Annotated in this window: 354 protein-coding genes, 20 tRNA genes, 1 other RNA gene and 3 pseudogenes (1 of these 378 only partly in view); 69 read left to right on the top strand and 309 right to left on the bottom strand. The window is 25.3% G+C overall.

Features of this window, described 5'->3' with window-relative positions:
• From abc-f to MYPE_RS01795, 18 genes are all read right to left on the bottom strand, one after another.
• Positions 1 to 1,014: the 5' portion of a ribosomal protection-like ABC-F family protein gene (gene abc-f / locus MYPE_RS01880; RefSeq protein WP_011077184.1), read on the bottom strand. The gene continues 522 nt to the left of window position 1, outside the view; 1,014 of the gene's 1,536 nt are visible here — the first part of the coding sequence; it begins with the start codon at positions 1,012 to 1,014; its stop codon lies off the left edge, out of view.
• 346 nt (positions 1,015 to 1,360) lie between these two features.
• Positions 1,361 to 2,314, bottom strand: coding sequence for an ABC transporter ATP-binding protein (locus MYPE_RS01875; protein WP_011077183.1), 954 nt, complete (start codon positions 2,312 to 2,314; stop codon positions 1,361 to 1,363).
• Between the two features lie 11 nt (positions 2,315 to 2,325).
• A complete protein-coding gene (locus MYPE_RS01870) occupies positions 2,326 to 3,720 on the bottom strand; it encodes a hypothetical protein (protein WP_044891238.1) in 1,395 nt (464 codons plus the stop codon).
• Positions 3,721 to 3,747: 27 nt separating this feature from the next.
• Positions 3,748 to 4,923, bottom strand: coding sequence for a M20 metallopeptidase family protein (locus MYPE_RS01865; RefSeq protein WP_011077181.1), 1,176 nt, complete (start codon positions 4,921 to 4,923; stop codon positions 3,748 to 3,750).
• Positions 4,924 to 4,981: 58 nt separating this feature from the next.
• Positions 4,982 to 5,416: an SsrA-binding protein gene (gene smpB / locus MYPE_RS01860; RefSeq protein WP_205844639.1), complete on the bottom strand. Its 435-nt coding sequence runs from the start codon at positions 5,414 to 5,416 to the stop codon at positions 4,982 to 4,984.
• 409 nt (positions 5,417 to 5,825) lie between these two features.
• Complete coding sequence (locus tag MYPE_RS01855; RefSeq protein ID WP_011077179.1) at positions 5,826 to 6,131, bottom strand: hypothetical protein; 306 nt, start codon at positions 6,129 to 6,131, stop codon at positions 5,826 to 5,828.
• Between the two features lie 833 nt (positions 6,132 to 6,964).
• Entirely contained in the window at positions 6,965 to 7,174 is a 210-nt protein-coding gene (locus tag MYPE_RS01850) for a hypothetical protein (RefSeq protein WP_011077178.1), read from the bottom strand.
• An 85-nt stretch (positions 7,175 to 7,259) separates the two neighbouring features.
• Complete coding sequence (locus tag MYPE_RS01845; protein WP_011077177.1) at positions 7,260 to 7,697, bottom strand: HIT family protein; 438 nt, start codon at positions 7,695 to 7,697, stop codon at positions 7,260 to 7,262.
• Between the two features lie 11 nt (positions 7,698 to 7,708).
• Complete coding sequence (locus MYPE_RS05390) at positions 7,709 to 9,040, bottom strand: ABC transporter ATP-binding protein (protein ID WP_011077176.1); 1,332 nt, start codon at positions 9,038 to 9,040, stop codon at positions 7,709 to 7,711.
• A gap of 151 nt (positions 9,041 to 9,191) precedes the next feature.
• Positions 9,192 to 9,267: transfer RNA gene (locus MYPE_RS01835), tRNA-Phe, on the bottom strand.
• A gap of 4 nt (positions 9,268 to 9,271) precedes the next feature.
• Positions 9,272 to 9,347 (bottom strand) — tRNA-Asp (locus tag MYPE_RS01830).
• Position 9,348: 1 nt separating this feature from the next.
• Positions 9,349 to 9,424 (bottom strand) — tRNA-Met (locus MYPE_RS01825).
• 27 nt (positions 9,425 to 9,451) lie between these two features.
• Positions 9,452 to 9,544 (bottom strand) — tRNA-Ser (locus MYPE_RS01820).
• Between the two features lie 66 nt (positions 9,545 to 9,610).
• Positions 9,611 to 9,687: transfer RNA gene (locus tag MYPE_RS01815), tRNA-Ile, on the bottom strand.
• Between the two features lie 3 nt (positions 9,688 to 9,690).
• Positions 9,691 to 9,766 (bottom strand) — tRNA-Met (locus MYPE_RS01810).
• A 4-nt stretch (positions 9,767 to 9,770) separates the two neighbouring features.
• Positions 9,771 to 9,847, bottom strand: a tRNA-Pro gene (locus MYPE_RS01805).
• A gap of 32 nt (positions 9,848 to 9,879) precedes the next feature.
• A tRNA-Arg gene (locus tag MYPE_RS01800) sits at positions 9,880 to 9,956 on the bottom strand.
• Positions 9,957 to 9,961: 5 nt separating this feature from the next.
• Positions 9,962 to 10,036: transfer RNA gene (locus MYPE_RS01795), tRNA-Cys, on the bottom strand.
• A gap of 108 nt (positions 10,037 to 10,144) precedes the next feature.
• Between MYPE_RS01795 and MYPE_RS01790 the strand changes: the two genes are divergently transcribed.
• A complete protein-coding gene (locus MYPE_RS01790; protein WP_011077175.1) occupies positions 10,145 to 11,047 on the top strand; it encodes a WG repeat-containing protein in 903 nt (300 codons plus the stop codon).
• Between the two features lie 80 nt (positions 11,048 to 11,127).
• Here the strand turns inward: MYPE_RS01790 and MYPE_RS01785 are convergent, their stop codons facing one another.
• The gene (locus tag MYPE_RS01785; protein WP_011077174.1) at positions 11,128 to 12,525 is read right to left on the bottom strand and encodes an APC family permease; all 1,398 of its coding nucleotides are present in this window, start codon (positions 12,523 to 12,525) and stop codon (positions 11,128 to 11,130) included.
• Between the two features lie 395 nt (positions 12,526 to 12,920).
• Here MYPE_RS01785 and MYPE_RS01780 point away from each other — a divergent pair, with 395 nt between their 5' ends.
• Positions 12,921 to 14,585 carry an integral membrane protein gene (locus MYPE_RS01780; protein ID WP_011077173.1) on the top strand — a complete coding sequence of 555 codons (1,665 nt, stop codon included), beginning with the start codon at positions 12,921 to 12,923 and terminating at the stop codon, positions 14,583 to 14,585.
• A 386-nt stretch (positions 14,586 to 14,971) separates the two neighbouring features.
• Here the strand turns inward: MYPE_RS01780 and MYPE_RS01775 are convergent, their stop codons facing one another.
• The 16 genes from MYPE_RS01775 to MYPE_RS01700 all read right to left on the bottom strand — a co-directional run bounded on the left by MYPE_RS01775 (position 14,972) and on the right by MYPE_RS01700 (position 30,092).
• On the bottom strand, positions 14,972 to 15,244 hold the full coding sequence (locus tag MYPE_RS01775) for a hypothetical protein (protein WP_011077172.1): 273 nt from the start codon (positions 15,242 to 15,244) through the stop codon (positions 14,972 to 14,974).
• Positions 15,245 to 15,525: 281 nt separating this feature from the next.
• The gene (locus tag MYPE_RS01770; RefSeq protein ID WP_044891237.1) at positions 15,526 to 15,897 is read right to left on the bottom strand and encodes a hypothetical protein; all 372 of its coding nucleotides are present in this window, start codon (positions 15,895 to 15,897) and stop codon (positions 15,526 to 15,528) included.
• 154 nt (positions 15,898 to 16,051) lie between these two features.
• Positions 16,052 to 16,594: a hypothetical protein gene (locus MYPE_RS05385; RefSeq protein ID WP_011077170.1), complete on the bottom strand. Its 543-nt coding sequence runs from the start codon at positions 16,592 to 16,594 to the stop codon at positions 16,052 to 16,054.
• A gap of 1,089 nt (positions 16,595 to 17,683) precedes the next feature.
• Entirely contained in the window at positions 17,684 to 19,750 is a 2,067-nt protein-coding gene (dnaG, locus tag MYPE_RS05380) for a DNA primase (RefSeq protein ID WP_011077169.1), read from the bottom strand.
• A complete protein-coding gene (locus MYPE_RS01755) occupies positions 19,740 to 21,128 on the bottom strand; it encodes a glycine--tRNA ligase (protein WP_011077168.1) in 1,389 nt (462 codons plus the stop codon). Before MYPE_RS01755 ends, dnaG begins: the two co-directional genes overlap by 11 nt.
• A 25-nt stretch (positions 21,129 to 21,153) precedes the next feature.
• On the bottom strand, positions 21,154 to 21,858 hold the full coding sequence (gene recO / locus MYPE_RS01750; protein WP_011077167.1) for a DNA repair protein RecO: 705 nt from the start codon (positions 21,856 to 21,858) through the stop codon (positions 21,154 to 21,156).
• A complete protein-coding gene (gene era / locus MYPE_RS01745; protein WP_044891236.1) occupies positions 21,858 to 22,754 on the bottom strand; it encodes a GTPase Era in 897 nt (298 codons plus the stop codon). The genes recO and era overlap by 1 nt, the downstream gene beginning before the upstream one ends.
• Before the next feature lie 4 nt (positions 22,755 to 22,758).
• Positions 22,759 to 23,151 carry a diacylglycerol kinase gene (locus MYPE_RS01740; protein ID WP_011077165.1) on the bottom strand — a complete coding sequence of 131 codons (393 nt, stop codon included), beginning with the start codon at positions 23,149 to 23,151 and terminating at the stop codon, positions 22,759 to 22,761.
• On the bottom strand, positions 23,144 to 23,596 hold the full coding sequence (gene ybeY / locus MYPE_RS01735) for an rRNA maturation RNase YbeY (RefSeq protein WP_011077164.1): 453 nt from the start codon (positions 23,594 to 23,596) through the stop codon (positions 23,144 to 23,146). The genes MYPE_RS01740 and ybeY overlap by 8 nt, the downstream gene beginning before the upstream one ends.
• Positions 23,597 to 23,770: 174 nt before the next feature.
• Complete coding sequence (dhaM, locus tag MYPE_RS01730; protein WP_011077163.1) at positions 23,771 to 24,172, bottom strand: dihydroxyacetone kinase phosphoryl donor subunit DhaM; 402 nt, start codon at positions 24,170 to 24,172, stop codon at positions 23,771 to 23,773.
• A gap of 3 nt (positions 24,173 to 24,175) precedes the next feature.
• Positions 24,176 to 24,799 (bottom strand): dihydroxyacetone kinase subunit DhaL, encoded by a 624-nt coding sequence (gene dhaL / locus MYPE_RS01725; RefSeq protein WP_011077162.1) that lies wholly within the window; start codon positions 24,797 to 24,799, stop codon positions 24,176 to 24,178.
• Positions 24,800 to 24,807: 8 nt separating this feature from the next.
• Entirely contained in the window at positions 24,808 to 25,803 is a 996-nt protein-coding gene (gene dhaK, locus MYPE_RS01720; RefSeq protein ID WP_011077161.1) for a dihydroxyacetone kinase subunit DhaK, read from the bottom strand.
• Between the two features lie 224 nt (positions 25,804 to 26,027).
• Positions 26,028 to 28,211, bottom strand: coding sequence for a ribonuclease R (rnr, locus tag MYPE_RS01715; protein WP_011077160.1), 2,184 nt, complete (start codon positions 28,209 to 28,211; stop codon positions 26,028 to 26,030).
• 9 nt (positions 28,212 to 28,220) lie between these two features.
• Positions 28,221 to 28,451, bottom strand: a complete 231-nt coding sequence (gene secG / locus MYPE_RS01710) for a preprotein translocase subunit SecG (RefSeq protein ID WP_011077159.1) — start codon at positions 28,449 to 28,451, stop codon at positions 28,221 to 28,223.
• 127 nt (positions 28,452 to 28,578) lie between these two features.
• Positions 28,579 to 29,475, bottom strand: a complete 897-nt coding sequence (locus MYPE_RS01705; RefSeq protein ID WP_044891235.1) for a hypothetical protein — start codon at positions 29,473 to 29,475, stop codon at positions 28,579 to 28,581.
• A 44-nt stretch (positions 29,476 to 29,519) separates the two neighbouring features.
• Entirely contained in the window at positions 29,520 to 30,092 is a 573-nt protein-coding gene (locus MYPE_RS01700) for a hypothetical protein (protein WP_011077157.1), read from the bottom strand.
• Between the two features lie 131 nt (positions 30,093 to 30,223).
• Here MYPE_RS01700 and mscL point away from each other — a divergent pair, with 131 nt between their 5' ends.
• On the top strand, positions 30,224 to 30,871 hold the full coding sequence (mscL, locus tag MYPE_RS05375; protein WP_011077156.1) for a large conductance mechanosensitive channel protein MscL: 648 nt from the start codon (positions 30,224 to 30,226) through the stop codon (positions 30,869 to 30,871).
• 96 nt (positions 30,872 to 30,967) lie between these two features.
• Here mscL and MYPE_RS01690 read toward each other — a convergent pair whose 3' ends face one another.
• The 6 genes from MYPE_RS01690 to MYPE_RS05895 form a co-directional block, all read right to left on the bottom strand.
• Entirely contained in the window at positions 30,968 to 31,309 is a 342-nt protein-coding gene (locus MYPE_RS01690) for a thioredoxin family protein (RefSeq protein ID WP_011077155.1), read from the bottom strand.
• A gap of 23 nt (positions 31,310 to 31,332) precedes the next feature.
• On the bottom strand, positions 31,333 to 33,888 hold the full coding sequence (locus MYPE_RS01685) for a cation-translocating P-type ATPase (protein ID WP_052270422.1): 2,556 nt from the start codon (positions 33,886 to 33,888) through the stop codon (positions 31,333 to 31,335).
• The gene (locus MYPE_RS05560) at positions 33,843 to 34,367 is read right to left on the bottom strand and encodes a cation-transporting P-type ATPase (RefSeq protein WP_011077153.1); all 525 of its coding nucleotides are present in this window, start codon (positions 34,365 to 34,367) and stop codon (positions 33,843 to 33,845) included. Before MYPE_RS05560 ends, MYPE_RS01685 begins: the two co-directional genes overlap by 46 nt.
• A gap of 165 nt (positions 34,368 to 34,532) precedes the next feature.
• Positions 34,533 to 35,693, bottom strand: a complete 1,161-nt coding sequence (locus MYPE_RS01680; RefSeq protein WP_011077152.1) for a hypothetical protein — start codon at positions 35,691 to 35,693, stop codon at positions 34,533 to 34,535.
• The gene (gene rsmH, locus MYPE_RS01675; RefSeq protein ID WP_011077151.1) at positions 35,693 to 36,631 is read right to left on the bottom strand and encodes a 16S rRNA (cytosine(1402)-N(4))-methyltransferase RsmH; all 939 of its coding nucleotides are present in this window, start codon (positions 36,629 to 36,631) and stop codon (positions 35,693 to 35,695) included. Before rsmH ends, MYPE_RS01680 begins: the two co-directional genes overlap by 1 nt.
• A 227-nt stretch (positions 36,632 to 36,858) precedes the next feature.
• Complete coding sequence (locus tag MYPE_RS05895; RefSeq protein WP_044891234.1) at positions 36,859 to 39,795, bottom strand: hypothetical protein; 2,937 nt, start codon at positions 39,793 to 39,795, stop codon at positions 36,859 to 36,861.
• 247 nt (positions 39,796 to 40,042) lie between these two features.
• Between MYPE_RS05895 and MYPE_RS01665 the strand changes: the two genes are divergently transcribed.
• Complete coding sequence (locus tag MYPE_RS01665) at positions 40,043 to 40,597, top strand: DNA-3-methyladenine glycosylase I (protein WP_011077149.1); 555 nt, start codon at positions 40,043 to 40,045, stop codon at positions 40,595 to 40,597.
• 91 nt (positions 40,598 to 40,688) lie between these two features.
• On the opposite strand, the gene MYPE_RS01660 is transcribed toward MYPE_RS01665, so the two are convergent.
• The 4 genes from MYPE_RS01660 to MYPE_RS01645 all read right to left on the bottom strand — a co-directional run bounded on the left by MYPE_RS01660 (position 40,689) and on the right by MYPE_RS01645 (position 48,528).
• Positions 40,689 to 43,643: a M60 family metallopeptidase gene (locus MYPE_RS01660; RefSeq protein ID WP_011077148.1), complete on the bottom strand. Its 2,955-nt coding sequence runs from the start codon at positions 43,641 to 43,643 to the stop codon at positions 40,689 to 40,691.
• A 226-nt stretch (positions 43,644 to 43,869) separates the two neighbouring features.
• Complete coding sequence (locus MYPE_RS01655) at positions 43,870 to 45,117, bottom strand: glucosamine-6-phosphate isomerase (protein WP_011077147.1); 1,248 nt, start codon at positions 45,115 to 45,117, stop codon at positions 43,870 to 43,872.
• 206 nt (positions 45,118 to 45,323) lie between these two features.
• Entirely contained in the window at positions 45,324 to 47,660 is a 2,337-nt protein-coding gene (locus MYPE_RS01650) for a Cof-type HAD-IIB family hydrolase (RefSeq protein ID WP_011077146.1), read from the bottom strand.
• Between the two features lies 1 nt (position 47,661).
• Complete coding sequence (locus MYPE_RS01645) at positions 47,662 to 48,528, bottom strand: NAD(P)-dependent oxidoreductase (RefSeq protein WP_011077145.1); 867 nt, start codon at positions 48,526 to 48,528, stop codon at positions 47,662 to 47,664.
• A gap of 239 nt (positions 48,529 to 48,767) precedes the next feature.
• Here MYPE_RS01645 and MYPE_RS01640 point away from each other — a divergent pair, with 239 nt between their 5' ends.
• A complete protein-coding gene (locus tag MYPE_RS01640; RefSeq protein WP_044891233.1) occupies positions 48,768 to 48,989 on the top strand; it encodes a hypothetical protein in 222 nt (73 codons plus the stop codon).
• A gap of 539 nt (positions 48,990 to 49,528) precedes the next feature.
• On the opposite strand, the gene MYPE_RS01635 is transcribed toward MYPE_RS01640, so the two are convergent.
• The 4 genes from MYPE_RS01635 to MYPE_RS01620 form a co-directional block, all read right to left on the bottom strand.
• Positions 49,529 to 50,971, bottom strand: coding sequence for an IMP dehydrogenase (locus tag MYPE_RS01635; protein ID WP_052270421.1), 1,443 nt, complete (start codon positions 50,969 to 50,971; stop codon positions 49,529 to 49,531).
• A gap of 201 nt (positions 50,972 to 51,172) precedes the next feature.
• Positions 51,173 to 54,529, bottom strand: coding sequence for a lipoprotein 17-related variable surface protein (locus MYPE_RS01630; protein ID WP_129374651.1), 3,357 nt, complete (start codon positions 54,527 to 54,529; stop codon positions 51,173 to 51,175).
• A 1,220-nt stretch (positions 54,530 to 55,749) separates the two neighbouring features.
• The gene (locus MYPE_RS01625; protein ID WP_160162149.1) at positions 55,750 to 56,580 is read right to left on the bottom strand and encodes a choline/ethanolamine kinase family protein; all 831 of its coding nucleotides are present in this window, start codon (positions 56,578 to 56,580) and stop codon (positions 55,750 to 55,752) included.
• Between the two features lie 97 nt (positions 56,581 to 56,677).
• Positions 56,678 to 56,753, bottom strand: a tRNA-Arg gene (locus MYPE_RS01620).
• 330 nt (positions 56,754 to 57,083) lie between these two features.
• Here MYPE_RS01620 and MYPE_RS01615 point away from each other — a divergent pair.
• Positions 57,084 to 57,515: an Rrf2 family transcriptional regulator gene (locus MYPE_RS01615; protein WP_011077140.1), complete on the top strand. Its 432-nt coding sequence runs from the start codon at positions 57,084 to 57,086 to the stop codon at positions 57,513 to 57,515.
• 149 nt (positions 57,516 to 57,664) lie between these two features.
• Positions 57,665 to 58,294, top strand: a complete 630-nt coding sequence (locus MYPE_RS01610; protein WP_011077139.1) for an SDR family oxidoreductase — start codon at positions 57,665 to 57,667, stop codon at positions 58,292 to 58,294.
• A gap of 535 nt (positions 58,295 to 58,829) precedes the next feature.
• Here MYPE_RS01610 and MYPE_RS01605 read toward each other — a convergent pair.
• From MYPE_RS01605 to MYPE_RS01585, 5 genes are all read right to left on the bottom strand, one after another.
• The gene (locus MYPE_RS01605) at positions 58,830 to 59,966 is read right to left on the bottom strand and encodes a hypothetical protein (protein ID WP_011077138.1); all 1,137 of its coding nucleotides are present in this window, start codon (positions 59,964 to 59,966) and stop codon (positions 58,830 to 58,832) included.
• A gap of 156 nt (positions 59,967 to 60,122) precedes the next feature.
• Positions 60,123 to 61,796 carry an MIP family Ig-specific serine endopeptidase gene (locus tag MYPE_RS01600; protein WP_011077137.1) on the bottom strand — a complete coding sequence of 558 codons (1,674 nt, stop codon included), beginning with the start codon at positions 61,794 to 61,796 and terminating at the stop codon, positions 60,123 to 60,125.
• Positions 61,797 to 61,903: 107 nt separating this feature from the next.
• Complete coding sequence (locus MYPE_RS01595) at positions 61,904 to 62,752, bottom strand: ABC transporter ATP-binding protein (RefSeq protein ID WP_129374501.1); 849 nt, start codon at positions 62,750 to 62,752, stop codon at positions 61,904 to 61,906.
• Between the two features lie 16 nt (positions 62,753 to 62,768).
• A complete protein-coding gene (locus tag MYPE_RS01590; RefSeq protein WP_011077135.1) occupies positions 62,769 to 63,761 on the bottom strand; it encodes a hypothetical protein in 993 nt (330 codons plus the stop codon).
• A gap of 52 nt (positions 63,762 to 63,813) precedes the next feature.
• Positions 63,814 to 65,379 carry an amidohydrolase gene (locus MYPE_RS01585; RefSeq protein WP_011077134.1) on the bottom strand — a complete coding sequence of 522 codons (1,566 nt, stop codon included), beginning with the start codon at positions 65,377 to 65,379 and terminating at the stop codon, positions 63,814 to 63,816.
• 112 nt (positions 65,380 to 65,491) lie between these two features.
• On the opposite strand from MYPE_RS01585, the gene MYPE_RS01580 reads away from it, so the two are divergent.
• On the top strand, positions 65,492 to 66,142 hold the full coding sequence (locus MYPE_RS01580) for a ribulose-phosphate 3-epimerase (protein WP_011077133.1): 651 nt from the start codon (positions 65,492 to 65,494) through the stop codon (positions 66,140 to 66,142).
• Here the strand turns inward: MYPE_RS01580 and MYPE_RS01575 are convergent.
• From MYPE_RS01575 to MYPE_RS01565, 3 genes are all read right to left on the bottom strand, one after another.
• Positions 66,139 to 66,987: an MPN551 family DNA-binding protein gene (locus MYPE_RS01575; RefSeq protein ID WP_011077132.1), complete on the bottom strand. Its 849-nt coding sequence runs from the start codon at positions 66,985 to 66,987 to the stop codon at positions 66,139 to 66,141. The genes MYPE_RS01580 and MYPE_RS01575 overlap by 4 nt on opposite strands.
• A gap of 102 nt (positions 66,988 to 67,089) precedes the next feature.
• The gene (locus MYPE_RS05730) at positions 67,090 to 69,126 is read right to left on the bottom strand and encodes an ABC transporter ATP-binding protein (RefSeq protein ID WP_011077131.1); all 2,037 of its coding nucleotides are present in this window, start codon (positions 69,124 to 69,126) and stop codon (positions 67,090 to 67,092) included.
• 2 nt (positions 69,127 to 69,128) lie between these two features.
• Complete coding sequence (locus tag MYPE_RS01565; protein WP_011077130.1) at positions 69,129 to 71,009, bottom strand: ABC transporter permease; 1,881 nt, start codon at positions 71,007 to 71,009, stop codon at positions 69,129 to 69,131.
• Between the two features lie 204 nt (positions 71,010 to 71,213).
• Between MYPE_RS01565 and MYPE_RS01560 the strand changes: the two genes are divergently transcribed.
• Positions 71,214 to 71,918: a potassium channel family protein gene (locus tag MYPE_RS01560; RefSeq protein ID WP_011077129.1), complete on the top strand. Its 705-nt coding sequence runs from the start codon at positions 71,214 to 71,216 to the stop codon at positions 71,916 to 71,918.
• A gap of 56 nt (positions 71,919 to 71,974) precedes the next feature.
• On the opposite strand, the gene lgt is transcribed toward MYPE_RS01560, so the two are convergent.
• The 3 genes from lgt to MYPE_RS01545 are packed head-to-tail and all read right to left on the bottom strand — an operon-like array spanning position 71,975 to position 74,590.
• Positions 71,975 to 73,039 (bottom strand): prolipoprotein diacylglyceryl transferase, encoded by a 1,065-nt coding sequence (lgt, locus tag MYPE_RS01555; protein ID WP_229502225.1) that lies wholly within the window; start codon positions 73,037 to 73,039, stop codon positions 71,975 to 71,977.
• Positions 73,032 to 73,937: an HPr(Ser) kinase/phosphatase gene (gene hprK, locus MYPE_RS01550; protein WP_011077127.1), complete on the bottom strand. Its 906-nt coding sequence runs from the start codon at positions 73,935 to 73,937 to the stop codon at positions 73,032 to 73,034. Before hprK ends, lgt begins: the two co-directional genes overlap by 8 nt.
• Positions 73,938 to 73,957: 20 nt before the next feature.
• The gene (locus tag MYPE_RS01545; protein ID WP_011077126.1) at positions 73,958 to 74,590 is read right to left on the bottom strand and encodes a hypothetical protein; all 633 of its coding nucleotides are present in this window, start codon (positions 74,588 to 74,590) and stop codon (positions 73,958 to 73,960) included.
• Between the two features lie 222 nt (positions 74,591 to 74,812).
• Between MYPE_RS01545 and MYPE_RS01540 the strand changes: the two genes are divergently transcribed.
• On the top strand, positions 74,813 to 75,385 hold the full coding sequence (locus MYPE_RS01540; protein WP_011077125.1) for an NUDIX domain-containing protein: 573 nt from the start codon (positions 74,813 to 74,815) through the stop codon (positions 75,383 to 75,385).
• Between the two features lie 75 nt (positions 75,386 to 75,460).
• Here MYPE_RS01540 and MYPE_RS01535 read toward each other — a convergent pair whose 3' ends face one another.
• The 4 genes from MYPE_RS01535 to MYPE_RS01525 form a co-directional block, all read right to left on the bottom strand.
• Positions 75,461 to 75,907 (bottom strand): MarR family winged helix-turn-helix transcriptional regulator, encoded by a 447-nt coding sequence (locus MYPE_RS01535; protein ID WP_044891232.1) that lies wholly within the window; start codon positions 75,905 to 75,907, stop codon positions 75,461 to 75,463.
• A gap of 87 nt (positions 75,908 to 75,994) precedes the next feature.
• Positions 75,995 to 76,549 carry an NADPH-dependent FMN reductase gene (locus MYPE_RS01530; protein ID WP_011077123.1) on the bottom strand — a complete coding sequence of 185 codons (555 nt, stop codon included), beginning with the start codon at positions 76,547 to 76,549 and terminating at the stop codon, positions 75,995 to 75,997.
• A gap of 273 nt (positions 76,550 to 76,822) precedes the next feature.
• Positions 76,823 to 77,227, bottom strand: a transfer-messenger RNA (tmRNA) gene (gene ssrA / locus MYPE_RS05520).
• 133 nt (positions 77,228 to 77,360) lie between these two features.
• Positions 77,361 to 77,900, bottom strand: a complete 540-nt coding sequence (locus MYPE_RS01525) for a ferritin-like domain-containing protein (RefSeq protein WP_011077121.1) — start codon at positions 77,898 to 77,900, stop codon at positions 77,361 to 77,363.
• Positions 77,901 to 78,219: 319 nt separating this feature from the next.
• Between MYPE_RS01525 and MYPE_RS05365 the strand changes: the two genes are divergently transcribed.
• Positions 78,220 to 80,271 (top strand): DUF2779 domain-containing protein, encoded by a 2,052-nt coding sequence (locus MYPE_RS05365; protein WP_011077120.1) that lies wholly within the window; start codon positions 78,220 to 78,222, stop codon positions 80,269 to 80,271.
• 78 nt (positions 80,272 to 80,349) lie between these two features.
• On the opposite strand, the gene MYPE_RS01515 is transcribed toward MYPE_RS05365, so the two are convergent.
• From MYPE_RS01515 to hisS, 6 genes are all read right to left on the bottom strand, one after another.
• Positions 80,350 to 80,979: a hypothetical protein gene (locus MYPE_RS01515; RefSeq protein WP_011077119.1), complete on the bottom strand. Its 630-nt coding sequence runs from the start codon at positions 80,977 to 80,979 to the stop codon at positions 80,350 to 80,352.
• A gap of 64 nt (positions 80,980 to 81,043) precedes the next feature.
• Complete coding sequence (locus MYPE_RS01510; protein WP_011077118.1) at positions 81,044 to 81,805, bottom strand: P35 lipoprotein promoter DNA invertase; 762 nt, start codon at positions 81,803 to 81,805, stop codon at positions 81,044 to 81,046.
• Positions 81,806 to 81,972: 167 nt separating this feature from the next.
• Positions 81,973 to 83,517, bottom strand: a complete 1,545-nt coding sequence (locus MYPE_RS01505) for an MIP family Ig-specific serine endopeptidase (RefSeq protein ID WP_011077117.1) — start codon at positions 83,515 to 83,517, stop codon at positions 81,973 to 81,975.
• Positions 83,518 to 83,615: 98 nt separating this feature from the next.
• On the bottom strand, positions 83,616 to 84,278 hold the full coding sequence (gene trmB, locus MYPE_RS01500; RefSeq protein ID WP_011077116.1) for a tRNA (guanosine(46)-N7)-methyltransferase TrmB: 663 nt from the start codon (positions 84,276 to 84,278) through the stop codon (positions 83,616 to 83,618).
• A 5-nt stretch (positions 84,279 to 84,283) separates the two neighbouring features.
• Complete coding sequence (aspS, locus tag MYPE_RS01495; protein WP_011077115.1) at positions 84,284 to 86,026, bottom strand: aspartate--tRNA ligase; 1,743 nt, start codon at positions 86,024 to 86,026, stop codon at positions 84,284 to 84,286.
• 14 nt (positions 86,027 to 86,040) lie between these two features.
• Complete coding sequence (gene hisS, locus MYPE_RS01490; protein ID WP_011077114.1) at positions 86,041 to 87,321, bottom strand: histidine--tRNA ligase; 1,281 nt, start codon at positions 87,319 to 87,321, stop codon at positions 86,041 to 86,043.
• A gap of 260 nt (positions 87,322 to 87,581) precedes the next feature.
• Between hisS and MYPE_RS01480 the strand changes: the two genes are divergently transcribed.
• Entirely contained in the window at positions 87,582 to 89,570 is a 1,989-nt protein-coding gene (locus MYPE_RS01480; RefSeq protein ID WP_152023088.1) for a hypothetical protein, read from the top strand.
• Here the strand turns inward: MYPE_RS01480 and MYPE_RS01475 are convergent.
• Both MYPE_RS01475 and pepF read right to left on the bottom strand, forming a co-directional pair.
• On the bottom strand, positions 89,567 to 90,349 hold the full coding sequence (locus MYPE_RS01475) for a hypothetical protein (RefSeq protein ID WP_011077111.1): 783 nt from the start codon (positions 90,347 to 90,349) through the stop codon (positions 89,567 to 89,569). The two genes, MYPE_RS01480 and MYPE_RS01475, sit on opposite strands and share 4 nt — an antisense overlap.
• A 1-nt stretch (position 90,350) precedes the next feature.
• Positions 90,351 to 92,165, bottom strand: a complete 1,815-nt coding sequence (pepF, locus tag MYPE_RS01470) for an oligoendopeptidase F (protein ID WP_011077110.1) — start codon at positions 92,163 to 92,165, stop codon at positions 90,351 to 90,353.
• 334 nt (positions 92,166 to 92,499) lie between these two features.
• Between pepF and MYPE_RS01465 the strand changes: the two genes are divergently transcribed.
• The 4 genes from MYPE_RS01465 (at position 92,500) to ruvB (ending at position 95,962) form a co-directional block, all read left to right on the top strand.
• Complete coding sequence (locus MYPE_RS01465) at positions 92,500 to 93,837, top strand: phospholipase D-like domain-containing protein (RefSeq protein WP_160162148.1); 1,338 nt, start codon at positions 92,500 to 92,502, stop codon at positions 93,835 to 93,837.
• Between the two features lie 116 nt (positions 93,838 to 93,953).
• Positions 93,954 to 94,217 carry an HPr family phosphocarrier protein gene (locus MYPE_RS01460; protein WP_011077108.1) on the top strand — a complete coding sequence of 88 codons (264 nt, stop codon included), beginning with the start codon at positions 93,954 to 93,956 and terminating at the stop codon, positions 94,215 to 94,217.
• 151 nt (positions 94,218 to 94,368) lie between these two features.
• Complete coding sequence (gene ruvA / locus MYPE_RS01455; RefSeq protein ID WP_011077107.1) at positions 94,369 to 95,028, top strand: Holliday junction branch migration protein RuvA; 660 nt, start codon at positions 94,369 to 94,371, stop codon at positions 95,026 to 95,028.
• Entirely contained in the window at positions 94,994 to 95,962 is a 969-nt protein-coding gene (gene ruvB / locus MYPE_RS01450; protein WP_011077106.1) for a Holliday junction branch migration DNA helicase RuvB, read from the top strand. Before ruvA ends, ruvB begins: the two co-directional genes overlap by 35 nt.
• Positions 95,963 to 96,001: 39 nt before the next feature.
• Here ruvB and MYPE_RS01445 read toward each other — a convergent pair whose 3' ends face one another.
• The 3 genes from MYPE_RS01445 to MYPE_RS01435 are packed head-to-tail and all read right to left on the bottom strand — an operon-like array spanning position 96,002 to position 98,321.
• Positions 96,002 to 96,724, bottom strand: coding sequence for an IspD/TarI family cytidylyltransferase (locus MYPE_RS01445; protein ID WP_011077105.1), 723 nt, complete (start codon positions 96,722 to 96,724; stop codon positions 96,002 to 96,004).
• A 15-nt stretch (positions 96,725 to 96,739) separates the two neighbouring features.
• Complete coding sequence (locus MYPE_RS01440; protein WP_011077104.1) at positions 96,740 to 97,411, bottom strand: hypothetical protein; 672 nt, start codon at positions 97,409 to 97,411, stop codon at positions 96,740 to 96,742.
• Between the two features lie 19 nt (positions 97,412 to 97,430).
• Complete coding sequence (locus tag MYPE_RS01435; protein ID WP_011077103.1) at positions 97,431 to 98,321, bottom strand: DegV family protein; 891 nt, start codon at positions 98,319 to 98,321, stop codon at positions 97,431 to 97,433.
• Positions 98,322 to 98,438: 117 nt separating this feature from the next.
• Here MYPE_RS01435 and thrS point away from each other — a divergent pair, with 117 nt between their 5' ends.
• Positions 98,439 to 100,139, top strand: a complete 1,701-nt coding sequence (gene thrS / locus MYPE_RS01430) for a threonine--tRNA ligase (protein ID WP_011077102.1) — start codon at positions 98,439 to 98,441, stop codon at positions 100,137 to 100,139.
• Between the two features lie 125 nt (positions 100,140 to 100,264).
• A complete protein-coding gene (gene glyA / locus MYPE_RS01425; protein ID WP_044891230.1) occupies positions 100,265 to 101,503 on the top strand; it encodes a serine hydroxymethyltransferase in 1,239 nt (412 codons plus the stop codon).
• A gap of 60 nt (positions 101,504 to 101,563) precedes the next feature.
• Here glyA and MYPE_RS01420 read toward each other — a convergent pair whose 3' ends face one another.
• The 13 genes from MYPE_RS01420 to MYPE_RS01360 all read right to left on the bottom strand — a co-directional run bounded on the left by MYPE_RS01420 (position 101,564) and on the right by MYPE_RS01360 (position 129,300).
• Complete coding sequence (locus MYPE_RS01420; protein ID WP_011077100.1) at positions 101,564 to 102,022, bottom strand: hypothetical protein; 459 nt, start codon at positions 102,020 to 102,022, stop codon at positions 101,564 to 101,566.
• Positions 102,023 to 102,079: 57 nt separating this feature from the next.
• Entirely contained in the window at positions 102,080 to 102,259 is a 180-nt protein-coding gene (locus MYPE_RS01415; protein WP_011077099.1) for a hypothetical protein, read from the bottom strand.
• A gap of 240 nt (positions 102,260 to 102,499) precedes the next feature.
• Positions 102,500 to 105,871, bottom strand: a complete 3,372-nt coding sequence (locus tag MYPE_RS01410) for a lipoprotein 17-related variable surface protein (protein WP_011077098.1) — start codon at positions 105,869 to 105,871, stop codon at positions 102,500 to 102,502.
• A 223-nt stretch (positions 105,872 to 106,094) separates the two neighbouring features.
• Positions 106,095 to 107,246 (bottom strand): P35 family lipoprotein, encoded by a 1,152-nt coding sequence (locus MYPE_RS01405; protein ID WP_011077097.1) that lies wholly within the window; start codon positions 107,244 to 107,246, stop codon positions 106,095 to 106,097.
• Between the two features lie 302 nt (positions 107,247 to 107,548).
• A complete protein-coding gene (locus MYPE_RS01400) occupies positions 107,549 to 108,655 on the bottom strand; it encodes a P35 family lipoprotein (RefSeq protein ID WP_011077096.1) in 1,107 nt (368 codons plus the stop codon).
• Between the two features lie 341 nt (positions 108,656 to 108,996).
• Positions 108,997 to 112,368, bottom strand: a complete 3,372-nt coding sequence (locus MYPE_RS01395) for a lipoprotein 17-related variable surface protein (protein WP_044891229.1) — start codon at positions 112,366 to 112,368, stop codon at positions 108,997 to 108,999.
• 164 nt (positions 112,369 to 112,532) lie between these two features.
• On the bottom strand, positions 112,533 to 115,901 hold the full coding sequence (locus tag MYPE_RS01390) for a lipoprotein 17-related variable surface protein (protein WP_011077094.1): 3,369 nt from the start codon (positions 115,899 to 115,901) through the stop codon (positions 112,533 to 112,535).
• Positions 115,902 to 116,107: 206 nt separating this feature from the next.
• Positions 116,108 to 119,479: a lipoprotein 17-related variable surface protein gene (locus tag MYPE_RS01385; protein ID WP_044891228.1), complete on the bottom strand. Its 3,372-nt coding sequence runs from the start codon at positions 119,477 to 119,479 to the stop codon at positions 116,108 to 116,110.
• Between the two features lie 189 nt (positions 119,480 to 119,668).
• A complete protein-coding gene (locus MYPE_RS01380; protein ID WP_011077092.1) occupies positions 119,669 to 120,652 on the bottom strand; it encodes an NAD(P)-dependent oxidoreductase in 984 nt (327 codons plus the stop codon).
• Between the two features lie 22 nt (positions 120,653 to 120,674).
• Positions 120,675 to 121,853 (bottom strand): AEC family transporter, encoded by a 1,179-nt coding sequence (locus MYPE_RS01375; RefSeq protein ID WP_044891227.1) that lies wholly within the window; start codon positions 121,851 to 121,853, stop codon positions 120,675 to 120,677.
• A 214-nt stretch (positions 121,854 to 122,067) separates the two neighbouring features.
• Complete coding sequence (locus tag MYPE_RS01370; protein WP_011077090.1) at positions 122,068 to 123,624, bottom strand: P35 family lipoprotein; 1,557 nt, start codon at positions 123,622 to 123,624, stop codon at positions 122,068 to 122,070.
• A 276-nt stretch (positions 123,625 to 123,900) separates the two neighbouring features.
• Entirely contained in the window at positions 123,901 to 125,460 is a 1,560-nt protein-coding gene (locus tag MYPE_RS01365; RefSeq protein ID WP_011077089.1) for a P35 family lipoprotein, read from the bottom strand.
• Between the two features lie 453 nt (positions 125,461 to 125,913).
• Positions 125,914 to 129,300: a lipoprotein 17-related variable surface protein gene (locus MYPE_RS01360; protein ID WP_011077088.1), complete on the bottom strand. Its 3,387-nt coding sequence runs from the start codon at positions 129,298 to 129,300 to the stop codon at positions 125,914 to 125,916.
• Between the two features lie 248 nt (positions 129,301 to 129,548).
• Here MYPE_RS01360 and MYPE_RS01355 point away from each other — a divergent pair, with 248 nt between their 5' ends.
• Complete coding sequence (locus MYPE_RS01355) at positions 129,549 to 130,130, top strand: GNAT family N-acetyltransferase (protein WP_011077087.1); 582 nt, start codon at positions 129,549 to 129,551, stop codon at positions 130,128 to 130,130.
• A gap of 6 nt (positions 130,131 to 130,136) precedes the next feature.
• Entirely contained in the window at positions 130,137 to 130,709 is a 573-nt protein-coding gene (locus MYPE_RS01350) for a GNAT family N-acetyltransferase (RefSeq protein ID WP_011077086.1), read from the top strand.
• A gap of 54 nt (positions 130,710 to 130,763) precedes the next feature.
• Here MYPE_RS01350 and MYPE_RS01345 read toward each other — a convergent pair whose 3' ends face one another.
• Positions 130,764 to 134,132 carry a lipoprotein 17-related variable surface protein gene (locus MYPE_RS01345; protein ID WP_044891225.1) on the bottom strand — a complete coding sequence of 1,123 codons (3,369 nt, stop codon included), beginning with the start codon at positions 134,130 to 134,132 and terminating at the stop codon, positions 130,764 to 130,766.
• A 321-nt stretch (positions 134,133 to 134,453) separates the two neighbouring features.
• Between MYPE_RS01345 and MYPE_RS01340 the strand changes: the two genes are divergently transcribed.
• Complete coding sequence (locus MYPE_RS01340; protein ID WP_011077084.1) at positions 134,454 to 135,782, top strand: RNA-binding domain-containing protein; 1,329 nt, start codon at positions 134,454 to 134,456, stop codon at positions 135,780 to 135,782.
• A 90-nt stretch (positions 135,783 to 135,872) separates the two neighbouring features.
• Here the strand turns inward: MYPE_RS01340 and MYPE_RS01335 are convergent, their stop codons facing one another.
• From MYPE_RS01335 to MYPE_RS01300, 8 genes are all read right to left on the bottom strand, one after another.
• Positions 135,873 to 139,235 (bottom strand): lipoprotein 17-related variable surface protein, encoded by a 3,363-nt coding sequence (locus tag MYPE_RS01335; protein ID WP_044891224.1) that lies wholly within the window; start codon positions 139,233 to 139,235, stop codon positions 135,873 to 135,875.
• Positions 139,236 to 139,428: 193 nt separating this feature from the next.
• Entirely contained in the window at positions 139,429 to 142,791 is a 3,363-nt protein-coding gene (locus tag MYPE_RS01330) for a lipoprotein 17-related variable surface protein (RefSeq protein ID WP_044891223.1), read from the bottom strand.
• A 213-nt stretch (positions 142,792 to 143,004) separates the two neighbouring features.
• Entirely contained in the window at positions 143,005 to 143,190 is a 186-nt protein-coding gene (locus tag MYPE_RS01325) for a site-2 protease family protein (RefSeq protein ID WP_011077081.1), read from the bottom strand.
• 22 nt (positions 143,191 to 143,212) lie between these two features.
• Positions 143,213 to 143,950, bottom strand: a complete 738-nt coding sequence (locus MYPE_RS01320) for a site-2 protease family protein (protein ID WP_011077080.1) — start codon at positions 143,948 to 143,950, stop codon at positions 143,213 to 143,215.
• A 77-nt stretch (positions 143,951 to 144,027) separates the two neighbouring features.
• Positions 144,028 to 145,365: a signal recognition particle protein gene (ffh, locus tag MYPE_RS01315; protein ID WP_011077079.1), complete on the bottom strand. Its 1,338-nt coding sequence runs from the start codon at positions 145,363 to 145,365 to the stop codon at positions 144,028 to 144,030.
• A 60-nt stretch (positions 145,366 to 145,425) separates the two neighbouring features.
• On the bottom strand, positions 145,426 to 147,468 hold the full coding sequence (locus MYPE_RS01310; RefSeq protein WP_044891222.1) for an MPN338 family protein: 2,043 nt from the start codon (positions 147,466 to 147,468) through the stop codon (positions 145,426 to 145,428).
• An 11-nt stretch (positions 147,469 to 147,479) separates the two neighbouring features.
• Positions 147,480 to 149,498, bottom strand: a complete 2,019-nt coding sequence (locus MYPE_RS01305) for an MPN337 family protein (RefSeq protein ID WP_044891221.1) — start codon at positions 149,496 to 149,498, stop codon at positions 147,480 to 147,482.
• A 195-nt stretch (positions 149,499 to 149,693) separates the two neighbouring features.
• Positions 149,694 to 152,690, bottom strand: coding sequence for a DUF31 family putative serine protease (locus MYPE_RS01300; protein ID WP_044891220.1), 2,997 nt, complete (start codon positions 152,688 to 152,690; stop codon positions 149,694 to 149,696).
• A 310-nt stretch (positions 152,691 to 153,000) separates the two neighbouring features.
• On the opposite strand from MYPE_RS01300, the gene MYPE_RS01295 reads away from it, so the two are divergent.
• Entirely contained in the window at positions 153,001 to 153,360 is a 360-nt protein-coding gene (locus tag MYPE_RS01295; protein WP_044891219.1) for an HU family DNA-binding protein, read from the top strand.
• A gap of 134 nt (positions 153,361 to 153,494) precedes the next feature.
• On the opposite strand, the gene MYPE_RS01290 is transcribed toward MYPE_RS01295, so the two are convergent.
• The 15 genes from MYPE_RS01290 to MYPE_RS01220 all read right to left on the bottom strand — a co-directional run bounded on the left by MYPE_RS01290 (position 153,495) and on the right by MYPE_RS01220 (position 168,777).
• On the bottom strand, positions 153,495 to 155,432 hold the full coding sequence (locus MYPE_RS01290) for an ABC transporter ATP-binding protein (RefSeq protein WP_011077074.1): 1,938 nt from the start codon (positions 155,430 to 155,432) through the stop codon (positions 153,495 to 153,497).
• Complete coding sequence (locus MYPE_RS01285; RefSeq protein WP_044891218.1) at positions 155,413 to 157,200, bottom strand: ABC transporter ATP-binding protein; 1,788 nt, start codon at positions 157,198 to 157,200, stop codon at positions 155,413 to 155,415. The genes MYPE_RS01290 and MYPE_RS01285 overlap by 20 nt, the downstream gene beginning before the upstream one ends.
• Before the next feature lie 194 nt (positions 157,201 to 157,394).
• Entirely contained in the window at positions 157,395 to 157,910 is a 516-nt protein-coding gene (locus tag MYPE_RS01280) for a Holliday junction resolvase RecU (RefSeq protein ID WP_044891217.1), read from the bottom strand.
• Positions 157,911 to 158,053: 143 nt separating this feature from the next.
• On the bottom strand, positions 158,054 to 158,470 hold the full coding sequence (locus tag MYPE_RS01275) for a hypothetical protein (RefSeq protein WP_011077071.1): 417 nt from the start codon (positions 158,468 to 158,470) through the stop codon (positions 158,054 to 158,056).
• Positions 158,471 to 158,740: 270 nt separating this feature from the next.
• The gene (locus tag MYPE_RS01270; protein ID WP_044891216.1) at positions 158,741 to 159,763 is read right to left on the bottom strand and encodes a hypothetical protein; all 1,023 of its coding nucleotides are present in this window, start codon (positions 159,761 to 159,763) and stop codon (positions 158,741 to 158,743) included.
• Positions 159,764 to 160,318: 555 nt separating this feature from the next.
• The gene (locus MYPE_RS01265; protein WP_011077069.1) at positions 160,319 to 161,272 is read right to left on the bottom strand and encodes a hypothetical protein; all 954 of its coding nucleotides are present in this window, start codon (positions 161,270 to 161,272) and stop codon (positions 160,319 to 160,321) included.
• A gap of 6 nt (positions 161,273 to 161,278) precedes the next feature.
• On the bottom strand, positions 161,279 to 161,920 hold the full coding sequence (locus tag MYPE_RS01260) for a hypothetical protein (RefSeq protein ID WP_129374622.1): 642 nt from the start codon (positions 161,918 to 161,920) through the stop codon (positions 161,279 to 161,281).
• Between the two features lie 257 nt (positions 161,921 to 162,177).
• Positions 162,178 to 162,714 carry an MYPE2350 family membrane protein gene (locus tag MYPE_RS01255; protein WP_011077067.1) on the bottom strand — a complete coding sequence of 179 codons (537 nt, stop codon included), beginning with the start codon at positions 162,712 to 162,714 and terminating at the stop codon, positions 162,178 to 162,180.
• 144 nt (positions 162,715 to 162,858) lie between these two features.
• On the bottom strand, positions 162,859 to 163,320 hold the full coding sequence (locus tag MYPE_RS05555) for an MYPE2350 family membrane protein (protein WP_011077066.1): 462 nt from the start codon (positions 163,318 to 163,320) through the stop codon (positions 162,859 to 162,861).
• Positions 163,268 to 163,645: a hypothetical protein gene (locus tag MYPE_RS05735; protein WP_011077065.1), complete on the bottom strand. Its 378-nt coding sequence runs from the start codon at positions 163,643 to 163,645 to the stop codon at positions 163,268 to 163,270. The genes MYPE_RS05555 and MYPE_RS05735 overlap by 53 nt, the downstream gene beginning before the upstream one ends.
• Before the next feature lie 244 nt (positions 163,646 to 163,889).
• Entirely contained in the window at positions 163,890 to 164,465 is a 576-nt protein-coding gene (locus MYPE_RS01240; protein ID WP_044891213.1) for an MYPE2350 family membrane protein, read from the bottom strand.
• Between the two features lie 169 nt (positions 164,466 to 164,634).
• Positions 164,635 to 165,201 carry an MYPE2350 family membrane protein gene (locus MYPE_RS01235; protein WP_044891212.1) on the bottom strand — a complete coding sequence of 189 codons (567 nt, stop codon included), beginning with the start codon at positions 165,199 to 165,201 and terminating at the stop codon, positions 164,635 to 164,637.
• A gap of 147 nt (positions 165,202 to 165,348) precedes the next feature.
• A complete protein-coding gene (locus MYPE_RS01230) occupies positions 165,349 to 165,957 on the bottom strand; it encodes an MYPE2350 family membrane protein (RefSeq protein WP_011077062.1) in 609 nt (202 codons plus the stop codon).
• Positions 165,958 to 166,151: 194 nt separating this feature from the next.
• Positions 166,152 to 166,688, bottom strand: a complete 537-nt coding sequence (locus tag MYPE_RS01225; protein ID WP_011077061.1) for an MYPE2350 family membrane protein — start codon at positions 166,686 to 166,688, stop codon at positions 166,152 to 166,154.
• Positions 166,689 to 167,295: 607 nt separating this feature from the next.
• Positions 167,296 to 168,777, bottom strand: coding sequence for a transposase (locus tag MYPE_RS01220; protein WP_044891211.1), 1,482 nt, complete (start codon positions 168,775 to 168,777; stop codon positions 167,296 to 167,298).
• A 214-nt stretch (positions 168,778 to 168,991) separates the two neighbouring features.
• On the opposite strand from MYPE_RS01220, the gene MYPE_RS01215 reads away from it, so the two are divergent.
• A complete protein-coding gene (locus MYPE_RS01215; protein ID WP_011077059.1) occupies positions 168,992 to 169,840 on the top strand; it encodes a DegV family protein in 849 nt (282 codons plus the stop codon).
• Positions 169,841 to 169,950: 110 nt separating this feature from the next.
• Here MYPE_RS01215 and MYPE_RS01210 read toward each other — a convergent pair.
• A tRNA-Ala gene (locus tag MYPE_RS01210) sits at positions 169,951 to 170,026 on the bottom strand.
• 2 nt (positions 170,027 to 170,028) lie between these two features.
• Positions 170,029 to 170,105: transfer RNA gene (locus tag MYPE_RS01205), tRNA-Ile, on the bottom strand.
• 168 nt (positions 170,106 to 170,273) lie between these two features.
• On the opposite strand from MYPE_RS01205, the gene MYPE_RS01200 reads away from it, so the two are divergent.
• Positions 170,274 to 171,755 (top strand): hypothetical protein, encoded by a 1,482-nt coding sequence (locus MYPE_RS01200; protein WP_044891210.1) that lies wholly within the window; start codon positions 170,274 to 170,276, stop codon positions 171,753 to 171,755.
• 212 nt (positions 171,756 to 171,967) lie between these two features.
• On the opposite strand, the gene MYPE_RS01195 is transcribed toward MYPE_RS01200, so the two are convergent.
• The 5 genes from MYPE_RS01195 to MYPE_RS01175 all read right to left on the bottom strand — a co-directional run bounded on the left by MYPE_RS01195 (position 171,968) and on the right by MYPE_RS01175 (position 175,964).
• The gene (locus tag MYPE_RS01195) at positions 171,968 to 172,984 is read right to left on the bottom strand and encodes an NAD(P)H-dependent glycerol-3-phosphate dehydrogenase (RefSeq protein ID WP_011077057.1); all 1,017 of its coding nucleotides are present in this window, start codon (positions 172,982 to 172,984) and stop codon (positions 171,968 to 171,970) included.
• Positions 172,974 to 174,308 carry a ribosome biogenesis GTPase Der gene (der, locus tag MYPE_RS01190; RefSeq protein ID WP_011077056.1) on the bottom strand — a complete coding sequence of 445 codons (1,335 nt, stop codon included), beginning with the start codon at positions 174,306 to 174,308 and terminating at the stop codon, positions 172,974 to 172,976. Before der ends, MYPE_RS01195 begins: the two co-directional genes overlap by 11 nt.
• Before the next feature lie 2 nt (positions 174,309 to 174,310).
• Positions 174,311 to 174,961: a (d)CMP kinase gene (gene cmk, locus MYPE_RS01185; RefSeq protein WP_011077055.1), complete on the bottom strand. Its 651-nt coding sequence runs from the start codon at positions 174,959 to 174,961 to the stop codon at positions 174,311 to 174,313.
• Positions 174,962 to 175,005: 44 nt separating this feature from the next.
• Complete coding sequence (locus tag MYPE_RS01180) at positions 175,006 to 175,455, bottom strand: hypothetical protein (protein WP_011077054.1); 450 nt, start codon at positions 175,453 to 175,455, stop codon at positions 175,006 to 175,008.
• Between the two features lie 83 nt (positions 175,456 to 175,538).
• Complete coding sequence (locus MYPE_RS01175; RefSeq protein ID WP_011077053.1) at positions 175,539 to 175,964, bottom strand: hypothetical protein; 426 nt, start codon at positions 175,962 to 175,964, stop codon at positions 175,539 to 175,541.
• 387 nt (positions 175,965 to 176,351) lie between these two features.
• On the opposite strand from MYPE_RS01175, the gene MYPE_RS01170 reads away from it, so the two are divergent.
• Together MYPE_RS01170 and MYPE_RS01165 are read left to right on the top strand one after the other, a co-directional pair.
• On the top strand, positions 176,352 to 177,605 hold the full coding sequence (locus tag MYPE_RS01170) for an ATP-binding protein (protein ID WP_229502224.1): 1,254 nt from the start codon (positions 176,352 to 176,354) through the stop codon (positions 177,603 to 177,605).
• A 152-nt stretch (positions 177,606 to 177,757) separates the two neighbouring features.
• Positions 177,758 to 178,573 (top strand): hypothetical protein, encoded by an 816-nt coding sequence (locus MYPE_RS01165; RefSeq protein ID WP_044891209.1) that lies wholly within the window; start codon positions 177,758 to 177,760, stop codon positions 178,571 to 178,573.
• A 6-nt stretch (positions 178,574 to 178,579) separates the two neighbouring features.
• On the opposite strand, the gene MYPE_RS01160 is transcribed toward MYPE_RS01165, so the two are convergent.
• The 3 genes from MYPE_RS01160 to MYPE_RS05680 form a co-directional block, all read right to left on the bottom strand.
• Positions 178,580 to 178,975, bottom strand: coding sequence for a hypothetical protein (locus MYPE_RS01160; RefSeq protein ID WP_011077050.1), 396 nt, complete (start codon positions 178,973 to 178,975; stop codon positions 178,580 to 178,582).
• Positions 178,976 to 179,028: 53 nt separating this feature from the next.
• On the bottom strand, positions 179,029 to 181,248 hold the full coding sequence (locus MYPE_RS01155) for a hypothetical protein (protein ID WP_011077049.1): 2,220 nt from the start codon (positions 181,246 to 181,248) through the stop codon (positions 179,029 to 179,031).
• 61 nt (positions 181,249 to 181,309) lie between these two features.
• Positions 181,310 to 181,450: a hypothetical protein gene (locus tag MYPE_RS05680; protein WP_160162147.1), complete on the bottom strand. Its 141-nt coding sequence runs from the start codon at positions 181,448 to 181,450 to the stop codon at positions 181,310 to 181,312.
• A gap of 239 nt (positions 181,451 to 181,689) precedes the next feature.
• On the opposite strand from MYPE_RS05680, the gene MYPE_RS01150 reads away from it, so the two are divergent.
• Together MYPE_RS01150 and MYPE_RS01145 are read left to right on the top strand one after the other, a co-directional pair.
• Positions 181,690 to 183,297 carry an ATP-binding cassette domain-containing protein gene (locus MYPE_RS01150; protein WP_160162146.1) on the top strand — a complete coding sequence of 536 codons (1,608 nt, stop codon included), beginning with the start codon at positions 181,690 to 181,692 and terminating at the stop codon, positions 183,295 to 183,297.
• Positions 183,290 to 184,933 (top strand): ATP-binding cassette domain-containing protein, encoded by a 1,644-nt coding sequence (locus MYPE_RS01145; protein ID WP_011077047.1) that lies wholly within the window; start codon positions 183,290 to 183,292, stop codon positions 184,931 to 184,933. Before MYPE_RS01150 ends, MYPE_RS01145 begins: the two co-directional genes overlap by 8 nt.
• A gap of 86 nt (positions 184,934 to 185,019) precedes the next feature.
• Here MYPE_RS01145 and MYPE_RS01140 read toward each other — a convergent pair whose 3' ends face one another.
• Positions 185,020 to 186,147 carry a hypothetical protein gene (locus tag MYPE_RS01140; RefSeq protein ID WP_044891207.1) on the bottom strand — a complete coding sequence of 376 codons (1,128 nt, stop codon included), beginning with the start codon at positions 186,145 to 186,147 and terminating at the stop codon, positions 185,020 to 185,022.
• A 316-nt stretch (positions 186,148 to 186,463) separates the two neighbouring features.
• Between MYPE_RS01140 and MYPE_RS01135 the strand changes: the two genes are divergently transcribed.
• Positions 186,464 to 187,840, top strand: a complete 1,377-nt coding sequence (locus tag MYPE_RS01135; RefSeq protein ID WP_044891206.1) for a DDE-type integrase/transposase/recombinase — start codon at positions 186,464 to 186,466, stop codon at positions 187,838 to 187,840.
• A 1-nt stretch (position 187,841) separates the two neighbouring features.
• Positions 187,842 to 188,603, top strand: coding sequence for an IS21-like element helper ATPase IstB (gene istB, locus MYPE_RS01130; RefSeq protein WP_011077044.1), 762 nt, complete (start codon positions 187,842 to 187,844; stop codon positions 188,601 to 188,603).
• A 202-nt stretch (positions 188,604 to 188,805) separates the two neighbouring features.
• On the opposite strand, the gene MYPE_RS01125 is transcribed toward istB, so the two are convergent.
• The 4 genes from MYPE_RS01125 to MYPE_RS01110 all read right to left on the bottom strand — a co-directional run bounded on the left by MYPE_RS01125 (position 188,806) and on the right by MYPE_RS01110 (position 194,867).
• A complete protein-coding gene (locus MYPE_RS01125) occupies positions 188,806 to 189,660 on the bottom strand; it encodes a hypothetical protein (RefSeq protein WP_011077043.1) in 855 nt (284 codons plus the stop codon).
• A gap of 55 nt (positions 189,661 to 189,715) precedes the next feature.
• Positions 189,716 to 190,609, bottom strand: coding sequence for a hypothetical protein (locus MYPE_RS01120; protein ID WP_011077042.1), 894 nt, complete (start codon positions 190,607 to 190,609; stop codon positions 189,716 to 189,718).
• A gap of 461 nt (positions 190,610 to 191,070) precedes the next feature.
• The gene (locus MYPE_RS01115) at positions 191,071 to 191,937 is read right to left on the bottom strand and encodes a hypothetical protein (protein WP_011077041.1); all 867 of its coding nucleotides are present in this window, start codon (positions 191,935 to 191,937) and stop codon (positions 191,071 to 191,073) included.
• 98 nt (positions 191,938 to 192,035) lie between these two features.
• On the bottom strand, positions 192,036 to 194,867 hold the full coding sequence (locus tag MYPE_RS01110) for a cation-translocating P-type ATPase (RefSeq protein ID WP_011077040.1): 2,832 nt from the start codon (positions 194,865 to 194,867) through the stop codon (positions 192,036 to 192,038).
• Positions 194,868 to 195,003: 136 nt separating this feature from the next.
• On the opposite strand from MYPE_RS01110, the gene MYPE_RS01105 reads away from it, so the two are divergent.
• Entirely contained in the window at positions 195,004 to 195,597 is a 594-nt protein-coding gene (locus tag MYPE_RS01105) for a DNA integrity scanning protein DisA nucleotide-binding domain protein (protein WP_011077039.1), read from the top strand.
• Positions 195,598 to 195,637: 40 nt separating this feature from the next.
• Positions 195,638 to 195,726, top strand: a tRNA-Ser gene (locus MYPE_RS01100).
• Between the two features lie 47 nt (positions 195,727 to 195,773).
• Here the strand turns inward: MYPE_RS01100 and gatB are convergent.
• The 20 genes from gatB to MYPE_RS01000 all read right to left on the bottom strand — a co-directional run bounded on the left by gatB (position 195,774) and on the right by MYPE_RS01000 (position 221,820).
• Positions 195,774 to 197,219, bottom strand: a complete 1,446-nt coding sequence (gatB, locus tag MYPE_RS01095; RefSeq protein ID WP_011077038.1) for an Asp-tRNA(Asn)/Glu-tRNA(Gln) amidotransferase subunit GatB — start codon at positions 197,217 to 197,219, stop codon at positions 195,774 to 195,776.
• Positions 197,197 to 198,600: an amidase family protein gene (locus tag MYPE_RS01090; RefSeq protein ID WP_011077037.1), complete on the bottom strand. Its 1,404-nt coding sequence runs from the start codon at positions 198,598 to 198,600 to the stop codon at positions 197,197 to 197,199. The genes gatB and MYPE_RS01090 overlap by 23 nt, the downstream gene beginning before the upstream one ends.
• A gap of 2 nt (positions 198,601 to 198,602) precedes the next feature.
• The gene (gene gatC / locus MYPE_RS01085; protein ID WP_011077036.1) at positions 198,603 to 198,881 is read right to left on the bottom strand and encodes an Asp-tRNA(Asn)/Glu-tRNA(Gln) amidotransferase subunit GatC; all 279 of its coding nucleotides are present in this window, start codon (positions 198,879 to 198,881) and stop codon (positions 198,603 to 198,605) included.
• 21 nt (positions 198,882 to 198,902) lie between these two features.
• Positions 198,903 to 199,976: an ECF transporter S component gene (locus MYPE_RS01080; protein WP_011077035.1), complete on the bottom strand. Its 1,074-nt coding sequence runs from the start codon at positions 199,974 to 199,976 to the stop codon at positions 198,903 to 198,905.
• Positions 199,977 to 200,050: 74 nt separating this feature from the next.
• A complete protein-coding gene (locus tag MYPE_RS01075) occupies positions 200,051 to 200,719 on the bottom strand; it encodes a uracil-DNA glycosylase (RefSeq protein ID WP_044891204.1) in 669 nt (222 codons plus the stop codon).
• 109 nt (positions 200,720 to 200,828) lie between these two features.
• Positions 200,829 to 202,028 (bottom strand): hypothetical protein, encoded by a 1,200-nt coding sequence (locus tag MYPE_RS01070; protein ID WP_044891203.1) that lies wholly within the window; start codon positions 202,026 to 202,028, stop codon positions 200,829 to 200,831.
• Positions 202,029 to 202,113: 85 nt separating this feature from the next.
• Positions 202,114 to 203,547, bottom strand: coding sequence for a replicative DNA helicase (gene dnaB / locus MYPE_RS01065; RefSeq protein ID WP_011077032.1), 1,434 nt, complete (start codon positions 203,545 to 203,547; stop codon positions 202,114 to 202,116).
• 96 nt (positions 203,548 to 203,643) lie between these two features.
• On the bottom strand, positions 203,644 to 204,279 hold the full coding sequence (locus MYPE_RS01060; RefSeq protein ID WP_011077031.1) for an MPN555 family protein chaperone: 636 nt from the start codon (positions 204,277 to 204,279) through the stop codon (positions 203,644 to 203,646).
• Positions 204,280 to 204,463: 184 nt separating this feature from the next.
• Positions 204,464 to 205,447 (bottom strand): ATP-binding protein, encoded by a 984-nt coding sequence (locus tag MYPE_RS01055; RefSeq protein ID WP_044891202.1) that lies wholly within the window; start codon positions 205,445 to 205,447, stop codon positions 204,464 to 204,466.
• A gap of 4 nt (positions 205,448 to 205,451) precedes the next feature.
• On the bottom strand, positions 205,452 to 206,708 hold the full coding sequence (locus MYPE_RS01050) for a DnaD domain protein (RefSeq protein WP_011077029.1): 1,257 nt from the start codon (positions 206,706 to 206,708) through the stop codon (positions 205,452 to 205,454).
• Between the two features lie 151 nt (positions 206,709 to 206,859).
• The gene (gene coaE, locus MYPE_RS05360; RefSeq protein ID WP_011077028.1) at positions 206,860 to 207,480 is read right to left on the bottom strand and encodes a dephospho-CoA kinase; all 621 of its coding nucleotides are present in this window, start codon (positions 207,478 to 207,480) and stop codon (positions 206,860 to 206,862) included.
• Complete coding sequence (gene mutM, locus MYPE_RS01040) at positions 207,453 to 208,286, bottom strand: DNA-formamidopyrimidine glycosylase (protein ID WP_011077027.1); 834 nt, start codon at positions 208,284 to 208,286, stop codon at positions 207,453 to 207,455. The genes coaE and mutM overlap by 28 nt, the downstream gene beginning before the upstream one ends.
• Position 208,287: 1 nt before the next feature.
• Positions 208,288 to 209,166 carry a 5'-3' exonuclease gene (locus tag MYPE_RS01035; RefSeq protein WP_011077026.1) on the bottom strand — a complete coding sequence of 293 codons (879 nt, stop codon included), beginning with the start codon at positions 209,164 to 209,166 and terminating at the stop codon, positions 208,288 to 208,290.
• Between the two features lie 7 nt (positions 209,167 to 209,173).
• On the bottom strand, positions 209,174 to 212,146 hold the full coding sequence (locus tag MYPE_RS01030; RefSeq protein WP_011077025.1) for a DNA polymerase III subunit alpha: 2,973 nt from the start codon (positions 212,144 to 212,146) through the stop codon (positions 209,174 to 209,176).
• Complete coding sequence (locus MYPE_RS01025; protein WP_011077024.1) at positions 212,124 to 212,396, bottom strand: hypothetical protein; 273 nt, start codon at positions 212,394 to 212,396, stop codon at positions 212,124 to 212,126. Before MYPE_RS01025 ends, MYPE_RS01030 begins: the two co-directional genes overlap by 23 nt.
• A gap of 177 nt (positions 212,397 to 212,573) precedes the next feature.
• Positions 212,574 to 215,720, bottom strand: a complete 3,147-nt coding sequence (locus MYPE_RS01020) for a lipoprotein 17-related variable surface protein (RefSeq protein ID WP_011077023.1) — start codon at positions 215,718 to 215,720, stop codon at positions 212,574 to 212,576.
• 162 nt (positions 215,721 to 215,882) lie between these two features.
• Positions 215,883 to 219,020 carry a lipoprotein 17-related variable surface protein gene (locus MYPE_RS01015; RefSeq protein WP_011077022.1) on the bottom strand — a complete coding sequence of 1,046 codons (3,138 nt, stop codon included), beginning with the start codon at positions 219,018 to 219,020 and terminating at the stop codon, positions 215,883 to 215,885.
• A gap of 128 nt (positions 219,021 to 219,148) precedes the next feature.
• On the bottom strand, positions 219,149 to 219,880 hold the full coding sequence (nadE, locus tag MYPE_RS01010; RefSeq protein ID WP_011077021.1) for an NAD(+) synthase: 732 nt from the start codon (positions 219,878 to 219,880) through the stop codon (positions 219,149 to 219,151).
• A 12-nt stretch (positions 219,881 to 219,892) separates the two neighbouring features.
• Complete coding sequence (gene obgE, locus MYPE_RS01005) at positions 219,893 to 221,182, bottom strand: GTPase ObgE (RefSeq protein WP_011077020.1); 1,290 nt, start codon at positions 221,180 to 221,182, stop codon at positions 219,893 to 219,895.
• Positions 221,183 to 221,211: 29 nt separating this feature from the next.
• A complete protein-coding gene (locus MYPE_RS01000) occupies positions 221,212 to 221,820 on the bottom strand; it encodes a hypothetical protein (RefSeq protein WP_044891201.1) in 609 nt (202 codons plus the stop codon).
• A 90-nt stretch (positions 221,821 to 221,910) separates the two neighbouring features.
• Here MYPE_RS01000 and MYPE_RS05355 point away from each other — a divergent pair, with 90 nt between their 5' ends.
• Complete coding sequence (locus MYPE_RS05355) at positions 221,911 to 222,378, top strand: hypothetical protein (protein WP_052270420.1); 468 nt, start codon at positions 221,911 to 221,913, stop codon at positions 222,376 to 222,378.
• Between the two features lie 43 nt (positions 222,379 to 222,421).
• Here the strand turns inward: MYPE_RS05355 and MYPE_RS00990 are convergent, their stop codons facing one another.
• From MYPE_RS00990 to MYPE_RS00950, 9 genes are all read right to left on the bottom strand, one after another.
• Complete coding sequence (locus MYPE_RS00990) at positions 222,422 to 223,192, bottom strand: hypothetical protein (RefSeq protein ID WP_011077017.1); 771 nt, start codon at positions 223,190 to 223,192, stop codon at positions 222,422 to 222,424.
• A gap of 90 nt (positions 223,193 to 223,282) precedes the next feature.
• Positions 223,283 to 223,921 carry an FMN-dependent NADH-azoreductase gene (locus MYPE_RS00985; protein WP_011077016.1) on the bottom strand — a complete coding sequence of 213 codons (639 nt, stop codon included), beginning with the start codon at positions 223,919 to 223,921 and terminating at the stop codon, positions 223,283 to 223,285.
• A 189-nt stretch (positions 223,922 to 224,110) separates the two neighbouring features.
• Positions 224,111 to 224,815, bottom strand: coding sequence for an ATP-binding cassette domain-containing protein (locus MYPE_RS00980; RefSeq protein ID WP_011077015.1), 705 nt, complete (start codon positions 224,813 to 224,815; stop codon positions 224,111 to 224,113).
• Between the two features lie 9 nt (positions 224,816 to 224,824).
• The gene (locus tag MYPE_RS05640; protein WP_129374593.1) at positions 224,825 to 225,298 is read right to left on the bottom strand and encodes a hypothetical protein; all 474 of its coding nucleotides are present in this window, start codon (positions 225,296 to 225,298) and stop codon (positions 224,825 to 224,827) included.
• Between the two features lie 1,107 nt (positions 225,299 to 226,405).
• Positions 226,406 to 227,143, bottom strand: a complete 738-nt coding sequence (locus tag MYPE_RS05765; protein ID WP_044891200.1) for a carboxymuconolactone decarboxylase family protein — start codon at positions 227,141 to 227,143, stop codon at positions 226,406 to 226,408.
• A gap of 98 nt (positions 227,144 to 227,241) precedes the next feature.
• Complete coding sequence (locus MYPE_RS00965; protein ID WP_011077012.1) at positions 227,242 to 227,772, bottom strand: methylated-DNA--[protein]-cysteine S-methyltransferase; 531 nt, start codon at positions 227,770 to 227,772, stop codon at positions 227,242 to 227,244.
• A gap of 33 nt (positions 227,773 to 227,805) precedes the next feature.
• A complete protein-coding gene (gene ligA, locus MYPE_RS00960) occupies positions 227,806 to 229,866 on the bottom strand; it encodes an NAD-dependent DNA ligase LigA (RefSeq protein WP_044891199.1) in 2,061 nt (686 codons plus the stop codon).
• A gap of 22 nt (positions 229,867 to 229,888) precedes the next feature.
• Positions 229,889 to 231,682, bottom strand: a complete 1,794-nt coding sequence (locus tag MYPE_RS00955; protein ID WP_011077010.1) for a hypothetical protein — start codon at positions 231,680 to 231,682, stop codon at positions 229,889 to 229,891.
• A 107-nt stretch (positions 231,683 to 231,789) separates the two neighbouring features.
• Positions 231,790 to 232,632: a hypothetical protein gene (locus tag MYPE_RS00950; protein ID WP_044891198.1), complete on the bottom strand. Its 843-nt coding sequence runs from the start codon at positions 232,630 to 232,632 to the stop codon at positions 231,790 to 231,792.
• A 299-nt stretch (positions 232,633 to 232,931) separates the two neighbouring features.
• Between MYPE_RS00950 and whiA the strand changes: the two genes are divergently transcribed.
• A complete protein-coding gene (gene whiA / locus MYPE_RS00945; RefSeq protein WP_011077008.1) occupies positions 232,932 to 233,834 on the top strand; it encodes a DNA-binding protein WhiA in 903 nt (300 codons plus the stop codon).
• Positions 233,835 to 234,058: 224 nt separating this feature from the next.
• Here the strand turns inward: whiA and MYPE_RS00940 are convergent, their stop codons facing one another.
• Genes MYPE_RS00940 through MYPE_RS00930 form a run of 3 tightly spaced genes read right to left on the bottom strand, consistent with a single transcriptional unit; the run spans position 234,059 to position 237,526 of the window.
• Positions 234,059 to 235,597, bottom strand: coding sequence for an AlwI family type II restriction endonuclease (locus MYPE_RS00940; protein ID WP_011077007.1), 1,539 nt, complete (start codon positions 235,595 to 235,597; stop codon positions 234,059 to 234,061).
• Between the two features lie 11 nt (positions 235,598 to 235,608).
• Positions 235,609 to 236,505 (bottom strand): DNA adenine methylase, encoded by an 897-nt coding sequence (locus MYPE_RS00935; RefSeq protein WP_044891197.1) that lies wholly within the window; start codon positions 236,503 to 236,505, stop codon positions 235,609 to 235,611.
• Positions 236,498 to 237,526 carry a DNA adenine methylase gene (locus MYPE_RS00930; RefSeq protein ID WP_044891196.1) on the bottom strand — a complete coding sequence of 343 codons (1,029 nt, stop codon included), beginning with the start codon at positions 237,524 to 237,526 and terminating at the stop codon, positions 236,498 to 236,500. The genes MYPE_RS00935 and MYPE_RS00930 overlap by 8 nt, the downstream gene beginning before the upstream one ends.
• A gap of 507 nt (positions 237,527 to 238,033) precedes the next feature.
• Between MYPE_RS00930 and MYPE_RS00925 the strand changes: the two genes are divergently transcribed.
• Positions 238,034 to 239,095: a hypothetical protein gene (locus MYPE_RS00925; protein WP_011077004.1), complete on the top strand. Its 1,062-nt coding sequence runs from the start codon at positions 238,034 to 238,036 to the stop codon at positions 239,093 to 239,095.
• Positions 239,096 to 239,158: 63 nt separating this feature from the next.
• Here MYPE_RS00925 and nagB read toward each other — a convergent pair whose 3' ends face one another.
• The 11 genes from nagB to MYPE_RS00870 form a co-directional block, all read right to left on the bottom strand.
• Positions 239,159 to 239,887, bottom strand: a complete 729-nt coding sequence (gene nagB, locus MYPE_RS00920; protein WP_011077003.1) for a glucosamine-6-phosphate deaminase — start codon at positions 239,885 to 239,887, stop codon at positions 239,159 to 239,161.
• Positions 239,888 to 239,894: 7 nt separating this feature from the next.
• A complete protein-coding gene (gene nagA, locus MYPE_RS00915) occupies positions 239,895 to 241,079 on the bottom strand; it encodes an N-acetylglucosamine-6-phosphate deacetylase (RefSeq protein ID WP_011077002.1) in 1,185 nt (394 codons plus the stop codon).
• 199 nt (positions 241,080 to 241,278) lie between these two features.
• Positions 241,279 to 241,971 (bottom strand): N-acetylmannosamine-6-phosphate 2-epimerase, encoded by a 693-nt coding sequence (locus MYPE_RS00910; protein ID WP_011077001.1) that lies wholly within the window; start codon positions 241,969 to 241,971, stop codon positions 241,279 to 241,281.
• A 92-nt stretch (positions 241,972 to 242,063) separates the two neighbouring features.
• Positions 242,064 to 244,409 carry a PTS transporter subunit IIABC gene (locus tag MYPE_RS00905; protein WP_011077000.1) on the bottom strand — a complete coding sequence of 782 codons (2,346 nt, stop codon included), beginning with the start codon at positions 244,407 to 244,409 and terminating at the stop codon, positions 242,064 to 242,066.
• Positions 244,410 to 244,632: 223 nt separating this feature from the next.
• On the bottom strand, positions 244,633 to 245,478 hold the full coding sequence (locus tag MYPE_RS00900) for a MurR/RpiR family transcriptional regulator (protein ID WP_011076999.1): 846 nt from the start codon (positions 245,476 to 245,478) through the stop codon (positions 244,633 to 244,635).
• A 204-nt stretch (positions 245,479 to 245,682) separates the two neighbouring features.
• Entirely contained in the window at positions 245,683 to 246,003 is a 321-nt protein-coding gene (locus MYPE_RS00895; RefSeq protein ID WP_011076998.1) for a thioredoxin family protein, read from the bottom strand.
• 155 nt (positions 246,004 to 246,158) lie between these two features.
• Positions 246,159 to 246,746: a DapH/DapD/GlmU-related protein gene (locus MYPE_RS05760; protein WP_011076997.1), complete on the bottom strand. Its 588-nt coding sequence runs from the start codon at positions 246,744 to 246,746 to the stop codon at positions 246,159 to 246,161.
• A gap of 162 nt (positions 246,747 to 246,908) precedes the next feature.
• A complete protein-coding gene (locus tag MYPE_RS00885) occupies positions 246,909 to 248,273 on the bottom strand; it encodes an FAD-dependent oxidoreductase (RefSeq protein ID WP_011076996.1) in 1,365 nt (454 codons plus the stop codon).
• A 266-nt stretch (positions 248,274 to 248,539) separates the two neighbouring features.
• On the bottom strand, positions 248,540 to 249,040 hold the full coding sequence (locus MYPE_RS00880) for a cyclophilin-like fold protein (protein ID WP_011076995.1): 501 nt from the start codon (positions 249,038 to 249,040) through the stop codon (positions 248,540 to 248,542).
• A 171-nt stretch (positions 249,041 to 249,211) separates the two neighbouring features.
• Positions 249,212 to 251,062 (bottom strand): tRNA uridine-5-carboxymethylaminomethyl(34) synthesis enzyme MnmG, encoded by a 1,851-nt coding sequence (mnmG, locus tag MYPE_RS00875; RefSeq protein WP_011076994.1) that lies wholly within the window; start codon positions 251,060 to 251,062, stop codon positions 249,212 to 249,214.
• A gap of 102 nt (positions 251,063 to 251,164) precedes the next feature.
• Complete coding sequence (locus MYPE_RS00870; RefSeq protein WP_011076993.1) at positions 251,165 to 252,538, bottom strand: DUF31 family protein; 1,374 nt, start codon at positions 252,536 to 252,538, stop codon at positions 251,165 to 251,167.
• Positions 252,539 to 252,586: 48 nt separating this feature from the next.
• Between MYPE_RS00870 and MYPE_RS00865 the strand changes: the two genes are divergently transcribed.
• Complete coding sequence (locus MYPE_RS00865) at positions 252,587 to 253,105, top strand: hypothetical protein (protein ID WP_011076992.1); 519 nt, start codon at positions 252,587 to 252,589, stop codon at positions 253,103 to 253,105.
• A gap of 167 nt (positions 253,106 to 253,272) precedes the next feature.
• Here MYPE_RS00865 and MYPE_RS00860 read toward each other — a convergent pair whose 3' ends face one another.
• From MYPE_RS00860 to MYPE_RS00800, 13 genes are all read right to left on the bottom strand, one after another.
• Entirely contained in the window at positions 253,273 to 253,641 is a 369-nt protein-coding gene (locus MYPE_RS00860; protein ID WP_011076991.1) for a PQ-loop domain-containing transporter, read from the bottom strand.
• A gap of 165 nt (positions 253,642 to 253,806) precedes the next feature.
• Positions 253,807 to 255,135, bottom strand: coding sequence for a tRNA (N(6)-L-threonylcarbamoyladenosine(37)-C(2))-methylthiotransferase MtaB (gene mtaB / locus MYPE_RS00855; protein WP_011076990.1), 1,329 nt, complete (start codon positions 255,133 to 255,135; stop codon positions 253,807 to 253,809).
• On the bottom strand, positions 255,098 to 255,649 hold the full coding sequence (locus tag MYPE_RS00850; RefSeq protein ID WP_011076989.1) for a hypothetical protein: 552 nt from the start codon (positions 255,647 to 255,649) through the stop codon (positions 255,098 to 255,100). The genes mtaB and MYPE_RS00850 overlap by 38 nt, the downstream gene beginning before the upstream one ends.
• Positions 255,639 to 256,343 carry a 16S rRNA (uracil(1498)-N(3))-methyltransferase gene (locus MYPE_RS00845; RefSeq protein WP_011076988.1) on the bottom strand — a complete coding sequence of 235 codons (705 nt, stop codon included), beginning with the start codon at positions 256,341 to 256,343 and terminating at the stop codon, positions 255,639 to 255,641. Before MYPE_RS00845 ends, MYPE_RS00850 begins: the two co-directional genes overlap by 11 nt.
• Positions 256,344 to 256,349: 6 nt before the next feature.
• Positions 256,350 to 256,682: a transcription antitermination factor NusB gene (locus MYPE_RS00840; protein WP_044891342.1), complete on the bottom strand. Its 333-nt coding sequence runs from the start codon at positions 256,680 to 256,682 to the stop codon at positions 256,350 to 256,352.
• 106 nt (positions 256,683 to 256,788) lie between these two features.
• Positions 256,789 to 257,073 (bottom strand): hypothetical protein, encoded by a 285-nt coding sequence (locus tag MYPE_RS00835; protein WP_011076986.1) that lies wholly within the window; start codon positions 257,071 to 257,073, stop codon positions 256,789 to 256,791.
• Positions 257,073 to 257,639: an elongation factor P gene (gene efp, locus MYPE_RS00830; RefSeq protein WP_011076985.1), complete on the bottom strand. Its 567-nt coding sequence runs from the start codon at positions 257,637 to 257,639 to the stop codon at positions 257,073 to 257,075. The genes MYPE_RS00835 and efp overlap by 1 nt, the downstream gene beginning before the upstream one ends.
• A gap of 181 nt (positions 257,640 to 257,820) precedes the next feature.
• Positions 257,821 to 260,205 (bottom strand): hypothetical protein, encoded by a 2,385-nt coding sequence (locus MYPE_RS00825; RefSeq protein WP_152023086.1) that lies wholly within the window; start codon positions 260,203 to 260,205, stop codon positions 257,821 to 257,823.
• Between the two features lie 50 nt (positions 260,206 to 260,255).
• Complete coding sequence (locus MYPE_RS00820; protein ID WP_011076983.1) at positions 260,256 to 262,820, bottom strand: hypothetical protein; 2,565 nt, start codon at positions 262,818 to 262,820, stop codon at positions 260,256 to 260,258.
• A 24-nt stretch (positions 262,821 to 262,844) separates the two neighbouring features.
• Positions 262,845 to 272,798 carry a hypothetical protein gene (locus tag MYPE_RS00815; protein WP_011076982.1) on the bottom strand — a complete coding sequence of 3,318 codons (9,954 nt, stop codon included), beginning with the start codon at positions 272,796 to 272,798 and terminating at the stop codon, positions 262,845 to 262,847.
• Between the two features lie 11 nt (positions 272,799 to 272,809).
• Entirely contained in the window at positions 272,810 to 275,296 is a 2,487-nt protein-coding gene (locus MYPE_RS00810) for a coiled-coil structure containing protein (protein ID WP_011076981.1), read from the bottom strand.
• A gap of 1 nt (position 275,297) precedes the next feature.
• A complete protein-coding gene (locus MYPE_RS00805; protein ID WP_011076980.1) occupies positions 275,298 to 278,453 on the bottom strand; it encodes a cytoskeletal protein in 3,156 nt (1,051 codons plus the stop codon).
• Between the two features lie 13 nt (positions 278,454 to 278,466).
• Positions 278,467 to 281,805 carry a hypothetical protein gene (locus tag MYPE_RS00800; protein ID WP_011076979.1) on the bottom strand — a complete coding sequence of 1,113 codons (3,339 nt, stop codon included), beginning with the start codon at positions 281,803 to 281,805 and terminating at the stop codon, positions 278,467 to 278,469.
• A gap of 178 nt (positions 281,806 to 281,983) precedes the next feature.
• On the opposite strand from MYPE_RS00800, the gene MYPE_RS00795 reads away from it, so the two are divergent.
• The 3 genes from MYPE_RS00795 (at position 281,984) to MYPE_RS00785 (ending at position 284,734) form a co-directional block, all read left to right on the top strand.
• A complete protein-coding gene (locus MYPE_RS00795; RefSeq protein WP_011076978.1) occupies positions 281,984 to 282,748 on the top strand; it encodes a hypothetical protein in 765 nt (254 codons plus the stop codon).
• Positions 282,749 to 282,843: 95 nt separating this feature from the next.
• On the top strand, positions 282,844 to 283,584 hold the full coding sequence (locus MYPE_RS00790; RefSeq protein ID WP_011076977.1) for a TlyA family RNA methyltransferase: 741 nt from the start codon (positions 282,844 to 282,846) through the stop codon (positions 283,582 to 283,584).
• On the top strand, positions 283,574 to 284,734 hold the full coding sequence (locus tag MYPE_RS00785) for a Y-family DNA polymerase (RefSeq protein WP_011076976.1): 1,161 nt from the start codon (positions 283,574 to 283,576) through the stop codon (positions 284,732 to 284,734). The genes MYPE_RS00790 and MYPE_RS00785 overlap by 11 nt, the downstream gene beginning before the upstream one ends.
• A 19-nt stretch (positions 284,735 to 284,753) precedes the next feature.
• Here MYPE_RS00785 and asnA read toward each other — a convergent pair whose 3' ends face one another.
• From asnA to MYPE_RS00760, 5 genes are all read right to left on the bottom strand, one after another.
• Entirely contained in the window at positions 284,754 to 285,734 is a 981-nt protein-coding gene (gene asnA / locus MYPE_RS00780) for an aspartate--ammonia ligase (protein ID WP_011076975.1), read from the bottom strand.
• A 112-nt stretch (positions 285,735 to 285,846) separates the two neighbouring features.
• Positions 285,847 to 286,962, bottom strand: a complete 1,116-nt coding sequence (gene dxr / locus MYPE_RS00775) for a 1-deoxy-D-xylulose-5-phosphate reductoisomerase (protein ID WP_044891195.1) — start codon at positions 286,960 to 286,962, stop codon at positions 285,847 to 285,849.
• Between the two features lie 11 nt (positions 286,963 to 286,973).
• Positions 286,974 to 287,861 carry a tRNA lysidine(34) synthetase TilS gene (gene tilS / locus MYPE_RS00770; RefSeq protein ID WP_011076973.1) on the bottom strand — a complete coding sequence of 296 codons (888 nt, stop codon included), beginning with the start codon at positions 287,859 to 287,861 and terminating at the stop codon, positions 286,974 to 286,976.
• A gap of 2 nt (positions 287,862 to 287,863) precedes the next feature.
• Entirely contained in the window at positions 287,864 to 288,427 is a 564-nt protein-coding gene (gene pth / locus MYPE_RS00765; RefSeq protein WP_011076972.1) for an aminoacyl-tRNA hydrolase, read from the bottom strand.
• Complete coding sequence (locus MYPE_RS00760) at positions 288,420 to 288,899, bottom strand: hypothetical protein (RefSeq protein ID WP_011076971.1); 480 nt, start codon at positions 288,897 to 288,899, stop codon at positions 288,420 to 288,422. The genes pth and MYPE_RS00760 overlap by 8 nt, the downstream gene beginning before the upstream one ends.
• Before the next feature lie 139 nt (positions 288,900 to 289,038).
• Between MYPE_RS00760 and MYPE_RS00755 the strand changes: the two genes are divergently transcribed.
• On the top strand, positions 289,039 to 290,190 hold the full coding sequence (locus MYPE_RS00755; RefSeq protein ID WP_011076970.1) for an AAA family ATPase: 1,152 nt from the start codon (positions 289,039 to 289,041) through the stop codon (positions 290,188 to 290,190).
• A 47-nt stretch (positions 290,191 to 290,237) separates the two neighbouring features.
• Here MYPE_RS00755 and MYPE_RS00750 read toward each other — a convergent pair whose 3' ends face one another.
• Genes MYPE_RS00750 through rsmI form a run of 3 tightly spaced genes read right to left on the bottom strand, consistent with a single transcriptional unit; the run spans position 290,238 to position 293,057 of the window.
• Positions 290,238 to 291,467, bottom strand: a complete 1,230-nt coding sequence (locus tag MYPE_RS00750) for a replication-associated recombination protein A (RefSeq protein ID WP_011076969.1) — start codon at positions 291,465 to 291,467, stop codon at positions 290,238 to 290,240.
• Between the two features lie 2 nt (positions 291,468 to 291,469).
• A complete protein-coding gene (locus MYPE_RS00745) occupies positions 291,470 to 292,186 on the bottom strand; it encodes a hypothetical protein (RefSeq protein WP_011076968.1) in 717 nt (238 codons plus the stop codon).
• Positions 292,187 to 292,208: 22 nt separating this feature from the next.
• A complete protein-coding gene (gene rsmI / locus MYPE_RS00740; protein WP_011076967.1) occupies positions 292,209 to 293,057 on the bottom strand; it encodes a 16S rRNA (cytidine(1402)-2'-O)-methyltransferase in 849 nt (282 codons plus the stop codon).
• 58 nt (positions 293,058 to 293,115) lie between these two features.
• Here rsmI and MYPE_RS00735 point away from each other — a divergent pair, with 58 nt between their 5' ends.
• Positions 293,116 to 294,084 carry an NAD(P)/FAD-dependent oxidoreductase gene (locus tag MYPE_RS00735; RefSeq protein WP_011076966.1) on the top strand — a complete coding sequence of 323 codons (969 nt, stop codon included), beginning with the start codon at positions 293,116 to 293,118 and terminating at the stop codon, positions 294,082 to 294,084.
• 72 nt (positions 294,085 to 294,156) lie between these two features.
• Here MYPE_RS00735 and MYPE_RS00730 read toward each other — a convergent pair whose 3' ends face one another.
• The 8 genes from MYPE_RS00730 to MYPE_RS00695 form a co-directional block, all read right to left on the bottom strand.
• Entirely contained in the window at positions 294,157 to 295,668 is a 1,512-nt protein-coding gene (locus tag MYPE_RS00730) for an IgG-blocking protein M (RefSeq protein ID WP_011076965.1), read from the bottom strand.
• A 246-nt stretch (positions 295,669 to 295,914) separates the two neighbouring features.
• Entirely contained in the window at positions 295,915 to 296,958 is a 1,044-nt protein-coding gene (locus tag MYPE_RS00725) for a hypothetical protein (RefSeq protein WP_044891194.1), read from the bottom strand.
• A gap of 158 nt (positions 296,959 to 297,116) precedes the next feature.
• Positions 297,117 to 297,198 (bottom strand) — tRNA-Leu (locus tag MYPE_RS00720).
• A gap of 1 nt (position 297,199) precedes the next feature.
• Positions 297,200 to 297,275: transfer RNA gene (locus tag MYPE_RS00715), tRNA-Lys, on the bottom strand.
• Between the two features lie 31 nt (positions 297,276 to 297,306).
• Positions 297,307 to 297,382, bottom strand: a tRNA-Thr gene (locus MYPE_RS00710).
• Position 297,383: 1 nt separating this feature from the next.
• Positions 297,384 to 297,459, bottom strand: a tRNA-Val gene (locus tag MYPE_RS00705).
• Between the two features lie 34 nt (positions 297,460 to 297,493).
• Positions 297,494 to 297,570: transfer RNA gene (locus tag MYPE_RS00700), tRNA-Glu, on the bottom strand.
• 1 nt (position 297,571) lies between these two features.
• A tRNA-Asn gene (locus MYPE_RS00695) sits at positions 297,572 to 297,646 on the bottom strand.
• Between the two features lie 283 nt (positions 297,647 to 297,929).
• Here MYPE_RS00695 and MYPE_RS00690 point away from each other — a divergent pair.
• Positions 297,930 to 298,985 carry a hypothetical protein gene (locus MYPE_RS00690; protein WP_011076963.1) on the top strand — a complete coding sequence of 352 codons (1,056 nt, stop codon included), beginning with the start codon at positions 297,930 to 297,932 and terminating at the stop codon, positions 298,983 to 298,985.
• A 68-nt stretch (positions 298,986 to 299,053) separates the two neighbouring features.
• Here MYPE_RS00690 and MYPE_RS00685 read toward each other — a convergent pair whose 3' ends face one another.
• Positions 299,054 to 301,714 carry a PTS transporter subunit IIABC gene (locus MYPE_RS00685; protein WP_152023099.1) on the bottom strand — a complete coding sequence of 887 codons (2,661 nt, stop codon included), beginning with the start codon at positions 301,712 to 301,714 and terminating at the stop codon, positions 299,054 to 299,056.
• Between the two features lie 316 nt (positions 301,715 to 302,030).
• Between MYPE_RS00685 and ispH the strand changes: the two genes are divergently transcribed.
• From ispH to MYPE_RS05350, 5 genes are read left to right on the top strand one after another with little or no spacing between them, the layout of a single operon-like run.
• Positions 302,031 to 302,930 (top strand): 4-hydroxy-3-methylbut-2-enyl diphosphate reductase, encoded by a 900-nt coding sequence (ispH, locus tag MYPE_RS00680; protein WP_011076961.1) that lies wholly within the window; start codon positions 302,031 to 302,033, stop codon positions 302,928 to 302,930.
• Positions 302,923 to 303,645 carry a lipoprotein signal peptidase gene (locus tag MYPE_RS00675; protein WP_011076960.1) on the top strand — a complete coding sequence of 241 codons (723 nt, stop codon included), beginning with the start codon at positions 302,923 to 302,925 and terminating at the stop codon, positions 303,643 to 303,645. The genes ispH and MYPE_RS00675 overlap by 8 nt, the downstream gene beginning before the upstream one ends.
• A gap of 9 nt (positions 303,646 to 303,654) precedes the next feature.
• Complete coding sequence (locus tag MYPE_RS00670) at positions 303,655 to 304,551, top strand: RluA family pseudouridine synthase (protein WP_011076959.1); 897 nt, start codon at positions 303,655 to 303,657, stop codon at positions 304,549 to 304,551.
• Complete coding sequence (locus MYPE_RS00665; protein ID WP_011076958.1) at positions 304,541 to 305,122, top strand: tRNA threonylcarbamoyladenosine biosynthesis protein TsaB; 582 nt, start codon at positions 304,541 to 304,543, stop codon at positions 305,120 to 305,122. The genes MYPE_RS00670 and MYPE_RS00665 overlap by 11 nt, the downstream gene beginning before the upstream one ends.
• On the top strand, positions 305,097 to 305,534 hold the full coding sequence (locus MYPE_RS05350) for a GNAT family N-acetyltransferase (protein ID WP_011076957.1): 438 nt from the start codon (positions 305,097 to 305,099) through the stop codon (positions 305,532 to 305,534). The genes MYPE_RS00665 and MYPE_RS05350 overlap by 26 nt, the downstream gene beginning before the upstream one ends.
• On the opposite strand, the gene MYPE_RS00655 is transcribed toward MYPE_RS05350, so the two are convergent.
• Positions 305,518 to 306,012, bottom strand: coding sequence for a metallophosphoesterase family protein (locus MYPE_RS00655; RefSeq protein ID WP_160162145.1), 495 nt, complete (start codon positions 306,010 to 306,012; stop codon positions 305,518 to 305,520). The genes MYPE_RS05350 and MYPE_RS00655 overlap by 17 nt on opposite strands.
• Positions 306,013 to 306,209: 197 nt before the next feature.
• Here MYPE_RS00655 and MYPE_RS00650 point away from each other — a divergent pair, with 197 nt between their 5' ends.
• Positions 306,210 to 306,746, top strand: coding sequence for a ribonuclease H-like domain-containing protein (locus tag MYPE_RS00650; protein WP_011076955.1), 537 nt, complete (start codon positions 306,210 to 306,212; stop codon positions 306,744 to 306,746).
• 60 nt (positions 306,747 to 306,806) lie between these two features.
• Here the strand turns inward: MYPE_RS00650 and uvrC are convergent, their stop codons facing one another.
• Positions 306,807 to 308,576 (bottom strand): excinuclease ABC subunit UvrC, encoded by a 1,770-nt coding sequence (gene uvrC, locus MYPE_RS00645; protein ID WP_011076954.1) that lies wholly within the window; start codon positions 308,574 to 308,576, stop codon positions 306,807 to 306,809.
• A 185-nt stretch (positions 308,577 to 308,761) separates the two neighbouring features.
• On the opposite strand from uvrC, the gene MYPE_RS05635 reads away from it, so the two are divergent.
• Positions 308,762 to 309,037 carry a hypothetical protein gene (locus MYPE_RS05635; RefSeq protein WP_129374448.1) on the top strand — a complete coding sequence of 92 codons (276 nt, stop codon included), beginning with the start codon at positions 308,762 to 308,764 and terminating at the stop codon, positions 309,035 to 309,037.
• A 134-nt stretch (positions 309,038 to 309,171) separates the two neighbouring features.
• Positions 309,172 to 310,188 (top strand): IS30 family transposase, encoded by a 1,017-nt coding sequence (locus MYPE_RS00635; RefSeq protein ID WP_011076952.1) that lies wholly within the window; start codon positions 309,172 to 309,174, stop codon positions 310,186 to 310,188.
• A gap of 137 nt (positions 310,189 to 310,325) precedes the next feature.
• Here the strand turns inward: MYPE_RS00635 and MYPE_RS00630 are convergent, their stop codons facing one another.
• The 25 genes and pseudogenes from MYPE_RS00630 to rpsP form a co-directional block, all read right to left on the bottom strand.
• Positions 310,326 to 311,387, bottom strand: coding sequence for a DNA adenine methylase (locus tag MYPE_RS00630; protein WP_011076951.1), 1,062 nt, complete (start codon positions 311,385 to 311,387; stop codon positions 310,326 to 310,328).
• Between the two features lie 270 nt (positions 311,388 to 311,657).
• On the bottom strand, positions 311,658 to 313,193 hold the full coding sequence (gene guaA / locus MYPE_RS00625) for a glutamine-hydrolyzing GMP synthase (RefSeq protein WP_011076950.1): 1,536 nt from the start codon (positions 313,191 to 313,193) through the stop codon (positions 311,658 to 311,660).
• A gap of 86 nt (positions 313,194 to 313,279) precedes the next feature.
• Positions 313,280 to 314,671, bottom strand: a complete 1,392-nt coding sequence (locus tag MYPE_RS00620) for a transporter (RefSeq protein WP_011076949.1) — start codon at positions 314,669 to 314,671, stop codon at positions 313,280 to 313,282.
• A 118-nt stretch (positions 314,672 to 314,789) separates the two neighbouring features.
• A tRNA-Arg gene (locus MYPE_RS00615) sits at positions 314,790 to 314,864 on the bottom strand.
• Positions 314,865 to 314,876: 12 nt separating this feature from the next.
• Positions 314,877 to 315,299, bottom strand: coding sequence for a Fur family transcriptional regulator (locus tag MYPE_RS00610; RefSeq protein WP_044891193.1), 423 nt, complete (start codon positions 315,297 to 315,299; stop codon positions 314,877 to 314,879).
• Positions 315,299 to 316,168, bottom strand: a complete 870-nt coding sequence (locus MYPE_RS00605; RefSeq protein WP_044891192.1) for a deoxyribonuclease IV — start codon at positions 316,166 to 316,168, stop codon at positions 315,299 to 315,301. Before MYPE_RS00605 ends, MYPE_RS00610 begins: the two co-directional genes overlap by 1 nt.
• A gap of 10 nt (positions 316,169 to 316,178) precedes the next feature.
• A complete protein-coding gene (locus MYPE_RS00600) occupies positions 316,179 to 316,493 on the bottom strand; it encodes a hypothetical protein (protein ID WP_044891191.1) in 315 nt (104 codons plus the stop codon).
• A gap of 144 nt (positions 316,494 to 316,637) precedes the next feature.
• A complete protein-coding gene (locus MYPE_RS00595) occupies positions 316,638 to 317,189 on the bottom strand; it encodes a DJ-1/PfpI family protein (RefSeq protein ID WP_011076946.1) in 552 nt (183 codons plus the stop codon).
• Positions 317,190 to 317,197: 8 nt separating this feature from the next.
• Positions 317,198 to 317,866 carry a deoxyribose-phosphate aldolase gene (deoC, locus tag MYPE_RS00590; RefSeq protein ID WP_011076945.1) on the bottom strand — a complete coding sequence of 223 codons (669 nt, stop codon included), beginning with the start codon at positions 317,864 to 317,866 and terminating at the stop codon, positions 317,198 to 317,200.
• 99 nt (positions 317,867 to 317,965) lie between these two features.
• Positions 317,966 to 318,169: pseudogene (rpsR, locus tag MYPE_RS05925) on the bottom strand (30S ribosomal protein S18); the annotation flags it as partial.
• 287 nt (positions 318,170 to 318,456) lie between these two features.
• Complete coding sequence (locus MYPE_RS00580) at positions 318,457 to 319,026, bottom strand: single-stranded DNA-binding protein (protein WP_011076943.1); 570 nt, start codon at positions 319,024 to 319,026, stop codon at positions 318,457 to 318,459.
• Positions 319,027 to 319,058: 32 nt separating this feature from the next.
• The gene (gene rpsF, locus MYPE_RS00575) at positions 319,059 to 319,496 is read right to left on the bottom strand and encodes a 30S ribosomal protein S6 (protein ID WP_011076942.1); all 438 of its coding nucleotides are present in this window, start codon (positions 319,494 to 319,496) and stop codon (positions 319,059 to 319,061) included.
• Between the two features lie 258 nt (positions 319,497 to 319,754).
• Positions 319,755 to 320,444 carry a hypothetical protein gene (locus tag MYPE_RS00570; RefSeq protein ID WP_011076941.1) on the bottom strand — a complete coding sequence of 230 codons (690 nt, stop codon included), beginning with the start codon at positions 320,442 to 320,444 and terminating at the stop codon, positions 319,755 to 319,757.
• A gap of 5 nt (positions 320,445 to 320,449) precedes the next feature.
• Positions 320,450 to 320,791: a 30S ribosome-binding factor RbfA gene (rbfA, locus tag MYPE_RS00565; protein WP_044891190.1), complete on the bottom strand. Its 342-nt coding sequence runs from the start codon at positions 320,789 to 320,791 to the stop codon at positions 320,450 to 320,452.
• Positions 320,784 to 322,634 carry a translation initiation factor IF-2 gene (gene infB / locus MYPE_RS00560; RefSeq protein WP_044891189.1) on the bottom strand — a complete coding sequence of 617 codons (1,851 nt, stop codon included), beginning with the start codon at positions 322,632 to 322,634 and terminating at the stop codon, positions 320,784 to 320,786. The genes rbfA and infB overlap by 8 nt, the downstream gene beginning before the upstream one ends.
• A 34-nt stretch (positions 322,635 to 322,668) precedes the next feature.
• Positions 322,669 to 322,941 (bottom strand): hypothetical protein, encoded by a 273-nt coding sequence (locus tag MYPE_RS00555; protein ID WP_011076938.1) that lies wholly within the window; start codon positions 322,939 to 322,941, stop codon positions 322,669 to 322,671.
• Positions 322,934 to 324,727 (bottom strand): transcription termination factor NusA, encoded by a 1,794-nt coding sequence (nusA, locus tag MYPE_RS00550; protein WP_011076937.1) that lies wholly within the window; start codon positions 324,725 to 324,727, stop codon positions 322,934 to 322,936. The genes MYPE_RS00555 and nusA overlap by 8 nt, the downstream gene beginning before the upstream one ends.
• 111 nt (positions 324,728 to 324,838) lie before the next feature.
• Positions 324,839 to 327,712, bottom strand: a complete 2,874-nt coding sequence (locus MYPE_RS00545; RefSeq protein ID WP_011076936.1) for a P116 family lipid acquisition surface protein — start codon at positions 327,710 to 327,712, stop codon at positions 324,839 to 324,841.
• A 226-nt stretch (positions 327,713 to 327,938) separates the two neighbouring features.
• Positions 327,939 to 329,606 (bottom strand): phospho-sugar mutase, encoded by a 1,668-nt coding sequence (locus tag MYPE_RS00540; protein WP_011076935.1) that lies wholly within the window; start codon positions 329,604 to 329,606, stop codon positions 327,939 to 327,941.
• A 3-nt stretch (positions 329,607 to 329,609) separates the two neighbouring features.
• On the bottom strand, positions 329,610 to 330,032 hold the full coding sequence (gene cdd / locus MYPE_RS00535) for a cytidine deaminase (RefSeq protein WP_011076934.1): 423 nt from the start codon (positions 330,030 to 330,032) through the stop codon (positions 329,610 to 329,612).
• An 8-nt stretch (positions 330,033 to 330,040) separates the two neighbouring features.
• A complete protein-coding gene (locus MYPE_RS00530; RefSeq protein ID WP_011076933.1) occupies positions 330,041 to 331,342 on the bottom strand; it encodes a thymidine phosphorylase in 1,302 nt (433 codons plus the stop codon).
• 1 nt (position 331,343) lies between these two features.
• Positions 331,344 to 332,057 carry a purine-nucleoside phosphorylase gene (deoD, locus tag MYPE_RS00525; RefSeq protein ID WP_044891188.1) on the bottom strand — a complete coding sequence of 238 codons (714 nt, stop codon included), beginning with the start codon at positions 332,055 to 332,057 and terminating at the stop codon, positions 331,344 to 331,346.
• A gap of 578 nt (positions 332,058 to 332,635) precedes the next feature.
• Positions 332,636 to 333,073 (bottom strand): 50S ribosomal protein L19, encoded by a 438-nt coding sequence (rplS, locus tag MYPE_RS00520; protein ID WP_011076930.1) that lies wholly within the window; start codon positions 333,071 to 333,073, stop codon positions 332,636 to 332,638.
• A gap of 12 nt (positions 333,074 to 333,085) precedes the next feature.
• Entirely contained in the window at positions 333,086 to 333,766 is a 681-nt protein-coding gene (trmD, locus tag MYPE_RS00515; RefSeq protein WP_011076929.1) for a tRNA (guanosine(37)-N1)-methyltransferase TrmD, read from the bottom strand.
• A gap of 155 nt (positions 333,767 to 333,921) precedes the next feature.
• Positions 333,922 to 334,173 (bottom strand): annotated as a pseudogene (rpsP, locus tag MYPE_RS05950) (30S ribosomal protein S16); the annotation flags it as partial.
• 176 nt (positions 334,174 to 334,349) lie between these two features.
• Between rpsP and MYPE_RS00505 the strand changes: the two are divergent.
• Complete coding sequence (locus MYPE_RS00505; RefSeq protein WP_011076927.1) at positions 334,350 to 334,841, top strand: deoxyuridine 5'-triphosphate nucleotidohydrolase; 492 nt, start codon at positions 334,350 to 334,352, stop codon at positions 334,839 to 334,841.
• A 59-nt stretch (positions 334,842 to 334,900) separates the two neighbouring features.
• On the opposite strand, the gene groL is transcribed toward MYPE_RS00505, so the two are convergent.
• The gene (gene groL, locus MYPE_RS00500) at positions 334,901 to 336,538 is read right to left on the bottom strand and encodes a chaperonin GroEL (RefSeq protein ID WP_011076926.1); all 1,638 of its coding nucleotides are present in this window, start codon (positions 336,536 to 336,538) and stop codon (positions 334,901 to 334,903) included.
• A gap of 29 nt (positions 336,539 to 336,567) precedes the next feature.
• Entirely contained in the window at positions 336,568 to 336,840 is a 273-nt protein-coding gene (locus tag MYPE_RS00495) for a GroES family chaperonin (RefSeq protein WP_011076925.1), read from the bottom strand.
• 220 nt (positions 336,841 to 337,060) lie between these two features.
• Here MYPE_RS00495 and MYPE_RS00490 point away from each other — a divergent pair, with 220 nt between their 5' ends.
• The 3 genes and pseudogenes from MYPE_RS00490 to MYPE_RS00480 all read left to right on the top strand — a co-directional run bounded on the left by MYPE_RS00490 (position 337,061) and on the right by MYPE_RS00480 (position 341,088).
• On the top strand, positions 337,061 to 339,100 hold the full coding sequence (locus MYPE_RS00490; RefSeq protein ID WP_011076924.1) for an ABC transporter permease: 2,040 nt from the start codon (positions 337,061 to 337,063) through the stop codon (positions 339,098 to 339,100).
• Between the two features lie 154 nt (positions 339,101 to 339,254).
• Positions 339,255 to 339,914 (top strand): annotated as a pseudogene (locus tag MYPE_RS05945) (ABC transporter ATP-binding protein); the annotation flags it as partial.
• Between the two features lie 574 nt (positions 339,915 to 340,488).
• Positions 340,489 to 341,088 carry a hypothetical protein gene (locus MYPE_RS00480; RefSeq protein WP_011076922.1) on the top strand — a complete coding sequence of 200 codons (600 nt, stop codon included), beginning with the start codon at positions 340,489 to 340,491 and terminating at the stop codon, positions 341,086 to 341,088.
• Positions 341,089 to 341,171: 83 nt separating this feature from the next.
• On the opposite strand, the gene metK is transcribed toward MYPE_RS00480, so the two are convergent.
• Positions 341,172 to 342,308 (bottom strand): methionine adenosyltransferase, encoded by a 1,137-nt coding sequence (metK, locus tag MYPE_RS00475; RefSeq protein ID WP_011076921.1) that lies wholly within the window; start codon positions 342,306 to 342,308, stop codon positions 341,172 to 341,174.
• 190 nt (positions 342,309 to 342,498) lie between these two features.
• Here metK and MYPE_RS00470 point away from each other — a divergent pair, with 190 nt between their 5' ends.
• From MYPE_RS00470 to MYPE_RS00455, 4 genes are all read left to right on the top strand, one after another.
• Positions 342,499 to 342,915 (top strand): hypothetical protein, encoded by a 417-nt coding sequence (locus MYPE_RS00470; protein WP_011076920.1) that lies wholly within the window; start codon positions 342,499 to 342,501, stop codon positions 342,913 to 342,915.
• Between the two features lie 36 nt (positions 342,916 to 342,951).
• Positions 342,952 to 343,650 carry a hypothetical protein gene (locus MYPE_RS00465; RefSeq protein WP_044891187.1) on the top strand — a complete coding sequence of 233 codons (699 nt, stop codon included), beginning with the start codon at positions 342,952 to 342,954 and terminating at the stop codon, positions 343,648 to 343,650.
• Position 343,651: 1 nt separating this feature from the next.
• On the top strand, positions 343,652 to 344,509 hold the full coding sequence (locus MYPE_RS00460; RefSeq protein WP_011076918.1) for an MPN527 family putative ECF transporter permease subunit: 858 nt from the start codon (positions 343,652 to 343,654) through the stop codon (positions 344,507 to 344,509).
• A gap of 107 nt (positions 344,510 to 344,616) precedes the next feature.
• Positions 344,617 to 346,341, top strand: a complete 1,725-nt coding sequence (locus MYPE_RS00455) for an MATE family efflux transporter (RefSeq protein ID WP_011076917.1) — start codon at positions 344,617 to 344,619, stop codon at positions 346,339 to 346,341.
• Positions 346,342 to 346,417: 76 nt separating this feature from the next.
• On the opposite strand, the gene MYPE_RS00450 is transcribed toward MYPE_RS00455, so the two are convergent.
• Together MYPE_RS00450 and MYPE_RS00445 are read right to left on the bottom strand one after the other, a co-directional pair.
• The gene (locus MYPE_RS00450) at positions 346,418 to 351,712 is read right to left on the bottom strand and encodes an ABC transporter permease (RefSeq protein WP_044891185.1); all 5,295 of its coding nucleotides are present in this window, start codon (positions 351,710 to 351,712) and stop codon (positions 346,418 to 346,420) included.
• 274 nt (positions 351,713 to 351,986) lie between these two features.
• The gene (locus MYPE_RS00445) at positions 351,987 to 357,362 is read right to left on the bottom strand and encodes an ABC transporter permease (RefSeq protein ID WP_044891184.1); all 5,376 of its coding nucleotides are present in this window, start codon (positions 357,360 to 357,362) and stop codon (positions 351,987 to 351,989) included.
• Between the two features lie 279 nt (positions 357,363 to 357,641).
• Here MYPE_RS00445 and nrdF point away from each other — a divergent pair, with 279 nt between their 5' ends.
• Genes nrdF through nrdE form a run of 3 tightly spaced genes read left to right on the top strand, consistent with a single transcriptional unit; the run spans position 357,642 to position 361,323 of the window.
• Positions 357,642 to 358,661, top strand: coding sequence for a class 1b ribonucleoside-diphosphate reductase subunit beta (gene nrdF, locus MYPE_RS00440; RefSeq protein WP_011076914.1), 1,020 nt, complete (start codon positions 357,642 to 357,644; stop codon positions 358,659 to 358,661).
• Positions 358,662 to 358,663: 2 nt separating this feature from the next.
• Positions 358,664 to 359,113 (top strand): class Ib ribonucleoside-diphosphate reductase assembly flavoprotein NrdI, encoded by a 450-nt coding sequence (gene nrdI, locus MYPE_RS00435; protein ID WP_011076913.1) that lies wholly within the window; start codon positions 358,664 to 358,666, stop codon positions 359,111 to 359,113.
• Between the two features lie 32 nt (positions 359,114 to 359,145).
• Entirely contained in the window at positions 359,146 to 361,323 is a 2,178-nt protein-coding gene (gene nrdE / locus MYPE_RS00430) for a class 1b ribonucleoside-diphosphate reductase subunit alpha (RefSeq protein WP_011076912.1), read from the top strand.
• A 376-nt stretch (positions 361,324 to 361,699) separates the two neighbouring features.
• Here nrdE and MYPE_RS00425 read toward each other — a convergent pair whose 3' ends face one another.
• From MYPE_RS00425 to MYPE_RS00380, 10 genes are all read right to left on the bottom strand, one after another.
• Positions 361,700 to 362,521: a Cof-type HAD-IIB family hydrolase gene (locus MYPE_RS00425; protein WP_011076911.1), complete on the bottom strand. Its 822-nt coding sequence runs from the start codon at positions 362,519 to 362,521 to the stop codon at positions 361,700 to 361,702.
• Positions 362,522 to 363,095: 574 nt separating this feature from the next.
• Positions 363,096 to 363,218 carry a hypothetical protein gene (locus MYPE_RS05890; RefSeq protein ID WP_267871834.1) on the bottom strand — a complete coding sequence of 41 codons (123 nt, stop codon included), beginning with the start codon at positions 363,216 to 363,218 and terminating at the stop codon, positions 363,096 to 363,098.
• 18 nt (positions 363,219 to 363,236) lie between these two features.
• Positions 363,237 to 363,455 carry a hypothetical protein gene (locus tag MYPE_RS00415; RefSeq protein ID WP_011076909.1) on the bottom strand — a complete coding sequence of 73 codons (219 nt, stop codon included), beginning with the start codon at positions 363,453 to 363,455 and terminating at the stop codon, positions 363,237 to 363,239.
• A gap of 737 nt (positions 363,456 to 364,192) precedes the next feature.
• Positions 364,193 to 364,585 carry a 30S ribosomal protein S9 gene (rpsI, locus tag MYPE_RS00410; RefSeq protein WP_011076908.1) on the bottom strand — a complete coding sequence of 131 codons (393 nt, stop codon included), beginning with the start codon at positions 364,583 to 364,585 and terminating at the stop codon, positions 364,193 to 364,195.
• Positions 364,586 to 364,602: 17 nt separating this feature from the next.
• Positions 364,603 to 365,043, bottom strand: coding sequence for a 50S ribosomal protein L13 (gene rplM, locus MYPE_RS00405; RefSeq protein ID WP_011076907.1), 441 nt, complete (start codon positions 365,041 to 365,043; stop codon positions 364,603 to 364,605).
• A gap of 99 nt (positions 365,044 to 365,142) precedes the next feature.
• Positions 365,143 to 369,009 carry a DNA-directed RNA polymerase subunit beta' gene (gene rpoC, locus MYPE_RS00400; protein WP_011076906.1) on the bottom strand — a complete coding sequence of 1,289 codons (3,867 nt, stop codon included), beginning with the start codon at positions 369,007 to 369,009 and terminating at the stop codon, positions 365,143 to 365,145.
• Between the two features lie 20 nt (positions 369,010 to 369,029).
• Entirely contained in the window at positions 369,030 to 373,157 is a 4,128-nt protein-coding gene (locus tag MYPE_RS00395) for a DNA-directed RNA polymerase subunit beta (protein ID WP_011076905.1), read from the bottom strand.
• Positions 373,158 to 373,375: 218 nt separating this feature from the next.
• Complete coding sequence (pyk, locus tag MYPE_RS00390) at positions 373,376 to 374,872, bottom strand: pyruvate kinase (RefSeq protein ID WP_011076904.1); 1,497 nt, start codon at positions 374,870 to 374,872, stop codon at positions 373,376 to 373,378.
• A 157-nt stretch (positions 374,873 to 375,029) separates the two neighbouring features.
• Positions 375,030 to 377,054 carry a transketolase family protein gene (locus MYPE_RS00385; RefSeq protein ID WP_011076903.1) on the bottom strand — a complete coding sequence of 675 codons (2,025 nt, stop codon included), beginning with the start codon at positions 377,052 to 377,054 and terminating at the stop codon, positions 375,030 to 375,032.
• A 9-nt stretch (positions 377,055 to 377,063) separates the two neighbouring features.
• Entirely contained in the window at positions 377,064 to 377,315 is a 252-nt protein-coding gene (locus MYPE_RS00380; protein WP_011076902.1) for a NifU family protein, read from the bottom strand.
• Positions 377,316 to 377,342: 27 nt separating this feature from the next.
• On the opposite strand from MYPE_RS00380, the gene MYPE_RS00375 reads away from it, so the two are divergent.
• On the top strand, positions 377,343 to 377,672 hold the full coding sequence (locus MYPE_RS00375; protein WP_011076901.1) for a hypothetical protein: 330 nt from the start codon (positions 377,343 to 377,345) through the stop codon (positions 377,670 to 377,672).
• 14 nt (positions 377,673 to 377,686) lie between these two features.
• Here MYPE_RS00375 and MYPE_RS00370 read toward each other — a convergent pair whose 3' ends face one another.
• The 25 genes from MYPE_RS00370 to MYPE_RS00245 all read right to left on the bottom strand — a co-directional run bounded on the left by MYPE_RS00370 (position 377,687) and on the right by MYPE_RS00245 (position 402,162).
• A complete protein-coding gene (locus tag MYPE_RS00370) occupies positions 377,687 to 378,577 on the bottom strand; it encodes an Abi family protein (protein WP_011076900.1) in 891 nt (296 codons plus the stop codon).
• Positions 378,578 to 378,755: 178 nt separating this feature from the next.
• On the bottom strand, positions 378,756 to 380,594 hold the full coding sequence (locus MYPE_RS00365; protein ID WP_011076899.1) for a 1-deoxy-D-xylulose-5-phosphate synthase: 1,839 nt from the start codon (positions 380,592 to 380,594) through the stop codon (positions 378,756 to 378,758).
• A 5-nt stretch (positions 380,595 to 380,599) separates the two neighbouring features.
• A complete protein-coding gene (locus tag MYPE_RS00360; RefSeq protein ID WP_011076898.1) occupies positions 380,600 to 381,145 on the bottom strand; it encodes a hypothetical protein in 546 nt (181 codons plus the stop codon).
• A complete protein-coding gene (gene hrcA / locus MYPE_RS00355; RefSeq protein WP_011076897.1) occupies positions 381,120 to 382,136 on the bottom strand; it encodes a heat-inducible transcriptional repressor HrcA in 1,017 nt (338 codons plus the stop codon). The genes MYPE_RS00360 and hrcA overlap by 26 nt, the downstream gene beginning before the upstream one ends.
• Positions 382,137 to 382,271: 135 nt before the next feature.
• Positions 382,272 to 382,853, bottom strand: a complete 582-nt coding sequence (locus tag MYPE_RS00350) for a DJ-1/PfpI family protein (protein WP_011076896.1) — start codon at positions 382,851 to 382,853, stop codon at positions 382,272 to 382,274.
• Between the two features lie 262 nt (positions 382,854 to 383,115).
• Positions 383,116 to 383,838: a winged helix-turn-helix domain-containing protein gene (locus MYPE_RS05345; protein ID WP_011076895.1), complete on the bottom strand. Its 723-nt coding sequence runs from the start codon at positions 383,836 to 383,838 to the stop codon at positions 383,116 to 383,118.
• A 1-nt stretch (position 383,839) separates the two neighbouring features.
• Positions 383,840 to 384,316 carry an RpiB/LacA/LacB family sugar-phosphate isomerase gene (locus MYPE_RS00340; protein ID WP_011076894.1) on the bottom strand — a complete coding sequence of 159 codons (477 nt, stop codon included), beginning with the start codon at positions 384,314 to 384,316 and terminating at the stop codon, positions 383,840 to 383,842.
• Positions 384,282 to 384,923 carry an L-threonylcarbamoyladenylate synthase gene (locus MYPE_RS00335; protein WP_011076893.1) on the bottom strand — a complete coding sequence of 214 codons (642 nt, stop codon included), beginning with the start codon at positions 384,921 to 384,923 and terminating at the stop codon, positions 384,282 to 384,284. Before MYPE_RS00335 ends, MYPE_RS00340 begins: the two co-directional genes overlap by 35 nt.
• A gap of 2 nt (positions 384,924 to 384,925) precedes the next feature.
• On the bottom strand, positions 384,926 to 385,762 hold the full coding sequence (gene prmC, locus MYPE_RS00330) for a peptide chain release factor N(5)-glutamine methyltransferase (protein ID WP_044891182.1): 837 nt from the start codon (positions 385,760 to 385,762) through the stop codon (positions 384,926 to 384,928).
• Between the two features lies 1 nt (position 385,763).
• Positions 385,764 to 386,843 (bottom strand): peptide chain release factor 1, encoded by a 1,080-nt coding sequence (prfA, locus tag MYPE_RS00325; protein ID WP_011076891.1) that lies wholly within the window; start codon positions 386,841 to 386,843, stop codon positions 385,764 to 385,766.
• Between the two features lie 87 nt (positions 386,844 to 386,930).
• Positions 386,931 to 387,218 carry a 50S ribosomal protein L31 gene (gene rpmE, locus MYPE_RS00320; RefSeq protein ID WP_011076890.1) on the bottom strand — a complete coding sequence of 96 codons (288 nt, stop codon included), beginning with the start codon at positions 387,216 to 387,218 and terminating at the stop codon, positions 386,931 to 386,933.
• A 99-nt stretch (positions 387,219 to 387,317) separates the two neighbouring features.
• Positions 387,318 to 387,725, bottom strand: coding sequence for an ATP synthase subunit epsilon (locus tag MYPE_RS00315; protein WP_011076889.1), 408 nt, complete (start codon positions 387,723 to 387,725; stop codon positions 387,318 to 387,320).
• Between the two features lie 11 nt (positions 387,726 to 387,736).
• Positions 387,737 to 389,206 (bottom strand): F0F1 ATP synthase subunit beta, encoded by a 1,470-nt coding sequence (gene atpD / locus MYPE_RS00310; RefSeq protein ID WP_011076888.1) that lies wholly within the window; start codon positions 389,204 to 389,206, stop codon positions 387,737 to 387,739.
• A gap of 868 nt (positions 389,207 to 390,074) precedes the next feature.
• Positions 390,075 to 390,935, bottom strand: a complete 861-nt coding sequence (gene atpG, locus MYPE_RS00305) for an ATP synthase F1 subunit gamma (protein WP_011076887.1) — start codon at positions 390,933 to 390,935, stop codon at positions 390,075 to 390,077.
• A 10-nt stretch (positions 390,936 to 390,945) separates the two neighbouring features.
• Entirely contained in the window at positions 390,946 to 392,487 is a 1,542-nt protein-coding gene (atpA, locus tag MYPE_RS00300; RefSeq protein WP_011076886.1) for a F0F1 ATP synthase subunit alpha, read from the bottom strand.
• 2 nt (positions 392,488 to 392,489) lie between these two features.
• Complete coding sequence (atpH, locus tag MYPE_RS00295; protein ID WP_011076885.1) at positions 392,490 to 393,056, bottom strand: ATP synthase F1 subunit delta; 567 nt, start codon at positions 393,054 to 393,056, stop codon at positions 392,490 to 392,492.
• A gap of 16 nt (positions 393,057 to 393,072) precedes the next feature.
• Positions 393,073 to 393,660: an ATP synthase subunit B gene (locus MYPE_RS00290; protein WP_011076884.1), complete on the bottom strand. Its 588-nt coding sequence runs from the start codon at positions 393,658 to 393,660 to the stop codon at positions 393,073 to 393,075.
• Between the two features lie 21 nt (positions 393,661 to 393,681).
• Complete coding sequence (gene atpE, locus MYPE_RS00285; protein WP_011076883.1) at positions 393,682 to 393,918, bottom strand: ATP synthase F0 subunit C; 237 nt, start codon at positions 393,916 to 393,918, stop codon at positions 393,682 to 393,684.
• A 78-nt stretch (positions 393,919 to 393,996) separates the two neighbouring features.
• Positions 393,997 to 394,905: a F0F1 ATP synthase subunit A gene (locus tag MYPE_RS00280; protein ID WP_011076882.1), complete on the bottom strand. Its 909-nt coding sequence runs from the start codon at positions 394,903 to 394,905 to the stop codon at positions 393,997 to 393,999.
• A gap of 552 nt (positions 394,906 to 395,457) precedes the next feature.
• A complete protein-coding gene (locus MYPE_RS00270) occupies positions 395,458 to 395,991 on the bottom strand; it encodes a hypothetical protein (RefSeq protein WP_011076880.1) in 534 nt (177 codons plus the stop codon).
• Positions 395,992 to 396,074: 83 nt separating this feature from the next.
• The gene (gene ylqF, locus MYPE_RS00265) at positions 396,075 to 396,899 is read right to left on the bottom strand and encodes a ribosome biogenesis GTPase YlqF (RefSeq protein WP_011076879.1); all 825 of its coding nucleotides are present in this window, start codon (positions 396,897 to 396,899) and stop codon (positions 396,075 to 396,077) included.
• Between the two features lie 10 nt (positions 396,900 to 396,909).
• Positions 396,910 to 398,529 carry a CTP synthase gene (locus MYPE_RS00260; RefSeq protein WP_044891181.1) on the bottom strand — a complete coding sequence of 540 codons (1,620 nt, stop codon included), beginning with the start codon at positions 398,527 to 398,529 and terminating at the stop codon, positions 396,910 to 396,912.
• Between the two features lie 109 nt (positions 398,530 to 398,638).
• Complete coding sequence (gene lepA, locus MYPE_RS00255) at positions 398,639 to 400,441, bottom strand: translation elongation factor 4 (RefSeq protein ID WP_011076877.1); 1,803 nt, start codon at positions 400,439 to 400,441, stop codon at positions 398,639 to 398,641.
• A gap of 9 nt (positions 400,442 to 400,450) precedes the next feature.
• The gene (gene fmt, locus MYPE_RS00250; protein ID WP_011076876.1) at positions 400,451 to 401,407 is read right to left on the bottom strand and encodes a methionyl-tRNA formyltransferase; all 957 of its coding nucleotides are present in this window, start codon (positions 401,405 to 401,407) and stop codon (positions 400,451 to 400,453) included.
• Positions 401,368 to 402,162 (bottom strand): DUF5385 domain-containing protein, encoded by a 795-nt coding sequence (locus tag MYPE_RS00245; RefSeq protein WP_011076875.1) that lies wholly within the window; start codon positions 402,160 to 402,162, stop codon positions 401,368 to 401,370. The genes fmt and MYPE_RS00245 overlap by 40 nt, the downstream gene beginning before the upstream one ends.
• A gap of 74 nt (positions 402,163 to 402,236) precedes the next feature.
• On the opposite strand from MYPE_RS00245, the gene rpsT reads away from it, so the two are divergent.
• Positions 402,237 to 402,473, top strand: coding sequence for a 30S ribosomal protein S20 (rpsT, locus tag MYPE_RS00240; protein WP_011076874.1), 237 nt, complete (start codon positions 402,237 to 402,239; stop codon positions 402,471 to 402,473).
• Between the two features lie 54 nt (positions 402,474 to 402,527).
• On the opposite strand, the gene MYPE_RS00235 is transcribed toward rpsT, so the two are convergent.
• The 20 genes from MYPE_RS00235 to MYPE_RS05885 form a co-directional block, all read right to left on the bottom strand.
• Positions 402,528 to 403,439, bottom strand: coding sequence for an ECF transporter S component (locus tag MYPE_RS00235; protein WP_011076873.1), 912 nt, complete (start codon positions 403,437 to 403,439; stop codon positions 402,528 to 402,530).
• Positions 403,440 to 403,531: 92 nt separating this feature from the next.
• A complete protein-coding gene (locus MYPE_RS00230) occupies positions 403,532 to 404,863 on the bottom strand; it encodes a hypothetical protein (RefSeq protein WP_044891180.1) in 1,332 nt (443 codons plus the stop codon).
• Positions 404,853 to 405,791, bottom strand: a complete 939-nt coding sequence (gene holA, locus MYPE_RS00225; protein WP_011076871.1) for a DNA polymerase III subunit delta — start codon at positions 405,789 to 405,791, stop codon at positions 404,853 to 404,855. The genes MYPE_RS00230 and holA overlap by 11 nt, the downstream gene beginning before the upstream one ends.
• Positions 405,792 to 405,803: 12 nt before the next feature.
• Positions 405,804 to 407,729, bottom strand: coding sequence for a hypothetical protein (locus MYPE_RS00220; protein ID WP_044891179.1), 1,926 nt, complete (start codon positions 407,727 to 407,729; stop codon positions 405,804 to 405,806).
• Positions 407,696 to 408,790 carry a ComEC/Rec2 family competence protein gene (locus MYPE_RS00215; protein WP_011076869.1) on the bottom strand — a complete coding sequence of 365 codons (1,095 nt, stop codon included), beginning with the start codon at positions 408,788 to 408,790 and terminating at the stop codon, positions 407,696 to 407,698. Before MYPE_RS00215 ends, MYPE_RS00220 begins: the two co-directional genes overlap by 34 nt.
• Before the next feature lie 780 nt (positions 408,791 to 409,570).
• Positions 409,571 to 412,180 (bottom strand): valine--tRNA ligase, encoded by a 2,610-nt coding sequence (locus MYPE_RS00210; RefSeq protein WP_044891178.1) that lies wholly within the window; start codon positions 412,178 to 412,180, stop codon positions 409,571 to 409,573.
• Between the two features lie 18 nt (positions 412,181 to 412,198).
• Positions 412,199 to 412,759, bottom strand: a complete 561-nt coding sequence (gene yihA / locus MYPE_RS00205; RefSeq protein WP_011076867.1) for a ribosome biogenesis GTP-binding protein YihA/YsxC — start codon at positions 412,757 to 412,759, stop codon at positions 412,199 to 412,201.
• Positions 412,759 to 412,986, bottom strand: coding sequence for a YneF family protein (locus tag MYPE_RS00200; protein ID WP_011076866.1), 228 nt, complete (start codon positions 412,984 to 412,986; stop codon positions 412,759 to 412,761). Before MYPE_RS00200 ends, yihA begins: the two co-directional genes overlap by 1 nt.
• A gap of 9 nt (positions 412,987 to 412,995) precedes the next feature.
• Positions 412,996 to 413,589, bottom strand: a complete 594-nt coding sequence (scpB, locus tag MYPE_RS00195) for an SMC-Scp complex subunit ScpB (protein ID WP_011076865.1) — start codon at positions 413,587 to 413,589, stop codon at positions 412,996 to 412,998.
• Complete coding sequence (locus tag MYPE_RS05340) at positions 413,579 to 414,454, bottom strand: segregation and condensation protein A (RefSeq protein WP_011076864.1); 876 nt, start codon at positions 414,452 to 414,454, stop codon at positions 413,579 to 413,581. The genes scpB and MYPE_RS05340 overlap by 11 nt, the downstream gene beginning before the upstream one ends.
• Before the next feature lie 16 nt (positions 414,455 to 414,470).
• A complete protein-coding gene (locus tag MYPE_RS05335; RefSeq protein ID WP_011076863.1) occupies positions 414,471 to 415,283 on the bottom strand; it encodes a lysophospholipid acyltransferase family protein in 813 nt (270 codons plus the stop codon).
• Positions 415,284 to 415,422: 139 nt separating this feature from the next.
• The gene (locus MYPE_RS00180; protein WP_011076862.1) at positions 415,423 to 415,689 is read right to left on the bottom strand and encodes a hypothetical protein; all 267 of its coding nucleotides are present in this window, start codon (positions 415,687 to 415,689) and stop codon (positions 415,423 to 415,425) included.
• 140 nt (positions 415,690 to 415,829) lie between these two features.
• On the bottom strand, positions 415,830 to 416,180 hold the full coding sequence (locus MYPE_RS00175; RefSeq protein WP_044891177.1) for a 4'-phosphopantetheinyl transferase superfamily protein: 351 nt from the start codon (positions 416,178 to 416,180) through the stop codon (positions 415,830 to 415,832).
• On the bottom strand, positions 416,161 to 416,514 hold the full coding sequence (locus MYPE_RS00170) for a DivIVA domain-containing protein (RefSeq protein ID WP_011076860.1): 354 nt from the start codon (positions 416,512 to 416,514) through the stop codon (positions 416,161 to 416,163). Before MYPE_RS00170 ends, MYPE_RS00175 begins: the two co-directional genes overlap by 20 nt.
• Positions 416,515 to 416,616: 102 nt before the next feature.
• On the bottom strand, positions 416,617 to 417,633 hold the full coding sequence (locus MYPE_RS00165) for a hypothetical protein (RefSeq protein WP_011076859.1): 1,017 nt from the start codon (positions 417,631 to 417,633) through the stop codon (positions 416,617 to 416,619).
• Between the two features lie 263 nt (positions 417,634 to 417,896).
• On the bottom strand, positions 417,897 to 419,081 hold the full coding sequence (gene tuf, locus MYPE_RS00160; RefSeq protein WP_011076858.1) for an elongation factor Tu: 1,185 nt from the start codon (positions 419,079 to 419,081) through the stop codon (positions 417,897 to 417,899).
• A 159-nt stretch (positions 419,082 to 419,240) separates the two neighbouring features.
• A complete protein-coding gene (gene fusA, locus MYPE_RS00155) occupies positions 419,241 to 421,289 on the bottom strand; it encodes an elongation factor G (protein WP_011076857.1) in 2,049 nt (682 codons plus the stop codon).
• A gap of 18 nt (positions 421,290 to 421,307) precedes the next feature.
• A complete protein-coding gene (gene rpsG, locus MYPE_RS00150; RefSeq protein WP_011076856.1) occupies positions 421,308 to 421,775 on the bottom strand; it encodes a 30S ribosomal protein S7 in 468 nt (155 codons plus the stop codon).
• Positions 421,776 to 421,789: 14 nt separating this feature from the next.
• Positions 421,790 to 422,212, bottom strand: coding sequence for a 30S ribosomal protein S12 (gene rpsL, locus MYPE_RS00145; protein ID WP_011076855.1), 423 nt, complete (start codon positions 422,210 to 422,212; stop codon positions 421,790 to 421,792).
• 303 nt (positions 422,213 to 422,515) lie between these two features.
• Complete coding sequence (locus MYPE_RS05885) at positions 422,516 to 422,644, bottom strand: hypothetical protein (protein ID WP_267871833.1); 129 nt, start codon at positions 422,642 to 422,644, stop codon at positions 422,516 to 422,518.
• Positions 422,645 to 422,814: 170 nt separating this feature from the next.
• On the opposite strand from MYPE_RS05885, the gene MYPE_RS00140 reads away from it, so the two are divergent.
• Together MYPE_RS00140 and MYPE_RS00135 are read left to right on the top strand one after the other, a co-directional pair.
• Positions 422,815 to 423,270 (top strand): leucine-rich repeat protein, encoded by a 456-nt coding sequence (locus MYPE_RS00140; RefSeq protein WP_011076854.1) that lies wholly within the window; start codon positions 422,815 to 422,817, stop codon positions 423,268 to 423,270.
• An 11-nt stretch (positions 423,271 to 423,281) separates the two neighbouring features.
• The gene (locus MYPE_RS00135) at positions 423,282 to 424,217 is read left to right on the top strand and encodes a glycosyltransferase family A protein (protein WP_011076853.1); all 936 of its coding nucleotides are present in this window, start codon (positions 423,282 to 423,284) and stop codon (positions 424,215 to 424,217) included.
• A 40-nt stretch (positions 424,218 to 424,257) separates the two neighbouring features.
• Here the strand turns inward: MYPE_RS00135 and rplA are convergent, their stop codons facing one another.
• The 9 genes from rplA to MYPE_RS00090 all read right to left on the bottom strand — a co-directional run bounded on the left by rplA (position 424,258) and on the right by MYPE_RS00090 (position 439,740).
• The gene (gene rplA, locus MYPE_RS00130) at positions 424,258 to 425,268 is read right to left on the bottom strand and encodes a 50S ribosomal protein L1 (protein WP_011076852.1); all 1,011 of its coding nucleotides are present in this window, start codon (positions 425,266 to 425,268) and stop codon (positions 424,258 to 424,260) included.
• A gap of 10 nt (positions 425,269 to 425,278) precedes the next feature.
• A complete protein-coding gene (gene rplK, locus MYPE_RS00125; protein ID WP_011076851.1) occupies positions 425,279 to 425,746 on the bottom strand; it encodes a 50S ribosomal protein L11 in 468 nt (155 codons plus the stop codon).
• A 220-nt stretch (positions 425,747 to 425,966) separates the two neighbouring features.
• The gene (locus MYPE_RS00120; protein ID WP_044891175.1) at positions 425,967 to 426,572 is read right to left on the bottom strand and encodes a hypothetical protein; all 606 of its coding nucleotides are present in this window, start codon (positions 426,570 to 426,572) and stop codon (positions 425,967 to 425,969) included.
• Positions 426,572 to 427,288 (bottom strand): 23S rRNA (guanosine(2251)-2'-O)-methyltransferase RlmB, encoded by a 717-nt coding sequence (gene rlmB, locus MYPE_RS00115; RefSeq protein WP_011076849.1) that lies wholly within the window; start codon positions 427,286 to 427,288, stop codon positions 426,572 to 426,574. Before rlmB ends, MYPE_RS00120 begins: the two co-directional genes overlap by 1 nt.
• Positions 427,289 to 427,295: 7 nt before the next feature.
• A complete protein-coding gene (cysS, locus tag MYPE_RS00110) occupies positions 427,296 to 428,615 on the bottom strand; it encodes a cysteine--tRNA ligase (RefSeq protein WP_011076848.1) in 1,320 nt (439 codons plus the stop codon).
• A gap of 320 nt (positions 428,616 to 428,935) precedes the next feature.
• Positions 428,936 to 429,853 carry a triose-phosphate isomerase gene (locus tag MYPE_RS00105; RefSeq protein WP_011076847.1) on the bottom strand — a complete coding sequence of 306 codons (918 nt, stop codon included), beginning with the start codon at positions 429,851 to 429,853 and terminating at the stop codon, positions 428,936 to 428,938.
• 8 nt (positions 429,854 to 429,861) lie between these two features.
• Entirely contained in the window at positions 429,862 to 432,897 is a 3,036-nt protein-coding gene (locus tag MYPE_RS00100; protein WP_011076846.1) for a phosphoglycerate mutase, read from the bottom strand.
• Between the two features lie 43 nt (positions 432,898 to 432,940).
• Positions 432,941 to 436,969, bottom strand: coding sequence for a lipoprotein 17-related variable surface protein (locus MYPE_RS00095; protein ID WP_044891174.1), 4,029 nt, complete (start codon positions 436,967 to 436,969; stop codon positions 432,941 to 432,943).
• Positions 436,970 to 436,995: 26 nt separating this feature from the next.
• Entirely contained in the window at positions 436,996 to 439,740 is a 2,745-nt protein-coding gene (locus MYPE_RS00090; protein WP_011076844.1) for a hypothetical protein, read from the bottom strand.
• A gap of 257 nt (positions 439,741 to 439,997) precedes the next feature.
• On the opposite strand from MYPE_RS00090, the gene MYPE_RS00085 reads away from it, so the two are divergent.
• Complete coding sequence (locus MYPE_RS00085) at positions 439,998 to 441,479, top strand: DDE-type integrase/transposase/recombinase (RefSeq protein WP_044891173.1); 1,482 nt, start codon at positions 439,998 to 440,000, stop codon at positions 441,477 to 441,479.
• 190 nt (positions 441,480 to 441,669) lie between these two features.
• Here MYPE_RS00085 and galU read toward each other — a convergent pair whose 3' ends face one another.
• From galU to MYPE_RS00070, 3 genes are all read right to left on the bottom strand, one after another.
• The gene (gene galU / locus MYPE_RS00080; protein ID WP_011076842.1) at positions 441,670 to 442,569 is read right to left on the bottom strand and encodes a UTP--glucose-1-phosphate uridylyltransferase GalU; all 900 of its coding nucleotides are present in this window, start codon (positions 442,567 to 442,569) and stop codon (positions 441,670 to 441,672) included.
• A 121-nt stretch (positions 442,570 to 442,690) separates the two neighbouring features.
• A complete protein-coding gene (locus tag MYPE_RS00075) occupies positions 442,691 to 444,259 on the bottom strand; it encodes a hypothetical protein (RefSeq protein ID WP_044891172.1) in 1,569 nt (522 codons plus the stop codon).
• 208 nt (positions 444,260 to 444,467) lie between these two features.
• Entirely contained in the window at positions 444,468 to 444,950 is a 483-nt protein-coding gene (locus MYPE_RS00070) for a redoxin domain-containing protein (protein WP_011076840.1), read from the bottom strand.
• 80 nt (positions 444,951 to 445,030) lie between these two features.
• Here MYPE_RS00070 and MYPE_RS00065 point away from each other — a divergent pair, with 80 nt between their 5' ends.
• The 3 genes from MYPE_RS00065 to MYPE_RS00055 all read left to right on the top strand — a co-directional run bounded on the left by MYPE_RS00065 (position 445,031) and on the right by MYPE_RS00055 (position 447,110).
• Entirely contained in the window at positions 445,031 to 445,936 is a 906-nt protein-coding gene (locus MYPE_RS00065; RefSeq protein ID WP_011076839.1) for an RluA family pseudouridine synthase, read from the top strand.
• A 355-nt stretch (positions 445,937 to 446,291) separates the two neighbouring features.
• Positions 446,292 to 446,750 carry a hypothetical protein gene (locus MYPE_RS05330; protein ID WP_011076838.1) on the top strand — a complete coding sequence of 153 codons (459 nt, stop codon included), beginning with the start codon at positions 446,292 to 446,294 and terminating at the stop codon, positions 446,748 to 446,750.
• 132 nt (positions 446,751 to 446,882) lie between these two features.
• Positions 446,883 to 447,110: a hypothetical protein gene (locus MYPE_RS00055; RefSeq protein ID WP_044891171.1), complete on the top strand. Its 228-nt coding sequence runs from the start codon at positions 446,883 to 446,885 to the stop codon at positions 447,108 to 447,110.
• A gap of 96 nt (positions 447,111 to 447,206) precedes the next feature.
• Here the strand turns inward: MYPE_RS00055 and MYPE_RS00050 are convergent, their stop codons facing one another.
• The 10 genes from MYPE_RS00050 to dnaA form a co-directional block, all read right to left on the bottom strand.
• Positions 447,207 to 447,692 (bottom strand): tRNA (cytidine(34)-2'-O)-methyltransferase, encoded by a 486-nt coding sequence (locus tag MYPE_RS00050; RefSeq protein ID WP_011076836.1) that lies wholly within the window; start codon positions 447,690 to 447,692, stop codon positions 447,207 to 447,209.
• 3 nt (positions 447,693 to 447,695) lie between these two features.
• Entirely contained in the window at positions 447,696 to 448,523 is an 828-nt protein-coding gene (locus MYPE_RS00045; protein ID WP_011076835.1) for a hypothetical protein, read from the bottom strand.
• A 12-nt stretch (positions 448,524 to 448,535) separates the two neighbouring features.
• Positions 448,536 to 449,363, bottom strand: a complete 828-nt coding sequence (locus MYPE_RS00040) for a ParA family protein (protein WP_011076834.1) — start codon at positions 449,361 to 449,363, stop codon at positions 448,536 to 448,538.
• 2,356 nt (positions 449,364 to 451,719) lie between these two features.
• The gene (locus tag MYPE_RS05880; RefSeq protein ID WP_267871840.1) at positions 451,720 to 452,382 is read right to left on the bottom strand and encodes an IS256 family transposase; all 663 of its coding nucleotides are present in this window, start codon (positions 452,380 to 452,382) and stop codon (positions 451,720 to 451,722) included.
• A complete protein-coding gene (locus MYPE_RS05875) occupies positions 452,379 to 452,930 on the bottom strand; it encodes a transposase (protein ID WP_083755089.1) in 552 nt (183 codons plus the stop codon). The genes MYPE_RS05880 and MYPE_RS05875 overlap by 4 nt, the downstream gene beginning before the upstream one ends.
• A gap of 960 nt (positions 452,931 to 453,890) precedes the next feature.
• Positions 453,891 to 456,404 carry a DNA topoisomerase (ATP-hydrolyzing) subunit A gene (gyrA, locus tag MYPE_RS00025; protein ID WP_011076830.1) on the bottom strand — a complete coding sequence of 838 codons (2,514 nt, stop codon included), beginning with the start codon at positions 456,402 to 456,404 and terminating at the stop codon, positions 453,891 to 453,893.
• 18 nt (positions 456,405 to 456,422) lie between these two features.
• The gene (gene gyrB / locus MYPE_RS00020) at positions 456,423 to 458,372 is read right to left on the bottom strand and encodes a DNA topoisomerase (ATP-hydrolyzing) subunit B (protein WP_011076829.1); all 1,950 of its coding nucleotides are present in this window, start codon (positions 458,370 to 458,372) and stop codon (positions 456,423 to 456,425) included.
• Positions 458,365 to 458,598 carry an RNA-binding S4 domain-containing protein gene (locus tag MYPE_RS00015; protein WP_044891170.1) on the bottom strand — a complete coding sequence of 78 codons (234 nt, stop codon included), beginning with the start codon at positions 458,596 to 458,598 and terminating at the stop codon, positions 458,365 to 458,367. Before MYPE_RS00015 ends, gyrB begins: the two co-directional genes overlap by 8 nt.
• A 189-nt stretch (positions 458,599 to 458,787) precedes the next feature.
• The gene (locus tag MYPE_RS00010) at positions 458,788 to 459,906 is read right to left on the bottom strand and encodes a DNA polymerase III subunit beta (RefSeq protein ID WP_152023085.1); all 1,119 of its coding nucleotides are present in this window, start codon (positions 459,904 to 459,906) and stop codon (positions 458,788 to 458,790) included.
• Positions 459,907 to 460,014: 108 nt separating this feature from the next.
• The gene (gene dnaA, locus MYPE_RS00005; protein ID WP_011076827.1) at positions 460,015 to 461,373 is read right to left on the bottom strand and encodes a chromosomal replication initiator protein DnaA; all 1,359 of its coding nucleotides are present in this window, start codon (positions 461,371 to 461,373) and stop codon (positions 460,015 to 460,017) included.

The following is a 461,373-nucleotide window of genomic DNA, read 5'->3' as shown; positions in this document are numbered from 1 at the left end:
ATTTTTAATTAAAGGTTGGTTGTTATAACCAATTGATAAATCTTTAATAATTAATTTTTGTTGCATTGAACAATGTAGTTGTTTAAAACTAAAATCAGGTTTTGGTCTTTCTTTGCTAGGTGGAGGCATTTTTTCCATTCTCTCTAATTGTTTTCTTCTACCTCTAGCATTTTTACTGTTAGAACCTGCTATATTTCTTCTAATAAAATCTTCAGTTTTTTCTATTTGTTTTTGTTGCTTTTCATACCTTTTAGCATAATCATCAACCATTAATTCTTTTTGTTTTAAATATGAATCATAATTACCAGTAAACTTAGTAAACTTATGGTTGCTAATTTCTAAAATATGAGTTGTAATTTTAGATAAGAAATTTTCGTTATGAGAAATAACTACAAATGTTTTATCAAAATTAACTAAATACTCAGTTAATCAATCAACATGTTCTTTGTCTAAAAAGTTAGTAGGTTCATCTAACAATAAAACATCTGGTTTTTCTAAAAGTAATTTAGCTAAAATTACTTTAGCTCTTTGACCACCTGATAGTTCACTAATTTTTTTATCCAATCCAATTGCAATTACACCTAAACCACTAGAAACTTTTTCTATTAAAACATCTAAATTATAAAAATCTTTATGTTCTAAGATATTTTGGTATTCTACTGCTTTATCAAATAAATTAGGATCTTCTACACTTTTTTCATATAGTTCTATCATCTTAGCTTCAATTTCATATAAATATGTAAAAGCAGTTTTAAGATAATCTAAAACTGATATTTCTTTTGGAACTTCTGCATATTGATCTAAGTGACCTATTTTTATATTTTGCATTCAATCCATTTCAATAGTATCTGGACTTACTTTATTATTAATGATTTTAATAAGAGTAGATTTACCAGCTCCATTTTTCCCAACAATACCTAAGTGTTCTTTAGGGTTAAGTACAAAAGAACAATCATTATATAAAGTCTTTTCACCAATTGAATAATTTAAATTTGATATTTTTAATAAACTCATAATATTTAATAAATTTGACTTTTTATATTTTAAACAATTTATTAAATTTTTATGATTATTATTTTGTTTTATTAATAATAAGTAAAAATGAATGAATTTGGGGGATAAAAAAATCTCTAGCAATCTATCTAGAGAGTAGCAAAAAGATATATAGAGTTTAAGCTAGCGATTAAACTAATGTAACTTTTTAATTCTTTTCATTCATAGACTTTAACTGATAGCTACCAAAATATTTTTGTCTAATTAAAGACTGTTTATTTTGGAAATACTAGAATGGAATTTCACCATATTTCAAAAAGAAACTTACATATATATTATACACCAATTACACAAAAGTAAATAGGATTTAATAATCTTTTTTAATTCCAGTATCAACTGAACCTTCTTTAACATATGAGAAATATAATTTTTCTAAATCCTTATTTTGATCTAGTGGACCAGAATAAACAATTCTTCCACCATCTAAAATAGTTACATAGTCAGCATACTTTTCAACCTCAGAAAGAATATGAGAAGAAACAAAAATTGTTTTACCTTGTTCTTGTAACTTTTTAGTTAAAGTATAAAACTCATTTCTTGATATTGGATCTAAGTTAGCAGTTGGTTCATCCATTATTAAAATATCAGGATTATGAACTAAAGCTTGAGAAAGTAAAATCTTTTTCTGTTGACCACTAGAAAAAGTATTAGGGTTTTTATTAGCCATATTTTGCATATTAAGTTCTAATAAAGTTTTATTAGCAAATTCAGTAGCTAATTCTTTTTTAATTCCCGACATCATAGCCATTGACACTAGATATTGTTTAGTAGACATGTTTTTAGGAAAAACAGATTTTTCAGGAATATAACCAACATTTAGTTTAGAAACTGTTTTAGTATTTTCTTTACCATTGATTAATATCAATCCTTCTCATTTAGCATAAGCCCCAACTAAAGCTTTAATAGTAGTTGTTTTACCTGCACCATTTGCCCCAATAAAAACATGAAACTGATTTTTTCTTAATTTAAAGTTTAAGTCTTTAATTGCAGGCTTTTCTCTTCTAGGATAATGCTTAGTTAAATTTATTACTTCTAAAACAACTTCTCTTTCATTATGGTCTATATCTTTGTTATCTTGTTTTTTATTCTTATCATCTACACTTAAAAACTTGTTGTTAATTCTATCAACATAAAGACTATATTCATTGTTATCAATAATGTTGTTATCTAAAAGAGATTTAAGATTTTTAATTAATAAATCTTGATTACTGCTAGTTTCTTTTGTCTTAGATAATTTATTTGTTTTTGTAGTTTTATTCATATTAAAATCCTTTATCTAAAATCTCTTCTCATATATAGATAAGTTGAAAAAGATAGAAATGAAACTGAGATTAAACATCATAAGAAAACAACTGCTCAATTAGGTGATTTATTAATTTCTTTACTAATACTCATTAATGCTAATTGTGATGAATTAGTTAACTGTAATCATGTTTGGTAATTTGAATCAGATTTTGCAACATCACTATTTTCAAAATTTGTATTATTTGAATTAGTTTGAGAATCTAAATAAAATTTAGAGCTATAAGTATAATTTGGATCTCTAATAAAACTTAAATCTCCCTTACTTGAATCAATTAAAGAAAGATTATTCAATATTTGAGTTGTTTCAAAAAGAGGCATAGCAAGATCTACTCATTTTAAAGCAGTATATCAATTACCTGTATTAACAGTAGCATTTCAAGCATTTTTCAATACTGTAATTTCATCTAATAATGTTTGATATGAAACTTTGTTGCTATCAGTAGAACTGTTTTCAATGCTAGATTTTTCAAACCCAATTCAAACAGAATTATTTACATGTGTATATTTAAATGATTGATTATATTGAATACTAGATGTCTGACTTCATTTATTATAGAAGTTGTAAGCAGAACTACCATTTTCACCAATAGTTGAAATAATGCTACTAAAAAATGTTCCCATATACATTAACATAAATAGCATGATAGGAATAGATGAAGAAAGTTTTTTTGAACACTTAATAGTAATCAAACTAGTAATAGAACCAAATAGTAAACAAAGTGCAATACTTGCTCCAAATACTAATAAAGCATAATTAACATTTAAATCAACTTGGTTAAAAATAGCTGTCTGAGAAGTATCAAGCTTTTTGAAAGCATTAACAATTGATACTCCAATAAGGTTAGAAATAAAGTTTAAAACTGATATTAAAAGAGAAACTAAAATTAGAATACTGAATTTACCAAATATAATTTGTCATCTTTCAATTGGTTTTGAAACTATTAATATTTCAACTCCCTCAGTTTCTGAATCTTTAAATAAGTTAATGGTTTTACTTGTAATAAAACTTATTGTTAAAACACAAATGATGGATAAAGAAGTTATATAAATTGTATTAGTCGAACCTTCAGAAGAAGTAATAGCAATAATAGAAAATAATAAAGGAAGCAAGAAAATGATTATAGGCATTATTCATGTTCCTTTTTTATTAATTAAAAAAATAAATAAAAAATAGAAATAAGAAAGAATAGGTTTAAAACCTAGTGATTCTTTTCACTTGGTTGAAAACTTTTCTTTCTTTTTATGAGATTTGTTGTTTTTTAAATCAGAATCAAATTTACTTACATCATTAGAATTAATCAAATCCTTACTATAAGAATTTTGATTAATAGAAACATTATTAGATTCATTATTATTAAACATTTCAAACCCCACTTCCTTTAATTAAAACTATTTAAGTTTCTTTTCAACTAATCCTATGAAGAAACAAACTCCAAAAGGAATAGCCTGATTATTAAAATCAAATTTAGATGAATATATATCATCTGAATTACCATTGTTAATAAAAACTAAAGTACCAGGTTTTTTATCAAGCAAAAAAGAAATGTCATCATTTATCATCAGGTTATCAATGATGTGAACCTTTTCTTCATCAAAAAGATCTACAGCTAAATCTTTTGCAAATTCATATTCAACACCATTATTTTGAAGTGAAGTACTACTACCAATGTTTACCTTTTCAAAATTACACTCATAAGCTTTACAAGTTGAATCAATTACTGATTCAATTCTTTTTAAAATATATTCACGAGTTTCTTTATCATTACTAGACACACTTAATTTAATAGTCACTAACTTTGCAATTGCATTTGCAGTATATCCACCTTTAATAGAACCAACTGTTATAGCAGCATTTGAAAATGGAGAAATGTTTCTAGAAACTATAGTTTGCAAATTCATAATAATTGAAGATGCAGCAACAATTGGGTCATATCCATTTTCTGGAGAAGAACCAAATGAAGATTGACCTATAATTTTATATTTAAATAAATCAATAAAATTAGATGAAGATGTTTTAGGATTTATAAAATGTAAATCACCAACTTTTCCCTTTTTTAACTGAATTAAAGGAGCAGGTTTTAAACTAAAAATTGATTGAGGGTCAATTTTATCAAATAGACCTCTATCAATTAATTTGTTAATACCATTTTGGATATTTGATCCTGGTGCAAAAATTGCATAAAAAGTTCCATTAAATTCTCTTGTCTCAGATAAATACTGACAAGCACCTAATAACATAATAATTTGTCCATCATTACCATTAGCATGCATGCTATTGTTTACTGATTTATAAGGTAAATCAGTCTCTTCTTTTTGTAGTATTCCATCTATTGAAGCTTTTAATGCAATTTTGTTTTCACTGTTACCATGTTTTAAAACACCAATAATTCCAACACCATCAAACTCAATGATTTCAAAACCATACTTTAATAATTGTTCTTTAATTTTTTTAGTAGTTTCAAATTCACGTAAAGGAAGTTCTGGAGTAGAATGAAATTCTTCTCTTAACTTATTTCAACTTTCTTTGTGATTTTTAATATATTCTATTACAGAACTCTTAATCATTGTTTTCTCCTATACTCCAATAATATAACTATAAAACCAATATTAAATAATCAATAAATTAAACTCTAATATGTTTTCTAGCTTCTCTTGAATTATCTCTATCCTTAATTGTTTGTCTTTTATCAAATTGCTTTTTACCTTTAGCTAATGCAATTTCTACCTTTAATTTATTTTTTCTTCAATAAATTTTAGAAGGGACCATAGTTAAAGATTCTTTTTTAATTCTCATTTGATATTTTATTATTTCATTTTTATGTAACAATAATTTTCTTGTTCTTAATGGATCAACATTATAAATATTCCCATGTGAATATGGGGCAATATTCATATTTAATATATATGCTTCATTTCTTTTAAAAATTACATAAGAATCAGAAATATTAGCATTGTTTAAATGAATTGATTTAACCTCAACTCCTTTTAATTCAATGCCAGCTTCTATTTTTTCTAAAACTTCATAATTAAAATGTAATTTCTTATTAACAACTAATATTTTCATTATTCAATGTAAAACTATATACTTTTAATTTTAATCAAGAATAAACATAAAAAAATTTTTTTTAGAAAATTTACTAATTGATGTTTAAAAAAATATTTAGTCTTTTAAAGTTGACAAAAAAAGTAAAAAGGTAACCACCAAATTTTGTGGTTACCTTTTAAAACTATAATCTTTATAGATTCATAAAGATCTATAGTTATTATACAAAAATTTTTTTAAAAAGGAGAGTTCTAGATAAACAAAGTTTACTTTTATTTTTTAAGCCTAGTTATACTAATAACTATATTAAGTTTTCTAAACATTCAAATTTATAAATTATTTTTTAATTAAATTTATGAGTTTTAATCACCTGCTTTATTTTTTTTAAACAAAATATACAAAATAATAAAAAACACAATCAAATTTATAAAGGATAATTAACAGTTGTTTTTAGTGGTGTGTATGACAACCTAACAAACATGTTATTAGAAGAATAATTTGAGTAAGTAGAATTTCCATTATAAGAAGATGTATTTGTGTTACTACTAGAATTTGTAGAATTGTTTCCATTAACAGAGTTAACAATACTAAAAATCAATTGAACAAAACTCATAATAGTAGAACTAATTATTGAAAATGCTAAAGCACCAGTTCATAAACTTCCACCTTTTAGTTTTTTCTTGGTGTCAGCATTCATTAATTTTAAATTTTTGAATTTCGTATTAATCATTTTTTTAATTCCTTTGTCAAATAAGTAGTTGGAGACTTTTTATATGTCTCCATTATATTAATGTTATTTTTTTTTAGGTTAAAGTCATAAAAAAATAACAAATTTTTTAAGTTAATAAAAGATAGTAAATCTTAAATGGGGTCAATCGGAAACACTTTTATGTATCCATTATATTTAATATAAAAATTTGGAATCAATATATAAAAAAATTTAAATTAAAGGAGTAATTGGAGACTCTCTTTGATGCCTCCATTATATTAATGTTATTTTTTAGGTTGAAGTCATAAAAAAATAACAATATTTTTTAAAATAATAAAAAAATAACAAACCATAAACAAGGTCAATTGGAGACACTTTTATGTCTCCATTATATTAATGTAAAAATTTGAAGCAAATGTCATAAAAAATCATCAAATTTTTAAATTAATTAAAATAATGTTTTTCAAACAAAAGGATATATGTTGGAGACACTCTTTCATGTCTCCATTATATTAATGTTATTTTTCAAAGCTAATGTCATAAAAAAATAACAACTTTTAAAAATAATAAAAAGATCACAAACCATAGACAAGGTTAATTGGAAACTCTCTTTCATGTCTCCATTATATTAATGTAAAAATTTGAAGAGAATGTCATAAAAAATAATCAAATTTTTAAATTAATTAAAATAATATTTCTAAATAAAAGGGATGTAGGTTGGAGACTCTCTTTCATGTCTCCATTATATTAATGTAAAAATTTGAGGTAAATGTCATAAAAAAATAAAAAAGTATCAAATTTAAAATTTGATACTTTAAGCATTAAATGACTTTATGTGAATTTCTTATGAATTACTATGCATTTACAGCAGCAATCATATTTTTCTTTTTGTTTTCACTTTTACTAACAAAGAAAACAGCTCCAAGGTATGATAACCCAACAACTGTTAAGATTGCAGGTACAATGAAAGCATAAGCACATGGTTGTCATGCAGCTACAACAATGAATAAAATTACTGATAATGCCAATATTGTAGAAATGGCAATTTTGTGTATTTTTTTCATTAGCCCTCCATAAAATTAATTTGTATAAACTAATTTAAGTATACAAAGAAGATTATAACAATTTTTTAAGTTTATTAAATAAAAGTTAACTATTTTTTTTATTTTTCTTTTTTAACACTTTAAAAACTTCTTCTATTTCTTTTAAGTTTTTATTTTCAGCAGAAAATGTTAAACCTTCATTTTTAGCATATTTAGGAATAACATGTAGATGGAAATGAAAGATAACTTGCCCAGCTATTGATCCTTGATTACTTAAAAAATTAAAACCTCATGGTTTCAAAGAAGAACTCTCAATAGTATCAGCTACTTTTTTAGCAAGAGAAATAGTTTCTTTTAAATACAATTCATCACAGTGAACTAAATCTATACAGTGCTTTTTAGGAATAACTAAGGTATGTCCATCTGAAGCTGGACTTATATCTAAAAAAGCAAGAGCATATGCATTTTCATCAACTATATTGCTTGGGATTTCTTTATTAACAATTTTGCAAAAAAGACAATCTTTGTTATTTTCTTCTTTCATATTAAATTCTCCTATTTCTTTTTATTTGCCATTTTTTTAACATATTTATCAAGTTTTCTATTTTTGATGTAGTTATCAACATAAGAAACTTCTTTATTTAATTTACTATCTAAAACTTTAACTTGAACAGAAGATACAGGAATTTTATTTTCATTTTCCTTAGTAGGCTGAGCATTATTTGGACTAGGGTTTGTTTTTAAAGTATTAGTTTTCTCTGTTGCTACTACATTTGCAGGATTAGTGAAACTATTAGTTGTATTTGCTTTGTTAGGTAAAACATTTACTGTAGGTGTACTATGTTGAATTGGTTTAGCAGCACTAACTACTTGTGTCTTTTGTTCAACTACTGGTTGTTGAACAGTGATAATAGGATTTATTTGATTATTTGTTTTTTGATTTACCTGAATTTTTTCAATTTCACCATCTTTTATGTAAACTACTTTAGTAGCAATTCTTACAAAACTCGGTTCATGTGTAACCATTACAATTGTTGTATTAAATTTCTTATTAACTTCTAAAAACAAGTCAATTATCTTTTTAGATGTTTCACTATCTAATGCTGCTGTAGGTTCATCACAAAGCATAACTTCAGGTTGTTTCATTATAGCTCTAGCAATAGCAACTCTTTGACGTTGGCCACCTGATAATTCATGAGGGAATTTTTCTAACAGATGTTCTATCCCTACAATTTTAATAACTTCATTAATATCTAAAACTCTTTTTGATTTTTCCACTAAATGTTGACCTAATCTTATGTTGTCATAACAACTAAGAATAGGAATTAGCCCATATCTTTGATAAATATATGAAATATATTTTCTTCTTATTAAAACTAATTTTTTATCTGAGATTGTATTAATATCAGTGTTTTTTATATAACATTGACCACTTGTAGCTTTATCAATTCCAGCTATTACATTTAATAAAGTTGTCTTACCACTACCACTAGGACCTAAGATTACAGTTATTTCACCCTTATTAATTTCTAAATTAATATTTTTTAAAATAACAGTTTTAGCAGAACCCAATTCTTTTACAGTCTTTTCAATGTTTACACATTTAATTTCAACATTACTATCTATATTAACTTTTTGGTTTGGTAGATCATTTCTTTTAGGTTGGTTTTCACTATTATTTTTTACAGACAAACTATTTTCTTTTTTATTGTTTACAAAAAGACCTGAAAATGACTTCTTTTTCTTTTCAGATTTCATAGCTTCTTTTTTATTTTTCTTTTCCAACTTAAGAGCTTCTTTTTTAGACTTCTTTTCTAATTTGCTAGTTTTGCTACTTAGTTTGATTAGTCTTTTATTTTTGTTATTAATAGTATTTGTGCTTTGCATAGTTATTTTTTAATTTATGTTAAACATATTTTTATATATTTTATTACTTGAGTTAGAAAAAATAGAATAAAACTTCTTTTTTTTCTTTTTATGAATTTTTTAAAAAGAAAAAACCAACCCTGAATAGAGTTGGTCTTATTTTTAATTTAAATGGTGGTTTCGGGCAGAATCGAACCGCCGACACACGGATTTTCAGTCCGTTGCTCTACCGACTGAGCTACGAAACCATAATGGCGGTCCTGACGGGAATCAAACCCGCGATCTCCTCTGTGACAGAGAGGCATGTTAATCGCTACACCACAGGACCATGGTTGCGGGAGCAGGATTCGAACCTGCGACCTTCAGATTATGAGCCTGATGAGCTACCAACTGCTCCATCCCGCGAACCTTGTATATTTGTTTAATTTTAAATGGCGGATGATGAGGGATTCGAACCCCCGCGCACATTTCTGCACCTTTCGGTTTTCAAGACCGATCCCTTCAACCAGGCTTGGGTAATCATCCATAATATAGGTATTGTTAACAATACCTTTGTAATTCTAACACAAAACGGTTAATTTTAATAATAAATGGTGGAGCTAACAGGACTTGAACCTGTAACCTACCGATTATGAGTCGGGGGCTCTAACCAGTTGAGCTATAGCTCCGAATGGTGACAGAGGAGAGATTCGAACTCTCGACACCTCGGGTATGAGCCGAGTTCTCTAACCACTGAGATACTCTGCCAAAATGGTCGGGATGACAGGATTTGAACCTGCGACCCCTTGGTCCCAAACCAAGTGCTCTACCAAGCTAAGCTACATCCCGAAAATAAAAATTAATTTTACTTTTAATTTTAATGGCGCACCCTATAGGAGTTGAACCCATAACCTTCTGGTCCGTAGCCAGACGCTCTATCCAATTGAGCTAAGGGTGCATACATGGAGGTGCCTGTCAGATTCGAACTGACGAATAAGGAGGTTGCAGCTCCTGACCTTACCACTTGGCTAAGGCACCAGTTAAGTAAAAAACACTATATTATTATATAATATTTTTACCTATATTAGTATATAAAATAACAAATTAAATTAATTGTTTGTTTAGTTTTTAAAAAGAGTAAATGATATGACCAAAGATTTTTTTATTTATGAAAATAAAAATAAATTAGGATTTAAAAATACTTCAAAAAATGTAGTTATTGAAAATAAATTTGATGAAGTTAAAGAATTTATTGGTTTCCAAACTTGAGTTAAAAACAATAATACTTGATCTTTTATTAATACAAATCAAGAATTATTACTAAAAAAACAATTTAGTGATCTTTTATATTTTGAAAAAGATTTTTCAGTTGTAAAAGATGAAAAAACCAATTATTTAATTAATAATTCAGATCTATCAATTAAAAAAATACCTTATGAAGTAATAGGTTTTAATGAAAACATTTTATTAGTAAAAGAGAATAACAACTTATTTTATTTAGATTGTGAGCTAAATAAAATAAATAACTCTAAATATTCAAATGCCTTAACTTTTATTGATGGCTTTGCACCAGTATGTATTAATTCAAAGTGAGGAATCATAAATAAGTTTGGAAAACAAATCATAGATTTTAAATATGATGATATGAAACAAAATGGAGCTAATCTATTTAAAGTCCAAAAAGACCAAGAAACTTTTTTTATAGACCTACATGATAATAAGTACTTAGAAACATTAATTAAGAAATATAAAATTTGAGATTATTTTAGTGATGATGTAATTACTTTTGAATATAAAGGTAAATGAGGGGTAATGAATGATTTTTTTGAAATTTTATTTTATAAAAAAGTAGATAAAATTTATCCCTTTGAAGAAAACTATGCAGTTTATTTAAAAGATAATAAGTATGGAATATTATCAAAAAGAGGAAAATTAGTAACAGGAAATATATTTGAAAAAGTTCTGTGAAAAGATGGTTCTTACTTTTTTGTTAAAAAAGATAATCAATGTAATTACTTTTCATTAGAAGATAAAAAACTAATTTATTAAGCCTTGTTTAAGAGATATAAAAACTCAAAAATACAATTAATATTTTTGAGTTTTTTAATTAATTATTTACAAGATTTAAATTAAGCTGATTGAACATCTTGTGAAGTATCTTGTTGTGAAGCATCTTGTTTCATCTCAACTTTTTTATTTTTTCTATTTCTTATTAAAGTCATCACTAACTGAATTCCATATCCACTTGCTATAAATAGAACATAACTTATTAAAATAATTGTGTTTTCTTGACTTCAAGAGTGAGCAATAACAAATGGGAATAAGAAAACAATTAGAGCTAATAAAATTGCAGCCATTGCAACAAAGTAAATTATTTGTTCTCAAATTGGAATCTTAACTTCTTTTTTTCTATGAAGTAATAGTGCAGTAACAAAAGTTAAAAAGTATTGTAATAAAAATGCAACACTGCCAAGTTCTATTACAGAACTAAAGAAATCTTCAATTGATAAAAGAGTTGGTATTAATCAAAAAATGATCATGGATGCAATAGTAACAATTGCACTAAATCAAATAGCATTACGATATTCATCTCTTTTATTCTTTTTAGTTAACCATTTAAATAAAAATCCATCTTCTGCTAATGGAACAAGTTTTCTAGAAGTTGAAATACTAATAGAAATTTTTGAAGAGATACCATTGAAAAGTAATCCAATTACAAATAATCAAATCCCTGTAGCCCCTAATACTGTTTGAAATATTTGACTAAAGTTACGTAAATTTGTTCTACCTGTTCCTAGCATTACAATGTAGAAAACAAAATAGAAGGTTAAAATGAATGCAAATGAGATCATTAAGATCTTTCTAAAATTTTTAAATTTTACATCTTTTGATAAAGCCGATACATCTTCAATCCCACCAAATGCATACATAAATGAAATTACATTTGCAAAAATACTATATGCAATCAATTTACTATTTGTATTGTTTTGAGTAATTTGAATATCAAATTTATTTTGTACTGATAAATAAACAGTGATTATTAAAGCTGTTAATAAAATAGCTCATTTAACAATTCCAGAACCTAAAATTACATACTTATTTAATTTAAGTCCAAGAGTTGAAATCAGAATAAGAATAATAAAAATTAAAACTGATACTGCTCTTATTATTCAAATGATAGTTTCATCATTTGTTAAGTATGAAGCTGCAGAAGCTAAAAACAATGGAGAAGATGATGCCAATATTGGTCCTTGAATATATTGATTTCATCCTACAAAAAAACTAAAGTGTTTGTTATTAAGTTTCTTTGCATATGCATAACTTCCACCATATTCATTTTTATAGTTGTTAGCCATTCTAGAAAAAACTAAACTAACCCCAAATGTAATTAATGCTGTTAACAGCATTGTGATAATTCCATAAATATTTAAATTTATTAAACTGATTATTGTTGTTATGAAACCAAACCCTACTATATAGTTGATAGTAAAAAAGGTAAATGATTTCTCATTAAAATTTTTTGTCATATTAAATCCCTAGTAACTGAAAATAAAAATTTATTAAATAAAGTAATAAGAAAAATTAGATTAAAACTTGAGTTAAAAATCTAATAATTAAACATTTTAAAAAATTGATATAAATTAAAAATAAACAAAATAAAAAATGTTATTTACAGCAACAGCAGCAACAACAATCAGTTAAATAAAAATAAAAGTTTTTATTATTTTTCATATATAAAATTAAAACCTTTCATTTTTCAAACTCTAATAAATATAGCATGAAAATGAAAAATATGAAAAAAAATAACAAAAAATTATTTAGAAAAAATTTTGTTCTTAAACAATCTTAATGTTTTAAAATAAACCTATTATTCTATAAATAATCAAATACATAAAATTGTAATATTGGATAAAATACCTATATGCATTCTTGAATTTTAATAACTGCTGTTGTTTTGTTTTTTATTTCTTCCGTTTTTTTGGGTGGTATTATTTTTGTTTATGTAAAAAACTATAAATGTAAACAAAAAGAAAACTGATTAAAAAAAGAAGTTAATGAGTTATTGGAATATAACTTTGAAAAAATTAATATCCCAATAGATCACATTAGTTTTTCAAGTCAAAAACCTGAATTTGAAAGTGTACAAGAATTTTTCAATAAATTTGCTTATAGATTTAATGAAAAAGTAAATGATATTAAAAATGCTATATATCTAATTCCTAAAATGCTAACTAACTATGATTGAAAAAGTTTTTCAATTTTATATGATGAGATTAGTTATGAAATATTAATTCAAAAGAAATCATTAGCATCAGTTTTTGAACTTCATCAAAACCTTCTAAAATATAGAGACTACATAAGTTATATTCTTGTTTCATATAGAGAAAATGGTTGAGATCTAATTAATTTCTTTAATAAAAATTTATCTGATAAAAATGACAAAATTAAAGAAGTTAGAACAAGAATTAAAGACTTTAAAAAATGTACAGTTGAATTAAATGATTGTATTGAAAATTATGATATTAATAACTTTTTAAAAGCATTAGATAATATTAATAACTCATTAATAAAACTAGTAAAAGTAATTAATGAAAACTACATAATGAGAAAACAAAATAATTACATTAATTATTCAATTAATGAAATTAAAAACATTATTAATAAAAACCATCAAAATATTAAAAGCTCTATAGTTAACCATTCCCAAAAAGAAATAACAAGGGTAGAAAACAATAGGAATTACTTAAATTCAAACATAAATAATTTAAGTGATAACGACATTGAAAAAATAACAACTTCATTAATTAAATCATTGTCTAAAGTTAAAAAAGTTTTAAATATTACATTTAAATCAAATGAATTTTTTAATCAAAATAAATCAGATATTGATAAAGCATTCCAAAACATGATTAAACTAGTTCCTTTGATCTTAAAAACATTTGATAAAATTTTTACTAACTTTTCTGAAGATAGAGAAATCAAAGATTTAATTATTAAGTCTAATTATTCTTTTTCAAACATATTAAGTAAGCTAAATAATTATTTTGCTACTTCTAATAAAAACAACTATAACCCTGGAGAATTATTGGAAAGTGCAAAACAAATTATTGAAGAGATTATTGAAGCATTATCATTAGCTGACAAAATAGTTTTAGATGTTGATAAAAAATATGATTATTCTAAAAAAATACTAAATGACATAACAGCTAATAAATTAATCCTTACTCAAATGAAGGCTTTTATTATTGAGAATAATATTAATGTTGAAAACCACATTATCTTAATTGATAAATTAAATCGTGAATTAGATAATATTGAAAATAAATTCTTCAATGAAAAATCAAATAACTTAGAATATAACTTTGCTTTACTAAGTGAAACAAAAGGTGAAATATCTGCTTTAGAAATGAACTTATCAAGACAAGAATTAATGAAAGCATATATAGAAAAAATGATTAATTACTCTTGTTTGCAAATGGTTCAAGATGAAAGCATTAAATACAAATTAGCTAAACCAATTCAAATGTACAATGAAGGTAAATACAAAGAAAGTGCTAACTTATTGTTAAGTCAAATGAAAAAATAGAAATAGTTACAATTTCAGAAAACTCCAATTAGAAATATCTTATTATTTTTAATTGGAGTTTTTATTATGATAAAAAAATCATTAAAAAAGACTTGAAATAAAGTTCTAAAACAAAGGATATTTAAACTTATTTTAATAAAATAATTAACTAGTAATCTATAAACAACTTAAAGCACAACATTAGACTATAAAAAATTAGGTTAAAATTCAACCTAATTTTAAATAGGATAACACTAATATTTACAACAATTAAAAATCCTATTGAAAATTAAATATAGTTTATTTCAAAATCAAATAGGATATATTAAAAAATAAATTGTTGTAAAAAATTTGAATGCTTAAACCATAAATTGTGTTTCATTCAAAAATAAGTACAATAACCCAATTTAGTCTATTTCAGCTAATTCTCTTACAACTGTTGGACACTTCATGATTCTAGAAACATCTTTTTTTAACTGAGACACATCTGTTTTTAATTCAAGAATATCGGCTTTAACTTCAACCATATCAGTTTTCAGTTGAGCAACATCTGTTTTTAATTCAGATACATCACCACTTATTGTTTTAAGTTGTTTAAGAATTTCTTCCAAAATGTCTGGAGATGGATTGTTTTCTCTAATCATGATATTCCCTTCAATTGATTTTGCTTTAAATTTCACTGTCTTAACTCTTTCGTTGGTTTCTTATCAATATAAGAATCAATCACTTTCTCACTATAATCTTTAAGATTTACAGTTTCAGAATCTCTAATTCTACTGATTAAAACACTTGTTTTCATATTTCCACTGAAAGAGTCATAGTATAAATTCGTTTTTTAAAAATAGATATTCTATTAAATAATATGTTAATACACATTAATTAATCAATATTATTTTCAACAATTTTCATAAAACCAAATCACCAGCAATAAAAAACACCCAATAAATTGGGTGCCTATTAATTAGTCTATTTCAGATAATTCACTTACAATTGTTGGACACTTCATGATTCTAGAAACATCTTTCTTTAACTGAGTAACATCTGCCTTAACTTCAACCATATCAGTTTTCAGTTGAGCAACATCTGTTTTTAATTCAGATACATCACTACTTATTGTTTTAAGTTGTTTAAGAATTTCTTCCAAGATATCTGGAGATGGGTTATTTTCTCTAATCATGATATTCCCCTCAATTGATTTAGCTTTAAATTTGACTGTCTTAACTCTTTCATTAGTTTCTTGATCAATATAAGAATCAATCACTTTTTCACTGTAATCTTTAAGATTTACAGTTTCAGAATCTCTAATTCTATTAATGAAAACACTTGTTTTCATATTTCCATTGAAAGAGTCATAATATATTTTTAAAATAAATATTCTATTAAATAATATGTTAATACACATTAATTAATCAATATAGCTTTTAAAATTAAAATAAAAAATAATTGGCAAAAATGAAAAAACACCCAATAAATTGGGTGCTTATTGACTAGTCTATTTCAGCTAATTCTCTTACAATTGTTGGACACTTCATGATTCTAGAAACATCTTTTTTTAACTGAGACACATCTGTTTTTAATTCAACAATATCTGCTTTAACTTCAACCATATCAGTTTTCAGTTGAGCAACATCTGTTTTTAATTCAACAATATCTGCTTTAACTTCTACCATGTCAGTTTTTAGTTGAGCAACATCTGTTTTCAGTTCAGATACATCGCTACTTATTGTTTTAAGTTGTTTAAGAATTTCTTCCAAAATATCTGGAGATGGATTATTTTCTCTGATCATGATATTCCCCTCAATTGATTTAGCTTTAAATTTGACTGTCTTAACTCTTTCATTAGTTTCTTGATCAATATAATAATCAATTACTTTTTCACTGTAATCTTTAAGATTTACAGTTTGAGAATCTCTAATTCTATTAATGAAAACACTTGTTTTCATATTTCCATTGAAAGAGTCATAATATAAATTTTTATTTGTTGATTCAGCATTAGTAGTTTTAATGCTTTTTTTCAAATTATTTTGCATATATTTACCTTTCTGTTTAATAACTAAGTTTAAGAAAACTTCTTAAAACACATAGCTGAGTCTGCAAACAAAATTAGTAAATATATAAACTAATTATAAATTACAAATTACATAATATGTGTTTATTGTTGAAAAAAAATTCTGTTTTTCCACCAAATGAAGATCCTAAATGTTATTAAACTTTAAGAATTTGTATTGTTGTATTGACACAAATCTTTTAAATTTATTTTAGTTGAAAAATCAAAGACTCAATGATGATGTATAAAAGAACAATTTCATTTAAAAACATCAATAATGATAGGTGCTAGACCAAGTAGTCATTAAAAATTTCTTTGTTGCTCTATCATATGTCAATACACTATATTAATGTTAATTTTTGGGGCCAATGTCATAAAAAATGCAGTAATTTTTATGAAAAATTAACTTAAATTGCAAAATGATATAGGAAAATAATATTCCAAAAAAATAATCCAAATTTTAATCAATATAAAAAAATAGGAATTAAACCTATTAATTTAATTACTGTTAAAAAACAAAAAATAATAATTAACTAGTTTTTGTATAAATAGATAGTATTTTAGAAATATCAGTTCTTTATACTAACATATTCAATAAAAATGACATTATTCACCAAATAAATACACTAAACTTGTTAGATACATTTGTCTAAATAAATTAGTTAAAACCAAAATACTGATAAACTGTAAAACATTTAAAATATTCTATAAATAAATCTGAAATAAAAGTATTTAAAAACAATTCACTTACTTTTGTTACTAGATAAAATCAAAAAGTTAATTTGTGCTGTGAATACAATTAAAACATTGATAGAAATATCATAAAAATATTTGTGGTAACAGATGAGATTGAATTTGTTAACAATTTATCTAAATTAATTTAACAAAAAAATAAAAACCCTATTAGAAAATGAAATATGAAATTATTTCAAAATCCAATAGGTAATAGTAATTAGATTAAATAAACTTATTATAAAAACTACAAATGTTTAAACCGTAAATTGACCATTACCCAATATTAGTACATTACCAATAAGTTCATCTCCTAATACTGATTATCAAAGCTTTAAAACTAGTGCATTGATTTCTCTGTATTTATTGCTTCATTAAATAGTTTTTTTTCTTTTTCAATTAACTTAATTTCTTTTTCTTTCTCTTCAGCTTCTTTCAATTTCCCATTCATTTTCAATTCACGAACTTCTATTTTTTTATCTTCAATTATTTGTTTGAATTGATGGTTTCTTAATTCAGTTAAAAGAGTAATCCCTTCTGATAATATTTTTTCTTCAAAAGAAGGGTCTTTCTCCCTAATAGAAGAAGCATCCCTTTTTATATCAGGTAAGTTATTTATTTTTAAATATCTATTTAATTCACCATTAAAAAAATCTTTGTGAGTTCCATTCAATTTATCAGAATTAATAATTTGATTACAAATATCCTCAACATCATATGTTTTATTTTTAAGATTTTCTCTCAAAATTTCTATAACTATCCTATGCACTCTATATACAACTGCATCTTCATTTTTTGGATTAATAAAAACTAAATATCCTAAGTATTTGAAATACATTTCTGCTAACTCTTTTGAGAACAACATATTTAAAAACAAGGTTTTTTCTTGTTCTTTTAGTTTGGTTATTTCTCGTTCTTTTATTGGATTTTTAATTTCAACAAAAAGATTATTTTCTCTATTTGATCCCTTTCCAACTTCATTATCTATTGCACTATCTATAGCTTGTTTTAATTCATTAGAAAAGTGGATGAAGTTTTTGTTTTTATTATTTTGAAAATTTTTACCAGTACCTTTGATGGACTTCTTTGCTTTTTCATCAAGAAGTGATTGAAGTTCAGGGACATCAATTTCAAAAAAGTCACAAATCATTTTCTTATCTTCTGTAAAGAATTTTTGGTTATAAGCAAAGTCACTTATCATATCAACAATTGAAGATAATTCAATTTTTTTATCTTTATAAGATAAATTCATTTGTTTAAGTTTTTCAATTTGATATTCAACAAATCCTATTTGGTCATTAATAATTTTCAAACATTCTTCTTTTGGTAATTGTCTTGAAAGTTCATCAACATCTTTAAATTTTTTACTATATGGTCTTACCAAAAAAATATCAAAATTATTTTTAGTTAACTTTTCATAAAGTGATATTGTTGCTTCATTACCAGCATTATCATTATCCAAACATAAAATAATTCTTTTAATGTTTTTATATTTCTTAATAATATTAATTTGATTAATTGTAAATGCTGTCCCCATAGATGCAATTACATTTTCAATTCCTAATCTTCTAAAAGCAAAAACATCCATGTAACCTTCAACTATAAATATTTCTTCATATTTTGTTTTATCAAAAGCAAACAGGTTAAATAATATATTTTCTTTTTGGAATACAGTAGTAGTTTTAGTATTTATATACTTAATTTTTTCATTTGGACTAATTGTTCTCCCTGAAAAACCTGCAATATTACCAAATTCATTTTTAATTGGAATTATTAATCTATCATGAAAAAAATCTATGAATTCATTCTTATCTGTTAAAGAAACTAATCCAGCATTTAGAAGTTGATAGTTATCAATATTATGATTACTTTTTGTTGATTCAAATAAATTCAACAAATAATCTCTTGGAAGTTTTGGAGCAAAACCAATTTCATAAAACTTAATTAGTTCATCATCAATATGTCTGTCTTTTAAATATTGCAAACACTTAATATTTTCTTTTGCATATAAAGTATTGTTATAGTAAAAACTTGCTTTTTTGTTAGCATTATAAATTTTTTGATCTTCTTCATTAACTTTAGAAGTTGAATTTATATATCTATCTAAATTAGGATCAGTAATATTAAATATGGTTTTAAATTCTTTAATTGCTTCAGTATAAGTAATTTTCTTATACAACATAATAAATCTTAAAGAATCACCACCAGTATTACATGTAAAACATTTGAAAACATTTTTAGATGGAGATACTGAAAGTGAAGGATTTCTATCAGCATGAAAAGGGCAAATAGCTTTATAGTCATTACCCTTTTTTGAAAGTTGTAAATAATGTTGCACTACATCAACAATACTATAACTTTTGACTAAATCAGATATTCAATTATTATTAGTAGTATTATTTTGCATTTTTGAATAGTTCTTGTACTTTTGATAAATCTATATCTTTAATTTTAATTCTAATTTGTTTCATGCTGTCTCTATCCCTAATTGTTACACACTCATCTTCTAAAGTATCGAAATCTACTGTTATACAATATGGAGTACCAATTGCATCTTGTCTTCTATATCTTTTACCAATTGAACCAGAAGAATCATATGTACAAATATTTGAAAGAATCAAATTATTAAATATTTCTTCAGCCTTATCATTCAATTTATTAGATAGTGGAAGAACAGCAAATTTATAAGGAGCTAATTCTGGAATAAGTTTTAAAACAACTCTATTATTTTCTTCATCTATTTTTTCTTCATCATAAGCATCAATTAGTATTGCATATAATAGTCTTTCTACACCAACAGATGGTTCAATAACTGAAGGAACAAATTTTTCTTTAGTTTCTTCATTTAGATATTCTAGACTTTTTTTAGATAAATTTTGATGAGCTGTTAAATCAAATTCCCCACGATCTGCTAGCCCTCATAATTCACTATAACCATGTGGAAAGTTATATAAAAAATCTACAGTTCTACTAGAGTAGTGAGCTAATTCTTCTTTAGGGTAATCAATAATTTTTATATTGTTTTCATGAATTTTTAAAGTTTTAAATAAGAATGTTTTAATACTTTCTAAGAAGTTATCAAAAACCTTAGGACTATCTTTTTTATCACAAAAATATTCAATTTCCATTTGTTCAAATTCTCTAGTTCTAAAAATAAAATTACCTGGTGTAATTTCATTTCTAAAAGCTTTACCAATTTGGCCAACACCAAATGGTAATTTTTGTCTTTGGGTTCTTTGAATGTTTTTAAAATTAATAAAAATACCTTGAGCTGTTTCAGGTCTTAAATAAACTAAATCTTTTTTATCATCAACAACACCAATTGAAGTGTCAAACATTAAATTAAATTTTCTAATTTCAGTTCAATTAGATTTCTTACAATTAGGACATTTTATTTTATTGTCTGAAATGATTTTTATCAAAGTATCAGAATCTGTTTGTTCATTAATTTCTTCTTTAGTATTTTCTAATATCAATTTATCAGCTCTAAAACGTGACTTACATTCTTTACAATCAATTAAAGGATCAGAAAAGTTATCAATATGACCTGAAGCCTTTCAAACTAAAGGGTTCAAAATAATATTAGTGTCAATTAAATGCATTTCTTTTTTAGAGTAAATAAAGTGTTTTAATCATAAGTTTTTTAAATTATTTTTAATTAAAGAACCTAAAGGTCCAAAATCTCAAGCATTTGCTAAACCATTGTAAATCTCAGAATTTTGATAAACAAATCCATAATTCTTAAAATGATTAACTATTGTTTCTTGATCAATTTTTTTACTCATATTTGTCTCCTATCATATACACTATTTAATTAAATAAATAATTGTACAAATTAAACCCTGAATGATAATTAATATAATCTGTTAGTATTCTTAGTGAAATTTTTTGATAAATTTGTTCATACTTAATAGCAGAATTAAATTTATTTTTATTCACTAAATATAACAATTCTATTGCTGATGCAGAAATTTTGTAATCTGATTGATAATGATCTTTACAAACAAATCCAAAATCATCATTTGAAAAAGAGTATATATTTTTACTATTGCAATGACTACATCCATTTAAGTTTAATTTAATACCTAAATATTTTGACATTTTAATTAATATATTAATAATCAAAATATTGTCAAATTCCTTTCCAAATTCTTTCAAAATTCTTCCTAAATTCTTTACCTCTTCAAAAACTGAAATTCCTTTGATTTTATTTTTATAGATAATTGCATTTAATAGTAACAAAGGAGTCCTAGTACTTATATCAATATTGTTTTCCAGTAATACCACTTTTTTAAGTTTACCAAGTTTATTTTCAATGTCCCTAGAAGCAAAAAACATAAACTCAGATAAGCATCCATAAAATAAGTTCCTAGCATTCTTTGATAATATTTTTTTTGTACCCAAAGCAATAACAGAAAAAATATTACCATGTTCATTAATAAATGCTAATACTTCATCAAATAATTGAAAATCTTGTCTATGAATTAAAAAACCATTTGTTTTTATTTCAGACATTATTTTTTATACCCTAACTCTTTAATTTGAGTTTCATTATTTCTTCAATCTTTTTTCACTTTAACATATGAATTAGTAAAGATCTTACAATCATAAATATCTGATAATCTTTCTCTTAATGAGATATTTATTTTTTTAATCATTGAACCACCTTTACCAATAATAATTGGTTTTTGAGATTCTTTTTCAACAATGATTGAATAAACTATTGTTAATAAATTCTTATCTTGTTCATATTTCATTTCATCTATCAAAATAGCTACACCATAAGGAATTTCTTGTCTAAAAGAATTAATAATAATTTCTCTTATCAATTCAGAAACAAAAAACTTATCTGAAACTTCCTTTTTAAGTAATTCCAAATCCTTTTTTTCACCCTCATATTCTTTAATATGTTCTTTTATTGTGTTTAGTAAAACACTTACATCTTCTTTACTTTTAGAATTTATTTCTAAAACATTTGTAAAATCAAACATTTTAGAAATAGATTGTTTTGCATTTTTAATTTCTTCTTCTGATTTTAAATCTCTTTTATTTAGTACTAAAACTACATTGTTACAATTAAAATCTTTTAATACTTTTAAACACTCTTCATCTTCAGAATCAAAGTCTCTTGATAAATCAAATAAAAATAAAACCAAATCGCTCTTCTTTAAAGACGCTTTAACTTGTGAATTTAAAAATAAATCTAATTTATTTTTAGGATTATGTAATCCTGGTGTGTCAATAAAATTAATAACACAATCTTCTATTGAGTCATATGATATTTCAATCATATTTCTAGTAGTTTGTGGTTTATTAGAAGAAATCACAACTTCTCTTTCAAAAATATTATTTAATAGTGTTGATTTGCCTACATTTGGTTTTCCAACAATTGATACAATTCCATATTTCATATATTTACCTATTATTAAAAATGTCTATAAATTTTGGAATAAAGATTAATAGTCCTACAATGATTGCCATTAAAGAAAAAACTAAAGCAGTAGCAGCTGCAGTATCTTTGATTTTACTGGCATCAACATTATATTTAAAAGATATGGTGTCAACCAAGTTTTCAATAGCAGTATTGATTAGTTCCATTCCAATAACTAATGAAATTACCATAGTTAGAATAATCCAATCTATGGTTTGCATTCTGTCATTAATAACAGCAGCAATAATTAAAACAACTACAGAAAATATTAAATCTACCATTAAAGATTTTTCTTCTCTTACTGCAACAAATAGACCTCTAAAGGCATATTTAAATTTCCTTGCAAAAGATATAAACTTATTATTTGTTCTAATCATTAACGCTACCTAATCCACATAATTTTAATACTTGATATTGCTTTCCAAACATAATTTTGGCTTCATCTTCTTCTTCGTGATCATATCCAAGTAAATGATAAATTCCATGAGAAACTAAAAAGCCTAGTTCCCTTTCAAAAGAATGTTTGAATTCTTCAGCTTGAGAAACAACTTTTTCATAACTTAAATAGATCTCGCCAAGTAAAGCCGTTTTTAATAATCCTTCTTCCCAAAAAGAAAAAGATATAACATCAGTTGGGTAGTCTTTATTTCTATATTGTTTGTTTATTTTTTGACTTTCATTATTATCTATTATGTGTAATTCAAAAATTATTTTATTTTTTAGTTTTTCTTCTATAAAAATAAATTTTGAAACTTTTTTAATTAAACTAATATCTTTTTTACTTAAGAATTTTTTCTCATCAAAAATTTGAACATCAAACATATTTTCCAACTAATTTTTCTATCTATATTTAATGATAAATTATTTTAGTTAAATTCTTTTAAATTGATTTGATTATTAATATTAAAAAATACATTCTTTATCTTTTAAAGTAAAGAATGTATTAATTATTATTTATATAAACTTTATGCTTATTAGTTAACAAACAATAAATTTTTATTTAGTTTTATCAAATGTTTTTAGTTGTTTTAATTCGTCAATTATCTGATTAAAATTACCATCAAAGTTCAAAGTACTTGCAACTAAAGTACCTTCAACTATTGGGGCATCTGCAATTATGATTTTACTTTTATCAATTGATTCATCTTCAATTAAATCAATTGCTAACTGAGAATTTAAAATGGATGATCCTAAATCACAAAATACAAAAACACCTTCATTACCTTTAATGTTGTTTTCAATAGCTTCTTTTATTTTGATTGGATCAGAACCAAATGTATTTTTATCTAGTCCACTGCAATTAATTATTTCAAAATTATTTTTCTTCATTTCATTACATAGTTTAATAATTTCTTGTCCTAATAAAAAACTATGTGAAACTACAATAATACCAACCATATATTACTCACCACTTAAAGATTTATAAATTGTGTTAATAATTAAATAACTTGAAACTGAACCTGGATCTAAAGACCCTAAACTTCTATCTTTTAAATATGATGCTCTACCTCTTGTTGCAATAATATTTTGAGTAGATTCTTTTCCTTCAAAAGCTTTTGCATCCATTTCTTTAAAACATTCTACTATATCTTTATTTTCTTCGACTGCTTTTTTGAATGCTTGTTGTGCTGGAACTAAAGTATCCAACATTGTTTTTTCACCAACTTGAGAATTTCCTCTAGTTTTTATTGCTTCTATCATTTGGTTAAAAATTTCAGCAATTTGGTTGCCATCAACTATATTATCAATTTGTTTTAAAAATGAACTTGCTTTTAAAAAAGCAGATCCATATAAAGCACCACTTGCACCACCAACATTAGAAATTAATACCATTGCAATTTTATTAAGTATCTCATTTGGTTTTAAACTTTTAAAAGTTTCTATTTGTTCTTTAATTTTGCTAAAACCTCTAGCTAAATTAATACCATGGTCACCATCACCGATTTCTCTATCTAAATCAGTTAAATAATCTTTGTTTTCAATAATAACATCACAAACATTATTAATAATTCCTATAATATCCATAATTCTTTTTAACCCTTTTTAAATGCAATTGTATCAGCTTTATAATCTAATAATTCTTTAAGTTCTTTATCTAATTTTACTAAAGTTATAGAAAAGCCTGCCATATCAAGAGAAGTCATATAGTTACCTACATTTGTATCATATACTTTTACATTTTTATTTTTTAAAACAGATTGGACACGGTTACCAATAATGAATAATTCCATTAATGTTGTAGAACCTAATCCATTTACTAAAACAGCAACATCTTCTTTTTCTTTATTGTCAAGCTCTGATAATAATTTATCTAAAATGAAATCAACATATTCATTAACTGATTTAATCTTTTCTTTATGAGTTCCAGGTTCACCATGAATTCCAACACCAATTTCAATTTCATCTTCTTTTAATTGAAAGCTATGTTTACCACTTGTTGGCACATAACAAGAATATAAAGACATTCCTAAAGTTTTAATTCTTTTAACAAGTCTATTACCCAAAGTTTCTAAATCATTTAATGAATATCCTTTTTCAGCAGCTGCTCCTAAAATTTTATGAACAAAAATTGTACCAGCAATCCCTCTTCTTCCAATTGAATAAGTACTATTTTCAACTGCTATATCATCATCTACAACTACTTTTTTAACTTCAATATTTTCATTTGATGCCATTTCACTTGCCATATCAAAATTCATTACATCACCACTATAATTTTTAATAATTAACAAGACACCTTTATTAGCATCAGTTGCTTTAATAGCTTCATATACTTTATCTGCACTTGGTGATGTAAATACTTCTCCACAAACTGCTGCATCTAGCATTCCATAACCTACATATCCTGCATGAGCAGGTTCATGACCACTTCCTCCACCACTTATCAAAGCAACTTTATTTACTTTTTTATTTGCTCTCACAATTACAGGTAAATCATTTAGTTTTTTAACATATGAAGGATATGAAGATACAATTCCATCAACCATTTCACTAACTATATCATTTGGATTATTTATTAATTTTTTCATTATTTCTCCTTAAAATTAATTTTTATATTAATTACTTAAATTATATTGCTGCTCATATCCTTAGAATTAAATAAAAAATTTTATAATTAACCTAAGATTTTTGAAATAAATTTTCAGATTTATCAATGAAAAAATTAATCAATTCAAATGAAATAGTTTTTTGCTTAACTGAATTAATAAAAAAATATTCTTTATCAAATTTAGATAAAGAATATTTTTTAAAATTAGTTTAGATAACCAATAATTTCAAAATCAATTTTCTTTGTTTCTTTATTAGCATCAACAACTCTTATTTTTACCTTTTGTCCCAAAGAGATTACTCTATTTTTATTTCTACCAACATATGTTAAATCTTTTTGATTAAACACATAATAATCATCTTTTATAAACATAGGTTTAACTAAACCTTCAATAGTGTTTTCTAATTGAACAAATACACCGAAGTTTGTAATATAACTTACAAACCCATTGTATTCACATCCAATTTTTTCTTTCATATATTCTGCAAACTTCATAGCATTAACATCACGTTCAGTTTCAACAGCTAATACTTCACATGAATTTGCCTTTAAACAAAAATCATCTAAATTACACAAGATATAATCTTTTTCTTGCTCTGAATAATTTTCAGGTTCATAAACAAACATTCTTAATAAGTAATGAACAATCACATCAGCTAATCTTCTAATTGGAGAAGTAAAGTGTGTGTAATTACTAATTGATAAACCAAAGTGACCTAAATTTGCTGTTTGATATTTAGCTTTAGCCATTGTTCTTAATAAGATCATATTAATTAAATCTTTATTAGGATTATTTTTATTTTTTTCTAATCACTTACTAACAGTATTTGGTTTTCAACTAGTTAAATTTCTATCATAGATAAAACCAATTTTGTCTGCTTCAATTTTGAAATCATTAATTCTTTTTTCTTCTGGTTTTGCATGGACTCTATAAACAAAAGGAAGGTTAGGGCATAATTGGTGAAACTTTAAAGTTACAGCTTCATTTGCAGCAACCATGAAGTTTTCAATCATTTTTTGAGCAGGTCCAGTTTCTCTTATTACAACATCTTTAATTTTTTCATTTTCATCTAAAATGATTTTTGCTTCTTTAATATCAAAGTTGATGTATCCATCTTTTTCTCTTTTTTTATTTAAGTAATCATCTAGTTCAAAAGAAGTATTTAACATTTCATAAATTTCATCTGGAACTTCTTCTATTTTCTTTTTCAACTTAATGTAATCATTTACATTGTCATATGCAAATTTATATTTTGAAAAAATAATAGCTGGATAAACTTGAATATTTGTAAATTCACCATTTTTATCTATATCCATTTCACATACTTGTGCATATCTTTTTTCAAACGGATTCAATGAACAAATATTGTTAGATAGCTTATGAGGAAGCATAGGAATAACTTGGTTAACCAAATAAATTGATGTCCCTCTTTTTAAAGCAGACCTCCATAAGTTACTATGTAGTTTTACATAGTAACTAACATCAGCAATTGCTACATATAATTTATAAGTTCCATCCTTATTTTTAACAACACAAACTGCATCATCCATATCTTTAGAAGTAGCTGGATCTATAGTTACAAAATTAATATGAGATAAGTCTTTTCTTTTTGCATCTTCTTCTTGTGAGAACCCAAAATCAATTTTGCTAGTTTCTTCTTTTGTTTCTTCATCAAACTCAGGATCAATGTTATTGTCATAAACTATTGAAATAATGTCATTACCAACATCATCAATATGACCTAAAATTTTTGAAACTGAACAATAGATTACACCATCACTAATTCTTGCAATCTTAAATAAAACTTTATTTCCATTAACTAAATCACTTGAGTCATCCAATTCAATTTTTAGATTAATTTTTTTATCATCAGGAACTATTAGTTCAATTCCTTTTTTAAATTTATTTCTAGTAGGCTTAAGATAATATGTTCCAGTAAAAAAATCCCTGTCTCTTTCAATTATTTTTGTAACAACAGCATCTTGAAGATCAGGATAAGTATTTTTATCCATTAAACAAATTTCTACTGTGTCATTATTTAAAGCAGAATTCAGATTCTTTTTATTAATATAAGCAAATGATTCTTTTTCATCTTTTATTTTGAAAAAGGCATCAGCTTTACCATTGATAATTATAGTACCTACAAAGGTTTGACCATCTAATATCTTCCCATTTGTATAACCTAAAATTAATTTTCCATTATTTAATTTTTCAATGAAAAAATTATCAGTTAAATAATCAATTGCAGAATAGACTGCACTTCTGTTTCCATAGTTTAGCTTTTTAAATAATATATTGATAGGAATAGGTTTTCCATTTTGATCTTTTAAAATATTTAAAATTTTTGACTCTAAAGGACTTAGTGTATTAATTTCTCTTTTATACATAATAAAAAATTAAGTAGTAAAGTGAATAACAAGTCCAATTACTATAAGTACTAATATTAGTACAAATAGAACAAACTGCATTATCTTTACAATACCTCTATCCTTTGTTTTTTTAAACAACTCTATATCATTACCAGACATTGGTGTAATACCACCAGTATTTCCATGTCCTGATAATAACACAGCAATTACAAATGAAACAATTGCTAATACATAAAAAATTATTTCTAAAGCTGACATGTTAACCTATTTACTTTTTAAAAACATAAAAATATTATAAATTAAAACTTTAATAAATACCAAAGTAATATACCTACATAGTAGAATTCAGAAAATTTAAAAAATTAATGTATAAATAGAATTTGTTCTATTTATACATTAATTCAATGCTTTTATCTTCTTTTATTTCATTTAAGTATGTTTCAAAAAATTTAGAACATTCTTTTTTACTTTCTGCTTCATCAGACAAATTGAAATAGAAATAAATATTTTTTGATTCAACTGAAAAGTTTATATAATCAACAATTAATTCATAATCATCACTTTTTAAAGATTTTTTAATATCAACAATTAAGTAATTTCTTCTTTCATTTATAAAAGATCTAATCCTCATAAATTGTTCTATAGATAATCCCATCTCTGGTGGTGAATTTATATCTGTTTCAATATCATCAACTTTTTTTGTTATTGTATTTAATTTTTGAGACATCACAAATAATGTTTCAGCTAGTTTATTTTCATTCTCAGAAAGTTTTAAAATTCTTTTATTTATCTCAGTAATAGATTTATAAGATTGTTTTTCATGAGATATCAAATCTTTAATCTTATTATTTAAATTTTCTTTTTCATTGTCATTTGAACTATTTGTTAAATTAAAAGAATTTTTCTCTAAAGGCATTCCTCTATTTTCTTTTGACTGGTAATTTCTTGTTTCACTTAAAAACTTTTCAATTCCTTCTATCTTTTTAAATAAAGCATTAAAGGCTATTTCTGTTTTTTTAATTCATTCATTAAGTTTTTCATTTATATCAAATTCACCCTGACAAAGTTTATAGATAACATCAGCATTAAATTCAATCAGTTCTTGAAAGCCTAAAGTCTCTTTTACACTTGATTTCAATTTACTAATTTCTTTTTTAAAGACTCCTGTAAAATTTGCAGCAAGCTGTTCTAAAGACCCTATTTTTTCTTTTAATTCATCTATTTCTTTTTCAAAGTTATTTTCTTTATTACTATTGTTATTATTTTTGTTTTTTCAATCCATAAATACCAACCTAAGTTATATGCACTTTACTAATATAAATAAATCTACTTGATAGATTTCTTTCAATTTTCTTTATCTTGTCTATTTTTTATAATTTCCCTTTTTCTTTCTGCTCTTCTTGCAAAATGTAAAATTCCAAAAGATCCTATAGACAATATCAAGAACATTAATCCAAATGTAAACCCTACAACTCTAGGAGTAAAATTATCAGTAGAATTTAATTCTGATATTGATACATCTATATATGTATTAAATGTATTTAAAGTGTCCTGACTATTTTGTAATAAATTATCACCAGAAGTTTTAAATGTTGTTAAAGTAGTGTTGTAAGAAGAAACATAAGAATCACGACCATTATTATTAAAATCAGTTATTAAACTTGATAAAGATAATCTAGAGTTTGGATTTTGTAAACCATTCTCATTACAATAAGAATCTAACTCTTCATATGCTTTATTAGCATATTCAACAGTTTTATTTACTTTACTATAATTCATATAATGAGAACCTTCAAACCCAGAAAGAATCACACCAGTTACTCCAAGTGTGGCCAAAGAGCTTATAGTAATTATTTTGCTATTTTTCTTAAAAAATGTTTTTAAAGATAATTTAGTCATTTTGTTTCATCCAAATTCAATATTAAAATTGATTGTATTTATTTTCTCTCTTTTTCATACTTTTTATTTAATTTTTTTAAAAATAAAAAAATAGGTCTTAATATTTTAATGTTATTTTAAGGAAATTAAGTATGAAAAAAGAATCAAAGAAAATGAAAATTAAAAACCCTTTAAAAGGTCAATCTTGAAAAGAATTTAAAAAATTAGTTTCATCAAGAGGTAATTTAATTGACCTTGCAGTTGCATTAATTATAGGTACAGCTTTTACAGCAATTGTTACAAGTTTAGTAAATGACATCATTATGCCCTTAATTGGAGCAGCAGCTGGTAAAAGTTTAAGTGAACTTGTTTGATATTTAGATATTAATAATCAACCACATTTTTTACCGAATGGTGATATCAATCCACAAGCCATAATTATTAAATATGGTAACTTCTTACAAGTAATTATTAACTTCTTTATTATTGCTTTAACTATGTTTAGTGTTGTAAAAGCATACTTATCAATTAGAAAATCATATAAAAATAAATTCTATGGTTTCACATATGAAGAATACTTTGCTTTTATTAAAGAAGGCAAGAAAAGAAAAGAAATTAAATTATTAGCAATTGAAAGAGATCTAAAACTTAAAGAAAAAGAAGAAAAAGAAAAAGCTGAGAAAGAAAAGAATTCAGTTGAAAGTATTTTAAAAGACATTAGAACTATAATGGAAGAAAATGCTAAATTGTTAAAAGAAAATAATGATATATCAAGAAAAACAACTAAAACATTAAGATAATCCAAAATAACCAAATCCTATTTTAAAAATAGGATTTTTTTATCCACACAAATAGAAATAAAAAAACCTAATTTTTAGTTAGGTTTTTATATTAAATTATTTGCATGATTTAATTAGTTTAGATAATTCTTTTTCATCTATTACATTAGCATGATCAGAAACTAGTTTTTTATTTTTATAAACTCTATAAGTTGGCACAACTTCAACTGCTCATTCAGTATTACCATCTTCTTCTCAAACATCTAAAGATTCATCACTAATATTTACAAAAATAGCATCCTTAAATTTTTGCTTATCTAAAATTTCTTTGGTTTTAGGAATGTTATCAACACAGTATGGACATCAATCAGCATAAAAAATTACTAATTGATTTTTAACACTGTTACTTAATTTTGAATTAAGTTCATCTAGTTCTATAAAATTTATATTTTTTATCATTACTTAAATTATTCCTTACTAAATTATTTTCTAGCAAAAATGTTTCTTTTAACTTTACGTTGAGGACGTCTAATCATTTCAAAATTAGAAATAGTTGCAACACTCATAACTTCTTTACTTACTAGCTTATATGTTAATTTATATAATTCCATAATAATTAATGGAACAATTGCCAAAAATAAAGAAATTAAAATAATGATTCAGCCTTTACTTACTAATTCTTTTGGCATTCCAAATACTAATGCAACATCTGGTACAAAACTAACAAAAATAATTACACTAATACTAACTATTACAGCAGAATAAACTATTCAACATTTTTTAATACTTGTTTTAAAAATAGATTCATTAGACATTAAACTCAATGCATGAATTGAAACACCAGCACCCAATGTAATAAATGCAGCTGCACTACCTGCATATAATGAATTTAAACTTAAAGCATCTAATGATTGTTTTAATTGATGTCCTACACCAAACCAATTACGTTCACAAAATTCTACACCAATTGTAAATGCTACTAATCCTAAGAAACCAAATAAAACCCCTTGTCATAATAGGTTTCATCCCATTCTTCTAGCAAAGATACTTTCATACTTACTATAAGGACGTCTGTTCATTAAATCATCTGTTGTCCCTTGTATCCCTAACGCAATGGCTGGGAACCCATCAGTAACTAAATTAATTAATAAAAGTTGAGAAGCACTAAAGATATGTAAATCATAATTTGCTCCACTACTTTCAAGTAAAACATTATTGTATGCAAATTTAAATACTATAATCCCAATGAACATAATGATGATTTCAGCTAGTGAAGATAGCAATACATTTTGAATAACTCTTTTAATAGTTTGGTAAACTTTTCTACCATTAGCAACTGAAGCTACAATTGTTTTAAAATTGTCATCCATCAAAATCATATCTGCCGCTTCTTTTGAAACATCAGTTCCAGTAATCCCCATGGCACAACCAATATCAGCTGCTTTTAAAGCAGGTGCATCATTTACACCATCACCAGTCATTGCAACTACTTGATCATTTTCTTGTCATGCTTTAACAATCTTCAATTTATCTTCAGGAGAAACTCTAGCATAAACACTATATTCAGCAACATGTTCAGCCAAATATTCATCTGACATTTCTCTTAATTCTGATCCAGATAAAGCTTTATCACCATTCCTAAAGATACCAACTTCTTTTGCAATTGCAATTGCAGTATCTACATGATCACCTGTAATCATTACTGGTTTAATTCCAGCAGATATACATTTAGAAATTGCATCTTTAGTTTCAGGACGTGGAGGATCATACATTGCAATCAATCCTTCAAACTTAAGATTGTATTCAATAATTTCCTCACTATATTTTGAGTTCTTTGCTAATTCTTTTGTAGCAACAGCAATTACTCTATAACCTTTTGAAGATCATTCTGAAATTTTAGGTTGGATGTTTTCTCATGTTGTATTTTTACATCTTGAAACTAATACATCAGGAGCACCTTTAATAATAGCAATTGGCTTACCTTCAACAATGTTAACTGAAGACATTAATTTTCTAGTTGAATCAAATGGATTACAATGTAATCTCATTCTTTCAACCAATAAGTCATCTTTATCAATCCCCTGCTGAATTCCATATTGGATTACAGAAAGTTCTGTAGGATCACCAATTTCTACAATTTTTCCATCATCTTTTTTTTCTAAGAAACTATTAGTACATAACAAATAGTTTTCTACTAAATTTTTGTAAGGAAGATTTAATTTATCATCTTTATCTAAAACTGGTTTCTTTTCATCTGGAATTCATAAATCTGTTACTGTCATTTTATTTAATGTCAGTGTTCCGGTTTTATCACTACAAATAACAGATGTACTTCCAAGCGTTTCAACAGAAGATACCCTTTTTATTAATCCATTATGTTCTTCTGCCATTTTCTTAATTCCTAAAGATAAGATGATTGTAGTAAATGCACCCAATCCTTCAGGGATAGCAGCAACTGCCAAAGAAATAGAAGTAGTTAAAGCTATATTTCAAGTTTCACTAATATCACCTATTCCTAAAATAAAAATTTGAATTAGAAAAACTAGTATAAATAATACCGCACCAGAGTAACCAAATATTTTACCAAGCTTGTGAAGTTTTAATTGAAGAGGAGTTAAGAACACTTTTTGAGTGTCAATTAAATTAGCAATACGACCTACTTGAGTTTTAGAACCTGTCCCAACTACCTTAGCAACACCTTGTCCATTGGTTACAATACAACCAGAAAATACCTTGTTTATTTGATCACCAAGTGGGGCAGAGTCTGACACCTTTGCATGAGCATTTTTCTTAATAGGTAAAGTTTCACCAGTTAAAGCTGCTTCAATACATTCCAAGCCATTTGCACTTAATAAAATAGCATCAGCACAAATCTTGTCACCAGCTTCGATTAACATCAAATCACCTGGAACAACATCTGTGGCATTAATTTTTTTAACTACTCCATCTCTTAAAACAGAAACTTGAGTTAATGTTAGTTTTTTTAATGAGCTTACAGCCTCTGGGATTTTAGTTCCTGAATACCACCCAAAATACAATACATCACTATAACTACTAAAATAATTAATGGTTCAACAAGGGAAATTACTAAATGAGAGCTACCAGCAAAATTTCAAGATTCTTTGATCCCGTTAACAATAGCAACTGCAATTGAACAAGTCATAGCAATAAACAATAAAAGAATCATTACATCTTTTAGTTGTTTAAAGAAGATGAAAAACTTACTTTGTTTCTTTTTTTCAACTAATTTATTTGGACCATATTTTGCTAAAAGAGCTTCAGCCTCTTGTGAAGTTAAACCAACTTCCTTTTTCTTTTGGTCTTTAGTAATTTCATCAGAAATTTCTAATACTTCAGCTTCTGGAATATAGTCATCAATTTTTTTATGTGAGAGATCATCTACTAAAATATCATCTTCAATAACATGAGAATCTTTAGTATTAAATTCTGTAATATCATTTACATTAATTTCATCTTTGTCATCTTCAATAATATTTATTTTTTTACTATTTTCCATTTCTGCTCCTTTCTATTAATAAGTTAAATATAAAAATAAATTTTATATGTTATTAAAATTATATACTTAGAGACTCTAATTTGTAATTTCTAATTTTATTAATTATGTATATTTTTTATGTATATTTTTAAATTTAATAATAAAAAAACAGACTTTCGTCTATTTTTAAATAAATTGGTCTAATCAATTAGATAAACTAACACTACTATTGCAATTTTTTGCATAATGCAAAATACTGGCAATTAATGAACAAAACTTAGATTCATGAATACTAAAAACATTTGGTTCAATTGAAAATATATCTGCTCTTTTTTCTAAATTGTCTCTAATGAAAGGGAATCAAGATTCTAATATATTCATTGAAGAATAAATATATATTTCATCAACACCTAAAAAATCTAATTTACTTTTTTTCAAATAGTAGTTTAGTAATGATATTAAATTTTTCATTCAAACAAAAATTAATTTTCTAATGTCTTCAATAGTAGTTTGAGAATAATCTAAATACTTTTCTTTAAAATGGTTAATCAAAGCAAGGTTACTATTAAATGAATAAATAGTTTTGTAAATCTTTAAAATCTCAATAGATTTAATTTCATCAATTGAAGCCATTCTTCCAATTTCTGCAGTTAAGTGTCTAATTCCAAAATCATAACTTGTTTGATTAACTAACACTTCATTTTCATATCTTTCAAAAGAACTTTTTAAATGACCAATATTAACCAGTACTTTTGATTTTCTTTCTTTGTTTATAAATAATTGATTCATTACTAAACTATCACAAGTAATTAGTTTTGGAGTTACTCCAAAGCATTCAATAAAAATTGATTGGTATTTTTCAATTACTGATTTTTTAGTTAAGTAGGTATTAATGTTTCATCCAAAGGTAGAAATATTTTCTGGTAAATTTGGTAAATAAGAAAAACTCTTTCCATTAATTTTTCAATTGATAACTTTTTTATCTAATTCAATTTTGTCAGATGGGGTATTTTGATGTCCAAAGTTTTCAATTAGTTCAATCAACATTTTCTTTGTTGCATTATTTGGAACCGGAACACTATCTTTACTAGAGTTAATAATATCTAAAGACTTTAAAGGAATATTTAAAATCAAGTTTGTGTTTTTTAGCATAATAGGCATTAATTGAAATTCTTTTTTAAGAGTTTCAATTAATAGCTCTTCATCCATTATTTCAGATTCTTGGAAACAGTTTTTAGTTAAAAAACTTTTTTTATAAATAGGAAACAATTGATTTTCAATAAATGTTCCAATTAGAATTTTTGTCTCATAATTTCCAAAGGATATAACTGTATAGTTTTCTCTCATTATTCATTAACCCTTTCTATAACTTTTAAAAATGAAGATCTTGTTCTATTATTTTCTTCTAATTCTGAACTAGATGCTCTCTTAGGTTTTATTTTAATTATTTTAAAATCAAAACTATTATTAATTGGCACTTCTTTTGGAATCTTACTTTCTAAAACATCTTTATAAGTATTTTTAATTTCTTTTTCCTCTAGTGAGTGAAAACTAATTGTAACTATTCTTCCGTTTTTTGAAAGCATATTTAAAGCATCAGATAATGCCTTTCTAATGCTATTTAGTTCATCATTTACTTCTATTCTAATTGCTTGGAAATAAGTTCTAGCAAAATGTTTCTTTTCTCTTTGGATTTTTATAGGAGTTCTTTTTCTAATAATATCTACTAATTCCAATGTTGTTTCAATTGGTTTATTTGATCTATATTTAATAATTTCATCAACTACTGGAACTGGATTTCTAATCTCCCCATATTTTCAAAATATTTGAATTAACTTTTCTTTTGAATAATTATTAATAACTTCATAAGCACTTAGTTCCTGGTTTTGATTCATTCTCATATCTAGTCTTGCATCAAGTTTAAAACTAAAACCTCTATTTGCATTATCAAGCATTGGACTAGAAACACCAAAATCAAATAAAAAACCATCAACTTTTGAAATATCAAATTTAGCTAAATTTTCTTTTAAGTTTTTAAAATTATCTTGAATAAAAAAACAATTTTTAAATTTTGAAAAATTATTGTCAAAATATTTTTTTGCATCTAGATCTAAATCAAAAACAAAAAGTTTACCTTTTGAACTTAATCTTTTCAAAATTTCAAAACTATGTCCACCTCTACCAAAAGTGCAATCTACATAAATTTTATCTTTCTGTATATTTAAAGAATCAACAGCATCTTCTAGTCTTACAGAAATATGTTTATTTGAATTAATGTTATTCATATGTATTAGTTTTAAAAAACATATTTATTATAAATAATAAAATACTAAATTATTTATATTAATTTTAATGAAGTCACCATAAATAACTAATAAAACTCTTGGAATTTTTAAATTAATTAATAGCAAAAATATTTATAAATAATTTCAAGTGATTAGACATTCAATTTTAAAAACTATAAACAAAAAAATAAGTCCTAGTCATAGGACTTATTTCATTTTTAAGTTAATTATCTTTTTAGAGAAGCAAATCTCTTATTATATTTTTTTCTTTGTAAAACTATAGCTATAGCTGCAGCTGTAACCACAACTGCAAAAGCAACTGATAAACCAATAATAATAGCTATCAATTCACCATTAGAGTTAGTGACTTCAAAAGAATAAGAATATTGTGTTCCTGATTCATTTTGGAATGTTACTACATATTTACCAGCTTGATTAATTTCTTGACCACATTGATAATTTGTTTGTTTTCCATCTTTAAATAATTTTACTGAAAAATTATTATTGGCATTACTCATAGAACTAATTACTACTTTATTACCAAATTTAGATTTGTTGTTTTCATCAAGTCCTTCAAACTTAAATGGTAAATTATCTTTATCAGGAGTAGGGTGCTTAGCAAAGTTATTTGTATCATTTGGTTTGTTTGGTTCTACTGGAACATTTGGATTACTTGGTTCAGTTGGTTTTTCAGGATCAGGATTAACTGGAGGAGTTACAGGTTTGTCAGGTTCTGGATTAACAGGTGGAATTACAGGTTTATCTGGTCCTGGATCAACTGGGGGAGTTACAGGTTTATTTGGATCAACAGGTGGTTCAACCCAGTCAGTTTTATCTTTTCAAGGACCATTATCTACCATTTCTTGATTGAATACACCTCTTGCAAAGAATCTAAATCATTCTTCTTTAGAAGAGTTATAAATTTTAATAACATAATAAGAACCATGGTTCCCTAACTTATCACCTCATGATAAATTTGTAGAATGATTATTTTCCCAAATTTTAATATTCATGTTTTCTTTTCTTTTATCAAAATAGATATAAGCTTCATGATTATTTAAAGTTTGTTTCTTTTTAATATCTTCTTCTAAACTTTCTACAGTAGGTTTAGGATTTGCATTACTTTCAAGGTTATACTTTAAAACATTATCAATTACAAAACTTAATGTATATTTTTGACCACTATTCAAGTCTTCAAAAGTTAATATATATGAACCATCCGGTCTAATAATTAAATTATTATTTTCATCTAGTCTATAAGGATAAGACTTTCCATCTTTAGTAATTGTTAAATTTACATTATCTTCAACTTTCACTAATACATCTTGATCTGAATTAATTACATCTTTATCTTTTACAGCTTTTCCATCTTTGTGAGTTACTGAAAATAATGAAGATGATTTTTGTAGAGTCATACCAAATTTTTTAACAGAACTATTTTTATCATCAATAATTTCAAAACTATAAAGACCAGGTTCACTAATTAATTGATCAAAATTATATTCATAAGATTGATTGTCTTTTTTAGCAACAATCTTATAACCACTGTTTCCACTAGTAACTTTAAAATTGGAAGAAGTAATAGAATCTAAATTTAATGGCTGTCCACTTTCTGTTACAACACCATATTTTTTATCATTTTTAATATTGATAGTTTTTTCACTTACATTACCAATATCATCAGTTAGTTTTATTTTATATGTTCCATCAACTGCAAAAGTAGTGCCCTTTTTAAAAGAGATTTCTTGACCACCATTAAAACTATAAGTTGCTCTTTTTACATCTTTATCATTTCAACTAATAGTTGCACTATCATAAGTTAGTGTGTTAGCAGCAGTACCATTAACTGAAGTATTATTAATTAAAATAGTTGGTGCAGTATGATCAACTGCAAAAGTATATTCTGTGCTTGATGAAGGATTGTTTTTATCATAAACCTTTATTTTTCAGTTACCATCATTTGGTTTATTTGCTGTATTTAGTAATATATATTTTTGGCTACCATTCACACTACCTGATTGCAAACTTACAGGTTTAATATTATTTTGTGTAACTTCAAATTCATATTTAGAATCAAAAACCAAGTTTAACATTCCTTCTTTATATTTTAAATCCTGAAAATTAGTAGGTTGTTGAGTGAACTCTACTTTTGGTTTTTCTTTGTTGTTATCTATTTCATTTAATAATTCTTCATAAGTTAAAGTACTAGTTTTAACTTCATAGTCTTCAACAGTTTTCTTTAAATAGTTATTAGAGTATTTGGATTTTAATTTATCACTGAAGTTTATTACAAAAGCATATCCATATTTTGTATACCCAATAGAATTTAAAGTATCACCTTTATTTTTATTTCACCCAGCATTAAAAATTAATTCTTTTGTAGATTCATTGTAATCATATGCTACAACTCCATGACCTCCAGTTGAACCTGAAATTGCAAGAAAAACTGGTATCCCTTGGTCTATTTTTGATTTAGCTCAGTTAAACTGCTTTTCTTGTGATTGACTTTCTAAATCATCCAATCTGTTAAATTCATAAGTATAATCAACACCTTCTTGTAATCCAACATAATTTTCAAAATATCTGTCAAATGCTTTTCTATATTCTAGTCTTCCAGCACCATGCATATATTGAGAACCTGGAACTGCATCTAACATTGATTGCATAATTACAGAATTAAAAGAAGTGTCTTCTTTATGTTTCAAAGCTTTAGCATATGCACCAAAACCAGTATATTCAGTGATGCTTTGACCACTTTGGGTTCATTTAATTTCTCTATCACCTAAAAAACCTGGTGAAGTTTCTGTAACAGATTGAAATGGATAAGTTGTAGAAACATCATAGTTTTCTGTAACTAAATCATCATTAAAGAAAGTATCATAAAAACCAATCATACCCATAATCGTTATAAAAGAACAAGTACCATTAACATTAAGTGGTTGGTTTTCAGAAAAATGTTCTATATAGTTAGCCATCAGTTTTCTTCTGTCTTCATTAGTCAAAGTATCTCATGTAAGCGCTGCATTTCTTACATTATTAGATTCCAAGGAACTATAAACAAGGTTTAAATTATTGGTAATATTTGAAGAGTAAACAAAAGGAAGAGCAGAAAAAGTTGCAAAACCCAAAAATGAACCAATAATCTTTGATTTTTTTATTTTCATAACATCACCCTCTTTATTACTTTTATCATATATATAAATATATACAAAATCAATTGTTACAAATACCAATATGCTATTAATATGTAAACAGTTTATGAAAAAATATATCTACCTTACCTTTATTTTAAGATATTTAAACAACATAAACTTGTTATTTAACAAAGGCATTATTTCAGCATTTAAATAGGTTATTATTTTATATAAGTGAAAAACAATATAAATATAAGAATCTAAAGAATCAATAAATATGGAAAATAAAAAAAGATGCAGTTGATGCAAAACCAAATTATATACTGAATACCATGATATGCATTGAGGTAAAGAAAACCACAATGAGTTGGAATTATTTAAATTATTATGTTTAGAATCTCAAAGTTCAGGATTAGGTTTTAGTGTAATTTTAAGTAAACAAAGTGAGTATCAAAAAGCTTTCAATTTTTCTGATATTAATTCAATTGCTAAATTAAATGAAGATGATGTTGAAAACATTATTAATAATTTTAATGTAATTAAAAATAAAAAGAAAATTCAAGCAATTATAAACAATGCAAAAGCTTATTTTAAATTAGTAGAAGTTCATAAGAATCTTAATGATTATTTATGATCTAAAGTTAATTATAAAATTACAAAAAACCCTGAAGGAACAACTGAAAACTTTTTATCTAAACAAATATACAAAGAATTTAAAAAATTTGGTTTTTCATTTTTAGGATCAGTCACAATCTTTTCTTATTTACAAGCAATTGGAATTTATAATGATCATCAAAAAGAATGTTTTATGTATAAAGAAGTTCTTAAGTAATTAATAATACTTAACTTTAAGAAATTATTAGAATAAAAAAATCCCTTTATAAGGGATTTTTAATTTAAATTAATAATTTGTTTTTTTAATTTTAAAAATCAACAGCACCTTGATAAATTAAATTAAAATAAGCAATTTTTTGTAATTCTTTAGAACTGTTTCTAATTAGTACGAGTTTAAAGTTTTTTAACTTTATAGGTGTTTCAAAATTAGTAGTTGTATATCCACTGTCATTTCTAAACCCACTAACTTCATATGTTTGATTATTATCTATATCAATTATTTTTAATCCATCTGCACGAGTTGCCATAGCAGTTTTATCTCTATAAACAATTCTATTTACTAATTGTTCTTTTGGTAATTGAATTGTGATTTCTACAACATTTGTAGAATTACTAAAAGTTACAGTTTCATTTTCTAAAGTGTTTGTAATATTTTTAATATCACCTGCAGCTGCTTCAATATTTGAATTGATAGAAGTTGCCATAGATAAAATATTTGTTACATTATCTCGATAATATAGGTTATGGTCTATCATCCCTTCTTCTTTGCTTATAAAGTTTTCATTACCATCACCTTCTAAAAATATTTCTACTTTAAAAGTTGATGAAATTGCTTTCTTAGTTGCAGTATTAATTGATTCAACTTTATATTCAAAGTTATCAACTTCACCATAATTATAAATAGGATTACCATTTGTATCGGTGCCTGTTAATAATGGTTTATAAGTGTATAAACCATTACCATTATTAACTAATGTCCCATATAAAGGATTAACAGTAATCATAGGATCACTTAAAGTACTTCCTTTATCTGTTTTGTTAAGTTTTAAATCAAACTGATAACCAGTTTCAAAATATTGTTTAGTTATTTTAAAAGGTGAGTTTGAATGAACTCAGGTATCACTATCTCTATACTTAGACTGGCTTGCATATCAACTAGCAATTGGAACATATTCTTCTAAATCTTTAAATATTTCATTTATTAAAAGTAGGTTTTGTATACTTATCAACCCTGCTTGATAATAAAACTGTCCTCAGTTGTAATTGGTTGCTTTGCTAATAAAATAAACAAACTTAGTATTAGCATCTGTTATATTACTAGGAGCTGAAGTTGTGTTAGCTAAACGAATTGCTTTTTCTAAACCTTCTCATCCAAAGTTCGCCATCACACTAGTGTAATGAAAAGTTTGAGCCGTTATGATTGATGAAGTTGTAGAATTTCTAATCACTTTAAGAATTGCATTGTAGCTATTAATATTTGATAAATGACCACTTGGTCAACTTGATATATCTTGTTTACCTGCTCTATCTTGTCCAATGTTTGCATATTTTGCATATGCTAATAAATTTAATACATTATTAGTAACTTCATTTTGATCATTTCTTATAAACCCTCAACTAACATTACTTGGATTAACTTGGAAGTGGTGATTGTATTCATGAATAACCCCTCAATTACCTGAGTTGTTATTAGTATCATAATTAGTAACAGCAGAACCTCAACTTCTAGGCATAACATTATATGCATTTGAAGTGTAAGCAGCTCCACCATCTACATAATATTGATAATCAGTAAAATAATTTTTAATTTGTGGTCTGACTGTAGGTGTTTCATTTAATCCACTTACATATCTTGATTCATATGATAATTTATTTCATAAATCTAGTGATTTATATGGATAAGTATTGTTAATTAAAGTTTCTTTATGACTATAAGAAATTACATTGTTATTTTCATCTAATTCTCATTCATAGTTTTCTTTATTAGCAAACTGACCTAAATTAGATTTAGGAACTAAAAACTTAGTATAGTCATTTTCAATTTCAACAAAAGGTGCAGTAGATTCTTTCACTAATCTTTGTCACTCATCTTCAGTTGTATATCCATGAACATAATGTAATGCTTCAACAGCACCATCAATTACAACTCTAAAAATATTTGAACCATTAACAACTGTATTAGTGTTATTTATATGTTCTAAATTTATCATTCCACCTAATGGATTACCAAAAGAAAAATTATTTTTTCTAAGAGTAAATACTTGTCTCATGACAGGCATTCTATTTTTACATTTACTTCATTGACTTTCAACATTGCTAGAAGTTAAATCTTGAATTTCATTGTCATTAATAACCAATCTAATATTTAATGCAGCTACTTGTTCATCTGTTAATCCTGGGAAATTAATTGTAATAACTTCACCAGCTGGTAAATATAAACCAGTTGTATATGCTCCATATTTTCTTAAATCTAAATCAAGTTGTTTTTTAACTGCTGGTTGGCTATCAGAAATTTTAGAATATCCTCAATACAAATTTCTAGTGTCATAAATAACATCACTAATCTTATGTTTTTTCAAAGTTTTGTTTTGAGTTCTTTCTAAATTTAATTGAGCATTCATTAAATCATTTTCAGAATAAGTAATAGCATTTTTAATTTCATCTTTTGTAATAATGCTATTCCAAATATTAGGATAATATTTTGTCACATACTCTTTTGTAGGTGCAACATTACTTCCATTGTTTTGTAAGTATTGTGGATAATACTCTGGAACATTTCTTTGATATGAATCTAAAATTTTTGCATCATAATAGTACATTGAATCATAATAATCACGTGTAGGAGTTGGGTCTACTGGTTCACTAGGTGTCGGATTTTGATTGTTATTACTATCATTATTTTGATTTCCATTACTTGAATTATCCTGGTTGTTATCAAAACCATTTTCACCATTTGAGCTATTGTTATTCCCATTTGTTGAACCACTATCACTTGTTTGTCCATTTAAGCTAGATTTAAAACTAGTTATAGTTAGTGGAACTAAAACAGCAGAAACAATAGCTCCTATTGAAGTTGCAGAAATCAAATAAGCAAACAATTTCTTTACTTTAATTACTCCAACATTTGGTCTAACATGTTTATTAACTTTAATTTTATTAAAACTTCCACCTCTAAGATTTTTATTCTTAGGTTTAATTTTTTTAATCTTTTTAGGATTAAGTTTTTTATTATTAGGTTTAATTAGTTTAATGTTCTTGTTCATAGAAAAATTAAATTAAAAAAAATACTTTTATTCACAATGTGTAAATTATATTCAAAAAAAATATAATATGAAAGTTATTTGTGCATACTTTTTATAAGTAGTGCAATTACATAAAAATAAAAAATAAAATAACCACTTGCACCATAAATGATATGCATGTGGTTATTATTTAAAGTTTTAATAAGTTATTTTTGTAAATTAATCAATGTCTTGGAAGTCATTTAAACTATCAAAGTCAATAATCTTCATTTACAGATTCTTCAGCAGGTTGTTGAGGTTGTACAACTTCTGTTTGTTGAACTGCTGGCTGAGCTTCTACAGGATTAGGGTTTGATTGGTAACCTTCATTTCCAATAATAATATTTATATTTTGATTAACTGGTTCAACCATTGGAGATTCTGGAAGTACTTCTTCAGTTTGCATTGGTTCAACAACTTCTTGCATTTGAGATTGATCAGTTGGTTCTAAAAACATGTTGCCAAATCCTGGTTGGTTAAACTCTTCTGATTGAAGTTGGTCATATGGCACTTGTTCATAAACTTGTTGATTATTGTTTGGATAACCTGCAGCAACATTATTAAGGTTTGCTTGGTTTCTATAATAATTTTTTTCATAAGCATAATCTCTTGCAATTTCAGTTCTAGCAGGAAGATTAGTAGTAGGATAGTGAGAGTTAAAAGTAGTTTCAATTGGATTAAAGATCCCAGCAGATGCAGCTTTGTCAGTTAACACAACTACATTAGGGTGAGATTTTAATAAACAAGCAGGAAGTGTTTTATCATAGTCTTTGCTATAAAACATTTTTTGTAAAATGTTTGCAGAACTTGCATCATTAATCACTACATAAATTTTTCTAGTTTTTAAGATTTGATCAATTCCTAATGTTGCACCAACAACTGGTAAAAAATCAGTCTTCTTAAATTCACTTGATATTTGCTTTTTTAGTGAAGTTGTTAAATTAAATGCTTTAGAAGATAAATCTATTGAATCTGCAAATTCATTAAATATTAAAGAACCTGAACTATTAATTTTTAATACTAAAATATCTAATCCATTGTGAGCATCAATTTGAGCATCATAACTATTAAGTGGTCCATCTAATAAACTATTAAATCTATTAAAATCAATTAATCTATAGAAATTATTTTCTACAAAATCTGTATCACTAAATAAAACATTTTTAATAACATTTTCACTAGAGTTATCTAAAAAATTTTCTCAGCTACTTAATTCAAAAACAAAATCATCAACCATAAAGAATTTAATGTTTGAAAAAGAAACTTTTCCATTTAAACATTGATCTCTTAAATTGTTCATTAAACTAAATAAACTAGTTCTTGATTCAATTGCTAGGTTTAAATCTCTTTTTGATTTAATGTGTTTAATGATTTCGTAGCTTAAATAATCATCAATACTATTTTGGTTTTCAAAAACCATAAAGTTAATGTTTCTATCTTTTGGAAATGAATTCATTGTTGCTCCAATTTATAACTATTATATTTATATGAAGTTACAAAAATATTTTTGTACTCAATGATTAGATTATATTATTTTTTAATTGCCTTTGTATCATAGATTTTGAATTATTGATAAATAAAATAAAATTATTTAACTATAAAGGTATAAAAAACACATTTTTGAATATAAATTATATTCATAAATGTGTTTGTTTATTTTACTTAAAATCTTTTTTCTAAAATACTAGATTCAATAAAGTCTGCAATGGCTGTTGAATTATTATCACCAATCACATATTTAGAAATAGCTTTTAATCTTGGATTAGCATTTCCCATAGCAACCCCATTTTCTAAATGACTCATTAAATCATAGTCATTATTAGAATCTCCAAAGAAGTAAACATCATCATCAAAACAATTAATCATTTCTTTCAATTTCAAATAACCTATATATTTAGAAATTGAAGCACCATAAATATCAATTGATCCTTTTAATGCACTAGTTAAATTACACAATTTAAGATCTTCTTTATAGTATTTAAACATTTGTACTCAATCTTCTTCAGTTAATGCTTCACAGTGAGCACATAAATTAAATAAATCTATATTATTGTTATTTAAGTATTTAAATAGTTCATCAATGCTCATTCCAGAAATATCAATAGTTCTTTCATTAATGTAAGGCAAGAAAACTTTTTTATCATCATTAGTGAAATTGTACATATAAACATTTAAATCACTATATAGCAAGAAAGGAATATTTTTTGAAAAGACAATTTCAAAAAAGTATTTAATTAAGTCTTTTGGTAGAGGGTCTGTATTTCTAAAAATTTTATTATTTTCTTTATCATAGATTAATGCACCATTATTCATAACTGCATATCTTACAACCCCAACTTGATTAACTACATCAATTGTTTGTTGATAAGATCTTCCAGTTGCTATTACTAATTCATGACCTTCTTGATATGCTTTTTGCATTGCACTAATAGTTTCAACATTTACTCTTTTATTTTCATTTAATAAAGTTCCATCAAGATCAAAAACTAAAACTTTTTTACCATTATTAGTAAATGTATCTAAGTCCATGTTATTTAAATCAAAATTAAAGAAATCTTCTAAACCTTCATTAACTGGTAAATTAATTTTGTTTGCTTCTTTTTTTAATTCTTTTCCAATTAAATCTTCAACAAGAGTATTGTGTTTTTCAGTATCTGATTTAACTGCAAAATTTTCAGTTTTATTTGGAGTAATATATTCAACAAAACCTTCTTTTGATCCAAGTGAACCTTTTTCTTCATCTACTTTATCTTCAAATAAATTTTTAATTTCTGGTTTCAAATTTGTATCAGTCAAAGATTCAGGAGTTTTGTATTCACTAGGTTCATTATTATTAGGTTCATCATTTGCATTTGAATTATCTATGAAATCAAAAATAGATTGATTTTGAGTTTGAGAAAAAGCTTCATCATTAAAATCTATTATTGGTTTCTTTTCAATCTCAACATTATTATCATTATTGATACTTTCTTTTTTTAATGAACTAATTTCTAGTTTTTCATTACTAGTAGTAATAGGTTTTTCATAACTTTCAAAACTATTAAAAAGATTATAGTTGTTATCAACCACATAGTTAGAATTAAAACCATTACTGTTATCAAAATCAGTAAAATTGTTGTCTATAGAATTATTAGTATTTAATAAATTCAAATTATAGAATTTTGCTAAAGTGTTAACATCCAAGTTAACTGTATTATTACCTTGTCTTTTTAAGATCCCATAAATTACTTTAGATAATAAAAAATCATAATTGTTATTTTTGTTATCAACTAAAACATTAGAAACAAGATGAGATGCATTAATTAAATTATCATTTAAATCATCAAAGTCCTTATTGATAATCTTTTTAAAAAATTGAGATAAAAGATTACTGCTTCCAGCACCAGAACTTACTGCTTCATATAAAGTGTTCAAATCAAGTTGGTTTGAGATAGCATAATTAATTGCTTCAAAAACACCAAGGGTAACAAAAGAATTTAGCATTGCACTAGCTGAGTTTAATACTTGTGCTGAAGCTAATCCACCACAGTAAAAATAATCAATTTCTAGATCTGCTAATAAATTACTTACTTTATCAAAAATAAACTTCTTACCACTAATTGGCATAGTGTAAAATAGTTGATTAAAACTATTAGAGTATCTAATAATAGGAGCACTTAAATAATCAATGTATTCTGTTTTTAATAAAATCTTTTCTACTAAGTTTACAGAAATTGAAGATAAATCAATTAATGTTACTTTTTTATTTAAATGTTTACATTTATTAATAATATCTTTAAAAAAAATTGAATAAGCTTCTGTTGAATTATTAAAATAAGTAAAAATAACTTCAATATCTGAATTTAATAATTCATCAACTGAATCAACTCTTAATAAATTTTTATTTGTTTTAAAACTAGAATTATTTTTAATATAGTAAAGAATTTCATGATTAGAAAAAATTAAATTATTAACTAATTCATTAAAACTATTGTCATGTGAAAGTCATCCGATTTTCATATTATTTCTCCCCTATATTTTTCAGTAATTCATAAATAGATTGAGTTCCTAATTCATTTACCAATTCATTTTGATTAGCAAAATCTTGATATAGTTTTAATATTTCATTTAAACCATATAAATAATCATTTTCATTTTCTTTAACTAGTTTTAAATCTTTAATGAAATGCTTGATATAAAATCCTGGTTTCAAATCACTACTTAACATTTTGATTCCATTATTTTTAAGTTGTCAGTTGTTACCAATAGTTTTATCAAAAACTTTGTAAGCAGCTTCAATATCAACATTATTCTTTTTACAATAGTTTAAAACTTCTGCTGTTGCAAAAGTATTAACTGCAACTAAAATTTGATTAAATAATTTAGCATGTTGTCCTTTACCAGCACTACCAAAGTAATTAATTTTATTCCCTAATATTTTTAGAATACTTTCAACTTTTTTAAAAGTTTCAAAATCCCCACCAACCATTATAGATAGTGTTCCATTTAGTGCACCTATATCACCACCAGTTACAGGAGCATCTAAAACTTTAATACCTTTAGAATTGTTAGCTAACTGAACAGCAAAATTAGGAGAAGATGTAGTGAAGTCTATACAAATTTGTTCACTTGAAACATAATTAAAAATACCATATTCATCATTTAAATAGATGTCTAAAACATCAGATGGATAACCCACCATAGTCATAATAATATTAGTATCTTTTACAGCATCTTTAATTGATCTAAATTTCAAAATATTTGGATGATTTAAATCATTCATTTTTTCATAAGTTCTATTATAAGCATGAATAATGTGACCATGACTAGCAAGTCTATTTAACATTGCTTTACCCATTATCCCTGTACCAATTCAAGTGATTTTCATATTTTTCCTATATGTATTTTTTAATTTAATCTCTTTTATTTTATTCACTATTTGTATTATTTATTAAACAAAAATCAATATATTAAAATATTGGGTTTAAAAATGGTTTTCTTTATTAAAAATGTAATAATAAAAAAATATCATATAATTATAAAGTTGGACTTAGGTTCTATTTTGAAAATGAAAGAATATTTTGTCTGACAAAATTAATCAATTATAAAAAAATATGGAGATTTTAAATGGCAAAGTATACTAAATATGAAGCTTTAAAATTAACTATGTTCTGATCATTAGTTATAGCTATCATTTTATTTGTTATTGATTCTATCTGTGCAATTGCAGGTGTGGCTCAAGTTGGAATAATTATTATATTTGTTCTTGCAGTATTAGCTACAGCTCTTTCAGCAGGTGTATGATTGTATATTAAAATTAAAAAGACTAATAGAAAATTAACTCAATAATCTATTTTATATAATCTAAATAAAAGCCTCTTAACTTATTAAGTTAGGAGGCTTTTATTATTCTTTTAAAGGTTTTGAATTTATCTATATCCAAGAATGACAAATAAAAAGACTATATGGCATCCATATAGTCAAAATTTTCCTGAAATAAAAAGGGGTTAACCTTAAAGTTAACCCAAAATAACTATGGCTCTCAAAACCTTATAAGCTATTAAACCAATTGTCACCATAACTTTAGTTATTCAGCTAATTCTAAATATTATTTCTGTTTTTTTCATCAAGAATTTGATATTGCACTGCGCGAATGCACAAGTTCCTGACCAAAGAACTTGTTGAATATCTAAATAGGATTCGACACTCGACTACTTTTTGCCTATTTTTAAAACATACTTTATTTAAAGTCCGGAGTATAACATTTTTTATAGATCAGAATGATTACTTTCACTCTTTTCAGTTTTTAACACCACATTAAAATTAAACTACATTTAAGGAAAAAAATCAAATAAATTTATTTTTTTGTATTATAATAAAAGTTTTTACTATTTACTTTGTTCAGATAATAGAACAATACTATGAGTAGAACTTTCTTTTAAGCCAATTCCAGTTTGCTCAACAAACTCTGCTTTATTTTTAAGATCTGTTAATGTTTTAGCACCAACATATCCCATACCACTTTTTAAACCACCTACTAATTGATATAGTGATTCTTTAACTGGACCAATATAAGGCATTAAACCTTCTACACCTTCTGCTACTAATTTTTTAATTCCATCTTGACCATATCTATCAGAACTTCCTGCTTTCATTGCAGCAATACTTCCCATTCCACGATATTGCTTATACATTTTGTTATTATGCATAACTTTAACTGAAGGAGATTCATCACAACCTGCTAATAAACTACCTAACATTACAGCATCTGCTCCTGCTGCTAATGCTTTCACCATATCACCAGAATTTTTTATTCCTCCATCTGCAATAATAGGTATATTTAATTTCTTTGCTTCTTCATAACATTCTAAAATCGCACTAAACTGAGGAATACCAACTCCAGATACAGTTCTAGTTGTACAAATTGCACCTGGTCCAACACCAATTTTTACTGCATCTGCACCTGCTTTATATAAGTCGTTTACTCCATTTGCAGTAACAACATTACCAACTATTAAAAATAACTTAGGGAATAGTTTTTTAATTTCTCTAGTTAGTTCAATTACTTTTTTAGAGTGACCATGAGCACAATCAATAATAATAGCATCCACACCCGCTGCTATTAGTAATTTTGCTCTTTCAATACTATCTTCTGTAACACCAATTGCACCACATACTTTTGGTCTTTCTTTTGAATCAATTAATGGATCATCAGAATTTAAATAAGGTACTAATCATTTTCTTTTAGCAACTGCAATAATACCATTTGTAGTTTCTGAAACTATTGGCATAAAATCAAGTTTATTTTCATCCATGATTTTTAAAATTTCTTCTAAACTTGAACTATCTTTTGCAAAAATAATTTTCTTTCTACCAATTGATTCTAGTGTTGAGTTAGAGTCAATTTTTTTATTTTCTAAATCTTCTTTTGAAACTATGTTAACAATAGATCCATTAACAGTCACAAAAATACAATCATCTAAGTATTCATCAAAAACCTTTTCTTTAATCATTGAAATCTTATTACTAGATTCAAAAGCCATAATATTGTAATACAAACCATTTTTAATATGTTTGATTTGCTTAATCATATTAGATTGTTGTGAATGTGATAGATTCTTATGAATTACTCCTATTCCACCATTTAATGACATATTATATGCCATCTCAATTTCAGTAACAGTATCCATACTTGCACTCATAATAGGAATTTTCATTTGAAATCTACTACTTAAAGTTGTTCTAACATCAGTTTCTTTTGGTAAAACTTCAGAATATTGTGGTCTTAATAAAACATCATCAAAAGTTAAAGTTCTTTTTATCTCTTTCATAAATAACATCCCATATATTAGTTAATTAATTTTAAATTATCAATTTATTTTTTATTTAAAAATTAATCATATTATCTGTTTTGTTTAAAAATAAAACAGAGTTGTTTTTAGATATTATTTTTTACAAATAGAAAAAGAAAATAGACCTTTTATACAAAAGGTCTATCATGATTTTGAATTTGTTTTTTTAATAATCAAGTTTTAAATATTATAAGTTACTGAATATTCTTTTAGTGATTTTGGATCTGTAACATTTTCAAAGTAAACATAAACTGAAACTGTTCTTTGAACAGGATTTGAAATAACTGTAATTTTGTGTTTACTAGAATCTGCTAATAAACTTACATATTCACCACTTTTATAAGATATTAGTTTTAATGCTTCTTGATTATTGTTATCTTGTAATCACTTAGCAAAAGTATCTGGAGTAAATTGATCAAATTGCTCTTCAGTTATACCACTGTTATTTACTAGATAACTTTTTAGCATGTTGTTTGCAACAAATGATAAGTTATCAGAAGTTGAATCAACATTCCCTTTAACAAAACCAGTATAGTTTGCAACTAAGTTTAAATCACTATTTGCACCACTAATTAATTCTTTTGGAATCTTTACATAAAAACTAATAGTTCCTTGAGAATTATCATAATACATATCAGCTGTGATTCTAGTATCAGTTCAACTTGTAGGAATTAATGAACCCTGACTTTTAACTAACAATCCTTTAATTAATGATTTTAGATCATCATATTTAGTAGACCCAATTGTAAGTCCATTTTTATTTGTTCCATAGAAAGCATCATAAATTTCACTTACTTGAACTTGTTTTAAAGCTAATAATTTATTATCACTATCATCTTCAAATTCAACATTAAATCTTTGGTTATATTCATCAGTTGTCATAAAACCAGTAAATGTTTGAGTTGCATTGTAGTTTGTAAAACCAACATTACCATTACCAATTTCTGAAGCATAGTTGCTGTTTAATGAAATTGCAACTGTTAAACTTCCAGTTTCATCATTTGCAGTTTTTGTAATTGTGAAATCATTTGAGCTAAAACCAGTATAGCTTATAAATGAGTTGATAATATCACCATCTGTAATTGCTGAGGGAAGAATTAAGTTTTTGTTAGTTCCACCAATACTATTAACATTATTAAAACTAAATTTATAGCTTGTAACTTTATTTAAGTTAGTATAAGTAACACTAAATGATTCTTGTTGATTTTTTGGAGAGTAATTAGAAGGCATAACAGCATCTATTTTTAAAGTACCTGCTGTATCATTTGCAGCTACTGTAAACTTCATTTTAGAAATTGGGTAACCCTTACTAGTATTTGTGTTCACAAATTGTAAGAAACCTGAATTTGTAGAATCAGATGAATTATTTAAACTAGTAAATGAAGAAGGTAATGTGTTTGCACTTAATAGGTTTTTAAGTTGCGGAACTTGGCTAACATCAATACTTGTTTCATTGTTTGTTTGTCCTGCAAATTTAAAGTTAGCAGCTGAAGAATTGCTGAAAATTTTATAAGTATTAGTTGAAGAATAGCTTTTTACATTAGAAACATAGTTTGATAAATTTGCTGACATTGGCACATATTGATAATCTGCTTTAACTGTAATTTCACCTTTTGTATCATCACGAGATTGAATAGAGTAAGTAGTTTTAGGATAAAGCTGTTCTCCATTTGCATTTGTAATTGTTTGAGATTGGAAAGATGCTTGAAAAGGATTTAATGATGATACATCTGAAACTTGAACCTTTGAAGGTAACATATTTAAGAAATCATAATCAGTTGAAGTTGATAATGTTTTTCAAGATGTTTTATTTCCAATTTTATTGGTAGTTGTAAAATCGTATGAAACTGTTCTAGGTGAAGAATCACTTGGTAATTCATTAGTAAATCATGGAATTTGATATAAGTTAACAGTTACTTTAAATGTTCCTTTACTATCATCAATATCTGAAATTACAAAACCACTGCTATCACCATCTTTTATAAATGAATTATTTAGTGTTGTAATGTCATTCTTAGTAATTTCACTAGGAATTTTTGATTGTAAAATTGAATTTTCAATTGTGAAATCAGATGCTTTTTGAAAACTATCTGGACCATTCAATGTTCCTTTAAAATCACCTTGATTTTGTTGATTTTCATTTTGTGTAACAGCAATTGCAAGACCATAATTTGCATCACTTGGTATTTTTTCAGATTCACTCAATCTAATAAATTTATTGTAATATGAATTAATTATCATCAATTGCCCAGTATATCCATATACATTGTAGATAACAAAATTACTTGCATATGTGTTTACATTATCTTTACTAATTCCAGATAGGTCTAAATAAATTGTAGGAGAAACTGAAGCAGTATGGTTATTTGATGAAGTTAAAGTCTTTCAAAAGTCACCAGATACTTTATAAATTTTTGTATCATCTTTAAATTTAAAATATAGGTTTTGATTTGAATCAAAAGCTCATGATTTAATTCATTTATTATCTGTCATTGGGAAAGTCCCATAATTAACAGAATTTCCAGTTGCATCAATAATAATTGCAGTGTTATAAACAACTGTAACTACTTTACCATCAAGCATTGTGTAGTAATCACGTTGTGGTGTAACTTGTGTATTTCTATATCCTACCATTGCATTTGCTGCTTTAACTTTTGTAGCTCATTCTCCAGTTGTTTCAATCATATTAAGATTGTCATCAACTAATAAAAAGTAAATGTCATAAGATGCATTTCTTGCAGCAGTAGTGTCATCTGATGTTGGATCAGTTGAGAATGGAAAGACTTCTACTAAATTTTTATTATTAGCAATAGGGATCAGATTGAAAAAATATCATCTATATTTTTGCCCATAAGTTGAATCTCCTATTGGCAAAATTGTTGTGTTATTAGAATTACCACTTATTTGAGTTAAAGTATCAGTATCTGGATCATATAGCAATGCTTTAGCATCATATGTGCTTCCTGCACCACCATAAACCATAACCTTTCCTGAACTTAAAGCTGAAACAAAACGATAAGCATTATTAACACTTGATAAATTTGTATAAGTTAAATCAAATGTTTTTTCAATTGCACCAGTTGAACCATTAATCTGAAATAGAGGTTGTTTTTTAGTATTAGTAGAATAATATCCTAGTACCCATAATTTATCTTTTGATCTGTTGTAATCTCAATTAAATCATGAACGTTGTCATGCAGAATCAGTATAATCAACTCCAGGTTTAGTACTGGTTTTATCAGGAACATGAGTTGCAAAATCAATTTCTCACTTCTTGTTTCCAAATCAATCTAAAGCTGTAATTTTATTACCATGAAAAGTAATTGGACCATTGTTAGTAGATATATTTGCATTTTGATCATTATTTTCTGAAATTACTAAATCAGAAGTTGAGGCATGATTGTTTTGAGATAAGCTAGTTATTGAAGAATTGCTTAAAGCACTTTCTGACATTGGTAATGCAACAGATAGTCCAGTTGCAACACCTAAAACAGAGCCTAATATTGATAAAGTTATTTTTTTAGATAATTTACGCATTATAAATTTTTCCTTTTTAACACCATTTATAATTTTAAATTTTTTTGATGCCAATGTAAAATACCAGGTTTGTAATGTTTTATTTATATGAAAACAAAAATAAAAAGAAATAAAAATATACCTTTTATTAAATTTAAAAACTATATTTTTATGTTTTTTTAACAAAAAGTTAAAAGAAAGTCCAGATAGCATATAAAATAATATTGCTGTAAAGGTATCCTTAACTTTACAGCAATATCATTATTTAAGGAATATGCTTGTTCATATTATTTTATTCATTTAATTATCTATACATAAAAAATACATTTTAGATTTAATATTAATTTTATTTCTCTTTCTTGTACTCCTAATAATATTGTTTAAATTTAAAATTATCCTTTAATTATTCTTAACTTTGTACCCTATCTCCTATTTAAAAAATAGTGTTAATAAAAAGTTTTCTATTCATAATTTCAATATTATAGATAATTAAACCTTTTTTTCTATATCTTTTATATAAATATAAAAACCCTCTTTTGCTTTAGCAATTGAGGGTTTTCTACTGTTTATAAATCATTGTTTTATTTTTAAAATAATCTTTTATTAAATCTATTATTTTAAAATAAACTTCTTTTATTATTGTGCCTCTAACAAGAAATATTTATTTAATGTATTCCATTAAAAAGTTATTATTTTATGCATGATTTTTTAAATAAATTTAAAATTAGAAAATAAAAAAGTATTTAATCTAAAACCTTAGAATTTGTATATAATAGTTATAGTTACAAAGGTTATTCTCCTTAACTTTGTAACATAATGCAATTTGTAAATTGCACAATTATTAAGGAGATTAAAAAATCATAATAATATTTAATCATTTTATTTTTTGGTTTAATTCTTATATCAAAAGTAAAAATTTCTCTCAGGAAAATTGTGTTTCCTTAAAAATTAAAAATTTATATAAGTAATTTATTAAATTTTTCATATAAACCTCCTTTTTACCTAACATTAAATTTGTTAGTTTATATTTAAAAGAAAACTAGTTATATAATAATAACATTATTTCTAAATTTATAAAAACACCTCTATCCCTTTCTCAGGATAGGGGTTTTTCATTTCTTGTTAGTTGGAAAAATATTGTAATATTTTAATAAGGAACCTGCTACATTTAATATAGTTTTTCCCGATTTAAAAAGAAATAAAAAATGTTAACTTAGTTGTTAACATTTTTAAATAGTCTATTATTTAGAATCACCATAGAAAGAGCTATAATAATTATTCATTATTCTAATTACATTTTTTCTATACTTAAGTAATTCTTCACTTTCTTTTTCAAAAAAAGTTCATTGACAAGCAAAACAAGTTGCAGCAAAAATCATATCTTTAAGAACACTGAAATCCAATTTCTTAAAATATTTTTTAAATACTTTTTCTAATTGATCTAGGGGAAATTCTAATTCTCTTACTATATTTGCTAAATCTCAATATTGATTATTTAAAGTGCATCATTCAAAATCTATCAAATATACTTTATTTTTATTAATCAAAATATTTGAAGGTCTAATATCATTATGACTTAGCACTAAATCTAAATTTTTATATTTTTCTATTATCTCTTTATATTTATTAACATAAATATTTTCAATTTTAGCAATGTTAATAAATTGGTAAAAATCCCTAACTTTAATCTCTTGAATTTTATCTAATTTAATAGACTGAATTTTTTTAATCTGTTTAACAATTCTAGAAAACACTTCAAAATTTGAACAATCATCAAAAGTAGATGTACTACCATCAATTCAAATCTTGATAGCATTACCAGTATCAAAATCATAGTATTTATATTTTTTAATTAATTTTGAAGCTTTTAAAAAACTATATTCATTAGTTCTATTTATTTTTAAACTACCAATTCTCACAAAATACTTTTTATTATCTGCAAGAGTAAAACAATAGCAATGATTAGTAAAACCACCACTTAGTGTTTCAATGTTTTTAATGTCATTAATTGAGTACTTAGATATTTTAGATGAAAATAAATCAATTGCTTTTTGTTCAAATTCTGTTTTCATATAAGTAGATTCTAGCATTAATAAAATAATATATTAGTAATCCACAAAAATAAAAAAATCTCTTATTTTTTACCAAAATAAGAGATTTAGTTATAAATGGCGCGCCTGAAGAGATTCGAACTCCTGACCCTGCGCTTAGAAGGCGCATGCTCTATCCACTGAGCTACAGGCGCATTACAAGTAACTATATTATTATATTATTAATTTTTTATATCTTTATAAAAAATTTAACTTTTTAATCAAAATATGTTATTTTTATTTTTTCTGAATTGAAAAAACCAAACATACATTTATATATTAATATAGAACTCATCTAAATTTAAAATATTTTTTGCATTTTTATATTTAAATATTAGAAATTAAAAAAATGTTAATTTGTAGTTTACAATATCCACTCAATTTCATGGTTATAAAATTGAATAAAGAATATATTTAGTTGTAATCTTTATTAATACAACATCTAAGCATTATAATGTAATTAATAATTCATAGGGATTTATTATATGCAAATATCTAGTCGTTTTACAATTGCTATTCATATCTTTGTTTGTATCAAAACATTTGAAGAGGATCATAAGATAACAAGTGAGTTTTTAGCTTCTAGCACAAATGTAAACCCTGTTATTATAAGAAAAATATTATTACAACTAAAATCATCAGGACTTATAGAGGTCCAAAGAGGATCAGGGGGTTCTTCTATTGCTAAACCACTTGATCAAATATCTTTTTTAGATATTTATAAAGCTGTTGAATGTATTGAAAAGGGTAAACTATTCCACTTTCATGAAAATCCTAATCAAGAGTGCCCAGTAGGGAAAAATATTCATAACATACTAGATGATAAATTAGAACAAGTGCAAAAAGCCTTAGAAGATGAATTAAAAAAAATAACTTTAGATCAAGTTATTAATGATTTAAAAAAGTTTATAAAGTAAAGATAAATAAAAGCATGTGATGAATTAAATATCTAACATGCTTTTTTTTAATATTTTTTTGTTGTAACTGTTGACATTACATCCAATGAGTGTTAATCTTGTATTGTAATAATCATTATTACATCTAAAAATAAGGAGATTTTAAAAAAATGAAAATTGCTGGAATTGGTTCAAATGGTAGATCAGGTCAACTTATTGTTAAAGAAGCAGTACAAAGAGGACTTGATGTTACAGGTGTTGCAAGAAAAGAAAACAAAAGTATTGCCCCTAAATTTATTCAAAAAGATTTATTTGATTTAACAAAAGAAGATTTTAAAGGTTTTGATGTAGTGATTGATGCTTTTGCTGCATGAACAGAAGATACATTAGAACTTCACACTAAATCTTTAATGAAATTAGCAGATTTATTAAGCAACACTAAAACACGTCTTATAGTAGTAGGTGGTGCTGGTAGCTTATATGTAAATCCAGAACATACTCTTACTTTATTAGAAACACCAGATTTCCCAGATATTTTTAAACCAGTTGCTATTGCAACAGGAAACTCATTGGAAGCTTTAAGAAAAAGAAATGATGTAAGATGAACTTATATAAGTCCACCAGCTGATTTTCAAGCAGAAGGTGCTAGAACTGGAGAATATATTTTAGCTGGAGAAGAATTTACTTTAAACAGTAAAGGTGTAAGTGCTATGAGTTATGCTGATTTTGCAATTGCTACAATTGATGAAGCAGTTAAAGGAAATAACATACAAAAAAGAATTAGTGTTCTTGGTAAATAAAATTTGAACAAAACATTAAAAGATATCTTTAATAAGATATCTTTTTTCTTTTTACAAAATAAAAAAAGTCTGTATTTCTACAGACCCCGCTATGCACACAGCTATACTTTGTATACGACTCCGACTAAATAAAATAATTAATTTAAAATAATAGTTACTAGTAAACATACCATTTTAAACAGCAGTCAATGCCCCAAAATTTGAAGCATCAAACGGTAAAGAGTCAATTTGCATGTATTAAGATAATCAAATAAATTTGAAAGGAAAAATGCTTCAACTATGAAATGTTGTTAAATCAATCTCTTTATGTTTAAATAATAAAAGTCATATACAATATGATTTTATTAGAATAAAAACCCAAAAACAATATAAGCAAATTTTACTATAACAACAGAGTGCATAGAAAATTGCTAAATAAATTTTATAGTTTTAATTCCTAAAAATAATTTAAAAATTAATTGTTATATAATACTTAAATATAAAAACATCAGGTGACTTAATATCATCCATCTGATGTTTTTTTAATTTAATAATTCTAAGCAGGAGTTTTCTTTCTTATATTGAAAATTCCTCTTTTTTTATCAAGAATAACTTTTTCATATACAAAGTTTCTATTTGATTTGTAGAACTGAACATATTTAGGATCATGTTCAGTAGGACTATGATAACCACGATTTGCAGTAACTTCATTTTTGAAGAATGAAAGAGTTTTAGGTTGTTCAATAACTTCAGATTCTTGTTCGCCAAAAATATCATTCATAACAATTTCAGGATCTTCAGAAATTCTTTTATTTAAGTCTATGAATTGTTCTTCGCCATCACTTGTTATTTCATCTGTATACATTCCAGCTTTATCTTCATATCATTCTTGTGCAGTTTCATAGATTGAAGTTAAACTAGATGCTTGCTTCATTTCTGAGAAGTTTACATCAATAAAGTTTCTGAATAAAGGTTGAATCTTTGATACATAGAATGGTGAAAGTGTTGCATCTTCATCACTTATTCTTAATCTCTTTTCAATTGATTCTTCTCTTTCAAAGTAAGCTACAACATCTTTTCAAGTATCTCTTATTTCTAAGTCAAAATCAGTTAAGATATCTACACCATCAATATCATCAACATCTGGAGCTTTATTTTGATCTCTTTGAATAGCTTGTTTTCTTTTTTCTTGTTCATATTGAAAAATAGTCATTTTATCTTTCAACACTTTTCCAATTAAGTTATCAGTTTTTAAAATTGGAATATCTTGTTTGTATTCTTTAATTGATACTTCTTTGAAATCTGCTTCCGTAAGTTTTAATTCATTAAAAGTATCTCTTAGAGTTAAAGACATTTCACTTAATTCATTTTCATCAAGATTGTCTAGATCAAAATCATTTTTCTTAGTGTTCAAATATGTTGGAATAACTCTTTTTAAATTTTCATCAAATAAATCAGCTTCACCAATAATTGAATCTTGTTGTAATCTATCTACATCATTAAAAGATAACGAATAATCAACAACACATCTTTTTTCACCTTCTGGTTTTCTTAAAACTATCAGTTTTTGATACTCAGTTAAATCATCTGGTGTAGTTTCATTAGGAACTAAAATATAATCACGTTGTAATCATTCATCTCTTTCAATAAATTGATCATCATTCTTCTTTTTACCAAATCATTTTTTAAACATAATAAAGCCTTCTTATATATAAATATGAAAACACTATTTTAATTCTACCATTTTTAAAAACAGTAAAAAAGTGATAAACTTAAAATTTTATCACTAAGTTATATGAAATTAACAAAAATTTATTGTTATTTTCTAACCAAAAATTTAGTTTATCACTTAATTTCTACTTGTTAATCCATTTGGAAATAATCTAGTTTTGAAGTTACTATCCTTACCATATAGTTTAACCAACCCATCAAAATAAGAATTTTTTTGAAGAGGATAACCTCCTCTTATTAAATCATATTGAGGTAAGTTATGGTTGCCATAATATCCTTTATAATCATATCCACTACTATAAAAGGCTTGAGAACTTCCAACAGCAGCATTTTTGTCAGAACCAAAATGAATACCTAAAGCATATCCATTGTCATCTACTAATAAGCCACCACTAGACCCACCTTCCATCTGTCCATTAGTTACAGCATATATTAATCCATAAGTACTATAAGCAGTTGATTTCTTGGCACTAATTAAAGGTTGTGTATTATCAACATATTCATAGCTATATCCAAATCAAGGCATTGCAATTAAACCATCAAAGGCACCTGAAAAATTACTGAAAGTATTGTAGTGAACACTTTTAGATAAACCATAACCACCTGCAAAAGCATCTACTGAATTAACATTGGAAGAAATATCTCTATAAGCATTTGTTTCTGTAGAACGGGCTAGAGGATATCCAATTTCATATACGTGTTCAGTTTTTAAACTAGGATTTTTAACAAGATCTTCTTTATGGTATTTAAACTTTAATGACTCATCTCAATCAGCATAGCTATTTGTTGTAGTTTTAGCTGTTTCTACATCTGGAAATGTCAATTCAAATACAGCAAAATCTGCATATTCTTCTTTGTTTGAATAAGAGTTAATAGAAGAGTCACTTGGCGATACAGATAAAAAATCATATCCTTGAAAAACAGTTTTAACTGGAGGATTATCATTATAAAAACCTTCATATGTAGGATAAGTGCTTGGGTAATTAGAATCTGGTTTAGGATTAGATAAATTTATTCTTGTTTCTTTTCAATCTGGGTTTGATGAGTTATTTTTGTATGTTTTGTCTTTTTCTGGGTTAGCAAGTTGTCATAATGAAATAGCTGCTGTATTTGTTGTTCTAAATTTATTGTCCCCAGTTGCACTTGGATCTCATGTTCCAAATTTTTCAGGATATAGTTTATCATCCTTTACTTTTAAATCATCTATTACATGGGCATTTGTACCAAAGTATCAAGTCAATGGATAAGAATTGTCACTAGTTAATTTATAGTCTAATATCCATGCTGTTCCAATTGTTTCAGTTCCATTATGAAAACCTACACTATAAACTTGTTTAGCAAGTTGTGCATGTTTATCTGTTTTTAAAACATTTTTTAAACTAAAATTCCCACCTGTTATTTCAGGGCTTTCAGTATAGTTTCTAGATGGTGACCCATCTGCTTTTAAACTAACAGTTCTATTTCCTTTGAAATCACTATAAACTGGATAGTTGAAAAAGTTCTTTTTATTGTGATCAATACTATATTGGTTTACTTCTTCGCTTGTTGTGTTTGTAGCATAAGCATACCCTTTTGGTAAAAGTGAAGAATCTGGTCTATTAGTTCCTTGATTGTTAGAATTATCATTAGGAATATTAGAGCTATTACCATTTTTTTGTTCTAAAGAAAAAATAACACCCACTGTTGCACAAGAAACAGTAACAGCAGATAAAGAAGCAACAGAAAATCACAAAAGATTTCTAGTTAACCTTTTATTTTTCTTTTTAAACTTTTCTAATAAATCTGTCTTCATACCTTTATTTTAAATCTATTTATTTTTTATTAAATAGTCTAATAAATAAACCAAAAAACTTATGCCAAAACTTTAAAGATAGTTTTTAAAAATGTTTAAAAACAAAACTAAATATACATGTCCATGCATTCAGTTAAACTACCAAATTCTTTAATGATATCTTCAAGTTTTGCATCAACAAAAATCTCACCATTTTTTAAAATAATAATTCTTTGAGATAAGTATTGGATTTCATCCATATCGTGACTTACAAGTAATAGTGTTATTTTATTTTCTTTAGCAAATTCTTTAATAAAAGATTTAATATTACTTTTTATAGTGACATCAAGTCCAGTGGATAATTCATCTAAAATCAGAAAACTTGGTTTATGTAAAATTGATAGTAAGCAATTTAATCTTTGGGACTGGCCACCAGATAATGAATTAGCTTTTTTATTATAGAATTCATCAATACCAAATATTTTTATTAGTGCATTTAATTCATCTTTGTTTAAATCACTTTTAAAAATATCAAGAATAAAACTAATAATGTCTTTAACTGATAGTCCTTTAGGATAACTTGAATCTTGAAATTGGATTCCTATTTTTTCTTGAAAACTATTTTTATATTCATATAAGTAATTAATTTCACCTTCATCAGCTTTTGTAATCCCAGCAAGAATTTCAACCAATGTTGTTTTACCAGCTCCATTACCACCTAAGATTGCAGTATGTTCATTTTCATAAAGATCTATTGAGATATTTTTTAAAACATGATTTTTGTTTCTGTTAAAAGACTTGTTTAAATTTTTTATTTCTATAATCTTTTTACCATTTGGATTAGGTTTATAAGTAATAAACTTTTTAGCATTATCATTGCTCTTAGTGTGAGACATCTTTTCAAGAAGAACTTTGTCATTAATTTGGTTTAAGTCCACTGATAATGATTTATTTTTATTTTTTCTAAAATTAATCATACTTATACAACTCCATTTATCTTGTACTTCATTTGAAATTCTTAATAGATAAAACAAAGAATCCAATCATTCATACAAAAGGTAATGTTAAAGATAAAACTTTTTCAGTTTTATCTAAAACTAAAACTCTACTATTAACATCAGCAGATGATGTTGCAAAAGGAGTTGTGAAAAAAGAAGAATTAATATCAAATATGTTAGATTTTTCAAATAGTAAAGATAAGTTATTTCCATTCATTCCATAACCCATAAAGTTACCATTTCATGATTCTAAAATTAAATTAGTACTAAATTTGAATGGAGTTAAAACATAACCTACATATCAAAGACCACTAATATTTTTCACTGAAGCCAATGGTAAAACCATAGCACATAAAAATTCAGAAAGAATTATAAAAGAAATACCAATTGCTTGAATAGATATAATTGATTTACAAGTTGAAACCATAAACATTCCAAACAATAACCCAATTATTAATAGTGTGATTTCACCAAAAATAAATCCTGGTCAATTTACAGTCTCTAAAACTGTTTTAAAACTTGGATTTAAAACTGTTGTACCAAAAGCTTGAGAACCAACATCTCAATTTTTAATACCAAAAATTAATAAAGCAAAAAGAATACATCAAATAATTGAAATAAACACCACAACAAAATAATATGCAATACCAATAAAAATAAATAGAGATGGTTTAATAGGTGTTGCTCCAATTCTTTTTAATAATGATGAATTTTTAAATTCAAAAAATAATTGAGGCATTGATGATAAAGTAATTGAAACTGGAGAAATTGCTAATGAGCCCGCAAGAATAGATGTATAACCTAATATCAATCCAAGAATCACTATAAAGATTAATGGAAAAATAAAAGCAAAAAATGGACCAAAGAAATTTTTTCAAAAAGATTGGTTAATAAGTTTTATTAAAGGTAAACTTCCATTAAAGAAATTAATACTTTTTTTGTAATTTGCTTTTAAACAATTTAATGAGTTCAATAAAAAATTATTCATAATAAATATATTTTTAAATTAACAATATATTTATAAATGAATTCAGTGTAAATTAAAATATTTTTTTACCATTTATATAACTATGTAAAACTTTTGTATTTAATATTTCTTTCTCATTTTTTAATCCAAAAATATCTTGATTTAAAATTATGAAATCAGCTAAATAATCTTTTTTTATTTTCCCTCTAGTGTTTTCTTCAAACATAGAATAAGCACCATTTTCTGTATAACATTTAATAGCTTCATAAATATCAAATGATCATTCTTCTCTTTTTGATTTATTTATTTGATTTCCTGTTATTGCATAATAAATATTTAATCAAGGATTAAAACTACAAACTGGAGCATCAGTAGAAAAAGAAACTAAATTATCATTTAATTTATTGATCTCATTAAATTTATATGAGTCTAATGAAAAACTACTATCAAGGTAATCACTTAAAATATTTAAATCACTTTCTAAAAAACATGGTTGAACAGATAACAATATTTTATGATTGATTACTTCTTTCATTAAGCACTTATCAAACAATTGGAAATGAACAATTTTATGTCTATTAGCATTCTTATTGCTTTTATCTTTTAATGCTTCAATACATGTTTTACTTGATTGATCACCAATTGAATGAATTGCTACTTGCTTTTTATAAGCATCAGCAATTTCAAAAACATTCATTAAATCATTCTTACTATAATTTTGAATTCCACAATTATTTGTGTCATTTAAATAGCAAGAAGAAATATGAGCTGTTTTTGAACCAATTGATCCATCATTAAAAATCTTTATATCACTAATTTTATTAAATTCATTGGGTTCATCATTTTTATGGTTTTCAAGAAATACTTTCAATTTTTCTAAATCATAAAAAACTATCTGATGATTTATTCTTAATGTTTTTTCTTGATTTGTTAAGTTGTCATATAGCTTATAAATGTAATCATCACTACCTTCAAAAATATCACAAATTAAAACATTAGTTATTCCATACTTAATCAATTCATCACTTATTTCTTTTAAATTTTTTAAATCTAAATCAAAGTCATTAAATGCAGATAATTTATTTCTGATAATTTGACAAGCAGATTCTCTAAGAATTCCATTAGGCAATAAATCTAATCCCAATTCTATTAATCCACCCACTTTGCTCTCAATATTTTTTTCATATATGTTTAAAAACTTCAAACCACATGTATTTACAAAAGCAGTGTGTAAATCACTTTTAAAGATAAAAATTGGAATATTGTCATTAATTTTGTCTAATTCAAATTTGTTTAATAAAAGACCATATTTTAAATTTTCACAAAAAATAAATTTTGGATTTTCTGAAAATATTTTTTTATTAATAACTTCTTTAATTTCATCAATATTCTTAGATTTGCTTAAATCTATATTATTTTTATTTTTTGCTGCTAATAGCATATGAATATGTGTATCAATTAATCCTGGAATCACCAACTGATTATTTAAATCTATTTTATTTTTATACTTATTAAAATCTATCTGTTGTTCAGAAATAAAAATTTTATTAAAGCAATTGTTTTTGATTTCAAACCCATATCCAAATTTTTTAGAACCTAGATAGATTTTTCCATTATAAAAAAGTGTGATATTTTCCATGTTAATAAAAGTTAGTTAATAGAATTATCATAATTAAATTTTTTGAAAAGAATTTAATTAATTAAATAAGTTTATTTATAAAATAAAGTTAATTATAAAGAAAGAAAAAATTATGGAAAAAATTATTGAATTATCAGTACTAGCTCTTGATCAAAAAGATGAGAATAAATTTAAAGAACAATTAGAATCTTGTTTAAAAAATAATATTAAAGATATCCATTATGACATAATGGATAATAAATTTGTTCCAAACACTTCTTTTAACAATTTAGAGTTCTTAGATTACTTAATAGAAAAAGGTTGTAATGTTAGTGCTCACTTAATGGTAGAAAATGTAGCACATTATGTAGACAAACTAATAACAAAAAAAGTGAAATATATTACATTTCACTGTGAGGCTCAAACAATTGAAGAATCTATTTCAATTATTAATACAATAAAAAAACACAACATAAAAGCAGGGATTGCAATTAAACCAAATTCTTCACTTAAAGAATATGAATCACTAATAAAAATATCAGACAAAATAACAGTTATGAGTGTTGAGCCTGGATTTGGTGGTCAAAAATACATAGAAAATAGTGAGATAAGAATTAGAGAAATAAAAAAACTATCTCATAAAAATTTAATAGTAGAAATTGATGGTGGTATAAATGACCAAACAATTTTACTTTGTAAAGATGATGCAACACACTTTGTTACAGGATCATTTTTATTTAACAATTTAGAAAAATTTGAAGAATTAAAAAAACTATTGGATTAATTCATTTGGATTAATTCATTAAATCATTTTAAGTCTTCTGGTGTCATTTCAGGACTAATACCAGTTGCTATATGTTTGTTGTATCAATTAGTAGCTGTATCTATAATTGGTTGAAAATTATTAATATCTAAATTAATCTTAGCAGTTTCTATTTTTCTATTATTAATATCAAAATCAATTGGTTTAGCATAGTCTTCTTTTTCTAAAAAACCAATTACAAATAAACCTAAATTAACTTGTCTTAAATACATGTATAAACAAAGTTGCAATTGGTATTCTATTGGAATTACCAATTGTTTTTTTTCATTAAATCATGACTCTAATTTTCCATTAGGGGTTTTAACAAGAGGAACATTATTAGCATCCTTTTGCATTGTTAAAACACCATTTACATTTTTATATACAAATGAATCAATTGAAGTAGTCTTAATTTCTAGCATTGGATAATTTTTGTTATATAAAAACTCACCAGATTTATTAACAGGTTCTCCATCTGGAATTCCTCCAAATATTTCATTATCTGCAAAAACATCTCATTTAACTTGGAAAGGATTATATTGTTTGTATGTAATATCAAACTTTTTTTCCACATAATTTCTTAACATTGGTTCAATAGTGTTACCAACATATGACAAAGTATCATCCATTACATCTTGGTAAAGATTTGTCATAATCATTCAAGTTTTTAAAGGACTATTATATTTGTTTTTATTTAGTATTGAAGCTAATCTACTTCCAGTAATTTTTTTAAATTTAGTTAAATTCTTTGTAAAGTAATCTGTTGATAAATGAATACAATTATCTTTTATAAAAAAATCTTTGTTATAAACAGTTTTTAATGGCATTTTATTTTATTCCTAATTCACTTAAATTAATTTAAACATAGAACTATAATTTTTAATTTTTTTATTATCAGAAGAATAAAAAAATAAGCATTTGCATGCTTATTAATTTGAAGTATGAACTGAACCTTTAATTACATACTTTTTATACATTTCTTCAATGCTTAATTTATATTCTTCACTTTTTACTAATTTCTTTTCTTTAAATAAGTTAAAAATAAAATTATTTAACAATTCTTGATTAGAACTAGAAACTAAGTATTCTTTCTTGTTTTCTAAATCTTGAACAATATTTAAATTAGACAGATTTGCTTTCCCAAAATCACCTTCTTCTTTTAAGACAATTCTGTAAGTATCTTTTTTGTCTTCTAGTGCTAATTCTCTTTTCCCACTAAAAGCAATTTTTCCACCATCTAAAATAGTTATTGCATCTGCATAGATATCAAGTTCTGAAAGAATATGAGAAGAGATAAAAATTGATTTACCTTGTAGTTGAAGTTTTTTTAATATATCAAAAAATTCAATTCTAGATTTTGGATCTAGGTTAGCAGTTGGTTCATCCATAATTAACAAGTCAGGATTGTTAGACAAAGCTTGTGCTAAAAGAATTTTTTTCTTTTGCCCACTTGAGAATTTATTTGGAGAAACCTTCTTTAAATTTTCCATATTAAAAGTTTTTAATATATCATCTACAAATTTAACAGCTTCTTCTTTTGTTAACCTATTTAACATAGCCATATCTACTAAATAGTTGTAAGCACTAATTCTTGATGGGAATCTAGCAAGCTCTGGAATATAACCTAATTTAATTTTTGAATATTTACTTTTGTTGTTAACACCACCAATTTTTATTTTTCCATCAAATGATGCATAAGCTCCAACAATTGATTTAATAGTTGTTGTTTTACCAGCCCCATTTGCACCAACAAATGCATGGAATTCACCTCTTCTTACTTGGAATGAAATTTGGTCAATTGCAGGTTTTGCTTTTCTATTGTATTGTTTTGTTAAATTACATACATCTAATAAAACATCAATATCTGCAGGATCGTAAGAATTAATTACATTTGGTGTTGGTCTATAATCAGAAACGGGTTTGTCAGATTTTTTGTCTTCAAAAATATCTGTATCATCATCCTCAAAGAAATCATCCTTATCGTTTTCTCAATATAAATCATCATAACTATCATCAAAAGGGTCATATAGGAATTTTTTAATTCCTTTGATCTCTCTAATCTTTTTACCTTTTAATAATCTGTCATAAGGAATATAAAGATATTTGCTTTTAGGATAGTCTTCTTTAGTTTCTTCTAATTTATATTTTTTATCCTTTGTAGGTTTTTCTTCTGATAATGGAACTTCATCATCTTTGAATGAATCATCTAAGAATATTTCTTTTGGTAATGGTTCAACTTTATTAGCTGACTCATCATATAAAGAAGGACCCTTAAATGGTTCATATAAGAATTTGTTATCATCACTAAATTGCTTAACTTCTTCACCTTTAACCAACTTAATATAAGGAATGTATAGGAATTTACTTTTTAATTTCTTTTCTTTAGTTTCTTTTAGTTTCTTAGGTTTAGCTGGTTTAACTTCTTTAACTTCTGGTTTTTTATCAGCAGCCTTAGCTTTTACTGGTTTTTCTTTAACTGGTTCAACAGGTTTAGAAACTTTGGCAGGTTTAGTTGGTTTTTCAGGTTTCTTTACTTCTTCTTTAAATAATGAAGGACCTTTAAATGGTTCAAACAAATATTTTTCATTATCCTCAGAATCACATTTTGTTTCACCTTTTAATACCTTGTCATAAGGAATGTACATAAAGTTATCTTTTAACTTATCTTCCTTAGTTTTTTTAGGTTTAAAGATAGGTAAAGGTTTTTTATCTTCTTTAGTTTTTTTAGGTTTTAAAACTGGAGAAGGTTTTTTCTCTTTTTTTACCTTTTTATTTTTCTTTTTATTCTTTTTTTCTTTTTCTTCTGGGATCGCTTCAATTGGTTTTTTATCAAATGAATTTAATCATTCTTCATATGCTTTTCTTTGCTTTTCTTGTTGTAATAAAATTCTTTTTGGAATTTGATAATTACTTTCATTTTTTACAACAAGATCATTTACTTTATCTTTATTTACTTTTTTACTCATAATTATGCAAAATCCCTTTTGTAATATAGAACCATAGAAACAATAAATAAGATAACTGCAATTGAAACTCAAACAGGAATAACTATTTCATTTTTCATTACAGAAACTACTGTAGTAACTCTTGCTGTATTCATTCAATCTCTAAGCATTAAGTTAAATGGATTAGCAATACTTAAAGACATAGTGTTTGTAGGACTAGTTGTTCCGTTTGAAATTTGATATTTAAAATCAATTGTGTTTGATAAAACATCATCTTGATCAAATAGATTAATTCCTAATAATCCTAATTCAACTTTTTCTTCTTCACTAACACCTTTAGCAATTGCTGTAAATCACTCAGTTAGTGTAGAAGGTGTTGTAGTAGCTGCATTAACACTAACAGATACACCTTTTCTAAGTAAGTTTAAATAAGCTGAATATTGAATAGTATTAAATTCTTTTAATAACTCTTGAGCTTCAGTTCTATTAAATAAACTTAGAGCAGTTTGACCATTTGTTGAAGTAGTTGTAGAAGAAGTTCTTTCTTTAAAGAACTTAGTTACAAAACTTTCTAAAGTTGTGTTGCTATTTCCAGAAGTACCATTAGTTTCTTTATATTTGTTTCAAGCATCTTCTCAATACTTAACACTAGTAGTGCTATCAGTTGTTTCATTAGTAGAACTGTTTGCAGCATTATAGTCATAAATAGTTTTATTCATTTGAGCAAACTCATTGTATGAATAACTTTTTTTAATTCTATATTTGTGAAGCATAGTATTACTTGTAATTGAAGAAGCTGTTGTTGTATTTAAATACAAGTATTGGTAGGGGTAAGCTGTACCAGCATTAGGTCAACTAACAGTTGGTCTCACAGTAATATGTGACATCCCAGGGTTACTTGAACTAACACTAGTGTTAAATGATGAAAAGTTTAAATCTGCTCCTTGATTTAAAAATGACATTGTTGAAAGTAATGTAGCAGTATCTGCTGGAATTTTGTTTAAGATAAATAAATTTGATAATTGATAACCAAAATCAAATTTAATACTGTTGTTATATCCAGAGTTTCTTACTGCTTGTCTTCATAGACTTGAAGGTTCAACAAAAGGGTTAGTTGAAGTAGTACTAGAATTAGTTGAAGAACTATTATCTATTCCTACTAACCCTTGCTGAATTGAAACAGTGCTTCCATCAGATGAAACACTAACTGCATTAACAGTCTGAAGTGCTTTACTATTGTCAGATAAATTGTTAACAGGTGTAGGCATTACAAAAGCAGTAAGCATTGTAGCCATCATTAAAATAAAAGCTAATCCAACTGAGATTAACATTGAAGTTATCTTCTTTAAATAAATTGAAATAATAGTAACAATTGAACCAAAGATAATTCCATTAACAACAGTTCCTGTAAATGTTCCTAACATTATAGTAGTGCTATCACTATTAGTAGATAAATCATCTAAATATGTAAAAGCTGAAATTCCCATTCCTAAAACAGAAATGATTAAAACATAAATTAAAAATATAGTTAATTTAACAAATACAATTTCTTTTCTTGAAATTGGTTTACTTACAGTTAATAATTCTGTACCATCATCAATTCCGGTCCTAAATATTTCTATTGCTATATAACAAGTTACAACTGCTACTGAGAACATTAGAAACATAGTAGATGTTGATAAGTTATATAAACTAATAGGTGCTTTATCAGCAACTCTAGGAACAATAATTGAATAACATGCAATTATAAACAAGTAAACAAATATGCCAATATAAACAGAAATTTTTGAAGCCATTAACTTGAATGAGAAACAAAAAAATTTCTTATTGAATATTGAAAAATCTTTTTTAACTTTAACATCATTTTTAGAATTGATGTTAAGTTCTTGATTTCTTCCATCCATTATTTTTTCTCCTTTATTATTGTTTCTAACTAATAAATATTAACAAGTTTTTTATTTTATAAACCATTTTTTTATTCAACCTATAACCAATAAGGGAAACTAACAAATAGTAATTAAATAAAAGAAATAGAAAAAATACTTTAAATAAAGTAGTAAAATATTTCAATATTTAAGATTTATATAAATTAAATAATTTGAAAACTTATGAAACTAAACAAGAAAAATTGAAAACCAAGTAGCTCAAATAAATACTTAATTATAGGTTATGGTAAATTTGGAAAAGGCTTTGCCCAAAGACTATTAAAAGAGGGTGTTAAAGAGTCAAAAATTTATATAGTTGATAAAAATCAAGAAATGCTAACAGAAACTCAAAATCAATTCACTAATGTAATGTCTTTAACCATCAGTGATTTTGACTCATTAAATGCATTTGATGTTAATGAAATAAAAATTGTAGTTATAGCAATGTCTGACCTTGAAGAATCATTAATGATTGCCGCAAATTGTGTTAAATATCCTGATAAAAAATATTTTGCAAAAGCAAAAAATGAAATCCACTCTAAACTACTTAAAACTTTAGGAGTAGATGATGTGGTAATTCCTGAAGAAGAAATAGGGTCAAAACTAGCTTATAAATCTTTATTTACAAGTAATATTGAAATTAAAAATGTAGATGATGATTACAATATTATCCATGTAAAAATTAAACCTAATTTTAATTTTGAAAATAAAACATTAGCTGATTTAAACATAAGATCAAAAATTGAATGTAATATCTTTGGTATCAAAAGAGATGGTGTATTTTTTGTACCATCTGGAAATGATGTAATAAAAGTAAATGATATCTTAAGTATTGTTTATAAAAAAGATCTGTCTAAACAAATCATTGATTTCTTTGGTGGTTTATAAAATGAAAAAAAATTCCATTGTAGTAAATACTATAATGGAATTTTTAATTCTAATTTTTAGTAACCATTGTAATAAAAAATTTCAGATGGTTTTCTATAAAAGTTTGGTTCCTTAGTTATGTTTTTATTAATTTGTTTTTGAACCTTTAAATTATCTGCATTTCTTTTTGAATCTAAAAATTCTTTAATATCTTGTTTGAAGAATTTTTTAGTTTTATAAATTATAAATTCTCAAAATTTAAAATCTCTATGTTTTGAAAATACTAAGTGATTACATACAAGTAATATAATCCCAAATAAAGCAAATAATACAGACATAACAATAGAAGTTGCAAATTGATAATCTGAATATCTAAATGGTTCCATACAAGAACGTAATAACCCATAACAAATAAAGTATGCTATTGCTAAATCACCAGCTTTTCTTTTTTTAATGAATTCTCCACCAATGTAAATTGCTAAGAAGAATCAGAAATTGATAAATGATTCATATAAGAAGAATGGGTGGTGAAGGTTTCCAGTTGTAGTTATAAACATATTGTTATAAACACCAGGCATCAATGTTTTCAATCATGCTAATTCTGCTTCTGTTGCAATTGGTCCATAAACTTCTTGATTAAAGAAATTTCCTCATCTTCCAATTATTTGTCCCACTAAAATACAAGGAACAATAGCATCTGCATAAACTCACATTGAAACTTGTTTTACATAATACTCATTACCAATTTTAGTTTTGACATTATATTGAGGTTTTTTTAATACTAATGGGAAATAAATTAAAGCTGCAATCACTGTTAATAATACTCCACCTTCAATTGCAAGCCCACCTTCTCTAAAATTAAAAAAAGCTGCAAAGAAGTTTTGAGTGGCTAATGATTTAGATGCATCCCCAATAATGAAACTTCAAATTCTAGCACCCAATAGAGAAACAGGAATTCCAATAAACACAAATCAATAAAAAGGGTTACATGAAATTTTGTATCATTTTTCTAATTTAACACAAGCTAATATAATAGCTAAAACAAAACCAACAGTGATAAAAATCCCATATCATTTTATTTCTAAAGAGCCTATTGTAAAAGCTGTACTAATATCTTGCATAGTTGTAGTAAAGTTATTCATCGTCATCTTCCATTGATTTTTCTTCCATTTCCTTAAATGAGTTATATCCAGACAACATTAGTTTTAGTTGTGCCACTATAACTTCAATCATGTCACTTGTTTTTTTACCAGGTGTGATAGGAATTAGATAATAAGGTATTTTAACACCTAAAATCTCTTTATACTGTAAATCTTTTCCTAATCTTTCAAAAGTGTGAACTTTTGGATCGAATTCTACAAGTTCAATAATCACATTAATTTGAGTAGATTCTTTAACTTTTTCAATCCCAAAAACTCTAGAAGCATTAATTATCCCTAATCCCCTAACTTCTAAAAAACCAAAGAATCTTTTTGGAGCACGTCCAATTATTTTATTGAAAACATTACTACACACAATTGCATCATCTGCTATAAACATATGTCCATGCTTAATTAATTCAATTGATGTCTCAGATTTTCCCAATCCTGATTTGCCCATTAACAATACACCTAATCCAAATAACTCAATTAAGTTTCCATGTAGGTATTCTTTTTTAGAAAGTTTTTCAGTTAAAAAAGTATTAATATAATTTGTTAAATCAGCAGAAGATTCTTTAGTAGATAAAATACTAATATCATATTTTTTAGCAAGTTCTAAAATGATTCCTTTTGCAGGAAAAGATCTAGATAAAACTACAAGAGGAGGGGTTAACTGAAAAATTTTTTCAATTTTTTCTTTAACTAACTTTTCATCAAATTGTTTTAAATAAAGGTATTCATCATTACCTCAAAGAACAACAGCTTTTAAATCTTTATGTACAAAGAAATCTGCAAACTCTAATCCAGTTCTTGTAACTCTATTACTTATGATTTCTTTTTCTCTTCCAACACTTTCTAATTTGTAATTACTAAAATTTTTGTGTACATCTTTTCAATTCATTTTTTACCAACTTTCCAATCTTAAACAAAAAACAAGCAGACAATTGGAAAAACTAAACAAACAACTTTACCAATACCATTTGTGTCTCCACCAATTGCATAAGGAATTACATTTAAACACAGTAGTAAACCAATAATAGCAACTGCAAATAAAATAAAAACTAATGAGTACATTAAAATTAATCTTTTATTTCTTTCAGAATCAGAATAATTTGCAATTATTTTTTTAGTTCTAGAATATAGCGGTCAAGAATCAAATGTTTTAATAGCATTTATAATTTCAGAAAAACTTTTTCTTTTTTTAGGTTCTTTAACCTTTGCATTTGCTTTTGTTTTTTCAATTTCTTCTTTTTCTTTTTGTTCAATTTCTTCAATAGCTTTTAATTTAGAATCTAATAAATAAAATTGTTCTTGTTCTAAAAGCATTTGTAAGTCTTTTATTTGAGATTGAATTAGTTTTTTCTTTTTAAATAAAAAGATATTTTTTGATCTTTTTTCTAACTGAGAAATTAAATTTTGTGTTTTTGTTTTAACCACTTCAATATCTTCTTCAGTTAAAACAAATTGGTTCTTTTTTTCAACTTTAGCTTGAACATTTTTGTTAGAATCATTTTTTCTTTGACTTCTACTTTTTTTACTATTATTTTTTGCCATATTAATAAAATTTCCAATTTTAGGTTTAATAAATCTTTAATAATTTTAACCTAATTAGTAAAACCATTTTAAATTAAGTGATATTAAATATTGCAATGCTTAACACATTTGGTGAAATTCAAACACTATTACAAAAAAACAATTTATTATCTTTTTTATTTTTAAACTTAAAAATTAATAATATTATGAAACTATAAAAGAAAATTATTAATAAGAATTCAAATGACAAAAAATAATAAATTAATAATCAAAACTAAATATTTATCAATGTATAAAACTGAAAAAGGTTTTTATTATTGCCAAAGGGCTTCAATAAATAGTGTTGCTTTATTATGTTATAAAAAAGAAAATAATGAATATTTGTTTTTGATAAGATATCAACCACTTCCTGAAATTGAAGAAAAAGAAAGATGAGATCAATTATATCCATGCCCAATAACTGGTTCAATTGATGAAAATGAAATACCTATTGAAACTGTAATTAGGGAATGTTGAGAAGAAGCAGGGATCAAAATTAATAAAGATCTAGTTTATGAAATTAATCCATCTATTGCCACTACTCAAATGAATGAAAAAATATTTTTCTATTTATGTGATGTAACAGGTTTAAAAGAATCTATACCAGAAAATGATGGAAGTATATTTGAATCGGTTAGTAAAAATTTATGAGTAACAGAAAAAGAACTTTTAAATCTAATTGACAATCAAATTTGTATGCAAGGACTATCAATTTGTTACTTTCATTTTTTAAAAATCAAAAATAAATTAGTTTTTTCTTCAGTGAAAAAAGACTAAATAAAAAATTAAGAATAATAAATTTTGAAGTTAATTTACTTGTAAAGTGTAAAGTCATTTATTTAAAAAGATTTATTATTTTAAATTTTTGAATTTTTTAAAAATTTGGATTAAATTCTCTTTATCTTCTGTTGTTAAAACAGAAAAAATATCATTAACATTTTCAACATGCTCAACTAATAATTCATCAATAAGTTTTCTACCTTTTGATGTTAATGAAATTAAAAATGATCTTTTGTCATCAGGGTTTACTTCTTTTTTGATTAAATCATTTTTTTCCATATTAGCTAAAACACAAGTAATGTTTCCAGAAGTTGTAAATAGTTTTTCAATTAAATCTTGAACCATCAATTTTCCTTTAGCTCTTAATAAATCCAATACCCCAAATTGAGTTATAGTAACATTGTATTTATTAAAAACTTCTTCTTCCTTATTAGAAATCACTTTACCAGCTTTTCTAAAAACAATCATAGTTTTTAATTCAAGACTATATTTTTTTAAAAGTTCTTCAATATTTTTCATACAAAAATTATAGGTTATTTCAGATATTAATAAATTGTTTTTATAAGAAAAAATACCCTTCAAACCAATGAAGGATATTAATCTATATTAGTTATTTTTTAAAAAATCTACAAATCCATTTGCTTGAACTTCTAAAGATTTCAAATCATTTGCGCTTAATTCTAATACATTAGTCATTCAAGAGTTGTTAGGAACACCAACTCCAGTTTGATTATCTTTATAAACTTTCATACCAATGAATTCAAATAAATTAACTAATGCATTTCTAGCATTGATAGTTGCAGGTTGTCCACCAGCTCCACTTAAAGTAATTTTTACACCATTACTTATAGCTGTTTCTCTTTGCATTGGTGTTAATGGTCTAGATATTCAATCAAATAAATTTTTCACAACAGGAGGAATTGAAAAATTGTATTCAGGTGTAAATAATCACACACCATCAGCAGATTTAATTTTATTTCTAACATCAACCACAGAATTAGGTGCAGGGAATTCTATATCTTGGTTAACGAAAGGTAAGTCACCATATTGTAAGTATTCAACTTCCACACCTTTTGACACTAAAAGTTTTTCAGCACTAGCTGCTAATTGTTTGTTGAAAGATTCTTTTCTTAAACTTCCAATCACAAATAATATTTTCATTTTATATACCTCTATAAACAGAATGAAATAATATTATCACTAATTAGTGATAATTTATATATTATTTTATTTTTATTTAATAAATAGTTATTTGTTAGGGTTAAAAAAGATATTGATTGAATACTTATAAATGAAATGCTGCTTAAAATTATTTCATCCATAAATAAATAAAAATGTATTGAATTTAAAAATAAAAAACAATATGTAATTTATTTTAGTAATTACATATTGTTTGTTGGCATTACATTAAAGCTTTACCTTCTTTGTAATATATGGTGGAGATGACGGGAGTCGAACCCGTTTCCACAAATAGCAATGCGACAAAATCTACAGCTTAGTTCTAACTTTAATATGTCCTTTTAAATAGAGGCAAAGAACAACCCATAAATAAAAGTAATCCTAACGAACTTCACTAATTGTTATAGGAATTAAATTAGCTATCTAGTTATTAAACATTCATACCTACCTAGAAAAAGATATGAACTTATTACCAAATGTAATTAAGCGTATAAAGCTAAATTAGCGTTTTGGCTTAAAGCGTTGATTTCAAAGTCGTTTAATTCTACTTCAACAGCTTCGTTTTTATTGTTCTTAGCATTTATTAGCCTCGACAGCTGTAAAGGGCTTACCCTGCTGCATTTGAAGATCAACCATTCATGTCGAAACCGTGACATCCCCAAATAATTTCCAGCACATTTTAATAAAATGTGCTTATTTAATTATATATAAAAAACCCCTCTTTAGAGTATTTCACTAAAAGGGAGTTTAATAGTTTTATAAAAAATTCAAATATGATTAGATTAATTTGAAATTAATCTTCATCATGGTCATCATCATATTCAGATTTTTTAAGTTTTTTACCAACAATATTTTCTATGTTAATTAAATTAACATTAGGTGAATGAACATATGTTCAAACATCACTAATTTCTTCTAAATCTTCAATTGAGTCTTTAACAAATCATTGCATTCTTTCAAAAGTTTCAAAATCTTTTGCAAGTAAAGAAATTTCAGTTACATTCTTAACACTTTCTCTAACTTTTGATTCCATTTTTAATGCTGCATCTAAAACTTCTTGAATTGTTTCAAAACTTACTAATTCTGGAACTGAAATTTGATTAATTTTTAAAATGCTATCAACTTTCATCATATATTTTACTAATCTTGACATGTGAGCTGATTGTTTATCAGATCCCATTTTTACAAAAAAAGCCGCAACATTATCATATCCTAATGCTTTAGAAACAGTTGCTAAATGGAAATATAAATTTGCTGCACATAACTCAACATTATAATGTTTAGACACTAAGTCCATTATTCTTTCATCTTTATTAAATACACTATCACTCATAGTTTTCTCCTTGGTTTTAATTATTATAAAAAGTTTACTCCTTTTATACTCAAAAAATAATCAATCTTACAAATTAATGTTTAATTTATTGAACAAGACAAATTAAAAAGGTAATTAGTAATAATTATTTACCTAATATAGTGCTTTTACTCTATTTGTGTAGCACAAAACAATAAAACAAATATGTTATTTATAAAACTTTAATATAGTTTATATTAGCAAGTGAATCTTACCTACAACTTTATGTTAAATTTATTTTTACTCAATATTTTGAAGATACTTTTATATACTTTAAAGTATTGGTTTAAAAAATATAATTATGAAAAAATCTGAATATTTAAGCAAATATAACTATATTGACTATTACACAAAACCAAAAGGTTTGTGGTTTTTTAGTATAAATGAAATTGAAGAAAAACTAGAATGAGAAATAAATTTATATTTATCAAAGAAAAAGAATAAGAATTTTAATATTAATGATGAAAATAGTTATGATGAATTAGAAGATAGTGATGAGTTAGAAATTGATAGTTATGAACTATACAAACAATTTAAGGAAAACAATCCAACATCTGCTGAACAAAACAAAAACATCTACATGGTTCAAGGAAACATCATTGATAAAGCTTCTAGAAACTATTTATGTGAAAAATATAAACACATTCAAACAGTTGTAGATATAGAGCAAGAATTGAAATTTAAAAAGAATAAAGAACAAGCTGATAAGACTCAAGAATTATTAGAACAGCATGAATCTATTATTATTTTTCAGCCAGTATTTATTTATAAAAATATGATTACAAAATCAGATGCTGTTGTAAAAGAAAATAATAAATTAACAGTTATAGAAACAAAAGGAACAACATCTGCAAAATTTGTTCACTACTTAGATTTATATTTTCAGATGCATGTAATAGAAAACCAAGATTATTTGTTAAAGCAAAATTTATTATTTGATTATGAATTATGTTTAATAGAGTATAAGTTTTTAAATAAGAATGAAGTAAGTTTAGAAACTACTCCATATATAAATTTATCTAAAACAGTAACAGTCTCACCAAGGATAAAAGAAAATAGAAGAAAAGAAGAGATTGTTCTTATTTCAAACCAAATTAAGAAAGGTATTCCATATGATGAAGATATAGAACCTTTAAAAATAAAAGATTTAATGTATGAAAATTACAATGATATTGAGTCAAATACAGAGTGTCCAAAATATCCTGCAACAAGAAAAAAATATGCAAAATCATATGAATTAATAAAAAAAATAAACAGTGAGTTTGTTGAAGCAATATCTAAACTTCAATCTCATAAAGATTCTTTAAATGAAGAGAGTTTTCCTACTTTTGCACCTTCAGTAAATGATAAAAGCCCAATAAAAAATTGTGATTATTTCCCAACAGAAAAAAAATTATATTCACTGATGGGATATAACCTTTATAACTATTCAGGAAAAGTTGCAGATCAAACAATAGAAGCAATAGAGAAAATAAAAAAGAAAGATGACATAAAAAACTTTTTAAAGCAACCATCAAAAAATCCTGAATTTTACCTAAACTTATTTAACACAAAAAAAGCAGGACTTATTAACAATGAATTTTGTAATATCAAAATAAATGAATTAAAAGAAAATAAAGTTTACTTTGACTTTGAAACTATAAGCTCACCTATTAGAGTGATTGATAACTCTTTACCTTTTATGCAAATTGTTACTCAATGTTCAATAATAAAATCTACTACTAACAGTAAAATAGAAAATCTAACTTGTGATAACCTTATCATTGACCCCAAAAATATTAACATTGATTGGTTTAAACAAATTATAGATTCAATATACTTTGGACCAGAGCCTATTAAAGATGGTTTATCAGTTAGAATTAGCTCTCCTCACAGCACTTCATACATTGTTTACAATAAATCATTTGAGTGTTCTAGATTAAAAGAAATGGCTAAATTTATTAATGAAAAAGAATATACATTTAAAGTAGAACAAATTAACAAAAATATTTATGATTTAGCAGATTTTTTTATTTTATCCTCAGGCACTGATAAAGTTGGTTATTACATCTTTTTCAAAGAATTATATGGATTTTACTCAATCAAAAAAGTGTTACCCTTAGTTGGTAAATATAATCAAAAAATATATGAACAAGCTAAATGTTTAGATTACAACACTTTAAAAATAGGCAATGGTCAAGTCTGCCAAGAAGAAACAACTAAAAGGTTTTTTGATTTAGTAAGTGATTCAGAGTGAAAAAAATTAGAAAATGAAATGAAAACTTATTGTGAAAATGATGTAAGATCAATGATTGCAATTGAACTATTTATTAAAGATTTATTAAACAAATATGAAGATGTAATTAATGAGTAATAATACTTTAAATTAAAAAATATAATGTCTATTAAATTTAGACATTATATTTTTTTTTATTACAGACTAAAAAAAATATTACTTAGTAGTTTTTGCTTTACTATGCTTTCTTTTATATAAAAAAATAGTCCAGAAAACTATAGCTCATATAATAGCAATGAAAACAAATATCATTCCAGAAATAAAACTTATATTTTCTGGGGTCTTTTTATATTTATAATTTTTTACCACCAATTCATTTGCATATTTAACAGCTTTTCTATAAAGAGTTTCATCTGTATTTTGTAAGGATTGAATTTTTGATTTAAGACTTGATAAGTTTGTTGAAAAAGTAGCACTATTAATATTATTTGATATAGTGTTATTAACTTCATAATTGTAAATAATAGAATTCTCATTGTTCTTATTTTTTAAGAAATCAAAAAAACTTTTTGAACCCTTACTAGTTAAACTTTCTATTGTATCTAATGATAAATATTCAGTATTATTGCTTCCACTATATTTAGTTTTAATAACTTCTTTTAATTCATTACTAATAGTATCTTTTACAGATTTGTCAGCAGAAGAATAAGCATAATAGAAACTATATTCTCTTGATGCTAAATTATAGTTAGTAAATAACTCAAAAGTTGTAGCAACTGTGGCAATACCAAATATACCAATCCCCGCTATAAGAACATTATTTAAAATTGTGTATACTTTATTCATAATTTAAACCTTAGAAATCAAATGAATTTTATTATAAATAGAATTAGTTCTTTTTATATACAAATTACTTGAAAATTGAAGACATCATTTCTTCTGAGTAAGAACACTTAATATAGTTCTTTGTGGTATTTATGTTTTCATGGCCCATCATTAAAGAAATTTGGTAAATACCAATGTTCTTACCAATGCAATGTGTTGCAAATCCTCTTCTAAACATATGGGGAGATAACTTTTTATTAACTTTCTTGCTCAAGTTTCTAACTCTTTTATATAAAGCTTTGTAAGTAATAGGAAAGACTTTGTCTACATTTTCTTTATTTCTTTTCTTAACTAACTGATTCAATATTTTTTCTAAAGAATCACATACATAAATAAATCTTTCTAATCTGTTTTTTCCATAGATTCTTATTCTATTTTTATAAATATCACTGGTTTTAATATTCAATAGTTCAGCTGATCTAATCCCTGTTTCAAACAACAGTCTTATAATTGCTAAACTCATGTTGCTACTTTTGTGATTTTTTATAAAATCTATAATTTTAATGTACTCATCATAAGTTACATAATCTTGAACTCTTTTTTCTTTTTTAGGCAACTCAATTTCTTCTCTTCTTTTATCATCTGTGAATTCATAGTATTTTTTGAAAGAACTTAAGATTATTCTTTTGGAATTGTTGGTAGTATGTTTATATTTTTCCATAGTGATAAAATAGTTTTCATCATTCTCTATTAAAAAATGAGCATATTTACAATATACTTCAATAGTTTTTGGGCTGTATCCTTTAATGTTGATCAGTCATTCTTTAAATTTTTTTAATTTTTCCATAGTATTTTCCTTTATTTTGTAAATAATAGGTATATTTATATGGACAGCAAAAGCAGCAAACTTAAATGGAATCATTATCAAAACTAAAGCTTTTAAAAAGTAAATAAACAAAAAACTAGAACATTATTTAAATAAGTTCTAGTTTTTAAATTAATGCAATTAACTATTTAATTTCTGTTAACTCCATTAGGATATAAATTAGTTTTAAAACTATTATCTTTACCATAAAGTTGAATCAAACCATCACGATAAGATTTCTTTTGGTTTATAAATCCACCATCTATTAGGTCATAGCCTTCAAGATTGTATTTACCAAAAGCACCACCATAATCAAAACCTTCACTATATAAAGCTTGAGAAAAACTCACTGAAGCATCTGGATCAATTAAGAAATGAATTCCTCATGTATAACCATCTTTATCCATCATCATACTACCAGATGAACCTTGAGTTAATGCTGAATAATCTGTTGGATATAATAATCCTCAAGGTAAGAAATTTTCTTCTTTAAAAGTTGTAGGTTGTACAGAATAAGTAGTTGTGAAAAATGATAATCCAATTGTAGCATCAAATACACCAACTTTATCTTTATAGGTATTATAAAATCCTGTAGATGCCAAACTTGATAATTCTTTCTTCTGTTCTTCTGTTGGATTTTCAGGTCTATTAACTGCAATATTAGATCAAGCATAATTTTTTATAGGATCAATTGCAGGAAAACCAACTATTGAATAATTGTTTGGTTTAATATCTTCTGGATGAGCTAACAAACTTTGTTTCTTATATTTAAACTGATTAGTTTTATCATCTGCATAATTATTAGTAACTTTTCTTGCTTGTTGTTCATCATCAAATGTAACTTCCATTACAGCAAAATCTGCATACTCTTCAAACTTTTGATATTTTTCATATTTTGAAAAGTAAGATGGTGAAGTTTTTAAAAAATCATTTCCAATCATTACTGTTCTAATGTTGGATACACCATTGCTGTCCAATTTTGGAGTTAAATAAGTATATTCATGAGAAAAGTCTAAATTAGTATTCATTGAATAATCTTTTAATGATGTGAACTTAATTTGTTCAGTATTATAAGTACTATTTTCTATATTCTCATAACGTTCTGGAGTTATAATGTCATTTTTAACTCTTAAGTTTTGAATCACATGAGCATTTGTTGCAAAGTATCAAGTTAATGGGTATGAACTAGAATCTTGAGTTAATTTATAATCTAGAATTCATCCAGTGCCAGAGTTTATTCCCATTCCCTTTCCTCTAATGAATCCAATCCCTACAGTTCTTTTAGCTTGTTTGACTTGTGTTTCGTTATATAAATAATTTCTTGAAAACCCTGAGTTTTTAGGAACACCAGGAGATGGTGTTACACCTTTTGGACCAACAGATGGTATAAGTGAATTTGATCTTGAATCATATTTAGCAAACATATGAGCTCCACCACCATCATTAATAGGGTTAGCTTTGTTAGCATAAGTTATGGGAGTTCAATTACTATTTCAGTTTGGATCTATATTGTTTTGATTTGATCCATTATTGGAATTATTTTGATTGGGAAAATTATTAGAATCATTATCACTATCATAACCACTATTACTATTAGTGTGGTTATTTACAGAATAAGAAATTGGAACAGCAGTCACAATTGCTATTAAGCCAACAGATACTGAAGCTAAAATAGTAATAACTTTTCTTTTCATAATACCTAGACCTCACTTAATTTATAAGTTTAAAAAATTAAATAATCAACAAAATAATTTTTTATTAATTATTTTATTAACAATATTAAATATAAGTATTATTGTGAAATGTTATTTTTAATTACCAGTTTATTAATTTTGTATCCTCTATTTGATCATTTTCTTTCATACTCAGTTTGGATATTATCTTTAGCATGAGCTGAGCTATATAAATTCTTTGTGGCAAAAGTTAAACAAAAAGAATTTTCTCTAGCAACAGAAAGTGAATAATTAAAGAAGTTTAAATTATCTGTTTTGAATTCAATTAATCCATCTTGTTTTAATAAAGGCAAAAATAAATTTAAATAAAAAGAATTTGTTAGTCTAAATTTTTCATGATGAGTTTTAGGTCATGGGTCAACAAAATTTAAATAAATTTTACTAATTTCACTCTTATCAAAAATATCATTAATGTTTTTAGCATCTATACTAATGATTTTTATATTAGTTAAAGTTTCACTACAAGACTCTAATTTATTTAATAATTTAGCTAGTATAGTTGGATATTTATCAATAGCAATAAAATTTATATTTTTATTTTTTAATGCTTTATTAAAAATAAAAGTACCTTTACCAGTCCCAACTTCAATTTCAATATTGTTGTTATTTTTAAATATTTGTTGATTCCATAATCCTTTGTATTGATTAGGGTTTAAAACATAAAACTCTTGACTGTTAAACAATCTTAATTCATCTTGATAATCTTTTCTTAATCTACCCATAATTTTTATTTTTCTAATTTAATACCTAATTCTTTCAAACTTTCATTTGAAACATCAGATGGAGTTTCAAATAATAAATCTACACCACTTGAATTTTTAGGAAAAGCAATTACATCCCTAATACTGTTAGTATTCAACATAATCATTAAAATTCTTTCAATCCCAAAAGCTATTCCACCATGAGGAGGAACCCCATATTTGAATGCATTTATAATGAATCCAAATTTTTCTTTTACTTGGCTATCATTAAGACCTAAAAATTTAAACATTCTTGTTTGTAATTCACTGTTATAAATTCTTAAAGATCCACCACCAATTTCAAACCCATTTAAAACTAAGTCATATGCTATTGCTTTTGCATTTGCAGGGTCCTTATCAAAAGTATCTAGTGTTTCAGCTGTTGGCATTGTAAATGGGTGATGAGCTGAAACATATCTTTTTTCTTCTTCACTGTATTCAAATAATGGTCAATCAACAACTCATAAGAAAGCAAACTCTTCATTCATTTTGATTTTCTTTGAAATGTTAACAAACTCTTTTCTAATAGCTCCTAATGCTTGTTGAGTTATTTCATATTTGTCAGCAACAAAGAATAATGTACCATTTGATAATTTGTTATCTTTACATATTTTTTCAATGATTTCACTTTCAATTACATTTGCAATTGAACCAGAACTCATTTTTCCATTTTCAATATATAAATAAGCTAAACCTTTGGCTTTATTATCTTGAGCTAATTTCTCTAATTTTTTAATATCTTGTTTTACAATGTTATCTTCAACAAATACTGCTGAAATTCTATTTTTAGATTCGTAAATAGATTTAAATATTTTAAAGTTTGTATCTTTAAAATAATTTGTTAAATTCATGATTTTATTTTCAAATCTAATATCTGGTTTATCTGAACCATAATATTCAATTGCATCACTATAAGACATTCTAGTAAAAGGAGTTTTTAATTTAATATTAAAGAATTCTTTGAAAACATAAATAAACATTTCTTGAACAATAGATTGAATTTCAAGATCTGATAAAAATGAAGTTTCAATATCAATTTGTGTGAATTCAGGTTGTCTATCTGCTCTTAAGTCTTCATCTCTAAAACATCTAGCAATTTGGAAATAACGATCCATTCCTGAAACCATTAATAGTTGTTTATAGATTTGAGGAGATTGAGGAAGGGCAAAGAATTTTTTACTACGAGTTGGAACTAAATAATCTCTTGCACCTTCTGGAGTTTGTTTAGATAAGTAAGGTGTTTCTATTTCATTAAAATTATTTTTAACTAAAAAGCTTCTAAATAAATTAATTATTTTCCCTCTATTAATAATATTGTTTTGCATTACTGGTCTTCTTAAATCCAAGTATCTATATTTCAATCTCAAATCTTCTAAACCATCTGTATCATCTTGAATTAAAAAAGGAGGAGTTTCAGCTTTTGAATATAATTTGAATTCTTTTAAATCAATTTCAAATTCACCAGTCTTTAACTCTTTGTTTACATTACTTCTTTTTCTAACTATTCCAATTACTTCAACTACTGATTCTTTAGGTGTTTGTAAACAGTTGTTAAAAAATTTATTTTCCTCTTCAACTACAACTTGTACAATCCCTGTAATGTCATAGATATCAATAAAAATTAAAGAACCCAATTTTCTGTTCTTTTTAATTCATCCTTTAATTACAACCTCTTTTCCTACAAGTTTATTATCAACATTCCCACAATATACAACATTATTAGTTTTCATTATTAATACCTTTTTTATTTATCACTTTCAAAAAATTCTTTAATTTTATTATTTAATTCATTAAGTTTTATAACTTTGTTTTCAAGGGTCTTTTGGTTTTTTAAAGTTACTTGTTTATTTTTATGATCTTCATCACCATAAATTAAAATAATTTTTGGGTTATATTTATTACTATTTTTAAATTGTTTATCTATTTTTTTTAAATCAAAATTTACTTCAACTCTATAGTTTAAATTTCTTAATTGATTTGCAAAGTTCATAGCAACTAATTCAGATTCAACTGATCCAATTGAAGCAATATATACATCTACTGAATTATTAGACAGAAATTGATTTTCATCTCTATAAGCTAGCATTAATCTTTCCATCCCTAATGCAAACCCAAAACAAATATAATCATTATCCCCTAGTTCTTTAGTAAGTTTAGTGTATCTTCCACCACCTATAATTGTTGATTGTCCTGTTAATTTATTTGATTGGCTTACTATTTCAAATACAGGTCCTGAGTAATAATCTAAACCTCTTACAAGAGTGCTATCAAATTCAAATTCATTAACTATAGTTTTTAAACATTTAATAAAATTATCTGATTCTTCTTTTTCTTCTTTTGTTAAAAATTCTTCTATTTTTGGACAACTCTTAACAAAAGATTTTGATCCATCCACTTTATCATCCAAAATTCTTAATGGGTTTTTTTCAATTCTATTTTTTGAGTCTTCTGATAACTCATCTTTATATTTGTTAAAGTATTTTTTTAAAGAGTTAATTCATTTTTCTCTTGTTTCAATACTTCCAATATAATTCACTTTTAATTTTCAATTAGTAATGTTTAGTTTTTTTAAAATGTCTAATGCAAATAAAATACCTTCAATTTCATTAAGGATATTTTTAACACCTATAAACTCAATTCCAAATTGATAAAATTGTCTGTTTCTTCCACTTTGAGGTCTTTCATACCTAAACATTGGACCTAAATAATAAAACTTCAAAGGAAAAGGATTTGTATATAAAAGTTTATTTTCAACAACACTTCTAATAACACCAACAGTGTTTTCTGGTCTTAAAGCTAATTCTCTATCTGACTTATCTTTGAAATCATAAAACTCTTTAGTAACAATATCGCTACTTTCACCAATGTTTCTAATATATAGTTCTTTGTGTTCAAAAATAGGCGTTTTAATTTCATGACAATTATATGTATTACTTATTGTTTTTAGAACATCATTTATTTTGTTAAAAACCTCAATTTCTTCACCAAATAAATCATATGTTCCTCTTGGTTTTTTGATTACCATTACTAATCTCCATTAAATAATCATATTAAGTTTAAATCAGAGTAAATATTTTTATTCATTTTCTTATAAAAAGCAATAAATGAATTAGTTTGTTATAAAGTAATTACTTAATGTGTTATTAAACGGTTTTGCTAAGTCAAAATAAAACCACAAACTAAATAATTTATTTATAAATAAGGATAATCATTAAATCATTGTCAATTTATTCTATATACTTATAATAATAAAAATGAATATCATTAATTAAACCTAAATCAAATATGATAAATTTACAAAGCCTTATTACCCCTTTTTTAGATTTCACTAATTTATCTGATTTTTTTCTAGTTGTTTTATTATCAGTTCTTTTTTCTATAGCAATGTCAGTGTTGATACACTTTTTATCAACTACTATATCTAAAAAAATATTTTCATTTAAAAACATTGGATATATAAAACAAATATTTATTTATCAAGCAATTGGAATGACTTTATCAGCTGCTGTTATCCCATTGTTTTATTATGTAAACAATATTATTAATTCCAACTTTTATTTGATTTCAATGCAAGTAATAGTTTTTTTAGTAGTTGGTATATTTGTAAGCCACTGAATAATGATAGGTACTATTCCTGCATTTATCATTTCTAACATTTTATATTTAATTTACGGAGGAAATGAAACTCCTTTTTTATCACTGATATATCTAATTATTTTTTATTTTTTATCTTATATTTTTGCTTTAATTAGCAATGTTTTTTTAAAAAGAAGTGAATTAAAAAAAAGTAAATCAAATAAAATTTATTGATTATTTATAATTTGACCAATTGTAAGTTTAATTCTTTTCTCAATTGTAAGATTTACAGCTTTTTTTATTATCAGTGCATCAATGACACAATGAAGTGTGATCTTTGTAAATATATTAGTTAATTGATTACTTTTTTTAGCTTCTGTTGCAGTATCTAGTTTAATAAAAAGAATTTTAGACAACACATTTACTCTTAAAGAATCAATCATGTATGACAATGAAATTTTTGTAAATAGTGGATATTCTAAAAATGCTTTTAATAACCATGTAAGAAATAACAAAATTAGAACAGGTTTATTTATTACTTTTGAATTTAAACTTACAAATGATGTATATACAGAAAACAGAGATGTATTAAAACTATTAATTGATAATTTGAAAAATTTTTTAAAAAAAGATTTTAATACACCAGTAGAAAAGACTAATAAAAAAGTTAAAAAGAATTTAAAAAAAATACAACACATGTTCTTTTTCAAAACCAAGTGAAATGAATATGGTTTTTTTTATGAAATAAATGCCAATGAATTGAATTTAGTAAAGTCATATGAAAATAATTTTTTAGCAGATAGAGATAGAAATGATTTCTTTAATTTATTAGAAGAAAAGTTCAAAGAGTTTTCTAGTAAACCTGTTATCTTTAAAGATAAAGAATATTACTTTGAAACATCTTGTTTTGTTTCAATTTATGGGATGCATTCAAACGATTTTGAAAAACTTGTTGAATATAACCAAAAATTAAAAAGTCACTGAGTTAGCAAAAAATATAAAAATAGTGTTAAAGTTTTTAACTTCAAAGATATAGATGATAACAGTAATAAGACTGATTTTAAAAAAGTAAAAGAAAACTATACTTTAGATAAAAGCTATATAAACATAAATTCAGTTAAGGCTAAAAAGATTAATTCAAATATCTCTCAATATTTTTTAATACCTGGCGTGATTTGAATAGATGAACAAATATATGATTTTAAAGATATCTATAACAAGATATCTTCAGAAGAAGATCAAACATTAATATTAAGAAACTTTGCTTTAAGAACATTAAAACTTTCTGAAAGATTAGTTAGTGAAAATAAGAAAAAATATAATCACCACAATATTGTCATTAATTATCCAATTTTAGAATTAGCTAAAAGAAGTTTTTCAGTAAAAAATTTAGTTAAAAAAATCAATAGTTTCAGTATTAACAAATCCAAATTTATTTTTAATTTGGATTTCAGTAATCTTGAAAGTATTGATGACCTAGAATTGTTTATCAAAAATTTAAGAGATTTAAATAATGAGCTAAATGTTTCTTACTTTAATATCAACAAATCATTTGGAGAGAACAAAAAAATTTATGATATTCTATCCCCTTCAAAAATTAAGTTCAGCCCTAATTTTATTTTTATCAATGAAGAAAATGAAGAGAATAAATTAATTCAGAAAAAGTTTAAAAAATCACCAGTTTATTTAATTAATTAATCATGCTCATAATCAACTTTTGATTTATTATAACTTTCTGGATTAACGCCCTTTTCAAAAACATAAGGTTCTAAGTTTTTTGTATATTGATTAAATATTCTTTCAAAACTAACATATAAAACATAATTGTCATTGCTATCAAAATACAAATGAGTCATAGAATCATTTTCATGTTCATTATAAATATCTAATCTAAATAAATCATCTTCTAATCTGTAGTTAAAAATGTATTTAAAATGAATTGAATAAATATAAGAAGGATGATTAATAATAATTCTTGAATTTGAAATATAAATTTCACATTTATTTATCTTTTTATAATAGTTATTATTCTCATCTTTTTTTAAAATTGATGAATCACTGAAATTAAAACAAACTATTTCTTTTTTATTAATTAATTGGAAATCTGTAACTAATTGTTTCAGATTTCTTTTTTTATTAAAAACTACAGCTTTAACATGATTAATGTATTCAGTTTCATATGAATTTAATTTATTAGTTAATCTGAAGTTATGAAGAATTTTTTGTAATTTATTAATATATTCTTCTGTATATGCTTCATTAAAATAAATTCATTTTTTTATTTTTTCAAGACAATAAATCATAAAAAACTTATGTTCTTTCAACTCAAAATATTCAATTAATTTATTTTGAGTAATGTAAAAAACATCAATATTAAAATCATTAGTCAATAATTTATTTTTGTATTCTAAATATTTTTCAAGTTCTTTATCTTCAAGTTTTCTTGTAAAAATTCTGTCTTGATATTTGTAATGCATATTATTTTATTAATTCTTTATATTCTTTTATTCATTTTTCCACAATTTTATTTACATCTTCTCATGGTTTAGACGTTGTTAGATCAATGTCTAATAATTTAATTTTATCTAATGGACTTAGTGAAGTACCTGCTGATAAAAAAGAATAGTATTTAGATAAAAAGTCTTTATCATTATTGATAATTTTTATAGCACTTAAAATACCAACTACCATTCCAATTGAGTATTTATATACATAAAAAATTCCATCATAAAAATGTTCAATTCTAAAAATGATAGATAGACTTTCACCATTTTTAGATAATAACCTTTTAACATCTTTATCTGAATACCCTAGGAATTTTTTATGAGTGTGTGCATAAATTTCTTTAATCTCATTTGCTCCAACAGGTTTGTTTTCATTTATGAAATTTATTATCTCTCTTTCAGTATAACTAAACATTATTTGTCTGATAGTTGTACTAAAAAAATTAGTAATCAAATCATTGTAAATTTTAAGTTTAAATTCTTTATTGTTTGAATACTTATTTAACAAAAACAAAGATAAAATAACTTCATTTGTAACAGAGGGTATTTCAGCATCAAAAATTTCACTTTCAAAATAAATGTCTTGATTTTTGTTTGTGTAATATGAACAAATTGCATGTCCTAATTCATGAGCAACTGTATAAACACTTGAAAAAGTTTTATCAAAATTCAATAAGACATAATATTTGTTTAAACCTTTTGTATTACTAACTGAGTAAGCACCACTAGTTTTGTTTTCTTTTGGTAATCATGATATTCAATTCTCATTAAATGATTTTTTGGCAACTGATTGATATTCATCAGAGAAAACTTTAAAAGATTCACTAACAATTTCTTTTGCTTCTTCAATTGTTAAATTATTTTTATTAGTTTTATAAATATCAAAAGCTTTGTCTCATGGTTCAAGCTTACTTAAATTCATTTTTTGTTTTCTATATTTATTTTCTATTTTAGAAAAGTCTTGATAATTCTTTTGGTATTTAGAAACTTCATTATATACATGATCAATAAAATCAACTTCTACTTCATCTTCAAAACAAACTTGTGCTAAATAATCTTTATGATTATAAATTTTAGCTATTTGATTTAATGTTAAAAAATTTTGATATAAGGCTGTAGCTAAAGTATTTTCAAAATTAATAAAACTTTTATTAATAGAGTTGTATGCATTTTTTCTTAAAACTCTATCTTTACTAGTTTCTAAAATAAAATCAATTTCACTAATTGATTTAAACTGAATATTTTTACCTTTTGAGTTAAGTGCAGGAATTAGTTTAATTTCAGAATCTACAAGTGTTGAAAACATTGAATCATGAGAAAAACAAGATGAAAGTTTAACTAGTAACTTTTCTTCTTCATTTGATAATTTATGATTTTCTTCCTTAAAAATTAAATCAAAAAATCTTTCAAATTTTTTTATTTCAGAATCATTTTCAATAAAAGATTTTATTAATTCTTTATTATCTAAAATGATATTTATTTCATTAGCAAAACTTAACTGAAATTCAGATATTTTACTAGAAAGTTTTTGGTTTCAATTTATCATTTCTTTATTTGCTAAGTCTTCATTAAGTTTATTAGACACATAGTTATATAATTTATTTTCAATAGGAACCATATCAAGTTTAAAAAATAAATATTTTTTTAATTTATTTAAATTTGAATAACATGTCCCATTGTCATACATTTTTATAAGTTCATTATTTAAATTAACTCAGTTATTAAATACTTCATCTAAATTTTTATTTTCTAACAAACTTGATAAATCTCAGTCATATTTATAATTCATCTTAAAACCTATAAAAAAGAAAAATTTAATATATTAATTATCAATGAGAATAAAAAATTTTTACATTTAAAATAATTAATTAAAATAAATACTAGTGGAAAAACAATAAATTTATATGGATAGAAAAAAGATTTTTTTTATTACCTTAACATCAACTGTTTTAATGTTTGTATTTTTTGGTTTACTTATATTTTTTATATTAGATACATTAAACAATAATACAAACCCAAACTATTGGTTTATCTTACTATTTGCAGTTTACTTTGTTAACAATTTAACTTCTTTTTATCTTCTTAATAACAAAAGAAGGATTGAAAATGTGAAAGTTTGTTGAATGTTTGTAATTAATTTACTCCCTGTAATTGGAATATTTGCTTTTTATATATTTGGGATTATTCCTTTTAAAATAGAAAATTCAAATGAAATTAAAATATCATCACATCACTTTAATGAAAATGAAAATTACTCATTCACACATTCTTTTTTGGCAAAACAGGAAAGTGATAAACATTCAGATTTTAAATTCATTTTTAATTACATGAATTCACCAATCTATGAAAATAATAAAATCACAATTCTTGACCAATCTGATTTATTCAAAGAAACAATTGATATCATCAGAGAAGCAAAAGAATTTATTCACATTCAGTTTTATATCATTTCTGATTGTTTATGGTTCTATCTATTAATGAATGAACTAGTAAGAAAAGCAAGTCAGGGTGTAAAAATCAAATTCATGTATGATTGAGCTGGAAGCCATAAAAGATTTAATAAATCAAATTTAAACTTCTTAGAAAGACATGGAATTGAAGTTGAACAATTTAACCCTCAAACTTTTAACAAATATACTTCAATCACAAATTTTAGAAGTCATAGAAAATTAGTGGTTGTAGATAACAAATTTTGTATTACAGGTGGTTCAAATATTGGTGATGAATATTTAAACTTAAAAAAATCATATGATAACTGAAAAGATTTAAATTTCTTAATTGAAGGTGAAGTTGTTAATACATTAAACTTAAGATTCTGTAATGACTGAATTAACTACACTAACTATAAAAAGAAAAAGAATTTTGATTCAAAGTTTTATCAAAACTATAAAATCCACAAAGCAGAAAATAAAGATATTTGCCAAGCTATAAGCTCATCTCCAGAATTTGATTTGTATGTTTATCAACAAATACTAATGTCAAAAATTTCATCAGCCCAAAAAACTATTTGAATCTATACTCCCTATTTATTAATTCCTAATGAAATTATAAATAATCTAATTTTTGCTAGCCATAAAGGTGTTGATGTAAGAATTATGGTTCCTCATTTTCCAGATGATAAAAAGTTTATTCTTACAAGCAATAGATCATCATATGAAAGATTTATGAAAGCAGGTATACAAATTTTTGAATACTATGGGTTTATGCATTCAAAAGCAGTAATAATAGATGATGACCAATGTCTGATAGGAAGTAATAATCTAGACTATAGAAGTTTAGTGATTAACTTTGAAACTGCTATTTCTATTATTTCAAAAGACTTTAATCATCAAATGAAAGAAATCTTTTTAAAAGACCAAAAAAACTCTAGATTAATATCATTACACTACTTACATAGTAAGTTTAATTTAAGACAAAAAATGTATAATAGCATAATCAATATCATTAAACCTTTACTTTAATGAATTTAAAATTAAATACTTTTATATCAAAATATGCTAAATTAATATAGAGTATAATATTATTTATAAGTAGATAACTTTTATAAATTGTAAATAAAGAAAGGTATACGATAAATATGAAATCAATTAATGTAACTATTATTGATCCAATTGGAATTCATGCAAGACCAGCTTCAATGATTTCAAGTACTGCTGCTAAATTCCAATCTTCTGTAACTTTTAAAAATGGAGAAAAATCAGCAAATGCTAAATCTGTAATTAACTTAATGGCTCTTTCAGCTAAACAGGGAAACAGTATTGAAATTGCCGTTGATGGTGCAGATGAAGATGCAGCTATTGAAGCTATTAAAAAAGTAATGGAAGAAGAAAAATTAATTTAATTAGTTTTTTAAAAGGATAAATAACCAATCAAATGATTGGTTATTTTTTTTATTTTTAATAACTTTTTTAAAATTTTTTCTCTTTTTTTTATGACATTCACCCCAAAAATTTACATACATATAATAGAGACATAAAAAAGGAGATCAAAAAATGATTGAATACATAATTGGTAAAATCTCATACAAAAACAATAATTATTTAATTTTAGAAAATAACTTTAAAGGTTATAAATTGTTTATGAGTGATCCAAACATATTTGAAGAGAATTCTTCAGCTAAAATCTTTGTTTATACAAAAATATTTCAAAACAATAAAAATAATTTTTTATTTGAATACTATGGGTTCAAAACCTTAAGGGAAAAAATTTTCTTTGAAAATTTATTAACTGTAAATGGAATTGGACCAAAAACTAGTTTAACCATTTTAAGGAATGATTTAAACTTGTTAAAAGAATTAATCAGAAATGAAGACATTGAATCTTTATCAGTACTGGAAGGATTTACAAATAAAACAGCATTATCAATTGTCAGTGCTTTATCTTATAAATTAAAAAATGAAAGAATAAGTGAGTATAACAATGATGTAAATCATAGTAGTATAAATCAGCAAAGTAATTCATACAACCCTGTTCCAGATTTAGTATCTGCTTTAAAAGCACTTGGTTATAAGAAGAATATGATAGAAAAAGCTATTAATTTATTAATTCCACAATTATCAAATGTTAGTGAAGATCAGATTAGTGATTTAATATCACAAGCAATTAAAATAATTTCTGATGAAGCTGTTACAAATAAGACCACAGTATCTTAAAGATTTTTGTGGAAAAAACAATATTAAAAATAATTTATTAGCTTATATAGATAGTTCAAAAAATAGAAATGAGTGTTTAGATCATTGTTTATTTTATGGGCCTGCAGGTGTTGGAAAAACAACATTAGCTAAAATAATTTCAAATGAATTATCTCAAAACATTAAGATAGTTCAAGGTCCGGAAATTCAAGAGAAAACAGATATTCTAAATTTAATATATTCACTTAATGAAAATAGCATTATTTTTATAGATGAAGTTCACTCCATTAATCCAAAATGTTTTGAATTACTTTATTCAGCTATGGAGGACTTCGAAATTAATATTGAGATAGGAAAAGATTTCAATAAAAAACTAACAACTGTTTCTATCCCAAAATTTACTTTAATAGGAGCAACTACAAAACTAGGAAATTTACCTGCACCTTTTGAAGAAAGATTTGGAATAGTTATAAACATTTCAGAATACACAGAAAAAGAGATATATAAAATTCTAGATTTCTCATTAAAACAGTGTGATATTAAAGTGGATAAAAAAGTCTTAGAAATTATTTCACACCGTTCTAAGGGAATTCCTAGAATTGCTAAAAGGATTTTAGCTAGATATTTAGACCATTCATTGACATCTAATAATACTGCAGAAACAATTTTAAAAAATATAGGTGTTTATGAAAAGGGATTAAATGAAATAGATTTATCTTATTTATTGTGTATATATGAAAATACAAAGTTAGGTTTAAAAACTTTATCTCAAATTCTTAATGTTGATGAAAAAACAATAATAGAAAAAATTGAACCTTTTCTAATTAAAAATAATTTCATTTCAAAGACAATTAATGGAAGAATTCTTACTGATAATGGATTAAATTTTCTGACAACAAATAACCTTATAAAGAACAATAAAAAATCTTCAGTTGAAGATAAAACAAATAATTAAATAAATAAAAAAATAAACAATTTAATAGTTTTGCAAAAACTATAATTGTTTATTTTTTATTATTTCTTTTGCCACAACTAAATCAAAGTCAGTTGTAACTTTAAAATTGAATTTATTTCCTATTACACATTTGACATCTTTATTGCACAGTAATGCAAGGCTACAAAAATCTGTCGATGTTTCTAAAGTTTTATCACTTAAATTACTACCAAAATACACTTCTTCAAAAATCTTATATTTTGCAGATTGAGGAGTTTGTTCTATAAATAGTTTTTGTCTATTTAATATTTTTTCTAAATTAGAATTATCTGTTATTCCAATAGTATCTTCTGGAACTATTCCAGTGCTTACTACATCACATCTACTTGAATTAATATAATCTATATTATTTTTAATGATGTCAGTTGAAACAAATGGTCTAGCACAATCATGTGTTAATACAATGTCATCACTATTTATTTTTATGCTCTTTAAAAACTTAACAGCATTAATGATAGATAAATGTCTTGTATCTCCACCATTTACTATAAATACTTTATTTTTTCACTCATATTTTTTTATAAGTGATTCAACATCATATTTATAGCTATGATTAACCACTAAAACAACTTTATCAATTAAATCAAAATTAGCAAACGTTTTTAAAGAATAAAAAAATAATGGTAAACCATTTAAATCAATATATTGTTTAGGAATATTTGAGTTAACTCTACTACCACTACCTGCAGCTAATAAAATTGCATAAACTTGATTATTTTTCATAACTTTTAACTTTAATTATTTAATTACCAAAAATAAAACTAAAAAGAAAATAGATAAAAATGCAAAACCAAAAAAAGACCATAAAAATATTGTGAACATTTTTTTGTTTTTATCAGATCCTGCAATCTTTGTGAACTTAATATTTGAAGGCATAATAGATGCAATTGTTTCAGGATCACTAGTTCTATAAAAAGCATCTTTAAAAGAAAAGATTTTTTCTTTTACATTACTAATAATTTGTTCTTTTTCTTTGATCATGAATTGCAATCATTCTCTAATTCTTTCTAATTCAAAATACTTAGGATCTTGCTTATATCAGACCAATGAAAGATTACCCTTCATATCAAATGATGGTTCCATATCAATATCATTTTTTATAGAATCAACTTTACTTAGTAATTCATTAAATTTATTAACTTTAACAATATCTAAGTAGTTTTTAATTTGAACAACATAACCGTCATCATTTGTTCAATTACTTGAGAAATCTAAAAACAACCTAGAACTAAAATCATTAATGATTAAATCTTTATTAATTTTTCCAATAGATTTTTCAATCTTTTTTATTTCATCATTTTTGGAATTCTTTTTAACAAAATTATAGTAATCACTTTTAATTTTTCTACGATATTGCTTATACCTTTTTACCCTAGTTTCAGCAATGTTGATTTCTATTTCTTTATCCATAATTATTCTTCTCTAATTATTATTCATCTCTATTTTTTGATTTATTTTTACATCTTATGTGTAATCCAAATGAACCATTTGCTGTGTAAACTAAAACAAGATTAGGAACAAATTTTTCAATAATTTTTTCTTTAGGAATAGAAAAAACAGAATTAATTTTATTTCTAATATAAGAAGCTCTAGATTCATCAATTTTATTATTGTAGAAAACAACATACTCAACATTTGAAAAAACGTCATTACCAAATACTTTTTTAAATTGATTTAATATTTTTTCAACTGAGCTTTCAAATGATTTTACAATTCCACCCAATTTGTTTTTCACATCAAAATTAATTACTGGTCTAGTTTTTAAAGCATTTAAAAATTTAGATAAGCTTTTAGGAACTCTACCACTATTTACTAATGAAGATCAATTTTCACAAGTAAAAGATGTGTAATTGTACTTATAAAATTCTTTACAATAATCTAATACTTCAAAAAAATCTTCACCATTTTCTAATTTTTCTTTAACTGATTTGAATAATACTTCAATAGCATATCCAATTTCTTTAGTATCAACAACATATACTTTATCTTTATATTCTTCTTCAAAATATAAAATGTTGTCATGAAAACTAGATAAACCAGAGGATGCTGTAAAGATAATTACTTTATCATTTTTTTCTAATAGTTCTTCAACAGCAACCATTACTTTACCCGGAGAAACAGCACTAGTTTTAAAACTGTTACCCTTATCAAATTCTTCTAAAATTCTTTCTGCATTTAGAACAGTATTATCATCATTGTATTCAACGTTATTTTTATCTGTAATATTGAAGGTCACTTGTCTCACATTGTCAGACTCTATTTCCTTACCATATAGACCAATAGCAGAATCAACAATAAAGCCTATTTTATTTTTTTGCATATGTTTAACCAACCTTACCTATTATTGTAAATAATATTATATTTTTAATTATTATTTTAAACCATTAAAAATTATAATAAATATCAGACTATAAAAATTATATAAAATAAATAAGTTATGAAACAAAATATTAAATTAAATAATACAGCTGCTCAAATAGCTTTTAAAGCAGTTCAAAGAATTCTTAAAGATGATTTTGAAATAGCAAGTTCTGGAATGTTGGAATATGGTTTTTTTATTGAATTCAAAACTAGTCAATCAATTTCATCTAAGGATTTTAGCAAAATAGAAAAAGAAATGAAAAAAGTTATTTCTTCAGGAGAAAAAATAGAAGAAATTAAATCATTAAATTCTATTAACAAATATCAAAAAGTTTTCAAAGAAGAAAACAAAGAAAGTACATTTATTAAAATTGGAAAAGATTTTGAAAATGTGTCTGCATTTGAAATAGAAGACAATGTTAATAAAGTTAAGATTTTTAAATTAACTAACATTGGTGGATCTTACTGACAAAATAATGCTTCTTTAGATCAATTAACAAGAATCTCAGGTGTAGCATTCACTACTAAAGAAGAATTAGAAGAGTGAGACAAATACATGGAAGAAATCAAATCTAGAGACCATAGAAAAATTGGTCAAGATATGGAGATTTTTGATTTCAGTAATGATATTGGACAAGGGTTACCAATTTGATTGCCAAATGGTGAAATAATTAAAAAAGAAATTAAGAAATTCTTATGAAGTATCTTTAGTAAAGAAAAATTTTTATTTATTGATACTCCAATTCTTGGAAGTAAAGAACTATATATTAAGTCTGGTCACTGAGAACATTATAAAGAAAACAACTTTCCTCCAATGGAAGTTGATAATGAAACTTTCATGTTAAGACCAATGACATGTCCTCACCACTTAACTTACTTCAATTTAAAACCACATTCTTATAAAGAGTTGCCTTATGCAATTTGTGAAGATTCAAAATTACATAGATATGAATCATCTGGTGGATTAATTGGTTTAGAAAGAGTTAGAACTATGGAATTATTTGATTGCCATATTATTACTAAACCAGATCAAATTGAAGATGTTATTAGACAACTTAACAATATATTAAAGATTGTTCACAAAAGAATGAATATTAAAATTGATAGAGTTGACTTATCATTAAGAGATCCAAAAGATAAAGTTAAGTATCATGATGATGACAAAATGTGAAAATCATCTGAAAAGCAATTAAGAGATATCCTTAAAAAACTTAACTATAAAGCTATGGAAATTGAAGGGGAAGCAGCGTTTTATGGACCTAAAATAGATTTCCAAGTTAAAACAAATTTAGGAAAGATTATTACAATCTCTACAATTCAATTAGATTTCTTATTACCTGAAAGATTTGATGTTGAATATATTGATGAAAATAACACTAAGAAAAGACCAGTATTAATTCACTTTGGTGTAATTGGAACTTATGAAAGATTTATTGCAACACTATTAAGTCAAACAAAAGGTTTATTACCTTTTTGACTGGCACCAGTACAAATCTCTATTATTCCAGTTAATAACAACATTCATTTAGATTACTGTAAAAAAATTGCTTCTGAATTAGAAGAAAATAACATTAGAGTAAAACTAGATGATTCAAATGAAAGGTTAGCTAAGAAAATTAGAGAAGCTCAAATCTCTAAAATTCCTTTCCAATTAGTAATTGGTGATAATGAAATTAAAAATAATGAAATCACATATAGAAAATATTCTGAAGAAAATTCAACAACATTAAAGTTTAATGAATTTATAGATTTCATTAAAAAGTTAAAAAAAGAATAAAATTAAAACTTTTTTAAAAACCTTATGAACAAATGCATAAGGTTTTTTTAATTTATTTTTATTACTTAAATATTAAATATATTATTTATATAGTGTTTTTAATAAAACAATCAAATGGGGGAAATATGAAAAATCTAATACTAAAAGAAATATTGAATAATGAACTTAAAAGACAACAGGGCTACATTGAACTAATAGCTTCTGAAAATTATGTTAGTGAACAAATTTTAGAAGCTACAGGAAGTGTGTTTACAAATAAGTATTGTGAAGGATATCCAAACAGAAGATACTATGGAGGGTGTGAATATGCAGACCAAATTGAGCAATTAGCAATTGATAAAGCAAAAGAAATCTTTAACGCTAAATTTGCAAATGTTCAACCACACTCTGGAACTCAAGCAAATGTTGCAGCTTATTTATCTGTATTAAAACCAAATGATAAAATTCTTGCTATGGGTTTAAATGAAGGCGGACATTTATCACATGGTTCTAAAGTTAATATTTCAGGTAAAACATATGAAGCAGATCACTATGGTGTAGATAAAGAAACTCAATGTTTAGACTATGATGCAATTTTAAAACAAGCACAAGAAGTTAAACCTAAATTAATAGTTTGTGGAGCATCAAACTATTCAAGAGTTGTAGATTTTAAAAAATTTGGAGAAATAGCAAAATCAGTTGGTGCTTATTTATTAGCAGATGTTGCTCATATTTCTGGATTAATAGTTGCAGGATATCATCCTAATCCATTACCATATGCAGATATTGTAACAACAACCACTCACAAGACTTTAAGAGGTCCTAGAAGTGGATTAATACTAACAAATAATGAAGAGTTAATTAAAAAGATTAATAGTGCAGTATTCCCTGGAAGTCAAGGTGGACCTTTAATGCATGTAATAGCTGCTAAATATTTATGTTTTGATGAAGCTAGTAAACCTGAATTTAAAACATATATAAAAAATGTAATTGATAACATTGCAATCCTATCTCAAACACTAAAAGAACTAGGGTATAAGATTATTGCAGATGGAAGTGATAATCATTTATTAAGTGTTGATTTATATTCATCTAAACAAATCACAGGAGACTTAGTAGAACAATGATTAGAACAAGCAAAAATTGTTGTTAATAAAAATCTAATTCCATATGATATTAATTCTGCCAAATCACCATCTGGTATTAGAATTGGCTCTGCTGCTATGACTACAAGAGGATTTACTACTAAAGAATTTAAACAAATTGGTTTATGAATTCATGAAATTATAGAATCAAAAGGTAATCCTAATACAATTAATAAAATTAGAAATGAAGTAGATTTATTAGTTAAAAAATTCCCTATTTACCAAGATATTAAATATTAGTAAATAAAACAAAATCCTAATAGCAATAAACTATTAGGATTTTTACTTTTTAATGCACTATTAAATAAAGAAAACAGAAATTCAGTTAACAAAAGGTAAACAATTTAATTTCATTTCTTTTTTATTAAAATATCCTTTTTTATACATCTTGTAACTTAATATAATGCTATTAATTAAACAAGAAATAAAAGCTATTCCAGATGTTAGTAATAAGCATAAGAATAAAACTAAGTTTGAATTTAAATCAGTAACTAAAGGCTTTAATACATCATTGTTAAATGCAGTAGTATGCAAAATAAAACCTAGTGAAAATCCAAAAACCATAATTGCTGCATTTTGATAGACAGTTTTCAAAAAGATGTCTTTTTGATAATTTATATTATCAATTGCATAGTATTTATTCAAGCTTTCTTCTGTGAATTTATTTTCATATTCACTTCTAATATCTTTTTTATTTTTAAAAAAATAAATTAAAGAAAATAAAAATAGTTTTGTTTGTTTATTTAAAAACTCATACATTACTGTAGCTTTAAATGAACCAGCTACAAGTTTGTAATGTTTATTAGAAAGATAAAATTAATACAATCAAATTACAGATAAACCAGCAAATAAAAAGACTAATGTAAAATTATAAGTTGATGTGATAAATATTGATGCTAGTGAAAATATAGCTAGTATTAATGAAACATTTGATAGAGCAACATAAATTAAAGGAACAAAGAAATACCATTTTCTAATTTTTCTTATTTTACTCATTTTTAGAACCCTAAAGTTTACTCAATAATTTGTAAAACCATTTATTTAAATATCCTTACAACTCTATATTATTATTATTTACTTAAGCACTTTTTACTTTATGATAAACATTTTAAATTTTTAATAATACAAATTGAAAATATTTAATTTTTCATTCAAACAATAATTTATAAAAACATTAATTAAATAAAAAAAGACCTTTTACACAAAGGTCTTTTGATTATTTACAAATAAGAAATTTTAAATAGCATAAACTACAGAATATTCAGATAGTGAATTAGAATCTGTAATTCCATTGAAATGAATATAAACAGATACTGTTTTTTGAGTAGTATTAGCAACAATATTAATTGAATACTTTGTAGGATCATTTAATAGTTGTTCATATTGTCCAGTTTTATATGTAATTAATTTAATAGCATTATTATCTTCTTTTAATCACTCAGCAAAACTAGCTGCAGTAAAAGCTTCATATTGTTCTTTTGTAACAAACCCTTTACTAATTAAGTAGTTTTTAAGCATATTATCTGAAACAAATGATAAATTATCATTTGTTTGTACAGCATTTCCTTTTAGAAAACCTGTATAATTAGCAACTAAATTTAAATCACTATTAGCACCAGCCATTAAGCTTTTTGGAATATTAACATAAAAACTAGCTGTTCCTTGAGAGTTATCATAATACATTCCAACATCTATTGAAGCATTATCTTTTCATCCTGTTGGAACTAATGAACCTAATTTAGTAATTAATAGTTTTTCTACCAATTCTTTTAAATTGTTATATGTAGTATTCCCAACTGTTAAAGAAGTATTTTTTGTAACTAAAGTATCATACACTTGAGAAGATTGCATTTGCTTTAAATCAATCAATACTTCACTACTATCATCTACAAACTCAACATTAAATCTTTCATTATATTGATCTTCATTCATAAACCCTGTAAATGTATGAGTAGCACTATAATTTTTAAAACCAGCATTTCCATTACCAATTGCAGATGCATAACTACTATTTAGTGATATTTGAACTAATAAAGTTCCATTTTGATCATTTGCAGTTTTAGTAATTGTAAAGTCATTAGAATTAAATCCTTGATATTCAATCAAGTTATTAATGATATCTCCATCAGTAATTGATGATGGCAATAAAGTACTAAAGTTTTGAGACCCAATTGAAGACGAACTAGTTTTAAAATTAAATTTATAATTTGCAGCTTTATTTAAATTTGTATAAGTTACAGTGAATGTTTCTTCTGAATTTTTTGGAGAATAACTTGCAGGCATTGTAGCAGTTATTTTTAGAGTTCCAGCAACATCATCTGCAGTTACAGTGAATTTCATTTTTGAAATTGGATAACCTTTACTATTTGCAGTATTAATAAATTGTAAAAATGCTGAATTAGTAGAATCTGTAGAACTATTCAAGTAATTAAAAGATGAAGGTAAAGTACTAGCATTTAATAAGTTTTTAAGTTCAGCAACATTTGAAACATCAATTGAAGCGCTACTACCAGATGTAGTTTGTCCTGTAAATCTAAATGCAGGAGTATCAGTAGATTTAAATACTGTATATGTAAAATTTGTTTCATATGATTTTACATTATTAGTTGAATAACTTAATCCCATTGGAACATATTCATATTTAACTGATACTTTAATTGTTCCAGCAGTATCATTTGGATCTGATACACTATATGTTTTTTTAGGATAAAGTTGTTGTCCTTGAGCAGTAGTAATAATTTGAGATTGGAAAGAAACTTGAAATGGATCTAAATTGGTAACATCATCAACAGCAATTTTAGATGGTTTCATATTTAAGAAGTCATAATCTGTAGTTTCAGATAGTGTTTTTCATGAAATCTTATTGTTAATTTTATTAGTTGTTGTATATTGATGAGTAACAACTCTAGGAGTAATATTGCTTGGAAGTTCAGAAGCAAATCACGGAATTTGATAAAGGTTACATTGTATTTCAATTGTTCCATTTGCATCATCAATTTTAGTTATAGTAAAATCTGAAGCATTTTTTAAGAAAGAACTATTTAAAGTATTAATATCACTTCTTGTAATTTCACTTGGAATTTTAGAATCAATTGCAGATTGACTTAATTCAAAATCTGATGCTTTTTGAATACTATCATCTCCATTTAAAATACCTTTGTAATCCCCTTGATTTTGACTATTAGCATTTTGAGTTACTGCTAATGCTAATCCCAATTTATCTGGGTTTGCATCTTCAGTTATTCCTGAGTTACTAGTATCAACATTTTCATTGTACTTAGAGTTAACCATCATTAATTGACCAGTATAACCATAAACATTGTAGATAATAAGATTGTTAGCATAGTCTTTAGTTTGTGGAATACCTGCTAAATCTAAATAAGTATTAGGAGCAATTGCTGAACTTGTATTGTTATTTAATGAAGATCAAGCAGATCCAGAAACTTTATAAATTGTAGATTCATCTTTAAATTTAAAATATAAATTTTGGTTTGAATCAAATGCTCAAGATTTAATTCATTTAGCTTCAGACATTGGATAAGTACCATAGTTGATACTATTTCCAGTAGCATTAATAACAATTGCAGTATTATATACAACTGTTACTACTTTACCATCTAGCATTGTATAGTAATCACGTTGTGGAGTTATCTTTGTGTTTCTATAATTTTGCATACCATCTGCTACTTTAACTAATTTAGATCAAGTGCCAGTAGTTTCAATTAGGTTTAAGTTATCATCAACTAGTAAAAAGTAAACATTGTAATTTGCATTAGGATAACCAGCATCTCCAGTTGTTGCATCTCTAGAAAATGGTAGAACTTCAACAAAATTTTTATTATTTCCAATAGGAATTAAATTGAAAAAATATCATCTATACTTTGTTCCATATTCTGAGTCATTAGGTGGAAAAATGCTTTCAGTTGCAGAATTTCCATTTAGTAAAGTAAGTGTAGAATCTGAAGGATTAAATAACAATCCCTTCCCATTATATGCAGTAGCAGCACCACCATATATCATTACTTTTCCTGATGCTAAAGCTGAAACAAAACGATAAGCAGTTCCTGTAGTAGTTGCTCCCAAACTTGATGTATAAGATTGGTAATCAATATCATAGTTGTGTTGAATATCTCCACTAGAAGCTTTTATTCCTAATAATGGTTGTTTTTTAGTAACAGGAGATCAGTATCCTATTATTCATAATAAATCAGTATTTCTATTATAGTCTCAGTTAAATCAAGCACGTTTTCATGGTCCATTATCATAATTTGTTGCTGAACCATCAGTAGAAACTTTACCATTGTAATCTGGTATTAAAGTTGATAAATCTTTTTCTCACAATTTATTACCATATCAATCTAGTGCTGTAATTTTGTTTCCTAAAAAAGTAATAGGACCATTGCTTGTTGAAAGATTAGCATTTTGATCATTAGCTTCAGATGGAGCTAACTTACTAGCAGTAGTTGATTGATTGCTACTTGAAATATTTGTAATAGAAGAATTTTTTAATGAATTATTTGAAATTGGTAATCCAATAGATAATCCTGTTGCAATACTTAAAACAGAAGTAATTGCAGATAGAGTTATTTTTTTAGATAGTTTACTCATGATAAATTTATCCTTTTTACATACTTTTATATTTTAAGTTTTTTAAATTTCATTATCAAATAGCCATGCCAAGAATTATCAATGTGTGATTAATCTCATAAGAACATTTATATTTAGTTTAAAAATAAAAAAGTATTGATAACAATTAAAGTTATTCAATACTTTTTTATTAGTTTTAGCTAACTGTATTTTTTTATAGTTTGTTTAAATATTAAAATCTTTATTAGCTAACTTTAAGACTTACATCAAATGAAATATCTTTTGGTCCAGTTGACCCATCATCTCAAACATATGTTTCATTATATGGTGTTGCAGTTACAGTAACTGTATATACCTTATTAGAATTTGTAACTTCTGCATTAGGTTTTGCATTTGTATTTTCAGTTGCACTTTTAGGTGTAAACTTACAGTTATAAATTCCTAAAGCTGCAGAAATTTTGTCATCACTTAAAGTATCCCCAGAACTTACATAACCTAATTTTACCAAAATATTTTTTGCTGCAGTAGCTGCATCACTAACCTCATTTGTAGTTGCAGCAGGAGCTTCCCCTTTTTGTTGTTCAAATTTAAGAGTTGCATCAATACCAATATTGTAACTAAACTTAGTTTCTAAATCTTTTACAGCTTCAATTTTATTTCCTGTAGTGTTAGTTGTTGCATCAATTGAGATTTTAAGTGTTGTTTCTAAGTTAATGTTAGATACAGGGATTTGTAAATCTAAATTAAGATCTTGACTATTTTGTTTTGCTTTAATATTTATATGCAATAAATCACCATCAGTTAATCCAGGTTGATTTTGAACACTAAATCCACTAGCACCTGTAAAAGATATATTTGCATCTTTTAAGAAGGTTTCAATAGCAGTAGAATCTTTTAATTTTGTATCTTTTAAATCATTTAATGAAGCAATATTAATTTGTGGAGCAGCTGAAGGGTATAAAGTAGCTGTTGTTCCTGTAGATCAAGTACTGTAAGGATTACCACTTCAAGATGATTCTTTTTTAAATCCACCATCAACAGTTACAGTAGCATCTTTAATAGCATCTTTAATTTGATCACCATTAGTAAAATAATTTTCTGGATTTGTTTTAACATCATTAGTTATTAAAGTATTAGTGTCTTTTCTATCTGTTTCAGAAGCATCATAAATACCTGATAATTTACCACTCAATTTTACATCAGTTTTAATTTCAGGTTTTACTGTAGATTGTTGTTGAGTATCTCCACCTTGACCATTTCCACCAGTCCCACCTTGGTTATTGTTTCCATTATCAGTTGAAGAACAAGAAGAAACAATTACTGGAACTGTTGCAACAATTCCAAAAGCTCCGGTTAATGCAAGAGCTTTCAATAATTTAATTTTTTTAATTTTCATATTTAGTTAATAATTATTACCTTTCAAATTTTGAAATTATAAAAACGACAAATTTACCAGTTAAATAAAGAAAAATTTAAGAAGTAGAAATAATGCAAATTACTTCTCCAAAAATTAAACTAAATGCAAAAAATATATGTATTTTATTTCATTTTCAGTGCAGTTTTATAAGCTTCCATAGTGTTTTTGATATATAAATGAAATATGTTAAATAAACAAAAGTAAAAAAGGTAGAGTTAATTTGCATTAACTCTACCTTTTTCTTATAAAAATAAATTTAATATAGTTTGTTTTTAGATTTACTATTTATCGTTTAAAGTGGCAACAAATGAAACTTCTTTAGCATCTTTTGTTCCATTTTCTCAAACATACCCATCATTAGGTGTTGCTTTTAATGTAACAGTATATTTGTTTGCTTCATTTGTAGCTTTACTACTTACTGCTTCAAATTTACAGTTATATAACCCTAAAGCATCAGAAAGTTTATCATTATCCAATGTGTAAACATTTGCAGCTTCTGTAGCATATCCTAGTGCTTTTAATACTTTATTAGCATCAGTTTTATCTTGTGCTAAGACAGCTGTTGGAGTAATTTCTTTAACTGTATCATTAATACCAATGTTGTAAGTGAAATTAGTAGTTAAATCTTTAACTTCAGCTACATTGTTACCAGTTTGATTTTCAGTTTTAGAAACAGAAACTTTAAGACCTGTAATCTTTAAATTAAGATCAGATACAGGAATTGCAACATCCATAACAAGATTTGTTGTGTTTTGCTTTGCAGTTACATTAACATGTAATAAATCTCCATCTGTAAATCCTAATTGATTTTGAACTTTATATTCAGTTGCATCAGAAAATGTTAAATTTGAATCTTCACAAAGTTTTTTAATTTGTTCAGATGTTGAAAGTTGAGATTTCAGATCCTTTAAAGAAGCAATATTTAATTGAGCAGAAGTTTGTTCATAGACACCTTTTTTGATATTAGCTGTTTTAGATCATTCATCATATGTTTGACCTTCTCATGAAGCAGCAGAATCAAAGTTACCATCAACAGTTACAGTTCATCCTTCAATTGATTTTAAATCTGCACCATTTTCAAAGTAAGTTTCAGGATTAGCTTTAATATCTTTTGCAATTAAAGTGTTAGTATCTTCTTTTGCAGTAGTGTCATAAATTTTACTTAAAGCACCTTGTGTAGTTACATCAGCTTTTAATTTAGGTGTAATAGTTTGTTGTTGAGTGTCAGTATTTCCACCATTTCCTCCACCTTGATTGTTATTGTTTCCAGTTCCTCCATTGTTATCAGTAGAAGAACAAGAAGATACAATTACTGGAACTGTTGCAACAATTCCAAAAGCCCCGGTTAATGCAAGAGCTTTCAATAATTTAATTTTTTTAATTTTCATAATATTTAGTTAATAATTATTACCTTTCAAATTTTGAAATATAAAAAAGACAAATTTACCAGTTAAATAAATGAAAATTTTGTTAGTAGAAATAATGGGAATTATTTCTCCATAAAAACAACTGAATGCAAAAAATATATGAATTTTATTTCACTTTCCTTACTAATTAATGACTATATAAAGTATTTTTGGTATATAAATGAAATATGTTAAATAGATAAAAAGAAAAAGGTAGAGTTAATTCCCATTAACTCTACCTTTTTTACTTATTGAAATAAGAAATATCTATTAAAAAAATAAAAAAATATTGAAAACCAAATTTTTAGTTTTCAATATTTTAACTATATTGTATAAGTCACTGAATATTCAGATAAAGAATTAGAATCAGTTACATTATTAAAATGAATATAAACAGAAACTGTTTTTTGAGTGGTATTAGCAACTATATTAAAAGTATATCCACTTGGATTATTTAATAATTGTTCATATTGACCGGTTTTATAAGTAATTAGATTAAGTGCATTTGTTCCACTTCTTAATCACTCTGCGAAACTAGTTGGAGTAAATGCATCATATTCTGTTTGAGTTACAAAACCTTTACTTATTAAATAGTTTTTAAGCATATTGTCTGCTACAAAAGATAAATTATCTTGTGTAGCTACAACATTACCTTTAACAAATCCTGTATAGTTTACTACAAGGTTTAAATCACTATTAGACCCAGCCATTAAACTCTTAGGAATATTTACATAAAAGCTTGCTGTTCCTTGTGAGTTATCATAATACATTCCAGCAGTTATAGATGAATTATCTTTTCAACCGCTTGGAACTAATGAACCCTTTTCAGATACTAATAAATTTTCAATCAGTTCTTTTAAGTCAGTATATTTAGTGTTACCAACAGTCAACTCTTTAGTAGTTGCAGTTACTAAACTATCATAGATTTGTGATGGTTGCATTTGTTTTAAATCAAGCAATTTAGTATCAGTATCATCTGTAAATTCAACATTAAATCTTTCATTATATTGGTCTTCTGTCATAAATCCAGTAAATGTATGACTTGCAGAATAATTTGTAAATCCAGCATTTCCATTACCCACTGCAGAAGCATAATTACTATTTAATGATATTTGTACTAATAAAGTACCATTTGCATCATTTGCAGTTTTAGTAATTGTAAAGTCATTTGAATTGAATCCTTGGTATTCAATTAAATTATTAATAATATCTCCATCAGTAATTGAAGATGGTAATAAAGCACTAAAGCTTTGAGACCCAACTGAAGAGTAATTAGTTTTAAATCTAAAACTATAATTTGCAGCTCTATTTAAATTTGTATAAGTTACAGTAAATGTTTGTGATGTATTAGTTGGAGAATAATCACTTGGCATATTTGCTGTAATACTTAATGTTCCTGCATTATCGTCTGCAGCTACAGTAAATCTCATTTTAGAAATTGGATAACCTTTACTGTTTGCAGTGTTAACAAATTGTAAGAATGCAGAATTTGTTGAATCTGTTGAATTGTTTAAAGATAAAAATGAAGAAGGCAAAGTATTTGCATTTAATAAGTTTTTAAGTTCTGCAACATTTGTTACATTGATAGAAGAAGTTGTTGAAGATCCAGTTTGCCCCATAAACTTAAATTCAGCAGTGTCAGTAGATTTAAATACTTGATAACTATGAGTTGCAGTATAAGTTTTCACATTACTAGTATTGTAAGTTAATCCCATTGGAACATAATCATATTTAACAGTAACATTTATAGTTCCATTTGTATCATTAGCATTTGACACTGTATAAGTCTTTTTAGGATAAAGCTGTTCTCCACTTGCATTAGTGATGGTTTGGGATTGAAAAGATGCTTGGAAAGGGTCTAAATTTTCAACATCTTCTGCTCTTATTTTAGTAGGTGTCATATTCATGAAGTCATAATCTGTTGAAGTTGATAGTGTTTTTCATGAAACTTTATTTGTTATTTTATTATTTGTAGTATATTGGTGAGAAACAACTCTTGGAGTGATATTACTTGGAAGTTCAGAAGCAAATCAAGGTATTTGATAAAGTTTACACTCAATTGTAATTTCACCAGTTTCATCATTTATACTAGTTATTGAAAAATCTGATGAATTTCTTAAAAATGAATTATTTAAAGTTTCAATATCGTTTCTTGTGATTTCACTTGGTATTTTTGATGCTATAGCTGAATCACTAAGTTGGAAATCTGAAGCTTTTTGAATGCTATCAGCTCCATTTAATATACCTTTAAAATCCCCTTGATTTTGGTCATTAGCATTTTGAGTAATACCTATTGCTAAACCATAATTATCATTATTATTTTGTGAAGTAATAGATGAATTATCAGTGTTAACTCTGTCATTATATTTAGAATTAATCAACATTAATTGACCAGTATATTCATGAACATTATACATAATCAGATTACTTGCATAATCTTTTGTTTGTGTAATACCAGATAAATTTAAGTAAGTGTAAGGTGAAACAGTGCTGCTACTTGAACTGTTATTTAATGTCCCTCAATAAGTTCCAGATACTTTATAAATTGTTGTTTCATCTTTAAATTTAAAATACAAGTTTTGGTTAGAGTCAAAAGCTCACGATTTAATTCACTTGGCTTCAGACATTGGGTAAGAACCAAATCTTACATCACTTGCAGATGCATCAATAATTACAGCAGTATTATATACAACTGTAACTACTCTTCCATCTAATAGTGAATAGTAATCACGTTGTGGGGTAATTTGTGTATTTCTATAACCTGCCATACCACTAGCTACTTGAACAAGTTTTGATCATCTATTTGATGAATCTTTTGTAACCATATTTAACTGATCATCTACTAATAAAAAATAAACATTATAGTTTGCATTATTAGAACCTGCATCCCCTGATGCATAATCACTAGAATAAGGTAATACTTCTACTAAATTTCTATTGTTAGCAATTGGAATTAAGTTAAAAAAATATCATTTATACTTAGAACCATATGTGGCATTACCAAGAGGCAAAATATTAGAATTAGATGAATCTCCTGAAATTAGAGATGCTGAAGAAGTTGTAGGATCATACAATATTCCTTTAGCATTATATGAACTACCTGCACCACCATATACCATTACTTTCCCTGAAGATAATGCAGAAATAAAACGATAAGTAGTTGAAGCTGTTACATTTCCAATAGAACTAGAATAAGAACTGTAATCAATATCATATGTATACTTTATGTTACCAGTTGATGCATCAATACCTAAAAGGGGTTGTTTTCTAGTAGTGCTTGATCAAAAACCTAATACCCATAATAAGTTACTACTTCTATTATAATCTCAGTTGAATCAAGCACGAGGTCATGCACCTTCTGTATAATCCTTTCCTGGTTTAGCTCCAGTTTTATCTGGGATTTCATCTGCCATGTCTTTTTCTCATAAGACATTCCCATATCAATCAAGTGCAGTAATCTTATTACCTATAAAAGTTATTGGACCATTATTTGTTGATAGATTGGCATTTTGATCATTTACTTCAGTAGGTACAATTTCACCAGCTTGAGTTGATTGATTAATGCTTGAAATATTAGTAATTAATGAACTATTTTCTAAATGTTGAGATATAGGTAATGCAATTGATAACCCTGTTGCAATACTCAAAACAGAACTTAAAATTGATAAAGTTAATTTTTTAGATAGTTTACTCATGATAAATTTATCCTTTTTTAACATACTTTTATATTTTAAATTTTTTTAAGACCTTAATCAAACACCTAAGACTTCAAAGACATGATTATTAATCTATTAAAACAATAAAAAATATTGAATTAATCTTTTTGATTAACCCAATATTTTATTAATATTTTTAAAGCTTAAATTGTATATGTTACAGAATACTCTTTTAATGATTGAGAATTAGAAACACTATTAAAGTTTATAAATATAGAAACTGTTCTTTGTGTTTCATTAGCAATTACAGCTAATTTATATTTAGTTTTATCAGCTAATAACTGTTCATACTCACCACTTTTATATGAAATAAGTTTTAAAGCTCTTTCATTATCTTTTTCTTGTAATCAATTAGCAAATGTAGTTGGATTGAATTTATTAAATTCTTCTTCAGTAACATCTTTATTACTCAATAAATAACTTTTTAACATGTTGTCTGCTACAAATGATAAGTTATCACCAGTATCTACAACATTACCTTTAACAAATCCTGTATAGTTAACAACTAGGTTAATATCACTGTTTGAACCTGTTACTATTGATTTATCTATCTTCACATAAAAACTTATTGTACCTTGTGCATTATCAGCATGCATTGTTGCAGTGATTAAGTTATTATTAGCTCAATTTGATGGAATAGAAGTACCTTTACTTTGAATTAATAATTTTTCAATTAAATCTTTTAAATTACTATAAGTTGTTCCATCAACTGTTAAACTAGTTGAAGTTGTATTATTAAATGTTTCAACAATTTTAGAAACTTGCATTTGTTTTAATTGAATTAGTTTATTATCAGAATCACTCACAAACTGAACATCAAATCTTTGGTTATATTGATCTTTAGTCATAAAACCGCTAAATGTTCTAGTTGCACTATAGTTACTAAATCCAACATTGCCTTTTCCTATGGCTTCAGCATAGTTTTTATCTAAGTTAATTGCAACTGTTAAAGTTCCATTTTCATCATCTACTGTTTTAGTTATTGAGAAATCATTTGAACTAAATCCAGTATATTCTATAAAGTTATTGATAATATCTCCATCAGTTACAGCAGAAGGAAGAATTGAATTAATGTTTTGTGATCCAATTTGAGATATATTTTTAAAATTGAATTTATAGTTTGTTGATTTATTTAAATTAGTATAAGTAGCTGTAAATGATTCATCTTTGTTTAAAGGTGAATATGCTGTTGGCATATCAGCTTTTATTGTTAGTGTTCCTGCAGTATCATTTGCAGTTACAGTAAACTTCATTTTTGAAATTGGATAACCCTTACTAGTATTAGTATTAATAAATTGTAAGAATCCTGAATTTGTTTTATCTCCTGAGTTATTCAAACTCAAAAATGAAGATGGTAAAGTATTTGCACTTAATAAATTTTTTAATTCTGAAACTTGAGTGATGTTTATAGAATTATTACTATTACTAGTTTGCCCCATAAATTTAAATGATGCAGAATCAGAATTTTTAAACACATCATAAGTATGTGTAGTTTCATAAATTTTAGGTGATGTAGTACTTATGTAAGTTATTCCCATTGGAATATATTCATATTTAATTTTCACCCCTACTTTTCCTGTTTTATCATCCTGAGATGAAACAGTATAAGTTTTTTTAGGATAAAGTTGTTGCCCTTGTGCATTTACAACAACTTGAGATTGAAATGAAACTTGGAATGGGTCTAAATTAGTTAGATCTTCAGAAGTTATCTTTGAAGGTTTCATATTTAAGAAGTCATAATCAGTAGATGCAGTTAAATTTTTTCAAGATGTTTTATCTGCTATCTTGTTTGAAGTTGTATATGATTTAGTTACAGTTTTTGGTGAAATATCATTTGGTAATGTTGTTGTAAATCAAGGAATTTGATAAAGTTGACATTCAATTTCAATTTCACCCTTTTCATCATCCATTTTAGTTATTTTAAAATCTGTTGAATTTTTTAAAAATCCATTTGATGTTTCAATATCATCTTTTGTTATTTCACTTGGTATTTTTGAAGTTCTTGCAGAACTACTTAGTTCAAAATCAGAAGCTTTTAAAATACTATTAGGTCCATTCAAGATACCAACATTATCACCTTCATTTTGATTTGTTTTATTTTGAGTAACACCAAAGGCCAATCCATATTCTTCAGGATTACTTTCTACAGTTATAGATTCAGAATTTTTTGTATTCACATAGTCATTGTGAATAGAATTAACCATCATTAACTGACCAGTGTATCCATACACATTGTAAATAATTAAATTATTTGCATGCTTTGTAATATCACTAACCCCAGATAAATCTAAATATATTTGTGGTGAAATAGATTCATTTTTTAAATTGTTATCTAGTGTTTCTCAAGCAGTACCTGAAACTTTATAAATTTTAGATTCATTTTTAAACTTGAAATATAGGTTTTGGTTTGAATCAAAAGCTCAAGATTTTATTCATTTAGTTTCTGACATTGGAAAAACACCATACTTAATGTCATTGGTATTTTTTGCATCAATAATAATTGCAGTATTATATACAACTGTAACTACTCTTCCATCAAGCAATGAATAATAATCGCGTTGTGGAGTAGCTTGAGTATTTCTATAACCTTGCATTGCATCAGCAACTTTAATTTTAGAAGATCATGTACCTGTTGTGTATGCCATATTCAAATTATCATCAACCAACAAAAAATAAATGTCATAAGAAGCATTTTTTGCTGCTTCAGTATCATCAGTTGTAGCTTTAGAAGAAAAAGGAAAGACTTCTACTAAATTTTTATTGTTGGCAATTGGAATTAAATTAAAGAAATATCATCTATAATTTTCACCAAAACTATTATCACCTATTGGTAGAATTGATTTTTCAGCAGAATTACCTTTTATTAGTTCTGCAGTTTTAGTTTTTGGATCATACAATATACCTTTTGCATCATATGTACTTCCTGCACCACCATAAATCATAACTTTACCAGAAGATAAAGCCGAAATAAAACGATATGCTGAAGTTACATTAGGGTTTGGTAAATCTGTTGAGAATTTGTTATAGTCAACTTCGTGTTTAGTAAAAGTTCCATCAGATGCCTTTATCTCAAATAACGGTTGCTTTTTATTGTTGCTTGATCAAAAACCTAAAACTCAAATAGTATCATCACTTCTGTTATAGTCCCAATTGTATCAAGCACGAGGTCATGCACCATCATAGCTATTTCCAGAGACAGTTCCATTTTTATCAGGAACTTGCTTTGAAAAATCAATATCCCACATTTTATTACCATATCAATCAAGAGCAGTAATGGTATTACCCATAAAAGTTACAGGACCATTTTTAGTGGAAATATTAGCATTTTGGTCATTAACTTCCGATGGTATTACTTTACTTTCTGTTGTTGCTTGGCTAATAGAATTAATGTTGGTTATAGATGAATCTTTTACAAGATTTTGTGAAATTGGTAATGCTACAGAGATTCCTGCAGCAATACTTAAAATTGAACTTGTTATTATTAAAGATAATTTTTTTGACAATTTATTCATTATAAATACCTTCCTTATCTGCCTTTAATTTTATTTCTTTGAAAAAAGGATTATTCTAGCAGGTATTCTTATTACCTTAAAAGTAATGCAACTACTAACTAATAAAAATATTTTTTTATTAAATATAAATTAGAGTTAGTAAATCAAAATACACAAACATAATAAAAAATATTGGATCAATTTTTCTATTAATCCAATATTTAAATTTAAATAGTATAAGTTACAGAATATTCTGTTAATGACTTATCATTGGTTAATTTGTCAAAGTTAATAAATATAGATACTGTTCTTTGAGTTTCATTAGCAATTACAGATAACTTATATTTATTGCTTGATAAATAAGTTACATATTCACCACTCTTATAAGAAATAAGTTTTAATGCCATTTCATTATCTTTTGCTTTTAATCATTCAGCAAATGTTGTTGGGTTAAAGTTTTTAAAGTCATCTTCAGTTGTATCACCATTACTAATTAAATAACTTTCCAACATATTATCTGCTACAAATGATAAGTTATCAGAAGTTGAATCAACATTACCTTTAACAAATCCTGTGTAGTTTACAACTAAGTTAATATCACTATTAGATCCATCAACTAAAGACTTATCTATTTTTACATAAAAGCTAATTGTTCCTTGTGCATTATCATAATGCATTGTTGCAGTTATTTTGTCATTTGTTGCTCAATCTGATGGAATAGAAGTACCTTTACTTTGAATTAGTAATTTCTCTATTAAATCTTTTAAGTTTGTATAAGTTTGGCTACCAACAGTTAAACTAGATGAAGGATTACTATTAAATGTTTGATAAATTTCTGTAACTTGCATTTGTTTTAACTGAAGTAATTTAGTATCACTATCGCTTACAAACTGAACATCAAATCTTTGGTTATATTGGTCTTTTGTCATAAAACCACTAAATGTTCTAGTTGCACTATAATTGCTAAATCCTACAGTTCCATTTCCAATTGCTTGAGCATAATTTTTATCCAAATTAATTGCAACTGTTAAAGTTCCATTTTCATCATCTACTGTTTTAGTAATTGAAAAATCATTTGAACTAAAACCTGTATAGCTTATGAAGTTATTAATAATGTCTCCATCAGTTACAGCAGATGGAAGAATTGAATTAATGTTTTGAGTTCCAATTTGAGTTACATTTTTAAAACTAAAGTTGTAATTAGAAGATTTATTTAAATTAGTATATGTAACAGTAAAAGTTTCTTGTCTACTATTAGGAGAATTTTGAGCAGGCATTGTTCCACTAATTTTTAATGTCCCAGCATTATCATCTGCAGTTACTGTGAAGTTCATTTTAGAAATTGGATAACCTTTACTAGTGTTTGTGTTAACAAATTGTAAAAACCCAGAATTTGTAGAATCTGTTGAAGTATTTAAACTACTAAATGAAGATGGTAATGTATTTGCACTTAATAAATTTTTAAGTTCTGATACTTGTCTAATATCTACAGTTGTTTGACTGTTATTATTTTGACCTAAGAAATTAAAAGCAGCAGTCATAGAACTATCAAATACTTTATATGTTGTATTTGTAGTATATGATTTAACTTCTGAAGCATTACCAGTATAAGTTATACCCATTGGAATGTATTCATATTTTACAGTTACCTTAATTGTTCCATCACTATCTTTAGCATCTGAAAATCCATAAGTCTTTTTAGGATAAAGTTGTTGGCCATTTCTATCTGTAATAATTTGAGATTGGAATGAAACTTGGAATGGATCTAAGTTATCAATATCTTCTTTTTTAATAGTTGATGGTTTCATATTTAAGAAATCATAATCAGTAGAAACTGATAATGTTTTTCAAGATGTTTTATCAGCAATCTTTTTATCTGTTTTATAAGTTTTGGTAACTGTTTTTGGAGAGATATCATCTGGAAGAGTTGTTGTAAATCAAGGGATTTGATACAACTGACATTCAATTGTAATATCTCCTGTTGTATCATTCATACTTGTTATTTTGAAATCACTTGATGTCTTCATGAAACCATTAGATTCAACAATATCTTCTTTTGTAATTTCACTAGGAATCTTAGAACTTTTAGCTGAATCACTAAGTTCAAAATCTGATGCTTTCAAAATACTACTTGGACCATTTAAGATACCAACATAGTCACCTTCATTTTGATTGGTTTTATTTTGAGTTACTCCAAAAGCTAATCCATAATTAGAATCATTACTATCAGGTGTTATTGTTGTTGAATTGCTTGTATTAACATTTGCATTGTATATAGAATTTATCATCATTAACTGACCTGTATAACCATACACATTGTAAATAATTAAATCATCTGCATATTTATTAACTTCACCAACCCCAGCTAAATCAAGATATCTATTTGGAGATATAGCTTCATTTTTTAAATTGCTACCAAGAGTATCTCAAGCAGATCCAGATACTTTATAAATAATCTTTTCATCTTTAAATTTAAAATACAAGTTTTGGTTTGAATCAAATGCTCACGATTTAATTCATTTAGAATCTGTCATTGGGAAAGTACCAATTTTAGTATCACTACTTTTACCATCAATAATAATTGCAGTGTTATAAACAACTGTAACTACTTTTCCATCTAACAATGAATAGTAATCACGTTGAGGAGTAATTTTAGAGTTTCTATAACCACTCATACCTTGAGCTACTTCAACAGGTTTTGCCCATTGACTACTAGAACTAGAATCATAAACCATGTTTAAATTATCATCAACTAATAAAAAGTAAACATTGTAATTTGCATGGTTTGCTGCACCATCACCAGTTATTCCGGCTTGAGTTGTAAAGTTTACAACTTCAACAATATTTCTATTCGATGCAATAGGTATTAAGTTAAAGAAATATCATTTATAAGAAGAACCATAAGAACTATTTCCCAATGGTAGTATAGTATTATTAGAAGAATTCCCTTCTATTAAAGATGAGATTTTACTAGTTGGATCATACAATATACCTTTAGCATTATATGTACTACCGGCACCACCATAAATCATGATTTTTCCTGAACCTAAAGCTGAAACAAAACGATAGGCAGTATTTACTGCTACAGAACCTAATCCTGTAATTTTTGAATAATCTATTTCATGTTTAGTAAAAGACCCATCAGATGCTTTGATCTGAAAAAGAGGTTGTTTTTTATTGGAACTTGATCAAAAACCTAAGACTCAAATTGTATCATTGTTTCTATCATAGTCTCAATTGTATCAAGCCCTACCTCATGAACCATCATATGTTACGCCATCTATAGTGCCATTTTTATCAGGAACATACTTTGCAAAATCAATTGATCATAATTCATTACCAAATCAATCAAGTGCTGTAATTGTATTCCCCATAAAAGTTACAGGACCATTTTTAGTTGATATATTTGCATTTTGGTCATTAACTTCAGAAGGTATAACCTTACTTGTTGTAGTTGCTTGATTGCTTGAACTAATACTACTAATTGATGAATTTCTTATTGCATCTTGTGAAATTGGTAATGCAATTGAAATTCCAGCTGCAATACTTAGAATTGAACTAGTTATTGCTAAAGATATTTTTTTAGACAGTTTTTTCATTATTAATACCATCCTATAAACACAAATTAATTTTATTAGTTTTAAACAAAAATTAAAATACCCTAGGCATTCAATAAGCATTTACAAGTTACATTTAGAAAACATTTTTAATTAAAAAACATAGCAGCAAATAAAAAAATCACCTTAAAAAATTTAAGGTGATTAATCTATAAATTACTAAAATAACTTTTAAATTTTATTTTTACAACTATTAGTTGTTACATATTCATTTAAGTTATCAAAAGAAAACTCAACCATATTAGCTACAGCTTCATCAGTATAAGAACCAATATGAGGAGCAATTAATACTCTTGGATATAAACTAATTAATTTGTTAATAGTTTCATCTTCAAATTTATCTAACTTTTTATTAAAGTAATTTTTTTCATTATTTAAAACATCTAATCCAGCACCTAATAACTTATTAGATAAGATTGCATCTAAGATTGCTTTTTCATCTTGGATTTGCCCTCTTGCACAGTTAATAAGAATTGAATTGTCTTTCATTTTATTAATAAAGTCTTTATTAATAAAATTATCATTTTCACCTTTTATGTAAGGGATGTGAAATGAAATTATGTCACTTTCTTTTAATAAGTTATCTAAGCTTTCATAATTTAACACTTGTTTAGCTTCTTCACTTTGGTAAACATCATATCCAATTACTTTAGAACCTAAACCTTTAAACATTCTAGCTGTTGCTAATCCAATTTTCCCTGTCCCTATAATTCCAACAGTTGAATTTTTTAATTCTTTAGCAAACCCAAAAGAATCTATTACAAAATTCTTGTTATAAGCATTAAAGCTAAAGTGAGCTATTTTTCTTGATAACATAACAGCCATTGTAACAGCAACTTCTGCAATTGCAGTTGGTGAATAACTTGGAACTCTTGCCATTTTAATTCCAATGCTATTACCATAAGCTATGTCCATGTGATCAAACCCAACAGTTCTAGTTAAAACATATTTAATATTTTTTTGTTTTACATAATCTAGTACTGCTTTATCAACTTTATCACTTGCTCTAACAATAATTGCATCATGACCATCAACTAAATTTAAATTACTTGATGATAAGCTAGAACTTGTTAAAGTTAATTGATAATTATATTTGTTATATTTTTCAAAGATTGGTTTTTCAACTTCTCTTACTCCAAAACAAATTACTTTCATATTTTTTAATCCTTTCTATTTATTAAACTAATTGGTAAACTACAGTACAGATAATTATTCAAATAGGAATAGCAATAATAGCAAGTAATGTAGTTAATGCAGAACATTGAGTTGCTAATTTATCACAAACTTTGTATTGCATAGCATAAGCAATTACAACAGTTGCTGGTGGTGTTGCTGCAAAAATAACCATTGCAGTAGAAACATTTCTAGTAACTACTCCTGCTGCTACTAATCCTAAAAATACAATAAATACAATAAATGGAATAATCACTAATTTTTGAACAGAGAAAATTCACACTCATTTATCTTTAACTGCATCAATCAATTTAGTAGTAGCTAAAGTAATACCAATAGATAATCAAACTAAAGGTGAACTTAAAGAACCAACAGTATTTATTGGTGTATAGAAGTATGGCATTGTAACATTTCAGTTAAATCAACCATTTGTACCTTCAGTAAAGTTTGCTCCAAATCTACTAGCGCCTGGAATTAATTGAGTTAATCAAAATACTAACCCTAAAAATGTAGCAATTACAATTGGGTTTAGTAAAGCGGTTTTAGCTGAGCTTTTTATGTTTTGTTTGTCAAATTTTAAACCTGACATTACTAAAAAAGCAAAAGAGTATAAAAAGATTCTATATGGAATGTTTCAAATGTTTGCTGCTACTACAGCATCAGAAGTTGTTCCATATAGAATTCTAATAATAGGTAATCCAAAAAAAGTTGTTGAACCAAAAATAAGCATCATTCACATTGTTAAAGCTCTTTTTTGGTTGTCTTCAGCAATTGCATTATTTGCTTCTAAATTTTGTTCATTACTAACTACATTAACTTGACCCTCAAATGTGTTAGCATTTAATTTTTTTATTTTGTTAGGTAACAATTTAGGAAAAAAATTAACCCATAAAATTGAAATGCAAGACAATAAAATATAAAAACCAAAACTTACACCTAAAACAATTCCTTGTTCAGTAAGTTGTTGAATTGTTGCATTATTCATAAAACCACTAAAAGCAAGAGCGGGTAGTGCTACTTTTAGCACAATAGAATTTAGAACTTTGGATCATTCTGCTTTGAATACTTTTATTTTTACTAAAAGGTATCCTAAAGTTATAATTCCAATTGTACTTAAAATGGCACTTCACAACCCTGTACTTGACAATGTGGTTGTCAAAACAGAAGTAATATTATTATTCATATTAAAGTAACCTTGAAAAAATTTATTTTGTGGGGGAAATACCCTCACAATTTTTATTCTACCCCTTTAGTTTTGATAACAAATATAAATAATTTGCATTCTTTTGAATTTATTTTTTATTAAATTAAAATAATGTCATTTTTGTTTTATTAAATTAATAACCAGGAAATAAAAAAAATATTGGTGTTTACCAATATGAATTGCTATATTTGAACTAAGAAAGATCCACAGTTACCCAAGTTTTAAATCTATTAAAGTCACTAGTCATAGTTGTCCTAGCTAAATATCCTTTATTTGGAATTGCAGTTATTCTGATTTCTAATTTATTGTTAGTTACTTTTATATATCCATCAGTTTCATCTTTAAGTAACTTGATGTGAGAATTATATAAATCTGTTCTTAATATTAAATAGAAAGCTACACTATTTAGTAAATCATGAATATTAGAATCTGTATTCCCGTTTGCATGGGCCTCTAATTTCTTTTCCAATTCATCATGATTATTTATTGGATTAGTTAAACCTGCATTTTTTCATTTAAATGTTTTGTTGGCTAAATTAGTAGAAACAAAAGCTGTTAAAAATGCAGTTCTTTCTGTTGTTTTTACATTAAAAGAAAATTCTTTAGATTCAGTTGTACCATCTTCAAAATAGTAACCTTTGTTAGGTCTTCCATTCAAATCAATTTTGTATGTTAAGTAATTATCTTCTGTGCTTACTACATCATAAGGATTTCACTCACTTATTCTAGTTAATTTAACATCACTAAAAGTTGTGTTGAATACTCCTAAAGTTTCTCCAACTTTGTCACTATCTAAATCTATGTTTGTTGTAACACTTGCACCATTTATTTCAGTAAAAGTCATATTAGTTTTATTAGAGTTTTTAGTATTAGTCATTTTTATAAAACCAAGTTTTTCTAATATAGAATTAGCACTTGCTCTTTCATCTATTATTTGTGTTTCCACTGGACCAACATAATTTGAATGACTTTCAATACCAATGTTAAAGTTTATGTCTATAGGTTGGTTAATAGAATTAATATCATTTTCAGACACTAAAACATTCACCTGAGGAAGAACTAGTTTAAGATCAGATACTGGAATTTGTAAATCATAGTTTTTTGGTGAAGACTTCCCAACTTCTATAACATTAATATGAAGTATATTGTTTTCTGTTAAGCCTGTTTTATTTTCAATTTTATAAGTATTTAAATAAGTGTCAGGAACCCCAGACTCTTTTAAAATTTCTTTTATCTTGATTTGATCACTTAATTGCATTTTTAAATCATTTAATGATGAAAAATTAATTTGAGCTAATGAATGAGCATAAGTTAACTTAGTTGTTGTATCAGACCCTCAATTTTTATTAGTGACATTATAAGTTTCTCCAATTCATTCAGAATTAGAAAAATCACTTTCTAATTTTATATTTATATCTTTGTTTACTAGTTCAGATTCATTTTCAAAAACTAATCCTAAATTACTTTTGATTTTTTTAATTAATAAATCATGTGAAGTGTTATTGACTTCATGATTATAAATATCAGTAATTGATCCAACTAAATTAATTGATGATTTTAATTTTGGTGTAACTTTTTGAGGATCTCTAGTTCCATTACCAGAATTGTCTCCTGTATTATTTCCTCCATTTGTATTACTGTTATTGCTTGCAGAAGAACATGCAGAAATAATCACAGGAACTGTTGCAATAATTCCAAAAGCACCAGTAATAGCTAATGTTTTTAATACTTTCTTTTTTGCAGTTTTCATATTTAAAATTAATAATTTTTTACCTTTCAAAAATTGTGAAATTATAAAGAAGACAAATTCATTAGTTAAACTAATGAATATTATTAAAGTTGAAATAACAAAAATTAGTTTTATTAAAATCTGAGTTACTTTATTTTGAATACATGAAATAAATGCATTGTATTAATTTCATGAATTTAAAAAATAAAAGAATCATTCACAAAAAATAAAAAAGATAGACTTTAAAATTTAGTCTATCTTTTAGATCTTCAAATGGGTTATATTTAGAATATTAAACTAAGAAACTGTTACAGTAACCCACATTTTAAATGTACTAAAATCACTATTTGATACAGCTGAAAACCCTTTGTTTGGAGATGCTGTAATCCTTACTTGTCACTTACCCCCAGAAGAAGCTTTTATATAATCATTACTGCCATCTTTTAATAATTTTACATGTGCATCAGTTAAACCACCTAATACTGTTAATGATCCCGAGATGGTGTTTAACATCTTTTGTATGTTTTCATCTTTTTGAGAACCATCAGCATGCTTAGTAAGTTTATCTTTTAAAGCATTTAGGCTAGATTGTTGAGTTGGGTTTTCAACATTTGAATTTAATCATTTGATATCCTGTTGAGAAATACTACCAGCATTGCCATTATTAAAAGTAGCAGTTTGCTGATTGATGTTTACATTAAAACTAAAAGTTTTATCTTCTGTTTTTCCATCATCAAAATAATATCCTTGTTTTGGACTTCCTGTTATATCAATCCTATAAGTTAAGTAATTTTGATTTTCTTGAACTTCATCATAAGGATTTCATTCACTAACTCTAGTTAAAGTAATGTTTTTGAATTCTGTATTAAAAATTCCAAGTGATTCAGCAATCTTATCTGTATCTAATCCAACTAAAGATGTTGTAGATGCACCATTATCTTGGGTTAAAGTAATGCTTGTTCTTACAACATTTTTAGTTGTTGATGTTGCTTTAAATCCAAGTTGTTCCATTACTGAATCCACTGTTGCTTTTTTTGTAAGTTTTTGAGTTTCTGTTGGAGCAGTATAAGTTGTTTTACTATTTATACCTATATTGAAGTTTAAATTAACTGATTCTTCTACAGGATTAACATCATCACCTGAAATAGAAATATCAACATTAGAAAGATCTAAATTAATATCTGAAACAGGTATTTGCAGATCATATTGTGTTGTTGCAGTTGAACTCTTTCCTTCAACATTAACATGGATTAAATTGTTATCAGTTAAACCTAATCTATTTTTAATAGTATATGTTGAACCTTCAGTATCAGCAACACCAGCTTTTGATAAAGCTTCTTTTAATGTTGTTTCATCACTTAATTTATTTTTTAAATCATTTAATGAAGAAATGTCTATTTGTGGAGATTCTGAGTCATAATATAACTTATTATCATCTGTTATTGTTACACCATTTCAATTCCCATTTGTATATTGTTCGCCACCTCAACTTGAATTTGAAAAATTACCTTTCACTGTTACAGCAAAATTTTTATTTTCTAATTCATTAGAGTTTTCAAAAGCTGAATCTAAATTATTTTTTATTTCTTCCCCAAGTAAAGTATTAGTATTTTTCCCTTCACTAGGATTATAAATATCAGTTAATGCACCAATTAAATTTATTGAAGATTTGAATTTAGGAGTTACTTTCTCAGTCTGTGTTGTTCCACCCCCGGAACCTCCTCCTGTATTATTGTTTCCTCCATTGTTATCACTTGTTGTTGAACAAGAAGACACAATTACTGGAACTGTTGCAATAATTCCGAAAGCCCCGGTTAAAGCTAGGGTTTTCAAAAGTTTAATTTTTTTAGTTTTCATATTTTAAGTTAATAATTATTACCTTTCAAAAATTTGAAATATAAAAAAGACAAATTTTAGTTAAATAAGAATAGACAAAGTAGAGTTAACATACATTAACTTAACTAAAAATATGAGTTGGTTTATTTTATATACATAAAATGCATGCATTGTATTAGTTATTAATAGTCATTAGTAACTGACTTTGAAAAAATTAGAGATTATTAATAAGGTAGTTAAATAAAAATATGTGAAAAAGTAGAATTAATGTATGTTAACTCCACTTTTTATTTATGGCTTTCTTCTTCACCGCCATACAAACAGATTTCAAAAGTTTTAATAAAAGTTAAATCACCAACTAAAAAGAATAGTTTTTTTGAATCATCAATTAAAAAAATGAAGTGTTACACAAAATATGTTTTGTGTTTTACACTTCATTTTATATATCTTAATGAATATCTAATTTCCATTTAACTAAATTGTATAAGTCACAGAATATTCTCTTAATGACTTATTATCTTTTAACTCATCAAAGTTAATAAAAATATCAACAGTTCTTTGTGTTTCATTTGCAATTACAGACAGTTTATATTTTTTACTTGTTAAGTGAGTTATATATTCTCCACTCTTATAAGAAATAAGTTTTAAAGCTTTTTCATTATCATTTGCTTTTAATCATTCTGCAAAAGTTGTAGGATTAAATGTTTTAAATTGTTCTTCAGTAGTATCTTTACTACTTATCAAATAACTTTCTAACATATTATCAGCTACAAATGATAAGTTATCATTTGTAGTATCTACATTACCTTTAACAAATCCAGTGTAATTAACTACTAAGTTTAAATCACTATTAGACCCATCTACTAATGACTTATCTATTTTTATATAAAAACTAATTGTTCCTTGTGCATTATCATAATTCATTGATGAACTAATTTTTGTATTATTAGATCATGAATTAGCAGTAGGAATTGAACTTCCTCTACTTTCAATCAATAGTTTATCAATTAAATCATTTAGATTTTTATAATTTGTATTTTCTACAGTTAGTCCTTTAGGACTAGTTCCAGTTAAACTAGAGAATATTTCAGAAACTTGAAGTTGTTTTAATTGAAGTAATTGTGAACTACTATCTTTTACAAATTGAACATCAAATCTTTGGTTATATTCATCTCTTGTCATAAAACCACTAAACACTCTAGTTGCACTATAATTTTTAAATCCTAATGAACCATTCCCAATAGCTTGTGCATAGTCTTTATCTAAGTTTATTGCTACTGTTAATGTTCCCTTTTCATCATCTATAGTTTTAGCAATTGAAAAATCATTTGAACTAAATCCAGTATATTCTATAAAGTTATTGATAATATCTCCATCAGTTACAGCAGATGGAAGAATGGATTTAATGTTTTGTCCACCAATTGTATTTACCGTTTTAAATCCAAATTTATAATTTGTTGATTTATTTAAATTAGTATAAGTTACATTGAATGATTGTTGATTTCCAGTTGGTGAATTAGAACTTGGCATTGTTGCTTCTATTTTTAAAGTACCAGCAGAATCATTTGCTGTAACTTTAAATGTCATCTTAGAAATTGGATAACCTTTACTAGTGTTTGTATTTATAAATTGTAAGAATCCTGAATTTGTTTTATCTGTTGAAGTATTTAGATTGCTAAATGAAGATGGTAAAGTATTAGCACTTAATAAATTTTTAAGTTCTGATACTTGTCTTATATCAACTGATGCTTCACTAGTTCTTTGTCCAGCAAAGTGGAATGCAGGAGTAGTTGTAGTACTGTTAAACACATTGTAAGTTGTATTAGTTTCATAAGATTTTATTTGAGAACTATTGTTGCCAGTATAAGTTATTCCCATAGGAATATATTCATACTTAACTGTTACTTTTACTGTTCCTGCAGAATCATTTTGTTCTGAAACACTATAAGTTTTTTTAGGATAAAGTTGGGCGCCATTTGCATTTGTAATAATTTGAGATTGGAATGAAACTTGAAAAGGATCTAAGTTTTCAACATCTTCTCTTTGAATAGTAGTTGGTTTCATATTTACAAAATCATAATCAGTAGTGTTTGATAGTGTTTTTCATGAAGTTTTATTTTGTATTTTATTATCAGTTGTATAAGTTTTTCTAACTGTTTTAGGAGAAATGTTATCTGGTAATCTAGTAGCAAATCAAGGGATTTGATATAAATTAGTTTCTATTTCTATACTTCCTTTTGTGTCATCCATAGAAACTATTTTAAAGTCAGTAGAATTTTTTAAAAATCCATTTGTTGTTACAATGTCATCTTTTGTAATTTCACTTGGAATTTTTGATGTTCTTGCTGAATCACTTAGATTAAAATCTGAAGCTTTTTGTATACTATCTGGTCCATTTAATATCCCTTTATAGTCACCAACATTTTGATTAGTGCTATTTTGGTTAACAGCAATTGCCAAACCATAATTGCCTGTATTTGTTTCACTTAATGATGAATTATTAGTATCAACATTTTCATTATACTTAGAGTTAATCATCATTAACTGACCAGTAAAACCATACACATTATAAATGGTCATATTATCTGCATAATCTTTAATAGCAGTTACACCACCTAAATCTAAATATCTATCTGGTGAAATAGTTTTATTACCTAAATTACTTCCCAAATTATCCCAAGCAGACCCTGAAACTTTATAAACAATCTTTTCACCTTTAAATTTAAAGTATAAGTTTTGATTAGAGTCAAAAGCCCATGATTTGATTCATTTTGAATCAGTCATTGGGAAAGTACCAATTTTAGTATCATTACTCTTACCATCAATAATAATTGCAGTATTGTAAACCACGGTAACCACTTTCCCATCTAATAAAGAATAGTAATCACGTTGGGGTGTAATTTTAGAATTTCTAAAACCTTGCATTCCACTAGCTACTTGAACATGCTTAGCTCAAGGGCTACTAGAATCTTTTTTATGAATCATATTCAAGTTGTCATCAACCAATAAAAAGTAAATATTATAGTTAGCTTTACCTGCACCATTGTCCCCTGTTATTGAACCTTCATCCACAAAATTAACAACTTCTACAATATTTCTATTTGTTGCAATTGGAATTAAATTAAAGAAATATCATTTATATTTAGTCCCATATGAAGTATTATTCATAGGTAAAATCTCAGTGCTAGCTGAATCACCCTTTATTAATGTTGCAGTTTTATTTTTTGGATCATATAAAACACCTTTTGCATCATATGAGTTACCTGCACCACCATAAATCATCACCTTGCCAGAAGATAATGATGTAATGAAACGATAAACTGTACCAATATTAGGATTAGGGAAATCTGATCCAAACTTACTATAATCAATTTCATGCTTATTAAGTATTTCTCCATTAGAAGCTTTTATTTCAAATAATGGCTGTTTTTTTGTGGTGTTAGATCAATACCCAATAACTCATATTGTATCTGTTGCTCTATTATAATCTCAATTTCATCATGTACGTTTTCATGCTCCAGTGAAATTGCTGCTACCCCCTCCTATTTGTCCATTGGACCCTTCAACTAATTTTGAAAAATCAATTTCTCATAATTTATTACCAAATCAATCAAGAGCAGTAATTTTGTCACCTAAAAATGTAATAGGTCCATTAGATGTAGATAAATTAGCATTTTGGTCATTAACTTCTGATGCAATTATTGGGCTACTTTCAGTAGCTTGATTAACAGAAGAAACATTAGCAATAGATGTATCTTTCGCTGTATTACCTGCAATTGGTATAGCAATAGATAAACCTGTTGCTACACTTAAAATAGAACTAGTTATTGCCAAAGATATTTTTTTAGATGTGTTATTCATTTATAAATTCCGCCCTTAAACTTTAACTTATTGTATGGGGAGCAATAATAAATTAAAATAACCACACCTTTAAACAAACATAAAGTACTGCAACTATTAACCAATAAAAATATTTTGGTTAATTATTCTAGTATCAAGATAAATACAAATAAATAAATTATGATTAAAAATTATTGAAAAAGATAAATCAAAAAAGATTTAAATAAAATTTAATAAAAGCAAATTAGCAACTTATAAAAATTGATAGCATGAACAATCATTTAATTAAAAATATTATTGAAACCAAAAGACTATATTTAAGACCTTTAAAAATAGAGGACTTAAATGATTTTTATGAATTTGCCAAAGTTGAAGGAGTTGGTGAAAGTGCTGGCTGATTTCACCACAAAGATATTGAATATTCTAAAAAGATATTAATAAAGATGATTAATAGCAAACAAGACTATGCAATTGTATATAAAGAAAATAATAAAGTTATTGGTGAACTTGGCATCTTTAATAAATATGAAAATGATAAATTAATGATTGGTTTTGTACTTAACAAAGATTATTGAAATAAAGGTTTAGCTACCGAAATAGTAAAAGAGCTAATTGATTATATTTTTACAAACACAGATCATCAACAAATTTATATGGGGCATTTTGAATCAAATTTGGCAAGTAAAAGAGTTGTTGAAAAATGTGGTTTCAAATTTTATAAAAAATATAATAGTCCACCTAATGCATTTGAAATTGGTAATGTGGTATTAATAGATTACATATTAGAAAAACCAAATGACTATGAAAATAAAAAGAAGGAAAATCCATCTCAGTTTGAGTGATTAAAGTAAATTAATATGAAAAACAAAAATATTATCAAAACCCAATTAGAAACAAATAGGATAATCATAAGATCTTTTACTTTAGAAGATAAAAATGATTTTTATGAATATGCAAAAGTTGAAGGAGTAGGTGAACGTGCAGGATGAAAGCACCATAAAAACATTGAAGAAACTGAAACAATATTAAAGATCTTAATTAGTGGTGGAAATTTTTATGCACTAGTGTGAAAAGAAAACAACAAAGTAATTGGTAGTTTTGGTATTGAAACACCTTCATATAAAACAGTTAAGATCGGATATGCACTATCAAAAGATTATTGAAATCTTGGAATAATGACTGAAGTTACTAAACACATAATTGATTTTATTTTTACCAATTCTGGTTTTAATAAAATATTAGTAAGCCACTTTGATGAAAATACAGCAAGTAAAAAAGTTATTGAAAAATCTGGATTTAAATACTTTAATAGAGATAAATGTAATTTTCCAATTGGTGAAAAATTCACTAATGAATACATTCTGAAAAAACCTATATTTTATAAAATAAAAAAGAAATTAATTAAAAACAACTTTGTTTGATTAAAGTAAAGTTAAAAAATATTGGATTAGTTTTAAAATTAATCCAATATTTTTATTAATTTATTAAATAGTATAAGTTACTGAGTATTCAGTTAATGATTGATTGTTTGTAACACCATTGAAACGAACAAATATATCTACTTTTCTTTGTGTAGGGTTTGATAGAACTGTTAAGCTGTATTTAGTAGAATCTTTTAATAAATCTTCATACTGACCACTTTTATAAGAAATAAGTTTTAATGCCTTTTCATTATTGTTATCAGTTAATCATTTAGCAAAAGTATCAGGAGTAAATTTATTAAACTCTTCTTCAGAACTTATATCTCCATTACTTAATAAATAACTTTTTAACATATTGTCTGCTACAAATGATAAGTTATCTCCAGTTTGTACGGCATTACCTTTAACAAATCCTGTATAGTTGGCAACTAAGTTGATATCACTATTAGCACCAGTAATTTTTTCTTTTGGTATTTTTACATAAAAGCTTATTGTACCTTGGGAATTATCAGCATGCATTTCTGCAGTGATTGTAGCATCATTTCAAGAAGTTGGGATTGCTGTTCCAATACTTTCTACTAATAGCTCTTTAATTAAATCTTTTAATGTATTATAAGTTTTATTACCCACTGTTAATGGAGTTGTATTAGTACCACTAAAACTATCATATATCTTTGAAACTTGCATTTGTTTTAATTGTATTAATTTACTATCATCATCTTTTACAAATTGAACATCAAATCTCTTATTATATTCATCTTTAGTCATAAATCCAGTAAATGTTTTTGTAGCACTATAATTTTTAAAACCATAGCTACCATCACCAATTTCACTAGCATATTTTTTATCTAAATTAATTGCTACTGTTAATTCACCAGTTTCATCATTTACTGTTTTAGTAATTGAAAAATCATTTGAATTAAATCCTGTATAACTTATAAAGTTATTAATAATATCTCCATCTGTAATTGCTGAAGGAAGAATAGATTTGATACTTTGATTACCAATAGATGAAACAGTTTTAAAATCAAATTTATAATTTGATGCTTTGTTTAAATTAGTATAAGTAATACTAAATGTTTCTTGATTTCCTGTTGGAGAATAAGTGTTTGGCATAACACCTTTTATAGATAATGATCCTTGTCTATCATCTGCAGTTACTGTAAAGTTCATTTTAGAGATTGGATAACCTTTACTAGTGTTTGTATTAACAAATTGTAAGAATCCTGAATTTGTTTTATCAGATGATGAATTTAAACTTAAAAATGAAGATGGTAAAGTATTTGCACTTAGCAGATTTTTAAGTTCTGAAACATTTTGAATATTTATTGATGGTTCAGAATTAGTTTGACCCATGAATTTAAATGCAGGAGTAGTAGAACTTTTAAATACATTATAAGTAGTTTCTGCATCATAACTTCTAACAGAAGTGCTATCTTTATAAGTTATCCCCATTGGAATATATTCATATTTTACAGTTACTTTAACTGTACCTTTAGCATCATCTTTATCTTTTACATCATATGTTTTTTTAGGGTATAAAGTATTCCCGTTTTTATCAACAATTGTTTGAGATTGAAATGAAACTTGGAAAGGATCTAAATTTTCAACATCCCCTTTTTGAATAGTGGTTGGTTTCATATTTAAGAAGTCATAATCAGTTGATGTTGTAAGATTCTTTCAAGATGTTTTGTCACTGATGGTTTTATCTGTTTTATATTCATGTTCAATTATTTTAGGAGATATATCATCTGGGAGTTTATCTGTAAATCATGGAACCTGATATAATTTACATTCAATTTTTATAGTACCAGTTTTGTCATCCATTTCTTTTATTGTGAAGTCACTTGGATTTTTTAAAAATCCATTAGATGCAACAATATCTTCTTTTGTGATTTCACTAGGGATTTTTGAACTTTTAGCTGATGCACTTAATTCAAAATTTGAAGTTTTTTGAAAACTGTTATCCCCATTAAGCATACCCTTATAATCACCTTTTGTTTGATTAGAAGAGTTTTGATTTACAGCTATAGCTAAACCATATTTCTGATCATTGGTATCAACTGTTATAGTTGAGTTAGTAGTATCAACCTTTGCATTATATTTAGAATTGATCATCATTAATTGTCCAGTATAACCATAAACGTTATACATAATTAGGTCATTAGCATAACTCTTAATATCTTGAATTCCAGCTAAATCTAAATATAAATCTAAAGGAACATTGCTATTAGTTGTACTATTGTTTAGTGTTTGTCAAACAGAACCTGAAACTTTATAGACTTTTGATTCATCCTTAAATTTAAAGTATAAATTTTGGTTTGAATCAAATGCTCATGATTTTATTCATTTCTTTTCAGACATTGGATAAACACCAAACTGAATGTTATCATTCTTTCCATCAATAACAATTGCAGTATTGTAAACAACAGTTACTACTTTACCATCTAACATAGTGTAATAATCACGTTGAGGAGTAATTTTAGTATTTCTATAGTTTTGCATACCATCTGCAACTTTAACTAATTTTGATCATGTGCCTTCTTTATGAATCATATTTAACTTGTCATCTACAAGTAAGAAATAAACATTGTAATTAGCATTTGGAAAACCACCATCATCTACTGATTCATCTCTTGAAAATGGTAAAACCTCTACTAAGTTCTTGTTGTTTCCAATAGGTATTAAATTAAAGAAATATCATCTATATTTTTTACCATATGTTTCATCATTAGTTGGTAGAATTTCATTTTTTGCAGAATCTCCTGAAATTACAGAAGTGCTATTACTATCTGGATCATATAAAATTCCTTTTGCATCATAAGGGCTTCCTGCACCACCATAAACCATAACTTTTCCCGAACTTAAAGCAGAAACAAAACGATAAGCTGTACCTGTTCCAACATTATTTAAAACACCATCATAACTTAAATTATAAGTATGTTTTACTTGACCATTAGAAGCTTGAATACCCAACAGTGGTTGAGTTTTTTTATTATTAGATCAATAACCCAAAATCCATATTAAATCTGTATTTCTATTATAGTCTCAGTTAAATCAAGCCCTAGATCAAGGCCCACTATAAGTTAAAGATTGACTTTGTTGTCCTTCATTTTTGTTGCCATTTTGATCAGGTATTAATGTAGTAAAATCAATATCTCACAATTTATTACCAAACCAATCAAGAGCAGTGATTTTATTTCCTAAAAAAGTTACAGGTCCATTCTTTGTTGAAATATTAGCATTTTGATCATTAACTTCAGAAGGGATTACAGGACTACTTTCTGTAGCTTGATTCTTACTAGTAATATTTGTAATACTAGAATTTAATAATGCTGAATTGGATATAGGTAAAGCAATGGATATTCCAGTTGCAATACTTAAAATTGAACTGGTAATTACTAAAGATATTTTTTTAGACAGTTTTTTCATATAAATACCATCCTTATAAACCAAGTTAATTTTATTGGGTTGAATTAGTAATTAAAATCATCTGGTCCATAAAAACTAAAAAAGTAATGCAACTACTAACTAATAAAAATATTTTTTATAAATAGGTTAAATCAAGAAAATAAATAAAAACTAAATCACTAAGAAAAACAAAAATAACAAAGCTATTAATATTTAATAAAAATATTAAAAATCTTAGTCATTAGTTTCTCATTGTTCTCATCACACCAATTTAGAAAGTGGGGAGACAAGTGGGGAGACAAGTGGGGAGACAAAGAGTTATAATAAGTTTGAGGTAAAAGCATGAATTTAGGAAAAGAAAGTGAAGTTTTAGAATTTAAAGAATCAACTAGTGAATTACATAGTGCAATTGAATCTATTGCTTCAATTTTAAATAAACATGATTATGGAGAAATTTATTTTGGTGTTTATGATAATGGGGAACCTAAGGGTCAAATAGTTACAGATTCAACTATTAAAAAAATCTCAGATTCTATTTTAAGAGACATAGAACCTCGTATTATTCCTACAATTACTGAAATAAGCATAGAAGGAAAATCAATAATAAAAGTAAGTTTTTCTGGAAAAAACAAACCATATTCTGCATTTGGTAAATTCTTAGTTAGAGTAGGTACACAAAATAGACACATGACAAGAGAGGAACTAAAAAAGTTATTTTTAGATTCTGATTATTCTTACCCTTGAGAAAAAGAGATTAACAACAAAACTTTGGATGAAATTGATGATAAAACCTTAAAAAAATATTATAGTGAGGCAATATCATGTGGAAGACTTGAAATGCCAAACTACAACAAAGAAGAATTATTATCAGTTTTAGAAATTTATAAAAATAATAAACTTAATAATGCTGCTTTTGCTATATTTGGTAAAAATGCAAATATTGGTTTAAAAATGGCTGCATTTGCTACAGATGTTAAATTAACATTTACATATTTGGACTCAATTAAAGATAATATCTACAACCTAATTAACACTGCTGTTTCTTTTATATTGCAACACATTAATTGAGACATAAAGATTGAGAGAAAAAGAATTGAAACTCCTGAAATACCTCAGAAAGCAATTAGAGAAATTGTTGTTAATGCATTTGCTCATGCTTTATATAACCCAACACCAGAAATAGAAATAAACATTCACCCAAACATGGTTACTATTTTTAATCCAGGTACATTCCCTGAAGATTTAAACCCTAGTGATTTTGTTGAAAGAAATATCTCTTCCATAAAAAGGAACCCATTAATTTTAGATATATTGTACCATTGTAAAGATGTAGAAAAATCTGGAACAGGTTTTAGAAGAATGGATCAACTTTGTAAAGAGGCTAATGTATCATGAAAAAGTGAAAAAACAGCATATGGATTTTATTTTACTTTTTTTAGAAACAAACTAAAAAATGAAGAAGTTGAAAAAATTCAAAAAGACAATTCAAATAGTTTAGAAAAAGAAGTCTTAAAACTAATAATGAACTATGACATGATTACAAAAGAAGAAATGTCTAAAATATTAAATAAATCTCCAAGAACAATTCAAAGAGTAACATCTTCTTTAAGTTCAAATGGAAAAATAAAATGAGTTAGAAATAAAAATACAGGTTATTGAAAAATTCTTTAATTCCTTATAAATGTAATAAAAATAATCTCTACACTATATTTACTAATGGAGAGATTATTTTGTTATTTTTTTAAATTAAAACTTTAAGTGTTAAATAGTATAAGTTACTGAATATTCTTTCAGTGATTTAGGATTAGTAACATCTTTAAAGTAAATGTATATTGAAACTGTTCTTTGAGTTTCATTTGGAATAACAGATAAATTATATTTAGTCTTATCTTGCAGTAATGTTACATATTCACCACTCTTATATGAGATAAGTTTTAATGCTTTTTGATTATCATTTTCTTGTAATCATTTAGCAAAAGAATCAGGTGTGAAGTTTTTAAAATTATCTGCAGTTGTATCACCATTACTTACTAGATAACTTTCTAACATATTGTCTGCTACAAATGATAAGTTATCATCAGTACTGTCTACATTACCTTTTACAAATCCAGTATAGTTTACAACTAAGTTTAAATCACTGTTAGAACCATCCACTAATAACTTATCTATTTTTACATAGAAACTAATTGTACCTTGTGCATTATCATAATGCATTGATGCTGTTATAGAACTATTAGATGCTCAACTATCAGGAATTGAAGTACCTTTGTTTTTTATTAGTAGTTTTTCAATCAGATCTTTTAAGTTAGTATATTTTTGACCATCAACAGTTAAATCAGTTGGCTTACTTCCAAAAAAGCTTTCATAAATTTTTGAAACTTGCATTTGTTTTAGTTGTAGTAATGAATTATCTGAATCACTTACAAAATCAACATTAAATCTTTGGTTGTATTGGTCTTTTGTCATAAATCCACTAAATGTTTTAGTAGCACTATAATTTGTAAATCCGTAGTTACCAGTTCCAATTGCTTGAGCATATTTTTTATCAAGGTTAACAGCTACTGTTAATGTTCCTTTTTCATCATCTACAGTTTTTGTAATTGAAAAGTCATTTGAACTAAAACCAGTATAAGAAATGAAGTTATTTATAATATCACCATCTGTTACAGCAGAAGGAAGGATAGTATTAATATTTTGAGTTCCAATTGTAGTAACATCTTTGAAACCAAATTTATAACTTGTAATCTTATTTAAGTTTGTATATTTAATATTAAAAGTTTGAGTTTGGCCTATTGGTGAATAAGTACTAGGCATTTCAGCTTTAATAGATAATGAACCCTCTGTATCATTTGCAGTTACAGTAAACTTCATTTTAGAAATTGGATAACCTTTACTAGTATTAGTATTTATAAATTGTAAGAATGCAGAATTAGTTTTATCTGTAGAACTATTTAATGAATTAAATGAAGATGGTAATGTATTTGCACTTAATAAGTTTTTAAGTTCTGAAACTTTTTGAATATCTATTGTTGCTTCAGTTCCTGTTTGTCCCATAAATTTAAATGATGAAGGGTCTGAACTCTTAAATACTGTATATTCTTTTTCTGCAGAATATGTTTTAGGAGTTGTTGAGCTAGTATAAGTTTCACTCATTGGGATATATTGATAATTAATTGATACAGTAACTTTACCTTGGTTGTCATCATGAGATTTAACATCATATATCTTTTTAGGGAATAGTTGTTTTCCATCTTTATCTACTATTGTTTGAGATTGAAATGAAACTTGGAAAGGATCTAAATTTTCAACATCTTCTTTTTTAATAGTAGAGGGCTTCATATTTAAGAAATCATAATCAGTTGAAGTAGTAAGAGTTTTTCAAGATGTTTTATCAATAATCTTTTTATCTGTAGTATATGTTTTACTAATAACTTTAGGAGAAATTCCATCTGGTAATTTGTCTGTAAATCATGGTATTTGATATAGCTTGCATTCAATCTTTATATTCCCAGTTGAATCATCCATTTCTTTAATAGTGAAGTCACTTGAATTTCTTAAAAAACCATTAGATGCTTCTATGTCATCTTTAGTAATTTCACTTGGAATTTTAGATGTTTTTGCTGAATTACTTAACTCAAAATCAGATGCTTGTTGGAAAGTGTTAGGTCCATTTAAAAAACCTTTATAGTCACCTTTATCTTGTAACTTGTCATTTTGTGTAACAGCTAAAGCTAACCCATAATTTTTATCATTATTTTCAGTTGTTATTCCAGAGTTTTTAGTATCAACTCTTTCATTGTAAACTGAATTAATCATCATCAATTGACCTGTATAACCATACACATTATAAATAATTAAATCTTGGGCATATGCACTTGCTGCACTAATACCTTTTAAATCTAAATAAACATATGGTGAAACATTTGTATTTGTATTGTTTATAGTTTGTCATGATGATCCTGAAACTTTATAAATAACATCTTCATTTTTGAATTTAAAATATAGGTTTTGATTTGAATCAAAAGCTCATGACTTTATTCATTTACTTTGAGATGTAGGGTACACACCAACTTGGACATTATCACTTTTACCATCAATAATAATTGCAGTATTGTAAACCACTGTTACAACTCTTCCATCTAATAATGAATAATAATCACGTTGTGGAGTAATTTTTGAATTTCTATATCCTTGTAGTCCATCAGCTACTTTTACTGGTTTTGCTCATTGACTTCCTGAACTTGAACTACTATTAAAAACCATATTTAATTGGTCATCAACAAGTAAAAAATATACATGATAGTTTGCATATGCTGAACCTTCATCGTTTGAAGTTTCTTTATTTGCAAAAGTGACTACTTCAACTATGTTTCTATTTGCTGCAACTGGAATTAAATTAAAAAAATATCATTTGTAATTACTTCCATGACTTGCATCACCCATAGGAAGGATCTCTGTACTGGATGAATTACCATTAAGGAGACTAGCTGTTTTAGTTTTTGGATCATATAATATTGCTTTCCCATTATATGAGCTACCTGCACCACCATAAATCATAACCTTCCCAGAAGATAAAGCTGAAACAAAACGGTAAGCACTTGAAATATTTACAGATTCTAATCCACTGATATTTTTATAATTAACTGTATGTGTGTTAGTAATTGATCCATCAGCAGCTTTTATTTCAAAAAGAGGTTGTGTTTTAGTGCTATCTGATCAAAATCCTAAAACTCAAATTGTATCTGTATTTCTGTTGTAGTCTCAATTAAATCAAGCACGAGGTCATGCTCCATTATAACTTTGACCATTCACTCCTTGACTTCCAGGAACCAATGTAGAAAAATCTTTTTCTCATAATTTATTACCAAATCAATCAAGAGCTGTAATTTTATTTCCTAAAAAAGTTACAGGACCATTTTTAGTAGATATATTAGCATTTTGGTCATTAACTTCTGATGGAATCACAGGACTGGTTTGAGTAGCCTGATTTTTACTATAAATATTAGTAATACTAGAATTTGTTAATGCTTGATTAGATATTGGTAATGCAATAGAAATCCCTGTTGCAATACTTAGTATTGAACTTGTTATCATTAAAGATATTTTTTTAGATAGCTTATTCATTATAAATACCATCCTTTAAAACCAAATTAATTTTATTTTGTTAACTTAGTGATTAAAATCACCTGGCTTTTAAAAACTTACAAAGTACTGCAACTATTAACTAATAAAAATATTTTTTAAATCTCCTTACACATATTTAATAAATAAAAAAATATCGAGTTATTTTTTTAACTCAATATTTCATTTGTTTAATTTAAATAGTATAAGTTACTGAATATTCTTTTAATGATTTTGGATCTGTTACATCACTAAAAAGAATGAATACTGAAACTGTTCTTTGAGTTTCATTAGCAATTACAGATATTTTATATTTACTAGTATTTAATAAATCTTCATATTGACCACTCTTATATGAAATAAGTTTTAAAGCTTTTTGGTAATTTGAATCTTCTAATCATTTAGCAAAAGTATCAGGAGTAAATTTATTAAAATCTTCTTCTGTAGTATCACCATTACTTATCAAATAACTTTTTAACATGTTATCAGCAATGAAAGATAAATTATCACTAGTGTTGTCTATATTACCTTTAACAAAACCAGTATAGTTTACAACTAAGTTAATATCACTATTACTACCAGTTATTTTATCTTGTGGTATTTTTACATAGAAGCTAATTGTTCCTTGTGCATTATCTATATACATATCAGCAGTTATTGAACTATCACTTCAATCTGCTGGAATTGAAGTTCCTGAACTTTGTACTAATAGTTTTTTAATTAAATCTTTTAAGTCACTATAAGTTTGATTACCCACTTGCAAACTTGTTGGAGAAGTACCTTTAAAACTTTCATAAATTTTTGCTGCTTGCATTTGTTTTAATTGAATTAACTTATTATCAGTATCGCTTAAAAATTGAACATCAAATCTTTTATTGTATTCATCTTTAGTCATGAAACCAGTAAATACTTTTGTTGCAGTATAGTTATTAAATCCATGTCCACTGTTTCCAATTGCAGTAGCATATGTTTTATCTAAGTTTATTGCTACTGTCAATTCTCCAGTTTCATCATTTACAGTTTTAACAATCGAAAAGTCATTTGAATTAAAACCATTGTATTGTAGGAAGTTATTAATGATGTCTCCATCAGTTACTGCTGATGGAAGAATAGCATTTATATTTTGAGTTCCAATTTTAGTTACATCTTTAAAACTAAAACTATAGTTTGAAGCTCTATTTAATCCTGTATAAGTAACACTAAAACTCTTTGCTGTATTTTCAGGTGAATAAGATGCTGGCATATCGGCTTTTATTGTTAATGAACCAGAGTTATCATTTGCAGTTACAGTAAACTTCATTTTAGAAATTGGGTAACCTTTACTTTCATTAGTGTTAATGAATTGAAGGAATGCTGAATTTGTTTTATCTGATGAAGAGTTTAAACTCAAAAATGAAGAAGGTAGTGTGTCTGCACTTAGTAAATTTTTTAGTTCTGAAACTTTGCTTATATCAATTGAACTGCTGCTTCCGTTTTGACCCATGAATTTAAATGCAGGAGTAGTTGAACTATTAAATACTGTATATGTATGACTAGCATCATAAGTTGTTGCTTTAGTATCATTTGAATATGTTATTCCCATTGGGATATATTCATATTTAATTTTTACTTCTACTTGTCCATTAGAATCATTTTTAGTTCCTACAGAATATGTTTTTTTAGGATATAAGATTTTGCCTGTGCTATCAACAATTGTTTGTGATTGGAAAGAAACTTGGAAGGGATCTAAATTAGTTACATCTTCTTCAGTGATTTTAGATGGTTTCATATTTAAGAAATCATAATCTGTAGAAGTAGTCAAAGTTTTTCATGATGTTTTATCAGCTATCTTTTTAGTTGTAGTATATTGTTTAGTAATAATCTTAGGTGTAATACCTTCGGGTAAAGAAGTAGTAAATCAAGGAATTTGATATAACTTACATTCTATTTGAATACTTCCAGTTTTATCATCCATAGATTTTATAGTGAAATCTGTAGAATCTTTCATGAAACCACCATTTGAAGTTTCTATATCATCTTTAGTAATTTCACTTGGAATTTTAGATGATAAAGCTGAACTACTAAGTTCAAAGTCTGAAGCCTTTTGAAAAGTGTCAGGCCCATTTAATATCCCTTTGTAGTCACCTTTATCTTGTAGATTAGCATTTTGCGTAACAGCTAATGCTAAACCATAATTCTGTGGGTTATTGTCAGTTGTTATATTTGAATTACTTGTATTAACTAAACTATTATATTTAGAATTAATCATCATTAACTGGCCAGTATAGCCATAAACATTGTACATAATTAAATCATTTGCATATGCACTTGTACTTCCTATACCTTTAAGATCTAAATATACATAAAGAGGAATTGATGTAGTGTTATTATTTATAGTTTGTCACACAGAACCTGACACCTTATAAATATTTGATTCATCTTTAAATTTAAAGTATAAGTTTTGATTTGAATCGAATGCTCATGATTTAATCCACTTACTTTCAGACACGGGATAAGTCCCATACTTAATATCATTAGAATTTTTTGCATCAATAATAATAGCAGTATTATAAACTACTGTTACAACTCTTCCATCTAATAGTGAGTAGTAATCACGTTGTGGTGTAACTTTAGAGTTTCTATACCCAGAAATACCATTTGCCACTAAAACATGTTTAGATCATGGATTATTTGTATTTTGGTTGTAAACCATATTAAGTTCATCATCCACAAGTAAAAAATAAACATTGTAGTTGGCTAATCCATTACCTGCATCTCCTGAAGTTTCCTTATTTGCAAAAGTAACTACTTCAACAATGTTTCTATTTGTTGCAACAGGAATTAAATTGAAAAAATACCATTTGTAGTCAGAACCATAACTAGTATTCTTTAGAGGTAAAATTTTATCATCTGATGAATTACCATTAAGCACTGTACCTTTCAAAGTTTTAGGATCATATAAAATTGCTTTACCATTATATGTAGTTCCAGCCCCTCCATATACCATTACTTTTCCAGAAGAAAGTGCAGAGACAAAACGATAAACATTAGAATTATTTGCTTGGCCCAAAGAACTTGTAAATTCTGCATAATTTATTTCATGAGTCTTAGTAATGGTTCCATCTGCAGCTTTTATTTCAAATAAGGGTTGCTTATTATTTTTAACTGATCAAGAACCTAAAACCCATATAGTGTCAGTGCTTCTATTGTAGTCTCAATTAAATCACGCACGTTTTCAGGCTCCATCATAATTGTTCCCAGGAGTTGCACCATCTTTATCTGGAACTTTTTGAGAAAAATCTATTGATCATAATTCATTACCAAATCAATCAAGAGCAGTAATTTTATTTCCTAAAAATGTTACTGGCCCATTATTGGTAGAAATATTGGCATTCTGATCATTAACTTCAGATGGAATAATTTTACTTTCTGTTGTTACTTGATTGGTTGAAGAAACATTGGTAATAGAATAATTTTTTATTGCATTGTTAGTTATTGGTAATGCAATTGATAAAGCAGTTGCAATACTTAAAACTGAACTTGTAGTGGACAAAATTATTTTTTTTGATTTTTTATTCATGTTAAATACCATCTATATCCTAAATTTATTCTATTTCTATATTTACTCCATTAATCTTTAAGGACATTAGATTATTGTTAATGTCTTGTAACTAGTAACTGTTATAAATATTATTAATCGTCATCAAGACTTATTTATAATTTCAAAAACTAATAAGATATAAAAAATGAATAAAAAAAATATTAAGTGACTTATCACTTAATATTTCAATTTCTATAATAAGAAGTCTGCAACTATTGCAGTTATAAAAATGTAAATCATTAATAGCATTCCAAATATTTCAAAATAAGTTTTTACTTTATCTGGAATTTTCATTTTCTTAGCACCTGAGAATATTGTACAAACAATTTTATATCCATCTAATGGTGGAATAGGAATGAAGTTAAATAGGAATAGCATTAAGTTAAATAATGCAAAGTAGTTAACTATTACTAGTGGTAATTGGTTGGAACTTATTCCACCTTGCCCCCCCTACTTCAGCAACACTACCAAATGAAGTTCCTGGTGCTTTTGGTCCTGTTGTTCAAGCATTATAGAAAACCATGTTTTTTAAAATTGTTAAGAATGAATCCCCAATTTGAATAAAAGGATTTGAGTTATTATTTAATGCTGTTACTTGGATTAAATAAAAAAGTCCAAACAAAATTAAGTTAAAAAAGATTCCACCAAAATAGATTATTAATTGTTGTCATTTTGGAACTTCATCAATTATCAAAGTCCCATCAATTTTTCTTGAAAAATTAGCATACTTATCAATCTTTTTTAAATAGCTATTATACTTTGCTCTAACATGTCATGTTGATTGTTTTCTAAGTTGTCCATTTTTTTCAATGGTTATATATTTTTCACATCCATCTAAAATTTCTTTATGTTGTAAATAATATTCATCAGCCTCTTTTTGGTACTCATCTCTAAGTTCACCAAAAACCTGTAAAGATTTTTTACTATCAATTCTTACAAATGCCATGATAGGTAATAAGTTGATGGAAAATTTAATGTTAGTAAATTGCTTACTATAAATTTTAGGCCCTATTCCTATTGCAAACTCTTTAACATTTACTTTAAAAAGTTTAGCAAATACAAAGTGACCAATCTCATGAATTGTTAGACCAACCATTATAGCTAACAAAATAAAAATAACTAATAAAAATAAACCCACAGATATCTCATTTAATATTGATTTTATAAATAATTATACATACTTTATATAAATAAAAAAAGCAATATTAAAATTGCTTATTTCATTCAACTTGAAAAAGGGTTTTGTCCCTTTTTAATTTGTTTACCAATTGTTTCCATTCTTTCTTTTGCTTTTTCTCATTCACTTAACATTTTGTTTAGTTCATCAGCTTTTCTACCTGAACCCTTAATGATTCTGATTCTTCTATTAGGGTTCTTCTTTAAAAGAGATGGATTTCTTCTTTCTTTTAGAGTCATAGAAGATAAAAGCACTTTTCATACTTTCATCTTTTGTTCAATATCATTAATTTTATCTTCAGTAATTTTAGGAGAATTTGGAAGCATGTTCATAATTGAACCAATTGATCCCATTTTTGAAAGTTGTTCCATTTGATTCATTAAATCTTCTAGATCCATTTTTCCAGATAACATTTTTTGGAAAGATCTTTTAACAACTTTTTCATCCAAGTTTTCAGCAGCTTGTTCAGCTAATGTAATCATGTCACCAAAACCTAGGATTTTATCAACAATTCTTTCAGGGTGGAAAACATCTAGCGATCCTACTTTTTCCCCAACCCCTGTTAATTTAATTGGAACATCTAAAATTGATCTAAGAGATAAAGCAGCACCTGCTCTAGCATCAGAATCCAATTTAGTAATTACAATCCCTGTAAGGTTTAAATTATTATGGAATTCTTGAGCAACATTAGTAATATCTTGACCAGCCATTGCATCCACCACTAATAAGATTTCATCTGGGTTTGTTGCTTTTTTAATTTTTTGCAACTCTTCCATTAATTCTTTATTTGTATGCAATCTACCAGCAGTATCAATAACTACTAAATCATTTTTATTTTTATCAGCAATATCTAAAGCTTCTTTAGAAGTTTTTACTGGATCTTGTTGTTTTTTATCATAGAAATCAACTTTGATTTCTTCAGATAGTGTTCTCAATTGATCAATAGCTGCAGGTCTATAAATATCACAAGCTACTAACAATGGTTTCTTATCAAATTTACCTTTTGCAAAACTTGCAATTTTTGCAGCTGTAGTAGTCTTACCAGAACCTTGTAAACCTACCATCATTATTTTTAATTTCTTTTTTTCAAAATCAATTGTCTTAGTTTCAGATCCTAAAACTTTAATTAATTCTTCTTTAATAATTAATAACAACGCATCTTCTGGTTTTTGTCCAGGGTCTACCATTGTTCCAACTGCTGCTTCTCTAATATTTTTAATTAGATTTTTAGTAACTGATAAATTAACGTCAGCATCCAATAATGAAATTCTAATTTGTTTTAAAACCTCAACCAAATCCTCTTCTTTAATTGTTGAATTCTCAAGTTTCTTCTTCATGTTTTTAGAAACAATAGATGCAATCATTGATTTAAACATATTAAAACTCTCCTTATTTACACTCTAATAATTTTATATAAAACTTTTAATAAATGAAATTTATCTTTTCTTTCTAAATGGTTTAATAACTTTAATTCCAAAAAATACTAAGATGAAAAACAAGAATGAAGCAAAAACTGAACCAATACATATAAAAACAATATTTAAGGGTGTTAATCCATCAGCAGGATTTTTAACAGTTAGAATTGTAAAGATCATCCCAAAGAAATTGATAAACCCAATTAGTGTTGCAACAATATATGCAAATAATACTGTTCCTCTTTCTTTGTCTTTTTTAGATAATTCATCTCTTTGAATTATTTTCATTCTTAAAGATTCAATTGATTTTCTTAAATTAATTTGTTCATCTATTTTAGTTACAATTGGTTTAATTTGACTCATCCCATAATAGTCATCATATCAACTGAAAGATAGGTCTTCTAATTTTTTAATTTTGTTTTTGTGATAAGTTGCATGATTATTAGCACAATCATATGCAAAGTCTTTTTCAACACTTACACTTTTTCAAAGTCTAGATTGAATAAAGATTTGTGCTCATAAATAGTTTTCATATAAACCAGTTGGTACATAATCATCATTTGTAAATAATTTGCTCTTACTAATTTTAGTATCATTTTTTACTATAAACATTGATGGCTCATCACCAACAAAAGACATGTAATCATAATTAAATTCACATTTAGTTTTATTAATCATGTCCATAAAAGATAATGTAACTTTTCTATTGTTAATATTAGTTGCTTTAATAGTATCTAGTAATTGATCATATTCAATAAAATTACCAGTAGCTAAATCCATTCCAAATAATTCTGGGAAAATAACCATTAAGAAGAAAATTTTTAAATCAAAGTTTTCATTAAATGTATCTTCTGCAGTTGCAGACTTTATTCCAGCTTCTAAAGCATAAATTTCTACTGAGAAGATTGGCATCCCAAATGAAAACTCATAAATATTTTTTTGTAAGTTAAGGGTTTCAATTAGTTCTTCAGCAGTTTTAATTTCTTTAACCTTTTTAGATTTTGTATTATCTAAAAAATTATGATTTAAGAATTTTGCTAACTCATAGAAATCTGTTTCCACATTTTGGTTTGGGTCTTCTTTAATTGTTGATGGTTTATCTAATAACTTTAAAATGATTTCAGGATTCTCGTTTGTAAAGTAAATCTTCAATTCTTCATATAAAGCTAACATTATTAGATTAATAATTAAAATAGAGAAGAATAAATCAGTTTCAAAATATTCCTTTTCTTTAGGAGTAAGTTTTTTAAACTGTAAATATTTTCTATTAATAAAATAATCTCAGTTGTCTTTAATATCTTGAATAGTTATTTCTTCATAATTAATTTTCTTATTTGGCTTATGTTGTTTAACATTATGCTTACTATTCTTATTTACTTTTTTAGATAAGATTTCAAAGTCTTTATTTCCATTACTTATAATTGTTAATAAATTATCTAAAGATAATGGATAAAGTTGCTTAGATATAAAGTGTTTAATCAAAGAATGTAAATATATTGAATTTACCATTTCTTGGAATTCATTTTTAGAATCAGATATTTGTTCTAAGTTAATTGAAAAACCACCAGATAACATCTTAGCTTCATCTTCTAAAAAGAAAGAAAGTTGAATATTTGATATATATTTTTTTAAATATGAATTTCTATCAATTTCAATTAAGAAATCATACTTTCTTTCGTTATCAAATTTAGACTTATTAGCATGTGCATAAAAGTTGTTTTCAAATGTTAATGGTTTAATATAAACTGGCTCATTAAATCTATTTTTTTCAAAACAATATAATAAGTCACTTGTTGATGAACCTGTTTTTGAAACTATTTTTTGTAAGATTAAATTTAACATTAAAAGGATTTTAGAGCTTTTAGTTAAACTATCTATTTCATTAAATTTTTCCATTTCATCTTCATCAAAACCCTTTTGGATTTTTGGAAGAATTTTATTAACTAAAACTTTATTTGAATGATTAGATAAACTTTCAAAAAATTTCTCGTTAATATTTTCGATATAAAAAGGTCATATATTTTTGACTTTTATACCATTATATTTATTTTTAATTTTTGACATATACAACCTCCTTAGTAAAATTGATTTTTCTTTTTCTTTCTAAAAATAAAAGGAATAAAGATAATGTAGGAAAGAATTAAAAACAATATTATAGCAAACACACTTCCAACTAAAATTACTATTAAGTTTGTGGAGTTTACTTCTTGTAATTCTGCTTGTGTAACAGTTAATATAGAAAAGACACAAGTAAAGAAATCTAAAATACCAAAAATAGTGGCCGAGACAAAAGTTGCAGCTAGGTTTCTTCTTTCTTTACCTTTACCAAACAACTTATCATCTTTTGTTATTTTTTCTTTTAAGAAATCATTTAACTTATTAAATTCATAGAATGAGTCTATTTTGTTAACAATATTTTTAACTTGTTGAATTCCATAATATTCATCCATATTAGAAAGTCTTAATATCTCAAGTTCTTGTAAATAATTTCTTAATTCTCAAGGCTTTTCTATTTTTGCAATCTGAACATCTTCTTCAATGTTTTGTAATCTTCAAATCAAAGTCTTACCATAAATGAAAGATCAAAGGTAATTGTTAAAAATTCCATCTTCTTCCATCTGCAAATTCATTAGATCTTTGTCTTTTATGTCACTATTACTATTTTTGATTATTAACCCAGAGAATGAAGCATCTACAAAAGTTACATAATTATAGTTTCATTCACATATGTTTTTATAAACTAGTTCTTTTATTAAATTGTTTCAAGAAGAATCAAAATTGATACTTTTAATATTTTTATTAAAAGCATCATAGTTTAAAAAATCTGCAGACAATAAGTTAATTCCCAATATATCTGAATCAAAAGCTAGAAGAAATAATATTTTTAAATCTTTAGAGTTTACAAAGATATCTTCATAATCATTTAAGAAAGGAGCATTAATATTTCTATTAAGTTCAAAAATTGTGGATATAGAACCAAATGATTCATTCTCAAATTTATCAAACTTAATTAGAGCTTCTAATGCATCTTCTGGATTTTTTATATTTTTCATTTTTTCTTTACCAAAATGGAAAAATCTATTTTTAATTAAATAGATTAATTCATAGAAATCTTGTTCACTATTTTGGTCATCATTAATTTTTACAAATTCAATTTTTTTAAGTAAAGGTAAGTAAAGTTCTGGCTCACTGTTTGAAAAATAGGTTTTTAATTCTTCATAAATTGCTAAGCAACATAACATGACATTTAAAAAACCATAAAATAAATCATTTTCTAAATATTTTTTCTTTTTTAATAAGTTAGGATTTTGACTATTAAAAACTTTTTCTTTTAAATATTCATTTCATGATTTTTTTAGTTCATCTAAAGATTTTTTATTTACTGATTTTGATTTATTAATATTCTTATTTTTTTTATTTTTTAGTTTTAAAAAATCATCTTCAGTATAAAGATCCATTAAACTCAAAATATTACTTACTGAAATTGGAGATAATTCTTTATGAATAAAACTTTTTATCATTGAGTTGTAATAGAATTTTTCAATAATTTCATCAAATGAATCTAATTGTAAAAATTGCCCACTATTTAAGAAAAAACCACCTGAAATATTTTTCTTTTTTTCATCAATTACAAAAGCAATTTCTATTTGTTCAATAAAGTTATATAGATAACTTTGAGGATCAATATTTAAACAATAAATATATCTTTTTTCAGCTAAAGTATTACCAATAATTTTTAAATCTTCAAATTCAAATTTTTCAAATAAAAATAAAGGTTGTCCTCAACTTGTAGTTTCAACAGTTGAAAATAAGTCATAAATTTTATTCCCTGTTTTTGCTACTAATTTTCAAATAATTTGGTTCAATAAATATTTAATATTATTGTGATCAACAATTCCTTGAGAATCAAAAAATTTAACTGATTCTTCAGGATCTAGTTTTGCTATCATTTTTTTATTTTTTGATTTTACTGAATTGTGTTTATTAATGTTAGTGCTTGTACCACTAAAGAACTTATTATCTACTTTTTCTATATAGAATGGTAAGAAATTTCTGATTTTAAATTTTTTGATATATGAATTATCTTTTTGCATTTTCTTACCCCTAATGTTCATTATTTTATTTTTTCATATTTAATAAGTTAGTTTCAATCCAAAAATAAACTTTTTGCATATATTATTCTAATTTAACTAAAACCAAAAAGAGCAAGTAATTAAAAAATAATAGCATTAACAGCCATATAAATTAATATGTTTGTTAATTTGCTATTATTTTTTAATTAATAATGACTAATCATTTTTAACAATTGAATATAAACATTGAGAATAATTGTTATCAATTGAGTTTCATGATGTAGAGAAATAAGAGTAGATATTATTTGATGTTGTTGGATTTGTTACAGTGCTATTACTAGTAACAAGAGAGTTTTTAGAAGTATAAGAATATTCTAATGATTTACCTGAAGCCAATTTACTAGTAATAGCTTTTGTTGCATCATCAAAAACATCATAACCTTTATAAGTAGTTCCATTAATTTGATAATCAGAAATATTTAATAAGCTCCCAACACCAACAGTTTGATATGTTGTAGTGAAATTGAAAACCTCAGTACCTCAATAAATTCCTACAACTTTAAAACTAGAATTTGTTGAGTTAGCATCATCACTTAAATTAGCAACAACCATACTTCCAGAAGCACCAGCTACTGAAGTTGCATCAAATAAACCGTTTAATCCCACATTTACATAATTAGTGGCAACACTTGAAGTTGAATTGTAATAAACTATTTTATTTTCTTCTTTTCATTTTTCATCTGATTGATCTACATGACTCTTTCCTGAAGCATGAGCTAAATAATTTGCTGTTGTTATATTAGAATCAGCTATTCCGCCTGCTGGTGTAGCAATTGGAAAATTTGAAAGACCAACTCATTCAATTTTAGCTCCACCACCTGTACTTAAATTTGGGTATCCCCCCATATAGTATTTTCTTGTATAAAATTCATTTGTTGAAGTTGTATTTTGAATAGGATTACTATTATTTAAACCTGAAACTGGGGTACTGTAAAATTGTGTTGGATTTGCACCATATCCATTTTTTAATCAATTGCTAAAATTTTGGATAGAAGTTTGAACAGCTGAGTTACTTGATGAAACATGACTAGTTAAATTTGTAGTACTAAAGCCATATTTTAGAATTGCAAAATCAAGTGAATTTTTATAATTAGAAGAAGTGTCATTTGGATAAGCTTTTCCAAAACTAGAACTTGTATTACTTGAGTCTGCTAAATAAACAACTTCAGGTATTGATGTTTTAACATCATTTAGATTTCCTGAACTATAGATTGGAGTAGTGTTACTAGAATAGTTAATGTAAGAAACTGCAGCAGAAGATAATGAATAACCTGTAAAATCTTCATTATCTGAAACCTTCTTATTTCCATATGTTAATGCAGCTGCAACATGGATATTTGTAGCAATATAATATGTATCTGAATCTTTTTCTTTATTAAAGATTCAACCAGTTCCAAAAACTGCTCTAGTACTAGAACCATTTGATAAATAAAAAGATAAAGATAAACTTCTTTCAGCTACATACTTCATAGCCTGATTTGATGTTGAGCTAGTATCAACCATATATTGAGTAGTAATATTAGGATTAGAATTAAATGAAACTCTATTTCTAATAATAAGATATGCTGTTAAACCACTTGCAATAAGAACAATTGATAAAATTAAAAAACTTATAAGTGATCAAAATAAAGATTTCTTTTTCTTTTGAGGTTGTTGATATAAATAAGGGTTTTCTCCACCTATTGTATATTGATCATATAAATCATCTTCTCTACTAGATTTTCTTCTATCTGGATAGTCTTCATCATATTCATCCGGATAATCACGTTCTTCTCAGTCATCATCATCGTCATCATAGTAATCATCACGATATTTTGCATCTTCATGACCATAATCTCGATCATCATAATAATCATCTTCATAGTCATTTTTTCTTCTTTTACCAAATCCTAAAAAACCACCTTTGCCCTTAGGTTTTTTAGTTTCTTCAAATTCTGGTTCTTCATGATAATCAAAATCATCTTCATATCTTTCACCTTCTAATGAATGATAATCTTGGTCATATCCATATACTGATTCATCATCATATGGTGGATAATCATCATAAGTTTCTTGAACATCTTTATTTTTCTTAGATTTTTTAGGTTTGTCTGTTTTCTTTTTATTACTTTTTTGTTTTTCAATTTGATCAAAATCTTGTTCAGGTTCAGTAAAGTAGTCATCAATGTATTCAGGATTTTCATCATGAAAAAATTCATCACCATAATAATCTTGGTGATCATCATTTTTGTTTTGTTTTTTTGATTTCTTAGTTTCTTCTTTTTTATTCTTTTCAGTTTTAGTTTTTTTAGGTTGCTCAAATTCTGGGTTTTGATCAAAGTCTAAATCCCTATTATAGTATTCATCTTCTGGTGGATAAAAATCATCTTCATGATCATATGGTTCATCAAAATCTTTATCAAAGGTTTCAACATTTTTATTCTTCTTAGATTTTTTAGGTTTATCAGATTTTGGATTTTGATCAAAGTCTAAATCCTCATTATAATATCCATCTTCTGGTGGATAAAAATCATCTTCATGATCATATCGTTTGTCAAAATCTTTATCAAAGGTTTCAACATTTTTATTCTTCTTAGATTTTTTAGGTTTATCAGATTTTGGATTTTGATCAAAGTCTAAATCCTCATTATAATATCCATCTTCTGGTGGATAAAAATCATCTTCATGATCATATCGTTTGTCAAAATCTTTATCAAAGGTTTCAATATTTTTATTTTTCTTAGATTTTTTAGGTTTATCAGTTTTATTCTTTTTGTTATCTGTTTTTTTCACAGGTTCAAATTCTAAATCTTCTTGGTTATCAAAATCCATTCCAAAATCATCATAATGTTTATCTTCATAATCATCATGATATTTATCTTTTTTAGCTTTTTTATCTAAACCTGATTTTTTACTTTTTTTCTTACTTGGTTTTTCAAAAGAATCTTCATTGTTGTCATTAGAGTTAAAAAATTGATCATCTTGATTTAATTCATGCTGATCATCATAATTTTTATCTTCATCATCTTTAAAAGAATCAAATTCATCTATATCTTCATAATCGGTATCAAATTCAGATTCATCATCATAGAGTTCATCCAATTCATCTCTTAATTGGTCATCTATTTTTTTAGATTTATCTTTTTTATTAGTTTTTTTATTCTTTTTTGCCATAACCATTCCTTGAAATTCAAACAATATGGTTCTTATATAAATAATAAAAGATAATATTATTTAAAACAAACACAATAGAATTTATAATAAAGGATAATCTTAATTTATACACAAATTTTGTTATCTCTTTTTTATTAAATTAAAGTTAAAATGTTAATAAATTATAATAAAATTTACAAGTATGATTTAAATAAGTGTTATAGAAATTAATATTATTAAATCTAATTAATATAATTAATATAAAATTACTTATAATATTTATAATTATTAATGCTAGTATAACTTATTACAAGAATAGAATGGAGTGAACATGGCAATTAAATCAACACACAAGTTAATTGATGATAACAAAAAACCTCTTACTAAAAAAGAAATCATTAAGCTTATCAGTAATAACTCAAACATTAGTGAACCTATTATTAAAGAATTAATTGAAGACTTATTATCTTTAATTAAAGCAGAGCTTGATAGATGTGAACAGTTCAGATTGTTTGATTTAGGAAAGATTAAAGTTAAACCAGGACACAAAAAATTAACAACTAACCCATTAACTGGTGAAACTTCTACTGAATGAACTAAAAGTAAAATTAAATTTGTTTTCTCAAAACAATATAAAGAATTAGTTGAAACTTTTTATACAGAATCAGAAGATCTTAAATCAAGAGAATAATTTATTCATATATATTAAAAAACTCCTTTTATTAAGGAGTTTTTTTAATCCCATAATTTAACCTAGTTTAAAAATAAGTAATAAAAAATATCTTTTAGTAATTTACTAAAAGATATTTTAAATATATAAGGTAATTAATCTAATTCAAAAGCACCAGTATAAAGTTGGTAATAAGTTCCTTTTAATTTGATTAATTCATTATGAGAACCTTGCTCAATGATTTGACCTTTTTCTAGAACAACAATTCTATCACTATTTTGAACTGTAGATAAACGGTGAGCTATTACAAATACTGTCTTATCACTCATTAATTGATCTGTTCCTTTTTGAACTTCAACTTCAGTTCTTGTATCAATTGATGAAGTTGCTTCATCTAAAATTAATAAAGGAGTGTTTGCAATTGCAGCTCTAGCAATTGATATCAATTGTCTTTGCCCTTGAGATAAATTAGTTCCATCAGTTACTAATTCTGTATCAAAGCCATTTGGTAAACGACTTATAAAGTCATAAGCATTTGCAACTTTAGCAGCTTCATAAACTTCATCATCTGTTGCATCTAATTTACCATATCTAATATTTTCTTTAATTGTTCCTGTAAATAAATTAGTATCTTGTAAAACTACAGAAATAGATAATCTTAAATCTTTTTTAGAAATGTTTTTAATATTAATTCCATCATATAAGATTTCACCCTCATTAATATCATAGAAGTTATTAATTAAATTAGTAATTGTAGTTTTTCCAGCACCTGTGTGTCCAACAAAGGCAATCTTTTCACCACGATGGGCTTTTAAGCTTATTCCCTTTAATGCTAAGTTATCTTTATCATAACCAAACTTAACATCTTTTAATTCAATATCACCTTTTAACTCTATTAATGGTTTATTTGGATCCATAGAATCTTTTCAAGCCAATATTCCAGTAACTTCATTAGCTTCAACTAATGTTTTATTTTCATCATATTTAGCATTTACTAAAACTATTTTACCTTTATCAATTTCAGGTTTTTGATCTAATAATTTGAATACACGATCAGAACCAGCAAAAGCTAAAGCACATAAAGGAGTTTGTTGTGAGATTGAAGAAACATATCCACCAAAAGTTCTACCGAAAGATAAGAATGAAACTACAATTGCTGGAGTAATTATTCCACTAGTACCTTCTGAAATTGAAACATTCATAGCTCCTAGACCATTATTATTTGGAACCAAACATAATGCTGCACCAACAATTGAAATAACAACATACATATAGTTTCCAATACCATTTAGAATTGGCCCAACCATATTCCCATCTTCATTGGCTTTTGAAGAAAATTGTTTTACTTTTTTATTTACCTTTTTAAAGTCATCAATAATTTGTTGTTCATGTGAAAACACTTTAATAACTTTAGCACCATTCATAGTTTCTTCTACAAAACCTTCAAGTTCAGCAGTTACCTTTTGTTGCTTAACAAAGTTTTTAGAAGATCTACCCCCTAATTTTTGAGTAACTATTACCATTGCTATTGCACAAACAAATAATAATAATGTTAATCATAAAGAGAAATATAGCATTGCTAAAGTAACAATAATTAAAGTAAACCCAATATTAAAGAATTGAACTAAGCTTTGAGAGATGAATTGTCTAATAGCATCAATATCATTTGTATAGTGACTCATGATATCCCCATGCTTGTTTTGGTCAAAATACTTAACAGGTAAAGATTCCATTTTTAAAAACATATCTTTTCTTAACATGTTTAAAGTTCTTTGACCCATAATAGCTGTAAGCCATGAATAACCAAAAGAACCAATCAATCCCAAACCATAAACTACTGCACAAGAAATGGCTGTTGCTATTAAAGTATATAGAACATTATCTGTTGGAACTCCATTATCAATTACTGGAATAATTACATGATTTGTTACTACATAAACAAATATCCCAGTTGATGCGGTTGCTGCTGCATTAAGAAAAGTAAAAAAGATAATAAGAGGCATAAGAAGTTTATTACTTTTAAAAACATACTTGACTAGTCTTCAAGCATTTTTAGAAACAGTAGATTTTCTTTTATTTGCTTGCTGTTTCATTTTTCTTACCTCCTATACGATTTTGAATAGCATAAATCTCTTTATAAATGCTATTAGTTTTTAATAACTCTTTATGATTTCCAAAAGCATCTATTTCACCTTTATTTATTACTATGATTTTGTCAGCATCTTCGATAGATGAAATTCTTTGAGAAATAATAATCTTAGTAGTTGAAGGAATATATTCTTTTAATTTAGTTCTTATCAATGAATCTGTCTTTGTATCAACAGCACTTGTTGAGTCATCTAAAATTAAAATTTTTGGTCTTCTTAATAAAGCTCTTGCAATACACAATCTTTGTTTTTGACCACCACTTAAATTTGTTCCACCTTCTTCTAAGTATGTATTGTATTGATCTGGAAATCTAGAAACAAATTCATCAGCTTGTGAAATTTTACAAGCTTCTATAATTTCTTCTAGTGTTGCTTTTTCATCTCCCCATCTCATGTTTTCTTCAATTGTCCCTGAGAATAAAACATTCTTTTGTAAAACAACAGCAACATTTTTTCTTAAAGTATCTAGATCATATTCTTTAACATCTATTCCACCTACTTTAACATTTCCATTTGTAACATCATACAAACGTGAAATTAAATTAATGAAAGATGTTTTAGAAGATCCAGTATCTCCTATAATTCCAATAGTTTCACCTGAGTTAATTTTTAAATTAATGTTACTTAATGCAAATTTTTCTGAATCTTTTACATAAGAAAAATTAACATTATTGAATTCAATTGACCCATCTTTAACTTCATAAACTGGATTTTCAGGATTATGTAATGTACTTTCTTCTTGTAAAACTTCAACAATTCTTTTTGATGAAGTAATAGAAATCCCTACAATTACAATAATCATAAATAGAGTGGTTAAGTTACCTAAAACATTTACACCATAAATAATTAATGATGATAGTTCACCATAAGTAACAGGAACTCCACCTAATTGTAATAAACCAATTGATAAATAAGCACCTAAAATTGCCATTAAAGAATAACAGAATCAGAAAAAGAAACTATTAATTGGATTCATTAAAGCAATTATCTTTTCTGCTTTAATAAAGTTTTTTGCAATATTATCAGATTCTTTTGCAAACTTTTGCTTTTCATATTCTTCTCTTACATATGTTTTTACAACTCTAATCCCTTTAATATTTTCATGGATTGAATTGTTTAAACTATCATAACGATTAAAAATCTTTTTAAATAATGGATATACTTTATAGAAAATAAAAATAATTACCCCACCAAGAGTTGGAATACATAGTAAGAATATTCAAGCTAATGATGCATTAACAACAAAAGCCATAACAACTGAAAAAACAATCATTAAAGGAACCCTAATTACAATTCTAATAATGGTAGTAAATGCATTTTGAACATTGACCACATCAGTTGTCATTCTTGTTATTAAACTAGATGATTGAAATTTATCTATATTTTCAAAAGAAAAACCTTGAATCTTTTTAAACATATCCAATCTTAAGTTGTATGAGAATCCAGCTCCTGCTCTTGCACAATAAATTCCTGATAACACTCCAAAAACTAATGAAATTGTAGTAAGGATAACTAATAGTGATGCATACAAAGCAAAATTGTTTCAGCTAACTGAACCTGTATTTAGAATTGCTTCAATTTCATTAATTAATAAAGAAATTATAAAAGGGATAATAGCTTCACAAACCGATTCTAAAGCAACAAAAATAATACTCAATCAAGAGTACAATTTGTTTTCTCTAATAGATTTAAATAATATTTTGGCTGTTTTCATATAGCCCCTTCACTGCAAAATTTTTAAAAAATAAAAAATGCAGTTTTATATACAATATTTATTATATAAATTTGTAAATTAAAAAATTAAAAAACTTATTAAGAAAAATGTAAAAAATTGCTTTTTTTATGTTAAACATTTTTCTTTTTCACAAGTATATAAAATTTATAGAGAGTGTTCTAACTATATTCTTACTAATTAATAATTTGCTTTACAGTTTCATAAATATTTAAAATTCCCGGAAAGCAAACTTCTAAAATAAATACATTTTTACTTTCCTTTTCTTTCATTAAAAAATTAAGATCAACACTTTTTATTTTTTGTTTAGTTATTCAATTTTCAATTTGAGAATAAGGAATTAAAAAAGTTTTGTCCTCACAATAAAAATGAAGTATTAAAAAACTGATACCATTTAGTCTGCTTATCAAGTTCAAATGATTTAATTGATGCTCTTTTATTTGACTTAACATGAACTTGTCATTTTCTGTTTGTTTGGCTTCAAAAGAAATGTATCTCCCATTAATTAATCCAGCATAATCAACATATGATTTATTTAGTAATTTGCCTTCAATAACATTCCCAGATCTCTTAATTATTTTTATTGGCAAATATCTTTTTTCTATAAAACAAATATTATTAAATAAATAATAATTAATAGATTTCTCAATTAATTCTTCAATGTACATTCCTTTATTTGCAAAATAGTTCATATTAGTAAATCCCATCAATATATTAACAACTAAATATTATAAAACAGAGATGGTATAAAAAAGATTGAATCTTAAGTAAGAAACAAATAAAAAACTCTATCAGTAATTTTGATAGAGTTTTTTACATTTAATAATTTATTTTATTAAACAAATATAACTAGGACTACACCTATAACTATTGCTATAATTCCAAGAGTTGGAATAATTCCAGTTAATCATCTAATGATTCTTCCAATTAATGGAATTTTTTTAATAATAAACATTATTCCAAAGTATAGTAATGAAACATCTAATCCCACAAGAATTAAAGTTACACCTGTTGAAGCTATTGTTGTATTTCCTTGTGCAGCTATTCAAGTATAGATATCTGTTACAAAAGGAATTTTAGCAGCTCATTCTCATCCACCTTCAACAATATGGTTGTTATATCCAATGTAAGTTACTGTGAATAATGTAGTTAATAATCCAAGAGCTATAAATAGTAAACAAAATACTAATTTGAAAATAAAAGATAGAAAACCACCTTTTTTTTCACCTCTTTCTCTTTCTCTTCTTCCCATTTTTTCCTCATTCTAAGACTCATATTAATTAAGTCTTCTAATAAGATAATTTTACCTTAATTGTAGAAGGTGTTTCAAGTTGAGGGATAGTGTGTATAAAGATATTTTAGAATTAGTGGACACTTTTGCTAAATATAATATTTTGCATTTTTATAGAAACCAAACAATCAGTTTATATTTTTATGAATTTAAAATGCATTCAGAAATTGGTAGATGTTAAAAAGTAAATAAAAAACTAGGAGCATTCCTAGTTTTATCTAATTATTTTAATTAAAATTTTGAAGAATTATTGGGAGTTGAATCATATCATGAAATATCAAATAACTTAGAAGTTGAATTTTGATCATCTCCTAAAATTCTGTTTTTTTCTGATTCAAATTTTTTTGGAATACTAATCTTATTTTTATTGGAATTTTTAGAAGTTACAAACATGTCTGAAAGAGATTGATCTGCAATTGTTTCTACAGATTCTGGAATCGTTAAATCTCTTTGAAACATTTTTTTATAAAAACCAAATACAGAATGATCTATATAGTCAGCAATATCACCATCTAAATTTTTATCAAAATTTAAAATTCCTATTGTTTTTAAAGTACTAGGAAATGTAACACCTTTAATATTTTGAGTTTGATTTTGACTTTCTTTATCTTTATCTAAAAACATAGAGTGAGAACTAGCTTCTAAATTTGTTAATTTAGAGATGTTGTAAGAAACATTTTCTGAACTTTCAGAAAAAATTTTTGTTGTTGTTCCTCAATATATAGATTCAACATTTAGATTAAAACTTTTATTAATAGTGAAAATGTCTGAATTAGCCTGCACATTATATGCATCAGGGTGTTTATAACTATCATAAAATCTATAACCATTGGCTGTGAAATTGTCTAAACTTATAGATGTCAAACTATTGTTATTTTTAAAATCTAAAATATTGTCTCATTTAAATCTAATATTTCTTGTTTGGTATTTATATCCATTATTTTCATTAGTATAATAATCTTCAATTTTGATATCACCAACATTATAAGTGCTATTAGAAATTGCTTCTTGTACATTTTGACTACCACCAAAGTAAATAGAAACATTAGCTCACAAATTGTTAACATCACCTGTATTAACAGGTTGAATTTCTAAAGTATATTTTTGACCAACATAAGTAAAAGACTTTAAATGTTCAGGAGTTTCCCTTGAAGAAGAATTACCTGTAGAACAAGAAGCTAAGCCTAGTGTTAATCCTGAAATTGGCAAAACAGTTAATAAACTTAAAAATTTAAATTTAGAAATCTTTTTCATTTTCACCCTCTCTTATAAATTTATAAATATGATTGCTTGTGTAAATATAATTATCAATTTTTAGATAAATTAAAATGGAAAAACACAAATATAATCATTAGCATTTAACTCACATCTCATATAATGAGATTTTGTTTTAAAGATATTTCTATTTAAAGTACAATATCTTTAATTCATACTTTTTTATATATAAATGAATCTAATTGTAAGCAGATATTTATTAGTTCTTCTAGATATTACAAATATTTATCATTAAAAAGTTATATTCATAACTCTTTACTACTAAACTAATATTCATTCTAGTTTTTTAGAAGAATCCACTTATCCTTTATTTAGATAATTAATATATATAAAAAGATAAATCTAAAAACCACTTAATATTATAAATAAACGATTTAATTTTTATTAAGGATTTTAGAATTCATTAAATAACAAAAATATATTTTTTAAACATATCTTCTGACTAAAAAATTATTATCCTAGTTTTTAGATATTGAATAAAAAAAGATGAATTAATATTCATCTTTTCATTTTTATTAAATTTAATATATTGAATTATTGAGTTTGCACTTGTTGATTAGTTGTAGGGTTTGCCAAACTTTTTAAAACAATAGATTGCTCTTTAATTCTTTTAGCTTCAGTTCTAACATTATTTTTTTGCATTTCAAATAATAGTTTCTTATTAAATTTTAATAATAAGAAGTATACAAATGTTTCAGTGTTAAACATTCCAATAAGAACTAAGAAGATAATAGTATAAGCAAGGTTTGTTGAATTAAACAAAGGAATAACTGCTCTATTAAAATATTCTCCCATTCCACCTAAACCATTTTGTTGTAATGCAATTCAACCATATGTAACATCTGAATTGTTTAAAACCATGAAAGGGAAGAAAACAAATAAACAAATTAAAACAATTGGTCACAAGAAGAATCCATAAACTAATCCAACAATAAAATTAGCTTTAATGTCAGTCATTAACTTTTTATTGAAGTTAATAGTTTTTTTAGCATCACCATAAGCAATAAACAATCTTACAATTGAATAAAGTTGACCTAAGAATAAAGGTAGAAAATCTCAAAAAGAAATTTTGTAGAAGTTGTGACAATTTCTAACTTCTATATGTCTTCCAAACTTAGCTGGAGTTTTTGCTTTTTGTCTATATTCATCTTTTTCTTTTTCTGACAATTGCTTAATTTCATCCACTGTATATTTAGGAATATTTTTAGGCACAACTCAACTTAAACTAGTATCATCATGATTTTCAATTTTATCTGCAACTGGTTGTTCTGGTTGAACAACTTGTGCTTCTTGTTGAACGGGTGTTTGAACTGGAGTTTGTACTTGGTTAGCACTGGGATCAGTATTATTGCTGTTTATTACTATATTTTGTGCTTCATTAGAACTCACATCTTTTGTAGGAACATTAATAACTACATTAGAAGTTTCAACAATTATATTATCTGGAGTTGTAGTTAAATTTATGTTTTTGTTATCTGTTTTATTCATAAATAATTACTTCCCCTTTCTCTGTTTTTCAAAGTTACTTAATTTCATTTTTAATTCATTTTCTAAAATGATTAATTTCATTCACTTGTTATTATGAATATTCATACATCAAGATGAAACAAATGTAGAAACATTTAATGAATTGAAACATAAAGCTATTACTAAAGTTACTCATCAAGCACTTGTACTAAAGAATTTAACAACAATCTCTTGCGCAAATATAGTCATCCCAGCTTCTTGCCCACCAGCTGAAAAGAAAGATCCTGCAGCTCTTGATCATGAAGAAATATATTCAGATCAAGGAATAGAAATAACTGGAGCAAAAAATAAAATAATAAAGAAAAGAAGTGGTCCAGTTATAAAATGAACAAACATTGAAGTTAAAAATCTTCTTTTGAAATATTTATATAATGGGGTATGAAAAACTGAAGATGATCTAATCATTCCATAAGCTCTACAAGTAGTGAACAATGAGTGAAATCATCCAATAAAGACTGGTAAGAAATCCAAAATACTAATTTTGTAATATGTTGGAACCTTTTTAAAAATTATAGTCTTTCCTGAAAAATTAAATTCATCATTCTTACTAATTATTTTATTAACTTTAGAATAATATTTATTTGATCAATGCAGACTTGGCTTATCCATAGAAGAAACTCCTTCCATAAAATCTCCTTTACAAATGACTAATGTAATCAAATATGCAATTAAGAACTACTAATAAAAGCACATGATATTTAGATTATATTATTTTAAAAATTATTAAACAAGATGAGAGACTAGCAGTATTTTTTATTTATGAACAATAAAATGAATTAAAAATAAGAAATAAATTAAATAATTAAGTATCAAAAATAGAGATTAAAAGAATCTAAAGTTATTCTTTAGATCCTCTAATTTTTTACTTATTTTAAGTCTTTTAATGCTTTACTACACTTAGATACTAAGATGAAACAATCTACTATTGAACAAATTGGACAAATTATAATTCCTAAAATTAATAAGATTATATGTACTTGGATATCTTCAAATTGTGGTTGTTTATTTTTTAACTTACTAACTTTAACAGTTAGAACTATTTCTAAAATAAATTTAATAAATCAAGAAATTACAGCTACTGTTAAAAGTATTATCCCAACTACTCATAAAGTAATTACTTGTGGAGAAGCTTCTTCACTTAGTGAACTTGCTAATGTTAAAGCAAGCATTGCAGGAATATAAATAATTAAAGAAGCAGTTAATGTCATTGCAAATAATAAATACAACACTAAAACAGTGATTGATATTCTTTTAACACTTTTAATTTTTTTAATAACAGGTTCAATATTTTTTTCATTCTCATTTTGAGTTCAATTAGGATTTCTAAAATTATTGTTATTGTAACCATTTTCATGATTGTTTAAATCAAGCATGGGATTATTTAATTTGCTGTAGTTATCCATAGTTCAAACCTTATAGACTATTATTTACCTTTATTATATATGAATTAAATTTTTCAAAAATTTGATGGAAGTAATTAAAGTTATTTATTAAATAAAAAAGATTCAAATTAATATTTGAATCTTTAGTTTAATTTGGAATATTTCTTAAGCTAAATAAGTTGAATTTTCTAATACTCTATTACATTTAGAATTTAAGATAAAACAATCTATAACTACACATGGTCAGAATAGTATAATTCCTATAATTAATAACACTGTATGAGTTGATGTGTTTCTAAACTCTGGGTGCTTGCCCTCAGCTCCTGAAACTCTAACAGTCAACATTATTTCAAGGACAAATATTGCTATCCCTATTCCCATTAATAAGAGAGATGATATGGCTATTAAAGCAATACCAATAAGAACCGAACTTTTTAAACTAGCTTCTTCTGGATTAGAAATAATAGGTACCATGATAAAAACATAAGATAGTAACATTATAAAAAATGCAATGAAGAATACCAAATATAGTCATAAGATTGATTTTGCAGTTTTCTTTATTTTTCAGAAAATATTATAATATTCTTCTTGATTGGTTATAATGGTTGTTCATCATGTATGGGCCATTGTTATAACCATTATTTCCATAGTAATTATTATTTGGATTATTATAACCATTGTTGCCATAATAATTATTGTTGGGGTTGTTGTAGCCATTATTTCCATAATTATTATTTTGATTATTATAACCACCTAAATTGTTATTATAACCATTGTTATTGTAGCCATTTCCATTATTATTTTGGTTATTGTAACTTCCTTGATTATTGCTGTAATCATTGTTTCTGTTTTCTCTATTATAGTCATTATTATGATTACTTAGATTATCTTCTTCATGATCTTCAAAATCATATTCATAATCATCTCTTTTGTTTCTGTATTTATTTCTCATATTGAATTGTTTCTAACTCCTTATAACTAAATTTGATTAAATAAAAAGGTTTTAAACTTAATATACTTAATACTTAAATTTTAACAAAACTAAACTTAGTATAAAAAAATAAAACTTGAAATATTTTTTTGTAGACTACATGTATTTAATTAATTTTTGATTTAGTTTAGTTCTTAAAAATATCATAAACTCTCCAATAAATAAAAAAGATCCAAATATTAATTTGGATCTTTAACATAAAAAATTACATCAATCTTCTTGAACTTGAATATCCCAATATTTTTGCACATTTAGAAGAAATCAAGAAACAATCAATAATTGAAAAAACTGGAATTACAAGCCCAATTATTAATAAGATTTTATACAATTTAACATCTTTAAATTCATTATGCTTACCATTGATATTATTCAGTTTAAGAATTAAAAGAATTTCTAAAATAAATATAGTAATGTAAAAGACACAAGATAATCCTATTAGAAATATTCCAATTCCCAATCCAATATTTGATATAGGATTGAAATCTATAAAATCATTGTCAAAATTTTTTGATGTAGCTGACATAGATAAATAAGTAACAAGACCAACTATTAATAAAGCAACAGTAATTATGTAAAAAAATACAATTTTAGCTGATGTTTTTCTAATTCATTTTATAGTATTTAAAACATCTACTGAAGCGCTAGAATTTTGATTGTTCATCATATATGGATTATTAAAATGATTGTTATAATATCCATTTCTATTATCATATACTGCTTGGTTTTGAATTGGTTCTAATACTGGTTCTTTACTATTGGTTTTTTTAAAATCTGTATCCATAGTGATAATTTGCCTTAATTTGATTTGATACACAACAATTTTACCAAAATAAAAAACTTGTACTAAGTAAAAAATTTATATAACCAAAAAATTATTTATCCATTTTATAAAAAAGCAAAGACCCAAATTCTCTTTGGGTCTTTATACTAAATAAAAACATTTTAAAAAATTAAGCAAGGGTTTTTAAACCTGAATAACCTAATATCTTTGATGATTTATAATAAAGGATAAAACACTCTATGACAGAAAATATTGGAATTATAAGTCCTATAATTAATAGTATTTTACCAAGTTTAAGGTTTCCTATTTGATTGTTTTCATTTTTGAAACTACTTATTTTAATAATTAGAAAAATTTCTGAGAAAAACATAGCAATAAAAAAGATGGAAGAAAAAGCTATTCAAATTACACCAGGGTTTGGACCTTGTGAGAATTCATAAAAATTATTTTCTAAATATTTTCTATCTTCTATTATTGCTGTATATGTAGCAAGACCAACTATTAATATAATAGTCCCCATTATAAAAAACAAAACTATTAGAGGACATATTTTCCTAATAAATTTTACTAAATTCAAAACATCTGCAGATGCACCAGAATTTTGATTACTCATCATATATGGATTATTAAAATTATTACCATTGTAATATCCATTTCTATTATCATATTCCACATGATTTTTAATTGGTTCTAATATCGGTTCATTTTTCTTTGATTTATTTAATTCATTATCCATAGAAATCCACCCCTTCAATATCACTTAGAAATTCTATCAAATTCATAGTTGTAAAAAATATATAAATAAAACAATTAGTTAATCTAATTAATAAAATAAAAAAGATCCAAATTAACTTTGGATCATTTAAAGAATCTTATCTATTGATTATCTTGCATTTAAACTAGCTAATGCTTTTTTACTCTTAGAATATAATATGAAACAATCTATAATTGCACAGATAGGTAAAATTACAATCCCTATAATTAATAGAACAGTATGCATAGTTATATCTTGGAATTCTGGATGTTTTCCTTGTGCATCATTTACCTTTATAACAAGAATTATTCCTATAACAAAGCAAACTAAATAGAATATACCAGTTAAAACAATAAATAGTACACCTACAATTCATTCTCCATTAATAAAGCTTGATAGATCATAATATTCACCTGAATAATTATTAGAAAGAGATAAAGCAATTTTTGCAGCACCAACTGATATAAGAATTGCACCAATGATAGCTAAAACAATTGCTGTAAAATAGAAAATCAACATATTCTTAGAATGTTTTTTTATTTTAGTAAATAAATTAACATTTTCTTGTGGGTTGTATGCTTGGTTATTCATGTAAGGATTATATCCATTATTGTTATAACCATTATTATTGTATGGGTTATTATTGTTGTTATAACCACCATTGTTGTTGTAAGGGTTTGGTCCTTGTGTTGGATCTAATGCTGGACCATTCCCATTATTATTGAAATTATCATTCATTATAAATTTTTCCTTATTTCATAAATAGATATCAAAATCAAATTAGTGAAATTTAATATCTTATTTAAAATTTTATCAAATGACACAATTCATTTTTATTAAAAAAATTGTTTGTACATAAATTTTTTTAATAAATAAAAAAGATTCAAATCCCTTTGAATCTTTTTTAAATTTAATTTTTGTTAATTGAATTATTATCTTGCATTTGCAAGTACTGTTTTAGCTTTAGAGTTTAAGATGAAACAGTCAATGAATGAAAGTAATGGAAGTAATACAATTCCTAAAATCATTAATACCAAGTGAACTGTAACATCTTGGAACTCTGGATGTTTTCCTTTGGCTTCACTGACTTTAATTGTTAACATAATCTCTAATACTAATGTAGCAATTGCTACACCTACTAATGCAATGATTAAAAATATTCCTAAAAATGGTACAAATGCTAAAACTGCAACAAGAATTATTGCCAGTACATCAACTAACATCAAAATTATTATAATAAAAGAAAGTTTTTGAATCTTTTGGAATAACCCAAGATTGTTCCCTGAATTATTGTAGTTTGGGTTATTTTGCATGTATGGGTTATTCCCATTATTGTTGTTATTATAATTAACATTATTTGGCATTGGTTCTAACATTGGAGATGGTCCATTATTATTGTTAGAAGCATTTTGATTTTCACCTGATGCTAATTCAGGAGCAAAATCATCTTTTTTCAAATTATTGCTCACGATTTAATTAATCCTTTCATTTTAATATTTAACATCTAAAGAAATGGTTCATTTAATAGACATCAAATATGATTTTAACAAACACCACACCTGAATTTAAAAATATTGTAAGTAAAAATCAAAATAAAATAATTTAAAACATAAAAATAAATGTTATCCCTACATTTATACTTTGTTCACCACAAAACAAATTGATGCTATTATATTTGCCATAGCAATATGAAACAATATCTAACTCAATTACATAAAACTTCATTTGTATAATTATTCAACTAGATTTTTGGGGTTGGTTAAGTAATATAAATAAATGTTTTTATTCTTTAAGATGGTTGTGAAAATTCCTTAATAAATTTATTTTGCAAAAATAATAACATCTGTATTTATTGCAATTAAGCTAACAATATACTTTTGGTATAGTACTGCTTAAATGCCTATAAATAAATTATTTAGTATAGTTGCTTAATTACTATTAAGTGAAATAACTTATGTTAATTTTATGTGACTTTGTCCCTATTAAATAGAACTTGGAGCAACTAAATTATATCAATGAGAAAAATATAATTTAGTTGCTTTTTGATATTTTTAGTTTTTGCTTTTTATTGCTCAATTAAATATTTAAAGAAAGTTCAATTTCTCTAATTTTAATTTTTTCCTCCCTTTCTTTTAAACTGTTGCTTCATCTTTCTAAAGCTATTCTTGTGTTTTCATTTTTTTGATAAATAGCTTTCGAAGTAGCTATACTTTTTCTTTTAATTTTTTCTAATTTTAAAAACTCATTATCATGAATCTCATTTATATATTCGTTTAATAAATCATCATTTATTTCTCTGGCAAAATATTTAGTATTTTTATCAAGTACAAATTTTTCACCCGTTAACATGTTGGTTCTTAATAAGATTTGATTTTTCATATTAACTCTTTTATCTTCTTTGGTGAACAAACCTATAGCCTTCCCATTATGGAAAAAATAAAAACCTTTTAGAACTTTACAAATCTTAGTTGTATAGAACAAGTCTTTTAAATCATCTTTACTTAATTTTATGAATTGGTTTCTTTTTCCTTTTTCAGACTTTTTATATCTTTGATTGTAAGCATCAACAATTAACTGATAGTTCTTTTGTATTTTTTCTTTAGTATTCAAACCATGTTTTAAAAATAATTTGTAATAAATTTGTTGTGCATTTTTAAATGATCTTTCAACATTAGCTTTAAAAGTTGGTTGGCTTTCTGACTTAACTTGTATTTCTAGTTTATTTAAACAATAAGTTAAATTGGTAACTGAATTCTCAGATCAAAATGTTTTTCTTCTATCTGTTTTTATAATATTTGGAGCCCCATACTTTTCTAGGACCTGTTTAAGCAGTTTACAATACCCAAAATTTGTTTCCTCATCGTCCATTCAAAAACCTAGTAACTTACCAGTCCCAGCATCAATAGCATGGTATATGTAGTATTTTTTAATTCCTATTCAAACACTAACACAAGCATCTACTTCAACTATGTGACCGAAATCATAGTTGTGTTTTACATAAGGGGGATTTTTGGTTTTTAAATATTCTGTATAGGTTGGTTTATATTTTCTTAGAAATTCCAAAATTTTTTCCTGGATTTTTAACTCTGCTAAATTACCTTCTTTAAGTTTTTTCTTCATAGTTTTTCTTGTGCTCTTTTTTGAATATGAAGTGAGTAAAAAATTTTCATTTAGAAGTTTATTTACAAATCCATATTTAACATTAAACTTGTCTTTTATTTCGTCTAAATAAAAATCCAAATGAGTCATTTCATAATGACCATCACTCATTTCTTTGTATGGGGTAGTTACTTCAATATATTTCTCTATAATTGCTCTTTTTACTTCATCTTTTACTTTGTTAGCATTTTCTTTGTTTTTGTTTTTATGGCTAATCAAAAAAGTATTATCTTTAAAACTTTTTATAAACCTTCTAGATTGTTTGATTGAATATCCTGTTTTATTACTTAAAGTTTTTGGATTTAACTTTCCTTTTTTATTCAAAGAACCCATTTCTTCTAAAATTCAGAACCTACTATTTTCCAATTTTGTTAAATTGTTTTTTATTATTTCTTTCATAAAAAAACACCTCAGTAGATTAAACTCCAAGAGGGACAAAATCACAAATAATTGATTAGTCTTTTTTAGGGACAAAGTCTTGTAAAATCCACAAGTATAGTTGCTTAATTACTATTAAGTGAAATAACTTAACTAACATAATATAAAATAAAATTAAAATATATAATTGTCTATAAGTCTAAAATAATAATTTATTAGAAGGATATATCACTATATGAAAACATGTATAATTGTAGATTCTTGTTCAGGAATTAAAAACAATGAGATTAAAGATGTCTATTCAATCCCATTATCAATTATTGAAAATAATGATGGGAACGAAATAATATACAAAGATTTAGAAGAATTAAACACATTAGATGTAATTAAAAAAATTAATGATAAAAAAGATTTAAAAACTTCTCAAACTTCAATTGGGCAAATGATTGAAATATTAGAAGAGTTAACACCAAAATATGACAGAATTTTTATTCTTCCAATTAGTAGTGGATTATCAGGTTCTTATTCAACTTGAAATATGGCTAAAGAAGAATTTGATAAAAAAGACATCATTATTATTGATGGTAAAGATATGGGTCCAGGAAATAAAATCATAGTTGATATGATTTTAGAAATGGCTTCAAAAAACAAATCTTCTGATGAAATTATTAATGCTATTAATGTTAAAAAACAAAATACTTTAGGAACTTTAGTAGTAACAGATTTAGAGCAACTTAAAAAAGGTGGAAGAATTAATGTTATTAAAGCAGCAATTGCTAAAGCATTAAAACTTAATATTATTATCACTTTTGATGGTTCTTTAGAATTCTATGATAAAGATAGATCATTAGAAAAAGCAATAGATAAATGTTTAAAGAAAATTGATCAAGAAACAAGTTATCTAACTAAAGGAATTAAACATGCTTATTTCTATACAACTTTCTTAGATGAAAATAAAAATAAGGAAATTAAAAAAATCATTGATCAAAAGTTAAATACAAATACAGAAGAATATTTAATTCCATCAGTAATATCTGTTCATACTGGTGTTAATGCATTTGCAATTTATATTGAATCTAAATAATATTGTTTATCAATATAACTAAAAATATGTATCTACTATAAATTAATAGATACATATTTTTAGTTATGGTAATAAAAAAGTTTGGCTATTGCCAAACTCATAATTTCTAATGGTGGAGGCAATGGGATTCAAACCCACGACCTCTTGATTGCAAGTCAAGTGCTCTATCAACTGAGCTATGCCCCCAATGGTGGAAGTAAATGGGCTCGAACCATCGACCTCACCCTTATCAGGGGTGTGCTCTAACCAACTGAGCTATACTTCCTTAAAAGTTACAACTTAAATATTATAATATATTTTTGAAATATTCACCATAAAAGTAAATTATTTTATTAGTAACTGTGGATTTTACAAGACTTTGTCCCTAAAAAAGACTAATCAATTATTTGTGATTTTGTCCCTCTTGGAGTTTAATCTAGTGAGGTGTTTTTTTATGAAAGAAATAATAAAAAACAATTTAACAAAATTTGAAAATAGTAGGTTCTGAATTTTAGAAGAAATGGGTTCTTTGAATAAAAAAGGAAAGTTAAATCCAAAAACTTTAAGTAATAAAACAGGATATTCAATCAAACAGTCTAGAAGGTTTATAAAAAGTTTTAAAGATAATACTTTTTTGATTAGCCATAAAAACAAAAATAAGGAAAATGTTAACAAAATAAAAGATGAAGTAAAAAGAGCAATTATAGAGAAATATATTGAAGTAACTACTCCATGCAAAGAAATGAGTGATGGTCATTATGAAATGACTCATTTAGATTTTTATTTAGATGAAACAAAAGACAAGTTTAATGTTAAATACGGATTTGTAAATAAACTTCTAAATGAAAATTTTTTACTCACTTCATATTCAAAAAGGATCACAAGAAAAACTATGAAGAAAAAACTTAAAGAAGACAATTTAGCAGAGTTAAAAATCCAGGAAAAAATTTTCGAATTTCTAAGAAAATATAAACCAACGTACACAGAATATTTAAAAACTAAAAATCCCCCTTATGTAAAACACAACTATGATTTTGGTCACATAGTTGAAGTAGATGCTTGCGTTAGTGTTTGAATAGGAATTAAAAAATATTACATATACCATGCCATTGATGCTGGGACTGGTAAGTTACTAGGTTTTTGAATTGATGATGAGGAAACAAATTTTGGGTATTGTAAACTGCTTAAACAGGTCCTAGAAAAGTATGGGGCTTCAAATATTATAAAAACAGATAGAAGAAAAACATTTTGATCTGAGAATTCAGTTACCAATTTAACTTATTGTTTAAATAAACTAGAAATACAAGTTAAGTCAGAAAGCCAACCAACTTTTAAAGCTAATGTTGAAAGATCATTTAAAAATGCACAACAAATTTATTACAAACTATTTTTAAAACATGGTTTGAATACTAAAGAAAAAATACAAAAGAACTATCAGTTAATTGTTGATGCTTACAATCAAAGATATAAAAAGTCTGAAAAAGGAAAAAGAAACCAATTCATAAAATTAAGTAAAGATGATTTAAAAGACTTGTTCTATACAACTAAGATTTGTAAAGTTCTAAAAGGTTTTTATTTTTTCCATAATGGTAAGGCTATGGGTTTGTTCACCAAAGAAGATAAAAGAGTTAATATGAAAAATCAAATCTTATTAAGAACTAACATGTTAACAGGTGAAAAATTTGTACTTGATAAAAATTCAAAATATTTTGCCAGAGAAATAAATGATGATTTATTAAACGAATATATAAATGAGATTCAGGATAATGAGTTTTTAAAATTAGAAAAAATTAAAAGAAAAAGTATAGCTGCTTCTAAAGCTATTTATCAAAAAAATGAAAACACAAGAATAGCTTTAGAAAGATGAAGCGACAGTTTAAAAGAAAGGGAGGAAAAAATTAAAATTAGAGAAATTGAACTTTCTTTAAATATTTAATTGAGCAATAAAAAGCAAAAACCAAAAATATCAAAAAGCAACTAAATTATATTTTTCTCATTGATATAATTTAGTTGCTCCAAGTTCTATTTAATAGGGACAAAGTCACATAAAATTAACAAATATTCACCATAAAAGTAAATTATTTTATTAGTAACTTTTTAAAAATAATTATTTATTGTTTAAAAGAAACAATGACTAATGAACCTAAATTATTTATTAATTTTTTGGTTTCAGAATAATTCTAAACACTTTTTAGAAAATTCTTTAGGGTCTAGTTTTCCTTCTAATACTTCTATAATAGAACTAAAGATTGGTGCATTGATATTATATTTAGTAATAATATTTTTAGCAGTTTTATAAACTTCAAATCCTTCAACTGTCTTTTTATTTTCCTTAATAGTTTTTTCAACACCTTTTTTTAATAAGTCTTGTCCAAAACTATAATTTCTAGATTGAGTAGAACTACATGTTAAGAAGATATCACCAATCCCGCAAAATGACATAATTGTTCATTTTTTTGCTTTCATTTTACAAGCTATTTTTTGAATCTCTTCTATCCCCATTGTTAAGATTGCTGACATTGTATTTACAGAAGTATATTCTGCTTGTGATAATCCAACTGCAATTGCTAATAAATTTTTTAAACTAGAAAATACTTGTAAACCAACAATATCATTAATTGGAATAACTTTGAAAACATCACTGTTAAATAACTCACATACTTGTTTTACAATTTTAAGGTTTTTTCCAGTTCCATTGATAACAGTAGGTTTCTCTTCAAAAACTTCAGTAGCAAATGATGGACCACATAAAGTTACAAGTCTAGAATAATAATGACTTCCTAATTTAGATTTAATTTTGTTACTTAGGATTTGACTAGTTTCTGCATCTATTCCTTTAACAACATTAATTAAAATAACTTGAGATTTTTTATCAGACAAAAATTCTTTTACTTTATCTAATACTGAATCTAGTGCAGTTGAAGGAATTGCAAAAATAATATATTTAGAATCCCCAATTGCTGTTTTTAAATCTGTAGTAGCTGATAATGATGAACTAAATTTAGTGTTTCCAAAATATTTTTTATTGTATCCACTATTAATATCATTTACTTCATTGTTATCAATTCCTCAAAGAAAAACAGTATTACCATTTAAAGATAATCTAGAACCAAGTGCAGTTGCTCAAGCTCCGGTCCCTAATATACAAATTCTATTATTTATCATTTTTCTTTCCTCTTATTTTGTCTGTTTTATTTTTGAAATAAAGTGTGATTGGTACATTGTTTAATCCCAAACTTTTTCTAATTTCATTTTCTAGGTATCTTGCATAACTGAAGTGTAGATATTCTGGATTGTTACAGAAAAGTACAAATGTTGGGATTTGACCATCAACTTGAGTAACATGGTTTATTTTAATTCTTCCCCTATTAAATAATGGAGGACTATTTAGCATTTGAAGTTTGAAAACAAGATCAGTTAATATCTTTGAATTGAACTTTAAATTTAAATTTTCTCTAATGCTTTTTATTTCATTAAATAAAGTATTAATTCTTTTATTTTCAATTGCACTTAAAAAAACAATTGGTGTTCAACTTAAAAATTTAAATTTAATTCTAATTGTTTTAATAAACTTGTTCATTGTCTTTTCATCTTTTTCTTTAACAATGTCTCATTTATTAACAACAATGATTGAAGGAATATTTGCTTTATGAGCTAATCCAGCAATCACTTCATCTTGTTCATTAAATTCTTCACTACCATCTAAAACAATAACTATTAAATTACTTCTAGAGATGGATTGTTCAACTCTTAAATATGCATATTTATCAACATTCTCTTGAATCTTTCCTTTTCTTCTGATTCCAGCTGTATCAATAATTGTATACAATAAGTTATCTTTTTTAAAATTGCTGTCTATTGCATCTCTTGTAGTGTTTGCAATATTAGAAGTTATCATTCTATCTTCATTTAAAATACAGTTAACAAGACTAGATTTTCCAACATTTGGTCTTCCAATGATACAAAATTTAAAAGTATCTTCTTCTTTGATTTCTTTTAATTTTGTATCAACTATTGCATCCAATAAATCACCAATTCCAATCCCGTGGTTTGCTGAAATAAAATAAGGTTTTTGAAATCCAAATCTTAAATATTCATGATCATCATAAGAATCTTTGTTTCTAGTTTCTGATTTATTAACAGCTAATAAAATTTTTTTATTTTTATGTTTTTTTAAAATTTTAGCCACATAGTGATCATCATTATTAATTCCTTCTTTATAAGAAACTAAAAACACAATCACATCAGCTTCAGTAATAGCATAGTTAACTTGTAATTCAATTTGCTTTTTAAAATCAAATTCATCAAGCATTAACCCACCAGTATCAATTAATTTAAAATGTTGAGTTAATCACTCTGCATTTGCATAAATCCGATCTCTTGTAATTCCGGGCTTATCATCAACTATAGATTTATTAACTTTGATAATTCTATTAAATAAAGTAGATTTACCAACATTAGGTTTACCAACAATTGCAACTTTTAACATAACTATACCTTTATATATTTTTTAACTTCTAAATAAACTTCATCTATACTTTTTTTAGAAGTGTTAATTTTGATAGTACCTGAACTTAATTTTGATGGTGCCAATTCTCTATGTTTATCTTTTCAGTCTCTTTTCATAAGATCAAAATAAACTGAAATAAAATTACCTTTTTTGTTTAATTGCTTAAGTTCTTTTACTCTTCTTTTAGTTCTTATAAATAATGATGAATAAAAAAATAATTTAAGATCAGCATCAGGCATAATTTCTTCAACTATTCCTCTACCATCCATTAAAACTTTAGGATATGTTTTAATTAATTCAACTAATCTTTTATTAACATAATTTCTAATGTATGCCCTAGAAGCAATAGTTGATGCAATTAAAGATATATCTTCAGTTTTTAATAAAGATGTAACATCATTATTATCTATATAGAAAATATCTCCTTTAACTTCTACATTGTATTTATCTAATTCATTAATAATTTCTTCTTCACTTACATCTATCTTTTTAGCTTTATTTAAAATATATGCAAATGCTCTATAAAATCCACCAGTAGACACAAAAATAAAGTCAAAATCTTTTGCTATTAACTTGCAAATAGTTGACTTACCACTACCGGCTGTTCCATCAATTGCTATTTTGTAATTCATAACTATATTAAGTATATAAGTATTTTAAAAATTAAACCATAAAATTAGTTTTCATATTTAATGATCAATTTATCTAAAAGTTTAGTATTGGTTTTATCCTTTTTAAGCAATCTAATAATTTTATTAATTCGTCAAATAAAATAGATATCTGTAAATATATTTTTAATTTTATTTGTCTTTTTTCTTGTGAAAACTACTGTGCTTATTTCTTCACTTTTAACTTTTTCTGACACAAACATATAAGTTAAAGAAAGAACTAAAAGAGAAACCAAAACTCAAATAAAAGTGTAAATAGGATAAATAAAGTAAAAGAAAATGCTGTAATTATATCAATTATTAATAACTGAAAAATATCCATAAACTGCAATTGCAGCAGCTCATAATAAAACTATTATTAAAAAAACAAAAATATATAAAGTTATCAATGATCTAATTTTTCTTAACAATTTAATTGATAACTTCTTTTTATCAATAAGGTTTTCTACTAATATCATAGTAATTTATTTTAATCCTTTATTTAGTACAAATAAAAAAGATTTTACATTACATAAAATCTTTTAAATCTTATTATTAATAATTAAGCAATTAGCTTTTTAACACAAGCAAATAAAGGTCCAGACATAAATGCATGTGCTTCTTTTTCTTTTTCAGATACTGTTTCTTGTCCAAAGTGAACAAACATTAAACAGAATACATTAAATAAAATTGGGTTTTCATTAAAAAATGCAATGATTGTTGGTTTATCAGGGTTGCTCATAAACATTTTAACTAACTGTGCTAAATAAGCTTGTTGTTCTTTTCTTGAAGGTTGTTCCTTAGCATTTTCACCTAATAATCTAACAGCTTCAGTAATGTCTTCTTTGTGTTCACAAGTAAATGCATAAGAATTATCTTTATCAACATTTCTTAAGAATTCAATTTTTGCATCAAAAGACGTGTAACAGTTACTAAAAATTTCTGATGCTTTACTAATATATTCAGATACTTTTTCTTTAATATCCATAGTTTACTCCTAAATTCATATAGTAAATATATGAGCTATAACATAGACTCATTTTTTAATTATATAAATAAAAACTCAGTTTTAAAAAATAGGTTATTAAAATAATTTGTTTGTAAAGAAGTGTTTTTAAAAGTTTAGTGAGGTTTATAAAAATATCAAATATTTATGTAACTAAAGCTTATTAGTTGTTGTAGAACAAAAATATAAGAAGATTATGCTGGTTAAATTTAACAAACCTTAAAAACCAAACTTAAATTGAATAAAAAATTACAACTCCCGTTTTCTCTTAAAAAATAGAAAATGGGAGTTGGGGGGATTATAATTTAAATATTAAGTTAACTCCCGTTTTCTCTTAAAAAATAGAAAATGGGAGTTGGGGGAGTTATTGTGGAAATAAAAAGAAATATCATAAAAGTTATGGATGAGATATTAACTCAATTCCCTATTTTATTAATTACAGGGGCAAGACAAGTTGGAAAAACAACAATTGCTGAGTATTATCGTGATCAACATAATTACAATTTTATTTCATTAGATAATGAAGAAATATTAGAAAAAGCAAAAACAAATCCTCAACAATTATTAAAAGATTATCCATACCCTTTGATAATAGATGAAGTACAAAGAGCTCCAAATCTATTTATGGAAATTACACATATAGTAAATGAAATTAGAAGAACAAAAGGTAGTAAGTCAGCTAGAGGCATGTTCATATTAACAGGTTCTCAAAAATACCATTTAATAAAAAATGTAACTGAGTCAATGGCGGGCCGTGTCGCAATATTAGAGGTACCACCATTAAGTCAAAGTGAAATAAATAATCAAATTGAAAATCCTTTTATTTATGATTCTAGCAAATTAGAAAATTTTGTTGATAGAGTTAATAATTACAATTTGGATGAAGAAAAAATTTATGAAAGTATATTTAAAGGTTTTTATCCTGAACTTTGAAATGAAAATAACATCACTCCAAATCGTTTTTATAGCCAATATATAAAGTCTTACTTAGAAAGAGATGTAAGTGAATTTATCAATGTGAAGGATAAAAGAAAATTTTTAGATTTTTTAGTTTTACTTTCAAATCAAACTGCAAATGATTTTATACCAGAAAACTTATCTAAGCATCTGCAAATAGATAGAAAAACAGTGGAATCTTGGGTTTCTATTTTAGTTGCAGGGGATTTAGTAACATTATTAAACCCTTACAATAATTCTTTAGTTAATATAGTAAAAAGAAGAAAAAGAATTTATTTTAATGATGTTGGATTGTTATGTCATCTACTAAAAATAACTAACCCCAAATCTTTACAAACAAATAAGCATAAAGGAAAAATTATTGAGACATATATTTTTAATGAAATTAAAAAATCTTATTTAAATAGTGATGAGCGTGTAGATTTTTATTATTATCGAGATGGAAATAAAAATGAAATAGATTTAATTGTACATAATATTTCTAAAGGCTTTATCAATTTAATAGAATGTAAATCTAATAAAAATTATTCTTTATCTGATGTTAAATCATTTAAGTTAATAAAAAATGAAGACCACCCAATTACAGGTAAACTAATTATTTGTTTTACTGATGAAATCTACCGTCTTAATGGAGAGGTGTTAGTCTTACCTGTAACAGCTATATAATGTTTTAATTTATTAGATATTTATTCTAAAAACTCCTTACTTAAAAAGTAAGGTTTTTTATTACATACATTTCCAATAAAAGACATAATTTTATTATTAATAAAGATTAAAAGTTAATATTTATTATATAAAGTTAATTCTTGAGTTCACATATGCAAAAACAAAATAAACCCATTGTTAAATTGATTGAGAATTTTGAAAATGATGAAAGTCTTACTCAATTGGAAAAAGAGGTCATTAATAATATTAATAACAACCCAAGAGATTTCTTATTTTCAAAAAACATCAAAACATTCTGTTTAGACAATGGAATTGTTGAAACTACTATTCAAAGAATTGCAAAAAAACTAGACTATAGCTCATCTTTAGAAATGAAAAATAAATTAACTATTAAGTTAAATAATTTTATTTATAAAGAAAAAGAAAACATCATTAACATGCTTGATAAAAAAGTTAACTATGAAATTTTAAGATACTTTAACTTTATAGAAAGAAAGGCAACCATAATGGACTGAAACACAATTGATAAAATGAAAAATAGTTTTTTAGAAAATAAAACTATTTATATTTATCAAAATGATTCATTGTTTTCATATTACTTTTTTGAAAAAATATGTGAAGCTTTACATAAAAACATAATAAGAATAGAAAACAAAAACCACTTTGATTTAATCAAAAGTGGAATCAATGAAAATGTCTTTTTAATCATTACAAACCCATTTGGTGAAATTAATGAATTTGAAAACACTTTAATAGATTTTTTTAAATTAAAAAATAAAGAAATTTACTATATAACTTCAACTTTCAAAAAAATAACAGATATTAATTTACTAATTTTAGATATAGAAAATAACTTAAATAAAAATGATGATTTATTTAATAAAAATTTCTATTTCAAAATTTTATATGACCAAATGGTGAATATAATAACAATGAGTTTAATTAAAGAACTAAATAAACAAAAATAATAAGATTTATTTTTTGATAGGGCAGATGTGAGTATAATCTATTTCTCCATCTTCCCTTTTTATTTCATCAACTAATTCCACTCCAGTTGCATGTTCTAATAGATTTGTAACAAATTCACTTAAAGAGTTTTGTAGGTCTTCTATGTTGCTTGTAGGTTTTTTAGAAAATTCTTTAAATTTTTGTTCAAAAACTTCTTCTTCAACACCTAAATTTAATAGGTATTCTTTTAAATAATCTTTTATTTTTGAAATTGTAAACTCATCAATTGCTTCATGAAAATCACCATCTTTTGTTTCTTTAACACAGATTATAGTTATTAAATCTTTATCAAAGTTTTTATCTCTTTTTTTAGCTTCAACTTTGAATCTCTGAAGATCATTAATGTTGTTTTTGTTTTTCATAGCAATAGCCTTTATAGTAATTTAAATTTTAAAATATTTTAATTAAAAGTTTATTAATTATTTTTGTTGTATTCTATGAACTCTTTTAAATATAAATATATCCCAAGAGTCCCACATAAATCATTTTTCAAACTTTTATACATATCAATAAATTTTATTTTTCTATTAATACTAACTTTGGAAAATAAAATTATATTTGTCATTTCTTTAATATCGTTTTTTAAATCTCAAGATTTAAAAGTTTTTGTAAGATGTATTAATGTATAAACAAAACCAGCTAGACCTTCTTCAAAAGAAACTTTTAAAAGGTTAGAAGATTTAATGGTTGGTAACAACAAAATAATTTTATTTTTCATGTAATCATCTTGAGATTGTTGATAGTACAAATTCATTAAGAATATTAAGCCACATGTTCCATTTAATACATTGGGGGATGAATACATTTCATTTTTAATGTAAAAATAAGATTTGTTTTTTACTAATTTATTTTCAATTATATATTTAATATCTTGCTTTGCTTTTTTTAAAAATTGAATATTTTTATTAACATTTTTACTTAAATACAAATTTAAAAAAATTTTATTAAAAATTTGTTCAACCTCATTTTTATTTCTTAAATTAAAAAATCTTTTTTTATTGTAGTTATCATAAACAAAAACTTTAAATACTTCATGATAAGAAGTTGATAGAAAGTACTTTTCATATCAAGAAAGGTTATCTCAATTCTTTTCTAAATATTTAATATCTAATTCTTTTAAATTTAATAACAGACTATTTAAAGTATTAGATTTTATCAAAATATTGTTTTTGATTTCTTCTAAAGTTTCTTTATTAAATTGTAAATATAGTTTTATATCATTGTTTTTATTTACAAAAACTTCATAATTATCTCAATCGATATTTTTCAAATTACTTATAAATTCTAAAGGATCAATTGTTTTTTTAGAGTAGTACATTTTATTAATCAACTCAACTAAAATTAAAGGCAATTTATAGTTGTTTGCAAAAATATAAAATCTTTCAAAAGTTTTATTAATTGATTTAGCTAGATATAAAAAATTATTTGATTTACAAATCAACTCAATCATTAATATTGATAGTTTCTTTTGGAGAACATTTTTACTTCTCAATTTATTATTCAAAGACAATCATCTGTTATTTATAAAGTAAATGTTTTTATTAAAAGTTTCATTATTATCATGAATTGATTCTAAATCTATAAAATAAGTTTTTTTATTTTTGCAATCAAATAAGAAGTTACTTAGTTTAATATCTAAAACCAACTTGTTTGAACTTATGCAAAAATCATAAAATTTTAAAATATCTATAATTATTAAAACAAGGTTTTTAATTACTTTTAAAACATTTTTATCAGTTGGCTCAAAGTACAAAAGAGAATTTTCATAGAAAAAATCTTTGAGTGTTAAGCCATCTATGTGTTCTCTAACTACAAATAAATGGTTTTCCTCAGTAAAACTTTCTATTATTTTTGGGGTTGTATTACTTTCAGTAAAATACTTTAATTGTTCTATTTCATTTAATCCAAGTTTTGTAGAATTTCAAAAAGAGTTAATTCCTAAATATGGTCTAAATTCTTTAATTAAAACAACTCTATTGTTATTGTACAAATCATAAGCTAAATAAATACCTCCATGATTAGAAAAATAAATAGCTTTAAAAATATCATATTTATTGTGTAATAAAAAATGAGATGAAAATGAATCATCATTGTTGTTTTGTTTTTCTGTTAAGGGATCTTTTATAAAATTAGGACAATGTTTACCTATTTCTCTTTTGTCTAAAATCTTTTCATTTCTTTCATTATAGATATAATCAGATTTAAAACCTCCATATCTATAGTGAATGCATGAGTTTTTAAAACTTTTGTCTGTTAAAACTGAAGGTCCTTTAAAATCTTTTAATTTATCATATAAAGCTTTTGTATTGTCTATAAGTTCTATTTCATCTTTGCAATAAATAGTAATAAATTTACCAGTTGATTTTCTATTGTGATGTTTTTGTAAAGTTTGAATAAAGTTAGCATCATTACAAATAAATTTAAATAAAATATTTTTATTTAAACAATAATTTATACAGATATCTAAAATTTGTTGATAGTTATCAAGTGTTGATGAAACATGAATTTTTCATCCTTGATTTGGTAAACTATCAATCAACTTGTAATTAACATATGTAAATTTATTTTTTGTATAAAAACTTAAATCTTTATATATCAATTTGTATTTATTAAAAATTATTTGAATCTTATCCATACTTTTATTTTTTTATTCACCTATTAACAGATTTAAAAATTTATTTTAAAAGCATTAATAATTACATACAAATTCTTGTATGACATATAAGTGTTCAACCAAATTTTTGCTCTAATTCTTTACTGTTATCAACTACACTTTCTACATAGATATTAAATAATTTTTCATCCAATAAAATTCTTTGCAATATTTCAATATTCATATTTTCACCTTGTCCTTACTAACTTTATATTAGTTCATTCACTAATCTTATTAAGATTTAAAAGAGTTTTTAAAAAACTAAATAATTTGTTTTAAGTTTTTAAAAAACTTTGTTACCAAGTAAATTGAAATTTTTAGTAAATATAATTTTAGTAATCAGGAGTTAAAAAATAAGTTATGAAATATTTATTTATAAAAAAATATTGATGACTATTATCCATTGTTATATTGCTTATGATTATGACAGCAATATTTTCAAGTGCTGCAAGTTTATTAACAAGTTTATCTATTGATTTTTTTACTGCAGCTTATAACAATTTTGATGTAGCTTACCCAATTTATTTTTTTGGTATACAAGTATTTACAGTAATCCAACAAATAGGATTTGATTACTTCTACATTATCCTATCTTCAAGTATTGCACTATGAGTTTTAATGTATAGTTGTTCATATCTAACTAGTGTGTTACAAGAAATATATTTACAAAATGTTAATAACAATTTAAGAGATATATTTATTAAAAACTTAAATGATAAAAACTTTGATTTTATTAAAGTAAATAATTCTGCTGTTGCTCATAATTGAATTAATAATGACATATTAAATATTTATTCAAAAGGCAGTAGTGTAGTACTTAATTTAATTTCCTTATCTTTCACTTTTATATTCTCTTTAATTTCATTATTTTTATTATTTTGAGGAATTGGATTGCTAGTTTTAGTAATTGCTTTAATTTCAGTTTTTGTTCCAATCTTCTTCAACCAAAAACTTGAAAGTATAGGAAATAAATTTGGTGAAGATAATGAAAGGTATTTTGTTAATACTTATAAAAATTTAAAAGGAATTAGAAACTTATTTTTATTAGGAAGATTAGATATAGTAGCAAACAATATCAAACAAGATACTCTTGAGTATAAGAAAAATAAAATTGAATTTATTTATAAACAATATAAGATTTTATGAGCCTTAATCATGCTCGCAATTTTGGGACAACTACTAGCAATTACAATGGGGGCAGTTTTTAGTGCTTTAGGTTTTATGTCTGCTTCTTCTTTATTCTCAATTGCTTTTTTAACCGGATCAGTTTTCGGAACATTCCAAGGATTATTTCAAGGGATAATGAATTTATCAGTTGGAAAAGCATTAATTAAAAAGAATATCTTTCCAAGTCAAAAGAATGAATATAGTATTAATGAAAATTTAGAACCATTAAACTATTTAGAACTTAAAAATGTTAGTTTGGAATATAAAGACAAAAAAATATTAAATAATATAAACTACAAATTTGAAGCTAATAAAAAATACTTAATAACTGGTGCAAGTGGTTGTGGCAAATCAACAATGGTTCAAATTTTGTTAGGAATCAATTATGACCACACAGGTAAATCATTATGAAATAAAAAAGAAATAAAAAAGATTAATCATAAACTGATTAATCAAAATGTAAGTTATGTCACAAATGATGGATACATTTTTGAAGATAATGTTTTAAATAATATCTGTTTGTTTGATGATTCAATAGATCAAAAACAATTGGATTTATCTATAAAAAATAGTAATTTAAATTTTATTGATGATGTTAATAAAAAGATTAATAAATCTAAATTATCTACCGGTCAAATCCAAAGAATTAATATAGCGAGGAGTTTTTATCAAAATAAAAAAATTGTAATATTTGATGAAGCTTTAAGTAATCTTGATGAACAAAATGCTTTCAATATAGAAAAAATATTGTTAGAGCAAAAAGACTTAACTTTTATCCATATAACACACCATATCAATGATAAAAATAAAAAACTATATGACAAAGTTTTACTAGTTAAAGATGGAGGTATAAGCAATGTATAAAGAAATTTGAAAATATAAAAAACTAGCTTTAATAAACATAGCTTATGCTTTTGTTAATGCAATTTTATTTGCTTTTACAATGTTATCTTTAATGTTTATTTATAACTCAATGGAAGGAATATTTTATTTTAAAACTAACAGCACAATTATTGAAGTTATTATTTGAGTTGCTTTAACTTTAGTTACAGTAATTGTGTTGGCCATCACTTCAGCAATTAGTGAATATCAATCTCAAAAACTAGAAGAATATGTTTGTTGTAACTTGAGATTTAAAATAATAAACAGAATTAATTTACTGAATTATCAATTGATTAATAACCAACAAGAAAACATAAACTCTATGTTATCAAATGATATTAATCAATTGGCAAAATTATATTATTCTAACTTTACTAACTTTTTTAATCTTGGATTTCTTTCTTCATTAATAATTGTTATATTTTTTGTTCTAAATTGAATATTAGCTTTAACAATATTGATTTTAATTTCAATAAATTTATTAGTAGTAAAGTTAAGTCAAAATTACTCTGAAAAAATAAGCAAAAAATTCAATCAAAAAACAGAAGAATATTCAGATGTGACAAAAAATATTTTAGAAGGAATTAATACTTTATTTTTTGTGAATAAGATCCAACTGTTGTCTTCTTTATTTTTAAAAAATCCAAATAGAGTTATCAAAAAAACCAATATTGATTTTTCTAAAAAATCAGAAGCAACACATTTAAGTATTAGAATAGTAAGTCAGGTTTTTCAACTATTAGTTTTATTTATTTGTGCAATTATATTAATAAATAAAAATGTGTTGATTAACAGTAATTACAACTTTATAGGATATAACAACATTACTTCTATTGGAGTGTTATTAGCCATAGCAAGTTTAGGAAACAACTTATTTAATAGTTCTTCAAATTTTATTAAACTATACAACTCTTATAATCTTGCTAAACCAATCTATAAAAAACTAAATGAATTAAAAGTAAGTGAAGATAATAGAAATATATTTGATTTCAATGAATTCAATTTCAAAATAAAAAATATAGATTACAAAATTGAAAATAAACAAATATTTAAAGATTTCAATTTAACTTTACAAACTAATAATAACTATGCTTTTGTTGGTAACAGTGGATGTGGTAAATCAACTTTAGCTAGATTAATATGTGGATTGTTACCAATAAGCAATGGTGAAATATATTTAAATGATAATGAAATAAATACATATCAAACTAATAGTATATTAAATAAAGTAGGATATATTGAACCCATTCCTTTTATATTAAATGACACAGTAAAAAACAATATAACTTTGTATGATAACAATTTTGATGAAACTAAATATAACAATATCTTGGAGTTACTAGATCTTAAATCAATTGATAACAATTTAGTTATTGATGAAGTTGAAAATGATTTATCAGTAGGTCAAAAACAAAGAATTAATTTTGCAAGATATTTATATAAAGACTGCAAACTATTTATCTTAGATGAGGCAACTTCAAATGTTGATAATAAAACTGCAAGTTTAATAGAATCTTATTTGTTAAATAACAAAGAGATTACTTTAATTAATATTACTCACCACTTAAATAAAGAATCATATAAAAAATATGATCAAATCATAGATTTGAATCAATAAGAAACAAAAATATCTTTTATTAAATCAACTTTAATAAAAGATATTTTCATTTATAACAATTCAAATTCAATCTCAAATATTATTAATTATTTAGATAGATAACAAGGATGAGTTTCATTATCTTTTAAATTAGTAAATAAGATTTTGTATCCTAAAATAAACATTCTTACCAAAATATAACTAATAATTAAAAATGAAACTATAGAAAAAATAAAACCTGCAATACCAAAAATTCATTGACCACTATTAAAGAATTGATAACTAATAGAATTAGTATCTAAAATATTTGTAGCTAACTTTCTATATTGACCAGCTGTTAATACCATTGAAGTTGCACCAATAGCTGAAGGGAATGTCATTGAACAAAAAACAGGATTAAATTTATAATTTTTGAATGTTCTAAAAATATAAATATATAAAAGACTTGAAAAAACAAATCCTCAAATAGTAGTTAGGATAAACAAAGTAAATATATAAGTTTGAGAATAATTAGATTCTGTTATTCACATAAAAACTTTAATGAATCCACTAGGTACTAAATTAATTGGAGCAAATCAAACTGCAATGCTTGCATATCTAGATTCTTCTGGTTTATTTTTAAATAACATAAAATATGTAACAAACAAAAACATTAGTACATAACTTATAAAACCAAAGTACCAAATAAATTGAAAGAATTCATTTGGTATTAAAGAAAAGTTATTAGCAACTGTACAAGCAACAATTAAACCAATTGGTGGAACATAATATGATCCATATACTAAATCATTTTTAATTTTAAAATTATGTTTATAGACACTAAAAATAAAGTAACCTAAAATCACAAAATGAAATCCTACTGCAATAATCAATAAAATGGATCCAATTATTTGACTGGATGAATACATATAAGAATCAAAACTTGCAATAAAACCAGCAACCAACATGAAAGACATACAATATGTTGGTAATAGTGAAACCATCATTTGCTCTTTCAATTCTCATTTTAATAATTTTGGATGACAGCAATTTCTTATAGTAATAACTAACAAAATAAAAATTACTAAAAAAATAGTGATATATGAAATTCAACTAGCATTAAAATTACTATTATTAAAATTATTAAATAACAATGATAAACAATTGCCTATACCACCAAACCCTAATGAAAGACCAGTATATGCAATTGGCAAATGGGATGTCCTTTTTAAAAATTTATTTGTATTTATCTTCATACTATATTCCATATTGTAGTTTAAACTAAATTACACAAAAATATCTGAACAAATCTTATATAGAAATTTATACTATAAAAATTTTATATAAAATTTTGAATCTATTATTTGTCCTTTAATTTATAGATATTAATATTTTAAATTATTAAAAAAAGATAGTAATTAAACAATTCTCAATTGAAAAAAACAATAGAAAATTTGTTTATGTTATCGGTAAAGTTAAATCCCCACCTTTCGGCAAAGTTAATTCCCCACCCCCCGTGAGGACTTAACTAAAGAAATGGGGATTTTTATAATTTCTCTAATAGGGGGAATTATGAAAAAAATTAACAAAATAAGAATGATAGATAAAATTAAAGAATTGTTAAAAAATCAACAAGTAGTAAACATTAAGGCTTTATCTAGAGATTTACAAATAGACAGAAAAACTGTTAGGAAGTATTTAAGAATTTTAAGTAATAACCCAGAATTAAAATCTTGTGACTTCAAAAGAAAATATAAAAAACCATCTAAGAATTTTTTATCACAAATTGAACATATTATAGAAGAGAGAATTGAATCTTATAAAGAAAAAACCAATGGAACTAAACCATCAATATTTTCAATTTATGAACATCTCTTGGATTACTTACCTTCAAAGCTTGAAATATCTAAAACTGAATTTAAAAATAAAATTTCCTATTCTACTTTTAAATCATTTTTAAAAGAAAATTATGATTATTCTTCAAGAGCTATTACTCCTCCAAAAAAAATAATAAAGGAAACCTATCCTGGAAAAATTTTGGAAATAGACTGGGCTGAAAATATTGTCATTCATACAAAGGAAGATGGAAAGTTAAAAATTAATATTTTGGTTACAAAGTTCTCGTATTCTAGATATATGAAGTTATTTGTTTCTTATGAAAAGAGTTCTCAAACTGTATTGAAGTTTTTAGTCTCTGCATTGGCAGAATTCCAAGGCAGCCCTCTTTATTTAGTTTGCGACAACATGAAATCTATTATTTCTAAAAACCAAAACTATTTAAACAAAAAGCCAATTTTAGAAAAACATTGAAATGATTTTGAAAGAGATTTTGGTATAGAGATTATTCCATGTGATCCAGCTTCACCAGAACAAAAAGCTAAGGTTGAAAGTGCTGTAAGAATTGCAAAAAAAATAAAAGCTTGAACTGGAGTAATTGAAAACAAAAATCACTTAATAGAAATTGTTAAAAACATAGAATCTAAATACAACAACAGTGAGAATGGTGTGGGGTTTAAACCAATTCAATCTTTTTTAAAACAAGAATTGCATACACTTCAACCTTTACCTAACAAAAAAATTATTGAAGGTTATTTAAATTCAAAAGAAACAAGAATGGTAAAAAATGACTATAAAATAGCATTTTTAAGCAATTTTTACTACTTACCACCTTTATATCTAAATGAATATGTGCAAATATATCAAGATGATTCTAATGTCTACATAGAACATAATGGAACAATAATTGCAACATATGAAAACAGTTTAAAAGTAGCTAAGCATTCTTTTACTACAACAGAAATTCATTCAGAAATTTTAAAGTATGAATTTTTAAAAAGAGGTGACAATATTTCAGAAGAAGTCATTAGGAAAATGGCAAAAGAAACTGTTGAGTCATTAGACTTGCAGTATAAACTAAAAGTTTTTAATCAGAAAAATCAGGAGACCTAAAATGAAAGAAATTGAAAATTTGTTAAATGAAGTTAAATGAACAACAAATGAAAAGGTATTTAATCTTTTAATGGATCAAAGATATTCTAGTCCTTTAATTGTTGAATTTTTAAAATCAATTTTAAGAGAGGAGGTAAACTTCAAAACTAAAAGAAGAAAATATTTAAAAGTTAAAACAGGAGGATTTGGAATAATAAAAACTATAGAAGAATTTGATTTCACTTTTCAACCACAAATAAATCAAAATCAAATTAATTATTTTTTAAATTTTGATTTTATAAAAAATAAACAAAATATAATTTTTCAAGGTACTTCAGGGGTTGGAAAAACTCATCTTGCCACAGCTATTGGGATTGCTGCTGCAGAGTCAAAATATAGTGTTTATTTTATTGACTGCAATAGGTTGTTAAATAATTTACAAGAAGCAAAATTTAAAAACCAACTTGCTCAAAGAATTAAACACTATTCTAAGTACAAGTTACTGATAATTGATGAATTGGGATTTCTTCCCATGGATCAAGAAAAAGCAAATATATTTTTTCAATTGGTTAATAGTAGATATTTAAAAAGCTCAACAATTATTACAACAAATAAACTATTTTCAGAATGGGGAAAACTATTCCAAGATGAAGTTATAGCAAGTGCAATATTGGATAGATTATTACATAAATCCCATGTTGTTAGCATTGCTGGAAAATCTTATAGAAACTATGAGTCTTTAAAATTAAAAGAAGAAATTGAATGAAAGGATAATGTTAAATAAAACCCTTTTAAATAAAAAAAGTTAAGTCCCACATTTATACTAAGGGGTGGGGAATTAACTTTACCGAAAGGGTGGGGAATTAACTTTACCAAAAACATTTAACAACTATTCTTTTTAAATATTAAATTAACTTAATAACTTATTTATTTAATTTATGAAATTATTAATAAGGTAAGAAGGTATTCTTATTTGAAATAATTATTTAATACTTATTAATACTTTTTATTTTCTTAAAATTGCTTTGAACCATTAAAAAGGAAATAAAAAAGATGTCTAATAAAAATTTAATACCTAAAGAAATTCAATATTGATTGTCTCTTTTATTATTTTTTAATTCATCTAAATACAAAATAAGATATATTTCACAAAACAAATGAATTAATGCAAAAAAACAACCTATAAAAATAATCACTGCATAATTTGACAGTTCTGTTGGTATACCAAAATAACTTGATGTAATGTTGGTTGTATAAGCAACAATTAGAAAAACTGATATAAGTAAGAAAAACCCAATTAAGCTATATATAAAAATTCAATTTAATTTAATATTCTTTTTTCTAAATAAAGACATAATAAATGCAGATATTAAAAAAGAAAATCCCATAGCCCCAAAAAACATGGTAATTTCTACCCTTCTTATTAAGTAGAATAAAAAAGAAAATGATATAGCTACTAATAAAATATAAATAATGTTCACTACAAAACACAAACTATAGGTTTTTTTCATAAATTTGGAATTTCATAAAAGTCATAAACCAATAATTAATAGAAAGCCAACTACTATTGATGTTATTAAAATAATGTTATTTGTGTATTTAATTGAAACTAATAAATACTCAAATAAATATGCAACAACACTTATCAATATAAAACCAATTCCACAAACAAATAAACTTCTTGACAACAAATGATTTTTAATAGGTAGTGGGTGTTTTTTAGACATTCAAGTGTTTAAGAAATCATACCTATTATTTACAAAATCAGACATATCATTGCTATCGTTAGTAACAGTTTTATTTAGTGTTTTTACATTTTCTTCTAATTCAAAATTTTTCATAGTTTAAATATATGTTACTTATTTTTAGTTTTGCTTATTTCTTTTTTTTTAAAAATTATCGTGCATACAGGTTAAGAGAAAGAAATGAAAGTCCTAATATAATGAAAAATAAATCTCCTAAAGATTTAATCCCTAGAAAAAAATCAAATTTATTAGTTAACTTATTTTTTTCAAATTCTTCACAACTATTAACAAAAGTAATTTGAATAATTAGATATATAAGGGATATCAACACTCCAGAAAACATGGTTCATCCATAGTTGCTGTTTTTGGTTTTTACTCCAAAGAAACTCAAAGAAATATTAGTTGTGAAGCCAATGATTAATAGTATGGTGACAATTATTAAAACACCAATAAAAACATATAAAATTATGAAATTCAATTTTATGTCATTTTTATGAAGTAATAATATCAAAAACGAAGCAATAATATAAGAAAGCCCAATTATTGAAAAAATAATTGTTGCTTCAATCTTATCAGTTAAATAAAAAATAAAAGAAAAGCATGACCCAATAGATAGACAAAAAGAAATTGCTATCAATACACCTCATAAATAAATATGTTTGGATTTAATCAAAAAATGTCATAAAAGTCACAGAACAAAAGAAATAATGAAACCCAATATTATAACTGGTATTAGAATTACAGAATTTGAAAATTTAGTTGTAATTAATAAGTATTGTAATAAATGTCCAATAAAACTTGTCAATACAAAACATATTCCAGAAATTAATAGTATTTTTGCAAATGTTAATTTTTGTCTTTTTTCAAAAAACTTATTAAATCAACTCGAATAAGTTTTATTCCCATTTTTTCTAATATAGTCTAGATCAATTTTTCTATATGAATCTAGTGAATCACATTCCATATCATTTATTGTTTTAAGGATATCTAAATTATCATTGTTGCTTTCGGGAGTTTTATTGTTATCTGCTTTATTTTCTTTCATTGATAAGTTTCCTATAACTCCAACTATAAAACATAATAGTTGAATGATTCAATATATTGTTTCAATAAAAATACTTTAATTAAACTATAAACTAAGATGCAAATAAAAAAACTTCTATTTTTAAAAATAGAAATTTCACATTTGTAATCAAATACATTTTTTAAACAAATTCATTTTGAATTTCAAATTAATTATGCCATTAGAGCTATCAAATAATTAAATTAACTAAAAAACCACTATTAAAAAAGATATTCTGAAAGTAATAAAGAATAAGTGATTATAAGATGAACTAATTTAACTTCAGAAATTTAGATTATTGAGTAACATCTCAAGAAATAATTAACAAAACAAATAGCAACTTGAGAAGGGTATCATTTAATTTTAGGATTACAATTACAAATACTTATGTAACTTTATCAATAACTAAAACCATAACCCACACTTCAATAAGTTAAATAAAACTAAACATTACTATAATTAGCAACATGCATATATATAAGTAATTCAAACACTATAAAGTAAATACTTAAAAGTATTTTAATTCCTAAAAAGATAGAATATTGATTATTTAATTCTTCATTTTTAAATTCTTTCATTCTATTAATTAATCACAATTGGTATATTAAATAAACTAAAGCAAATAAACTACCAAAAAAGATTAAAAGACAATAATTTAATAATTTGGTTTCAATACCAAAATAATTAAATGCAACATCAGATGTGAAACCTAAAATTAAAAAAAATAAATTAATAAAAATTAAACCAATAAATGCATACAAAACTACAAATTTTAATTTAATTGCATTTCTATTAATAGCCAATATTAGAAGTGAAGTTAAAGAATATATAAACCCTATAATAGAAAAAACTATTGATCCTTCTATGAAATTTAATTCATAGAATAAAAAAGAAAATGCTGAACCAGATGATAAACAATATAATATTCCAACTATAAAACTCCATAAATACTTTTTTTCAAATACATTTGCAATTAACAAGATTCATAGAATAAAACTTACCAATACAGATAAAATTACAATAACCACAGACACAATTGAATTATTATATTTTGATGTTATTAGTAAATATTGAAAAAAGTAACTTAAGCAACTTACAAATATAAAAGAAAGTCCTGAAACTAACAGAGCTTTAACTAATGACAACTTTTGAATTTTCTTTAGTGATTGATTAAAATATCAACTTCCATAAGTTTTATAACCTTGCTCAATAAAAAAGTATCTATTGTCATTTTTTAGATTTGACACCTCATTATCATTGTTTGGAAATAAATTATCAGTTAAATCTAAATTATTGTTTAAATTATCCATACTTAATAATTAATTAATATAAATATTTTAATTATATATATAAACAAGATATAAATAAAAAACTTCTATTTTTAAAAATAGAAGTTTCATATTTTAAATTAAATAGCATTTCATTTTTGTAATCAAACAAATTTCTTTTCAATTTGCTTATAACCTTTTGAGTTATAGAATAATTTGGCTAACTCAAAAATCACTGTTGGAACAAAAGCCATTACAAAAGCAATAAAGAATAAGTAATTATAAGAAGAACTTATTTGACCACCTAAAGTTAAATCTGAATTTATATATCTAGAAACTGATTCACTAAACAAGTAAGAGTTAGAGTTAAAGATATCATTTAATCTAGGAATTAGGATCACAAAAATTAATAGAACTGCAGAAACTAAGAAAGCTAAAACCATGTATCTTGCATCTTCTCACTTAGATTTAATAATAGATTGTTTAGACATTAAATTAAATCCATTAAATGATTGTGAGAAAGTTACTACTATGAAAGCAGATAAACTACCACTCATTTGCATATTGAATAATGCTGCTCTTTGGTCAGCAGTTAAATCTGTAGATGATTCAATTGCTTTTAAAGCATTAACAAATAAATTGTAATCATGACCAACAAAGATACCAGCAGTTACAAAGTACATTATTAAAGCAATTGCTGAAAACATTAATCCTTGAACCACAATTTTAGTAAGCATCTTAATATCTACTAAATTGTTTTTATTTTTAGGAGAGAAATCCATTATATATGGTTTTGGTTTTTGAGCACCCAATGCAATTGAAGGTAAACTTTCAGTTACTAAATTAATTCAAAGGATTTGAATTGCAGAAAAAGGTGAATAATGGAAGATAAAGATTCCTAAAAAAGTTACTAAGAATGAAACAATGTTTGTAGTAAACATTAATAACATAACTCTTTTTAAGTTATCAATTACCCCTCTACCTTCTCTAACTGCTTCCACAATTGTACTAAAGTTATCATCTGTTAATATCATGTCAGCAGCTTGCTTACTAACTTCTGTACCATTAATTCCCATAGCACATCCAACATCAGCAGCTTTTAAAGCAGGCGCATCATTTACACCATCACCAGTCATTGCAACAATTTTGTTATGTTTTTTTCAAGCATTTACAATTCTAATTTTATCTTCTGGTGAAACTCTAGCATAAACAGCATAATCACCAATATTGTTAGCAAATTCTTCATCAGATAATTTTGCTAACTCAGCACCAGTAATTACTTTTTTATTATCAACTAAAATTCCAAGTTCAGTTGCAATTGCACTTGCAGTGTTTGCATGATCTCCAGTAATCATAATTGGAATAATTCCAGCTTTTTTAACTAATTCAATTGAATGTTTAACTTTTGGTCTTGGAGGATCTTGAATTCCAAATAATGCTAATACATTCAATTCAGTTTCTAATAAACTGTTCTTTTTAGGAAGAGTTTTAATTTTCTTATAAGCAATAGCTAATACTCTTAAAGCATTATTACTCATTTTTTCATTTTCTTCAAAGAAGCTCTTATCTACATTTTTAGCAACTTTAGTAATTTCATCAAATGCACCCTTAGTAATAACTACATATTCAGATCCAATTTTATGAACTGTTGTCATCATCTTTCTATCTGAATCAAATGGGATATATTGTGCTCTTGGGTATTTATCTTGAATTTCTTCAAAATTTAAACCAGTTGCAATTCCAGCATTTACTAATGAAGTTTCTGTTGGATCTCCAACTATAATTCCATCATCATCATTACTGTCATTACACAACATTGCATATTCTAGTACTTTTTTATCTTTGATTTCTAAAACATCTGAATAAGATTTTTTACCATCAAAAACTTTAATAACTTTCATTTTATTTTGAGTAAGTGTACCAGTCTTATCACTACAAATAATTGAAACATTTCCTAAAGTTTCTACAGTTTGAATTTTTTTAATTAAAGCATTTTGCTTAATCATTCTCTTAATACCTAAAGAGAATACTACTGTCATAATTGCAAATAAACCTTCAGGGATTGCAGCTATTGCAATTGATATTCCTAATTTAAATCCATTTGCTCAAGTGTATTTAATAGTATCAATTCCATTTAAATAAAAGATTGATAGTAAGAAAGCTAACACCATTACTACAAAAGCAGCAATTCCTAAAATGTTACTTAATTTTTTAATTTTCTTTTCAATCTTAGAAACATCATTTTCAGCATTTTTAATTAAACTAGCAATTTTACCAATTTCAGTATTCATTCCAGTGCTAGTAACTAATACTTTAGCTTTACCATTAATTACATTAGTTCCAGAATAAACACAGTTTTTTCTATCTGCAATTGGAGTATTAATATCAAATACAAAAGTAGGATCTTTATCAATTGGTAATGATTCACCTGTTAGAACAGATTCTTGAGTTTTAAATAGTGTTGATTCAATAATAATTCCATCAGCTGGAACAGAATCTCCTGCTTCTAAGACAATAATATCTCCTGGAACTAATTGATCAGAATTAATTACATCAAAATCATCATTCCGGTATACTTTGGCTTTTGAAATAATCATTTTGTTTAAAGAGTCTACTGCTTTTTCGGATTTAGCTTCTTGGACTGCTCCAAAAATACAGTTAATAAAAACAATTAGAAAAATGATGAAAGGTTCTACTTTTTCTACTAGTCTTTCAATTTGAGTAGCACCAGTATCAGTTTTAAATGATGGTACATAAGCAATTAATAAAGATATGATTGCAGCAATTAGCAATAGTAGAATCATTGGATTTTTAAATTGTTCCAAGACTCTAGTAATAAATTTAACTTTCTTAGACTCAGCAATTTTATTAGGTCCATATTTCTTTAACCTAAATTCAACTTCTTGAGTACTTAAACCTTCTTCAATATTTGTGGAGAGGTTTGATAACGATTCATTAAGATTTTTGTTCATTTTTAATGTTCTAAAAGTTTGTTTCTTGTAAATTAATTTAAATATTAACTTATTTTATCGTTTTTGTAAAAATATTATTAAAAATTTAATGTAAAATTAATAACAAATAAATTTATATTAATCTTAAGTTTTTTATATGATGATAGCAATTTTAGTAATTCTTTCCTTCTTACTTCTTTGATCAATAATTTTCTCGGTTATTTTTTTTAGCATTTCAAATACAAATGCTGGAAGAGTTTGAGAAATTATTAAAAGAAAATTTTCTCAAAGAAAAGTAATTGAACAAGAAAGAGAAAACTTCATTCTAAATTTGGCAGATGTTTTAATGAGATTAAGTTCTAAAAAAATTGGTGCCTTAATTATTTTTGAACAAAGAAACTCATTAAACATTTACCAAGATTCAGGTTTTAAAATGGATTCTCGTTTTGATATTGAATTTGTTTATTCAGTATTTTCAAACAAGAATGCATCTTTCCATGATGGTGCTTTAATAGTTTCAAATTATGAAATTAAGGCAATCTCTTGTTATGTACCAATTACTAAAGAAGCAGTTTATTCTAAGCATGGTGCTAGACATAGAGCAGCTTTAGGAATTTCAGAAATTACAGATTCAATTGCATTTGTAGTTTCTGAAACTAATGGAAAGATTTCTTTTGCTAAAAGAGGAGAATTAGATATCCTTGGTAAATCTCAAGAAGAACTTGAAGAAAATTTAAAAAGATTAATCTAAAAAAATGTTATAATCTATAAATGTGTAAATAGATTATTGTGGAGACGTACTCAAGTGGTTAAGAGGGCACCCTGCTAAGGTGTTAGATCGGTTTCCGGTGCATGAGTTCGAATCTCATCGTCTCCGCCATTTATAAATAAACAAAAAAGATGAATAAATTACTTATTCATCTTTTTTTATTTGTTTAATTTTAAGATTTCATTAAAAATTTCAGTTACTACATTAGGATTGGCTTGTCCATTTGTATCTTTCATAACCATACCAATAAAGAATTTTTCAACACGCTCAGGTCTACTATCATATTGATCTAACATTGGTTTATTAGCTTCTACATATTTTTCAAGAATAGGTCTTAAAACATTTTTATCTGTAATTTGTTTAAAGTTATTTTCTTCAATTAAAGTATCTATATCTTTATTAGTTTCAATTAATAACTTAACAATCTCTTTACCTTGCTTTGCATTAATTGAAGCATCTTTTAATAAATACTTCATCATTTTTAAAAGTTGGTTCAATTGAAAATCTGTTGCATCTTTCAATTTAAGATTTACTTTGTTTAAAGAACCTACAAACTCAACACACAATCATTTAATAACTTCATTACAATCTTTTATTTCATCATTAATAAATTTGAATTTTTGGAATAGTTCATAATCATCCATTAATAAATTAATAAATTCTTGTGAGACATTGTTTTTTAATAAATCTGCTTCAATTGATTTAATATCAGTGTAATTATTTTTTATTACATCAGTAATAAAATCATCTGAAATTTTTCTTACAAAAATGTTTGGTTCTACCATGTAGTGATAATCTACATTAGTTGTTTTTAAACGCATGAATTCTGTTGTTAATGTTTTATCATTAAACCTCTTAGTAGCCATTAACACTTCTTCTTGTTTTAATATTTGTTCTGCTTGTAAGTTTGATTCATATTCTATTGCTTTTTCTACATTATTAATAGAATTGATGTTTTTAATTTCAACTCTTGTTCCAAACTCTTTAGAACCAATTGGTTTAACAGAAATGTTTACATCTACTCTTAGTGAACCCTCTTCCATTTTTGCATCTGAGATATCATTGAAGGTTAAGATTCTTCTAAGTTTTTTTAAAAATAATCCAGCTTCAGTAGAACTTTTAATACAAGGCTTAGTAACTATTTCAATTAAAGGAATTCCTGATCTGTTGTAATCTAAAAGAATTGTTCCATCATCTTCTTTAGTTTGCTTTGCTGTATCTTCTTCTAAATGAATTCTTTCAATATCTACAAAGTTATTTTCATCTAAATAGATTTTTCCATTTTTTCCAATTGGATGAAATTGCTGAGTAATTTGAAAACCTTTTGGTAAATCTTGGTAAAAATAATTCTTTCTATCAAAAGATATATTTTTTTCAATTTCCATATCTAAAGCTTTTGCCAATACTATTGCTTTTTCAATACATCTTTTATTAGGTAATGGCATTGTCCCAGGGTGTCCTAAATCAATTGGTGAAATGTTAGTATTTTTAGGATCTGTATGAGAACTCTTAGAAGATGAAAACATCTTAGTTTTTGAAGATAAAACTACATGGACTTCAATTCCAATAACTGTTTCAAAATTATTTTTCATTTTTATCTCCAATTAAACTATCTATTCTTTTTGCAAGTGCTAATAATTTGTTATCACTATTAATTTTTCCCATGATATTAATACCAATTGGCATGTTTTTAATTTTACCCATTGGAATAGTAAGAGATGGGAAACCTCCAAAGTTAGCAATTTGTAAATAATTATCTACATCACTTGGTTTAGTTTTGTTATTTTTAACATCAGAAACTTTTGGTGCTATAGAACTTGCTCCAGGCATGATGATATAGTCATACTTTTTGAAAAGCTCTTCAACTTTATCAACAATCAATCTTCTAATTTTTTTACACTTCAATAAAAGTTCTTCATTTTCTTTTAAAGTAACAAAAGAACCTAAAACAAATCTTCTCTTTAATTCTTTTCCAAAGTTCTTAGTTCTAGCATCTATAATCTTTTCTTCAAAAGTTTTCCCTTTACCTTTTTTTCCAAATGGAATTCCAGTAATGTTTTGATAACAGCTTACAGCCTCAGAATAACTTAAGATTTCATAAACTACAGGAACTAAATGAATTAAATCAGTTGATAATGATCCTTCATTAATTTTGAATTCTTTACTAATCTTATTTAAAGTATTAGTAAATAATTCTTTTTCTTCTTTACCTAATAAATCAACAACATTTGTTAAAGTTACTAATTTTGCTTTTTTATCTATTTTATCTAATTCAATTAAGAAATCTAATTTGATATCCTGACTAGTGAAGTCATTGCTATCATGTTGATTAATAGTGTCCATTACAATTGCTACATCATCAACAGAATTAGCAAAAACACCAACATGGTCAATTGAAGGAGAGTATGGAAACACACCAAATCTTGAAACTAATCCATAAGTTGGTTTATATCCATATACTCCTAAAAAACTAGCAGGCATTCTAATTGAATCACCAGTATCAGTACCAAGTGCAAAAGTAACTAACTTTTTAGCTACTAGAACTGCACTACCACTAGAAGAACCACCAGCAATTCTAGTTTCATCAAAAGGATTTAAAACATCCCCATAAGCACTAAATAAACCAGTACCACCTAATCCAAATTCATCTAAATTAGATTTACAAATGGGAATGGCACCAGCTTTATCTAATAACTTAACTACAGTTGCAGTATATGTACTTTTATAGTTTTCAAAAAATAAAGAACCACCAGTGGTGATTGTGTCTCTTACATTTATGTTGTCTTTAACAGCATATAAAATTTTATTTAATTGAGACTTAGGGTTATCAGTAGCGTACTGATAATTTTCAACAAGATTTAAATAAGCATTTAATTTTTTATTTTTCTTTAAATCTTTAATTGTGTTCTGATAATAATTTTCAAATTCTTTTGAATTATTTTTAATCTTATTTTGGGTATTCAAAATTTCACTATTGTTTTTCATTATTATACCTTTACATATCCATCTTTCTTTTCAGGGGCTTGTTCTAATAATTCTTCAGTATTATCAAAAGCATCAATCTCATCTTCTCTAAAAGAGTTTTTAATTACAATATTTGGATAGTCCATTGGTTCTACTTTTGATAAATCGATTCCTTTAATCTTTTCAATTTTGTCTACTGAATTTTGAATCAATTCAGAAATTTTTGTTGCTTCATCTTCAGGAATTTCTATCATTAGATTTTTAGAAATTTCTTTAGTAATCTTATTTGATAATTTAGCCATATAAAAATTGCTCCTTATTTATTACTTAACAAAAAATGGTACTTTTAAATCTTCTACTAATTCTTTTTTATAATCTCATTGCACAATTGGGGCAATAATAACATATACTGGGAAAATGATTACAAAGTTGAATATGATCATTGGAATAAACATAGCAACTCTGATAATAAATCAATCATCATATCCTAGTGTACTTACATCTGCATCAATTGAGGGCATTAATAAAACATTAATTCAAACCTCAGTAATAATACAACAAATTAGAATTAAACAGAAATTATTAAAGTAATGTTTATCAATTTTTTTAGGTCTAGTGATTTTAAAGTGCTTTTTATTTCCATAAAGCATTTTTCATTTTTGATATCTATTTGAAAAGAAGAAAAATAACCAAATTAATAGAACTACAAAAACACAGAAACCTATAAAGATATAAGATAAAAATTCTCTAGAAATTTTATCGGGACTTGAAGGAATGAAAGGAATAAAAGTTATAATGCTTTGTTCAAATCCTGAAGTGCTAATTGAATAAATAAATACAATTGCTGCTAATGAACAAATTGTTGCAATAATAGAAGATATAATTGCATACCAAGTTCTACTCTCTTTAGCAAAAGAAAGCACTGATCTTACTAATCCTGCTAATAAACCATATGCCATACCAGCTATGAAGTATCCATAGTGAAATACCCCAGCTGTCATTAAAATAGAAAATATATCTGTTAGACCACCTATTAACATTCCAATAAAAGGTCCATATAATAATCCACCAATTTTAATTAGAATACCTTCAATGGTAATTCTACTTCCTGGGAATGCTCTAAATAAAACTGAAAAAGCATTTGAAGTTACAAAGGTTAACAATAATAAAACTGCAACTGATAAAGCAATTGTCATTGCAATATTAGCAATCCCTTGAATTGATGGTCTAGGAATTACATAGTATCTTTTTTTAGCTTTAAAATAATAAAATATTTTCTTTACTATTTCTACTAATAAAGTAGCAAAGAAGAAAGAGAAAAAAATAACAACAGAGGAAATAGGGCTAGATTTTGGACTTAGAAATTCTGCACTACTAGCTAAAGTATTTATATCCATTTTAGATTTTCTTAAAGTTATAAATAACTCTAATATTTAAACCTCTTACTAATTAGAAAACATATATATTAATATTATCAAATTATTGCCTTTTTATTGTTAGTTATTAAAGCTTTATTAATTTCTTTAAATACTTTTGAGTTCATTAAACTCTTTCTATAACTAAAAGGAGATGGATGTGAAGTTTCAAATATTGCCAAACTCTTAGATATTAATGGTTTTAATGAAATTGCATTGTTACCCATTAATAAATAAATTACATTAGGATTAGTTTCACTTAAATATTTAATTGCATTGTTTGTAAAGATTTCTCAGCCTTTGTTTGAATGAGAGAAACTTTTATTTTTTTCAACAGTTAAAATTGTGTTTAACAATAAAACATTTTGTTTTGCAATATCAGATAAATCATAATTAGTTCTATCTATATTAAAATCATTCTTTAATTCTTTAAAGATATTAGATAAAGATCTTGGTTTAACTTTTAGTTGGGTTGAAAAAGCTAATCCATCTGCCATATCTTCAGTTTGATATGGGTCTTGCCCAATTATTACTAAATTAGTTTCACTAACTGCAAAAAATGTAAAAGCTCTAAAAATATTTGAAGTTAAAGGATAGATTGTTTTGTTTTTATATTCTTGTTCTATAAAAGAATCCAAAGAGTGAAAATACTCTTTTTCAAATTCTTGTTCAAAAAATTCTTTTCAACTGTCTTTAACTTCAGAAATAAATTTGTTCAAATACATAAGTTCATTATATCTTAATAGAACATATAAAAAGAATGTGTATTTTCTTATTAGTAATAAAACAAAAATCACACCTAATAAATTTTACTTAGATGTGATTTAAAATTATTTAGTTAGTTGTTGTACTGCCATTAAAAATAGAAGCGAAAGAAGAAGGAACTTCTTTGCTTAATGTTAAAGAATGTAAATATTTTTCTTTTTCTTTGTTTATATTTTCTAAGTTAAAAGAAGAAGAACTTAATAAACTAGCAATTGAAACCACTGCAGTATTTACAGAAGAATTATCTAAAGTTGTTAGTGCTGGTGTATTACTAGTACCACTAGAACCACCATTACTTGAACTTGATGAACTTCCAGAAAAAGAGAAAGTAGGAGTCAGAGATGCCTTAGCTAAATTTTCTGTTCATGTAAATTCTTTCCCATCTTCTGATAAACCATCAATAGTTGTTGATTGAGATGAATCTGCTTCTTTTACTTTCGAAGTCTGATAAGTTAAATTAAGTTTTACATTACTATAATTTAAAACTAGATACATTGAATCTGTCATTACATAACTTGAATCTCAAGAACCAACTCTACTTACTTCACTTTTTATTTGGTCTACTGTAGCTAAATTTTGAGTAGGATTGTTTGAAGAAGAATTTCAATAACCTAATTTAACAGCTAATTGGAATGTTGAAGTAGATTCAAATGTAAGTGTAGAATCACTTTTTTTAAATTTTAATTTTGAATCTTTTGCAGGATAAATAGAATTGTTTGATGTTGTTCCACTGCTTCCACCATTTTGTGATGTTGTACTAGTTGTGAAATTCAAAGCAACTCCAACTACACCAAATTTTAAAGAACTTTTTCCCTTTGAAGTTGTGTTAGCTAAACTATAAATAAATTGATTCTCTATATCTGAAGCTGAACTAACATTTATGATTTCTTTCTTTCAATTATTGTTATTGCTATTAAAACCTAAATAATATAAATTAGATAAGTAGTTAATGTAATTAACCAAAGGAAACATAACACCTAATCATGAAGCTGCAGAATATGTGTTAGAAAAAGAAGAGTAATTATTTGTATCAGTAGCTTTTGCATACAAAGTAGATGTTGAACTATATCCAAAATTGTTGAAATAGAAATTTTTAAATGTCTTTTGTCTGTCAGTTACTTCAGTATCACCATCAGTTGGTGCATTTGACAACACTGGAGAATATACTCCATATTGAACAACTTGTTGTGCGGCACAAGAAGATAAAGTAACTGTTGTTAATGCAACAGTAGAACTTGCTAAAAATAATTTAATAAACTTTGGTTTCATTCTCTTCCTCATATATTTGAATTTGAAAACAACTAAGATAATTTTAAATATAAAATCTAAATATTAATTACAATATTGATAAATTTTAATGTTTATTATTTTTTTCAAAATAAGTATTAATAGTTTTATCAAAAATTAATTCACAAATTCCCGTTTGTCCATTTCTGTTTTTGGCTAATATAAACTCAACATGAACTTTACTCTTTAATTGTGACTCAAGATTTTTGTCATCTTCTGCTTCTTCTGGATTGTCATCAATATAACTTAAAAAACAAACCATATCAGCATCTTGTTCAATTGATCCAGATTCTCTTAAGTCTGATAACATTGGTCTTGCATTTGGACCACCTTTTCTTTCCTCAATTCTTCTTGATAATTGAGCAATTGAAATTATAGGAACATTGAATTGTCTGGCTAATTTTTTTAATGTTCTAGAAATTTCAGAAACTTCTTGTTGTCTATTAAAACCTCTTCTATTGCTATCAGATAATTTTAATAATTGAAGGTAGTCTAAAACAATAAGTTTTATTTCCATAGTATTAGATAATTGTTTAATTTTTGATTGCATATCTAATAACGTTAAATCACTTGAATCATCTACATAGATTGGAAGTTTTTTAAGTTCAGTTGAACTTACCATTATAGATAATTCTTCAGTTTGATTCAAATCTTTTCTCATAGGATTTATATGACTTAAATTCGTTAAAAGCCTTTGACAAATTTGGTCTTTACCCATTTCAATAGAAAACATTAAAACACATTGTGGTTTTTGTTTCTTCTCATTTTTTGAGTTCTCTTCATTTTTGAATTTAAGGTTTTTTGCAATATTAAGTAAAAAGTTTATTGCTAAAGTTGTTTTACCAATACCAGGTCTGGCAGCTAAAATTACTAAATCACCATTATGGAATCCATTAGTTAAGTTATCAATATTTGAATATCCAGTTCTTACGCCTTGAATATCATCACTTTGTTCTTTTATAAGTTCAAGTTTTTTATGGAACTCTTCTATTATTTCTTGAATACTAGAAATTTGCTTTCCTTTTTTTGAACCCGCAATATTAGAGAATTCTTTTTCTAACTCTCATAATTTTTCATTTGCATTAATTAAATCTAAATCAGTATTTTTTAATTCTTCAGCAAAAGAGTTAATACTTCTTTTAATAGAAGAATTTTTTATAATCTCAATATATTGTTCAAGGTTTTTAGAGTAAGTGTGAGAAGAAGATAAATCTAATAGGTATCTTTTATGATCTTTGAAGTGAATGCTTAAGTCACTGTCATTAGAAATGTAGTCTGCAATTGCAATGAAGTCTATTGGTTCATTGTTTTCTCTAAAATCTATAGCAATTTTAAAAATAATTCTATTTTCTGGCTTAATAAAATCTTTAGGAGAAAGATGTAAAAATATTTCATCAATATCTGCATCATTGTTTAAAACACAAGAAATTATAATATCTTCAATTTCAATAATATAACTTTGATCTACGTCATTATAAAGTAATTGATCAATCTTATTCATGTTTGAACCTCCTTTTTATTTTATCCAATTAAAAAAACAACTTACACAGTTGTTTTTCACTTTTTTTAAAAAATAACAAATTAATAGCAATTTAAATTATGCCTTAGGTCCTTGGAATGCTGGTCCTTGAGGTGCAGCATTTTCATTTACTGGAACTTGTCTATTTAAAATGTTTTGAATTGTTAAAGATATTTTGAATTTGCTAATTACTCATTGAGTAATTTTTTCTTCTAAAATAATATCTTTAATTTCATCAAACTTTTCATTATTGTTTAAAAATTCATTAATAGAATTGTTTGTAGTTTTGTAATATTGTTCTAAATATTTTTTAGCATCATCATCGCTAACTTCTAATTTATTATCTCTTGCTAAAACTTTAAAAATTAAACCTTTTTGAATTAACTTTCTTGCTAGATCTTCACATTGAGAATCATTTAAGTTTGTCATAGTTGTTTTTAATTTATCTCTAAATGAACCAACTTCTGTTTCATCATATGTAAATTCAAATAATTCAACTAAATATTTCATTACTTCATTAAAAGCATTTTCTTTAATGATGATGTGGTCAATTTGGTTTCTAATGAAATTGTCAGATGCATCTTTGTATACTGATCTAATTTTTTCAACATGTACATCTAACATTTTAGGATCTGCAAAAAGTTGTTCAATAACAAATTGTTTATTGTAATCGATACGAAATTTTTGTTTAGCAGTTGATTTAAAAGTAATCATAATTAATACCTTATTAATAATTTATTGTATATGTTTAATAGTATATAACTAAAGAGTAAAAAATTCTAAATAAATCCCTTAGTCAATCATTTATTTCTTATACTGAAATTTGAGTTAAAAACATAATTATTTTTTGTAATAACCATTATTAAGTTAACCATAAATTTAGAATTCTGTCATTACTTTATAAACTAGAAAACTTTTTATCTTTCATCTCTATAACTTTATTATTTACTAATCTTTTAATTCTAACAATAATTCTTTTTGCTATATGGGGATCTTTATTTTTACAACTTTTTAATATTTTCTCTTCATATTCTTTGAAATTTAAATTTGAATTAAAAAATGTTGCTTTATTAGTTGAAAGTCTATTATCTAAAATGTTTAAAAAAATATTTGAATAGAATCAATCAGTTGCAAATTCTGCTCCTAAATCATCAAAGAACAAAAAGTCTGCACGATTAATAGCTTGAATGATTTTTTCATATTTAGGATTATTCTTATCTGAAAAAGAATTTTTTAATGTTTCAACTAAATCAACCATACTAATTAAAGCTGCTGTTCTTTGTTTCTTTTTTTCAGTAATAATTTTGTTGCAAACCAATTTAAAAAAATGAGTTTTACCAACACCTTGAACTCCATAGGTGTAAATCCCATAATTTAAATCATTTCTATATATATCCATAAATTCTTTTAAGAAATTATTTTTAGAAATTGAGGTTTGAATGTTCTCATTTTTTAAAGATGGAAATTGTTTTAGTAATGCATATGAGTTGTATAAAAAATTCTTTTGGTTTTCTCTATATAAAACTTGTGTCTCTAGTTTTTTACAAATCCTATAATAAAAGACTAAAAAGTTAGTTTCTTTATCTCTATCAACTGCAAAATGATATCCATTAAATGGACAAACATCACTTGAAGATAATTTACACTCTTCTTCTTCATTAACTATTCTTTGAAGTTGAACTGCATTTAAACTAACATCAGTATCGGATAATTTTCCACAGTTTTTAAATAATTCATTATTTTTAATTCCATTCAAAAAACTTTTAGGAAAAGATACATTTTTTAAAGAATTTACATCTGAATTAATTCCTAACTCTTGATGTAAATTTTTTAAATCAGTATCTGTTATTTTTTCTATTTTAGACTTTTTGACTTCTCTCATAATATTACAGTTCCAAATCAATCATAAGAACTCTTTCTTCACCATCATCTATATTATTATTAAATTCATTAAATGATTCGTTATCTAAAGATATATCTTCATCTTTTTTCTTTTTAGATGAGTAAGTTCTCTTATTATATTTTCTTTCTTTTTTTGGTTCTTTAACTTCTTTTTTATCTCAATTAAACAAGAAATCATAAGCTTCATTTAAAGAACTAATATTTTCTAAGTTAAAAGATTTAGCCATTTTATATAAATATTTTTCATTTAGTTCATTGTGAGTTTTTCTAATTGAAAAATCAATCATAATATTAATTAAAGATTCAGAGATTAAATACTTATTTCTTAAAGTGTTAATAATTTTAAAATCTGTTTCAGTTAAATCTTCTAATGTTAAAGATGTTAAAAATTGTTCTGGTTTTAAATTTCTATAATTTTTAAAAACAATGTTTAAATCACTAATTGAAAATTTTTCAATAAATAATTTATTAGAATGGTTAATTTTAGTAATTGCTTGTAAATCAAGGACTGATTTATCTGCTAATTTTTCTAATTCCACTTGAATTAAATTTAAATTAATTTCAAAATCATTTTTATTTTTAATTAAAGAATTGTAAACACATTTCTCAATTTCTAAAAAAGATAAATTTTGTTCAGTATAGTAATATTCAATTTCTTTTTTAACATCATCACTAATAATGATGTGGAATTTACTAGTAGTTGATAGCTTTTGATATAGCATTTCAAAATTAAAAGTATTTTCTTTTTTAAAATTTTTACTTTCAAAATATTTTTTGGGATCAATTGAAATATCTGAAAGACTTTCAGTAAATTCAATTGCTCCATATTGAGCTACTAATTTATCAAACATATTTTTACCAATTTTTTCTTCTAAATTAGTTTTGTAATGTTTGTTTTCTATAAACTTATCAAATTTTAGAGGTTCAAATAATTCAAAATAAACCTTGTTATCACTTGTATAAGTTTTTAATAATTGAAGTGATTCTAAATTATTTCTTAAATCATTGAAGTCTGATTCTTTGATATTTAAGATACTTAAAATATCTCTTACTCTATTGATATAAAATTTAGTATTACTAAAATTTCTCAATTCTTCACACATAAAAATGTATAACTGAAAAGCTTCTTTATTTAAGAAAGGTGCATACAATTTAGACATTAAAAAAACATTGGGATTGAAATCTGATTTATAAATGTATTTATATTCAGAATCAATATAAAAAGACATAGGAAAAGACATAATTAGACCCCCTCAATTATTTATATAATTTTCAAAAATCTACTAAATATGTCTATCTATGTCTTAAAACATAAATATAAAACAAATTTAAGTACATCTCATATAAATTCCTAAAAGAAATTAAATACAAGATTACACATAAAGAAGTTTACTAAATATGAGTTAAAACCTTCAAAAAATCTTTTGCCTTTGACTCTAAATCGAACAGGTTTCCACAGTTTCCAACCAAAAAATCTGTATAAAAAACCCCTTCTTTTTGGGGGTTTTCTAAGTTTCCAACAGGTTTTGTTGAAAACTTTTCTATGTTTGAAAATTTTTTAAAATTATTTTTTTTATAATTTTTGTCTGAACTATCTACAACTACTACTTTATAGAATAAATCTTTAAAATATTCTTCAAAAAATAAGTAAGTTCCTAATTCAACAATAATTTGTCTATTTTCTTTTTTTAATTCAAATATTTTGTCATAAATAACTTTATTCATTAGTTTTTCTAATAAAAACTTTTTTTCTTGGTTATTTAAGATTAATTCTCTTAATTTTGGTCTATCAACACACTCATCATTTACATAATCAGTACCAAAATTATCTTTAATAATTTTATAACCAATATTACCCTTTAAATAAGAATTATGAACAAACTCATCTGCAACAAAGGTTTCACAACCCATTTGTTTCAAAAAGTTAACAAAAGTACTTTTACCACTCCCCATAAAACCTGTAACACAAATTAATTTAGACTGATTTATTTCTTCTTTTGGCATTTTAAACATAAATATGTTCCTCTACCATTTACCTTTATTTTTACGATTTTATTTTTACAGTTAACACAATCAAAATCTTTTTTAGTGTGAACTTTTAAAAATTTCTGAAATTCACCTTTTTGTTCTTTTTTAAAAAAATATGTAGCAATAGTTGTTCCTTTATTTTCTACAGCTTTAGCTAATATAATTCTTGAATTTTCAGCTATTTTTTTAAAATCATTATCTGTTAATTTATTTGCTATAGTTTCAGGATGGATACTTGAAGCAAACAATATTTCATCAGCATAAATATTACCAATACCTGAAACATTTTCTTGGTCTAATAATGTAGTTTTAATTGCTCTATTAGATTTTTTAATATTGTTTTTTAAGTATTTTCAGTCAAACTCTTCTTCTAATGGATCTAAACCTAGTTTTTTTATTTCTTTAGAGTCTAAATAGTTATTTTCATTATAGATAGTAAAGGTTCCAAATCTTCTAGTGTCATGGTATCTGATTTCATAATCATCCATCTCAATTTTTACCAGTACATGTTTTTTGTCATATGAAGAATCTGTCTTTTCAAAAAATAGCTTTCCTTCCATTCTTAAATGGACAACAAAAACTTTATCATTAGTTAAATGAAAAATTAGATATTTACCTTTTCTAGTAATATCTTTAATTTGTTCATTAATTATGTAATGAGTAAAATCTTCATAACTACAATTTTTAAAAATTTTAGGCATTATAGATTCAATATTAGTAATTGTTCTATTCAAACAACCTTGTTCTTTTAATGAATCTATAACACTTTGTACTTCTGGTAATTCTGGCACCTTATTCTCCTATGTATTTTTTAAAACCACTAAAATGATATTTATTTATTATATCTTTTATTTTTTCTTGGTCCATTCCTTTAAAAGCAAATTCATCAATTTTTTTATCATCAAAATAATTCACTAATATTGTTGCAAGTTTCTTACATTTTAAACCAATTTCTTTCCCAGCTAATAATTTAGTTTTTACACTATTAGATGTAATAAAATCTAAATTTTCATAAATTGATTCCAATGATTTATATTTTTGTAATAAATCAATTGCAGTTTTATTACCAAGACCTTTAATTCCTGGAAGGTTATCAGAACTGTCTCCACTAATTCCCTTATAATCTGGAATTTGTGCAGGTTGTAATCCATAAAATAAATTAGAGAAGTTTTCTTGAGTATAAGTTATTGTTTCATCAATTCCTTTTTTAAGTTGAATTACATTAGCTTTTTCATTAACCAATTGTAATAAGTCATTATCTGAAGAATAGATTTCGCAATACACATCATTATCAGTTAGTAATTTTGAAGCACTTCCTACAACATCATCTGCTTCAATACCAGAAACACAATAAACATTTAAACCAAAATATGACATGATTTCTTTAATTGGTTCAATTTGAGAAATTAAATGATCTGGAGTTTTTTTTCTAGTTCCCTTATAGTCTTCTAACTCTTCTTTTCTAAAATTCTTATCCTTATGGTCAAATGCAATCACAGCATAATCATAATTATTAGTTGTTAATAATTTAAAAATGATTAGCATCATAGTTTTAATAGCGTTAGTAGGTTCTAAATTATTTTTAATATAATAATCAACTTGATTGATTGTTCCATAATATGCTCTAAACATTAAAGAGTTTCCATCAATTAAGATAGCTTTCTTTTTCATAAATTAATTACTCCACTTCATCTAAAAATGTTAAGTTTGGTCCAAATGTAGTTCCTCTAAAAGTTCCTAAATATTTTTTAGAAAAATCTAAAGAATCAATATTGGAAATTAAGTGTGAACTAAAACTAATTACTTTCTTTTTATTATTAAAAATATCAACTAACATAAGACTTAACATGTCAGTATTTTTTTTAGTTTTTTTAATTTCATAAGATTTTATAAAAACTATACTTTTAAAAGTTCCATTAGTAATTGGTTCAGTAATTGGTTTAATATCAGGGTATTTATATAGAAGTTCATTTTTATCTGAGAAATTATTATTATCCTCATTTAAATCTAATCCTAATAGTTCAATTTCCTTTTTATTAAATGCTTCTTTTTCAGCATTTGTTTCCCCTTCAACATCTATTAATCTTGGTTCAAAAAGAAATGAACCATCATCTTTTAAATTACTAGCTGCATCAACAATAATAGGTAAATTTTCTAACATGTATTTTTTAGAAAGTTTAAAACCATCAAATGTACCTGCATTAATTAATGTTTCTAAAGTTGATATCCCAACTTTATTTGATGAAAGTTTTTTAATGGCTTCACAGAAATCACTAAATTTTTTATCTTTATTATTAGTTCTAATCTCAATAATTTTTTTAGAAGTTTCTACCCCTATTCCTTTAATAGAGTTTAGACCAAATAGAATTGTGTTCTTCTTATATAAACCAAAACTCTTGTTAGAAATATTAATGTCTGGTTTTCTAATATTAATATTAAGTCTTTTACATTCATTTACATATAAATCAATTTTGTTTTTATCATTTTCTGAGAATGTCATTAGAATGATCATAAATTCAATTGGATAGTAGTGTTTTAAATATGCCATTCAGTATCCAATTAATGAATATGCAACTGAGTGAGAATGGTTAAACCCATAATCTGCAAATGTATATATATAGTTATAGATTTGTTCTAATCGGTCTTGTGTATAGTCATTTTTTAAAGCATTTTCAAAAAACATTTTTTTGAAATTGTCTAACTCATGACCCTTTTTCTTAGAAATAATTCTTCTAAACATATCAGCTTCTGATAATGAGAAATTAGCAATTCTTCTTACTAAATTAATCACTTGTTCTTGATAAACAATAATCCCATGAGTTGGTTCTAAGATGTCTTTATTTTTAACGTCAATATATTCTACTTTTTCAAACCCTTCTCTTCTTCTTACAAATGGTTTAATGTTTTGCATTGGACCAGGTCTAAATAGAGCAGAACAAATTGAGATATCTTCTATACAAACTGGTTTTACTTGTTTTACTACAGAAGTCATTCCTTCAGATTCTAATTGGAAAATTCCTAATGTGTGTCCTTGTTGTAGATCTAAAAATACATTTTGATCTTCTAAATTTAATTTAGCTAAATTAATTTCAATACCATGATTCATTTTGATTAATTTACAAACATGGTTAATAGTAGATAAATTAGTTAAACCTAATAAATCCATTTTGATTAATCCTAAATCTTCTAGATAATCCATTGAATATTGAGTAGTAATTTCACCATTAACACTAGTTTGAATTGGAACAATATCTGTTAATACTTTTTGAGATAAAACTACCCCTGCTGCATGGATCCCAACCTGTCTAGGACAGCCCATAATTCCAATTGCTAAATCAAATAAATCTTTATATGATTTATATGCATCTTGTAATTTTTTAGTATTAATAGCATTTGCTAAATCTTCTTCTAAATCTTTTGTGATTGACTTACAAATTGAGTTAATAATTTTTAAATCAATATTTAAAATTCTTCCAATATCTCTTAAAGCCATTTTAGCTTTAATTTTTTGGAAAGTAATAATATGAGCAACATGGTCATATCCATATTTTTCAAATAAATATTCTACAACTTCATCACGTCTAATATCCATGATATCTATATCAATATCAGGCATAGTAATTCTTCCAGGATTTAAAAATCTTTCAAAAAGTAAGTTATATTTAATTGAATCAATTTCTGTAATTCCTAATAAGTAAGCAATTAAACTTCCAGCTGCAGATCCTCTTCCAGGTCCTATTAGAATTCCTTTATTTTTAGCATCATTAATAAAATCTTGAACTACTAAAAAATAATCATTAAATCCCATATCATCAATGATTTGTAATTCATATTCCATTCTTTCAATGTATGTATCTTTTGAATTTGAATCAATTTCCTTGTTAAAAATCTTTTCATTCAATCCATCCATACAGAATTTGTGTAATAAAGCTTTATCACTTAAATTTGATTCATTTGGGTATTTAATAATGTTGTTTTTTTCAAATTCAATTTCTAAATTAACTTCTTTAATTTCATTATTTAAGTTTTCAATTTGAACATCATTAAACAATGAAACAGATTCAGATTCAGTTAATAAAGATAAATCTTGCCCTTCTTCTAATTCATCAATTGATACTGTTCTATTGTTTTTAATAGCTTGTAAAGCATTAAAAACTCTCTTATCATTTTTATTAAAGTATCTTGCTTCATTAAATGCAATAGCATTTTTATCTTTTGGATTAATAGAATAAACTTTAGAATCTGTTTTGAAATCAAATGTTCCATTTTTATCTACAATGAATAAATCTGATAAATAATTTTCATAATTAAAATCATTATTAGTCATTAAAAAAGAAGATATTTTAACTAAATTTAAATATCCCTTTTTATTTTTGGCAAACAAAACAAAATCATATTTAGTATTTTCTATTAATTGTGAATTAATAGATAAACCAATTACAGGCATTAAGTTTTTATCTTTACATTTTAGATAAAACTCAATTACACCATAAAGGTTTGTGTCAGTTAAACAAACATATTTTTTTTCTTCATTAATAGCAAACTCTATGATTTGATCTAATGATAAAGATGAACTTAGTAAACTGTAATGTGAATAAGTGTTAAGATTTAGAACTAATGGAGTTAAATTATTTTTGTTTTTTTCTTTCATTAATAATAGCTAAAATAATTTCTTTTTCTCTTTGTTCTAGTCCTTCATATTCCATTTTGTATAACAATTCATTATAAGTAAGTTTTGAATATTTATTGTAAATTAAAGTATCTTCATTCTCTCTTTTTAAATCATCAATATTTATTAATGTTGTTTCATTAGTAAGATGACTATCCTTCATCTTTCTATTTATTTCTTCTTGTAATTTTTTATTTTCTTTATCTTTATTTTTTGATTTATTTCAAAACATATATATACCTTAACCAAATACTTTAAATAAATTATAAGTTACAATAAAAAGTTTTTTTAAGTAAATTATTGATACAAAAATAACATAAATTTATGGGTTTCACAATTGTATTTTCAGTAGATGAATAAAAAATGACACCATTAAAAAAATGATGTCATTAAATTAAAAATTTTATTCTTATCTTTTGATTTTTTTAATTTGATTAATTCTAGGAATTTTTTTATATTTATGTTTTTTAATAATGAACATTGTTAAAAAGATTCCAAGTGTTACTATTGTAATTCCAATTACTCCCATGAATGCATAGAAGATATATTTAGTAGAATCCATTGTATCTACTTTAAAACCATTAATGATAATAGTTTTAGTTTCAGTAGCACCAATTGATGAGTCAACACTATTAGATTGTTTTAAACTAATAATTACTGTTAATGTACCTTGAGATACATTTGGACTTATAGATTTATTAACAATTGTATAACCATCAAAAGAAAATAATTTATCTATATCTTCTTCGCTTACTTGGTCTGCATACATTTCTTTATTAATACCTGTATAACTTTGGTTTTCTAAATTAACAACATAAGTTGAAGATTGAGTTGTAATAACTTGTCCATTAGTTCCAATTCATTGGAAATTAGTATTTGCTTTATTGATAGTTCATCTAACACTAAAACTACTACTTCCAAGGATTGATTCAAATGCTGTTACAGCAGTTGAATCATATGTAAAGTATCCATCACCAGAAATAAATAATGTAGTTTGAGTACCTTCTTTAATTGAAATACTTAAATCTAAATATCCATCATTATCTGCAGTTGCTTGATTACTACAAGTAATTTCTAAACTAGTTTTATTATTAATGTTTGGAAAATTTAAATAACTTAATAGTTTTGAATCTGCTGGATTATTAACATATTCATTTCACAATTGAGATGGGTTTAAAGAACCACTGTATGTTGTCATTGATATGTTGTCTTTAAACTGAGAAGGAATATTTTTAAATGATGAAATAGTTTTACTATCAACTACTTTTTTAGAAGTTGTGCTTGGGAAAGTAGAATCTGTTCCTGTATAAGTTAAAGAAACAACTGCTGTTCCATTTAAATTATCTGGAGTGATATCAAATTGTCAGTCATTTGGATTAAGACTTCATTTATCTCCTAGTGTTACAAAATAATCTAAAAAATTAGCTTTTGTTAACTCACTTGGATAAATTAAAGATTTATCAAAAGTAGTAGGATCACTTGTAAAGTTTGAATCATATCCTGATACTGTTTTAAATCCATCATAAGTTTGACTAAAACTTCTAGTTACACCACTTGGAAAAGTTCCAGTAACATTAATTCTTACCGTTAATGAATAACCACTTGCTGAAGCTGATAAAGTAACCATGTTGCTTGTTATTGAAACTGTTTTACCAGTTGCATCTTTAATATCATAAGAAATGAAATTGTTAATAATATCTGTTGTTGTTATTTCATATGCATACTTGTTAGTTTTTAAAGAAACAATTTGATTTCATTTATTATTTTCTGTAGTATCACCAGTTAAACCCGTGATGAAATTAAATTTAAAATTTGATTGTGCATAAAAACCATCTATAGTTACTGCAATATGGAAAGTATAAGCAGATCCAGTTGCATATCAGTTTCTATAACTTACTGCATATTGGAAAGTTAAAACTCCATTTTGGTTATCATCAGTTCTACTAACAATTCCTACTGTCGGAGAAAAATCACCTCCTGTAAAAACAAGAGAAGAAGTAAGATTACTTGTACTGATTTGAGAAGGTAATTTTTGCAACTCTGAAGCATATGTATTTTTAAATCTTGTTACTGGATCACTATAAGATTTAAAAGCTAATGTATATGTTTGAATTTCAGTAGATGAAATAAAATACTTTGCTATTGGAGTTTTTCCATTTTCTAACACTATATAAGGATCTGGAACAGATAATGCTGAACTACTAATAATAGGAAATTCACGAACTATATTTGTGTATATGTAAGTACTACTGTTTCAGTTAGAATCTTGAATGAATTCAAGATTAGTGAAAGCTAAACTACTTGCATTTAAATCAACATATCCAGTTGCAACATGATTTTTAGATTTCTTATTAGAAATAAATAATCTTTTTGTGGCTGAATTATACATATACATTGCATATGCTTGTTCACCTTCAGTAACATCTAAAGTCTTATTTTTAGTGAAAGTTTTAGAAGATATATTGTATGTAAAAGTTACAACTGAACTTTTACCACCACCAAGCACTAAAAAGAAATTAATACTTGTAGAACTTGAATTTAAAGCTTGAGTTGGATATTTTCAGAAATCGTCATTTTGAATTGTTGAACTAGATGAATTACTTATATTAGTTGCATAACCTGAATCAATTGAAGTTAAATTATTAGAATTCAAAATTGGATTCATATAATCATCAACTGCAACTGTATAAAAAGTGTGGTATACAGAGCCAGTTACACTAGGTGTGGGAGCTGGTGTTACAGTATCATTACTAATAAAAGTAACAAAGTTTATTCCACCACTTCCAGTAGTATAAGAATATAAAGTATCTTCTGTGTTTTTTGATAAGCTTTTAGGAATAGTTAAAGATAATTCAGATACTCCTTTAGAAGTGCTAAATGTTAAATATTCACCATTCACATAATCAGTATATTTACCATCTTTAATACCAATTACATTATTAGAAGAATTTACAAATAATCTATTAATTCCATCTTTTACTTTAACAATATGGTTAATTGTATTATTAGTAGAAGCAATAGGATTAAACAAAGTTCCAGTAGCCATATTTACACCAACTGCAACTTGGTTTGTATAACTACTTGTACCTAATAAAACTACTAAAATATTTTCACTAGTTAAATAAACATAATTATTTACTCTAATATCACTTGTGTCTTGATTTGAATAATTTTGAGAATAAAAGTTAATTATTTCACTATTGTTTGCAAAAGTTAATTTTCAAACTAATACACCATCAAAAGTTGTTAAAGTTAAAGTTTTTTGTGAAGTTGTTCAACCAACTACACCATATGAAGAAGTAACAGGAGCTACAATATTTGAAGAAGCTAACAAATCATAACTTGTAAAATTATTTATATCTTCAGTAACAGTATTTCTAGTTGATGTATTTGAAGTAGCATTTAAACTTGAAGAAGTTTGTTCAACTAAACTATTACTATTGTTATTTATGTTTGCAGCAAAAAAACCTATTAAACCAATAGAAAATAGTGAAGTTGTAGCTAATAATAATTTTTTCTTATTTAATAAAGTGATATTTCTAAATTTTGTCTTCATACAATTAACCTATAACTATTACAAGATATATGATTTAGTTCTTTAAATAAAGATAAGTGTATATAACTATATAATTATACTTAACTAACAAGCTTAAAGCAAAAGCCCACCTTATTAAAGATGGACTTTTTATTTAAAATAAAAGACTAATAATTTTAAAAATTATCTTCTAATTTGTCTAACCTTCGAAATAGTTTTATATTTGTTTCTCTTAATTAAAAATAAAATTAAGAATGTCATTAAACAAATTGTAGTAATAGAAATAACACCAGCAAAAGCATACAAGATATATTTTGTAGAATCCATTGTGTCAACTTTAAAACCATTAATAATAATTGTTTTAGTTTGAGTAACACCAATAGATGAATCAACACTATTAGATTCTTTTAGGTTAATGATTACAGTAAGAGTTCCTTGAGAAACATTCGGGTTAACAGATTTATTAATGATTGTATAACCATCAAATGTGAACAACTTATCTATATCTTGTTCATTAACTTGGTCTGCATACATTTCTTTATTAATGCCTGTGTAGCTTTGGTTTTCTAAATTAACAACATATGTTGAAGATTGACTTGTAATAACTTGACCATTAGTTCCAATTCAATGAAAGTTATTGTTAACTTTATTAATTGTTCACTTAACTTTAAAAGTGTCTGATTCTAATATCTTTTTAAAAGCCTCAGTTGCTTTAGCATCATATGTAAAGTAACCGTCACCAGAAATAAATAATGTAGTTTGAGTTCCTTCTTTAATTTTGATATTTAAATCTAAATATCCATCATTATCTGCTGAAGAAGTATTAGAACAAGTTATTTCTAAATTAGTTTTATTATTGATATTAGGGAAATTTAAGTAACTTAATAACTTAGAATCACTTGGGTTATTTTGGTATTCAGTTCATAACTGAGTTGGAGTTAATGATCCACTATATTCAATCATAGAAACATTATCTTTAAATTGAGATGGGATGTTTTTGAATAAGTCTATTGTCTTATTATCAATAATTTTTTTGTTTGTTCCATTAGGAAAAGAAGTGTCAGTAGTTGATGTATATGTTAAAGTAACTGTTGCAGTTCCTTCTAAATTATTAGATGATATTTCAAAATCTCAATCATTTGGATTAACACTTCATTTATCACCAAGACTCACAAAATTTTCTAAGAATATAGTTTTGGTTAATTCACTTGGATAAATTAAACTTCTATCAAAAGTTGATGGATTTTCTACAAAACGATTATCATATCCTGATATTGTCTTAAAACCATCATAAGTGTGAGTAAAAGTTCTAGTAACTCCATTTGGAAAATTACCTGAAACACTAACTGTAACAGTAAGTGAATAACCACTAGTACTTGAACTCAATCTAATCATATTTTTGTCTATAGTAACTTGAGAACCAGATGAATCTTTAATGTTATAAGTTATAAAATGATTTATTATTTCATCCTGTGTTACATCATATGCATATTTATTTGTTTTTAATTCACCTATCTTATTTCACTTTTCATTTTCAGAAGTTGTACCAGTAAACCCAGTAATAAAACTAAATTGAAAGTTTGATTTTGCATAGAACCCTGTAATAGTTGCAGCAATATGAAAAGTATATGCAGAACTTGAGGCATATCAGTTTCTGTAACTTACAGAATATTTAAAAGTTAAAACACCATTCTGATCATCTGCACTTTTCTCAATAATTCCAATTTCAGCTGAAAAAGAAGCACCTGTGAATTGTAAAGAAGATTTCAAGTTTGCATCAGTAACTTGTGAAGGTAATTTTTGTAAATCATTTTTAAATTGTGATTTAAATCTTTCTACAGGATCATTATATGATTTAAAAGTTAAGTTATGAGTTTGGATATCACTTTGATTAATAAAATATTTTGCTGATGGAGTTTTACTCTTTTCCAAAACAATATAAGGGTCTGGATAAGATAATTGTGAGGTACTCATAATAGGAAATTCACGAATTAAATCAGAATAAACAAATGTATTTGTATCTCAATTAGAAGTAGAAAATTCCAAATTAACAAATTGTAAAGATGCACTTGCATTTACATTTAAATTTACATATCCTGTGGCTAAGTGAGTTTTTGATTTTTTATTAGAAATAAACAATCTTTTTGTCGATGAGTTATATAAGTACATTCCAAAGGCTTGCTCACCTTCAACTACATCTAAATTTTTTTCTTTTGTAATTGTTTTGTTATTAATGTTGTAGTTTAAAGTAACAACAGAACTTTTACCGCCACCTAAAACAAGAAAAAATTTAATCTCTTGAGCAGTATTAGATAAATACTGTGTAGGGTATTTCCAAAAATCATTATTATTAATATCAGCTGATGGGTTCGATATATTAGTTGCATTCCCCACATCCAATGTTACTGATGTTCCTGCTGTTTTTTCAATAGGATTCATAAAGTCATTAACAGCTACAGTATAAAAAGTTCTATAAACAGATCCAGCAGCTGCAGCTCTAGTAACAGGAGGTGTAGCACTAGAAGTATTGCTAATAAAAGTAACAAAATTAATTCCATTTACACCAGTTGCATAAGAATATAAACTGTCATTTTGATTTTTTGCTAAATTTCTGGGAATTGAAATAGGTAGTTGAGAAACTCCCTTTGCTTTACTAAAAGTTAAATATTCAGCACTAACATAATCATTGTACTTACCATCTTTAATACCAATAATGTTGTTAGATGAATTAACAAATAATCTATTTATTCCATCTTTAACCTTAACAATGTAATTAATAGATCCGTCTTTAGATGCAATGGGATTAAACAATGTTCCTGTAGACATATTAACACCAACAGCAACTTGATTTTTATATTGATCAGCTCCTAATAACATTACCAAAATATTTTCACTAGACAGATAAACATAATTGTTCACTTTAATATCTGACATAGATTGAGTTGGATATGCAGTTTTATAAAAAGTAGTAATTTCAGAATTATTAGCAAAAGTTAACTTTCAAACTAAGACACCATCAAATGTTGTTAATGTTAAAGTTTTATGAGAATTTGTTCAACCTACTACACCATAAGTGGTAATAACCGGTGCAACCAAATTTGTAGAAGCTAACAAATCATATTCACTAAACCCAGTTATATTTTCTGTAACTGCAGCTGTTGTAGAAGCATTTAAATTAGAATTAGTTTTCTCAATTTCATTTCTATCTTGGCTACTAATATTTGAAGAAAATATTGTAGCAAAACTTGCATATACTAAAGAAGTTGTAATAAGAGATAAAAATTTTTTATTCAATAATAAATTTTTAAATTTAGTTTTCATTTAATAAACCACTGCTATCAAACATACATGTAAAAACATGTTTCTAGTTATTAACTTAATTATACTTAACTAAAATTACAAAACAAAAACCCACCCTTTTAAGAAGTGAGTTTTATTGCACTTTTATTTTACTTAATTATTTCACCAAGTTTTAAAATTGTCTTTGGCATATTTCTTTTATGTTCTGAAATTTTGTGAAGATCTAAAATTCTATTTTTACTACTCTCACTAATAGGATTGTTTTCTAAAAAGTTATCAATTTCTAAATATGATACTTTTAAATCATCTTCATCTTTTTGATTTTCAAATAGTCCTGCACTTGGATCTTTATTAATAATTTGAGATGGGACTCCCAAAATTTTAGAACACTCTCTAACATCTGTTTTAGTCAAATTGGCTAAGGGAATAAAATCAGATCCTGAGTCTCCAAATTTAGTAAAGTATCCAGTATATAATTCATCAGCATTACTTGTTCCACAAACTAAGTAGTTATAAGTTTGAGCATAATAATATAAACATACCATTCTAAGTCTAGATTTAAGATTCATTAAAGCTAGTTTATTATCGGGTAAATCTTTAATAAAAGTATTAAACACTTGTTCAAGATTTTTATCAACAGAGTTTACTTTAAAATGAGAAATAACTAAATTAGCATCTTTTGTATCATTAACAGAATTAAAAATATCAAGTCTTACAGCTAAACTTCTGTCTTTAAAAAATTTACTAGCAATTGCACAAATTAAAGCAGAATCAATTCCACCAGAAACTCCATATACAAAACCATTTGATTTAGCTTCAGTTAGAGTTTGATTCATTCAATTAGCAATCTTATCAATAATCTTTATATAATCTTTTTTCATAATTTAGCTTTCCTAATTTATTTCAAACATAACATCTTGAATTCTAAAACTATCACCAATTTTAGCACCCTTATCTTTTAATGTTTGTTCAATTTCATCCATTTTAATTTTCTGCATAAACCTTGTTACATTTTCATCTGTGTTAAAAGGGATTCTATTAAATCAATATGCAATTCTTTTAGAAGATACAACTCAGATTCTATTTTCATCTTTTTCATATGTAACTATATCTTCTTGTTCTTTCTCAACTTTCACCAAAGAATAAGAATTAATTTTTTCTTCTAATTCTCTTTCTCACTGCTCTTTGTGTTTTTTATAATCTTTAAATATATCTTTTAACAATTCATTTGTATTTTCTTTAAAGAATCCACTAATTTGATAAACTTTTTTATTACTAATTTTCTTAAACTCTTTTAAGAAAAGATTAATGTTATCCTTAGAATCATTTTCATCAATTTTATTTAAAACAATAAAGATTTTTCTCTTTAAAATTTCTTTATTATATTTTTTTAATTCTTCAACTATTGTTAAATAATCTTTAAAAGGATTTTCAGTATCAATATTAGCTACTGAAATTAAATGAATTAAGAAATGACATCTTTCAATATGTTTTAAAAAATCTAATCCTAAACCACTTCCATTACTTGCATCTTCTATAATCCCTGGAATATCTGCAAACACTAAATGCTCATCTTCAAAATTAACAACACCTAAAGATGGTGATAATGTAGTAAACATATAATTAGCAGTTTTTAAATTTGTATTTGATAATGAATTTACCAATGTACTTTTACCAGCATTTGGTAGTCCAAGTAAACCAACATCTGCAATATACTTTAATTCAAACTGAGCTTCTATAGTTTCACCTAATTCACCATTTTCACAAAGGTTAGGAATTCTATTTTTACTAGATTTGAAGTAAGCATTTCCTTTACCTCCCATTCCGCCTTTACAAATTAAATATTTTTGACCAGTTACTAAAATATCTACTATTACTTCATTTGTAATTGAATTAGTGATGGTTGTACCAACAGGAACTTTAATATAGATATCATTACCATTTTTACCAGTGGCTAATTTTGTTTTTCCATTTTCACCATCTTCTGCTTCAATTTTTTTCTTATATCTTAAATCAATTAATGAATTTAAATTATGGTCTCCAATGATGTAAACATCTCCGCCTTTTCCACCATCTCCACCTCAAGGACCACCTTCAGGATAATGAGCTTCTTTTCTTCAAGAAATTACACCATTCCCACCATTACCAGCCCTTAAAAAAAGAGTACATTTATCTATTAACATTTTTTACACCCAAAATTAACTATTATATTTTATATTTCTATGTATGTTTTTTCTTTAGATTTTCTTTTTTTTGATTCTGTAAATAATTCATTTTCTTCTTTAATTTTTTCAACTTCTTCATAATCTTTTTTTATATCCTCATAGATATAACTTGCATCATTAGAGTTTAATAAAATGAAGTTAGACAATTTAATAGCAATTACAAAAAAGATTATTGAAGAAACCATAACTACAACTAATCTTGCTAGTACAATTCAGTTTTTATTAGCTGAAGTATATGGAATGAATCCTGAAACAACTAACATAATTCCAAAGACTGAGGGAAAGGTTAAAAATGGAATTATGTCATAATTAATTACTTTAAAAAGATATTTTAGAACCACAAAAAAGATTACTACAAAACCTAATAATCCAAACAATATTCAAACAACATTTAAATCACATCACCCATTAATCAATTCAGTTGTATCAGCATCAGATTTTGGTTCAGAAAATCAATTTAAACCCAAAACATTTGGATCACAAAATAAAATTCAATAAATTAAAAATAATAATATAAAACCAATAAAACTAAAAGTTTTAATTCAACTAGATGTTTTTCTTTCTTTTATACTTGATTTAAATTTAGAGAATTCCATTTTAACCAACTTTTTACATTTAATATTAAATATATTAATTTTAAAATGATATATTATTTTTATATATAAGAATTAATGGAATCTAATCATATGTCATTTAATTTAATTACCCAATTAGCAAGTGAAGCAGTAACTGAAGTCACACCAGCTGCAACTGATACTGGTTCTACAACTACAGTTTCTTTACCAACTTACTTAATAGTTTTAATTTGTATTTTAGTAGCTGTTGCCATTATTGCTTGTGTTTACAAAATATTCGCTTACAGAAGAGCAAGTATTGCAGCAAAAAAAATAGATTATTTAGTAGAAGATTTAATTTATAAATCTGAGTTCATTATGCCTTCAATTGAAGTTATTAAAAACTTAACTTCTTATAGCAATTGAACTGAATTTATTAAAAATCAAGAAAAAGCTAAATCTTCTAAAGGTAATTCACAAGAGAGTGAAAAGAAAGAAATAAACAATTCTAAAAAGATTCAGCATGAAGAAGTTGCTAGTGAACTAATTAAGAGTAAAACTGAAAAAGACAATAAACCCAAAAATAAAAAATCTAAGTAAATCAAATTATAAATATAAAAAATATCTAAGTTAGTAAACTGACTTAGATATTTTCATCATCTTCTGATTCATCAAGGATTTCTTTAGCTCTCTTCTCTTCCTCTCATTCATCAAGAATTTTCTTGGCTTTCTCGCTTAATTCAATTGTAGGATTTGGAGGTTTAGGTTCAACAAATTCAAAGGGAACATTGCAAGTTCCACATATTGCATCTGTGTCTCTTTTTCCTTTAATAACTACACCACATTCATTACAAACAAAGTTGAAAATTGTTCTTTCTTTTTTAGGTGTTTCATATTTAATTGTTTCAAATTGTTGAAAGGGATATGGATTATTTTTTAAAAAATCATTAAAAACTTTAAGTAGCTGTTCATTTGCTTTACCAAAAGATCAGCCTAATTTTTTATCCTTATATTGAATAATATATCCTCTGCTTTCACCTATTTTTCTAAATGCTTCTCTATGGAATTGAGTTCTTGATGTATCATCAATCATTTTTACTTTTGCTTCAAAATGAATCATTTCATGTATTAAAACTTCTAGCTGATCAATTACATTTGAATCATTAATTCAATCTACAACAAGAGTAATTAAGGGTTCTGAATTATTATTGACTTTAAATCTATGAGCTGAAAAATATCCACGGAATCTAGCTATAGGTTTTTGTAATTGAATTAACAAAACCATATTAGGTAATATATTATCAAATACATGTGTATTGAAATACTTAAAGGCCTTAGTGAAAAAAACATATAAAGGTTCTAATATGTTTGAACCATTCTTAGGTTTATCTCTATTTTCTCAATCTTGATTCATAAATTATTACCTCCATTTTTTATTAATTTGTTTTAAGTTACTTATTGGAACAAAAAAGATATTGATTCAATCAATATCTTTAATTTAAAACTATTGTTCTAATGGTTTTCAATCAACTGCAGGTAATGCAGCAAATTCTTTAGCTTTTAATCTAATAACAGAATCAAATTCATTAATTCTTTCAACTGGTGTTTTATTAGCATTTTCTGGGATTTTAGTTCCATCAACTAAAATTGGTGTAACAACTTTAGTTCCCATAAATTCAAAAGTACCTTTTAAATTTTCTGTATGGTTACCTCAAGGATATCATCCAAGTGGAGCACCTTGTGTAGTTAGTAATTGAACACTCAAGTGATTTAATAATCCAATTGCATCACCTTTTTTACTATATTTATAAGAAAAGGTTTTGTTAGCAACTAATACATGATCTAAATAATTTTTAGCAGTTGCTGAAATATTAAAATTGGTCATTGGACAAGAAAAAATCACTTTGTGAACTGATTTTAATTGATCGATATAGAAATCTGAATCTTCTTGATTGAAGAAGTTTTTTAAGTTACTCCCATTTAATGTTTTTTGAGCCATTGGAACTTCATTTAAATCCAATGTAATAACTTCATCATTTGGATTAGATTCTAAGTAGTATTTAACAAATCTATTTGTTAACTCTTCAGAAAAAGAAATTGATTTATCAACCATTGATGCTTTTATAACTAGTAATTTTGCCATTTTAATTCCCCCTATTTTTTTAACAGTTATATAAATCTATTTAAAATAATAGATTTAATTTAAATGATATTACTTATTTAACAATATTGGTAAATCAATTTAAAAAATTGTAAATATCTTATTAATAATGCTTTTACAGTTTGGTTTAAACATGAAAATAATTAAGTATTTAATTAGAAAATCTAATCACTATTCTTTAATTTCCATTTTCTCAAAGATTTTAACAATGTTAGCTTCATTAATATTTTTAGATTCTAATTTTTTATAAATTTTTCCTTCTTTTAGAAAAATTAATTTATTACATATTTCAGATATTTCTTTAACATTATGTGAAACTAAAATTAGTGTTGATTCAGTAGTTTGAAAAAAATTTCTTATTTTAATACTTGTTTCTAAGTCAATATTTGAAGAAAACTCATCCAATATTAAAATTTTTGGCCTATATAAAAGAACAGATAAAAGATTTAATTTTTGTTTTTCACCGCCAGATAATTTTTTATAATACTTTTCGAATAATTCATCTATATCTAATATCTCTCTAATTTTGATATCATATTGCTCATCATATAAATTGTTGTCAATTAAATCTTTTTTAATAGTTTTATAGATATCTTTTACTTTAAAAACAAAGGGAAATTTAAACTCCTGAGCTAGATACCCTAAATCTCTAAGTCTATTATTGATTGATTCTGAAAACTCAATAAACCCAGAATCTTGTTTAGTTTTACCAATTATTGTGTTTAATAGTGTTGTCTTACCAACACCATTTTTACCCAATATTCCAACCCTATCACCCTTATAAATATCAAAAGATAAATTATCAAAAATAACTTTTTTAACCTTTTTAGTTTTGTATGTTTTATTTAAATCTTTAATTGATATAAGTTTTTCCATATGCAGTCCTTATTTAACTTTACACATTCTTGTATTTAATGAAATTGATAAACAAGTAGCAGAAACAAATATAGGTACAAAAATATTTAAATAAAGATCATAGTTTTTAAATAACACTAATGTCCCTTGCTCAATAATATTACTGTTTTGATCAAAACCATATTTGATTACTTCAAATTGCTTTCCAAAACTAAAAATATTTATATTGTGAATGTTATTAATAATATTTGTTCCTACACCCATATTCATAGAAATAGTAAATAAGCTATTAATATATCTAAATGGAGAAAAATAAGAAATTACATTTAAAGCATGATTATTAATAATTACACTAAGGGGAATAATATATCCCGAGAAAAACATACAGAACATTGAAAGAAGATAGCAAATAATTTGACTATAAATAGGGTTACTAAAAAAAGTGTAAAATAATGAAACAATAGACAAAGAAATAAAAATAGCTAATATTGTACTAAAAATCATTGATCCCCAATCTGTGTATTCGAAAAAATTAATTGGAAAAGTTTTTTTATCAAAAGAAACAAAATATAAAAGTAGTAAGTTTCAAAAATTGCTTAAAAAAACTATGGGATAAAAATAGATAAAAGGAACGCTATTTGCATAGAGTGGTTTTTTAGAAAAAACAAAAAACTTTTCTATTATAGAATTTTTCTTCAAATCTATAACAATAGTTGGTAAAAGTCAAAAGGGGAGAAAAAGGAGTGAAGATGTAGTTACACTTGGCAAAACAATATTTGCATAATCATGATTTATGTATAATATTCCAATTGAATAAATAGGTGTAGCTAAAAAACAAATAATAAGAGCAATTCAAATTTTTAAAAAATAGATATTTAAAAATTTATAAAGAATTTTATATTCTCTTACATATTTACAAAAATTATTTTTTAAATTTACAGTTCTGTTTTTAAGGTTGTCCATAATTAGCCTTTAAGAGATTCAAAAATATTGATTAGTTTAGTTTTCTAATATCTAACTCAAAATAAATTACAAGATTTATTAATGTCACTTCTTTAATTTCACAAATAAAATAGCATCTATTGAAACACATTAAAAAACAATAGTATTTTAGTTGGTTCACTAATGTTATTAAGATTTAATTTATATAAATTAAACAAAGTTACATTCTTTTAAAATTTATATTTACTTAACTAAAAATAGGTAAAGTGCCTAATATTCAAAAAACTATTAATAGTGTTGGGGTTTAAAATAATAATAAATAGATATTTCATATCAAAAAAATAATTAATACTAATTTTATGTTAAGTTATCTCTTTATTTCTAATCATGCTAAATAAACAAATTCATCATATTTTCAGCATTTAATAATTTGAAAAAAATTGCATTATTTTAATTTAATAAACCCCAATAACATTTAAATTAATGAATCAGAATTATGAAATAATATGTTTTTTTATAAAGGCAAGCCTATTAATAAAATTGCAATAGTTTCAAAGAATTTGAAATGTTACTTTAATTTATTTACATCAAGTTATTTATTTAATTTTCAAATAAAGAATAAAAAAATGTCTTAATTAACTTAAGACATTTTTACATTAATAATATTTATTAACCTAATTTACTGTATTCTTCATCAGTTACTTTTTCAAATCATTCATTTGAAGTTTCAGTACCTGGTACTTCTACAACTATATGAGAGAATCAAGAATCTTTTTTTGCTCCATGTCAGTGCTTCACATTAGCTGGAACAGTAATTACATCTCCAACCTTTAAACTAACTGCTGGTTTATTTCACTCTTGGAATCATCCTTCACCATCTACACAAACCAATATTTGACCACCACCAGTTTTAGCTTTATGCATGTGTCAGTTATTTCTACAACCTGGTTCAAAAGTTACATTTACTAAGAAAACACTTTCTGGTTTAGTTAATGGGTTTAAAAATGATCTACCAGAAAAATATTGAGGATATCTGTTATTTGGAACACCTAATCCAAACCCACCTCCATGTGAATTTAAATCTTCTTTATCATCTGCATAAACTTCTTTAATTAAACTAAAAGCACTTCAAGCTTTTGGTCATCCACTATAAAATGCTAATTGAGTAACAATCTCAATTGCCTCTTGTTTAGTAATTCCGTTTTCTTTACCAATAATAAAATGAGATTTTAGTTGTGGAAATAAACCTTGACTCATTAAAGAAGCAATTGTAATCATGCTCCTATTTTTTAATGATAATTGGCTTTCCCTAGATCATACTTGTCCAAATAATACATCATCATTTAATGCTGCAAATTCAGGTGCTAATTCACCTAAAAGATCTCTTCCTGCTGTTTGTTTTTTCATAATCATTCTCCTTAACTAAAAATTATTTTAAAACAAAACTATCTTTATAAAATAAACATTTATAAAAATAAAATAGATATTTAGCTCAAACTAAATATCTATTTAATCTTTGGTAAAAAGAAATCATCCATATTACATTTTTCTAATTCCAATAAATATATTTTTTTATCTAATCCACCTGCATATCCAGTTAAGTTTCCTTTACAACCTACAACCCTATGACAAGGGATAATTATAGTAAGCGGATTGTGTCCAACTGCTCCACCAACAGCTTGGGCAGACATTTTTTTAATTCCTTTCGAATTAGCAATTTCTTTAGCTATGTCATTATAAGTAATGGTTTTACCATAAGGAATCTTAGATAATATGTTTCAAACTTCAATTTGAAAAGCAGAACCTTGGGGATTGATTTCTAAATCTTTTGGATTTGGATTTAAACCTTTAAAATATTTGTCTAATCACTTTTTTGTTTTTATTAAAATTTCTATATCATTGTTTACAACAATATCATTTTTATATTTAGAAAAGAAATGCTTTTGTCCTTCAATTCATAAACCTATTAATTTGTTGTCACTACAAGCTATAGAAATTTCACCTAATGGAGACTTGTAAATTGATGTATAAATCATTTGTATTCTCCTTATTGAGATTATTATAAATTATTAATTGTCTCAAAATGGTTCAGTAATGATTTCAATTTTTAAATCATTTGCTTTTTTTAGTTTTGAATCACCTGCATTTTCACCAACTACTAAATAGTCTGTTTTTTTAGAAACACTATCTGAAACTTTTGCATTAAAAACACTTTCAATATAGTTTTTAATTTCATTTCTAGATTTATTAAATGAACCTGTAATTACAAATGTTTTATTCATATATTTTTGATGTTCATTTTTTACAACAACATCATTAAACTCATTTATATAGTTAAAGTTAATTCCTACTTTTTTAGCTCTTCATAATAAATCTTGATTCTTAGGATCAGAAAATCAGTTAACCAATGATTCACTCATTTTTTCACCAGTATCTGGAACTTGTTCAATTTCTTCTCTTGTAGCCATTGCTAATTCTTCAATAGATTTAAATCTTTTAGATAAAGCTTTAGCTGCTCTTAAACCAACATACTTAATTCCTAATCCAGTTAAGAATTTTTCCATAGAATTACTTTTAGATTTTTCAATAGCTTCAATGATGTTAGTAAATGATTTATCTTTAAATAAAGATCTTTCAAATTCTGTTTTTGTACCATCATCATTTTTTCTATAAAACTTTTGTTTAGTGGCAATTAAAATTTCTTTTTTATGTGCAAGCTCATATAAATCAATTGCATCATTAATAATTTTGTTTCTAAATAGTTGACTAATGATAGAGATAGATAATCCTTCAATATTCATAGCATCTCTTGATGAGAAGTATTCAATTTGTTGAATTTGTTTTTCAACACAATTTTCATTCAAACAATATAAATCAACTTCTTGTTCTTTTTTAACTAGTTTTGAATCACAACTTGGACAATTTGTAGGTTCAGGAAAAACCACTTGTGAACCATCTCTTTTTTCTTTAATTGATCTAATAATCTTAGGAATAATTTCACCAGCTTTATAGATCTCTACAATATCATTAAGCATAATTTCATGATCTTTAATATAGTCATAGTTATGAAGAGTGGCTTTTTTAACTTGAGATCCTTCTAATAAAATTTCATCTAAATTTGCAATATAGTTAATTCTTCCAGTTCTACCGACTGTTACATCAATAGAATTAAGTTTAGTTTGTTTAACAACTGCAGGAAATTTATAAGCAATTGCTCATTTGGGGAATTTAGAAGTATAACCTATTTCTTCATAGTGATTAAAGTCATTTACTTTAATAACAATTCCATCAATATCATATTTAAATTGATCTCTAGTATCTGTAAGTTCTGAAATTCTTTCAATTACTCCTTGAATATTATTACAGTGTCTTATCTCTCTAGAGATTGGAATTAGTTGTTTATCCAATCAACTTAATACATCATATTGCTTAGCAATTTTTAATTCAGTTGCTTTTGGAACATAATAAAAAAGTGCACTTAAATTTCTTTTAGCAGTAATATTTGAATCTAGGTTTCTTAAAGATCCAGATGCTGCATTTCTAGCATTAGCAAATTTTTTAGTTAGATTTGGATCACTATTTATTTTTTCAAAATCTTTTTTAGTTAAAAAAACTTCTCCTCTAATTTCTAAATCTTTATCATACTCAATATTCAAAGGAAGTGATTTTATTGTTTTAATGTTTTGAGTAACATCTTCTCCAATTTCGCCATCACCTCTAGTAACTGCTTGAATTAAATTACCATCTTTATATTTAACCGAAATACTTAATCCATCAATTTTAGGTTCTACAACATAACTAAAATCTGATGATCCAATAGCTTTTTTAATATCATTATCAAATTTAAGCAAATCTTCTTCATCAAAGGCATTAGATAATGACATCATTGGAATCTCATGTTTTACTTTATTAAATTTTTCAGAAATATATCCACCAACTTTTTTAGAAGGTGAATTTGGTGAATCAAATTCTGGATATTGTGTTTCTAACTGAATTAACTCCTTTAAACACATATCGTATTCATAATCACTTACAGATGGATTTTCTAAACCATAATATTCATAATTGTATTGGTTTAAGTTTTTTCTTAAGTTTTGAATTCTATTTAATATCTCTTTATTATTACTCATATCAAGATAATATATTATCAACTTATTGTGTAAAATTACAAACAAAAACTGAGATAGTAAAAAAACTAATTAATGTACTATATAAAGCAAATTTAAAATAATCATTTTCTACTAATTGACCAATAATGTTACTAACTATATAAATTGGTTTTTTAATAGTTCAAAAAACTTTTTTTAATCTATTGTTTTTATAATTAATAGATAAAGTTTCTAAATTGATTTTATTAATAAATTTAAAGTCTAGTTTAATGAATTCTACCTTTTTAAACAAACCACTCACATATCCAAATACAAATAGTAAAAGTAGTTTAAATACTAAATCAAAACTATATGTGCCATTTGGAGATAGCAAGTAAGAAAAAGTTTTTATTTCATATAAAAAGAATGGACTAAAAATAAAAAAATAAGAAAATGAGAAATGGTTTAAGTTCATTTTATTAGTATTTGTTTTTTTAGACATTTTTCAAATTTGTGTAAAAGAAATTAAAAACACTATTACATAAAATGATGCAAACCCATAATTAGTAAAATCTTTTGTTAGTACTGAAGCATTATAGTTAATTACATTTGTTAAAAATTTGAATAAGTTAATTTCATCAAAAAACAAGTTAACTTCTTCTGGTCTAAATAGTTTAGAAAAAATATTCACAAATGCAGCTATTAACAAAGCTAGAAAAACAGTAAAATAAATAAACTTAAAATATCTATTTGTTCTTATAGATGTTTTTTGAATAAATGGTCAATAAGTAGTTTTGGCATTATTCTTTTTTAATATATAAAAGATTGAAAACAAAATAATAGTAGCTGCTAATACTAAAGAGAAAATAATAATAGAACCAGTATTTGCTAACGAGTATTGAGAGAGTGTAAAAATACAAACACAGCCAATCATAAAAATAGAGGATTCAATTAAAGCATCTGCTCCAAAATTAATTTTTTTCAAACATATAAAAATAATAGTTAATGCATAAATAAAGATAGAAATAATTATATAGTTAGCATTAATAAAAACTAATAATAGAGAAGCCATAGAAAGAATAAAAAAATATGGTTCTCTTTCTAGATTGATATCTTTTTTTAAAAAAACATTAATCCCATAAAAGAATATTAAAAAGGCAAAACTATCTGTTAATAATTTTTCATAAAAACTATTGCTTGCTAAATTTGTTTTATCAACATTAAAAATAAAAAATCCTAATAAAAAGGAAACAAACAATAAGCTGATAATATCTTTAATGTTTTTAAAACTTTTGATTGAATAAAACTCAGTAACTAAAACACTTCCAAAAATAGATACAATCATTGGAAACATATATCTTTGGAAAAGATTAAAGTCAGTTGTAGTTATTTTTGATTTTTCAAAAAACTGTAGCAACTGTCCATATGTGATTGAAAAAGAATTAACTGTAGGAATTGATCAAACATCATTAACTGTAGGACTATTTAATAAACCAAATTCAACTCTATGAAAAAATAAATAGTAACAAAAACAAATAGTAATCAGAGATATTAAAAATGAACTAAATACTTTATAGTTAAATGAAAAAGAAATAAAAAAACTCTTATAAGAAAAAAGATATGTTATTACCAATAAAATCTGAATAGATAAAACTGTATAAACATAATATTGTTTAAGATCATCTATCAAGATAAAAGGAACATATGCTAAAGCATAAATAATATAGTAGATTATTAACCCAGCAAAAAAAGATAAATTAGGAGACAAAGAAAAATAGTTTCTTTGAATCATTTTCCCAATTGCAAAAGAATTAAAGAAAATTAAAAATGTTACAAAAATAGAAGCATAAGTTAACATAGTTAAATTTTATAATGTTTATTCTCTTAATAAAATAAAAAAACTTGTTTCACTATTAGTAAAACAAGTTTAATTAGATTTATAAATTTAGATTGTGTAATTCTAAATTATCATCTTCTTTTTCTGTTATCAAAGTATTCATATGAGTTTTCTAATACTTCATTAACATTTTTGTAATATAAAAATCCTGTAATTGCAATAACAATGTAAGCAGCTACAGTAATTAGTCCAGTTGCAATTCCACCAAGACTATTGTTGTAATATACATGAACTAATTTAGAAATAAATGCTGAATTTACATTTACATTATTTGCAACTGCATCAAGAATTTTAGCTACTTCTGGACTTTTAGGAGTTGCTGCTTTTCCACCAACTACCATTCAAGAGCCATTAACTGCTACAAATAATAAGTAAACTGAAAGTGCTGAAACTAATACAAATGTGATTAATCAGAAGAAGTAAGTTTTAACACTATTTCTTCTTAATCATCCGTGTCTATTAAAAATCATTAATAAATATAATATTAAGTAAAGTGCTCCAGCTACAATACCAGCAATTGAACCAAATACAAATGAAACACCAACAATATCAGCAAAGTAGTAGTTATTCATTGTAGTAATTTGACTATTAGGTAGTGCAGCAATTAAAGTGTAACCTAATCCTGCAACTAGTAACCCTAAACAACTAATGATTAAAAAAAGTTGAGATAGTCTTTTAAAAAGTTGGAAAATAAATCTTGAACTTCCTTTTGGGTCTTTTCTATATTTTTTTCTATATGATGATCCACCATTCCCATAACTTGGTTCTCAGTCATTTGGAGATCTTCTTGAAGGATGACCACCTCTTCTATCACGAGGAGGCATTGGTCTATCTTCGTCATAATATTTAGAATCTCGGTAAAAATTATAATTTTCGGATTCTAAATAATAATTATTTAAGTGTTTATTCATTTCATTTCCCCATTTTGTTTTATTGATTAACAATATAATTATATAACTTTCATAATTTAAAACAAATTAGCTCTAATTTGTTTGAGTTGAAAGTGTAGAAAATATTTTAAAGCAAAAAGGCTTAAATTTAAACATTAAATATAATTTATTTTCTAACCACAAATGGATAAATAAATCTAATTTAGTAAAAAAATAAATATTTAAATAATATTAATATTACTATTTATTAGGGTGTAAAAACTAATTTACATTAACCAAATTTAAATTAAGAATTAAATAAATCAATTTCTAGGAAAAATATGACATTCTCTCAAAATGTAAAAGAAGAGCTATGTAGAAATGAATATGATGATGTTCAAAAAAAATCTATCCTATGTGCCTTCTTTAAAAATAATCCAAATTTAAAGATATCAGATTCTTCTTTAGAAATTGATATCAAAAGTAAAAGTTCACTAACTATAAGATTTATCCTAAATCTTTTAGATTTTTTATATAAGGATAATGACCTTATTGAATATAAAAGAGAAAGAAGTAAGAATGATTTAAAATTCTTTCATTTTTCTTTCTCTAAAGGTTTAGATATTTTATTAGAGGATTTACACTTAAATAAAGATCCATATAAATGATTAGTAGAAACAAAAACAAGAAGTTGTTTTTTAATTGGTTTATTTTTATATGGCGGAAGCATTAATAGTCCAAATAGTAGTAACTATCATTTTGAAATTAAAATTCATAATACTGAAATACTAAAGATTGTTGAAAAGATATTTAGTAGTATCAATATTCCATTATTAGTATTAAATAGAAATAATACTTATATTGTTTATATTAAAAAATCAGAATCAATCTCTGATATTTTAAAACTGCTTGGTGCAACTGAAAGTATGTTTGAATATGAAGAGAAAAGAATATCAAGAGATTATACTAACCAAATGAGTAGATTAAATAATCTTGATATGTCTAATTTAAAAAAGACAATTGAAGCTAGTCACATTCAATTACAAAATATTGAATATGTAAAAAATAATAATTTATTTAATCAATTGACTGATAAAGAAAAAATATATTGTGAGCTAAGAGAAAGTTTCCCTGATTCTTCTCTTCATGATTTAGTAGATTTGTATAAAGAAAAATATAATATTGAAATTACTAGGGGTGGAATTAACCATATTATTAGAAAGATAAAAAGATTATCTGAGTAAGAGAGGTTGAGAAAGTAAAAAAAGAATAGAGCTTATTAAAGTCTATCTTTTTTAATTGAATGTAAAATTATTTAAATAAATTATTATTCTTTCTTAATATAAAAAACTTTTTATTAATATATCAAATATACAAATTTATGATTTGGCTAAAATATTTACCTAGTACATTACTATCTTTTATAGATAAACAATTTTATTTGATTGTTTTAGTTAAGTAAAATTTATTACTGCTTTAACAAAGCATCTCTTGCTCTATTTAAATAATCATTAGTGTATTCTTTTGTGTTCTCTAAAATATTTTTGCAAGAAACTAAATAAACAAATTCTTTAATGGTATAAGGCGCAATATACACTTTTCTTTTTTTTATCAAAAAATTAATTAATTGGTTTTCAAAAAAAGTCTGAGTGTCTTGATGTATAATAGGTGCTACAAATGTTAAATAAGTTTCTTGATTTTTTTCTTCTAAATGACGAATAATATTGGAAGTTTCATTATTTAATTGTTGGAATTTATTTTTTATTAAAGTCACTTCTATATTCCAATAGATATCATCATTAACAACTTCTATATCTGCTTTGTTTCCTGGTGCCTGAGATATTGGCAACCCAAAAGAATCTGCTTTATAATTTGGAATAATATTAAATTTATCTCCAAAACTAATTTGTAGAATTAAAGAAATATAAAATTCAAGTTTTATAGGTTCTGGAATGTATTTAAATATAGGTATTTTTTTGTCATTTCCAATATCATCCAATAAATCTGTAACAATTTCTTTTGTTAGTGAATAGGTTGATATAAGTTTTTTTAACTTTATAGAATAATCTCTATTAGATACTCCAATTTCAATTTGTCTGGTTCTTAGCAATTGGGAGCTTGCATAAATTTTATATTTTTCATAATAAAGTCTTTTATTGCTTTTCTCTTCTTCATTAAACTTATGATCATATTCAAAAAGTTTCTTAATTTTTTCAATATTTTCTTCATTTATTTGTATTATTACTTTTCCAACAAATTTAATTGTAATAAAACCAGTTATTCTTAATATTCTTAAAACCACATCAGGATAATCTGTACAAACTGTTCCATACTTAGTTGTAATTTGATAATTTTCTTTAAGATATTTATAAGTAGATTCTAAATCTTTAGCTTTAAATGAATTTAATTCATTTAAATAATTTTCAGAACTCCCATCTTTATTGAATAATGAGAGTATAAATTGTTCATAAGTAATTCCTTTCCCTTCAGCTCATCTTTCAATTAAAATTTTTGTGATAAATTTAAAATAATTGTAGTCATTTGAAACATTTCTATAAGGTGATCTTCTATTATATATAGTTGCTTGATTAGCAAATGCTGTTTGTTCATCTATTTCATTATTTATTAATGCATTAGCAATGGGTGAAAGTTCAAATTTTTCATTGAAAACAGCATAAACAAATCCTAATTCACTTAGTGTTCTCATATATGTTCAAAACCTTGATGGATACCCTTTTGGGAATCCTCCATCAGAATTTCTTGTTTTATTAACTTCTATTACAATATTTTTTGCCTCTTTATCAGATAGAGAATTAAAATCATGGTTTTTTGCTTTAACAATTCCACATTTATATAAGTGTGTAACAATAATTAATAAATTTTCCTGATTTAAAACAACACCTTCAAAAATTTTTACTGATTTTAAAATTTCTTTATATCTTTCAGGATTCCTTATAGCTGTTTCAAATGACATTTGTTTAAACTCTGGATTTCTTTTGATTCCCATAATATTAACCTCTAATAATTTATAATAAGTACTTCATCAATGATCTTATTTGTTGAATTATCATGATAACTAATATAATTGGACTTAATTTTTAAAACATTGTATTTTTTTGACCATGAAATTAACATATTATTTTTTTTATCTTTATATCTTAAGACATTAGACAATGCAAATTTTATTCCCAAATCATTTATTTCATCTAAAATCACTAATAAATCTCTTTCATCTTTTTCAGTTCAATTTTTGTTATATTCACTTTTAGTGATTAAATATGGTGGATCTAAATATATGAAATCATCTTTATCAAATTCTAAAGATTTTAAAAAAGTTCTAAAGTCTAAACATTTGAAATCAATATTACCCTTGGTTAAAAAATTAAAATAATTTTCTAATGCATTATAAACATTTTTATTGTAATCAACATTACCAACAGGTAAATTAAAATCTCCCTTTGAATTAAACCTTAACATATGGTTAAATCCATATATAAGAAGAATGTATAGTAGTGTATAGTTGCTTTTATCTTTGTTAAAATCATTTCTGACATTGGCATAGGCTTTTTTATTAAAAATTGCAAAGTATGTTTTAATATAAAGCTTCTTATATTCCAATGGAACAGTTATTCCCATTTTAGAAGCACTTAGATTATATTTAGTAATTTCATCTTCTAATTTTTGAAAAAACAAGACTGGATTATTTTTAAAAGAACACAAAAATTTGTGTAACTCAATCATTCAATAATTATTATCATTCTCAATATAATATTTTGCTTCAGTATTTAAAAAAACACTTCCACCTCCACAAAATGGCTCAATAAGTCTTTTTATATTCTTAGGGAAAAATTTATTTATTTGTTTAATTATTTTATATTTGTCACCAACATAAAAAAATGGGGATCTCTTAGTCATTTTTAACCTCAGTAAAAAATAAAATTTCAAGGTGATTTTTTAAGTTTGTTTTTCCAGCATTAAATGCTTGGTGTTTAATTGAATATTCTTTTGTTTCCCCTTTTGACAATAAAATAGATTTAATATCTTCTAACTTCATTTTATTTTCAGAAGATTTACTTTTTGAGTTATATGTATTGTTATATGAAACTAGAATATATTTGCATTTTAGATTATCTATTAATGATCTAAAAGTTTCTAATGCTTTAGAACTACAATATAAACTCATATTTTCAGGTTTGGGTTTTAAAGCCTTCCCAAAAAGTTCTGGTTTCCTTCATTTAACAATATTTTCTATAACATGATAAAACCTACTATATTGCCTAGATGAATAAGGAGGGTCTATATAGGCTATGTCTGCACTTATTTTAGGTGCTAAAATATTTGAATCTTCTCTAAAGATTTTTATTTTTTTTTTAAAAATTGTATTGTTTATTATTGGATTTATCAAATCAAACTTAAAAGTACTTCTTAAGTTTTTATTATTTTTAAAATAAGATTCATAATGACCAACTGTATTAGCAGATCTATCAAATGAATAAATTAATGAAGCTAACAGAATATCAAACTCTCTCTTGTTTAAACTATCCTTATTAATTTCTAAGTCTTCTCTTATATATCCAATTTGTAAAGCATCTTTATATTCAAAAAACTTACCCCCATAATTTTGAGATACATAGTTTTCTTTTATATTTTTAATATCTAAATTTTTATATGTTTCATAAAATTTCAAAATTTTCTCCCATGAAAATTTTTGCATCCCAAAAAAAGCATTATAGATTATTTCATTAGAGTATAAAAAATCATTCAAGTAAAAATTTTCAAATTTAGAGAGTAATGAATTTGTTACAACACCTGTTCCTGCAAACACATCAAAAAAACTATTGCAATTTTTACAGTTTTCATCAATTATTTTATTTATTCAATTAATAATTTTAGTTTTGCTTCCTGTGTATCTACGGTTATTAATATTAAAACTCATAAAACGCCTCACTAGATAGTATACAAGAAGTCTTAAGATTTATATTAATTAAGTCTATTATAATAATTGGCAATCAATAAAAATATATAAATCTAAAATTATTAAAAAATGAGAAAACTAAATATTTTATAAATTTATTATGTAAATTCTATGCTTTATTTGCATTACTGAGATTATTATAACAACACATATACTTAGTAATTTTTAATAATCTTTTTATTATATAAACTCATAGCCTCAACTTAAAAGGGTAACATTTAATTACAAAATATATACTAAATAGTATTTTCATTTATTATTTTTATTTTCTATAAAAATAGCTTTTTAATAATTTATAGTACACAGAAAATAGAAAATATAGAAAAATAGCTTTAATGAACATTTATTAAATAAAATTTTTTAAATTTGTTTAATAAATTTTGTATTTTAATGGTATAAGCTTTTTTATTGACTTTCACCTCTTTTAACATTAACATATAGTTACAAAATGAAAGAGAAAATAAAATTATGAAAATTAGAAGATTTAAAAAAGTCATAATTGGTGGATTATTTGCAATGACCAGTGTTGCTACAGCAGCTGGTGTTGCTCCAGTATTAATTAATAATGCACTTCAATCATCACAATCGGTTGGAAGCCAAAATAATTCAAATAGTGCAAGTAAAGTTACTTCAATTAAAACTTCATCAGAGTCATATAGCTTATCTGTAGAAAAAGTAGATTCAACTGAAGATAATAAAGACGCTGCAACAGCAGAATACAAAATTAAAATTAATAACGCAAGCACAACAGAAGGTAAGGTTGAGTTTGTAAAAGATGATGGTACAAAAGTAGATGAACTAACTTTTAAACCAGGTGACACACTAAAAGTTGTGATGACACTAAATGCAGGTTATGAAAAATACACTGTTAGAGATTTAAATGTTAGAGGATCAAGTCAAAATGTTTGAATCCCTTCAAAAAATGATCCAAATAATAAAAATCAATTTTTAATTGAAATGCCTAAGTATGAAAACACTCTAGATCTTGAAGGTAAAAGTAGTATTTATGAAGTTGGAACTCCATTCACAATTACACCAACATTTATTCAAGAATCTATAGGTGTTGATAATAATAAAGTTGACTGAGTACATGGTGCATTTGCAGACAGTTTAAATGGTTATGTATATGACATGAGCAGTGATTTAACATGAAGTTCTTTAAAGAGTGATTTATTATATAAAACATTTGAAAATAAAGAAATTACAAATCCAATTGATGTTTATATTTATTTACATGGACACAACTTAACTCTAGATAAAGAGTTGATTGATTTAGGTATCCAAAGTGGATGATCAATCCATATTTACAACAACAAAACTGATAGCAAAGATGCAAACAATGGTTATGGTGAAATTGTTGTTCCAGAAAACACTTTAGCTAAAGTTGATGTTAAGGGTAGCATTGTTCTAGGTGGAGCAGTTAAATGAAAATTCATCCCATCAGTTGATGGAATTAAATTCATTAGTTATAGTGACACTAGTTGAATTGGTGCCCAATCTAATGATCCAGTTCAAAGACTTGGTGAATAATTAATAATTATTAATTAAAAAAACTTGTTGAAACCCAACAAGTTTTTTTAATGTCATAAATAATTATCCAATATAATAAACCACCACATTATCATGATTAACTAAAGCTGTACAAGGTCAATTAGAATCAAATGATTTAGAATTCATCAAAGCATTTAAAGCTTCTTTTTTAGAATCACCAACTACTACTAATACAATTTTTTTAGCTTTTAAGATTGTAGAAAGTCCCATAGTAACTGACTTTCTTGGAACATCATTTTCACTCTTAAAAAATCTAGAGTTAGCTTTAATAGTAGATTCAGTTAAATCTATCATTCTAGTTTTTGAATCAATTAAAGAACCAGGTTCATTAAATCCTATATGGCCATTATTACCAATCCCTAAAATTAGAATATCCAATCCATTATAAGAATCTATCTTTGAATCATATGATTCAAAGTCTTGATTCATATTTGTTGAAAAAGCATCAATAGGAAAAAAAGTATTATCTTTATTAATATCTATTTTTGAAAATAAGTTGTCATTCATAAAATATTTATATGTTTGATCTTCATATTCTTTTTTAAGACCAATATATTCATCCAAGTTAAAACTGACACAATCTCTAAAAGATATTTCTTTGTTTTCATAAGCTTTAATTAACTCTTTATATACCCCCATAGGCGAAGATCCTGTTGCTAAACCTAAAACTGAATTAGGTTTATTTTTAATTACTGTTATAAAATCATTTGCTGTTTTTTTAGATAGTTCTTCATATGAAGAGCATTTTATAAAATTAATATTATTATTCATATTTTTGTTATCCTTTTTTAATTAATCTATTTTTATATTTATTGTCTATGTATGTAATTATTCCTTCACATACAGTCATTACTACTTCATAGTCATTATTAACTAATACTAAATCTGCTAAATAGTCTTCTTTTATTAATCCAGTATTTTTTAAACCTAATTGAATAGCACTATTATATGAACTTACGTGTGCCAATTCTTGATCTGTAGGATTTATTCAATCATGAAAGTTTTTAAAACACTTGCTATATGTGCAAACACTTCCAGCTAATGTAGAAGTGTTTTTTAAAACACATATTTCATCCTTTTTTTCTACTTCTAATTCACCTAACATGTAATTGCCATTATCCATCCCTTTAGCACTCATTGCATCTGTAATTAAAGTAATTTTTTTACTACCTTTACATAAATATGTAATTCTAATTAAATCTTTATCAACATGGAATCCATCACATATTAATTCACATAAAACTCTATCATCATTTAATGCAGCTGCAGCTACTCCAGGGTTGTTGTGTAATAATCCACTCATCCCATTAAATAAGTGAGTTACTCTATAAAAAGGAACATCTTTAGTTTTAGATTTAAAAGTTTTATTAGATATATTTGAATGACCAATTGAACCAATAATGTTATTATCATTTAGAAATTTTAAAAATTGACTATCTTCATCATGTTCAATATCAAAAGTAATTATTTTAATTAAGTTATTAGAATCTTGAATTCATTGTTTTACCAAATCTATATTTGGCTTTATGATTAAACTTTCTTTATGTGCTCCTTTTTTTTCTTTTGAAATAAATGGCCCCTCTAGATGAACACCTAAACATTTAGAGCTTGTTAATTCTTGTTGGTTATAAAACTGAGAAAAAGTTTTTAAACATGAAGATATTTTATCTGGAGTAGAAGTAACTGAAGCTAAAACAAATTTAGTCACACCTTCTTTAACAATATTACTAGCAAAGTCTTTATATGATTCTATTGAGTTTTGCTCAAAATCAAAACCATATCCTCCATGAACATGACTATCTATAAATCCTGGAAATATTTTTAAATCTTTACAATCTATTTCATAATTATAAGTAGAATCAGTATCACCAATTGTTTTAATAATTTTATCTTCTGTCAATAAAGAACCAGAGATGTTTTTATCAAATAAAACAATTTCAGCATTTTTAAATAATAATTTCATAAACTATTAAGTTCATCTCCTTTATTTAAATAAATAAAATAAACAGTAGTGGTTTTATTTTTAACTTCTGTTTATTTTATTATTGCAATTAAAAGTTAATAACTTTAACTCCTATTTTTATAGTACTACTACTAGATTATTTAATTGTTATTAGTTGTATAAAATAAAACTAGTTTCATAATTTAATATTTTTAGTTTTTTAATTATCTAAAGCTTTTAAAAAATACTTTGTTATTTCCTTTGGTCTTGTAATTGCACTACCCACAACTACTGCAAAACATCCTAAATCCAATAAATCTTTTACTTGATAAGGTTCTCAAATTCCCCCTTCTGCAATTAATGGGGTTTTAATAGATGATAAACATTCTTTAATAAAAGAATAATCATTATCCATATTAGATTTTCCAAAAGTTTCTTTTGTATAACCTCTTAAAGTTGTGCCAATTAAATCGAAGCCTAACTTATCTGCATTTTTAACATCATCAATTGTTGCACAATCAGCCATCAATAAAGTGTTTGGTGATTTCTCTCTACAATATTTAAAAATAACTTCTAAAGTTTCACTAGGTCTTTTTCTATTAGTTGCATCTATTGCTATACAGTCAACATTTAAACTCAATAATAAATCAACTTCTTTAATGCTAGGAGTAATAATAACTTCACTATTTTCATAGTTACTTTTTATTAATCCAATAATTGGTGTTTTTCCACTTATTGATTTAATTGATTTAATATGACTATATTGACTTAATCTCAAAACTTTAGCTCCACCTTCTAAACAAGCTTTTGCCATTAAAGTTATAGCAATATCATTATTTAAAGTTTCTTCTCCTACTGCTTGGCAAGAAACAACTAAATTATTTTTAATTTTTCTTAATATAACATCTTTCATACTATCCTCATTTTATAACTTTAAAATTGATATTCTTTTTAAATAAACTAATAATAAAAAACCGGGAACAATTCCCAGTTTATATTAATATCCTATTTAGTTTTTTCAATAATTTCTAAAATTGGATCTCCTTGTTTTATTACTTGATTATTCTTAACTAGGATTTTTACTTCTTGATTTTCTAACAATTCTGGAAGAACAATAGGTGAAGCAATACTTTTAGCTTTTTTTAATAAATTTAAATCTATTTCAGATATTAAAGATTTTTTAGAAACATCAGAATCTTTTTTACAAACAGGTTTAAATGGGTTTGAAGATAAAGATACTGAATCTATTCCTATGTGGAATAATATTTTTGTTTTATCTTCTGATTCAAATGTGTAGCAATGTTTAGTATCAAATATATCAACTAACTTTCCTTTACTTAATATTGAGTACACTTTATTGCTAGTTGGTAAAATTGCTACTCCATTACCCATTAATTTATTTTTAAATACATCATCATCTACATTTTCTAAATATTGGATTTTTCCATTAACTGGGGCAAAAACTTTAAAAGGAATAATCTTTTTATTTTCTACTTTATTTTCTTGTTTATTTAAATCAGTATTTTCTGTTTTTAAATCTTTTGGAAGAGATAAATTACCTTCTATTACATCATTAATTTGATCAGATAAAATTGAAGCCTCACCACCAAAAATAACTTGTATTGCTTTATCTTTTAAAAACTCTCCTTTAGATCCCATTGATTTGAAATCATTAACTTTTACTAATTCAGAAGAATTTAAACTAACTCTTAATCTAGTTGCACAAGCAGTAACATTTTCAATGTTATCTAAACCTCCTAGTGCATATATTAGTTTTGCTATTCTTTCAGGTGCTTCATTCTTGTTTTTAGATGAAGAAGCCATATTTTTCATTTCTTTATATTTACTTTTAGTAATTAATTCAAAATTATTTTCATTTCTTCCTGGTGTACTAAAATTAAATTTTTTAATTAAGAAATAGAATGAGAAACCTGTAATTAAACCTTCTCCTATTGCAATTGGGAATGCTCAATAGAAATTACTACCTTTAACAACAGGAATTGCTCCATAGATAATTAAATCTATAAATCCTCTTGCAAATCCAACTCCCACATGTGCTTGTGATAACTCCATAAGCATGTAAGAAATTCCAGATAATGGTACATAAATTAAATAGTAAAGTGGTGCAGCACAGAATAAGAAAGTATATTCTAGTGGTTCAGTAATTCCTGTTAAGAAAGCTACTGCCATTGCTGAACCCACCACAGATGCCACTCTTTTTCTATTTTCTTTTTTTGAAACAAGAATTAAGGCAACACCAATCCCCATACAAGCACCCATATAAGTTGGGTAATCCTGAGTATATTTACCTGCATATACATTAAGATTTTTAACAAATCATTGGAATATAGGAGTTTGAGTTCCATCAGCATTTGGTAAAGAATTAAAACTTAATGAATTTATAAAATTTCATATGTTTTGATCACCAACTATGCTAGTTCCTGGAAAAGCATTGTTAATAGCTTGATAAATTGTTGAGTCTGTTGACACACCATTATTTACCAATGCATTTAATAAATCTTGTTTATATAACACACCTCCAAAGTCTGTTTGATAAGCTAAAATAATTGGAATATGATGCAAACCAAAAGGCATTAATGAACGCCCTAATATTCCATATAATAATCCACCAGTTCCATATGGTGCTAATTGAATATTTTGACCAATAATACTAATCACATATCCCACTCATGGTCAAAATATTAAGAATAGAACAGCTAATAAAGAAATTACTGGTATTAGTACAATTGGCACTAATCTAATCCCACTAAAAAAATCTAATGCTGTTGGTAATTTTATTTTTGAAACTTTGTTATAAATAAAAGAAGTCAAAAAGCCTACAAGTATACCTCCAAATATAGAAGTTTGTAAATTAGTGAATCCAAACAATGTAGTAGTAATACTTCTTACTACATTTAAATTTGTGTGAAACCACATAATAGAAACAATTTGACCATTTTCTTTTTGAATAAAAGGAACCTGAATGCTACAGAAAACTAAATATGCTAGTAATGAAGAAAATGCAGCTGTTCCCCTGTCCTTGGAAAAGGTTATTGTTATTGCAACACAGAATAAGATTGGCAAACTATCAAACACTACCTGACTCATTGCTTTAAATATATTAGCAAGAATTTGAAGATCAGAGGTTTGAGGAATATTTGCACCTATTGCCCCTCCTATTCCCAAAAGTAATCCAGCAATTGGCAATATTGCTATTGGCAACATTAACCCTCTTGAAAGTTGAGAAAAGAAATCTTTTACTTTTCCTTTATTTTTTGTTTCACCTTTTTTGAAGTGAAACATATTAAAGAAAGTTGAATTACTTTTTTGAAGTCATGTCTTAATATTCATTTTTTAAAATTTTCAATAAATCACAAATATTATTTTTAATTTCAATTTAATTAAATCAAATCCATCTAAAATTAATATTTAGAGATAAATTAAAATACCTCCTTATTAATTTCATTTTATGATTTAAATTAATGATTATTTGAAAACAGATGTAAAAATGGTTAAATTGGGAATTATTCCCAATTTTAATAAAAGTATAAAAAATATTTTTGTAATTAAATGTTTATTTAATTTTTGAGAATTCTTTTCACCCATTTAATAAATTATTAGCTTTTTCTAAGTTTCGATCTGCAGTCTCAGTCATATAGTAAAGTTCATAATAAAGTAAATCTGAAATTGCTAACATACAAGTTTTAGAAGATGTTGCTATCAACCTTTTATCTTTTCAGATATCTTCCATAATAATTTTGTATTTAACTCTATTTGCAACTTCTTTATTACAAGTAATTAAAAGTACATCAATATTTAACTCATTACAAACTTTTATAGAATATGAAATTTCTTTATTTGTTCCAGATTTAGAAAATAAAACTAATAAATCACTTTTGTCAGCACTTGATAAAGCTAATAATAAATTATGGATGTCATTAATAGAAATAGAATTTATACCTAGCTTCAACATATTTTGTGAAAGTTCTTGTGCTGCCAAAAAAGAACTCCCCAAACCATAACAAATAACTTTTCTTGATTTAATAATATTGGCACAAATATTTTTTATGTCACTAATATTAATGTTTGATAGAGTTTCATTAATAGCAAAAATATTATAAGTTCTTAAATTTCTTATTCTACTTTCTGTATTTGATTCTTCTTTATCTAAATTGTACAAATCTTGCATTGCAAGTTTTCCACTAATATACAATTTCATATCTGACAAATGTTTAAAACCAATCTTTTGAGAAAGTCTTGAAATACTAGATTTGCTAGAATAAAAACTTTTAGAAATATCAATTATATTGTTGTCTAAAAATTGAATTGGATTCTCATTTATTTTTTTCAATAAATCTTTTTCAATCTCATTTAAATTTTGATATTTTTCAATATTGAATATGGTTAGTTTAGATGTCATTTAAATCTCCATTTGTCTTTGTTAAGTAAAATAAAAAATACTATTTAACTTAATAATATAATGGCTTTTGAATGAAAAAATAAATATTAGATTGCAAATTTAAATATTTATTAAGTTAAAGTAAAAACATTTAGTAAAAATAAAAAATTCTTATCAACTTAAAAATTGATAAGAATTAATTTTATTAAGAAGAAATTTTTAAAATTATAAGCTTTCAATAATTCTTACGATTTCTTCTTCAGGTCTAAAACCTAAAACTCTGTTTACAGGTTGACCATTTTTGTAAAACACCATTAAAGGAACTGAAGATACTTCACTAGATTTTACAGTCATTTCTGCATCATCATCATCAACATCTACATCAACAAATGTAACATCTCCCATTTCATCTGCTAGTTTTTCTAAAACTAGTGCAAGCATTTTACAAGGACCACATCAAGTTGCTCCATATTTAACAACAGTGATGTTTGTTTGATTAATTAAAGTTTCGATATTGCTATCTTTTCCAATTTTAATACTACTCATATATTCTCCTTTTTATAAATACTAAAGATATGTAGTATAACACACTTAGATTTATATTATATATTAGCACTTTAACATATACTATGATAATTTATAATTTTTTTATAAATTTAAAAGTAAGGTTATATTAATTCAAGATTAATATTTTGTATTCATTAATCTTCAACTTCAATCTTTTTAATAATTCTTGCAGGAACTCCACCAACTACAGTATTTGCTGGAACATCTTTAGTAACAACAGCACCTGCTGCAATTACTGCACCATCTCCAACTGTAACTCCTCCAACAATTACTGAATTTGATCCTACTCAAACAGATTTTCCTAATACTATTTTTTTATTTATTAAATCATGTCTCTTATTAGGATCTAAATGGTGATTTGTAGTTGCTAAAACTACATTATGACCTATTTGACAATCATCACCAATTTCTATTCCTCCTCAATCTTGGAAGCAACAATTAGCATTAATTGCTAATCTTTTCCCCAACTTAATATTTTTCCCAAAGTCTGTCATAAAAGGAGGGTGAATAAAAACAGATTCATCAACTTTAAAACCAAATAACTTTGAAAATAAACTATTTAAGTGCTTTTGAGAATGGTATCCACTATTAATGATTGAAGTAATCTTATAAGCTTCTATATTTGCTTCAAATAAGAAATTATAATCTTCATCCCCTCATTTAATTCATTCTCCAGTATCTGAGTATTTTTTTATATATTCTTCTTTAGTTTTAATTGCCATAAATTAAACTCCATAAATTTAATAACACTATTTAAGTTATAAACCTTAAAGTGAACTTTAAGGTTTATGAAAAAAATAAAAATTTAGTAATTATTAATTATAAAAAACAAAAAAACACACTTTTATCAAGTGTGTTTTGAGTATTAATTTAAATAAGTTTAATTATTTAATATATTTCATTCCTAATGATTTAAGAATTGCAGAAAGAACAAAGTTAAATGGTTTGTTTAAGTGTGGTAAGAAGTAAACATCTGTAAATGCAATTTGGAATAAGTTTAATCCTAATTGAATTGCTAATGCTAATGCAAAGATTCATTCAGTATGGTTAGATTCTCCAAATGAAAGAATTTGTGCACCAACTAATCTTAATGTATCTTCTTCATATACTAATTTAACTTTTACTTTTTCAACAGTGTTCATTCATTCTGGTCTGTCATTATCAAAGTATTCACAAGTTTTAAGATTCTTTAAACCAAATCTTGCTCCAACTTCTTCAGTAACACCAGTACTTGCATATTTTAATCCAAATACACAAATAGCATTTGTACCTACAATGTTTGGAATAATTACATTTTCTAATCCAGAAATTTGGCTAGCTGCAACAATTCCTAATTTAACAGCATTTGTAGCTAAAGCAACATGTCTGTATTGTTTAGTAGCTGCATCAAAAATAGCAGCACAGTCACCAATTGCATAAATGTTAGGATCACTTGTTTGTGCTTTTCTATTAACTACTAAAGCACCATTTTGGATCTTTTTAAGACCTGGTAATAATTCAGTGTTAGGTTTAAATCCTGTACATAGAATTACTAGATCTGCATCAATTGTTTCTTTATCAGTAATTACTTGTTTAACAGCACCTTCTGAGTTTGAAACAAATTCACTAACTTTTTGTCCTAAATGTAATGAAACACCGTTTTGAACCATAGATTCTTCTAATTTGTTTGTGAATGATTCATCATAGTAATTTCCTAATACTCTTGGTAAGAAGTCAATTAAAGCAACTTCTTTACCTTTTTCAGCATAAGCTTCTGCTAATTCAACACCGATGTATCCAGCACCAACTACTGCTACTTTTTTGATATCATCATCGTTTGCTTTTTCAATTAGCTTTAAAGCGTGTTGATATAATTTACAAATTTCAACATTTTTTAAATCTTGGTTTTTAAAATGTAAATCTACTGGTCAACTTCCTGCAGCATAAATTAGTTTGTCGTAAGATTCAGTTCTTTCTTCATTAGTTTCTAAATCTACAACTTTTACATATTTTTGTTCATGATTAACTTCTACTACATCAGTATTCATGAATACTTTAGCACCCATAGATTTTAATTCTTCAGGGTTTGAATAAAATAAATCATCTGTATTTTTAACAACCCCACCAACTGTAAGAGCAATACCACATCCTAAGAATGAGATATTGTTATTACGATCAAATGCAACAACTTCTGCATTTGGATTAATAGATAGCAATGTTCTAATTGCTGATGTACCAGCATGGTTAATACCTACTACTACTACTTTCATATTTTCTCCTTTAATACATAAAAAAAATATATTGAAATTTATATATATCTTTTAAATCTCAACATATTTATTTTAAGACTAGTTTATTTATTTAAACTAAGAAAATTAATAATTTTATAGAAAATAAATTTGGTAATTTTTATCTATTTTTTAGAGATAATAAAACACTATTTCAGTATTAATTTAACTTGTGCTAAAAATAAAAATATTGAAAGAGGTTTTTAGTAGTTTTCAATCACTGTTTTTATAAAAAATTACAAACTAAATTAATTAAAATCAATTGATACATTTACACTATTTCTAGTGTCTAATAAATCTACTAATTCATCCACATTTTCAATTGTGCCAATTTTAGAATAAGAATAATTTGAAGTAAAAGTTTTATAAAAAATCACTAGGCAATTATTGCCATATAACATTACATCTCCAGCATTTATTATTCCAGGTTTGTAAGTATTTGTGTTTAATGTTTCTGATAAATAAATGTATTTTTCATTTGAGTTTAAATCATTCATATTTAGATTTGATAAAGGTAACAAATTCAGAAAAGAATTAACTGTTGAATTAGATTCTAATATTGTGTTGAAAGGCTGCCCATTAATATTAATAACAAGTGATTTAACATTATTATTTCAATTATTGTTACTATCTGAATTATTACTATCAATGGAGTTGCTATTGTCATTATTAGAATTTGAATTACTAGAACATCCAAATGCTAATAAGCCTAACCCAAGAGTTGGTATTAAAGATAAATATTTATTCATAATTTTTCTTCTTTCTGTTGTTTAAAAAATAACTTCAGTAAAAGCTTTTTATGTCCCAATTTTAAACCTTAAACTTCACTTTAAGTCAATTCTAAATTTGTTAAATAGCTAAAATAAAAAACTTTCATAAATCTAAATTTATGAAAGTTAAAATAATTTATAAATAATACATTAAGTTTGTTTCTTTTTATTTTCTAAATACAATTTGATATTAATCAAATCCACTAAGTTAATTCCACTAACTCTAGATGCTTGCCCCAAAGTAAGTGGTTTAACTTTATTTAATTTATCTCTTGCTTCTAAAGAAATATTTGGAACATCTTTATAATCTGAAATTGAAGATAATTTGATATTATCTATATTTTTAGTATCATTAATAATTTTTTGTTGAGATTTAATGTAACCACCATATTTAATATAGATATCTACTTTATCTTTTCAATATTCATCAAGTGTATTTTTATTTTTTAAAAATGGTTCCATATCAATAAATGAATAATCAGGTCTTTTTAAAATCTCATATAATGTAGTATTTGTTTTTCTAGAATTGTATTTAAATTCTTTTACATTCTTTAAAGTACTAGTTTCTAGTTCTTTTAAAGTGTTATTAAAGTTTTCTAAATTTTTATTGTATTCATCTCAATGAGATTGAGATATTAGCCCTAATTCATATCCATATTTTAATAACCTTTGATCTGCATTATCATTTCTTAGTTCTAATCTATATTCAGCACGTGAAGTAAGTAAACGATATGGATCTGTAATTTCTTTATTAATCAAATCTTCGATCAATACACCAATATATGCTTCATTTCTTTTTAATACTAATGGTTCTCTATTCTCAAGTTGACATAAAACATTTATTCCAGCCATTAAACCTTGGCATGCAGCTTCTTCATATCCACTTGTCCCATTAATTTGTCCAGCAAAAAATAAACCCTTAATTTTTTTAGTTTCTAGTGTTGGATAAAGTTGAATAGGATTGATTGCATCATATTCTATAGCATATGCATATTTTTTAATAACTGCATTTTCAAACCCAACTATGTTTTTAACAATTTGTTCTTGGACATCTTCTGGCAATGAAGAAGATAATCCACCTAAATAAATTGTGTCTAAATGTTTAGATTCAGGTTCTACAAATAGTTGATGTCTTTCTTTATCATTGAATCTTACAACTTTATCTTCAATAGAAGGACAATATCTTGGTCCAGTTCCTGTAATAAAACCACTATACATTGCAGATTTATCTAAATTATTGTTAATGATTTCATGGATTTTATTATTTGTAAAAGCTAAGTAACAAACTTCTTGTTTATTAAAATCTAAAAACTTTCTATCAAAGTGAGAGAAACTATATTTTTTATTAGTTCCTGGTTCTATTTGAAGTTTTGAATAATCAATACTATTTTTTAATATTCTTGGAGGAGTTCCAGTTTTTAATCTTATAGTTTGAAAATCTAATTCTTTAATTTGTTTAGCTAATAGATATGATCCATTAAAATCATCTGGTCCTTTTTTAATAACTTTATGCCCGATATGAATTGATGAATCTAAAAAAGTACCAGTAGTAACAATTAAATAATTAGATTCAAAAAATTGATTATCTACAGTATATACGCCACACACTTTTTGGTTAACAAATTTAATTGAGTTTACTTCTTTATCAATTAAATCAATGTATTCATTTTCTTCAATTCTATTTAAAAATCATTTTGAGTATTCAAGTTTATCAATTTGTGCTCTTAAAGCCCAAGTTCCAGCACCCTTAGATGAATTTAATAATTTCATTTGCAATTGAGTATTATCAGCAGCTATTGCCTGCATTCCACCTAATGCATCAATTTCTCTAGTTACTATACCTTTAGCAGGACCACCAATAGATGGGTTGCAAGGCATATTTCCTACTAATTTTTTATCTAGTACAAATAAAGCTACTTTATATTTTTTTTTAGCCAATATAAAAGCAGCTTCTAAACCTGCATGACCTGCACCAATTACTAAACAATCATATTTTTTCATAATCTATATAATAAACAATTTAATAATTAATTTTAAGTTATGTTAAATGATTTTAAATATATTATTTAATTTCTTAAATAATCAAAATAAAAACTCCATTAACTAAATGTAAGTTGGAGTTATGTTTAATTGAGTTTTAATAGAATCTAAAACATTGTATGAAGGAAATGTATAGTTATATTTAATCCCTCTTTCTTCTATAGTGTAACTATAAGAATCTGCTTTTAATAAATCTACTACACCATAGCTATAACTAATTCCTGAAGTCATAGAATATCCATAAATTCCTCAGTAAATCCCTAGAACTGCAAATTGACCATTTGAATCTTGTGAAATAAACATGCTTCCAGAAGCTCCACCACCTAAGTTACCTGCTCCTATTATTAATTCTTTTGCTACATTTCTATATCAGTTTGCATCTATATTATTATTCCCATTACTTTGTCTAGTGACATAATCTATACTACCAACTTCAGGCATTGGCCCCATGGGAGAAGATAAATCTATATAGTCAATAGTGTTATCATATGCTAATGCAACAAATTCATTTTCTTCAGATAATTTAATATTTGTTAATCCTATTCATGCTGAATTTCTATTTGGTTTTCAACTAAGAGATGCTTCTGGAAAACCACCCATATAAAATGTTTCACTATAATCAATTTGATTAGAAGATTTAAATTTAGTTGGATTACTGTCATAAGTTTTTAAGAAATTTTCAACAGTAATATAATCATCATTATTATTTGCTGAGTCTTTATTTTTTTGATCTTTAACATTTGAGAAATCTATCTTAATTAATCCAAAATCAATTGATGGATTAGTTATTTGACTATTTGTATAAGGATTCACATACAAAGAACTTGAGTTTGCTACTAAATTATTTCCAATTGCTGTGTATGCAATTGAAACATCTTTAGTTTCCAATTTAATATATGTTGTATCTATTAAAGTTCCATCAGATCATAAATAGTCTAAAGAACCATCATTATTTCTATTCAAACTTGAAACATTATCATCACTTATAAAATTAAAATAAATACTTTGTAATTCATATTGTGGTAACTCTGTTTTAATACCATTTTTAGAAACTTCATATCTTGTTGTTGTATTATTCAAACTATTTAGATTTGAAAGTACATGCATATTTGTAGCCAAATAATAACTAAAGTCATTTGAACCTTGATTTGCTTCTTTTGCATAAATTCAAGCTGTCCCAAATTCATAAACAGCTTTATTAGTTGATTTATTTTTTAACTCAAATGCTAAAGATATTGTTCTTTGAGAAATTCATTTCAAAGCATTAGATGAGTTGTTTGTAATATAACTATCTAAACTATTATATTTTGCTCATAACTGATATACACCAATTCCAACACTTGAAATAGAGGGAGCACAACTAGCTAAAGTTAAAGTAGCTAATCCAAAAGCAGATGATAAAAGGATTTTTTTGATTTTCTTTAAACTTAATTTCATTATTTAATTATCATTAATAATATAAATTATATTATCAAAATAAACATTATGAATTTTAAGGCAAAAACTTTTAAAAACAATCAAATTTATAATTCATTAAAACAATTTAATAAAGAAACAAATGAAATTAATATTTTAGAAAAAAATGACTGAATAGATTTCTTTTCTCAAAATAAAGAAAGAAAAAATAAACCAAATAGTAATAACAAAGTTAATCCAAATTTTATTAACAAAAGAATCCTAAAAAATATTAAAGGGTTTTATTCAGTAATAGAAACCACAGGATTTAATACAAAACAAACTTCAGGATATTTTCTAGATTACTCTTCATTTGTAAATATCTTTTTATATTTTAAAAATGATGATGATTTATTAAATTATGTAGCAGATACTTGTGAAGCAAGAGGGGATAAAAAAGTCTCTAATTTAAATGAAGCTATTAATTATTTAAGTAGTGAAGATGTAGTTATTTCTCGTGTATTAGAATTAGAAATAGATAAATCTATGTGAGAACAATTAGTTTTTGAATATGAACAATTAATAGCAAATAAAAAAGAAAATAACTAATGGATCTTATAAAGCAAAAAAAGATAGAGTTATATCTCTATCTTTTTTATTGAATGCACAAATTATTTAATCTATTTAAACAATAGTTATATTTTTAAAAACTAATTAAAAAATAAAAACTTGTTCACCTACATAAACAAGTTTTTATCCATATCAGTTAATTTAGATTATTTTCTATTGCTGTTTATTTTATCTTCATATTCTTTTTCAGTTATTCCTTGTTTTTTAGCCATAAGAATATGGAAAAGTTTATAGCTTAATAAAGTTGATGGAACTAGGAAACTGAAGATGTTAGCAACTGCAACTGCTAATGCAAATTGGTTAGCTGAAGTTCATCCATCTCTAGCTAAGTTTTGTGCAAAGTTATAAAATCCTGAAATAAAGAAACATGCACTACTAACCATTAATAATAAGAACAGTCAAACATTAATTCCAGATGTTCTTCTACTTCTAAGTGATCTAATTAATTCTGGTAAACTAAAGATTGCAATTCCAACTGCACCCATATAACCAATTATTGACATGAATATATCCATATATTAGTAACTCCTTTTTTTACACTTAAAAATATAACTTAAATATGACCTTTATAAAATTTATTTTTATTAATCTGAATAATTTAAAAATAATAAAAATTACATTATTTTTTTGAAAGTTAATTAAATAATAAAAAAATAGTTAACTTAATTAACTATTTTGTATTATTCAACAATTGTTCCTAATAACCCATCAGACAATACTTTTTCAATTTTTACTTTGTAAATCTTATTTTCTAATGGAGTATTTGATTCAACATAAACTCTACAATATTCAGAACTATATCCACTATAATATTGCTCATTTTCATTTTTATGTTCAAAGATTACTTCTAACTCTTTATTTAACATAGATTTTAAAATGCTAAATTTAGTAGCAAAATTAAAAGCTGCAACATTTTTAAATCTTTCCTTTTTAGTAGCATCATGAACATCTTTAATAGTTGAAGATTTTGTTCCTTCACGTTTAGAGTAAGGAAAGATATGCATATCAAAGAATTTAATTTTCTTTAAAAATTCCATTGAATCCAAATGGTCTTGGTGTGACTCTGAAGGAAATCCAACTATATAATCTGTGGTAAATAAAGTATTAGGATTAATACTTCTAATTTTCTTTATTAGTTCTTCATACTGACTAGTTAAATATCTTCTATTCATTTTGTTTAAGACATTATCAGAACCTGATTGTAAACAAATATGTCAGTGCTGACAAAATCTTTTAGGATTAGATGCAATTAAATTAACTATTTCATCAGTTATTTGAAAAGGTTCAACAGAAGAAATTCTGACTCTAAAATCTTTTTTAATTTCATTAATAGCAACTAATAAATCATAGAAATTGTTTTTATCTTGATCAAAAAAACCAGCAGTATTTACTCCAGTTAAAACAATTTCTTTATATCCTTGATCAACTAGTGAATGAACTTCATTTACTATTGTATTTAAATCATTTGATCTTTGTTTCCCTCTAGTAAAAGGAATAATACAATAAGAACACATGAAATTACATCCATCTTGAATTTTGATAAATGCTCTAGTATTTTCTTTAAAACTAATACTTTCATTTTTTTCAAAAACTTTTTCTTTAAGTAAGTTTTCAATTTTCAAAATCTTTTCTTTATTTTTAGAATAGTTTGTTAATAAATCATAAATACTATATTTATATTTATTACCTATTTGAATATCAATTTTTAGTTCCTTCATCAAATCTTTATTGATTTGAGACATACAACCAGCAACTACAACTATTCCTTTTTTGTTTGTTCTACTAGCTTTTCTAATATATAACTTAGATTTTGAATCTGCCTTATTAGTAACTGAACAAGTATTAATTATATAAACATCAGCTTGTGCATCAAAAGGGACTTCTACAAGTCCATTTAAAAGTAAATCATTCCTAATTACATTTGATTCAAAAAGATTTACTTTACAGCCTAAAGTATGAATTGCAAATGTATTAATTTTTTGTTGTTGAGTTTGATTCAAGTTTTTCATTTACATAATCCTTTGACAACATTTCTTGGCTTCCACCACGTCTTAAAGATAAATCAACTTTAACTTTCAATTTGCTAATAGCATCTAAAGCTACACCCAATAGAGTTAATGCCATTTCTAAAGCTAATACTATATATAAATATCCATTCATAAAAAAGATTGGATTGCTATTTAATAAAGTAACTGCACCTATATATAACATTAATATTGATATAAAAATGTTAATGAATAAAATATAAACACTTCATTTATATATTTTGATACATTTTTTAGTAATATGTTGGCCTATTAAAATAAAATAGTTTTTCCTATAAAGAGCAAAGCAAGTGGCTAATATTAAACTAATAATTAAAAATATAGTATATGGTAAATATAATAATGCTCAATTTTGCATAAGATAAGTTGTGTCATTATTAGGTGATTTTAAATGAATCAATATAATAGTTAAAACAATTCCAAATATAAAAGAAACATTTGAGAATTGTAATAAGTGATCAAGTATTTTATTTCTCATTAAAAAACCTTTCTATTAAAATTGATGCCAAATATATTGAAGCTGTTTCAGTCTTTAAAATTGTATTAGTTAATTTTAAAAAAATACATTTATTTTTTAATTCATTTATTTCTTTACCACTAAACCCACCTTCAGGACCAACAATATAAGAAATATTATTTAAATTAGAATTATTTTTAATTTTGTTTCACTCACTTAAATCTTGGTGTTCATAAGCTATGAAATTACAATTGAAGTCATTTAACTTGTTAACCATATCATTAAATGTAATTGGTTCATCTATCTCTAACTTCGCTATTCTATTACATTGCTTTTGAGATTCTTTAATTAAAATATCAAGTCTTTGATAATTTAAATTAATGTTTCTTTGAGAGTAATCAAAATAAACAGGAATTATTTTTTTAATATTTAATTCACTTAGTTTAACAACTGCTAATTCAAAATTTTGTTTTTTAATTACACCTAAAAAGCATGTAATATCATAAGGTTTGTTAGATAATTTATTTTCTTTAATTTCAATAATTTCAGATTTTATTGGATCTAAGGATTTAATTTTCACTTTAACTAAACTGTTATTTTGATCAATACAATCAATAATATCTTCATTATTAATTCTTAATGATTTGAAGTGCTTTAAATCATTATCATCAAACCAAACTTTATTATTTTTTATTCTTATAAAAAATTTACGCATATTATTCTATTTAACTAATAATTTATCTAATATAAAATTAATAAATTTGTAAGAATTATTTTCACTATATCTTTTAGATGTAACAATAGCTTGATCAATAATAATTTTTCTATCAATGTCTAATGTATGGAACTCACAAAAAGCTTCCATAATAATTGATAAATCAACTTTATTTAATCTATCTATTTCCCACTCTTCTTTAAGTAATGGTTTGATTCTAGATTTAATATTTTGTTTATTTTTAATATAAAAGGCAATTACTTTAGCAATGTCTTTGTCTTTTAACTCTGCTAGTTCTTCATTGAATTTTAAAATGCAATCCTTATCACCTAAATTCATAATTAATGTAGAATAAATAAAACGAAAACAAGCAACCCGTTTTTTTCATTGTGTTATGGTTTGCTTATTTTCAATTTTATTATTGGCGATATTTGTTTTTTTGTTATTAAGACTCATAGCTGAAAATAACTAAACTATTACTAATTCCAAATTGCATAGAAAGAGTAAATAAAATTTGGTCATATAAATTTTTTTGTTCCACTAATGAAATATTAGTATTTTTATTGAAAAATAATTCTACTTTTTTAAGACTATTTTTTTTAGTATCAAAATCTATTTTTACTAAATCTTTCTTTTCTACTACATCTAAAGCTAATCTTTCAATAATAGAATGAAGATATTTAGAATCTAGATTTACACAACCATATTTATTTGATGATAGTTTAATCATTATTTGTCCCTCCCAACATATTTGCCATCTACTGTGTTTACTATAATTTTTTCACCAGTTTTGATAAATTGAGGAACTTCAATTTCTAATCCAGTTTCTAATCTTGCTTTTTTCATAGCCGTTTGAACAGTGTTACCTTGAACTGCTTCTTCAGCAAAGTCTACTAATAAAGAAACTTGATCAGGTAAAGAAACATTTAGTACTTCTTCACCATATTTTAAAATACTAACCTCAGAACCATCTACAATAAAGTTTTTTTCTCACTTTAATTTGTTAGCATCAATTTCAATTTGTTCAAAAGATTCACCATCCATAAAAACTAATGTATTTTTATCAGCATAAGAATACATTGCTTTCACTTTATCAATGATTGCTCTTTCAAGTTTTTCACCAGTTAAAACTTCAACTGTAATTGAACTTGTTCTTAAGTTTTTAACTTTACACTTAACAATTCCTTCTCTCATAGCAGTTTTGTTAAATGAGTTTTCAATAACAAGATATAAATTATTCTTGTAAATAAATGTGTTGCCAGGTCTAAGATCTTTGGCATGGATAATTTGTGACATACTTATATAAACCTATCTAAAAAGTAAAAAATGCAGATATATTTAAAATTTTATCAAATTATAAAAAAATAAACAAATCTATTAAGAAAAAAATGCTAATCACTTAAGCAATGTTTATGAAAAAGAAAATAAAAAATGATAACAAGCATTTGCTTATTATCATTTGATAAATCTATATTAATTATTTTTCTAAATCAGCTTTTGTAAGCTTTGGAGTTGTATGAACTTTAACTTCATAGAAAATTTGTTGTTTTCTTTTTTTCTTAGGAGCTCCATTTACAGTTACTGGTCCATCACTTGGAGTTGATGAAGCACTACTTCCTGCTGGTCTTCCAAAGAAACCTTTTTTAGCAGGTTGTTCTGCTGGAGTTTCAGCTGGTGCTGCAGGTTGTTGAACAACTGGTTGTTGAATGATTATAGGTGTTGGAGCAACTGGTGCTGCATTCATTTGAGATTTTTCTTGAAGATCTGTTAATTTCTTAGTACCTAAATTAATTTCAGCCAATAGTCTTAGTCTTTCTAATTCTAGAGTTTCATCAATTTTTCTACGTTCTTCTTCAATCTTTTTTAAACCATCAACATAATCATATTCATCTTTTTTAGATTTATATTTTTGTTCAATAATTTCATCTAAAACATCAGGACTAATTTGTTGGTTTTGTAAGTTTGCATTTTTTACTTTTTGTTCAACTTCTTCTAATTTTTTAGATTGTTTTTCCAAATCTGCAACTGTTTGAGCTTGAATTTTTGAAAGTTCTTTTAACTGACTTAAAGTTTGTTCTAAAGAATTCATAAATTCTTTTTGTTTGTAGTTTGATCCAACAACATCTGTTGCTTCTTTTTTAACTAAGAATTCAATTTCTTCTTTAGATAAAGTTTTATCTTGATTTCTTAATCTGTTAATTTCTTCTTCTTGTCTTTGAACTGTATTTTCTAAATCAATAATTTTTTGATTTTCTAATTCTCAATTAGTTGGTTCAACTTTTTGTTCTTCAATAAAATTGTTTTGAGGTGCAAAGTTTGATTTAATAATTTCTTGTGATTCTTCATAAGAAATATTATCAAGGTCATTATTTATACGGTAATTATTAATCCTAGTAATCTTAGTTCCTGGAATTGGTGTTTTACCATTGTAATAATTATGTTTCATATCATCTCCGTCATATAGATATTCATTTATTAACAGTTGGTTATCTTTATTAATATTATCATTATTTGAGTTATATAACGCGTTTTTTGTTATTTCGTCAAATAATTCATTTCTTAAAATTTGATTCTCATCTAGTTGCTTTTGTAATTGGTTTTGTAATTCAATTACTTTTTTATCAAGTTCAGTTAATTCATCAGAAGTTTTATTATTAGTTTCTGAAATTCTTTTTAGTTCATCTAAGCTTTCTTGTAAACTTTCAAAATCATTATCTACAATAAACTCAACATTGCCAAAACCATTTTCTAATAATTCTTTTTCAAATTCACTAATAGATTTTGTATTATTGTTTTCAATATGTTCTTTAACTAATTCTCTTGCTTGATTATTAATTAAGAAATCAACATCATCTTCATTTAAACTTTTAAGAATTTCTTTTTCACCTTTTGTTAAATCATCTATGTTTTGAGACTCAACATATTTTATAAATTCAGCTGAGTTGAATTTCTTTTCTTTAATCATGTCAGCAATTAAATAAATTAATTCTTTTCTATCATTAGATAACTGATTGATTTGGTCTGTTTGTTTATCAATTAATTTTTCTAATTCAGTTAATTTATTACCACTTTGAATTTGAGCTTCATACACTTTTAAAAATTCTTTATGAGCACTTTCAGAATTGTATATGAAGTTATTAATCATATCAGGTGTTACACTATCATCAAAACCTAATCCACTGTTATTTTGATTTAATAAATACTCTTCAATTTTTTCTTCAGCTATTTCTCTAGCTTTGTCAGAGATATGTCTTTCTAAATCTTCAAAACTTTCAAACTTACCGTCAAAGTTAAAGTTACCTGTTAATAGTTCACTTTCTTTGAATCTCATTAGATCTTCAAGATCTCTTATTCTTTCATCAACTTGATTCCTAAGAATTTCATTTTGTTCTTTTTGTCTAGTTAATTCTTCTTCTAAGATATAAATTTTGTCTTGATTTTTTCTAATTTCTTCTCTAGCTTGAACTTGGAATAAACTTAAAGACTCAACTCTTTCTAGTGCTTCATTAAAAGTTTCATTAGCAGAATTAACAACTTCTTCAGTAGTGTAGTGAAATTTATCTTCAAGTAAAGCTATTTCTTCTTCATATCTGTTATTAATTAAATCTAAAGCCTCTTGTTTAGAGATAGATCCAGATTGGTTTAATTTTTCTTGAATATTAGAAAGGATATCGTCCATCAATTCTTGTTTGAAAGACTGAGCATTGAATTTTTCAAAAGCAATATTTTCTAAATTTAAGAAAAAATTCTTTAAATATTCATTCATCTCAAGAATTTTTTCACCAGCTATTAAAATAATTTTCTTATCGCTAGGAAGTTTTTGAAATTCTTCATTAAGTTCTAACTCTTCTAATCTTGTCATAAATTTTTGCTCATTAATCATAGTAAAATCCTTTCTAATTATTTCAATTACTAATTATTATCCTTTCTCTTTGATGAAACAAATTCATTGTATTCTTTTTCATAGAATCAGTTTAAATCATCATCTTTAACTTCTGGATTTTCTTCCTTCAAATCTTTGATATTAAAATTTAAATTATTTAATTTTTCTTTGAAAGTATTTTTTAAACTTTCACTATCTAATCTGCTTAGTATATCTTTTACTCTATTTGTAAAAAAGTCATTTTGCAACTCACTACTAGGAGCATCATTATTTTTTACATATGAGATTGTTGCTTTTCTTTTAATTTCATCTTCAACTAATGTTTTAACTAACTCAATAACACTTGAAGTTAAATCATCTCTTCAAACACCAAGTAACTTCTTCAAATTTGAATTGTTATTGTAGAAGTCATATCCTGAGAATTTTTCTTCCATCAAGTTACTGAATTTATTCAATAATTCTTTTTGGTCATTAATTTTTTCAGCTAATAACTCATATGAATTATCTTTATCAACTTTTAAACCTTCTAAATCTTCGGTTTGTTTAACAACTAAGAATTCTAATTCTTCAAGTAAACTATTGCACTTCATCATTGATTCATAGTTTCTGATAATTTCTTGACCATGTAAATCAATAGTTTTATCTCTCTTAGTTAATTCAGCATAAACACTGCTCAATGCTTCATTTTTAATTTTAGAAATATTGTTTTCAACTTCACTCTTTGTTGAATCTAAAATGATTCTTGAACTTGCATCAATTACTTTTTCTTCAATGTTCTTAGTAATAGAATCAATATCTCTTGCAATTTGACTTAGTTTTTCATCAACAACATAATAGATTTTATCTCTAATAATCATAGATAACTGAGATGACTCTTGAATCAAGTTAGCAATTTCAGACTCACTTAACTTAAAGTTATCAATGTGATTCCCTAATTCATTAATACTTGATTTAATGTTTTTGATTTCACTTCCATATAAATCATTGTATTTATGTTCGATAATTTCTAATTGATCTCTAATGTCATATTTTTTATCCATTAAATCCATTTGAGAAGCTATATCATAAACTTTGTTTTCAATTGATGCAATTGAATTATTAATGTTTCTATGTTCTTGTTTGAACTCAGATAATTCTAAATCAACTTTATTAGAAATATGATCAAGTCTAAATTTGAATTCATCACCTAAATAATTGTTGTTTTCACAAATCATGTTAGTAATCTTAGATTCTAAAGATTTTTGGAAAATCTTAGAAGATAAAACATTGTCTAAGAAATTGTCGATGTTAGTTAAATCACTAACTTTGATTTCTAATTCATTAATTTTTGATGAATTAGAAGCAATCTTTGTATCAATAACTGCAAACTTTTCAGTATTAGATGCATCTAAAGCTTTAACTTCTTTTCTAACATCTTCAATTTCATTTTTATTGCTATTAGTTTCAATAACTAAATCATCTTGTTTGTTAGATAAGTTTTCTACTTTGTCCTTAACATTTTCAATTTCAATGTTTAGTTTAAGTAATGAATTTTTATTTTCTGAAGTTTGTTTTTTAATTTCATTTATTAATTCATTTAAATCTTCATCATATCCAAATCTAGCATTGCTGATTTCATAAACTAAACCTTCTAACTTAGTTAAAAGTTTATTGCTTTCAACTCAAGCAGAACAAATCTTTTCAATTTCTTGCTCAATCTTAGCAAAGTTTTCTCTACTGCTAGTTATCTCTTGTATAAATGATGTATTGTTGTTACTAAGAATATTAGTTAAATCTTTTTGTTGAGATCCAATAGTATCAAGGTTAACTTGATAGTCATTAATGAAACTATTAAAACTTTCTTTTGTATATGCTAATTCACTAGTTAAACTTTCAATTTTAGAATTTGCATCTTCTAATTTAAGATTTAAAAGCTTTTCAAAACTTTCCATTAATTCTTTTTGTTGAGATGAAACACTGCTTTCATCATCAACAAAAATTAGTGGTTGTTCATTTTGGTCTATGTAATTGCTAGAAAAGTTAGAGCTTTCATTTTCAGTAATTACTTCATTGGTTTTGTCATTAATTTTTGAAATAACTTCACTTAGGTTATTAATCATTGATCCCATGTGATCTTCAAAATTATTAAACACACTTTGTAATTCATTTTTAAAAGATGAAAATTGATTATTTGTAGAATCAGATTCATTAGACTTTTGATTATTATAGTAAGAAGTATCATTACTGAATGAATCAAATAAACTATTTTCTTTAATACTTTCTTGTTCAAAAGAAAAATTTGAATTATTAGAAACTAATAAATTTTCAATTCTTTTAATAAGTTCTTTAGATTCTTTGCTATCTCTTTGTAACATTTCAATTCTTTGAGAATTATCAAAACTTTGTTTATCTAGTTTGTGTAGATGTGAAACTATTTGGTTATCAATTAAATCTGTATTTTGGTTGACAGAAAAACTAGAGTCATTTTTTGATGACACTAGATTTCTAGCAAGAAATTCTGCTTCTTCCCTTATAAGAATATTAGTTTCAACATCGTCTTGTCTTGGTTCTATACTTTCCAAGTACTCTAGTTTTTTGTTACTATAGTTTTTCATCTTTTTTTCCTTAAACTAACAGTTTTATTTTGTTTCTTTTAGTTTTAATAAGTCTTCGACTTTTGCATAGAAAGCTTCTATTTCTTTCTTTTTGCTTTCAGATTCTATTATAAAACTTTTAATATTTTCACTATTTATTTTTAATTCTATAATAGAATCATCATTTTTATTGACATATTTTTTTGAAACATCTGAATTACTGTTTAAAAGATCTGATTCAATATCCTTTAATTTTTCATCAAATGTTTTAAATCAACTAGGGTTATCAATCTCATCATTTTCATCTTCACTTATAGAATAAGCGGATTTTATTAGTTCTAAAGCAACCTTAAGTTGGTCTAAATTTTTATTAAATGTTTGAGTGAATGAGTTAAAAGTTTCTTCTAAATATTGTCTTACTTCATTGTTTAAATTAACTTTAAACTTATCAGTATTAACAACATTTGAGATGTCTTCAGAATCGCTTGGGTTTGATAAAGAATTTAAGTAAGCTAATTTTTCTTTAACATCTTTGTATTGTTCTTCTTTTTCTTCTTCAAAAGAACTAATTTCCATATTTAAGACTTCAATTAAATTATCGATTGCTTCAAGTTCTTTATTCTTGTTTTCATCATTGATTGAATTAGAGTTTCTTATTTTTAAAACTTCTTTTTCAATATCACTAACTTGTTGTCTATAGTCATTAATTTCTTTTTCTCTAACTTTAAAAATTGATTCTTTGAATGCTTGTAATTCTTGATTGAATTCATTTTGAATAATTTCTTTAGAATCTTCAAACTTAGATAAAATCTTTTTGATTTCTGGATCTTGGTTTTCTGATGAATCATTAAATAATAATTTAATTATTACTTTTTTCTTTTCATCAATTATTTCAAATAATTTTCCAATTTCTAATTCAAGTAGAGAAATTTTTGAATAGATTACAGATTTGTTTTTAAAGTTTTTTGCACTTAATAGATCAGTTTTATCTTCACCTAGTTCTTTAAGATAAGATTCATCAATTTTTTTAATAACATTTTCTAAGTCTTTTAATTGTTCATTTACTAATTGTGAGCTTAAGTCATCACATAATAAACTTGCTTTATATTCAACTAAACAATTAACATCTTCATTACTGCTATCAGCTAAAAAGTTAACTAGTTTTACTTTTTGTGAATAGATGTTTTTTAAGTAGTCTTTAGTATATTTAACTAAATCTTCTAATAGTGTGATTTTTTGATATTCAATAGAATAAATATCACCATTAGTATTTAATATACTATTTTCAATTTGACTTTCTTTTAATGCAATTAAATCTAGGTGAGATCTTAGTAACAAGTTTTTAACCTTGTCTAATTCTTTATTAAATTCTATATAGTTTTCTTTACTAACTTCTAAAGTATCTAAGTTGTTTACACTTTCAGAAACTTCTTTTAAAGCATCTTGGATAGAATGCAATCTAATTAAGTCAATGTTGTTTTTGTTTTCAAAGTTTATAAAGATTCTTGTAGATAAATCAACATTGTTTCTTGAAAGATCTGCAACTTGACACAAGTAGTTAATAATAACTGCATCTTCTGATAATGATTTTTTAAAGATTGAAATTAAAGCTTTTTGTTCTAATTCAAAAATACTAAATTCATTTTTTAATAAAGCAAGAATTTTGTCTAATGATTTATTAACTTCACTTGCTTCCTTTAAAGCAACTTCGTTTTTCTTGTTTGCATTAATCAATTCAAGATATTTATTATTTTCATAATTTAATTCTTCAATTGTTTTGTTATGAAACAATATTGTTTTATTAAATCATTTTAATGCTTGTAGAACTTTATCAGAATTGCTTTCAGACAATCTTGCATTAACTGTATTTAAAATACCAGTTAAATTCTTTTTAGATAAATTCAATAAATTAGATATTTCAGAAATTTTAGAAATTATCAAGTTGTATGCATTTATATCAAATGATGGGGCAAAAGTAACTTCATTTAATTTGCTAATTTCTTCTAATTTATTATCTACAAATGATGAAATTACACCATTTTTGTTTTCAACAGAAGCAACTAAATCTTTATATCAATTATCTAGTTTTGAAATTTTATTTTTTAATTCAAGGTTATCTATGTTTTTAACAGATTCTTCAACTTTTAAATAATTTTGATCATTTGAATTTGCTTCACATTTACCTGAAATATAAGCTTGGATTTCATCTAAGATTTGATTCTTTTTGTTTAGCTTATCAACAGAAGCTAAGATTGGATTTACATTATCAATCTCTTCTTTTAAATCATCAATTTTTTGTTTGAATGAAGCTACATCACTTGGTTTAATTAACTCATCAATAATATTAAAGATATTTTCAAAAATTGAATATAGGTCCTTTTTCAAGAATGAATAATTTTCTGTTAAATTTTGTTCAACTTTTAAAATATTTTCATAGCCTGCTGAATTGTCATCAATTAAATGTTGGCTACTAATTTCAGTAAATTTATTTGATAGATCAGATTTTAGACCTTCAATTTTGTTTCCTAAGTTATCAACAGAAGTTTTTAAATAATCTTTTAGATTTTTGAAGTCTGCTGATTGAATTAGGTTTTTACTGTTTTCTTCTTCAATCTTGTTTGTAAATTTTTGAACTTCATCAATTATGTAATCTCTTTCTTCTAATAGAGATCCAATATCTTGATTTTGAATATTAATAATTTCATTTAGTTCATCAAAAATTTTAAATATTAATGCTTGTTTCTCTTTTTCTTTTTGAGATAAATTAGCATAGTTACCTTTTAAGTTTTCAATGTATGAAACAATTTCTTTAGAGTTAATTTTGTTTGATTGCAAGATTAAATTCATTGCATCAACTTGTGAAGCTTCTAAGATTTTATTTTTTGTTTCTAATTCTTTAATTAAGAAATCAAAATTCTTATTGATGCTTCCAATTCCTAAACTAATTCCTTCATTAATTTCATAACAGAATTTCTTAAGTTCTGAAGCAATCTGTTCTAGTGAATCTTTACCATATGAAGAGTATAAGTTTTCAATTGATTTAATTAATGATGCAAAGTTGTTTTTGAATTCTTCACTTAGTAGTTCATAGTTTTTTGATAATTGAGAACGAATTACATCTAAAGTTTTCTTGTCACTTTCTTCTAAATTATTTCCAAGATTTTGTAATTCTATTGAATCTACTTTTTCATTAAAGTTTTCACCAAGTTTTTTAATTTTTTCTTCAAAGTTATTAGAAATGTTATTAATAGATGATTCAATATCATTTAATTTTTTGTTATCTAGTGCTTCTTTTTTATTAGTTAAGAAGTACTCAACTTCATCAATGTATTTGTTGTTTTCATCAATTAATCTAACAATTTCTTCATTTTGAATATCAATTAAATACTCTAATTCTTTTAACTTATCATTTTCTTTAGTTAGAGTTCTTGCATCTAAATCACTAATAAATTCATTGTTTGAAGATTCAATTTTTTGAATATAAGAAGAAATGTTTTTTTGGTATTCTTTGTTTAATTCATAAACAAAGTTAATTAAATCCATTCTGTTTTCTTCAAATGATTTAGTTTTTTCATCTAATTTTGCAATGAAGTCTTCAAATTTGTTGTTGATATTATCAAAGTTAGAGTTAAATCTTTCAACTAATCCACTATTTAAGTTTTCAAATTTGTCCATTAATTCATTTGAATTTAATTCATTTTCAGATCTTAAATTTTGAATTAGACTTCTAAACTCATCATTAATTTTTTCTAATAAATCATCAATTACAATTTGATTGTTTTCACTCTTATGAATAATGTCTTCAGTTACAGTTTTTAAAACATCTCTAAATTGATCAAATTGACTATTAACTTCTTCAAGTTTATGGAACTGTTCATTTCTATTTATTTCATTAATAGAATTAGCTTCAGATATGTCTTCTAGAATTTTGTTCAATTCTAGTTTTAATTCATTTCTTAGAATTTCATAATTTGAATTTAAATTATCTTCAACAGAGTTTATAACACTTGCTAAAGTAGAATCTTTATCATCAAATAAATTCTTTAAACTAGATAGATCTAAATTAGAAAGTTTTCTATCAAAGTTAAATTCTAAATCTGTAATTTTTTTATCAAAAGCTGAAATAATATTTCCAATTGAATTTTCTAATTTAACAAAGTTTTCTTTGTTAAATAATTCTTTTTTCTGATTCAAGAAGTTTTCAATTTCTTCAATGAAATCATTCTTATCATCAATTAATGATTCAATTTCACTATTTTGTAAATCAATTAAAGTTTCTAATTCTTTTAATTTGATTTTTTCTTTATCAAGTTGAGCTTGTTGCATTTCATTAACTAAACTACTTGTAGATTTTTCTAGTAAGCTAACATAATTGAAGATTTCTTCTTGATTGTTCTTGTTTGATTCAATTAGCATGTTTAAAGTATCAACATTGCTGTTTTCAATATCTTTAGTTTGAACTTTCATTTCTTCAATTAGTCTATCAAACTTAGAATTCATTTCCATGATTGATGAATCCATTTTGATTGCTAAGTGTTTGTTTGAATGCTTAATGTCTTTAACTAAATTTTCTCCAATTTGATTTGTAGAATCTTTGAATGAAGAAATTAACCCTTTAAAGCTTTCATCAATATTTGAAATAATGTTGTTTAATTCATCATAATGAGAGTTTTCTTTGTTAATAAATCCTTCAGTAACTTCTTTTAATAACAATGTGAAATTATTGAATTGTGAATCTAATGAATCAAATCTAGATTGATTATTTAAGTTAATATCTTTAATTTCTGTACTGATGTCAGCAATTTTATTAGTTACATTTTCAACATTAGTATTAACTTCATTTAAGTTATTTAAGATATTACTTAAACTATCTTTAAATTCATTTTTAACTAATTCATAGTTGTAAGATAATGAACTTTGAACTGAATCAAAAAACTCTACTTGTTTACCATCAATTTCTTCTGATAATGAGCTTAAATCAATGTTTGCAAGTCTACTATTAAAGTTTTCTTCTAAAGCAGAAATTTTGTTATTAAAGTTAACAATTGCATTATTAACTGAATCTTCTAGTCTGTTAATGTTTTCATTGTCTAATTTGTTTTTCTTGTTTAGTAAGAAAGTTTCCACTTCATTAATGAAATCATTCTTTTCATATAAAAGACTTTCAATTTCTTCATTTTGTAAAGAAATTAATTCTTCTAATTCTTTTAACTTAAGATTTTCATTATTGTATTTTTGAGCTTCAATTTGATTAATAAACTCATTATTGTTATCTTCTAAATTCTTAATGTAATTAAGAATTTCTCTTTGATGAGATTTGTTTTCTTCAATAATTGAATAAATTACATCCAATTGACTACTTTCAAAATTCTTATTTTGGTTTTTAATTTCTTGGATTAAATCTGAGAATTTATCACCAATTTCACTAATAGTGTTATCAAGTTTTTTATTTGTTCTAAGATTTGTTTTCTTGATCTCATTATTTAATTTTCTAACAGTTCTATTGTTTTCATTTCTTAACTTAGTAATTAATGATTCAAATCTAGTGTTGATGTCATCCATTATATTGTTAATGTTTTCATAGTTGCTTGAATTCTTATCAATTAAGTTTTCTGTAACTTCTTTTAATAAATGTCTAAAACTATCAAATTGAGTATCAATTGAATCAAACTTTGCTTGGTTGTTTAAACTAATATCTCTAATTTCAGAACTAATATCACCAATTTTGCTGTTAGTATTTTCAACTGTGTAATTAACATCATTTAAATTACTTAAGATACTACTTAAGCTATCTTTAAATTCATTTTTAACTAATTCATAATTGTGAGAAAGAGAGTTTTGGACAGAGTCAAAGAATTCAACTTGTTTTCCATCAATTTCTTCAGATAGTGAACTTAAATCAATATTTGCAAGTTTGTTATTAAAGTTTTGTTCTAATTCTGAAATTTTGTCATTAAAGTTTCCAATTGCATTATTAATAGAGTCTTCTAACCTAATAATGTTTTCATTATCTAATTTATTTTTCTTGTTTAATAACAATGCTTGAATATCATTAATGAAGTCATTCTTTTCATATAATAGACTTTCAATCTCTTCATTTTGTAAAGAAATTAATTCTTCTAATTCTTTTAACTTAAGATTTTCATTATCAAATTTTTGAGCTTCAATTTGACTAATAAACTCATTGTTATTTTCTTCTAGATTCTTAATGTAATTAAGAATTTCTCTTTGATGAGATTTGTTTTCTTCAATAATTGAATAAACTACATCTAACTGACTATTTTCAAAGTTTTTATTTTGATCTTTGATTTCATCAATTAAATTGGCAAATCTATCCCCAATTTCAATGATGCTATTGTCAATCTTTTTGTTTGTTCTTCAGTTAGTTTTCTTAATTTCTTTATTAAGTTTTCTAACTGTTCTATTGTTTTCACTTCTAAGCTTAGTAATTAATGATTCAAACTTAGTATTTAAATCATTCATTACATTATTAATGTTTTCATAGTTGCTAGAATTCTTATCAATTAAGTTTTCTGTAACATCTTTTAATAAGTGTCTAAAACTGTCAAATTGAATATCGATTGAATCAAATTTAGAGTCAAATTTATCAAATGATAAATTTTCAATTCTGTCAGAAACGCTTGAAGATAATTCATTAACATTGTTGATAACTTGAACAATATCATTATTTAGTTCATTCTTAATGATTTCATAGTTGCTTGTTAATTGTTGTTCTAGGTTTCTAAAGAAATCATTTTGATTTCCAGATAATTCAGATTTAAATGAGTGAATGTCAATTTCTCTTAATCTATTTTCAAAATTAATTTCTAAGTTTTCAATTTTATTGTTTAGTAATTCAATAATTTCTTGAGCAGATTGTTTTAATTCATTAATGTTTTCATCATTGAAATTGTTTTTCTTTTCTAATAAGAAAACTTCTAAGTCATGGATAAAATCATTCTTTTCTTCAATAAGAGCTTGAATTTCACTATTTTGTAATGAAATTAATTCATCTAATTCATTTAGTTTTAAGTTATCTAATCTATGATTTCTCTTATCAACTTCTTCTAAGAATTTATCATTGCTTGATTCGATGTTTTTAATTAATCCAACTAATTCTTTTTGGTTAGCTAAATTAGTTTCTAAAATGTAATTAATTGTGTTTGCTTGATTGCTTTCAGCGACTTTATTCTTGTTTTCAATATCAGCAACTAAATTAGAAATCTTTTCTGAGATTTCTCCAAATTCTTCACCAATTTTATTTCTAAGATTTAAGTTAGTTTCAGCAACATTTTTTGCAATGTCTTCACTATATTTAACATTCTCTTCTTTGATTCCACTAATTAAATCTTTAAAGTTGTCACTGATGTTGTTAACAATAGAATTCATTTCATCATATTGTTCAGTATTTTTATTAATTAAATTTTCAGTAACATCTTTTAATAAGTATCTAAATTGTTCAAATTGACTATCAATGTCATTGAATCTCTTATCATATGTTCAACCTTGTTGATTTAATGATCCATATGCTTCATTCAATTCATTTACATTGTTTAAAATTTGAGTTAAATCTTGTTTAACTTCTTCTTTAACAATTTGATAATTATTAACTAGAGTTTCTTCTATCTTGTTAAATAATTCTTTTTGATTTTCATTAGTTGCTAAATCTAATGAATCTAAATTAATTGTGTTTAATTTTCTATCAAAACTATATTCCAAATCATTAATTTTTTCATTGAAATTAAGCATTACATCATTAATTGAATTCTTGATGTCTAATATCTTTTCATCATTCAGTTTTTCTCTTTTTTCAATTAATAATTGTTCAACATCACTAATGAATTGATTCTTTTCATCCAATAGGCTTTCAATTTCTTCATTTTGAAGACCAATTAATTCTTCTAATTCACCAAGTTTCAAACTGTTTTGAGCAGCAGATCTCTTTGATTCTTCTGAAATCAAATTCATCTTTTCTTCTTCAATAGTTTTAATTAGATTTAAAACATTTTCTTTGTGAGCTTCATTTGCATTTAAAACTTCTAAGATAACTGAACTATAAGTGTTTTCATAGTTTTCTCTTTCAGAAGCAATTTTAGAAATTAAATCATCAATTTTCTTGTTGATTCTTCCTTCAAATTGTCCAAAGTTTTCTTCATTAACACTACCATCACTTAATTTGTTAGCAATTGGTTCTAGCATATTAGCTATTTTAGAAAATTGTCTTTCTAATTTATCTAAACGAACATTGATGTATTCATTCCCTGCACCAGCAAAAGAAAAGTCTTTGTTTTTAGCAACATCAGCATTAAAGTTTTTAATAACACTTAAAACTTGTTCTAATTTTAATAATTTAAATTGTAAAAATTCTTTTTGAGCACTATATGCATCTTTTAAAATTTCTTCTATTTCAATTGGAGATTTTGAAATATAGTTAAAAATTTCATTAACTTGATTAGAAAGATCAGATTTTAATTGATCAAATTCTAATGTATTTAAATTCATTAATTTATATAAATCATCTGAGAAATTATTAATTGCTAAATTAACATTAGATTTAACTTCTTTAAGCATTTCTTTAATAGAAATAGCTAAGAATTCAAAATCAATTTTATTTCTCTTTAAAGATTCAAAACTACTTGCAGATAAAATGTTAGAAACTTTGTTTCACAATTCTTCATTAACTTCTTCACATTTTTCTTTAATTGATTCAACCAATTCAATGGCTTTTTGAGCAAAGAAATTATTGCTAGAAATAACTTCATTTGTTAATGAGTTGTTATTAAATCTTACTTTTTCTAAATTCTCATTAATTCCAAGGATTAATTTGTTACAAGTATCACTACAAAACAGTTTTAGATTACTAATTAGCTTTTCTAAAACTTCTTTTTTAAGTTCTGTATTTTGAATAAAATTTTCAGAAATATTAAAGTATTGTTCAGAAATATTTCTTTCAATGAATGAACTATCAATTTTATTTAAAAATAAGAAATCATTTAATGACTCTAAATTAGCAGGTTCAGAATTATATTTAATTTTTTCTGAATGGATTTCAACTTCAACTTTATTAATTGATGTTTTTAATTCTTCAAGATTATCAACATCTATATAATTAATTCCATTTTCTAAAATAGAATTATTTAAATTTGTTTTAGGAGCTGCTAGTTCATTTAAAGTGTTTACTAATTCACTTTCTAATTGGTCATATAAATCATTGATTGAATTTTTATAACTGTTTTTAACAATTTTATTTTCTTTCTTAGAAGAACCAGTGAAATTAATTTCAAATAATGAATTTATCTTTTGGTTAAATTCATTTTTATATGCAATTAGTTTGTTACTAACTCTTTTGATGTTTTCTGGATCTACAATATTTCCAATAACAACAAAGGTTTTTAAGAATGACTCTTTGTTAGAACTGATTTCATTAATTTTTTTAATTTCAGATTCAAATATATTGTGGACATTAGTAAAGAAGTCTAAGAACTTTTTGTCATTCTTAGATTCATTTTTTTCTTCAAATTTGTCTTCAAAATATTCATCTTCTATTTCATCAACTGGAAAATTATCATTTTTTAAAAAAGTCAAAATTTCATCTTTATTACGAGATGAAATTTTAGTATTTAAATCAAAATCATTGTTTTCTGAATCATAACTAGGTTCAAAATTATAAGATTTTAAATCTTCTCTTCCTTGTGAGTTGATAAAATCTTTAAACATACTTAATAGATGAGATTCTTTATCAAAGTTCTCAATGGCCTTTTCAACTTCATTTTTAAGAACAGACACCTTTGAAAACAATTTCTCATTATCATTTTCTAGAATATTTAAACTCTTAGAAATTTCTGAATTTTCTTTTTCTAGTTTTTTCCTATTTGGAATATAGATGTCAAAAATTTCTTCATTATTTTGATGTTTTACATTATTAATATCATTAATAATTTGATCAACTTGATTTTTTAAATCATTTATTTTATTTGTTATTTTCTTGTTCGTTTTCATAATATTCTCATCTATTCATCATTAAATAAAGATAAATAATTTTTGTCCCTTTCTAATTCAATTAACATTTTTAATTTGTTGAATTTTGACTTTACTATTCTTAATTTTAAATTTATATTGTATTTTTTTTCCAACAAATATTTTTTAAATGCGATTATTCAATATTGGAACAATTTAGTGTAATATTCTTTTTCAAACACTTTTATTAAGAACTCTTCCAATTGAATAAGCTTTTCTTTAACTGTTGTTTCTTCATCAGAGAAGATTTTATATAGTTCATTTTTTAATAATATTTTTTGTGAACTTGTTAAGTTAGTTTTATATTCTAAATCTTTAACTATTTTTTTAACAAAACTATTGAAGTCTTGAATTTGATTATTATAGTCGTCTGATTGATTTTCTAATGATGGATCTTGTTCATCTAATAAATCAGAAATTCTTTTATCTAATGAATCTAAATCCTTAATACTTTGGTTAAATTCATTAATTGAATTAATGTCATCCAAGTTATCAAAGTCAAACATTTCTTCTTGCTTTTCAATTTCATTTACATAAGCATCAAAGTCTTTTGAATAAATATTTGTATTTAAATATTTATCTTCATAATTTTCTTGACTTGGTTCTTCTTTAGAATTATTTAAGAAACTGTAATCTAATTCTGGTTTTAAGTCATCAATGTTTCCATGTTGTTCATTTGAATCAAAATCTACTTGATTTACAATGTTTGAAATTTCTGCATCATGATCATAATCATATTTGTTAAAACCATCATCAGTTTCTTCAATTAATTTATTTACTTCTTCAACCACTGGATGAGGTTCTTTAACTTCTTCAATTTCTTGTACTGTTTCACTTGAATCAAATGGTACAAATACTTCTTCATTTTCAACAGGAGTATAAATAAATTCATTTGGATCAAATGCATTGTCACTGAAACTTAATATTTCTTCATTGCCGTTATTAGGGTTTTGTGTTTCATAAACAATATCAGAAAACTCTTGTTCAAAATTTACAAATTGATTTGGATTAGTACTTAACATTCCAATGTATTCAAAGAATGCTTTTATCATTTTGTTTAATGAACTAAAATCATTAAAGAATTTTTCTAAAATTTGTTTGTAACCACATGCTGCATCTCATCAGAAACTATCAAAATTAATTAAAGCAAATGTAGCTGCACTAAAATCACTTGTAAGGAGTTTGATGAAGTTATCAACTTGTTCAAATAAAAGATTATTTTTTTCAGTATATTCAGAAATTTGAATACATAGATTATTAATTTTTCTAATTGATTTTTTAGAGAAGTATTCACCATCATTTAAACTAGTACTATTTAATTCATTGTATAAACCAAATAAACTAGTATCAATTTTTTTAAACACTGCTAAAAAGTTATTAGCTAAATAATCAGTAAAATCTTTTGTGTTTTGTGTACTTAATAATTTATTTGCAAATTCCACAGATTCTTCTCTAACATCATAAACTGCATCTTGTGGTGTGATATTAGAAATTAGTGATGATTCATGTTCTCTTCTAGTAATTGATGAAGTCAATTTATTAATAAGTGAAGATTTGCATTTATTAAATTCTTTAATTTTTGCATTAAATGATTTTTCAATATCATAAACACTTTTAAACACATTATTAATTATTTTTGAGATTAAACTAACAAAAGAATCTGAGATGTTATATCTATTATCAAAATCTTTAAATGAAAAGAAATTATCAGAGTCAATATCAGCCAATAAATCATTAATCTTTTTTTCTAGATGAGCAATAATATTATCTTTTTCTTCAGATATTTCTTTAGTGTACTTTTCATTTTCATCAATTAAGGCTTCTAATGAGATTAATTTCTGATTAATCTGTACTGAAAAGTTAACTAATTCATTGCATTCATTTTCTCAATCTTTGTTACTTTGATGAAGTTTTTTAATTGATTGTTGATCAATATCTTTTTCAACCAACAATTCACTTATTTTCTTTTGAGAATCATTTAGTAAAGCAGTTAATTCCTTTTTTTCTTGTTCATCTTTATTTAATTTAGGAATTACTTTGTTTTCAATAAAATTTGATATTTCATCAATTTTTTGCATAGCAGAATCAATATCAGCTGAAATTTTTAGAATTTCTTTTCTAGAAAAACTTGGAGTGTCCAGATAGTTATTTAAACTACCTCCATTTAATGCATCAAAATCATATAGATTTCCATATGCATCAATAGTATCTTCATCATGAGTTTTAGAAGAAAGTAATTGAAGATTAATAATTTTTTTCTTAATACTTTCTTTAATGATTTGTAAATTGTGACTTACTTTTTCATTTTCTTTTAATAAAGAATAAATATTGTCAGTTCCCTGAAATTGTTCAAGATCTTCAAACTTAGTTAGATTCAAAAAATTTGAATTATCAAGTTGCATTAATAATTCAGTGTATTTATTTTTAAATCTATTAATTTTTTCATTTAAAGTAAGGTTATTTACATTTCTACTATTCATTTTACAATTCCACTATTAATTTCTTTTCTTCATGTGTTAATTCTGATTCTAAAGTTAAAAGTTCTTTTTGTAGTTGCAACAATTTATCTGTGCTGCTAATAATTTCTCTTTCTAAGAATAAAGCACTTCTGTCTTCTAAAATACTATTTTCAAAAACAAGGCTGCTATTATCTATTAGAGTATTTGGTTGATTAATATTTTCTATTTTTCTGTTTAGAATATCTAAACGTTTATCATTGTCTGATCTAAATTCATTAATTGAATCATTAATCTTTCTTTCAATTTCATTTGATTGAATAATTTGTTGTTGAAGAATATCTTGTTTAATTTCATTAATGATGTCTGGACTAATTGAGTAGTCATATGCAGGAGCTGGAACAAATTGAGGTGTGTATTTATTGAAAATAAGATTTTTACTTTTTTCAATTTCACTATTAAATCTATCACTCATTAGATTTTTCAATTTAGTAATCTTAGCTTCTAAATCATCATTTCTATCTAATAGTTTTTTAATCAATTCATCTTCTTTTTTAGATTTAACAACTGATTTTTTATGAATTATTTTTTCAGAATTACTAGGACTAGGATTTCAAGGACTATAGCCATTTTCAACTGAGACATCTAATAAATTGTTTCCATCACCTAAGAATTCTTTTTCATCAGATTTAGAATTGTTTATAATTTCTTCTTCATAAGTTTCTTCTAATATATCATCTTCTAAATCACCATTAACATATTCATTAATGATTTTTTTCAATGAATCATTCTTTTCAATATCAAAATAACTTTGGTCAATCCCATCAAAATTAATACTAGGTATTGCTTGATAAACTGGAACAGGACCTTGATATACATGAGATGAAGTAACTGGACCAAATTGTCCATCGCTGTTTAAAACATCAGGATAAGCTTTTCACTCATATTTTTCATTAATTAATTTAAGATCTTCATCATACTTAACTTTTAATGCTTCAATTTCTTGAGAAATGATTTTTTCAATTTCATCTTTAACATACTCTAGTAAATCACCATTGTTGTACTCTTTGTTATTTAAAGATTTTTTAGCAAATTTAGCAAAGTCATATTTATTTAATTTAGTTAGACCATGGATATCATCAATAGAATCTAAATCTCTATTTTTAATTGATTTATATAAAGCATCAATAACACTGTTTTTTTCATCATTTAAAATCATGAATTCATAATCTTGCTTAGTTAACAATTCTTCGATTTCTCTCATTTTTCCACTATTGATTGTAATTCTTTGAATTGTTTCATTTAGAACATCATTAATAACTTGATTCTCTTCATAAATTCTAGAGTTTTCAGCTTTTAATGATTCTATTTCTAATTCTTTACCAAGTAATCTTTGGTTGAAGTCTTCATATAATGGAGATTTTGAAAACAAGTCATCAAGTTTTTCATTTTCTAAAACAATCTTAGATGGTTCATTTTTCTTTTCTTCTAGAGTTTTAACTCTTTCTAATGATTCTTCAATTCTTTGTTCTAATTGATCAAATTTGTTAGTTAATTTTTTTTCACCAGCTGCAATTGGATATGGGCCTTCTCCCAATAGAAGATTAATATCATTAATTGCATCTTGAGTTCTTTCCTTAACTTCAGATTCATGTTTTAAGTTATTTTCAATTGATGCTAGTTTTCTTTCTAATTTTTCAACTGTTTTTGCTATCTCATTAGAAATTCCACTATCATTTTCTTGAATCATCTTATCAAGAACTCTTTCATCATTATCTCTTGCATTTAAGAAATAACTAATTGATTCAGTTTTAATTTTTTCAACTTCATCCCTATATTTTCTTAAAAGAGTATTAATTTTATCTTCTACTATTTTTTCAGCTTCTTTTTGAACAAGATCTTGAATAGAAACTGAGTTAATATAATCATCTAAATCATTTTCACCAGCAAGTTCTCTTTTTAACTTGTCAATTTCATAAGCTAAATCACTATTTTGTTGTAACAATAGTTCTTTTTCATAAACTATTTGATTTACAAAACTTCCAGTCTCAGCAATTTTTGATTCTAGTTTTGAAATTAAATCATTTTTTTCTTCATAGATTTTTTTAATATCATCTGATTGTTCATTAATAATATCTTCTAACTCACTAATTTTTCTAACATTAGAAAGTCATGAATCATATGAATTTTTTAATTCATATTCTTTAGATTGACAATCATTTTTTAAAGCTGAAATTGCTTCTTTGTAATTATCTACTTCTTTTTTATAGTTTTCATTTTCTCTCTTAATGTATTGGAAATCGTCAGTTACTGTTTTTAAACTTGTTTCCAAACTTTTAATTAATGGAAGAGAAATTTTTTCTAAGTTTTCTATTTGATTAATTGACAAAAAGTTAATAGCATTTGTCATCTTTTCTGATACTTCATCAAATTTTTGAACAGCACTATTAACAGATTTATCTAAAGCAGAAAAATATAGCTCACTATTATCTCATGTTCTATTAGCATATAGTGTGCTTGGACTTAAGTCTTTTTCTTCTAACTTAATTAACATTTCTTGTAGATTGATATTTTGACGCTCTAACATTTCATTATGAATAGTTATTGCTTCAATTTCTTCTTTTAATGATCTTTCAAGTCTACTTATTTTATCTTCAAATGAATATTCTTGATCATTTAATAAACCTTGCTTAACAACAGCAGGGCTTGCATATTCAAATTCTTCATTAATCTTATCTACAAAATCATTGAATTCATTGAAGTTGAATGACAGATCTTCATTAGGTAAACCAGTTAAGGTTAAAGGTTGATTGTCAGCAGAACCTCTTAGTTCTTTTTCATATTCATTTTCAACAGATAAATCTTTATCAGTGATAGGAGGAGTTAGTAAAAACTCATCTTCATGTCGACTTAATAAATCTTTATTCTTAATAACTTTTAACATTACTAAAGATAGTGTTTGTGTTAAGTTATCTAAATATGAAATTGTAGAATTTACAGATTCATCTAATCTTTCTTTTCTAAGACTTATATCAGATACTAATTCAGAATTATCTGGATCAACTTTTAACATGTCATTAAAAATTCTCAATGATTGAAAATAGTTTTTTTCAATAATTGATTTCTTTTCATTGATTCTTGCTAAAACTTGTTTAATTCTTTCTATATTTATGTATCTCATTGTCTTTTACTTCTTAAATATTTTTAAATTTAATTTTTAAATTTTCGATGTCATATATTGAGTTATCTTTAATATTTAAATCTTTTAGGTCATATATCACATCATCTAGTTCATTAACTAGGTTCTCTTTTAAATGAGAAATTGTTTCCTCTTTCTTACTTAATAATTCTTCTGTGACAGCTTCTTTTTCCTTATTTTTTTTCTCTTGAATACTTAATAAATCAGTTTCATTATTAGAAAGTTGATTTTCTTTGCTATCTAATAATTGATTATAATTGCTATTTGCTGTTTTTAATGAGTCTTTTTCATTTGTTAAATTTTCATGCTCTGATTCAATTTCATCATTTTTATTTTCAGAGAAGAAATTAAAAATATCATTTGATTGATAACCATCATTAGGTTTTTCTTTTTTTTGAATTAATTTACTAGTTTGAATTATTTCTTTTTCAGTTCCATTATTTTCTGGAGTATCCTTTAAAAATTTTTGAAAGTAATCATCTTCTAAAGATGCTTTAACATTTTGTGGACTTAAAACTTCTTCTTCTTCTTTAACTTCAGGAAATTCAAGTGGACTAATACTTATAAATGATTTGTATTTATTTTCATAGTTTATAAACTTTGTGTCTTGAAGTTGTAATACTTCATCATTTATTTCTACAGTTTCTGGGAATTCTACTGGAGAAACATTTATTAATGATTTGTATTTGTTGTCATAATTAACAAAGTTGTCATTCTTTAATTCTAAAACTTCATTATTAGTTTCTTCTTTTTCTTTGTATTCTTCTAAAGACTCTAATTCTTTAAATAAATCTAATTCATTAAATAGATTAACTTCACTTACTTCTTTTTTTTTATCAAAATCATTAACTTCAGATTCAGATAAGCTAAGACTTTCATCATTTTTTAAATCATCTAATCAGTTATTGTTATCAATTTCTTCATCAACTAAATTAGCATCTTCTTGGTTGTTATCAAATTCATTGAATATTTCATCAATTAATTCTTCATGAATTCAATAATTGTTTTCAGTATCCAAATCATGTTCACTATCAAAATTTTTATAGTCTTTTTCATTATTGATGTTTTCAATAAATGACTCTTTACTAATACTTTCAATAATTAAATCTTTTTCAAAATCTTTGTTAGATTCGAATTCAACATTTACATTAGGTTTGTATTCATAATTTGAACTTGATAAATCAGTATTTTGTCATTCAATATTATTGCTTAAATCTTTATTTAAATCAAAGTTTTGTTCTAACTCTAAATTAGCATTATTACTTCAACCAGGAATATCAATTATTGATAAGTCTTTTAATGGTTGTACTTTACTAATAAAGTTATTTTCTTTTACTTCTTGATTTAACTCAAAAGTTATTTTTGGATTTTTAAAATCAGCAACATTTTCATTAGATTCAATTTCTTGTTTAATGGATTTTATTTCTTTAGTATCATTTGGTTCTTTAGTAACATTGATTTGATCAATTATCTTTTTTAAACTTTCATTTATTTCATTGAACTTATTTTGATTTGTTTCTTGTAAGTTTTTAAATTGTGAATCAATGTTAGATATTTTTTCATCAATTGATTGATTTAATTTGTTTAATTTTTCGTTTTGATGTTTTCCAAATTTTTTAGGATTGATATTCTTTTTGTGAGAATCACTATTTGAATTAATGAAATTGCTATATTTATTTGATTTATTGTTTGAGCCAAATAATGAAGAAACATTAATTACTTTTTCATTAATATAGTTTTTTAAAGTTTCAGTTTGATTATTAATCAATAAATTTCTATATAGTTCTTCAATCATTGTTGATTTGAATTCACCATTAATTTTATTAATTTGATTTGCAATAGAATCAAATTTATAAGACATTTCTTTTTCCAAGTTCTTGTATTGGAAATTCAACTTATTATATAGATTTAGGTTTTCTTTAAATTCATATCTTAAATCATCTTTGAAACTATCATTACTTTTAGCTGTGTTGCTATTATCTCTTAACTGACTATATTTATTCCCATAATAATTAATTTCTTTATGAACAGGGAAGTAACTTCTTCTATTTCTATTATTAGTTTCAAAAGTATCTTCTTTTTGGTATCTATTATTATTTCTAGATTCTTGAACTTCATTAACTGAAACAGGTTGATTTTTTTCTTTGCTAACAACATTTTGATTAACAGAATTTTCTAGTGCTTCAATTTTAGAAGATAGATTTTTAACTTCATCAATAATTGGTGCTGTTGTATTTACAGGAGTTGGTAATTGTTCAATTTCTACTGGTCTAGCTAACTCTTTACTATCATTAACTTTTGATACTCTAAAATCAAAAAAATTATTGTCCAATTCTGTTGTTTTGAAAATTGGATTAATAACTTGTCTTTCTTCTTGAACTATAGGTTCATAAACTGGAGCTTCTTCTTGGATAGATGGATGTTGAACTGCTACATTTTTAAACTTATTAACATTTTCTGGATTTAATAATCATTTTTGAACATCAAGATCTTTTCAATTTTCAATAATTGAAAGTGAATGTAGTTCATCTAACATTTCTTCATCACAATATCCTAATTTTTCAATAACTATTTCTTTAATTCTGTTTCTTGAAATGTAGTTGAAGAAATCATCTGGTAAATTATTTGAATTAAGGTTACTTTTAATGTTATAGATGTCTAATAGGTTTGATAAATTGTTTGATTCAAATGTTTCTAATGAATACATAGAATTTAAATCATTACTTAGTTCATCATTTTCCATTAAATCATTATCTAAATAATCATTAGTATCATCTAAATTATTATTTAATAAATCAGTATTTAAATTTTGATTATAAAAATTCTGAGGTTGGTTTGGCTCAATAACTTCTTCTGGAATACTATCCATTAAAAGATTGTTATCATCTGACAAAAAATCAATTGATGAAAAAATGTCATCATCTAAATAACTATCATCCCCATCATAAAATGAGTAAGAAGAATCTAAATTACTATTCAAATGCTTGTTAAGTAAGCTATTATTTTTAACAACATTTTGAATAGAAGGTTTATCGTCATTATTTAAAGAACCCAAGTTATTTAAATAATCATTATTTAAATTTGGATTACTTAAACTTGAATCAGCTAAATTTATATCTTGATTAACTAAATTAACTTTTTCAAATTTATTAACTGATTGAATAGGAAAATTTTCATTATTATTAATGATTGTCTTAGGAATTTGAACAGGTGTTAAATCAAAATCTGGAACTAGTTCATAGTTATTTTTTATTTTTTTTAAAAAATACTCATTTGAAAACTTTTTAGACTCATTTCTTGAGAAAACAGAAAAATTTTTCTCTGTGTTATTCATAATCCAAATTTTAAGAAGATAAAAATCTTCTTAATTCTCCTATTTGTTATTTTCAATATTATATATATTAACTTATAAAACATAACAATTTAGATTAAATTTACTTTTTATGATACGTTTATAGCAATGTTTTAATAGAAATCTTATAATTATATATGTATTCAAATTTGGAGTCAAAATGAAAAAATTTAACTATGCTATTTTGAGAACACCTTCTCAGTCAGCACAAAAATATATTGTAGATACAGAATTTGATTTTAAAGAATTTGTAAAAGAACATGAAACTTTAACTCACTTTCTTAAAAATATCCCTATCAGAGTTCACAATCTTCCATCTCTAAAAGATGACATAATTGGTTCAAAAATTAACCCTTTATGTATTGCTACAGAAAGATGTGTAATCTTAGGAAATTTTGATGAAAATATTGTTAATAATCAAAAGCTAGCACTTACTGCTCATTTAAGTAGATTTTACCCATTAGATAAAATTTTCTTTATTGATTATCCAGGTATCCTTTCATCTAGAGATATTTTAGAAGTAGATAAAACATTCTTTGTTTCTTTATCAAACTGAACAAATCAAGAAGGTGTTAATCAATTTATTGAATTTGTAAGACCATTAGGATATGAAGTTATAACTATTACAAATTCTCAAGATTCATTACAAAACTATTTAAACTATGTTTCAGGAAATAACTTACTTGTTAAAGATGGTTATGAAATCCCACAAGAATTTGATGTATTTAATAAGGTAGTAGTTCCAGTAGAAGAATCATCTGCTATTGGGGCTTTATGAGTTAATGAAACTATAATACTACCTAATGAATGTGTTGGTATTAAAGAATACTTAATTGAATTAAATAGATACAGAGTATTGTCAATTGCTACTCCTACTTTTAATCAAATCCAAGCAATGTTAAAAGAATATGTAATTCTATTCTAGTAATTAAAAAATCAAATAAATTTAATAGATTGAATAATTAAATTCAATCTATTTTTTTATCAACACTTTTTTAAAAACTTATAATTTATTTACTTATGCAAAAAATCAGATTAGATATTTATTTAGTAAACGAAAACTATGCAAGATCTAGGGGTGTTGCTCAAGATTTAATAACAAATTCAAAAGTTGTTATTAATGGACAAATTATTTCTAAATCTAATACACTAGTAAATGAATTAGATAAGGTTGAAATTTTAGAAGAAGAAAAATATGTATCTCGAGCTGCATATAAGTTAAAGGCTGCTATAGAACATTTCAATATTGATCTTAATAATAAAATTGCAATTGATATTGGTTCTTCTACTGGTGGCTTTACGCAAGTGTTATTAGAAAACAATGTTAAAAAAGTATATTCTATAGATGTTGGTACAAACCAATTAAATGAACAACTAAAAAAGAACAATAAAGTAATAAGTTTAGAGCAAACAAATTTTAGAGAAATAGAATCAAGTTTAATTAAAGATAAAATTGATTTTATTACTATTGATGTTTCTTTTATCAGCATCAATTTGATATTCAATAAAATTAAAGAATTAAAATGAAATAACTGAAAATCAATTGCTTTATTAAAACCTCAATTTGAACTAGGTAAAAAAATTGGTACAACTAAAGGTTTTGCTAAAACTGAAGATCACAAAAAAATAATAAATAATTTTATAGAGTTTTTATCAATTTTAAATATTAAAAATCTAGGTTATATAGTTTCTCCAATTAAAGGCGCAAAAAAAGAAAATACAGAATACTTATTTTATTTGGAGTATAAAAATGAAAAATAAAATATTCCACATTGATATGGATTCTTTTTTTGCTTCTGTTGAATTAGCAGAAAGACCTGAATATGAAAAATTACCACTAGCTGTAGGACATTTAGTAATAGCATCTGCAAATTATGTGGCAAGAGGGTTAGGAGTAAAATCTGCAATGAACATTGTAGATGCTAAAAAAATATGTCCTCAACTAACCATTATTTATCCAAATAAAAATAAGTATACTTCTATGTCTGACAAGATATATTCTTTTCTATCTTCTTTATCAAAAAATATAGAAACAGGGTCTATTGATGAATGGTATTTAGATGTGTCAAATACACAATATGAAAATTGAAAGGAAATTGAATTTGCTTCACTAGTAAAAAATAGTATCAAACAAAAATTTAATCTTAACTGTACAGTAGGAAATTCTTTCACACCTTTTTTAGCAAAGATGGCTACTAACTTAGCAAAACCAGATGGTTTTTTAACTTTAACAAAAGATAATTTTAAAAGTTACATTTATGATTTACACATTTCAAAAATTATAGGTATAGGTCCATCATTAACTAGACAATTAATTGAATTGAATCTTCATTATATTAAAGATATTGCTAATGTTAAAAATGATTACTTAATTAGAAAAAAGATAGGTTTGCATTGATCCAAATTAAGAATGAATGTTTTAGGGATTATATGTGATCCAATTAATCCAGATTATAAAAGAAAAAATTTAGGAAGAAGTCAAAGCATAAGAAACTATAGTGAGTATCAAGAATTTCTAAAACTAATTAAAGAATTAACTGATGATATAAATTCAGGCTTAAAGTACCAAGATTTTATGTTCAAATCTGTAAACATAAAAATTAGATATAGCGATGGAGATTCTGCTACAAAATCTTTTAACTTTGTTAATTTTCAAAATCAAATTCCACTTCATGTGGTTGTAGATTTATTTGAACAAATCAGTGATTTTTCAAAATATGATCAAGTTATCAATTTGAGTATCACAGCAAACAATATAATGGAAAATGACAATAATGAACAATTAACAATATTTGATTCTCCAACACAAAAAATATCTACTGAAAGTAAATTAGAAAAAATAAGAAAACAAGTTAATAAAACATTGAATAAAAAAATTATCCATTATCCCTCAAGTAGGTCTAATAGATAATTTTTTATTTCAATTATTATTATAAAAGTTTAATGTTATTTTTTTCTGCTTCTTCTAAAATGTCTTTAGGCCATAAAGAAGATTGAACTTCACCAATATGTTGTTTGTGAAGAAGGAAATAACAAAGTCTGCTTTGTCCAATTCCTCCACCAATTGAATAAGGGAATTCTTTATTAATTAATTTTTTATGAAAGTCTAATTCTTTTCTAGAATTGTTATTAGATTTATCAAGTTGTTCTACAAGACTAACTTCATCAACTCTAATTCCCATTGAACTTAATTCTAAAGCTGATTTAGTAGTTTCATTTCAAACTATAATATCTCCATTTAATTTTCAATCATCATAATCTGGTGCTCTTAAATCATGTGGTTTACCATCTGATAAATTGTCCCCAATTCCAATAATAAATACAGCCTTATATTTTGATGCAATTAATCTTTCTCTTTCTTTAGGGGTTTTATTTGGGTATCTTTGTAATAAATCTTCTGATGATATAAAAGTGATTTCTTCAGGAAGTAAATTTTCTGCAAATCATTCATATTTTTTATTTACTTCTTTTTGACATAATCTAATAATTTCATAGATTTTTTTAACCACTACTTTTAAGGTTTCTAAATTTCTTTCAGTTTTTTTAATATGTAGTTCTCAGTCTCATTGATCAACATAAATTGAATGGATACTAGATAAAGATTCATCTTTTCTAATTGCATTCATATCTGCATAAATTCCTTCATGTAAAGGAATTTCATATTTACCCAACATCATTCTTTTTCATTTAGCTAATGATTGTGGGATTTCTCCTGAAATTCCATTACCATCACTTGTAAAGGTTACTGGGTTTTCTGATCCATTTAAATCATCATTTATACCTTTATTTCTTTCTAAAACTAAAGGTGCTGTAACTCTATGTAGTTTTAAAGCGTGAGCCAAATTAACTTGGAACAAATCCTTAATAAATTTGATTGCTTTTTGTGTTTCTAAAATAGATAAGTTATACATTTTTTCATTACCTCTATCTCAATTTATACATACTATTATATATTCACACCACTATTAAAAAACAATTAATTGATTAAATATATACAACTAACAGATTATCTAAATTTATTTATTAATATCTAAATTTATTTTTTGAAAAATCATAAACATATTTTCTAGTGTTTTTATTTAAATTTAAGATGTCTTTTAAATCATTAACTTCTGTATTTTCTAAAGCTATAATAGCTTTTTCAATGATTTCAAAAATATCTAAAAACTTAATTTTATTTTCTTCAAATAATACAATAGCCTCTTCATTCGCTGCATTCATAATGATAGGAATAGCTCTATTTTGATTTTCTAAAAAATCATAAGCTCAATGAATTGGTTTTCATTTATCTAAATCAATTTCAGAAAAAGTTAAATTTAAATTATTAAAACTCAAATCATTAATTAAATTGGTTTTTGATTCATACCCACTTAAACCTTGTTGTATTGATAACTTCATATCAGGAACCGACATATTTGCAATATATGAATTATCAGTAAATTTAATCATAGAGTGAATGATTGATTGACCATGTTGATAAACTTTAATCTTTTTAGTGTTAAACAAATAATAAGCTTCAATTATTTCAAAGCATTTATTCATCATAGTTGCTGAATCAATTGAAATTTTTTTACCCATATTTCAATTTGGATGTTTAACAGCATCAGCAAAATTAATATTTAATAACTCATTAAACTCTTTTTTATAAAAAGGACCACCACTACAAGTAATAATTAATTCTTTTATTTCTTTATTATTGTTTTTCAAAGAATCATATAAAGATGAATGTTCAGAATCTACTGGATAGATTCTAGAACTACTAGATCTTTTTAAATCTTCTATTAACCATCCTGCAACCACTAGTGATTCTTTATTAGCTAAAGCTAAATCAACATTATTTTTTAAAGCTAGTAAAGTAATGTGTAGACCAGAAAAACCAACCAGTGCATTTAAAATAATATCTGGATTGGTTTTTTCCAATAATTCTTCAAAACTATTTACAGTGTTTTTAGTTTTTACAGAAGGAGAAAAGACTAAAGCATTTGGAAATCTGTTTATAATTTCTAATGCTTTTTCATAATTATTGTTAAATGAAAAACCTACTAATTCATAATTTTCCTTTTCAATAATTTCTAATGATGAAAATCCAATATTTCCAGTTGCTCCAAATACTAAAACTTTTTTCTTTTTGTTTTCCATTTTTTCACCCTCTAACAAATAGAATATAGTATTTTTTTATTTTTGATTTCAATAAATTGATTTTCTTTAAGACGGTATTTTTTTACAGATCCATTTTTGTTTTTATTAATGAATTCAATAATTTGCTCTATTTTATTTTCATTAGGTTTTATACCAATATGATTTAAAAACAGATAAATAAGACTTTCTTTGTAATTATTTTTTATTTTTAAAAAATAATTAATATCAAAATCCTGTTTGATTCAATTATTAAATTTAGAATCCAATAGTTTTATGAAAAACATATTTTTCAGATTGAATCATTTGACCTTAAGATAAAATTTTTGAAAAGTTTTTTTATCTCATTCTGCCATCATTTTTCTAACAACATTTCTACTATATCTATCTCAAAAATTTGTATAGTCTATTACAAATTCTATATTTTTACTTCTGCAATATTGTTCTAAACTTTTTTTAGTTTTATTTAGTAATGGTCTGATTAAAATAAGAGATCTAAATTTACTTTTTCTTCTTATCCCTAAAAATAAATTTTTTTTATTCTTATTAAGGCTCATGTAAGCAGATTCTAAAAAATCATTTTTTTGATGAGCTATTAAAATTTTTTTAATTCCTAATTCTTGAGATATTTTCTCAAAAAAATCATATCTTATTTCTCTATATCAAGTTTGTAAATTATTAATATCTTTGTATTTAGATACATCATCTTTATGGGTATCAAATACAAATAATTTTAGGTTGTATTTTTTGCAGTAATCTCTTACTATCTTTTCATCATTATCTGAATCTTCTCTATCATGGTAATTTACATGACAAACAGCTTCAACCAAATGTCTTTTTTTATTTAATAAGGCCATAGAATCTGGACCACCAGAAACAGCAATTAAATACTTATGTTTCATAATTAAACATTAAACTTATTCATTATTTTATCAAAATCAACATGATTTAAAAATTCATTACAAGCATCCTTTGCTTTAATAATTGCTTGTTGAACTTTAATACTATCTTCAGCGCTGAATTTAGTTAATACATGGTGAGTTAAATTATGAACAGGTTTACCTATTCCAATTCTAATTCTTTTAATTTTTTCAGTATTCATTTTACTAATGATACTTTTAATTCCATTCTGACCACCAGAACTTCCTTTTGCTTTAACCCTAATCTTACCAACATCAGTATCTATGTCATCATAGATTACTAAAATATTTTGCTCATGGATTTTATAAAATTTACAAATCTCATAAACAAATTCTCCAGAGTTATTCATATAAGTCATTGGTTTAGCAATAAAAATTTGATCTTCTGGTTGATCTACTTTTACAAACTGACCATTAAATTTACTGTTGTTTAAAAACAATGTATGTTCTTTTAATAGTTCATCAATACACATAAACCCAACATTATGTTTTGTTTTTTCATATTCAAGCCCTGGATTACCCAATCCAACTACTAAATATTTAGACATTTTTTAATCCTAATTTAAACATTTTAGAACCAATTGCAAAAATTTTCTGAGCTTTAAAAACACTAGTTGGTAAACCTTTTGTATTTTTAAATTTCACATCATAAACTGAAGATAAATAATCTATATTAAATTTTTTGTATCCCAAATACTCAGAGTTTTTAGCAATATCATAAAAAAAGTTATTAAAATCTTTATTTAAAAACTTTTTATAAGAATTGTTAAGAATTTTAAAATCATTATTATCATCATTTTTTAAAATGATTTTTTTATCAGATATTATCTTATCTAATAACTTGACTGCATCCTGTCAGTCTATTGCACTATTTGAATTTTTAATATCATTTTTTATATATTTATAAAAATATTTAAATTTGTTGTCTTTTATAAAAACAACTCCAATTTGTAAAATTTGAACAGAAGTTCCTAAAATTGATTTTTCAATAAAAACAGATGCTAGATTATTCATATTCATAAAAATACCTGCGATATTTCATTTGTATATAATAGTATATTCATTTTAAGGTATTCAACTAAAAATAATATTAATATATAATAAATAATATTTAAAAAACAAACACCTAATCTTATTTGAAAGCTATATTTAATAAAATATGAAACACACTAGCAAGCAAATTTCTCTTCTTAAAAAATCAATTAAAGAGGATGGAACCTTAACAATTTATACTGGAATCTACACAATTAATAAACAAGAGATTATTAAACAAACAATAGAAGAAGTAAAAAAAGAAAAAGAAGTAGTAGTTTTAGATTTTAGTATTATGAACTTAAATAGAAAATATGAAGGTTCAGAAAATATTCAATATTTAAAAGAACAAGTTAAACCAAATAATGAAACAGTAATTTTCATATTGGAATTTACTAATTGTGAGAATTGAAATAAACTAATAGATTTCATTATTAATAACTACAAAAATGCTAAGATTTTTTGTTCAACTAGCTGTAACTTTTCTAGTGTTATTTCATTTTCAAAAATGTCTAGTTTCAAATATGTATACAATGAAATAAAATATGAACCACCAACAATGACTGAATATTTTGAGGAGTGCTTAAATTCTTCATATGATAACTATATAGAGAATGGTTCTTTAATTTATAAAGATGAAATCTCTTTTGAAAAACTTTCTTTGATTAGTGAAATAAACTTATGTAGGTTGTTTAATATTTTCTTTGTTTTAACTAAAGTTAGAAACCATTTTTATATTGAAATATTTTTTAAGTTTTTATTAGAAAATTTAGGCAAGAAATTAACAATTGATTTCATTAAGAAAAATATCTCAAAATCTACCAAATTAAAAATTAGAAATTCTAAGATTTTTTGAAAGTACATAAACCTATTATTAGATTTATATATTTTAATCCCTGTAAACACTATATCTACAAATTCTAAAAGTATTAGAATCCAATCAAAATTTATTTGTGTAGATCATATGTTGTTCAACCAAATCCCTAATGCAAAAAATAAATATTTTTTAATTGGAAGAAATATTTTTATAAGTGAATTTATTAAAAAGAAATTAGACATTTTAACAATTGAAAATAATGGTGAAGAAATAGGAATAGCTGGAAAACTAGTAAATGGCAAAAAAATCATATTCAGTTATTCTCAATCTAATGATGATTTAATTATTAAAACTATAATTGGACAACAAACTGATGAATATGAATTAATTAATTTCAAAAAATCAATTACTAAAAAAGAATTAATTACAATATTGGACACAACTATAAAAAATATTGAATAAAAAAATGTATTTACCTTTTTGAAAATAGAGAGTAAATACATTTTTTCTTACTGTTTATTGTTTGACTTAATTTTATTTCAATAGTCTACAAATTTATTTTCATTTTGACTATATTTATTGGGTTTATAGAATTCTTTATTTTTTAATTCTTTAGGAAGATATTCTTGTTCAACATAAGAAAAATTATAATCATGTGGATACTTGTATCCTTTTACATTTAGTTTTACTGCAGAAGCATAATGAGCATCTCTTAAATGATTAGGTGGTGATAAAGCTTCTTTATTAACAGATTGAATAGCTTCATCAATTGCCATTATTGCTGAATTAGATTTGGGACTTAAACAAAGTTCTATAGTTATTTGAGATAATGGTATTCTTGCTTCTGGTAAACCTAAAGCTTCACTGGCATTAACAGCAGCATTAACTTTTGGACCCAAGCCAGAATTAGCTAAACCTATATCTTCATAAACTACAGCATACAATCTTCTATAAACTGATATTAAATCTCCAGACTCTAATAGCTGTGCAAGATAATATACAGCAGCATTAGGGTCACTTCCTCTAATAGATTTATGAAATGCTGATAATAAATCATAATGATTAGTAGCTCTTCTATCTATTAAAGAATTGGTGATTTTTCCAAGTTCTTTTAAAACTATATCATCACTTTTATTCTGATAATATTTCAAAACAATTTTTAAATAAAAAAAGATTTGTCTAAAGTCAGACTTTGATATTTCTACAATAGCTTCAACAACTTTATTGGAAAGTTTAACTTTTTTATTTTCTAGATATTTAATAACTTCTTCTTTTAAAACTGCAGAGTTAATATTTTCTATTCTGTAAAGTAACAGTCTACTTCTAATAGCTGGATTAACTTTAAAAAAAGGATTTTCAGTAGTAGTTGCTAAAACTATAATCATATCCTTTTCTAAATACATTAATAATAAATCTTGTTTATCTTTATTAAGTCTATGAATTTCTTCAATGATGATAATTGGTTTATTATCTTCAGTGGCTAATTCCAATATTTCCAATAAATCATTTTTGTTATTTGTTGTGGAATTAAAGTAATAAAAATTCTTATTTAATTTTTTTAGTATGAATTGAATTGATGCAGACTTGCCAACACCTGGGTTACCAAAAAATAAGATTGAAAATAAATCATTATTTTCAATCATATTTATTATTATTGAATCTTTTGGAAAGATAACATCTTTACAAATCATTTCATCAAAAGAATTACAAACTAATACTTTTTCATCAAATTTTTTCACAATTAAAAAGCTTTAATCCTTTTAGATAAATCTTTAGTTTTTTGCTTACTTAATTTCTTTTTAATTTTAGACATTTCAATTGATCTATAGTTAGCTCTAAGTTCTTTATTAGAATTTTCTTTTTCTTCAGAAATGAATTTTTTCTTTTGATCATAGAAGAAGTATAAAGATACTCCCATAATACCTGCATATCCAAGGATTAAGAAAACTACATTAAATCCAAAATTACCAAAACTTAAAGCAGATGATTCGCCAGAGAAGCTTCCAAAAATTGCACCTGGTTTAGAAAAATCAATTGCAGCTAATGATAGTGTACCATCATAGTATCTCCCAACTTCCATTAAACCAGCAACTGAATATACCAATCTAATTGCAGTATCTAAAGAAACAATTATTAATAAAGGAAAAATTATTGTTAAAAATAACATATTATATTTTTTTCTATTATTAATAGATTTTTGATAAGCAATAAATCAATAGTAAAAATTAAGTCACAAATAAACAGAACTAAAAACTTGAATAATAGCAACCATTAAAGAGTAATAAAAAGCTATCAAGTTTAAGCCAATACCTGAAGCTGCTTTATCAGGTGAAGCTGTATAAGCTAGGCTTAATGCAAAGATAACTATACCCATAAAAAGAATAAAACCACCAACTATAGAAGTTATCCCTAATTGAGATAGTCAGTTAGTGTTATTTCTATTAACTTTAACTTTCATAATAAACTGTACCTATTTAAAATTAAAAACAATTTTTTCTCTGTTGTCAAAAATTGTATAAAGAGTTTGATTTCAAACTATATTTATATGATACCATTTTGCAAGCTACTTTTTCTTTTTCACCTTTTCTAATTAATTTTTCTAACTCATTTAAATAGACAGAATAATCAGTTTCTTCTTTTTTAATAGATTCAGTTTCTTTAACATTGTTATCTATTAAAATTACAAACTCACCTTTTTCTGTAATTTTAATCTCATTTATATTTGCAATTGAAGATCTATAAATGGTTTCATTCATTTTAGTTAGTTCTCTAGCAATACATATATTTTTGCTATTATCAAAGATTTCTTTAATCATTTTTAAAGTATCTTTAATCCTGTGAACTGATTCAAAAATAATAATTGTTTTAGATTCATTTTTTAATTGGTTTAATTGATCTTGTTTTAAATTTTTATTGTGGTTTAAAAATCCATAGAACAAAACATTAGAAGATGGAAATCCTGAAACTATTAATGAATGCATTAGTGAACTTGGGCCATTTATAATTTGTACATCTCAATTATTTTTTATAAATAAATTAATTAATAAAAATCCTGGATCACTTAAAATGGGATAACCAGCATCACTTAACAAACAATATTCATTGTCTTTAAAATCAAAAGAATTTATGAATTGTTTTTCATTATTACCATTCAAACTATAGAATGTTTTATTTTCTAAAGATATATTAAGTAAATTTAAAAGTTTCTTGCTATTTCTTGTATCTTCACAAAAAAATATAGAATTATTAGTTAGTGTTGTAATAGCTAATTCACTTATTTCTTTTATGTTTCCAATAGGTGTTGCTACAATAAAAAGTTTTTTATTCATATGTAAAATTATTTTATAATAAATAACCTAAGTAAAATTATAATCCATAGGTATTACAATGAATGAAGATTTAAGAATATATGATGTTGCAATAGTAGGTGGTGGAGCTGGAGGTATTTTTGCTAGCACCATTTCAAACTACTTTAATTTAAATAGCATCTTAATTGAAAAAAAATCATATTTGGGTGGACAACCAATGGAATTGTATCCAAATAAATTTATTTATGACTTTCCATGTTTTTTTGAAATTAAATCTAGTGATGTAATTAAAAAATTAATCCAACAAAACAAAGAACAAAAAAACTCAAATATCCAATTAGACACAGATATCTTAAATATCACATGACAAACAATAAATGAACAAGAACTATTTTTATTTGAAACAAACAAAAATAGTTTTTATGCAAAAAAAATTATTTTAGCTTCAGGAAATGGTTCTTTTAATCCAAGAAAACTAGAAATTAACAATGAACCCATTGATAGTCCTTTTATTCATTATTCATTAAATTTAGAAACAGAAATTTATAAGAACAAAAAAATATTAGTTTTAGGTGGTGGAGATTCAGCAGTTGAATGAGCCAACTATTTTGTAGAAGAAAAGATAACTAATAATGTTGCAATTATTCACAGAAGAAATGAATACCGTTCAAGTTCATTTATGATTGATTGTTTATCTAAAAATAATATTTTACAAAAGTTGAATTATGAAATTATAGATTTTAATGAAAGCAATAAAACTTTAACTATTAAACATAAAGAAACTGAAAAAGAACAAACATTACCTTTTGATTATGTTCTTGTTCAATATGGTCAAATATCAAGTCCAATTAATATTGAACTTTTAAACCAAATTAACAAAGAAAAAGGCAAGTATGTAATTGATCTAAATCAAAAAACAAATATTAAAAATATTTATGCAATTGGAGATGCTACTCACTTTTATTGCAAACCAAATACAATTATTACTGCATGTGCAGAAGCTGTGAGAGCATTATGACATATTTCTAAAAATAAAAAAGATTGATAATCAACAACATAAAAAAAATACTAGATTTTAAGTCTAGTATTTTTTTATAACTTTTAAGTTATTAAATAATAATTAATTTGATTGAGAAGTAATTATGAAATCAATCTTAGCATATGAAGAATCTTCTCCATATTTAGATTTAATTTGATTAGTCAACTCTGTTTTCAATCCATCTAAAGTTTTACTTGCATCTTCAAATTTTAATAAAGAAATATCTATAGTTTTAACATTAGGATATTTAGCAAGGAATCCCATAATTTCAGTTAATGTTTTGTTGTAATCTAAACTAGCTCCATTTTTTGCAGTTACTGTAACTTTAGAAACCTTTGATCAACCATCAGAACTAGAGTCTCATCATTCACCAATTTGTGAATCATTAGATGGTTCTTTACCACCAGTAATAGTTTCATTAGCAGTACCATTTGAGTTTCCTGATGAAACAGCAACATAAGCAATGTAGAATCTATCTGTTCCATCATTTAATTTAGGTATTGAAACATCATTAAATGAAGTGATACCAGTATTTTGTAGGTTTCAAGAATAAATATATCCACCAGCAAAGTTACCTTGGAAAGCTCTTTCTTTTATTCTATCTTTATAAACAATGTTAACAGCCTTTTGTAGTTGATCAGTTGTTAAGTCAGTATGACTACTTAAATCAATTTCTGTAAATCTTGCATCATGAACAGTTTCAGTAATAATTGCTGCACTTTCAGGAATTTGTAATGGATCAATTGATTTGATGTTATCAGATGAAATTTTTAATTCTTGAGTAGTTGTAGGGAAAGAAACACCTTTAATAGTTGTGAATGCCCCTCCTAAGTCTACTTTTTTAACTGTAGAAAAATATTTCATATCTGGAAGTTGTTTAATTGATGTGTCATCAACACTTTCAATTCTTAAGTAATCTGGTTGGTAACGATCAACTAATTTAGTGATAACATCTGCAGTCATTGTTTTACTGTCTAATGCAACATACAATTGTTTAACTGATTCTGGAGCACTTGGATTTTTTAAGATTTCAGTTGGAGTAAATTCAGCAACACTTGCATAAGCTTTAGATAAATCAACATTATCAATTTGATGAACAACAGCAACTTTTTTATCTCATCCAGGGAAGTTACCATATACAACATCTTTATATTCTCTAGATTGTTGATAGTTGTTATAACTAATATCTTCATCATATGCTAATATTGGCATGAACTTTCTATTGTTTTCATAAACTGTAGAAACTAAATATTCTTTTTCTTGACCACTTACTGTAGTTAATTTTTTCTTAGCTGTATATTTTGAATCTACTGTAGATTCACTGCTACTTGAAGAACTTAAAGATTGTCTACTAACTTGTGAACTTACATTTGAACTTAATCCTGTTGCGACAATGTTTAAGTTGTCTGTAGATATTACACTACCATTAACTTTTAAGTTGCTACCATTGTTACTACTAGAATTATTTAATGAATTTTCATGATTATTATTCGAAGTAACTAAAGGAAGTGTTACACCAATACCGGCACCAGCAACGGTTAAACCACCAATGATTGCTAACAATCCTTTTCTAAATTTTGACATTTTTTTCATAAAATTTTACCTCTCATTTATAAAAAAGAATCTTTAAAGATAATAAAAAATAAATAGCTTTTTTAATAAAGCAAATTTAACTTATCTTTTTAGATTCAAGATTATTATAAGTTATTAAAAAGTTAAATCAAACTTCCCAAAGAATATTTAAAATTTGTAAATAAATTTAAAATAGAAATAAAATAACACACCTTACTACAAGGTGTGTTAAATCTATTTTTATGTAGTTTAATAGTTAGTAATTAACTATTTTAGAATTCATTTTCTTTTATTACCAACAATTGTTGAATCATCAGTTTTAGGAATACTTTTAATGATGTTAACAATCTTTTTATGTTTTACAGTGTTATCAGCATTATAGTATTCATCATTTTTTAATTGTAGATCTAATAGGAAAATATTCTTAATTGCTCTATTTGCTATTTTTAAAGACTGAGAAATAATATCTCCATAATTATTTTTATATTCTGGTTTGATAAAATCTATTCTTAATAATTCTTTAGATATCCCACTAGCAATTAAAATGTTATTTTCTTTTGTGTATGTGTAAAACATTTTGTATTTCACAATAGCAACTTTTTCTTTATCAGTTTCAACACTTACATAAATAATATTTGAGTCACTATCTTCAATACTATAAACATAGTTAAGATTGTTTCAATTGACTAAAAATAGTTTATTTCAGTTTTCTAAACATTGCTGTTTATCATTAAAATCTTTTTCATTAAAAGATTCATCAATTATTTTTTTATAAACTGATCCATCTTTTTTAATGAATTCTAAAATTTCAGAATAAGTCATGATTGTAGTATCATTTATTCTTTTAACAATTTCTTGTCAGTCATCTAAGCTGTAAATATCAATACCTTCAAAAATATTTTTAAAAGCACTATTAGATTCATTAGCAGCTTCTTTGAACTTTTTTAATACTTGAGATCTATTACCTAATAGTGTTGTATCTTTAGGTTTATCTAAAACAATTCATTCATAAACATATGCTAATAGCAATAATTCATCAATTTCACTGTCTTTTAATCTTTTATCAAAAAAGATATTTGAATCCATTAAATATTTAATTAAAGCAACAAAAATAGTTTTTTCAAAAATTCAGTTACTTTCAGTATCTATTCCAATTTTTGAAAAAATTAATTCATGCTTTTCAAGAAGATCAGTAGCATCTTTTTTCTTACCTAATAATATTTGTTTATGAATATAACTTACTTTTATTTGAGTTTTTCTTCATAAATCAAATACATTTAGAGAATTTTTTTGATTAAAAATTTTTTTCATATTCAAAATTTATATTTAATTACACTATATTATTATAAACATATTAAATAATACAAAATTAAAATATTATCTTAATTATTATCTCAAATCAATATATTAAAAAAGAAAAAATCCTATTTATTAAAAAATAAATAGGATTTTGATTAATTTAATTTTAATGGTGCACTTAGAGGGACTTGAACCCACACTCGTAAGAATCAGATCCTAAGTCTGACGCGTCTGCCATTCCGCCATAAGTGCATGGTGCTTTGTGAGGGGTTCGAACCCCCGACCCAGTGATTAAGAGTCACTTGCTCTACCGACTGAGCTAACAAAGCAAAGAAAGGTATATATGAATATATATTTTAATGGTGCCGACTATAGGAATCGAACCTACAACCTACTGATTACAAGTCAGTTGCTCTGCCTATTGAGCTAAGTCGGCATGGTGGAGTGTGAGGGGATCGAACCCCCGACCCTATGCTTGTAAGGCATATGCTCTCCCAGCTGAGCTAACACTCCGGTTTGAGGATTTTGGGTCCTCTCAAATTTCAATTGGTGACCTGTACGGGATTCAAACCCGTGAATGCACGCGTGAAAGGCGTGTGTGTTAAGTCGCTTCACCAACAGGCCATGGCGGATACAGTAGGGATCGAACCTACGACCAACCGGTTAACAGCCGGTTGCTCTACCGCTGAGCTATGTATCCATTTATAAACACTTAAATATTATAGCATATTTTTAAATTTATAAAAATTAAGTTAATTTTTTTATAAATCTAATAAAAAATAGCATTTTTTAATAACCAATAATAAGGAATTTAATTGCTTTTAATACTTTAATTAGTTATTTTTATATTTGTAAAAGATAATAGTTAATCATTATATATTTGTATATATAAATATAATATATTACTCATGCATAAAGACAGAGACACTATATAAAGTGTATAATATCAATTAATCTAACACTTAGAAAATAATTTAGTATATATGATCAAAATTAAAGAAATGACAGATATCTTATTAAAAGATAGACAACTTTATAAAGAGTGTGGTGACCTTTTTAAATATTTGGCAGAAGTAAGAATAAACTTCTCTTCACTAGAAGCCCATAATGTTCCTTGACAATTATCTCAAGTTTTAGAAATTATATCTTCTAACAAACTAGATCATAATGAAATAGATCTTGAAGAAACTATATTTAATTATTGTTATAACACTGCCCATTATGGTCAAAATGCAAAAAGAGCTGTAATGTGTAGTTTTAAATCTATTTTCTGGATAACAAAAATTAGAAACCAAGAAAGTATTGGTTTAAAAGATATTGATAAAATTATTGAAATTTTTAAAGACACTCATAAAGTTGCTTCAATAAAGAAAAATGATTTAAGTGGAGAAGATATTGATTTCTTACTATCTTTAATAAATGGTAAGTTTTCTAATAATCCATTATATTTCTTCCCTCTATTCTTATTATTAATTGAAGAATATTTAAAAAACTTTCCATATAACAATTCAGTAATCAGCACTTTAACTAATCTCTATTTAATAAAAAATAAATTACTATTTGCACCATCAATTTGTTTTTCATATCCCCTTTTAAATAATTGAAGAAAATATAAGAAACTTTTATTAATAACAAAAGAGAATCCTAAAGAAATATCTAATTTTTCAATCTTTGTTTTTGATTTATTAAAACAAGCCTCAGTAGTTTCAAGAGCTTTTATCTCAGACTACTCATCTATTAAAAATGGATTAAGCACTTTAATAGATAATAAAGTTATTTCAAAAAAAGACTTTATTAGAATATTAAAAAGTATTGTCTTTGAAGAATATGAGAAGTCAAACAAAGAAACTGAAACTGCAAAGGTTTTAATAAAACATAAATTAGTAACTAAAGTTGGACATCTAAAACCTTCTACAGAAAAAGAGGTTCCAAAAGATATATATATGTTTAATGAATACATGTCTTCATTGCAAAAATTAATTAACAATAAAAAAGAACCAACAACCAAATTATTTACACTAAAAGAAAATTTAAATTAAAAATAAAAAATGTAGTGAGTCTTAATGACCACTACATTTTTATTAGTTTAGTTTGAGTTGTTTAGTAATTAATTTTTTTTAGGTAAAACTTCAAATAAAGGCATTCCTTTTTTAATTTCACCAGATTTTTTAAGGAATTTAATTTCTCTTCCTTCAAGTGATTCATTTAGAACAATAATAGGAGTGATTGTTGATTTAGCATGTTTTAAATCAGCTAATTTAACAGTACCTATTTCTTGACCAACTTTAACAGTATCTCCAGTTTTAACATTTGGAGCAAATGGTTTTAATTCTTTACCACTTTTATCTTTTAAGTTGATTGAATCAATTCCAACGTGAATTAAAATTTGAGTTCCTTTTTCAGTTTCGAAACTGTATGCATGACCAGTATCAAATACTAATGAAAGTTTTCCATCAATTGGAGAATAGATTTTTCCAGTTGTTGGTTTAACTGCAATACCAACACCCATCATGTTTTTACTAAATGTTTCATCTGGAACTTTAGCTAAACTTACTATTTCACCTGTGAATGGAGAGTTAACTACAACTTTTTCTTTTGATAATTCAGAATCTGTTTTAACAACTTCTTTTTCTGGTTTTACTTCAGAAGCAGATGAAGTATCACTAGAATTATTCATTATTTTTTCATATTCTGATTTCAAGTTAGGAGATGAAGAAATATTTTCCATTAGTGTTTTAATATTTCCTTTAATAATATCTGCTTCTGCTCCAAACACAGCATACACAGATTGAGGAGATGGCTTAATAGTTCCTCTTGCTCCTAATTGCATTAACTTAGCAGTATCAACAACAGATTGATCTTTAATTTGGATTCTTAATTTTGTAATACATGCATCAACATTTTTAATGTTGTCAAATCCACCATAAGCACTAACTACATTTAAAGCTAATACTTGATCATTGTTCAATGATTCTGATGATCCATTAATTTGAACTTTATTTTGTTTGTTTTTGTAATCTTCTTTAGTGAATAATCTTGTATTTTCACCACGTCCTGGAGTTTGGATATTGAACTTCTTAATTAAGAAGTAGAACAAGAAGAAGTAAATTGGAGCATAAGCTAGTCCAAAGATGAATGATCATCATGCATTTGAACCATATTGAATTTGGATTGCACCATAAATAATTCAGTCAATCATTCCACCACTAAATGACATACCAATATGAGGTGCTAATTCTGGATGACCAGTAGCTGATACAATTAATCCAATTCAGTTCATTAATCCAAATGCTAAAGCACATAATGAAGCATGAACTCCTCAGAATAATCATGGAGCTAAGAATAAGAATGTATATTCAATTGGTTCAGTAATTCCAGTTAGCAATGAAGTAAATCCTGCTGACATACAGATTGACATTGCTAATTTTCTGTTTTCTTTAGGGGCAGCCATTACCATTGCAGCTGCAGCTGCAGGTAACCCTAAGATCATGAATACATACTTACCTTGAAGGTATTGTCCAACATTAACACCTTTAAATCCGTTGGCACCAATTGTTCCTAAAGCTTGTTGCCCAGAAGTTAAGTTAGATCAAGTAAGTACTGATTGAATTGCACCATTAGAACTAGAAGCAATTGATGCATTATCATATGTCCCATTAATTGCACTATAAGTTCAACCACTTGATAGTTCTTTTAATCAAACAGACTTACCTAATAGGTTAGCATTTATAAATGCTCACATAGTTTGATCCCCTGCTGCAGAGTTAACAGTGATTTGACTGTTAGGGTTTAATGAATTAATTAACTCTCTTCAAGATGTTAAACTAGTAGCAGTTGAAGTAGCTAATACTGCATAAGCTTTACCATCTTGATAAATAATTGCATTTTGAGTTAAGTCAATTGATCCACCAGCTTGTGTATATCATAATGGTGAGTAGAAAGCATGGTGTAACCCAAATGGAACTAATGCTCTTTCAATAAAACCAAAAATGAAAGAGTTAATACCAACAGCTTGACCAAGAGCTTGTCCTAAGAATGTTAAAGCAATACCAACAAGCGGTCAAATCATTAAGAATAATATTGTTACTGGGAATAAAGCAAGGAAAGTTACGATTGGAACAAATCTAACCCCATTGAAGAACCCAATGATTGGATGTAATTTAATATTTTTAAATTTGTTATATAAAAAGGCTACTAAGAACCCTACAACAAATCCACCAAAAACTGATGATTGTAATTGGTTAATACCAATAACAGCACCATATAAAGAAGAAGGAAGTGCTGCATTACCTGCACTTAATCCAAAGATGTTGCCTTGATAAAACAATAAGTTGTATCCGATAACAGCACCTGTAGTATCAGTTACAGATTGAGACAAGGCATCTTGTAATGACCCAAATATAAGATAACCAATAAAACATGCTAAAGCAGCTGGACCTGCATCACCTGTAAAGGCAATAGCAATTGCAATAGCAAATAGTAATGGCAATGCACCAAATACAGCATTACCTGGAACTTGTAAAAAGTTTCCAAATACTCTTAGGCCTTCATTACCTCCAGCATTTGTTACAATTGCTGATCCTACACCCAGAAAGATCCCTGCAATTGGTAACATTGCAATCGGAAGCATTAAACCTTTTGATAATTTTGCAATAAACTCTTTGGTGTTACCTTTTTTCTCTTTGCCAGCACCTTGTTTTTTGAACAAAGAATTGAACTTCAATTTTGAGAAATAAGTTTTCAGCGAGGTTTGCAAATTACCACTCATAGAATAATTCATATTTATCTATTTATTTTTCGCTTTGATTATTTAAAGTTTTAGTGGAAATGACCAACTAATATAAATTCTATTGCTAATTGTTATTTTTTAAAAAAATAAAAGTTGTAAATATAATTATTAATTCATAAATAGAATGAATGTTTTAAGTTTAAAAATAACCATTTATAAATATCAGTAAATCATTTCTGAAAATATCAAACCAATTAACTAAATCTTTGTAAAAACAAACAAAAAAATTAATCTATTATCAACAAACAATAACCTTATTAAAAATCTAAGTTTTTAATTTAATATTAAACATAATATGAAGATCATAAAAATAACTCCAAGAGGATTTTGTAAAGGTGTTGTTGATGCATATGCTACTTGTAAAAAAATAGCTAAACTTTACCCCAATCATGAAAAATATTTAATTGGTTGATTGGTGCATAATAAAGAAATTATTAAAGAACTTGAAGAGTTAGGAATTCAAACTAAGGATGATAAAAATCATAGTAGATCTGAAATTATAGATTCAATAGAAATTAAGGATAAAAATAATCCTCCTATTGTTATTTTTAGTGCTCATGGGACTGACCAAAAAACAATAGATAAAGCAAGGGAAAAAGGGTTGGTTGTTTTTGATACAACTTGTATTTATGTAACTAAAACCCATGACCTAATTAAAGAAAAAATTGAACAGGGATATCAAATATTTTATATTGGTGTTAATAACCACCCAGAAACAATTTCAACACTTTCAATTGATAAATCAATAATACTAATTGAAACAGTAAATGATATAGAAAATATTAGAACAGAAAGTGAAAAACCAATATTTGTAACTAATCAAACTACTATTTCAATTTATGAATTTGAAGAAATAACAGAAACACTAAAATCAAAATATAAAAACATTGAATTTAAAAATGATATTTGTAATGCTGCAAAAGATAGACAAGATGCAGTAATTAATATGCCAAGTGAAGTAGATTTATTATTAGTAGTTGGAGATATTAAATCTAATAATTCTAAAAAATTAGTTGAAATAGGAATAAAAAAACAAATTGAATCACACTTAATTTGAAATACAAAAAATATTAAAGATGAATGATTTATTAACAAAAAATGTTTAGCAATTACATCAGGGTGTTCTACACCTACCTGACTTGCTAATTATGTTATAATCTTTCTAGAAAAAAAACTGGGAACTGCAAATGATTAAACAATTTTTTTCCAATGTTTATGAAGGCATAAAACATTATAGTAATTACTTATGAGAATTATCTAAAAAGCAATTAATAAAAATCTATCTTAACAAAAAACATTTAATTTGAAAAATATCAATTATTCTTATTTGTGCTTTTATTGTTTTATTAACAAGCTTTTTAACAAGAAACTCAATCTTAAATGCTACGCAATCATATTGAGAATTAATTCCAGGTTTTCTAGTAATAAATATTACTGGTAACACTGGGGTTTCATTTGGAACATTAGGTGATTCAAATCCTTCTTTAGTTTATTTTGTTCAATCAATTCCTATAGTGTTAGGTTTTTTTGTTTTATTATTTTCTTCTAACTATTTATTAGATATAGGTGTCTCACTAGTTTTTTTTGGTGGCTTATCAAATATTATTGATAGATCAATTGTAGATAACTATAAATATCTAAGTGGTATTAGTACAAACAATGCAGTAGTGGATTATTTCCAATTTCCTTTTATTAAAAACTCAGCTATCTTCAATTTCCCAGATACTTTTGTAATTATTGGAATGATTTTTGTTGGTATCCAAATAATAATTTCATTTGTTAAAGATTACAAGAAAGAAAAAGATTCTGAAGAAAATAAAAAACCAATTAAAGATGTTGTATTAGATGAAGAAAGAAATAAAACAAAAAAAGAACCTATTAAAAAACCAATAGTTATACAAAAAAGCTAATATATAAATATGAAAAATACTCAAAGATTAGATATTCTTGTTTCTAGTAAATTTTCTTTATCTAGATCAATTGCAAAACATAAAATTGAAAATAATTTGGTTACAGTAAATGGAAAAATAATTTCTAAACCAAATACTAAAGTTGATGAAGAATCTGAAATAATTTTAAAAGAAGAAAAAATAGTTGAAGAAACTAAAGTTTTAACACCTTGAAAAAAAGATATTGAAATAGTTTATGAAGACAAATACATATTAATTGTTAATAAACCAAACGATATTATTGTTCACCCAACAAGTTATGATTTATCAAATACTTTGGCTAATATTATTAAATATATTTTTGATTCAAAAAAAATTAAATACAATGGCGATCCATTAAGAATGGGAATTGTGCATAGGCTTGATAAATGTACAGAAGGTTTAGTTATTGTTGCAAAATCTCTAGATTCTTTTAATGCTTTTACTAAACTGTTTTTAGATCAAAAAATAGAAAAAAAATATCTAGCATTGTTACATAACCATTTACAAACAAGAACAGTAGAAGTAGATGCACCAATTAAAAGAGTTGAAACTTCAACTAGAAGAGAAGTAAGTAGAGATATAGATGCCAAAGAAGCTAGAACTATATTTAAAGAAATTAATAAATATAAAAATTTCACATTAGCTGAAGTTGAATTATTTACAGGTAGAACACACCAAATTAGAGTCCATGCAGAATTTATTAAAAATCATGTAATTAATGATCCAATTTATGGACCAAAACATATTAATAAAACTACTAAATATGGACAGTATTTAGTAGCCTATAAACTTAAATTTATTCACCCTTTTACTCAAAAGGAAGTTAATATAAATTTAGACATGCCAAAAGAATTTAAAGAATATATTAAAAAATATGGAAAATAATAAATTTAGTTTATTGATAGATGGATGTTTAGATTATTTAGAATTAGCTATCATCAAAGATAAAACAATAGTTGATTCTAGTTTTGAAATACAAGATAAGAATTTGACAAAGATATTAAATCCATCAATTGCTTTTATAATTGAAAAAAATAAATTAGAAAAAGAAAACTTGGAATCTATTTATATTGTTAATGGTCCAGGTTCTTTTACATCTGTTAAATCAGTTGTTTTATTTGCAAACACATTTAAAAAAGTTTTTCAGAATGTAAATCTTTATTTTTTAAATTCTACTCAGTGAAACACCACTAAGGAAAATGAAATTGTTTTAATAGACGCTAAAACAAAATTATTTTATATTGGTGCTAATGGAATGGAAAAACCATTTCTTATTCAATCTGATGAAATTAATAAATTAACAAATAAATATGAAAAATATTTTTATAGTTTAGAAACTAAAAAAAGTATTTATGAAAAATGACAGTTCAATAAAAACAAATTTTTAAAAACTTCATTTATTAGACCTTTATACATTAAAGAAGCAATCTATGATTACTCTAAAAAACAAAAATAATATTTCAGAATCTGAATTAAATGAAATTGTATCTTTAGAACAAGAAATTTTTTTACATAATGGATACACTTTAGAAAATTTAAATAGTTTTTTAGAAAGCCAAAACTTTTATTGTTTAATTTACAAAGATAATAAACAAATATTGGGATATTGTTTATTTTTTGAAAATGAACAAGAAGCTGAGATTTATAAAATTGGTGTTGTTTATAGTTACAGAAATAAAAAAATAGGAAGTAATTTACTTTCCTATTTAAAAGAAAACTATAAATCAATTTTCTTAGAAGTTTCTGATAGAGATAACACAATAAATTTTTATTTAAAGAATAACTTCAAAGTTATCCATAAAAGAGATAATTATTATTCAGATAATAGCGATGCTTTTTTAATGAAATGAATTAAGCAGGGTATTTAACCACATCTTCAAATTCAACAGATTTTATTTTATTTCCCTCAATATGCAAAACTGCATATGATTTCATTTGATTAGCATTTCTAGGATACATTAATGATCCAGGATTAATAATTAAAATGTTATCTTTATAAAAAACTTGTTCTATATGAGTATGCCCACTAAACAAAATGTCTATATTGTTTTCTTTGGCATACTCATATAGTTTTAATTCCCTTCTTTCATACCCTGGAACGGAGTATCCAAATTGATCTCCATGCATTAGTCTACAATTTAAGTCCTCTATTTTAAAGTCAACAATTCTTTCCCCTTCATAGTCATTGTTGCCGGCTACAAAATAATCAAAGTTTTCACTTATTAAATCTATGTCTGTACAAAAATCTCCACAGTGAATTTTAATATCAGGTTGTTCTTCATTAATTATCTTCCTAAAAAAAGATCTATCACCATGCGTATCAGAAATAATCAAAATTTTCTTCATATCAACCACCCACTTCATTTACTTTATATCTTCTAAAAAATTCAAATGATATAGGGTTATAAAAACATATTCAAAAATTTTTAAATTATATTATTTTATAAAATAAGTGTTATAATAGAATATTTTTAAGTAATTTAAAATTAAATATTGTAAAATTAGAATATATTATTATAATATCGAGATGCCTGGAGGCAGAAATGTTAAAAGATTTATTCAAGGATCGTAAGATAGTAATTTTTGATATTAAAACAACAGAGGAAGGATTGGATTCTGAAATTTTGTACTTTGCTGCTAGAACTTACATTAACAATGAAATGGTTTCTAAGCACAACTTTTTTATTGCAACAGATAAAAAAATTCCAGGAAACATCATAAGAAAATATCGTATTACTAATAAGAAAATTGAAAGTGAAGGAATAGACAAAATGTCTGCATTAGAAAATATGACTTATATTTTTCAAGATGCAATTTTATTTACTTATAATGGAGATAATTTTGTTTTTCCTTTACTAGAAAAAATATATAAAGAATGTGGATATAATCTTCAAATCTCAGAAATAGACGCATTAAAACTTGCAAAACAAATTATTGGATTTGATGATGACATAAGTCTTGAAGAACTAGCTACTAAATTAGGAGTTAGATATGAGGAAGAAAGACTATTAGGTTCTCCTTATACTACTATGGTTCTTGAAAAAATTTGATTTAGATTAAAATCATTCATTATTTCTTAATAAACAAACTAGCTTATAATCCTTAAATAGAAAGTACCAGCTTCATGGTACTTTTTTTATTTACAGTTTTTTAATTTCTTTAGCAACTTCAATTGGGACTATTTGGCTCAACTCCTCAACACTTGCTTCTTTAATTTTGTCTAAAGTTTCATATTTTTCTAATAATTTTTCAATTCTAGTTTTCCCTAAATTCTTTATTTTATATAATGAGTTTTCAAATAATGATTTAGATTTTTTATTTCTATAGAATGAAATAGCAAATCTATGAACTTCATCTTGGATATTAAGTAAAAAGAAATATAAATCAGATTTCTTATCCAATTTAATTTCACTAAAATCTCACTTCACAATTCTATCTGTTTTATGTTTATCATCTTTTGCTAATCCAATTACTGGAATAATTGAATCTAGTTCTAAAAATTTTAAAGATTCTAATGCAGCTTTTACTTGTGGTTTACCACCATCAACAATTATTAAATTGGGTATTTCACCAAATGAAGCTGTATTGTTTTTATATCTTCTATAGATTACTTCTTTCATGTAATCATAATCTGAGTTAGCATCTTCATCTTTGATATTAAATTTTCTATACTCATTTTTATTTTTTACACCATTTTCATAAACAACCATGGCCCCTACTTTATTGGTGTTGAAAATATTAGAGTTATCAAAAATTTCCATTCTGTATAAATCTTTAATATCTAATAATTTTTGAAGTTCTTCTAATGAATTCAATTCTCTATTTTGGTTAGAGATTAGTTGTAGGTATTTGTTTTTCATTATTTCAACAGCATTATTAAAAGCTGTATCCATCACATCTTTTTTAACTCCTTTAGAAGGATTTAAAAATTTTATTTTTAATGATTCACTAAGTGTTTTTAATTTTTCATCAGATAGAGATAGATAAACTGTTTTAGGTAATTCAATTGCTATCTTTGAATAATACTCATAAATTAAAGTTAATAATATTTCATCTAATTCAGAATAAAAAACTGTTATTAAATCATACTTGCTTAATAATGATCCATTAACATATTTAAAAATAACTATTGAGATTACATTTTCTTTACAATAAAAACCAATGATGTCCTCATCATTTTTTTGTGAAAAAATAATATCTTGTCTCTCAGAAAACATTTTTAAATTTTTTCTTAGTTCCAAATATTTTTGAGAATCTTCAAACATTAATTTTTCAGCAGCTTGTATCTCTTTTTTTTCTAGTTGTTCATCAATAGATTTAGATTTACCTGAAAAGAAATCATTAATCTCTTTTAAATAAGGTTCATAGTCTTGTCTAGTAACTTTTTTAATACATGGTCCTAAACATTGACCAATATCATAATAAATACATTTTTTATTAGGTAACTTATTACATTTTCTTAAAGGGAATATTCTATTAATAAAGTTGTACAATTCATACTTTTTAATATTGCTATTAGCAAAAGGACCATAATATGTTCCTTTAATTTTTTTAGTTGAGTCATGAGAATATAAAATTCTTGGGTGTTCTTCTTTGGTTACTAAGATATAAGGGAATGCATTAGATTCTCTTAGTAACATATTATATTTAGGTTTATATTTAGCTATTAAATTGTTTTCTAACAATAAAGATTCATTTTCATTATTTACCACAACATAATCTACATCACAAATTTCATTAGCTAACTTCTTTGTTTTTAAATCTCTATCTTTTAAGAAATATTGTTTTATTCTGTTAGCTAAATCTACTGCTTTACCAACATAGATTACTATTCCATTTTTATCTTTTCATAGATAACACCCAGGTTTATGTGGAATTTTTTTTAGTTTATCTTTTATTTGTTCATTCATAGCTTTGTCTTTTAAGTTTATAATATTTTATTATGGAGTATCAAAATTTTAATAATTTAAAAAATAAAGATAAATTGTATAAACAAATTTATAATTTATTTCCTTTTCAGTTTTATTCAAAATTCAAAAAGATAATCCTTATTACTAGTATTGTTTTATTTTTACTAATAATTATTTATTTAATTGTGGCAACATATTTAAACAATCCTTTAGTTTGGTATTGTTGTGCAATACCAATATTCTTCTTTATTTTTGGTTCTTTGATTTTAACTACTATAAATGTGGAAATATCTATTAAGAAATTTAAAGCTAATTTATACCAAAAACAAAAAGAATTAACCCACAAGGATGAACTAAAAATAATCCATTTAAATAAAAAGCAATTATTTAGCAAAAGATCTTCATTCATTTTTAATCTTATAGATCAAGCATGAGAGCAATTAAAAGACCAAAGTAATTAACTTTGGTCTTTCCCTGATTGAAATGTGAAGTGCAACATGCAAAGTATAATTTGTATAGCACCTAACATTTCAATTTTTTATTTATTGGGATAAAAAAAGGTGCCCCCATATAAACGCACAAAGGAACACCAATTATGTTTTACACTACAATTACTCTAAATGATACTAACAAATACAGACATTTGTCTTATGGTGAAAGAGAAATAATAGGACATATGTATTTTGTTCAAAAGAAAAATATTAACCAAATAGCAACAGAATTAAAAAGACATAGATCCACAATTTTAAGAGAGATCAGAAGAAACAATAATGTTGAAGGATATAGTGCTGAAAAGGCACAGAAAAAATATATAGAAAGAAGAAACCATAAAAACTTTTTTCTATGACAAAAATACAAAACTTTCTCAGAATTATTTGCAGAAAAATACAATTGCAAATGACATGGTGTGGAATTAACTAGACACTATATAAAAGAAAATTATCCATGTGTTTTAGTTCCTTCCACTAAACAAATTTATAACTGAATACAAACAAATAAATGAATTAAAAAAAGATCAGACAAACTAAGAACTGCTTATATAAAAGGTAGAAAAAGAAAAAAAGGAATGTTCTCAAAATTTGATGAAAAGTATGTACATCCCTTCTGAATGAGACCAAAACACATACTTAATAGAAAAGAGTTTGGTCATTGGGAACTAGACTTAGTCATAGGAAAAAGACAATCTGGTTATAGTAATTTATTGGTAATGGTAGAAAGAAAAACTAGAAATTCATTTATTACTAAAGTTGAGAACAAAAATCCTTTCACTATTAACTCAGCAATAAAAAGTTTAGTTAATAAAAACAACTTACATGTAAAGACAATAACAATAGATAATGGAATAGAATTCTCAAAAATAGGAATTGCAGCTTATTGAATAAAATGTAAAGTTTATTATTGTGAACCTTATGCTTCATATCAAAGGGGTTCAAATGAAAATGTTAATGGATTGATTAGAAGAGTGTATAAAAAAGGTACAGATTTTTCTTTGTTAAGTGATGCAGAAATAAACAATCTCCAAAACAAAATTAATAGAATGCCTAGAAAAATGTTTAACTATATGAGTAGTGATCAGTACTACAAAAAATGTATGAATTCTTTAAACTGATAAAATAAAAAAATTCTGCTCCCTTTTTTGAGGTAACAGAATTTCTTATGCTAACATTAATGTTGCACTTCATGTTTCAATTAAGGAAAGACCAAAGTAATTAACTTTGGTCTTTTAATAAACAAACTTATATATGTAATTTATTTCTTATTTATATCAAAATTAGATATAAGGAGTTCATTAATTTCACCTCTTGAACTACCATCTGAATTTATCATTCTTTTAGCTTTAACTCTTTTAATATTGTAAGCAGAATAAATTTCATCAAAGAAGCTGTCATTTTTATCTGAGTTTTTTGGATCTGAATTACTTAATAATATTTTTGTACCTTTATTATTTAGTTTATTTATATAATCAGCTAACTCTTTTTGATTTTGATCATTAAATAAATCTTTATTATATGCAGTAAAACTTGAAGTACTAGTAATTGGGCGATAAGGTGGATCAAAATAAACAAAAGTATTTTTATCTATAAATTCTTCAGATTTCTTATAATCCCCATAAACAATATTTACATTTTTTAATTTTTTAGAAATAGCTTCAAGATTTAAAGTATCACATATTTTAGGATTTTTATAATGACCCATTGATACATTAAATAATCCTTTTTTATTTACACGATATAAACCATTAAAGCAAGTCTTATTTAAAAATATCATTAATGCAGCTTTTTCTACATCTAAAAATTGATTGTCTTCTTTTTCTTTTAATTCATTAAATCTATTCTTTTTAATTAAGTAATACCATTTTCTGTCATCTGTATTTCTTAATAGAAAATCTTTTTCCATGATTTGAAGCACTGGTATAAGTTCTTTTACTTTGTATTTAATAACAGAATATACATTAATAAGTTCAGCATTAATATCACTTATATAAATTTCTTTCACTTCATATTTACTTAAAACATCAAATAATACTGCACCACCTCCTACAAATGGTTCAGCATATTTAGTTATTTGATTGTTATGAAAAGGATAATACTTTTTAATTTCATTTAATAGTTGAGTTTTACCACCAACCCATTTCAAAAATGGTTTAACAACTTGCAAATTATTATTTATTTCAACTTTTTGTCTTAAACTTAATATTCTTGTTCCGAATATATATTTAGATAAAACACCATTACAATTGTTAATGCTTTCTTTATCATTTTCAAATTTTTTAAGTTCTATATTAATTTGTTTTAAATTATTATTTTCCAAATTTTCTACCTCTTTTAATATTTACGGATCTAAGAATATCAAAAGATCGGTAGAAAACCGAAATAAGATCATTAAAAAAAATAAATCTAGAAGTTTCGAAAGATCTAATAGTTGGTGTTAAGATCTATTAGTTTTTGACTAAACCTTATTTAATTCATTTATAAATTATTTTTAATTTGTAAATAAATCATTTTTAATTTGTAAATGAAATAAAAACAAAATAAAAAACTAACTAATTTCATTACAGAAACTAGTTAGTTTTAAATTAATTTATTCTCATTCAATTGTTCCAGGTGGTTTATTAGTTATGTCATAAACTACTCTGCTAATATTTTTAACTTTATTACAAATAATAGAACTAATTTTTTCTAAATGTTCTAAAGGAATTTTATATCACTTAGCACTCATAGCATCCATACTATCTACTGCTCTTAAAGCTAATGTATAGCCATAAGATCTGTTATCACCAACTACACCAACAGATTTTGAGTTAGTTAAAACTGTAAAATATTGTCATGGTTTGTGTTCAGAGTTTTTATAAAGTTGATCTATATAAGATCTAAATAAAAAATCTGCTTCTCTTACTATTTCTAATTTATCTTCAGTAATTTCACCCAATACTCTTACAGCTAGCCCAGGACCTGGGAATGGTTGACGATAAACATTTTGATAAGGTATATCAAGACTTAGTCCCAACTTTCTTACTTCATCTTTAAATAAGTATTTTAAAGGTTCTAATAATTCAAATTGTAATCTTTCAGGTAAACCACCAACATTGTGGTGTGACTTAATGGTTTTAGAAAATTTACTACCACTTTCTACAATATCTGGATAAATTGTACCTTGTAATAAATATTTAAAAGGAACATTAATTTTATTAGCTACCTTTTCAAATACTTCTATAAAAGTCTTACCAATAATTTTTCTTTTTTGTTCAGGATCTACAACTCCTTTTAACTTAGATAAAAATAATTGTTTTTGATCTACTAAAAAGATATTTTTACCAATTAGTTTTTTTAGTAATGCACAAACCTCTTGAGATTCATTTTTTCTAAGTAAACCATGGTCTACAAAAACACAATATAATTTATCTCCAATAGCTTGAGCTGTTAATACTGCAGCAACTAATGAATCTACTCCACCACTAATTGCACATAAAACATAATCATCTTTAACAATAGATTTGATTTCTTCTATTTTTTCTAACTTAATGTTTTTAGGTTCTCAATCACCTGCTACATCACAAATTGAATAAACAAAGTTTTGAAGCAATTGATTACCAAATGTAGTTTGAGTAACTTCTGGATGGAATTGAACCCCATAAAATTTTTTCTCTCTATTACATGCAGATGCTACTAAACATTTATTAGTTGAAGCGATTACTTTAAACCCTTTAGGTAAAAAGATAACACTATCAGAGTGACTCATTCAACAATTGTTGTCTAATTCAATATTTTCAAATAACTCATTTGTAGTAAGTCTAATATCAGTAGAACCATATTCTTCTGAATCTTTATCATTTTCAACTTGTCCACCATTTTCTTGCATCATTACTTGAAAACCATAACAAATTCCTAATATTGGAATATTTAAATCTCAAATCCCTTTATTTGGTTTTATACTTCTGTCTCCATAAACACTATCATATCCACCAGATAAAATAATTCCCTTAGGATTTTTCTTAATTATTTCTTCGATTGAAATATCATAATCTACTATTTCACTATATACATTCAAATCTCTTATTCTTCTAGCAATCAATTGAGTGTATTGACCACCAAAATCTAAAATTAAAATTTTATCCATAATATCCCCCTCAAAACAAATTTGGTATTTAGTTTATATTAATAAATATTATTAAAAAATTTTAGATTTTGATAATTTATAAATAATTATTTAGAAGAAACAGCATCTTTAATAACAAATTTATTTTTAGAAATTGTTTTTTTATCTAATACATAAACAACAAAATACATTATTTCTAAAGCCACTATAAATGCTAAAATTGATAAATTCACAACCATATAGTTGTTATCTGTTTTTAATGCTTGTTTTAAATAAGAAGTAAAGAATGAAGAAGAAGCTATTCCAATTGCTAATATTGATTGATAAATTCCCATAGGTGAAATTTTTCTTAATTCATATTTACCATTCTTAAGTTTTTTATTATCAAATGATAAAGTTAATACATAAGCTAAAACTAAGTTATATAAAATTCCATATGCAAAACCATTTAATGCAGAAACTCCAAAGTAAACATAAGGATTTGTATTAAAAGAAATCACTAACTCAAAAACAATTCATAAAATGATTCCCACAGTGAAAGCCAACATCTTATTATTTTTCTTTATTAAAAATCATGATAAACAAATAGTTCCAAGCAATTGGAATAAACTAAATAAACTTGCAATATATCCTTGAATACTTGAGATTTGATTAGATATACCTTGATTTGCTGCAAGGTGTTCAATAGTTAAAGTAGCAATTGAACCACTATTAGAAAATTTAATAAAAGCAATCAAAAAACCAACTAAACATAAAATGACAAAGAAAGTCATCTGACTTTTAGTTTTTTCAATTTTATTATTGTTCCCTAAAAAACCTACCAAGTTTCTATCTTCTTTAACTGTATATAGAATTACAAAAACACCTATGAATACAACAATAGCTAACATTCACATAATAGATAAATAAAATAGGTATGAGTTATTATTCGCTGAAGAAATTGCAGATACTTTAATAATCGATTGAATTGGAGCACCAATAAAATCAGCTAGCAATGGTGGAAAAGCCATTATTGAAACAGTTAAAAAACTTCTGTTTCTAGTATATTGTTCTTTAAACATTAATTCATATGTTCCAATCATTGAAGCTCCAACCCCCACTCCAATAGATTGAATAGTATTAGTAACTGTATTTTGAGTTATAGTCATTGGAATAAAAGATATAATTCCAGCAACTACTGCACCATATAAAATAATTTTTCTGTTTTTTAAAGATAAAGATAAATAGTCTACAAAAGGTCTTATAAAAACACCTATTAAACCATAAACCATTAAAGGCAACCAAACAATGCTTGAGTCAATATTATTTTGAACAACAGAAGTATATTCTCTAAGCATTTTTAGTGGAATTCAAAAAAGAACATAACTAACAAAAAAAATCTTATATCCTTTAGTTACATTTTTAAGTCTAAAAATAAAAAATAAAGACATTGAAAAAACAATTACAAAAATTATTAAATTAATAATGATTTCCAATGTATTTTGATTAATGTTATTCATAATAGGTTTATTTTTCTAGATGTGAAAATAATACAACAATTATTATATTAAAAGAAGTAATTTAAGGGAAATAAAAAAATAAAAAGACTTATAGAAAATCTTTTTATTTCATTTCAAATGGCGCCCTAAGAAGGAATTGAACCCTCATCTTTTGTTCCGAAGACAAAAGCTTTATCCATTAAGCGATTAGGGCTCATAATATAATTTATTTTTTCTTTTTAGCATAAATATCTAATTTAATATTTTCATAAGTTAAATTCTTTGAATCTAAAAAATCAGTGATTGCTTTTTCTATTTCTTTTGGAAGTGCAACTTTATCAAGTTTATTATTAGTAACATCATACAAATGAATATGTAAATCTTCTTTATTGATTAATTCATATGCTTGTTCTTTACTATCTAGTGTATTTACAATTTCAATAATTCCTTCTTCTATTAAAAAGTTTATTGTATTGTAAACACTACTAACATTTACTTTCTCACCCTTTGAATTCAAGTGGTCAATAATGTCTTTAATTGTGTGACCATGATAACCATCATTCAAACACTCTAAGATATTGATTCTTATTTTAGTAATTCGAACATTCTTATTATTGTTTAATTTTTCTAATAATTTTTGATTTGCCATTATTCTTTTCACTCTTTAGAATTTAAATTAATAATTTCTTGTTTGTAAATTGGTTTATCATCACGGTAAGGAGTTTCTAAGATTTTAGGAACATTAGCTAATTTTTCATTATGTGCTCATTTAACAAGGTAGTCAAATCCCACTTTTCCATAACCAATATTGTCATGTCTATCTTTTCTAGATCCAATTTCATTTTTTGAATCATTCAAATGGATTACTTTTATATAAGATAAATCTAAATACTTACTAAACTCTTCTAATGTTTGATCTGGATCACTAATATCAATTCCAGAGTCATGCATATGACAAGTATCTAAACAAACCCCTATTCTTTTTTTATTTTTTACACCTGAAACAATTTTTGATACTTCTTCAAAATTAATACCAACTTCTGAACCTTTACCAGCCATTGTTTCTACACAAATAATAACATCATTGTCAGTTGCTTCTATTGCTTTATTTAAGTTATCAGCAATATGGTTGATAGCTACATTTCTATCAGAATCCAAAGCACTTCCTGGGTGCAATACTATAAGTTTAGAATGAATTTGATTGGTTCTATTAATCTCAACAATTAATTGATTTAACCCCAAAGATCTTGTAGATTCTTTAGGAGAACCTAAGTTAATCAAGTAAGGTGCATGAACCACAATATTCTCTAGCAATAAAGGGTTTTTTTCTTTCATTAATTTAACTGCTTCATCAATTAAATTTTGATCTAATTCTTTTCTCATAAAGTTTTGAGGTGGTCCTGTAAAAACCATAAAACAATTACCATCATATTCTAAAGTTTCTAAAACACTACCAACCAAGTAATTTTTAGCTTTAAACCCCACATGGCTACCTAATAATAATTTATTTTTACTCATACACATCTCCTTAGTTTTGAGAAACAATCACTGAATTAACCAGAAAGAAAGAAACAGCAATAACACCTAGTACAATAGTTATCATTATCATGATTGAAAATCTATTAACATATCAAAATCTTTTAAACCAATTAAAAGAAACAGATATGCTTTCATATTCTGCTTTTGAATTTCTTACTCTTCATGTGTATCACAGTGAAAGAAGAGTAAAAGCAGTAAAGATACCACCTAATAAATAATAAACTCAGCTTTGCTCTCCATAGTATGGAAAGTTACCTGGATCTGATGTTGTTGCCTGTAAAAAACTAAAGATTTTTAAATTCATAACTTTATAAATATTGCCTACTAATTATAATAATACAATCTCATAATTTTCTCTAACAATAAATTGCACTAAAAACAATATTATTAATGTTGAAATAAAAAATAGAAACTATTATTAAGTTTCTATTTGATATGCATTAACAAGTTATTCTTTACCCATTAATTTAATTTTCAATCCATCACTAAAGTCTTTTCCAAAAATTACTTCTAATGAGTAAAATGCTAAATCCAAAGTAACCACAGGACATCTCCCTGTAATCAATTTATTAGATCTATATACATGTGTATTAAAGTCTTTAATTCTTTTACTATCTGTAATATCACCACTAGATCAAGAAATATATTTTTGATCTTCTTTAATAAGGTTATGGTCTGCTAAAGCATTTGGTGCATCACAAATAGCAATTACTCATTTATCATTATCAATAAATTCTTTAACACAAGCAATCCCTTTTTTAGATTGTCTTAGTAATGTTGCTCCATATCCACCAGGAATATATAAAACATCATAATCATTTACATTAAAATTCTTAATTGTTTTAATATTGGCAATATCAAACTGACCAGTTACCATTTCTAAATTTTCAGGTGAATAAAAATCTATTCTTTCAAATTTTTGGCTTGCTTTAAAAATAGATAATAAAGCCACCATTTCTAAATCTTGAAATTTAGACATTGTTAGTGCTAATAATTTCATAAAGTTACCTATTTATTTTTTAAACCTTCTATTAATTCAACACCTCTAGATGTTCCAATTCTATTTGCACCTAAAGATATCATTTTTAATAAATCATCAGTAGTTTTAATTCCACCAGCAGCTTTGATTAATTTATTATTTCCAACAACTTTTTTAAAAATTTCAATATCCTCAAAAGTTGCTCCAGCTGTTGAAAACCCAGTAGATGTTTTAATATAATCAGCATTTGATTTTAAAACTATTTGAGCAGCTAATTCTTTTTCTTTTGGAGTTAATAAACAAGTTTCAACAATTACTTTTAATAAAGCACCATTACATGCTTTTTTAATTTCATTAATTTCATTTACACAATAATCAACATCACCTTCTTTTAGTTTAGAGATATTAATTACCATATCAATTTCATGTGCACCTTTTGCTACACAGTCTTTAGTTTCAAAAACTTTTGTTTCAATAGTGTTTTGCCCTAAAGGGAATCCAATCACTGTACAAACTAAAACATTACTTCCACTTAGAAATTTTTTTGCAGCTTCAATAAAATAAGGATTTACACATACTGAGAAAAATCCATATTGTTTTGCTTCATTACAAAGTTTTTCAATTTCTGCTAATGTTGCATCAGGAGCCAGTCTTGTGTGATCAAACATATTAGCTATTTTTTTAATATCAATTTCCATATTTTTTCCTTAAATAAAATTATTACCATAATTAAATAATAAAAAAGAAAACCCCATTATAATAATGAAATTTTCTTTTTATTTACAAATTGAAATTGATTAGTCTCTAACAAAAGGAATTAATGCAACAATTCTTGCTCTTTTAATAGCATTAGAAACTCTTGTTTGGTGCTTAGAACAAGCAAAAGTAATTTTTCTTGAAGCTATTTTTAAGTTAGGAGTTAAATACTTGTATAGTAATTCAACATCTTTGTAGTCAACATGTTCTTGACCTTTAGCACAAAGTTTACAGAATTTTTTTCTTCTCCCTTGTTTGTTTGGATAACCTCTGTTGTATTTAGCAAAAGGTCTATCTTGAGGGTTAAATTCTTTTTTATTATCTGAAGATTTTTTTGTTTCTTTTACTTCAGTTTTTTCAACACTAGCAGTTGTTGCTTTTTTAGCAGTAGAAGTTTTTGTAGTAGTTGTTTTTTTTGTTTCTTTTATTTCAGTTTTTTCAGCTGCTGCTTTTTTTGTAGTTGTAGTTTTACTAGCAGTTGCTTTTTTAGTTGTTTTCTTTTCCATTAATTAACAATTCTCCTTTAAATGTACTATTCTTTAAATTCATCTAATCAATCTAAACTAACAACTTGATCTGGATCTTCATCATCGTTTAAAGCAAAAGGATCATCTTTAAATGTTTCCTTTTCTTCATTCTTAGAAGTAATATTTGTACTTGATGTTTTTTGAGCAAAGTTAGATTCAAAATCATCCATTGCTTCACTTACAGACATGTTAGATTGTTGACTATAATTATTGTTTTTTGTGTTTGTTGGGTTGTAATTTTTATCAATTGAAGATGCAGCATTGTTACTATTTTTTGATGAAAGTGGTTTGATTGATTCAATAACAATTTCAATTACGTAAACTGTTTTACCTTCTTTTGAAACATAACTTCTTCTAATTAACTTTCCATCAATTGCAACTAAATCACCTTTATGTAAATATGAATTGATAAAATTAGCTGTTGATTGTCATGCTACACAAGGAAAAAAGTAAGTTTCATTTTTGTTTCAATTATCACTTGAAGCAATAGAAATTCTTGATTGTGTAATTCCATTTTGTGTAACAAATTGTTGTGGGTCTTGTGCTAACCTTCCTACTATAAAAACTTTATTCATATTAGTTAAATTCCTTTTCTGATTTTAAAGGACTATACATCAGTCAATTTAACTGGTGTATTATCTCTTTCTTTTCTAATTTTTTCTTGTTCAGCAAGAACTTGTTCTTTAATTCTTTTGTATCTTTCAGCTCTGAACTGAGATCTAACAATCTTTTTAGGATTAGTTTTTGCTTTGTAACCATAATCTTTTTCAAGATTGATAATAAGGTGTCTTAAAACTTCTTTTTTAAGTAATGTAACACGTCTAAATTCTTGAATAGAAGCTGGATCTTCATTGTAGAAATTAAATAAATAGTAATACCCTCTACTTTTTTTATTAATTGGGTATGCTAAATCTTTTAATCCCATTTTTTCTAATTTAAGGTCTGTTGATTTCTTTAAAATAGATTTTAAATCATTTGCAACAGCTGTAGCTTTAGATTCTTCAATAGATCCATCAACTACTAACATAATTTCGTATTTTGGCATTATTAATATATCTCCTCTTTATGGATATAGCCTAAACTCGGCAAAGAGTGCATTTTAAAAGTTTTAAAAATGCAATATTATTATATCAATTAATTACTTATTTTTTATATATTTAGAATCTACAAAAAAGCAGTTTTTATATTTTTTTTATAACTGCTTTTTTATTGATTAAAAAATTAAAAGATTATTCATTTACTTATTTGAAAAGAATAAAAAATAGAAGTTTATACCATTGAGAATAAACTTCTATTTGAACTACTATGCTATTGGTCTATAGCTTACAGTTGTAGCAAAAACAATTGAAGATAATATTATTACAAAGAATAAAAGAACAATTGAAGTTACTAGAATTGCTATATTTGAAACAACAAATGATTTACTTCTGTGAACATTGTTAATTCCTATAAACCAAGAAGAGAGTAAAAAGATATAAGGTAAAGGAATAATACAAATAATAATTCCTGAAAATATAACTGATGTTTTGAAAACTCCATTATATAAGTTGTATGCAGCTATTCATTTACTTGAACTTTCAACTGAAGCAAAGTGAGGTCCACATAATCCAATTACAGTACAAGCATAAGCTAGAACAAAAAATGTAACTGATAGTAGGATGATTCAAAATCTTTTAAAGTAATGTTCATCTCTTAATCTACTTTCAAAACCTAATAATTTGTTTTTACTAGATAATGATTTTTTAGCAACATTCTTTTCTTTTTTCTTTTCTTTAATGAAATCTTTTTTTGACTTCTCAAACTTTTCAAAGAATAAGTCATTACCAGGAGAAGTTGGTCTGGTCTGTTCATTTGAAAAATTATTTACTGTTGAGTTAGTTTCAAGATTGCTAGAACTACTTTGGTTTGGTTGATTGCTTTGGAATTCCTTTGAATTAAAAACGGATTCCTTTTTTTCATTATCAATCTTGTTATTCTTATTTCTTTTAAACATATTATTTACTTACCTTTAATCTGTTCTAATAATGAATTGATTTCATCTATTTTATCAATAGATTCATCATTTAAAAAAACAATTGCTGGAGCTTTTCTTAAATTAAGATTTTTAGCAAGAATGGTTCTAAAAAAACCAGAAGCACCATTAATCTTTTTTAAAATTTTATCAATAATTGTTTTATCATAACAACTTATATAAACTTTTGCAATGCTTTTGTCTTTTGATAAAGTAACATAATGAACTGTTGCTTGTTTAATTAGATCATCATAAACAAGAGTTGTAATTGCATGAGATATTAAATCTTTGATAATAGATTCATATCTTTCAATTTTCACATTACTCATGTGTTTCACCTACAATTTCATATATCTCTACTATATCACCTTCAACAAAATCATTAAAGTTCTCTAAAGTAAATCCACATTCTTTACCAGCTGCTGCACTAGCAATTGAATCTTTTCCATGTCTTAAAGAATTGATTTTTGCATTACTAATAATTTCTTTATCTTTTCTTTTGATTCTAGCAAAAGCATTTCTTTTGATTTCACCAGTTAAAACTCTACCACCTGCAATAACCCCAATTGAAGAGTGAGATCATAATTGTCTGATTTCAACTGAACCAATTTCTTTTTCCACAAAAACAGGATCTAAAATTCCTTTTAATAGTCTTTCAATCTCATCTTTAATTTGGTAAATAATATTGTAGTTTTTAATAGTTATTCCCATTGATATTGCATAATCTGAAACTTTTGAAGAAACTTTAGTATTAAAGATTACAACTAATGATTTTGAAGTTCTTGCTAAATCAATATCAGATTCATTAATGCTACCAATTGCAGCTCTTACTAAATTTAATTTAGCACCAGTAACTTCAATTGAAGATAAAAGGCCTTTAATAGCTTCTAAAGAACCATTATTATCAGTTTTTAAAATAACATTTAATTCTTTAATACCTTGGCTGTTTTCATTTAAATTAGTTCCAAAGTTAGAAAGTTTTCTTTGTTTAGTATTAAGTTGTCTTTTTTCACTTAATTCTTTTAATAATTTTTCATCATTAGTAACAATTCATTTATCACCAGATTTTGGAATACCATTTAAACCACTAATTCTTACAGGAGTAGAAGGCAATGCAGTTTTAATTTCTTTTCTATTGAAGTCTACCATTTTCTTTACTTTTCCATAGTATTCTCCAACTAATATATAGTCATTTACTGCTAGTGTTCCACTTTGAACTAATAAGTCAGCAACTGCACCTTCACCTTTATCCATACTAGCTTCAATAGTAATTCCATTAGCTAGTCTTTTAGGGTTTGCTTTTAATTCCATAATTTCAGCAGTTACTATAATTGCTTCTAATAATTCATCAATTCCTTGGTTATTTAAAGCAGAACCTTTAATAACCATGGTTTTTCCACCTCATTCTTCACAAAGAACATTTTTTTCAGCTAATTGTGAATAAATCTTTTCGATGTTTGCATCTTTTTTATCCATCTTGTTTATAAAAACAATAATTGGAGCTTTAGCAAATAAAGCATGGTCAATCGCTTCTTCAGTTTGAGGTTTTAATCCATCATCTGCTGCAACCACTAATACAACAATATCAGTAAGGTCTGCTCCAACTGCTCTCATTTTAGAGAATGCTTCATGACCAGGGGTGTCAAAAAATGTTATTAAGTGTTTTTTTCATTCAACTTGGTAAGCACCAATGGACTGAGTAATATTCCCGGCTTCTGTAGCTGCTACTTTTGATTTTCTAATAGTATCTAGTAAAGTAGTTTTACCATGATCTACATGGCCCATAATAGTAACAATAGGGGGTCTTTTGTCTAATAAATCTTCTCGATCTTCAAATTTTATATTATCTAGAAAGTTGTCTTCATTAATTTGAATTTCTTTTTTAAAGTCATATCCAAATTCCAAACACAATTCTCCCATTTGTCTTTCATCTAATAAAGTGTTTAGATTGCAATTAATTCCTTTTAAGAAAAGATACTTAATTATTTCAGCACTATGTTTATTGATCTTTTTTGAAAATTCATCAATGGTTAAATTATTTGTGAAGACAAAAACACCATTTTTAATTCCAGTTTCAACTTTTTTAAACTGAGATTTAATATCAATGTTAGTCCTGTTATCTACTATTTTTTTATTTTTATTTTTACTTTTAGTTTTTACATTTTTAGCCATAAAAACCTCCATGGAATAATATTATTTTGCTAAATTAACCATTTAAAAATTGAGAAATTTTTTGTTTATCTACTTCTTCTAAATTAAGTTTTAGTCTTGCATTAATAAGATTATAAAACTTATTAATGTTTATTTTTTTAACTTCATCTTTTAAAAAATAAACTGATCTACCTTTGATGTTTAAATCATTAATAAATATGTTTGTTTTAACTTTTGTTATTTTAACAAGTTTGTTGATTTCATATTTCTGTTTGGATAAACAACAGATCCGATATATTTTCTTTTTTTCTAAAGTTTTTTTATTCATCTTCTAGTTCCAGATTATCAAGTTCAGAAGTATCTATTTCACTATCTACTGAAATGTCATCTGTATTATCCATTAACTCATCAAATACACTCACCTTTTCTTTTTTAGGTTTAGGCGCTTTGTTGTAGTTTTTAGATTTGCTAGATTTATTTTCTTTTTTAGCTCTTAATAATCAAGGATCATCTCCTCCAATATCATCAATGTCAGAAGAATCTTTTCTAACAAGTGATACAGGTTCATAATCTTGGTCATCATCATCTGAACTTACTACTGCTGGTTTTTCTTTTTTTGATTTAGTTTCAGAAGCAGGTTTTTCTTCTTTATATTTAAAAGTAATTTGGTCATTTACTACTTCTTCAGTTACTGGAGTTGAATCTTGTGAATCATTTTTTTCTTTTGATGATTCATAAAATACTACTTCTTCATCATCTTCAATTTGCTTTTTATTTTTTCTTGAAGAACTATTGGTATTAGTATTTAATAATTGTTCTACATCATCATCTGTAATGCTATCCAATTCTGCTTTGTATTGATCAATATCAAAGTCAGTTTCAATTGAATCATCTGAAGAGAAACCACTATAGAAATTAGGTTTGCTACCAGGTTTGTTGCTTGTAGATTTTTTATTATTAGCATTGTTTAATCTATAACCACCAAATTGACTTCTTGGTTGTCTAGTTTTAGAAGAAACTAATTGTGAAACATCTTCAAATTCAATTTTGTCTTCAATTGCTAATTTTTCAGAAATAATATCAATACTTCAACCAGTTAATTTAGAAAGTAATCTAACATTAATTCCATTTTTACCAATTAACTTAATTAAACTTTCTTCAGGACATACAATAGTTACTATTTTTGACCCTGGAATATCTTCATCATCTGTAATTTCAACACCCACAATTTTTTCAGGATGACAAGCATTTACTAAGAATTGCTTAGGATCTTCATCATATAAAATTACATCAATTCTTTCATTGTTTAATGTGCTAGAAATCTTTTTAATTCTTTCTCCTTTTGGTCCAACAGCTGTTCCAACAGCATCAACACCAGGAACTCTAGAAAGAATTGCAACTTTAGTTTTATATCCTACAATTCTAGATATTCTTTTAATTTCAATAATTCCATCTGAAATTTCAGAAATTTCAGTTTTCAATAAGTATCTTAATAAACCTTCATCTGCTCTTGATAAGATGATTGGTCAACCTTTAGTTTGTTGAGATTTAACTTCTTTAATTAAAAACAAATAACTTTGACCAGGTTGTAGTTCTTCACCAGGGATTTGTTCAGATCTTAAAACAACCCCTTTAGTAGAACCTAAGTTTACTTCAACTAATCTATTATCAACCTTTTCAACTTCTGCTCTAATAATATTTCCTACTTTATCTTTTCATTCTTCATAAACTTTAGAGTTAGAAATATCATTTAAGTTATGAGTTAAGATTTGTGCAAAGTGAGATGTAATTCTTCTTTCAAATTTATCAATATTAACTTCAGTGCTTACAGTGTCACCCAATTTATATGATTTTTTTAATTCTTGAGCTTCACTAATATTGATTTCTTTGTCATCATCAATTTCATCTTCTGATTTATCAACAACAACTCTTTTTTCAAAAAGTTTGATTGACTCTTTGTTTAAATCAACAACTACTTCAATGTCCAAATCTGGATTCTCTTTTAAATAAGATTTTTCCAAAGCAGTTTTTAAAATATTTACTATATTTTCTTTTGATGTATCTTTTTCTTTAGCTATTTTATCTAGATTTTCTAAAAAAGATTTAATTTTCATTTTTGCTCCATATAAAAAAGAAATTGAGCAAGGTTTTTAAACCTCACTCAATTTGTGAATCTAAAAATATTATATGATATTAATTTAAAATTGGAAATAAATTAATAAATTTTATTGTCAGAATGCAGCTTCTCAGAATCAAGACATTGTAGTTCCAGCTTCCATATTAAATGATGAGTAACTATCAGAAACACTGCCTATCATTTTGTTAGTTTGAGTATCATAGAACATAAATGGTAAAAACATTTGGAATCTCATTGCAAACACATCTAATTTAATATTTACATTTGTTTTACCAACAAGATATTTTACAACTATGTTAATTGGAAGAGAGAAATTGAATAACACATCAGAATGACTTGTAATTGCAAAGTTAGTACCTTTAATGTATTCATCATTTTGAGTTGTTGAATAATTGCTTGCAGCAATATAATCAGTTAATGCTTTTGGTACAGTAGGAGTTAAACTCTTTAAAACTTCTGAGTAGTTATCAGTATTACTTCACTTAATGTCATATCTTTCATCTCTTGATTTATACAATTCACTTTCTTTGTAAGTTTTAACTTTGTCATAAACTTGTTTATCAGTTAATTTTGTATTTTTTGAAGCAATTGTAAAACCAGTTATATATAAATTTGGATCATAAGTTTCTGTAGTTGCTACTGTGTCATCTGAGTATTGAACATTAGCTCTAAATGAAAAAGTATAGTCTCTTGTAATAATATTTTTTAATATACCTCTTCAGAAGTCTGAGTAGTAATAATCACCTCATGCAATAATTGGAGCAATTTGATATCAGTCACTTCCTCTTTTGTAATCATTAGTAATTGAAGAAACTAGTGTTTGATCTTTAAATGCAACTGTTGTTGTATAGTTGAATTTAAATCCTAATTTATAATCAGTACCTGAACGAATTCCATCTACATAAACACTAGAGTTATTAGCCGTATATGTAGTTTGAGTCATACTAGCATAAGTTCCACCAACTGAAATGCTATTAGGAATAAATCCTGTAACACCTTGATATAATCAATCTTTATTTACAGCTCAACCAATTCCTGATAAATCATAGAAACTATTAATTAAGTCTCAAACTTTATTTCCATCAAATAAATTCTTAATTGGTTTTAAATTTAAAGTAACTTTTTTATTAATGTTGAAAGAAATTCTATATTCAAAATCAATTGTTTGTTTTGATTTATCAACACTTGGAACTTTAGTAAATCAAGTTGTGAATGTTAAATTCTTATAACCAGTTCTAAAGTCTTCATAATTTGCTTTTCTTTCAAAAATACCATTTGTGAAATCATAAATACTGTGAAGGATGTTTTGAATGTTTGTAACATTAATCAAATCATTGTTAGTAAACATAATATCCAAAATATTTGTAACTGCTGAAAGGTTAAACATTTTACCAAGGGATTCAATAAAGTTTTTCTTAGTAGTTTTGTTTTCAAAAATTACATTAAACACTTTTGTTAATTGTTTGTTGGGACCAACAGTTGTAAATTGTTTAATTAAATTTGATAGCCCAGTAACAACTGAACTTTCAGCACTTGAACCCATTGCTAAATTTAAAATGGTATCAATATTATCTACCACGATGTTATAGATACTTTTTGGTTCTGTTCCATTTCCACCTAAGAAGTCATTAATAATAATATCAATAATTGAATTATCAACATTTAAATACATTAATAACCCTTTGATATCATTTAATTTATCAGTTGAAATTCCTGGTTTAATTTCATTAATTAAAGGAATTAGAATTTCTGATAAATCTCATAAATTATCTTCTAAATATATATAAACATCATCTTTGTTTTCTGAAAACACTTTTAATAAACTTTCATCAGTTGCAAAACCTTTACTAAGGATTGGTTCTAAAAATGAAGGTAATATATCTAATTGAACTGCCATTTTAGTAACATATGGCACAACTTTAGCAAGCAATGATTTAACATCTGGATTTGATCTAATTGAATCTAAAATTTTAATTCCATAATCAATGAAATCTAAATCATTTGAGTATTGTTGTAAATAGTAATCTTGGATTTTAGTTTTTGCTTGAGCAACATCAAGGTCCAAGATTTTTTGCTGATTAGCTTTATAAAACTCTACATAGTTTTGTTTATTTACTAAATCTGTAAAAACATATTGGAAGGCATAAGAGTATGAAGATGAAGGACTAAATTCTGTATCAAATGCTTTTTCATTATTCATTTGCACAGAAACATTTGGCAATTTTCAACCTAAATAATATGTGTTAGATGAAAAATTAATATCAGGAGTAAGAGCTTGGTTTTCTGCTTTAATTGTTAATGTATGTTTTCCTTCAGACAATTTATAGCTATTGTTGCCTATTTGAAAAATAGCCAGTTTAAATGCTTCAATTGAAATTTCTATTTCAAAAGAGATTGTTGATTTACCTAATTGGAAATTAGAAGATGAATTGTTGTTTTTAATATTAACACTAGTAAAATCTACATTTTTACCATTTGCAGTTCAAATATCATTTACATATAAGTAAAGATCTTTTTGTAAAGCATCTCAGTTTGCTTGGTAATTAGAGAAATCACCATTTGTTTCAAACTCAGAATAACTTTGTCTCATTTTTTGGTTATTAGAATTTTTTAAGTTATTAGCTTCTGCATCTTTGAATTCTAAAACTATTCCTCTAATTTCACTAAGGACAGCTGCAGACATTGTACCAACTCTTTCAACTTCTTCTTCCTGTTTTTCTTCAACTACATCATCATTAAGGTTTCCCCCATTTGTTCCCGGAACACTTGGTCCAGTATTACTTGAAGGTGGTAAAACATTTTCATCTTTTGGTACATCAACTTGATCAGATTGCTCATTAGATCAGATTTGATCTTTATAAGAAATTAAAATTCCAGCTGTTGTTGCAATCCCAATACCAGTCACCCCAACAGAAGAAACAGTAATAACTTTTTTTCTAAAATTTGATTTGTAAAAAGCCATATTGTCTTAAAATCTAATTAAATAAGCAAATTATATTAAATTAGATTGTTTACTCCTTTGTCTTAATGCTAAAGACTTGTATACATAAAATGTATGCTATCCTTTAGTATAAATAAAATAACATATATAAAAAAAGATATCTATAATTGATAAAAATTTTTCAATAATAGCAAAAAACACCCAATTGCATATTTTGGGTGTTTTTTAATTATTAGCTTATATTTGATTAAGATCTTAACATGTATTCAAATTCATCTTTTAATGCTTTTAGAATTTGATCACAAATTTCTTTAGTTTCACCATAGATTTCATAATAAATTTTAAACTTTGGTTCAGTTCCAGATAATCTAAACTTAACTCACATGTCATTTTCTAAATATCATTCTAGTGCTTGTGCAGGTTCATTTCATCTAATACCTTTAATTTCAAGACCAAGGATATCTTTGTTTTTGACATTTGCAAATTTATCCATTTTTTCTTGCATTTCTTCTTTTCAGTTTAGAGATTCAATTTTATAAGAAACAGTTTCTCCAGTTCATGCACCAAATTCTTCAAAGATTTCATCCAAGTAGTCTACTAATGTTTTTTCTTGATCATATAACATTGTATAAACTTCTAATGCTAATGCAGCTGCTTGGAATCCATCTTTATCTCTACCAATATCAGAGTTTAAAGATCCAATTGCTTCTTCAAAACCAACAACAAAATCCATTTTATCAATGTGTTTGTTCATTTCATTTCCAACTCATTTAAATCCAGTTGGAGTTCTAAATACTTTTGCATTATATTTTTCAGCAATTCTATCAATATAATTAGTTGATACAAATGTAGAAACTACAAAAGGAGTTTTATCAAATTTTTTATTAGTTAACACATAATGAGTAAAGATAATTCCCATTTGGTTACCAGTTAAATAATGTCATTTATTTTTATGTCTTACAACTACTGCTAATCTATCAGAATCAGGGTCTACACCTAACATAATATTTGCACGGTATTTTTCAGCATATTTTAAAGACAAATCAAAAGAAGCTTTGTCTTCTGGGTTAAAGTTTGCAGAATATGTAAAGTTAGGATCTGGAACACATTGTTGAGCAGCTAAGATAATATTTTCATATCCAATTGATTTTAATAAGTAAGGTAAATCATATGAAGCTGTCCCATGGTGTGTAGTTAAAATTACAGGGAAGTTTTTTTGTCTATAAATATTAGTATTAATTAAACATCTATAACTTGCTTCAAAATATGATTCTGTAATAGTGTCATCAAAATATGAAATTAGATCCATATTTGGTGTATATACATTATCAATAATAGTTTGACATTCTGGCATTGATGAAACAATTTCATTTGCTTCACTATCCAAGATTTGTCCACCAGTATGGTTATAAACTTTAAAACCTAAATAGTTTTTAGGATTGTGACTTGCTGTTGCAATAATTGCAGCATCAACACCAGTTTCTCTAACACTATAAGAGATAATAGGAGTAGCTTTAATTTGGTTTTCTTTATATAAAAAGACTTTAATTCCAAAACTTGTTAATGTTTTAGCAATTACCATTGCATAGTAATCTGCATTCATTCTGTTATCATGTGCAACAATTACTGTTGGATTACTTTTTTTATTCAATAATCATCTTGCAACACCTTCACTCATTTGTTGATAAGTAAAGACATTAATTTGGTTGGTTCCAGGGCCCATTGTTGCTCTAATTCCTGCAGTTCCAAAACTCAATTTTGAATAAGAGAAATATTTATCAATTTCTTCTTCATTCATCTTTAAAATTAATTCTTTATATTTGTTACTAATTCTATTTGATTCTAATCATGCTTTTGAAAGAGGGTTTACATTAGCATGCATTGAACTAGGGTTTTTTTCTTGAAATATTTTCATAAATTATCCTTGCTTTACACTTAAATCTAAATCTTTTTTTGTGAATCTTCCTTTTAAAATTTCACCTATTGTATATTTTATATATTTTCCTTCCCAATTAAATATATAAATAGAGCAATCATCTGACTCCATAAATTCACTCATAAATTGTCTACACATTCCACATGGTGTGGCAAATGTATTAGAGTCTGTTAATAAATATATATCTGTGATGTTTTTATGACCATTACTAACTGCAGTTGAGATTGCATTTCTTTCACCACATAATGTTACTGGATATGATGAATTTTCAACATTAACTCCATAATAAAATGAGTCATCTGCTTTACAAATTGAAGCAACTCTAAATTTAGAGTATGGTACATAAGCATTTTCAATTACTTCTTTTAATTTGATAAAAATGGTATTTAAATTTATTTCTGACATTTTGTCTCCTATCTGCTAACACCTAAAATTGTTTTATTTAATTTCATCTTTTCTTTATTGATTTTAATGTTGTTAGTAAGTTTTTGAACTACATTATCTTCAATTGGAGAAGAAGAATAAATTGTAACTATTACATCACCTTTTTTAACTTGTTCTCCAGTATATTTGTTTAAATATAAACCTGCTTCAAAATCTAATGTATCAGTTTTTGCTTTTCTTCCGGCTTTTAAATCTACTAAAATTAATCCTAATTCTTTGTTAGATTTAAATTCTAAATAACCATTAGATTCAGCATATATTTCTTTTTTGTGTAGAGGGTTATAAAAATCTGTTAATTTATCAATTGAATCCAATTCACCTTTTTGAAACTTGTTTCATCTAATGAAAGAGTCAATTGCCTTTTTACTATTAATAGCATCTTCTATCATTGATATAGCTTCTTTACTATTTTTAGCAATTTTTAAATCTACTAAAACATCTTTTGCAAATTCAAAAATTAATTCTTTTAAATATTCACATTCATAAATTCCATTTAGAAAGTTTACAGCTTCTTTAACTTCAATCAAATTACCTAAACATCTTCCAAGAGGTTTATTCATATCTGTATAGTGAACAACAACATTCTTTTTAAACTTCTTACCTAGTTTAATACATAATGCTCCAAACTCTTTTGCATCTTTTAAATTAGCAAAAAAAGCACCATCTCCAACCTTAACATCCAAATAAATATTTTCAGTATTTAAGGCTAATTTTTTAGACATAATAGAAGAAGCAATTAAAGACAAGTTATCAACTGTTCCTGAAGTATCTCTTAAAGCATATAAAATTTTATCAGCTGGAACAATTTCATTAGTTTGTTGTAAAACAAAAAAATGATTCTCTTTTAAAATTTGAAAAACTTCTTGTTCACTTAAATCTGTATTCATATTAATTGAATCCAACTTATCAATTGTTCCACCAGTATAACCTAAACCTCTTCCTGAGATTTTTGCAATATTTACATTTAAAGAACTTAGTAGTGGCAACAATATTAAACTAACTTTGTCCCCCACTCCACCAGTTGAATGTTTATCAATTAAATTTTTAATATTACTTGGTCATTCAAAAGTTTTTCCACTATTGATAATTGCTTTAGTAAGATAATAAGTTTCATTAAAGTCTAACTTATTAAAATAAATAGCCATCATAAAAGCAGTAGTTTGATAGTCTTTGATTTCTTGATTAATTAGTGCATCTATAAAATAATTAAATTCAGCTTCAGTTATTTTTTTATTTTTTTTCTTTTTTTCAATTAAATCTAAAATGTTCATACTAGTTTATTTTTTCAACAACTTTTAATGCTAAATTAATCATATTAACAAACTTAGTTTGTCTATCTTCTGCGCTCATTGATTCATGAGTAACTAATGAATCTGAACAAGTTAATAATGTAGCTGCTTTTTTATTTAATTTAATAGCATTTGCAAATAATGAAAAAGATTCCATTTCAACAACTTGTGATTTAGTATCACTTGCAATTTGTTCTACACTTCTATTTGCGCCATAGAAGATATCAGAACTGTGAACTACAACATCTGTTAATTTAATATTGTTTTCAATTGCAGTTTTTCTAATCACATCATTTAGTTCATCACTACCTTCTAACGTTGAATCTTTGGCTTCAATTCCAATATATTTAGCATATGTTGATTCACTATATGCTTTTTTAGTTAATACTAAGTCCCCTACATTAATATCTTTTGTATAAGAACCAGCACTTCCAACTCTGATAATTACATCAACATCATAAAATGCAAATAATTCATAACTGTAAATTCCAATTGATGCCATTCCCATACCATGACCCATTACAGTAACTTCTTTGTTATTGTAATATCCAGTATATCCAAGCATCCCTCTAACATCATTAATAAGTTTTGGATTTTCTAAAAAATTTTCAGCAATTCATTTTGCTCTTAATGGATCACCAGGCATTAAAACGACCTTAGCAATTTCACCTTTTTTTGCTCTATTGTGAGGTGTCATATAAAACTCCTTATTGTATTCATACATAAGAATTTTAATGTTGAAAGAAGATAAAAAAATAAAAAAGTAGTTTTTTTAAAAAATAAAAAACAAATTAGATTTACTAACTTTCTTATTAAATCAAAAAGTTAATACATTTAATTTGTTTTATGGGAATAAAAAACAATCAGATTACTTGTTTATGTTTAGATTGCATCACATCTACTAGTAAACTGATTGTAATTCTTAAGCCTCTACCAAGTACATGCACATACTGGCAGGTGAAGCATGCTAACCACAAGATTCAACTGTTTCGACAATAGTTGAATGGCTTTGTTGCTATATTCTACTTCATTTGATCAAACGGGGCTTCACCACTTTCCAATCAACCGTGTCGAGATAGTCTCTCTTCCAGTAACTAGACCCATATATATAGTAGCATACAAAGTTGTTATGTAAACAAAAAGTTTAAAAAATTTTTATTTTTTTAAATTTACTTTTTTATTCATGACTTTATAGATATTAATTAACTTATAAATAAGAGTAAAAAATACTTTCTGAAACAGAAAGTATTTAAACAGAATGACTTTTATTAATAATTATTTCTTATTAGCTTTTGCAGCTGGTTTTTTAGCACTTGCAGGTTTAGAAGTTTTTTCAACAGCCTTAGCTGGTCTTCTTTCTTTAATTCTAGCTGATTTACCAGAACGTTCTCTTAAGTAAGTTAAGTAAGCACGTCTTACTTTACCAAGTCTGATAACTTCAATTTTTTCAATTTGTGGTGAATGTAATTGGAAAATTCTTTCAACACCAATACCAGAACTTTCTTTTCTTACAATAATAGTTTCAGATAATCCTGAACCTCTTCTTCTAATAACAACACCTTCAAATTTTTGAATTCTACTTTTATTGTTTTCAATAATTTTGTTATGAACAATAATAGTATCTCCTGATCTAAATTCAGGGATGTCTTTTCTAATTTGTTTGCTTTGAACATATTTTAAAATTTGTTCATTAGTCATTTTTTGAGCACTCATCTTGATCCTCCTTTAATTTTCTTTTAGGTATTTAATAAATAAATCTTTTCTATTTATTTTTGTTTTATTGATTTGTCATTCTTTTCTAACTTTATTTATCTCTTTATGATTACCACTTAATAAAACTTCAGGAACTTTATAACCATTAAAATTATAAGGTTTTGTGTAGTTTGGATAATCTAATAAATTATTATCAAATGATTCAGATTCTAAACTGTTAACTGAAATTACATTTGGGATTAATCTAATTACTGAATCTAAGATTGCCATTGCAGCAATTTCTCCTCCAGTTAATATGTAATCTCCAATTGAAATTTCATAATCAACATAATTAATAATTCTTTCATCAAACCCTTCATAATGACCACATATTAATATTAAGTGTTCAAATGTCTTGAATTGATTTGCAATTTGTTGATTGTAGGTTTTTCCAGATGGTGTTAATAAAACCACTTTTGAGTTGGATGTTTTAACATGATTAATTGCATCCACAATTGGTTGCAATGTTAATACCATTCCAGCCCCACCACCATATGGTGTGTCATCAACTTTGTTGTGACTATCTTTTGAGAAATTTCTAAAGTTAACAATTTCTATATCTACTAAATTATTTGCTATTGCTTTTTTAATAATAGAAGTATTTTTAAATTCATTAAAAAAGTTTTCAAATAGAGATAAAACAGTTATTTTCATATGTAAAACTATTTTTTAGATACAGTTTTCTTTTGAGAAGCTGATTTTGAAGCACTTGGTTTAGATGCAGGTTTAGAAGCTGCAGCTTTTTTAGCTTCGGGTTTTTTAACTTCTTTTTTTACTTTATTTGCATTGTGTTCTTTTTTACTTTGAACTTTTGAATCCATAAATTTCTTTCAAACACCTTGTTCTCTTAATAAGTTTTTAACAGTGTCTGAAGGTTGTGCACCTTTTTTTAATCAAGAAAGAGCGATTTCTTCATTAATGTTTACCACTCCTTCAAAAGGTTCATAAGTTCCAACTTTTTCAATATATGCACCATCTCTTCTAGCACGAGAGTCAATTACAACAATTCTGAAAAAAGGTAATTTATGTCTTCCAAGTCTTGTTAATCTAATTTTTACCATGCAAGTCTCCTTATAAAAATATAACTTTACAATTATACATAATTTTTTATATGTTTGTTAAGTATTTTTACTTAACATACTTAAAATTTTTTAAATACTAAAGCTTTAACCAAAAAGTAAAATAGAATTTATTAGTGTATTAAAAAGAATTAATAAAACTAAGGAATTAATAGATTATGAAAATAATGGGAAAGTTTGAAAAAATTAGTTTAAATGAATTTAATAAATCTTTTGAAAACAAAGACATTGAATTATACAACTCAATTCAATTGCCTAAAAGAGCAACAAAACATAGTGCTGGTTATGATTTTTTTGCTCCATATGATTTAGTTATCAAACCAAAACAAACAGTTAAGATACCAACAGGAATAAGGGTAAGAATGAATGAAGATTCAGTATTACTAATACTACCAAGAAGTAGTTTAGGTTTTAAATACAGACTGCAATTAGATAACACAGTTGGGGTAATAGATTCAGATTATTATTATTCAGATAATGAAGGACACATCTTTATTAAGCTAACAAATGATACTAATGAAAATAAAGAGTTAGTAATCAAAAAAGGTGATGGATTTGCCCAGGCTATTTTTTTAAGTTACGGAATAACAGAAGATGATCAAGCATCTGAAATTAGAAATGGTGGATTTGGTAGTACTAATAAAAAATAAGAAAAAAGTTAGAAATCAATATGACTTCTAACTTTTTTTAATCAATAAGATAAGAATGATTACATCATTCCACCCATACCCATGTTAGGCATAGCAGGAACTGAATCTTCTTTATCATCTTTTACATCATATATAACAGCTTCAGTAGTTAATAACATACTAGAAACTGATACTGCATTTTGCAAAGCAATTCTTGTAACTTTAACTGGATCAATAATTCCTGTTTGGAACATATCTACATATTTACCAGTTGCAGCATTAAATCCTAAGTGAGGATTTGTTGCTTTTAAAATTTCATTAATTACAACACCTTTATCAAATCCAGCATTTGAAACAATTTGAGAAATTGGAGACATAATTGCAGACATTACAATTTGATATCCTATTTTTTCATCACCAATTAAATTTAAAGTATTAACATTGATTCTTTTTGAAACATGAACAAGAGCTGCTCCACCACCAATTACAATACCTTCTTCAATTGCAGCTTTAGTTGCAGATAAAGCATCATCTACTCTATCTTTCTTTTCTTTTAATTCAACTTCACTAACTGCTCCAACTTTTATAACTGCAACACCTTTATTTAATTTAGCAAGTCTATTTCTTAAACTATCTTTGTCATAGTCACTATCAGTCATTTCAATAGCAGTTTTAATTTTAGAAATTCTTTCTTTAATTTGAGATTCTAAACCTTTACCTTTAACAATAGTTGAATTATCTTTATCAATAACAACACTTTCAGCTTGTCCTAAGTCTTGTAAAGTTACTTTATCAAAAGAGATTCCTAAATCATCAGTTACAAAAGAACCACCAGTAAGAATAGCAATATCTTCTAATACTTGTTTTCTTTTATCACCAAATTCTGGCGCTTTAACTGCAACAACATTAAATACACCTCTCATTTTATTTACTACTAATGTCGTTAATGCTTCTCCATCAACATCATCAGCAATAATTAATAAAGGTCTTCCTGTTTTCATAATTTCTTCAAGAATTGGAAGAATATCTTTAATAGAAGAAACTTTTTTGTCAGTAATTAAAATGTAAGGATTTTCTAATTTTGCAATCATCTTATTAGTATCAGTTACAAAATAAGGAGAAATATATCCTCTATCAAATTGCATTCCTTCAACTACTGTTAATTCATCATTAATACCTTTTGCTTCTTCAACAGTAATTACTCCATCACTTCCTACTTTTTCCATTGCATTAGCAATTAGTTCACCAATTTTTTTATCAGAGTTTGCCGAAATTGTAGCAACTTGGATGATTTCATCTTTTCTTGCAATTTTTTTACTAGATTTATTTAGTTCATTAACAATTGCATTTACAGTTTTATCCATCCCTCTTTTAATCTCAATTGGGTTAGCTCCTGAAATTACATTTCTTAAACCTTCTTTAAAAACTCCATAAGCTAAAACTGTAGCAGTTGTTGTTCCATCCCCTGCTTCATCTGCAGTTTTAGAAGCAACATCTTTTACAAGTTGAGCTCCCATGTTTTCAATTGGGTTAGTTAAATCTACTTCTTTAGCAACTGAAACACCATCTTTTGTAATTACTGGTGCACCATAAGATTTTTGGATTAATACATTTCTTCCTCTTGGTCCCATCGTTACTTTAACAGCATCAAACAATTGTTGAACACCATTAAATAATTTATTTCTTGCTGAATCTGAAAATTTAATTTCTTTTGCCATAATTAGTCTCCATTACTTAATATAAAAAATTATTTGTATAAAACACCTAGAATATCATCTAGTTCTACAACTAGATACTCTTGGTTATCCACTTTTATTTGGTTAGCTTTATATTCTTTAAAATATACAGTTGCTCCAACAGTTAAATTAGAATTATTGATTTCAGAACTGATTGATTTAATAATTCCATAACTTGGTTTTTGAGCATCATTTGAATTTGGTAAAACAATTCCTGTTTTAGTAGTTGTTTCAACTTCACTTCTTTTTAAAAGAACTCTTTTTCCTAAAGGTCTAAATTCCATATTTCCTTCCTTAAACTTATAAATTTTAAAAAATTATCACTTAACTATTATAACTGCTAATTTATTAATTTTTATCTTTTTTAAAATTTTTATTTTATATAATAAATGCTTTCAATCAACAATTCATAAAATTAGAAAATATAAACATATATATGTAAAATATATTGTTGAAATCAAAAACCTAAAGTTTTACTATTAATAAAAATAAAAAGGCGAATATATGAGGAATGAATTTACAAAAAATATAGCTGTAAAAACTAAATCATTTTTTGAGAATTTTAACCACTTTATTAAATATGAAATGTTTAGTAAAGAATATTTTCAATTTATCTTTAGTTTGAACTTCAAAAAGAAATCTATATACATTAATATATTTGTTTATATATTAATGATTGTAGCTTGTGCTATTATTGCACCATTAATTATTGGTTTCCAACCAATATTACTTTTAAGTTATCCAGTACTATCTTTAATTTTAGTTTTAATAATTGCAATTATTTCTTCTTACATTACTGTAGAGATATTTAGAACCCCAGTAGATGATGGAACAGAACTAATGACACTTAGTAAGCCACTCCATAGAAGTCAAATCTTTTTTTGTAAGTGTTTAGTATTAACAATTATTGGTACAACAATTGCATTAACTGGAGCAATCTTTTCTTCAATTGGATTAACAATTCCATCAATTGATAAAGTAGATCAATTAAAAGTAATAGGTGGAATCTTTATTGCAACTATTATCTGTTTTGCAGTATTTGGATCAATCACAGTTTTCTTTTCTTTATTTGCTAATAAAATTATTTCTTTATTATCTACAACTGGTTTAGTATTTGTAATTATTGTTACTTCAATTTTAGGATCACTAACAATAGATACCAAAACTAACTTTGATACTGGAACAAACTTTTCAGAAAATACTAATCAAATTGGTTATTTAAATGTTACTGAACAAGGAAAACCAAGTGCAGTACAAGGTTATACACCAAATAGTAATTCTAGTAGAACTGCAGAAGAATCATACCAAGTAGAATTTGATACTAAAGTATTTCCAAAGTTTGCATTATTTGATTTTGGTCAGCAATTATCTTCTATGTTTACATTGAATATGGCTCCAAAAGATACATTTGCAAAAATGAAAATTATGGATACTATGAAGTCTCCATTTAAATTGAGCTTTAGTCCAATCCAAGATTTCAGTAATTTTACAGGTACTAGTTTAAAACTAGTTTATCCAATGGAACCAAGTAGTCAAAGTTCGCAAACACAAGAAGAGAATTTCTTATTTGTGCCAACATATGATACAGGTATATCTTCAACTAATGCTTCAAATTTATTTGGTACATATGTGCAATACACATTGTATGATTACAACAATGTAAAACTAGTTGATGGAAATACAGAATACTTAGATTTTGAAAATTTAATAAACCAAAGATTTGAATATCGTTGAGATAATGTACAGTGAACACAAAATAATAGCAATGGTTCAACACAAGAAACTGATGCTACAAAAATCATTCTAAATTATGCAGATGACTTCTTTAAGTTAACTAATGGAGTTGCAGAAGATGTAGTTCAAAATTATTTTGATTTATATAACTTAACAAACTACACACAAAGAGTTAAAGCTATTAATAAATTAAATCAAATTATCTATACAGGTATTTATAGAAATTTTGTAAGAGGATCAAATAGCACTATTAATGTTCAAATAATTATTGATAGATTTATGGCTGCTTTTGAAGAACTTCAAAAAGATCCTAATAATACTTCTTTATTAGAGGAATTAGCTAGAAATTATATTCAACAATTTGTTTTATTAAGATTAATGTATTTTAATTTCCAAAGTGGTATTTCTAACTTGAGATCTTATATTAATTCATTAGAATCAAACAATCAAAATAATGGTGGTGGATCTGGTTCTGGAAATAGTAACGGAAATGGAACAGATTCAGGAAATACTGAAAATGATACTGATACATACAATAAAGGTATACAAGCATTCTTTACAGGAGCATTCAGTGGTGGAAGCATATCATTTAAAATAAAAGATCCATCAAACAACTCAAGTAACAGTTATTTTAATTATTCTTTTAGACCAACATATAGAATTGCGCCATCTTCAAGATTTGCAAACTTTCAAGAAGCAAAACTTGTTAGTTTATACAACCCTTATGGACTTTTCATTTCATGAATTGGTTTTAGTGCAGTGATAACTTTAATTTCTCTAGTAATATATAGAAAGAAGGACTTTAAATAATATGAAATTCCCATTCACAAAAAAAGATAATAACTTTATTTCATCTCTTAAAAGTAAACAACTTGAAAAAAAAGAGAAAGAATACCAAATGGAAATGAATGCTGCACATGAATATTTTGAAAGATTCATTAGGGTAAATCAGGAAGATATTGATTTAACAAAACCATTACTAGAGGTTGTTAATTTAAGAAAACAATATTATGGAAAAAAACACCCTACTATTGATAACTTAAACTTTAAAGTTTATCCAGGCGAATTCCATGCATTTGTTGGTGCAAATGGAGCAGGAAAAACTACCACTATTAAATCAATCATTGGTTCATATAGAAATTTTGATGGTTCAATTTATATTTCTGGAATTGATAACAAAAATCTAGAATCAAGAACTAAGATGGGGTATATTCCAGAAAATACATTCTTTCCTTCAAGAATTTCATCTTTTGATTATTTATATTACACAGCCAAACTAAACAAAATTAAATCTAAAGAAGCAAAGTTATTTGCTGAAAGTATTTTAAAGAAATTTAGAATGTGGGATTTAAGAAATCAATCACCAAATAACTTCTCAAGTGGTCAAAAAAAGAAAATACTATTAGCACAAGCTTTATCTAATAATCCTGATATTTTAATCATGGATGAACCAACTGCAAACTTAGATCCAAAAGCCAGAATTGACTTCTTTGATATATTGGGAGAGTTACAAAAACTTCATAAATCTATTTTTATTTCTAGCCATATTCTTTCTGAACTTGATTTATATTCAAATGCTGTAACAATTTTAGATAATGGAAAAATTGTTTATACACAAAAAAGAAATAAAAATGAAAATGGAGAAATGTGCTACAGAATTAAACTTGTTGAAGACTTTGAGGGTGATAAAGTTGGTAAATATGAAGTTAATTCAAATAATGAAATTATTTATGAATTCAAAGATAAAAATGAATTAGCAGAATTAATAGATAAATTAATATCTAAAGAAATATTAGTTAAATTTGAAAAATACTATTTATCAATTGAAGACCTTTATAAAAAATATGTAATTTATGGTTCAGTAGATACAAAAGAAACTGGTAACTTAGACAAAGAAAGAAAAAATCCTCAAACTTTCTTTTAATATTAAAAGTTTTAAAACCACTCATCTAAAAATATTAGTGAGTGGTTTTTTATTTCTTAAATATTTTTATATAAATTGAAAATGTTCTAGATTATTTGCACATGAATTCTTCTAATACAATTTATTACTTATTTATAATTGATAATTTTTAACCACATATACCAACAAGGCTAGCATCATTAATTAGACAAGAATTAAAATCAAATTAGATTAGGATTTATAGAACAAATAACAGTAGATAAATTGTCTAAAAGCCTAAGAGTTTGGGGCAAGCATGATTAAAAAAATAATTTTTTGGTTTAATAGTTTTATGTTCTGACTTGTAAATATAGATAATAAATTATATTTAGAAAATGAAAGTCTTCATTCTCAAAAAAGAAATGCTTTCTATTATTTTAGTAAAGAACTAGAAAACCCTAAAATTTTTAAAAAATTCAATAAAAGATTAAAAAGCACAAATAGACTTGCTTGAACTTATATAATTTTGTACAGTTTAGCAACAGCCTTAATGTTTGTTTGTGTAACTATCTTTTATACATTAGCAATAAAAATTCAAATTTTTTCAAAAATTCCAAACTGAGAATTATCAATGTATGAAGCAAATTTAGGGATAACAGTATTATTTTTAATTGCTGATGACATCATAGTGTTTTATATACTTATTAATGCAATTTTAATGATAGCTTTAACAATAAAAGTAAGTTTATTAAAAAAATATTGTCGTCTGTACTGTAAATGTTTTTGATTAGCTTTAACTGGAATATTCTTTTCACCATTTTCAATTGCAAGTTCTGTTAAATTGGTAAAGTTAATTAAAAAAGATTTAATAAAATTACAAAACTATAAAATAGAAATTGAAAATAAAAATCAATAAATCAATCAACAACAATAAAAAAGATTGTCTTAAATTAACTGATATGTAAGACAATCTTTTTGTTTGTTTAATCCAATATTTAATTAATTATATTTTTTAGTAAATTCTAAAATTTCTTCTACTTTATCTAGTTGTTCTCATCCTGGATTTAATTCAGTTCTACCAAAATGACCATAAGTTGAAAAAGGACTGTAAATTGGAGATCTCATATTAAATTTCTCAATAAATGATTTTATTGAAAAATCAAAAGTATTAACAATGATTTCATATATTTGTTCATCACTGTATTTTGATGTCCCAAAAGTATCTACTGCAAAAGCAATTGGTTTAGAAGCACCTATTGCAAAACTTAATTGAACTTCACACTTCTTAGCAAGTTTAGCTGCTACTATGTTTTTAGCAATATATCTAGCAAAGTAAGCTCCACTTCTATCTACTTTTGTACAATCTTTCCCACTGAAAGCTCCACCACCATGTTTAGCTAAAGAACCATAAGTGTCTACCATTAATTTTCTACCAGTTAATCCAGTATCCCCAATTGGTCCACCAATTGTAAACTTTCCACTATTATTAATGATTCTTTTGAAGTCAGAGTTTAGATTGTATTTTTTGACTACAAAATCTATTATTGCATTACAAAAAGATTCAATACTTTCTTTAGTGGCATTTTGAGAGTGTTGTACACTCATAATAATTTGATCAATTTTAGGATTTTGTGAATCAGCATAATCAATTGTTACTTGTGATTTCATATCATGTTTAATAAAGTCTATTTTAGTGTTTCAAATTACTTGTTCAGCACACTTTACTAAATCATGTGCAATATTAATAGGTAATGGCATAAAGTTTTCACATTCATCAGTTGCATACCCATATACCACCCCTTGATCACCTGCACCTATTTGATTATCTTTTTCAACTGCATTAAAGATTTCATTAGACTGAGAATTAACATTAGAAATGATAGTAAAATCACTTTCATCATACCCTAAAGGAATTAATACATTTCAAGCCATCTTTACTACATCAACATATCCAGCAGTAGTGATTTCTCCACCAATTACTATTAATCTATTAGCAGCAAAAACTTCACAAGCCACTTTAGAATTTGGGTCTTGTTTTAAACACTCATCTAAAACAGCGTCTGAAATTTGATCACAAATTTTATCAGGGTGACCTTTACCAACAGATTCACTTGTCATTATTTTTCTCAATTCCATATAAAACTCCAATTACAAAACTATTAAATATTTTATACAATTTTTCATATTTTCTACCAGATATAAAAATAAATATTTTGTTAGTTTTTTATATTTAAACCACAACTGTAAAAAGTTACCATTTGGATATTATAAGTTGATTGGATATAATTAACTTAAGTTATTATTTTTAGAAATAAGTATTATTAGTATGTCAGAAAATAGAAATTGAGTTAATAAATGAGATAAAAATGAATTAGAAAGAGCTCTTGATAATTCAAAATCAACAATAAAATTATTTGAAAAATCTATTGAAAATTCAAAAGAAAGAAACAAATATTCTTGATCAAAAATAAGTGCTTGAAAATCTGAATTAGTTGTATGTAAGAATTTATTTCAAGAAGTAAATGGAATTACTTATGAAGAAGCAACTGAATATATCAATAATTCATGAAATCCTGAAAATGATTTCAATTTAGAAGAATATAACAAAATAAAAAATATTGAAGATAAAATCAATGGTGAAAAATTTTATATTTACCAAAGAGAAAAACAAATTTATAAAAATTCAAAAATCATTGACGAAATTAACCAAAGAATTAATGAATTAAACAACAAAGAGAGATAATCTCTTTTTTTATTGACTAAATATAAGGAAATTAATATGAGTACATCTGCAAGTTTTAATAAAATTAAACAAATCCTTTCTAACATTAAAAATCAAATTGATAGTTTTCAAGACAAAGTAAATAACTTATCATCAGATAATGCCGTTATCCATGATTTCAAATTTAGATATAACAAGTACAGAAGATATAATTCTGTGGTTTCTGATTTTGATGACAATAACTTAACTAGAGAAGAAAAAATTAATTTATTTAACCAAAAAAGAACTGAAAGAATAGAAGATATCAAAAAACAAATTAATTTTGTAGACTATATTTTTTCTGAAGAAAGCAACAATGAAACACAAGCTTCTAAAATAAAAACTATTAAAGGTGTTTTAAGCAACAAAGAATATGATTTAAATGAATCTGATATTAACTCAATTTGTGATGCAATCATAAGTAATGATGAAGGTAAAAAAGAACAATTATTAGAAGAGCTAACACACAAAGAAGTAAGTGATAGCACTACACAAGACAGTTTATCTGATCTTATTTTGACTCAAGATTTTTTAAGCAAATTAAAAAAAGAAGGTAAAGAAATCTCTACTAACTTTGAAATTAAGAGTAAAGAAAATGTTGATAATGAATGTTCTTGATTAGATGATGGAAACTTGGAATTACAAAGTAACCAAATAAATAAAAATAATGGTAGTATAGATAAAGAAGATTTTATCAGTCTATTAAACAAAAAATAATATGAATTTAGAAAACCAAGAAATTCAAACAGCAAATCAAATAAATAATTTAGATGAATCTAAAAATGGTATAAATCACAAATCTTTTCATAGTCATAATAAATGAAGAGATGAAAAAGGTAGAAGTACTTCTTACTCAATTAGATCAATGGTAATAACAGCAATTTTATTAGCTTTATACATTGTCTTTTGTTATGTAGGAAATACTTTTTTTCATCTTACATTTTTAGCAAATTTTTTAAATTTAGATTTCTCATTAGTTTTTTTAATTATCTTGGTATTTATTTGCAAATGACAATGATGATTGTTTGCAGCAATAGTTGGAGGATTGGCTAACTTCTTATGAGCTGGAGTTGGTGGATATGTAGGAGTAATTTTTAATATTGTTCTTAACTTAACAACTTTATCTTTTACTTTTTTAATGAAATGAATTTTTATAGAAAAATATCTTTCTAGCAATAAATTAAATAAACCAACAGATACTGTTAATGATTCTTTAAACCACAAAAAGAAAAGATTTAAAAAAATACATGGAATAGAACTTAGAATATTAACAATATGTGTAGTTACATTTATTTACTCAATTATTTTAAATTGTGTTCTTAATGGTATTCTTTTTACTCCATTATATATGCAACTATACCATATGACTGAATCAGCTTGATTTATAGAAACAGCAAAAGAATATAATGCAAATCCAAATGCATTATTACTATTTATTCCAGATTACTGAACAGGAATTTTTACTTTATATTCAGCTTTTAATGCCATTAAATTTGGATTAGTATTATCACTATCTTTTGTTTTACTTGTTTTGAGATATAAAACTAACATAGTAGACAGCTATTTCTTGTCATAATTTGACTTTTTATTACATTATTCAAAAATAATTTTCATAATTCAAAAAATAAACTTACAATCTTTATACACTTTAATTAATTGGTAAGTAAAATGAAAAGTTTGAATATGAAAGTTTTTAAAAACAAGAAACGAAAATTTTTGAATGAAAGCATGTATGAGACAGAGTCAATTCCAAAACTTACATTAAAAGTTTTAGTTCCTTCTTTATTTGTTTCATTGCTATTTGGAATTTACATTTTTGTAGATCAAATTTTAATGCAACACATTATTCCTGTTAATGGAATAAATTATTTGGAAAATGCATTATTAAGTGCAGGATTAACTAAAGATCAGATATTGTCTGTTTTATCTCCAAATGATTCCCAAGCAAATTATGATAATCTAATTTATCAAGCAAATAGAAATATGATTGTTTATCAAACTTCAGTCATAGGGACAGTAAACTTAATATTTATTTCTATTGGTTTATTTATAAATTCCGGAGCTTCAGTTCTATTCAGTAGAGCGTTAGCACAACAAGACAAACAAAAATGTAAAAGCATTTGAGTTTCTTCATTCTATAGCTGTTTATTCTTATCAATTGTACTAACTGTATTAATTATGAGTATTCAAACTTATATAGTAGAAGCTTGTATAGCAAAAAGTACAGTATCAACTTCAGAAGTTGTTAATTCCTACAACCAAGTTAGACATCAACTAATCTTAAATGCTGCAAACAAATATATGTACTTTATTACTGGTAGTATTCCTATCATTATGATTTTAAACTTACTGATCTTTTTCTTAAGAGCAGAAGGAAGAAGTTACTTTATTACATTTGCTGCTTTAATAGCAAATTTATTTAATATTATTTTTGAACTAATCTTCTTTTTGGTTTTCAAAATGGACATTATAGGTGGTGGAATATCTATCCTAATAGGATATTTTGTAAATATTCTTTTAGTAGCTTCATTCATCTTGTTTTATGAGTTTGTTAACAAAGGGGATTATCCATTCTCATTTGCATTCAAACAATTAAAAGAATTTAAAATTAATTGAAATGTTTTTACTACTTCTCTAATTTTATCTTTAGGTACTTTTTTAAGAGATGCTTCAATTGCAGTTGCTAACATAGTTTATGTAATAGTATTTTTTGGAACATTAAATGCAATTTCTACAGCTCCTGGAGATGCAGGAGTTTCAGCAGGTTTAGCATTCAATGATATACAAACTGTAAGTGGAACTCCAATTTACAATTTAATCTTTTTTGCCATCTATGGAATAGTTGATGGATTAAGACCAATTCTTGCTTATAACTATCAAAAACAAAATTATAAAAGAGTTAAGGTTGTTTACTACTATGGAATAATAACAGGTGTAGTTTTTAGTTTATTAATAAATGCAGTATTCTGACCAATATTCTTATTTGGAGGACCTTCAGTTACTTCATTCTTTAACGCCAATACACCATCTGAAATTCATGTACTAACATTATTATTCTGTACATTGTTATTCCAATTCCCACTTCTATCTTTATCAATTTCTGGATTAAGTCTTTTCCAATCAACAGGAAAAATGTTTTTAAATATTGTGGCTTCTTTAGCTCAAGGATTAATTTTCTTCTTCCCTATTTTATATAGCATGTGAAACATTGCTATATTAGTAAGTGATTACAAAGTAATGCTATTTACTGCATTTACAAATATTGCAATTTCATCAATTGCAATTGAAATTACTTCTTCAATCTATCTACATCTATACATGGGTAAAAAAGAAAAATACAAAGATCCAACTGTACATTTAGATGTAATTATTCAAAAACTTGAAAAGTTCTTTACTAAAAACAAATAATACATTTATATAGTTTCAAAGACAAAAAAACTTGTTTCTTATCAAATGATAAAAACAAGTTTTTTTATTGTATTTACTAAGAAATTGAATTTCTTAAGTTTTGCTTTTTCAAATATAAAGCAACAAAAATAAAGTTAATTGTTACAATTCCTACAATTGCTATAAATCCAAATAGATATGCCAATCAATCTATTTCTGGAGCCAAGTAAATAGAAGCAGCATTAAATACCATGAAATTAAAGAGTACTGATAGAGTTGCTACTATTGCAATTCCTACTATTAGAGATATTAAAACAACTGGAACAAATATTACTAAGATTGATAATAAGTTTTCTTTGTCTGAATATCCTAATGTTTTTAGAATTGCTACTAACCTTCTAAAGTCATTCATCATTACTGAACTTATTATCATAACAATAATGATAATAAGAGGGATGAATAAGCAGATAATTAGTGTTTCTATAGAAATTAATGTATTAAAGATTGTTACATAAGTATCAAATACTGTTGTGAAATATTCAAATGAATTAATAGCTACAATTGAAGGTGTTCCAAAATTATTTTGTAGTCATGTTTGAAGAGAAGAAATACTCATAGAAGAAGATAGTCTTGTAATAATATCATTTCTACTATTAGAACTAATACTTAAATTAGTTGCTAGTTTAGATAATCCTTCTTCACTATATGGCATGGCCATATTAATAATATTATTAATACCAACTGTTGAAACTAAACCAGCAAAACCACTGTCTGTAAATGATGAATAGTTGCCTCATAATCCACTAGTATTTTCTAATACTAATGAATTTACTAATAATGGATTTTCTTCTTTTGAAAACACACCATTAAATGGAACATAGCTTTTAGGGTATTCAACTTGCTTAATTCTATAATTTGCATTTGTTTCAGTACCAGAAGGTTTTAATACCCCTGAACTTCAATCACCTAAAACTGTAGTTTCCATAGTACCATTACCATATGTACTAGTCCCAATAATTGTTGCTCCTTGGTTAAAGTTTAATCCTAAAATTGTATTTGCATTGTCTTGACTAATATAAATACTAGTTGCAAAAGCATCACTTGATATTCCTACAACTTTTAATTTAACTGATTTGGTTGGATTAATTCCACTCATACTATCTGTATATCTAGTGTATGAATTTTTAACATCAATTTTAAAAGTATCTCCAACTTCTAAATCATATTGATAAGCAGCACCTTTATTTACAACAGCAGGATAAACTAAATAGTTGTCTTCAGTTTCTACCGGTTCAAACAATTTACTATTTAAATCATTCTTTTTATCACCTATTAAAGTAACAAACTGAGAATCTTTTTTAATACCAAAGATTTCTTTGTTGATATCAATTAATAAGTTTTTACCATTGTTTCTAACAGATGGAATTCTTACAGTTGGATCATTCAATGTTGCATCTAAATATGTATAACTTTCAGTTAGTGAATTAGTTTCCATACTTCTAAATGGAACAATACCAAAAGAAATTTTTGCATCTATTGAACTTAACTCAGTATTTCCATAAATCATTCCAATATATTTTAAAAACTCATTATTAAATCTAATTGAGTTAGTATCAGAAACATTTGTTAGATCTAATACTTTTTCTGGATTTAATACATAGTTACCAGAACTGTTTCTTGTAATGTAATTTTGAGTATCATTAATAGTTTTTAATTCTGGAACTTCTAATACACTGATTAAGAAATTATTGCTAATAGCATTAATTCTAGATATCAATTCTAATGGGAATGCTTCACTAACAAATTGTCATGCATTTACATAGATTCCAGCAATTGAAATTTCAAAATCAACTAACCATTTAGAAACTACTGCATTTCTAAATAATTGAGGATCTTTTTTAAAAGCATCTACATGAACATAACTTGGTAATAATAAGTTTGAGAAATATTTAGGTTGCCCATTACTATATTTAATAACATTCCCTTGAAGATCTCTTAATGCTAATAAGTCTTTTTCATCTTGATCTGTAGAAGTAACTAATTTTCTATATGGATTATTATTATCAAACATTGTGTTAGAGAAAATATCATAAATTCCACCAGCTTCATCATTTGTTCCTAAATATGCATATTCTTGAACTTTATATAATCCACTTTGTTCACTTGGTGTTTGTAAATTATAACTATATCCATATCTTCTATTTTCTAAAGTATTAGTTTGTGAAGTTTCAAATTTTCTAGGAATAGCAGTACCAACCGCAATTATAGAAAGGCCTGCAGAACATAATACTACAAATAATATAAACCTTGTTAATTTAGATAAAGTTAATGCAATTCTAAATTTAGCTAAAACAAAGAAAGAAGTTTTTTTAGATTTTAATAAATATAAAAGTTTATTAACTTTCATTTCTTCACTAGATGACAATAATTCATTAATTGGGCTTCTAAATGTTTTTCACACACCTAAGAATGAGAATAATAAGAATGCTATATATAAACAAGCTATTCCACTAAATAACCCTATGTAAGAAAATTCACGAACACTTATTGGGATATATCAGAAGTTACTTAGTATACCTACAAATAAACCTTGTAATAAGAACGCTGATAAATATCCCACAACACCAGAGATGATAGCAGCAAATGCACCAAACACAGATAAAGAAATAGCAATTTGAATACTGCTTATTCCATTAGCTTTTGCAATTGCTAAAGATACTTTGTTTTTTTCTACATAAATCTTAACTAGTAAAGAAGATAAATAAATTCCAATTACTAATAAAACAGCCACTAAAATAGTTACAAATAAATTAATATAAATAGCAATTAACTTAGGATATGAAATTCTAGCTGTTAGTAAGTTAGTAAAATCAGTAATCTCAGATGATAAATATGCTTTTTTAGTATATGAATCCATTAATGAATTTAATGAACTTAAATCAACTTTTTCACCATAGTTAAATCTAATAGCAAAATAAATATCTTGGTTAGAAAATGAGTTTGTATAAAGTAGAGATTCATATCCCATATCATCTACATAAGTCACACCCTCAATCCTAGGGTTAGGAATTGGAGATTCAATAGAAACTATAGGGAAAGAATTTTCAAAAGAAATTCCTGAACCTATAATAATAAATTCCAATGAATTTATATTTACTTTATATCTACCATCTAAATTTTGCTTTCATGTTCTGAATTCACTAGAATTCATCAATAAAACTTTTTGTCATTGATTAGTTGGTAAAACAGATTTTTGATTGCTATTTAATCATGCTTCATTAACAACTATTGAGTTACCATAAGGTGCATATAGTGAAGCTCTTGATGAGTAAGTTGTTGGAGTCATTCCGGCATTGGCAGAAAAACTATATTCTAAATTCTGATTGTTATTACTAAATATATATGATGAATTATTATCAGGATTATCTGTATTTGTATAAACATAATAGTTTTGTGGAGTAGCCATTGCAAATAAGTGATAATAATCATTTACGTTTATGCTTCCTGAAACATTTGCTGTTGTTCCATTATAATGGTCCACTATTTTTTTAGCTAATTCTTTAATTCTATCTGATAGTAATTTACTAGATTCAGATGAGTTATTAGCATTAGTATTTTCTGTTTCTCCAGTAACATATGAATCATTAATAAATTTAACTAAATTTATTAAATAATCACCATTTGGATTAATAGAGTATCCACCTGTTTCAATTTCTTGCTGGCTACCCCCACCAATTCTTGTTGTTGATAAGAGGGTATTACTTATATCTTCATATTTAGTACTATTAGTTTTTTGTTCATCATCTGAATATACTTCTTTATTTAAATAATCATATTTACTTGATAAGAAATCATATCCATTAGTAATTTTAGAACCAGATAAAATTTGTAAATCATTAATCGAATTATTTTCATTAGGATTTGAAACTCCACCTTTGTGAGAAACTAAGAAAGATTGTGAAGTTTTAAAGTCTGATAAAGTAAAAGATTTTTGTGTTTTATAAGTAAAGTTATCAAAAGTGGATAATTCCTTATAAGACAAAAATTCTCTTTCATATTTTAATAATTCTTTTTTTACTGTAATTAATTTTTCATTACCATAATTTTCTAATCAAGTTATTAGTATTTCATAACCTGTTGTAGTCCCAAAAGTTTGTTTTAAAATAGGAAGTAAAGAATCTACACTTAAGCCTTCTATTTCTTTCTTTAACTCTGCACTAAGATTTGGACTTGCTAGCAATGCAGTCTTAACAGATTGCCCATTGACTGTATAAAGAAAACTAGTTAAATCAATATATTTTTGAACACCATATTTTTCTCTTACAAAATCAAAAGTTTGTCTTTGTAGTGTTGATAATTTACTCATGTCTAAATGAACACTTACAATAAGGTCTTGGTTTTTTCCTGTAGTTTCTTGGGTTAAATATCTCTTATCCCTCATTATTCTCATGTAGTCATAGTAAGGTGTTAATGAAGCTATATTTCAATCTATGTTTTTATCCAAAGATAAAGCTACAGAAGATTGAATATATGCACTAGACATAATATTAACAATATCTGGTGTATCTGTTGTTTGTTCTACAGTTTGAAATTTACTGAAAATTTCATTTAAATTGCTACCATTTAAATCATAATTTTGGTCAGTTCATCATTCTTTTCCATAACCGGTTTCCCCAACAAAAAATGGAGTATCAGTATTGTTATTTTTTACTCTATAAGTTTTCCCAGAAATATCAGTTGCAGAAGTTCCTGTTACATTAGTTGGGTATTTTAAATTACCACCCCATAACGTAATAGTAGAACTTATATAACCATCACTAAAATAACCTAAAGTATTTACATAATTTGAATTTGCATCAATTGCAGTTTGTCCAGTTAATGGATCAATTTCATAAATTATGTTTTTTAAATCTTCATTTCCAAGTTCTAACCCAAAAGCTCTTCATTGATTTGAACTATCAGGTATTTTTAAATTACCATATGAAGCTAAAATTCCTCTGGCTCTATCTTTATATAAAGAATCAGCTTTATTAACTCCATCACCTTTAAAATATTTATTAGTATCCGCACTTGATGTATAGTAAGCAAAAATGTAGTTTCTAGCATTTGATTGTTTAGTAAAAGATGAATGATACAAATTAGTTTCAGGATAAATAAAACTGAAATTTAAATTTGCATATTCATCTAGTGAATTGAAATATTTACCATCAGAGTTTGGTTTAATTGGATTTAAGTTATTTAAACTATCAAAATCATAAGAAAGATTATTATTTTTTAATTCAGAATCCTTGGTTTCTAAAAATGCTTCATTCCCATTTGAAGATGCACTTAAAGAATTATAAGAATTTGAGATATTGCTAGAAAAATAAAGCGATGAAAAAGTTGCAAACACAATTGCAAAAGAGATGAAAAAGAGTCCTATCAACAATAATATTGAACTTTTAAAGGACTTCAATACCTGCTTAATTAATTGCAACATAATTCATTTTATTATTATGTAATATTATATATGTCATCACTATGGCAAGTGGTGAGTCTACTATAAATATTTGCGTTAATTTATACAATAATAACTAGAAAAAAATAATGAATAAATTTTAACAAAAACAAAAAAAGAGACTTTATTTAAAAAGTCTCTTTTAAATTATTTGTTACAAATTTAATTATTATGAAATTGAATTCTTTAAATTTTGTTTCTTTAAATATACAGAAACAAAAATAAAGTTAATTATTACAATACCAGCAATTGCTATTACACCATACAAGTAAGATACTCAATCAATTGCAGGTGATAAGTAAATTGAAGCAGCATTGAAAATCATAAAGTTAAAAAATGTTGATAAAGAAGCAATTACTATAATCCCAACTATTAATGAAATTAACATAACTGGAACAAAAATCATAAGAATTGATAACAGGTTTTCTCTATCTGAATAGCCTAAAGTTTTTAGAATTGCTACTAATTTTCTAAAGTCACTCATCATCACAGAACTTACTATCATAATGATAATAATAATTAGAGGAACAAATAAACAAATTAATAAAGTTTCAATTACTAGTAATGTTCTAAAGATAGTTGTATAAGTATCAAATAATGTTTGGAAATATTCAAAAGAATTAATAGCTACAATTGAAGGTGTTCCAATATTTGATTGCAACCAAGATTGCAAACTTAATATAGTCATATTATTAGACATAGCAACAGATAAACTGTATTTATCAGTTGTTGATAAGCCATAATAAGCAGATAATTCTGCTACACCTTTAGCACTATAAGGAGTAACTAAATTTAATACATGTTTGACACCAACAAATGAAACTAAAGTTGCAAATGCAGCATCATTAAATGATGAATAGTTACCTCATAAACCACTTGTATTTTCTAATAATAGTGAATTAACTAATAATGGATTTTCTTCTTTAGAAAATACTCCATTGAATGGAACATAATCTGTTGGATAACTTTTTTTGATAACAACATATTTATTATCTGTTGAAGAAGTTGGTGTTGCCAATACTCCTGATGATCAATCTCCTAAAACTGTAGTTGTTAATTTTTGATTAACATCATAATTAGAAGACCCAACTATTGTTGCACCTTGGCTAAAGTTTAAACCTAGGATTTGGTTAGCATTTTCTTGACTAATATACATTCCAGTTTGGAAAGAATCACTTGAGATACCAACTATTTTTAATTTAATAGTTTTAACAGGATTTTTATTCATCATTCTGTCTGTATATCTTGTGTAAGTGTTATTTATATCAATCTTAAAACTTTCACCAATTTCTAAATCATATTTATAAGCAGCACCTTGATTAATCACCACTGGATAAGTTTCAAACCCATCACTACTAATTTCACTTGGTTGAGATAATAAACTATTTAAATTTCTATTTTCATCATCTACCAATGTTACATATTTAGAATCTTCTTTAATTCCATAAATTTGTTGTTCAATGTTAGTTAATCTTCTTTTTCCATCATTTCTTAATGATGGAATTCTAACTGAAGAATCATTTAATATTGCATCCAAGTATGTATAAGTTTCTGTTAAATCGTTACTACTTAAGTCTCTAAATGGAACTATTCCAAAAGTAATCTTTGCATCCAATGAACTTAGTTGTTTATTACCATACACCATTCCAATAAACTTTAAGAATTCATCATTAAATCTAATTGAACTAGTATTAGCAACATTAGATAAATCTAATACACTATTTGAATCTAATACTCAGTTACCACTGCTGTTTTGAATGATGTAAGACTTAGAATCATTAATAGCTTTTAATTCTGGTACTTCTAATACATTAACTAAGAAATTATTACTAATTGCATTAATTCTAGATATTAAATCTGTTGGGAAAGCATTACTAACAAAATCCCAAGCATTAATGTAAATTCCAGCTACTGAAATATCAAAATCAATTAATCACTTTGATACAATTACATTTCTAAATAATTCAATATCATTTGTAAATGAATTTATTGATACATAGCTTGGTAATAAGAAATTAGTGAAATATTTTTTCTTACCATTTTCATAAGTAATTACATTCCCATTTAAATCTCTTAATGCCATTAAATCTCTAGTTTCTTGTGAATCACTTGTAGATATAGTTTTATATGGATTAATTTGTCATTCAAACATAGGGTTTTCATAAATATTAAAGATACCTCTTTCTTCATCTGTGATTCCTAGATCTGTATATTCTTGATACTTATATAGACCACTTTGTTCACTTGGTGTTTGTAAATTATATCTATAACTATATTGTTTGTTACTTAAAGTACTGTTTTGAGATGTTTCAAATTTTCTAGGAATGGCACTACCTACTGTAATAATTGAAATTCCAGCAGAACATAAAATCACAAATAAGATAAATCTTGTTAACTTAGATAAAGATAAAGAAATTCTAAATTTAGTTAAAGCAAATAATGGTATTTTTCTTGATTTAATTAAATATAGTAATTTATTTACTTTTAATTCTTCTGTACTTGATAATAATTCATTAATTGGATTTCTAAATGTTCTAACTACTCCAATCACACAGAATAATAAGAAAGCTAAATATAAAGACCCTATTGCCCCTATTAAACCAATTGCTGAAAAGGTATGTTCTCCTATTGGAATAAATCAAAAATTATTTAATATTCCCAAAAACATACCTTGGGCAAAATAAGCTACAACATATCCTAAAATTCCAGATATAAAAGCTGCTGCTATTCCAAAAACTGAAAGTGATAAAGATATTTGTCATGTGCTAATTCCATTAGCTTTTGCAACTGCTAAAGGAATTCTATTTTTTTCAACATAAATTTTAATTAGTAATGAAGATAGATAAATTCCAATTACCATCAACACAACTATTAATATAATTGCAAAAATATTAACATATCCTGCAATTACTCTAGGATATGAGATTCTAGCAGTTAATAAATTAGTATTATTTTTTAAAGTAGAAGATAAATATGCATTATCAAGGTATTTATTCATTCTTGAATTTACATATTCTAAATCTACCTTACCATTATTCTTAAATTTAATAGCAAAATAAATATCTTGATTTACTTCTGAATTTGTATAAAGTAATGAATTATAGCCAATATCATCTACATAAATAGCACCTTCAGTTTTAGGGTTAGGAATAGGGGATTCCAATGAAACCACAGGGAAAGAATTTTCAAAAGAAGTACCTGAACCTATAATAATAAAATCTAAAGAGTTGATAGTCACTTTATAGTTTGCACTCAAGTTACTTTTTCATTCTTCAAACTCTCTTGAATTCATTAATAAAGCTTTATTTCATTCAGAAACAGGAATTACTGATTTTTGATTAGATGACAATCATTGATCATTAACCACAATTGCATTACCATAAGGTGCAGATAAAATTGCTTTACTTAGATATGATAAAGGTGTAAGACCTCCTCTTGTTACAAAGTTATAAACTAAATTTTGAGTATTGTTGTTAAATAAGTAAGAAGAATTACTATCAGTGGCATCAGAATTTACATATAAGAAATAATTTTGGGGTGTTGCTAAAGCAAATAAATGATAGTAATCATTAACATTAATTGTTCCTGAAACACTTCCTTCAGTATTGCCATCATATTGATTAATTATTTTAGTGGCTAAAGGAATAATTTTACTAGCATCTGTAGAACTATCACCACTTTGGACACCAGATAAATAGGTATCTTTAATTAATCTAATTAAATTTATTAAATATTTACCTTGTTCATTAATAGAATACCCATTATCAGCTAATTTAGGTTGACTTGCTCCCCCAATAATTTCAGCACTTAGGAGGGCATTGCTAATATCTTCATATTTTGTACTATTAGATTCTTGTAAGTCATCTACATAAGATTCTGGTTTCAAATAACTATATTTTTCAGACAAAAAATCATAAGAATTAACAATACTTGACCCATCAGATAAAACTATTTGATTAATATCATCTGTTTGATTGTTATCCCCATAGCTACCACCTTTTAAAGAAACTAAAAAAGTTTGATAAGACTTAAAATCTGATAAAGTAAATGATTTTTGAACATTGTATTCAATATTTGATAACTGAGACATTTGTTGGTATGAAAGATATTCTTTTTCATACTGCTTTAACTCTTTATCAATTGTAATTAATTTATCATCTCCATAATTTTTTAATCAAGTCTTAACAATACTTAATCCAGAATAATCTCCATAAGTTAAAGCCAATTCATTTAAACTATTAAAACTTAATTTATTTATTTCATTGTATTCAGTGCTATTGCTATCAAAATAAGATAGTGCAGCATCTTTAATTCAAAGACTGTTAACTGTATAAACAAAACTAGTTAAATCTATGTATTTTTGAATACCATATTTAGCTTTCACATACTCTAAAGTCTCTTTTTGTAAAGTAGTTAGTTTGTCATTATTTAAGTGAATACTAAAAACAAAGTCCTTACTATTATTTGTTACTGTATTTGTTAAATAATTTTTATCTCTTAAAATCCTCATGTAATCATATCAAGGAGTAAGAGAAGCTATGTTTCAATCTATTTCTTTATCTAAAGATAATGAAACAGAAGAATCAACATAAAAACTAGATAAAATATTGGCAATATCTGGTTGATCATCTGTTCCATCTACAGTTTTAAAACCACTTAAAACAGAATCTATTGATGACCCTTGTAAATCATAGCTTTGATCAGTTCATCAATCTGATTTTGATATAAAAAAAGGTGTATTAGTTGATCCGTTTTTTATTTGATAGTTTTTTGATCCATCAAGAGTTTCTGAAGGTGAATTTGCTGTTAAATTTGTTGGGTACTTTAAATTTCCACTAGAAAAAGATATTGTGGAATTTAAATGACCATTACTAAAATAACCAAGTGTGTTAACTCTATTTGTAGAGCTATTAATATTGGTTTGTCCAGTTAATGGGTTAATATCATAAACAATGTATTGTAGGTCAGAAGATCCCAGTTCTAAACCATAAGCTCTTCATTTAGTAGATTCACTAGGAATAACTAAATTACCATATGAGGTCAAAATTCCTCTAGCTCTTGTTTTATAAATTGAATCAAAACTATTAATACCTGTCCCAGTAAAATAAGGATTATTAGAACTAGTATCTGTATAATAAGCAAATATATAATTACTTACACTTCCTTGTTTTGTGAAAGAAGAATGATATAAGTTTGTAACAGGATATATAAAACTTTTTTCTATTTCTGCATAATCTTCTAAACTACTAAAATAAACTCCATTAGATGAACTAATACTTTGAAGTGAATTTAAACTATCATAGTCATATTCTAAAGTTCCATTTTTTAATGAATCATCTTTGGTTTCCAAAATTGCTTGACTACCTTTAGAAGAAGATTCCATTGTGGAATATGAAGAAGAAATATTATTAGAAAAATATAAAGATGAAAAAGTTGCAAATACAATTGCAAAAGAGATAAAAAATAAACCTATTAATAGAAGTATTGAACTTTTAAAAGATTTCAACACTTGTTTTATTAATTGCAGCATATTTAAATCTTTCATTTTTCGTTTACATAAAATAATAACATTAATTTTTATTTAATACTACTTTGTATTAAAGTTATTCTAAAAAAATAATAAAAATTTTTTTATTAATTCTATATAAAAAACACCTTATATTGAGTTATTATAAATTTCCAATGAAATATTTAAGTTGGAAAATATTTTAATTCTTATTTATAGATTTTAAAAATTATTAATGTGCTAGATTAATAAATAAATGATGAGTAAATAATAATTAAAATATTATAATTATAACTATTGAAAATTAGGAGATTCCATATGGATAACAAAAAAGATTACTACAATAAATCAGTATCACCTATTGAGTATGCTAAAGATGGCTTAAAAGGTAAAATGAGATCAGTTAACTGAAATTTCATTAATGATGACAAGGATTTAGAAGTTTGAAATAGAATTACTCAAAACTTCTGATTACCTGAAAAAATTGCTATCTCAAATGACTTACCTTCTTGAAATAAACTTGACAGTAATTGACAAGAATTAGTTGTTAGAACATTTACTGGTTTAACATTATTAGATTCAATTCAAGCAACAATTGGTGATGTTGCACAAGTTAAAAACTCATTAACAGACCATGAACAAGTAATTTATACAAACTTTGCTTTTATGGTTGGTGTTCATGCCAGAAGTTACGGATCAATTTTCTCTACATTTTGTTCAAGTGATCAAATCAACTCAGCACATGATTGAGTTGTTAATTGTGAAAGCTTACAAAAAAGAGCACAAGTATTAATACCTTATTATATAGGTGACGATCCTCTTAAATCAAAAGTAGCTGCAGCAATGATGCCTGGTTTTCTATTATATGGTGGATTTTACTTACCATTCTATTTAGGAGCTAAGAACTTGCTTCCAAACACATTAGATATTATTAGATTAATATTAAGAGATAAGGTTATTCACAATTATTACAGTGGATATAAATACCAAAAGAAAGTAGCTAAGTTACCTCCAGAAAAACAAGCAGAAATGAAGAAATTTGTATTTGACTTGTTATACCAAGTAATTGATTTAGAAAAAGAATTTTTAAATGAATTATATGCAGGGTTTAACATTGCAGATCAAGCAATTAAATTCAGTGTGTACAATGCTGGAAAATTCTTACAAAACCTAGGTTATGATTCACCTTTCACACCAGAAGAAACAGAAATTAAGCCAGAAATATTTGTTCAATTATCAGCAAGAGCAGATGAAAACCATGATTTCTTCTCAGGAAGTGGATCTTCATATATTATGGGTAATGTTGAAGAAACTGATGATGATGACTGAGATTTCTAATTATGGAAAATAAAAGATTTTTTATAGTATATTATTCTTCAAAATCAAATAATACACACCGTTTCATGTTGAAGTTAAATTGTAAGTGTTTGAGATTACCAATTGAACAAAAAGATGAACCTGATGAAATTTTAGAAAGTAAAATCCCAACTGTTAATCATCCTTTTATTTTGTTAACTCCAACATATGCTGGAGGTTTAGGAAAACTAAAAGGAGCAGTACCAAAGCCTGTTAAGAAGTTTTTAAATAACCCTGTTAATCGTAATAATTGCAAAGCAGTAATTGCGTCTGGAAATACTAATTTTAATGATACTTATTGTATTGCAGGTGACATCATATCTCAAAAATTACAAATTCCTTTCCTATATAAATTTGAATTACTAGGAACAAATTCAGATGTAGAAAATGTAATTAAAATTGGGAATGAATTTTGAGAAAAAAATAATTTTTAAATAATAAATTAATTTATACAAGGATACAAACAATGAATAATAGCAATTCTAACAATAATAAAAACAATATTATAGTTGATAAAGATTCTTATATTTCTTTGAATGCAACAATTAAGCTTTTTGATGAAAATGGAAACTTCCAATTCGAAAATGACTTACTAGCAGTAGAAAAATATTTAGAAACTGAAATTAAACCTAATTTCAAAAAATTCAACTCTATCAAAGAAAAGTTGGAATATTTGTTTTTAGAAAATTATTATGATTTTAATGTTTTCAAAAAATACTCTTCTTCTTTTCTAATTTCTATTTTTGAAAAAGCAAAAACATACAATTTCAGATTTAGTTCGTTTATGGGAGCAATGAAGTTCTATACAACATATGCACTTAAATCATTCGATAATAAAACATATTTTGAACATTTTGAAGATAGAATTGTATGTAATGCTCTTCTATTTGGTAGAGGTAACGAACAAGACGCATTAACTTACTTAGATGAAATGATGACAGGTAGATATCAAGCAGCCACTCCAACATTCTTAAATGCTGGAAAAAAACAACGTGGTGAATATGTTTCTTGTTACTTATTAAGAGTAGAAGATAATATGGAATCAATTGGTAGAGCAACTACAACAGGTTTACAACTTTCTAAAAGAGGTGGTGGGGTTGCATACTGTTTAACAAACTTAAGAGAGTTTGGTGCTCCTATTAAAGGTATCAAGAATCAAGCAACTGGAATTATTCCAGTAATGAAAATTTTAGAAGACGTATTCTCATATGCTAACCAATTAGGACAAAGACAAGGTGCAGGTGCAGTTTATTTAAATGCATTCCACCCAGATATCTTAAAATTCTTAGATTCTAAAAGAGAAAATGCTGATGAAAAAATTAGAATTAAATCTTTATCATTAGGTGTTGTTGTTCCAGATATTGCTTTCCACTTAGCTAGAGAAAATAAAGATATGGCTCTATTCTCTCCATATGATATCCAAAGAGAATATGGGAAACCAATGAGTGATATTTCAATTACTGAAGAATATGAAAACTTATTAAATAATCCAAACATTACTAAAAAATATATTTCTGCTAGAAAATTATTCCAACAAATTGCTGAAGTTCAGTTTGAATCAGGATATCCATTCATCTTATTTGATGACATAGCTAATGAAAAGAATTCAGCTTTAAACAATAGAATTATCATGTCTAATTTATGTACTGAAATTACACAAATTAACACTCCATCTATATTAAATACAGATTTAACATATGAACAATTAGGTGAAGATGTTTGTTGTAACTTGGGATCATTAAACATAGCTAAGGTTATGGAAGATGGTGCTAATTTTGGAAAAACAGTTAAATATGCAATTAAAGCATTAGATTCAATTGCTCACTTAGCAGACTTATCTTCAGCTCCAACAATTGAAAATGGAAACTCAAAAAACAGAGCTGTTGGTTTAGGTGCAATGAACCTACATGGATTCTTAGCAACAAACAAAATCTATTATGACAGTGAAGAAGCGGTAGATTTTACTAATATGTTCTTTTATACAATGGCTTACCATGCATATAAAGCTTCAAATGAAACTGCTAAAGAAACTGGATTTGTATTTGAAAACTTCAAAAACACAAAATATGCAGATGGTTCTTACTTTGATAAATATACTCAATGTGAAGAAAACTATTGAACACCAAAAACTGAAAGAGTAAAAGAATTATTAAAAGAATATAAATTAGCAATCCCAACTAAACAAGATTGAATTCAATTAACTGAAGATATTAAAAAGTTTGGTTTAGCAAACTCTCACTTAATGGCAGTTGCACCAACTGGATCAATTAGTTACTTATCATCATGTACACCAAGTTTACAACCAATTGTTTCTCCAATTGAAATTAGAAAAGAAGGAAAGGTTGGAAGAGTTTATGTTCCTGCTTATAAAATTGATGTAAACAATTATATGTACTATGCAAAAGGTGCATATGAAATTGGAGTTAATCCAATTATAGATATTTGTTCAGCAGCTCAACAACACGTTGACCAAGCAATCTCTATGACATTATTCTTAACAGAAAATGCAACTACAAGAGATTTAAACAAAGCTTATATTTATGCCTTTAATAAAAAATGTGTGTCTATCTACTATATTAGAATTAGACAAGAAGTATTAAAAGACTCTGAAAAATTATTTGAATGTACAACTTGTGTTATTTAGTTTAATAAATACAATTAACTTGCAATCATTAAAAACTCCTTACTAAAAAGGAGTTTTTTTATTCTATATAACTAAGAACAATTAATTCTTTTGATTGTTATATAAATCTATTTACCGAATAAAACATCCAATTACACATCAATTCATCAACTACACAAAGTTAAACACTGTAAACTTATTATTGTGAAAATAAGATATGGTATTTTAATAAAAGTTTTGCTAAAGATGTTGAGCTTAATTCATAAATATACTTATTTGGTTAATTGGCAATTATTAGTATTAAATAACTACCTATGTTATAGACAAAAATAAAATTCATAAAACCTACTAAAGTCTTATGAATTTCTACTTATTTTATTAAAAAAGATAATTAATACTATTTGAAGTATTTAACAATAAAATTATAAATTCCATCATTGTTATTGTCTTGTTCTGTAATATATTGAGCAACAGATTTTGTTTTATCACTACCATTGATCATAGCAACACCAATTTTTGAATTTAAAATCATGTCATAATCATTATCTGCATCTCCAAATGCTAAAACATTGTCTAAAGTTAAATTAAAGTCCTTTAGGGCTATTTTTAAACCATTTGTTTTACTTACATTAGGGTGCATGTATTCAAATAAAATTGGTCCAGTAACTAAAGGTGTCCCAACTTCATATTTACTTTTAAAACTTTTACTTCTATTAATTACTGTTGGCATGTATTCTTTATCACATACTATCATGACTTTAGATTTAGGTTCTGTTAAATAAACATCAACATCAAAATATTTAGCTGTCATATGATCATATTCACTTAATCTAATTGAGTGTCTATTTTCTTTTGGGAAATATAAATAACCATTGTCAGGAATACCAAAATTTAAATCTAGATCTTGATAATGATTAATAATATCTTTGATTGCGTCCCCACTTAAGAAACTAGTTTTTTTACATTCATTTGTTTTTAAATTATAAAATTGAGCTCCACCACAACCAATAATAAAATCTACATATTCTTTGATTTTTCATTTATCAATTAAAACATTTGCCATATTATTTGCATCTCTACCTGTACACAAACCAAATAATAGGCCTTTTTCTTTGATTTTTTTAATTGCTAATATTGAGCTTTCTAAGACATTTTTAGAATCATCTAATAAGGTTCCATCCATATCAGATACAACAACTTTAATTTGAGATATATCCATATTTTTTTAAAATTAATAAATTTATTATAAATAAAAAAATCTGATTTTCTTTTAAAACCATTAATAAAAAATTAAACCAAGTATATAAATCAAAATTATGAGAAATTATAAAAACAGAAATCTAATCTATTGATAATTTGGATTTTTAAAATAAAAAAACATGTTTAACTCACTGTGCAAGCATTTTTGCCAACCATACCCATAGATGTTTTCAATTTTTTGATTTAATTTTATTTCTGGATTAAATAGAAGAATAAGCTGAGATGCTGTTGAATAGATTGGGTGTCACCTGTTTTTAGAGATACCTATAACTCTATGTCTTCAAATTTTGATAGTTTTCAATTAAGAGTTTTTTATGTTTATGACAATGGTAAATTGATAAATGAGCATCATTACTAAATATATCAATTTGATCTTTAGTATTAACATCTGTTTCTCAATATATTTCATATGAAATTTATTATTATAATTTCTATTTACTGATTCCAGAATCAATACATCTGCACTTTTAGTTTCTTTAATTCTTTGAGGTTTTCTTATCTTGTAGATAAATCCCATAAATTTCATTGCTCTTCTAACTTCTATCTAACTTTTTAAAACAATAAAACTTATGTAAATAAACTGATGTTTGTTTGCTTCTATGCAACTTATTTTTTCTTTCACAAATTCCAATTCTAGAAACATTAAGATCTAACATATTCTTATTCCAAAACTCCTAAGATGAGAATTTAGTTTTTTTTAGAAATTCTTTAAGTGTTTCTTCATCATCAATTTTCACTTTTCCATTTCTAACACTCTCAATAAATCATTCAATAAATTCATCCTTGATTTCATTATTAGGAAAACCTTTGTTAATATCAATCTTTTCTTTTTTTGGTTTTCCATGTAATTTTTCATTGTTAAGTGGTTTTCTTGTTTTGTTTTTTAATTCCATAATATTTATATTGTATTTATAGTTAGAATATTTTCTTAAAAATTCATTCCATTAAATCATTATTTATGTTCTTATTTTTCTGTTTAAATATTCTACTTAAACAGAAATCGTCTGTTTTTTTATACAGATAAAAAATCCAATCATTAACAGATAGTTAATATTTTAAGGATAAAAAACACTCTCCAAAAGAAGAGAGCATTTAATTAAATGTACTATTAATATTTTTTAATCTGCAATAAAACAATGTTAATTAGCTTTTATTACAGATTAAATGTTTTTCGGTAAAGTTAATTCCCCACCTTTCGGTAAAGTTAATTCCCCACCTTTCGGTAAAGTTAATTCCCCACCTTTTCGGCAAAGTTAATTCCCCACCCCTAGTTGATAGTAAATAAAAAAAATGGGGATTAATTTTAGCAATAACACAAACAAATAATATCCTTAAATCATTTACTTTAAGTTTTTTAATAACAGTATTAGTGCTAATGGTTTTTTAAATTTAGAGTTAACAAATAAAAGTTTTTAAACAATTATAAAAGTTAATTAATCAATTTACTACTATCTTTATTTTTGATAATCTTATTTCACAAGCAAATCTCTCAAATAAATCAGGAATTAATTTTGCTAATCAATTGTTTCAAAACCAAAATTTCACATAATTAAGTTTGTGAAAACAATAAAAAAAGAAATAGGAGATTCCTATTTCTTTAGATATACACATTAAATAAAACAATAAATAATTAACGTTTAGTAAATTGAGGGCTTCTTCTAGCACCATATAAACCGTATTTTTTTCTTTCCTTAGCTCTTGGATCTCTTGTTAACATTTTAGAAACTTTTAAAGTTTTTCTAAAATCATTGTTAGCAACCAATAAAGCTCTAGCAATTCCTAATCTAATTGCACCAGCTTGACCAGTGAATCCACCACCTACAACTTTAACAAAAACATCAAAGTTTTTTCTAGTATCAGTGATTACTAATGGTTGTTCCATATCTTGAATAACTAATGAATTCGGAAAGTATTCATTTGGTTTTCTTTGGTTAATTAAAATTTTACCAGTTCCTGGAACTAATTTAACATGTGCTACAGAAGATTTTCTTCTTCCTAAACCTTTATATTCAACATTACTCATATTCTTTTACCTTATTGTTAATTTAATTTTATTTCCATTGGTTTTTGAGCTGCTTGCTTGTGATTAGCATCTTTGTAGATAAAAAGTTTCTTAATTAAGTATCTTGATAGTGTATTTTTAGGTAGCATTCCTTTAATAGCACCATAGATTAATTTATCTGAATATTTTTCAATCATTAATCTTCCACTTTTTTCTTTTAACCCACCAATATATCCTGAATGTGTGTATCATTTTTCTCTATCTGCTTTATCAGAAGATAAAACAATCTTATCTGAATTAATAATTATCAAATAGTCACCACAGTCTACATTAGGAGTAAAATCTACTTTGTTTTTTCCACGCAAAATGTTAGCAGCTTCAACTGCTAATTTACCCAAAATTAAATTTGAAGCATCAATAACATATCATTTCTTATTAGCTAAAGCAGCTTCATTTTTAACAAACGTTGTTTTTTGCATAAATACTCCTTTTGTGCAACATTTAATATTATATATTAAATTTTTAATATATCTATATAAGATTTTTATTTCTTATTTTTGAATTTTCTATATGTATGATTAGTATTCTAATTCATACATTTTATTTCCTTCTTCAATGATGTCTTCATTGCTCTTCTTACCAGTACCACAAGGGATTAGGTTACCAAAGATAACATTTTCTTTTAGACCATTTAAAGAATCGATTTGTCCCTTAACACAAGCATCTGTTAAGATTTTCTTTGTATCTTGGAAACTTGCTGCTGCTAAGAATGATCCAGTCTTAGATGGAGCTTCATCTAATCCAAAGATTAAGTTAACTGCAGTTGCTGGAACCTTATCATCTGATAATATTAATTTTTCATTTTCTTTTCTAAATGTATTAATATCAATGATTTGTCCAATGAAGAAGTCAGAGTTTCCAGAATCTTGAATTTGAACTTTGTTAGTTAATTGTCTGATAATAACTTCAATATATTTATCAGCAATTTCAATCCCTTGTAATCTATAAACTTTTTGAACTTCTTTAATAATGTAGTTTCTTACAACTTCAATTCCTGCTACTTTTAATAATTCTTTAACATCAATAGAACCTTCTGTGATTTTGCTACCAGGTTTTACTTTGTCACCTTCTTCAACTCTTAATTCAGAATCAAAAGGAACTTTGTAATTAATTGATTCTTTTGAATTTTTAATAGTAACTACAAGAATGTTTGGGTTGTCAGGTGAAGCTTTAATTGAACTTACTTTACCTTCAATTTCACTAATAATTGATTTTTCTCATTGTTTTGGAGGAATAATATCAAACAATTGTTTTAATCTTTCAAAACCTTGTGCAATGTTAGTACCACTACTTACACCCCCAGTATGGAATGTTCTCATGGTTAACTGAGTACCAGGTTCACCAATTGATTGAGCAGCAATTACACCAATAGCAGTATATTTTTCAACCAATTTATTAGTTGTTAAATCTGTTCCAAAACATTTTTGACAGATTCCATTTTCTTCTTTACAGTGAAGTACACTTCTTACTTCAACTTTATCAATTCCAGCATCTACTATTTCATTAGCTACAGCTTTTGTAATAATTTCACCAGCAGGAGCTAGAACTTTTTTGCTCTTTGGATGAACTACATCAAAGATTGGGAATCTATTAATCAATCTTTCATTTAAGCTTTCAATAACAGATCCTGATTTTGTATCTTCAATAACTTCAAGAATTGTACCTTTTTTAGTTTTACAATCTTCATTATTAACAATTACATCTTGAGTAGCATCTACTAATTTTCTAGTCATATAACCAGATTTAGATGTCTTCATTGCAGTATCAGTCATCCCTTTTCTAGCACCATAAGATGAGTTAAAGTATTCACTAACTGTTAAACCTTCAATGAATGAGTTTTTAATTGGAACTTCAATTGTATCTTTAATAACTTTTGATTTTTGTTTTTGGTCATAGTTATAAGATTTTGACATCAGCCCTCTCATACCTGATAACTGTGTAAAGTTTGAAATGTTACCACGGGCACCAGAGTTAGCCATAATCACAATTGAGTTTGTTAAATATTCAGGTTTTTGAATTAATTTCTCAATATCTTTAGAAACTTGGTTTGTTACTGAACTTCAAGCTGATACAACTTTTTTATATCTTTCATCATCAGTCAATAGACCTTTTTGATAGTATTTTTTCATTTCTTCAACTTTTTTATCAGTTTCTTCAAAATATTTTTCTTTTTCAGTATATTCTGGAACATCAAAAGCAGAAATAGTTGTAGCTGATTTTGTAGAATATTCAAAACCAATATCTTTAATTTTATCCATTGTTGATGGAACAATTTCTAATGAAGCATCTGAATATTTTCTATGTAAAATATTTACAATTTCAGACAATGTTTTTTTAGTGAAAGCTTTATATACTTTTTTCTTTTCAATAAAAGTTCTATAATCTTTTCCTCATTCAACAATGTCATTATCAGATAATTCTTCTAAATTGTCTGGATTGTTAAGGTATGACATTTCTTCTGGTAAAACATCATTTAAAATAACTTTCCCAACAGTTGTAATTAGAATTCCATCTTTAGGGAATTGTTTTTTAGGAAATGCACTTGTAGGAATCCCTATAATAGAATGAACATGAACTTTTTTCATTTGATAAACAGTTTTTAGTTCATCTACATTTGCAAACAACATACCTTGACCTGGCATATTTAGTTTTTCCATAGTTAGATAGTAATTACCTAAAACCATATCCTGAGTTGGAGTAATAATAGGTTTCCCATCCTTTGGACCTAAAATATGTCAAGAAGCTAAAATAATTGTTCTAGCTTCAGCTACAGCTTCTGGAGATAAAGGTACATGAACAGCCATTTGGTCCCCATCAAAGTCCGCATTAAATGCAGTTGTAACAAGTGGGTGAAGTCTAATAGCTTTACCTTCAACTAAAATAGGTTCAAAAGCTTGAATTCCTAAACGGTGTAATGTTGGGGCTCTGTTTAAAAGAACAGGTCTTTGTTTAATTACTTTATTAATAATTGGTCAAATAGTATTGTCTTGGTTCAGAATTAGTTTTTCTGCAGATTTAATATTTGAAACAATTGGATCTTTTGTATTTCCTTCATCATCAGTCTTTTTAATTAATTCATGAATAATGAATGGTTTAAATAATTTTAAGATCATTGAAACTGGAATACCAACTTGGTACATTTTCAATTCAGGACCAATAACAATAACACTACGTCCAGAGTAGTCAACTCTTTTACCTAATAAGTTTTGTCTAAATAAACCTTGTTTACCTTTTAAGTGTTCAGATAAAGATTTTAATGGTCTTTTATCTTTACCAAGTAATGGTTTCTTTCTTGAAGCATTATCAAATAATGCATCAACTGCTTCTTGTAACAATCTTTTTTCATTATTCAAAATAATAGATGGAGCATTGTTTTGAATAACTCTTTTTAGACGTTCATTTCTAATAATAATTTTTCTATAAAAACTGTTGATATCACTTGTAGTGAATTTTCCACCTTCTAGTTGAATAATTGGTCTAGTATCAGGAGGAGTAACAACAATGTTTTTTAGAATCATTCATTCAGGTTTGTTGTTAGAATCTTTTAATCATTTAATAGCTTCAAGTCTTCTTACAAGTTTTTTTGTTTTGATATCACTTGTATTTTCACTTTTTCTAAGCTTTTCATAAATGTCTTTATATTCTTTATCAAGATCAATATTTTTAAGTAATTCTAAAATTGCTTCAGCACCAATTCCAAAACGCATACCTGTAAAAGAACTAATGAAGTTAAAAACTTCTTCAATACTAAAAGGCATGTTAGATTCAGCTAATGTGTCATAGAAAGTTCTAGCAATTTTATGTTTAATTGCATTTTCCATTGATGCTTCTACATCAATTGATTCATAAATTTCACGAAGTGTTTTTCTTAACTTACTTCTTGTTTCTTTTGAACTTTTTTGACTAGATAAATCAATTACTTCTTTGAAGTTAAAGTTTTTAGGGAATTTTCCATTTCCTTCATCTAATACAATGTAATTTACAAAGTAAACTACTTGTTCAATTTCTTTATATGAAATATCTAAAACTAAAGATATTTTTGAAGGACAAGGAAGTTCTTTAGTCATTCAAATATGAGCAATAGGAGCCGCTAATTCAATGTGCCCAACTCTTTCACGTCTAACAATAGACTCAGTGATTTCCACACCACATTTTTCACAAATTTTTCCTCTAAATTTGATTTTCTTGTATTTACCACAAGCACATTCATAATCTTTAACAGGACCAAAAATAGCTTCATCAAATAAACCGTCTTTTTCAGGTTTAAGAGATTTATAGTTAATAGTTTCAGACTTTGTAACTTCACCATTACTTCATTCTCTAATTTTTTCTGGAGAAGCTAGTCCAATTTGAATACTTGTAATTCTAGATGATTTTGAATTCATAATTGTTGTTTTGATCCTTTCTATATATCCATTTCTTCAATAATTTGTTGGTCTTCATCATTTTTAATAGCATTGTTAGTGATATTAGAAATGTACTCATTAATATCTTTGAAGTTATTGTTGTTAGCTTTACCTAACTCTTTAGTAATGCTTACTTGTAGTCCTAACCCTTGTAGTTGTTTAGTAAGTAATTTGAATGATTCTGGTAATCCAGATTCAGGAATTGGTTTACCTTTAATGATGGCATTATAAGTGTTGTTTCTACCCTTAACGTCATCAGATTTAATTGTTAATAATTCTCTCAAGTTATGAGCAGCACCATATGCTTCCAAAGCTCAAACTTCCATTTCCCCAAATCTTTGTCCACCATTTTGTGATTTACCACCAAGTGGTTGTTGAGTAATTTTTGAATATGGCCCAACAGCTCTTGAGTGAATTTTGTCATCAACCATGTGGTCTAGTTTTAGCATGTACATAATACCAACTGATACTTCACCATCAAAGTATTCTCCAGTTCTACCATCAATTAAGTTGAACTTACCACTTTTACCTTCACCAAGTTTTCCATTAATTGGATCAATTCCAGCTTCAGTCATAGCTTCTTTAAGATCAGTTCTGTTTACACCTTCAAATACAGGAGTAGCGGTTTTGTAAATTAATTTTTCTCTTGAAATACCACTTCTTGATAGTGCTAATGATAAATCAAAATCAGTAAATTCTTTGTTAGCTTGATCAAGCGATTTAATTTGTTTTTCATTTAAGATCTTTTCAAGATTTTTAATTAAATTTCTTGATGCTTCTTCATGAATTCCAAATCATAAAGAGAAATCACTTGCTGGTTTTTTATCATAGTATAGTTCTAACACTTTAGATAGAGTTAGTTTTTTCATTGCCAATCCTAAGTGAAGTTCAAGGATTTGACCAATGTTCATTCTTGAAGGTACCCCTAATGGATTTAACATGATATCAATTGTTGTACCATCTTCTAAGTGAGGCATGTCTTCAACTGGAACAATTTTAGAAATAATCCCTTTGTTTCCATGACGTCCAGCCATCTTATCACCAATTTGGATTTTTCTTTTTTGTACAACATAAACTTTAATTTGTTCAATTACATCAGCATTCAATTCATAGTCATCTTCAACTTTGAATCTTTTTACCATTGCAACCGTTCCTTCACCACCATGAGGAACTTTTAAAGAAGTTTCTTTATGGTTTTTAGATTTATCACCAAAAATAGCTTGAAGTAACTTTTCTTCACTAGTTAATTCAACTTGTCCTTTTGGAGAGATTTTACCAACTAAAACATCACCTTCTTTAACTTCAGCACCAACCATGATAATACCTTCATCATCTAGGTATTTTTTAGAAGATTCTGAAACATTTGGAATGTCTCTAGTAATTTCTTCATCACCATTTTTTGTTTTTAAACAGTCTACTGAATATTCAACAATATGAATTGATGTGAAGATATCTTCCATAAATAATCTTTTTGAAAGAATAATAGCATCTTCATAGTTGTATCCACTTCAAGTTGTGAAAGCTACTAATACATTTTGTCCTAATGCTAATTCACCATTTGACATAGCAGGTCCATCAGCAATTGTTGTTCCCTTAGTTACTTTTTCACCAACAGAAACAATTGGAACTTGGTTGTTACATGTATTTTGGTTAGATTTATTAAACTTAGTTAATTCATAAACTTTTTCTTCAGAACCCGATTTAATTTTAATAGTTCCACCATCTACATAAGAAACAGTTCCATCTTTTTCACCATCATATACAGCTGCCATCCCAGAGTCATGAGCAATTTTATATTCATTCCCTGTTCCAACAATTGGAGCAATTGGAGAAATTAAAGGAGTTGCTTGTCTTTGCATGTTTGCACCCATCAGTGCACGGTTAGCATCGTCATTTTCTAAGAAAGGAATTGAAGAAGCAGCAATTGAAACAACTTGTTTTGGAGAAATATCAATAAAGTCCACATCTTTAACATCAAAGAATTCTCATGAAGAACGATATCTACACAATACTTTGTCTTCTTTAAATTTGTTCTTTTCAACATTTAAATTCGAACAAGCAATAATATATTCATCTTCAGATAATGCTGTTAATCATCTAATTTCATCTGTAATCACACCATTTTTAACAATTCTATATGGAGTAATTAAGAATCCATTTTCATCAGTACTAGCATAAGTTGCAAGTGACATAATTAAACCAATGTTCATACCTTCAGGAGTTTCAATCGGACAGATTTTTCCATAATGAGAGTAGTGAACGTCACGGATATCTAGGTTAGGGTCTTCTCTTGAAATCCCACCAGGACCCATTGCTGAAATTCTTCTCTTATTTGTAAGCTCAGCTAAAGGATTTTGTTGATCTAAGAATTGAGTTAATTGGTGAGAGTTGAAAAACTCTTTAAAACTAATTTGGAATGGTTTTGTGTTAATAATTGATTTAACAGTTAATGACTTTTTAGGTTCTTGTTCTTCACTTTGTTCTTGTGATTTGTTTGCCCCATCGGCAATTGCCAATTTATCATTAATGAATTTTTCAATTCTTACAAGACCAGCTTGTGCTCTTGTTTTTAATAATTCATCAATTAGTTTTAATCTCTTGTTTCCTAAGTGATCAATATCATCATAGAAACCAATGTCATAATCTAAGTTAATTACATATGAAGTGATTGATAAGATATCTGAAATACTTAATGTTGGTTTGTCTAATGAAGTGTCAGTACCAATGATTGGAATGAATTCATCTTGTGAGTCATTATCTTGGTAAACGTTAATTTTTTCATACTTAACAACATTAGCCATTTTAGAAATTCTTTCATCTAAGTTAACATTGTGAACAATTCCTAATTTTCCTTCTTTTGTAAGTTGTTTAATAGTATCTAATTCATGTTTTTGAATTAAAGTATTTTTCTTAATAACAACCTTGCCATTGATGTCTTTTAAATCTTCAGCAAGTACTCTTTGGTAAAGTCTTTCTGATAATCTCATTTTTCTAGCCATTTTGAAACGACCAGCTTTTGAAAGGTCAAAACTCTTATTACTAAAGAAGTGATTATAAATAATAGATTGGTAAGTAGTTTCTTTGTTACTTAATCTAAATTTAGAATCAATGTTTTTAGTTGAAATTGATAGGTTAATAACTAAATCTTTAGCTGCCTTTTCAGAAATAATGTTGTTGATAACTTCATTTAATTCTTTTTGCTTTTCAGCATTTTTTCCTTCAGCTTCTAATTGTGATTTTAAAGAAGAGTATTTTTTGAATAATTCTCTTAACTTTGTATCAACTCCATAAGATCTATTTGAGTCAGATGAGTTTAAGTTTTTTCTTAAGTTAATTAATTCATCAGTTTCAAAAACATCTTTTTCATTATAGATTTCATTATCTAATGAATTTTTAATTGATTTATGATTTGCGAAAATGTTTAAAATTTCTTCTTTGTTTAAACCTAAAGCTTTTAAGAAAGCAGTAATTGGAATTGTATGAGTTGATTCACCAATTGCATCCCTAAACATAACTTGGATAAAATCTTTATTTTCAGCCATGAAAATAAAGAATAAAGTACCCTTAGCAGGCAAAATTTCACAAATATAACCTTCTTGAATTCTTTTTCTAGAATTACTTAGTTTAATTTGTGATTTAGTTAGTATGTAAGCACCTGGAGATCTAACAATTTGTGAAATAACAAATTTTTCTATCCCATTAACTATAAAAGTTCCCTTTTCTGTAATCATTGGAATGCTAGCAAAAAAGATACCATCTGTATTTGAAGCTTTGTTCTTACTACTTTTTGTAGTTTTCTTAACTTCACCAGACTCATTATCAACAATTGCTAAGTCAACATATAAAGGTCTGTCATAAGTTTTTCCTTCATTTCTAGCTTCTTTTTCAGATCTTTTTGGTTTTTCCAACTTCATTCCAATATATTCTAGTGAATATCTTCCACCAATTGATTTAATTGGAAAAATTGATTTAATAGTTCCTTCTAATTCAGTATCAATGAATTTGTGGAATGCATTTTTTTGTAAGTTTAATAAATTTGGCTCATTAAAGTTTTTTTCAATTTTTGAATAATCTCTTCTTAATACATATTTTGATATTTCTTTGTCAATAAACTTTTTTTTACTCATCTTTGAGATAGCTCCTTGTCACACTGCTTTAGTTTTTTGTATAATGATAAATTTTAATTATACAATATACTAGAAAATTATATTATAATAAATGAACTTTGTTGTAAATAATTGATTTTTTTTAAAAAAATGTGGTAAGAGAGAAAAACCATTAAGGTCTAGGTTTAAATCCCTGTTCTTAATGGTTTTTCTTTTTATTTTTAATTTTTAGTAATTTATTAATGTTTATAAATTGAATCATTTATAACAACAACTGTTTTTTTAACTTCAGGAAGTTGGCTATTAATTGCATCTATAATTTCAGTTTTATTTGCAATTGCATGTTCAACATTATCAACAACTTTTACAAATACCCCATAGTTAAGCCCAAATCTTGTAGCATATTCTTTTTTATCAGTAACAAAGAAAATTGGAGCTGCACATCTTATATTAGATAATGCTTGGATTAATCTTGTATCATTTCCAAATACCACAATTGAAGAGTAGTCAAAACCATGGTTATCAATTACTCTTTTTGGAGCAACAAGAGTTGCTATAGTAGTAGCTAAAGTTCCAACTTTTTCTTTCATAAATGGAGTTTCTTTGAAATAAACATCAATTGCTCTTCCATAGTCAAAGAAATTTTCAGATGAAACATCAATTTTAGCCATTACTTCTACTGCATTAATTGGATACATCCCATTTGCAGTTTCTCCAGAAAGCATAGTACAGTCTGTTCCTCTTTCAACTGCAAAAAACACGTCAGTAACTTCTGCTCTTGTTGGTTGGATTTTAGTTTCTAATGAATCTAACATTTGAGTTGCAACAATTACAGTTTTACCTTTATGTCTACAATCTTTAATAATGTATTTTTCATATGTTGGTACATCATAGTAAGGTACTTCTAATCCTAGATCACCTCTAGCAACCATTATTGAATCTGATTCATCGATAATGTCATCTAATGATTTAATTCCAGTCATAGTTTCAATTTTAGAAATGATTTGGATGTGTTCTCCACCATGTTCTTTTAAGATTTTTTTAATTTCTCTTACATTATCACCTGTATTTACAAATGATGCTGCAATGTAATCAAATTTATTTTTAATTGCAAAAATAATATCATTTCTATCTTTATCAGACATAAAAGGAATTGAATAATTAGAGTCTGGTAAATTAATTCTTTTGTTTTCTCTAAGAATTCAAGTGTTACGTGCAATTGTTTCAATAATTCCTTCTTCAACATTTGATGAAATTACTTCTAATTTCAATTTTCCATCATCTACAAAAATTGTATTTCCTGGTTGAACATCTTTTGCCATGTTGTATGTACCAGTAGAATCTAAAACAGAGAATTTTTCACTTGTACCAATTTCTTTTTTAGTTGTATAAATTCTTACTTTACTATCTGATTTAATTTCAACTTCTTTTTCACTTGTTTTGTAAACACGGATTTCTGGTCCTTTTGTGTCTAACATTGTAGAAATGTTAACACCTTTTTCTTTAGCAACTTCTCTAACTAGGTTTAATCTAATTGTTTGTTCTTCATAATCACCATGAGAAAAGTTAAATCTTACTACATTCACACCTGCATCAAATAAAGCTGCTAAATTTTTCTTAGCAGTTTCAATAACTCCCTTGTTTTCAGGTTTGTTAAAATCTGCTAATGTGAAAATTTTTCCAGTAATTGATGGTCCTAAAGTTGCAGTAATTTTAGTTTTTTTAATCATTTTCATAAAATTAATAAATCCTTTATTTAGTTCAAAAATTTAATATAAACACTATTAATTATATGTATTATTTTTTATATGGAATATTTTTTCATTTTCTTTTTGATAAAAAATAAAAATGAAGTTTATTTTAGATAAACTTCATTTATTAGTAAAGATTATTTTAGTTGTTAACTAATGTTTCACCTTTTTTTAATTTTGGTAGTGAGTTGTTAATCTTTTCAGCAATATCTTCTGCAGTTAATTTCATTTTTTTACAAACACTTTCAAAAGTACCAGATAAACCAAATTTGTTTACACCAATTCTAATTCCTGCATATCTACTTCAAGGAAGAGAAGAACCAAATTCAATTGATACTGTTCTACTTGCATCTAAAGTTGTTCCTAAAACTGCTTTTTCATAAGATTCAATTTGTTTTAAAAATAACTCTACACAAGGAACTGAAATAATGTTTGCTTTGATGTTATATTTACTAGATAAGATACTTTCAACTTGGAAAGCAAGTGCCACTTCACTTCCTGTAGCTAAGATATTTACAATTGCTTGTCTATCAGATTTAATAGCATATGCGCCTCTAGAAACTTTAGAAGCTGCTCCATTTGGTAAATCAAATTCTTGTCTAGAAGTAATAATAGAGAATGTACTTTCAGTATTTGTTAAAGCAATTTCAAATGCTTTAATTGTTTCATCTAAGTTACAAGGTCTAATTAAATAATGGTTTGGAATTAATCTTAATCCCCATAATTGTTCAACTGCTTGATGAGTTGGTCCATCTTCTCCAACAGCAATTGAATCATGACTAAATACAAAAACACCTGGATTTTTAGAAACTGAAGATAATCTAATAGCAGCTTTACAGTAATCAGAGAAAGGCAAGAATGTAGAACCTATTGCTTTTAGACCTGTTGAACAAATCCCATTAATGATTGTTCCCATTGCAAATTCTCTAACACCAAGATTTAAGTTCATCCCCAATCTATTATCAGTTGAATAAACTCCGCCTTTAGCAAAGTTGATTTTAGTAGAGCTTGAAATATCTGGTGAAAGTAATGTTAATAAAGGATTGATTTCTGCAATTTTTGATAAAACATAGTTTGATAAATTTCTTGTTGAATCTTTTGTTTTTTGATAATCACTAAATGCTTTTTTATCAAAAGAAATTTCTTTATTTAAAATGTTTTCTAAAACTTTATATTTTGTAGGATCTGCAGCTTTTAGTTTTTTAACTTTTTCTTCAAAAGATTCTCTAGCTTTTGTTCCTCTTTTTTTGAATGATTCAAAATCAAAGTAAGCATTTTTAGAAATTTCAAACTTTTCATTATGATAGTTTAATTTGTTTTTTAATAAATCAATTTCTTCTTCACTTAATGGAGCACCATGTGATTTTGGTGAATCTTCATGAACTGAACCAAATCCAATTTTTGTTTTAATTTCAATAATTGTTGGTTTTTCTTCTGATTTTTTAGCTAATAAGATAGCTTCATTTATTTCATTGTAATCATTACCATTAGCAACTTTTATATAGTTTAATCCAATTGATTCAAAATATTTTTTAGTATCAATTACAGTGCTGTCTGCTACTCTTCCTTCTAATTGAACATCATTAGAATCATATAAAAATATAAGTTTATTTAATTTATATTTAGCAGCAATTGAAAGTGCTTCAAATGATACACCTTCTTGGAAACATCCATCACCTAGTAAACAATATGTGTAGTAATTTACCAAATTATATTTTTTAAAATATTGGTTCATTTTAGTTTCAGCAATTGCCATTCCAACTGCAGCCCCAACTCCTTGACCAAGAGGACCTGTTGAGATATCAACTCCATCTATTAAAATATTTTCAGGATGACCTGCAGTTTTAGAATTTATTTTTCTAAAATTTTTTAAATCATTAAGTGAAATATCATATCCTGATAAATGCATTACTGCATATAGCAAAGCACTCCCATGCCCTGCACTCATAACAAATCTATCTCTGTTTAAAAAACTTTTAGTTGGATCAGCTACTAAGTGGTTTTTAAATAAAGTATATAAAATTGGTGCTGCTCCTAATGCAATTCCAGGGTGACCTGATTTTGCTTCAGCAATCATTTCACAACTTAAAACCCTTAATGTATCAATAGTTAGATTAACAAATCTATCATTTTTATTTATAGCTGGTGTTTTTGTACCTTTATTCATAACAAATTTTTATTCAGTAACAATAACTGACTTAACTCCTTCCACTTCATTTTTTAGAATTGTTTCTAACCCCTCTTTGTAAGTTACATCAATTAAAGAACATCCAATGCATTCTCCCAATATTTTGATAGTAACTTCACCTTTTTCAGGGTTGTAGTCAACAAATTCTAAATCTCCTCCATCTTGATTTATGTAAAATCTAATAGAGTCAATTACATCTTTTATTTCATCTATTATTTTATTTGTATTATTATCAAGCATAAGTAATTATATAATATTATTAAAATTATGAATTTAGTGAAAAACAAAAAAATCATTCTTTGCAAAGTATTAGACATTAAGAAAGATCATTTGGTTGTAGAGTATAAAAAAGAAAAGCACATTTGTGATATTAACCAGATATCTGACTATAGTGTTGATTTATTTGATTTTTTCAAAATTGGTAAAACATATAAATTTTGTTTAGTTAATAACAAGTTTATTTCATACAAAGCAGTTAGACCTAAATTAATTAAAAATAAAAGATATATATTACCTACAATCAGTGGTGTTAGAACACTAGAAAACCATTTGAAAGAAATTATAAGAATGGAAAAAGAAAAAAAGGAAATTAAATAAATAATTTCCTTTTTTTAATACTCTAAACCATAGAAAAGTTTAATTAAGTTCTCTTTAGCTTTGTTTAAAATCTTAAGATCTTTTAGTTTATCTTCAAACTCTTTTTTACAATGTTTCCAATTTAATAAATAATCTAAAAATGTCATAATTTGATTTAGATTAATTGGTTGGTTTAATTGATTGTCTTCTTTAAATAAATACTTATAAATTTTATTAAATTCCAATCTATATAAATTGGTTTTGAAATTATAAATAATATGATTGTGAGATATAGTGTTTCTAATTTTTAAAAAGACATTTAAGGCTTTATGAAAATAATCTTTAAATTCAAAAGGGATATTAAATTCAATTAAAATTTCTTTTTGCACTTGGTCAGATACAACTCTATAAAAATTAATAGCAGTAGCAAAAGTTCAAGAGTAAGAAAGATCATGAAATGGAATATCTTTTAAGCTGTGATAATCTTGAAGAAATTCTGAGTTAGAAACATGTTCAAATAATGAATAAGTAAACTTTTTAAAATCTAAATTATTTTTTCTAATATTAGGAATCAATTTTATAAAGTCATTTTCATTTAATAAATAAACTTTATCAGTTTTAGGTTTTGCAATATCCACCCATTTTTCAATTAGAATTTTTTTAAATCTTGTTTCAAATATTAACAATCACTTTAATAAGTTAGTACTAATTTCTTTATCAAACATAATTAAGCTAATGATGTCAGTATCTGTAGTTCCCTCATAAAACATGTCAGTGTTTTTATCTAAGAAGATATAGAAATAATCTTTAATAATTCTGTCTGTTGGATAAATAGATAAAAAATTAGCTAGTTTAATTCAATTCTCAATTTTTAAACCTAATTTTTGAAGAAATTCTCTGATTTCTTTTTCACTCATTCTAATCATAGCCAACAAATAATTTTATAATTTAACATTCAAAAGTTTTTATATTAAAAAATAATATAAATATATATTAAATTTTAAAGAATAAAAAAAGATTTTTAAATAGCAAAATAAAAAAACTTGTTTTATTGGGGTTTACACCAATCAATAAATACAAGTTTTATTTATGTTTAATTTGGTATTAAGATTTGATTTCAGCAAAAATACTGTTCATATCAATGTTTAATTTCTTATCAATATCTTCTTTGTTTCCAAAACCAATTTTATTATTTCTAATATTAATTTTTTTAATATTACAACTTAATTTGTTTTCATTAGCCAAGATTATTAAATCATCACCAAGACAATTGCTGTCAAACACTTTTTCAACTACATAAATATTTTTATAAGTTGATAAAATTCTTAAAACATTTTCCTTTTGATAATTAGTTATAAAAACAGCATTGATTAAATCAATAGATTTAGTTTTTATTTCTTTTTTTAAATCATTAATTATATCCCCATATGAAATTATGCAAGTCTTAGACTCTTTGGTTTGTAATGCATAAACTCAAGAACCAAAACTAAATTCTTTTTTAACTTCAATATCTTCACATTTTTCTTTTGTATATCTAATAAAAAAAGGATTGGATTTATTTTGATAAGCTAAAATAATTAATCTTTCCAATTCAAACTTATTAGAAGCACAAGTTATGATAGTGTTTGGAATAGATTTTAAAAAACCTATATCATATATCCCATGATGTGTGTCACCATCACTATAAGATAAATCACATCTATCAACTAAAAATGTAATTGGCAATTCTAGCCTAGCAACGTCATGAAGTAAATTATCGTAGCTTCTCTGCAAAAAAGTTGAATAAATTGAAACAAAAACTTTTTTATTTGCAATTGCCATACCAGCAGCTTTTGTAACTGCATGTTCTTCAGCAATTCCAACATCTTCATAATTATTTGGAAATTTTTTTGACAAGTTTAAAAAATTAGATGACAGTGTCATAGCTGGATTAATAATTTGAATATTGTTATCATACTCAATTAACTTCTCTAAAAAGTTTGCTGCTACACTTCCATAAGTTTGATTATTTGAATTTAAATTAGGATCACTTAACTTTAAAGAATGATATAAACCTTTATCATCTAATTCAGCTTCTTTATAACCTAAACCCTTAATAGTTTTTACATGAAGAATAGTTGGCCCAAATGGAACTATGTTTTTAATTCTTTTTAAAACATTAATTGTCTTTTTTAAATTGTTACCATCAATCACACCAAAATAGTGAAATCCAAGAGATTCAAAAAAATTCTTTCCTTTAAAGAATTTAGATAGTTTAGAAAATGATTTATAAATTGATCAATATATTTTTTTAGATCATTCTTTTTTAAATAAGATTTTTCTTAAAATTTTTTCAGTTAAAAAAACTGATTTAGACATTTGGAACTTAGACATAATTTTATGTAAAGCACCAACATTCTTTGAGATAGACATTCCATTGTCATTGATAATAATTAACATTGGAGTTTTATTGTATGCAATGTTATTTAAAGCTTCAAAAGCTAATCCATTTGAAATAGCAGCATCTCCAATTACAGGAATAACAGATTTTGATTTACTATTATTTTTTTCAATAAAGCCCTGACAAATAGATAAGATATTTCCAGAATGTCCTGTAGAAATAAAATCATGGATAGACTCGTTTGGTTCTTGAAACCCTGACAAACCATTTGATTCTCTAATGGTAGAAATTTTGTCAGCTCTATCTGTTATCATTTTATGAACATAGCACTGGTGCCCAGTATCATAAGCAATTAAATCTTGTGGGGAATCAAAGACATACAAAAGTGCCATTGATAACTCTACTATTCCTAGGTTACTAGAAAGATGAGCACTTTTATTTTCAGAGATATCAATGATTTTTTTTCTTAACAAGACTGCAAGATCCAATAATTCATGAAGTTTCATTTTTTTGAAATCTTCATAATTTGGAATCTTATCTATTTTTACTTTATTTTTTTTCATAAGTTTTATACTAAATTCATTAGTTTTCTGTAAATTGAATTAAATCTTGTTGGTGAAGTAATTTTAATAAAATTTAAGATAAATTTTAAATTTTGATTAATAGTAATAAATTGCCCCATTTCTTCTTCAGAAATATAAACTCTTTTTAATTTTTTCATCTTCTTAAAATATTCTAAAATTTCACAATTTGAATAAAAAGATTCTACATGGTCATATAAATCATAAACATTTAAATCATCTAGTTTAAAACCATAATTTATTTTTTTAGTAGCTGTTTCTAAAATACTTATAAGATTTTGTTTTAAATCATCTGTGCATTTAACAAAAAAAATATCATATACTTCAATAATAGTTTTTTTATTTAACTTTCAAAAACGCTGATTAGTTATTAAAGAAATATAGATTAAAGAAAAGATTAATGAAATTTTTAATTCCAAATTATTTCTTTTCTTTTTAGGAACAAAAAGATGAGACATTTTTCTTTTTAAAAAGAATTTATAACTGCTCAAACTAATTTTAATGTTTTTATTTTCACCCTTTTTCAAACTCATTTTTAATAAACTCTAATAGTCCTTTTATTTTTGAATAATCAACTCTTGTTGGAGCTACCATTACAAGTTTAGTTTTATTTTGTTCATTGATATTTAAATCTGTTTGAGCAAAAACAATATCTTCATGACTAACTTCATCACCAAAAGTTATTAAAGTATTTGATCCTGTTTGATTTTGTTTAAAAGCAATTTGTTCTCAAATACTTGTGCTTTCTAAAATTTGTAAAATTTCTTTTAGTTTTTCTGTGTCTTGAAATTCTGGTACAGCAAGTAATGAAGATTGACCATGAACAGTTTTAATCATTTTAGATTTAATTTGAAAGATTCTTTCTATTAGCTCTTGTAGAACAAATTCATATTCTTTAACTTTTTCTTTAATAATGGATTTCATTGAATCAATCTTAGTGGCTATCTCTTTGATTGGACAATCAATTAATCTATCATTGAAAATTCTTATACAAATAGAAATATCTTTAAGAATAGAATCATCTTTAAAATGAATAATATTTTTAGTTAAATTACCATCTGAAGTTATTACAATCACCATTGCAGATTGTTTATTGATTTCAACCATATCAATTCTTTTTAAAAGTACTTCTGTGTTGTTTTCAATTTTAATCATTGGTAATTTAGTACTTTCAGAAATTATTTTGCAACTCTCTTCAATAACTACATCGATTGACATTGTTCTGTCAGCAAAAACATTTCTTAGTTTTAACTTTAAGTTTTCATCATTAATATATGGTTTAGAAAAATTCTTTTCATAAAACTTATAACCAGCAGTTGAAGGAACTCTCCCACTTGATGTGTGGTTCTTTTCTAATAAACCTAATTTTTCTAAAAAAGCCATATCATTTCTTACAGTGGCAGCAGAAATATTTGGCATGTACTTTTCAATTACAACCTTACTACCAACTGGGTTTGCAGTTGCCACATAGTCTTCAACAATATATTTAAGAAGTTCTTTTTGTCTTTGTGTAATTTCTTTCATAATTTAATCTTGTTATTAAATATCTATATTTTAAAACAATATATATCAAAACAAAAAAATAGTAAATTAAATAATGATATGCATTAGTTAATTTACTATTAAAGAATGTTCTAGTTTGATATTTGATTTGATTGATTATTTTTTAGTATATAAAATGTCATTAGCAATGTTTGTTGCAATTTGTTTATTTAGTAGTTTTTCAACAATTAATAGTGCAAATTCAAAAGCATGAAATGGAGATTTGAAGCTAACAAAATTCTTATCTACAACAATGTTATTGTCTGAATAATTTTTACCTAGCTTTTCTTCAAATCCAGGTGCAGTTGTAATTTTCTTATTACCTAACACCCCAAGCTCTGCAAGAACTGTAGATGCTGCCCCTGCTGTGAAAAGTCATTTCTTTCCTTCATCTCCTGCAAACTTTACTATTTTATTAATAACTCTTTCATTTCTATCTGTTAATAATCTTTGGCATCCCTTTCCACCAGGAATATATAAAGCATTGAACTTATCTAAGTTAACTTTTTCAATTTCTTCACTACAAGTAATTTTTGTTCCGGATTGAAGAAAAATTGACTTCTTTTTTTCGTTAGAAACTGTTTCAACAATTATTCCTGCCCTGGTTCAAATATCATAAGGAATCACAATGTCCATATCATTAGATTCTATGGAACACATTATTGCAATTCTTATGTTAGAAACTTTGTGCTTTATCATACAAAGACCTCTCTTAAGTCATTAGAAATATCAAAATATTTCTGAAGTAATAAAATAATTTTAAAGCATTTAAATTAAAAAACAATTAAGTTAAAAGAAATTATTAAAGTTTAGAAATATTTATGTCTTATGTATAGTTTATTTTTTTGTAAAAGTCCTATTAAAACAAAATAAACTATAAAATAACTTATATTAAAAAATAACGTCATTTTGTAAATACAATAAACAAGATGACATTATTTTCTTAATTAATAATTAAATTTTACTTTCTAAAAGATTCCCTTAACTTAAAACAATACCCATTGTAAGTTGAACTTACAATATTATCTTTGCCAATCTTCTTTTTTAATTTGTAAATATATTGAATTACAAGTCCTGTTGGATCATCATCATATCCTCAAACTTTTTTAAAAATTTCTTCTTTACTAAAAAAAGTATTTGGATGTTCTAAAAAGAATTTTAAAATATCAAATTCATTTTTTGTAATTTCTATTTCTTGACCTGAACATCAAACCTTTCTATCTATTAAATTCATTGAAAGATTATTACCCCAAATAATTACATTATTCATAAGGTTAATAACTTCTACTTTATGGAAGATGTTTAATAAAGTTTGGAAGAACAAACTTGGTGTAAAAAAATCTAAAGAAACACAAAACTCAAAACCCTTTTGTAAAACACTTAAAAATGTATCTTCATCATAATTTTCACAGAAGTAAACAAAGTGAGTAATTGGTGAGATTAATTTAATTTTTTTTACCATTGCTTCATCTATTTGATCTGATGGAATATTATCAAAAATTACAACAGATGCATGAACAGTAGTTAAATAATCAATTTCATTTGGTTTCAACATCACTCTTTCAATTTTGAAAGTTTTATCATTAAGTAAAATTTCAGAAGAAAATTTACTATAAGATTCATAAACAACACTATTGCTGTTTTCGTTTATAGAAATATAAGCAATTAAAAATGTATTTCTCATGTTATTTATTTTCCAATTTAGTTATTTTATCTAATCTTTTTTCATGTCTTCCAGATTCAAAATGTGAAGAAAAGAATTTTTTAATAATTTCAACATTATCTTCAACAGATGTAAATCTTCCAGATAATGTAATGACATTTACATTATTGTGTTCTCTAGCAAGTTCAGCTTCAATTGTTTTGTTTACATTTGCAGCATATATTCCTTTAATTTTATTTAAAGCAATACAAATTCCAATTCCAGTCCCACAAATTCCAATTCCATAAGAACCTTTATCTTTTAAAAGATTCTCACCAATTTTTTCAGCATAGTCTGGATAATCTACTGATTCATCACCACTATATGTTCCAAGATCTACAAAATCTAAAATTTCTAATAATTCATGGTTGTTTCTAATTTTTTCTTTCATATCAAAACCACCATGATCACTTCCAATGTAAACTTTAATTTTCTTCAATTGTTTTTTTGATTCACTCATACTTTATTTCTCCTTCCCTTTTTAATGTGTTAGTGTCAATGTCATAAATTGTTGATGGCTGATTATTTTGATAATAATCACCTTCAATAAAAATAATATCACTTTTATATTTATTAAAAGATTCAAAAGCATCAATAATGTTAGTAATAGGTGGATTACCACTTAAATTAGCACTAGAAGAGTATAAAGGACCTGTTTTATCAATAAGATTTAAAATAAATTTATCATCAGGCATTCTATAAGATTCTTTTTTATAAATAAGAGTAAGTTTACCTGGTCAAAATTTACTTGCTAATTTTTTAAAAGTTTCATTAACTTCAGGAATTTGATCAAGATTTGAAACAAATCTAATAAGTTTTTTATTTTTGTCTCTTTTTTTAATTTTATAAATTAAAGGTTTATTTAAAGATAATAGACCAGATACAGTATCAGTTGAAACAATAGCTGCTTTTAAATTTTTAATTTCAAAAACTATTCCATTTAAATTAGAGGAATCTTTTTCATAAGTTACAAACTCTTTTTTAGGATAATTTTTAATTTCTTTGTTGTTTAAATTTTTTTTAAAAGAATCTTTCTTATTATCTTTTCTATCTTTTAGCTTACCCATAACTATTTTTTAATATATAAAACCCTATCTTTATCATCTAAGTCTTTTAAAAATTTAAATACAGTAATGTTGTTTTTTATCAAAAATTTTTCTATTTCTTCTTTTTGATTAAATCCTATTTCAAATATAATTTCTGTTCCATTGGCTAATATTGGATAAATTTCACTAAGAAATCTAAAATAAAAATAATATCCGTTTTGTGGCGCAAACAAAGCTTGTTTAGGTTCACATTTAGTAGAAGGATCAACATTGGGATCATTTTTATCAATGTATGGTGGATTACAAATAATAAAATCACATTTCTCATAATGTGATCTATCTATTTTAAAAATATCAGATTTAATAAATTGGGTTTTTAATTTTAAATTTCTTTGATTCTTAACCCCAACTTTATAAGGTGTTCTATTTTTTTCAACACCAATCACAATAGCATCTTTGTTTTTTTTAATATAAGAAATTGTGTTTGCTAGCACTCCACTCCCAGAGCATAAATCCAAAATATATTTTTTATCTATTAACTTCTTTTGTTTAACAGCTCAATCTAACATGTATTCAGTTTCTTGTCTTGGGACAAAGCAACCTTTTTTAATAAAAAAACTAAGTCCATAAAAAGAAAAAGACTTAGTAATATATTGAACAGGAATGTTTTTATTAAGCACTTTATTAAGTTGCTTTAATATTTTTTTGTATTCAAAATCTATTTCAGTGTCTTTTTCAAAAAAGATATCAGAAGAATTTTCAATTATTTTTGAATTAAAAAGAATTAATTCTTTTAGAATTCATTTAATTTGTGAATCATCTAATGGGTTTAATCTTTTTGTTAGTTCACTAAAAGTCATACTAGATTTTTGCCTCTTGCATTTTAACTGCTTCATCGTGTGAAATTAATGAGTCAATAATTTCAGATAAGTTACCTAACATTACATTATCTAATTTATTTAAAGTTAGATTGATTCTATGATCAGTAACTCTGTTTTGAGGATAATTGTATGTTCTAATTTTTTCAGCTCTTTCCCCAGTACCTACTTGTCCTTTTCTAAGATCAGAAATATTTTTTCTGTTTTCTTCTTCTTTCTTTTCTCACAGTTTTGCTCTTAGCATTTTCATAGCTGTTTCTCTATTTTCAATTTGAGATTTACCTTCCTGACATGCAACAAAAATACCTGTAGGGATATGAGTAATTCTTACAGCTGATTCAGTTTTATTAATGTGCTGTCCACCAGCACCACTTGCTCTATAAGTATCAATTTTTAAATCACTATTATTAATAACTAATTCCACTTCCTCAAGTTCTGGTAAAACAGCAACAGTTATTGTTGAAGTGTGAACTCTACCTTTAGATTCAGTTGCTGGAACTCTTTGAACTCTATGAACTCCAGATTCAAACTTCATTTTTGAATAAACATTTTCACCATTAATCATAAAAGAAATAAAACCATAACCATGAGATGATTCTTGCACTTCAAGCATTTTTACTTTTCACCCTAATGAATCTGCATATCTTTTGTATGCTGAAAATAAATCACCAACAAAGATAGATGATTCATCCCCACCAGCTGCTGGTCTCATTTCAACAATTACGTTTTTATCATCATTTGGGTCTTTTGGTAAAAGTAATACTTTTAGTTCATATTCATATTTTTCAATTAAAGGTTTCTTTTCAGATAATTCAAGTTGTGCAAGCTCAATAATTTCATTATCTTTTTCAGATTTAATTAACTTTTCTGCTGAATCAATATCATTTAAAGTTCTTTTATATTCTTTAAACTTTTCTACAATTGGAGTAGTTTCTTTAATGGATTTATTGATTTCAGACATTCTTTTAACACTTAATCCCTCTGTTTCTAATTCTTTATTCAAATCATTGAATTTTTCTTCCATTGATAATAAAGAATTATAAAGTTTCTCATTATAAATCATAGTGGTTTCCTTTCTTAGATGCTATTTAGGTGTAATAAAAAACAAAAATAACACCTTTAGTGCTATTTTTGTTTAACTAACAAAAATTTATAAACTATTTAGAGAATGAACAACTTTTTTGCTTTGTTTTTTAGTATTTTTGTTTTCTGATTTAGTTGGTTCTTGTTTTACAGCAACAACTTTTTTGTTAAATTTTTCAGCTCTTCCTTTAACTTGTTGGCTCATAGAAGTACCAATATAGAAAGGATGGCAAGAACTACAAACATCAATTGACGTTTCTTTAGTATTTAATGTAGATTTAACAACAAAAGTACTATTACATGAAGCACAGTTGAAGCTAACTTCATTCAATTTCATATGTGTTTCTTTCTTCATAATCATTCTCCTATAATATTTATGTATTACTTTAAAAGCAACATTAATTATAATAACACATTATAACAAATACAAAAAATTTTTAAATTTTTAATCAAACTAATTTTTCTTTCTAATTCCTGAAATCTTTTTAAATAATGAAACTTCAAATTGAAAGTGAAAATTATTTAAATTCTTACTATTTAAAACATTTAATGTCTTTTCTCTCATCTGTGAGATTTGCATTTTATCTTCTTCTGTATTTTTAATACAAAAACTTGTTAAGAAATTTAATTCACAATTAGCAACTGAATATATCCCATTATCAACAATATATTCAAAGGTTTGGTTATTAATATCAATTATTTGAATTATTGACCTTTTAAGTTTACCAATTGTAGGTTCATAGTTATTCAAAATAACAATGTCACCTTCATCATCAGAAAAATAAACTGACTTTACAAAATCACTATAAGCAACTTTTGATGGTGTAATAATATTAAGTTTTAAATTTGAATTAGCCCCCATAATTACTCCTATTAATTGCTTTTATTTTCTGAATTTAATGGTTTATTAGATGAGTTAACTTTATTATTTGAATTTGCTGCAACATAATTTTTGTGAACATCATCTATTCCACCAACATATAAGAAGTATTGTTCTGGAATATCATCACATTTACCTTCAATGATTTCACTAAACCCACTAATAGTATCTTGAGTTGAAACATATTTACCACTTTTGTGAGAGAATTTTTCTGCAACAAAGAATGGTTGAGATAAGAAGTTTCTAATTTTTCTTGCTCTAGATACAGTTAATTTATCTTCTTCAGATAATTCATCAATTCCTAGGATTGCAATAATATCTTGAAGTTCTTCAAATTTTTGTAAAATTGTTTGAACACTTCTTGCAACCTTGTAATGTTCAATTCCAACAATTGAAGGATCTAACATTCTTGAACTTGATTCCAATGGATTAATTGCAGGATAAATCCCAAGTGATGCAATTTTTCTGTCTAAAACTGTTTTAGCATCTAAGTGTGCAAAAGTAGTAGAAGGAGCAGGATCAGTTAAATCATCTGCTGGCACATATACTGCTTGAACAGAGGTAATTGAACCACTCTTAGTTGATGTAATTCTTTCTTGAAGTTGTCCCATTTCAAAAGCTAGTGTTGGTTGGTATCCAACAGCTGATGGAATTCTTCCTAATAATGCCGAAACTTCAGAACCTGCTTGTGAAAATCTAAAAATGTTATCAATAAATAATAAAACATCTTGTTTATTGTTTTCTCTAAAATGTTCTGCCATTGTAAGAGCAGTTAAAGCTACTCTCATTCTTGCTCCTGGTGGTTCATTCATTTGACCAAACACTAATGCAGTTTGATTGATTACTCCACCATCAATCATTTCATGGTACAAATCATTCCCTTCTCTTGTTCTTTCACCAACTCCAGCAAAGATAGAAAGTCCACCATGTCCTGTGGCAATATTATGAATTAATTCTTGAACTAGAACAGTTTTTCCAACTCCAGCTCCACCAAATAGACCAATCTTACCACCTTTAACGTAGGGTACAAGTAAATCAATTACTTTAATTCCTGTTTCAAAAATTTCAGTTTTTGTTGATTGTTCATCAAATGAAGGTGGTTTTTTATGAATTGGAGAATATTCAACTTTTTCAGGCATTGGTTTGTTGTCAATTGGTTCACCAACAACATTAAACATTCTACCCAATACTGCTGAACCTACTGGTGCCATAATTGGGTTTTTAGTATTAATAACTTCTAAACCTCTATATAAACCTTCAGTTGATCCCATAGAAATACATCTTGCAACATCATCACCCTCTAATAATGCTACTTCTAGTACTAGTTTTTTATTATTAGGTAATTTAACCTCTAAACAATCATTAATATTAGGCATTTGATTTCTTGCAAATTTAACATCAACTACTGGTCCAAAAATTTGATAAATTATACCCTTATCAGATTTCAAAGTATTTAATTTCATTAAATCTTCATTTTCTTCATAAATATCAATTTTATGAGAATCAGAAACTATTGATTTATTGGTTTTTATTTCTTGATATTCTTCTTTTGCTTTTTCTTCATCAATAACAAAACTATCATCTTCTTGATTGTCTGGTTGTTCAGCTTTAAAAATATCCATAAATGAATCATCTTCACTTATTTCTTTTTCTAGTGAGTCATCTTTTATTTCAGATTCAATTTGAACTTCTGGTTCATTTTTAGATTCTATTGTTTTAATAGTGTCACTAGATAAATTTGTTTTTAAATCGTTTGTATTTTCTTTAGTTTCAAGTTTAGAAAATGTTTCATATTGAGATACAAAGTCATCATGAATTTCTTTAAAATCATTTTCCTCAATTTTTAAAATGTTTTCAGGTTGATTTGAAACAGTTTCTGAAAATTTAGAAAAGTCAAAAAATTTGTCATCTTCTTGAATTTTAACTTCATCAAAAACAGGGTTGTTGTTTTTTTCTTTTAAATTATCTTTTTTATTAATAAGAGGTTCAGATTTAATATTTTTAGGTGCAAATTTTTCTTTAAAGTTTTCAGGTAAAAATTTATCTTCATAAGGAGGAATAACATTTTTATAGTTTTCAAAAGATTCAGGCTTGTTTGTTTTTTCTTCTCAAGTATTTTTAGGAAGATTTAATTCAAAATCATTTTTATTGTTTTTAAAAACTTCATTAGAAGAAATTTTGTTGTCATCAATTTTATAATTTGGATTTTTAATTTGAAATCCTTTTTTAACTTTATCTTTTAAAAATTTCTGAAGTTTTTCATTGAATTCTTTAGTAGCATCTCTTAGTTCTTTGTTTTTTGCTTCAATTGTTTTATTATTTTCTTTCATGTTATTCTCCTTTTGCACCTGAAACAATTTCTGTAATTTCTTGAGTAATCTCTGATTGTCTTTTTCTGTTAAATTCTAATTTATAATTTTTAATTAATTCATTTGCATTTTTAGTTGCTGAATCCATTGCATTTCTTCTAGAAGCATTTTCACACACCTTTGATTCTACAATTGCACCATGAATACATGTTGCTAAATAATCAATTAGGATTGATTCAAAAACATCATTAGCATTTGGTTGAATTGAAAAATCTGCACCATTATTAGGTTTATCTAATCTTGGTTTTTCAATAGCTTTATCTAGTGGAAGTAATGAAAAAACACTTGGTGTAAAAGATAAAGAATTAACAAACTTACTATAAATTACTTTGATTGATTTAATATTGTAATCATTTTTATATTTTGCTAATAAATTCTCAGCAATGATATGGAATAGATCAAAATTAATATCTTTATCATCTAATTCTAAATCTAAAGAAATTTCAGCTTCAATTCCTTTTGATTTAATTAAGTTCTTTCCTTTTTTTCCAATTAATCAAATTTCATCATTACTCTTTATGTGTTTTTGTAATTCTTTAACAATATTTAAATTAAAGCTTCCACATAAACCCATTGAGGAAAAGAAGGCTAGTCAAATAGTTTTACCTTCTTCACTCTTTTTTAAACTTAATATTTCTGAATCACTATTAGATTTTATATAAGTGAATAAGTCATAGAATTTTTTGTAGTAGATTGACTCATTTAAAAACAATTCTTTTTGTTTTTTTAATTTAGCTGATGAAACTAATTTCATAGCATTAGTAATTTTGGATGTTGATTCTATGATTTTAATTCTCTTTTTTATTTCATTTAAAGATGCCATACATTACACCTTATAAGCCTACAAAATCTAAGTTATAGTCTGGAATAGTTTTGATATAAGAGGTAATTAAAGAGTTAAATTCATTTTTAATTTGAACAAACAAATCTTGTGAAATATCTTTAGTTTGATCAATTGTTTCTAAGATGGTTTTTTGTTGTTTGAAATGTCTTATTATTTTTTCTTTAAAATCTTCAATGTAATCAACAGGAATTCATCTAATATATTTTTCTTTAATAGAGAAAAGTAAAATTGCTTCTAACGATTGAGAAAAAGGAGTGTTCTTATCTTGTTTAATCAATTTCATTACTTTTTTACCATGCTCTAAAACTTCTTTTGTTTCTTTATCTAAATCACTTCCAAATTGTGAAAAAGCATCTAATTCACGATATTGTGCAAGTTCTAATTTTAAAGATCCTGAAGTTTTTTTAACAGCATTAATTTGAGCAGAACTTCCAACTCTTGAAACACTTAACCCAGCATCAATTGCAGGTCTTTGTCCTGAATTGAACAAATTAGTTAACATAAACAATTGACCATCAGTAATTGAAATTACATTAGTTGGAATATAAGCCGAAATATCACCAGCTTCTGTTTCAATAATAGGTAATGCAGTGATTGATCCACCACCATTTTCTTTATTAATTTTTCCACTTCTTTCTAATAATCTTGAGTGTAAATAAAAAATGTCACCAGGATAAGCTTCTCTACCAGGAGGTCTTCTTAATAATAGAGATAAGGTTCTATAAGCAATTGCATGTTTAGATAAATCATCATAAATAATTAAAACATCTTCACCTTTAGACATTCACTCTTCTGCAATTGTTATTCCAGTGAATGGTGCTAAATAATTTAAAGATGGAAGATCAGATGCAGATGAAGCTACAATTGTTGTATATTCTAAAGCACCAAATTGTTTTAATGTATTAATGAATTGAACAATAGTAGAATTCTTTTGGCCAATAAAAACATAAATACATTTAACATTTTTACCTTTTTGATTAATTATTGCATCAATTGCAATAGTAGTTTTACCAGTTTGCTTATCTCCAATAATTAACTCTCTTTGTCCTTTACCAATAGGAAACATAGAATCTATTGCTAAAGTTCCTGTTTCTAAAGGTTCACAAACTGATGCTCTAGCCATTACACCAGGAGCAATTTTTTCAATTGGCATTTTCTTATCATATTTGATTTCGCCATTACCATCTATTGGATTTCCCATGGCATCAATTACTCTTCCAAGTAATCCATCTCCTACTGGAACATCAACTACATTTTTAGTTCTTTTTACAATACTACCTTCTTTGATATCTTCAAATTTTCCAAGCATTACAATACCACAAGTTGTTGCTTCTAAATTTAAAGTCATCCCATATGATCCATTTTCAAATAATACTAGTTCATTAAGCATTACATTTGAAAGACCACTTGCTTGAACAATTCCATCTCCAACATTAATAACTCTACCAATTTCTGAATACAAAGCTTTGTTTTGATATTCTTTAATTTGATTTTTTATAATATTGGAAAATTTATCTAAATTAATTGACATTTTTATACCTCCTTATTGTTTTCTATATTCCATTTAATTTGATCTATTTTGCCTTTAATTGAATAGTCATATACATCATTACCAAACATGATTTTCATCCCACCAATTAAGCTTTTATCAATGATGTTTTCATACCTTACTCTTTTCCCTGTTTTGATTGAAAAAAGATGTTCTATTTTTTCTAATAATTTCTTTTCCACTACAAAAGGTGAATAGATTCTAATAAATAAGAAATTTTGGTGTTCATCCAGTTTTTGAAAAAATGAAATAAAAATTTCTAAGATTCTTTTAAAAAAATTATTATCATTCAAAACAAATAAAAAATTTTTTAAATAAATATTTGAAATTGATTTTGATAAATCAAAAAAAATCTTATTTAAAATTTTTGTTTTCTCTTCTTTGCTAATGATATTTGAATCAATTATATGAACCATCTCATAATTGTTCTTTAAAGAAAAATAAATATCTTTAGCAGAAGATGTGAAGATAATCTTATTCTTTTTATCCAACTCTAACCAAATTGAATATAAAGCATTAGCGTAATGATCAATATGATTTTTCTCTTCCATAATCCACCTTCGATATTTATTTTTCCTTTGAAGATGATTCTAATTTTGCTGTTAAGTCATTAACAATATCATCAATTATTTTTTTGTTTTCTTCTTCATCTATTTTTTTAGATAAAAAAATTCCAGCTGTTTCTAGAGCAAGTTTTGAAACTTCTAAGTTTTTTCTTTTTTCTAATTCAAGTTCTTGTTTCTTAATTTTAGAATAACCTTCACTCTCAATTTGACTAGCTTTGTTTAGTGCAACAGCTTCTATTTTTTTCTTAGTTTTTTCAGCATCTAATTCTGCATTTTCAATAATTTCTGCAGCTGTGTTTTTAGATTCCAAAAGTTTTATTCTAGAAATATGAAGATTTTTTTCACTTTCTAATTGAGCCTTTTCAGCAGCTTCCATTTTTCTTTGAATTTCTTTTGTTCTTGCTTCAATATAACTTTTAGTAGGTTTTCAAGCTAATCTTATAACTAAAAGTAATAAGAAAATAAGTGAAATTACATGTGCAATTAAAACATAGACATTAGGAAAAATTTGATTAATTATTTGACTGTTGTCTGGAATAGCTGATTGTAAAGAAATCACACTATCAAACACATTGTTAATTGTTTCCATAACTGTTCCTTAACTTAAAATCTATCTTGCAACAAAAACTAATAATATTGCAATAATAAAACAATAAAGTGCCCCAGTTTCAGTAACTGCAGCAGATAAAATATATTGGCTTCTAATTTTAGATACAACTTCAGGATTTCTAGCAACTGCTTCTACTGATTTTGCAGCACTTCATCCTTGACCAATACCAACACCTAAAATAGCAATCATTGCTAAACCTGCACCTATAAATGCATAACCTTGATTTGTAATATTCATTGTTTACTCCCTTTAATAATTATTTAAAAAATTGACTCAATGTATATATTTTATATAACTTTTAAAAATTAACTTAAATTATTCTATTGTACTTACATTTATCAAATCTACATTAGATTGATTTCTTTTTTCTGCAGACATTTTTAGTTCAGATAAAGGTGACTTCTTTTTAATTTTCTTCACTTGTGATTCTTCTTCAGGTTCTGTGCTTCCACTTCAATAACATAATGTTAGTACCACAAATACAAATGCCTGAATAGAACCAACTAACCAATCTAAAAATCCATGAAATGGAACTGCAAAAAGAGAAAATAAAATTACTTCAGGCCCCGGTTCTAAAACAGTTGGGTCTCTCCTAAACATCACCATTGGTAATGCATAAAATAATCCAAGAATAAGAGCTCCAGCCATTATATTAGCTCAAAGACGTAAAGATATGGAAATTCATGGCATGATAATGTCTGTGATTCCAAAAGGATTGAAGAAATAAGGAATCATCACTTTATTGCCTGATTTTGTTTTTATATAAAACTTGAAAAGAAACTTGTAAAAAAAACTGCTTTTTTGATATTTAATTCCTAATATTATAGTTCCTAGTGTAGTAAATAATCCTAATGCAAATGTAACTGTTGTTAATGCTGTAGGATTTTCAAAACCAACAACACTAATTATGTTACATAAAAAGATATAACAAAAGACTGTAAATATGTATGGGGTAAACTTAATAAATTCTTTACCCATAATTTCATAAACTAATGTTTTAAAAGCGCCTAGTAAATTGAATATAAAAAAAGCAATTCCCTTTGGTGGTTTATTTGGATCAAGTTTTTTCATTGAAAAGTTATAGTAAACCAAAACAAGTGTCATGATTATTGTTATTACTATAATTGAAGTAATTTCTGATCTATATTCAAAAGGTTTTCAATCACTAAAAGCAGAGCTTGCTTGAAGAGTAGTAATAACACTATTAGTTCCATCACTAATCATTATTTCCGCCTCCTTTCTGTCTTATTCTAAATCTATGTATCTTAGCTTAATAAGCTTTAAAATCTCTGAAATGATTAGAATTATAATTAAGATTATAGCACTATACAACAAACCGAAATTATTAATAAAAATAATTTTTTGACTAATTAAAATAATTGAACAAACAAAAAGCAAAACTAAAGAAATCCATTTTATTTTTCAAGTAAAAATAAATTGGATTTTTTTTCTTCTAGGTAAACTTTCTTTCTTAATAAAAGTTAATAATAATTTTTTATCCAAAGATAATATTAAGACAATAGCTAATATGATAAAGCTAACATTAATTAAGTATGAATATAAAAATTGGATTTGATAAGTGAATCCAATTATAAAAGCAATCACCAAAGATAAAGTAAAAAATAAACTATAAAATAATATTGAAAATTTAGGGGTTGAAAAGATTTTTAAATTCATAACAAAAATTTATACTAATTATTATATTAATTTTAAATATCTTAAATTTAAGAAAAATAAAAATAAGTAAATTAAAAACTTAATTTACTTATTTTTAAACTAATTCAAAAGTTGTTCATTTAGATTTTTAAGACCATATGAAATTACTAGGTTGTTGCTTTTTATTATGCTTTTATATAACTTTTCTTTTTTTATATCTTCATCACATTTAGTATTAACAGCAATTATATTAGCATTTAATTCTAAAAGAGATTCAATGATATCTTTGTTGGTGTAGTCAATCATAAATACTGATTTATTGATTTTTTCTTTTCATTCATCATTATTAAAGTCTTTTTTAACTCAATCTAAATTGGCATCACCATAAAAATTATTTAGCATAACAAATTTATTTTTAAACCTAGATAATAATTTCTTATTACCTTTTAAGAAAATTACAAAAGGAGGTTTAATTACATATTTAAATTCCTCTGGGTAATTTTCATCTATCAATGCAATCCAATTATCTGGATTCTCACTTTTTACTTTATTGATTTCATCAATTTTAGTAACTTCACGTTCTGCGAAAGCTTGATAAATTCTTTCTCAGCAACCGCTGTATTTAACAGCAAAATATAATAATATGTCTCTCATATTTTTATCTCCATTTTTTATGTTATTACACTATATTAATGTTAAAAAAATGGGGCAATGTCATAAAAAATCAGTAAAATTTTTTATATTTTTTCTAAAAATAAGCTAATTTTAGGATTATCTATGGTTTTTTTGAAAACAAAATCATAAAAGACACTGATCTTTTGATTATTATCTTCATCTATTTTTAAGACCTTTAACAACTCAGATAGAACTTCACTTGGATTATTACTATTAATATTTGTATTAAGTGTTTCATTAAAAGAATTTAAATTATTATTTTCAATAAATTTGCTTATTAAAAATAAAACTAAATCCTTTTTATCTACAACTTCTCTTTTTACACAGTTAATTAAAGCCAAACTTAAACCCATTTGATAATCTGTTACATTCTTTAAAAAAACACCTGGTGTATCAATTAAAAATAAACTATCAGAAATTTTAATATTTTCTGTTTTCCTTGTGACTCCTGGTCTATTTTCTACATTTAAAGATTTTTTATTTGATAAATAATTTATTAAAGAAGATTTCCCAATATTTGGTAAACCCACAACAATACCTATAAAAGTTGGATTTCTTAACCCTTTTTTAATTAATCTATCTTTTTTTTCTTTTAAACAAGAATCAATGTAATTAATTATTTTTTTTCTATCAGCAGGATTTTTAATAGAAGCATAAAAAAAACCATTTTGATAATGATCTTTTTTAACTAAATCACTCTTTAAAGCAATTTTAATAATAGGTTTATTTTCAAACACACTTAATAATTCAAGATTTGATGAACCATAAGGAAGTCTAGCATCAACTACTTCAATCACAAAGTCAATATTCTTTTTTTTACTTTCAAGAATATCAACTGTTCTTTTCATGTGTCCAATAAACCAATTAATCTTTTTTTCGTTTTCCATATTCTAGTAATTAAATTGGTTTTTTAGAAACATTTAAAAAACTATAAAAAATAGGGTTTGGACTTAAAATTTTAGATGTAAATTCTGGGTGAAATTGAACAGCTATAAAGAATTTATGATTTTCTAGCTCAATAATTTCAACTAAATTATTTTCTTTATTGATTCCCGAAAAAACAAATCCATGTTTTTCAAAAATATCCATATATTTAGGATTGAATTCATATCTGTGACGGTGTCTTTCAACAATTGATTTTCTTTTGTATATTTCCAATATTTTAGAACCATCTTTTAATTCACAGTTATAGTTACCCAATCTTAAAGTACCACCTAAGTTAGTTTCTCTATTTTTCCCTTCAAGGATAGTAATAATAGGGTTTGCTGTATTTTCATTGAACTCAGTGCTATCAGCATCATGCATTTTTAAAACATTTCTAGCAAACTCAATAGAAGCTAATTGCATTCCTAAACAAATTCCAAAGAATGGAATATTGTTTTCTCTAGCATATTGAATAGCTAAAATTTTACCTTCTATATCTCTTTTACCAAATCCACCTGGTACTAAAATTGCATCAAACTCACTTAATTCAGAGATATTATTTTCATTTAATGAAGAAGAGTTAATAAATTCAATAGAAAGATCTGTTTTTAAATAGAATGAAGAAATTTCTAAACTTGAAATAATTGATAAATAAGCATCTGGAGAATCAGAGTATTTTCCAACAACTGCAATTCTTGCTTTGTATTTTTTAGGTTCTTTAATTAAAGAAGTGAAAGTATCTCAGTGTTTGTATCCAATTCTGTTTGGAACTTCCATTTTAAAGAAATTAAAAATAGAATTTTGAACTTTTTGGTTTTCTAAAGACTCAGGCAATAAATAAATATGTTTTAAATTGATTAATGAATAAATGTTTTCATTCTCAATACCTGTTGTTAAACTTATTTTCTCTTTTAATTTATTTGATACTGCATCTTTAGATCTTACTAATAATAAATTTGGGAAAATTCCAGCTGACATTAAATCTTTTACTGAATGTTGTAATGGTTTAGTTTTCAAATCACTTCCTGTTAATAATTCAATTAAAGGAACAGTATGAATAAACATTACTTGAGAACGATATTTTGCTTGCAATTGTCTAGTTGCTTCTAAAAATGGAATAGATTCAATATCTCCAACAGTTCCACCAACTTCAACTATTAAAAAATCTGGTTGGTATTTATTAGATAATAAAATTATTTTTTGACTAATAGCTTCAGTAATATGAGGCACAACTTGAATAGTTGCACCCAAGAATTTACCATCTCTTTCTTTAGCTATAGTTTCATAATAAACTCTTCCAGCAGTTACATTGGATTCTTTGGGTAAGTTAATATTTAAAAATCTTTCATAATTACCAATATCTAAATCTGTTTCTCTACCATCAAATGTTACAAAAACTTCACCATGTTGACCTGGTGCCATAGTTCCTGCATCCACATTTAGATAAGGATCAAACTTCATAATTAATACTTCTTGACCAAAACATTTAAGCATTGCACCTAAACTTGAACAAGCAACACCTTTACCAAGGCTTGAAAATACACCACCTGTAACAATTAAAATTTTTGTTTTATCATTCAATTTCACACTCATATTTAATAAACTCCCCAAATAATAACAAAATTAATATATATTATAAGAAAAAAACCTTTAAATTCTTAAAGGTCTTTTTTGTTTGTTAATAAATTTAATAAGATAATTTTTACTCTTCAGAAAGAATCTTAACAAAAGTATCATGAGGAACAGAAACATTCCCAATTGCTTTTAATCTTTTTTTACCTTCTTTTTGTTGTTCTAATAATTTTTTCTTTCTAGTAATGTCACCACCATAACATTTAGCTAGTACATTTTTTCTCATTGCAGATACAGTTTCTCTAGCAATAATTTTCCCACCAATTACAGCTTGGATAGGTATTTCAAATTGATGTTTAGGTATGTGCTCTTTTAGTTTTAAACAAATCTTTCTAGAACGGTCACTTGCAAATTCACGGTGCATAATAGTAGATAATGCATCTACTTTATTGCCATTTAATAAAATATCTACTTTTACTAAATCTTGTTTACGATAGTCTAAAATCTCATAGTCTAAAGTAGCATATCCTTTAGAACAAGATTTTAATTTATCAAAGAAGCTGTACATAATTTCAGCTAATGGAATTAAATAGGTTACTTTTTTTCTAGTGCTATCTACATTAACTAAATCTAAATATTCACCTCTATAGTTTTGACAAAGTTCCATAACATTTCCTAAAAAATCATCTGGAACAATGATTTCAGCTTTAGCAAATGGTTCTTGGATTTCTTTATAAAGAGTTTTGTCTGGTAGTTTAGCAGCAGAATCTATTTCTAAAATAGTCCCATCATTTAAAAGAACTTTATAGATTACAGATGGAGCTGTTGCAATTAAAGCAATATTAAATTCACGATCTAATCTTTCTCTAATTACATCCATGTGAAGTAATCCTAAAAATCCACATCTAATCCCAAAACCTAAAGCTTGTGATGTTTCATATTCATAAGTTAAAGAAGAATCAGATAAGTATATTTTTTCTAATGCTTCTTTAAATAATTCATATTGAGTACTATCTATTGGATATAAACCACAATATACCATTGGTAATATCTTTTTATATCCTGGCAATGATGTAGTTGCTGGATTTGCATCATCTGTAATAGTATCCCCAACACTAATAGATTTAATATTTTTAATTGATGCTGCGATTCACCCAACTTCTCCAGCAACCAATACTTCTTTATTAACAATCTTTGGTGTATTTACCCCAAGAGCTGAAACAATAAAAGTTTCATTGTTAGACATAAATCTAATTTTAGTTCCAACTTTTACTTGTCCATTTTTAATTCTCACTAAACAAACTGCACCTTTATAAGCATCATAATATGAATCAAATACTAATGCTTGTAATGGTTTATTATCATCAGAATCTAGTGGTGGAGGAATTTGTTCAATAATTGCTTCCATAATTTGGTTAATGTTTAAACCAGTTTTAGCAGATACTAATGGTGCATTCGAACAATCTAAGCCAATTGTATCTTCTACTTGCTTTTTCACTCTATCAATGTCAGCAGATGGTAAATCAATTTTATTAATAACAGGTACTATTTCTAAATTATTTTCTAAAGCTAAATAAACATTAGAAAGGGTTTGAGCTTCTACACCTTGAGAAGCATCAACTACTAATAATGCACCTTCACATGCAGCCAAACTTCTAGATACCTCATAAGTAAAGTCAACATGTCCAGGAGTATCAATTAAATGAAAATAATAATCTTGGTTGTCTTTAGGATTGTGATAAATCAATTGAACAGCATTCAATTTGATAGTAATTCCTCTTTCTCTTTCAATATCCATTGAATCTAGAATTTGGTTTTTCATTTCTCTTGTAGTCAAAGTATTTGTGAATTCAATAATTCTGTCTGACAAGGTAGATTTACCATGGTCAATATGAGCTACAATACTAAAGTTTCTTATGTACTTTTTATCCATAGTTTATCCTTATTTTAATGTGACTCCAATTTTGATTTCAGAATTACCATTCAAAATATTTTTTACTTCTTGTCTATTCTTACCTTCAATTTGAACTTCTTTAACTAAGATATCAAAATCTTTTGTAGAAATTAAAATTCCTTCTTTTGAAATATTATTAATTGTTCCTGGTGCATTATTTGATTTACTGTTTGTTGAAACAGCTTTAAATAATTTCATTTTTTTATCATTAATAAAACAATATGCACCTGGAGTTTCAGATAATCCCCTAATTAAGTTAACAATCTCAACTGCATTTTTTTCAAAATTAATTTTTTCATCATCTTTTGAAATGTTATAAGCAAAACTAACTTTAGATTCATCTTGTTTTATTGGTGGATATTCCAAATTAAAAACTTTTTCTAAATCATTTAATACAATGTCATAAACTAAATTATTCATTTTTTTAAACAGTGTAGAAGTTGTATCACTTTCTTCAATGTTTACTTTTCTAGAACAATAAACATCACCAGCATCCATTTGTTTAATTGTTCTCATTAAACAAACACCAGTTTCTTTTTCTCCATTTATGACTGCTCAGTGGATTGGAGCACCACCACGATATTTTGGCAATAATGAAGCATGAATATTAATACAACCAAATTCTGGGATAGATAATATAGAATCTGGAATAAATTGGCCAAAAGCACAAGTTACAAAAGCAAAAGGATTTAATTCCTTTAATTCATTTTCAATTTCTTTAATTTTATTTGGTTGAAAAAACTTAATATTTTTTTCAATTGCTAATTTTTTAACAGAAGAAAAAATAATTTCTTTTTTTCTACCAATTGGTTTATCTGGTTGACAAACAACAGCTACAACATCAAAAGATTTTTCTAATAATGCATTTAATGCATAAGTAGCAATTTCAGGAGTACCCATAAAAACTATTTTTTTGTTTTTACAACTATTTCTTTTTTCTCCCATTTTACTTTTTCTCTCTTTTCTTTTTCTTGTTGTTTAAGAAGTTTTTTATCTTCTTTTTCTTTTAATTTTTGATTATAAATTTCTAATTTTTCTGGATCTTTTTCTAAGTTTTTAATTTTTTTATCTTTAACTGTTTTTATAATGTTTAATTTTTTGAATTTTTGTTGTTTAGCATATTCTTTTTTAATTTTATTTTCTTCTGCTGTTTTAATAGGAAGAATTCATTTGCTTTCAGTTTCATAATCTCTTTCTCCAAGGATTACAATTTTCTTTTCAGTTTGATTCTTCTTACCATTAGGAACTCTTACATTTTTAACTTCACACTCAATAGCTCTAGGCTTATCTTCAGTATTGTTTTTTGAAGTTCTAGTAACAAAAAGAACTACATATAATTCTTTTGGTTTTTCTTTTTGATAAGTCTTTCCTTCTTTTTTTAGCTCTTTCTTTTTCTCTTGTTCAAGCTTTTTATTTTCTTTAATTTCTAGTTTTTGCTTCTTTTGTAAATCCTTTGGTAATGTACGGTCTACTACATTTGGATCTGGTCTTTTAGCAACATATGATTCAACTATCTCTTTTCCTTTTTCATTGTTAGACTTAAGAAAATCTTTAATAGTTTTTCAAACTTCATCACCTTCTCTTCTTTTTTGGATTGCTCCACCATTATTTGAAGGTCCATTTTTTCTTTTTTTTCATCATCATCAAATTCCAATAGGAATGACAATGATTAGAAGTAACATAAAAAAATTATTATTCATAAAAATCCAACTTTTAATTAAACACTTAGTACAATATAATATTATAATATAGTGTTATATGTAGAGGTAAAATAATGGCAAATATTAAATCTAACCTTAAAAGAAATAAGCAAAACAGAGCAAGACATACAGTAGTTCACTCTCAAACTTCTGCTGTAAAAACTCAAATTAAAAAAACACAAGCTTCTAAATCACAAAAGGACTTGAGTCTTGCTTACAAAAAAATTGATTCTGCTTTAGCTAAAGGGATTATTAAACAAAATAAAGCTGATAGATTAAAATCAAGATTAGCTTTAAATGTAGCAAGATAATTCAAGGTTTATTTATAAAACAAAAAATCTATAGATTAATTTCTATAGATTTTTTTATCCTATTTTTCACTTTAAGAATTTTGACATCTTAAGTTGGTTGATATAAATATTTGCTATTGGAATTAAAACAATTAAGACATAAATTTGAATTGGTGCTTTAATTGATTCTTTAATAGCTCTTGGAATTAAATAAAAGATTACACCATATTTAACAAAGTAAGGGGAGTCTATTCCATTGTGAATAAATTTATAATATTCATTAGCTGAGATTGGTCCCAATACAAATGAGAAGATAATTGAAATAGAGCAAACTAAAGATATGATCAAAGCACACATAATAAAATTCTTACTAAATTTTTTGAAAAAGACTAAAGCTAATGTTTCCATACATACTGCAAAGAATATGATGGATGATAATATGACTCATTTGGAATTACTATATAAGAATTTCTCCAATGAACTTTTACCTTCAAATCTAATGTCTGTAGAAACTTTAAAAATCAAAATATAAATACAAATAGAAGAGAAGATAAGTAAGATTGTTTGAAAGAAAATAAAGGATCAAATTTTGTTTGGGTTATTTTTATTAGTTAATAACCTATATGCATACCCAAATAAACTAGCTATTAAACCTAACATTGGTTCTTGAATTGCATACAATCAAAACCATGTAGATTTGGACATTAATAATGCCAAACTATCTGTAACTATCCCAGAAACTAAACCAAAAATAGGACCATAGATTCATCCAATAATAATTAGTGGTGTTCAAGCCAGTGAAATAGATAAACTAAAAGCTGGAATAAAAATTGAGAACTTTTGCAACACTAATCTAAGTGCTATTAAAACTGCTAGGATTGCAATTGAATTAACACTAGAGAAAATTTTTAATGGATACAAAGGAAAAAGAAATGAAAGTAATCTGTTTTTGCTTTGTTCTTTTTTGATTGTAAATATTTGTTTCATTTGGCATCTTCATTTTTCATCAATCAATTATAAAACAAAAAAAATAAAAAATGCTCACATTAATTTTTAAATTAAAGTAAGCATTAATTTTTTTAATTTATTGGGTTAGCAGCACTTTTAAACTGATCACCTTTTTTTAGTTGTTCAATAATTTCTTGAGTTTTTAATCTAATTCTTTCTTCATCAATTTTAGGCATATATACTCATGCAAAAATGTAAGAAATGATTAAGAAAGCAAACATAACTAAACCAGACAATAATGTTCAAACAAATATTTGGAAAGTAACTACTGCACCACTAGAATTTTGTACAGCTCTACTTGGTATACTTTGAGAAGAATAAGCTCCACCTGTGAAGTTTTTAACATCATCAATATAAGGTATTCAATTAGCTAAATAAAATATGAATATTCCAGAAACTGATATCATCACAAAAGTTAATAGCATTGCTGTTCTTTTATCAAAACCATAAAGAATGTTTTCATTCTTTTTGTTAACAAGATGTTTATATCCATAGAATCCAAAACATCCTATTAAAAATATATGGAGGATGTAGGTAAAGAAAGTGTTTCCTGGAGCTAATACAATTGGAGTTGAAGCAGATGGATCTCCATATCATAAAGCAGATAAATTACCTGATTGAAGTGAAGTGGTAATAATTTGCATCACCATTACTATTATTCAAATAGCTGAAACAAAAAGAGATAAACAACCAATAATATTTTTTAAATAAAGCATTATTTTAGGTTTTGTTTTATAAAGATAAAACTTGCCTGAGTTAATTTGGTTTTTAAGCTCTGTACTAGCAATGATTAATAATTGTTCTTGCAAATTTTGTTCATAGTTTGGCCACCCTCTAAACATAGGTCCTTGACCACCGAACATATTGCCAAACATCCCTGGCCCACCATTAGGTTGAGAAGTGTTTGAGTGTGGATTTTGATTAGTGTTACTATCAAAGTTATCATTTTCAATCTTCTCTGCTCTAACAGTTTCATTTTCAGATTTATTTTTTAAAAAATAATCCAAATCTTTATTAAAAGTATTTTTTAAGAAAACATTTAAATACTTAATAATATCTTTTATATTTTCTGTTTTTTTAATTTCAGAGAATTCATTAAATTCAGGAGAACTACTAGTTATTTCTTTGAACTTTTTAATATAAATATCTGATTTGTCTAAATCTTTAATTTCTATTAAATCTAACTTTGTTTTTTTCTTTTTTGAATCACTAATTTCTTTCTCAATTAATTTCGTGTCTGTAAGCTTTTTTTCTAAAAATCTTAGAACTGAAATTTGATCAACAAAATTTGTTCTTAAAAGTTCATTACTAGTAAGAAGACCAACAAACTCTTGGTTGTCTAATAATGTAATTACAGTTTTTGTTTGCTCCAAATACAGTTTTTTAATTTTACTATAGTCCATATTCTCCTCCATTTAAGAGAATTATTTTTAAGTAAGTTGGTAATGATTTCTTACCACTTAAATAAAATATGTTTAATTTTAACAAATTATTTAACAAGTTATCAATTTGAAAAACATCTATGTTTAAGATAAGTTTTTCTCACTTATCTATTTGAAATTGTTGGACATTGAAATCCATACATATTTTTCTATAGCTTCTATTTTCCAAATAATTCAACCTATATAATTTTAAAGAAAATAATTGAGAAACCATAATATTAAATATTTCTGTGAAATCTATTTTAGAATTTTCTAAAGCAATTATTTGTTTAACAATCTTTTCATATCTTCTATTAAAGAAGTTATCTATTAATTCAAATGTATTTTTACTGATATCATTTGAAATAATTTTTGTAATAGTATCCATATTTAAAGTTTCAGTAACTAAGCTTAATTTCTCTATTTCGTTTTTAATTAATAAACTATCTGGTTGCAAACAGTCTATTAAATATTCAAACTCATTTTGCTTCAAAGAAAGGTTGTTTTGTTTTAATAACTTTAAAGTATAGTTTTTCATAGTTAATTTATTAAGTTTTTTAATGTTCATAACTTTGAAAAACTTTGAATAAACTTTTGAAGGTTCTTTAATGTTGGATAAAAAAATAATTTCTTTTTTAGAATCTGTTAAAAATTGTAGCATTTCTAAAATCTTTTTATTCTCTTCAGTTTTTGAATTACTTAAAATTTTTTTAAAATCATAAATTAAAAATTTTTCAGAATCTACATGATTGTTTTCTAAATCAAAATCATCAAACAAATTTCTCTGTGTGAATCTTAAAAAAATATCATCAAAGTTAGAATCAAAAATTATTTTAGTGAATTTATTATTTGTTAATTCACTAACTTTTTCTTCTAATAAACCAATATCTTCACCATGAATCAAAATCATACTATTATTATTTTATTTCTTTTTCTTAAAGTATTTAAACTTTATAGAAATAATGATAGCTGGTATTAGCAAAATCAAAAATCATAAATAATTTAAATTAGATTTCTTTTTTTGGGGAACAACAATTTCTTCTTCAGGTTTATTAGTTTCTTCTGATTCTTCATTATCTTCAACCACTATTTTTTCTTTTGTTTTTATCTCAATAAAAGATGAATCTAAATATAAATTCTTATTGTTAAAAATATCAAAAGATAAAACAAACTTGTTTTCATCATCATTAAGATCAATTTTCAAGTTTTTAAAAATTAAATTTTTTGAGTGGTCTAATAAATAAGATCAATTTGATTGAACTTTAAAAACTTCTTCAATTTTTTCAATATCTAAATTTTGTTCTTCATCATAAAAATTATTATTAAAAAAATTAGTAATTTTTTCTATATCTCAAAAGTTATAATTTTCAAAATTTGTAAAGATTCCAAAAACAGAAAAATCATAATTAATTTTATTTATTGTTGTTGATAAATAAGATTTAAAAGATATAGTTTCTTTTTCTAAATCTTCATTAACTAACTCTATTTTATTAAGCTTTAAATCATATGGTAATAAATTGAATTTGGCATTTATTAAATCTAAGTTAAAGTTTTTAAAAAGAATATGTTCATATTTGTCATCTACATAAAAATTTACAGAACTATCAGTATCTAATTTAATTTCAAAAGATTGATCTTTAAACAGTTGTTCCATTAAAGTAAATAGAAGTAAATTTTGATATTTATATTTATTAAAATCAATATCTATTCTTATTTTGTTATTTTGATAATCTTTTGATAATGAAATATTATTAATCATATTTTTGTAACTTTGGTTAATAACTAATTCATTCCACAAATCATTGGTAGAAAGACTTATCAAATTATGTCTAGATTTAATAACATCTCAATTAAACTCATAATTACTCTTAGTAAAAACAACTGAATAATTGCCTTCATAATAAAGATTGAACTTTTGAATATCCTTAATTTCATAAGTTATTTTTTTAATATTTATTTTATAGAATCCATCACTTTTTTCCATTGTGTAACTTAAAGAGGATGGAATTAAACTATTGTTTAATTTAAATAAAATTTTAAGTTTTTCATAAGTTAAATCCATTGGATCAATATTTGTATAAGAAAAATTTGAGATGTTATTAGCTATGTTTCTAAAAATAATATTTCCAAACCCTATAGTTATAAATTCATTTTCATACCTAGTTTGATAATAAATATCTATTAATTTATGATTTGCTTTTATGTTATCTAAATAAAATCTTGGACCACTTGTTCAAGTATATGGAATAGTAAAACTAATAGTGTATTGATCGTTACCAATATTATTTCACTTTAAGTATTTCATTATAGGAACAGAACTAACTTTTATACCAGCTGAACCTAGCATTGAATTTTCATATTTAAAAAAATAAAAGAAACTTAAAAGTGGTTCACTAGAAGTATTTTCTAATTTACTATAAACAAGACCTTTATTTGAACTAATTTTTTCATATTCTTGTTTTATAACACTGCTTACAGTATTTAATGCATCATCAAAGAAAAAATCATAGTTTTGAAACATATACAAAGCTATGATTTTAGCAATTTTATTTTTATTACTTTCATTTATATAGAGGACGTTGTTGGATGAACTATTATAACTAAAATTAAAATTCAACATTTTATTAATTTCATTATTTGGAGTTGCAATGTATAAAGAATTTTCAGATGTCCTTAAAGAAGATGTTGCAGTTTGAAAAGATGGTATATTTGAGGTTGAAGATGTCTGGAAATTATTAATTTGTAAATTATTATTTTCAGCATGAAAGGAATATGCTGTAGCAAAAGGTATACAAGGGAAGAAAGAAATAAAACCTAGTACACTCTTTCTAATTTGTTTAATTTTCATTTCATTGAACTCCTTTTTCGAAATATATATAAATTGAATAATTCTAAAGAAGAATAATAAATGGAAAAAATCCATTCATTTTTAAATATAGAAATAGGAATAACTACATTTATATGTTCTAAAACTTTTGACACTTCAAAGATAAGGTTATAAGCAACAATAAAAACCGGATCAAGCCAATTTACTCAAGAAAAAATAAATAAGAAAATGTAAACCAAAATAAAAATCGGGGAATATAAAAGGCTAAGAAAGACACCCCAAAGCGATATTGAATTATTTATTATTCCCAAAGAAGGGATAATATAAATTGTTGCAAAAATTGAAGTAAAAAAAGCTTCATACAATTTACCACTATTATGAGTTTTATAGAAGAGTTTCACTCCTCTAGATCCTAAAAAACTCATAAGAAAACCAAAAGATATTAAAACTTTTGGTGCCACTAATCCAAGAAAAATAAAAGAAAGATTAGCTTTACAATTTCTTGTGCTTTTAAAAATACCAAAAACATTAGCACAAAAAACCCTAATACTAGATGGTGAAAAACCATTTAAATAACTGATAGTAAAAGAAAGGAGGGCTGAAATAATTCTCCCTAATGTAGGGAATTTATGAAAAATTTTATTTACTAAACCACAAAATATATTTATATGATAGGAACTTATGACTATTAAATGGACTATGGAAAGGTCAATTAATTTGTAATAAATTGGATAGTTGTAATCATTTTTAATATTTAACAAAACTAAACTTATAAATGATCCCAAAGTTTGACCATGTATTTTTATAAAGTAGGAATTAATAATTTCTCTTAAATTTATACCCATTATTTTATTTAAATAATCATTTAAGAAATTAAATGAGCTTGGGGTTTCAAAGGACAAAACATAGAAAAGAAAAATAAACCCCAATCCAGAAATTAATAAAACCTTAAATTTATTAACATGGTTAACTAAACAACTTCCAAAGAAAAAAAGAAACAGAAAGGTAGAAGAAACAGTTTCTGAATTCATGTAAAAGCAGCATGCTAACATTCATAAAATTATTGTGTTTGTAATTTTCATAATTTGTACTCCTCATTATATGTATGTAAATTTTTAGGGTGAATGTCATAAAAAATTAAATATTTTTTTAATAAATAAATTTAGATTTCACCTGTTAAAAAAATAAGTTTAGAGAGGTAAAGATCTAATGAAATTAAAGATAATCTGATTCAATAAAACATTGTCTCTATTTATCCTCTCATTATATGTATGTAAATTTTTAGGGTGAATGTCATAAAAAAAGTAAGGTTTTTTTAAAATAATTAATTTTGAATTTTTTTCGTTTACAAAGTTTGTTTAAGAGAGTAATAAAGCTAATGTTATTAAAGGAAATTTTGATTTAATCAAAATCATTGGTTCTATTTACCCTCTCATTATATGTATGTAAATTTTTAGGGTGAATGTCATAAAAAACAACAACTTTTTTGAAATTAATTTTAAATTTAACTAAGCTTGTGGTTTAGTTCATCAATGTTGTGAATAAAAGTTTTGAATAAATCCAATCCAATAAATCATCAGCTCTATTTCCCCCTCATTATATGTATGTAAATTTTTAGGGTGAATGTCATAAAAAACTATCACTTTTTTTAAAAAGTAATAGTTGGGTTTCAAATGTATTTTTCTTTACAAAGAGAATGATCAACCATTTTGGCAGAATTGGTTTTTGCTATTTTTTTCTAAATGTATTTTTTATTTAGAGCATAAATAGAAAAATAAATACAAATCTTTAAAACTTCATCTAAAAGTATTTAAAAAGAGAATAAAAAAATCCTATATTTTTCAATATAGGATTTTCTCTAATTATTTATGGCTACTTAATAGTTTCTCAAGTTCTTTAAGTTTCATCTCATGTTTTTCTTTTTTAGACTTTTCTAACTCAATCTTTTCTTTAGGTGCTTTTTCTATAAAAGATTTATTAGAAAGCATACCATTACATCTACTAATTTCACTTTTAACAAATTCAATTTCTTTTTTTATTTTTTCAATATTATTAGCTTCATTATTAGAACCTAATAAATCTTCTTTATTCAAAATAAAAATTAGATAATTGTTTTCTACATAATCTGGTTTTAAAGATTTAATATCTTGTTTAACTATATTAATCTTAGCTGTATTTAAAATGTTAATAACTTCATCTGAGATTTTAAATAATTTAGGATTTAAAACTTCTAGGTGAATATCTATAACTTTATTGTTTGGAATTTTATTTTCAAAATTGAAAATTCTAATTTTATTAATAATTTGTAAAACATCTTCAATTGATGATTCTTTTAAATTTGAAATTTTCTTAAAATCTAATCTTTCTAACAAGATTGAATCTTTTGTTTTAAATTTAAAATTATCATATAAATTTGATGTCACAAACGGACACATAGGGTGAAATAAAATTAAGATTTTTTTAATTAAGTAATTTAATACTCATAATTTTGATTCTTGGTTAGATGTTCTGTTCTTAGACAATTCAATATAAGTATTACAAAAATCATCCCAAGTAAAATCCAATATCTTTTTAATTGATACTAAGAAATTATATTTATTAAATTGTTGTAAAAATTCAGAATATGCTTTATTAAATTTATTAAGAATTCATTTATCAAAGTCTTCTAAATTCTTAGGAGTTTTATCTTCATCAAAGTTGAAATCAGAACTATTCATTTCCACATATCTAAATGAGTTTCAAAGTTTATTAATAAAACCTCAGCAAGATTTCACCTTTTCTTCTACATAACATAAATCTTCACCTGGAGAAGATGATGATAATAAAAATAATCTTAAAGCATCAGCTCCATATTTTTCTATTACATCATTTGGATCTACACCATTACCTAAAGATTTAGACATCTTATTATTGTGTTCATCTCTAATTAAACCTGTTATGTAACAGTGTTTAAAAGGCACTTCTTTTTTCAAATATAGACTGAAAAACATCATTCTAAAAACTCAGAAAAAGATGATATCAAAACCTGTAACTAAAACATTTGTAGGGAATAATGCATCTTTAGACTTTAAAGCATCAGTGGTTGTAATTGGTCATAAACCTGAAGAGAATCAAGTATCTAATACATCATTATCTCTAACATATAGTTCTTCATTTTTAGGAGGTTTAGTACCAACATAAATTTCTTTACTATCTTTTTTATATCAAACAGGAATTTGATGCCCTCATCATAGCTGTCTAGAAATACATCAGTCATTTAAATTAGTCATTCAGTTAATTAAGTTCTTTTCAAACTTGATTGGGAAAAATTGAATTTTCTTAGAACTTTTTTGTAGCTCAATTACTTTTTTAGAATATTCAGAAACTTTAACAAATCACTGTTCTGACATCATAGGCTCAACAACTGCATTAGTACGTTCAGAAAAACCAACATTGCTAATTGTTTTTTCTACTTTTTCTAATAAATTATTTTTTTCTAAGTATTCAACACACTTAACTCTAGCATCTGCTATTTTTAAATTTTCAAAACCAACTGCATAATTATTTGTTGTTCCATCTTCATTAAAACAAGATATAATATTTAATTTATATTTTTTACCTAATTCATAGTCATTGAAGTCATGTGCTGGTGTACACTTCATTACTCCAGTACCAAATTGAATGTCTACATATTCATCTGCAATTATTTTTATTTCTTTGTTAGTTAAAGGATTAATTGCAAATTTATTAATATAGTTTTTATATCTTTTATCCTTTGGGTTAACAACCAAACATTCATCTACAAAAATAGTTTCAGGTCTAGTAGTTGCAACTAATAAATAATCCTTTGAATTACTTAAATAGTATCTAATGTAGTACAAGTTTGTTTCTACTTCTTTTTTGATTACTTCAATATTTGAAATCGCTGATTGTAATTTAATATCTCAGTTAACTAATGTTTTACTTCTATAGATTAATCCATCATTGTACATTTTTACAAAAACTTGATTAACCATTTCATTAGATTTTTTTTCTAAAGTAAAATGCTCATTCTCATAATCTAAAAAGAATCCCATATTCTTTCATTGGTTTCTAATGTTATTTCCCACATTTTGAGATCACTCAAATAAGTCAGCAACTTTTTCATCTCTTGATTTATCTTTATTACTAATTTTATTTTCTCTTAAATATTTTTCATATTTAGTTTGAGTAGCAATCCCAGCATGGTCCATCCCACAAATTCAGTAAGCTGACAATCCTTTTAAATTATTAAATCTAATTAAGCAATCTTGAATAGTTCCATTTAATGCATGTCCTAAATGTAAGTTACCTGTAACATTAGGAGGTGGCAAAAGAATTGAATAAGAATTTTTATTAGCTTTTAAATTCTTTTTATTCAATTCTTTTTGAGTTGTTCAAAGTGAAAATTGTTGCTCACAAATCTTATGATCATATTTCTTACTTAAATCATTATTGTTTTTGATATTACTCATTGTAACCATCCTTACTTTTTACAAAATAACAGAACCTATTAATTTTTTTAAATTAGGAATGTTAGTTTTATTTTTAGCACTAACACAAACTATATTTTCTTTATCTTTTTTTAGTTTTGCAGCAATTTTAGCAAAGTTATTATCAAAATAACTTTTAGCTTCTTTATCAGCCTTATTCAAAACAATATAATGTTGGTTAAATCTATTTGATAATAATTCAGACATTTGAAGATCTAAATCAGTGATTACTGATATATCAATAATTTGAAAAACAGCTACTAAGTTTTTTCTTAAATAAATATATTCAGAAATAATTTTAGATAATTCAAAATGTTTAGATTTACTTACTTTAGCATAACCATATCCTGGTAAATCAATTAATCTAAATTTATCAAAATCATAAAAATTAGCTAACTGAGTTCTTCCTGGGGTATTTGAAGTTTTAGCAATTTTTGCATTTGCTAAAGCATTTATTAATGATGACTTACCAACATTAGATCTACCAATAAAACAGATCTCTTTTTTATCATCAGTTATTCAATCATTACTAGAAAAACAAGATTTAATAAAACTTGGCATTATTTGTTATTTTTCTTAAATGTTGCCATGATTTGTTTAATTTGTTTTTCTGTTGGTTTTCTACCCATTTGTTGATACATTGCTCTAATTTGACTTTCTGTAATTGGTGGGTTTTCTTTTAATTGTTTTTTAAAATATTTACCAGCAAAGTAGTAACCAATTACTGCCCCTATTATTAAACTAATTGGAATTCCTAATCCCAAACACAATCCTATTGCTAATGCCATATATTACTCCTATTCATCTCCATTATCTTCTCTATTAGTATCAAAGAAGTTAATTTCTTCTTCATATGTTAATTCTTCTATTTTTTGTTCAGGTAGAACAATTTCAGGTAAGTCTTTTATTGAATCTAATCCAAAAATATCATAAAACTTTGGGGTAACTTGATATAGATATGGTTTCCCAACAGCTTCTGATCTTCCTGCTTCTTCAACTAATCCTATTTCAATTAATTTTTCCAACATTGGTGTAGGATCAGTTTTTCTTAATTCATGAATTTGTGATCTTGTACAAGGATGGTTGTATGCAATTATAGCAAGTGTTTCAATCATCCCTTGGTTTAAAGGGTTTTTTTGCTTTATCCCAAAACCAGATGCAACAATTTTAGAAATATCTGGTTTAGTGAATAATTTATAATTTTCACCCACTTTTCTAACTACAAGACCTCTTTGAGGATCCTTTTCATATTCAAAAATCATTTCTTCCATAACTGCTTCAAAGTCTTGGACAGATAATCTAGAAATAGATTTTAGCTTATCTTTGTGAACTCCCTCATTACCAGCAATGAATAAAGCTGCTTCAATAACACTTTTAACATTAATACTCATTGCTTTCTACCTCTTTATCTATTTTAACAATAAATATATTTTCATCACTACTGTTTTGTTCTAATTGAATATGTCCATTTCTTACCAAAACTAAAATAGCAACAAAGGCAACCACAAAATACCTTTTAGTAAATTTTTCATCTGGAATATTTTTGAAATAATCCATAAAAGATATTTTGTATAAATGTGGGAATGGTTCTAAAAATTCTCTAATTTCCTTTTCTACATCATCTATTGAAATTTCACTAACATCAATTAATTTAACATTGTCTTTTGGTGATTTAGTTTTTTTAGTTGTAACCAATTTTAAATAGACCTTTTGCATTGCTTTTAAAATTACATCAAGATCCATTGCGGGAACATAAGAGTTGTCTTGAAATTCTTTTAATAAAGATTCTTTATCTTCTCCTGATTGAGTTGGTTTTTCAAACATTCTAGATCTTCTTTCAAGCTTTTCCATTAATTTTGGAACTATTTCTTGATATTGTTTGTAAACCAACAATCTTTGAATATATTTATCTCTTTCAATGTCTTTACTAATTTTCTCCTCAGTATCCATAGAAGGCAAAATTCTTTTAGATTTTTGTTCTAAAAGATATGTAGCCATTAATAAATATTCTGTTAAATCATCAATCTTTAATTTAGTTAAATAGTTATTAATGTAATCTACATATAATTGAATAACTTCAACTAAATTAATATTTAAAATATCCATTTTTCTTTCTTTTATCAAAGAATAAAATAATTCAAATGGACCATTAAATTCTTTCCCTGTAATATCTTTTATAGATATGTGGAATTCAGTATTATTTAATGATTCAAGATTTTCAGGTTTAAATTCATTGTTATTGTTGTTATCATTCATAATTTAATACTTAATTTTATTCTTCTTTTTCTGATCAATTAGGATCTTCTTTTATTTTTAAATAAGCAGCTTCCATTTTTGCTTTCATTTTTTCAGATACTAATTCTTTGCTTGTTTGAATATAGTCTTTGTATTTAATTGGTTCTAAAAATTCTACTGTTACTTCTTTGTATTTAAAAATATTAGACTTGTGCTCTTTTTCTACACCAAGTGTTCCATAAATCACAACAGGAACTATTTGACAAAAAGTAGAATAAGCTGGAGTTAAAGCAGCAGATTTAAATTCACCAAATTCATCTTTTTTAATTCTTGTTCCTTCAATAAATACAGTAAGTGATTGTTCACCTTTTTGAAGTAACTCTTTTTCTTCTTGATTAACTCTTACAAAATCTCTTAAATTTTGTCTATCAATAAAGATAGTGTTAATTAATTTGGCTGCAAAACCAACTCTTTTTGTTTTTGAAATTTCAATTTTTGAAACAAAAGTTGGATCTAAGATTTCAGGTCTTTTTTCTTTAATCATCTTAAAAGCTTTTAGATAAACAAGAACATCAAAATTAGATTTATGGTTTGGAACAAACATAACAGATTTATTTGCAGGAATGTTTTTACTTCCCTTTATTTTAACTTTTGTGAAGGTACAAAAAACTGCTTTACTTGCTAAACTATAAACATAATTTTGTCTTTCTGTTAGACCTAATAATTCAGGATCTTCTTGTCATCTTTTGTATTTTTTCTTACTAGATCTTAAAGATAATCAAAGAAAAAATACACAAAACGGGAATCCTAATGAGTGTCCTAATTTAAATAAAAATTTTTTTGCTTTCATAAATAAAAAACCTAATAAAAGAAGTATCTAAAAAATTATAAAATATTTAACAAAAAAACATTTACCATTTTTTGTTAATCTAAAACAAATTAAAAAATACCACAAATATCTTTTATAGGATATTTGTGGTATTTCTGTTTTAGAAAATTTGTATTTTTTCTGCAACTACTTTTAATGATTGGTTATCATTTCTTAATCTACCCTTTAAGCCTAATAGTACCCCTGAGTTTATTAAACTTAAATCTTGTGAGAATAAAGCACTATTAACATTAACATCTATGGTGTCAAAAAAGTCATTCTCATTAGTACTATCAAAAAAGGGTTTTTCTACTTTCAAAGTAACAATAGAAGTTTGATCATCTCTTCTTACTTTGTCTACTGTGCCAATCATAGCAATTAAATTCATATTATCATTTCTCCTTGTTGAAATATTTAAATGTACTAAAACTAGTACAACTAAATAATATGAATTTATTAAGATTTTGTTCTTTCCAAAATCTTCACTAAATCTTCACTTTTTCTTTACTTTTTCTTTACAAATTCTTTCTAATTTAAATAAATTGCAGTAGCAAACACTTGATTGCCATCATAAGAGATTGAAACTTTAACATTTTTAAATGTTGTGCAAGTGTATGAGTTGTTATCATTTTTTATAAATTCAATATTTATAAAAAAGATTTTATGGAATTCATTTATTGCTTTAAATGTAGCTTCTTTTAATGCTCACCTAGAAGCTAAAAATCTAGGTTTTAAATTATTATCAATTTTTAAATATTGATTGTATTCATTATCTGTTAATAATCTTTTTATAAATTTATCTGACTTATTAACAAAATAATCAATTTTAGTTACATCTATACCTATATTAAAATTAGGTTTATTTATTGTTTTTTCCATTTTGTAGTTCACTAACAGCTACATGTAGTTTTCCAAGGTCATTCATGAGTTTTTGACTTTGGTAACCATCTTTTTTTAAACTTTCATTATCAGCTCTAAGGGACTGGATAATACTATCTTTTTGATTAATAATGTTTTTTAAATCTAATATTTCTTGGTTTTTTTGGTTAAGGTCTTGATACAAACTTCTTTGTTCTTTATCAATTCCAACCAATGCACTTCTTACACTGTCTAAAAATATATCCACTTCTAGTGGTTCATATCCAGCACTCATATTTTTTGAGAACTTACGTTCTAATATATCATTGTATAGTTTTTTAATATTTTCTTTCATATAAGTAACACCTCTAATTTAGATTACAAAAAATAATAAATTATTTTTTGAGTTTTTTTATAAAAAATAAAAAATATAGATGAAGCACCTATATTTAATATTTTAAAGAGTCATATCAGGAAGATATAGGAAATAATCTTCAGATGATAATCTTGATTGTGAAAAATCAGCTTTAGTATTAGATGTTGAAGTAATACCTAAAAAAGTAAACAATTGGCTTTGAGATGCTACAGTTGACCCCCCAGTACCTCCACCTGTTCCACCACTTGTTGTGTTACTTGTATATGCTACTGTATAAGATGTTATGTTCCCATCAGTTGCAGTTGGAGTGTAAGTTATTGTTAGTGACCCACCTAATGTAGCAGAAGTATAAGTTGTTCTAGTTGCTGTTGAGGTATCACCTGCACCAGGAATAACCATAGTTCTTTCCCATAAAGTAGAGTTTGTAGCAGTTGAAGTTACTCTAGTTGTATAAGTTGTTGTATTTGTACTAGTCCCACTGCCACCACCTGTGCTAGTAGCTTTAGAGTAACTAATGCTATAGTTTGCACCAGAGTAAATGTGAGTAGAAGAATCACTTCCTTGATTAAAAGTAAATGATTGGTTTAAACTAGTTGTTGATGATCAACTACTATAATTGTTTGCTACACCAAATGAAGAATCTGATGAAGTTCCAGTAATTGTAGAATTTACTAACTCAAAGTCTTGGTTGCTACCTGTTTTTAAAAGATATGAATTATTAGATGAGTCATATGCTAATGTAGCAAAAACATATTCTGCAGCTTGTGTAGTTCCTCCTCCAGTTCCACCTGTTCCACCAGTAGTAGGACTAGCAGCTCTAGAATAAAATGTATAAGTTGTAGTTGATCCAGATCTTGCAACATCAATTTTGTGAGCATAATTATAGATTAGTCAATCATTAAAAGACATTTTGCCATATTGAAATTGACCATTATCGCCTAAAAATACTGTAGCTCCACTTACTCTTGCTCCAGATACACTATCTAAAGGAGTTTTGTAAGATTGGTTGATAATAGCTCAAGCACTCACTCCAAAAACTGCTAATACACCAACTGAAGTTGCACCAACAATAATCATTTTCTTTTTATTACGATACATATAATCTCACCAAACAAAATATAATTAAGACATTCACTATTAATAATTATAAATAATTTAAAAATAAGTTTCAATTTGTAATATAATTAAATTTTGTTTTTTAAAAAAATATTTTAACAGTTAGTAAGAAAATGCTCCTTAGTAATAAAGGGGTATTTTATTTACTATTCAAATTATTTTAAAAATTTAAATCATCGTTAATGACAAAATAAAAACTATGCTTGTTTAGCATAGTTTAAATTTATTTAATAAGTAAAGTTAAATTACTTAATAACTTTAGTTACTGTACCAGCACCTACTGTTCTTCCACCTTCACGGATTGAGAATTTACTTCCTTCTTCAACAGCAATTGGAGAAATAAGTTCAACAGTAATCTTAGTGTTATCTCCTGGGTTAATCATTTCAACACCTTTATCAAGTGTGATTTGTCCAGTAACATCAGTAGTTCTGAAGTAGAATTGTGGTCTATATCCATTTAATACTGGAGTATGTCTTCCACCTTCTTCTTTTTTAAGAGCATAGATTTCTGCTTCAAATTGTTTGTGAGGTTTAATTGAACCAGGTTTAGCTAATACTTGTCCACGTTCAACATCTTTTCTATCAATACCTCTTAATAAGATACCAGCGTTATCCCCAGCTTTTACTTCGTCTAATGTTTTTCTTAACATTTCCATACCAGTAACAACTGCTTTTCTAGTATCATGGATACCAACGATTTCAACTTCATCGTTTAATTTTAAAGTACCTCTTTCAACTCTACCAGTTACTACAGTACCTCTACCAGTAATAGTCATAACGTCTTCTACCGCTAATAAGAAAGGTTTGTCTGTATCTCTTGTTGGAGTTGGGATGTAGCTATCTACTGAAGCCATTAATTCATCAATTTTAGCTTCTCAAGTAGCATCACCTTCTAATGCTTTTAAAGCTGAACCTCTAATAACTGGAGTGTTATCTCCATCAAAACCATAAGAAGAAAGTAATTCTCTAACTTCCATTTCTACTAGGTCTTGCATTTCAGCATCAGATACCATATCACATTTGTTTAAGAAAACTACCATTTTAGGAACACCAACTTGTCTAGCTAATAAGATGTGTTCTCTTGTTTGTGGCATTGGTCCATCAGATGCAGCAACTACTAAGATTGCACCATCCATTTGAGCAGCACCAGTAATCATGTTCTTAACGTAGTCAGCGTGACCTGGACAGTCTACGTGAGCATAGTGTCTGTTTTCTGTTTCATATTCAACGTGAGCAGTATTAATAGTAATACCTCTAGCTTTTTCTTCAGGTGCTTTATCAATTTCATCATATTTCATTGCTTTAGCACCACCTTTTTTTGCAAGGTAAGTACAGATTGCAGCTGTTAAAGTTGTTTTACCATGGTCAATATGTCCAATTGTCCCAATATTAACGTGAGCTTTTGATCTATCAAACTTTTGTTTTGCCATAATTAATCTCCTAATTAATTCAATTTACTTTTCTGTTTTACAACAATAATGTTTTACAACAATAAAAATTATATAATATTTACCACTTTTTTAAACATTTATTAAGCAGTGGTAAGGCTAATCTATTTTTCCTAAAATTATTTATAGTTCTTGAAGAAACTACTTCTTCAATAATGATTTAGGTGCTTTTTCATAATGACTAAATGCATATACATAATTACCACGACCTTGTGTGAATGATCTAAGATCTGTAGCATAACCAAACATTTCTTTTAAAGGCACCTTAGCTTTAATTACTTGAGTATTTCCTCTTTGTTCTTGACCTTCAATAGACCCTCTTCTAGAAGAAATATCTCCCATTGCATCCCCAAAGTATTGTTCAGGAACTGTAACTTCTACAGCCATGATTGGTTCTAATAATACTAATCCAGCAGTTTTAGAAGCTTCTTTTAAAGCCATTGATGCAGCAATTTTATATGCCATTTCTGAAGAGTCCACATCATGGTATGAACCATCATATAAAGTTGCTTTCACATCAATCATAGGGAATCCACTTAATGGACCAGCTTTCATAGCATCTTCTAGACCTGCTTTAATTGGTTTAATATATTCTTTTGGAATTTTTCCACCAACAATTTTATCTACAAATTCAAAACCTTTTTCAGGATTTGGTTCAAACTTAATGAATACATGACCATATTGACCACGTCCACCAGATTGTTTAATATATTTCCCTTCAGAATCTGCTTCTTTTGTAAATGTTTCACGGTAAGAAACTTGTGGAGCACCTACATTAACTTCTACTTTGAATTCTCTTCTTAAACGATCAACAATAATTTCTAAGTGTAATTCACCCATACCTGAAATAATTGTTTGATTAGTTTCATCATCTGTATAAGTTCTAAATGTCGGATCTTCTTCTGAAAGTTTTGATAAAGCAATAGCCATTTTTTCTTGGTCTGCTTTAGTTTTAGGTTCAACAGCTAAAGAGATTACAGGTTCAGCAAAGTTCATTGCTTCTAAGTGTAATTCTTTTTCTTCTGATGATAATGAGTTACCTGTTACTGTATCTTTTAAACCAATTACAGCACAGATATCCCCTGCTCTAATTTCATCGATTTCTTCTCTGTTATTAGAGTGCATTTTCACTAAACGTGAAACTCTTTCTTTGATTCCTTTTGTTGCATTTAAAACATAAGAACCTTTTTTAAGAACTCCTGAATACACACGGATAAATGTTAGTTTTCCAACATATGGGTCAGTAGCAATTTTAAATGCTAATGCAGCTAATGGTCCATCATCTTCATTTTTAATTAAAATTTCAGAACCATCATCTTTATAACCTTTAATTGGAGGAACATCTACAGGAGATGGTAGGTAATCTACTACTGCATCTAATAAAGCTTTAACACCTTTATTTTTGAATGAAGTCCCACAAACTACTGGGAAGAATTCTGCAGTTAAAACACCTTTTCTAATACATTTTTTAATATCGTCTTCTGATAATTCATTACCATTTAAATATTTTTCCATGATTTCATCATCGAAGTTAACAACTTCTTCAATCATGTGGTGTCTCATTTCTTCTGCTTCTTTTTTCATGTCTGCTGGAATTTCAACTACTTTAAATTCTTCATCTTGTTTTCCATCATACATATAAGCTTGCATAGTAACTAAGTTAATGATTCCATTAAAGTTAGCTTCTGCACCAATTGGTAATTGGATAGCAACTGCATGTGCTGCTAATCTTTCATTAAGTGATTCTAAACACATTTTGAAATCAGCACCAGTTTTATCCATTTTGTTTACATAAACAATTCTTGGAACTTTATATTTTGATGCTTGTCTTCAAACTGTTTCAGTTTGAGGTTCAACACCATTTTGAGCATCAAGAACTGCAACTGCACCATCTAATACTCTAAGAGATCTTTCAACTTCTACTGTAAAGTCCACGTGACCTGGTGTGTCAATTAAGTTTAATTCACAGTCTTTTCAAGTAACGTAAGTTGCAGCTGAGGTAATTGTAATCCCTCTTTCTTTTTCTTGTTCCATTCAGTCCATAGTAGCACCACCATCATGAACTTCTCCAATCTTGTGAGTTCTACCTGAATGAAACAAAATTCTTTCTGATGTAGTAGTTTTACCAGCATCAATATGGGCCATAATCCCAAAGTTTCTAAATTTTTGTATATCAAATTTTCTTGCCATAATTTATTTCACCAAAAATTAAAATCTCAAGTGAGCAAATGCTTTGTTAGCTTCTGCCATTTTGTGAGTATCTTCTTTTTTCTTAAATGCAGCTCCTGTTCCTTTAGATGCATCAATAATTTCAGCTGCTAATTTTTCAATCATTGATTTTTCATTTCTTTTTCTTGCAGAAAGAATTAATCATCTTAAACCAAGAGTTTGTTTTCTTTCTTTACTAACAACTGTAGGAACTTGGAAGTTAGAACCAGCAACTCTTCTAACTCTCAATTCTAATGAAGGCATAATGTTTTCTAAAGCTTTTTTAAATACTTCAATTCCATCTTCATTAGTTTTCTTTTTAATTAGATCAAAAGATTGATAAACAATTTGTTGAGCTAAACCTTTTTTACCTTCTAACATAATTGCATTAATTGCTTTTGTAACTAATCTTGAGTTATATACTGGATCTGGTAATATTTCTCTTTTTGTTGCTCTATTTTTTCTCATTGTCTACTCCTAAATTATTCTTTCTTCTCTTTAGGTCTCTTAGCACCATATCCAGATCTTTGTTGTCTTCTTTTTTCAACACCAGAAGTATCTAAAGTACCTCTTACAATGTGGTATCTAACCCCAGGAAGGTCCTTAACTCTACCACCTTCAATTAAAACAACACTATGTTCTTGAAGGTTGTGTCCTTCACCTGGAATATAAGCCAATACTTCGTATCCATTTGTTAATTTAACCTTTGCATATTTACGAAGTGCTGAATTTGGTTTCTTTGGTGTCATAGTCCCTACTCTGGTACAAACACCCCTTTTATAAGGAGATGGATTATAAGTTCTTTTTTTCTTTAAAGAATTATAAGTGTACATTAAAGCAGGAGATTTTGACTTTTTAAACTTATCTTTACGATCATGTCTAATAAGTTGTGCAATAGTTGCCATATTAAACTCCTTTTAACAACATATCCGTGTGTATCAAAAACACTCAAATATTGTAACATAAATATAAAATAAAATTCAAAATCTTAACAGATTTTATAATCTGATCAAATTAATAAATCCAGGTATTAATCTATTAAAATAGATGTCCTTTCTATTAGTTGCTTATAGAAACAAAACATCAAAGTGATATATTTTTATTGTTTTATTCATAATATAAAAACACTGATTGATTAGTTAACCAGTGTTTTTAATAGAGTAATTATCAATTTAATAAATATTAAACTAAGATCTTTATGATCTCCTTTATTTTTTTGCTAACTCTCTAATGATCATTTTAATATTTTCAAAATCTTCTTCTTTATAAAGATTCTCAATAGATTGTTTTACATGTTCAAGAGTTAAAACAAATTTTTCAGGTTTCTTCTTTTCCATTTGCTTTCCTCCTATTTTTTTATATTTTATTATGAAATATAAATTAATTTAAAATCTCATTAGTAAATTTTATCTATCTATTTCAAATAGTCACTTCTCTTTAGAAGTTCTAAAGTTATCTAATAATGTATAATTTAGAATAATGATAAAGCATATTAAAGAATATAAATATGGATCAAAAAAATCAAACTAAATTAAATTTATTAAAGTTAAAAGAAGAATTAACTAATTTAAAGTGATCAGAAAATCATAAATATGATGATTTTAATCACATTAGTAGTGCTAAAGCATTAGAACTACTAGAAGATTCTGAATATTTTTATAAAGATACTAAAACTTTAGATTTGTGGGATACACATTATGAAGTGATTGATGAATTTGCTTTCCATTCTAAAGGTATTGAAAAAGTTATTCTTCCTAAAAGGATTGTAGTTATAGCTAAATATAGTTTTGCTAACAACATGATTAAAGAATTAGATTTAACAAATTATAAAAATTTAGAAGTTATAGAAGACTACAGCTTTTTTTATAACCGTATCACTAACTTTCAAAATGCACCTAATATCCTTTTGTTTACAAAAAAAGCTCTACATAAAAATCCAGTTACTGAACAATTTAAAAACTAAGTTTTATTTATATGAAAAAAGTATCAGTTATTATTCCTTTTAAAAATACACCCCTTAAATGAATTAAGCAATTAATTACTAGTTTAAATAATCAAACTAATAAGAATTTTGAAGTTTTTTTTATTGATGATAATTCAACAAATCCACAAGTTTATATAGATTTAATTAATAAAAATGGATATCAGTATGTTCAAAATATTCCCAATAATATAGGTGTTGGAAAAATCAGAGATTATGGTGTAACACTAGCTAATGGAGAATATATTTGATTTGTTGATAGTGATGATTGATTATATGTTGATGCAATTGATTATCTTTTAAAAAGTTTTTATAAATACCAAAACATTGATTTCATTATGTTTGAGTATGAATGAGTGTTTGATAAAAAGCAAATTAATCTGTTTTCAAAACATAATCAATTTGATGAAATCATAGTTAAGAATAATGTTAATAAAAGTAAAATGCCATGGTTTCATAATAACTATCAAACTGATTGAAGGGTTTGTTTTAAAAAAGAGTTTTTAGTGAAAAACAAAATTTCACACCCTGATAAAGTTAATATCTTTGAAGATGTTTATTTTGGATTAATATGAAAAGTTTTATATAAAAAAGCATTACTAACTTCTAAAAAACTTTATTTCTATAATAGATTAAATGTAGAGTCATCATTAAATACTTATAAATACAAAGCAAATGATTTAGTAAGCATCATCTTTAAAAATAAAAATTATTTATTAGAAAATAAGTTATTTAATAACAATTGATACTTCTATGCTTCAAATTGATTAGGTGCTTTAAATCAACTAAATTATATAGATCTAATTAATGTACAAAAAACACATAACAAATTCATTGGAAATAATAACTTTTATAATTTAGAAACAATTGGTTTTCATAAAATATGATTCATTTACAAAGCTTTATGAATTAAAAAAGTAGTTTCATAACAATAAAAAAATCTATGAGTTATCTCATAGATTTTTTAAACTATTTCTTTGAAGTTTTAGCTTTTTTAACATCACCTTTTTTAGCTGGTGATTTTTTAGTTGCAGTTTTTTTATTTACAACAACTGGTTTTTTAGCTACAGCAGCTTTTTTAGCTGGTTTAGCTTTTTTAAGAATTTTTTTAACTTTTTTCTTTTTAGCTTCAGTAATTACAGGTGGGTTTTCAGGGTGCTTAGAAGGTTTTTTCTTTTGAGCATACTTAACTCTTTGAATTAAATATGCTGGTTTTTTATTTTCACCTTTAGCACTATCATCTGCAATAACTTTTCCTTTAGCAGTTTTCTTAACAACAGCTGTTTTGTTAACTAAAACTCTAATTCCAGGACCCATGGTAGAAGATAAGTTAACTTTTTCAATAAAAATACCTTTTACAGAAGTTAGTCTTTTAGCAGCTATAAAACTTAATAAGAAATTAATGTTTTCAACAATCTTTGCAGTATCAGCATTTGCTTTACCTACAACCATGTGAATGTTTCCATAGCTATCTGTTCTATATTGGTTAATACCTTTTTTGAATTCAGCTATAGTTTTAGGTAAATCTGTAGTTACGTTCCCATTTTTAGGGTTAGGCATTAAACCTCTTGTTCCTAAGATTTTCCCTAATTTACTTAATTCAGGCATCATTTTAGGAGTTGTAATAATTAGATCAAAATCTAATCATCCTTTGCTAATTTCAGCAATTAGTTCAGAATCCCCTGCATGGTTAACACCTAATGATTTAGCATCTTTTTGAGTTAGACCTTTATCTAAAACTAAAATTCTTTTTTCTTTACCAAAGAAGTAAGGAAGACTAACAGTCCCTCTTAATTGTTGGTCAGATTTAGAAGTATCTAAGTTTAATTTAATTGCAATATCAATTGATGATAAGAATTTAGCATTTGAAGTTTGTTTAGCTAAGTTAACAGCTTCTTCAATTGTATAGAATTTTGTTCTATCAAAATTCACTGAAGGTTTTTTAGGAGTTTTATTAGTTACTTTTTTTTGATTTGCCATAATCTATCTCCTATTTCTTTTTCCCATCTTTATGAACTACAGGATCAACACCTTCAATTTTGATTCCCATTTGTTTTGCAGAACCAGCAACCATTCTTAATACTGCTTCTTCATCATTTGCATTAGTATCAACTAATTTAGTTTTTGCAATTTCTAATGCTTTTTCTCTACTAATAGTAGCAACTGTTTCAGTTTTTGAATTTTTAGCTCCAACTTTAATGTTAGCTGCTTTTTTAAGCAACATAGTAACTGGAGTTGTTTTAATTTCAAAAGTAAAAGATTTATCTTTAAATGCTGTAATTATACAAGGTATAACTTCACCATTTTTATCTTTAGTTTGGTCATTAAATTGTTTAGTAAATTCACCCATGTTAATACCAATAGAAGCTAACTGAGGACCAGGTTTAGCTTGACCACCTATTAGGTTAACCTTGGCAATTCTTGTTATTCTTGGATCTTTAAAAGCCACAAGCAACACATCCTTTCAATAAATATATTCTCTACGTGGTTAATAATGAGTTATCAAACTCTCCCACATGCTTTTTCACGCATACCAAAAAATATACGCAGTAATAATTATACATTAGATTATTTTTTAATATATCAAAGTTCTTAAAATATTTTTTGAATTTAAGTATCAAATAAAAAAATAAAAAGATCTATTTTGATAATAGATCTTTGCTCAAACTAAAAAACAATTACTTAAATATTTGGTCTCTAATAGACAATTCAAAAATCTTTTGTTTATAGTAATTTCAGCAACCTCTAATTTGATCAAGACTTTTATTTAACAATTTAGAAATTTCTTTATGTGTATATCCTTGATTTTTATAAGAAACAATTTGTTCAAACAAAGCTGAGTTAACTTCTTTTAAAGCTTTTTTAAATCATTGAGATTTTATTTTATCATTCTCTTTATTTTCATAAATTTCTGAAGGACTTTTATAGAAAATATCACTAATTATATTTAAAGAATTGAAATCTAAATCATCTCAGGCTTTATTTTTAGTTTTTTGTTTTCTTAGTTCATTTTTATACGAATAGATTAAACAAGATACTGTTCATCTAATAAAATCTTTATTCTTGTAATCCATTGTATTAATAATCTTTTTAAAAGATTCATATCCAAATAACTGTAAATCATCAAACAATGGTTCTTTAGATTTTAAATGTTTTCAAATTCATTTAGATAAAATAGTAAAATACAAATCATTTAGTAAATTTTCTATGTGTTTACTTCCACCAGTTCTATATAAGTAAAGACATTCATTTCAATTAACTTTATAAAAAAATTTTTTTAACATTATAAGCAATGTGTTAAATAATAAAGAATAATAGCAGTTGATACTGAAACATTTAAAGATTGAACACTAGAATCCATTTCAATTTTGACAATGAAATCAGAGTCTTTTTTAATAAGTTCTGAAACCCCTTTATTCTCATTACCAACTATTACAACAAGTTTATTAATATCAGTTTTAAATTTTGATAAAGGAATTGATTTTTCATCAAGTGCTGTACAAACAGTTCAATAGTTTTCTTTCTTTAGTTTGTTTAGTACTTCTGATAAATTATTAACTTTTAAAAAATTTAGATAGTTTACAGTTCCTAAACTAGTTTTAATAACTGTTTCATTTATTTGAATTTGGTTATTCTTTTTAAAGATAATTCCAGCTACTTGAAAAGATTTAGATGTTCTACAAATTGCGCCAAAATTACCTGGGTCTTGAATTTCATCTAAAACCAAAATAATTTTTTTATCAGTATTTAAATTATTAATTTTTTCTATAAATGAGTCAAAATCAGTATGAATAGTTAAAGATGATTCTTTTGCAATTCCTAAAATATTTTGATGAACAACTTCATATTTATCAAAAAACTTTTTATTAACTTTATTTAGTTTAATGTTTTTTGATTTAAATTCTTTCAATTCATCAAAATATGAAACATAATAAACTTCACTTAATTCATTTTGTTTAAATGCTTCTATAACAGCTTTTTTACCAAAGAATTTTTTCATAATGTTCTTATAATAACTTCTTTTCCATTAATAATTTTCTATATTTATCTGACTCACTAAAATTCTTTTCTTGTTTTAATTTATTTCATTTATTTAAAAGTTCTATAGCTTCATCATCAAATAAATTAACATGTATAATTCCTAATATTTTTGTTAGTAAGTAAGAAAGATTAAAATGTAGTTTGTTTAGTTCTTCAAAGTTTTTATTTCTTAACAATATTGAACTATATTTAATTTTTTCTTCAATAAAAGAAACAATGTTTGGTAAGTTAAAATTGTTTGTTAATTCAATTAAATTACTTTTATCAAACTCTAAATTTTTCTCATTATACTTCTGTTCTATTATTAAGTGACTTTTAAAAATATTTAGGTTGTATATAATATTTTCTAATTGATTTTTTGAATTAATAAGATTTTCAGTAGTGAAGTTTAATGGGTTTGAATAACTTGTTTGATAAAAGAACCATCTAACAGTATTAGTGTTATATTCACTCAATAAATCTTTAGCTAGGATAAAATTTGAAAGTGATTTAGACATCTTTTGGTTATTAATATTTAAATGTCCTACATGCATTCAAATTCTTGCCAAATCTTTATTATTTACAGCTATATTTTGAATATTTTCATTTTCATGGTGTGGAAATTTTAAATCTATTCCTCCTCCATGAATATCTATTTGATCACCTAAATATTTATTTATTAAACAAGAACATTCAGTATGTCATCCTGGTCTTCCTGTAGAAAATTTTAAGTCTCAGTTTAATCCAATTGTAGTTTGTTTTCATAAAGCAAAATCTTGGGGATTGTTTTTTTTCAAATTATCTTCAGATTTATCACCAACTAATAGTTCATCTAATTTTTTATTAGAAATTTTTCCATATTGGTTAGATTTAGTAGTGTCAAAATAAACATCACCATCTACTAAATATGCAAACTTATTATTAACGATTTTTTGAATATAGTTTTCAATATCTTTAATATGATCTGAAACTCTAGGGAATTTCATATTAGAAGTATGAATATTGATTGTTTTTAAAATGTCAAAATATTGAGTTTCATAATATGAAGAAAGTTCTAGTTCTCCAATATTTTCTTCTTTAGCTTTATTAACTATTTTGTCATCAATATCTGTAATGTTATGAATAAAAGTAACATTATAACCAAGTTCTAAAAATAATCTATTTAAAACATCAAAAGTAATAATTGGTCTTAAGTTACCAATATGAACATGGTTATAAACTGTAGGTCCACAAACATACATTTTGATATTTTTTTTATCTAAACTTACTTCTTTATCTGTTTTGCTTACAAAATCATATATTTTCATAACAATCTACTAATTCTTCAATATCTCAATTATTATATATAAACTATACTCTTTTTATAAATTCAATTTTATAGATAAGAACAATCTAATTAATAATTTAAAAATTTTGTTATTCTTTATTATTTTTATTTCCTTTTATTTATTGTTAATAAAAAATCAAATGAGATTTGTTTAGTAACAATAAATTATAAAATTAGAATGCTCTTTTATTTTTTTCCTAAATCTTTCAAAATTCTTTCCTTTTTCTTTCAAATTTCTTGCTTTAAAGAAATAAAAAAAATAGCTGTTAAGCTATTTTTAGTAATTAATAATTAACAAGATTACATGTTTTCTTCATTAATCTTAATATCATCAAAGTAAGTTTCACTAGTAATGTCATACATATCAAAGTCTGAAACTTGAGTAGCATTTTTAATTCTTTCTTCTTCAGTAGGAATATCTAATGCAACCTTATGATCATAATGTTGTTTGTATGCATATGTTGAACCATTGAATAAGTGTTTGTATAAGATTGAAATATATTTGTTAGATAATGCTCTTTCATCTTCAATTAAGATTCCATCAACATCATTGTTTTTACAAATTTCTTCAATATCATCATTAATAATTTCACCACCATAAAGAATTGGTAAATTATTAGCAACATAGTATCCGAATTTAGTTCTTAAGAATTCTCTAATAACTCTTATAGTTCCAAAGATAAATTCATTGTCAAACTTAGAATTAATCTCACCCATAAAAGTTGGTTTATAAACTATATAAACTCTATCAACTATATCTAATGCATCAATCCCATTAAAAATTTGATTAATTTGTAATCTTAAGTTTTCTTTAGTACTTTCTTCAGACAAATCTACTTTTGTTTCTTCAATAAAAAGAACAGCATTCATTCCATTTTTAAGAAGTTTTTGAAGTTTAGCATTAACTTGATAGTTTTTTTCTTTGAAATCTACTTTAACATCAGGGTGACCTAAGAAAGCAGTTTTAATTCCATAATCTTTTAATTCCAATCAAGAAACACTACCAGTATGGTTACCAAGTGAAGGAAATGATACATTTTGAGCAACCACTTCTACTTTTGCATTTTTAGACATCCCTAAACTTGGAACAATACCTAAATAAGATGGTGCTACCATTACTTTCACATTTTCAAAATTAGGTATATTTTTAAAGAATTTTGATATTGACACATAGTCAGCATTCATTTTTCAGTTAGTAATTAATATTTTTTCTCTCATACTATCTCCTATCCATTATTTTCCGTTTCAGATTGGGCTGTCTTTTTTCATACTTCACTTAGTTTGCTGTAATCTCTAAGTCTAGCTTTAGCAACACTAGTTTGTTTATTTTTATCAAGTTGTTTAATAGCATCTACTGCAATATTTGGTTTGTAGTTATCAACATTGTTGTATTCATCAATTCTTTTTTGAACTCAAACTTCTGTTAAATCATACTCAGGTCTTGTTTTGATCTTAGTATCAATTTTATCAACCATTATTGGGTTACCATTTTCATCATATTCAATTGTTTCATCATCCATTGAATACTCATCATCTTTTTCTTCATCTGATTCTCATTCAATAACAGTGTTATCAAACTCTTTGTAAACTTCAACATACTCAGCAAATTTCTTTTCAAACTCATCTTGTTTCTTTAAGTTTACTTCTTCATTAAATTCACCATCATATGCAATTGATTGTTTTGCAATATCAATTTTTGTTGAATATGCCATGTCAAACTTGTAAATAGTTTTCTTATTTTCAGTTTTTTCTGTTTTAGCATGACTTTTCAATTCACTTTTATAAAGTCTAATTAATGAAACAATTTTAGCTGTTAATGGGTTTAAAGCAATTTCAGGTACATTAAAGATATCTGTTGAATCATATATTTTGTTTTGTTTAGCAAGATGTTCTTGAGTTTCTTTATATCTTCTATTGAAGCTTTCAAGATAATCTCTTTCATATCTAATTAAATCAACTACTTCTACAAAGTAATCAAAATATACTGAGATTGAATGAACTGCTTTTTCAGTAGCAATTTGTTCAGGTGATTTTTCTTCTTCAACTACTTCATCAGTTGCATCTTCACTTTCAACTGGAAGTTTATCTAAGATATATTGTTCAAAAATATCTCTAACTTCTTCTTTAATCAATTCATAGAATTGAGCAATTGAAACAGCATCATTAGTTTTTAAGATTTCAACTTCAGATTTTCTTATTTTTTCAAAGAATAAGAAAGGAATCATTTCATTGTAAACTCTAGTACTAAACTTCTCATTTTTATCAACATCAAATGTTCTTTTTGATGATTCTAGTAAATCAAATTTAATTGAGTTAATTCATTCATCATTTCTAACAAAGTTTGTAATTCAAATTTTCTTATCAAAATATTTATTAGATAATTTTGAAAGTTTTAACATTTTAATTTCTTTATCAAACAATGTTTGGAAAGTTTTCTTATAGTTAATGTCTAAACCAACAAAGTCAATTTTGTTGTATTCAACATAATCAATTAAAACATTGTATAGTTTTTTTCTAGCTTCTGGAGTTAATAAAACTTTTTTATTAACTTCAATAATTTCTTTTAGAACAACATATTTTTGTTTTTCACTTAAGAATTGTTCATCTTTTGAAAACTCACTATAAAAGTTTAATTTGTTATCTTCAAAACTTTTAATTAAGTCATCTGAAATTGTTTCTTTTCAAATTAAGAACATATCATTTAATGATTCTTCAATTTTACTCTTTGTAAAATTAGGATCAATTAAAGAAGTGTAGAACAATTTATGTTCAGTATCTAATGAATCTAGAGTTGATAAGATTGAAGAATATACACCTAAAAAGTTACTTTGCATTTTCTTAGGTCATAGATCTCCATTAGTAAACACAAATGGAACTAAAGAAGATTTGTTATGTGGAACAATATTTAAGTGTTTATCTAACATCTTTTCAGCAGCACCATAAGCTGAAGTTAGAGCAATAATGTTACCAGTACATCTACATAGGTTAATTAATCTTCCTAAGTGTTGGTCAAATGTTTCAATAGTAGATAATAGTTGTTTTAAGTCAGAAGATCTTGCAGCTTCAGCAATCATTGGACACATTACAAAAATAACATCATACTTACCAATTGAATCTATTGTTTTATCAATCAACATTTTTGAAGATAAAGAGAAGTATTCTTTATCAGAAGTACATGCAGGACTTGATAGTATTTTTCTTGTTATGTTTTCATTATTAGTATTTTCACCAAAAAATTTATTAATAAATCCTTTTTTATGGTTTAAACCAAGCACTAAAACTTTATTATCATTTTTAGCAACCATGTTAGCTAATAATGATTCTTCTTTACCTTTAACAGGGTTTTCAAAAAATACTGCATCTAATTTTGTTCCATAGATTGGAGCTAAACTTGATAAAAATAATCCTTTTAATTTAGGTGATGTTTTCATCATTCTAGCAAGTGAAGCAAAATCATCTGGATCACTGTTTAAAAATAATACACTGTCATCTTTAGATACAAAGTATCCATCCATGATTGTATTGTATGCCGGAAGAATATCAGCATCCATTACTTTATTTGCTAGGTTTTCATTAGTATATTCACTAGCTTCAGTAAAAGCTTGTTCACCTAAACCACAGATTGTTTCAAAATAATCCATTACATGTTCATTGTCTAAAAAGTCTCTACCTTTTTTTCCAAAGACATGGTTTCTACCAGCTACAGTAACTATAGGTGTGTTTCTTTTTAATAAGAATTTAGAGAAATTTGATAAGTTTTTATTAAAACTATAAGGTCTTTCATCTTGACCATCAGCAATTAAATGAAGAACAGGTTTTAGTCCTTTTTTAATTAAGACATTGATAACATAAAATAAATTTTTAGCATTAAATTTATTTTCATTAAAAGACAACATTGAGAAAATATGAACTATTTTTGAATTTGTTTTATTAGAACGGTCAATTAGTTTATTAAATATTTCTAGGTTGTGTAAAGATTTACTTTTAATTTGTTCATCTAATAATTCTAAGTATGTTTTTATGTCTGTTTCACCATATAACATTTCATAAAAGTTAGAATCTACATCTCTTTTAACTGAAGGATAAGTTTTTTTAGGAATATACTTATTTCTTTTTCTATCATTTGATAATAATGCTCAAGGATAGATACCAGAAATTAGATAGTTAATATTAGGTTTATTAGCTAACTTTAAATAATTTCCTTTTCATTTCTTGTTTAACCCTATCCCTTCAGTAACTAGAAATATTAATGTATTTTTCATAATTTCCCTTTCTTTATAATTTGTTTGTAAATAATATTAATTTTTATCAGTTTTTGTCAGTTTCTAAATTCAATAGATCTGCAATTGTGTTAACTTCAGTAACTTTTTTCTTAACAGCTTGTTCTGATAATCTCTTATCAAGAACTTTAGAAACTTTTTTAATATCTCTTCTATTTTTAAATAATGAGATGTATAGAATTGGAGTTAATAACAGAATAATAGGAATTACAACTGCTGCTATTATAATTAATGCATTTGTACCATTATAAACAATTGTACTTGTTGAGAATCCTGAATAATCTCTAGTAGTTGTAGCAACTACTTGACCATCTTTGTATAAGCTTACAGTTAATGATAATGTACCTTTAATATCATCATATGTAACTTGAATGTTTTTTGTTAAACCATTTCCCACACTAACATTCACAAGAGATTCAATTTGTTGTTCTGTTAGGTTAGAAGGTAATGAACTCTTTAATGCTTGTACAGCATCAGAAGTTTCTTGAGCTAATACTACTGAATAATCTACACCATTAAGATTAAATCCAGATAGTACACTGCTATAACTATATGTTTGTCCATCTAATTTAACAACTGCATACATTGATAATGTTCCTTCATTATCATTTGGAACAATTGATAATGATAATGCACTTGGATCACTTTGTAGTGCTGTTTGAACATTATTTCTAAAGTAATCAGAAATGTTTGCAAGTAAATCTAATTTTTCTAATTCAGTTGTAGCAACTGAATTAATTAATGTTAATGCATTTGATGCAGTACCTGTTGTATATGCATTGTTTGTAGTTGATAATTGATAGAATGATTTTCAAACAACAGCATTAATTGGTTCTCTTGATTGAGAAAGACCACTCTTAATAATAGTTGAGAATGTTTTTTGAGCTAATTTTACATAAGTAGTTTGACCATTATTAGTTTGTTCTTCTCATCAATCATAGAAAGTAATAGTAACTAATACTCCACCACTACCATTCAATGGTGTTACAGTAATATCACGATCTAATTGATTAGCATTGTTTGTATACACAAATAAAGTTGAAAAGTTTTGTTCTAAATACTCACTTGTAATATCAGTTGGTTTTCTACCATTTAGTGCTGTTGATTGTATTGTACCTCAACTAAAACCTGGCATTTGTTGTGGTCTACCAGATAAGTTAGTATTAGCAGTTGTAAACCCTGAGAAAGTGTAGCTATAAGAAGAATCTAATCCAGGAATTTGTTGTTGGAAATTAATTGTAAATGTAATTGTACCTAATGGATCACTTGGAGCAATAGTTAGTACTGCTTCACTATTACTATTGTCTACTAAGTTAGCCAAGATATTAAACACATAATTAGACATATCCATAAAATAGAACAATAAACTTTTATTAGAGTTTATTAAACTAACAATAGATGATGGTGTTAATGTACTTAATTGAGTTTCTGTAGTTGAACCACCTGTAGTAACAGTATGTGTTGTGTTTAATACAGTATTGTTGTGTTTAAAACTTAAATAAACATTGTGATTAGTAGTAAAGTTTTTTCTAAAAATAGCTGCTGTTGTGAATGAATACACCACATTTGTTCTATCCCCAATTTTAGGAACAGTAACAATTACATATAATTGTCCTTCTGAATCCATTGGATATAGTTGAACATTATCAGCTGTTGGTCTTTGAATAATATTATTAGCAGTTAATTGAGCACTACTAAATGCATTACCATAAACTAAGAAGTCATCAACAATATTTTGAGCTGTAACTTGTGAAGCTAATGTTGTGGAATATTTATTTGTTAGAGTTGTTTTTAAAGCAGCATTTGCTGATTGATCTATATAATCTTGAGTTACTAAATCAATGTTAGAACTTAATCCATTGAATAAATCAACTTTGAAGTATGGATTATTTTCTTCTCCAATTGTAATAGTTTGAACATTATTAGTTTCTAAACTACCATTTATTCAAACAGCATCAGATTTAACTTGTACAGTTAAAATCCCTTGTGTGTCATTTGGATCAAGTGTTAATGAATAATTTCCAACATTTTGGAAATTTAATATTGAAGCTACATCTGCATTTGTAATTTCACTTGGTAGTTTACCTGTGATGCTTGCAGAAACACTCCCTCTATCTCTTACAGTAATACTAGAATTTTCATTAATGAAAGTATAAGTTTGAGTTGCAAAAAGAACTTTACTAGTTGCAGTAGTAGGTATACTACCATTAGTCATTTGTCTTATATTTTGTGAAAAAGCAATAGTAACACTATAATTGTTTGTTGATCCAATTTTTGACACTGTTTTTACATCAGCAGTGAAAGACGGAGTCCCAAAAGCTGTATCATATGAATTAATCTGTAAAAAACTTGTTACATTGCTTGTTACATATTGTTTAAAATAATCTGATGCCTGACTAGTGTTTGAGTTATCAGTAACTTTTTGGAATAAAACTTCTGAAGAAATTTGACTTTCTTGTAATAAAACAACATTGGCACTATTTTCTCTTCTATTTGAAACTGCAGTATTTCCTAATTCCCCAATAAGGTTTGTCCCATTAAATTGAATAATTTTACCATCAGTCATTTGAGCATATCAGTTAACATCTCCAGGAATAGTAAAAATGTTAAATATTAATTTAGATGTAGTTGCATTTAATGTTGTGAAATCATACATTAAACTAATTGCTGAAAAATCAGAATTAATTCTTATAGCTTTGTTATTGCTCAATAAAGCAACATAACTATTAATTGAAGAATCTGAATTATATATTGGATTAACACTTACTATATAAGCAGAATCAGTTGAAGTTAATTCATTAAATGTTGCAGGGTCAGAATTATTGAACATATCTGGTTCAACAACAGAATAAAAATATTTATCAGAATTTTTACTAGACAAAATTACAGTATGTTGATCACCATTTGAAGCAATAGCAACACTTGGTCTATAATTATTTATTGCACTTCCTAAAATTACATCCACTTGTTGAGAACTTAAACTTAAACTATATAAAGATTCAGATGAAATTGTAATTTCATGAGATGAAAGAGGAAGTCTTAAGATTGAAACAAAATTATTAAAATCTGCTGCAGTTACATTTGCAGGTTCTTGTTGGAATACAAAATAAACATAATCATCATCTTTAAATGATTTTGTAAGCTTAGATGAAATTTTAGCTCCATTTGTTTTATAAAAGTAAGAACTTAATAATTCAGAAGAAATACTAGCAAAATTATTAGAAACACTTAAACTTGATGCAGATACTGTTGTACTAGTAGAACCATTATTTTTTAAATCAAATAAATTAACACCTAAGTTATTGCTACTACCTGAAGTATCAGTTTGAATTTGATAAATATTAATATCTCAATTACTAGAAGAAACAACATTTATATAAAATTGAGAAGTTGAGCTTGAAGATGCTGCTCCTGCCCCTGTTGCATTTAATTTTATTTTTTCAGGAGAAAAATTTGTTGTATCTCCCTCTTTTAAAAATACTAAATAATATTTATTATCACTACCTTGAACTACTGCCAGATAATAAGCCTCTCTATCCATATAAGAATCTAAATAAGTTACTGCAACAAATTTAGAGCCTGTAACTAATGAAGTTACTCTTGTAGCACTTAATTTTATATCTGATGCTTTTTTTGTTCAACTTAAAGAACCATCTGACATTTTGAAAACAGATAATGCATTAAAATTTACATTTTCTTCTGTTGTTCTTGAAGTAATAGAATAACTACTGTTGTCATATTTACTTTCAGCAGTTGTTAACAAAGCATATTGAGTGTTTGAAGTATTAAAAGCTATGTTTTGAATTGGAGAATTTAAATTATTAATATCTTGAGTTCCTATATTTCAAGAAGCAACATACTCACTAGTTGCTCTAGGAGTGGCAGCTGTTGTTGTGGCTGCATTTAAATTTTTAGAAACACTTGAAATTTCACTACTTGATGAGTTGTTGAAAGAAGAACTAGGCAAAGCAACAGAACCAATTGCCGCAAAAGTTCCAGTTAAAGAAATAGCTAATGTTGAAATGTATAATCTATTTTTTAATTTTTTATTCATAATTTTCTCCAATATTTATTTTGTTTTTATTTAATAGTTCTTCTTGTGTGTTTCTTTACTTTCTTTTCTAAAACACTATCATGGTAACTTTTGAAGTTTCTCAATCTAGCTCTTTTTAATAGCATTGCTAATAAAACAACACCTAGTGTAATAGATAAAACTGTTGCTGCTGAAATCGCAAATACAGCTGTCATGTTTTTAGGTGGTGTAAATGAACTGCTATTTGTATATTGATATGTTGCAAAACCTGTTAGTTTTGTAGCAAAAGTTCTGTTAGTTGTAGTTACATTATCTTGATTGAAGAATGACATTGTAACTTCTATTGTTAATGAATTTTCATTAATATTTGGTGTTAATGTAATATCAGCTGTTCCTAAATCACCATTTTGGAACAATGCTGAATTACTTAGATAATGTTCAATAATATCTTCTTTAGTAACATTGTTTACAGGGATTGATTGTAATGCTCCAGATACTTCCTCATTAGGTATTCAACTAAATGAAACAACACCAGTAGTTTCAGTTGTTTTTCTAAATCCTGTAAATAATTGAGAATAAATATGAGCATTTTGGGTTTTTATATTTGCATCAGTGCTTGTTGATGTTTTTGTTAAAAAAACTATTAATGAACCATCAACATCATTTGCTTCAAATGAAACACTTATTTCTGAAGCATTATTATTTGTACTAGCAAAAGTTTCATAATAACTTGTAGAAGTTCCTGAAGTCATAATATTGTAAACAACAGTTGAAGGTGTTGTACTAGCAAATGATGGATTATTAGTTAATACAGCATCATTTGAACGTCATGTCAATACAAGACTGTCATCATACCCTGTTGTATTGCCAGTAGTACTGTAGCTATATGTCCCAGTGTCACTAACACCAGAGAAAGTGAAACTCTGTTGAAAAACTTTTTGTTGAGTTGTTCCATTTCAGTTATCAAAAGTCAGTCTCACTGTAATAGATCTACCACTCACACTATTTCCTGGACTATATAATCCTGTTTGATCATTTAAAGAATTATTAGTTTCTGGTAGAGCATCTTCTCCAGTGGCTGTTCCAAATAAAATTGTAGCTGTTCTATTTAATGCTTGAATTTCAGAAGAAGCATTTATAAATTGATTAGTAAAAACTCTAACAAATTCAGTGTTTGAGTTATTTCTCATGAATTGATTAACAATATCAGAAGGTGTATTTAATCCATATGCTGATAATGTATTTACATCTTTTCAAGAAAAGAATAAATTTTCAGGTTGACTAGAAGTTGCAAAAGTACCAGCAACATAATCATATGTTTTTGTTTGAGATACTACAGTTCCTGAGTATATGCTGAACCCATCATACTTAATAATTATTCTTAAACTTCCATCAACATCATTTGCTATAGTTGTAATGTCAGTGATTTTGATGTTTTCTCTCTGGTTGTTGATTTCTTGAATAAGACCAGATCCTTGAGTTCCATTTGATCCATTATTGTTTGAAGCAGAAGGATCATGGAAATTGTATTTTGTATTAGTGCTTTCTGTAAAAGAATATTGAACAATAGGTGTCACAGTATTTCCTGTGCTATATAATCCTGTCCCCGTTGAAAAAAGACTTATTAAAGCAGTTTTACCACCATATGGAGATTCAAATTGTGATGGTCTTAAACTTGAAACTGTGTTATTTTCAGTTGATTCTCCATCAAATAAAGATGTATCAGAAATTGTTCAGTTTCTAATAGTTTGCAATTCAGAATCAATATCAACTATATATCTTTGTCCAGAAGCTGTATTAAAACCTCCAATATATTTTGTAATAGTAATAGTTTTTTTGTCATCATTTCCATTTGCACTTTCACCACCTGTTGAACCAGTAGGAAAATTGTCATTTAATCAATTTGATTTAGAAGTTTGATTTATTTGAATTTTAATTTTAAATAAACCAACAGAATTACTATCATTTGCTGTATTCCCGTTTTTATCTACTGATGTAACAGTTATAGTAGTAGAAGAAGGTTGATTATTGGCGTTTGTACTACCACTCGTTGCTAAATTAGGTAAGTTTGTTGTATTGCTAAAAAAATTATTAACTAACATTTCTGTAGTTAATGTTGTTGCTGTTGAATTAGTAATATAAGTTTTTAATTCTTCATCACTCTTTCATTCAATATTATATTTTTCTGCAGTTATTCAATTTGCTAAATTATTTATTTTAGCAGTACTAAAAATATTGGTAGTAGAAGGATTTGTAGTTGCCTCCCCACTTGTAAAACCATATTCATTTAAGACAACATTATCATATGTATCATCACTTTGATAATTTGTTTGTGTCCCTCCATTTGCAGTATTCATAGATTTAGATGCATCTGCAAATTCTGTTTTCATTAGTGAACCATCTCAATAAGTTTGATAAACTAAAAAGTTTACATAACCTTTATTAATATTGGTTTCTGTAACTGGTAATATAACAACATTATAAGAAGATACAGTGGCACTTGGGGTTAAAATGTTTTGAATATCACTGTTTGTAACTTCATTTGCTTTTTTATTTAAAGGTGTTTGTGCAGCATTAACAGTAAAATTAGCTGCAGACTGAGTAGAAGTTGTAGTATTTTTCAAAGCATTTAAATTTGAGTTAACACTAGTGATTGAATCTTTATTAAGTGATAAAGAACTTGTTAAAGATAACCCTAATCCTATTGCAAACATAGAAAACAAGCTACTAGAGAAAACTAATAACTTTCTTTTTTTTCTTTTAGAAATAAATGATTTATTCAAACTCTTCATAATGAAACACCAATATCCTGAACTATCTTGCTCAATACAAAATTAGTCAGTAATTTTACTTTTATTTTTAAAAAAAATCAGAGTAAGCTCACAAGACTAATTTATATATATTTTAGGATATTGGTTTTTATAAATCAAATTTTTTATAAATTTTTTGTAAAAAATGTGGATTTTACAAGACTTTGTCCCTAAAAAAGACTAATCAATTATTTGTGATTTTGTCCCTCTTGGAGTTTAATCTAGTGAGGTGTTTTTTTATGAAAGAAATAATAAAAAACAATTTAACAAAATTTGAGAATAGTAGGTTCTGAATTTTAGAAGAAATGGGTTCTTTGAATAAAAAAGGAAAGTTAAATCCAAAAACTTTAAGTAATAAAACAGGATATTCAATCAAACAGTCTAGAAGGTTTATAAAAAGTTTTAAAGATAATACTTTTTTGATTAGCCATAAAAACAAAAATAAGGAAAATGTTAACAAAATAAAAGATGAAGTAAAAAGAGCAATTATAGAGAAATATATTGAAGTAACTACTCCATGCAAAGAAATGAGTGATGGTCATTATGAAATGACTCATTTAGATTTTTATTTAGATGAAATAAAAGACAAGTTTAATGTTAAATACGGATTTGTAAATAAACTTCTAAATGAAAATTTTTTACTCACTTCATATTCAAAAAAGATCACAAGAAAAACTATGAAGAAAAAACTTAAAGAAGGAAATTTAGCAGAGTTAAAAATCCAGGAAAAAATTTTGGAATTTCTAAGAAAATATAAACCAACGTACACAGAATATTTAAAAACTAAAAATCCCCCTTATGTAAAACACAACTATGATTTTGGTCACATAGTTGAAGTAGATGCTTGCGTTAGTGTTTGAATAGGAATTAAAAAATACTACATATACCATGCCATTGATGCTGGGACTGGTAAGTTACTAGGTTTTTGAATTGATGATGAGGAAACAAATTTTGGGTATTGTAAACTGCTTAAACAGGTCCTAGAAAAGTATGGGGCTCCAAACATTATAAAAACAGACAGAAGAAAAACATTTTGATCTGAAAATTCAGTTACCAATTTAACTTATTGTTTAAATAAACTAGAAATACAAGTTAAGTCAGAAAGCCAACCAACTTTTAAAGCTAATGTTGAAAGATCATTTAAAAATGCACAACAAATTTATTACAAATTATTTTTAAAACATGGTTTGAATACTAAAGAAAAAATACAAAAGAACTATCAGTTAATTGTTGATGCTTACAATCAAAGATATAAAAAGTCTGAAAAAGGAAAAAGAAACCAATTCATAAAAATAAGTAAAGATGATTTAAAAGACTTGTTCTATACAACTAAGATTTGTAAAGTTCTAAAAGGTTTTTATTTTTTCCTTAATGGGAAGGCTATGGGTTTGTTCACCAAAGAAGATAAAAGAGTTAATATGAAAAATCAAATCTTATTAAGAACCAACATGTTAACGGGTGAAAAATTTGTACTTGATAAAAATACTAAATATTTTGCCAGAGAAATAAATGATGATTTATTAAACGAATATATAAATGAGATTCATGATAATGAGTTTTTAAAATTAGAAAAAATTAAAAGAAAAAGTATAGCTACTTCTAAAGCTATTTATCAAAAAAATGAAAACACAAGAATAGCTTTAGAAAGATGAAGCGACAGTTTAAAAGAAAGGGAGGAAAAAATTAAAATTAGAGAAATTGAACTTTCTTTAAATATTTAATTGAGCAATAAAAAGCAAAAACCAAAAATATCAAAAAGCAACTAAATTATATTTTTCTCATTGATATAATTTAGTTGCTCCAAGTTCTATTTAATAGGGACAAAGTCACATAAAATTAACATTATAAATCAAATTTTTTATAAATTTTTTGTAAAAAAATAAAAAATACGAGTATAATTATTTATTTGTCTTATTTGTTAGTTTCTACTAATAATTTCATATATTCTAGTAATTCATCTCTAACATCTGGTTTAGATAAAGAAATATCTAAAGTTGCTTTTAAATAACCAATTTTAGAACCAATGTCATATCTTTTACCAGTAAACACTTTCGCATATACTCCTTCTTTTTGGGCTAAATTTAATAATGATCCTGTAATTTCTATTTCTCCTCTAGGACTAACTTGAGTTTCTTCTAACTCCTTAAAAATAGAAGGAGTTAGAACATATCTTCCTAAAATTGCATAATTACTTGGACTAATACTAGGATCTGGTTTTTCAATCATATTTTTTACTCTCATAGATTGAGTTTTTAGATCTACTTGTTCTAATGGGTCTATAATCCCATATTTACTAACCTCTTTATGTTCAACTTCTTGAACACCTACAATAGAAACATTTTTTTCTTCAAATAACTCAATACATTGTTTTAATGCAGGTTTGTCTGATTGGTTATTTTGAACAATAACATCATCTCCTAATAATATGGCAAAAGGTTCATTACCTATAAACCTTTTAGCCATATTAATAGCATGTCCTAATCCCATTGGTTCTTTTTGTCTAATATAGTGAATATGTGCCATATCACTAATATTTCTTACTAATTTGTAATCTTCTACTTTATTTTTTTGCTTTAGTCTTTCTTCTAATTCAAAAAAATAATCAAAGTGATCCATAATTGAATTTTTATATTGTGAAACAATAATTAAAATATCTTCAATCCCAGATGCCACTGCTTCTTCTACTATAAATTGAATAGTAGGCTTATCTAGAATTGGAAGCATTTCTTTAGGCATAGCTTTAGTAGCTGGTAAAAACCTTGTTCCCATTCCAGCTGCTGGAATTACTGCTTTTGTAACTCTTTTTTTCATAAAATTCCTTTATTTATTAATTTAGTTAGTGATATATAAAAAAGTTAATATAACTTGATAATAAAGGTTATATTAACTTTTTGAATACTAATTAACTATATTTAGTTGTATTTTATGTTTTTTATTCTTTAAAAAACATTAATCATTTTAAATCATATGAGCTTGAATTTGGAGAAGTATCATCAATTATGTGAGATCTCTCATTATAAGCTTTATATGTTACTGAGTCATCTTCAAAAATTAGTTCATATTTTCTAAAGATGTCTCCATTACTCTTTTTATCTTCTACAAAGATTCTGATATATTTCTTTTGTAATTTAGAGAATTCATTATAAACATTAAAATAGTATTTAACACCTTGGAATAAGATTCCATCATATTTAGTGATGTTAAGTTTTTCTCCAGTTTTAGAGTTGTTATAGAAAAAATCTAATCCTGGTCTACTGTTTTTTTCAAAGAAAGGAATAGTAAGTGAAGATCTTAATCCACTTCTAACTTCATCATTAACCTTATATTCTCTAGCTTTATATACATCTATTGTGCTAGTAGAACTAGCTTTTGAGATGTCAATATATGCTCCATTACCATTAGCATCTACACCTAACACTTTGTTGACTACATTATGTTTAGTGTATTCAATTCAGTTTCTAGTAAAAATTAATCTGTTTTCTAATTCATCTTCTGCATTTGTAGATTGGATACTAATAGGTTTAGTTTCTACAATTACAGGGATTGTGTTTAACTTTAATACTTTCTTATCTAAATGAATAGGAGTAGTATCAATCCCGTTAATTGCTAAACTTTTAGATTCTAATTCTTTAATCTTTTTAGATAAATAATAAACAACTGTTTTTTTACCACCTGGTAACAAAGTGTCTTCATTAGTTAATAAATTAACTAAATATGAACTACTAAAAGAATTAGTGTTAGTAATTAAACTATCATTAACTACTTTTTTATTTTTAGGAGATTCTAGAGATTCAACTAAAAGATTTGATTGGTTAATTAAATCACTTGATAATATTGGTTCTTTATCTTCATCAACAGAATTTAAAGAAGTGTTAATTAATTTCTTTTGTTCTTCTTGATTACTATCTTGTACTGGATTATTTAAGTTTTTATCTAAAATCATATTCTCTAAGTCTTTTCTCTCCTCATTATTAGTATTATTTTCTGGATTTTTATTATTTTTTAAAAAATTTGAAACTGAAGAATAAGAAAAGGTTTCATCTATTAATTCAAATTTTTTCTCATCAGAAGAGATCTTTTCTAAAAAAGATTTAACATATATCTCTTTTTGTTTATCAAAAACTTCTAAGATTTTGTTAAATTCTCTTTTAGAAATACCTTTGATTTTGAAAGTATTGTAATTTTCAGTAATAAATTCAATATAAGACTTTAGTTCATTTTTTTCATTTCAGTGATATTTAATTTCTTTAATATCTCTATATGTATAGACACCAGAAAAAAATACTTTAGACTTTTCATCATCAATAAAGATCTTTTGATTGCTAAAACAAACCAATAAAGTATTCTTTTTAAATTTGTGGTATCCCACAAATGCATGAATTGTTATTTCTCTTAAAGAATACTTTTTTTGGATTTTTTCATATATTTTACTAATATTTGCTTTTTTGTTAAAAGAAACCCTCAGGTCTTTTACATTAAAGCTATTTTCTTGAGTATACATAGTCAAACCTTTTATTTATGAAAAATTATTTAATTGAATTAGTAAAAACTTTTAAATAACTAAAAATACAATATAACTTATTAATAATAACAAAAATTAAAACATAATAAGGAAAATAATTTATTTAACAAAATTTAGTAAAATTTAATAATTTGCTAATAAAAACAATAAATTTTCTTAATTTTAATATTTAATTGGTACTTAAAAGCTATTGGTATGTGGCTATAGTTTTTAAGATTGAATCAATATCTCTTTTTACTTCAACAGACCCTGTGCTAAAGTATTTGATAATACCTTTTTTATCTATAAAGATAGTAGAAGGTAAGCTATACCCTTCTTCAAATAAGACTAAATAATCTCTAGATATTTCTTTTGAAATATCTGAAACAAAGTCTAAAGACATATTATTAATAGTTTTTTTATCTTTTAAATTTTTAACAAGTTGTTGATGAGTTAGCTCTGAATCAACACTAATTACTATGGGATTAACACCTAAATTAACAAAATTTTGGTGTTTTTGGTTTAATTCAATGATTTCACTAGTTGAGGTTGGATAAAAATCTTGGTGAATAAAAAACAATAATGTTCCATTTTTACCCATATTTTTGGTTAAATCATAATTTAAAATTGAATCAGTTTTACCACTATATGCTTTGCTAAAAAAATTTATATATTTTCTGCCAATAAGCATTTTAAATACCTCACAATTTATTTATTATAAATAAAGTCTACTAATCTATTTTATAATCAAGTACATTATAAACTAATCATATGATACAAATTTTTATTAAAAAAGAAGAAGAAAATCAAATATTAAAAGATTTTATTAGTAAATCTTTTAAAGAACTAAGTTTATCTAAAATTAGTAAATCCATTAAAAATGGGGATATTAAGGTAAACCACAAAAAAACAACATGAAACTATAAGTTACAAGAAAATGATTCTTTACAAATATTTTTAAGATTAAAACCAATTAAAAAAGAACTTAAATTGAATTTCTTAGAAGCTAAACCAATTCTAAATGTTATCTATGAAGATAAAAACATTATAGTTGTAAACAAACCAAGAGGTCTTATTTGCCAACCTGATAAAAATGAAAAAATAGATACTTTAAACAACAGAATCAAAAAATATCTATATGAAAAAAAAGATAAAAATTATTTAGAAGCTAATCTTTGTCACAGATTAGATAAATATACAACAGGATTATGTGTTGCTGCAAAAAATCAAAAAACCCTAACAGAATTAAATAATTTATGAAATACAGAAGCTGTTTCTAAATACTATCTTTGCTTATGTTATGGAAAATTTAAAAAGAAAAGTGATACTTTAAAAGATTTTATTTTTCTTAATGAAGAAAAACAGATTATGGAAATAGATAGAGAAAATAAATTTAATAAAGAAATCATTACAAAATATAGGGTAATAGAACAAAAAAAGGACATGGCATTGTTGGAAATACAACTGCTAACAGGTAAAAAACACCAAATTAGGGTTCACATGGCTTCAATTGGTCACCCAGTGTTGGGAGACACAAAATATAATAAAAAAGGTAATTTTGGTTTCCAATTCCCTTGCTTAACATCTTATAAAATTAAATTCAATTTTGATAAAAATCACTTTTTACATTATCTAAACAAATTAAACCTAGAAGTTAAAAATATCAAATTTAAGTAGATTCATAAAACTGAAACTAGGCATTGAAAAAGAGTTCGATTAAAGATTTTTAAATAAAAAATAAAGATTTTTTGCTGTTTTTTTATGACATTTACCTAATTTTTAAACATTAATATAGTGTAGATGGTGAAAATGGAGATAATTTCTATTTTTTTTAAAAAAACACTTTTTTATAGTGTTAAACCTCACCCATCTAACGTGTTTTTCAAAGAATTTAAGATTAATTCTAAATAATGAAAATAGTTGTTGTTTTTATTAATTCTTTATTTAAAAATTACAGTCTAAAACTCCAAACAAAAATTTTTCATGCTTATAGAATAATCTTCAGTTTATTTTTTTAACAAAAGGAGAGCTTATGAAAGAAAACAAAAACATTAAAAATAACAAAAATAAACCTTTTAAAGGAAAATATTCTGAAAAAGAGTTTATAGAAATGATTAAAGGTTGCAAATTTATAGATGTTGATAACTTTTTCATATCATTGAGTTCATATGAAGATCAAAAGACAGGTGATATAATTGAAACATCAGTGTTTGAAGGTAATATGAAAGCATCTAAAACTAAAAAATATCAAAAACCTAAAGATCCAAAAGACCCTATTTGAGAGGTCTTGGGTAAAATTTTAGATAAATTAGAAGTGATTGAATCAGATATAAGAATTCTTAAAGAGGATGTAACAGTTCTTAAAGAAGATGTAGCTGTTCTTAAAGAGGATGTTGCCGTTCTTAAGGAAGATGTTGCTGTTCTTAAAGAAGATATGTCAAAAATCAAAAGATGTCCAACAATTACTAGAGAATTAGCTCAACTTAACTAATAAAATAAAGAATTAAAAAAGTTTGGTTTTTTTTATAAACACAATAAAACTCATATTTTTTAATGGGTTTGCTGATTAATTTCCTGTCGAAAGACAGATGATATAATTGAAACATCAGTGTTTGAAGGTAATATGAAAGCATCTAAAACTAAAAAATATCAAAAACCTAAAGATCCAAAAGACCCTATTTGAGAGGTCTTGGGTAAAATTTTAGATAAATTAGAATTGATTGAATCAGATATAAGAGTTCTTAAAAAGGATGTAACAGTTCTTAAGGAAGATGTTGCAGTCCTTAAGGAAGATGTATCAAAAATCAAAAGATGTCCAACAATTGCTAGAGAATTAGCTCAATTGCATTAATTCAAACAAAATGTTAAATAAGAAAAAAAGCAGTCGACATAATAGTTAACTGCTTTTTTAAAAACTTAAATTATTCCAAAAACAAAGGAATTCTAGTTACTTTAAATCATTGAAATTGGTTAAAAAATGATAGTGGAAAGCTACAATTGCAACAGAATTTGATAAATTAAAACTTCTTATATTACTGTTCATTTCTATTTTTAACTGGAATTTTTTGTATTTTTCCATAATTTCAGATGTTAATCCTTTTGTTTCCCTACCAAAAACAAAAAATATTTCTTCATCTTTAGTCAACTCATCTTTAGTTAAGTTAGAAATGGATTTATCTGCAAACTTAGTGATTAAAAATACTTTAGAGTTTTTATTTACTAAATTTTGACTTTCAAAATCACTTCAATCATCATACTCTTTTCTTTTCAGATGATCTCAATAATCTAGACCAGCTCTTTTCATCCTTTTGTCATTTAAAATAAAACCAAATGGTCTAATCATATGTAATGTTGCATTAAAACCAACACAAGTTCTTGAAATATTTCCTGTATTTTCAGGTATTTCTGGTTGAAAAAGCACAATATTTAGCATATTTTACTCTTCAATTGTTTTTAAAGCTATTTCTATTAGTTTATTAATAATAGATGATCTACTTTCATTAGTTCTAGCTTCTAATTCACTTAATTTAATTACAATGCTATTTTTTAAATAAATATTTGTTTTAACTTCTAATTTTTCTCTAACATTTAGAAATTGTTTTATTTTGTTTTCTTCAAAATGAACATCAACTTGTCTTTGTTCTTGTTTTTTTAAAGCCTCATTATATGTTTTCACAGTAGATCTTGGTTTTAAATTTTTATATACTTTAGTTTCTTGTTCAGAATCTTCAGAGTTTTGTGGATTTTCTTTTTCTTCTTTTGTATTAAAAAGTTCTTTTATAGGGTCTTTTTTCTCAATAAGACTATCAATAACTTCTTTGTTTTTTTGAGGAACTGAATCATTTAAAATATCATCATAATTAACCTCATATACTTTTTTTTCAGTTACTTGATTATTTTTATTGTCTGTTTCAGTATTTTGTACTTCAATCTTGTTATTATTTTCTACAGAAGAAGGTTGTTGGTTATCATTTTCTAAATTGTATTTTTCATAAATAATTTCTTCACTTAAAGATTCACTTTTAGTTGGTTCATTATTTGCAATAGCAGTGTTAACTATTGTTGGTTCTTGATTAGTTTCTTTTTTTTCAACACTATGGTTGTTTTGTTGAACAATAGGTTCTGGTTTTTGGTCATTTTTTAAATCATTTAATGTGAAATTTATATTTTCACTTGGTTTTGTAGTGTTTTGGTTTTCTTGTTGGTCAACAAAATCATCATCTGCTAAATCAGTAAATGTAAATTTTCTTTTTTTACTTGCCATCTTCTTTCACCATTAAAAATTTTCTCCAAAACTATTTTCTTGATTTCCATTGTTTACTGATGTTTCTCTACCAAAAATTACATAATTTAAAATTTCTTTTTTTAAGTTGTGGTATTCATCTTGATATTTACTTTTAAAAACACTCATAACAATTGGAACTCTTTCATAACCAACAGCTGCAGTTGATTTTGTTGTTGAACTAATAAAATTAGATGTTACATACACACCTTGTGTTTTAAGTTTTGGTTTAAGAGATTGTTCAATAATATCATTGTGAATAGTAACTCTTGTATTAACCTTTGTAGGAATAGCCACAATTTTCATGTTGTGGTTATTTTTTTCTTTAAATTCTTTTGCAGCATTAATAATTCTTTTTAAACCTAATGTTGCATATTGATCAGGTTCAAATGGAACAAGTGCTACATCAACTATTGATAGTGTTGTGGCAACAACAACTGACATTGCTGGTGGTGTGTCTATAATTACATAATCATAAAGCTCATCTAATTTGTTGATAAGCATCTTTAAGTTAGATTGAGTTATTTGTTTTTGATTTAACAAAAAGTCAAAATAGTTTAATTCATCATTCCCAGGAAGAATATGAAGATTTTCAGTTTTCTTAATTAAAATATCTTCTCAGTAACATTTCCCTTTTAAAAAATCCATTATAGCAAATTCTAAATCATCTGGTTTTTTACCAAATGTAGCAATAACATTACCTTGTCCATCAAGGTCAACAATAATGACTTTTTTACCATCTAAAGATAACGATGCTGCTAAATTGGTTGATAAAGTGGTTTTCAGTACACCACCTTTATTATTAACTACTCCTATTTTCATAAGACTCCTTATAGTTCATAAACCTTTAAAATAACCAATAATTACTTTAAAAATTACTTTTTTAGTTATCTAAATAATTATATATATAAATACATAATTGAATACATAATTTTATAAGTAATTTTTTAGATAATTAATTAGATAATTAAAAAGTAACTATTTACATAACTTAAAAAGTAATTCTTTTAATGGTGTAAAAGTAATTAAATACATAATTATTAAAAATGATTTAAAAATCTATAAATTTTTTAAAAAAAATTAAAAATTTCTATAATTACGTAATTAGTTATACAATTAATGGTTTTTATATAAAAGAAATTACTTTTAGTTGTTTTTTTATAAATAAAACAATAATTACGTAATCAATTACATTATTATTTGAAATAGTGCTTGTTAATTCAAATTAACCATTAAAATTATTACTTTCTTTTAAATTAATTATCAATAATTACGTAATTAGTTATGTTTTTATTGACAAATTTTAAACTATTGTTACTTTTTAACCCTTTAAAAACATAGATATTTTTAATAATTACGTAATCAATTACATTTTTATTGATATAAAGTACCTTTTATCCTAGTCTAAATGCAATATTGTCCTTTCATATCAATAATTACGTAATTAGTTATGTTTTTATTGATTTTACACACAATAAATGGAAACTTTTTTATCAAGAACAAGGTTTTCAGGGTTTTTATTCAATAATTACGTAATTAGTTATGGAATATATCGGGTATAAAACAACTATCAACTCTTTTATCTGTGTGTAAAATATCTGTATTTTTCAAAATAAGCCTTTTTAAGACACTTTATATAATTTTCAGTAGGAAACCACTAGACTTTATTTAAAACCTCTTAAAATGCTTTAAAAATAGGTTTATTTGAATATTTTTTGCTTAAATTTTCATAATTGTGAAAAAATTAGTTTTATTTTGATTTTTATACCTGAAATCCAAGTAATGATTGAAAGATTTCTAAACATCTCTCTTGAAATAAGCTAAACTTTGTGTATAATTTAAGTATTACTTTAGTAATACTTAAAAAATAAAATTCACTTTTTGAAATTTTCTCTTGTTTTTTCAAAAAATTATGTTATATTAACTATTACTAAAGTAATAGTTAAAAAGTGTTGGAAAGTCGTTGGATTAGTAAAAAATTAAAAATTGTTTTTTCTAGTAAAAAAAATCAAAATAAAGCTCTCTGAGAAGAATAAAAATCAATTCTGTGTAAAATCATTGTTTTTGATTTAAAATCTCTTAAAATATGCTTAAAACTTGTTTAAAGTGTGTTTTTGATCTTTAAAAAATGATTTTTGTTGAAATCCAAAAATTTAGAACTATTTTATTTTTTAAACAATTACCTAAAAAATTATGTAATTGTAATTATTATAATTATGAATATATAATTAATTACGTAATTATTGATAATAAAAAATATTTGCTTTATAAAAACAATAAATAAGGTTAAATTTTCTTTTTTTCTTTTAAAAATCATTGCAAAAAGAAAAAATAACAATGTTAGCTATTCTTTGAATTAGATTAACTTCCATTGTTATTATCATTGTTCTTAGGAAATATCTTATTTACTTAAAACACATTTAATAGTTTAAAAATAATATATTTTCAGATAGTGCTTTCTTTTGAATTTAAATTTAAAAATTACACTTAGTAATAAGTAAGTTAAATGATCATAATGTAAATTACTATTCCTCAATAACTACACAAATTTGTGATTATACTGAATTTAAAATGCAGTGTTTTTTATTTTTATATAAGTGTTTTACTAATCAATAATACAACTAAGACATATAGGGGTTAATCTACCTAAAATAATTTAAATTCTTTTGAAATTGATCTATTAATTGCATTTGTAGTTTCTTTACAAATTCCTTCATTACTAAGACTATTTGTATCAATATTATTTCAGTATTCTTGGTTAAATACTAATCAGAAGTGATTTATAAGCTCATTATGTAAAGATTTCAGACTTTTGCACTGATGTTTTCTGTATTATATCCAATTAACATAATTTTAAATATTGCTTATGTATTATGCTTTGTGATCACTATAAGCTATTTCATACTTACTAAAGTCATTATTGCAAAAAGTTTTCATAACAATATTTAAATCATTTCTTTTTTTTAAAAAAATCACTAGGTCTTTGTTTCTTAAATATATAACATGACTTAAATAAATAAAATAATTATTTACTTTTAAAAAGTTATACAAGTACATTTTGATATCTGAGACAGCGGTAATGTACTGATTTTTGGATAAAGTCCAATTTAGGTTTTAAACATTTCTAATGTTTATAGTGATTTAATTTATATCATATCCTGTTTGATTTTGAAATAACCTATATTTCATTTTCAAATAGGATTTTTAATTGTTGTAATATTAAACCCCAATTAGCAACTCTTGATTTCCAATTTTCTGAAATATTAATCAATCTTAAATAAATTAATTTAGATAATGCATTAACAGATGTAATTCCACCTTTTGCTTTTGTTATCTTCCTAATATTTCTATTAACATTTTCAATTAAATTTGTAGTGTAAATTAGCCTTCTAATTTCTGCAGGAAATTGAAAGAAAGTAGTTAACTCTTCTATATTATTATTTCAAGATTTAGTTGCATAGCCATATTTAGAAGATCACTTTTCAGTAAATATTTTTAAAGCTTTCATAGATACATCAAAATTTGGTGCTTGATAGATTTTTTTCATATCTGCAGTAAATTCTTTTAAGTGATCATATCTAACAAATTTTGTAGAGTTTCTTACTTGATGAACAATACATTTTTGAATGTAAGTTTCTGGGAAAGCACTTTTAAAAGCATCACTAATTCCAGTTAGATTATCAGAACAAGAAATAAATACTTTTTTAACACCACGACTTTTTAAATCATTAAAAATACTTAATCATTGTTTAGCAGATTCTGTTTCACCTATTCAAAAACCTAATATTTCCTTAATTCCTTCTAAATTAACTCCAAGAATTATATAAACTGATTTTTCTAAAAATTGAGAGTCATCTCTAACTTTAAATCTAATTCCATCAACAAAGATAATAAGATATATATATCTTCTAAAGGTCTAGACTGTCATGTAAGTATTTCAGGAAGAATTTTGTCAGTAACTCTTGATACTAAATCTTTATCTACTCCTGCACCATACATGTCTAGGAAAACATCTTGTATTTCTCTAGTAGACATTCCTTTAGAATAAAGTTTAATAATATTGTGTTCTATGTCATTTAAATTTCTTTGATGTTTTCTTACTAATTGTGGTTCAAATGTAGAATTAACATCTCTTGGAATTTCTACATCCAATTTTCCATATTTAGTATTTAAAGTTTTTTTGGTTTTTCCTTTCCGGTAGTTATTAGAAAACTCTCTAGAATTCTGATCTCATTTTTCATATCCTAAATGGCCATCCATTTCTACATCTAAACTTTTTTCTATAAACGATTTGGTTAATTCTTTTAAAAGGTTGTCAAAATCTTCTTTGTTTTCAACACCTAATTTTTCTAATAATTTTTCAGCTGATGATTTTTCTTTTTTTGCCATAATAAAAACTCCAGTTAGTAATATCTTAATATTTCCTAAATGGAGTTTATCCAAAATTTGCTACAGTACCTATTTCTTGTAGGAATTAAGAAATTTATTGTAAGTTATTTTTTTAGTTTTTAAATCTGTTAAAGATAAAAAATAATTAAATACTAAAAACTTATTTTCATTCCTTTAATTTCTTACAAATATTCCATTTTGTTATCCATAAAGTTTATTCCCAACATTTGTAAAAAAGTTAACTAAATAAACCATGTTTTTAAAAAATACCTAATATGGTTAATTATTGTTGGTAAAGTTACTTTCTCCAGAGTTGTGATGGACTTAACTAAAGAAAAGGTGATTTTATAATTTTTATAATAAAGGAGTGCAAAATGGAAAAGATAAACAAAATTAAAGAATTGTCAAAAATATCAAAGTACTAAAAATTAAAATTTTGTCTTGATATTTATAAATAGATAGGAAAAATGCTAGGAATACTTAAAAATTTTTAAGAGGTGCTCATAACTTAAATAAAGTTTTTTAAATAAAAAAGTTAAGTTTTATTTTTAATTAGATGATTAAATTAACTTTATTTGAAAAAGAGTTGTGGTTTTCTTATAAATCTTTAAAATTTGTAAAAAGTATTTTAAAGACTAAAACCATAAATATTTGTTTTTTCTCTTTAACAACTAAAACTTAATCTTTTTTTACAATATCCAATTTCTTTATTCTTTTTGAAATTTTTATCTATTCTTAATAAATTAAAAAGTTTTTTATATATAGACCATCAAAAAATTTAGTCAATGAACTTTTTTAAATGATGGATTATTGACTTTGTCTAAAACATCTAAATAATATTCTTAAATTTTTAATATCTTTTATCTCTATTCTTATTAAATTTTCTGACATAAAAAAACACTCCTGTTTAGGAGTGTTAATTATAAAATATGTAATTTTAAGAATTTAATGAGTTATTGATTACTCAATTTCATTTTCATCTTCTTCTTTTTTATAAACTGCAGCTGAAATAATTTTTTCTTTAGGTTGTAATTTTACTAAAGTAACACCTGAAGTTGATCTTCCAATTACTCTTAAGTTCTTCAATTCTTGTCTAATAATTTTTCCAGAACTTGTTACAATTAGAATTTCTTCATCACCTTTAACAGCTGAAGAGAAGATTAGTTTACCAGTTTTGTCATTTTGTTTTAATGTAACAACACCTTTTGAACCTCTTCTAGTTAAACGGTAATTTTCAGCTTCTGATAATTTACCTAACCCTTTTTCACCAATTGAAAGGATTAAATCACCACTTAGAGAAGAAGAAGCACCAACTACATTAATTGAAGTATCAATTTTCTTTTTATTTCTACCTTCTGCTTTAACTTCTATGTTAATTCCTTTAACACCAGATGCAGTTCTTCCCATTACTCTAACATCTTGTTCATTAAATCTTGTTAATAAACCATTAGAAGCACCTAAGTAGATTTCATCTTTCCCTCTTGTTAAGAAAGCTGATAATAATTGATCACCTTCTCTTAAAGTAATTGCTCTTTTACCATTTGATTTAATAGAGTTATATTCAGAAAGACTAGTTCTTTTAACAATACCTTTAGTAGTTGCTAAGAATAAGAAGCCTTTTGAATAATCTTCAACCGGTAACATAACCAATATTTTCTCATTTTTTTCAATATTCATTAGGTTTAAAGCTGGAACACCCTTAGATTGTCTTGATCCTGGTGGAATTTCATGAGCTCTAATTCTATAAACTTTACCAAAATCTGTGAAGAATAAGATATCAGTATGAGTTGTAGTTGTAATAATATCATCTACTTCATCATCGTTATAGGTACTTACCCCTTTTACACCTACTCCTCCACGACGTTGGATTTTGTAAGTTTCAATTGAAATTCTTTTTAAATAGTTGTTAGCAGATCTACTAATAACAATATTTTCAACAGGGATTAAGTCTTCATCATCAATTGATGCTGAAACTCCATATAAAATTTCAGTTTTTCTTTCATCACCATAAGTGTTTTTTAAATTGATTAACTCTTTAGAAATAATATCCATTTGTTTATCACTAGATTTTAAAATTCCACTTAATTCTTGAATTAATGCTTTTACTTCCTTTAATTCTTGTTCAATTTTTAGTCTTTCAAGATTTGAAAGACTTCTTAATCTCATATCTAAAATAGCTTTAGCTTGAATTTTAGTTAGTTTGTATTTAGTAATTAATTGCTTTTCAGCTTCATCATTATCTTTAGATTCTCTAATAATTTTAATTACTGCATCAATGTTAGTAACTGCAATAAATAAACCTTCTAAAATATGTTCTCTTTCTTCTGCTTTTTTAAGTTCAAACTTAGTTTTTCTTACTAAAACATTAACTTGGTGTTTTAAATATTCTTGTAATACTTCTTTAATATTTAATAATTTTGGTTCTTTATCAACTAAAGCCAACATGTTAACACTAAAGTTTGATTGAAGAGGTGTCATTTTGAATAATTTATTTAAAAGAACTTCAGGAACTGTATCTTTTTTAACTTCAATAACAATTCTGATACCTTCTCTAGAAGATTCATCTCTTAAATCTGCAATTCCTTCAATTGCTTCAGTTTTCACAAGATCAACAATTTTGTCAATCAAGTTACTTTTATTTACCATATAAGGTATTTCTTTAATAATAATTTGTGATTTTGAATCTCTACTATGAATAATTTCAGCTTTAGACCTAATAGTAATTGATCCTCTTCCAGTTTCAAAATAACTATTAATTCCATCAGTCCCAACAATTTCTGCTTTTGTAGGGAAATCAGGACCTTTTAATACTTGCTTAATTTCATTTACTGATGCGTCTTTATTCTTAGTTAAAAGTAATACTGCATCTATAATTTCAGATAAGTTATGTGGTGGTATATTTGTAGCCATACCAACAGCAATACCTGATGATCCATTAGCTAACATATTTGGGAACAATGCTGGTAAAACAGTTGGTTCCATTTCACTACCATCATAGTTTTCTGAGAAATCAACAGTTTCTTTTTCAATGTTTTTAAGCATTTCAGAAGAGATTTTAGATAATCTTGCTTCTGTATATCTCATTGCAGCTGCTGAGTCTCCATCAATTGAACCAAAGTTACCATGACCATCAACTAGCATATATCTCATTGAGAAATCTTGTGCCATTCTTACCATTGTTTCATAAGCAGCTGTATCACCATGAGGGTGGTATTTCCCGATAACTTCCCCAACAAGCCTAGCTGACTTTTTATATGGTTTATCATGAGTCATCCCCATATTATATGCAGCATATAAAACTCTTCTATGAACAGGTTTGAAACCATCTCTTACATCTGGAATAGCTCTTGAAACTATAACAGACATTGCATAATCCATAAAAGAATTTTCAACTTCTTTAGAAATTGGTTTATCAGTTACTTTAGTTTTGTTTAAACTCTCTTTTATTTTATCTATATTAATATTTGATGACATTTTTAAAACCTATCTTTTCTAAATATCTAAATTCTTCACGTATTTTGCATTCTTTTCAATGAATTCTCTTCTAGGGGCAACTTCATCTCCCATTAGTAAAGAAAACACTTTGTCAGCATTTAAAGCATCTTCAATAGTTACTTTTAAAAGTAATCTATTTTTAGGATCCATTGTTGTTTCTCACAATTGATCAGGATTCATTTCTCCTAACCCTTTGTATCTTTGAATTTGATACTTAACTTTACTGTTTTCTTTTTTGAATTCTTCTAGCGTTTTTTCATCATATGCATATTTAGATGATTTACCTACAGAAAATTTGAATAAAGGAGGACATGCAATATATACATTCCCATTTTCTAATAATGGATACATATATCTAAATAAGAATGTTAATAGCAAGATTCTAATGTGAGAACCATCAACATCAGCATCGGTCATAAGAATAATTTTGTTGTATCTTAATTTATCTATTTTAAATTCAGGACCAACACCTGCACCAATTGCAGTAATTAAATTAATAATTTCTTCATTTGAAAAAATCTTATCACTCTTAGCTTTTTCAACATTTATAATTTTCCCTTTTAATGGCAGGATTGCTTGGAAAATTCTATCTCTTCCTAATTTTGCACTACCACCGGCTGAATCCCCCTCAACTATATATAGTTCAGAGATTTCTTTATCTTTAGTAGAACAATCTGCTAATTTTCCAGGTAAAGAGTTTGATTCAAATGGAGATTTTCTTCTTGTAGCTTCTCTAGCTTCAAAAGATTTTTTTCTAGCTTCCATTGCTAGTAAACATTTTTTAATAATTACATTTGCATCTTCTGGGTTTTCTAATAAATATTTTTCAAATATTTCACTTACCACATTACTTACAAATGGTCTTACTTCACTGTTTCCTAATTTTCTCTTAGTTTGCCCTTCATATTGAGGATTAGGGTGTTTAATTGAAACTATTGCAGTTAAACCTTCAATTGCATCTTCTTTAGAAATCTTTTCATCAGTTTCTTTTAATAATTTCTTTTCTACTGCAAATTTATTAATAATCTTTTGTAATGCAAATTTGAAACCTTCTTCATGACTTCCACCTTCTGTAGTATTAATATTGTTACAGAAAGTAAAAGTAGAATTGTTGTATGTTTTGTTGTATTGGAAAGCAACTTCTACTCTAATATTGTATTTATCTTTATTATTAGCAGCTTTAACACTTTCTTCTCTTTCATCATAAACAATTGTTGGAACAATAGGTTCTTTTTCATTGTTTAATTCTTCAACTCATTGCTTAATTCCACCAGCAAATAAGAAAGTTTCTTTATCATCTGTTCTTTCATCAATGAAATTGATTTTGATACCTTTATTTAAGTAAGCTAATTGTTTTAATCTACTTTTAATAGTATCTGCATCAAATTCTGCTCTTTCCATAATTTCAAAGTCTGGATAGAATTCAACAATAGTACCATTTTTAATACTAGCTTTTTCATTAGTTACTTTTAGATCAGCAACTGGTTTTCCACCATCTTTGAATTCAATATAATGTTCTTTATATTCTTTATATACTCAAACTTTTAGTCAACTAGATAATGCATTAACAACTGAAGCACCTACACCATGAAGACCTCCAGATACTTTATATGAGTCATTATCAAACTTACCACCAGCATGTAGTACTGTAAGTACAGTTTCTACAGTTGATTTTTTAGTTTTAGCATGTTTTTCAACAGGAATCCCTCTTCCATCATCTTGAACTTTAGCTGAACCTTCTTTAGTTAAAGTTATTGTGATTTCAGAAGCATTTCCAGTCATTGCTTCATCTATTGAGTTATCTACAATTTCTCATACCATGTGGTGAAGACCTTTGATATCAGTAGATCCAATATACATCCCAGGTCTTTTTCTTACAGCTTCTAATCCTTCTAAGATTTTTATATTAGAAGCAGAATAGGTATTTTTTTTAGTTTCTTTATTCATCTTTTACCCTTTCTCCACTATTCACTATCAAGTATTCTTTTTCATTTATAGAAATTACAGAGTTTTCATATAATTTCTTATTTCTTCTTTTTTCAAGAACTCCATCCACAAATATTTCATTTTCCTCAATAAAAATTTTAGATAAAGAACCATTGTCTATAAGGCCTATGAATTTCAAAAATTGAGACAATTTAATGAATGGTGTTTTAATATAAATTTTTTCCATTTTAAATCACTTAAAAACTCTCTAATAAAAAGAATACATAACTATAGAATTATATATTTTAATAATTAAAAAAATAGAATTTTTGATACTAAATGAGTAATAAAAAACCATAAAATTACTGTTTTTATGGTTTTTGGAAGCATTTTCAAGAAAAAATGACTAAAATGTCTATTTTTTAAAAACTCTTTTTTAGTTTCTAATGGGTACTAAAATTTGTAAAAAATTAGGGTCTTTTTCATCTCTTAAAAGGACTGGTTTAAATGAATCTGAAAACTCTACTGTGATGTTATCATTATCAAATGTTTTTAGAAGTGATAACAAGAAGTGATTGTTTAATGAAATTGGAGTTGGTTCATTAACCTTTCCTTTGCATGAAACAGTTTCTTTAGAGTTACCAAGATCAGAACTACTAAAAGAGACTTCTAGTACTTCACTACTAAAATTTAATTTAACAATAGATTTCTTTTCAGAAGATGAGATAGCTAATCCTCTTTCAAGAGCTTCAACTAAAGTTTTCTTAGATATATTTACTTTGTTTTCTTTAGGTGTTGCAATGATTCTCGAAACATTAGGGTAGTCACCTTCAATAATTTTTGAAGCTATTATGGTATTGCTAACTTTAAAGATAATGTTGCTTTCAAATAAGAAGATTTCAATATTAGTATCAAAATCAATTATCTCTAATAATAGTTCTATTAAAGAAACATCTAAGACAATTCTAAAATCTTGTGGAGTTGACTCAAATTTATAGTGAGCAAGTTTATATCCATCAGTAGCTATTATCTCTAAAGTTTTTTCACTGCTTATTGAATTAAAACAAATACCACTCATAATATTTATTTTTTCTTTATTGTTATTAACTGCATATTTAACTTTAGAGATAGATTTTTTAAATACTATAGGTGAGATTGATAATTGGTTTCAGTCATTATATGAAAAGTTAATATTTGGATATTGTTCTTCATCCATAATATTAATATTTGAATCAAAAGTAGATGTTTTTACTTTTATAACCGAATTATCTACTTTCTCTAAAGTAATCATCTCATTCTTTAATTTAGAAATAATTGCAAAGAATGGCTTTGTTTTTATTAAGATTCTTCCTTTTTCCAATATATTTGCATCTTCTGATTTAGCAACAATAGAATGAGTTGATATTATTCCATTAGAAGTAGTAAATTTAATTTCATTGTCATTTACTTCTATAAGAGTTCCTAAAAATACTGGAGAAGAAAAAATATTTTCTGAAATTGAGTTACATAGTCTTAAAGCATTAATAAGTTTAGTTTTACTAACAATGATTTTCATTTTTAAATCCTTTTTCAAACAACTAATATATTTTAATTAATTTATTGTTAATTTATCTTATTTTAATTATTGTTATTATGCCTGTTGGAAATGTTGGAAAGTTGGAAACTAAAATTTTGACATTATATTATCTAAGAAAGCTTTTAAATCTTCATCACTTTTTACTTTAGTTTCTACATCTTTAATTGCTTCTAAAACTGTTGCATGATTTCTATTTGAGAAAAAAGATCCAATTTCATTGTAAGAAAGGTTAATTTTTTCTCTTAAAACATACATACACACTTTTCTAACAAAGGAGAATTGTTTGTTTCTTTTCTTAGAAATAACAGATTTTTTATCAACCCCATAACCTAAACAGATACTTTCAATAATGATATCTGGGTTTATTTGAACTAAATTTGACACAATTTCATAATCAGAGTCTGATTCGATAATTGATCTAATTTTTTCTTCATTAATAATTTCATTAGGATCAACATTATCTAATAAGTGAAAGTATATTTTATTTAAAACACCCTCAAGTGTTCTGATGTCAGAGTTGAATCTTAAAGCAATAAATTCAATTGCAAGATTAGAAAAAGGATTTTTAATCCTAGATTTTTTAATATTTTCTATGATTATTTTTTTAATTGATTCAGTATCTGGTTTATTAATTTTTATTGATAAACCAGAATTAAATCTTGAAATCATTCTGTCATCTATTTTCAATGATGTAGGTAGTTTATCTGAAGTCATCACTATATATTTGTTTTTTGAATTCAACCTATTAAAAATATTAAAAAAAATCTCATTTAATTTTTCTTTATTGTTTAAAAATTGAATATCGTCTATTAAAAGTAGGTCAACATTATCAAAACTATTTTTAAATTCTTCTACTTTTGTCCCACCTTCTGAGATAGCTTTGTAAATTTTTTCTAAAAAATCTTCTGTTTGGATGTACATAAGATTTTTTTGAGGAAATAACTGTACAAATTTATTACCAACAGCATGAAGTAGATGGGTTTTTCCAAGGCCTGTACTTCCATAAATCAGTAGCGTTTTTCAATTATTGTTTTCTTCAAGAAATAAAGAAGCAGCTTTAAATGCATTTTTATTAAACATTCCAATTGTGTAATTTTCAAATGTAAACCTTGAATCCAATGTAGGATTTATTTCTAAAGTTTTTGGTTTTTCTTCTATTGTGGGTAATTCTTTATTAATATCTTTTTCTTCTTTTGTAATAAAAAAGACATTTAAATTTGAATTCATCTTGATAGAAAAATATTCTTCAAATATTTCTTTGTATTCATTAGTAAAAACTTCTTTTACAAAATCATTTTTTACTAAGATATAAACATTTTCATCTTTGATTTTAAAAATTGATGAATCTAAAACATAGTTATTGTAAAAATTCTCATTTTGGAATTCTTTTTCAATTTCTTTTTTAATAATTAGGTATTTTTTTTTAATTTGAGCTAAAGTAAACAT

This window comes from Malacoplasma penetrans HF-2, from assembly GCF_000011225.1.
Lineage (GTDB): Bacteria > Bacillota_I > Bacilli_A > Mycoplasmatales > Mycoplasmoidaceae > Malacoplasma > Malacoplasma penetrans.
Note: the sequence above shows the minus strand (reverse complement) of the source record. Positions and strands in the feature narration are given on the sequence as shown.